The sequence below is a fragment of the Geothrix sp. 21YS21S-2 genome (genome assembly GCF_030846775.1).
Classification (GTDB): domain Bacteria; phylum Acidobacteriota; class Holophagae; order Holophagales; family Holophagaceae; genus Mesoterricola.
In genome coordinates this window covers 2,254,381-2,713,546 of sequence record NZ_CP132910.1, presented here as the reverse complement: position 1 = coordinate 2,713,546, position 459,166 = coordinate 2,254,381, and the positions used below count along the sequence as shown (strand labels likewise).

Annotated in this window: 371 protein-coding genes, 4 tRNA genes, 2 pseudogenes and 1 riboswitch (2 of these 378 running past the window's edge); of the genes and pseudogenes, 161 read left to right on the top strand and 216 right to left on the bottom strand. The window is 69.4% G+C overall.

The genetic code is table 11. The features are described from left to right. The 3 genes in view from RAH40_RS11870 to RAH40_RS11860 are tightly spaced (at most 50 nt apart) and all read left to right on the top strand, a layout consistent with a single transcriptional unit that may run on beyond the window. Positions 1–2,600 carry the 3' portion of a DEAD/DEAH box helicase gene (locus RAH40_RS11870; protein WP_306597746.1) on the top strand. 1,468 nt of this gene lie to the left of the window's left edge, so 2,600 of the gene's 4,068 nt are visible here — the last part of the coding sequence; its start codon lies off the left edge, out of view; the stop codon is at positions 2,598–2,600. Beyond that, a complete protein-coding gene (locus RAH40_RS11865) occupies positions 2,600–3,256 on the top strand; it encodes a S1 RNA-binding domain-containing protein (protein WP_306597745.1) in 657 nt (218 codons plus the stop codon). Before RAH40_RS11870 ends, RAH40_RS11865 begins: the two co-directional genes overlap by 1 nt. A 50-nt stretch (positions 3,257–3,306) precedes the next feature. Beyond that, on the top strand, positions 3,307–3,870 hold the full coding sequence (locus tag RAH40_RS11860; RefSeq protein ID WP_306597744.1) for a hypothetical protein: 564 nt from the start codon (positions 3,307–3,309) through the stop codon (positions 3,868–3,870). Positions 3,871–4,081: 211 nt separating this feature from the next. Here the strand turns inward: RAH40_RS11860 and RAH40_RS11855 are convergent, their stop codons facing one another. From RAH40_RS11855 to RAH40_RS11845, 3 genes are all read right to left on the bottom strand, one after another. Next, positions 4,082–4,441, bottom strand: a complete 360-nt coding sequence (locus RAH40_RS11855) for a hypothetical protein (RefSeq protein ID WP_306597743.1) — start codon at positions 4,439–4,441, stop codon at positions 4,082–4,084. A gap of 10 nt (positions 4,442–4,451) precedes the next feature. Next, the gene (locus tag RAH40_RS11850) at positions 4,452–5,168 is read right to left on the bottom strand and encodes an efflux RND transporter periplasmic adaptor subunit (RefSeq protein ID WP_306597742.1); all 717 of its coding nucleotides are present in this window, start codon (positions 5,166–5,168) and stop codon (positions 4,452–4,454) included. A 116-nt stretch (positions 5,169–5,284) separates the two neighbouring features. After that, on the bottom strand, positions 5,285–9,565 hold the full coding sequence (locus RAH40_RS11845) for a nitrate- and nitrite sensing domain-containing protein (RefSeq protein WP_306597741.1): 4,281 nt from the start codon (positions 9,563–9,565) through the stop codon (positions 5,285–5,287). 146 nt (positions 9,566–9,711) lie between these two features. Between RAH40_RS11845 and RAH40_RS11840 the strand changes: the two genes are divergently transcribed. The 6 genes from RAH40_RS11840 (at position 9,712) to RAH40_RS11815 (ending at position 16,572) form a co-directional block, all read left to right on the top strand. Then, a complete protein-coding gene (locus RAH40_RS11840; protein WP_306597740.1) occupies positions 9,712–10,104 on the top strand; it encodes a BlaI/MecI/CopY family transcriptional regulator in 393 nt (130 codons plus the stop codon). Further along, on the top strand, positions 10,101–12,722 hold the full coding sequence (locus tag RAH40_RS11835) for a M56 family metallopeptidase (RefSeq protein ID WP_306597739.1): 2,622 nt from the start codon (positions 10,101–10,103) through the stop codon (positions 12,720–12,722). The genes RAH40_RS11840 and RAH40_RS11835 overlap by 4 nt, the downstream gene beginning before the upstream one ends. A 97-nt stretch (positions 12,723–12,819) precedes the next feature. Next, positions 12,820–13,461 carry a redox-sensing transcriptional repressor Rex gene (locus RAH40_RS11830; RefSeq protein WP_306597738.1) on the top strand — a complete coding sequence of 214 codons (642 nt, stop codon included), beginning with the start codon at positions 12,820–12,822 and terminating at the stop codon, positions 13,459–13,461. Between the two features lie 24 nt (positions 13,462–13,485). After that, positions 13,486–13,728 (top strand): (2Fe-2S) ferredoxin domain-containing protein, encoded by a 243-nt coding sequence (locus RAH40_RS11825; RefSeq protein WP_306597737.1) that lies wholly within the window; start codon positions 13,486–13,488, stop codon positions 13,726–13,728. After that, positions 13,725–15,410, top strand: coding sequence for a [Fe-Fe] hydrogenase large subunit C-terminal domain-containing protein (locus RAH40_RS11820; protein ID WP_306597736.1), 1,686 nt, complete (start codon positions 13,725–13,727; stop codon positions 15,408–15,410). Before RAH40_RS11825 ends, RAH40_RS11820 begins: the two co-directional genes overlap by 4 nt. Next, a complete protein-coding gene (locus RAH40_RS11815) occupies positions 15,400–16,572 on the top strand; it encodes a SpoIIE family protein phosphatase (protein ID WP_306597734.1) in 1,173 nt (390 codons plus the stop codon). Before RAH40_RS11820 ends, RAH40_RS11815 begins: the two co-directional genes overlap by 11 nt. Before the next feature lie 10 nt (positions 16,573–16,582). Here RAH40_RS11815 and RAH40_RS11810 read toward each other — a convergent pair whose 3' ends face one another. The 7 genes and pseudogenes from RAH40_RS11810 to RAH40_RS11780 all read right to left on the bottom strand — a co-directional run bounded on the left by RAH40_RS11810 (position 16,583) and on the right by RAH40_RS11780 (position 25,294). Further along, complete coding sequence (locus tag RAH40_RS11810; RefSeq protein WP_306597733.1) at positions 16,583–17,782, bottom strand: ATP-binding protein; 1,200 nt, start codon at positions 17,780–17,782, stop codon at positions 16,583–16,585. Positions 17,783–18,185: 403 nt separating this feature from the next. Continuing rightward, the gene (locus tag RAH40_RS11805) at positions 18,186–18,980 is read right to left on the bottom strand and encodes an SDR family NAD(P)-dependent oxidoreductase (RefSeq protein ID WP_306597732.1); all 795 of its coding nucleotides are present in this window, start codon (positions 18,978–18,980) and stop codon (positions 18,186–18,188) included. A gap of 31 nt (positions 18,981–19,011) precedes the next feature. Then, entirely contained in the window at positions 19,012–19,323 is a 312-nt protein-coding gene (locus RAH40_RS11800; RefSeq protein WP_306597731.1) for a hypothetical protein, read from the bottom strand. 11 nt (positions 19,324–19,334) lie between these two features. Next, positions 19,335–20,576, bottom strand: a complete 1,242-nt coding sequence (locus tag RAH40_RS11795) for a hypothetical protein (protein ID WP_306597730.1) — start codon at positions 20,574–20,576, stop codon at positions 19,335–19,337. Between the two features lie 34 nt (positions 20,577–20,610). After that, positions 20,611–21,909, bottom strand: a complete 1,299-nt coding sequence (locus RAH40_RS11790) for an MFS transporter (protein ID WP_306597729.1) — start codon at positions 21,907–21,909, stop codon at positions 20,611–20,613. A 205-nt stretch (positions 21,910–22,114) separates the two neighbouring features. Further along, positions 22,115–23,698: pseudogene (locus RAH40_RS11785) on the bottom strand (acyl CoA:acetate/3-ketoacid CoA transferase); the annotation flags it as partial. Positions 23,699–23,896: 198 nt separating this feature from the next. Next, positions 23,897–25,294: a sigma-54 interaction domain-containing protein gene (locus RAH40_RS11780; protein WP_373432575.1), complete on the bottom strand. Its 1,398-nt coding sequence runs from the start codon at positions 25,292–25,294 to the stop codon at positions 23,897–23,899. 111 nt (positions 25,295–25,405) lie between these two features. On the opposite strand from RAH40_RS11780, the gene RAH40_RS11775 reads away from it, so the two are divergent. After that, positions 25,406–26,344, top strand: a complete 939-nt coding sequence (locus RAH40_RS11775) for a nucleoside recognition domain-containing protein (RefSeq protein ID WP_306597726.1) — start codon at positions 25,406–25,408, stop codon at positions 26,342–26,344. On the opposite strand, the gene hisC is transcribed toward RAH40_RS11775, so the two are convergent. Next, the gene (hisC, locus tag RAH40_RS11770) at positions 26,341–27,414 is read right to left on the bottom strand and encodes a histidinol-phosphate transaminase (RefSeq protein WP_306597725.1); all 1,074 of its coding nucleotides are present in this window, start codon (positions 27,412–27,414) and stop codon (positions 26,341–26,343) included. The genes RAH40_RS11775 and hisC overlap by 4 nt on opposite strands. A gap of 391 nt (positions 27,415–27,805) precedes the next feature. On the opposite strand from hisC, the gene dctA reads away from it, so the two are divergent. Together dctA and RAH40_RS11760 are read left to right on the top strand one after the other, a co-directional pair. Then, positions 27,806–29,101 (top strand): C4-dicarboxylate transporter DctA, encoded by a 1,296-nt coding sequence (gene dctA / locus RAH40_RS11765; RefSeq protein ID WP_306597724.1) that lies wholly within the window; start codon positions 27,806–27,808, stop codon positions 29,099–29,101. 383 nt (positions 29,102–29,484) lie between these two features. Further along, positions 29,485–30,462 carry a quinone oxidoreductase gene (locus RAH40_RS11760; RefSeq protein ID WP_306597723.1) on the top strand — a complete coding sequence of 326 codons (978 nt, stop codon included), beginning with the start codon at positions 29,485–29,487 and terminating at the stop codon, positions 30,460–30,462. Positions 30,463–30,483: 21 nt separating this feature from the next. Here RAH40_RS11760 and RAH40_RS11755 read toward each other — a convergent pair whose 3' ends face one another. The 3 genes from RAH40_RS11755 to RAH40_RS11745 all read right to left on the bottom strand — a co-directional run bounded on the left by RAH40_RS11755 (position 30,484) and on the right by RAH40_RS11745 (position 34,580). Continuing rightward, positions 30,484–32,421 carry a translation factor GTPase family protein gene (locus RAH40_RS11755; RefSeq protein WP_306597722.1) on the bottom strand — a complete coding sequence of 646 codons (1,938 nt, stop codon included), beginning with the start codon at positions 32,419–32,421 and terminating at the stop codon, positions 30,484–30,486. A gap of 34 nt (positions 32,422–32,455) precedes the next feature. Further along, on the bottom strand, positions 32,456–33,895 hold the full coding sequence (gene sbcB / locus RAH40_RS11750) for an exodeoxyribonuclease I (protein WP_306597721.1): 1,440 nt from the start codon (positions 33,893–33,895) through the stop codon (positions 32,456–32,458). Between the two features lie 73 nt (positions 33,896–33,968). Further along, complete coding sequence (locus RAH40_RS11745; RefSeq protein ID WP_306597720.1) at positions 33,969–34,580, bottom strand: YceI family protein; 612 nt, start codon at positions 34,578–34,580, stop codon at positions 33,969–33,971. Between the two features lie 133 nt (positions 34,581–34,713). On the opposite strand from RAH40_RS11745, the gene RAH40_RS11740 reads away from it, so the two are divergent. Together RAH40_RS11740 and RAH40_RS11735 are read left to right on the top strand one after the other, a co-directional pair. Then, the gene (locus tag RAH40_RS11740; protein ID WP_306597719.1) at positions 34,714–35,172 is read left to right on the top strand and encodes a MarR family winged helix-turn-helix transcriptional regulator; all 459 of its coding nucleotides are present in this window, start codon (positions 34,714–34,716) and stop codon (positions 35,170–35,172) included. Positions 35,173–35,233: 61 nt separating this feature from the next. Next, positions 35,234–35,368, top strand: coding sequence for a hypothetical protein (locus tag RAH40_RS11735; RefSeq protein WP_306597718.1), 135 nt, complete (start codon positions 35,234–35,236; stop codon positions 35,366–35,368). A gap of 56 nt (positions 35,369–35,424) precedes the next feature. Here RAH40_RS11735 and RAH40_RS11730 read toward each other — a convergent pair whose 3' ends face one another. After that, positions 35,425–36,033, bottom strand: a complete 609-nt coding sequence (locus RAH40_RS11730) for a hypothetical protein (RefSeq protein WP_306597717.1) — start codon at positions 36,031–36,033, stop codon at positions 35,425–35,427. Positions 36,034–37,074: 1,041 nt separating this feature from the next. Between RAH40_RS11730 and RAH40_RS11725 the strand changes: the two genes are divergently transcribed. From RAH40_RS11725 to RAH40_RS11710, 4 genes are all read left to right on the top strand, one after another. Further along, positions 37,075–38,328 carry a site-specific integrase gene (locus tag RAH40_RS11725; RefSeq protein ID WP_306597716.1) on the top strand — a complete coding sequence of 418 codons (1,254 nt, stop codon included), beginning with the start codon at positions 37,075–37,077 and terminating at the stop codon, positions 38,326–38,328. Positions 38,329–38,457: 129 nt separating this feature from the next. Then, positions 38,458–39,324, top strand: coding sequence for a helix-turn-helix domain-containing protein (locus tag RAH40_RS11720; protein ID WP_306597715.1), 867 nt, complete (start codon positions 38,458–38,460; stop codon positions 39,322–39,324). Then, complete coding sequence (locus tag RAH40_RS11715; protein WP_306597714.1) at positions 39,311–39,928, top strand: DUF6036 family nucleotidyltransferase; 618 nt, start codon at positions 39,311–39,313, stop codon at positions 39,926–39,928. Before RAH40_RS11720 ends, RAH40_RS11715 begins: the two co-directional genes overlap by 14 nt. Before the next feature lie 135 nt (positions 39,929–40,063). Then, positions 40,064–40,591, top strand: a complete 528-nt coding sequence (locus RAH40_RS11710; RefSeq protein WP_306597713.1) for a transposase — start codon at positions 40,064–40,066, stop codon at positions 40,589–40,591. On the opposite strand, the gene RAH40_RS11705 is transcribed toward RAH40_RS11710, so the two are convergent. The 3 genes from RAH40_RS11705 to RAH40_RS11695 form a co-directional block, all read right to left on the bottom strand. Further along, complete coding sequence (locus RAH40_RS11705) at positions 40,513–40,758, bottom strand: ATP-binding protein (protein WP_306597712.1); 246 nt, start codon at positions 40,756–40,758, stop codon at positions 40,513–40,515. The two genes, RAH40_RS11710 and RAH40_RS11705, sit on opposite strands and share 79 nt — an antisense overlap. 183 nt (positions 40,759–40,941) lie before the next feature. Next, the gene (locus RAH40_RS11700) at positions 40,942–42,657 is read right to left on the bottom strand and encodes a hypothetical protein (RefSeq protein ID WP_306597711.1); all 1,716 of its coding nucleotides are present in this window, start codon (positions 42,655–42,657) and stop codon (positions 40,942–40,944) included. Positions 42,658–42,974: 317 nt separating this feature from the next. Continuing rightward, positions 42,975–43,051 (bottom strand) — tRNA-Pro (locus tag RAH40_RS11695). Between the two features lie 120 nt (positions 43,052–43,171). Between RAH40_RS11695 and RAH40_RS11690 the strand changes: the two genes are divergently transcribed. The 3 genes from RAH40_RS11690 (at position 43,172) to RAH40_RS11680 (ending at position 46,305) form a co-directional block, all read left to right on the top strand. After that, entirely contained in the window at positions 43,172–44,158 is a 987-nt protein-coding gene (locus RAH40_RS11690) for an SPFH domain-containing protein (protein ID WP_306597710.1), read from the top strand. Continuing rightward, entirely contained in the window at positions 44,158–45,060 is a 903-nt protein-coding gene (locus tag RAH40_RS11685; protein WP_306597709.1) for an SPFH domain-containing protein, read from the top strand. Before RAH40_RS11690 ends, RAH40_RS11685 begins: the two co-directional genes overlap by 1 nt. Before the next feature lie 138 nt (positions 45,061–45,198). Further along, positions 45,199–46,305 (top strand): PilZ domain-containing protein, encoded by a 1,107-nt coding sequence (locus tag RAH40_RS11680; RefSeq protein ID WP_306597708.1) that lies wholly within the window; start codon positions 45,199–45,201, stop codon positions 46,303–46,305. Here the strand turns inward: RAH40_RS11680 and RAH40_RS11675 are convergent. Genes RAH40_RS11675 through RAH40_RS11665 form a run of 3 tightly spaced genes read right to left on the bottom strand, consistent with a single transcriptional unit; the run spans position 46,302 to position 49,431 of the window. Next, positions 46,302–47,903, bottom strand: coding sequence for a tetratricopeptide repeat protein (locus tag RAH40_RS11675; protein ID WP_306597707.1), 1,602 nt, complete (start codon positions 47,901–47,903; stop codon positions 46,302–46,304). The genes RAH40_RS11680 and RAH40_RS11675 overlap by 4 nt on opposite strands. Before the next feature lie 6 nt (positions 47,904–47,909). After that, positions 47,910–49,028, bottom strand: a complete 1,119-nt coding sequence (locus tag RAH40_RS11670) for a hypothetical protein (protein ID WP_306597706.1) — start codon at positions 49,026–49,028, stop codon at positions 47,910–47,912. A gap of 19 nt (positions 49,029–49,047) precedes the next feature. Continuing rightward, the gene (locus RAH40_RS11665) at positions 49,048–49,431 is read right to left on the bottom strand and encodes a hypothetical protein (RefSeq protein ID WP_306597705.1); all 384 of its coding nucleotides are present in this window, start codon (positions 49,429–49,431) and stop codon (positions 49,048–49,050) included. Positions 49,432–49,522: 91 nt separating this feature from the next. Between RAH40_RS11665 and meaB the strand changes: the two genes are divergently transcribed. After that, positions 49,523–50,458 carry a methylmalonyl Co-A mutase-associated GTPase MeaB gene (gene meaB / locus RAH40_RS11660; protein WP_306597704.1) on the top strand — a complete coding sequence of 312 codons (936 nt, stop codon included), beginning with the start codon at positions 49,523–49,525 and terminating at the stop codon, positions 50,456–50,458. A gap of 30 nt (positions 50,459–50,488) precedes the next feature. Beyond that, a complete protein-coding gene (locus RAH40_RS11655; RefSeq protein ID WP_306597703.1) occupies positions 50,489–51,658 on the top strand; it encodes a hypothetical protein in 1,170 nt (389 codons plus the stop codon). On the opposite strand, the gene RAH40_RS11650 is transcribed toward RAH40_RS11655, so the two are convergent. Together RAH40_RS11650 and RAH40_RS11645 are read right to left on the bottom strand one after the other, a co-directional pair. After that, on the bottom strand, positions 51,646–52,965 hold the full coding sequence (locus RAH40_RS11650; RefSeq protein WP_373432574.1) for a dicarboxylate/amino acid:cation symporter: 1,320 nt from the start codon (positions 52,963–52,965) through the stop codon (positions 51,646–51,648). The genes RAH40_RS11655 and RAH40_RS11650 overlap by 13 nt on opposite strands. A 79-nt stretch (positions 52,966–53,044) precedes the next feature. Further along, positions 53,045–53,935 (bottom strand): DMT family transporter, encoded by an 891-nt coding sequence (locus tag RAH40_RS11645; RefSeq protein ID WP_306597701.1) that lies wholly within the window; start codon positions 53,933–53,935, stop codon positions 53,045–53,047. Between the two features lie 123 nt (positions 53,936–54,058). Between RAH40_RS11645 and RAH40_RS11640 the strand changes: the two genes are divergently transcribed. Both RAH40_RS11640 and cydB read left to right on the top strand, forming a co-directional pair. After that, the gene (locus RAH40_RS11640) at positions 54,059–55,381 is read left to right on the top strand and encodes a cytochrome ubiquinol oxidase subunit I (RefSeq protein ID WP_306597700.1); all 1,323 of its coding nucleotides are present in this window, start codon (positions 54,059–54,061) and stop codon (positions 55,379–55,381) included. Positions 55,382–55,391: 10 nt separating this feature from the next. Next, positions 55,392–56,438, top strand: a complete 1,047-nt coding sequence (cydB, locus tag RAH40_RS11635; RefSeq protein WP_306597699.1) for a cytochrome d ubiquinol oxidase subunit II — start codon at positions 55,392–55,394, stop codon at positions 56,436–56,438. 166 nt (positions 56,439–56,604) lie between these two features. Here the strand turns inward: cydB and RAH40_RS11630 are convergent, their stop codons facing one another. Continuing rightward, positions 56,605–57,765 (bottom strand): winged helix-turn-helix domain-containing protein, encoded by a 1,161-nt coding sequence (locus RAH40_RS11630; protein WP_306597698.1) that lies wholly within the window; start codon positions 57,763–57,765, stop codon positions 56,605–56,607. Positions 57,766–57,823: 58 nt separating this feature from the next. Here RAH40_RS11630 and rsmI point away from each other — a divergent pair, with 58 nt between their 5' ends. The 4 genes from rsmI (at position 57,824) to RAH40_RS11610 (ending at position 66,383) form a co-directional block, all read left to right on the top strand. After that, positions 57,824–58,678, top strand: coding sequence for a 16S rRNA (cytidine(1402)-2'-O)-methyltransferase (rsmI, locus tag RAH40_RS11625; RefSeq protein WP_306597697.1), 855 nt, complete (start codon positions 57,824–57,826; stop codon positions 58,676–58,678). Positions 58,679–58,890: 212 nt separating this feature from the next. After that, on the top strand, positions 58,891–60,171 hold the full coding sequence (locus RAH40_RS11620) for a hypothetical protein (RefSeq protein ID WP_306597696.1): 1,281 nt from the start codon (positions 58,891–58,893) through the stop codon (positions 60,169–60,171). Positions 60,172–60,438: 267 nt separating this feature from the next. Further along, the gene (locus tag RAH40_RS11615; RefSeq protein ID WP_306597695.1) at positions 60,439–61,296 is read left to right on the top strand and encodes an AraC family transcriptional regulator; all 858 of its coding nucleotides are present in this window, start codon (positions 60,439–60,441) and stop codon (positions 61,294–61,296) included. A 272-nt stretch (positions 61,297–61,568) separates the two neighbouring features. Beyond that, on the top strand, positions 61,569–66,383 hold the full coding sequence (locus RAH40_RS11610) for an RHS repeat domain-containing protein (protein WP_306597694.1): 4,815 nt from the start codon (positions 61,569–61,571) through the stop codon (positions 66,381–66,383). Between the two features lie 565 nt (positions 66,384–66,948). On the opposite strand, the gene RAH40_RS11605 is transcribed toward RAH40_RS11610, so the two are convergent. Together RAH40_RS11605 and RAH40_RS11600 are read right to left on the bottom strand one after the other, a co-directional pair. Then, the gene (locus RAH40_RS11605) at positions 66,949–68,526 is read right to left on the bottom strand and encodes an amidase (protein WP_306597693.1); all 1,578 of its coding nucleotides are present in this window, start codon (positions 68,524–68,526) and stop codon (positions 66,949–66,951) included. A gap of 50 nt (positions 68,527–68,576) precedes the next feature. Next, the gene (locus tag RAH40_RS11600; RefSeq protein ID WP_306597692.1) at positions 68,577–69,695 is read right to left on the bottom strand and encodes a flagellar brake protein; all 1,119 of its coding nucleotides are present in this window, start codon (positions 69,693–69,695) and stop codon (positions 68,577–68,579) included. An 85-nt stretch (positions 69,696–69,780) separates the two neighbouring features. On the opposite strand from RAH40_RS11600, the gene RAH40_RS11595 reads away from it, so the two are divergent. Beyond that, on the top strand, positions 69,781–71,436 hold the full coding sequence (locus RAH40_RS11595) for a B12-binding domain-containing radical SAM protein (RefSeq protein ID WP_306597691.1): 1,656 nt from the start codon (positions 69,781–69,783) through the stop codon (positions 71,434–71,436). Positions 71,437–71,581: 145 nt separating this feature from the next. After that, positions 71,582–74,659 (top strand): ligand-binding sensor domain-containing diguanylate cyclase, encoded by a 3,078-nt coding sequence (locus tag RAH40_RS11590; RefSeq protein WP_306597690.1) that lies wholly within the window; start codon positions 71,582–71,584, stop codon positions 74,657–74,659. Here the strand turns inward: RAH40_RS11590 and mutS are convergent. From mutS to RAH40_RS11575, 3 genes are read right to left on the bottom strand one after another with little or no spacing between them, the layout of a single operon-like run. Then, complete coding sequence (gene mutS / locus RAH40_RS11585; RefSeq protein ID WP_306597689.1) at positions 74,656–77,187, bottom strand: DNA mismatch repair protein MutS; 2,532 nt, start codon at positions 77,185–77,187, stop codon at positions 74,656–74,658. The genes RAH40_RS11590 and mutS overlap by 4 nt on opposite strands. 53 nt (positions 77,188–77,240) lie before the next feature. Then, complete coding sequence (locus RAH40_RS11580) at positions 77,241–78,389, bottom strand: MFS transporter (protein ID WP_306597688.1); 1,149 nt, start codon at positions 78,387–78,389, stop codon at positions 77,241–77,243. A gap of 33 nt (positions 78,390–78,422) precedes the next feature. Further along, positions 78,423–79,694 (bottom strand): aminotransferase class I/II-fold pyridoxal phosphate-dependent enzyme, encoded by a 1,272-nt coding sequence (locus RAH40_RS11575; RefSeq protein WP_306597687.1) that lies wholly within the window; start codon positions 79,692–79,694, stop codon positions 78,423–78,425. Between the two features lie 287 nt (positions 79,695–79,981). Between RAH40_RS11575 and RAH40_RS11570 the strand changes: the two genes are divergently transcribed. Next, positions 79,982–81,829, top strand: coding sequence for a phosphoenolpyruvate carboxykinase (GTP) (locus RAH40_RS11570; RefSeq protein WP_306597686.1), 1,848 nt, complete (start codon positions 79,982–79,984; stop codon positions 81,827–81,829). A gap of 61 nt (positions 81,830–81,890) precedes the next feature. Here RAH40_RS11570 and RAH40_RS11565 read toward each other — a convergent pair whose 3' ends face one another. Continuing rightward, the gene (locus RAH40_RS11565) at positions 81,891–83,210 is read right to left on the bottom strand and encodes a hypothetical protein (protein WP_306597685.1); all 1,320 of its coding nucleotides are present in this window, start codon (positions 83,208–83,210) and stop codon (positions 81,891–81,893) included. Positions 83,211–83,434: 224 nt separating this feature from the next. Here RAH40_RS11565 and RAH40_RS11560 point away from each other — a divergent pair, with 224 nt between their 5' ends. After that, a complete protein-coding gene (locus RAH40_RS11560) occupies positions 83,435–86,008 on the top strand; it encodes an ATP-dependent Clp protease ATP-binding subunit (protein ID WP_306597683.1) in 2,574 nt (857 codons plus the stop codon). On the opposite strand, the gene RAH40_RS11555 is transcribed toward RAH40_RS11560, so the two are convergent. From RAH40_RS11555 to mfd, 3 genes are all read right to left on the bottom strand, one after another. Next, positions 86,009–86,848, bottom strand: coding sequence for a DUF4097 family beta strand repeat-containing protein (locus tag RAH40_RS11555; RefSeq protein WP_306597682.1), 840 nt, complete (start codon positions 86,846–86,848; stop codon positions 86,009–86,011). 244 nt (positions 86,849–87,092) lie between these two features. Then, on the bottom strand, positions 87,093–89,714 hold the full coding sequence (locus RAH40_RS11550; RefSeq protein WP_306602274.1) for a valine--tRNA ligase: 2,622 nt from the start codon (positions 89,712–89,714) through the stop codon (positions 87,093–87,095). 52 nt (positions 89,715–89,766) lie between these two features. Beyond that, the gene (gene mfd / locus RAH40_RS11545; protein ID WP_306602273.1) at positions 89,767–93,165 is read right to left on the bottom strand and encodes a transcription-repair coupling factor; all 3,399 of its coding nucleotides are present in this window, start codon (positions 93,163–93,165) and stop codon (positions 89,767–89,769) included. 107 nt (positions 93,166–93,272) lie between these two features. On the opposite strand from mfd, the gene RAH40_RS11540 reads away from it, so the two are divergent. The 3 genes from RAH40_RS11540 (at position 93,273) to RAH40_RS11530 (ending at position 97,376) form a co-directional block, all read left to right on the top strand. Continuing rightward, entirely contained in the window at positions 93,273–94,994 is a 1,722-nt protein-coding gene (locus RAH40_RS11540) for an ATP-dependent DNA helicase RecQ (RefSeq protein WP_306602272.1), read from the top strand. 108 nt (positions 94,995–95,102) lie between these two features. Beyond that, on the top strand, positions 95,103–96,680 hold the full coding sequence (locus RAH40_RS11535; protein ID WP_306602271.1) for an IPT/TIG domain-containing protein: 1,578 nt from the start codon (positions 95,103–95,105) through the stop codon (positions 96,678–96,680). Between the two features lie 114 nt (positions 96,681–96,794). Then, positions 96,795–97,376 carry a DJ-1/PfpI family protein gene (locus tag RAH40_RS11530; protein WP_306602270.1) on the top strand — a complete coding sequence of 194 codons (582 nt, stop codon included), beginning with the start codon at positions 96,795–96,797 and terminating at the stop codon, positions 97,374–97,376. Positions 97,377–97,425: 49 nt separating this feature from the next. On the opposite strand, the gene RAH40_RS11525 is transcribed toward RAH40_RS11530, so the two are convergent. The 4 genes from RAH40_RS11525 to RAH40_RS11510 are packed head-to-tail and all read right to left on the bottom strand — an operon-like array spanning position 97,426 to position 103,702. Further along, the gene (locus RAH40_RS11525) at positions 97,426–100,593 is read right to left on the bottom strand and encodes an efflux RND transporter permease subunit (protein ID WP_306602269.1); all 3,168 of its coding nucleotides are present in this window, start codon (positions 100,591–100,593) and stop codon (positions 97,426–97,428) included. A 3-nt stretch (positions 100,594–100,596) separates the two neighbouring features. Beyond that, positions 100,597–101,706, bottom strand: coding sequence for an efflux RND transporter periplasmic adaptor subunit (locus tag RAH40_RS11520; protein WP_306602268.1), 1,110 nt, complete (start codon positions 101,704–101,706; stop codon positions 100,597–100,599). A gap of 26 nt (positions 101,707–101,732) precedes the next feature. Continuing rightward, positions 101,733–103,037: a TolC family protein gene (locus tag RAH40_RS11515; protein WP_306602267.1), complete on the bottom strand. Its 1,305-nt coding sequence runs from the start codon at positions 103,035–103,037 to the stop codon at positions 101,733–101,735. Positions 103,038–103,039: 2 nt separating this feature from the next. Next, positions 103,040–103,702, bottom strand: coding sequence for a TetR/AcrR family transcriptional regulator (locus RAH40_RS11510; RefSeq protein WP_306602266.1), 663 nt, complete (start codon positions 103,700–103,702; stop codon positions 103,040–103,042). A gap of 132 nt (positions 103,703–103,834) precedes the next feature. Between RAH40_RS11510 and RAH40_RS11505 the strand changes: the two genes are divergently transcribed. Beyond that, on the top strand, positions 103,835–104,173 hold the full coding sequence (locus RAH40_RS11505) for a hypothetical protein (protein ID WP_306602265.1): 339 nt from the start codon (positions 103,835–103,837) through the stop codon (positions 104,171–104,173). Between the two features lie 13 nt (positions 104,174–104,186). Beyond that, positions 104,187–104,750 carry a hypothetical protein gene (locus tag RAH40_RS11500; protein WP_306602264.1) on the top strand — a complete coding sequence of 188 codons (564 nt, stop codon included), beginning with the start codon at positions 104,187–104,189 and terminating at the stop codon, positions 104,748–104,750. Here the strand turns inward: RAH40_RS11500 and RAH40_RS11495 are convergent. The 7 genes from RAH40_RS11495 to RAH40_RS11465 form a co-directional block, all read right to left on the bottom strand. After that, the gene (locus RAH40_RS11495) at positions 104,747–106,333 is read right to left on the bottom strand and encodes a hypothetical protein (protein WP_306602263.1); all 1,587 of its coding nucleotides are present in this window, start codon (positions 106,331–106,333) and stop codon (positions 104,747–104,749) included. The genes RAH40_RS11500 and RAH40_RS11495 overlap by 4 nt on opposite strands. A gap of 34 nt (positions 106,334–106,367) precedes the next feature. Continuing rightward, complete coding sequence (locus RAH40_RS11490) at positions 106,368–108,491, bottom strand: dehydrogenase E1 component subunit alpha/beta (protein WP_306602262.1); 2,124 nt, start codon at positions 108,489–108,491, stop codon at positions 106,368–106,370. A gap of 157 nt (positions 108,492–108,648) precedes the next feature. After that, a complete protein-coding gene (locus tag RAH40_RS11485) occupies positions 108,649–109,929 on the bottom strand; it encodes a (Fe-S)-binding protein (protein ID WP_306602261.1) in 1,281 nt (426 codons plus the stop codon). Between the two features lies 1 nt (position 109,930). Further along, positions 109,931–111,238, bottom strand: coding sequence for an FAD-binding oxidoreductase (locus RAH40_RS11480; RefSeq protein WP_306602260.1), 1,308 nt, complete (start codon positions 111,236–111,238; stop codon positions 109,931–109,933). Beyond that, on the bottom strand, positions 111,228–112,625 hold the full coding sequence (locus RAH40_RS11475; protein ID WP_306602259.1) for an FAD-linked oxidase C-terminal domain-containing protein: 1,398 nt from the start codon (positions 112,623–112,625) through the stop codon (positions 111,228–111,230). The genes RAH40_RS11480 and RAH40_RS11475 overlap by 11 nt, the downstream gene beginning before the upstream one ends. A 240-nt stretch (positions 112,626–112,865) precedes the next feature. Continuing rightward, positions 112,866–114,002 carry an outer membrane beta-barrel protein gene (locus RAH40_RS11470; RefSeq protein ID WP_306602258.1) on the bottom strand — a complete coding sequence of 379 codons (1,137 nt, stop codon included), beginning with the start codon at positions 114,000–114,002 and terminating at the stop codon, positions 112,866–112,868. Between the two features lie 113 nt (positions 114,003–114,115). Continuing rightward, positions 114,116–115,324, bottom strand: a complete 1,209-nt coding sequence (locus tag RAH40_RS11465) for an ammonium transporter (RefSeq protein ID WP_306602257.1) — start codon at positions 115,322–115,324, stop codon at positions 114,116–114,118. Between the two features lie 976 nt (positions 115,325–116,300). Here RAH40_RS11465 and RAH40_RS11460 point away from each other — a divergent pair. From RAH40_RS11460 to RAH40_RS11450, 3 genes are all read left to right on the top strand, one after another. Beyond that, positions 116,301–118,289, top strand: a complete 1,989-nt coding sequence (locus tag RAH40_RS11460) for an ATP-binding protein (RefSeq protein ID WP_306602256.1) — start codon at positions 116,301–116,303, stop codon at positions 118,287–118,289. Further along, complete coding sequence (locus RAH40_RS11455; protein ID WP_306602255.1) at positions 118,286–118,972, top strand: response regulator; 687 nt, start codon at positions 118,286–118,288, stop codon at positions 118,970–118,972. The genes RAH40_RS11460 and RAH40_RS11455 overlap by 4 nt, the downstream gene beginning before the upstream one ends. 424 nt (positions 118,973–119,396) lie before the next feature. Continuing rightward, complete coding sequence (locus RAH40_RS11450) at positions 119,397–120,995, top strand: sensor histidine kinase (protein ID WP_306602254.1); 1,599 nt, start codon at positions 119,397–119,399, stop codon at positions 120,993–120,995. Here RAH40_RS11450 and RAH40_RS11445 read toward each other — a convergent pair. Then, positions 120,992–121,732 carry a carbon-nitrogen hydrolase family protein gene (locus RAH40_RS11445; RefSeq protein ID WP_306602253.1) on the bottom strand — a complete coding sequence of 247 codons (741 nt, stop codon included), beginning with the start codon at positions 121,730–121,732 and terminating at the stop codon, positions 120,992–120,994. The two genes, RAH40_RS11450 and RAH40_RS11445, sit on opposite strands and share 4 nt — an antisense overlap. Positions 121,733–121,793: 61 nt before the next feature. Here RAH40_RS11445 and RAH40_RS11440 point away from each other — a divergent pair, with 61 nt between their 5' ends. Beyond that, complete coding sequence (locus RAH40_RS11440; protein ID WP_306602252.1) at positions 121,794–123,581, top strand: M13-type metalloendopeptidase; 1,788 nt, start codon at positions 121,794–121,796, stop codon at positions 123,579–123,581. Here the strand turns inward: RAH40_RS11440 and RAH40_RS11435 are convergent, their stop codons facing one another. From RAH40_RS11435 to prfB, 5 genes are all read right to left on the bottom strand, one after another. Continuing rightward, positions 123,582–124,406, bottom strand: a complete 825-nt coding sequence (locus RAH40_RS11435; RefSeq protein WP_306602251.1) for a DMT family transporter — start codon at positions 124,404–124,406, stop codon at positions 123,582–123,584. It lies immediately after the preceding gene. 9 nt (positions 124,407–124,415) lie between these two features. Beyond that, positions 124,416–127,130, bottom strand: coding sequence for a hypothetical protein (locus tag RAH40_RS11430; protein WP_306602250.1), 2,715 nt, complete (start codon positions 127,128–127,130; stop codon positions 124,416–124,418). 37 nt (positions 127,131–127,167) lie between these two features. Beyond that, entirely contained in the window at positions 127,168–127,752 is a 585-nt protein-coding gene (locus tag RAH40_RS11425) for a hypothetical protein (RefSeq protein ID WP_306602249.1), read from the bottom strand. Positions 127,753–128,018: 266 nt separating this feature from the next. Next, positions 128,019–130,481, bottom strand: coding sequence for a heavy metal translocating P-type ATPase (locus RAH40_RS11420; RefSeq protein ID WP_306602248.1), 2,463 nt, complete (start codon positions 130,479–130,481; stop codon positions 128,019–128,021). Next, entirely contained in the window at positions 130,481–131,587 is a 1,107-nt protein-coding gene (prfB, locus tag RAH40_RS11415; RefSeq protein ID WP_306602247.1) for a peptide chain release factor 2, read from the bottom strand. The genes RAH40_RS11420 and prfB overlap by 1 nt, the downstream gene beginning before the upstream one ends. Before the next feature lie 78 nt (positions 131,588–131,665). On the opposite strand from prfB, the gene RAH40_RS11410 reads away from it, so the two are divergent. Both RAH40_RS11410 and RAH40_RS11405 read left to right on the top strand, forming a co-directional pair. Beyond that, the gene (locus RAH40_RS11410; protein ID WP_306602246.1) at positions 131,666–132,598 is read left to right on the top strand and encodes an alpha/beta fold hydrolase; all 933 of its coding nucleotides are present in this window, start codon (positions 131,666–131,668) and stop codon (positions 132,596–132,598) included. Positions 132,599–132,615: 17 nt separating this feature from the next. Next, positions 132,616–133,560, top strand: coding sequence for an outer membrane protein assembly factor BamD (locus tag RAH40_RS11405; RefSeq protein WP_306602245.1), 945 nt, complete (start codon positions 132,616–132,618; stop codon positions 133,558–133,560). On the opposite strand, the gene RAH40_RS11400 is transcribed toward RAH40_RS11405, so the two are convergent. The 3 genes from RAH40_RS11400 to murJ form a co-directional block, all read right to left on the bottom strand. After that, positions 133,557–136,379, bottom strand: coding sequence for an ATP-binding protein (locus tag RAH40_RS11400; protein WP_306602244.1), 2,823 nt, complete (start codon positions 136,377–136,379; stop codon positions 133,557–133,559). The two genes, RAH40_RS11405 and RAH40_RS11400, sit on opposite strands and share 4 nt — an antisense overlap. 86 nt (positions 136,380–136,465) lie before the next feature. Then, entirely contained in the window at positions 136,466–137,593 is a 1,128-nt protein-coding gene (locus tag RAH40_RS11395) for a DegT/DnrJ/EryC1/StrS aminotransferase family protein (RefSeq protein WP_306602243.1), read from the bottom strand. Positions 137,594–137,660: 67 nt separating this feature from the next. Beyond that, complete coding sequence (gene murJ, locus RAH40_RS11390) at positions 137,661–139,277, bottom strand: murein biosynthesis integral membrane protein MurJ (protein ID WP_306602242.1); 1,617 nt, start codon at positions 139,275–139,277, stop codon at positions 137,661–137,663. A 231-nt stretch (positions 139,278–139,508) separates the two neighbouring features. Between murJ and RAH40_RS11385 the strand changes: the two genes are divergently transcribed. The 4 genes from RAH40_RS11385 to RAH40_RS11370 are packed head-to-tail and all read left to right on the top strand — an operon-like array spanning position 139,509 to position 142,890. Further along, on the top strand, positions 139,509–140,948 hold the full coding sequence (locus tag RAH40_RS11385; protein ID WP_306602241.1) for a diguanylate cyclase domain-containing protein: 1,440 nt from the start codon (positions 139,509–139,511) through the stop codon (positions 140,946–140,948). A gap of 7 nt (positions 140,949–140,955) precedes the next feature. Beyond that, entirely contained in the window at positions 140,956–141,666 is a 711-nt protein-coding gene (mtgA, locus tag RAH40_RS11380; RefSeq protein WP_306602240.1) for a monofunctional biosynthetic peptidoglycan transglycosylase, read from the top strand. Positions 141,667–141,679: 13 nt separating this feature from the next. Next, a complete protein-coding gene (locus RAH40_RS11375; protein WP_306602296.1) occupies positions 141,680–142,012 on the top strand; it encodes a hydrogenase maturation nickel metallochaperone HypA in 333 nt (110 codons plus the stop codon). Between the two features lie 2 nt (positions 142,013–142,014). Beyond that, positions 142,015–142,890, top strand: a complete 876-nt coding sequence (locus tag RAH40_RS11370; protein WP_306602239.1) for a DMT family transporter — start codon at positions 142,015–142,017, stop codon at positions 142,888–142,890. Positions 142,891–142,956: 66 nt separating this feature from the next. Here the strand turns inward: RAH40_RS11370 and RAH40_RS11365 are convergent, their stop codons facing one another. Next, positions 142,957–144,126 carry a hypothetical protein gene (locus RAH40_RS11365; protein WP_306602238.1) on the bottom strand — a complete coding sequence of 390 codons (1,170 nt, stop codon included), beginning with the start codon at positions 144,124–144,126 and terminating at the stop codon, positions 142,957–142,959. A 35-nt stretch (positions 144,127–144,161) separates the two neighbouring features. After that, a tRNA-Thr gene (locus RAH40_RS11360) sits at positions 144,162–144,236 on the bottom strand. 77 nt (positions 144,237–144,313) lie between these two features. On the opposite strand from RAH40_RS11360, the gene RAH40_RS11355 reads away from it, so the two are divergent. From RAH40_RS11355 to RAH40_RS11340, 4 genes are all read left to right on the top strand, one after another. Further along, on the top strand, positions 144,314–145,114 hold the full coding sequence (locus RAH40_RS11355) for a hypothetical protein (RefSeq protein ID WP_306602237.1): 801 nt from the start codon (positions 144,314–144,316) through the stop codon (positions 145,112–145,114). 83 nt (positions 145,115–145,197) lie between these two features. Continuing rightward, positions 145,198–145,617, top strand: coding sequence for a bacteriohemerythrin (locus RAH40_RS11350; protein ID WP_306602236.1), 420 nt, complete (start codon positions 145,198–145,200; stop codon positions 145,615–145,617). 2 nt (positions 145,618–145,619) lie between these two features. Beyond that, the gene (gene pta, locus RAH40_RS11345; RefSeq protein WP_306602235.1) at positions 145,620–146,630 is read left to right on the top strand and encodes a phosphate acetyltransferase; all 1,011 of its coding nucleotides are present in this window, start codon (positions 145,620–145,622) and stop codon (positions 146,628–146,630) included. 45 nt (positions 146,631–146,675) lie between these two features. Further along, positions 146,676–148,247: a caspase family protein gene (locus RAH40_RS11340; protein WP_306602234.1), complete on the top strand. Its 1,572-nt coding sequence runs from the start codon at positions 146,676–146,678 to the stop codon at positions 148,245–148,247. A 1-nt stretch (position 148,248) separates the two neighbouring features. Here the strand turns inward: RAH40_RS11340 and RAH40_RS11335 are convergent, their stop codons facing one another. The 3 genes from RAH40_RS11335 to RAH40_RS11325 form a co-directional block, all read right to left on the bottom strand. Then, complete coding sequence (locus RAH40_RS11335) at positions 148,249–148,731, bottom strand: SRPBCC family protein (protein ID WP_306602233.1); 483 nt, start codon at positions 148,729–148,731, stop codon at positions 148,249–148,251. A gap of 32 nt (positions 148,732–148,763) precedes the next feature. Beyond that, a complete protein-coding gene (locus RAH40_RS11330; protein WP_306602232.1) occupies positions 148,764–151,310 on the bottom strand; it encodes a HEAT repeat domain-containing protein in 2,547 nt (848 codons plus the stop codon). A 77-nt stretch (positions 151,311–151,387) separates the two neighbouring features. Beyond that, positions 151,388–152,653 carry a beta-ketoacyl-ACP synthase gene (locus RAH40_RS11325; protein WP_373432556.1) on the bottom strand — a complete coding sequence of 422 codons (1,266 nt, stop codon included), beginning with the start codon at positions 152,651–152,653 and terminating at the stop codon, positions 151,388–151,390. 72 nt (positions 152,654–152,725) lie between these two features. Here RAH40_RS11325 and RAH40_RS11320 point away from each other — a divergent pair, with 72 nt between their 5' ends. The 3 genes from RAH40_RS11320 to RAH40_RS11310 are packed head-to-tail and all read left to right on the top strand — an operon-like array spanning position 152,726 to position 154,892. Beyond that, positions 152,726–152,980, top strand: a complete 255-nt coding sequence (locus RAH40_RS11320) for a phosphopantetheine-binding protein (RefSeq protein ID WP_306602230.1) — start codon at positions 152,726–152,728, stop codon at positions 152,978–152,980. Then, positions 152,977–154,125 carry a beta-ketoacyl synthase gene (locus tag RAH40_RS11315; RefSeq protein ID WP_306602229.1) on the top strand — a complete coding sequence of 383 codons (1,149 nt, stop codon included), beginning with the start codon at positions 152,977–152,979 and terminating at the stop codon, positions 154,123–154,125. Before RAH40_RS11320 ends, RAH40_RS11315 begins: the two co-directional genes overlap by 4 nt. Beyond that, entirely contained in the window at positions 154,122–154,892 is a 771-nt protein-coding gene (locus tag RAH40_RS11310; protein ID WP_306602228.1) for a beta-ketoacyl synthase chain length factor, read from the top strand. Before RAH40_RS11315 ends, RAH40_RS11310 begins: the two co-directional genes overlap by 4 nt. On the opposite strand, the gene fabG is transcribed toward RAH40_RS11310, so the two are convergent. The 16 genes from fabG to RAH40_RS11230 form a co-directional block, all read right to left on the bottom strand. Then, positions 154,873–155,610, bottom strand: a complete 738-nt coding sequence (fabG, locus tag RAH40_RS11305; protein ID WP_306602227.1) for a 3-oxoacyl-ACP reductase FabG — start codon at positions 155,608–155,610, stop codon at positions 154,873–154,875. The genes RAH40_RS11310 and fabG overlap by 20 nt on opposite strands. Further along, positions 155,607–156,032 carry a hypothetical protein gene (locus tag RAH40_RS11300; protein WP_306602226.1) on the bottom strand — a complete coding sequence of 142 codons (426 nt, stop codon included), beginning with the start codon at positions 156,030–156,032 and terminating at the stop codon, positions 155,607–155,609. The genes fabG and RAH40_RS11300 overlap by 4 nt, the downstream gene beginning before the upstream one ends. Further along, entirely contained in the window at positions 156,032–156,556 is a 525-nt protein-coding gene (locus tag RAH40_RS11295) for a DUF3261 domain-containing protein (RefSeq protein ID WP_306602225.1), read from the bottom strand. The genes RAH40_RS11300 and RAH40_RS11295 overlap by 1 nt, the downstream gene beginning before the upstream one ends. Further along, entirely contained in the window at positions 156,553–158,817 is a 2,265-nt protein-coding gene (locus RAH40_RS11290) for an MMPL family transporter (RefSeq protein WP_306602224.1), read from the bottom strand. Before RAH40_RS11290 ends, RAH40_RS11295 begins: the two co-directional genes overlap by 4 nt. A 3-nt stretch (positions 158,818–158,820) precedes the next feature. Beyond that, positions 158,821–159,417 carry an outer membrane lipoprotein carrier protein LolA gene (locus RAH40_RS11285; RefSeq protein WP_306602223.1) on the bottom strand — a complete coding sequence of 199 codons (597 nt, stop codon included), beginning with the start codon at positions 159,415–159,417 and terminating at the stop codon, positions 158,821–158,823. Beyond that, positions 159,414–159,833 (bottom strand): thioesterase family protein, encoded by a 420-nt coding sequence (locus RAH40_RS11280; protein ID WP_306602222.1) that lies wholly within the window; start codon positions 159,831–159,833, stop codon positions 159,414–159,416. The genes RAH40_RS11285 and RAH40_RS11280 overlap by 4 nt, the downstream gene beginning before the upstream one ends. Further along, on the bottom strand, positions 159,830–161,359 hold the full coding sequence (gene hutH, locus RAH40_RS11275; protein WP_306602221.1) for a histidine ammonia-lyase: 1,530 nt from the start codon (positions 161,357–161,359) through the stop codon (positions 159,830–159,832). The genes RAH40_RS11280 and hutH overlap by 4 nt, the downstream gene beginning before the upstream one ends. Then, positions 161,360–161,686 (bottom strand): 3-hydroxyacyl-ACP dehydratase FabZ family protein, encoded by a 327-nt coding sequence (locus RAH40_RS11270; RefSeq protein ID WP_306602220.1) that lies wholly within the window; start codon positions 161,684–161,686, stop codon positions 161,360–161,362. Between the two features lie 23 nt (positions 161,687–161,709). Next, positions 161,710–161,973, bottom strand: coding sequence for an acyl carrier protein (locus RAH40_RS11265; protein ID WP_306602219.1), 264 nt, complete (start codon positions 161,971–161,973; stop codon positions 161,710–161,712). A gap of 62 nt (positions 161,974–162,035) precedes the next feature. Continuing rightward, positions 162,036–163,340: an AMP-binding protein gene (locus tag RAH40_RS11260; protein WP_306602218.1), complete on the bottom strand. Its 1,305-nt coding sequence runs from the start codon at positions 163,338–163,340 to the stop codon at positions 162,036–162,038. A gap of 5 nt (positions 163,341–163,345) precedes the next feature. Further along, complete coding sequence (locus tag RAH40_RS11255; protein WP_306602217.1) at positions 163,346–163,600, bottom strand: acyl carrier protein; 255 nt, start codon at positions 163,598–163,600, stop codon at positions 163,346–163,348. A 98-nt stretch (positions 163,601–163,698) separates the two neighbouring features. After that, positions 163,699–165,384 (bottom strand): radical SAM protein, encoded by a 1,686-nt coding sequence (locus RAH40_RS11250; RefSeq protein WP_306602216.1) that lies wholly within the window; start codon positions 165,382–165,384, stop codon positions 163,699–163,701. Beyond that, positions 165,384–166,547 (bottom strand): glycosyltransferase, encoded by a 1,164-nt coding sequence (locus tag RAH40_RS11245; RefSeq protein WP_306602215.1) that lies wholly within the window; start codon positions 166,545–166,547, stop codon positions 165,384–165,386. Before RAH40_RS11245 ends, RAH40_RS11250 begins: the two co-directional genes overlap by 1 nt. A gap of 10 nt (positions 166,548–166,557) precedes the next feature. After that, positions 166,558–167,472, bottom strand: a complete 915-nt coding sequence (locus tag RAH40_RS11240; RefSeq protein ID WP_306602214.1) for a hypothetical protein — start codon at positions 167,470–167,472, stop codon at positions 166,558–166,560. Beyond that, positions 167,472–168,923 (bottom strand): B12-binding domain-containing radical SAM protein, encoded by a 1,452-nt coding sequence (locus RAH40_RS11235; RefSeq protein ID WP_306602213.1) that lies wholly within the window; start codon positions 168,921–168,923, stop codon positions 167,472–167,474. Before RAH40_RS11235 ends, RAH40_RS11240 begins: the two co-directional genes overlap by 1 nt. Further along, positions 168,917–170,266, bottom strand: coding sequence for a lipid biosynthesis B12-binding/radical SAM protein (locus RAH40_RS11230; RefSeq protein ID WP_306602212.1), 1,350 nt, complete (start codon positions 170,264–170,266; stop codon positions 168,917–168,919). The genes RAH40_RS11235 and RAH40_RS11230 overlap by 7 nt, the downstream gene beginning before the upstream one ends. Before the next feature lie 67 nt (positions 170,267–170,333). Here RAH40_RS11230 and RAH40_RS11225 point away from each other — a divergent pair, with 67 nt between their 5' ends. Beyond that, positions 170,334–171,785 carry a polysaccharide deacetylase family protein gene (locus tag RAH40_RS11225; RefSeq protein WP_306602211.1) on the top strand — a complete coding sequence of 484 codons (1,452 nt, stop codon included), beginning with the start codon at positions 170,334–170,336 and terminating at the stop codon, positions 171,783–171,785. After that, the gene (locus RAH40_RS11220) at positions 171,778–172,941 is read left to right on the top strand and encodes a DUF2062 domain-containing protein (RefSeq protein WP_306602210.1); all 1,164 of its coding nucleotides are present in this window, start codon (positions 171,778–171,780) and stop codon (positions 172,939–172,941) included. The genes RAH40_RS11225 and RAH40_RS11220 overlap by 8 nt, the downstream gene beginning before the upstream one ends. Here RAH40_RS11220 and RAH40_RS11215 read toward each other — a convergent pair. The 3 genes from RAH40_RS11215 to RAH40_RS11205 are packed head-to-tail and all read right to left on the bottom strand — an operon-like array spanning position 172,910 to position 174,472. Next, a complete protein-coding gene (locus RAH40_RS11215) occupies positions 172,910–173,356 on the bottom strand; it encodes an ankyrin repeat domain-containing protein (protein ID WP_306602209.1) in 447 nt (148 codons plus the stop codon). The two genes, RAH40_RS11220 and RAH40_RS11215, sit on opposite strands and share 32 nt — an antisense overlap. A gap of 59 nt (positions 173,357–173,415) precedes the next feature. Beyond that, positions 173,416–173,679, bottom strand: a complete 264-nt coding sequence (locus RAH40_RS11210; protein ID WP_306602208.1) for a phosphopantetheine-binding protein — start codon at positions 173,677–173,679, stop codon at positions 173,416–173,418. Continuing rightward, entirely contained in the window at positions 173,660–174,472 is an 813-nt protein-coding gene (locus tag RAH40_RS11205; protein WP_306602207.1) for a 1-acyl-sn-glycerol-3-phosphate acyltransferase, read from the bottom strand. The genes RAH40_RS11210 and RAH40_RS11205 overlap by 20 nt, the downstream gene beginning before the upstream one ends. A gap of 65 nt (positions 174,473–174,537) precedes the next feature. Here RAH40_RS11205 and RAH40_RS11200 point away from each other — a divergent pair, with 65 nt between their 5' ends. Together RAH40_RS11200 and RAH40_RS11195 are read left to right on the top strand one after the other, a co-directional pair. Further along, a complete protein-coding gene (locus RAH40_RS11200) occupies positions 174,538–174,837 on the top strand; it encodes a hypothetical protein (RefSeq protein WP_306602206.1) in 300 nt (99 codons plus the stop codon). A gap of 87 nt (positions 174,838–174,924) precedes the next feature. Continuing rightward, the gene (locus RAH40_RS11195) at positions 174,925–175,491 is read left to right on the top strand and encodes a metal-dependent hydrolase (RefSeq protein ID WP_306602205.1); all 567 of its coding nucleotides are present in this window, start codon (positions 174,925–174,927) and stop codon (positions 175,489–175,491) included. Positions 175,492–175,565: 74 nt separating this feature from the next. Here the strand turns inward: RAH40_RS11195 and RAH40_RS11190 are convergent, their stop codons facing one another. The 8 genes from RAH40_RS11190 to RAH40_RS11155 all read right to left on the bottom strand — a co-directional run bounded on the left by RAH40_RS11190 (position 175,566) and on the right by RAH40_RS11155 (position 181,539). Beyond that, positions 175,566–176,231 (bottom strand): YqiA/YcfP family alpha/beta fold hydrolase, encoded by a 666-nt coding sequence (locus RAH40_RS11190; RefSeq protein ID WP_306602204.1) that lies wholly within the window; start codon positions 176,229–176,231, stop codon positions 175,566–175,568. Beyond that, on the bottom strand, positions 176,224–177,162 hold the full coding sequence (fabD, locus tag RAH40_RS11185) for an ACP S-malonyltransferase (RefSeq protein WP_306602203.1): 939 nt from the start codon (positions 177,160–177,162) through the stop codon (positions 176,224–176,226). The genes RAH40_RS11190 and fabD overlap by 8 nt, the downstream gene beginning before the upstream one ends. A gap of 68 nt (positions 177,163–177,230) precedes the next feature. Beyond that, entirely contained in the window at positions 177,231–177,893 is a 663-nt protein-coding gene (gene tsf / locus RAH40_RS11180; RefSeq protein WP_306602202.1) for a translation elongation factor Ts, read from the bottom strand. Between the two features lie 87 nt (positions 177,894–177,980). Then, on the bottom strand, positions 177,981–178,739 hold the full coding sequence (gene rpsB, locus RAH40_RS11175) for a 30S ribosomal protein S2 (protein ID WP_306602201.1): 759 nt from the start codon (positions 178,737–178,739) through the stop codon (positions 177,981–177,983). 150 nt (positions 178,740–178,889) lie between these two features. Further along, positions 178,890–179,282, bottom strand: a complete 393-nt coding sequence (gene rpsI, locus RAH40_RS11170) for a 30S ribosomal protein S9 (protein ID WP_306602200.1) — start codon at positions 179,280–179,282, stop codon at positions 178,890–178,892. 15 nt (positions 179,283–179,297) lie between these two features. Beyond that, complete coding sequence (gene rplM, locus RAH40_RS11165) at positions 179,298–179,735, bottom strand: 50S ribosomal protein L13 (RefSeq protein WP_306602199.1); 438 nt, start codon at positions 179,733–179,735, stop codon at positions 179,298–179,300. 94 nt (positions 179,736–179,829) lie between these two features. Beyond that, positions 179,830–180,924, bottom strand: coding sequence for a hypothetical protein (locus RAH40_RS11160; RefSeq protein WP_306602198.1), 1,095 nt, complete (start codon positions 180,922–180,924; stop codon positions 179,830–179,832). 54 nt (positions 180,925–180,978) lie between these two features. Further along, on the bottom strand, positions 180,979–181,539 hold the full coding sequence (locus RAH40_RS11155; RefSeq protein ID WP_306602197.1) for a gamma carbonic anhydrase family protein: 561 nt from the start codon (positions 181,537–181,539) through the stop codon (positions 180,979–180,981). 228 nt (positions 181,540–181,767) lie between these two features. Here RAH40_RS11155 and RAH40_RS11150 point away from each other — a divergent pair, with 228 nt between their 5' ends. The 4 genes from RAH40_RS11150 (at position 181,768) to RAH40_RS11135 (ending at position 186,652) form a co-directional block, all read left to right on the top strand. Continuing rightward, a complete protein-coding gene (locus RAH40_RS11150; protein ID WP_306602295.1) occupies positions 181,768–183,564 on the top strand; it encodes a TonB-dependent receptor domain-containing protein in 1,797 nt (598 codons plus the stop codon). Positions 183,565–183,604: 40 nt separating this feature from the next. Then, a tRNA-Val gene (locus tag RAH40_RS11145) sits at positions 183,605–183,679 on the top strand. 84 nt (positions 183,680–183,763) lie between these two features. Beyond that, on the top strand, positions 183,764–184,330 hold the full coding sequence (gene efp / locus RAH40_RS11140) for an elongation factor P (RefSeq protein ID WP_306602195.1): 567 nt from the start codon (positions 183,764–183,766) through the stop codon (positions 184,328–184,330). 108 nt (positions 184,331–184,438) lie between these two features. Then, positions 184,439–186,652, top strand: a complete 2,214-nt coding sequence (locus RAH40_RS11135) for an HAD-IIB family hydrolase (protein WP_306602194.1) — start codon at positions 184,439–184,441, stop codon at positions 186,650–186,652. Here RAH40_RS11135 and RAH40_RS11130 read toward each other — a convergent pair. Then, on the bottom strand, positions 186,594–188,048 hold the full coding sequence (locus RAH40_RS11130) for a hypothetical protein (RefSeq protein WP_306602193.1): 1,455 nt from the start codon (positions 188,046–188,048) through the stop codon (positions 186,594–186,596). The two genes, RAH40_RS11135 and RAH40_RS11130, sit on opposite strands and share 59 nt — an antisense overlap. Positions 188,049–188,257: 209 nt before the next feature. Here RAH40_RS11130 and RAH40_RS11125 point away from each other — a divergent pair, with 209 nt between their 5' ends. Then, positions 188,258–188,917, top strand: coding sequence for a Crp/Fnr family transcriptional regulator (locus RAH40_RS11125; RefSeq protein ID WP_306602192.1), 660 nt, complete (start codon positions 188,258–188,260; stop codon positions 188,915–188,917). 172 nt (positions 188,918–189,089) lie between these two features. Here the strand turns inward: RAH40_RS11125 and gltA are convergent, their stop codons facing one another. Next, positions 189,090–191,846: an NADPH-dependent glutamate synthase gene (gene gltA, locus RAH40_RS11120; protein WP_306602191.1), complete on the bottom strand. Its 2,757-nt coding sequence runs from the start codon at positions 191,844–191,846 to the stop codon at positions 189,090–189,092. A gap of 182 nt (positions 191,847–192,028) precedes the next feature. Between gltA and RAH40_RS11115 the strand changes: the two genes are divergently transcribed. Continuing rightward, a complete protein-coding gene (locus RAH40_RS11115; protein ID WP_306602190.1) occupies positions 192,029–192,973 on the top strand; it encodes a carbamate kinase in 945 nt (314 codons plus the stop codon). A gap of 20 nt (positions 192,974–192,993) precedes the next feature. Here RAH40_RS11115 and RAH40_RS11110 read toward each other — a convergent pair whose 3' ends face one another. After that, on the bottom strand, positions 192,994–194,583 hold the full coding sequence (locus tag RAH40_RS11110) for a methyl-accepting chemotaxis protein (protein WP_306602189.1): 1,590 nt from the start codon (positions 194,581–194,583) through the stop codon (positions 192,994–192,996). A gap of 224 nt (positions 194,584–194,807) precedes the next feature. Further along, a complete protein-coding gene (gene typA, locus RAH40_RS11105) occupies positions 194,808–196,634 on the bottom strand; it encodes a translational GTPase TypA (protein WP_306602188.1) in 1,827 nt (608 codons plus the stop codon). 157 nt (positions 196,635–196,791) lie between these two features. Here typA and RAH40_RS11100 point away from each other — a divergent pair, with 157 nt between their 5' ends. Together RAH40_RS11100 and RAH40_RS11095 are read left to right on the top strand one after the other, a co-directional pair. Further along, on the top strand, positions 196,792–198,045 hold the full coding sequence (locus RAH40_RS11100) for a type IV pilus twitching motility protein PilT (protein ID WP_306602187.1): 1,254 nt from the start codon (positions 196,792–196,794) through the stop codon (positions 198,043–198,045). Between the two features lie 299 nt (positions 198,046–198,344). Next, the gene (locus RAH40_RS11095) at positions 198,345–199,205 is read left to right on the top strand and encodes a class I SAM-dependent methyltransferase (RefSeq protein ID WP_306602186.1); all 861 of its coding nucleotides are present in this window, start codon (positions 198,345–198,347) and stop codon (positions 199,203–199,205) included. 35 nt (positions 199,206–199,240) lie between these two features. Here RAH40_RS11095 and RAH40_RS11090 read toward each other — a convergent pair whose 3' ends face one another. After that, the gene (locus RAH40_RS11090; RefSeq protein WP_306602185.1) at positions 199,241–201,940 is read right to left on the bottom strand and encodes a sensor histidine kinase KdpD; all 2,700 of its coding nucleotides are present in this window, start codon (positions 201,938–201,940) and stop codon (positions 199,241–199,243) included. 12 nt (positions 201,941–201,952) lie between these two features. Beyond that, entirely contained in the window at positions 201,953–203,782 is a 1,830-nt protein-coding gene (gene thiC, locus RAH40_RS11085; protein ID WP_306602184.1) for a phosphomethylpyrimidine synthase ThiC, read from the bottom strand. A 145-nt stretch (positions 203,783–203,927) separates the two neighbouring features. On the opposite strand from thiC, the gene RAH40_RS11080 reads away from it, so the two are divergent. Genes RAH40_RS11080 through RAH40_RS11060 form a run of 5 tightly spaced genes read left to right on the top strand, consistent with a single transcriptional unit; the run spans position 203,928 to position 207,273 of the window. Continuing rightward, positions 203,928–204,449: a hypothetical protein gene (locus RAH40_RS11080; protein WP_306602183.1), complete on the top strand. Its 522-nt coding sequence runs from the start codon at positions 203,928–203,930 to the stop codon at positions 204,447–204,449. 57 nt (positions 204,450–204,506) lie between these two features. After that, positions 204,507–204,842 carry a hypothetical protein gene (locus tag RAH40_RS11075; protein ID WP_306602182.1) on the top strand — a complete coding sequence of 112 codons (336 nt, stop codon included), beginning with the start codon at positions 204,507–204,509 and terminating at the stop codon, positions 204,840–204,842. Further along, the gene (gene pfkA / locus RAH40_RS11070; protein WP_306602181.1) at positions 204,839–205,807 is read left to right on the top strand and encodes a 6-phosphofructokinase; all 969 of its coding nucleotides are present in this window, start codon (positions 204,839–204,841) and stop codon (positions 205,805–205,807) included. Before RAH40_RS11075 ends, pfkA begins: the two co-directional genes overlap by 4 nt. Positions 205,808–205,829: 22 nt before the next feature. Further along, a complete protein-coding gene (locus RAH40_RS11065; protein WP_306602180.1) occupies positions 205,830–206,900 on the top strand; it encodes a mannose-1-phosphate guanylyltransferase in 1,071 nt (356 codons plus the stop codon). A gap of 10 nt (positions 206,901–206,910) precedes the next feature. Further along, positions 206,911–207,273, top strand: coding sequence for a phosphomannose isomerase type II C-terminal cupin domain (locus tag RAH40_RS11060; RefSeq protein WP_306602179.1), 363 nt, complete (start codon positions 206,911–206,913; stop codon positions 207,271–207,273). Positions 207,274–207,710: 437 nt separating this feature from the next. Here RAH40_RS11060 and RAH40_RS11055 read toward each other — a convergent pair whose 3' ends face one another. The 5 genes from RAH40_RS11055 to RAH40_RS11035 form a co-directional block, all read right to left on the bottom strand. Continuing rightward, on the bottom strand, positions 207,711–208,586 hold the full coding sequence (locus tag RAH40_RS11055; protein ID WP_306602178.1) for a nucleotidyl transferase AbiEii/AbiGii toxin family protein: 876 nt from the start codon (positions 208,584–208,586) through the stop codon (positions 207,711–207,713). Beyond that, entirely contained in the window at positions 208,567–209,610 is a 1,044-nt protein-coding gene (locus tag RAH40_RS11050) for a type IV toxin-antitoxin system AbiEi family antitoxin (protein ID WP_306602177.1), read from the bottom strand. The genes RAH40_RS11055 and RAH40_RS11050 overlap by 20 nt, the downstream gene beginning before the upstream one ends. Positions 209,611–209,780: 170 nt before the next feature. Beyond that, the gene (locus RAH40_RS11045) at positions 209,781–210,779 is read right to left on the bottom strand and encodes a hypothetical protein (RefSeq protein ID WP_306602176.1); all 999 of its coding nucleotides are present in this window, start codon (positions 210,777–210,779) and stop codon (positions 209,781–209,783) included. Positions 210,780–210,822: 43 nt separating this feature from the next. Further along, the gene (locus tag RAH40_RS11040) at positions 210,823–211,599 is read right to left on the bottom strand and encodes a hypothetical protein (protein ID WP_306602175.1); all 777 of its coding nucleotides are present in this window, start codon (positions 211,597–211,599) and stop codon (positions 210,823–210,825) included. A 111-nt stretch (positions 211,600–211,710) separates the two neighbouring features. Beyond that, positions 211,711–212,844 carry a hypothetical protein gene (locus RAH40_RS11035; RefSeq protein WP_306602174.1) on the bottom strand — a complete coding sequence of 378 codons (1,134 nt, stop codon included), beginning with the start codon at positions 212,842–212,844 and terminating at the stop codon, positions 211,711–211,713. On the opposite strand from RAH40_RS11035, the gene RAH40_RS11030 reads away from it, so the two are divergent. Beyond that, the gene (locus RAH40_RS11030; protein WP_306602173.1) at positions 212,833–213,633 is read left to right on the top strand and encodes an AraC family transcriptional regulator; all 801 of its coding nucleotides are present in this window, start codon (positions 212,833–212,835) and stop codon (positions 213,631–213,633) included. The genes RAH40_RS11035 and RAH40_RS11030 overlap by 12 nt on opposite strands. A 30-nt stretch (positions 213,634–213,663) precedes the next feature. On the opposite strand, the gene RAH40_RS11025 is transcribed toward RAH40_RS11030, so the two are convergent. From RAH40_RS11025 to RAH40_RS11000, 6 genes are all read right to left on the bottom strand, one after another. Continuing rightward, positions 213,664–214,908 carry a hypothetical protein gene (locus tag RAH40_RS11025; RefSeq protein ID WP_306602172.1) on the bottom strand — a complete coding sequence of 415 codons (1,245 nt, stop codon included), beginning with the start codon at positions 214,906–214,908 and terminating at the stop codon, positions 213,664–213,666. Then, complete coding sequence (locus RAH40_RS11020) at positions 214,901–218,455, bottom strand: S8 family serine peptidase (protein ID WP_306602171.1); 3,555 nt, start codon at positions 218,453–218,455, stop codon at positions 214,901–214,903. The genes RAH40_RS11025 and RAH40_RS11020 overlap by 8 nt, the downstream gene beginning before the upstream one ends. A gap of 182 nt (positions 218,456–218,637) precedes the next feature. Then, on the bottom strand, positions 218,638–220,284 hold the full coding sequence (locus tag RAH40_RS11015; RefSeq protein WP_306602170.1) for an ATP-dependent endonuclease: 1,647 nt from the start codon (positions 220,282–220,284) through the stop codon (positions 218,638–218,640). A gap of 31 nt (positions 220,285–220,315) precedes the next feature. Then, a complete protein-coding gene (locus RAH40_RS11010) occupies positions 220,316–220,747 on the bottom strand; it encodes a MarR family winged helix-turn-helix transcriptional regulator (protein WP_306602169.1) in 432 nt (143 codons plus the stop codon). After that, entirely contained in the window at positions 220,744–221,196 is a 453-nt protein-coding gene (locus tag RAH40_RS11005; protein ID WP_306602168.1) for a pyridoxamine 5'-phosphate oxidase family protein, read from the bottom strand. The genes RAH40_RS11010 and RAH40_RS11005 overlap by 4 nt, the downstream gene beginning before the upstream one ends. Then, complete coding sequence (locus tag RAH40_RS11000; protein WP_306602166.1) at positions 221,193–221,630, bottom strand: nuclear transport factor 2 family protein; 438 nt, start codon at positions 221,628–221,630, stop codon at positions 221,193–221,195. Before RAH40_RS11000 ends, RAH40_RS11005 begins: the two co-directional genes overlap by 4 nt. A gap of 130 nt (positions 221,631–221,760) precedes the next feature. Here RAH40_RS11000 and RAH40_RS10995 point away from each other — a divergent pair, with 130 nt between their 5' ends. Further along, the gene (locus RAH40_RS10995) at positions 221,761–222,336 is read left to right on the top strand and encodes a YdeI family protein (RefSeq protein ID WP_306602165.1); all 576 of its coding nucleotides are present in this window, start codon (positions 221,761–221,763) and stop codon (positions 222,334–222,336) included. Positions 222,337–222,487: 151 nt separating this feature from the next. Continuing rightward, the gene (locus RAH40_RS10990; RefSeq protein WP_306602163.1) at positions 222,488–223,297 is read left to right on the top strand and encodes an FkbM family methyltransferase; all 810 of its coding nucleotides are present in this window, start codon (positions 222,488–222,490) and stop codon (positions 223,295–223,297) included. A gap of 78 nt (positions 223,298–223,375) precedes the next feature. Here RAH40_RS10990 and RAH40_RS10985 read toward each other — a convergent pair whose 3' ends face one another. The 3 genes from RAH40_RS10985 to RAH40_RS10975 all read right to left on the bottom strand — a co-directional run bounded on the left by RAH40_RS10985 (position 223,376) and on the right by RAH40_RS10975 (position 225,890). Beyond that, positions 223,376–224,569 (bottom strand): hypothetical protein, encoded by a 1,194-nt coding sequence (locus RAH40_RS10985; RefSeq protein ID WP_306602162.1) that lies wholly within the window; start codon positions 224,567–224,569, stop codon positions 223,376–223,378. A gap of 296 nt (positions 224,570–224,865) precedes the next feature. Then, positions 224,866–225,423 carry a dihydrofolate reductase family protein gene (locus RAH40_RS10980; RefSeq protein ID WP_306602161.1) on the bottom strand — a complete coding sequence of 186 codons (558 nt, stop codon included), beginning with the start codon at positions 225,421–225,423 and terminating at the stop codon, positions 224,866–224,868. A 236-nt stretch (positions 225,424–225,659) separates the two neighbouring features. Next, positions 225,660–225,890, bottom strand: coding sequence for a hypothetical protein (locus tag RAH40_RS10975; protein ID WP_306602160.1), 231 nt, complete (start codon positions 225,888–225,890; stop codon positions 225,660–225,662). 79 nt (positions 225,891–225,969) lie between these two features. Here RAH40_RS10975 and RAH40_RS10970 point away from each other — a divergent pair, with 79 nt between their 5' ends. Continuing rightward, the gene (locus RAH40_RS10970) at positions 225,970–226,959 is read left to right on the top strand and encodes a WD40 repeat domain-containing protein (RefSeq protein WP_306602159.1); all 990 of its coding nucleotides are present in this window, start codon (positions 225,970–225,972) and stop codon (positions 226,957–226,959) included. Between the two features lie 60 nt (positions 226,960–227,019). Here the strand turns inward: RAH40_RS10970 and RAH40_RS10965 are convergent, their stop codons facing one another. Beyond that, complete coding sequence (locus RAH40_RS10965; RefSeq protein WP_306602158.1) at positions 227,020–229,377, bottom strand: ABC transporter permease; 2,358 nt, start codon at positions 229,375–229,377, stop codon at positions 227,020–227,022. Between the two features lie 308 nt (positions 229,378–229,685). Between RAH40_RS10965 and RAH40_RS10960 the strand changes: the two genes are divergently transcribed. After that, positions 229,686–230,336: a hypothetical protein gene (locus tag RAH40_RS10960; protein WP_306602157.1), complete on the top strand. Its 651-nt coding sequence runs from the start codon at positions 229,686–229,688 to the stop codon at positions 230,334–230,336. 5 nt (positions 230,337–230,341) lie between these two features. On the opposite strand, the gene RAH40_RS10955 is transcribed toward RAH40_RS10960, so the two are convergent. Then, positions 230,342–233,491 carry a GAF domain-containing protein gene (locus RAH40_RS10955; RefSeq protein WP_306602156.1) on the bottom strand — a complete coding sequence of 1,050 codons (3,150 nt, stop codon included), beginning with the start codon at positions 233,489–233,491 and terminating at the stop codon, positions 230,342–230,344. Positions 233,492–233,618: 127 nt separating this feature from the next. Continuing rightward, entirely contained in the window at positions 233,619–234,302 is a 684-nt protein-coding gene (locus RAH40_RS10950; RefSeq protein ID WP_306602155.1) for an OBAP family protein, read from the bottom strand. Between the two features lie 106 nt (positions 234,303–234,408). Here RAH40_RS10950 and RAH40_RS10945 point away from each other — a divergent pair, with 106 nt between their 5' ends. The 3 genes from RAH40_RS10945 to RAH40_RS10935 all read left to right on the top strand — a co-directional run bounded on the left by RAH40_RS10945 (position 234,409) and on the right by RAH40_RS10935 (position 238,848). Then, positions 234,409–235,440 (top strand): hypothetical protein, encoded by a 1,032-nt coding sequence (locus RAH40_RS10945; RefSeq protein WP_306602154.1) that lies wholly within the window; start codon positions 234,409–234,411, stop codon positions 235,438–235,440. A gap of 212 nt (positions 235,441–235,652) precedes the next feature. Next, on the top strand, positions 235,653–236,756 hold the full coding sequence (gene rsgA / locus RAH40_RS10940) for a ribosome small subunit-dependent GTPase A (RefSeq protein WP_306602153.1): 1,104 nt from the start codon (positions 235,653–235,655) through the stop codon (positions 236,754–236,756). A 70-nt stretch (positions 236,757–236,826) separates the two neighbouring features. Beyond that, positions 236,827–238,848: a pentapeptide repeat-containing protein gene (locus RAH40_RS10935; RefSeq protein ID WP_306602152.1), complete on the top strand. Its 2,022-nt coding sequence runs from the start codon at positions 236,827–236,829 to the stop codon at positions 238,846–238,848. On the opposite strand, the gene RAH40_RS10930 is transcribed toward RAH40_RS10935, so the two are convergent. Then, positions 238,845–239,822 carry a PP2C family protein-serine/threonine phosphatase gene (locus RAH40_RS10930; protein ID WP_306602151.1) on the bottom strand — a complete coding sequence of 326 codons (978 nt, stop codon included), beginning with the start codon at positions 239,820–239,822 and terminating at the stop codon, positions 238,845–238,847. The genes RAH40_RS10935 and RAH40_RS10930 overlap by 4 nt on opposite strands. An 86-nt stretch (positions 239,823–239,908) precedes the next feature. On the opposite strand from RAH40_RS10930, the gene RAH40_RS10925 reads away from it, so the two are divergent. Next, complete coding sequence (locus RAH40_RS10925) at positions 239,909–240,517, top strand: ABATE domain-containing protein (RefSeq protein ID WP_306602150.1); 609 nt, start codon at positions 239,909–239,911, stop codon at positions 240,515–240,517. Between the two features lie 16 nt (positions 240,518–240,533). Here RAH40_RS10925 and RAH40_RS10920 read toward each other — a convergent pair whose 3' ends face one another. The 10 genes from RAH40_RS10920 to motA all read right to left on the bottom strand — a co-directional run bounded on the left by RAH40_RS10920 (position 240,534) and on the right by motA (position 250,261). Next, positions 240,534–240,743, bottom strand: coding sequence for a molybdopterin-binding protein (locus tag RAH40_RS10920; RefSeq protein WP_306602149.1), 210 nt, complete (start codon positions 240,741–240,743; stop codon positions 240,534–240,536). Positions 240,744–240,779: 36 nt separating this feature from the next. After that, positions 240,780–241,862, bottom strand: coding sequence for an ATP-binding cassette domain-containing protein (locus RAH40_RS10915; RefSeq protein ID WP_306602148.1), 1,083 nt, complete (start codon positions 241,860–241,862; stop codon positions 240,780–240,782). Beyond that, the gene (gene modB, locus RAH40_RS10910; RefSeq protein WP_306602147.1) at positions 241,853–242,518 is read right to left on the bottom strand and encodes a molybdate ABC transporter permease subunit; all 666 of its coding nucleotides are present in this window, start codon (positions 242,516–242,518) and stop codon (positions 241,853–241,855) included. The genes RAH40_RS10915 and modB overlap by 10 nt, the downstream gene beginning before the upstream one ends. A gap of 146 nt (positions 242,519–242,664) precedes the next feature. Beyond that, positions 242,665–243,258 carry a GNAT family N-acetyltransferase gene (locus tag RAH40_RS10905; RefSeq protein ID WP_306602146.1) on the bottom strand — a complete coding sequence of 198 codons (594 nt, stop codon included), beginning with the start codon at positions 243,256–243,258 and terminating at the stop codon, positions 242,665–242,667. 211 nt (positions 243,259–243,469) lie between these two features. After that, positions 243,470–244,063, bottom strand: a complete 594-nt coding sequence (locus RAH40_RS10900) for a putative quinol monooxygenase (RefSeq protein ID WP_306602145.1) — start codon at positions 244,061–244,063, stop codon at positions 243,470–243,472. Positions 244,064–244,118: 55 nt separating this feature from the next. Next, complete coding sequence (locus RAH40_RS10895; protein WP_306602144.1) at positions 244,119–244,691, bottom strand: hypothetical protein; 573 nt, start codon at positions 244,689–244,691, stop codon at positions 244,119–244,121. 14 nt (positions 244,692–244,705) lie between these two features. Then, positions 244,706–247,876 carry a C10 family peptidase gene (locus RAH40_RS10890; protein WP_306602143.1) on the bottom strand — a complete coding sequence of 1,057 codons (3,171 nt, stop codon included), beginning with the start codon at positions 247,874–247,876 and terminating at the stop codon, positions 244,706–244,708. A 173-nt stretch (positions 247,877–248,049) separates the two neighbouring features. Then, the gene (locus tag RAH40_RS10885) at positions 248,050–248,499 is read right to left on the bottom strand and encodes a hypothetical protein (RefSeq protein WP_306602142.1); all 450 of its coding nucleotides are present in this window, start codon (positions 248,497–248,499) and stop codon (positions 248,050–248,052) included. A 13-nt stretch (positions 248,500–248,512) separates the two neighbouring features. Next, on the bottom strand, positions 248,513–249,388 hold the full coding sequence (locus RAH40_RS10880) for a flagellar motor protein MotB (protein ID WP_306602141.1): 876 nt from the start codon (positions 249,386–249,388) through the stop codon (positions 248,513–248,515). A 6-nt stretch (positions 249,389–249,394) separates the two neighbouring features. Then, the gene (motA, locus tag RAH40_RS10875) at positions 249,395–250,261 is read right to left on the bottom strand and encodes a flagellar motor stator protein MotA (protein WP_306602140.1); all 867 of its coding nucleotides are present in this window, start codon (positions 250,259–250,261) and stop codon (positions 249,395–249,397) included. A 138-nt stretch (positions 250,262–250,399) separates the two neighbouring features. Here motA and RAH40_RS10870 point away from each other — a divergent pair, with 138 nt between their 5' ends. Together RAH40_RS10870 and RAH40_RS10865 are read left to right on the top strand one after the other, a co-directional pair. Next, positions 250,400–252,160, top strand: coding sequence for a nitronate monooxygenase family protein (locus RAH40_RS10870; RefSeq protein WP_306602139.1), 1,761 nt, complete (start codon positions 250,400–250,402; stop codon positions 252,158–252,160). A 22-nt stretch (positions 252,161–252,182) separates the two neighbouring features. Beyond that, positions 252,183–253,082, top strand: a complete 900-nt coding sequence (locus RAH40_RS10865; protein ID WP_306602138.1) for a carbohydrate kinase family protein — start codon at positions 252,183–252,185, stop codon at positions 253,080–253,082. Here RAH40_RS10865 and RAH40_RS10860 read toward each other — a convergent pair whose 3' ends face one another. From RAH40_RS10860 to RAH40_RS10850, 3 genes are read right to left on the bottom strand one after another with little or no spacing between them, the layout of a single operon-like run. Then, entirely contained in the window at positions 253,083–255,104 is a 2,022-nt protein-coding gene (locus tag RAH40_RS10860; RefSeq protein WP_306602137.1) for a M13 family metallopeptidase, read from the bottom strand. It abuts the gene before it with no gap. A gap of 17 nt (positions 255,105–255,121) precedes the next feature. Beyond that, positions 255,122–255,910 carry a hypothetical protein gene (locus RAH40_RS10855; protein WP_306602136.1) on the bottom strand — a complete coding sequence of 263 codons (789 nt, stop codon included), beginning with the start codon at positions 255,908–255,910 and terminating at the stop codon, positions 255,122–255,124. Between the two features lie 14 nt (positions 255,911–255,924). Further along, on the bottom strand, positions 255,925–256,233 hold the full coding sequence (locus RAH40_RS10850) for a hypothetical protein (RefSeq protein ID WP_306602135.1): 309 nt from the start codon (positions 256,231–256,233) through the stop codon (positions 255,925–255,927). A gap of 152 nt (positions 256,234–256,385) precedes the next feature. Here RAH40_RS10850 and gluQRS point away from each other — a divergent pair, with 152 nt between their 5' ends. Continuing rightward, positions 256,386–257,291: a tRNA glutamyl-Q(34) synthetase GluQRS gene (gene gluQRS / locus RAH40_RS10845; protein WP_306602134.1), complete on the top strand. Its 906-nt coding sequence runs from the start codon at positions 256,386–256,388 to the stop codon at positions 257,289–257,291. Positions 257,292–257,345: 54 nt separating this feature from the next. Here gluQRS and rpsT read toward each other — a convergent pair whose 3' ends face one another. Beyond that, positions 257,346–257,609: a 30S ribosomal protein S20 gene (gene rpsT / locus RAH40_RS10840; protein WP_306602133.1), complete on the bottom strand. Its 264-nt coding sequence runs from the start codon at positions 257,607–257,609 to the stop codon at positions 257,346–257,348. A 220-nt stretch (positions 257,610–257,829) separates the two neighbouring features. On the opposite strand from rpsT, the gene argS reads away from it, so the two are divergent. The 3 genes from argS to tkt are packed head-to-tail and all read left to right on the top strand — an operon-like array spanning position 257,830 to position 263,301. Continuing rightward, a complete protein-coding gene (gene argS, locus RAH40_RS10835; RefSeq protein ID WP_306602132.1) occupies positions 257,830–259,629 on the top strand; it encodes an arginine--tRNA ligase in 1,800 nt (599 codons plus the stop codon). 37 nt (positions 259,630–259,666) lie between these two features. Further along, complete coding sequence (locus RAH40_RS10830; protein WP_306602131.1) at positions 259,667–261,265, top strand: CTP synthase; 1,599 nt, start codon at positions 259,667–259,669, stop codon at positions 261,263–261,265. A 38-nt stretch (positions 261,266–261,303) separates the two neighbouring features. Next, on the top strand, positions 261,304–263,301 hold the full coding sequence (gene tkt, locus RAH40_RS10825) for a transketolase (RefSeq protein WP_306602130.1): 1,998 nt from the start codon (positions 261,304–261,306) through the stop codon (positions 263,299–263,301). A gap of 67 nt (positions 263,302–263,368) precedes the next feature. On the opposite strand, the gene RAH40_RS10820 is transcribed toward tkt, so the two are convergent. Both RAH40_RS10820 and RAH40_RS10815 read right to left on the bottom strand, forming a co-directional pair. Next, entirely contained in the window at positions 263,369–265,123 is a 1,755-nt protein-coding gene (locus RAH40_RS10820; protein ID WP_306602129.1) for a serine hydrolase, read from the bottom strand. Positions 265,124–265,315: 192 nt separating this feature from the next. After that, on the bottom strand, positions 265,316–265,552 hold the full coding sequence (locus RAH40_RS10815) for a hypothetical protein (RefSeq protein ID WP_306602128.1): 237 nt from the start codon (positions 265,550–265,552) through the stop codon (positions 265,316–265,318). Between the two features lie 203 nt (positions 265,553–265,755). Here RAH40_RS10815 and RAH40_RS10810 point away from each other — a divergent pair, with 203 nt between their 5' ends. The 3 genes from RAH40_RS10810 to RAH40_RS10800 are packed head-to-tail and all read left to right on the top strand — an operon-like array spanning position 265,756 to position 268,308. After that, entirely contained in the window at positions 265,756–266,718 is a 963-nt protein-coding gene (locus RAH40_RS10810) for an ABC transporter substrate-binding protein (protein WP_306602127.1), read from the top strand. A 4-nt stretch (positions 266,719–266,722) separates the two neighbouring features. Beyond that, the gene (locus RAH40_RS10805) at positions 266,723–267,529 is read left to right on the top strand and encodes an ABC transporter permease (RefSeq protein ID WP_306602126.1); all 807 of its coding nucleotides are present in this window, start codon (positions 266,723–266,725) and stop codon (positions 267,527–267,529) included. Then, positions 267,529–268,308, top strand: a complete 780-nt coding sequence (locus RAH40_RS10800) for an ABC transporter ATP-binding protein (RefSeq protein WP_306602125.1) — start codon at positions 267,529–267,531, stop codon at positions 268,306–268,308. Before RAH40_RS10805 ends, RAH40_RS10800 begins: the two co-directional genes overlap by 1 nt. 6 nt (positions 268,309–268,314) lie before the next feature. Here RAH40_RS10800 and RAH40_RS10795 read toward each other — a convergent pair whose 3' ends face one another. The 4 genes from RAH40_RS10795 to RAH40_RS10780 all read right to left on the bottom strand — a co-directional run bounded on the left by RAH40_RS10795 (position 268,315) and on the right by RAH40_RS10780 (position 274,147). Beyond that, positions 268,315–269,502, bottom strand: a complete 1,188-nt coding sequence (locus tag RAH40_RS10795) for a CsgG/HfaB family protein (protein WP_306602124.1) — start codon at positions 269,500–269,502, stop codon at positions 268,315–268,317. Positions 269,503–269,814: 312 nt separating this feature from the next. After that, complete coding sequence (locus RAH40_RS10790; protein ID WP_306602123.1) at positions 269,815–272,481, bottom strand: helicase-related protein; 2,667 nt, start codon at positions 272,479–272,481, stop codon at positions 269,815–269,817. Continuing rightward, on the bottom strand, positions 272,478–273,383 hold the full coding sequence (locus RAH40_RS10785; protein ID WP_306602122.1) for an RluA family pseudouridine synthase: 906 nt from the start codon (positions 273,381–273,383) through the stop codon (positions 272,478–272,480). The genes RAH40_RS10790 and RAH40_RS10785 overlap by 4 nt, the downstream gene beginning before the upstream one ends. Next, the gene (locus RAH40_RS10780) at positions 273,380–274,147 is read right to left on the bottom strand and encodes an RNA methyltransferase (RefSeq protein ID WP_306602121.1); all 768 of its coding nucleotides are present in this window, start codon (positions 274,145–274,147) and stop codon (positions 273,380–273,382) included. Before RAH40_RS10780 ends, RAH40_RS10785 begins: the two co-directional genes overlap by 4 nt. Before the next feature lie 53 nt (positions 274,148–274,200). Here RAH40_RS10780 and rsmH point away from each other — a divergent pair, with 53 nt between their 5' ends. From rsmH to RAH40_RS10760, 4 genes are all read left to right on the top strand, one after another. Further along, on the top strand, positions 274,201–275,217 hold the full coding sequence (gene rsmH / locus RAH40_RS10775) for a 16S rRNA (cytosine(1402)-N(4))-methyltransferase RsmH (protein ID WP_306602120.1): 1,017 nt from the start codon (positions 274,201–274,203) through the stop codon (positions 275,215–275,217). 90 nt (positions 275,218–275,307) lie between these two features. Then, positions 275,308–275,445 carry a hypothetical protein gene (locus tag RAH40_RS10770; protein ID WP_306602119.1) on the top strand — a complete coding sequence of 46 codons (138 nt, stop codon included), beginning with the start codon at positions 275,308–275,310 and terminating at the stop codon, positions 275,443–275,445. 73 nt (positions 275,446–275,518) lie between these two features. After that, entirely contained in the window at positions 275,519–277,081 is a 1,563-nt protein-coding gene (locus RAH40_RS10765) for a serine hydrolase (RefSeq protein ID WP_306602118.1), read from the top strand. Between the two features lie 120 nt (positions 277,082–277,201). Then, complete coding sequence (locus RAH40_RS10760; protein ID WP_306602117.1) at positions 277,202–277,684, top strand: Rieske (2Fe-2S) protein; 483 nt, start codon at positions 277,202–277,204, stop codon at positions 277,682–277,684. On the opposite strand, the gene RAH40_RS10755 is transcribed toward RAH40_RS10760, so the two are convergent. After that, the gene (locus RAH40_RS10755; RefSeq protein WP_306602116.1) at positions 277,667–279,280 is read right to left on the bottom strand and encodes a B12-binding domain-containing radical SAM protein; all 1,614 of its coding nucleotides are present in this window, start codon (positions 279,278–279,280) and stop codon (positions 277,667–277,669) included. The genes RAH40_RS10760 and RAH40_RS10755 overlap by 18 nt on opposite strands. Positions 279,281–279,368: 88 nt before the next feature. On the opposite strand from RAH40_RS10755, the gene RAH40_RS10750 reads away from it, so the two are divergent. From RAH40_RS10750 to RAH40_RS10735, 4 genes are read left to right on the top strand one after another with little or no spacing between them, the layout of a single operon-like run. Next, entirely contained in the window at positions 279,369–279,980 is a 612-nt protein-coding gene (locus RAH40_RS10750; RefSeq protein WP_306602115.1) for a LemA family protein, read from the top strand. 5 nt (positions 279,981–279,985) lie between these two features. Next, a complete protein-coding gene (locus RAH40_RS10745) occupies positions 279,986–280,711 on the top strand; it encodes a YgcG family protein (protein ID WP_306602114.1) in 726 nt (241 codons plus the stop codon). A gap of 16 nt (positions 280,712–280,727) precedes the next feature. Next, positions 280,728–281,174, top strand: a complete 447-nt coding sequence (locus RAH40_RS10740; protein ID WP_306602113.1) for a TPM domain-containing protein — start codon at positions 280,728–280,730, stop codon at positions 281,172–281,174. An 18-nt stretch (positions 281,175–281,192) separates the two neighbouring features. After that, positions 281,193–281,825: a LysE family translocator gene (locus tag RAH40_RS10735; protein WP_306602112.1), complete on the top strand. Its 633-nt coding sequence runs from the start codon at positions 281,193–281,195 to the stop codon at positions 281,823–281,825. On the opposite strand, the gene RAH40_RS10730 is transcribed toward RAH40_RS10735, so the two are convergent. Together RAH40_RS10730 and RAH40_RS10725 are read right to left on the bottom strand one after the other, a co-directional pair. Then, complete coding sequence (locus RAH40_RS10730; protein ID WP_306602111.1) at positions 281,815–282,027, bottom strand: hypothetical protein; 213 nt, start codon at positions 282,025–282,027, stop codon at positions 281,815–281,817. The two genes, RAH40_RS10735 and RAH40_RS10730, sit on opposite strands and share 11 nt — an antisense overlap. Before the next feature lie 18 nt (positions 282,028–282,045). Then, entirely contained in the window at positions 282,046–282,786 is a 741-nt protein-coding gene (locus RAH40_RS10725) for a tetratricopeptide repeat protein (protein ID WP_306602110.1), read from the bottom strand. A gap of 366 nt (positions 282,787–283,152) precedes the next feature. On the opposite strand from RAH40_RS10725, the gene RAH40_RS10720 reads away from it, so the two are divergent. From RAH40_RS10720 to lysS, 4 genes are read left to right on the top strand one after another with little or no spacing between them, the layout of a single operon-like run. Further along, on the top strand, positions 283,153–284,298 hold the full coding sequence (locus RAH40_RS10720) for a 3-oxoacyl-[acyl-carrier-protein] synthase III C-terminal domain-containing protein (protein WP_306602109.1): 1,146 nt from the start codon (positions 283,153–283,155) through the stop codon (positions 284,296–284,298). Continuing rightward, on the top strand, positions 284,295–285,458 hold the full coding sequence (gene ubiG, locus RAH40_RS10715) for a bifunctional 2-polyprenyl-6-hydroxyphenol methylase/3-demethylubiquinol 3-O-methyltransferase UbiG (protein ID WP_306602108.1): 1,164 nt from the start codon (positions 284,295–284,297) through the stop codon (positions 285,456–285,458). Before RAH40_RS10720 ends, ubiG begins: the two co-directional genes overlap by 4 nt. A gap of 31 nt (positions 285,459–285,489) precedes the next feature. Next, a complete protein-coding gene (locus RAH40_RS10710; protein ID WP_306602107.1) occupies positions 285,490–285,960 on the top strand; it encodes a hypothetical protein in 471 nt (156 codons plus the stop codon). Positions 285,961–286,014: 54 nt separating this feature from the next. Then, on the top strand, positions 286,015–287,544 hold the full coding sequence (lysS, locus tag RAH40_RS10705) for a lysine--tRNA ligase (RefSeq protein ID WP_306602106.1): 1,530 nt from the start codon (positions 286,015–286,017) through the stop codon (positions 287,542–287,544). A 6-nt stretch (positions 287,545–287,550) separates the two neighbouring features. On the opposite strand, the gene RAH40_RS10700 is transcribed toward lysS, so the two are convergent. From RAH40_RS10700 to RAH40_RS10615, 18 genes are all read right to left on the bottom strand, one after another. Next, on the bottom strand, positions 287,551–288,327 hold the full coding sequence (locus RAH40_RS10700; RefSeq protein WP_306602105.1) for a putative DNA-binding domain-containing protein: 777 nt from the start codon (positions 288,325–288,327) through the stop codon (positions 287,551–287,553). After that, positions 288,320–289,147 carry a DUF692 domain-containing protein gene (locus RAH40_RS10695; RefSeq protein WP_306602104.1) on the bottom strand — a complete coding sequence of 276 codons (828 nt, stop codon included), beginning with the start codon at positions 289,145–289,147 and terminating at the stop codon, positions 288,320–288,322. Before RAH40_RS10695 ends, RAH40_RS10700 begins: the two co-directional genes overlap by 8 nt. 1 nt (position 289,148) lies before the next feature. Then, complete coding sequence (locus RAH40_RS10690) at positions 289,149–289,433, bottom strand: hypothetical protein (protein ID WP_306602103.1); 285 nt, start codon at positions 289,431–289,433, stop codon at positions 289,149–289,151. A 288-nt stretch (positions 289,434–289,721) separates the two neighbouring features. Next, positions 289,722–290,624 (bottom strand): hypothetical protein, encoded by a 903-nt coding sequence (locus tag RAH40_RS10685; RefSeq protein WP_306602102.1) that lies wholly within the window; start codon positions 290,622–290,624, stop codon positions 289,722–289,724. Positions 290,625–290,716: 92 nt separating this feature from the next. Then, the gene (gene accC / locus RAH40_RS10680) at positions 290,717–292,144 is read right to left on the bottom strand and encodes an acetyl-CoA carboxylase biotin carboxylase subunit (RefSeq protein ID WP_306602101.1); all 1,428 of its coding nucleotides are present in this window, start codon (positions 292,142–292,144) and stop codon (positions 290,717–290,719) included. Between the two features lie 4 nt (positions 292,145–292,148). Next, complete coding sequence (gene accB, locus RAH40_RS10675) at positions 292,149–292,688, bottom strand: acetyl-CoA carboxylase biotin carboxyl carrier protein (protein WP_306602100.1); 540 nt, start codon at positions 292,686–292,688, stop codon at positions 292,149–292,151. A 19-nt stretch (positions 292,689–292,707) separates the two neighbouring features. Then, positions 292,708–293,193 carry a transcription antitermination factor NusB gene (gene nusB, locus RAH40_RS10670; RefSeq protein ID WP_306602099.1) on the bottom strand — a complete coding sequence of 162 codons (486 nt, stop codon included), beginning with the start codon at positions 293,191–293,193 and terminating at the stop codon, positions 292,708–292,710. Continuing rightward, positions 293,193–293,681 (bottom strand): 6,7-dimethyl-8-ribityllumazine synthase, encoded by a 489-nt coding sequence (ribH, locus tag RAH40_RS10665; protein ID WP_306602098.1) that lies wholly within the window; start codon positions 293,679–293,681, stop codon positions 293,193–293,195. The genes nusB and ribH overlap by 1 nt, the downstream gene beginning before the upstream one ends. Before the next feature lie 60 nt (positions 293,682–293,741). Further along, complete coding sequence (locus tag RAH40_RS10660) at positions 293,742–294,986, bottom strand: hypothetical protein (protein WP_306602097.1); 1,245 nt, start codon at positions 294,984–294,986, stop codon at positions 293,742–293,744. Positions 294,987–295,044: 58 nt separating this feature from the next. Beyond that, the gene (locus tag RAH40_RS10655) at positions 295,045–296,055 is read right to left on the bottom strand and encodes an agmatine/peptidylarginine deiminase (RefSeq protein ID WP_306602096.1); all 1,011 of its coding nucleotides are present in this window, start codon (positions 296,053–296,055) and stop codon (positions 295,045–295,047) included. Between the two features lie 7 nt (positions 296,056–296,062). Continuing rightward, entirely contained in the window at positions 296,063–296,929 is an 867-nt protein-coding gene (locus tag RAH40_RS10650; protein ID WP_373432555.1) for a carbon-nitrogen hydrolase, read from the bottom strand. A gap of 118 nt (positions 296,930–297,047) precedes the next feature. After that, positions 297,048–298,181: a kelch repeat-containing protein gene (locus RAH40_RS10645; protein WP_306602094.1), complete on the bottom strand. Its 1,134-nt coding sequence runs from the start codon at positions 298,179–298,181 to the stop codon at positions 297,048–297,050. A 474-nt stretch (positions 298,182–298,655) separates the two neighbouring features. After that, positions 298,656–299,414, bottom strand: a complete 759-nt coding sequence (locus tag RAH40_RS10640) for a hydrogenase (RefSeq protein ID WP_306602093.1) — start codon at positions 299,412–299,414, stop codon at positions 298,656–298,658. Then, complete coding sequence (locus RAH40_RS10635; RefSeq protein ID WP_306602092.1) at positions 299,414–300,925, bottom strand: hydrogenase; 1,512 nt, start codon at positions 300,923–300,925, stop codon at positions 299,414–299,416. Before RAH40_RS10635 ends, RAH40_RS10640 begins: the two co-directional genes overlap by 1 nt. Further along, entirely contained in the window at positions 300,922–302,355 is a 1,434-nt protein-coding gene (locus RAH40_RS10630; protein ID WP_306602091.1) for a proton-conducting transporter membrane subunit, read from the bottom strand. Before RAH40_RS10630 ends, RAH40_RS10635 begins: the two co-directional genes overlap by 4 nt. Before the next feature lie 4 nt (positions 302,356–302,359). Continuing rightward, positions 302,360–302,995, bottom strand: a complete 636-nt coding sequence (locus RAH40_RS10625) for a hypothetical protein (protein ID WP_306602090.1) — start codon at positions 302,993–302,995, stop codon at positions 302,360–302,362. 3 nt (positions 302,996–302,998) lie between these two features. Continuing rightward, on the bottom strand, positions 302,999–303,928 hold the full coding sequence (locus RAH40_RS10620; RefSeq protein WP_306602089.1) for a respiratory chain complex I subunit 1 family protein: 930 nt from the start codon (positions 303,926–303,928) through the stop codon (positions 302,999–303,001). Continuing rightward, positions 303,925–305,871 carry a proton-conducting transporter membrane subunit gene (locus RAH40_RS10615; protein ID WP_306602088.1) on the bottom strand — a complete coding sequence of 649 codons (1,947 nt, stop codon included), beginning with the start codon at positions 305,869–305,871 and terminating at the stop codon, positions 303,925–303,927. Before RAH40_RS10615 ends, RAH40_RS10620 begins: the two co-directional genes overlap by 4 nt. A 134-nt stretch (positions 305,872–306,005) precedes the next feature. On the opposite strand from RAH40_RS10615, the gene RAH40_RS10610 reads away from it, so the two are divergent. After that, positions 306,006–306,977, top strand: coding sequence for a YoaK family protein (locus tag RAH40_RS10610; RefSeq protein WP_306602087.1), 972 nt, complete (start codon positions 306,006–306,008; stop codon positions 306,975–306,977). On the opposite strand, the gene RAH40_RS10605 is transcribed toward RAH40_RS10610, so the two are convergent. The 13 genes from RAH40_RS10605 to lysC form a co-directional block, all read right to left on the bottom strand. After that, positions 306,961–309,000 carry a transglutaminase family protein gene (locus RAH40_RS10605; protein ID WP_306602086.1) on the bottom strand — a complete coding sequence of 680 codons (2,040 nt, stop codon included), beginning with the start codon at positions 308,998–309,000 and terminating at the stop codon, positions 306,961–306,963. The two genes, RAH40_RS10610 and RAH40_RS10605, sit on opposite strands and share 17 nt — an antisense overlap. Continuing rightward, positions 308,997–310,958 carry a hypothetical protein gene (locus RAH40_RS10600; protein ID WP_306602085.1) on the bottom strand — a complete coding sequence of 654 codons (1,962 nt, stop codon included), beginning with the start codon at positions 310,956–310,958 and terminating at the stop codon, positions 308,997–308,999. The genes RAH40_RS10605 and RAH40_RS10600 overlap by 4 nt, the downstream gene beginning before the upstream one ends. An 11-nt stretch (positions 310,959–310,969) precedes the next feature. Continuing rightward, positions 310,970–312,946, bottom strand: coding sequence for a fibronectin type III domain-containing protein (locus tag RAH40_RS10595; RefSeq protein ID WP_306602084.1), 1,977 nt, complete (start codon positions 312,944–312,946; stop codon positions 310,970–310,972). An 80-nt stretch (positions 312,947–313,026) separates the two neighbouring features. Then, positions 313,027–314,592 carry a hypothetical protein gene (locus RAH40_RS10590; RefSeq protein WP_306602083.1) on the bottom strand — a complete coding sequence of 522 codons (1,566 nt, stop codon included), beginning with the start codon at positions 314,590–314,592 and terminating at the stop codon, positions 313,027–313,029. Further along, a complete protein-coding gene (locus RAH40_RS10585; RefSeq protein WP_306602082.1) occupies positions 314,583–315,317 on the bottom strand; it encodes an ABC transporter ATP-binding protein in 735 nt (244 codons plus the stop codon). Before RAH40_RS10585 ends, RAH40_RS10590 begins: the two co-directional genes overlap by 10 nt. 11 nt (positions 315,318–315,328) lie before the next feature. Then, a complete protein-coding gene (gene asd, locus RAH40_RS10580) occupies positions 315,329–316,381 on the bottom strand; it encodes an aspartate-semialdehyde dehydrogenase (RefSeq protein WP_306602081.1) in 1,053 nt (350 codons plus the stop codon). Beyond that, complete coding sequence (locus RAH40_RS10575) at positions 316,378–317,385, bottom strand: M20 family metallopeptidase (protein WP_306602080.1); 1,008 nt, start codon at positions 317,383–317,385, stop codon at positions 316,378–316,380. The genes asd and RAH40_RS10575 overlap by 4 nt, the downstream gene beginning before the upstream one ends. A gap of 51 nt (positions 317,386–317,436) precedes the next feature. Then, on the bottom strand, positions 317,437–318,579 hold the full coding sequence (locus tag RAH40_RS10570) for a hypothetical protein (protein WP_306602079.1): 1,143 nt from the start codon (positions 318,577–318,579) through the stop codon (positions 317,437–317,439). Beyond that, positions 318,576–319,685, bottom strand: coding sequence for a pyridoxal phosphate-dependent aminotransferase (locus tag RAH40_RS10565; protein ID WP_306602078.1), 1,110 nt, complete (start codon positions 319,683–319,685; stop codon positions 318,576–318,578). Before RAH40_RS10565 ends, RAH40_RS10570 begins: the two co-directional genes overlap by 4 nt. After that, entirely contained in the window at positions 319,682–320,488 is an 807-nt protein-coding gene (locus RAH40_RS10560; protein WP_306602077.1) for a 2,3,4,5-tetrahydropyridine-2,6-dicarboxylate N-succinyltransferase, read from the bottom strand. The genes RAH40_RS10565 and RAH40_RS10560 overlap by 4 nt, the downstream gene beginning before the upstream one ends. Next, a complete protein-coding gene (gene dapA, locus RAH40_RS10555) occupies positions 320,488–321,366 on the bottom strand; it encodes a 4-hydroxy-tetrahydrodipicolinate synthase (protein ID WP_306602076.1) in 879 nt (292 codons plus the stop codon). Before dapA ends, RAH40_RS10560 begins: the two co-directional genes overlap by 1 nt. After that, a complete protein-coding gene (locus RAH40_RS10550; RefSeq protein WP_306602075.1) occupies positions 321,363–322,079 on the bottom strand; it encodes a 4-hydroxy-tetrahydrodipicolinate reductase in 717 nt (238 codons plus the stop codon). The genes dapA and RAH40_RS10550 overlap by 4 nt, the downstream gene beginning before the upstream one ends. Continuing rightward, a complete protein-coding gene (gene lysC / locus RAH40_RS10545) occupies positions 322,076–323,419 on the bottom strand; it encodes a lysine-sensitive aspartokinase 3 (protein WP_306602074.1) in 1,344 nt (447 codons plus the stop codon). The genes RAH40_RS10550 and lysC overlap by 4 nt, the downstream gene beginning before the upstream one ends. 112 nt (positions 323,420–323,531) lie before the next feature. Further along, positions 323,532–323,712, bottom strand: a riboswitch (Lysine riboswitch). 44 nt (positions 323,713–323,756) lie between these two features. On the opposite strand from lysC, the gene ybaK reads away from it, so the two are divergent. After that, entirely contained in the window at positions 323,757–324,239 is a 483-nt protein-coding gene (gene ybaK / locus RAH40_RS10540; RefSeq protein WP_306602073.1) for a Cys-tRNA(Pro) deacylase, read from the top strand. Here the strand turns inward: ybaK and RAH40_RS10535 are convergent. Together RAH40_RS10535 and RAH40_RS10530 are read right to left on the bottom strand one after the other, a co-directional pair. Continuing rightward, entirely contained in the window at positions 324,223–325,659 is a 1,437-nt protein-coding gene (locus tag RAH40_RS10535) for a hybrid sensor histidine kinase/response regulator (protein ID WP_306602072.1), read from the bottom strand. The two genes, ybaK and RAH40_RS10535, sit on opposite strands and share 17 nt — an antisense overlap. Before the next feature lie 204 nt (positions 325,660–325,863). Then, positions 325,864–327,558 carry a cytochrome b/b6 domain-containing protein gene (locus RAH40_RS10530; protein ID WP_306602071.1) on the bottom strand — a complete coding sequence of 565 codons (1,695 nt, stop codon included), beginning with the start codon at positions 327,556–327,558 and terminating at the stop codon, positions 325,864–325,866. A gap of 252 nt (positions 327,559–327,810) precedes the next feature. Here RAH40_RS10530 and RAH40_RS10525 point away from each other — a divergent pair, with 252 nt between their 5' ends. The 4 genes from RAH40_RS10525 (at position 327,811) to lon (ending at position 333,039) form a co-directional block, all read left to right on the top strand. Further along, a complete protein-coding gene (locus tag RAH40_RS10525; RefSeq protein ID WP_306602070.1) occupies positions 327,811–328,719 on the top strand; it encodes a lysophospholipid acyltransferase family protein in 909 nt (302 codons plus the stop codon). Positions 328,720–328,760: 41 nt separating this feature from the next. After that, on the top strand, positions 328,761–329,228 hold the full coding sequence (locus RAH40_RS10520) for a GreA/GreB family elongation factor (RefSeq protein WP_306602069.1): 468 nt from the start codon (positions 328,761–328,763) through the stop codon (positions 329,226–329,228). Positions 329,229–329,303: 75 nt separating this feature from the next. Next, positions 329,304–330,548 carry an ATP-dependent Clp protease ATP-binding subunit ClpX gene (gene clpX, locus RAH40_RS10515; protein ID WP_306602068.1) on the top strand — a complete coding sequence of 415 codons (1,245 nt, stop codon included), beginning with the start codon at positions 329,304–329,306 and terminating at the stop codon, positions 330,546–330,548. Between the two features lie 184 nt (positions 330,549–330,732). Continuing rightward, on the top strand, positions 330,733–333,039 hold the full coding sequence (gene lon, locus RAH40_RS10510) for an endopeptidase La (protein WP_306602067.1): 2,307 nt from the start codon (positions 330,733–330,735) through the stop codon (positions 333,037–333,039). Here lon and RAH40_RS10505 read toward each other — a convergent pair. Then, positions 333,029–333,394, bottom strand: coding sequence for a hypothetical protein (locus tag RAH40_RS10505; protein WP_306602066.1), 366 nt, complete (start codon positions 333,392–333,394; stop codon positions 333,029–333,031). The genes lon and RAH40_RS10505 overlap by 11 nt on opposite strands. 142 nt (positions 333,395–333,536) lie before the next feature. Between RAH40_RS10505 and dnaE the strand changes: the two genes are divergently transcribed. The 4 genes from dnaE (at position 333,537) to RAH40_RS10485 (ending at position 340,391) form a co-directional block, all read left to right on the top strand. After that, complete coding sequence (gene dnaE / locus RAH40_RS10500; RefSeq protein ID WP_306602065.1) at positions 333,537–337,145, top strand: DNA polymerase III subunit alpha; 3,609 nt, start codon at positions 333,537–333,539, stop codon at positions 337,143–337,145. A gap of 13 nt (positions 337,146–337,158) precedes the next feature. Next, positions 337,159–339,045 carry an oligoendopeptidase F gene (gene pepF, locus RAH40_RS10495; protein ID WP_306602064.1) on the top strand — a complete coding sequence of 629 codons (1,887 nt, stop codon included), beginning with the start codon at positions 337,159–337,161 and terminating at the stop codon, positions 339,043–339,045. Positions 339,046–339,088: 43 nt separating this feature from the next. Next, positions 339,089–340,261 carry a metallophosphoesterase gene (locus RAH40_RS10490; RefSeq protein WP_306602063.1) on the top strand — a complete coding sequence of 391 codons (1,173 nt, stop codon included), beginning with the start codon at positions 339,089–339,091 and terminating at the stop codon, positions 340,259–340,261. A 55-nt stretch (positions 340,262–340,316) separates the two neighbouring features. Then, positions 340,317–340,391 (top strand) — tRNA-Glu (locus tag RAH40_RS10485). A 176-nt stretch (positions 340,392–340,567) separates the two neighbouring features. Here the strand turns inward: RAH40_RS10485 and RAH40_RS10480 are convergent. Then, a complete protein-coding gene (locus RAH40_RS10480; protein WP_306602062.1) occupies positions 340,568–342,253 on the bottom strand; it encodes an RNA-binding domain-containing protein in 1,686 nt (561 codons plus the stop codon). A 115-nt stretch (positions 342,254–342,368) separates the two neighbouring features. On the opposite strand from RAH40_RS10480, the gene RAH40_RS10475 reads away from it, so the two are divergent. From RAH40_RS10475 to RAH40_RS23050, 3 genes and pseudogenes are all read left to right on the top strand, one after another. Beyond that, positions 342,369–344,807, top strand: coding sequence for a DEAD/DEAH box helicase family protein (locus RAH40_RS10475; protein ID WP_306602061.1), 2,439 nt, complete (start codon positions 342,369–342,371; stop codon positions 344,805–344,807). After that, a complete protein-coding gene (locus RAH40_RS10470) occupies positions 344,804–345,232 on the top strand; it encodes a hypothetical protein (protein WP_306602060.1) in 429 nt (142 codons plus the stop codon). Before RAH40_RS10475 ends, RAH40_RS10470 begins: the two co-directional genes overlap by 4 nt. A 561-nt stretch (positions 345,233–345,793) precedes the next feature. Beyond that, positions 345,794–346,615: pseudogene (locus tag RAH40_RS23050) on the top strand (alpha/beta fold hydrolase); the annotation flags it as partial. Positions 346,616–346,715: 100 nt separating this feature from the next. On the opposite strand, the gene RAH40_RS10460 reads toward RAH40_RS23050, so the two are convergent. After that, positions 346,716–347,318, bottom strand: a complete 603-nt coding sequence (locus RAH40_RS10460; protein ID WP_306602058.1) for a type IV toxin-antitoxin system AbiEi family antitoxin — start codon at positions 347,316–347,318, stop codon at positions 346,716–346,718. Between the two features lie 559 nt (positions 347,319–347,877). Further along, entirely contained in the window at positions 347,878–348,738 is an 861-nt protein-coding gene (gene lgt, locus RAH40_RS10455; RefSeq protein WP_306602057.1) for a prolipoprotein diacylglyceryl transferase, read from the bottom strand. Between the two features lie 268 nt (positions 348,739–349,006). On the opposite strand from lgt, the gene RAH40_RS10450 reads away from it, so the two are divergent. Beyond that, positions 349,007–350,950, top strand: coding sequence for a PAS domain-containing sensor histidine kinase (locus RAH40_RS10450; protein ID WP_306602056.1), 1,944 nt, complete (start codon positions 349,007–349,009; stop codon positions 350,948–350,950). 89 nt (positions 350,951–351,039) lie between these two features. Here RAH40_RS10450 and RAH40_RS10445 read toward each other — a convergent pair whose 3' ends face one another. Then, entirely contained in the window at positions 351,040–351,849 is an 810-nt protein-coding gene (locus RAH40_RS10445; RefSeq protein WP_306602054.1) for a bifunctional 2-polyprenyl-6-hydroxyphenol methylase/3-demethylubiquinol 3-O-methyltransferase UbiG, read from the bottom strand. 581 nt (positions 351,850–352,430) lie between these two features. Between RAH40_RS10445 and RAH40_RS10440 the strand changes: the two genes are divergently transcribed. From RAH40_RS10440 to RAH40_RS10430, 3 genes are all read left to right on the top strand, one after another. Beyond that, entirely contained in the window at positions 352,431–353,009 is a 579-nt protein-coding gene (locus RAH40_RS10440; protein WP_306602053.1) for a hypothetical protein, read from the top strand. A gap of 283 nt (positions 353,010–353,292) precedes the next feature. Further along, on the top strand, positions 353,293–356,343 hold the full coding sequence (locus RAH40_RS10435) for a hypothetical protein (protein ID WP_306602052.1): 3,051 nt from the start codon (positions 353,293–353,295) through the stop codon (positions 356,341–356,343). An 88-nt stretch (positions 356,344–356,431) separates the two neighbouring features. After that, on the top strand, positions 356,432–357,082 hold the full coding sequence (locus RAH40_RS10430) for a pentapeptide repeat-containing protein (protein ID WP_306602051.1): 651 nt from the start codon (positions 356,432–356,434) through the stop codon (positions 357,080–357,082). 26 nt (positions 357,083–357,108) lie between these two features. On the opposite strand, the gene RAH40_RS10425 is transcribed toward RAH40_RS10430, so the two are convergent. The 9 genes from RAH40_RS10425 to RAH40_RS10385 all read right to left on the bottom strand — a co-directional run bounded on the left by RAH40_RS10425 (position 357,109) and on the right by RAH40_RS10385 (position 367,761). Then, the gene (locus tag RAH40_RS10425) at positions 357,109–357,528 is read right to left on the bottom strand and encodes a hypothetical protein (RefSeq protein WP_306602050.1); all 420 of its coding nucleotides are present in this window, start codon (positions 357,526–357,528) and stop codon (positions 357,109–357,111) included. A gap of 72 nt (positions 357,529–357,600) precedes the next feature. Next, the gene (locus RAH40_RS10420; RefSeq protein WP_306602049.1) at positions 357,601–359,013 is read right to left on the bottom strand and encodes an efflux transporter outer membrane subunit; all 1,413 of its coding nucleotides are present in this window, start codon (positions 359,011–359,013) and stop codon (positions 357,601–357,603) included. Continuing rightward, the gene (locus RAH40_RS10415) at positions 359,013–362,165 is read right to left on the bottom strand and encodes an efflux RND transporter permease subunit (protein WP_306602048.1); all 3,153 of its coding nucleotides are present in this window, start codon (positions 362,163–362,165) and stop codon (positions 359,013–359,015) included. Before RAH40_RS10415 ends, RAH40_RS10420 begins: the two co-directional genes overlap by 1 nt. A gap of 13 nt (positions 362,166–362,178) precedes the next feature. After that, positions 362,179–363,324, bottom strand: a complete 1,146-nt coding sequence (locus RAH40_RS10410) for an efflux RND transporter periplasmic adaptor subunit (protein WP_306602047.1) — start codon at positions 363,322–363,324, stop codon at positions 362,179–362,181. Continuing rightward, positions 363,317–364,012, bottom strand: a complete 696-nt coding sequence (locus RAH40_RS10405) for a TetR/AcrR family transcriptional regulator (RefSeq protein WP_306602046.1) — start codon at positions 364,010–364,012, stop codon at positions 363,317–363,319. Before RAH40_RS10405 ends, RAH40_RS10410 begins: the two co-directional genes overlap by 8 nt. Positions 364,013–364,194: 182 nt before the next feature. Further along, a complete protein-coding gene (locus RAH40_RS10400; protein ID WP_306602045.1) occupies positions 364,195–365,277 on the bottom strand; it encodes a DUF3187 family protein in 1,083 nt (360 codons plus the stop codon). Between the two features lie 2 nt (positions 365,278–365,279). Beyond that, complete coding sequence (locus tag RAH40_RS10395; protein WP_306602044.1) at positions 365,280–365,585, bottom strand: hypothetical protein; 306 nt, start codon at positions 365,583–365,585, stop codon at positions 365,280–365,282. 239 nt (positions 365,586–365,824) lie between these two features. Beyond that, entirely contained in the window at positions 365,825–366,499 is a 675-nt protein-coding gene (locus RAH40_RS10390; RefSeq protein ID WP_306602043.1) for a TetR/AcrR family transcriptional regulator, read from the bottom strand. Between the two features lie 62 nt (positions 366,500–366,561). Beyond that, entirely contained in the window at positions 366,562–367,761 is a 1,200-nt protein-coding gene (locus RAH40_RS10385) for a site-specific DNA-methyltransferase (protein WP_306602042.1), read from the bottom strand. A 203-nt stretch (positions 367,762–367,964) separates the two neighbouring features. On the opposite strand from RAH40_RS10385, the gene RAH40_RS10380 reads away from it, so the two are divergent. The 13 genes from RAH40_RS10380 to RAH40_RS10320 all read left to right on the top strand — a co-directional run bounded on the left by RAH40_RS10380 (position 367,965) and on the right by RAH40_RS10320 (position 379,921). Then, positions 367,965–368,960 (top strand): aldo/keto reductase, encoded by a 996-nt coding sequence (locus tag RAH40_RS10380; protein WP_306602041.1) that lies wholly within the window; start codon positions 367,965–367,967, stop codon positions 368,958–368,960. Positions 368,961–369,020: 60 nt separating this feature from the next. After that, the gene (locus RAH40_RS10375) at positions 369,021–370,904 is read left to right on the top strand and encodes an aldehyde ferredoxin oxidoreductase family protein (protein WP_306602040.1); all 1,884 of its coding nucleotides are present in this window, start codon (positions 369,021–369,023) and stop codon (positions 370,902–370,904) included. Next, a complete protein-coding gene (locus RAH40_RS10370; RefSeq protein ID WP_306602039.1) occupies positions 370,901–371,161 on the top strand; it encodes a MoaD/ThiS family protein in 261 nt (86 codons plus the stop codon). The genes RAH40_RS10375 and RAH40_RS10370 overlap by 4 nt, the downstream gene beginning before the upstream one ends. A gap of 182 nt (positions 371,162–371,343) precedes the next feature. After that, positions 371,344–371,493, top strand: a complete 150-nt coding sequence (locus RAH40_RS10365) for a lmo0937 family membrane protein (RefSeq protein ID WP_306602037.1) — start codon at positions 371,344–371,346, stop codon at positions 371,491–371,493. 7 nt (positions 371,494–371,500) lie between these two features. Continuing rightward, positions 371,501–373,561 (top strand): AAA family ATPase, encoded by a 2,061-nt coding sequence (locus RAH40_RS10360; RefSeq protein WP_306602036.1) that lies wholly within the window; start codon positions 371,501–371,503, stop codon positions 373,559–373,561. Positions 373,562–373,691: 130 nt separating this feature from the next. Further along, positions 373,692–374,030, top strand: a complete 339-nt coding sequence (locus RAH40_RS10355; protein WP_306602035.1) for a hypothetical protein — start codon at positions 373,692–373,694, stop codon at positions 374,028–374,030. A 63-nt stretch (positions 374,031–374,093) separates the two neighbouring features. After that, positions 374,094–374,273: a CsbD family protein gene (locus tag RAH40_RS10350; RefSeq protein WP_306602034.1), complete on the top strand. Its 180-nt coding sequence runs from the start codon at positions 374,094–374,096 to the stop codon at positions 374,271–374,273. A 74-nt stretch (positions 374,274–374,347) separates the two neighbouring features. After that, complete coding sequence (locus RAH40_RS10345; protein ID WP_306602033.1) at positions 374,348–375,328, top strand: LLM class flavin-dependent oxidoreductase; 981 nt, start codon at positions 374,348–374,350, stop codon at positions 375,326–375,328. 115 nt (positions 375,329–375,443) lie between these two features. After that, a complete protein-coding gene (locus tag RAH40_RS10340; RefSeq protein ID WP_306602032.1) occupies positions 375,444–376,565 on the top strand; it encodes an ABC transporter substrate-binding protein in 1,122 nt (373 codons plus the stop codon). Next, entirely contained in the window at positions 376,566–377,456 is an 891-nt protein-coding gene (locus tag RAH40_RS10335) for a branched-chain amino acid ABC transporter permease (protein WP_306602031.1), read from the top strand. A gap of 1 nt (position 377,457) precedes the next feature. Then, positions 377,458–378,450, top strand: coding sequence for a branched-chain amino acid ABC transporter permease (locus tag RAH40_RS10330; protein ID WP_306602030.1), 993 nt, complete (start codon positions 377,458–377,460; stop codon positions 378,448–378,450). Then, positions 378,447–379,214: an ABC transporter ATP-binding protein gene (locus RAH40_RS10325; protein ID WP_306602029.1), complete on the top strand. Its 768-nt coding sequence runs from the start codon at positions 378,447–378,449 to the stop codon at positions 379,212–379,214. The genes RAH40_RS10330 and RAH40_RS10325 overlap by 4 nt, the downstream gene beginning before the upstream one ends. Beyond that, the gene (locus RAH40_RS10320; RefSeq protein WP_306602028.1) at positions 379,211–379,921 is read left to right on the top strand and encodes an ABC transporter ATP-binding protein; all 711 of its coding nucleotides are present in this window, start codon (positions 379,211–379,213) and stop codon (positions 379,919–379,921) included. The genes RAH40_RS10325 and RAH40_RS10320 overlap by 4 nt, the downstream gene beginning before the upstream one ends. On the opposite strand, the gene RAH40_RS10315 is transcribed toward RAH40_RS10320, so the two are convergent. Genes RAH40_RS10315 through RAH40_RS10290 form a run of 6 tightly spaced genes read right to left on the bottom strand, consistent with a single transcriptional unit; the run spans position 379,906 to position 392,939 of the window. Continuing rightward, complete coding sequence (locus RAH40_RS10315; protein WP_306602027.1) at positions 379,906–381,249, bottom strand: GH1 family beta-glucosidase; 1,344 nt, start codon at positions 381,247–381,249, stop codon at positions 379,906–379,908. The genes RAH40_RS10320 and RAH40_RS10315 overlap by 16 nt on opposite strands. Before the next feature lie 2 nt (positions 381,250–381,251). Next, a complete protein-coding gene (locus RAH40_RS10310) occupies positions 381,252–384,536 on the bottom strand; it encodes a GH36-type glycosyl hydrolase domain-containing protein (RefSeq protein ID WP_306602026.1) in 3,285 nt (1,094 codons plus the stop codon). 16 nt (positions 384,537–384,552) lie between these two features. Further along, positions 384,553–387,501: a hypothetical protein gene (locus RAH40_RS10305; RefSeq protein ID WP_306602025.1), complete on the bottom strand. Its 2,949-nt coding sequence runs from the start codon at positions 387,499–387,501 to the stop codon at positions 384,553–384,555. After that, complete coding sequence (locus RAH40_RS10300; protein WP_306602024.1) at positions 387,498–388,934, bottom strand: glucoamylase family protein; 1,437 nt, start codon at positions 388,932–388,934, stop codon at positions 387,498–387,500. The genes RAH40_RS10305 and RAH40_RS10300 overlap by 4 nt, the downstream gene beginning before the upstream one ends. Before the next feature lie 19 nt (positions 388,935–388,953). Continuing rightward, on the bottom strand, positions 388,954–391,806 hold the full coding sequence (locus RAH40_RS10295) for a carboxypeptidase regulatory-like domain-containing protein (protein ID WP_306602023.1): 2,853 nt from the start codon (positions 391,804–391,806) through the stop codon (positions 388,954–388,956). 59 nt (positions 391,807–391,865) lie between these two features. Further along, positions 391,866–392,939 carry a LacI family DNA-binding transcriptional regulator gene (locus tag RAH40_RS10290; RefSeq protein ID WP_306602022.1) on the bottom strand — a complete coding sequence of 358 codons (1,074 nt, stop codon included), beginning with the start codon at positions 392,937–392,939 and terminating at the stop codon, positions 391,866–391,868. 239 nt (positions 392,940–393,178) lie between these two features. Here RAH40_RS10290 and RAH40_RS10285 point away from each other — a divergent pair, with 239 nt between their 5' ends. Beyond that, the gene (locus RAH40_RS10285) at positions 393,179–394,594 is read left to right on the top strand and encodes an MFS transporter (protein WP_306602021.1); all 1,416 of its coding nucleotides are present in this window, start codon (positions 393,179–393,181) and stop codon (positions 394,592–394,594) included. A gap of 1 nt (position 394,595) precedes the next feature. Here the strand turns inward: RAH40_RS10285 and RAH40_RS10280 are convergent, their stop codons facing one another. The 6 genes from RAH40_RS10280 to RAH40_RS10255 are packed head-to-tail and all read right to left on the bottom strand — an operon-like array spanning position 394,596 to position 401,760. Then, a complete protein-coding gene (locus tag RAH40_RS10280; RefSeq protein ID WP_306602020.1) occupies positions 394,596–395,345 on the bottom strand; it encodes an SDR family NAD(P)-dependent oxidoreductase in 750 nt (249 codons plus the stop codon). Positions 395,346–395,374: 29 nt separating this feature from the next. Next, entirely contained in the window at positions 395,375–396,829 is a 1,455-nt protein-coding gene (locus RAH40_RS10275) for an NADH-quinone oxidoreductase subunit C (protein WP_306602019.1), read from the bottom strand. Further along, positions 396,826–398,253 (bottom strand): proton-conducting transporter membrane subunit, encoded by a 1,428-nt coding sequence (locus tag RAH40_RS10270; protein ID WP_306602017.1) that lies wholly within the window; start codon positions 398,251–398,253, stop codon positions 396,826–396,828. The genes RAH40_RS10275 and RAH40_RS10270 overlap by 4 nt, the downstream gene beginning before the upstream one ends. 4 nt (positions 398,254–398,257) lie before the next feature. Further along, positions 398,258–398,893, bottom strand: a complete 636-nt coding sequence (locus RAH40_RS10265; RefSeq protein WP_306602016.1) for a hypothetical protein — start codon at positions 398,891–398,893, stop codon at positions 398,258–398,260. Positions 398,894–398,896: 3 nt separating this feature from the next. Then, positions 398,897–399,823, bottom strand: a complete 927-nt coding sequence (locus RAH40_RS10260; protein ID WP_306602015.1) for a respiratory chain complex I subunit 1 family protein — start codon at positions 399,821–399,823, stop codon at positions 398,897–398,899. Continuing rightward, positions 399,820–401,760 carry a proton-conducting transporter membrane subunit gene (locus RAH40_RS10255; protein ID WP_306602013.1) on the bottom strand — a complete coding sequence of 647 codons (1,941 nt, stop codon included), beginning with the start codon at positions 401,758–401,760 and terminating at the stop codon, positions 399,820–399,822. The genes RAH40_RS10260 and RAH40_RS10255 overlap by 4 nt, the downstream gene beginning before the upstream one ends. Positions 401,761–401,928: 168 nt before the next feature. On the opposite strand from RAH40_RS10255, the gene RAH40_RS10250 reads away from it, so the two are divergent. The 9 genes from RAH40_RS10250 (at position 401,929) to bioA (ending at position 408,712) form a co-directional block, all read left to right on the top strand. Next, a complete protein-coding gene (locus tag RAH40_RS10250; protein WP_306602012.1) occupies positions 401,929–402,345 on the top strand; it encodes an organic hydroperoxide resistance protein in 417 nt (138 codons plus the stop codon). Further along, positions 402,342–402,827 (top strand): glutathione peroxidase, encoded by a 486-nt coding sequence (locus RAH40_RS10245; RefSeq protein WP_306602011.1) that lies wholly within the window; start codon positions 402,342–402,344, stop codon positions 402,825–402,827. The genes RAH40_RS10250 and RAH40_RS10245 overlap by 4 nt, the downstream gene beginning before the upstream one ends. Position 402,828: 1 nt before the next feature. Then, positions 402,829–403,287 (top strand): MarR family winged helix-turn-helix transcriptional regulator, encoded by a 459-nt coding sequence (locus RAH40_RS10240; protein WP_306602010.1) that lies wholly within the window; start codon positions 402,829–402,831, stop codon positions 403,285–403,287. Between the two features lie 63 nt (positions 403,288–403,350). Beyond that, positions 403,351–404,292 (top strand): biotin synthase BioB, encoded by a 942-nt coding sequence (bioB, locus tag RAH40_RS10235; RefSeq protein WP_306602009.1) that lies wholly within the window; start codon positions 403,351–403,353, stop codon positions 404,290–404,292. 2 nt (positions 404,293–404,294) lie between these two features. After that, a complete protein-coding gene (locus RAH40_RS10230; RefSeq protein WP_306602008.1) occupies positions 404,295–405,464 on the top strand; it encodes an 8-amino-7-oxononanoate synthase in 1,170 nt (389 codons plus the stop codon). After that, entirely contained in the window at positions 405,461–406,039 is a 579-nt protein-coding gene (locus tag RAH40_RS10225) for a hypothetical protein (protein WP_306602007.1), read from the top strand. The genes RAH40_RS10230 and RAH40_RS10225 overlap by 4 nt, the downstream gene beginning before the upstream one ends. Then, positions 406,036–406,779, top strand: coding sequence for a methyltransferase (locus RAH40_RS10220; RefSeq protein ID WP_306602006.1), 744 nt, complete (start codon positions 406,036–406,038; stop codon positions 406,777–406,779). Before RAH40_RS10225 ends, RAH40_RS10220 begins: the two co-directional genes overlap by 4 nt. Next, on the top strand, positions 406,779–407,405 hold the full coding sequence (gene bioD / locus RAH40_RS10215; RefSeq protein ID WP_306602005.1) for a dethiobiotin synthase: 627 nt from the start codon (positions 406,779–406,781) through the stop codon (positions 407,403–407,405). Before RAH40_RS10220 ends, bioD begins: the two co-directional genes overlap by 1 nt. Then, entirely contained in the window at positions 407,405–408,712 is a 1,308-nt protein-coding gene (gene bioA, locus RAH40_RS10210) for an adenosylmethionine--8-amino-7-oxononanoate transaminase (protein ID WP_306602004.1), read from the top strand. Before bioD ends, bioA begins: the two co-directional genes overlap by 1 nt. Before the next feature lies 1 nt (position 408,713). On the opposite strand, the gene RAH40_RS10205 is transcribed toward bioA, so the two are convergent. Then, positions 408,714–409,997, bottom strand: coding sequence for an O-acetylhomoserine aminocarboxypropyltransferase/cysteine synthase family protein (locus RAH40_RS10205; protein ID WP_306602003.1), 1,284 nt, complete (start codon positions 409,995–409,997; stop codon positions 408,714–408,716). 102 nt (positions 409,998–410,099) lie between these two features. Between RAH40_RS10205 and RAH40_RS10200 the strand changes: the two genes are divergently transcribed. Both RAH40_RS10200 and RAH40_RS10195 read left to right on the top strand, forming a co-directional pair. Next, positions 410,100–410,543 carry an Rrf2 family transcriptional regulator gene (locus RAH40_RS10200; RefSeq protein WP_306602002.1) on the top strand — a complete coding sequence of 148 codons (444 nt, stop codon included), beginning with the start codon at positions 410,100–410,102 and terminating at the stop codon, positions 410,541–410,543. A gap of 71 nt (positions 410,544–410,614) precedes the next feature. Then, on the top strand, positions 410,615–411,028 hold the full coding sequence (locus RAH40_RS10195) for a hypothetical protein (protein ID WP_306602001.1): 414 nt from the start codon (positions 410,615–410,617) through the stop codon (positions 411,026–411,028). Here RAH40_RS10195 and RAH40_RS10190 read toward each other — a convergent pair. Then, the gene (locus tag RAH40_RS10190; protein WP_306602000.1) at positions 411,025–413,991 is read right to left on the bottom strand and encodes a PEP/pyruvate-binding domain-containing protein; all 2,967 of its coding nucleotides are present in this window, start codon (positions 413,989–413,991) and stop codon (positions 411,025–411,027) included. The genes RAH40_RS10195 and RAH40_RS10190 overlap by 4 nt on opposite strands. 86 nt (positions 413,992–414,077) lie before the next feature. On the opposite strand from RAH40_RS10190, the gene RAH40_RS10185 reads away from it, so the two are divergent. After that, positions 414,078–415,121, top strand: coding sequence for a GAF domain-containing protein (locus tag RAH40_RS10185; RefSeq protein WP_306601999.1), 1,044 nt, complete (start codon positions 414,078–414,080; stop codon positions 415,119–415,121). Here the strand turns inward: RAH40_RS10185 and RAH40_RS10180 are convergent, their stop codons facing one another. The 10 genes from RAH40_RS10180 to RAH40_RS10135 form a co-directional block, all read right to left on the bottom strand. Beyond that, entirely contained in the window at positions 415,122–415,769 is a 648-nt protein-coding gene (locus RAH40_RS10180; protein WP_306601998.1) for an AAA family ATPase, read from the bottom strand. An 84-nt stretch (positions 415,770–415,853) separates the two neighbouring features. After that, entirely contained in the window at positions 415,854–416,798 is a 945-nt protein-coding gene (locus tag RAH40_RS10175) for an NmrA/HSCARG family protein (RefSeq protein ID WP_306601997.1), read from the bottom strand. 9 nt (positions 416,799–416,807) lie between these two features. Further along, on the bottom strand, positions 416,808–417,095 hold the full coding sequence (locus RAH40_RS10170) for a hypothetical protein (RefSeq protein WP_306601996.1): 288 nt from the start codon (positions 417,093–417,095) through the stop codon (positions 416,808–416,810). 11 nt (positions 417,096–417,106) lie between these two features. Then, a complete protein-coding gene (locus RAH40_RS10165; RefSeq protein WP_306601995.1) occupies positions 417,107–417,541 on the bottom strand; it encodes a nuclear transport factor 2 family protein in 435 nt (144 codons plus the stop codon). A 164-nt stretch (positions 417,542–417,705) separates the two neighbouring features. Further along, positions 417,706–418,755 carry an aldo/keto reductase gene (locus tag RAH40_RS10160; RefSeq protein ID WP_306601994.1) on the bottom strand — a complete coding sequence of 350 codons (1,050 nt, stop codon included), beginning with the start codon at positions 418,753–418,755 and terminating at the stop codon, positions 417,706–417,708. 20 nt (positions 418,756–418,775) lie between these two features. After that, the gene (locus tag RAH40_RS10155; RefSeq protein WP_306601993.1) at positions 418,776–419,915 is read right to left on the bottom strand and encodes an iron-containing alcohol dehydrogenase; all 1,140 of its coding nucleotides are present in this window, start codon (positions 419,913–419,915) and stop codon (positions 418,776–418,778) included. Positions 419,916–419,934: 19 nt separating this feature from the next. Beyond that, a complete protein-coding gene (locus tag RAH40_RS10150) occupies positions 419,935–420,519 on the bottom strand; it encodes a TetR/AcrR family transcriptional regulator (protein WP_306601992.1) in 585 nt (194 codons plus the stop codon). Positions 420,520–420,581: 62 nt separating this feature from the next. Further along, positions 420,582–421,079, bottom strand: coding sequence for a molybdopterin-guanine dinucleotide biosynthesis protein B (gene mobB, locus RAH40_RS10145; protein WP_306601991.1), 498 nt, complete (start codon positions 421,077–421,079; stop codon positions 420,582–420,584). Positions 421,080–421,102: 23 nt separating this feature from the next. Then, positions 421,103–421,357 (bottom strand): hypothetical protein, encoded by a 255-nt coding sequence (locus tag RAH40_RS10140; RefSeq protein WP_306601990.1) that lies wholly within the window; start codon positions 421,355–421,357, stop codon positions 421,103–421,105. Then, positions 421,354–422,598, bottom strand: coding sequence for a DUF438 domain-containing protein (locus tag RAH40_RS10135; RefSeq protein ID WP_306601989.1), 1,245 nt, complete (start codon positions 422,596–422,598; stop codon positions 421,354–421,356). Before RAH40_RS10135 ends, RAH40_RS10140 begins: the two co-directional genes overlap by 4 nt. 141 nt (positions 422,599–422,739) lie before the next feature. Between RAH40_RS10135 and RAH40_RS10130 the strand changes: the two genes are divergently transcribed. The 4 genes from RAH40_RS10130 (at position 422,740) to RAH40_RS10115 (ending at position 433,229) form a co-directional block, all read left to right on the top strand. Beyond that, positions 422,740–424,623, top strand: coding sequence for a S9 family peptidase (locus tag RAH40_RS10130; protein WP_306601988.1), 1,884 nt, complete (start codon positions 422,740–422,742; stop codon positions 424,621–424,623). Positions 424,624–424,747: 124 nt separating this feature from the next. Then, positions 424,748–428,830, top strand: coding sequence for a putative Ig domain-containing protein (locus tag RAH40_RS10125; protein WP_306601987.1), 4,083 nt, complete (start codon positions 424,748–424,750; stop codon positions 428,828–428,830). Between the two features lie 100 nt (positions 428,831–428,930). Then, entirely contained in the window at positions 428,931–431,702 is a 2,772-nt protein-coding gene (locus RAH40_RS10120; RefSeq protein ID WP_306601986.1) for a putative Ig domain-containing protein, read from the top strand. Positions 431,703–432,122: 420 nt separating this feature from the next. Continuing rightward, positions 432,123–433,229: an IS110 family transposase gene (locus RAH40_RS10115; protein ID WP_373432559.1), complete on the top strand. Its 1,107-nt coding sequence runs from the start codon at positions 432,123–432,125 to the stop codon at positions 433,227–433,229. Between the two features lie 258 nt (positions 433,230–433,487). On the opposite strand, the gene RAH40_RS10110 is transcribed toward RAH40_RS10115, so the two are convergent. The 8 genes from RAH40_RS10110 to RAH40_RS10075 form a co-directional block, all read right to left on the bottom strand. After that, positions 433,488–433,667, bottom strand: coding sequence for a hypothetical protein (locus RAH40_RS10110; protein ID WP_306601985.1), 180 nt, complete (start codon positions 433,665–433,667; stop codon positions 433,488–433,490). Further along, positions 433,664–434,683, bottom strand: a complete 1,020-nt coding sequence (locus tag RAH40_RS10105; RefSeq protein WP_306601984.1) for a hypothetical protein — start codon at positions 434,681–434,683, stop codon at positions 433,664–433,666. Before RAH40_RS10105 ends, RAH40_RS10110 begins: the two co-directional genes overlap by 4 nt. A 6-nt stretch (positions 434,684–434,689) precedes the next feature. After that, positions 434,690–435,211, bottom strand: a complete 522-nt coding sequence (locus RAH40_RS10100) for a c-type cytochrome (protein ID WP_306601983.1) — start codon at positions 435,209–435,211, stop codon at positions 434,690–434,692. Between the two features lie 25 nt (positions 435,212–435,236). Next, positions 435,237–436,235, bottom strand: a complete 999-nt coding sequence (locus RAH40_RS10095) for an alpha-ketoacid dehydrogenase subunit beta (protein ID WP_306601982.1) — start codon at positions 436,233–436,235, stop codon at positions 435,237–435,239. A gap of 12 nt (positions 436,236–436,247) precedes the next feature. Next, positions 436,248–437,210, bottom strand: coding sequence for a thiamine pyrophosphate-dependent dehydrogenase E1 component subunit alpha (locus RAH40_RS10090; RefSeq protein WP_306601981.1), 963 nt, complete (start codon positions 437,208–437,210; stop codon positions 436,248–436,250). 156 nt (positions 437,211–437,366) lie between these two features. After that, a complete protein-coding gene (locus tag RAH40_RS10085; RefSeq protein ID WP_306601980.1) occupies positions 437,367–438,716 on the bottom strand; it encodes a pyridoxamine 5'-phosphate oxidase family protein in 1,350 nt (449 codons plus the stop codon). After that, positions 438,713–439,198 carry a hypothetical protein gene (locus RAH40_RS10080; RefSeq protein ID WP_306601979.1) on the bottom strand — a complete coding sequence of 162 codons (486 nt, stop codon included), beginning with the start codon at positions 439,196–439,198 and terminating at the stop codon, positions 438,713–438,715. The genes RAH40_RS10085 and RAH40_RS10080 overlap by 4 nt, the downstream gene beginning before the upstream one ends. A gap of 98 nt (positions 439,199–439,296) precedes the next feature. Continuing rightward, positions 439,297–439,491: a hypothetical protein gene (locus RAH40_RS10075; RefSeq protein WP_306601978.1), complete on the bottom strand. Its 195-nt coding sequence runs from the start codon at positions 439,489–439,491 to the stop codon at positions 439,297–439,299. 111 nt (positions 439,492–439,602) lie between these two features. Here RAH40_RS10075 and RAH40_RS10070 point away from each other — a divergent pair, with 111 nt between their 5' ends. Then, positions 439,603–441,111, top strand: a complete 1,509-nt coding sequence (locus RAH40_RS10070) for a PAS domain-containing sensor histidine kinase (RefSeq protein ID WP_306602294.1) — start codon at positions 439,603–439,605, stop codon at positions 441,109–441,111. Here the strand turns inward: RAH40_RS10070 and RAH40_RS10065 are convergent. After that, the gene (locus tag RAH40_RS10065; RefSeq protein WP_306601977.1) at positions 441,100–443,418 is read right to left on the bottom strand and encodes an ATP-binding protein; all 2,319 of its coding nucleotides are present in this window, start codon (positions 443,416–443,418) and stop codon (positions 441,100–441,102) included. The two genes, RAH40_RS10070 and RAH40_RS10065, sit on opposite strands and share 12 nt — an antisense overlap. A gap of 331 nt (positions 443,419–443,749) precedes the next feature. Between RAH40_RS10065 and RAH40_RS10060 the strand changes: the two genes are divergently transcribed. The 8 genes from RAH40_RS10060 (at position 443,750) to hisD (ending at position 453,110) form a co-directional block, all read left to right on the top strand. Then, complete coding sequence (locus RAH40_RS10060; protein WP_306601976.1) at positions 443,750–446,176, top strand: hypothetical protein; 2,427 nt, start codon at positions 443,750–443,752, stop codon at positions 446,174–446,176. Between the two features lie 36 nt (positions 446,177–446,212). Further along, positions 446,213–447,544 carry an OmpP1/FadL family transporter gene (locus RAH40_RS10055; protein ID WP_306601975.1) on the top strand — a complete coding sequence of 444 codons (1,332 nt, stop codon included), beginning with the start codon at positions 446,213–446,215 and terminating at the stop codon, positions 447,542–447,544. A 319-nt stretch (positions 447,545–447,863) separates the two neighbouring features. Continuing rightward, complete coding sequence (hisG, locus tag RAH40_RS10050) at positions 447,864–448,703, top strand: ATP phosphoribosyltransferase (RefSeq protein ID WP_306601974.1); 840 nt, start codon at positions 447,864–447,866, stop codon at positions 448,701–448,703. A 22-nt stretch (positions 448,704–448,725) separates the two neighbouring features. Further along, positions 448,726–449,286 carry an imidazoleglycerol-phosphate dehydratase gene (hisB, locus tag RAH40_RS10045; protein WP_306601973.1) on the top strand — a complete coding sequence of 187 codons (561 nt, stop codon included), beginning with the start codon at positions 448,726–448,728 and terminating at the stop codon, positions 449,284–449,286. Further along, entirely contained in the window at positions 449,283–449,867 is a 585-nt protein-coding gene (gene hisH / locus RAH40_RS10040) for an imidazole glycerol phosphate synthase subunit HisH (RefSeq protein WP_306601972.1), read from the top strand. The genes hisB and hisH overlap by 4 nt, the downstream gene beginning before the upstream one ends. After that, positions 449,858–450,613, top strand: a complete 756-nt coding sequence (hisF, locus tag RAH40_RS10035; protein WP_306601971.1) for an imidazole glycerol phosphate synthase subunit HisF — start codon at positions 449,858–449,860, stop codon at positions 450,611–450,613. Before hisH ends, hisF begins: the two co-directional genes overlap by 10 nt. Beyond that, positions 450,607–451,875, top strand: a complete 1,269-nt coding sequence (hisE, locus tag RAH40_RS10030; protein ID WP_306601970.1) for a phosphoribosyl-ATP diphosphatase — start codon at positions 450,607–450,609, stop codon at positions 451,873–451,875. Before hisF ends, hisE begins: the two co-directional genes overlap by 7 nt. Next, positions 451,869–453,110: a histidinol dehydrogenase gene (gene hisD / locus RAH40_RS10025; RefSeq protein WP_306601969.1), complete on the top strand. Its 1,242-nt coding sequence runs from the start codon at positions 451,869–451,871 to the stop codon at positions 453,108–453,110. Before hisE ends, hisD begins: the two co-directional genes overlap by 7 nt. 1 nt (position 453,111) lies before the next feature. Here the strand turns inward: hisD and RAH40_RS10020 are convergent, their stop codons facing one another. After that, positions 453,112–454,023, bottom strand: a complete 912-nt coding sequence (locus tag RAH40_RS10020; protein ID WP_306601968.1) for a prohibitin family protein — start codon at positions 454,021–454,023, stop codon at positions 453,112–453,114. A gap of 224 nt (positions 454,024–454,247) precedes the next feature. Here RAH40_RS10020 and RAH40_RS10015 point away from each other — a divergent pair, with 224 nt between their 5' ends. Both RAH40_RS10015 and RAH40_RS10010 read left to right on the top strand, forming a co-directional pair. Further along, a complete protein-coding gene (locus RAH40_RS10015; protein ID WP_306601967.1) occupies positions 454,248–455,429 on the top strand; it encodes a diguanylate cyclase in 1,182 nt (393 codons plus the stop codon). Positions 455,430–455,488: 59 nt separating this feature from the next. Beyond that, entirely contained in the window at positions 455,489–456,190 is a 702-nt protein-coding gene (locus tag RAH40_RS10010; RefSeq protein ID WP_306601966.1) for an AAA family ATPase, read from the top strand. Between the two features lies 1 nt (position 456,191). Here the strand turns inward: RAH40_RS10010 and RAH40_RS10005 are convergent, their stop codons facing one another. Then, positions 456,192–456,437 (bottom strand): hypothetical protein, encoded by a 246-nt coding sequence (locus RAH40_RS10005; protein WP_306601965.1) that lies wholly within the window; start codon positions 456,435–456,437, stop codon positions 456,192–456,194. A gap of 235 nt (positions 456,438–456,672) precedes the next feature. On the opposite strand from RAH40_RS10005, the gene RAH40_RS10000 reads away from it, so the two are divergent. Further along, positions 456,673–457,635: a serine O-acetyltransferase gene (locus RAH40_RS10000; RefSeq protein ID WP_306601964.1), complete on the top strand. Its 963-nt coding sequence runs from the start codon at positions 456,673–456,675 to the stop codon at positions 457,633–457,635. Positions 457,636–457,650: 15 nt separating this feature from the next. Here the strand turns inward: RAH40_RS10000 and RAH40_RS09995 are convergent, their stop codons facing one another. Beyond that, positions 457,651–458,313: a MarC family protein gene (locus RAH40_RS09995; protein ID WP_306601963.1), complete on the bottom strand. Its 663-nt coding sequence runs from the start codon at positions 458,311–458,313 to the stop codon at positions 457,651–457,653. A 57-nt stretch (positions 458,314–458,370) separates the two neighbouring features. Next, positions 458,371–459,166: the 3' portion of a prolyl oligopeptidase family serine peptidase gene (locus RAH40_RS09990; RefSeq protein WP_306601962.1), read on the bottom strand. It continues 1,697 nt past the right edge of the window; 796 of the gene's 2,493 nt are visible here — the last part of the coding sequence; its start codon lies off the right edge, out of view; its stop codon occupies positions 458,371–458,373.

Here is a 459,166-nt window from a genome sequence, read left to right as displayed (position 1 = left end):
TGAAGCGGCTCAAGGAGGAGAGCCGCGCCTACGACTTCCTCCTGCCCCAGGACCAGGCCGTCATCGCCTGCGTGCGCGAGGGCTGGAAGGGCTTCGAACTCAACCTGGACGGGGCCCTGCAGGCCCTGGTGGGCCACCCCCTGGTGTTCTGGACCGAAGGCGAGGTGGACCAGGCCTCGCGGGTGGAGGTCGTGGCCGGCCAGCCCGAGCTGCGCGTGACCCGCAAGGGGCAGGTGCTGGAGCTGCGCCTGGAGCCGCCCCTCGAGGAGGGCGACGTGATGGTGGTGAACGACGGGCTCTTCCGGGTGCGGGTCATCACCGTGACGTCCGCCCACCGCAAGCTCGAGGGCATCGTGGGCCACGGCCTCCAGGTGCCCCTGGCCGCCGAGGCCCAGGTGCTCAAGGCCCTGCGCGCCGTGGCCCCCATGGTGACCATCCACTCCGACGTGGCCGTCAAGGACGAGGCCGCCCGCAAGGCCGGCATGGCCAAGGTGGACGGCGACCCCGGCATCCAGCTCCTGCTCATGCCCTTCCACCAGGGCCTCAAGGCCCAGCTGCGCGTGGAGCCCCTGAAGGGGGGCGGCTACTACCCCCCGGGCCAGGGCGGCTCCAACCTCATGGTCGAGCACCAGGGCGCCACCCGCCTGGTGGCGCGCGACCTCCAGGCCGAGACCGCGGCGGCCGAGGCCCTGCTGGAGGCCCTGCCCACCCTGCCCCTGGAGGAGGGGCGCTCGGAGTGGATGATCGACGATCCCGAAAGCTGCATGACCCTCCTGCTGGAGCTGGAGAACGCCAAGGGCCTGGCCGCGGTGCAGTGGCCCGAGGGCGGGCGCCTCAGCCCGCCCCGCACCATCGGCATGGACGCCATGAGCCTGCGCCTGAAGCGCCACGGCACCTGGTTCGACGCCGAGGGGGAGCTCAAGCTGGACGAGGGCCGCGTGGCCAGCCTCCAGGAGCTCCTGCAGGCCTCGGAGAAGCCCGGGGCCCGCTTCGTGAAGCTGGGCGACGGCCGCGTCTACGCCCTGGCCGAGACCTTCCGCCGGCGCCTGGACGACCTGCGCGCCCTGGGCGAGGTGCAGGGCGGCGCCCTGCGGCTGCCCGGCCTGGGCGCCCTGGCCCTGGAGGGCCTGGCCGGCGAGTTGGGCGAGTTCAAGGCCGACAAGGCCTGGACGGGGCTCCTGGAGCGGCTCCACGGGGCCATGGGCCTGGAGCCCGCGGTCCCCGGGGGCCTCCAGGCCGAGCTCCGCCCCTACCAGACCGAAGGCTGTCACTGGATGCTGCGCCTGGCCGAGGCGGGCCTGGGGGCCTGCCTCGCCGACGACATGGGCCTGGGCAAGACCGTCCAGACCCTGGCCATGCTCCTCGCCCGGGCCGGGGCCGGCCCCGGCCTGGTCGTCGCCCCCACCAGCGTCTGCTCCAACTGGGAGGCCGAGGCGCAGAAGTTCGCGCCCCAGCTCAACGTGAAGCGCTTCGGGGAAGGGGACCGGGAGGCCTCCCTCAAGGGCGCCGGCCCCTACGACCTCTTCATCTGCACCTACGGCCTGCTCTCGCTCGAGGCCGAGCGGCTCCAGCGCATCCCCTGGGCCACCGCCGTGCTGGACGAGGGCCAGAACATCAAGAACGCCTTCACCAAGCGCAGCCAGGCCGTCATGGACCTCCAGGCCGGCTTCCGGGTGCTCCTGTCGGGCACGCCCGTGGAGAACCACCTGGCCGAGCTGTGGAACCTCTTCAACTTCCTCAACCCCGGCCTGCTGGGGTCCCTGGACCAGTTCCGCAAGCGGTTCCAGGAGCCCATCGAGCGGGACCAGGACGCCGAGGCGGTCTCGCGCCTGCGGCGCATCGTCAGCCCCTTCCTCCTGCGCCGCACCAAGGCCCAGGTGCTCACGGAGCTGCCGGCCCGCACCGAGATCGTGCTGGCCCTGGAGCCGTCGGAGGCCGAGATGGCCTTCCTGGAGGCCCTGCGCCGCCAGAGCCTGGAGGCCCTGGACGGAACCCCCGGCCAGACCATGCAGGTGCTGGCCTCCCTCATGCGCCTGCGCCGCGCCTGCTGCAACGTGTCCCTGGTGCAGGACAACGCCGACATCCCCTCCTCCAAGCTGGAGGCCTTCCTGGACCTGGTGGACGAGCTGCGCGAGAACGGCCACCGGGCCCTGGTCTTCAGCCAGTTCGTGGACCACCTGGGCCTGCTGCGCGCGGCCCTGGACGCCCGCGGCGTCAGCTACCAGTACCTGGACGGCTCCACCCCCGCCAAGAAGCGCAGCGCCGCCGTCAAGGCCTTCCAGGCCGGGGAGGGGGAGCTCTTCCTCATCAGCCTCAAGGCCGGCGGCACCGGGCTCAACCTCACGGGCGCCGACTACGTCATCCACATGGACCCCTGGTGGAACCCCGCCGTGGAGGACCAGGCCTCGGACCGCGCCCACCGCATCGGCCAGACCCGGCCCGTGACGGTGTACCGCCTCGTCCTCAAGGGCACCGTGGAGGAGAAGATCCTCAGGCTCCACGAACAGAAGCGGCAGCTCGCCGAGGACCTCCTCAGCGGCACCGCCGTCGCCGCCCAGCTCGACGCCGCCGCGCTGCTGGCCCTCCTGAAGGACGCCTGATGACCCACGAGCCCGTGAAGATCGGCGACGTCGCCTACCTGCGCATCGTTTCCGTCAAGGACGCCGGGGCCTTCCTGGCCTGGGGCCAGCCCAGGGACCTCCTCCTGCCCTGGAGCGAGGTGAAGTTCGAGCAGAAGCGCCGCATCGCCGAGGGGCGCAGGATCATGGTCTGCGTGTTCGAGGCCGACGACGGCCGGGTGGCGGCCTCGGCGCGCCTGGACGACTTCCTCCGGGACGAGGCCGAGGGCTACCGCGCCGGCGACAAGGTCACCGTCCTGGTGGACGAGCCCACCGACCTGGGCCTGCGGGTCATCGTGGACCACCGCTACTACGGCCTCGTGCACACGTCCGACCTCTTCGGAAGCCTGCCCCGGGGGCACCGGCAGGACGGCTGGGTCAAGGCCCTGCGCCCCGACGGCAAGCTCGACATCGCCCTTGCCGCCCCCGGCTACGCCAAGGTGGAGTCCGCCGCCGAGAAGGTCCTGGCCGTGCTGGCCCGCAAGGGCGGCCACCTGAAGGTGGGCGACAGGACCCCTCCCGAGGAGATCTACGCCCTGTTCGGCATCAGCAAGAAGGTCTTCAAGCAGACCCTGGGCGCCCTGTACAAGGGCCGGAAGATCACCATGGACGACGCGGGAATCCACCTGGCGGAGTAGCCGCGGCCGTCGATCCTGATATCGTGGTGCACCCGCCGAGGAGTCCCGCCATGCCGCTGACCACGGACGTGCTCATCCAGGAACTGGCCTTCGACACCGTCCCCACCGGCGGCACGCCGGCCCTGGCCCTCAAGGTCCAGCGCCTCACCGCGACCCTGGGCGACCCCTGGCTCGAGAAGATGTGCCGCCTGGGCCTTGCCGCCGCGGCCGGCAAGTCGCCGGTGGGCATCTCCTACGTAGCCTCCCGCTTCCTTCCCGACGGCGCAGAGCTGACCTTCAAGGCCGGGGAGGGGTTCATGAGCCTGAGCCCCACGCTCCGCCTGGAGGTGGCCGGGGAGGGCGCGGGGCAGGTGCGGATCAAGGTGGCCGAGATCCGTTCCGCCATGCCCGTGGAGAAGATCGTCGGCCCCTTCCTGGACAAGCTGATCGACAGCCTCTGCGCCCGCCCCGGCGTGCAGCGCCACCCCACGGAGCCCAGGGCCGTCCTGGTGTCGATGAATACGATGCTGCAGGCGCGGGGGCTGACGTTCAGCGAGGATGCCCTGTGGATGGTCAGCGGCCAGCCGGGGGAGTTGACCATTCAGCTCCAGTCCAAGGATCTGCCGCCCAGCTAGACATCATGTTCATCCTTCTTCATCGGCGTTCCTCCACGTTCCCTTCCTTGGAGCCGGGGCTTTCGGCGCGAGGGTCCATTGGCGTGGAGCGCCGCGGCTCCCTGCCCCCAAGAAGGGAACGGGGAGGAACGCCGATGGACTGGATAGAGGGGGATGGGGGAAGGCTGGTCAGACCCTGGACCCGATCACGACGAATGCCATACCAAAAAACCTAATCCCTGTGCACCGTGTCGGGATGGAACCCGGGCAGGCAAACCGCCACGTACTCCGCCCCCCCCGCCCCCGGCGCGCTGTAGCGCACCCACTGCCCCGCCCGGGTGATCACGGCCTGATTGGCCTGCACCTCGGTCACGCCCTCCCGGGTCTCCACCCGCAGGGTCCCGGCCAGCACCAGGGTGTACTCGTCGAACTCCGGCGTCTGCCCCGGCTCCATCCAGCCTTCGGAGGCCTTCATGCGGGCGATGCTCACCTCCGGGGTGCCCGAGGCCACGTTGCCCACGAACTCCTCGATGAGCTTGGGTTTGTTGCCCTCGGGGCGGAGGACGAAAGGCTGCGTGACGAGCTGGACCATGGGCTTCCTTTCAGGGGGCTTCGGGCAGGTCGACCAGGGCCTTCAGGCCGGCGCGCAGGCCCGGCGCGGGATCGCGCACCAGGAGCTTGAGCCGCATGAGGCCCGAGGCGTCCGGGCAGGGGGAGACCAGGACCACCTCGGCCTGCAGGGCGGTCATGCCCTCCGGGATGGACACGTGGACGGTGAGTTTCTGGCCGGGAACCAGGCGGGCGACCTTGTCGGGCCTGGCGGTGCAGAGGATGGTGGCCTTGCTCAGGTCCAGGATGCGGAACACCACCTGGGAGGCGCCCACGGCCTCGCCCAGCTCGCGGGTGCGCTCGACCACGAGGCCGTCGATGGGGGCGAGGATGGTGCGCAGGCGGACCTGCTCGGCGGCGGTCTCGAAATTGAGCCGCGCCAGCTCCAGGTCGATGCGGGACTCCATGGCCCTGGCCTCCGGGATCACCCGGTTGTCGAACAGGCTCCGGGCCCCCTTGGCCTCGTATTCGCGGCGGTCCAGCAGGGCCTTGGACCGCTTCATCTCCAGCTCCTCCAGCCGCGCATACAGCTGGGCCAGGGGCTGCCCCGCCTTGACGGTGTCCCCCTCGGCCGCCTTCAGGTCCACGACGTGGCTGGAGACGTGGGCGCTCACCTCCACCTTGCGGTAGGGCTGCACCGTGCCTTCCAGGGTCGGGGCCGCCGGGACCGGCAGGGCGAGGAGGAGGCAGAGAAGGGCGAAGCGGTGCATGGTGATCCCGGGATGACGTACCTCCAGGATAACCGCAGCTCCCGTAATTCTTCTGGATGTCGGTCCGGGCCGGCCCCTTCACCTCGGCGTAATCCGTTGGCGCGCAAGGGCGGACTTCAGAGCCGGAAGGCCTCCACCGAGGCCCGGAGGGTTTCGGCCAGCCGGGCCAGGTCCGTGGAGGCCTTGCGGATCTCCCCCACGCCCCGGGCGGTCTCCATGGTGGCGGTGGTGACGATGGCGATGCTCCGCGCCACCCCGTCCACGTCGTCCGCGGCGCGCCCGCTGGTGGCGGCCATGCCCGTGGTGCGGTCCGCCAGGTCCGCCATGTTCCGGGAGATGGTCCGCACCCCCAGGACGGCGTCCTGGACGTTGCGGCTCACCTCCTGGCCCCCGGTGGCGATCTCCCGCAGGTTGCGGCTGACGGTGTGGGTCCCGGCGGCGGCGACCTTGACGTTTCGGGAGACCTCCCCGGCGTTCTGCGCGGCCTCGGCGACTTTGGTGGAGATCCCGCCCGTGGTGCGGGTCTGCTCCTCAACCTCGACGGCGATGCCGGCGGAGATGGCGTTGATCTCGTCGATCACCGACACGATCCCCCCGATGGCCGCAACGGCCTGGCCCGTGCTCTCCTGGATCTCGGCCACGCGGGAGCGGATCTCCTCGGTGGCCGACGCGGTCTGCTTGGCGAGCTCCTTCACCTCGCCGGCCACCACGGCGAAGCCCTTGCCGGCATCGCCCGCGCTGGCGGCCTCGATGGTGGCGTTGAGGGCCAGGAGGTTGGTCTGGGCGGCGATGCCCTTGATGAGGTCCACCACCTTGCCCACCTCCTGGGCGCTGCGGCCCAGGTGGTCCATGATCCGCGCCGTGTCCCCGGCGGTGCGGGAGGCCCCGACGGCCACCGTGGCGGCCTTGCCGGCGCTTCGGGACACCTCCCGCAGGCTGGCGTCCATCTCCCGGATGGCCGCGGCCACCGAGTCCACGGCCCCCGTCATGGCCCCGGTGGAATCGGAGATCACGGCCATGCTGGACGACATCTGCTCCATGGATCCGCCCACCATGTCCAGGCTCACGCTCATCTCCTCCACCGCGGCCCCCGCGGTCTGGAGGCGCCCGTTGACCTGCTCGGACTCCGCCGCCACGGTGGCGCACTGGGCGTTGGTCTCGCCCACGCCCGCGGCCAGGTCCCGCACCTTGGCGTTGGCGCCCTGGGTGCCGGTCGAAGCCTGCTCGGCCTGCTTCAGGAGGCGCTCCGCGGTGCCGGCGATGACCGCGACGCTGGAGGAGAGCTCCTCCGACGCCGCGGCCAGGGTGTTGGAGGCCGAGCGGATCCCCGCCAGGGTCCGCCCCAGGCCCGCCACGGAGTTGTTCATGGCGTCGCCCAGCTCCTTGAAGTCGCCCCGGTAGTCCCCCGCGATGCGTTGGGTGAGGTCGCCCCGCTCCAGGGCCCCCACCACCCGGATCACCTCCCGGATGGGGGTGACCACGGCGTCGAGGGTGGCGTTGAACCCCGCCAGCAGCTCGCCGTAGGCGCCCATGGCGCCGTCCGTGCCGGCCCGGGCGCCCAGGTCCCCCTCGCGGGCCGAGCCGATGACGGCCCGGGTCTGGCGCAGCATGCCGTCCAGGGCGTCGATGCACCGGTTGAGGTTCGTCTTGATGGTGTTGAAGTCGCCGCGGTAGTCGGCGGTGATGCGCGGAGGGATGTCGCCCCGGGAGATGCGGTCCACGCAGTCCGCGGCCACGGTGAGCGGCCCGATGACGGCGTCGAGCGTGTCGTTGACGCCCTGGACGACCCTGCGGTAGTCGCCCTGGTGCCTGGAGGCGTCGGCGCGGGTGGCCAGCTGGCCCTCCACCGCCGCCCGGCTCAGCATGGCCGCATCGGCCACCAGGGCCTCCACGGCCCCGATGCACTGGTTGAGGTTGTTCTTGATCTCGTTGAAGTCGCCGCGGTAGTCGGCGGTGATGCGCGGGGGGAGGTCGCCCTTGGAGAGGCGGTCCACGTAGCCCGCGGCCACGTTGAGGGGGCCGATGACGGCGTCCAGGGTGTCGTTGACGCCCTGCACGATGCGCCGGAAGTCCCCCTGGTGCCGGGAGGCGTCGGCGCGGGTGGCCAATTGGCCCTCCACCGCCGCGCGGCTCAGCATGGCCGCGTCGGCCACCAGGGCCCCCACGGCGTCGATGCACCGGTTGAGGCTGTTCTTGATCTCGTTGAAGTCGCCGTAGTAGGTCCCGGTGATCCGGCCCGGGACGTCCCCCTTGGAGATGCGGTCCACGTGGTCCGCGGCCACGCGGAGGGGGCCGATGACGGCGTCCAGGGTGTCGTTGACGCCCTGCACGATGCGGCGGAAGTCCCCCTGATGACGGGAGGCGTCGGCGCGGGTGGCCAGCCGGCCCTCCACCGCTGCGCCGCTCAGCATGGCCGCGTCGGCCACCAGGGCGCCCACGGCGCCGATGCACCGGTTGAGGCTGGCCTTGATCTCGTTGAAGTCCCCCCGGTACTCGGCTTCGATCCTCGGTGGGAGGTCGCCCCTGGAGATCCGGTCCACGTGGTCCGCGGCCATCCGGAGCGGGCCGATGACCGCGTCGAGGGTGTCGTTGACGCCCTGGACGATGCGCCGGAAATCGCCCTGGTGCCTGGAGGCGTCGGCGCGGGTGGCCAGCTGGCCCTCCACCGCCGCCCGGCTCAGCATCCCCGCGTCGGCCACCAGGGCGCCCACGGCGTCGATGCACTGGTTGAGGTTGTTCTTCAGCTCGTTGAAGTCGCCCCGGTAGTCGGCGGTGATGCGCGGGGGGAGGTCGCCCTTGGAGATGCGGTCCACGTGCCCTGCGGCCTCGCTGAGCGGCCCGATGACGGCGTCGAGGGTGTCGTTGACGCCCTGGACGATGCGCCGGAAATCGCCCTGGTGCCGGGACGCGTCGGCGCGGGTGGCCAGCTGGCCCTCCACCGCCGCGCGGCTCAGCATGCCCGCGTCGGCCACCAGGGCCCCCACGGCGTCGATGCACCGGTTGAGGTTGTTCTTCAGCCCGTTGAAGTCGCCGGGGTAGTCGGCGGTGATGCGCGGGGGAAGATCGCCCTTGGAGATGCGGTCCACGTGGTCGGCGGCGGCGTTGAGCGGCCCGATGACGGCGTCGAGGGTGTCGTTGACGCCCTGGACGATCCTGCGGAAGTCCCCCTGGTGCTTGGACGCGTCGGCGCGGGTGGCCAGCTTGCCCTCCACCCCGGCCCGGCTCAGCATGCCCGCGTCGGCCACCAGCGCGTTGACGGCCCCGGTGCAGCGGTTGAGGTTGTCCCGGATCTCGTTGAACTCGCCATAGTAGGTTTCCGTGATGCGGCCGGGGATGTCCCCGGCGGAGATGCGCCCCAGGGAGGCCGAGCACACCTGGAGGGGCCGGATGATCCCCCTGGCCAGGGTCACCGCCAGGAACACGGACAGGCCCAGCGCCAGCGCCATCACCAGGGCCGCACGCGCCATGCCGCGCCGGGCATGGTCCAGGCTGGCCTGCACCATGGCCCGCAGATCGGCGCCCATGCGGGCCTCCACCGCCTTCAGGGCGTCGATGCGGGCCGTGGCGAGCCGGAACCACTGGGCCGAATCCGCCCCGAAGCCGCCCTGCCCGCCCCGGTCGAAGGCCACCGCCCGGAACCCGTCCACGCCCGCGGCGAAGGGCCCCTTCAGCTCCCTGTCGAGGAAGGCCGCCTGGGCGGGGGCCGCCAGGCTCCGGAAGGTCTGGACGCCGGCCTCCTGCTGGCCCACCAGGGAGCAGAAGCGCCGGAACAGGCCCTCCTGGAAGCGGTCGGCGGTGAAGGCCGTGTTGAGTGTGGCCCGCTCGATGCCCGACTGCTCCTTCACGCGCATCACCTGGAGGTAGGCCTGGGAGGTCGAGAAGAGCCCGAGATCCCGCGTGTTCCGGGGGATCTCCTCCACCACCTCCAGAAGGCCGCCGATGAGTCCTGAATAATTGGCCACGTGTTGGGGCGGTGCCACCGCCAAGGCGTCCGCCGACTGCCGCCAGCCTGTCAGCTTGTCCAGGCTCCCGTCCGCCCTGCGCACCTTGGCAAGGACGCCCGGCGCCTGGGCCCCCAGGTCCAGGCCCGAAAGGGTCCCCCGGAGGTCCGAGATGCGCAGGTCCGCCTGCTTTCGCGCCGCCGCCTTCTCGTCCACGAACCGCTTCCCGCCGCTGCTCAGATATCCGGCCGTGGCGCCGCGTTCCTTCTGGAGCTCGTGGACCACGTCGCCCACCCGGACGCACACCTCCGCGAGGGCCATGGCCGCCCGGGACTCCCGGTAGGCCTTCAGGCTCCCCAGGGCATCGGCCACGCAGTAGATGGCGAGGAAGGCCACCGGGATCGCCACCATGGCGGCGAGCCGCCCCCGGATCGTGCCCCGAACGTCGATGGACATGGCTGCCTCCGCTGCCGCGCCGTGAGGCGGGCAGAGGAATTTTCGGCACGGATGCCCTGCCCATGAGTTTCCGAGGAAATTAATATTCCGGGCCCTTGACACCTACGAATAGGTTCGTATCTTTGCTTCATCACCCCGGAGTCTCCATGAGCCCCGATCCCATCCGTCCCTCGGACGGCGAGCTCGCCATCCTGAGCGTCCTCTGGCGCCGGGGCCCCTCCACCGTGCGGGACGTGCACACGGAACTGGCCCGGGAACGCGACCTGGGCTACACCACCGTCCTGAAGCTCATGCAGATCATGGCGGACAAGGGCCTGGTCACGAGGGACGCCTCGGCCATGACCCACGTCTACCGCGCGGCCCGGGACCAGGAGCCCACCCAGGCCTTCCTGGTGCAGGACCTGGTCCGCCGGGCCTTCGGAGGCAGCGCCAAGGACCTCATGGTCCGGGCCCTGGAGTCCCAGGCGGCGTCTCCGGAGGAGTGGGAGGAGATCCAGCGGATGCTGGACAAGGCCCGCCGGAAGGCGGAGGCGCCATGAGCACCGCCGCCCTCGCCCCGTGGCTCCAGGCCTTCGCCTGGGGGCTGGTGCACTTCCTCTGGGAGGGCGCCCTCATCGGGTGCGCCGCCTTCCTGGCGCTGCGCTTCGCGCACCGTCCCCAGACCCGGTACCTGGTGGGCTGCCTGGGCCTCCTGGCCATGGTCCTGGCCTTCCTGGCCACCGTCGCCGCGGCGCGGCCGGAGGCCCTGGCCATCGAGCCGGCGGCGACGTTCTCCGGGGTCGTCACCGTGCTGCCACCGGATCTCCGGGAGCAGCTCCATGCGCGGCTGCCGTGGATCCTCCTGGCCTGGTCCGCCGGCAGCGGTGCCCTGGCCCTGAGGCTGGGGGCGGGTCTCCTTTGGCTCTACGGGCCCTGCCTGCAAGGAGCCCGCCCCGCGCCCGCCGCCCTCGAGGCCAGCCTGGAGCGCCTCCGCGAGGCCTTCCGTCACGCCCGCCCCGTGCGGCTGGTGGTCTCCGACCTCGTGGACTCGCCCCTGGTGGTGGGCTTCTGGCGGGCCGTCATCCTCGTGCCCGCCGCCGCCCTCCTGGCCCTGCCGGAGGCCTCCCTGGAGGCCGTCCTCGCCCACGAACTCGCCCACATCACGCGCCGGGATTTCCTCGTGAACTTCCTCCAGAACGTCGCGGAGGTCGTCTTCTTCTACCACCCCGCCGTGTGGTGGCTCTCCCGCGAGATCCGCGCGGAGCGGGAGCACTGCTGCGACGACGCCGCCGCGGCCCACTGCGGCGGGGGCCTGCGCTTCGCCCAGGCCCTGGCGGACCTGGAGGCCCTGCGCCACGGCCCACCCACCCAGCTGGCCCCCTCGGGCCACGGAGGCTCCCTCATGCACCGCATCAAACGCCTGCTCATTCCGATGCTTCCCACCCAGACCCTCACCCGCCCCGGGCTCCTCGCCCTGGCCGCCGTCACCGTCCTCGCCAACGGCGTCCACTGGACGCCCCTCGTGGCCGCGCCTCCGGAACCGCCCCTGAAGCCCGCCGTGGTTTCGCTCCAGGCCGCGCCCGCGGCCCCCGCCCAGGCCGAGCCCACCCGTGCCGCCCTCTACCAGCTGCCGCTGGAGGACCCGCCCGACGCCGCGGCGCGGTCCTCCGCGACCCCCCTCCCCGCCCCCCTCCCGGTGCCCGATGGTCCCGTCCCGGCCCCCGCTCCCCGCCCCGGGGCCGCCCTTGGCCAGGCCCCGAGAATCTGGCGGTTCCATGGGATGATCCCGGCCTTCGATTCTGCCAGGTTCTTCAGGGGCGTCGCCGACATCTCCGGGGGGGGGGCGGCGTCATTCGAGATCCCGCCCCACTCCCGGCTCACGCTCACGATCCGGCCGGATGGCGACGAACCCTTCAGGGGCTACAAGCTTCGGGTGGGACGGAAGGGCCACCCGGAGGAGAACGAGCTCCGCTGGCTCGAGAACACTTCCGACCAGACCCAGTACGTGGACGTGCGCGTATGTCCGCCCCTGATCGAGAGGTTCCATAGCGCTTTCATGGCCATGCCCGGGGGGCCCTTCATCCTGGAGGTGGAGCGGAGTTGGGATCCGGCCGCCCAGGATCCCAGGGCGAAGGCGGTGCCCTTCACCCAGGCGGCCATCAAGGCGCTGCCCCTGGTCAAGCTCGGTTCCATGAAGGTGTGGTACCACCCGCGCAGCCTGGACTACCCCCCCGCGGCCCAGGCCGCCCGGATCGAGGGCCTGGTCCGGCTGGAACTGGTGGTGGACCGGGAGGGCTGGCCGGTCCAGGTGACGGCCAAGGATGGGCCGGCCGGGCTCCGTGCCGCCGCCGAGGACTACGGCTGGCGCTTCTGCTTTTCCTCGCCGCCGGCCCGGATGAAGTACAAGGCCGTGCGGGTGGAGCTGGACGTGGACTTCCGCCTGGACCAGGCCGCCCCCTCCAGCCTGGACTCCCCGGCACCGCACTCCCCCTTCCGGTTCAATGGCGTGTTCATTCCGGCCCACGCGGCCATGGCCACCATCCAGGGCAACGCCAGCCGGAACCGGTTCTTCTCCTTCGAGATCCCGGCCAACGCCCGCCTCGGCCTGGACGTGAAGGCCGCCGGCGAGATCCCCCGGTCCAAGTACCGCCTGGAGGTGGTGCGCCAGGACGGACCGCGCGGCTTCAACGAGCGCGCCTTCAACAATACGTCCGGCCACGCCGTCATCGTCGACGTGGAGGTCCTGCCCAGCCGGAAGGCCAACGACGGACCCGGCCTGTCCCAGGACGCCATCGAGGCGGGCCCCTTCACGCTCCAGGTGACCCGCACCTGGGATCCCGCCGCCCAGGATCCCCGCGCCAAGGCCGCGCCCTTCCCGAAGGGCGGCCTGGAGGCGCTCCCCGAGGTGCCCATGGCCGATCTCCAGGTGGCCTACCGCCCCGAGAAACCCACCTATCCGCCGGAGGCGCTGGCCGCCAAGGCCGAGGCCGCCGTGAGGCTGCGGGTGGCGGTGGGCAGGGACGGCATCCCCCTCCACGTGGAGAGCGAGGGCGGCGCCCCGGAATTCCGGGCGGCCGCGGAGGCCTTCGCCTGGCGGTGGGTGTTCTTCCCGCCCACCATCGGGAAGGAGAACCGGGCCGTGCGGGTCTCCTTCGGCGTCAATTTCAAGCTCAATTAAAACAATAAATATTATCAACGGCTTGACATCCCGGCCGGCCGGTCCACAATTGCTACCATGGTATCGATACCATGGTAGCAATTGATATGGAGGCGGCATGGCCTACGGATACAAGATCGGGAGCCTCCCCCTCACAACCGTCCAGCGCCTCCCCAGCTACCTGCGCGTGGTGCGCGAGATGCGCCGCCTGGGTCGCGAAGTGGTGTCCAGCGCGCGCCTGGGCGAGCTGCTCGGCCTGGAGGCCGTGCAGGTGCGCAAGGACTTCGGCTTCATCGGCATCTCCGGGCTGCCCAAGATGGGCTACCAGGTGGAGGAGCTGGTGCTGGCCATCGAGCACTGCCTGAACTGGAACCAGGTGCGGGACGCGGTGCTGGTGGGCGTGGGCCACCTGGGCATGGCGCTCCTGGGCTACGAGGGCTTCCGGGCCCACGGGCTGGACATCTGCGCCGCCTTCGACATCGACCCCGCCCTGGCGGGGCTGGTGGTGAACAGCACCCCCGTGTGGCACATGGACCGGCTGGAGCCCGAGCTGCGCCGGCTCGGCGCGCGCATGGCCATCCTCACCGTCTCCCCCGACGCCGCCCAGGAGGTGGCCCTGCGCCTGGCCCGGGCCGGCGTCGAGGGCATCTGGAACTTCACCGGCTGTCCCCTGGACCTGCCCCCGGGCGTCATCGTCCAGGACCAGGACATCGCCATCGGCCTCGCCGTGCTCTCCGCCAAACTCTCCTCCCGGACCTAGGTCCGCCTCACGAAAGGGCATCCCATGCCTGATGCCGAAGGCCTGCCCACCCTCACCATCTGCCTCGGCAGCTCCTGCTTCACCCGGGGCAACGACGAGACGCTGCCCCGCCTCCAGGCCTTCCTGAAGCGCAAGGGCCTGGAGGACCGCGTGGCCCTCAAGGGCGCCCGGTGCGAGGGCCGGTGCCAGCACGGCCCGAACCTGCGCCTGGGGGACACGTTCCTGGATCCGGCCACCTGCCTGGAGGACCTGGGGAAGGCGCTGTGAGGCCCGGCCCGGTCTACTCCGAGCAGGCCCAGTGCCAGGACTGCTACAAGTGCGTGCGGGCCTGTCCCGTGAAGGCCATCCGGGTCAGCGCCGCCCACGCCACGGTCATGCCCGAGCGGTGCCTGGCCTGCGGGGCCTGCGTCTCGGCCTGCCCCAGCGGGGCCAAGCGGGTGCGGGACGACCTGCCCCTGGTGGAGGCGCTGCTGCGGGGGGACCGGCCCGTGGTGGTGTCCCTGGCGCCCTCCTACGTCGGCGAATTCCCGGGCGGTCCCGGGCGGATCATCGCGGCCCTCAAGCGCCTGGGCTTCGCGGGGGTGAGCGAGACCGCGCTGGGGGCCCAGGAGGTGTCGGCGCGCCTGGCGCGGGACCTGGACGCCCACACCGGCAGGATCTGGATATCGACCGCGTGCCCCGTGGCCGTGGACTATGTGCGCACGTACCTGCCGGAGCGCATCGCCGACCTGACGCCCCTGGACTCGCCGCTGCTGGCCCACGTGCGGCTCCTGCGGGCGGAGCTGGGGGACATGCCGGTGGTCTTCATCGGCCCCTGCATCGCCAAGAAGCTGGAGGTGGAGGACGCTCCCACCCTGGCCGCCGCCCTCACCTTCGAGGACCTGCGGGCCTGGCTGGCCCGGGAAGGCATCGACCCCCTGGACCTGGAGCCCGGAGGCGCCTTCCTCCTGGGCTCGGCCGCCGAAGGGGCCCTCTACCCCATCGAGGGGGGCATGGCCCGGGCCACGGCCCTCAGCATGGCCACCCGCGGCACCCGCTTCGTCACCCTCAGCGGCCTGGGCCCCATCCGGGAGGCGCTGGCGGACCTGCCCGCGCCCCGGGGCAACCTCTTCCTGGAGCTGCTGGCCTGCGCCGGCGGCTGCGTGAACGGTCCGGCCGCGCGGCGCTCCCCCGTGGCGGCCCGCATGGCGGTGCTGGACGGGGCCGCCGAAGCCGCCGGCGCCTACCCGCGGGAACCCGGCGTCCCCCTGGCCCGGGCCTTCGCCCCCCGCGTGCCCCCCGGAGACCCGGTCCCCGAGGGCCAGTTGGAGGCCGCCCTGCGCCGCCTGGGCAAGGCGGGCCCCGGGGACGAGCTGAACTGCGGAGCCTGCGGGTACGACACCTGCCGGGACCTGGCCGGCGCCATCCTGGGAGGCCGGGCGGAAACCCGCATGTGCGTTTCCAACCTGCGCCGCCTGGCCGAGAAGAAGGCCAACGCCCTGCTGCGCACCCTCCCCTTCGGGGTGGTGATCGTGGACGAGGAGCTGCGCATCATCGAGAGCAACGACCAGTTCGTGCGCCTCCTGGGCGCGGAGGCGGAGCTGGTGGCCGAGACCCAGCCGGGCCTGTGCGGCGCCCGGATCGACAAGCTCGTGGACTTCGGCGCCCGCTTCCGGGAGGTGCTGGATGGCGGCGACGAGCTGATCCGCCAGAACCTCGCCAGCGCCGGCGGGACGCTGAGCGCCACCATCTTCACGGTGGAGCCGGGACGGGTGGTGGGGGCCCTCCTCCTGGACGTCACGGAGACCGAGGCCCGGCAGAAGGAGATGGTGGGCAAGGCCGAGGAGGTCATCCACAACATGCTGGCCAACGCCCAGGAGATCGCCTTCAGCCTGGGGCGCAATGCGGCGCGCAGCGAGGGGATCCTCAACTCGATCATCGCCGAGTTCCGGGGGCCCCATGGAGCCTGAGGCCCGCTTCATCGAGGTGGACCACTTCGGGCTCCCCTGCGGCGGCGAGCACCTGTCGGGCGACCTGTTCCACTCCCGCAGCCTGGAGGACGGCCACCGGGTGGTGTCGGTGCTGGCCGACGGCCTCAGCAGCGGCGTGGAGGCCGCGGTGCTGGCCTCGGTGACGGCCTCCATGGCCCTGGAGTACGTGGAGTGGAACATCGACACCGCCCAGGCCGCCGCCATCCTCATGGACTCCCTGCCGGTGGACCCCGTGCGCCGCATCAGCTACTCCACCTTCACCATCGTGGACGCGCGCCGGGACGGGCGCACCCGGGTCTTCGAGCACGGCAACCCGCCCATCATGCTCATCCGCGACGGAGCCCTGGTGCCCCTGGAACGCACCGTCCTGGCCCAGCCCCGGTGGGGGAACCGGCGCCTGCGCGTGAGCGAGTTCCAGAGCAGCGTGGGCGACCGCATCGTGCTCTGCTCGGACGGGGTGACCCAGTCCGGCATGGGCACCCCGGCCCACCCCCTGGGCTGGGGGGAGCCGGAGGCCGCCGCCTTCGCCCTGGGCAGGCTGGCCCGCACCCCGGACCTCTCCAGCCGGCGCCTGGCGGAACTCCTGGTGGACCGGGCCCTGTGGAACGACGGCGGCGCGGCCGGAGACGACGTCACCTGCGGCATCATCCACCTTCGCCGGCCCCGGGTGCTCCAGGTGCTCACGGGGCCCCCCTTCGATCGGGCCCGGGACCGGGACTTCGCGGCCCTGGTGGACGCCCCCGGTTCGCGCAAGGTGGTGTGCGGCGGCACCACCTCCAACATCCTGGCCCGGGAGCTGAACCGGGAGGTGGAGATGGACCTCTCCCTCCACGACCGGGAGGTGCCCGCCCCCTCCGCCATGGCCGGCGTGGAACTGGTCACCGAAGGCTGCCTGACCCTCGCCAAGGTCTCCGAATACCTGGAGGCCGGCGCCTGCCCGCGGCGCAACGCCGCCTCGCGCCTGGTGGAGCTCCTCCTGGAATCGGACGTCATCCACTTCCAGGTGGGCACCGCCGTGAACGAGGCCCACCAGGACCCGGCCCTGCCCGTGGAGCTCGACATCCGCCGCAACGTCATCAGGCGCGTCGCCGCGCTCCTGGAGACCCGGCACCTGAAGAAGACGCGGGTCTCCTACTACTGAATCAGGGGGCTCACAGGAGCTGGCTCAGCAGGGTGAGGGCAGGCACCACAAGGGGCCCGCGGGCCGCGAAGCAGTCCGCATCCACGTAGGGCAGGCCGAGGACGGCCTGGAAGGCATGCGGTGCCGCGGTCTGCTCCTGGAAATGGGCCAGGGCCGGCGACAGGCGGGTCTCGCTCTTCTTGACCTCCACCAGGAACCAGGGCTTCTGGTCCCGGATGACCAGCAGGTCCACCTCCCGTTTCTGCTTGTCCCGGAGGTAGCGAAGTTCGAATTCGCCCAGGCCCAGGTCGGTCCAGCCTTCCACCGCCTTCAGCAGATGGCAGGCCACCAGCGTCTCGGCCCGGGCCCCGTCGTCGGTGATGCCGCTCCAGTCCCGCAGGAACCACTTGGGCTCCTTGCGCAGGGACTTGGCGACATTCGTGAACCAGGGCCGGACCAGGAACCCGAAGTGCAGCCGGGCCAGGAGGTCCACCCAGCGACGAACCGTCTCAGGAGCCACGCCCAGTTCCGCCGCCAGATTGGCATGGACGAGCTGCTGGCCGCTGCGCTCGGCCAGGATCCGCATCAACGTCTCCATGCTTCCCAGTTCCTGGACCCGGGTGACCTCCCGCAGGTCCTCCCGCGCGAGCTGGTCCATGCGCAGGGAACGCCAGCGGCGGGTGAAGCGGACATCACGGCGCACGAACGGTTCCGGAAACCCGCCATGGGTCCAGAGCGCCTCCCAGTCCTCCGGCGGGATGGGAACCGGGGGACGGATCTCCTGGTCCGGTACCTCCACCCGGACGCACTCGGCCACGGACCAGGGATGCATGCGATAGAGCAGGTAGCGCCCCATGAGGCTGTCGCCCCCGCGCCTGAACACGTCCAGGCGGGAACTGCCCGTCACCAGGACCTGGGCCCGGTCATGGTAGGTGTCGAAAAAACCCTTCAGAAGCTGTTTCCACTTGGAGTACTTGTGGAGCTCGTCCAGGACGACCCTCACCGGTTCCGTCCGCAGGCGGTCCAGCCCCAGACGCTCCGCCAGGGCCCCGGGCCCCAGGAGGAGCATGCGTCGGTCATCCTGGTTGTCCCAATTGAAATAGGCTGTCCCCACGGCCCGGCAGGCGGTGGTTTTGCCCACCTGACGCGCCCCGCTGACCAGGGCCATCTGCCGGTTCCTCCGGAAGTGGTCCTCCAGCACGGTGGCGTACAAACGAGGGCGGTCGCTCATGGGACCATTTTTATATAATTCGTCTTTTAGTCCAGACTTTTTTAAGTATAAGTTACTTTTGGTCCTGGAGCCATTCGTGCCCGGCCCCAACCCTGGCCGCGCCCGGAGGACTTCCTTGCTACAATTCCTCCAAATCCAGTCACTTATCGTGCGCAATGGGAATCCCCAGGAGGCTCTCCATGCCCATCCTCATCCGGCTCCCGGCGGCGATGCTGCTTCCAGACGACCCCGGGGCCGCGGGGGACGCGGGTTCCCTCCTCCCCAGCAGCCCCCGGCCGGAGCCAAGACGGTCCCCCCGGAGGCCTGGCGCCCGCCTCCGGTGGAGCCGGACCGGGCCTGAAACGGAAACGGGCCGCCCGGACAGGAGTCCGGGACGGCCCGTTTCATCGTGCGGTGCTCCAGCCTACTTGGCGATGCCCTTGGGATAGCACAGACCACCGGTGATCTCGATGGTCGTGGCGTTCAGGGCCTCGTTCTCGGCGGCGGTGCCGATGATGGACGCGATCTCGTCGGGGGAGACGAGGCGGCCCAGGTGCACGTCCTCCAGGATGCTCTTGAGGGCCTCCTGGTTCATGCCGGTGAGCATGGGCGTGGCGGTGTAGCCCGGCGCGATGGCGACGCAGCGGACGTTGCGGATGCCGCGCATGAGGAACTCCCCGATGATGATCTTGGGCATCAGGGCGTCGGCGACCTTGGCCGAGGAGTAGTTGATCTGGCCGACCTGGCCGCACTTGTTCACGGAGGAGATGGGCACGAGCAGCCCGGGCCACCCGCCGTTGACCATGGCCTCGGCGGCGTCGCGCATGGTGAGGAACGTGCCGGTGAGGTTGGTGTCGATGACGGCGGCCCACTTGTCCAGGCCCAGCTTCTTCGATACCTGGCCGGTCTCCTTGTCCAGGCTCAGCATCGTCCCGTCCCGGATGATGCCGGCGCTGGACACGCAGATGTTGAGCTGGCCGAAGGCCTCCAGGGTGCCCTGGATGAAGCGGGCCGTATCGGCCTCGCTGGTCACGTTGGCCTGGATGCCGATGCACTCGGCGCCCATCTCCTTCACGTCCTTGACGACGCGGTCGATGTTCTTCTGCACCATGTCGACGATGGCGACCTTGGCGCCCCGCTTGGCGAAGTACTTGACCACGGCCTCGCCGATGCCATTGCCTCCGCCCGTTACGAGAACGACGCTACCTTTGATTTCCATAATGGATTCCCTCTTGGTTGGATGATTGAGATCAGTGCTTGGGCGTGACGCTGTCCTTGTCCCAGTAGATGAAATTGGGATGGAGCACGTCGGGTCCGACGATCTTGAGGTCGCCGATGCGGTTGGGATGGGCCACGTCCGGGCCCACCGACTTGATGCCCACGGGGAAGACGGTCCTGATGACCTTCAGCGCCCGCTTTTCCGCTTCCTCTTCGGTCGCGCCCGGGAACAGGCCCGCGCCGGCGACGGCGGGAGCGCCGCCGCCCCTGGCGCAGAGGATGTCCCAGCCCTCGCCCCGCTTCTCGACGGTGAACTGCATGTCGTTGTAGTTGATGGGGTTCATGAGAGCCCTCCCTAGAGTTTCCGAAGGACCGTCACGCAGTTGGTGACCGCGGAACCGCCCACGTTGAAGGCCACGCCGATGTCGGCCTTCCTGGCCTTCACGCCGATGGCTTCGCCGATCAGCTGCTTGTAGATCAGCGCGTGCATGGAGGCGCCGGTGGCGCCCACGGGGTGCCCCTTGGACTTCAGGCCGCCCGACAGATTGATGGCGATCCTGTCGTCCCGGGTGAAGCGCCCATCGAGGTAGTCGTAGCCGGCGCGGCCGTCGTCGGAAAATCCCAGGGCCTCGGTGGAGATGATCTGGTTGATGGTGAAGCAGTCGTGCACCTCGGCCAGGTCGATGTCGGACGGCACGATGCCGGCCTCCTTGTAGGCCTTGGCGGCGGCGTCCTTGCCGGCCATCAGGTCGTACATGTTCGGGCGCACGCTCTCGGAGAGGCGCTCGCAGGAGTGGCCGATGCCGGCGATGGAGACGGCCCGGTGCTTGTCGGCCACGTTGGCGGTCTGGGTGATGACCAGGGCCGCGGCGCCGTCGGTGACCAGGGAGCAGTCATGCAGGCGCAGGGGAGCGGCGATCATCATGTTCTTGCAGCGGCCCTTGGGGTCCAGCTCGTTGAGCTTCATGATCTCTTCCACCGAGGCCGGGCCGTTCTTCACGTGGGCCAGGGGGTTCTCCGCGCCGTTCTTGTAGCAGAGGGCGCCGGCGGTCCAGAGCATCTTCTCCAGGTCCTCGTTGGAGATCTTGTACTTGGCCTGGTAGCCCTTGGCGTATTCGGCGAAGAGCATGGGGAAGGACATGCCCCGGGAACCCTCGGTCGGCCAATGGGAGGAGCAGGCCAGGACGTGGGTCATCTGGGGGGTGGGCAGGAGGTTCATCTTCTCCACGCCGATGACCAGCACGTGCTTGTAGCGCGCCGCCTCGATGGCGTAGATGGCGTCGTAGAGAGCCACGGAGCTGGAGGCGCAGGCGCACTCGCAGCGGGTCATGGGCTTGAAGCGCAGGGCGGGGTCGATCTCGGCGGCGATGGGGGCCACGTGCTCCTGGTTGATGAAGGAACCCGGGGAGCAGGAACCGACGAAGACGGCGTCGATGTCCTTGGCTTCCAGGCCGGCGTCCTTGATGGCGCCGCGGCCGGCTTCGATCAGCAGATCGTAGTAGGTCTTGGTGTCGGTCATCAGGCCGGTCTTCTTGTCCTTCTTGACGAAGGCGCCGAACTCCGTGTTGTAGGCACCGATGATGCTGGCTTTGCTCATAGAGAGTGTCCTTATGAGAGGGAGGGCGCGGAACCTAGGCTCCGATGCCGTCCTTGTGGGTTTCCTTGGCGAAGTAGACGGCCACGACGGTGATGAGCACCAGGGCGATCATGTAGTAGGCGATGTAGGTGAAGGCCAGGTTGTTCTCGATGCCCTTCTTGAGGAGGTAGGTGGCCACCAGCGGCGAAAGGCCGCCCGCGAAGATGGAGGCCAGCTGGTAGCCCAGGGAGGCGCCGCTGTAGCGGACGCGGGCCGAGAACATTTCAGAGAGGAAGCTGGCCTGGGGGCCATACATCGCGGCGTGGCCCATGGTCACGGGGATGACGATGGCCAGGGCGATCATCGCGGGGGACCTGGTGCCCAGCATCCAGAAGAAGGGGAAGGCCATGAGGCCGCAGAAGACGGCGCCCCACATGTAGACGGGACGGCGGCCGAGCTTGTCGGACAGGGCGCCCCAGCCGGCGCAGGTGAAGATGGCGAAGAAGGCGGCCCAGAGCAGGCCGTTGAGGCCGACGGCGCGGTCCATCTTCAGGTAGGTGGAGATGTAGACCAGGGAGAAGGCGGTGAAGACGTAGAAGAGGCCGTTCTCGGCGAAGCGCACGCCCATGGCGATGAGGATGTTCTTGGGGTGCTTGGTGATGGCCTCGATGAGGGGCATCTTGGCTTCCTGCTTCTGGTCCTTCAGTTTCTCGAAGACGGGGGACTCGGCGATGGTCATCCGGATCCAGATGCCGACGGCGACGAGGGCGAAGCTGAGCAGGAAGGGAACCCGCCAGCCCCAGGAGATGAAGGCGGCATCGGCGGCGGCCTTCGTGTCGGCCCGGAGGAACCACATGGAGTTGGCCGCACGGAAGACCATGGTGGACAGCAGGAGGCCGATGAAGGCGCCGAGCTGGGGCCAGGAACCGTAGAAGCCGCGCCGGTTGGCGGGGGCGTGCTCCACGGCCATCAGCACCGCGCCGCCCCACTCGCCGCCCAGGCCGAAGCCCTGGAGCAGGCGCATGGTGATCAGGAGCACGGGGGCCCAGATGCCGATCACGCTGTAGGTGGGCAGCATGCCGATGCAGGCCGTGGCCAGGCCCATGATCATCAGGGTGAGGTAGAGCATCTTCTTGCGGCCGATCTTGTCGCCGAAGTGGCCGAAGACGATGCCGCCCAGGGGGCGGGCCAGGAAGCCCAGGGAGAAGGTGGCGAAGGCCAGCAGGGTCCCGACGATCGGGTCGTAGCTGGGGAAGAAGATCTTGTTGAACACCAGCGCCGCGGCCGTGCCGTAGAGGAAGTAGTCGTACCATTCGATGGAGGTGCCGATCAGGCTGGCCAGTGCGACCTTCACGATCTGCTTGTGCCCGACTTCGACTGGGGCCGGACCGGTGCCCTTTGGTACTGCGGGACTTAGAGTGGTCGTCACGAGAGCTCCTTGGAAAAGGGTTGAGGTTAAGAAACCGGGTGGTTGGGTTGTTTGTTGCCAACAGCTGCGCCCCGGGACGCCTGGCGGCGCCCGGGGTGCCTTCCGTTCATTCCTTGGGCAGCATGTCCAGGAGGCCCATGGGCTCGTCCCGGAAGATGCGGTAGTCCATCAGCTTGAGATCCGGGGCGAGGATCGGGGCGAAGTCCATCTGCCCGAGGATGTCCCGGTCCAGGTCCACGCCGGGGGCGATCTCGATGAGCTCCAGGCCCTTCTCCACGAGGCGGAAGACGCAGCGCTCGGTGATGTAGAGGACCCTCTGGCCGTTCTTGAAGGCCTGGGAACCGCTGAAGGTGCGGTGCTCCACCTCCTTCAGGAACTTCCTGCTGGCCCCTTCCTTGACGATCCTGAGGGAGCCCTGCTCCACGGCGATCTCCAGCCCGCCGGCCGTGAAGGTGCCCACGAAGATGACCACCTTGGTGGACTGGGAGATGTTGATGAAGCCGCCCGCGCCGGCGAGGCGGGGCCCGAACTTGCTCACGTTCAGGTTGCCGTGGCGGTCGGCCTGGGCCAGCCCCAGGAAGCAGATGTCCAGGCCGCCGCCGTCATAGAAGTCGAACTGGGAGGGCTGGTCGATGATGGCCACCGCATTGGACCCGGCGCCGAAGCTGAGGCCGCCGGCGGGCACGCCGCCGATGCCGCCCGGCTCGGTGGACAGCGTCATGAAGTCGGAGGCGCCCTCCTCCACCGCCACGATGGAGACGCCCTCGGGCATGCCGATGCCCAGGTTCACGTTGACGTTGGGCTTGAGTTCCATGGCCGCGCGGCGGGCGATGATCTTGCGCTCGCTCATCTCCAGCATGGCGATGGAGGACATGGGGATGCGGATCTCCCCGCTGTAGGCGGCGTTGTACTGCTCGCCGAAGGTCTGCATGTGCAGTTCGGGCTTCTCGGCCACAACCACGTAGTCCACCAGGACGCCGGGGAACTTCACGTCGCGGGGGTTGAGCGTGCCGCGGTCGGCCAGGCGCTCCACCTGGACGATCACCTTGCCGCCGCTGTTGTGCACGGCCATGGCGATGGCCTGGCCCTCCAGGGTCAGGGCCTCCCGTTCCATGGTGACGTTGCCGTCGGGGTCCGCGGTGGTGCCGCGGATGATGCCGATGTTCAGCGGCATGGCGTTGTAGAAGAGGTAGTCCTTGCCGTGGATCGAGATGTGTTCGACGAGATCCTCGGTGGTGCGCTTGTTGATCTTGCCGCCGCCGAATTCCGGATCCACGAAGGTGCCCAGGCCGATCCTGGAGATGGTCCCGGGCTTGCCGGCGGCGATGTCCCGGAAGAGGTGGGAGATGACGCCCTGGGGAAGGTTGTAGGCGTCGATCTTCTCGGCCAGGGCCAGGGCCTGCAGCTTGGGCGCCAGGCCCCAGTGCCCGCCGATGACCCGCCTGATCAGGCCTTCATGGCCCAGGTGGTTGAGGCCCTTCTCCTTGCCGTCGCCCTGGCCCGCGGCATAGATGAGGGTGAGGTCCCGGGGCGTCTCGGTCTCCAGGAAGCGCTTCTCCAGGGCGATGGCCACGTTCTCGGCGAAGCCGATCCCCACGAAGCCGCAGGTGGCCACCGTGTCGCCGTTCCTGATGCACTTGACGGCCTCCGCGGCCGTGGTGACTTTGCTGCGCCGGACGCGGGGTCCGGCCGGGGCGAGCGTCTGACTCGACATGGGAAGCTCCTGGAAAAGGGATATCCAGGCTCTTTTGCAGAGGTCGTGCCAGATCCAAGGGCTTAACAATCGCCAATAAAATCAGAGTTTAGGAAAAACCTTCATCGGACTCCTGTCTCTGATTTGAGATCGCCGGGTTCGCAACATCTGAATCAGGCCTCATTTTTTCCCGCCGGCAAGCTTTGGACACTGGAGTTATCAGTTTCCGTCTCTCGATGGAGACATGTCTCTGTTTGGAGACAGCTCCTTCAGGGCGGTCCGCCGCTTGTAGAAGGTGGCCCGGCCGATGCCCAGGCGCCGGGCGGCGTCCACCACCTTCCCCTGGCAGGCCTTCAGGGCCGAGTCCAGCACCAGCCATTCCGCCTGGGCCATGGCCTCGGCATAGGTGGCGGCGGGGGCCGGGGCCTGGCGGGGGGGCGGGTGGGGGCCGTGCTTGAGCAGGCCGTGGAAGTCCGAGGCCTCCAGGAGGTGTTCGTCGGTGTTCATGACGGCCTGCTCCAGGACGTTGCGCAGCTCCCGCACATTGCCGGGCCAGGAATGGTTCAGCAGCAGGGCGATGGCGTCCGGGCTCAGCTCCCGGCAGAGGGTGGCGTTCTGGACGCCCACCTTCTCCAGGATGTGCTCGCACAAAAGCTCGATGTCGCCCTGGCGTTCGCGCAAGGGGGGCAGGGCGATGTTCAGCACGTTCAGGCGGTAGAAGAGGTCCTTGCGGAAGCGGCCCTCGGCCACCATGGCGTCCAGGTCCTGGCTGGTGGCGGCCACGATGCGCACGTTCACCCGGATCACCCGGTTGGACCCCAGGGGCTCGAACTCCTGCTCCTGGAGCACCCGCAGCAGCTTGGACTGGAGGGCCAGGGGCATGTCGCCGATCTCGTCCAGGAAGAGCGTCCCGCCGTTGGCCAGTTCGAACTTCCCGGGCCTCGGCTGGCGCCCGGCCCCGGTGAAGGCCCCCGGCGCCACCCCGAAGAACTCCGCCTCCAGCAGGGTGTCCGGGATGGCCGGCACGTTCACGATCACGAAGGGCTGCGCCTCCCGGGGCCCTCCGGAGTGGATGGCATGGGCCAGCAGCTCCTTGCCCGTGCCGGTCTCGCCCCGCAGGAGCACCGGCGCCTCCAGCATGGCCGCGCGCCGGGCCAGGCGCCGCACCTCCATGGTCGGGGGGCTGTTGCCCAGGAAGGAGGAGAAGGTGTATTTGGTGCGCCGGGCCTCGGCCAGTTTCTTCTGGGCCCGGGCCAGCTCCTTCTGGAGGCTGGAAAACCGTTCGAACAGGGGCTTCAGGGACTCGTAGTGGCTGAACAGGGCGAACCCCACCGCGCCCACCACCTCCCCCTCCTTGTCCCGCAGGGGGATGCGCATGACCACGAAGGTCTGGCCGTTGGTCTCCAGCAGGTCCAGCAGGATGGGCTGCTTGGACTGGACCACCTGGCGCATGAGGCTGTTGGGGATGACGGCTTCGATCTCCTGCCCGATGGCCCAGGCGGGATCCACGCTCAGGCGGGCCGCATAGCGGTCGTTGATCCAGACCACCCGGGCGTTCCGGTCCACGATCACCGTCCCCTCGCACAGCCCCTCGAAGCAGTCGAACATCGACTGCATGGCCTGCTGCTGAAGCCGGACCGGATCCTGCAGGGTGTGGGGGGGGAGGGTCAAGGGGGGGCCTTTGGGGTAGGTGCCGTCCATTATAGGAGTCCGGTCCTATAATCAGCCATGGAAACCCTGATCAGGATCATGTTGCAGTCCGGCAAGGCCGGCATCGACGTGGCGCTGTACACGCTGCTGCCGGTGCTCGTCATCCTCATGGCCGTCATGAAGGCCGTGGAATCCCGGGGGATCCTGGCCATGGTCGCCCGGTGGGTGGAACCGCTCCTGAAGCGCTTCGGCGTCCCGGGGGCCGGGGCGTTCGCCATCGTCCAGCTGCTGTTCGTCAGTTTCGCCGCCCCTCTGGCCACCCTCGCCGTCATGGAGAAGGACGGCACCCCCCGCCGGGCGATCGCCGCCACCCTGGCGATGGTGCTCACCATGTCCCAGGCCAACGTCATCTATCCCATGGCGGCCGTGGGCCTGAACGTGGGAATCATCCTGCTGACCTCCCTGGCCGGGGGGCTGGCGGCTGCCGCCCTCACCTACTATCTATTCACCCGCACGGTCGTCGAGGTCGAGCCGGACGGCCAGGCCACCCTCACCACCCCTTACGCCCAGCCCAAGGGGCCCCTCCTCACCCTCATGATCCAGGGGGGCCAGGAGGCCGTGCAGGTCATCCTCGGGGCCATCCCCATGCTGATCCTGGCCATCTTCCTGGTGAACGGCCTCAAGGCCACCGGCAGCATCGCCCTGCTGGAGCGGGTCCTCTCCCCCGTCCTCGGCCGCATCGGCTTCCCCGCCTCCGCCGTCCTCCCCCTGGCCACCAAGTACCTGGCCGGCGGCACCGCCATGATGGGCGTCACCCTGAACCTCATGAAGGAGGGCGCCATCACCCCCCTGGAACTGAACCGCATGGCCGGCTTCCTGACCAATCCCTGCGACCTGGTGGGGGTGGCCGTCCTCATTTCAGCCGGGGTCCGCTGCGCCTCCGTGGTTCGCCCGGCCGTCGCCGGGGCCGTGGTGGGGATCCTGCTGCGGGGCGTGCTGCATCTGATCATCTTCTAGGTGGTTTGTCCCTTTCCCACGATTTCCCGCAACGCGTCCACCAGCACCCCGCACTGCTCGTCCGTCCCGATCGAGATCCTCAGGAAGGCATCGATGCGGGGCAGGTTGAAGTGCCGGACGATGATGGCCCGTTCCCGGAGTTTCGCGGTCAGGTCGGCGCCGGCCCACCGGGGGTGCCTGGCGAAGATGAAATTGGCGGCCGAGGGGAGCACCTCGAAGCCCAGGGCTCCCAGGCTGGCCGTGAGGGCCTCCCGGCTGCGCATGACGGCCTGGCGGGTCCGTTCGAACCAGGGGACGTCCTCCAGGGCGGCGATGGCGCCGGCCATGGCCAGGCGGTCCACGGGGTAGGAGTTGAAGCTGTCCTTGACCCGCACCAGGGCCTCGATGAGGCCGGGGTGTCCCATGGCGAAGCCCAGGCGAAGGCCGGCCAGGGAGCGGCCCTTGGAGAGGGTGTGGATCACCAGCAGGTTGGGGTGCTCCTGGATGAGGGTCACGGCGGAGTCGCAGCCGAAGTCCACGTAGGCCTCGTCCACCACCACGGGGGATTCGGGGTTGGCGGCCAGGAGGGTGCGCAGCTCGTCCAGGTCCAGCCAGCGGCCGGTGGGCGCGTTGGGGTTGGGGAAGATGATGCCGCCGTTGGGGCGCCGGTAGTCGTCCACCCGGATGCGGTATTCACCGTCCAGGGGAACCTGCTCGTGATCGATGCCGTAGAGGGCGCAGTAGACGGGATAGAAGCTGTAGGTGATGTCAGGGAACAGCAGGGGGCGGTCGTGCTTGAGCAGGGCCAGGAAGGCCAGGGCCAGGACCTCGTCGGAGCCGTTGCCCACGAACACCTGCCGGGCATCGAGGCCGTGGCGGGCGGCGATGACCTGCCGGAGGCGGGCGGAGGTGGGGTCGGGGTAGAGCCGGAGGCTGTCCGTGGCCGCTTCCCGGATGGCCTCCAGGGCCCGGGGGGAAGGTCCGTAGGGATTCTCGTTGGTATTGAGCTTCACCAGGTTCTCCAGCCTGGGCTGCTCACCCGGGACATAGGGGGTGAGGGTGTGGACGACCTGGCTCCAGAATCGGCTCATGGGACTCCCTGGGGTTGTTCCAGCTTAGCCGAGGGTGCCCCGGCGGGCGCCGCCTTCGGCACCCGGGCGGACCTGCCCCTCCATGGCCCGGGCTCCGGGGCATTTTCCTGCGCGGATCCGCTCGGTCGCTTGTAACGCCCGGCATCCTTGATTTATCAAAATATTGGGAAAGGGAACCTTCCATCCCCATGGAAATCGCCGTGAAAACAATAGTTTTTTCACGATAGACATACCAACGGTGGAATGGTCTACTCCTTCATCATTTCCGATTGAAAAGTCCTGAACCGAGGTTGTCCGACGGGCCCGTCGGACCTGTTCCAGGGCGCCCATATCCGCTTCCGGTGGCCCCCCCTGGGGCCATCCGTTTCTTTAATCGCAGGAAGGAGCACGCATGATCAAGAGGTTCGCCTCCAAGCTGTACAACTGGGTCGCGGTCATGATCGTCCTTGGCGCCCTCCTGGGGCACTTCTACCCGGCCACGGCCGTCAAGATGCAGCCCTTCGCCGACGGGTTCATCAACCTGATCAAGATGCTCATCCCGCCGGTGATCCTGTGCAGCGTGGTGCTGGGCATCGCGGGGGCCGGCAGCATCAAGAAGGCCGGGCGCGTGGGCGCGAAAGCCATCCTCTACTTCGAGGTGGTGAGCACCTTCGCCCTCGTCATCGGCCTGGTCATGGCCAACGTCTTCGGCCCCGGCCGGAGCTTCCACGCCGATCCCGCCAAGCTCGATCCCAAGCTTGTCGCGACGTACGTGGCCCAGGCCCATCACATGACCGTCTCGGAACACCTCCTGAAGATGATCCCCAAGACCATGTTCAGCGCCTTCACCGACGGCGACATCCTGCAGGTGCTGCTGATCTCCGTGCTCCTGGGCTTCTCCGCGGCCGCCCTGCCCGAGAAGTACAAGGCCCCGCTCCTGGCCATGCTCGAGAACGTCAGCAAGATGTTCTTCGGCGTCATGAAGCAGATCCTCTACCTGGCCCCCATCGGCGCCGGCGCGGCCATCGCCTTCACCATCGGCAAGTTCGGCCTGCGGTCCCTGGTGCCCATGGCCCAGCTCATCGGCCTTTTCTACGCCACCTGCGCCCTGTTCGTCTTCGTGGTGCTTGGCAGCATCGCGAAGCTGGCCGGCTTCAGCATCTTCAAGGTGCTGCGCTACATCAAGGGCGAGCTCCTCCTGGTGCTGGCCACCAGCTCCTCGGAATCGGCCCTCATCCCCCTGATGACCAAGATGGAGCACCTCGGCCTTTCCAAGTCCATCGTCGGCCTGGTCATCCCCACCGGGTACTCCTTCAATCTTGACGGAACCAACATCTACATGACCCTGGCCTCGATCTTCATCGCCCAGGCCATGGGCATCGAGCTCACCCTCGGCCAGCAGATGGGCATCCTGGTGGTCACCATGATCACCAGCAAGGGCGCCGCGGGCGTCACCGGCTCCGGCTTCATCACCCTTGCGGCCACCCTCGCCGTGGTGCCGGGCATCCCCGTGGCCGGCATGGCCCTCATCCTCGGCATCGACAAGTTCATGTCGGAGGCCCGCGCCATCACCAACCACATCGGCAACTGCCTGGCGGCCGTGCTCATGGCCATCTGGGAGAAGGAACTGGATTGGAAGCGCTTCCACGAAGTGCTCAACCGCCACGAGGACGAACCCATGCCCGAGGCCGCCCTGGCCGAGGAGTAGCCGTCCCCTCCTGCCTGCGCATGAGAACCCGGGGCGCCGCCCCGGGTTTTTCGTTCGGATGCCCTGCGGGCCGACCCGCCTGCCACTTTTTGAGGGCACTCCGAGGATCGCCTTGGGAAGGGAGGAATCGGAGAGCCCGCCGGATGGGTTTTCCGCAGTCCTCGCGGATATGGCTGACCGCGAACCCGCGCCACGACTATTTCTCGAAGCTCCGGCGAACGGGCGGGGCCGGTTCCCGGCTTTTTCAAAGGGAACCGTTGACCCTCCAACCCTCCCCCCCGTGTCGCCGTCCGGGGCGAATGAAATTGTCCTGAATCCCGGCTTCGGACGGGACCCGTTGTTCCGGGTGGAGGGTTTGAAGTACCCTCACACCGGAGGTTCCCATGCCCAAGGCGGTACGCTTCCACCGGACCGGCGGTCCCGACGTTCTCCAGGTTGATGAACTCGCCGTCGGCGCGCCGGGGCCCGGCGAGGCCCAGGTGCGCCATGTGGCCTGCGGCGTCAATTTCGTGGACTGCTACCAGCGCAGCGGCCTCTACCCGATGCCCCTGCCGGCGGTGGCCGGCAACGAGGGCGCCGGGGTGGTGGAGGCGGTGGGCCCCGGCGTCACGGCCGTGAAACCGGGCGACCGGGTGGCCTACGCCATGGCGGCCGGCAGCTACTGCGAGCTGCGCAACCTGAACGCCGAACGCCTCTGCCTGCTGCCCGGCGGGATCAGCTTCGAGCAGGGCGCCGCCATGATGCTCAAAGGCATGACCGTGCAGTACCTGATCCGCCGCACGCACCGGGTGGAACCGGGCGAGACGGTGCTGTTCCACGCCGCCGCCGGCGGGGTGGGCCTGATCGCCTGCCAGTGGCTGAAGGCCCTCGGGGCCACCATCATCGGCACGGCCGGCTCCGAGGAGAAGTGCGAGCTGGCCCGGCAGCACGGGGCCGACCACTGCATCAACTACCGCGCCGAGGACTTCGTGGCCCGCGTGAAGGAGCTCACCGGCGGCCAGGGCGTCCCGGTGGTCTACGACTCCGTGGGCCGGGACACCTTCCCCGGTTCGCTGAAGTGCCTGCGGCCCCTGGGCCTCATGGTCTCCTTCGGCAGCGCCTCGGGCCCCGTGCCGCCCCTGGCCATCACCGAACTGACGAGCCACGGCTCCCTGTTCCTGACCCGCCCGAGCCTGGGCACCTACATCGCAGGACGGCCCGACCTCCTCGCCACCTCCGGGGAACTCTTCGACGTGGTGCTCTCCGGCAAGGTGAGGATCGGCATCGGCGCGCGGTACGACCTGAAGGACGCCGCCCAGGCCCACCGGGACCTGGAGTCCCGGGCGACCACGGGGACCGGCGTCCTCGTCACCGGCGCCTGATCCGGGCCCGCTTCGCCGCGGTCAGAGCGCCTTGCGCGCCGCCAGGATGTATTTCGCCTGGTCCCGGGGGTCGATGCCCCGGCGGGGGCTGGCGGCGCCCAGTTCCAGGGGGCATTCCTGGTACCCGTCGAAGCGCGTGGAGAGCACCCCGCGGCCTCCGCTGAGGGACCCCAGGCGCGTGGGGTAGTCCAGGGAGGTGGCCACGGGGAGCCGCGCCTCCACGGTGAATTCGCCCCCGCCGATCGCAGGCGCCTCGAAGGTGCCGCGCATCTGGAGGATATCCCCGATCACGCGGTTGCCCAGGGCCGCGGGCACGGTGATGGCGCACGCCAGCATGGGCTCGAGGAGAGTGGTGCCGGTGGCCTCCAGGCCGTTCATGATGCCCATGGGGGTGGCCACGGCGAAATCCAGGGGGTGGGTGTGGACCAGGTGGTGCTGGCCCTCCACGAGGGTGATCCTCAGATCCGTGACCTCCCAGCCGTGGAGGCCCTGCTTCAGGGCCTCGGGCAGGGTCCTCTCCACCTGGTTCTGGTAGCGGTGGAGCATGGCGTCGTCCCGCACCGTCGAGGCGTACGCCACCCCGGAGCCCCGCTCCCCGGGCTCGATGGCGAAGCGCAGAACCGCCCAGCAGGGCTTGGGCATGGTGTATTCGACGTAACCCTCCCCCGCCCTGGCGGGGGTTTCGCGGTAGATGACCGAAGGCGCGCCGAACCGGGCCTCCAGCCCGAACCGGGACGCCAGGAGGCTCGTGAGCACCTCCATCTGGATGACGCCCATGATGCGCAGGTGCAGCTCCCGTTCATCCCGGAGCCACTGCAGCTCCAGCATCGGGTCCTCGTCCGCGAGTTCCTTCAGGGCCGCCACCAGCCGGGGGAAGTCCGCCTCCTGGCCGGCGAAGGCCTGCACGGTCAGGAGCGGCACGGCCATGGCGCAGCCCTCCGGCACCCCGGCCGGGTCGCCCAGGACATCCCCGATGCGGGCCTGGAGGCCGCAGACCGAGCCGATGTCCCCCGCCTGGAGCAGGCCCGCGTCCTCGTGGCGCTGGGCCCGGACGCGGCGGATCTGCGTGATCTTCTCCTGGGTCCCCTGGGTGGCGTTGGCCACGGCGTCCCGGTTCCTCATCTCCCCGCTGAAGAGGCGCACGTAGGCGATCCGGCCCATGGTCTTGTCGTGCTCCAGCTTGAACACCAGCCCCGACACCGGCCCGTCCACGTCCCCGGCGGGGGGCGGCAGGCAGTCCACGGCCGCGTCCAGGAGCTCTTCCACGCCCAGCCCCTTCAGGGCCGAGCCGAACAGCACCGGGTAGAGGCTACCCGCCCGGGCCAGGGCCGCCATGCGCGCCCTCAGCAGGGCGGGGGAAACCGGGCGCCCCTCGGCCCAGGGGTCGAGGATGGCCTCGTCCAGCTCCGCCACCCGTTCCACGGTCTGCGGCCAGTCCTCCCCGGGGTGCAGGGGCAGGGCCATGGGCGAGAGCCGCCGCTGGACCTGGGCCAGGACCCCCGCGGGGTCCGCCCCCATGCGGTCGGTCTTGTTGATGAAGACGACCGTGGGGATGCCCATGCGGCGCAGGGCCTTCCAGAGGACCGCCGTCTGCGCCTGGACCCCTTCCACCGCCGAAAGGACCAGCACCGCCCCGTCCAGGACCCGCAGCGACCGCTCCACCTCCGCCCCGAAGTCCACGTGCCCGGGCGTGTCGATGAGGTTGACCTCCACGTCCCGCCAGGTAAAGGTGGTGACCGCGGACCGCACCGAGATGCCCCGCTCCCGCTCCACGTCCATCCAGTCGGTGTGGGCGGTGCCCCGGTCCACGCTCCCCAGGGCCCGGATGCTGCCGCTGTGGAAGAGCATCTGCTCGGTGAGGGTGGTCTTGCCCGCATCCACGTGGGCGAGGACGCCGAAGGTGCGGATGGCGCGCCCCCGGGGGCAGGGCGGAAGGGAGGGGCGGGGCGCTTCGGGCATGGGACCATTCCACCACACCCGCGAGGCGCCTTCGTCACCGTTCGGAGGGAACCTCGGCCGGGAGGCAGTCCTCGAGTTCCTGCCAGAGGGCCGTCCGTTCCGGATGGCTCTTCCGGAACCCCGCAAGGACTTCCCGGAAGCGGTCCAGGCCCAGCAGGCTCTCCAGGGGCGGATGCTCCAGCCGGTTCCGGCAATGGGCCGCCCAGCGTTCCGCCTCCGCCGGGGTGAGCAGCTCGGGCCAGTTGCGGGCCCGGTAGCGGAAGAAGAGCTCCGGGAGCCGGGGATCCTTGAACACGGGCCTGAGCCTGCCCAGCTCCGCGGGGGCCGACAGATGGATCCGGTCCATCCACGCGCGGTCGGCATCGGAAAAGAAGCCTCCGTAGATGGAGAAATCCGGGTCGGCGGAGCCGGGGCCCGCGAACGCTGAGCCGCTGGCCTCGACCAGCCGGGCCCGGAAGGCCGTCTGCGCCTGCAGGGCGGCGCCCCGGGCCTCCAGGCCGGGCAGGTCGAGGCCATGGCGTTCGGCCACCGCCGGCGTCAGCAGGCGCAGGTCCCGCACGATGACCGGGCACTTGTTGGTGTGCAGGGTCTTCACGCCCGGGCGCTCCCAGCCGCGCGAGGCCAGGTCCTCCGCCTTCGCGAACATCCGCTCCCGGAGGGCCGGCACGTCCAGGTCCAGGAACGGCTCGAAGGGGACCCGCAGGTCCCAGAGCACGATCTCGTTGGGACGGTCCGGCTGGTCCCCCACGGGCCAGACGAGGGAGAAGGACCCCTGGGCCGCCTTGAACATGCCCGAGACGTGGATGAGGGCCTGGGGATGGGCGGGATCGGCCTGGGCGCGCACCCACTGCTTGCCGCGCGCCTTGAGGGCGAAGTCCCAGAGCCTGGGCTGGGCCGCCTTCAGCCTGCGGGCCAGGGCGAGCGTGGCCCGCACATCGGCCAGGGCGGTGTGGGCCTCCCCGTGGGGAATCCCGTTGGCACGGGTGAGGTCCCCCAGCCGGAAGGACGGCGTGCCGTCCTCCTGGTCCGGCCAGACGATCCCTTCGGGGCGGAAGGCCCGGGCCAGGCGGAGGACGTCCAGGAGATCCCAGCGGCTGTTGCCGTTCTTCCACTCCCGGGCGTAGGGATCCAGCAGGTTCCTGAACAGGGTGGAGCGGGTGACCTCGTCGTCGAAGCGCAGGCTGTTGTAGCCGACGGTGCAGGTCCCGGGCCGGGCCATCTCCGTGTGGATGGCGGTGATGAAGTCCGCCTCCCGCAGCCCCAGGCGCCCCACGGCCCCGGGTCCGATCCCCGTGAGCAGGCAGGCCTCGGGCTGGGGCAGGTAGTCCGGCGAGAGGCGGCACCAGATCTCCAGCGGTTCCCCCACCTCCCTGAGGTCCAGGTCGGTGCGCAGTCCGGCGAATTGCGCCGGCCGATCCGCCCGGGGATCGACTCCGAAGGTCTCGTAGTCGTGCCAATAGAACGTGGGGTCCATGGGCGTGCCTCCGGAGCGGGGGGGAAGGCCTAACTTTAGCGCGCGAGCCCCCCGTCCGGTGCAGGTCCGGCGCTCACGGCGCCTCCTGCTTGATCGCTTCCACCGCCAGGGAGATCTCCACCTCCTCGCCCAGCACCGTTCCGCCCAGGTCGAGGGGGAGGTTCCAGTTCATGCCGAAGTCCTTGCGGTTCACTTTCACGGTGCCCTCGAACCCCGCCCGGGTGTCCTTGAAGGGCGTACGCACCGCCCCCAGGCTCATCGCCGCGAGGGTGACGGGCCGGGTGATGCCCTTGATCGTGAGGTCCCCGGTGACCTCCAGGCGCCCCTGGCCGCGGTCCACCACCCGGGTGCTGCGGAAGGTGATGAGGGGGTGGCGCTCGGCATCGAAGAAATCCGCGCTGCGCAAGTGGTTGTCCCGGGCCTCCAGCCGGGTGTCCACGCTGGCGGCCTGGATCGTTACGGCCACCGAGGACCGGGAGAGGTCCTGGCCGTCCACCTCCAGGGTCCCCTCGAAGACCCGGAACTCCCCCGGCACCCGGGTCACCAGGTGGCGCACGCGGAAGCCCACCTGGGAGTGGGTGGGGTCGATCCGGTAGAGGTCCCTGGCAAACGCCGGGTCCGGGGAGGCGAGCAACAAAGCGGTGCCGAGCACGGAGCTCAGGGTGGGATGGCTGAGGTTGGTCATGGGCGTCTCCTTTTTACGCGTTTCAACGCGCAATACAATATGAGTTGAAACTCATGAGTTGCAACCCGTATTTTGGAATTTTTTGCTACACTGCTCCCCGGAGGCGCCCATGGACCTGCGGGAGGAGTTGCGGATGTCCCGTCCCCCGGCCGAGGGGGAGGACGTGATCCTCGCCGTGCTCCTCACCCGGGAGTTCCTGGGCCGGTTCCTGGAGAACCGGGTCTTCGCGGAGTTCCAGCTTTCGGACCCCCAGTACAACCTCCTGCGGATCCTCCGGGGCGGACCCGAGGGCGGCTACCTTGTGCAGGACATCCGGCGCCGGATGCTCTACCGGTTCGCGGACGTGTCGCGCCTGGCGATCCGCCTGGAGGCCCAGGGCCTGGTCCGGCGCCGGGAGGACCCCGGGGACCGGCGCGGGGTGCGGGTCTCCATCACGGACGAAGGCCGGGCCCTCACCGAACGGGTGGGGGCCGTGGAGGCCCAGGCCGTGCGGGAGGTGGCCCGGGTCTTCGACGCCGGGGAGCGCGCCGCGCTCCTGGGCCTCCTGGACCGCCTGAGGGACGCCCTCCGGAGCGAGGCCGACCGGGGGTGATGGGGCAGGGCGCCGGGGAGGATTCCGGCCTGGGTCCGGCCCTTCCGTCAAGGGCCCCTGCATGGGTGCAGTCACTCTCCCCTACGCTCATCCGGCGCGGGATCTGCGGGAGGTCCTGGGCGCCGCCAGGCTGCCCAGGCCCAATGATCTGGGCGGGACGCGCCTCGCGCCTTCAAACGCCATGGTCCCGCCGTAGGGGCCAACGGTTTGAACAGGCCTACCGCGACGCGGGCATCCAGGTCCCTCGCGCGCTCAGGGACCCGGGTTCGGGTTGTTGGGCAGCGACGGAATCGCGCTCAAGTACTCGTAGATCGCAGCCAGATCGCGATCGGACTTCTTGCCGAAGGCCGGCCACGGCATGACTTGAAGAAGCTTTGGCCGATTCGACGCCGGGGTCCAATCCGGATCGACGCCGGTTCGCATCAGGTTCACGAATTCGCTGAGGCTCAAGCCGGCCGGGCGCCCCGTGTTGTCCGGCGTCAGGTTGGCCGAGGTGAATGGCCCGAACTGCTGACCTCCCGACAGGTACTGCGCGCTGTTCACGACCTCTGGCTGACCGGCGAAGGGGTTGCCGCCGGGCATATACGTCGGATGCGTATGGCAGTCGATGCAGCCACCGGTGTTCACGATGTAGCTGCCCAGGCCGACCAGGGCATGGTTGCGGCCCCGCATATCGAGCGTCACGCCCTTCGGAACCATGGCGAAGCCGCGCCTGACCAGACTCTCCTCCCTTTCCCCGCCTTCATGGTCCGATGCCGAGGTATAAACCCCAAGGCCGGCCGCCAAGGCCATGGCCAGCCCGACGCGCACGGATGTGCGATTGAGGCCAGAAAGGAACGAAAATCGTGGGCTTTGGGTCATCACATTCTCCTCTGCATGGGTTCACGGACTGAAAGGATCGCCCACCTACAGCAGGCGTGCGGCAGGTTGAATATAGGCAGTTCCGTTGGCATTGCAAAATAATGATTATTTGATGACACACTAGTCGTTTATTTCACGCGCCAGGATCACCCGCAATGCGATTCATGTCCTCATGCGGTATGGGACGGTGCGATTGCAAGGCACCATGAAAAAGCCATTTTGCACCCTCTGCGGGGCCCGCTTCGATCCCTGGCCGAGCGGCTCCTGCCGATGCTGGGAACTCGGCAAACGCCGGAGGTGGAATCAGGACGTGAAGACGGTCCACAAGTCCATCGCTGGTGACGTCCAAGGAAGCCAGCGCCGGCTGTGGGAACCTGGGAACCCCGACCCTTATTCCAGGATCCTTCTCCCTTGCGAAAGGTGCCTCGCAACAGCTGATCCACGTCCGGGACGGCAAGGGCGGCAAGGACCGGATGGTGCCGATGGGGCCAAGCTCTATGGACGATCTTGCAATCGTGAAGTCTTCATTTTACAAGGACATCGCCCAAACCCCAGTCCTACTGGCACAGGTCGTGCCGCGGTCGGTTTTTTTGATGGTACGTTGTAATGAAGTAACTACTTTGGCGTGCCAATGCTCGTCTTCATGGTGGCGACCGCACGAAGTGATTGCTCTAGTGGGCCAAGCCTGGCGTTTCATTACATCCATTACAGGTGTGAACCGTTTGAAATTGTGATGATGTGATGACGATCCTGGCAGGCGGTAAGGACTGGTTGCTATGAGTGCAAAGAAGAAGGCCTTGGAATCGTTTGGTTCCAAGGCCTTCTTTTTGGTCGGGGCGATAGGATTCTAACCTACGACCCTCTGCTCCCAAATTTGGCCTCCGACTATTTTTCAGGATGGCCCTCTGGTCGTGATCCCTCGCAATACCGCGCAGGGACTGGTTTTCCGAGTGATCCCATCCGCACGATGACTCCCCCGCATCGCCCGCCGGGGTGTCACGAAGGTGTTCCGGTTTTCATCCATGACACCCAGGAGCACCGATGCGGAAACGACTTTCAGATTCCTTTGTAGAGCGGCTAAAGCCGGGCCCCACCGTCATCCGCGTGTGGGACATCGAAGTGAAGGGTTTCGGCCTCCGGGTCACGCCCAACGGAGCCAAGAGCTACGTCTTCCAGTTCACCCGCGACAAGCGGAAGATCCAGGCCACCATCGGCAGCGCCTCATGCTGGACCACTGACGAGGCCCGGGACCTGGAGGAACTCGTGGGCTGCTGGCGCGAGGACTACAAATCGAAGCTCCGCCCGCACTCCCAGGCCAGATACGAATCCCTGCTGAACCGGATCCTCCCGGAACTGGGTCGGCGCCTGGTGAGGGACCTCACCCTGGCGGACGTGGAGTCCTTCTACCGAAAGATCATGAAGGAAGGGTACGAAGTCACCGCGAACCGCTGCGTGACCCTCCTTCGACGCCTGCTCAACATCGCCGAGCGGAAGGGATGGCGTGCCATGGGCACCAACCCGGTGACCCACCTCGAACGCCACTCCGAGGAATCCCGGGACCGCGTCCTTTCCGGAAAGGAACTGGAGTCCCTGGGTGCGGCCCTGCATGCCCTGGAGGGAACACGCCTGGATCCCGATCCCATCCGCTTCCTGGCCCTGTCAGGACTTCGGATGAATGAAGCGCTGGGTCTGCGCTGGCTGGATATCGATTTCAACCGGAACACCATGACCTTCCGGGTCCACAAAACCAGCCGGAAGGCCGGAGCCAAGGTCCTGCCCATCAACTCCCATCTCCTGGCCATCCTGAAGGCCCGGGCGGAAGTGCGAATCTCGCACTACGTCTTTCCCGGGTATTTCAAGCGGGTCACGGAACTTCAGGAGGATGGGACGCGCAAGGTGAAGCACGTTCCGACCGACGGGCCCTTGAATTCCATCAAGCGAGTCTGGGAAAACGTCACCGAGGACGCGAGCCTGGGGAAGGTGGAGAAGGTAGGGCGAAGGAAAGTCTTCGTCCCCGACGCCGTCATTCACGACCTGCGAAGGACGTTCAACACGGTCTGCGCGGAACTCGGATACCCGCCCCAGGTCTTCGATGCCCTGCTGGGGCACAAGGTCGCGGGGGTCGCAGGGGTCTACACGCGGCTGAGCGCAGCCGGGGGAATCCTGGCGGAGGCAAGCCAGGCGACCTCGGATTGGATCGCCGCGGCCCTGGATGGGCGCAAACCCAGGCTCGGGGAGAAGGTGAACGGTCCATCGGCAGATCCCCACGGAGAGGGTAGCGAGGCCTCCGCTTGAAACGGTGGGCCCCCTGCCCATCCAGTCAGGAAGGAATGGCGCTGTTCGACCCGTTTAAGCCGACACAAGCATTGACAAAAAAGGAAGAAGGAATAAAATTATAAGTATCTTGATGGAGTAATCATTAAAGTGATCGAAGCGACCTGGAAACATGAACTTAGAAGGCATATCGGCCAAAAGCTTCGTGAATTGCGAAAGCATCGCAGCATGTCCCAGGCCTTCCTCGCCCGGCAGCTCGGTGTTTCCCAGGCTTGGCTTTCCTATGTGGAGAAAGGGGAAGGCTCCCTTACCGCTGAACAGCTCCTGGAAGTCCTCAAGATCTTCAACGAGGTGCCCCAGGCCTTCGATCTGGCCAAGCGGGATCCGGAAGCCGAATTCCAGCGTGCCCTCGCCCAGCAGGGGGCCGACCACCTTTCCCAGGATCCCCGGGTTCTGCCCAGCACCCTCAACCAGGACGTCGAAACCACCCTGCGGGAAGTCCTCCTGGATGGCCGGAATCCGCGCCAGATCACGGCCATCGCCCCGGTCCTCGCCCGGAACCACGACAAGGTCGACCTGAAGCGGCTCTGGGCCAGGTTCGTTGACTATGGCCTCCAGAACCGGCTTGGGTGGGCCCTGGAGAACGTGGCCGAGGCCCTTGGCGCATGTGCAAGCAATCTCACCAGCTACAATGCAAGGCCGCTTCGCCAAGCGGAAACCGCCCTCAGGAACTTCCTGGCCGTCCGGGTACCCCTGACCGAAGGGTGGTCCAGCGCCCTCGAGGCCGTCGGGCCGGGCCACGCATCCGGTCCGGGTTGGGAGGAGGCTCTCTCCCATCTGGATGTGCTGGGAGGGAAGGCTCAGTCCTGGAAGACCGTCAGCAACCTGTGGGTTGCCGCCGACCCCGTCAGCCGGCGCTGGGGCGTCGTCTCCAACCTCCAGCTCCAGGACTTCCACGACGCCCTGAAGGCCGGCTTGGACCTCAACGAAATCCGGAATCCCAATGACACCGTTTGAGACATTCCTTCAAGACCTTGACCGCCTCTACGCCAGCCAAAGGCCGGCCGAGGCCCCGAAGGTCGGGCTTCGGATCCTGGGTTCGGTGGCCCTCATGATCCAGGCCCATTACATCCGCGGCACCAAGGACGGGGATGTGCTCGAAAGCGCCCTGATCCATCGAACCGTCAAAGCGGATTTGCTCAATCTCGGCGGAAAGGGGACCGGTCTGGCCAATCGGCATGGCATCTATCTGGATATTGTTCCCAGCGGGATCCTTTTCATGCCCAATGCCGTGGCCTATCACCCATTGCCGGAGATCTCCTCCGCGCTCCGCTGCTTCGAAGTCGAGGTCATGGACATCACGGATCCTTGCGTCACCAAGCTCAAGCGGTTCAACGCAAACGATCAGGCCGACCTTGGGGCCATGGTGAGGCTTCAGAAGCTTGACTACGCCCTTTTCCGGGACCGCTTCCTGTCGGCCATCGACCACTGCAGGGGACAAGCCTTTGCGGATGACTACCCCAGGATCGTCGACAACTTCCACCAGGTTGAGCGGGATATCTTCCTGGTTTCTGAGACCGCCATCGACCTGAGGGCCAATCCCTATGAATCGGAGGATTGAGCTTCTTGATAGAGTCCCAGGGAGTGGTGTAAGAGCCGGGTAGGCAGACAGGTGGCCACCGTTCCCCGTATGTTTGTTTTTGCCGAACGAACATAGGAGCGGAAAACGATGGCCAGAGACAGTGTGGAGGGCCTTGTGGCCCTGGGCAAGGTTTTGGAGGAAGGCAGCGGGGATTTCCTGCGCCAGCTGGTGATGACGACCTTGGAGCGGATCATGGACAGCGACGTCACGGCGCTTTGCCAGGCCGAGGTCGGGGAGCGTTCGCCGCTGCGGGAGAACCACCGGAATGGCTACCGGGAGCGGGATTGGGAAACCCGCCTGGGAACCATGGCCCTGAAAATCCCGAAGCTCCGGCAAGGGAGCTACCTTCCGGACTTCCTGGAGCCGCGCAGGCACTGGGAACGGGCCTTCATGATCGTGGTCTCGGAAGCTTACGTAGCCGGGGTCTCCACCCGGAAGGTCGAGCATCTGGTCGAGGCCATGGGGGCCAAGGGGATGTCCAGAAGCGAGGTCTCCCGGTTGGCCAAGGAACTGGACGTGGAGGTGACGGCCTTTCGGGAACGCCCGCTGGATGGGCCTTTCCGTTACATCTGGCTGGATGCGATGTATCCCACGGTGAGCTGGTGGACTACGTCCAGGGCAGTGATGAACCGGCAGCTGTAGCCCTGCTGAATGGCCTTCCGGCCGAGGCCGATAGCCAGGTGGGTCTTACCGACGCCGGGCGGCCCCAGTAGGAGGATTACACGAACAAGAAAAAAGATATTCGAGTACAGAACCTGGAAGCTTGCGCCCGAGTTAGATGTACCAAAGGGGGCTTCAAACAAGGTCATATTCGAAAAAATCCAAGAATACCTTGACGATTGCGCAAGGGAACTAAAAGGTCGACATCTAGATCTAAGGAGATTGAAAATCATTGGACCCCACGTTGATTGGAGGGCGATCCTGTATAGCCAATCGTGAAGTCGGATGTCTCTGACGCCATGCCGAAAAAAATTTAGCAACTTAACTGAAAATCACAAGGTGGTGTCGCCAAAGCCAAAGGCCTTTAGGGTGGTTTCGAGAGCATTGTCGCATCCTGCGGCCAGCGCTGTGTAATGCGCACGAAGGGTTCCGTGCTCGGACCGCGCCTGTTTCTGTGCGGCCTTGCGCTCATTAGTTGAGCCGTGGCCCTTTAGTGGGTTTCGCAAGCCATGCAATCTTGCCAGTGGTTCCATTATCGTCCGAGCTTCGTCGGTGCTCCTACCATGGGCTTCTAGATAATCCTGAAGGAGGCGTATAGATTTCCATTGCTTATCAACTTTCCTTCCAAGGTTTTCGAGCAGACTCTGCAGCGGCTTTGGAAGGAACCCCTCGTTCAATAACTGGTCCAGGGCAAGGATTTCATCACCCCACTCTGAGACGGAATCGGTCGCCGGGTATCGGGCGGCATTTAATAGATCCTCGCCGCGAGAGTTCCACCAGATTGGAGGATTTTCGTCGAGTTGATGGATCTTGTTTTTTATTGCGCGCAATGGGTCATATTCGCTGCTGAATGCGCCTAAAAAATCGTTCTCATAAGCGCGCGTTGAGATTGGGGCTTTTGGCCATTCGTTAAATGACTGCCAATAGCACTGCTCTTCATAAGGTAGTCTAGCAAGGTATACGATATAGGTGTGAACCTGGCCGACTTCATTGATGTCGTATGTTTCTAAGTGCCAAGCATTTCGGCAACTGATTGAACGATCCTGTAGATCGTACTTTTCGGGGTCGCTCTTGAAGCGCGTCAAAACTTCTGATCGAAAGAAGGCGGGGGAGACTTCGAATGGTTTATCAGACTGTTCAAAATAATTTGAGAGGAAATCGGGTGCGCATGAAATTTCTAATAGTCGTTTATTTTTCCAATCTTGGATCTTGAATGTTGCGTATAGTTTTTTTCTAGGATTCTCCTCGTCCTTCCATTCCTGGATAAGGTCCTTAACGGTCACATTCGGCCGGAGGATCATGAAGCCATTGGCATAGCTGGCGTTGGCTGAAACGCCGAGTGTGTAGAAAAGGTCCGCTGCAGAAGCTTTCCGCACTTGTCGATCTTGGTCCCATCCGCCGAACGCCTTCGGATCAAAACGTGTGAAATCGAACTTGAGGACTAATGACATTCCTGCAACAGCCATATAGGTAGTGAGGTCCTTGACAAGGATGGTCACTACAACATCGCGCTCTTTCGTCCCTGGACCTTTTAGCCAAATTACACGAATCACATCCTCGATATCGCCGCGTTTGTCGAGGCGACAATAGGCACTGCGTTCCTCAACCCAGTAAAGATCAAGGCAATGTACGAGCTTTTGGCTGACTTCAACCGGAGCAGGGCCCTCGGTAACTCCAGTGAACGATCGGCGGAAGATCAGCTTCTCGCCGCCCTTTAAGGTCTTGCATCCCGAATTGCTTAGTGGCGGCTCCAGATAGATCCTGTGTCCCTTGCCACCTCCCCAAGCTCTCTGAATGCACCAACTTTCATCCGGCAAGACGTAGGCGTTGAGAAGGTCAGCCTGATCAGCCGGCGTGACCTTTTCTGTCCTGGCCAGCACCCCGTGGATCAGAACAGCATCAGAGGTGGCGTAAATCACGATCTCATCGCGATGCGCATTCCCTTTCAGGAAGGCGATTGAGTCTTCCGCCCTTAAAAGCCATTCCGTCTTGCCGGTACCTGGTGCCCGGGCAATCTTGCGAAATGCCACTTCATCAAATTTTTGCATAGGCCTCAAACTGCAGCCAACTTGGGTTGTTCATCAAATGTGACATAAGTTAGGTCTACGGTCTATGGCCAAGCCCTTGGAGCGAAATGGAACGGATTAGAAACGGCATTTACCTGGGGCTCCCCTCGGGGGAAGAGATGCCCTCAAGAGGCGAGTTCAGTCATACCTCCCCGTGGCGCACCTGATCCCGTTTTGAGTAGGAAAGGCTGCCCTCAAGTGGCCATGGTTCTGAGTTGAGGCGCTTGCCTAAAAGTGTCCTGGGAGTGTCTCGAACGAAAAGACCCGCCAACTTGGCAGGCCTAAGTGTCTGACTTTATTGGTCGGGGCGATAGGATTCGAACCTACGACCCTCTGCTCCCAAAGCAGATGCGCTACCAGGCTGCGCCACGCCCCGACTGAAGGGCAAGTATAGCAAGGCGGCGCCCCGGTCCCAAGGCGCCCGGGGATCTCTTGAATTTCACACTCCTTCGCATGGGACCCGTCATACTTGCGCATACCTCCGAGGAGCGCAGTCATGATCGATCTTTCCGCCGGCATCCCCCTGGGCTGCGCCCTGGGGTTCATCGCGTGGTTCCTGGTGCGGTATCTGGCGGCGGGGATCTACACGGTGGACCAGAACCAGCGGGCGGTGAAGACCTCCTTCGGGCGGGCGGAGCGGGTGGGGACGGCCACGACGGCGGAGGATCCCATCTCGGCGATGCTCACGCCGGAGGAGCGGGAGCGCTATGCGGTGCCGCAGGTGCGGGTCATTCCGCCGGGGGGGCCGTACTTCAAGTGGCCCTGGGAGCGGGTGTACAAGGTGTCGGTGGCCACGGAGACGGTCAGCATGGCGTGGGATCCGGCGATGCCCTCGGCCAACAGCGGGGGGACGGTGCTGGAGGCGGTGACCAAGGACCAGCTCAACACGGGGCTCACGGGGCAGATCCGGTTCCGCATCAGCGACCGCAATCTCTATGCCTTCCTCTTCGGCGTCAAGAATCCCATCGCGCACGTCATGGGCTACTTCGTGTCGGTGCTCCGGGAGCGCATCGCCAACTTCGAGGCGCCGGCCGACGCGGACGGCGTCCCGGCGGTGCAGACGGGGATCTCCATCAACGACCTGCGCAAGAACCTGCGGGACCTCAACGAGCACATGGACAAGGAGTGCGCGTCGGCCCAGGCGCGCTACGGGATGCTCCTGGAGGCCTCGCTCATCACGGCCATCGATCCGCCGCCCGACGTGGAATCGGCCCTGGCGGCCATCAACACGGCCCACAACCAGGTTTCCTCGGACATCAGCCTGGCCCAGGCGTCGGCGGACCAGAAGATCGTCCAGTCCCGGCGCGCGGTGGAGATCGAGACGCTCAAGGCCCAGGCGGAAGTCGAGCCCCTGCGGCTCCTGGCCTCGCAGATCGGCCTGCTCAAGGACAAGGGCGGCGAGGGGGCGCTGGACGCCTATGTGCGCAACGTGCGCCTGGGGCTCTATTCGGAAGCCGGCCGCATCGTGCTGGAGGTGAAGTGATGGAAACCCTCATCGTCGCCGCCATCACCTTCATCGCCTGCTTCCTCGTCGTGCCCCTCCTGCTGGGGCTGCTGCGGGCCGTCGGCTTCTACGCCATCGTGCAGGAGCGCCGGTGCCTGGTGTACGTGCTTTTCGGCAAGGTCGTGGGCGTATTGGACGAGCCCGGCCTCCACTTCCTCTGGCTGCGCCTGGGCTGGCGCGCTCCCTTCGTGAAGTTCCTGGGGCGCTGCTACGAGATCGACTACCGGCTGGACCAGGAATACCTGCGCAGCGCCCCCGTGAACTCGGAGGAAGGCGCGCCCATGGGCATCGGCATATGGTACGAGATGTTCATCAGCGACCCCGTGGCCTACCTCTTCAAGAACACCGACCCCCGAGGTTCCCTGGCCGCCAACGTCAGCAATTCCACCGTGCGGTGCCTGAGCAACATGCCCCTGGCGGACATGATGGCCAACCGCCACGCCATGAGCCAGACCGTGCGCAACGAGGTCTCGCCGCTCTCCCACGACTGGGGCTACAAGCTGGGCTCCATCTACATCCGCAAGGTCCACTTCCGGGACGCGGACATGATCCGGCAGATCGAGAGCAAGGTCGTGAACCGTCTGCGGCAGGTGACCTCCAGCATCAAGCAGGACGGCACCAACCAGGTGAACATCATCACCAGCACCGCCGAGCGCCAGGCGGCGGTGGAGTTCGCCAAGGCCGGGGCCGTGCGGCCCGAGATTGTGGGGTCGGCGCTGGACGAGATCTCGCGGGATCCCGCCGTGGCCCGGGCCATGTTCGACGTGCTGGAGACCCAGAAGATGCTTGCGGGGAAGGGGGCCATCACCCTGATCCCGGCCCGGCCCGCCCTGCTTGCGGATCTCCTGGCGGCCGCCCCGGAGGCCCCGCGGCCGCGGTAGGGGTCCAACCCCCGGAACTCGCCGCTGGCGCGCGGGCGCGCGGGGAATATAATGAGAACATCATCACGATCCGCTAGGGTTGAATCCGGATTTAATTCAACTCCCCCAGAATCTGTTTTAAAATAGACGGAAACAAGCGTGAGCGATGAAAGCGCCATCATTCGCAACTTCGACACGATCCAGGAGATCCTGCGGAACGTGTGCGACCGCAACGAACTGGCCTTCCTCTCGACGCCGTACGCCAAGTTCGAGCTGAACTTCCTCCTGCTGGACCAGGAGGTCGTCCACGTCACCGCGACCATGAGCCGGGAGGACGCCCTCTACGGCCTGAAATCGCCCAGCCTCACCCTCCGCTTCCCCCACGGGCCCCGGATCTTCCGCGCGTCCACCTCGCTCCTGGGCATCGGGATGGCCCGGGGGCGCAAGTCCCTTCGGCTGTCGCGGCCCGCCGTCCTCGAGAGCGACGAGTTCAGGCGGGCCTTCCGGGTGGAGAAGGTGGGGCGGATCCAGGTGACCTTCAGCTCCCGGAAGTACGACCTCCTCACCGGCAGCCTCGTCAACATCAGCACGGGCGGGGCGCGGATCTTCTCCAGCAGGGAGTTCGAGGACGGGGAGATCCTCCTGGACGACGTCATCCATGTGAGCATCCCCCTGACCCCCGGGATCCTGATCAACGGCCAGGCCAAGGTCCGCCACGTGGGCGACCGGAGCGTGGGCCTGGAGTTCCGGCCGACCCTCTCGGGCAACCTCCTCGACGACCTCTCCCGGTGGACCTTCCAGAAGAAGGAGGAGGCCTACCACCAGTTCGCCAGCCGCGAACAGGAGAAGGCCGGGGACCACGCCGCGAAACCCGCCTTCCTGGCGGAAGGCCCCTGCATCGCCCTGGTGGGCGGGCCCCCCGATCTGGAGGAGCGCCTTCGAACCCTCCTGGCCGGGCTGCCCCCCCTCCACCGCTATCCCGCCACCGTCCAGACCATGCGGGCCCTGACGGAAGCCAAGGGCGTCATGGCCCTCGTCTACCTGGACGGGGCCGACCACGAGCACCGGGCCCGGGCCGGGACGCTGCTGGAACCCATCCGCGGCAAGGTGCCGTTCTTCCTCCTGGGAGGGGCGGGGCTGGGGGCTTCGGTCCTCCTCCAGCTGGCCAACGACTGGGAGGCGCTCATGGGCTTCTCCATCGAGGGCCAAGGGCTTGCCCAGCTGGCGAAACAGGTGGGCGGCGTGTTCTCCTACCTCGTGCGCTAGGTCGCCATCCTGCGGTAGGCCGCCTCGATGTCCCGGGCGAAGCGCCCGGCGTCCATGAGCGGGGAGGCTTCCATGCGCGGCCTCAGGCCGGCCCGCAGCTCCGCCAGGCGCGGCAGGTCCCCGGCGAGTTCCGCGGCGATCCCCACGAAGCTGTCGTCGTCCCAGGCGGCCAGCTCCGGGAGACCCAGGTTCCGGAGCTGGCTCCAGCCCGCGCGGCCCACCACGGTGGCGCCCACCCGGGTCACCACGGGCACGCCCATCCAGAAGGCGTCGAGGCTGGTGGTGTGGCCGTTGTAGGGGAAGGTGTCCAGGCAGATGTCGATGGTCCGGTACAGCTCCAGGTAGTCCCGGCGGGGCAGGAAGGGGGTGAAGTCGATGCGGGCGGGGTCCGTGAAGGCGTCCAGGATCAGCTGACGGTGGCGGCCGGCGTGGGCCAGGAGGCGCAGGCGTGAGCCGGGTACGGCCTGCAGGACGCGGTCCCACAGGGCCAGGACGGCCCGGTTCACCTTGCAGGGATTGTTCAGGCACCCGAAGGTGACGTGGCCCGCGGCCAGGGCCGGGAGGGGGCCGGGGCCGGGTCCCTCGGCCAGGGGGTGGTAGCACCAGAAGGTGTGGGGCAGCCGGATGGAGCGCTCGGCATACCCGGCGTCCGTGATGCCGGGGGGGTCCAGGTAGGGGTCCGTGAGGCGGTAGTCCATGGCCGACAGGCCCGTGGTGCCGGGATACGCGAGCCAGGCCACCTGGGCGGGTGCGGGTCCGCGGGCGAAGAGCAGGGGGCGGCCGCCGGCCATGTGCATGGTGAGATCCACCAGGATGTCGATGCCGTCGGCGCGCACGAGGGCAGCCAGCGCCTCGTCGGTCAGGCCCGCGCAGTCCCGCCAGACGTCGCAGCAGGCCCGGAGCTGCTCCGTGACGGCGTCCGGATGCCGCACGCTGGAGTAGGCGTGGATCTCGAAGGCCCGGCGGTCGTGGTGGGTGAAGAGGGGTACGGTGAAGAAGGCCTGGCAGTGGTAGCGGAAATCCGGAGAGACGTACCCGATCCGCAGCCTGGGGCCGGGCCCGCCCCTCGGCGCCGCGCCGCGCAGGCCCTGGGCGTGGATTCGGTCGAAGGCCCGTGCCTCCTGGAGGACGTCGTCGGCCGAGGCCTCCGGATCGAAGGCGCGCAGGTAGGCCAGGTTGCCCATGGCGACGGGGTCGCCCGGGTCCAGGGCCAGGGCCTCGCGGTGGCAGGCCAGGGCCACGTCCATGCGGCCCAGGTCCTTGAACAGGTTGCCCAGGCTCCCCAAGGCCAGGGCGTTGCCGGGCTGCGCCTGGAGGGCCCGCTGGAGGAGCCCGGAAGCCTGGTCCAGGTCCCCCAGGGCCCGCGCGGCGACGCTGGCGTTGATCCAGGCGTCGGGGCAGTCCGCCTCCAGGTAGGCCGCCAGCGCCCCGGGGAGGTCGCCCAGGAGCATCAGGGCGTTGCCCAGGTTGTTGGAGGCCTCCGGAACGGGGGAAGCGGCCAGGGCCCTCCGGTAGGCCCTGACCGCTTCCGGGTAGTCACCCCTGGCGAACGCCTCGTCCCCGAGGGAGCAGCTGGCCAGCGCCTCGGGGTCGGGCATGGTCCCTCACTTGCTGGTGAGCGTCACGCTCCGCATGTTGAAGCCGCCGCGCTGGAGGTCCAGCACCTTCCCGGCGAGGTTCACCAGGAGCATGGTCTCGAGTTCGTCGCCGCCCTTCTTGGTGGCGCCGACGGGGGGGATGGTGCCGGGGAGCTTGCGGTCCCGGGTCCAGGTCATGTGCACGTCGAACTTCATGGTGCCCACGGGAAAGCCCATCTGCCCGGCGAGGTGGTCGATGCGGCCCTCGCCGTTGTAGGAGATCGTGAGGGACGCCGGGCCTTCCATGCCCCGGCTCTGGTTCTCGATGGTCACGCTGGTGGGCCGGGTGCCGGTGTAGTGGAAGGTCATGCGGGTGGTGATGCCCTGGGCGTCGTTGCTGTAGTTCATCTTCGTGGGCAGCTTCGTGGACTTGTCGAAGACCACGTCGAGCTTGCCGCGCTTCCAGAAGCCCAGGCTCTCGGCCATGCTCTGCTCGCGCTTCTTGGGGTCGTAGGCGGAGGTCGGCGACTGGAAGGACAGGATCTGGCCGCCGGCGCTGTCCTCGCGGCCCATGGCGGCCTTGAAGAGGGAGCCCTTCACGTACACGTCCCGCACCTCGTTGACGCACTGGCTGAACCACCCCAGGAAGGACACGGGGGCGTCGGACGGGGGCGGATCCACCTTGGTGGTGTAGGCGTTCATCTCCTTGCTGTAGAGGAACCCCTTCAGGCCCGAGCGGTAGTAGAGCAGGGTCCCGAAGTCGCCCTTGAGCTCGGTGCGGAAGTCGGCGTTGGCGAAGTAGGTGCCTTTGAGGTTCAGGTTGACGGTGCCGCCCTTGGTGAGGCCGCCCTTGACGGCGCCCTGGCCGAGCTGGTCGACCTTGGCGTTGGCCGCGGCCGCGGTGAAGTTGATGGAGAGGGTTCCTTCCAGGTCCACGGCGCGGACGTCCTGGTAGGGCTTTCCGAACCAGCCGGAATTGACGGCGTCCAGGACCTGGTCCAGGTTCTGGCGCGCGAAGGTGGCCTCGATGCTTTCCTTGGCGGGGCCCTTGGCGGCGGGGGCCTTGGCCTTGGCCTGGCCGTGGGCCGAGGCGGCGCCGCCGAGCACGAGGAGGGTGGCCGTCAGGGCAGGAATACCGAGTTTCATGCAGATCTCCGGATAAGGGCTATCGCCGTTCTTTGTGAGGCTTCTGGGCCTGAAGTTCCCGCTTCCGCCGGGAAAAGCAGGATGCGCAGAAGGCCGCGGCGGGATCGGTGGGGACGAAGTCCACGTATTCCTTGGTCCCGCATTCCACGCAGATGATCTGGGTGAGGATCTGGGCTTCGTTCTTGCGTACCGCCTTGCGCACGGGCTGGGTCTTCTTGTAGCAGTGCGGGCAGTTGAAAAACTTCTCCTCCGGGGACAGCCGGAAGGTGCGCCCGCAGGTGGCGCAGACCTTCTCCCGGGTGGTCACGGTGGGCTTGGCCTCGCGCTTCTGGATCTTCACCACGCCGGGGGAGGCGGGCTCGGCGGGGGGCGGCTTGGGTTGGGCTGGGAGTCGTGGGGTCATTTGCGCTCTTCGGGTGGCTGTCTACCGCTGAAATCATAGCATCTCTGCGGGGGCCTCCCCGGGGCGGGCCCGGGAATGGCATCCTGGAGGCATGGAAAACGCTTCCCGGCTCCTGCGACCCCTCCTGGACGGCAGCCCCAGGGCCCTGGCCCGGGCCATCACGTGGATGGAGAACGGCCACCCCGAGGCGAGGGCCCTCATGGCCAGCGTCTGGCCCCACCTGGGCCGCGCCGTGGTCATCGGCCTCACGGGGTCCCCGGGCAGCGGGAAATCGACCCTCACGGACCAGCTGGCCCGCGCCCTCCGGGCCGAGGGCAGGCGCGTGGGGATCCTCGCGGTGGACCCCACCTCCCCCTTCAGCGGGGGCGCCATCCTGGGCGACCGCATCCGCATGGGTCGCATCGCGGCCGACCCCGGCATCTTCATCCGCTCCATGGCCACCCGGGGGGCCCTGGGGGGCCTGGCCAGGGCCACGCAGGACGCCATCGACCTCCTGGACGCCGCGGGGTGGGACGTGGTGATCGTGGAGACGGTGGGCGTGGGCCAGGACGAGGTGGATGTCGTGAGCTGCGTGCAGACCTGCTGCGTGGTCCTGGTGCCGGGCATGGGTGACGAGATCCAGGCCATCAAGGCCGGCATCATGGAGGTGGCGGACATCTTCATCGTCAACAAGGCCGACAGGGACGGGGTGGAGAAGGTGGAGATGGAGATCCAGGCCATGAAGTCCCTCGGCTCCGCCCAGGCCTGGGATCCCCCCGCGGTTCGCACCGTTGCCGCCCAGGGGGAGGGGATCCCGGAGCTGTTGGAAAAGATCCGGGAACACGGGACCTGGTTGAAGGCCCACGGCGGTTTTCAGGTCAAGGCCCGGGAGCGGGCCCGGCTCCGCTTCGGCAGCCTCCTGGCGGAGGAGGCGGCCCGCCGGGCCCGCGCCCGAGCCGGCTCCGAAAAGGTTGAACTTCTCATTAAGGCCGTCGCCGACCGGGTCCTGGACCCCTATGCGGCGGTAGATCAGGTACTTGGTTGTTGAGTTTTCCCAGACGCTGAACATAATCTCGACATGCCAGCGGAATTCTTCCAGCTCGACGACACGGCCTCCATCCGGATGGTCTTCCAGCGGCTTTGCCGCTCCGGCGGCGACATCACCATGAAGGTGGAGGGCCGGGACTGGACCTTCCCCATTTTCGAGGAGGTGGAGGGCCGGATCCTGGTGGGCATCACCGGGGCCGAGCGGACCAAGTGGAACATGAACGTCGGCGACCACTACCGCATGACGGTGTTCGACCGGGGCCGGAAGTTCCAGGGCACGGTGGAGGTGGCCGACTTCGGCCAGCTCGAGGGATCGGACTGCGTCCACCTGGAGCAGCCCCGCATGCTCAAGGGCCGGGACTACCGCGGGCTCTCGGACTTCCTGCCCGAGAAGCCCCTGGGAGCGGTGTTCACGAGCCCCAGCATGGACTTCTGCGACGCCCGCATCCGGGCCCTGGGCCAGGACGGCCTCCTGCTGCCCCTCTACGGCAGCGGCGCGGTCAAGGACGGACAGCTCAAGCTGGACACCCCCACGACCATGGAACTGAACATGGACCTGGACAACAAGTTCGTCCTCAAGGCCGTGTGCGACACCATGGAGGAGGGCGTCGTAGGCATCCGGTTCACGGAAAAGCACGACGCGCCCGTCCTGAAGGCCTACCGGATGTGGCTCAACGAGGCGATGATCGCCCAGGACCGCAAGGACCGGGAGCTCTTCCAGACCCGGGGGGTCCGCGCGGACCGCAGCAAGGGCGAGGTCGTCAAGGCCGGGCCCACCCTCCAGGTGCTGTCCGATCGGGACCCGCTGGTGCTGGTCATCAGCGAACCCCCCTTCTCGATCCGCATGGCCGAGGCCGTGGGCCGGAGGTTCGGGGTGGCCGGGCTGGACTTCGCCCGGGGCGAGGTGCGGCCCCTGGTCAAGTCCCTCGGGGTGGAGGGCTCCGACTGGGGCCGCGTGAAGCTCGTGGTGGTGCACCAGCGCCTGCGTTCCATGAGCGGCATGGAACTGGCCGGCAAGCTCGTCAAGGACGAGCGGTGCCCCGTGCCGGTCCTGGTGGCCGGGCCCGAGGAGGATGCCGTCCTCAAGCGGAACCGGGCCCTGGGCCTGGGGGCCGTGGACTTCCTGCCGGTGGATCCCTTCCGGATCCTCGCGGTCATCCAGGCCCTGGACCAGACGATCAAGATGTTCTACCCCTCGTAGGCCACGCCGGGATTGGCGGGGATCCGGGACAGCTGGTACTCCTCCTCCTCGACGACCTTGGGGTTGTCCAGGAAGTAGGTGGCCCGCTCCAGATCCAGTTCGCCCTCCCACTTGGAAACGGCCACCGAGGCCACGCCGTTGCCGATGAGGTTGGTGATGGCCCGGGCCTCGCTCATGAAGCGGTCGATGCCCAGCAGCAGGGCCAGCCCGGCGACGGGGATGTTGCCCACCACCGAAAGGGTCGCCGCCAGGGTGATGAAGCCGCCGCCGGTGACGGCCGCGGCGCCCTTGGACGTCAGGAGGAGGATGCCCAGGATGTAGAGCTGCTGGGTCAGGGTGACGTGGGTGTTGGTGGCCTGGGCGATGAAGAGGCAGGCCAGGGTGAGGTAGATGGAGGTGCCGTCCAGGTTGAAGGAGTAGCCCATGGGGATGACCATGCCCACCACGGACTTGGAGCAGCCCAGGCGCTCCATCTTCTCCATCATGAGGGGCAGGGCGGATTCCGAGGAGGAGGTGCCCAGCACGATCAGGATCTCCTCCCGGATGTACCGCAGGAACTTGAAGATGTTCAGGCCCGCGTACTTCATCACCGCGCCCAGGATGAGGATGACGAACAGCAGGCTGGTGGCGTAGAAGCAGGCGATGAGCTTGCCCAGGCTCACCAGGGAGTGGAGCCCGTACTTGCCCACGGTGAAGGCCATGGCGCCGAAGGCGCCGATGGGGGCCAGGCGCATGACCATGGCCACCAGGCGGAAGAAGACCTTGTTCAGGCCGTCCAGGAACTTCATGACCGGGATGCCGTCATCCTTGATGAAGGCCAGGGCGCTGCCGAAGAGCATGGCGAAGAGGAGGATCTGGAGGATGTCCCCCTTGGCGAAGGCGTCGGCCACGTCCTTGGGGATGATGTTCATGATGAAGTCGATGGTGCTGAGGTGGGCCCCGGGGTGGGTGTAGGCGGCGATGGACTTGGTGTCCAGGGAGGCGGGATTGATGTTCATGCCCGCCCCGGGCCTGAACACGTTCGCGATGACCAGGCCGATGGCCAGGGCGATGGTGGTGAGGACCTCGAAGTAGAGGATGCCCTTTCCGCCCACGCGGCCCACCTTCTTCATGTCGCCCATCTTGGCGATGCCCATGACGACCGTGAGGAAGATGATGGGGGCGATGAGCATCTTCACGAGCTTGATGAAGCCCTCGCCCAGGGGGCGCATGCTGGCCGCGAACTGGGGACGGAAATATCCCAGTGCCGCTCCGATGAGCACTGCGAGGATGACCTGGAGGTAGAGGCTATGCCTTAGCTTTTGCAGTAACTTCAACTTATTCTCCTGAGAAAGGGATTCCAGATAAAGGTATCGGAAATTCTCAGGAAAACAGGAGTAAAAAATCCTAAATCCAGAACAGGGCGGCCGCTCCCACGATCGACAGGATGGTGCCAGCCCACGCCCTGCTTGAGACGCGCTCCTTGAATACCGCCATGGAGATGGGCAGCAGCAGCACCGGCGAAAGCGACATGAGGGTCGCCGCCACGCCCATTGATGTGTGGGTTATCGCGAACAGGGACAACACGACCCCGATGACCGGCCCCGTGATGGCTCCCGCGAAGATGTAGATCGAGGCCTTCATGTCCTTCATGCGCCGGGTGCAGTCCAGGAACTGCCCGCGGAGGAGGAACCAGACGCTTATAGCCAAGGTGCCCGCCACCACCCGCACCAGGTTGGCCGAGACCGGATGGAAGCCGCCCCGCATGCCCACGTCGGACAGGATGAGGCCCACGGACTGGCCCAGGGCGCCGCCGATGCCCAGGAGGACGCCCAGGGTGGCGTGCTTCGGCCGCTGGCTTTCGCCATGGCCTTCGGCCACCACCCACGCGATCCCGGCGAGGGTGGCGAGGATGGCCACGACCTTCGGGAGCCCCAGGGACTGGCCCAGGAAGACGCGGGCCAGGATCACGCTGAAGACGGGCGAGAGCGTCATGAGGAGCATGGCCACCCGGGCCCCCAGGAGCAGGAAGGCCTCGAAGAGCAGGGCGTCCCCCAGGGCGAAGCCGATGAGGCCCGACACCGCCAGGGGCACCAGCCGCTGGGCCCCCGCGTGGAAGGGGAAGGCGGTGCCGAAGGCCGCCAGGTGCACCCCCACGAGCATGGCCAGGGCCATGTAGAGCCGCGCCGCGTTCACCGTCTGGGAACCCACCCGGCGGCCCGCCACGGTGAAGCACACCGAATTGAAGGCCCAGCAGAGGGACGTTGCGAGGGCTGCCAATTCGCCAGCGTAGGCCATGCGGACTCCGGAACCGGCGCTCCGGCGCCTGGCATCATGTTACGAGGTCTCCCCCCGCCTTGTCTAAACCAACAATTCCGGTCTACTATTTCCAGGTCGCAGCGAATGAATCGGAGTGTCGGCATGGATGGTCTTCTTTTCTGGCACCGGTTCCAGTTCGGGTTCACGGCGACGTTCCACTACCTGTTCCCCCAGCTGACCATGGGCCTCGCGCTCCTGATCGTGGTCTTCAAGGGGCTGGCCCTGGCCCGGGGGGAGGAGCGGTTCGACGCCGCGGCCCGGTTCTGGATCCGCATCTTCGGCCTCACCTTCGGGGTGGGGGTGGTGACGGGCATCCCGCTGGAGTTCCAGTTCGGCACCAACTGGGCGCGCTTCTCCCGGGACGCCGGCGGGGTCATCGGCCAGACCCTGGCCATGGAGGGCATGTTCGCCTTCTTCCTGGAGAGCACCTTCCTGGGCCTGCTGGTTTGGGGGGAGAAGCGGCTGGGCCCGAAGCTCCACGCGGCCGCGGCCCTGGCCCTGTTCCTGGGCAGCTGGCTCTCGGGCTTTTTCATCGTGGCCACCAACGCCTTCATGCAGCATCCGGTGGGCCACCGGGTGCTGGCGGACGGGAGCCTGCAGCTGGTGGACTTCTGGGCCTTCCTGACGAACCCCTGGGGGCTGGTGCAGTACGCGCACACCATGACCGGGGCGGTGGTGACCGGGGCCTTCGTGGTGGCGGCGGTGGGCGCCTTCTGGACCCTGCAGGGCATCCACGCGGCCCAGGCCCGGCTCTACCTGAAGGCGGGGGTCCTGGCGGGCTTCATCGGGGCCTGCGCGGCGGCCTTCCCCACGGGGGACCTCAACGGCAAGCAGGTGGCGCGCCACCAGCCCGTGGCCCTGGCGGCCATGGAGGGGCGGTGGAAGAGCGGGCGCTACGCCGAGGTGAACCTCATCGGCCAGCCGGACGTGGCCCGGCAGCGCCTGGACAACCCGGTGCGCCTCCCGGGGGTCCTCAGCTTCATCGCCTACGGCTCCTTCTCCAGCGACGTGAAGGGCCTGGATGATTTCCCCCGGGACGCCTGGCCCACGGAGCTGGAGCTGCTCTACTACGGCTTCCATATCATGGTGGGCCTGGGCACGCTCTTCATCGGGCTCATGGGGCTGGCCGCGCTCCTGCTGTACCGGGGGAGGCTGGAACGCGCGCGGCCCCTCCTGTGGTGCATCATGCTGGCCTTCCCCTTCCCCTTCATCGCCAATTCCGCGGGATGGATGGTGGCCGAACTGGGGCGCCAGCCCTGGACGGTGTTCGGGCTCCTGAGGACGGCGGCGGGCACCTCGGCCCTGGTGCACCCGGGCCAGACGGTGTTCACGACCCTGGGCTTCGCCGGGCTCTACCTGGTGCTGGGCCTGCTCTACCTCTTCCTGGTGGCCCGGGAAGTGGCCCACGGCCCCGAAGGCCATTGAGGAGACGGCCATGGAGATGCTCTGGTTCTGGATGGTGTCGGTGGTGGTGGCGCTATACGCCGTGATGGACGGCTTCGACTTCGGGGCGGGGGCGCTGCACCTGTTCGTGGCGCGCAGCGACAAGGAGCGCCGGGAGGTGCTGGCGGCCATCGGCCCCCTGTGGGACGGCAACGAGGTGTGGCTCCTGGCCGGCGGGGGCCTGCTCTTCCTGGGGTTCCCCAAGGTCCTGGCGGCGGGCTTCTCGGGGTTCTACCTGGCCATGTTCATGGTGATCTGGACGCTGATCCTCCGGGGCATCTCCATCGAGTTCCGGTCCCACGTGGCGGACCGCCTCTGGCGCGCCTTCTGGGACGGGGCCTTCGCCGTGTCCAGCACCCTCATGCCCGTGCTCCTGGGCGCGGCCCTGGGCAACGTGGTGCGGGGCGTGCCCCTGGACGGCTCGGGCTTCTTCAACATCCCGCTCTTCACCCACTGGGGCGTGGGGAACCCCGTGGGGATCCTGGACTGGTACACCCTGCTCATGGGCCTCCTGGTGCTGGCCACGCTCACGGCCCACGGCGCCCTCTTCCTGGCCTGGAAGACCTCCGGCCCGGTCCATCGGCGGTGCCTCGCCGCGGCCCGCCCCCTGTGGGCGTCCGTGGCCGCCCTGGCCCTCGGCGCCACCTTCGCCACCGCCTGGGTGAATCCGGAGGTCTACGCGAGGCTTCCCCATGCCCCGCTGGCCTGGGCCGGCATGGCGCTCTTCCTGGCGGGCCTGGGGACGGTGGCCGCGGGCCTGTGGAAGGAACGCCCCCTCCTGGCTTTCCTGGGTTCCGGCGCCTTCATCGTGGGCCTCCTGGCCGCGACCGCGGGCTGCGTGTGGCCGGTGATGCTCCGGTCGACGCTCGATCCCGCCTTCAGCCTGGACGCCCACAACGCCAACGTCGGGGCCTACGGGATGCGGTCGGGGCTGATCTGGTGGCTGCTGGCGTTCCCCATCGTCATCGCCTACTTCGCCATGCTGTTCCGCATCCACCGCGGCAAGGTCCAGGCCGCCGCGGACGGGGAAGGCTACTAGCCCTTATCCTTGCTCGGCGAACCTCGGCTCCTCGGCCACCTCGGCGATGCCCTTCTTTTCTTGAACCCTTCGGCGCATCGATTCAACGCGCCGCAGGGTCGTGAAACAGAATTGCATCGCCGAGGTGGCCGAGGGGCCGAGGTTCGTCGAGGAAGAAAGGACCCGATCAGGTCCAGTCCACGTCCTTCGCTCCGATGCGCGCGGCCAGGGCCTCGGCGGCGCGGGCCACGGCGGCCTTGCGCGCCCTGGTGGCGCGGACGCCCTTCTCGAACCAGAGCCCCTTGATCTCCAGGACGCCCCGCTCCCGGTGGAACTTGGGGTCGAGCCGGCCCACCAGCGACTCGCCTTCCAGGATCGGCAGCACGTAGTACCCGTACTGCCTCTTCTCCTCCGGCACGAACGCCTCGAACCGGAAGTCGAAATCGAAAAGGCGCAGCGCGCGGGCCCGGTCCCGGAGGATGGGGTCGAAGGGGCAGAGCAGGACGGTGCGCTCCGGCGGGTCCGCGACGCGCGCCTTCCAGTCCTCGACCGCGAAGGCCTTGCGGCCGTCCTCGGTCTCCACGGGGCGGGCGCGGCCGGCCTTGACGGCGGCGGCGCACCACTGCGCGGCCTCGGTCGGGTCCAGGGCGTTGAAGTAGGCGGCGAGCTCCCGGGGCGTGGCCACGCCCAGGCGGTCCAGGGCGGTGGCGCAGGCCCACTCCCGGTGCTCTCCGGGGGAGGAGGCCGGGAGGGCGTGGGCCTGCGGGAAGACCCGCTGGGGAAGGTCGTACACCTTGTGGAAGTTCACGCGCTTCGCCACAGCCAGCTCTCCGGCGTGCCAGAGGAACTCCAGGGCGGCCTTCTGCGGCTTCCAGCCCCACCACGCGTTGGCGCGACTGTCCCGCTTGTGCTCGAAGTCGGCGCTGCGCAGGGGGCCCTCGACGCGGATCCGCTCCAGGACCAGGTTCAGGAGTTCGTCCACCTTGTCCCCGACGCGCTCCCGCCACCAGGCGTTCTGGAGGATCCGGGCGCGGCTGCGGGGGAACCGCACCTTCCAGTGGGGGTAGAAGGCCATGGGGATGGCCGAGGCGTCGTGGGTCCAGTGCTCGAAGAGCCTGCGGTCGCCCTGGAAAAGGGCGTCGAAATCGGCGGGTGCGTAGCCTTCCAGGCGGCTGCCGAGGATGAGGTGGTGGGCGCGCTCCACCACGTTGATGGAGTCCATCTGCACGTAGCCCAGCTGCCGGATCAGGGCGTCCAGGCCCGCAGGGGGCGGGCCCATCAGGGCCTGGGCCGCCAGGAGCAGGCGCCGGGCCTGGGCTTGGGTGACGGGTTCGGGTTTCCGGGGCATGGGCTCGTCCAGGCGGTTGGGGAACTTGAAGTCTGCCAGAATAACCGTGGAGGCCCCCTTGGCTGGACATCTCATCCTCGTGCCTACCCCCCTCGGCAACCTGGGGGACATGACGGAAAGGGGGCGCGACGCCCTCGCCGGATGCGACCTGGTGGCCTGCGAGGACACGCGGCGCACCGGGGGCCTCCTGGCCCACCTGGGCATCGAGAAGCCCCTGGCGCGCTTCGACGACCACGCCCCGCTGGAGGCCCGGGAGCGCGTGGCGCTGGCCCTGGCCGGGGGGCGCACCGTGGCCTACTGCTCCGACGCGGGCATGCCGGGCGTCAACGATCCGGGTTTCGAGCTGGCGCGGCTGGCCCGGGAAGCCGGGGCCAGGGTCACGGTGCTGCCGGGGCCTTCGGCGGTGACCCTGGCGGTGGTGGCTTCGGGCCTGCCCAGCCACACCTTCAGCTTCTGGGGCTACCTGCCCTCCCGCAGCGAACCCCGGAAGGCCGCTCTCCGCCGGCTGGCCGCCAAGGAGGAGACGGTGGTGGTCTTCGAGACGCCCCATCGAATTCATGAAACTTTATTGGAGTTGGAGGAGATCGTGCCGGAACGGGAGATCGCCCTGGGCCGGGAACTGACCAAGCTCCACGAGACCTGGTACCGGGGGACACCGGCCCAGGTGCAGGCGGCCCTGGGCTCGGAGGGCCGGGGGGAAATGGTCCTCGTGATGGCAGGCGCCGACGCGAAACGCACGGTTTCAGAGGACTTGGAAATCGAGGAGGACCAGGCGGCCCTGCCGGAATGGGCCGTGCGGTTCCTGGATGCCGCCCGGGAAGGGGGCATGACGCTGAGGGAGGCGGTCAAGCCCCTCGCCCGGCATCTCGGCCGCCCTGCGAGCGATGTATATCGCATGGCAATTGAACGATAAACACGACTTAAGCGGTCAACCATTCCGTAAAATTCATGTGAAAATTCTGGATTATTGATCTTTTGGTCAAGATTTGTGGTTCCATTTCTTCCTAGATGCTCAACCCCTCCTTCCGCAAGTCCGGTTCTCGCCCCAGGCCCTGAGCCTCGGGTCCGGATCCGTCCGCACGTTTCAGGTTCCACCCACCCCAACCCCCTCACAGGAGCCAAGCCATGAGGATTTCCCGCATCTTCGGCGTCGCCGCCGTTCTCACCGCCGCCGGGTTCGCCGCCCAGGCCCAGGACGTCAAGGTCAACATCCTGACCGAATTCTGGTACACCCAGATGATGGACACCAACCTGCGCAACAACGGCGCGCAGAACGTGGTGGCCAACTACTACGGCCTCGACTCCCGCTTCACCGAGAACACCTTCAACATCAAGCGCGCCGAAATCTACTGCAACTACAAGATCAACGACGAGTGGGCCGGCTACATCATGTTCGACCCCAGCCTGACCAACACCTCCTCCGCCGCCAACGCCGCCACCACCAACTCCGGCGTGGCCCTGCAGGACTGGGTCATCACCTGGACCCCCAAGGGCACGGGCGTCACCGTCAAGGCCGGCCAGATGAAGATGCCGACCACGTACGAGTCCACCCTGATGTCGGCCCGCGACATCTACTTCTTCGACCGCGCCCAGATCAGCCGCATCCTCGGCGAGCGCCGCGACCGCGGCGTCATCGCCACCTACAGCTACGGCAAGGCCGACGCCTTCAAGGGCAACGTGACCGCCGCCATCTCCAACGGCACCACCGACGACGGCACCGCGGGCAAGACCGCCGTGGACCAGAACGCGCAGAAGGACTACACCTTCCGCTTCGACGGCAGCTTCACCCCCGCCCACAAGTTCGGCCTGTGGTACCGCACCGGCGAGACCAACCTGAAGTCCTCCACCACCGTGGCCGCCACCCTGCCCGCCAACTGGACCGCTGCCGGCGTCACCCAGGCCGCCCTGCTGGACAACCGCGACAAGACCACCGCGACCGGCCTGTTCTACTCCTTCAACACCGAGAAGATTCACATCCTGGGTGAGTTCGCGACCGGCGACCTTGGCCGCCGCTTCCCGACCCTCTTCGCCGCCGCCGCCGCCCCGAGCCGCGAGCACCTGGACCAGAAGTTCCAGGCCTACGCGATCACCGGCGTCTACAAGATGGGCGCCCACCAGATCGGCGCGCGCTACGACATGTTCAACTACAACTCCGGCGACGACTTCTACGGCACGGTCAATCCCTACAAGCCCACCACCGGCCTCAACGCCGGCGGCGACTTCTCGCCCAAGTACACCGAGACCACCATCGGCTACAACTACGTGTTCGTTCCCACCAAGAACACCTACGGCAAGCTGAAGCTCGACTACATCATGCGCAGTAAGAACTTCCTCCGCTCCATCGCCGGCCAGTCCGGCGCCCAGGGCGGCGACAGCCTCGTCCTGTCCGTCCAGGTCGGCTACTAGTCCCCACCGAACGACTGAAGGGCTCGGGCACCCCCCAACCGGGGGGTGCCCGGGCCTTTTCGGGTCCCCGGACGCCCGCTTCCGGGAAAAACCCGATTTTTTTGCAATTGGACAAAAGCATGTTGTGGTTGTTAAAAAGCATCGCGGATATGCTTTCAAAAGATTGAAATCCGAAGCCTACAACCCGGGGGTTGGCCCGAAGGGGCGCAGCGCTCCCAACGGGTCCGTCCATCCACCCTTCCTCTTCATGTGTTGAAGAAAAAGCCCATGACCGGTCCTGACACCAAGAACGTCCAAACCCACACCAGCGGCCCGCTGCGTCTGGTGATCCTCAAGCGGGATCCCATTCCGGCCAAAGCCATGCCCTCCAACGAATCCTGGACCCTCATGCTGCCCACCAGCCCCATCCGGGTCTGCACGGGCGAGGACATCGAGGAGGGGGTCATCCCCCGGGGCAGCCTCGCGCTCCTGATGCCGGGCTTCGGGCACACCTTCAAGCGCCATCACCCGGACTCGCCGTTCGGCTTCACGGCCCTCCAGATGGACGGCCCCTTCCCGGAGCCCCTGGTCTCCATCCTCCAGCACCCGCCCCGCAAGTGGCAGGAGCAGAGCTTCGCGGTGCTCCGCAGCCAGAGCCTCAAGCAGCTCTTCGGGATCTTCAGCCAGGAGATCTCCAATCCCGACGGCCTCCAGCTGATGACCCGGGAACTCTTCCTCATCCTGCTGGGCGCCGAGCTGAACCGCCTGTGCGAGAAGGAGGACCGCGCGCGGTTCCCCTACCGCCTGAGCCGTTCCACCCTGCAGCTGGTCCTGGACCACATGGAGGCCCACCTGGGCGCTCCCAACAGCGTCCCCGAGATGGCCAAGCTGGCCCGCTGCACGCCGGACCACTTCATCCGCCTGTTCCGGGAAGCCACCAGCACCACACCCCACCAGTACCTCATCGAACGCCGGCTCCAGCGCGCCGTGCAGCTCCTGTCCGACGGCGAGCGTCCGCTGGACGTGGCCGAGTCCCTGGGCTTCTACGACGCCTCCGCCTTCACCCGCGCCTTCAAGCGCCGGTTCGGCGTGCCGCCCAGCAAATACGCGCAGGAAGCCTACGACCGGCAGTTCAAGAAGACCTAGAGGGTCGCGGTTTCACCCTGTTTTTTTCAGGCTCCAACGTGAATGGAGGCAGGGGCAAGCCCTGACTGGGCTTCGCCGCAGGCTTGCGCGGGGGAGCCCGTGATCTAGATTTCCATTCCCATGCGGTGCGTGGTCCGGCCCAAGGCCGTGGCGCGGGCGCGTGGGGGTCCCATCAGGCTGCTCGGCGAGCATTTCGGGCGGCGGGGGAACCCTGCCCGGCAGGGCCCCACGGGATCGTGAAGTTCACCCGTTTGCCAGATGGAGTGGAAACCGTGAGAAACCACCGTGTGGGCGGAGCCCTGTCTGCTTTCGTCATGTTCCTGTCCCCTGCCGCTCTGTGGCCCTGGTCGCCCTCCACCGGCGCGAAATATCGGGTGGAGGCCTCGACAGGTGCCCTTTCCTGGGTCCTGACGGCCGGCAGGGTCCCCGGAGACCTGCCTCTGGAGGTTGTCTACCGCCACCAGGGAAACCAGGGCACCCTGCATTTCGGATTCATCGCCCCTGCGCTGGGCGGGAGACCCGGACGCCAGGTGCTCGAGGATGGAAGGTCCTTTGTGGATACGGACTGGCAGCCATCTCCGCCCGCCGGAAGCGCGCTGGCCCAGGCATACGGGTTCACGATTCCTCCGGGCTCGCTCGCCATGGACCCGGCCCGGACCCTGGGGTCCTGTGATGCGGACCCGCGGGACTTGGGCCATTGGGGCGCAGAGGTAGGCACACTCACGCCTGCCTCCGTCCTGAAGGTGATCCTTGATCACCAGCGGGCCCGGATCTACGCCTACCAGGATGCGCTGAAGGTATTTGTTCCGGTACTGTGGATCGACCGGTTCGGGCATGCCATCCGTTTCCGCTGGCTGGAGGAGCGGCGCGGGCCGGAATCGTTCCTCATCCTGCTGGCAACCAACCCCCAGAGCAGGGGTATCCAGGCCGTCTGGGCCATGGGGGGGCCTCCGGATTCCGAGGTGGACCTGCTCCGGGCGGAATTCATCGGCATGCAGGGACCACCGCTCCTGGTTCGGGGCCATCCGGCGACTCCATCCACCGATCCCTTCGCCTCGGGGCGCCCTGTCCGGGTGTCGCTGGGGGAGGCCGCAGCCCTCAGGGAATGGACGTTCGGCTATGAGGACAATGGCGTTCCTGTCCTACGCACCCTCCGGAGCCCGCAGGGACTGGCCACGACGTTCACGTGGGGGGAAGGCAGGTATCCGGATGGAACCAGCCTCCTGGGCGTCACGAGGTCCGTTGACCTGGACGTCGGTACGGGGACCGTATTCGAGCAGACCTGGCGCCGCGACCCTCCGGGGGGCGAGACATGGACTGTCAGCCACACGGCTGCCTATTCCGATGGGGAGGCCACGGAGGACCGCAGGACGGAGTACACCTTCTCCGCGACCGTGGCCAACCCTTTCCTGCGTTCCGAGCGGATTGCGGGATCGTCGGGAACGGAAAGGATGACCATTCTAGATCCGCTGCTTCCGGGCGATGATGGCCGCTGTCTTCCGGCCGGGATCCATGTGACGGCCAGTGGGAGGCCAACAATGGACGTGCTCCGTGCCATCGACCCGTCCACCCGGCGGCTGCTGACAGAGACCCTGGTGGTCGGTGGCGAGCAGGTGCAGATCCGGACGATGGAACCTGCCAGCGCCCTCCCGGGTGAACCCCCCTGCTCGGTTGTCACGGCCAGGGCCGGGCTTCCGCTGGTCGTGGAACGGTGGATCCGGTCGCCCCAGGGCGCCTTGACCCGGCATTCCCTCCTCGCCGGAGGCCAGGAGCGGGGCGGATCGTTCACCACCGATCCAGAGGGGCGGCGGACCCGTTCACAGATGGTGGCGTCCTGGACCCCGGATCCAGGAATGATCCGAACGTGGGAGCAGGGCCCGCTCGGGCCGATCGGGCTGATCACTTCTGGGGAACGCCTCGCCGAGCCTCTCCGGGAAGCATGGTCCTACACGGATCGGGGGCAGGTTGCCGAATACACGGATGCGCGAGGAAATGCCACGTCCTATACGTACGACATGTGGGGCCGCCTCCTCAACGTGAAGGCGCCAGGAATGCCGGAGCTCACGTACGCCTATCCGGACGAGCAGACCCGCACCTGGACCCAGGGGCGCCTCAACGGCCTGGAGGCCGTGGACGGATTCGGGCGCCTCCAGTCCAGACTTCGCGGCGACGGCGTAAAGGAGACGTTTTCCTTCGACACGATGGGCCGAGTCGTGTCGGTGCAGGAAAGCGTCGGGAAGACCACCCGGCTGGTCCGGAGTGTCGCCTACGACGCGCTCGACCGGATCCGCCTGGACCGATCCCCGCATGGCACGGACCCGATCCTGAATTACCGGGCGGAAGGCACGTCGCAGGTGGTGGAGATCGGCTCAGGTTTGACCCTGGCCTTCGATCCCTGGGGCCGGATCGTTTCCCGGACCGATGTGGAAGGCACGACCCGGGCCACCTACAACGAGTTCGGTCAGACGACCCGGTTGATCCGGCAGGAACCTGGAGGCCTGATCCAGACCCGTCAATTCACCTTCGACGGCATCGGCAACCTCACCGCCATTGCGGAGCCCGAGACGGGCACTACGGTCTTCGCGGACTTCAATGCGAGGGGGCAATCCGGCCTGGAGACGAATGCCGCGGGCCGCAGCATCCGGAGGGTGTTCGACGCCCTGGGCCGGGTCGTCGAAGCCCAGTCGGGCGGCCAGAGGCTTGCGGCCACCTACCGCGGCCCGTTCCTGATGGGGCGGGAAAGTCCGGATGGCGTGAGCCAGAGGTTCACCTATTCGGCACCGGGGGCTCGCATGGATTCGGAAACCATTGTCCTGGGCGGCGTCGAGCGGACCACGCGCTTCGCCTACGATTCCAATGGGGGAATTGGCCGGATGACCTATCCCGGAGGCCGTGTCGTCGAATACGGCTACGACGGCCTGGATCGGGTCGCGAAGGTGATCCACGATGGCGCTCTGCTGGCCTCGGTCGCCTACGATGGATGGGGGAATCGCACCCGCCTCGGCTTTGCCAGCGGCGCGGCCAGTTCCTGGAAATGGGAAGGGGAGGGCCGCCGCTGGCTGGGCTGGGAGGTGTCCCACCTGGGTGGAGTGGAGTCCCGGAGTTACGCGTGGGACGGCATGGAACTGGCTTCCGCGGGCGAATGGATGCTGCGCAACGATTCGGCGGGCCGGCTCCAGGAAGCCGTGGGCTTGGGTTTGCACACCTTCCATGAGAGCGATGGTTTCGGCAATGCCATCTCCCATCAGGTATCAGGAGTCCCGCCCGCCGCGTTCAATGGTTTCGCCTTTGCGCCGCTGCCCGCAAACCGGATGCCCGGGATTCAGCCCAATGGTGCCCTGACCGGATGGGTCGTCGAGCCCAGCGGAGAGCCTTCCCAGATGGGTACGGGCACGGGAAGCCGCAGATGCCTGAACCTTGCATGGGATGGATTCGGACGTCTGGCGGAAGTTGCTGGATCCCAATCCGGCGGCGTCCAGAGGTACCGTTATTCACCCCAAGGCCTGATGGCGGTATTCTCGGACTCGGCGGACCATGGGGCGGATCGGCAATTCGTTTATTTGAACGACGGCAGGCTCCTGTCCGAATACTTCGGAGACGGGCGCTGGGGTCGGGACATCCTCTACCTGGGTGAGGAGGCCCTCGCCGAGGTGGATCGCGGGGGCGTCCATGAACTGCATTCTGACCACCTTGGCACGCCAAGGATCGTCACCTCCGGTTCCACCGGGACAATCGAAGGCCGTCAGGACTTCGGCCCATGGGGTGAAACCCTGGAAGCCTCGCCCGGCTACACGCCGCTGACGGGATACACCGGGCACCTCCGCACGGAAGCCAGCGGCCTGATCTGCATGAGGGCGAGGTTCTACAGCCCCGCCTGGCACAGGTTCCTGACCCCCGATCGTGGCGTCGATCCCCGGTCCTGGAACTCGTTCGCATATGCCGCCGGGAGGCCCTTCCAAGTCACGGACCCCACCGGGATGGCCGGCGGCAAACCGCCATTCGCCGGGTCCGCCACGGTCACGGTGTGGGGCAACCTGGAACCCATCCCCTACCATGTCGGGCCGATTCCGTGCGACCGTCCGATCCCGTTCATGGGGATCCCCGGTCCCATGTTCGTTCCCAATGTTCCATCGGGTCCACCTTTTCCCACAGGAGAAGGACTGCCGGACGCGGGCCAGCCCGCCGCGGTGGGAGGTGGCGGGGGCCCCCGGCCCGACGGAATGACCTGCGCGGAATTCGAGCGGTGGAGTCATGATCCGAACAATATCTATTCGGCGGTTTACCAGAGAAAAGGGTCATTGCGATTGCCGCCGCCTCTTCCCGAGGCCGTGGCGTGGGAGAAGGCCAAGGCGGAGGAAGCGAAGAGGAAAGCAGACCAGAAGGCCTTTGAGGAAACGGTTTTCAAGTTGAGATTGCAACAGGCCCTCGAGACGCAGGGGAACCCCCAGTCCCTTGTCAAAGCCGCCGATCGGGAACTGCAGGAGGCCCTGAGAAAACAAGGTTCCGAGATCATGCGAACGATGCGGATAACACGGACACTGGCTCTTGCCGACGCCCAGAAGGGTATCCAGGGGACCCCGGAATCCAGGACCGAAGAAATCACCAGGCTCGTGAATGCCGAGCGAGCTGGAGAAGGGCTGCCATCGGGGCGGGTCAATGTCCAAATCCATCACATTACGGGTAATACGGCCTGGGGTCATCTTGTGATCAAGGTCGGCGAGGGGCAGGCGCTCGGCCTTATACCAGATTCGACCCTTGATTCGGCCGTTGCACTCGCGAAGGAAGGTCTTGGAGTAGCCCTAACGGGGCTGCCTTCCTCTTCGCTTGCCGGAGGTCGTGTCGTGCCTATGAATCCGAAGGAAAATTTGATATCTACAGCAACGATGCGCATCACCCACGAGGAGGCTTTGGTGATGGTAAAGTTCATGGAAAAAGCGGTTCTTGTTCCGCAAGTATACCATCCAATAGTCCGGAACTGTGTGGAATGGGTCAAGGAGGTGCTGAATATTGCTGGTATTCAAGCTCCGCTGGTCGTAACGCCGGAAGAAATGGTTAAACTGTTGAATCGGAAATACCCAGGGAAATGAGGTGGATAGGTATGAACATAAATCTTCCAAAAAAAATGGCATTTATCGGTATTTGTCTTGGTCTAATTTCTGTTGGTATGTTCTATTATATTCGGATGGCCAATCCTTTTAATCTGCCTTTATTATCGGATTCTACTCAATTTCAAAACTACACTGCTCCGCACATGTATTTTCTGTTAAATAAGTTTATTTTTATGATCTGTCCGGGACAATTTATTCAATTGTTTTTTGTTGGGAGCACGGGTGGTATTGCATGGTTCGTTTGGCTTGCTGGCGTCGTGGTTAATGGGATTATTTTTTATGGAATCGGATTTGTATTCACCTTTCTTGTGCAGATTCTGAAAAAATAAATATTCCTCACGGATTTCCCTGAGAGGTCCCACGTCCTTCCGTGGAATCCCTGCGACCTCCGCGTCCATTCTTTCTCTCCATTCACCAGGGGTGATGGCTTGGAGACGGCCCGGTACGCGTGGTCAGCCCTGGCCGCCCAAACTTCGGCAGAGCCTGTATGCGTCGCGCTGTTCCCTTGGGTCCGTAAAGACCCCGAAAGAAGGGGAGACCCCCCTCAGCCCAGAGTCGCCAGGTACTTCGGCGCCCTCCGCGCCTTCGTCGCCTGCTCGAACGCATACCCCAGCTTGAGCAGCACCGGCTCGCTCCAGGCCCTTCCGAAGAACGACAGGCCCACCGGAAGCCCCATCACGAAACCCGCGGGGACCGTGAGGTGGGGGTAGCCGGCCACGGCGGCGGGGGTGGCGCAGCTGGTGCCGTAGTTGTCGCCGTTGACCAGGTCGGTCACCCAGGCGGGGGTGCCGGTGGGGGCGATGATGGCGTCGAGGCGGTGCTTGTCCATGACGGCGTCGATGCCCTGGCGGGAGAGGGTGCGGCAGGTTTCCAGGGCCTTGAGGTAGGCGGGGTCGGTGAGGGGGCCCTTGGCCTGGGCGTCGTACAGGTACTCCTGGCCGAAGAGCGGCATCTCCTTGTCCTTCATTCGTTCGTTGAATTCGATGAGGGAGGCCATGTCATGGATGGGGGTGGTGACGCCGCGCCCGGCCAGGTAGGCGTTGAGGCCGGCCTTGAACTCGTAGAGCATGGCCTCCAGTTCGGCCTTCTCATAGTCGGCGGTGGGGACGTCCACGGGGTCCACCAGCACGGCGCCCTGGGCGGACAGGGCCTTCAGGGTGGCCTCCATGAGCGCGATGACGCCCCGGTTCCCGGAGAAGAAGGCGCGGGCCACGCCCAGGCGCGCGCCCTTGAGGCCGTCCGGGTCCAGGAAGACGGTGTAGTCGGGGTGGGCCTTGCAGCCGGCGGTGGCGGGGTCCCGGGAGTCGGGGCCGGCCATGGCGCCCAGGAGGATGGCGGCGTCGCGCACCTTGCGGGTCATGGGGCCGGCGGTGTCCTGGGTGTGGGAGAGGGGGATGATGCCGGCGCGGCTCATGAGCCCCACCGTGGGCTTGAGGCCCACGATGCCGCAGGAGGTGGCGGGGCTGACGATGGAGCCGTCGGTCTCGGTGCCCACGGCCGCCGCGCAGAGGTTGGCCGCCACGGCGGCGCCGGAACCCGAGCTGGAGCCGGAGCAGTTGCGGTCCAGGACGTAGGGGTTGCGGGTGAGGCCGCCCCGGCCGCTCCAGCCGCTGATGGAGTGGGAGGAGCGCAGGTTGGCCCACTCGCTGAGGTTCGTCTTGCCCAGGATCACGGCGCCCGCGGCGCGCAGGCGCGCCACGATGGGGGCGTCCACGGGGGGCCTGGCGCCCACGAGCGCCAGGGAGCCCGCGGTGGTCTGCATGCGGTCGCCGGTGTCGATGTTGTCCTTGAGCAGCACGGGTACGCCGTGGAGCGGGCCGCGGGGGCCCTTCGCCCCGCGCTCCCGGTCCAGGGCGCGGGCGATGTCCAGGGCTTCGGGGTTGATCTCCAGGACGGCATGGAGGGAGGCGCGGTCCAGGGTGCGGATGCGGGCCAGGTAGTGCTTCGCGAGTCCCTCGGCGGTCCAGCGGCCGCTCTTCATGCCTTCGGCCATCTGGTCCAGGGTGGCTTCGTCGAGGGAGACGCCTCCGGCCCCGGGCGTTCTGGCGCGGGCGGCCAGGGCGGTGCCAGCGGCCAGGGCGAGGCCCAGGAAGCGACGGCGGTCGAGGGTGAATCGGGTCATGGGAGGCTCCGCTTTCGGAGCAGTCTACACCTGGATGTCCCCTCGTCCTCTCAAGGCTCGGCGGGGGCCATGGGGCTGTCCCCCCCGTGGGTGTTGCGCCGGATGATGCCCTGGGCCAGGCGCTGGAGGAAGAGTCCCCGGGAGGGGTTCCACACGATGGCGCTGGAGGTCCTCCATTCGGCGGAAAGCTCGAAGAGGGTGGTGCCGTCCACCTGGGTGCCCAGGAGGAGGACCGGCACCTTGGGGAGGGAGATCTCCACCAGCGCCTTCAGGAGGCGCCGCTCGTCCAGGGAGGTGCCCTTCACATGGAAGATGGCCAGGGGCGGGCCCGCGGCCAGGGCGTCCTTGATGGCCTGGGCGGAGTAGGGGAGGCGGATAAGGGGCTGGATGGGGGCCAGGAATTCCCTGAGGGCCACTTCGAGGTCCGGGTCCGAGCTGACCAGGAGGATGCCGGTGGGGCCCGCGGGACGGGGCTTGGTGGTCCGGTCGTTCAGTTCCAGGCGCTGGGCCAACCGCTCGCGTTCCTCTTCGCGGCGCAGGAAGATCCACCGGGCCAGGGGCTGCTCCGTGCGCTCGGGCAATGCCGGCCGGAAGGCCAGGCCAAGCGTCCGGGCGCCCAGGTGGCGCACTTCGGCCCGGGTCTCGATCTGGATCTCGGGGGAGAGGGGCACGGACAGCAGCAGGGGCGTGCCCGGGCCCATGACCGCGGGGTCCACGTCCCGCTGGGCGTGGATCTTGGCCCCGGTGGCGCTGATGTCCACCAGGGTCCCCTGCAGCAGGTCCCCCTTGAGGGTGCTGTAGGTGACGAGCACCCGCCCCACGCGCTCGACCCGGTAGGAGTCGCGCTGGTCGTTCTCCGTGAGCGACTTGGGCAGGGACAGGCGGATCGTGCGGCGCCCTTCCAGCATTCCCAGTCCCAGCACCTCCACGTGGGCCTCGAAAAAGCCCAGACCGTCCGGGAACCGGATGGTCAGGTCCGGGGCCCGCAGGCCGAAGGTGGCGTCCTCGCGGCTCATGGTCGCCAGGATATGCAGCTCGCCGTTCTGGACCGCCAGGAAGGAGGACTCGAAGCGCAGGTAGGGCGTGGCCAGGATCAGGAGCTCCCGGCGGGCGCAGGCCTGGGCCAGTACATCCTGGATCTCTCCGGACTTCTTGATCGATTCCGCCACGGGCCGCTCCGCATTGTTCCTATCGTGCCATTGTTGTCGATTCGTGCGGGCGCGTCACCTGTGTTGAAATGGTACCGGGGGGATCATGGTGCTCAAGGGCGGAAACGGGATGGGCGGGGGCGGCGCCCTCCTGCTCTACAGCGCCCCGAAGAGCGGCTACGGGGACGAATGGATGACCTTCCTTCCCATCGGCCTGGGCTTCCTGCAGGCGATGCTGAAGTCCCGGGGCCACGCCTGCCGCCTGGCCAACCTCAGCGGCAAGGGGCGCAAGGAGATCCTGGCCTACCTGCGCCGCCACGATCCGGCCGTCATCGGCGTCTCCATGTTCACCTTCAACCGCAAGCGCAGCTGCGACCTGCTGGCCCTGGCGCGCGAGGCGTGCCCCGGCGCGGTGCTGCTGGCCGGAGGGCCCCACCCCACCCACCTGGCGCGGGAGGTCTTCGAGGACTGCCCGAGCCTGGATGCCATCGTCAAGGGCGAGGGGGAGATCCCCCTGCTGGAGGTCATGGCGCGCGGCGCCGCGTGGCGCGAAGCCCCCGGGCTCATCCTGCGGGACGGGGAGACCCCCAGCGCGCCGCCCATGGAGGACCTGGACATCATGGGGGCCCCCGTGGAGCACTTCCAGGCGGACTTCCTGGACGATCCCGGCCAGCTCTCCTACCTCAGCACCAGCCGCGGCTGCCCGGCCACGTGCAACTTCTGCAACACGCCCGAGTTCTGGGGCAGCTCCGTGCGCTTCCGCAGCCCGGAGGCGGTGCTGCGGGAGATGACCCTCCTGCGCGCGCGCCACGGCCTCACCTACTTCAGCTTCCGGGACGACACCTTCACCGCCAACCGGGGGCGGATCCTCAAGCTCATGGACCTCATCCAGGGCTCGGGCATGCACCCCCTGTGGAACTGCCAGAGCCGCGTGAACCTCGTGGACGAGGACCGCCTGGTGGCCATGAAGCGCGCCGGGTGCGAGTTCATGCAGTTCGGCGTGGAGCACGGCAGCGAGCGCGTGCTCCAGCTCCTGGACAAGGGCACCAACATGCGCCAGGCCCTGAAGGCCCTCACCCTGGTGCGCAAGGTGGGGATGAACCTGGGCATCTACCTCATCACCGGCATCCCCGGCGAGGAGTGGGCGGACGTGGAGATCACCTGCGACCTCATCCGCAGCGCCCTGCCGCACGACGTGCAGGTCTCGCCCCTTGCGCTGTACCCCGGTACGCGGCTCTTCGACACGTACCGCGCCGAAGGGCGCATCAGCCCGGACTTCTTCCGGGGCTCCGGGGACGCCGAGGTCTTCGCGCGGGTGGACGCCCACACCGAGAAGGCCCTGCGCCGGCTGGCCCAGGTGGCCGAGGCCACGAAGCCCAGGGCCATCTACACCCCGGCGCAGTTCCGGGAGCAGAAGGCTTGGCTGGGTTTCTGCGCCGTGACGAACCTGCTGTGCGGCGAGGCCGCGGAGGAGGAGGGGCGGTTCCTGGAGGCCGAAGCCGAGTACGACGAGGTGGTGACGAAGGAGCCCGGGAATTCCTGGGGCTTCCTGAAGCGGGCCCTGCTCCTCCGCCGCACCGGGCGCGCCGCCCGGGCCCGGGCGGATCTGGCCGAGGTGCTGGCCCTGGCGCCGGGGAATCCCGAGGCCGTGGAGCTGGCCCGGGAGTGGGGCGCCGGAAAGGGCTGGAAGGCCTCCCAGGGGCCCGCGGCCGTGATGAAGGGATCCCAGGCGTACCTGGACCGGGTGGAGTTCGATTCATAAGTTGTTGGTAATTCCCAAGCCGGCCTGCGCCCGGACAGTGTATTTTTAAGGGACCGCACGAGTCCCTTCTCCTCAACCCCCCGGCCCCCCCCGCCGCTCCACCTTGGGCATGCCGCACCTGCGCGTCCGGAAGACGGAATCCCGAATGCCATCGATCCGAGCCCTAGCCGTCCTTTTCCTCGCCCTGTGGTTCGCCCAGGCCGAACCGGCGGGACGTTACCTGTTCAGGACGTACGGCCCCGAGCAGGGCTTCGTGGAGCCCGGGCTCACCTGCATCACCCAGGATTCCGAGGGCTTCATCTGGATCGGGGGGGATTCGGGCCTGGTGCGCTACGACGGCGTGCATTTCCGCAAGTGGACCGCCGCCGACGGGCTTGCGGCCACCACCGTGAGCCGGGTCCTGCGGCGGCGGGGCGGGGGAATCTGGGTGATCACCGAGGGCGGGCTGGTGAAGTACCACAGGGGCGTGTTCACGCCGGTGCTTTTCCAGGGGCGGCCCTTCCGTCCCATCCGGGGCTCGGCCGTGGACCTGGACGGCGACGGCGCCCTGTGGGCCCTGGGGATGGACGGGTTGTACCGGACGGGTGGGGATGGCATGGAACGGGTGGCCGACGTGCCCTCCGGCCAGGGCCGGGGCCTGGCCTGCCGGGCTGCGACCCGGTCGGTTTTCGCGGTTGTGGGCGGGCAGGTGTGGGAACGTCGCAAGGACTCCACCTGGGTTCACTACACCACCGAGGACGGTCTGCCCGCCGACGGCATCGAGACCCTGGCGGTGGACGGCGAGGGCCGGCTGTGGGTGGTGGGGCGCCGCCTCCTGCGCTACCAGGACCCTGGCGAGGCCGCCTTCCGGGATGCCTCCTCCTGGCTCCCCGCCCCGCCCTTCGCATCCTGCACCATCAACCGGGAGACGGACGGGAGCGTGGGCATCCCCACCAATTCCGGTCTGCTGCGCCTGAAGGGCGACGACCACGAGGTCATCGACCAGGCCGCGGGGCTTCCCTGCAAGTGGACGGTCTCCTCCCTGCGGGACCGGGAAGGCAACCTGTGGGTCGTGGGACCCACCCTGTACCGGCAGCTGGGAAGGGGCTACGTCCGCACCTTCACGGTCGAGGACGGGCTGCCCTCGGATCTGGTGTGGAACGTGTTCCGGGACCGTTCGGGCCGGCTCTTCGCGGGCACCAGCGAAGGCCTGGCGCTGCTCGGCGAGCGGGGCTGGTCCCGCGTGCCGGGCACGGAAGGGCTCAGCGTCACGAGCCTCGTCCAGGGCGACTCGGGAGCGCTCCTCATCGGGTCCACCAACGCCCCCCTGCGCACCCTGGAGACCCGCGGCGGCGCCGCCACCGAGACGTTCCTGCGGGGCCTGCGGGCCGAGGGGCTCGCCCACCCGGAGCGCTCGCAGTCGGTGGCCTGCGGCCGGGACGGGGTCATCTGGGTGGCCGACCCCAGCCGGGGCGTCTTCCGCATCGATTCCCGCCAGCGGACCTTCCGGCTGGACTACGGTCCGGCCCAGGCCGGGGTGCCGGACTTCACCCCCTGGCACCTCGTGGAGGACGGGGAGGGCCGCATCTGGGGCGCCACCAGCGCCGGCCTGGTCATCCACGACGACTCGGGCTGGCACCGCTTCGGTCGCGCCCACGGCCTCAAGGTCGACCCGCTCAACGGCATCGCGCTGGCCAGCGACGGCACCGCGTGGGTCCTCTACCGGGAGCCCCGCGGGGTGTCCCGGGTGGCCTACGCGAACGGTTCCATCCGCGTGCTCGAGAGCCTGGACACCACAAACCGGCTGGGATCCAACGTGGCCTACGCCGGGGCCGTGGACGCCCAGGGCCGGCTCTGGCTGGGTACCGACCGGGGCCTGGAATCGGTGCTGGGGGCGGCCTCCGCCCACCTCGGCCGCAGCGGCGGCCTCGCCGGCGACGACTGCAGCCAGAACGCCATCCTGGTGGACGGCAACCAGGACGTGTGGGTCGGCACCACCACGGGCCTCTCCCACGTCATCGCCGGGAACAGGCCCCGGGACCTGGCGCCCCTGGTCACGGCCATCACCCAGATCACCCGCGGCCGGGAGGAACTCCGGCCCCCCTACGCGGACCTGGGGCCCGTGGGCCACGCGGACGCGACGCTGGAGTTCCGCTTCGCCTCCCCGACCTTCGTGAACGAGAAGGCCGTGCTCTACCAGGTGCGCCTGGCCGGCCTGGAGGACGACTGGCGGTCCACGGATGTGCCCCAGGCCCGGTACGCGGCACTCCCGGGCGGAACCTACACCTTCGAGGTCCGGGCCGCCTATCCGGGCATGGCCTTCGGCCCCTCCGCCAGCTACGCCTTCGAGGTGCTGCCGCCCTGGTGGCGCACCTGGTGGTTCCTCTCCCTGGAGATCCTGGCGGCCATGGGGATCGTGAGCGTCGTGATGAACTGGCGCTTCCGCACCCTGGCGCGCCAGAAGGAGCGCCTGGCGGCCATGGTGGACAAGGCCACGGGCGACCTCCTCAAGGCCAACCACGCCCTGGAGAAGGCCAACCTCGCCCTGAAGGCCCAGAGCCTCTCCGACCCCCTCACCGGGCTCCACAACCGGCGCTTCCTCTCCGTGGTGGTGGACGACGACACGGCCAAGGTGCAGCGCTCCTACCGGGACTGGACGCCGGGCCAGGCCCTGCCCAACAACGACCTCCTCTTCCTCATGGTCGACCTGGACCACTTCAAGGTGGTCAACGACACCTTCGGGCACCACGTGGGGGACCAGGTGCTGGCGATGGTGGCCCAGGTGCTGCGCAGGGCCGCCCGCGAAACCGACGGCGTCATCCGGTGGGGCGGCGAGGAGTTCCTGGTGCTGGCCCGCAACTCCACCCGGGCCGAGGCCCCCATCCTGGCCGAGCGCATCCGCAGCCTCATGGCCGAGCAGAAGCTGGTTCTGGAGACCGGCGAGGAGGTCCGGTGGACCTGCTCGGTGGGCTACGCGGCCTACCCCTTCTGCCTGCAGGACACCACGTGGCTGGGCTGGGAGAAGGTGGTCGAGATCGCCGACGCCTGCCTCTACCTGGCCAAGCGCGCCGGCCGCGACGCCTGGGCCGGCGCCGAGGCCCGCGAGGGCCTGGATCGCGCCGCCCACGGCCCGCGCCTGCCCTGGGAGCTGATGGAGCTGGACCGGGAGGGGGCCATCGAGGTGGTCACGAACAAGCCGGAGGGGCTGAAGCGGCCGCCGGCGACGGGGGAGGTCTTCGCCTAGCCTTTCTGCCGCGCCGCCACCCAGGCCATGACCTCCAGGGGCGTCATGCGATTCAGGTCCAGGGCGTCCAGTTCCTCCCGCAGCGGGTCCGGCTCGGCCTCGAAGAGCGGCAGCAGCGGCTGCACCGGGCCCTGCCGGTGCGTCCTGGGGCGCTTCTCCTCCAGGGGCTTCTCGGGCGTTTCCGCCAGGATCCGCTGGGCGGCGGAGATGACGGAACGGGGCAGGCCCGCCAGGCGCGCCACCTGGATGCCGTAGCTGCGGTCCGCGGGACCCTCGGCGATGCGGTGGAGGAAGAGCAGGTGCTCCTCCCACTCCTGGACCTCCACGTGGAGGTTCTGGATGCGGGTGTCGTCGGCGAGCTTGGTGAGCTCGAAGTAGTGGGTGGCGAAGAGCGTCCGGGGCTCGCCGCCCTTGAGGTCGCGCAGGTGCAGGGCGATGGCCTCGGCCAGGGCCAGGCCGTCCCGGGTGCTGGTGCCCCGCCCGATCTCGTCCAGGATGACGAGGCTGGCGGGGGTGACCTGGTTGAGGATCCGGGCGGTTTCCGTCATCTCCACCATGAAGGTGGACTGGCCCTTGGCCAGGAAGTCGGATGCCCCGATGCGGGTGAAGATGCGGTCCACCAGGGAGAAGCGCATGAGCTCGGCGGGCACGAAGGAACCCACCTGGGCCAGCACCGCCAGCAGGGCCGCGGTGCGCAGGAAGGTGGACTTGCCGCCCATGTTGGGGCCGGTGACCACCGCCATGGAGCGGCTGGCGGGAAGGCGCAGGTCGTTGGGGATGCACTCGCGGCCCAGGCGGGCCTCCAGCATGGGGTGGCGGGCGCCGGCCAGGATCAGCTCGCGCTCCTCGCTCACCTCGGGACGGGTCCAGCCCGAAAGCCGCGCGCGCTCGGCGAAGGCGCAGAGCACGTCCACCTTGGCCACGGCCCGGGCGAGCTGCGTGAGGCCGGCGCGGTCCTCCAGGACCCGTGCCAGGAGCCGCCTGAACTGCGTCTCCTCCAGGCGCAGGAGGTCCGACTCGGCCGAGAGCAGCCGCTGCTCGAAGGCCATGAGCTTTTCGGTGGTGAAGCGCTCGGCGTTGGCCAGGGTCTGCTTGCGGATGAAGTGGGCGGGGGCGGCGGCGAGGTTGGACTTCGTGATCTCGAAGTAGTAGCCGAAGACCCGGTTGTACTTGATCTTGAGGCTGTTGATGCCGGAAGCCGCGCGCTCCTCCTCCTCCAGCTCGAGCATCACCTGCTTGGCGTCCCGGGCCAGGCGGCGCACGGCGTCCAGCTCCGGGTCGACCCCGTCCAGGATGGTGCCGCCCTTCTCCAGCTCCAGGGGCGGGGCCTCGGCGAGGCAGCGGCGGAGTTCGGCCACGAGGGCATCGCAGGTGGGGGTGTCCCCGGGCCACACGTCCAGCTCCTGGGATTCCTGGAACCAGCCCCCTTCCCGGATGAGCTCGGGGAGCTTGCCCGCCCGGGCGAGGCCGTCCCGGAGCTGGGCCAGTTCGGGCGGGGTGGCCAGCCCCAGGGCCACGCGGCCCAGGATGCGGTCCAGGTCCGGCACCGAGCCCAGCACCTTCTGGATGGGCTCCCGGTGCCGGTCCTCGGTGAACCACGCCACCTGGCGCCAGCGCAGCTCCAGGCCGGCCCGGTCCCGCAGGGGCTGGTCCAGCCAGGCCCGCAGGAGGCGCGACCCGAGGCGGGAACGGCACTGGTCCATGAGCTCCAGGAGGCTGCCGGCCCTGGACCCGTCGAGGGTGTTGGCCAGGACCTCCAGGTGGCGGGAGGACGTGGCGTCCAGGAGGGGCCCGGCGGCGCCCAGCTCCAGGCTCACCCCCTGGATGTGGGCGGGGCGGCCCTTCTGGGTGGCCTCCACCTGGTCCAGGAGCGCGCCCAGGGCGCCGATGGCCGCCGGGTAGGGGTCGAGGCCCACGCCCTCCAGGTGGGTCCAGCCGAAGAAGGCCAGTATCTGGGTGCGGGCGCGGGAGGCCTCGAAGCGCCACACGGGCAGCCGCACCCGGGCGGCCTCCAGCTCGAAGGGGTCGGGGGTGTTCTCCGCGAGGATGAGCTCCTGGGGGCCCAGGCGCTCCAGGGTGGAGGCCAGGAACGGCAGGCCCTCGCCGGGGATGACCCGCAGCTGGCCCGAGGCCAGCTGCAGCAGGGCGATGCCCCAGCTCTCCCCCACCCGGTGCGCCGCCGCCAGCCACCGGCCGTCGTCGTCCAGCCAGGTGCCGGGGGTGATGATGCGGGTGATGGCCCGGGGCAGGAGGCCCTTGACGTCCTCGGGCCTGGCGGTGGGGTCGGCGATGGCAGCGGAGTAGCCCGCGGCCAGGAGCTTGGGCAGGTAGCTCTCCAGGGCGAAGTGGGGCACGCCGCACATGGGCGTCTCGAATTCCGTCCCCCGGCCCCTGAGGGTCAGGGCGATCTCCATGACCGGCGCCGCCTTGACGGCGTCCTCCCCGTGCAGCTCGTAGAAGTCGCCCATGCGGGTGAAGAGGATCGCGTCGCCGGCCTCGCGCTTGAGGGCCGCGACCTGCGTGAGCATGGGGGTGGACATCCGGAGGACCTCGAAACATCCAGGATAGCGGGGATGGGCCTTCAGGACGTCCGGAAGGCCATGGCCACCGAGACCAGCCCCACGAGGCCGCAGCCGCCCCACACGGCCCAGGGGCCGCCCCAGCCGTAGGCCACCAGGCCCAGCCAGGGCCCCACGGTCAGGGCCACGGTCCACACGAGGCTGTAGAGGCCCAGGTACTGCCCCCTGCGGTCCGGCGGCGCCATGGCCGCCACCGCGTCGGTGGAGGCCGGGAGGAAGACCATCTCCCCCAGGCTCCAGGCCACCGTGGCCAGGACCAGGAGGGGCAGGGGGCGCATCAGCGCCAGGGAGCCGAAGCCCAGGGTGATGAGGCCGGCCCCCAGGGCCAGCTGCCTTCCGTGGGTCCAGTGGGCCAGCCGGTGGTTGACGGCCACCTCCAGAAGGAGGATGAGCACGGTATTCAGGGTGAAGAGCAGGCCGAACACCTGGGTGCCGTGGCCGAGGCCCTGGACCACCCACAGGGGCAGGGCGCCGTGGATCTGCGTGAAGACGGCCGTGGCGGGCAGCAGGGCCGCGAGGAGCCAGAGCAGGCGCCGGTCCCGCCAGGCCGAGAGGCTGGGCAGGGCGGGGGCGGGCTCGGGGGGCGGGGAGGGCACGAAGGCCAGGACCACGGCCAGCCCCAGGGCCGTCGTGAGGCCGTCGATCCAGAAGAGGGCCGTGAAGGAGGAATGGGCGATGAAGCCGCCCAGGGCCGGCCCCACGGAGATGCCCAGGTTGGAGGCCAGCCGGTGGAGCACGAAGGCCTGCTTGCGGCTGGAGGGCGGCACCAGGTCCGTGATGAGGGCCATGGAGGCCGGGTAGTAGGCCTGGGTCGCCGCGGACCACAGGGCGATGGCCGCCAGCATCAGCCCCCGGGCGGGGACGTAGGGGAGCAGCAGCAGGAGGGCCGCGGACAGGCCCAGGCTGAGGGCCAGGGTGAACCGGTGGCCGAAGCGGTCCGAGAACCACCCGCTGAAGGGGCTCGCCGCCAGGGCCCCCAGGCCGTAGAGGGCCAGGGCCGTGGCGGCCTGGGCCTCCGTCCAGCCCCGGCCCCGCACCAGGTACAGGGCCAGGAAGAACACCACCATGGTGCCCATGCGGTTCACGAGGGTGCTGAGGGCCAGCACCCACATGCCGCGGGGAAGGCCTTGGAGGCCGCGCCAGGGATTCATCGCTTCAGGGTCGCCCCTGGGTGGGGGTAATGTCTAGTTTCTGGCGCAGACCCGCTCGAGGGCGTCGATGAGGGGCTGGATGGCCTCCTCCTTCATGGAGCAGAAGGCCAGGCGGATGTACTTGTCGCCGTGGCTCACCACGCCCACGCTCTCCTCGGCGATGAGCTTCTGGCGGATGGCGTCGGCGTCCAGGCCCGGGCGCAGCTCCAGGAGGCAGAAGCACCCGGCGTTGAAGGGGTAGACGGTCCAGTGCGGCACGGGCTTGTCCAGGGCCTTGCGCAGGACCTCGTAGCGCCGGCCCAGCACCTGGCGCATCTTCTCGAACTCGCCCTCGTGGCGCGCGTCGGCCAGCTCCAGCTCCATGAGGTACTGGCTGATGGCCACGGGGCTGCCGATGCCCGAACGGATCAGGCCCATGCACTTGTCCACGAGGATGGCGGCGGACGCCTTGTCCACGCCGAAGGACAGGAAGCCCACGCGACCGCCGAAGAAGCTGAGCTCCTTGGTGACGCCGTCGCACTTCAGGGGGATGAGGTTGGGGCTGCGGCCGATGAGCTCGAAGAAGAGGCTCTTGCTGGTGGCCTTCTCGTCGAACACCAGGCCGTGGTAGGCGTCGTCGCAGTACACCACCACCGTGCGGTCCTTCGCGGCGTCCACCAGGACGTCCGCGATGGCCTTCATCTCCAGGGGCGTGGGGCTGTAGCCGCTGGGATTGCTGGGGAAGTTGAGGAGCACCTGGACCTTGCCCTGGATCCCGGCGATGCAGTCGCGCAGGCCTTCGACGTTGAAGCCCATGGCCGCGTTGTAGAAGGGGAACCGCCTGAAGTCGCCTTCCAGGCGGATGTTGAAGATCTGCTCGTAGTTGTCCCAGTAGAGGTCGGCCAGCACCAGGGTGTCGCCCTTGCCGAAGAAGAGCTCGGCGCCCATGGTCAGCGCGTGGCAGATGCCGGCGCTCACCACCGGCAGGCCCACGGCCTCCATGCGCGCGTCCTCCTTCACCAGCTTGTCGTGCCAGGCCTTGCGGGCGGGCTCGCGGCCCTGGATGGGGGAGTACAGGAAGGCGTCCTTGGGGTTCAGGCCCGCGAGCTTCTCGGCCATGGGGGCCAGGGGGAGCGGGTTGCCGGCGCCGTCGGTGATCTGGCCGATGGTCGCGTTGATGGCGCAGCCCTTGCTCTGGCCGGCCTGGTAGGGGATCCCCTTGGGGAAGAAGGAGCGCTGCCCCAGGGGGGAAAGGGCCCCGGCGATGGCCGGATTGATGGCCTTGAGGCGATCGTTGCGATCCTGGGCTTCGGGATGGATGGACACGGGCCTCTCCTGGTTGGTTTCTTCCGGATGACAGAGGGTTATGATCCGCCCGCCGGTCCCCGATGGAGAATGATTTAAGTCACACAGGCCTGGATCGGGGCCAAGAAGCCCATGGGACAAGGGGTTGGTACGATTCCAGCATACCAAGAAGCGGCGGATGCGGCATATTGGAGCCTTCTTCCGCATTGCGGGGGGAAAACCCGATGTCTAGACTGATTTCAATCAGCTGTTTGAGGGAATAGCGGGCCTTTCCGGCATTCCTGGGACATGCTATTGGAGACTGGCATATGAGCGCCGTGCTGAACGTCCCTGACTATGTGCACAACAAGAAGGCCATCGCCTGGATCCAGGAGGTCGCCGACCTTTGCCAGCCCGACCGGATCCACTGGTGCGACGGTTCCCAGGAGGAGTACGACGCCCTGTGCGGACGGCTCGTGGAAGGCGGGACCTTCCAGAAGCTGAACCCCGCCAAGCGCCCCAACAGCTACCTGGCCCTCTCGGACCCCAGCGACGTGGCGCGGGTGGAGGACCGCACCTTCATCTGCTCCGTGCGCAAGCAGGATGCCGGCCCCAACAACAACTGGGTCGCCCCCAAGGTCATGAAGGACAAGCTCAAGGGCCTGTTCAGCGGCTGCATGAAGGGCCGGACCCTCTACGTGATCCCCTTCAGCATGGGCCCCCTGGGGTCGCGCATCGCCCACATCGGCATCGAGCTCACCGACTCGGCCTACGTGGCCGTGAACATGCGGATCATGACCCGCATGGGCGCCAAGGTCTGGGACGTCATGGGCAAGGGCGAGTTCGTGCCCTGCCTGCACTCCGTGGGCGCCCCCCTCGAGCCGGGCCAGAAGGACGTTTCCTGGCCCTGCAACAAGGACAACAAGTACATCGTGCACTTCCCCGAGGAGCGCGCCATCTGGTCCTTCGGCTCCGGCTACGGCGGCAACGCCCTGCTGGGGAAGAAGTGCTTCGCCCTGCGCATCGCCAGCTGCATGGCGCGGGACGAGGGCTGGCTCGCCGAGCACATGCTCATCCTGGGCGTCGAGAAGCCCGGCGGCGAGAAGACCTACGTTGCCGCCGCCTTCCCCAGCGCCTGCGGCAAGACCAACTTCGCCATGCTCCAGGTGCCCGACCAGTTCGCGGGCCACAAGGTCACCACCGTGGGCGACGACATCGCCTGGATCAAGCCCGGGCCCGACGGCAGGCTCTACGCCATCAACCCGGAAGCGGGATTCTTCGGCGTGGCTCCCGGCACCGGCATGAAGTCCAACCTCAACGCCATGCTCTCCATGACCGAGAACACCATCTTCACCAACGTGGCCCTGACCCCCGACGGCGACGTGTGGTGGGAAGGCATGACCGACGAGGTTCCCGAGAAGCTCACCGACTGGCAGGGCCAGCCCTGGACCCCCGGCTGCGGCCGCAAGGCGGCGCACCCCAACAGCCGCTTCACCGCCCCCGCCAGCCAGTGCCCGAGCATCGACCCCGAATGGGAGAACCCCAACGGCGTGCCCATCAGCGCCTTCATCTTCGGGGGCCGCCGCGCCACCACCGTGCCCCTCGTGGTGCAGTCGGTGAACTGGAACTTCGGCGTCTACACCGCCGCCACCATCGGCAGCGAGATGACCGCCGCCGCCGCGGGCAACATCGGCGAGGTGCGCCGCGACCCGTTCGCCATGCTGCCCTTCTGCGGCTACCACATGGGCGACTACTTCAACCACTGGCTCCAGATGGGCCGCGACATCAAGAACCCGCCCCGCATCTTCTGCGTGAACTGGTTCCGCAAGGACGCCGACGGCAAGTTCGTGTGGCCCGGCTACTCGGAGAACATGCGCATCCTGAGCTGGATCGTCGAGCGCGTCCACGGCCGGGCCTACGCCGCAGAGAGCCCCCTGGGCTGGGTGCCCCGGTACGAGGACCTGCACCTGGAGGGTCTCGAGAACTTCGGCGAGGAGGGCTTCCGGGCCGCCATGGCCATCCGCCGCGACGAGTGGCGCCACGAGATCCTGCTGCACGAGGAGCTCTTCGAGAAGCTCTACGACAAGCTTCCCAAGGAGTTCTTCCACATGCGCCAGCTGCTGCTGAGCTCCCTGTGGCGGTCCCCGGAGAGCCTGGGGCTGGCTCCCGAGCGGTAGAAGAAGGCCCTTGAACACGATCGCCGGCCCGGGGCCGGCGATCGTCGCGTACGGGCGGCCTTCAGTCGAGCTGGACCGGGTCGCTGGTCCCCAGGGGGGTCACGACCTGGAGCTTCCCGGTGGTCCCCGCGGGCAGGTCCACCCTCACGACGGCGTCGCTGAGGGCCTTGAGGCCGGCGACGGGCTTGCCGTCCAGGAGGACGGCCGTGGCGCCTCCGAGGCAGGTGCCGGCAAGGGTCACGGTGGCGCCGGACCGGGTGGCCGACGAGGCCATGGGCCGGAACAGCGCCTTGAGCATCCGGGTGCCGCGCGAGGCGCCCACGGCCTTGTCCATGGCCGTGACCAGGTCCTGGAGGGTCCCCGAGGCGGCGGTGATGCCGTCCAGAGCGGCCTGGTCGCCGTCGTTGAACAGGAGGTGCAGCGTGGCGGCGGCCCGGGTCCCCTCCCGGGTCAGGCTCCACAGGCCGGTGCTCGCGCCGGTGTCGAAGCCCGCCATGGGCTGGGTGTTGCCGGAAACCAGGATCTGGCTGTCGAGAGGTTCCTTCGTGAGCGGGTCCTGGTCCCCGTGGGTCAGGATGCCGAAGGGGAACATCACGCCCGGGGCGTGGCCGTCGATGGTGACGCCGGCGTCCGCTTCGAAGATCCCGGCGGTGAGGGTGTGGGGCTGGACATACTTGCCCGTGGCCGGCGCGCCGGGGTCCGTCCAGTAGTGGGGGCGGAAGAGGTAGATCCCCAGGTCCGGGGTCACGCCGTCGTACTGGTAGTCCTGGCTGGCGCACAGGATGTCAACGTCGGCGGGATTGAGCCCGGCGTCGGCGATTCCCGCCTTCACGGAGGCGGGCAGCGCTTCCTGGAAGGGGGCCGGCAGCTTCAGGTTCAGGGAATACCGGGTGAAGAGGTGGCCCGGGCGGTTGCCGCTGCCGGTGCCGTCCTCCCCGCCGGGGTGGTAGGCGTGGAAGACAGGCGCCGTGGGCTCCAGCAGGTTGTAGATGGCCGAGCGCCCCCCCGCGGGGAAGTTCACCCAGGTTCCCGAGTCGTACGTGCCGGTGATCTTTTCCAGGGCCTTGGGAAAGGCCGCGCGGCGGGAGGGCAAAAGGGTGAAGGCCGGCGCCTGGGCCGTGCCCGCCGCCGTGGAGACGGCGATGACGCCCCCGTCCTGGGCGTCGTCGGGAATGCGCACCCGGATCCGGGAGTCCCCGTCCGCGTCGAAACGCCCCGCGGGGAGGTCCCGCCCCGCGAAGGTGAGGCGGGTGGGCCCGGCGAGGGCGCGTCCCTCCAGGACCACCTCGGCCCCGGGGACGCCCGAGGCGGGGGTGATGGCGGTGATCTCCGGGGCGGAGGCCGGCCTGGCGGAACCGCCCCCTCCGCAGCCAGGCAGCATCAGGAGGAGGCTTGAGAATGGAAGGATCATTGCAAAGGAAGAGTCTGAAAGCCTGGGCATGGGCATGTCTCCATGAAATGCTGACCATGAGTGCACGGTTCGGGGCCCCGGTTCCTGCATTTGAAATAAATTTTTAATAAATTATCCACCATTACAATCTTGACGCATAAAATCTTAGTTGACTTCAGTCAATATTGCCCTACCTTGGACCCTGGAGGCAATCCATGGCCATGCTGCCGCTCACCCAGAAAGCCAACGAAGCCCTGGTCGCCGCGAGGGATCTCGCGGTGGCCGGGCAGCATCCGGAGATCCTGCCGCAGCATCTGTTCGCGTCCATCCTGGTGCCGGAGCGGGGCCTGCGGCCCATCCTGGAAAAGGCCGGGGTCAGCCCCGAGGCCATGAACGGACTGGTGGACGCCGCCAACGAGGCCCTCGGCGGGCTGCCCAAGGCCATCGGGGGCTCCGAGCCCCAGGCGGGTGCCGCCCTGCGCCACCTCCTGGAGGTGAGCAGCGACACCGGCAGGGGCCTGGGGGACCGGTTCCTGGCCACGGACGCCATGCTCCTGGCCTTCACCAACGCGGGCACCGAGGCCAAGAAGATCCTCGCGTCCTTCGGACTGGACCGGCAGAGGATCGAGGCCGCCATAAGGGAGTCCCGCAAGGGCGCCCGGGTGGAGGACGAGCACGCCGAGGAGAAGTTCGCGGCCCTGGAGAAGTACGCCAAGGACCTCACGGCCCTGGCCCAGGCCGGCAAGCTGGATCCGGTCATCGGCCGGGACGAGGAGATCCGCCGGGTCATGCAGGTGCTGAGCCGGCGCACCAAGAACAACCCCGTGCTCATCGGGGAGCCCGGCGTGGGCAAGACCGCCATCGTCGAGGGCCTGGCCCAGCGCATCGCCAAGAACGACGTGCCGGAGAGCCTCAAGGGCATGCGGCTCATGTCCCTGGACATGGGCGCCCTGGTGGCGGGAACCCAGTACCGGGGCCAGTTCGAGGAGCGGCTGAAGGGGGTCGTGCAGGAGATCCAGAACAGCGCGGGCGAGATCATCCTTTTCATCGACGAGATGCACCTGCTCGTGGGGGCGGGCTCAGCGGAAGGCGGCATGGACGCCGCCAACCTGCTCAAGCCGGCCCTGGCCCGGGGCGAGCTGCGCTGCATCGGCGCCACCACCCTGGACGAGTACCGCAAGCGCATCGAGAAGGACGCCGCCCTGGAGCGCCGCTTCCAGACCGTGATGGTCGACGAGCCGGCGCTGGAGGACACCATCTCCATCCTGCGCGGCCTCAAGGAGCGCTACGAACTGCACCACGGCGTGCGCATCCGCGACGCCGCCCTGGTGGCCGCGGCGCATCTCAGCCAGCGCTACATCGCCGACCGGTTCCTGCCCGACAAGGCGGTGGACCTGGTGGACGAGGCGGCCTCCCTGGTGCGCATGCAGATCGACACCCGCCCCATCGAGATCGACATGCGCGAGCGGCGGGAGATGCAGCTCCAGCTGGAGCGCCACGCCCTGGCCAAGGAGAAGGACAGCGCCAGCCGCGCCCGGCTCGGGGAGCTGGACAAGGAGCTGGCGGATCTCACGGAGGAGCTGCGCTCCCTTCGCACCCGGTGGGACCAGGAGAAGAGCCGCATCGAGGAGAACCGCGGGCGCCAGAAGCGCCTGGACGACCTCCGCATCGAGCTGGACCGCGCCAAGGCCCGGGGCGACTACGAAGTGGCCTCGCGCCTCGAATACGGCGAGATCCCCACCCTGGAGAAGCAGCTGGCCGCCACCGAGGACGTGGAGGGGGCCATGCTCCGCCAGGAGGTGCGGGAGGAGGATGTGGCCGCCGTGGTCAGCAAGTGGACCGGCGTCCCCGTCACGCGCCTGCTGGAGGGCGAGATCCAGAAGCTCCTCCACATGGAGGAGCGCCTGCGCGAGCGCGTCGTGGGCCAGGATCCGGCCCTGGAGGCCATCAGCGAGGCCCTGAGGCGCAACCGCGCCGGGCTGGGGGACCCCAAGCGCCCCATCGGCTCCTTCCTCTTCCTGGGCCCCACGGGCGTGGGCAAGACCGAGGTGGCCCGGGCCCTGGCGGAGTTCCTCTTCGACGACGAGAACGCCATGGTGCGCATCGACATGAGCGAGTTCACCCACGAGGCCGACGCCACGCGCCTCATCGGCGCGGCCCCGGGCTACGTGGGCTACGAGGAGGGCGGCCGCCTCACCGAGGCCGTGCGCCGGAAGCCCTACGCCGTCATCCTCCTGGACGAGATGGAGAAGGCCCACCCGCGCACCTTCGACCTCTTCCTGCAGGTGCTGGAGGACGGCCGCCTCACCGACGGCAAGGGCCGCACCGTGAACTTCCGGAACGCCGTCGTGCTCATGACCACGAACGTGGGGAGCCAGGCCATCTTCGAGGCCGGGGGCGAGGTGGACAAGGCGCGGACGGAGATCCAGGCCGCGCTCAAGCTGCACTTCCGGCCCGAGTTCCTCAACCGCCTGGACGAGGTGGTGACCTTCCGGTCCCTGGGTCTGGACGACATGAAGGCCGTGGCCCGCATCCAGATGAACCGGGTCGTCGCCATGCTCCAGGACAAGCGAATCCGCCTCGAAGTGCCCGAAGAGGCGCTGGCCTGGCTGGCGAAGGAAGGCTACGATCCTCAGATGGGCGCGCGGCCCCTGAAGCGCCTCATCCAGCAGGTGGTGGTCAACCACCTGGCCCGGATGCTGCTGGAGGGCCGGATCCGGCCCGGCGACGCGGCGACCCTGGACGTGGAGGGCGGCGAACTGGCCATCAAGGTGGAGGCCGTCCAATAACTATTCGATGTCGATGTTTCCGTCCACCGTGCGGAAGGTGATCTTCTGGTCGCGGCCGGGAATGGAGCAGGTGAAGCGGTTCCGCTTGTTCCCGGCGTAGGTGGCGCCGGGGAGGGCGGAGCGCACCCGGCCGTCCACGGCCTTGGCCTCCAGGTTGCCCTTGGCCTGGCCGAGCTTGACCTTGATGGCGCCGTCCACCGTCCGGAAGGCGAGACCCTCGCCCCACCCGTCCAGGCCCTCGGCGGTGATGGAGCCGTCCACGGTGTGGATGTTCACGCCGCCCTCCACCTGGCTGAGAGTGATGTTGCCGTCCACGGTGCCGCCCTTGAGGCGGGCCTTCAGGTTCCGGGCCGTGATCGCCCCGTCCACCGTCTTGGCGTGCACCTCGCCGGCGATGTCCTGGAGCCGGATGGGGCCGTCCACGCTGTGGCAGCCCGCGTAGCCTTCCAGGTCCTGGATGCCGATGGCCCCGTCCACCGTGCGCACCTCCACGTTGAGCTTCCGGGGCACCATGAGGGTGAGGTTGACCACGGGATCGTGGAAGCGCCCGAAGAACAGGATGCGGATCCGCCGCCTCCGGTGCCGGTCCACGTCGATCTCGAGCCCGTCGGCCACGCGGCGCACCTCCAGCTTCGCCTCGCCGCGGTGCGTGCCCTGCATGAACTCCGCGACCAGCTGCACCTCGGGCTTGTCCCAGCCCTTGATCTCCACCTTGCCGTCGCCCTGGGAGATGCGCAGGTTGGCGCCCATGGCCAGGGCCTCCGTGCGGGTCTCCGTCCGGGAGGGCGGCGCCGCCGAAAGCGCCGCGCAAAGGAGGAAGGGGAGGACTTGGATTCTCATGGGGTCACCTTGTCCTTCCAGGGTAGGCCCGCGGGGAAGGCATGGGCATGCAATTCCGCCAACCCCGGTCCTCCATCGGCGAACGCCCGCCAAGGCCCGGCGGATGGCGGACAGGGCTTTTATTTATCCTTCTTCATCCCCGTCCATCCCCGTTCATCCCCGGCAAATTCAGCGTTTAATTCGCCGGGGATGAACGGGGATGGACGGGGATGAAGAAGGATAAAAGAAGTCCTTGATCCAGGTATCAGACCGCCAGCAGTTCCCGGATCTTGGCCAGCCGGGCCTGCTTCTCCGCGGCGCCGGCGCGCATCTTCGCCACGGCGGCCTCGGGGGCCTTGGTGACGAAGGATTCGTCGGCGAGGCGGGCCAGGGAGGACTCCAGCTCCTTCTCCAGCTTGTCGCGCTCCTTCTCCAGCTTGGCCTTCTCGGCGGCGGGGTCCTTGAGGCCGGCCAGCTCCAGGGCGACGGTGCCCCCCGTGACCACGCCCACGGCGCGGGTGGGGGCGTGGATGTCGCCGTCGGGGAAGGCCACGGACTCCAGGCGCGCGATGCTCTTGAGGCCCTCGGTGAAGGGCTCCAGGGACTTGAGGGTGCAGAAGGCCGGCACGCGCTTGGCCGGGTCCACGCCGTTGTCGGCCTTGAGCCGCAGGAAGGCGGTGAGGACCTCCTGGAACCTGGGAACCAGGTCGGGATCGCCGCCCTCCGCCTGGAGGAGGGGGTCGCCCAGGGGCCAGCTTCGGGCCGCCAGGAGCGCGGGTTCGCCCTGGGGCAGGCGCCCGTCCATGACGGCCGCGTGGATCTCCTCGGTGAGGAAGGGCACCACGGGATGGAGGGCGCGCAGGAGGATGTCCAGGAAGTGCAGGATGGCGGCCTTCTGGGCCGTGGTGCCGTTCTGGAGGGTGACCTTGGCCAGCTCGATGTAGGTGGCGCAGAAATCGTCCCAGACGAGGTGGTAGAGGGTCTCGGCGGCCTCGTGGAAGCGGAACTCCTCGATGGCGCGCGTGGTCTGCTCCAGGCTTTCCCGCAGGCGCCGGATCATCCAGTACTCGGCCTCTCCCAGTTCGGGCTTCACGTCGAGGGTGACGTCCGGAGTGAGGTTCATCTGCACGAACCGCGCGGCGTTCCAGAGCTTGTTGCAGAAGTTCCGGCTGGCCTCGAGGCGCGAGACGGAAAGCGAGATGTCGGTGCCGGGCGCGGCCATGGCGGCCAGCGAATAGCGCAGGGCGTCCGTGCCGTAGTCGTCCATGGTCTGCAGGGGGTCGATGACGTTGCCCTTGGACTTGGACATCTTGGCGCCGTGCTCGTCGCGCACCAGGGCGTTGAAGTAGACGTCCCGGAAGGGCACCTCGTCCGTCCAGGTCAGGCCCGCCATGACCATGCGCGCCACCCAGAAGAAGAGGATGTCGTAGCCGGTGATGAGCACGCTGGTGGGGTAGTAGCGCTTGAGGTCCCCGGTCTCGTCGGGCCAGCCGAAGACGCTGAAGGGCCAGAGCGCCGAGGAGAACCAGGTGTCGAGGGTGTCGGGGTCCTGGGTGAGGGCCGTGGAGCCGCACTTCTCGCAGGCCTTGGGAGCCTCCTCCTCCACGTTGAGGTGGCCGCAGGCGTCGCAGGTCCAGGCCGGTATGCGGTGGCCCCACCACAGCTGGCGGGAGATGCACCAGTCCTGGATGTTCACCAGCCAGTGCTCCCAGACCCCGGCCCAGCGCTCGGGGGTGAAGCGGATGCGGCCGTCGCGCACGGAGGCAAGGGCCTTGGCGGCGGCCTCGTCGACTTTCATGAACCACTGCTCGGACACCAGGGGCTCCAGCACGGCGCCGCTGCGGTCGCTCACGGAGACCTGGTGGGTGTAGGGCTCGATCTTGTCCATGAGGCCGAGCTTCTCGAGGTCGTGGATGACCTTCTTGCGGCAGTCGAAGCGGTCCAGGCCCGCGTAGGCGGGGCCCGCCTCGGCGGTCATCTTCGCGTCGAAGCCGATGACGGTGATGCTGGCCAGGCCCAGGCGCTTGCCGGCGGCGTTGTCGTTGGGGTCGTGGGCGGGGGTGAGCTTCACGCAGCCCGTGCCGAACTTGGGGTCCACGAAGGTGTCGGCCACCACGGGGATCTCCCGGTCCGTGAGGGGGAGCCTGACCATCTTCCCGACCAGGTGCCCGTAGCGCTCGTCCTCGGGGTGCACGGCCACGCCGGTGTCGCCCAGCATGGTCTCCGGGCGGGTGGTGGCGACGACCACGAAGCCGCTGCCGTCGGCCAGGGGGTAGCGGAGGTGCCAGAGCTTGCCGTGGCGCTCGACGTACTTCACCTCCAGGTCGGACAGCGCCGTCTGGCTCGCGGGGTCCCACTGGATCATGCGGGGGCCCTTGTAGATGCGGCCCGCCTTGTAGGAGGCGGCGAAGACCTTGCGCACGGCCTTGTTGAGGTCGGGGTCCATGGTGAACCGCTTGCGGGTCCAGTCCACCGAGGCCCCCAACCGGCGCAGCTGGTTCTCGATGGCGCCCTGGTTCTCGTCCTTCCAGGACCACAGGCGCTCCAGGAAGGCCTCCCGGCCCACGTCGTGGCGGCTCTTGCCCTCGGACTCCTTGAGCTGGCGCTCCACCACCACCTGGGTGGCGATGCCGGCGTGGTCGACGCCGGGCACCCACAGGGCGTCGTAGCCCTGGGCCCGCTTGAAGCGGGTGAGGATGTCGTGGAGGGTGAACACCAGGGCGTGGCCCATGTGGAGGTTGCCCGTGATGTTGGGGGGCGGGATGACGATGGACCACGGCTTCTTGCCGCTGTCGGGCTGGGCCTCGAAGATGCGGGAGGTCTCCCACTGCTCGTACCAGCGGTGTTGGGCGGTCTTGAAATCGAAGGCCTTGTCCATCTCTTGCATGGGTTATTCCTAAAGGGTTTATTTTGTCAGAGCGGGGCGGCGCCTACCACCTTTAGAATTTCGCCCAGGCCGCCAGGATCTCCTGGGCCTGCCGGACGGCGGCGTCCCCGGGCGCCGGGGCGGCCACGAACACCGTCCCGTCCGGGTTGAACTGGCCCCCCTTCTGCTGGCGCACCCAGGCCATGAGCTTGCCGGGGTCCACGGGCGTCTGGGGACTCAGGCGCAGCTTGAGCCGGCCCTTCTCCGCCGACACCTCGCCCACGGCCAGGGCCTGGGCGAGGATCTTCACCCGCAGCAGCTCGAAGAAGCGCGCGCTCTCCTCGTCCTTCTCGGGGACCCGGCCGAAGCGGTCCTCCAGCTCCAGGCGGTAGAGCTCCAGGTCGCGTTCCGTGCGAAGGCGGGAGGCCCGCTTGTAGGCCACGAGGCGCTCCGAGGCCTGGTCCACCCACAGGCGGGAGAGCTGGGCGGCGCCCAGTTCGATCTTCACCTCGAAGGTCCCGCTGGGCTGGCCCTGCAGCTCCTGGAGGGTCTCCTCCAGCAGCTTGATGTAGAGCTCGAAGCCGATGTCGTGGATGTGGCCGGACTGCTCCCCGCCCAGGATGTTGCCGGCCCCGCGCAGTTCCAGGTCCTGGGCCGCCACGCGGAAGCCCGAGCCCAGTTCCGAGAAGTCCTCCAGGGCCTGCAGGCGCTTGCGGGCGTCCTCGCTGATCTCGCCCTTGCCGGGGATGAGGAGGTAGGCGTAGGCGGGCACGTCGCTGCGGCCCACGCGGCCGCGCAGCTGGTAGAGCTGGGAGAGGCCGAAGGTGTCGGCGCGGTGCACGATGAGCGTGTTGGCGTTGGGCACGTCCAGGCCGTTCTCCACGATGGTTGTGGCCACCAGCACGTCGATGCGGCCCTCCATGAAGCCCAGCATGGCGGCCTCGAGGGCGTCGTCGGTCATCTGGGCGTGGCCCACGCCCACCCGCGCGTCGGGCACCAGCTCCCGGATGCGCGCGGCCACGGTGACGATGGACTCCACGCGGTTGTGCACCACGTACACCTGGCCGCCCCGGCGCAGCTCGAACTGGATGGCGGTGGCGATGAGCTCGTCTGACCAGGGGGCCACCACGGTCTCGATGGCCAGGCGGTTCTTGGGCGGGGTCTCGATGAGACTCATCTCCCGCAGGCCCGTCAGGCTCATGTGGAGGGTGCGGGGGATGGGGGTGGCGCTCATGGCGAGGACGTCCACGTTGGCGCGCATCTTCTTGAGCCGCTCCTTGTGGCTCACGCCGAAGCGCTGCTCCTCGTCGATGACCACCAGGCCCAGGTCGCTGAACTTCACCCGGGCGCCCAGCAGCTGGTGGGTGCCGATGACGATCTCCACCTTGCCGGCCTCCACGTCCTGGAGGATGGCCTTGGCCTCGGCGGCGTCCACGAAGCGGTTGAGCATCTCGATGCGGATGGGGAAGGCCGAGAAGCGCTCCTTGAAGGTTCGGAAGTGCTGGAAGCACAGGATGGTGGTGGGGCAGAGCACCGCCACCTGCCGGCCGTCCAGGGCCACCTTGGCCGCCGCGCGCATGGCCACCTCGGTCTTGCCGAAGCCCACGTCGCCGCACAGGAGGCGGTCCATGGGCACCGGCCGCTCCAGGTCGGCCTTGATGGCCTCGGTGGCCTCGATCTGGTCGGGCGTGGGCTCGAAGGGGAAGGTGGCCTCGAACTCCGCCATCTCGGGGCCGTCCGGGGGGTAGGCGTGGCCCGCCTCGAGCTTGCGCTGGGCGTAGAGCTTGAGCAGCTCCTCGGCCATGTCGCGGATGGCCTTCTTGGCCCGGCGCTTGACCTTGGCCCAGGAGGCGCCGCCCAGCTTGTCCAGGGGAGCGAGGCCCCCGTCGGGGGAGACGAAGCGCTGGATGAGGTCGGCCCGTTCCAGGCTGACGTTGAGCTTGCCGCCGTCGGCGTAGCGGAGCTGGACCACCTCCTGCTCCTCCCCGCCGATGTTCAGGGCGCCGAAGCCCAGGAACTCGCCGATGCCGTGGTCCAGGTGGACAACCCGGTCCCCGGGCTTGAGGTCCCGCAGGTCCGAGAGGAAGGGCGCGGAGCGGCTCCGCTTGGGGGGCGCGGCCAGGGCCTTGCGGCCGAAGACCTCGCGCTCCGTGAGCACCAGGAGCCGGGGCTCCTTCAGGAAGCTGCCCGCCGACAGGGGCAGGTGGACGGTGCGGCACCCCGGCTGGGTGCCGAAGGAGACGGGCAGCTCGTACTCCTGGAGGATCTCCCCGAACCGGTCGCGCATGCCCGGGGTGGAGCCGGCGAGAAAGACCCGGTGGCCGGAGAGGGCCAGCTCCTGGAGATGCTCGGCCAGGTCCCCGAGACGGCCGTGGTAGTCCCGGGGGGGCGTGGCCTGGAGGGGCACGGTGGCCTCGCTCTGCCACTCGGTGAGCAGGAGGGTGGTGCGGCTGGGATCCGTCGCCAGGAAGCGGTCCTCGAACTCGGGGCACACCACGCCGCCCCGGCGCAGCACCGCGAGGCTCTCCCCGATGCGGGCCCGCTCCCGGTCGGCCACGGCCTCCTCCCACTGGGGCTCCAGGCGCACCCGCAGGCAGGGCGGAACCCAGTGCGCCAGCTGGCCCTTGGGCTGGGCGAGCATGGGGTAGAACAGCTCCTCGCCGGGGAAGTGGCCGTGGGTCGCCAGGCGCGAGCGCCGGAATTCCAGGTCGTCCTCGGGCTCGGGCGTGAGCCCCGCGCGGCTCGCCACCGCCGCGAGCAGCGGGCCGCCTTCGCCTCGCTCGCCCTCGAAGCGGGGGTAGAGCGTGATGGCCTTGAGCAGCTCGCCGCTGCGGCGCTGGGTGTCCGGATCGAAGGGGCTCAGCTTCTCCAGTTCGTCCCCGAAGAACTCCAGGCGCAGCGGCGTGTCCAGGTGGTCGGGCCACAGGTCCACCACCAGGCCCCGGGCGCTGAACTCGCCGGGGCTCCCGGCCAGCTCGGTGCGGCGGTAGCCCAGGGCCACCAGAGTCTCCAGCAGGAGCTCGCGGGGCACCTCGGTGCCCTGGGCCAGCTCCAGCTTCTGGCGCTGGAACCAGGTGGGGTGGGGCAGGCGCTCCAGGGCGGCCAGGGGCCCGGTGACCAGCACCTGCACCCGGTGCTCCAGGAGGCCGATGAGGGTGGCGAGGCGGTCGCGGGTGACGACGAAGGGGGGGCTGGACTCGCCGCCCGCGAAGGGGGCGAAGCCCGGGAAGTGGGCCACCCGGGCATCGGGGAGCGCCACGGCCAGGTCGTGGGCGAGGACCTGGGCCTCCAGCTCGGTGGGGGCGTCCACCCAAAGGGTCTTCTGGCGCCCGTCCCCGCTGGTCCAGCGCGCCAGGATGAGGGCCAGGGCGGTGGGGGAGGTCCAGCGCAGGCGGGCGCCCGCCTCCTCCAGGCCGCCGGGGTCCAGCAGGCGGAGGAGGTCGTTCAGGGCGGCGCGGTCTTGACTGCTCATGTAATCAGTGTGCCCCAAGGAAGAAGCAGTGAATATGAATGCAGGATGGGACCGGCATTTGGCATCCGGGGCTCCAGGCCTGACAATGGAGTCCTGCCCGGTGGTCCATGCCCCTTGAAAAAGATATCCAGACGCTTCGCCTCCTGTTCGAATCCGGGGAACGGGACGCGTGCCGGCAGTCCCTGGGGGCCCTGAGGGACCGCTACCGGGCCGAGCCGGGGGCCTTCGACCCGCGCTCCATCGGCACCCTCAAGGAGATCGCCGAGGCGCTCAAGGGGGAACCGGATCTCAAGGCCCGGCTCAAGTCGGTCTTCGGCTTCGACACCTTCCGTCCGGGGCAGGAGGAGGTCATCCGCGCGGTCATGGCCGGGCGGGACTGCCTGGCGGTGATGCCCACGGGGGCGGGGAAGTCCCTCACCTACCAGCTGCCGGCGAGGCTCCTGGGCGGCACGACCCTGGTCATCTCGCCGCTGATCGCGCTCATGAAGGACCAGGTGGACGCCCTCGTGGACGCGGGGCTCCGGGCCACGTTCCTCAATTCCTCCCTGGAATCCGGCGAGCGCCTGGAGCGCATCCGGCAACTGCACCGCGGCGAGTACGAGCTGGTGTACGCGGCGCCGGAGGGCATCGAGCAGAGCGTCGGCCCCTTGCTAGACCGCTTGGACCTGCGCCTCATCGCGGTGGACGAGGCCCACTGCATCAGCCACTGGGGCCACGACTTCCGCCCCGCCTACCGGAACCTGGCGGGACTCAAGGCGCGCTTCGGGCACCTGCCGGTGCTGGCCCTCACGGCCACGGCCACCACGGAGGTGCGCCGGGACATCATCGCCCAGCTGGGCATGAACGCGCCCCTGGACTACCTGGGCTCCTTCTTCCGGCCCAACCTGCGGCTCCATGCCGTGAAGAAGGGCGGGGACGCCCCCGAGGTGCGGGAGGCCATCTTCGACCTGGTGCGGGCCCGGCCGGGGCAGAGCGGGATCATCTACTGCCTGTCGCGCAAGTCCACCGAGTCCACCGCCGAGTACCTGCGCAGCCGCGGCGTGCGGGCCCTGGCCTACCACGCGGGCCTCGACCCGCAGGCGCGGGAGGCCGCCCAGGAGGCCTTCCGGCGCGACGACGTGGACGTGGTCACCGCGACCATCGCCTTCGGCATGGGCATCGACAAGAGCAACATCCGCTACATCATCCACCGGGACCTGCCCAAGAGCCTGGAAGGCTACTACCAGGAGATCGGCCGCGCCGGACGCGACGGCGCGGACGCCGACTGCGTGCTGTTCTACTCCTGGGCGGACGTCATGAGCCTGGAGCGCTTCCTGGACGGTCTCGACCCCGCGGTGGCGCAGGTGCAGCGCAAGCAGATCCGCGCCATGTACGATTTCGCGGAGATCCGGTCGTGCCGCCACCGCGCGCTGGTCGGGCACTTCGGCGAGCGCATCGAGGCATGCGGGTGCTCCTGCGACGCCTGCACGGGGCGGGACGTGCTGGGCGAAATCCCGCTGGCGGCGGCGTTCGGCGGCTCCCGTGCGGGCAAGAAGGCAAAGGTTCCCAAGGGAAATTTTCAGTTTCCTCCGCCCGCGGCCTCCGCCCCGGAAGAAGGGGGGGGAGATGCGGTTTTATTCTTGAAACTCAAGGCTTTGCGCAAGCAGATCGCGGACCGCAGGAACCTCCCCGCGTACATCGTTTTCAGCGACGCGACCCTCCACCAGATGGCCCGTTTCAAGCCGCTCACCCCGCAGGAAATGATGGCTATCAGTGGAGTTGGGCCCAAAAAGCTGGAGACGTACGGGGAGGATTTCCTCCGGCTCCTGGCCGAGCCCATGGACCCTTGACCCCCCTCGGGTCGAACAGCTAACCTTCCTTGGGGTTGTCAATTTTTTCAGCACATTCCAGGCTTCTCCCCGCCCTGGAGTGGTCTCCTTTGCGCAAGGAACACGGAAATGGTCGGACGAAACTGCTGGTCGATGGTGACGGTCGCTTGCCTCGTGGGGGCGGTGGGGTGCCACAAGAGTAGTAACCCCGCAGCCTCGTCGATCCCCGTCATCACCTCCTTCACGCCCTCGCAGGGCCTCACCGGCTCCGCCATCGAGCTGACCGGCTCGGGCTTCGACGGGACCACGACCGTGAGCGTCGGCGGCGCCACGGCGGACTGGAAGCGGCACAGCAACACCTCCATGACCGTGACGGTGCCCGACCAGGCCATGTCGGGCGTCATCGCCGTGGTGAACTCCCTGGGCAGCGGCGGGAGCACCTCCAACTTCAACGTCATCCCCACCGTCACCGCCATCAGCCCCACCAGCGGCTCCCCGGGAACCACCGTGACCCTCACGGGCACCGGCTTCACCGGGGCCCAGATCGTCAAATTCGGCACGGGGCCGGCAGCCAACTTCTACGTCAACAGCTCCACCCAGCTCCAGGCGGTGGTGCCCCTGGGTTCCAGCACCGGCCCCATCACCGTCACCACGAACACCGCCGGCGTCCAGCTCACCGCCACCTCGCCCACCTTCACCTATTCCGGGGGCGGCGTCGAGGCTCCCGTGCTCACCTCCTTCGCGCCCAGCCAGGCCGGGACCGGGGACTACGTGGTCCTCGCGGGATCGGGCTTCACGGGCGTCTCCGGCGCCACCATCGGCGGGATCAGCTCCTACTTCTCCGTCACCAGCGACACGGTGATGAGCGTCCAGGTGCCTTCGGCCGCGGCCTCGGGCTTCATCCAGCTCACCGGCGTCCTGGGGACGGCCACCTCGGCGGCGCGCTTCCTGGTGACCCCGACCCTCTCCGCCTTCACCCCCGCCACCGGGCCCTCCGGCACCCTGGTCACCCTCACCGGGACCGGGTTCTCGGGCGCCACCCAGGTCACCTTCGGCAACGCCGTGGCCTCCAGCTTCATCGTCATCGACTCGAACACGATCAAGGCCAACGTGAAGGCGGGCTCGGCCACCGGGGTCATCACCGTGGCCACCAACGGCCTGACCTGCTCGAGCTCCTCGAACTTCACCTTCGTGCCCGACGCCGTCAACAAGCCCGCCGTGACGGGCATCGCCCCCCAGAAGGCCGCCGTCGGCGAGACGGTGACCCTCACCGGCACCGGGTTCACCGGGGTCACCAAGGTGACCGTGGGCGGCGCGGACGCGCCGGACTTCACCGTGGCCAGCGACACCACCCTCACCGTGAAGGTGCCCGCCGCCGCCGCCGCGGGCTTCATCTCCGTCACCAATGCGCTGGGATCGGACTCCTCCCCCTCCCTGTTCACCGTGAATCCCTCCATCACCTCCCTGTCCGCCCTCAGCGGCAAGGTCGGCGCCACCATCACCATCACCGGGACCGGCTTCTCCGACCCCACCTCCTCGGGCAATTCCACCCTGGTCTTCGGCAGCGGTCCGAACGCCAGCTTCATCGTGGTCGGCCCCAACACCATCACGGCCACCGTTCCCGCCGGGGCCACCACGGGCGTCGTGACCTTCACGGCCTTCGGAACCGCGGCCGCGAGCACCGACACCTTCACCGTGCTGCCCTAGCGCGGCCTGGCACCCCAGAGGCCGGCTCCCTGGAGCCGGCCTTTTTCATGGCGGATTTTACCCAAGCGGAGCTAGAATTCGGCAGCTATCCCCCACCCCACCCCGGAGGCTCCCATGGCAGCGAAGAAGATCCTGATGCTCGTCGGCGATTTCGTCGAGGACTACGAAGTGATGGTCCCTTTCCAGATGCTCCTCATGGTCGGCCACACCGTCCACGCCGTGTGCCCGGACAAGAAGGCCGGCGACTTCGTGCGCACCGCCATCCACGACTTCGAGGGGGACCAGACCTACTCCGAGAAGCCCGGCCACCGCTTCACCCTGAACGCCGCCTTCGCCGAGACCCGGGCCGAGGACTACGACGCCCTGGTCATCCCCGGCGGCCGCGCCCCCGAGTATCTGCGCCTGAATCCCAAGGTCCTGGACCTGGTGCGGGCCATGGCCAAGGCCGGCAAGCCCATCGCCGCCATCTGCCACGGGCCCCAGATTCTCGCCGCGGCCGGCGTCCTGGAAGGCCGGCCCTGCTCGGCGTACCCCGCCGTGGGCCCCGAAGTGACCGAGGCCCGCGGGGTCTTCGTGGACATCCCCGTGGACAAGGCCCACGTGGACGGCAACCTCGTCACCGCCCCCGCGTGGCCCGCCCATCCGGACTGGATCGCGAAGTTCCTGAAGGTGCTGGGGACGCGCATCGAAGCCTGATCCATTCCCTGAAGAGGAAGGGCCCGGCGAACCGGGCCCTTTCTCCGTCCTACCGCGGGAGGCGGTCCCTGAGTTTGCCCCAGGCCTTCTTCCACGTGAACGCGTCCAGAAGGTCGAAGAACACCGGGATCACGATGAGGGTGAGCATCGTGGAGGTGATGATGCCGCCGACCACGGCGCGGGCCATGGGGGCGCGCATCTGGGCGCCGGCGCCGATGGCCAGGAAGAGCGGCAGCATGCCTCCCACCATGGCGAAGGTGGTCATGAGGATGGGTCGCAACCGGGTGGTGCCCGCCTCGATGAGGGCGTCCCGCCGGCTCATCCCGCCCTCCCGCATGTTCTGCAGGGCGCGGTCCACCAGGAGGATGGCGTTCTTGGTGACCAGGCCCATGAGGAGGATGAGGCCGATGCTCGTCATCATGCTCTGGGCGTCGCCCGTGATGAGCAGCATCATGACCAGGCCCACCATGGACAGCGGGAGGCTCAGCATGATGGTGATGGGGAGCTTGAAGCTCTCGAACTGGCTGGCCAGGACGAAGTAGATGAACGCCACGGCCATGAGCATGGCGGTCCCCATGTAGCCGGCGGTCTCCTTGTTGTTGCGGGCGGAGCCGGTGAAGGCCACCTCCACGCCCTCGGGGAGGGTGCCCTTCTTCTTCAGCGCGGCCAGCTTGAGGTTGGCGTCGGCCACCACTTCGTTGAGGGAGCGGCCCTCCTTGTTGGTGGAGATGAGTATCTGGGACTGCAGGGCGCGGCGCTGGAGCCTGGCGGGGGCCGTGGTCTCCTCGAAGCGGGCCACGTTGCTGAGCTTGACCTGCAGGTTGTTGCCGGCCTTGTCCTTCTTGGTGGAGCCCACGCTCATGGCCTCCAGCAGGTCGCCGCGGGAGCGGTTGATGTCCGAGAGGCGCACGGTGACGTCGTACTGCTCGCCGGTGCCGGGGTCCTCGAACTTGGCCACGTCCACGCCGTCCACCAGGGGGCGCACCAGGTTCGCCACGGCCATGGGGGAGACCCCCAGGTCCGAGGCCCGCCTGCGGTCCACGGCCAGGCGCAGCTCGGGCTTGCCCCTGTCCTTGCTGCTGGAGACGTCCACGACGCCATCCACGCCCTTGAGCAGCTCCCGCACGATGGGTTCGGCCTGCTCCATGGACCTGCGGTCCGGGGACATGACGGCCAGGGCGATGGGCTTGCTGTCGCCGAAGTCGGATACGGCGGAGATGTCGGTCTCCACCCCGGGCACGGCCCGGAAGCGGTCCCGGAGCTCCCGGCGGATGTACATCATGTCCCGGCGGTGGCCCTCGGAGAGCTTCACGTAGATGGAGCCCTCCGTGATGCTCCCGTTGAGCCCGGTGCCGATGGTGGTGTAGACGTGCTCGATCTCCCTGTTCTCGGTGCCGTCGGGCTTCGTGGCGATGAGGTGCTCGAGCTGGGCGGCCTTGCGCTTGGCGGCCTCGAGGCTCGCCCCGGACTCCACCTTGAAGCCCACCTGGAAGTCGCCGCGGTCGTAGTCCGGCATGAAGTCCCCGCCCAGGAGGGGCATGAGCAGGAAGGCCAGCACCAGGCTCCCGAAGCCGATCCCGAGCACCGTCCAGCGGTGGTCCATGGCCCAGGTGATGGCGCTGCGGTACCACGCCTCCCAGCCGTCCAGCTTGTCGTTGAACCAGTCGACGGTCTTCATGATGAAGCGGCGGTGGCCGTGGTGGGACTCCTGGTAGCCCTTCTCGTGCTCGGGATCGGGCCACACGGCGCTGAGCATGGGGTCCAGGGTGAAGCTCACGAAGAGCGAGACGGCCACGGCGAAGGCCACCGTGATGCCGAAGGAGAAGAAGAAGCGCCCGACGATGCCGCCCATGAAGGCCACGGGGATGAACACGGCCAGGATCGAGAGGGTGGTGGCGATGACGGCCGGGCCGATCTCCGCGGTGCCTTCGCGGGCGGCGGTGATGTGGTCCTTGCCCATCTCGGCGTGGCGGGTGATGTTCTCCCGCACCACGATGGCGTCGTCGATGAGGATGCCGATGGCCAGCGAGATGGCCATGAGGGTCATGGTGTTCAGGGTGAAGTCCAGGGCCTTCATGATGGTGAAGGTGCTGATGACCGACACGGGCAGGGTGAGGCTGGTGATGATGGTGGAGCGCCAGCTCTTGAGGAAGTAGAAGACGATGATGACGGTGAGGATGCCGCCCAGGACGATGGAGAGCACCACGTCGTCGACGGAGTCGTTGATGAACTTGGAGTTGTCCTTGGCCTTGACGGTCGTGACGCCCATCTTGGCCAGGTCGGGCTGCAGGCGCTTGACCGCGGCGTCGACGCTGCGGACCATCGAGACGGTGTTGCCCCCGATCTGCTTCTGGATCTCCAGGGCCACGGCGTCCGTGCCGTCCATGCGCGCCAGGCTGCGCTTCTCCTTGATGCCGTCCACCAGGGTCGCCACTTCGCGGAGCTCGATGGGCCGGCCCTTCTGGTTGCCGACGATGACGTTGTTGAAGTCCTCCACGCGCCGGGCCTTGGCGTCGACCCGCACGCTGATCTCGCGGGTCTCGGTGAGCAGGTTGCCGCTGGGGATGGCCATGGTGTCCTGGCCCAGGGCGCTCATCACCTGGGGCAGGGTGAGGCCCAGGGACTCGAGCTTCTGGGGGTCCACCTGCACCAGGATGTTGCGGGTGGAGCCGCCGACCACCTCGGCCTTGCCCACGCCGGGGATGTTCTCCAGGCGGCGCTTGAGGAACTCGTCGGCGATGCGGGTGACCTCGCGGTTGTTCATGCCCTTGTGCTTGTCGTCGGGCTTGACGATGAGGCTGAGCACGGGGAGCTGGGCGGGGTCGAACTTCTGGATGATGGGTTCCTTGATGGTGTCGGGCAGGTTGCGCCGGATCTGGCCCACCTTGGAGCGCACGTCGTCCAGGGCCTTGTCCACGTCGCGCTCGATCTCGAACTCGATGGTGACCGTGCCCAGGCCGTCCTGGCTGGTGGAGCTGATCTCGCGCACCTTCTCGATGGGGTTGACGGCCTCCTCGATCTTCTTGATGACGTCCTGCTCGACGGCATCGGGGCTGGCGCCGGGGTAGATGACGCTGATGGTGACCACCGGCATGTCGACCTTGGGAAAGCTGTCGAGGCCCAGGCCCTTGATGGAGAACAGGCCCAGGACCACCAGCGCGAGCATCACGCAGGTGGTCAGCACGGGCCTCTTGATGGACAGATCGGAAAGGAACATGGCTCACTTCCCCTTTTCGGTTTCGAACTGCAGGCGGGTGCCGTCGGCCACCAGGTCGCGGCCCTGGGCCACCACCTTGCTGCCCACGGGGAGGCCGTCCACGGAGCGCCAGCCGCCCTGGTCGGGGCCGACGAGCACCCGCTTGCGCCGGGCGACGCCGTTCTCGTTCACGAAGACGTCGGCATCGCGGCCCACGGCGGTCAGGATGGCGCTGGGCAGGGCCGGGCGCAGGGTCTCGCCTTCGCCCAGGATCACGCCCTCGGCGAAGAGGCCGCTCTTGAGGCGGCCGTCGGTGTTGGGCACCTCCATGCGCACCCGCAGGGTCCGGCCGTCCTGCATGACCGAGCCGCTCACCTGGGTGAGGGTGGCCTCGAAGGGCTGGTCGAAGCCGGCGATGCGGAAGGAGGCCTTCATGCCCTGCTTGACCGCGGCCACGGCCTCGGCGGGAAGGTCCGCCTGGATCTCGAGCTTGCGGTTGTCCACCACGGTGAAGGCCGTCTGGCCGGGGGTGAGCATCTCGCCGGGCTGGATGAGGCGCTGGGCCACTTCCCCGGCGAAGGGGGAGGTGATGCGGGACTTCCGCAGGCGGCTCTTGGCCAGGCCCAGGTTGCTTTCGGCGGCGCGGACCATGGCCATGGCCGCGTTGAAGTTGGTCTCGGCCTGCTGCGCGGACTGGCGGGTGACGCTGCGCTTTTCCAGGAGGCTCTGGGCGCGCTCGTTGTCGCGCCTGGCCTGCTGGGCCTGGGCCTGGGCCTGGGCCAGCTGGGCCTCGGCGGCCTGCACCGACAGGAGGAGGTCGTCCTCGTCCTGGGCGGAGAGCACGGCGCCGGCGGCGACGCGGTCGCCCTCCTGGACGATGACGCGGGTCACCCGGCCGGAGACCTCGGCCTTGAGCTCGGCGCGGTTCACGGCCAGGAGGGTGCCGGTGAAGGCGATGGCGCCGCGGAAGGCGTGGTTCTCCACGGGGGCGAGGGTGACGGGTACGAAGCCCTCCAGCTTCGTTCCGCGCTGGCGGACGATCTCCGCGTGCTTGCGGTACTGGTGGACGCTGATGGTCCCGGCGATGAGGACGGCGGGAAGGGCCGCGTAGACGATGGTTTTGGGGAAGCTCATGGGTTACCTCGTGGGGTCCGGGACGATCAAAGGGGAGGGAGGCCGCAGGAGCGGCGGTAGTCGAAGAGCGCGGTCCACACGCCCAGCTGGGCGCGGCGGCGCTGGCTCTCCTGCTGGCGTTCGGCGCGCTCGGCCTGGAGGAGGTCCAGGGACGTGATCAGGCCCTGGTCGTAGGACTCCCGGCTGTTGCGCAGGGCCTCCAGGGCGGCCTTGTAGGCCGACCGGGCCGCGTCGTGGAAGGCCAGGGCCTTCTGCATCTCGCGCTCGGCGCTGCTGCGCTCCACCGCGATGGCGCGCTCCTTGTCGATGCGGGCCTGGGAGACCTGCTCGAGCTGGGCGCGGTTCTGGGCGCGCTTGCCGGAGGAGCGCAGGCCGTCGAAGACCGGGAACTTCATGGTGACGTTCACGCGCCAGGTGTCGTAGGGCTCCTTGAAGAGGTTGGGCGTCCGGTTGGCCTGGTAGCCGTACGAGGCGTTGAAGTCGAACTTGGGCCGAAGGTCGGACTTGATGATCTGGTCGTTGGCGCGGTACATCGCCTCCTGGGTCTTGAACTGGGAGATCTCGCTGCGCTCGGCGGCGGTGATCGACAGGCTCGTGTCGGGCACCCCCGGGTCGGTCAGCTTCAGGGGGGTCCGGGGATCCAGCCCCAGCTGGCCGTTGAGGAGCTCCATGGCGCGCTTGTAGGCGGCCTCGGCCTGGAGGTTCTCCGGCACCACGCCCAGGTACTCGCTCTCGGCCCGCAGCCGGTCCAGCTCCGTGGCGCTCTGGGCGTCCAGCTTGGCCTTCACGTCGCTGAGGAACTGCTCGGCGGTCCGAAGGCGGGTCTGCACCACCTCCAGCTCGGCCTGGGCCGCCAGCACCCCGATGTAGGCCTTGGCCACGCCGTGGAGGGTGTCCAGCTCGGCGGTGGTGTAGGCGAAGGCGGCCTCCTTCTCGCCCATCTTCGCGATCTTCACCGCCGTGCCCAGCTTGCCCCAGTAGAAGAGGGGCTGGGAGACGGTGGCCGAGGTGGTGTAGAGCGTGGTGGGCGACACGAGGCTGGAGGGCTCCATTCCGAAGGCCCCGACCACGCTGCCCAGGTTGCTGTTGAGGAGGGACACGTCGCGCACCCGGGTGAAGTCGCCGTTGAGCGAAACCTGGGGCAGGGCGTCGGCGCGGGTGCTGGTGATGAGGCCGCGCCGCTCCTCCACGCGGGCCTTGGAGGCCTGCAGCATGGGGTTCTCGGTGCGGGCGCGGGCCAGGGCCCCGCCCAGGTCGAAGGCCAGGGGGGGCGCCTGGGGCGGGGTGGGGGGAAGCTGGGCCACTTCGGCCGCGGGGGGGAAGAACACCATGGTCATGCTCCTGGGAACGCTTCGGGGATGGCGAGGCCCCGGAGGCTGAATTCGGTGATGTGGCGGGCGACGGCCTTGAGGTCCCGGGGATAGTCGGGCTCCCCCCGGACCAGGCGGATCAGCTTGAGGTTGTTGTGGAGGTGGACCACCTGGCCGAAGATGCTGTTCAGGAATTCCAGGGCCCGGAGCCGCTCCAGGTCCGGGCGGAGGATCCGGATGCAGGCCATGAGGTGCTCCTGGGTGGGCCGCAGGTGCTCCAGGATCAGGTCGGCCACGTCCTGGCGGGGCGACTGCAGCTCCCGGGTCACCAGCAGGAGGCTGGCCTGGTCCAGTTCCGTGCCGCCGGAGCAGGCCATGAGCTCGTTCATGAGCGACTCGATCATCTCCCCCACCGCCAGGATGGCCAGGCGCCTGGCCTCGGGCCCTTCGGTGTCGGCCGGGGGCAGGGGCGGCATCACGGGACGAGAATTGAAGATGTGGCGCAGGGCCTCGGCGTAGAGGCCGGTCTTGCCGCCGAAATGGTACTGGACCAGGGCCGAGTTGGCCTGGGCGCGGCGGGCGATCTCCCGGATGCCCGTTGCGTCGAAGCCCTTCTCCGCGAAGCACAGGATGGCGGCTTCCAGAAGGCGGATCCGGGAGGACTGTTCGGTTTCGGGGTGGGTCATCGGGACCTCGGAAAGGCTTAATCAAACGGATGATCAAGCTCTCTTCATCTTAATCAATCGATTGATTGGGTCAAGGACTTTCTCCGGGAGGGCCCGTTCCATGCTATTTCTGTAAGGAATGAGGAGCACGTGATGCTGTTCTACATCTCCCTGTACGTTTTGGCGGCCATCCTGCTCTTCCAGGGCACCCAGCTCCTGGGCGAGCTGTCGGAGCCCCGGGAGGCCCTCCCCTCCGAAGTGCGTCCGGGTCCCTCCTGGGCAGCCCGCTGGGGCGGCTTCCTGGTCACCTACGGCGCCGCCATGATCCTCGCCGGGATCCTCAGCCACCCCTACGAATGGTTCCAGGGCTCCCTGGGGCTCCTGAGGGGCTTCGGCGTGGCCATCGAGGTCCTGTTCGGGCTCTGGCTGGTCTTCGGGCGCAAGGTCGACTACGCCCCCGCCCCCGGCGCCCCGGCCCCCGCCCACCACTGAGCAAAGGAACACGATGACCGCAGCACCCAAGGCTCCCAAGAAGGAAAAGGAAAAGCGCCAGACGCCCGAGGAGCGCCTGGAGGCCATGCGCTACAACCACATGATGTACGGCCCCACCGAAGGCGAGCTGAAGCTGGCCCCCAAGAAGATCGACTACGGGATCTCCTACATCAAGCACCCCAAGTTCCAGAGCCTCATGACCGCCTTCAAGCGGGGCGCCGAGTTCAAGTTCGACGTCACCTCCGCCGGCAAGGTCATCACCATCGCCACGGACGGCTCGCACATCACCGTCAACGGCAAGGTCCTCTTCTACTCCCGGATGCTGAACCGGTACGAGAACAACCTGCTGCTGAACAAGGCCACGGCCATCCAGAACGCCACCAGCGACCCCCTGGTGCACCTGGTCTTCGCGGTGCTGCGGAGCTTCCCGGAGCTGGCCGGGTACCAGGTCAACTACCTGAACAAGAAGTTCTGGAACGGCAGCGAGGCGCTGGACACGGGGCAGGTGGAGGAGGACGCCAACCTCCTGATCGGGTCCTTCAAGCACAACAACACGCTGGAGAAGACCCGCCGCTAGGGCAGCAGGGTCCGGTAGATCCCCGGCTTCCCGTCGCGGGTGCTGAAGAAGTAGAGGGTGCGCCCGTTCGGCCCTAGCACCGGGCTGGCTTCGGTGCCCTTGGTGTTGATGCCGGGGCCGAGATTCCTTGGGTTTGACCAGGATCCGTCCGCGGAACGGCGGCTGAGGTAGAGATCGCTCCCTCCCTCTCCTCCCGGGCGGTTGCTGGAGAAGACCAGGGTGTTGCCGTCGGGGCTGACGGCCAGTTCCGCCTGGTCCTGGTCCGGCAGGTTCAAGGTGGCCAGCGGGATGCCCGGGGCGAACCCCTTCCCGGAGGGCTTCGCGGCGTACAGCAGGGAATTCGGCGCGAGGTTGCCCTTGCTGCCCGTGAAATAAAGGGTCCCGTCGGCCGTGACGGACGGGGAATCGATGAAGGATTCGAGGCTGTCGTCCAGGAGGTTGCCGAGCCATTCCGGCCTGCCCCACCCCTCCGGGCCTTTGCGCACCGCCAGCAGGGCTGCGTCGGACACGCTGCGCAGGGCCCTGCCCGGGGCCGCCTGGATGGACACGTAGTAGAGGGTCGAGCCGTCCGGGGCAAGGGTCACGGCCATGTGGTAGCCTTCCCTGGCGAAGGACGCGGGTTCCGGGCGGGTCCAGGCCCCGGCCACCAGCCGGGATTCCATGATGAGGCGGTGGGCCTCGGCGAAGCACGCGGTCTTCCCGTCCGGGCTGAACGTGACCCCGAACGCGTTGGGACGGGCGATTCCGCCCGGGGCGAAGGGGATCGCCTTGCCCCCGGGCGCGTCCAGGGCCTCCGTGGCGATGCGGTAGATGCCGGGCTCCCGATCTTTCCCGCCGCTGCTGGTGAAGTAGAACCACCGGCCATCCGGAGACCAGGCGGGGCCGTACGCCCCCAGGCCGGCATTCACGCCCGGTCCCAGTTTCCGGGGCGAACCCCAGGCCCCGCCGGCGAACTGGGTGAGGTAGAGCGCGCAGCCGGGCCCGTCCAGGCCCCGGGCGAAGACGAGCCGGTTGCCGTCCGCTGAGACGGCCGCGTCGAACTCGTCCGCCGCCGTGTTGACCGGAGGGCCGAGGTTCTCGGGGATCGCGAAGCCGTCCCCCTCCCGCCGGGCGCGGAAGATGTCCCGCTTCCCCAGGGAGCCCCTGCGGGCGGTGAAGTAGAGGTCGCCGGCGGCCGTCACCGACGGGAAGGCGAACCCTCCGTGCTTCCCCTGGATCGTGATGTCCAGGCACCGGGGCTCCCCCCAGCCCCCGGGGCCGCGCCGGGACACCCATAGGTCATTGGGGCCCGCGGCCTCTCCGGTCCGGGGCCGGTTTGACCAGAAGAACAGCTGGGTCCCGTCGGGCGAGAAGAAGGGATCGCCCTGCTCGAAGTCCCGCGAGAAGGGGAGGGTCTCCGGGGCGCTCCAGGCGCCGTCCTCCAGCCGGGAGATGCGCAGGAAGGAATGCGCCTCGGGGAAGTAGACCGTCGCTCCGTCGGGCGCCAAGGCGATGGAGCGCACGCCGGCCCGGAAGAGGACCGGCCCGTCCGCCCGGCAGGCCACGCCCGCCAGGCTGAGGAGAACCAGCGCCAGGATGTTCATGGGCGCCTCGAAGCGGCTTGGGATGAATGCATCCCTAGATCTTAGCCAGACTCCGGTACGCTTCGAGGAAATGGCTGGCCTGGGGCAGGATCTCGTCCTCCAGGCTGGGGTGGTAGGCCACCCAGGTGTCCTTGGCGGCCAGTCTGCGCACCGGCGCGTCCAGTTCGAAGAAGAGCTCGTCCGCGATGCGGGCGGCCAGTTCGGCGCCATAGCCCCACTGGAGCGTGTCCTCGTGGGCCACCAGGACCCGGCGGGTCTTCTTCACGGTGGCGGCGATGGCCTCCCAGTCGTAGGGGTTCAGGGTGCGCAGGTCGATGATCTCGACGGAAAGGCCTTCGGCCTCTGCCTGGCGGGCGGCCTGTACGGCCCGGTACACGGTGCTGCCGTAGGTGATGACCGAGAGGTCGGTGCCCTCGCGCACGGTGCGGGCCTTGCCGAACGGGATCATGAAGTCGGGGCCGGGGTCGTTGCCCTTGTTGTGGGTCTGCCGGTAGAGGTGCTTGGGTTCCAGGAAGAGGACCGGGTCGTCGCAGCGCATGGCGGTTCGCAGCAGGCCCGCTGCGTCCAGCGCCCGGCTGGGGTACACCACGCGCAGGCCCGGAATGTGGGTGAAGGAGCTCTCCGCGCACTGGCTGTGGTAAACGGAGCCGCCCATGAGGTAGCCGCCGATGGGCACCCGGATGACCACGGGGGCCTTGAAGTGGTTGTCGCTGCGCCAGCGGATGGTGGCCAGCTCGTCCCGGATCTGCTGCATGGCGGGCCAGATGTAGTCCATGAACTGGATCTCCACCACGGGCTTGAAGCCGCGGGCGGCCAGGCCGATGGCGCGGCCCACGATGGTGGCCTCGGCCAGGGGGGAGTTGAAGACCCGGTTCTCCCCGAAGATGCGCTGCAGGCCATGGGTGGCCTTGAAGACGCCGCCCTTGCCCTTGAGCTCGTCCAGGATCTCGGGGCGGCTGGCGTCCGCCACGTCCTCCCCGAAGGCGAGAATCAGGGGGTTGGCGGCCATCTCCTGCTTCAGGGTGATGTTGATGAGGTCGATCATGGTCTTGGCGCCGATGCCCTGGTCCCCGGCCTGGGCCTCCCGGTCGAAGGCCGCCGACGTGGGGTCGGCCTCCTCGCTGTAGAGGTGGCGGGCGTAGGAGCCGCTTTCGGGCGGCGGCGCGTCCGCGGCCTCGGCCCAGGCCCGGTCCACCTCGTCCTGCACCTCGGCCTTGAGGCTCGCCAGCTCCCCGGGGGTGAGGAGGCCCTCCCGCAGGAGGCGCTCCGGGTAGGTGGTCACCGGGTCCCGCCGGGCCTCGTCGGCGCGCTGGGCGGGGGTCTTGTAGAGCTGTTCGTCGTCCGAGAGGGAGTGGGAGTAGGGCCGCACCACCCGCGCGCGCACCAGGGCGGGGCCCTTGCGGGCCCGGGCGTGGGCCACGGCCGTGCGCACCGCCTCGTAGCTGGCCACGGGGTCGCAGCCGTCGACGTTGTCGACGACCATCAGTCCCTGGGCCTCCCAGCCCTTGAGGAGCGCGGCCACGTTGGCGCCGGGATACTGCACCTCGGTGGGGACGGAGATGGCGTAGCCGTTGTCCTCGATGAGGTAGACCAGGGGGACCTTGAGGTTCACGGCGCTGTTGACGGACTCCCAGAACTCGCCCTCGGCCACGGTGCCGTCGCCGCTGGTGACGAGCACCACCTCGCCTTCGGTCATGCCCAGGCGGTCCTGGAGGTCCTCGAGCCCGGCCCGGAGGATGGCCTCGGCGGCGCCCACGGCCTGGAGGAACTGGGTGCCCGTCGGGCTTGAAGTAGTGAAAATGTTAAGCTTGTGGTCGGACCAGTGGCCGGGCATCATGCGGCCCCCGGTGGCGGGATCCAGCCTGGAGCCCACGGAGCCCAGGAACATGTCCCGGGCCGACACGCCCAGGCCGTAGGACAGGGCCCGGTCCCGGTAGTAGAGGAAGAACCAGTCCCTGCCGGGCTTCAGGCAGAGGGCGGCGGCGGCCTGCAGGGCCTCGTGGCCCGCCCCGTTGATCTGGAAGTAGACCTTGTTCTGGCGCTTTCCCGTGATCTCCCGGTCATCGATGCGCCTGGAGGCGTAGATGGTGCGGAAGAGACCGATTCTCTGCTCCCGGGAAAGGCTGTGAAGATCGGGGACCGTCTCGGTTTTCGCCACAGGCGCTCCTCTCGCCGAAGCCCGGCGGGCGAAGTGAATCTATCACAACCAAATTGGTCAACCATACAGGTTCCGGCCAAACCATAGATGTGCACAGACCACCCGGACCGCAACCGGGCGGATTCATGCGTGTGGCCGGTCTGCCGGTCTGTCCAGGTCAATCGGCCGCGGCGTAGGCCTCGTCGAGGATCTGGCTGACGTGGCGCACCCGCACCTCCAGGCCCTTGCGCCGGGCGCCGTAGCCCAGGTGCATCATGCAGGCGGGGCACTCGGTGGCCAGCGTCTGGGCGCCCGTCTTCGCGACGTTGCCCATCTTCCGGTCCAGGACGCCGGTGGCCTCCTCGTGGTGGAGGAAGGTGTAGCTTCCGGCGGCGCCGCAGCACCAGTCGGCCTCGGGCAGCTCCTTGAAGGTCACGCCCGGGACGGACTTGAGGAGCTTGCGGGGCTGGGCGGTGATCCTGGCGAAGCGGTTGGAGAGGTGGCAGGGATCGTGGTACGTGACGGTTCCGGTCACGGCGCCCAGTTCCCCCTCCAGGCCGATGGAGGCCAGATACTCGCTGAAGCTCCGCACCTTGGCCGAGAGGGCCGCGGCCCTGGCGCTGTAGACGGGGTCGTCCTTGAGCAGGTGGCCGTACTCCTTGAGGTGGGTGCTGCAGCTGCCGCAGTCGGAGACGATGGCCTCCAGGCCCTCGGCCTCCTCCGCCATGTGGTCGACGTTCTTGCGGGCGATGTCGCGCGCGGCGTCCAGGTCCCCGTAGGCGTGGGCGGGGCGGCCGCAGCAGGTGTTGTCCATGATGGTGGTGGCGCAGCCGTTGCGGGCCAGGACCCGCAGGGTGGCGCCGACGACCTCCGGGAACTCGAAGGAGAGGCCGCAGGAGGCGAAGTAGCCGATGCGGTGCAGGACCTCGGCGGGCCTGGGCACCCGCTCCTGGTCGCCCCGCAGGAAGGCCCTGGCGTCCATGGGGGGCAGCATGGCCTCGGTCACCTGGAAGCGGCGGTCCACGAGACGCAGGGCCCCGGACCTTTCGACCACCTTCACCAGGCCGTGCCGCTTGGCCCACAGCGCCAGGCGCCCGGCGCTCTCCAGGCGCTTGTTGTCGGCCAGGATCTCGCGGAACAGGAAGCGCTGCCACGCGGGCTGGCCGTGGCGCTTGATGTAGGCGTGGCGGATGGCCAGCACGGTCTCGTCGGTCCTGATGGCCGGGAAGCAGTGGGCCGTGCAGCCGCGGCACAGGAGGCAGTCCTCAAGGGCCGCCGCCACGTCGGGGGTCAGTTCCATGTTCCCCAGGATCAGGGCCCTGCCGATCGCCTGGCGGCCGCGGCCCAGGGAGTGCTCGGAACCGGTGGTGCGGAACACGGGGCAGCCGGCCTGGCAGAAGCCGCACCGGTTGCACTGCGCGATGGTGTCGTAGAGGGGGAGGAGTTCGGGGGTCGCCATGTCAGATCCCGGCCACGAAGCGCCCGGGGTTGCAGATCCCCAGGGGGTCGAATTCAGTCTTGAGCCTCTTCATCATGTCCACTCCCCCCGGGGGGGTTCCCCAGGCGTCGAACCGGGCCTTCAGGGACCGGGGGGCCGCCTCCAGGACCAGGCTGCCTTCCGCAGCCTCCGCCTCCCTGCGCAGGCCCTCCAGGACCATCAGGGCCTCGCCCGGATGCGGGTCGGCGCCGGGGGCCAGCAGGACGCGGAGGACACCGGTGGCCGCATGGGCCGTGACCACCGCTTTCAGCCCGGCCTCCCGGGCCATCCCCTCCGCCGCGGCCACCAGGGCCGGGGTGGCGGAAAGGGGCACGGCGATGCGGCAGAGGATGGGGTCGTAGGCGCCCTCGAGCAGGTCCCGGATGCCTTCCCAGGCCCGCGAGGCCGCGGCCTCCTGCAGGACGTCGGCGGTGCCGCCGCCATCCTGGAAGAAGCCGGTGAAGTCCCGCACCTGCCGGTCCACCGTCTCGGAGCTGCCCGACAGGGAGACCGCCAGGACGCAGGTGCCCGGGGGACCCCCGAGGAGCTGGGCGGCCTCGACATTCAGGAATTCCAGGGCCTCGGGCAGGAGGAAGGAGGCCAGGGTCCGGCCCACCACCGCCCAGGCGGTGGCGGCGTCGGGGAAGCGGCCGATGACGGCCGCGCGGCGCGCGGGCATGGGCAGGAGCTTGAAGGTCACCTCGGTGATGATCCCCAGGCAGCCCAGGCTGCGGATGAAGAGCTTGTTCATGTCGTAGCCCGAGACGTTCTTGATGACGCGGCCGCCGCAGTGGATGCGCTCGCCGTCGGGGAGCACCACGCGCATGCCCAATACCCAGTCCCGCACGGTGCCGTACTGGAGCCGGCAGGGGCCGCTCGGGTTGGCCGCGACCATGCCCCCCAGTGTGACGCGGCGCAGGCCCGGCGGGTCCAGGGGCAGGACCGTGCGGTCCTTGGCGACCAGGGCCTGGAGGGCCTCAAGGCGCATGCCGGCCTCGGCGCTGATGCAGAGGTTGGCGGGATCCCATTCCACCACCCGGTCCAGGCGGTCCAGGTGAACCAGGACGTCGGCCCGGGCCGGCGGGTTGCCCAGCCCCAGGGAGGTGCCGCCCCCCAGGGGGATCATGGCGGCGCCGGCCTCGGCGCAGGCGCGGACCACGGCCGACACTTCGTCCTGGGTGCCGGGGCGCACGGCGAGGGTGGGCCTGACGCCGTCCACGGGTTCGCCGGGGCCGTACACGAGGCCCGGGCCGACGATGGATTCGAGCCGGGAGCGCAGTTCAGCGTTCACAAGCCACCTCCTTGGCCGGGAAGATCTTCCCGGGGTTGGCCAGGTTGGCGGGGTCGAAGGTCGTCTTGACCCGCCGCTGGGCCTGGATGTCGGCCTCGCTCATCACCAGGCGCATGGCGTCCAGCTTCTCGAGGCCCACGCCGTGCTCGCCGCTGATGGTGCCGCCCAGCTCCGCGCAGAGGGACAGGATCTCCATCCCGGCCTTGAGGACCCGGGCCTTCATGTCCGCGTCCCGCCAATCGAAGAGGATGAGGGGGTGCAGGTTGCCGTCGCCGGCGTGGAAGACGTTCGGGATGCGCAGGTCGTACTTGGCGGCCACCTGCGAGACCTTCTTCAGCACCTGGGGCAGTGCGGTGCGGGGCACCGTGCCGTCGCACACCAGGAAGCTGGGCGCGAGGCGCGCCACGGCGCCGAAGGCCCCCCGGCGCCCGGCCCAGAGCAGGGCCCGCTCCGCGTCGTCCTTGGCCACCCGCACTTCGCGGGCGCCGTGGGCCCTGCACAGGTCGCTGATGGCCGCGGCCTGCGACTCGAGGTCGTCCCGGAGCCCGTCCACCTCGATGAGCAGGAGGGTCGCGCAGTCCATGGGCAGGCCGCAGTGCAGGGACGCCTCCACGGCGTGGATGACGAGCTGGTCCATCATCTCCAGGGTGGCGGGGACCATGCCCGCGGCCACGATGGCCGACACCGTCTCGCTGCCCTCCTCGATGCTGTCGTAGATGGCCAGGAGCGTCTTGACGGACTCGGTCTGGCGCACGACTTTCACGAGCACCTCGGTGCAGATGCCCAGGGTCCCCTCGCTGCCCACGAACAGGCCCGTGAGGTCGAAGCCCGGGATGTCCGCGGCCTTGCCGCCCAGCTTCTCCACGCGGCCGTCGGGGAGGACCACCGTGAGGCCCAGCACGTGGTTGGAGGTGACGCCGTACTTGAAGCAGTGGGGCCCGCCTGCGTTCTCGGCCACGTTGCCGCCCAGGGTGGCGGCCTTCTGGCTCGCGGGGTCGGGGATGAACTGGTAGCCCAGGGGCGCCAGGGCGTTGCCCAGCTCCAGGTTGAACATTCCCGGCTGGACCCGGGCCCGCAGGTTCGGGATGTCGATCTCCAGGAGGCGGTTCATGCGGATCATCTCGATGACCGCGCCGCCCCCGAAGGGGATGGTGCCGCCGGTGAGGTTGGTGCCCCCGCCCCGGGGCACGAAGGGCCTGCCGTGGCGGTTGCAGCACTGGACCACCTTGGCCACCTCCTCGGTGGACTGCACGAAGACCACCGCCTCGGGGCGATGTTCCTCGAGGTAGCCGTCGTACTGGTAGAGCTGGAGGTCCACGCTGGACGCCAGCACGTTGGATCCGCCTACGATCTCCCTGAGATCCCGGATGAAGGCCTGCTCGCTCATCGCTCACACTCCCTGGTTGCTCCCGCAGGCGGGGGGCCTCGGGATGCATTGGCACGCTGTAGGTTCTGGATTGGGCTGCCCGATTCTAGCGAGAGTCAAGGGAATGTCTAACCTTATCCATGGGAAGGGTTTGGGGGACGGAGGCGGCGGTTTTCCGTTCCGGCAATCCGTACGCGGCTTCCCCCGCGAAACCGTCGGAGAGCGCCGGGGTCCGCGGGGGAAAAGTTGCCGGATCGTCAATCAGAAGCTGGTGCCAAGACTCCAGGTGAGGCTGGTGGCGTCCCGGAAGATCTTCCCGTCCCGGTCCTTGACGTCCCTGTTCAGGCTGTCCCGCCGGACCTCGAGGCGCGTGAAGGTGGCATGCCACCGGCGTTCCACGCCCAGGGAGCCGGAGTGGGCGGTGAGGTTGGCCGAGGGGTCCAGGGCGATGGCCCTGGCCACCGTGGCGTCCGCGCCCAGGCGGATGCCCGTGTCGTCCCGGAGGGTCTCCAGGCGGCCGTAGGCGCTCCAGCGGTCGTTGAACGGGTACTTGCAGATGGCCCCGAAGCCCGTCCAGCTGGCCTTGTCGCCGGAAGGCAGGTCCTCGCGCCCGTTCTCGGCCTCCCACTGGAGGGTGGTGGCGCCCCAGACCCACTGGCCCGCGAAGGAGACCCGCGTGCGCTTGCGGCCTTCGGCGCCCCTGACGGCCGCGGCGCCCAGGCCGTCCTGTTCGGCCCCGGAGAAGGCCATGAGGGTGGCGAACCTGTCCGCGGCGCCGCCGTGATTGTAGGTGAGGCCCACACCCGCGGTCTTGCCGCGGTTGTTGTCCTGCACCCGGTCCTCGCCGTTGAAGACCCACACGTCCGAACTCCAGGAGCCGCTGAAGGCGTGGTGCCAGTTCAGGCCGACCTGGGCGCAGGGGATGGCGTACGTGAAGAGAATGCCCCGGGTGGCGGGCACGTTCAGGGTGGCGTCCAGGACCTCCATGCCGATGGCCGTGTACATCCGCCCGAACTTGAGCGTCTCGTTCCCGCCGCTCCAGGTGACCATGGCCTCGGGCCAGGCCAGGGACCCGGTTTCCGCGGGCGTGGTGCCCGAGACGGCGGTGATGGCGTTCAGGAACTTCCCGGTCTGGCCTCCCAGGATCGTGAACTTCAGGCCGAAGCCGTCGGGGAGGGTCACGTCCGCGCCCACCTGCAGGCCGTCCAGGGACAGCTGGCCCCCGCCCGCGTCCACGGTGCGCAGGAAGAGGGCGCCGTCCGGGGTCTGGCGGTCCGAGGCCGCGCCGGAGGCCCACACGGCGCCCCGCCATTTGACAGCGGGGCCCGCGGAGGCGGGAGGGGTCTGGGCGGCAAGGGCCAGGGAGGCGATGAGGGCAAAGGTGATGCGCGTGCGCATGACGGCTCCAGGTGGGGGAGAAGGAAGGGCGGGGGTGCGTCGGCGCCGCGCCCTCCCGCCCTGGATTCCAGCCAGGGCCCCTGGGGGCCCCGGAGTCAACGTTTCGTCAAAGCCTAGAGCGCGTCCGTGTAGGCCACTTCGCCGTGGAGACCCATGTCCAGGCCGGACTCCTCGACGCCGTCCTCGACCTTCACCTTGGTGATGCGGTCGATGATCCAGAGCATGCCATAGGTGAACACGAAGGCCCAGGCGCTGGAGATGGCCACGGCCGCCAGCTGCTTGAAGAAGAAGCTCGTGCCGCCGCCGGTGAGCAGGCCGTTGGTGACGATGGCGGGGTTCCAGGACTTGTCCGCGAACATCCCCAGGAAGATGATGCCGATGAAGCCGCCCACGCCGTGCACGCCCCACACGTCGAGCGCGTCGTCCCAGCCCAGGCGGTTCTTGAGGGCGACGGCGTAGTAGCAGATCACGCCGGAGAGGATGCCGATGAGCGCGGCGGTGGCCGGCGACACGTAGCCCGCGGCGGGGGTGATGGTGGCCAGGCCCGCGACGGCGCCCGTGAGGAGGCCGAGGAACTTGGGCTGCTTGGCGTTCATCCATTCGACCACGAGCCAGGTGACGGCGGCGAAGGAGGCGGCCACGTCGGTGTTGATGAAGGCCGAGGTGGTGACGGAGTCCACCTGGAACTCGCTGCCGGCGTTGAAGCCGTACCAGCCGAACCACAGGAGGCCGGTGCCGAGCGCCACGAGGGGGATGCTGTGGGGGATGCTGTCGACGACCTTGCGCTTGCCCACGTAGAGGACCGAGGCCAGGGCCGCGATGCCCGCGGTGTTGTGCACGACGATGCCGCCGGCGTAGTCCAGGACGCCCCACTGGGCCAGGATGCCGTCGGGATGCCAGACCATGTGGCAGAAGGGGAAGTACACGAAGATCAGCCAGGCCGTGAGGAACCACATGTAGGCCTTGAAGGTCACGCGGTTCGCGAAGGCGCCGGTGATGAGCGCCGGGGTGATGATGGCGAACATCATCTGGTAGGCCACGTGGACGAAGGTGGGGATGCCCAGCGCGACGTTGCCCTGGTAGAGGCTGTGGAGGGTGATGCCCTTGAGGAAGGCGTGGGTGAAGGGGTTGCCGATGATCCCGTGCACGGAGGGGCCGAAGCACATGGAGTAGCCGAAGGTGAACCACAGCACGGTGGTCCAGCCCATGGACACGAAGCTCTGGATCATGATGCCGAGCACGTTCTTGCGGGCGCAGAGCCCGCCGTAGAAGAACGCCAGGCCCGGGGTCATGAGCATGACGAGGCTGGCGCAAAGGATCATGAATCCTGTGTTGCCAGTGTTGATCTGAGGTAACACGTGACCTCCTTGGGAAAGGGATGGGGAAAAGGGGTTGGAATGGCGCGTAAGGGGAGGGTCCAGGGCAGGGCCCGGCCAGGAGGCGCGGCAGGCGCGCTCCCCAAGTGCAGGGCCTTCCCTGCGGAGTGGATGAGGACATAAAGACGTTGATATGAAGACCGGCTTCTCGGGTATAAAGATTGCGTAAAAAAGTGTCCCCTAGGCCACCACAGCCCTGATTGCTGTGAGGGAAATCACATTGTTCCTGCTCAATTCCTCCGGCGCCCGGAGGGCCGGATTCCGTAAATGGAATTTTATCTGCGCGCGGAGTTTTACTGAATTTCAAATCTTAATTCCGGATCGGCGGTGCAAAGGGTGGAGGATGAGTTAAAAATTTCATGGCCAATGAAAATCATTATTCAGCAAGGTTCTGTGGCCTGGCCGCATTGTGGGAAACCGGGGGTGCATATGGGGGCGGCAGGGTGGGTCAGGACGGTCATCGATGTGCCGGTTCCTTTCGGTGGCATTCTTTTTCAGCGCCTCAGCGAATCCTCTGCGCCTCTGCGTTTAAGGGTTTACCAGGGGCAAGCGGCGCCCCGAATGGGCGGACGGCAACCACCTCGGAAGGAATCAAACGCAGAGGCGCTGGGGATTCGCAGAGGCGCTGGGATGGTACGCATTACGGCTGTTTTCGAATAGTATCCAGCGGGTGATCTCAAAATGATAAACAAAATATTATCAATTTTTAGATTCGACCTTCAGCATGCATCGCCACGGGTGCTTGGTGGCCGATTGCATTTATTAAGATCCAATTTAAATCCATGTCCACACCTCCTGCCGGAATCTCCCCGAGGCAGGATGCGCCTGGATTCGTACCTCGGACACCCGGCGGCGGCCCGGGTTACGTTCCCCCCGGGACGCCCGACGGCAGGCCCCGGGTCCTCTGGAGCTTTGTGACATCATGGGCAGACCCGCCGCCCAGGAGAACCCTCCCGTGACCTCCGATCCCAGCCCCGCCTCCGGCCCCATCGTGGTGGCCCTGGGCTCGGACGCGCGGAGCCTGCGGCTGGTGCATGCCGGGTTCCGCATGGCGCGGGAGCAGGGCCGGCCCTGGGTGGTGGCCCACGTGGAGGTGCCGGGGTGGGAGACCCCCGAGGAGGCCGACCAGGCCCGGGTCTGGCTGGAGGAGGCCCACGAGCTGGGCGCCGAGGTCATCTGGCTGAAGGGGCCCACCGTGGTGGCCGGCCTCCTCATGCTGGCCCGCAAGCGCGCGCCTTCGCTCATCATCATGGGCGTGACCCGGGCCCGGGGTCCCTGGGACCGCCTGGAGAGCTCCCGGGCCAAGGAGATGCTCGGGCGCAACCTGGACGTGCGCATCCTGCCGCTGCCGCTGGACTCCGCCCCGCCGGTGGACTTCGCCTGGAGGAACCTCGGAGACCTGGTGGGCATCGCCGGGGCCCTGGCGGTGATCCTCACGATGGCCGGCCTCTTCGCCGCGGCGCTCGCGGTGGTGCTCGGCTTCCCCGCGGTGCCGGCGGTCTTCGCCCTGGCCCTGGCCTTCATTCTCCACCGCTGGGGCCGGGTCGTGGGAGCGGCGGCCACCCTGGCCTCCTTCCTCGTCTACGGTCTCTTCTTCAACCGGGCCTCCGGTATGGTGCCGGTGGACGGCTGGCCCCGCTTCATGGCCTTCGCGGCCACCGTCCTGGGCGCCCAGGCCCTGGTGGACCTGGTGGGCCAGCTGCGCCAGGAGACCCGCCTGGGCCGGCGCCGGGAGGCGGAGACCGTTCTGCTCATGCTCCTGGGGCGGGGACTGGCCCGCTGCTCCACGGTCCAGGAGGTGGCCGGGGTCCTGGTCCGGCGCCTGCGGAGCCTCTTCCAGGCCGAGGCCTGGGTGCTCCTGCCGGCGGAGGGGGACCTCTGGACCCGCCTGCCCGGGGGCGGCGACGCACCGCCCTGCGCGCCGCCCTCCGGGCTCCTGCCGGAATTCAGCGCCGCCGTCGCCCGCGAGGATCCCCTGGAGCCCTTCTTCGAACCGCCCTGCTCCTTCGTGCCCCTCGCGGGCACCGGCGGCACCGAGGGCCTCCTCCAGATACGCCTGGCCTCCGGGGGCCGCGTGCCCCAGGAGCGCTGGGGCCTCCTCCAGGCCTTCGCCGTGCAGGGCTCGCTGGCCCTGGAGCGGATCCGGGCCGTGGAGACCGCCCACAGCGTCCGCATGGAGAACGAGACCGAGCGCATGCGCAGCACCCTGCTGGGGGCGGTCTCCCACGACCTGAGGACGCCGCTGGCGGCCATCCAGGGCGCGGCCACGAGCCTGCTCCTGCCCGAGGAGGCCCTGACCGAGGCCTCCCGGCGCGACCTGCTGATGATGATCCGGGAGGAGAGCGAGCGCCTGTCGCGCCTCCTGGGCAACCTCCTGGACCTCACCCGGCTCGAGAGCGGGATCATCCGGGTGCGCAAGGAATGGCAGCCCCTGGACGAGGTGGTGGGTTCGACCATCGGGCGCCTGGAGCGCCAGGGGCCGGTGCCGGTGCGCGTCCTCCTGCCCGCGGACCTGCCCCCGGTGCCCCTGGACGGGGGGCTGATGGAGCAGGTGCTCCAGAACCTCCTCGTCAACGCCCGGCTCCACGCCGGGGACGGCGAGGTGCTGCTGGAGGCCTGGGCGGCGCCGGATTCCATGGAACTGGCGGTGTCGGACCGGGGCCCCGGCGTCCCGGCCGAATACCAGGCGCGGATCTTCGACAAGTTCTTCCGCATGCCCGGCCAGCTCCGGGACGGCGGCGCGGGCCTGGGGCTGGCCATCTGCGACGCCATCGTGAAGGCCCACGGAGGCCGGATCTGGGTCGAGGACCAGGAGGGCGGCGGGGCCCGGTTCCGCGTCAGCCTGCCCCAGGACGGCCCTCCCCCCCTGCTGCCTGACCCTGAACCCGTGCCGCCGGAGCCCGCCCCGTGACGCAGCCCCTGATCCTGATCATCGAGGACGAGGCGCCCCTGCGGCGCTTCCTGGTGCCCACCCTCTCCACCCAGGGCTACCAGGTGGATGTGGCCTCCACCGGGGCCGAGGGCATCCTCCTGGCGCGCAGCTACAACCCGGACATCATCCTGCTGGATCTGGGCCTGCCCGACCGGGACGGGCTGGAGGTGCTGAGGGAACTGCGCGACTGGAGCCGCAAGCCCATCCTGATCATCTCGGCGCGCAACCAGGAGACGGACAAGGTCCGCGCCCTGGACCTGGGGGCGGACGACTACCTCACCAAGCCGTTCGGCGCCGCCGAGCTGCTGGCGCGCATCCGCGTCGCCCTTCGGCACGCCGCCGGGTCCGGGCGGGAGACGCCGCTCCTTCGGGTCGGGTCCCTGTGCCTGGACCTGGAGAAGCGGGAGGTGGCCATGGACGCCGTGCCGGTCAAGCTGACGCCGCTGGAGTACCGGCTCCTGGAGGCCCTCGCCCGCCGGGCCGGGAAGGTGGTCACCCACGCCCAGCTCCTCAACGACGTGTGGGGCCCCACCGGGGAGGGCCAGACGCACTACCTGCGGATCTACATGGGGACGCTCCGCCGGAAGATCGAACCCGATCCGACCCGGCCGCGGTACCTCCTCACGGAGCCCAGCATCGGCTACCGATTGAACGTGGACTAGGGATAACGTTTTTATGAAAGCCCGGCTCTGTCCGGGCGAGCCTGGGCGTGAAGGCCGTGGGCCGGACTTCCCGGAAGCGGCGGGAACGGGAATTTAATTGAAAGGTTTCCAGTGTTTGACGACCAGGTGTTCGGTTTTGTGCATCCGTGGGCGTCCGGTCCCGTTCAAATTAATGTCATTAATTAAATAACATATTAAATGAGTATGATAATCCGCTAAAGGCATTCATTTTGAATGTTAACCATCAGAAAGATGTTGAGTTTTAGGGGCCCATGGACGATAAAGGAGGGGCTGGGGCGGTCAGAGCGCTATGGGTAATGTTTCATACATACTGTCGCCGGGTGCGCTTTACGCGCTCCTGGGATGCCTAAGCTTCGCCTTCCTGGCGCTCCTCCCGGTCCTGCCGGGGAAGAGCCCCTACTATGTGCATTCCGCGCTGGTGCTGTTCTTCAATATCGCCACCATCGCCCTGGCCCTGGCCAAGGCCCGGGATCTCCCCGAGGAGCGGACGGGATGGCGGATCTTCGCTCTGGGGGTGGCCGTTTCCATGCTCGGCAACGCCCTTTGGCTGGTCCTCCCCATCGCTCCCGGCGCCGCCGCGCCGATGAGGGCCGTGGCCTACGCTGCGACGCCATTGTCGGCGGCCATCCTGGCCCTGGCGGTGTGGAGCTGGCCCTGGCGGGGACGCGACAGCCACCGGGGGCTCAACCTCCTGGGCAGCCTCGTGTTCTGTCTTTCGTTCCTTCTCCTTCCCTGGATCAGGGGCGTCTGGAGTCCGGTCATGGAGGGCGCTCCTCCGCTCCGGATCTTCGTGATCACGCTCTGTTCGAGGCTGGTCCTGGCGGGAGGCCTGGCGTCCTTCCTGGTGGCCGGGGACCCCCGCCGCCTGCGCGGGCCTCTGGGGTGGCTGCTGCTCAACTGCAGCCTCCTGTTCGTGCAGGGCGCCTTCCTGTCCCATTCCATGGCGCGCATGGACGTGGCCGCCAGGTCCCCCTGGTTCGCCCTGACGCCCCTCATCACAGGCGCCCTCTTCCTGGCCGCCTACACGCGCCACGCCGCGGAAGTCCCCACCGAGGAGGCCCGGCTGGGGAACCACCTTCCCGGCCTCCTGCTGCACGTCCCCTTCCTGGCCACCTCCACCCTCATCGTCGTGGCCATCATCGAAGGCAGGCCTCCGGGACCCGGGGTGCTTCTGGTCTTCCTGCTGATGACGGCCTCGCTGGTGCTGCGCCAGTTCCTCCTGCAGGAGCAGCTGATGGCCTCCCACCGGGAGATGGAGGAGCGGGTGCGAAGCCGCACGGTGGAACTGGAGCGCATGCAGGACGTGGTCCTGCTCAACGAGCGCCTGAACGCGGTGGTGGTGCTGGGTGCGGGGCTCGTGCACGACCTGAACAAGGGCCTGGGCTCCATCCTGTCGGCCGCCGAGGTGCTGCAGATGGAACTGGAGCGCCGAATGAAGGTCTCCGGGTTCGCCGTGGAGGCCATCATCCAGGCCGTGGAGCGCTCGGCGGTCCTGTCCTCGCGGGTGATGGACTTCTCCCGGCGGCTGCAGGAGGAGGGGGAAGTGAGGGACCTGCGCCGTGAGCTGGGCGCGCTGGAGGGGCTCCTCAAGCTCCTGGTGCCCTGCGGCGTCCACCTGGTCATGCAGCCCGGGCAGGAACCGGCGCCCGTGCGCATCCACACCGAGGACCTCAAGCAGATCCTGCTGAACCTGGTGGCCAACGCCCGGGACGCCATGCCCGGAGGCGGCACGATCCGGGTGGCGGTGGGCAAGGAGACCCTCACCGGCGAGACGTACCTGGACGTCGAGGACACCGGCACCGGCATCCCCGAGGAGACCCGCGCCAGGATGTTCGAACCCTTCTTCACCACCAAGGATCCCGGCACCGCCACGGGCCTGGGGCTGGCCTCGGTGAAGGTCCTGCTGGAGCGGGTCCAGGGGCGGGTGGAGGTGAGCTCGTCCATGGGCGCGGGCACCCGGTTCCGGCTGCTCTTTCCGGCCGCGGCGTCCGTGCACGCCTAGAAGCGTTCCACCTTCCCGATGTCCACGAACATCTCCAGGGGATCCACCAGGAGCCCGTCCCGCACCGATGCGTCCAGCAGGTAGGTGTGGTCGTCCAGGGTGCGCACCGGGTCGCCCAGGGGGTCGAACACATGGTTGCCCGCGCCCGCGAAGGTTTCCAGCGGGTGCTCCGAGGCGCTCACGCAGCAGCCCACCGCGAACACGCCGTTCTCGATGGCACGCGCCTGGAGGAGGGCGCGCCACACGTGGTCGCGCCGCCAGGGCCACCAGGCCGGGGCCACCAGGGCGTCGCAGCGGGTCTGGAGGCGCAGCGCCCGGGCCTGTTCGGGGAAGCGCAGGTCGTTGCAGTTGAGCAGGCCGAGGGTCCAGTCGCGGAACCGCACGGCCACGTACCGGTCGCCGGGCTCCCAGAGGTCGAACTCCCCGTTGGGCTGGAAGAGGTGGACCTTGTCGTAGCTGGCCCTCTCGGCCCCGCCCTCCCAGAACGTGAGGCGGTTGCGCCGCTCCTCCGTGATCGACCCGAAGACGAAGCCGGTGCGGGGGTGGTCCCCGGAGACGCGCCGGAACCGGGCGCGGGCCAGGGCCGGGTCCAGGGTGCGCCGGTAGCCGTGGAGGAAGCCCTCGGGAAAGACCACCAGGTCCGCCCCGCCCGCGGCTGCACGGGCCGCCTCCTCCTCCATGCGGACAAGGTTGGATTCCACGTCCATGCACACGAACCGGGACAGGTGGATCTTCATGGCAGCTCCCCGCATTGACAGGCCCGGAAGGCCCCCAGCATCATGATACGTGAGGTGTTCCTTGATTCGCGCGGCACGGTTCCTTCTTCCCTGCCTCGTGGCCGGCGTCCTGGGCGCGCAGGTCCACGGGATCCGCACCGCGGATCTCGACCCGACGACCCCGCCGTGCATGGATTTCTTCCGGTACGCCAATGGCGGCTGGATGAGGGCGAACCCCGTTCCCCCGGACCGCCCTTCCTGGGGCGCCCTCGACGAGATGGAGGCGCGCGTCGGAGCGGTGCTGCGCGAGGCGCTCGAGGACGCCGCAGCCTCCGGGGCCCCCGAGGGCAGCGTTCCCCGGCAGGTGGGGGACTTCTTCACGTCGGGGATGGACACGGACTCCGTCGCCCGGGGGGGCCTGGCGCCCCTGCGGGAAGGACTGGCCCGCATCGACGGCATGGGGGACCTGGCGGGCCTGGGAAGGGAGCTCGCGCGGCTCCACCTCACGGGTGCCCGGGCCGGCTTCGAATTCACGGTGGGTCCTGATGAAAGGCGCAGGACGGTCAACGTCGCGCAGCTGGCCCAGGGCGGGCTGGGGATGCCGGACCGGGACGACTACCTGGCCGAGGGGAGCCGCGAGGCCCGGGCCGCCTACCTCGACTACCTGGCGCGCCTGTTCACCCTTGCGGGCGAGAAGCCCGCCCTGGCGAGGGCCCACGCCGGCATCGCGTTCGACATGGAACGGCGCCTGGCCGGCGTTTCCATGACCCAGGCGGAGCGGCGGGATCCCATGGCCGCCTGCCGCCGGCTGTCCCAGGAGGACCTCTCCGCCCTCGCGCCCCGCTTTCCCTGGCGGGCCTATTTCGAGGCCGCGGGAATCGGCGCCCGCGAGGAGCTCCTGGTGCGCCAGCCGGCGTTCCTGGCCGGGCTCTCGGCCATGGCGGCCGATACGCCCGCGCCCCAGTGGCGGGCGTACCTCAAGGCGCGCCTGCTGGACGCCAGCGCCCCCTTCCTGGGCGGGGCCTTCGAGGACGCCTCCTTCGCCTTCCACGGGACGCGCCGGCCCCCGCCGCGGTGGCAGCGGGTGGCGCGCGCCACGGACGCGGCCCTGGGAGGGGCCCTGGGACGGATGTACGTGGCCCGGACCTTCTCTCCCAGGTCCCGGGTTCGCGCCCAGGACCTGGCGGCCCAGGTGTGCGTCGCGCTCAGGGAGCGGATCCGGGACCTGCCCGGGCTGACTCCGCCCGTCCGCGCGACGGCCCTGGACAGGCTGGACACCCTCGCCGTGAAGGTGGGCTACCCCGACGAATGGCGGGACGAACCGGCCCTGAAGGTGGACCGATCCGGCTACCTTGGCAACGTACAGCGGGCGGCGGCCTTCGCGTTCCGCAGCCAGGTGGCCCTGGTGGGCCGGCCCGTGGACGGATCCCGGTGGCCCGGGTCCTCCGCCGCGGTGACGGCCCGTTACGACGCGCGGCTCAACGAGCTCTACCTGCCCGCGGGGCTCCTCCAGCCGCCCTTCTTCGATCCCAGGGCCGACGACGCGTCGAATCTCGGGGGCCTCGGCGTCCTCATCGGCCACGAGCTCACCCGGGACGGGAACCTCCCGGGCCCGGGCGGCCTGGAGGCCGCCTTCGCGGCGCTGCAGAAGGGCCTGGAAGGCCGGCCGCGGACGTCCGTCGACGGGTTCACCCCCGAGCAGCGCTTCTTCCTGGCCTATGCCCAGAGCCGGCGAATCCATGCGCGGGAGGGGGCGGTGCGGGACGGCGTGAACGCGTCCCTGGCCGGCCTGCCCGGATTCGCGGCAGCCTTCGGGTGCGGGGCCCAGGGGCCCCCGCGCCAACCGCCGGCGCCGCCCGGGGCCAGGTGATCAGGGCCAGGCCAGGCCCGCGGCCCCCGCGGCCACGAGGCAGGCACCGGCCCACTGCCGGAAGGTGGGGCGCTCCCCCAGGGCCCTGGAGAAGACCACCGCGAAGACCACCGAGGTGTTGCGCAGGGTGGCCACGAGGCCCGCGCCGCCCAGGGCCAGGGCCTCGAGGTAGAGCAGGAAGCTGGCGGTGCACAGCAGGCCGGCCCCCAGCACCAGGGCCCGCTGGGAGGAAACGAAGTCCGGGCGCGGGAAGCCCCGCGCCAGGATCTGGATGGGAAGGCTCACGGCCATGGAGGTCGCGTAGAGTGGGATGGCCTGCGCCCCCCGGGCGAGGCTGAACTTGTAGCAGAGGGTGTAGCCGGCGATGGCCGCGCCCACAGAGGCGGCCCAGGCCAGGCTGCCGCGGCCGGCGCCCCGGCCGGGGGCGAGGCCCATGAAGGCCAGGCCCGCGCCCACCGTCCCCACCGCCAGGGCGGAGGAGAGCCGGAGGGACTCGCCCAGGAGGAGGACCGAGACGGGCCACACCAGCAGGAGGGAGCCTCCGCGCATCCAGGTGTAGCTCCAGCCCAGGGGGGAGGTCCTGAGGGCCCTGGCCAGGGCGAGGAAATACAGCCCCTCGAAGGCCCCCGCCCCCAGGCCCCAGGCCAGGGACGTGCCGGAAGGGAAGGCCCGCCCCGGAAGGAAGGGGCAGATGGCCGCCGTGGCCAGGAACGAGATGGCCAGGATGCCCCCGGAGGCGGCCTCGATGTCGGAGGCCTTCTTCAGGAGGGCGTTCCAAAGGGCGTGGAGCAGGGCCGACATCAGGACCAGGGGCGCCAGCGCCATGGGGTGGCCTCAGGGGCGGACCAGGAGGGTGAGGGTGCCCACCGCGCGGTTTTTCATGACGCCGTCCAGGGGCCGGTGGAGGCCGGCCTGGATCCGCATGCGCCGGAGGACCTGCTCGCTGGCTGCGCCCAGGGGATTGTCGAACGTGTATTCCAGGCCCGCCACCCGGGTGAAGGGCGGGCGTCCCGGTCTCGGGTCCCACAGGGCGGTGCCCTCGAGGTAGGCGCGGAGCGCGCCGCCGGCCTCCCCCCGCCACCGCAGGAAGCGGTCCCCCGCGGCCAGATGCGCGGGCAGGGCGGGCTGCTCCACCTGGTTGCATTCCAGGCTCGCGGGCAGGAGGCTCGTGGCGGTGCCCCCCAGGTGGAAGGCCTCGCCACCGGCGCCGCCCTGGGTGATCCGGCCCCCGGAGGTCCGCAGGGTGACGGGAACGCTGGGATTCTCCAGGCGCAGGGCCACCTCGGCCCGCAGGAGGTTCCAGCGGTTCCCGGCGGTGGCGCCGGGGAACCACTGGACGTTCGGAACCAGCGCGATGCCCCAGGCGCCCCGGGCCCACAGGGCCTGCATCCCGGCCCGGAGCCCCAGGATGCTCCGGGTGCGGGCGGCGCCGCCATCCAGGGGCTCCACCCGCTCCGTGGCCGCCACGGGGCTGAACCAGAAGGGGACCTCCCCCCGGTCGTCCCAGGTGAGGGAAAGCTCCAGGCCCTGGCGCCGGGTGTCCGCGGCCACCGGCGCGAACCGCTGGCGGGAGGGGCGCGCCGTGGCGCTGAAGGCGGTGAACGCGGGCCGCCAGGCCCAGGCGGCGCTGGAGACGCCCGCAACCGCGCCCCGGGGCCCGGCGCCGTCGCCGAAGCCCGCCAGGGCCTGCCAGGAAAGGCGCCCCAGGAGGTCCGCCCCCGCCAGGCCCACCTGCCAGCTGGATCCCGATGGCGCCAGGCTCGCGCCGGAGCCGAGCTGGATCCACGGGTTGGCCGCGGCGCGGTAGGGGACGGAGGGGAGGGGGCCCGGAACCCGGGGCAGGGCCACGGGTTCGGCCGGGGGGGCCAGGACGGCCTTCGTGGTGAGGAACCGGGGTTCCGGCGCCGGCGCGGCCCCGAGCGGAGGCAGGGTCAGGTCCAGCCGGCGGATCTCCATGCCCCGGGCGTCCAGGGTGGTGAAGAAGAGGCTCCTCCCGTCGGGGCTGGGGGCCGGGTTCCAGGCTCCGGCCACCGTGCGCGTCATGACCTGGGGGGCCTGGAAGGCCGGGGCGCCCCCGTCGCGCGTGAAGGGCACCTTCACCACCTCCACGCCGCCGTCCACCTCGCACCCGGCCCACAGGAGCCCCCTGGCCTCGTCCACGAAGGCCTTGCCCACCGCCTGGCCCGGCAGGGCCACTCGCCGGCCCTCCAGCTCCAGAACCCAGACGGCGCCGCGGTGGACGGGCTCGAGGGTCCGCCAGCGGGCAGGGGGCAGGGATCCAGGGGCACGGTCCACCCCCGAGCCGAGGTGCCACAGGGCGGGACGTCGGTGGAGGGTCCCTTCCGCGTCCGCATGCTTGAGCTGGAACCGTACGGTGGCGTCGTCGACCCATTCCGCCTGGTGGGGCGTGCGGTGGTCCAGGGCGGGCAGGGAGGCCGCGGGCGTGCGGGCGGGGCTTTCCGGGGCCACGTCCGTCACGAGGTTCAGGGGATCGGCCTTGGCGGGCTTTTTCGGGGCGTCCGGGTCCTGCAGCTTCCAGATCCGGAGGCCGGACTGCCCCCGGGCTTCCAGCGACGCCAGGAGCCGCGTGCCGTCCGGGCTCACGGCCAGGTCCCGCAGCCCGCCGCCGCTGCGCAGGAACAGCTCGCCTTCCCGGAGGCCCTGGGCCTTCAGGCGGAGCTCCCATTCCAGGGCGTCGTGGGCGGCTTCGGCCTGGAAGCGCTGGTATCCGTCCACCGCCGAGAAGCCGAAGGTCGCGAGGAAGGCTTCATCGAAGGACCGGTTCCGCTTGGAGGCCAGCTGCTTCCATAGGTTCCGGAGCACCTCGGGCTGGGCGGGCCGCTGACGCTCCAGCCACTCCAGGTAGGTGGAGCCCACCTCGTAGGCCATGCTGCCCCCCAGGAAGCCCTGGGTGCCGTTCAGGGCTCCATAGGACGGGAGTTTCCCGGCCCGGGCCCACTGGCGGATCAGGGCCGCCCGGAGGGCGCTGTGGGGCCGGCCGGACCCGGTGATGCGGCCTTCCGCCAGGGTCGCATAGCCCTCGGTGACCCAGCGGGGGCACTTCAGGACCAGGGGTCCGATGGGCAGGCCGAAGAGGGTGTCCAGGACGGTCTGCGCGCGCCTGGGGCGCATGAGGTGGTGGATGTGGGTCATTTCGTGGCTGACGAGTTCCTCCGTCCAACTGCCGAGGGCGTTGCCGAGGAGATCGTCGCTGCGGGGTTCCGTGGCCCAGAGGATCACGTAGGGGTTGGCCAGGAGGGGCACGGCCATGCCGTTGGGATCGGCCATGGGGTCCACCAGGACCACCTGGACGGGCCGCGGGCTTTCATAGCCCACGAGGGTGGCCACCTGCGCGTGGATGCCTTCGACGCGGGAGGCCACGTCCTGGGCCCAGTCCGACAGCAACGGCGGGTAGTGGATCCGGTAGTGGGCGGTGGTGAGGGTGCGCCACGCCGCATTCGGGGCCTGGATCCCGGCCGCCGTCGAGGGAAGCGCGGCCAGGACCGCCAGCGCGGAGGGAAGGAGGGAGGGGCGGCGGGAAGGGTCCATGGGCGGCATCCTTGTCGCCCTTCAGACTACCTTCGGTTCAGTACATCTGGTACCAGGCGAGGGCTCCGGTGTTGGCGGAGATGGCCACCTTCGCGCGCTCCCAGGGGCAGGTGAACACGTAGACGAGCTCGTCGGGATAGCCGGGGCTGTCGGGCCGCTTCGTCTCCACCTGGGAGAACCCGCGCACGTAGCCGTGGAGGTTGAGGTTGGCGATGGCCGAGTCAAGGTTGACCGCCACCCACGTGAACTCCATGGATTTGCATCCGGGAATGGAGGGCGGGGACAGGAAGAAATCCGAGAAGAGGCCTCGGGTGCATTTCACGCTCGCGGAGCGGGGCCGGGGAAGGACGGAACCCGCCTCCTCGGGCACCTGGTACTGGGCCTCGTAGAACAGGGTCCAGCGCTGGACGTCGCTGGCCTTGGACATGAGCCAGGCGGGGTCGGCCCCGTTGTCGCCACGCATCAGGCGCAGGTCCAGGGTCGCGGGGGAATGGGTCCCCTGAAGTCCATGGGATGCGTACCGCTTGGCGGCGGACGCCAGGCCGTTCAGGTCGACGAGGCCCTGGGCGGCGAGGGCGCCGGCGGCGCAGAGAAGGATCATGGCTGATTTTAATATGAACATGACGTCTCCTATTGGAGTGGATGAAATGTGGGTTCCATGCCGCTTGAGTTCAAGCGACATGGAACCCTTACCCATGGGTTAAGGCAATAAATGATTGAAAAATTATGTATAAAAAAGGGTGGATGAAACAAGCCGGGGGGTCGTGGCGATTGACGTCTGCGCAGCTGTGTAGTTGATCGGCAATGACAATTCTAGTCGGCTCGACGGGCTCTGCAAGTGTTCATTTCGATTATTGATTTTAAAACAAAATAAACATTAATTAAGTGTCAGGCCACCGTCTCGAGATCCCTTGGCCTGGAATCCAAAGAGAGCTTCCTCGCACTGTTCAATACCACACTGATGCTTGAAGCCATCATGGCCGTCGCGGCGAGGATCGGGTGGATGTGGCCCGTGAGAGCCAGAGGGACGAGCATGGCGTTGTAGACCATCGCCCAGCCGAGGTTCTGCCGTACCCGGCGCATGGCAAGGCGGGCGAGTCCGAGGAACTCCGGGATCCTGCGCAGGTCCCGGTGGACCAGCACCAGGCCCGCGGTCTCCAGGGCCACCCCGGCGCCGCTTCCCATGGCGATGCCCAGGTCCGCCTGGGAAAGGGCCACGGCATCGTTCACGCCGTCGCCGGCCATGGCCGCGGGTCCGATGTTCTGCTGGATCCACGCCAGTTTCTCGCCCTTTTCGATCGGTAGGGCGCCAGCCACGACCCGGTCCTCCGGAATGCCCACGCGGGCGGCCACTTTGATGCAGGTCTCGAGGCGGTCGCCGCTCACCAGCCAGCAGTCGATCCCCATGCGCCGGAGGGCGGCGACGGCGGCGGGGGCCTCGGGCCGCAGGCTGTCCCCCAGGCCCCACAGGGCCAGGCACGCCCCGTCCCGGGCCACCATCACGAGGGAGCCTTCGAGGCCGTCCCCGGCCCACCAGGCCTCGGGGGCGGCGACGCCCTGGGCCCGAAGCCAGGAGGGGCGGCCCACCAGGACCGGTTCGCCGTCGAGGGTGCCGGAGACGCCCAGGCCGGGGTGGTTGACGCGGTTCTCCACCCGGGGCAGGGCGGGGCCCCCGGCCAGGGCGCGGGTGGCCCCCTCCCGGAAGATGCGCTCGGCCAGGGGGTGCACGGCGATCTCCTCCAGCGCGGCGGCCAGGGCCAGCGCCTCGCCTTCAGGCGCGGCGAGGCGGACTCCGGTGAAGTCGAGCCGGCCGGTGGTGAGGGTCCCGGTCTTGTCCAGGACCAGGGCCTTGATGCCGGGCGCCTTCTCGAGCACGTCGCCTCCCTTGAGAAGGATGCCGCGCCTCGCGCACTCGGCCACGGCGGCCACCAGCACCATGGGCGTCGCCAGGCCCAGGGCGCAGGGACAGGCCACCACCAGCACGGCGACGCCGGCCATGAGGGCCTGGGCGGCGGTGGCGGCCCGGGCGTAGGCCACGAACCCGGCCAGGAGCGACAGGGCGATGACCACGGGCATGAACACGGCTGCGATGCGGTCCGCCAGGAGCTGGATGGGGGCGCGGGCCGCCAGGGTGCGCCGCACGCGCTGGACGATCTGGGCCAGACGGGTGCCGGCGCCCACGGCCATCGCCTCCATTTCCACGGTGCCCGAGGACAGGAGGGTCCCCGCGAAGGCCTGGGAGCCCGGCGCGAGGGCCACGGGCATCTGCTCGCCGGTGAGGGAGGACGTGTCGGCCCAGCCCCCGCCTTCCACCACCCGGCCGTCCACGGGGATCCGGCTCCCCTGCCGGACCCGCACCCGGTCGCCTTGGGCCACGGCGTCCAGGGCCGTCTCCCGCCAGGCGCCCTCCACGAGCACCTCGGCGCTGGGGGCGGAGAGCTGCAGGAGGCCGGCCACGGCCCTGCGGGCCTTGCGCCGCGCGCCGCCCTCGATGGCGCGGCCCACCACCAGGAGCGACACCAGCATGGAGGCCGTGTCGAAATACACATGGTGGGTGTGGAGCGCGAGGGCCGAGTAGAGGCTCACCGCGAAGGCCAGCAGGGCCCCGAAGCCCACGAGGCTGTCGGTGTTCGGGGAACCCAGGCGGATCCGGCGCCATCCGGTGACCATGATGGGCCAGCCGCAGTAGAGCAGGACGGGCAGCGCGGCCAGGCCGGTGGTGAGGGTGAAGGCGTCCCGCACCGTCATCGGCAGGGGATCCGGGTCGTAGATGCGCTCCATGAACACCAGGTCCGCCAGCCAGCGCGCCCCGGTGTCGTGGGCGAAGGCGGCGTACATCACCATGGCGTTCATCATGGCGTTGGCGCCCAGGACGATGGCCAGGACGAGCCGAAGCGGCCCGTGGACGCCGGCGTCGCGCTCGTCTTCGGGATCCAGGGGGCTCTGCTCGTGGGCGGGGAAGCCGTGGCGCGCGCAGTGGGCGGCTATGGCTTCCTTGGATACCCGGCCGGGCGCGTAGAGCACCTGGGCCACTTCGGAGACCGTCTCCACCGTGGCCTTCACGACGCCGGGCCGGGCCTGGAGGATGCCCTCCACCAGGGGGGCGCAGGCCGCGCAGGCGATGCCGTCGATCTTGAGCCAGAGCTCCAGGTAGGGGCCCGGGGGCAGGGCGGCGTCCGCCCCCGCCTCGCCCTTGAAGCGGGGCCCCATACGCCGGGCCTCCTCCGGGCCGAGGATCTCGAAGACCGTGGCGCAGCCGGGGCAGCAGAATTCCAGCGTGCCGCCCTCCAGGTGCCGCACCGTCCTGGTCTCGGCGATGGGGGAGAGGCAGAGATCGCAGTGGGCTTTCACTAACCCTCGGTCTTCAGGCTCTTTGCGAGGAGTTGCGTGCGGATGAAGGCGTCGAGGTCGCCGTCCAGGACCTTCTGGGTCTGGCTGGTCTCCTCGAGGGTGCGGTGGTCCTTGACCATCTGGTAGGGGGCCAGGACGTAGCTGCGGATCTGGGAGCCCCAGGCCACGTCGGACTTCTCGCCCGAGGCCTGGGCCACCTTCTCCTCGAACTTGCGCCGCTCCAGCTCGTAGAGGCGCCCCTTGAGGACCTTGAGGGCCGAGGCGCGGTTCTGGATCTGGCTGCGCTCGTTCTGGCAGCTCACCACCAGGCCCGTGGGCAGGTGGGTGAAGCGCACGGCGCTCTCGGTGCGGTTCACGTGCTGGCCGCCGGCGCCGCTGGCCCGGAACACGTCGATGCGCAGGTCCTTCTCGGGGATATCGATCTCGATGGTGTCGTCCAGCTCGGGGCTGACGTAGACCGCGGCGAAGCTGGTGTGCCGGCGCTTGGCGGCGTCGAAGGGGGAGATGCGCACCAGGCGATGGACGCCGGCCTCGGCCCGCAGGTAGCCGTAGGCGTAGGGGGCCGACACCAGGAAGGTGGCGCCCTTGATGCCGGCCTCGTCCCCGTCCTGGTAGTCCAGCATCTCGGTCTTCCAGCCCTTGGTCTCGCAGTACCGGAGGTACATCCGCAGGAGCATGGCGGCCCAGTCGCAGCTCTCGGTGCCGCCGGCCCCGGGGGCGATGGCCACGATGGCGTTGCTGACGTCCAGCTCGCCGGAGAGCATCATGCGCAGCTCGGCGTCCTCGATCTGGCGGCGCAGGTCCCCTTCCAGGGACTCGGCCTCCAGGAGCATCTCGGCGTCGTCCCGGGCCAGCTCCAGGGCCGTCTCCAGGTCGTCCAGGCCGCTCCCCAGGCGCTTGGCCAGGGCCAGCTCGTCCTGGATGACCCCGCGCTTCTTCAGGATGGGCTTGGCGGCGTCCGGGTTGTCCCAGAAGCCGGGAGCCGCCGTCTGCTCTTCCAACTGCTCGAGTTCCAGGAGCTTGCGGTCGGGGTCCAGGTGCCGGCGCAGCTGGCCGACCCGGGGTTCCAGTTCGTTTTTTGCTCTGACGAGGCTATCAAAGTCCATCCCCCATCGTAGCCGTTCCGGGGCCCCTTCCGAAACCTGGGGGGGGAAGTTCCGCGAATCCCAAGGTATCCTCAGGGGATGCCGGAAACCCTTTCCATCCTTCCCGAGGACATGGAGCCCACCGCGAGGGGGTTCCTGACCGGGCATGGGGGCACCCCGCTGGCCTGGGCCCGGTGGGACCACCCCAGCCCCCGGGGCCGGGTGGTGATCTCCCCGGGCTACGGGGAGCACGGGGAACGCTACCGGCACACCGCCAAGTGGCTGCACCGCACCGGGTGGTCCGTCACGGCCATGGACCACCAGGGTTTCGGCCGCAGCGGCGGGGTCCGGGGCGACGCCAGGGGCATCAAGGCCCCGGTGGAGGACCTGGCCCTGGTGCTGCGCCAGGAGCGCCTCAACGACACCCTGAGCCGGGGCTCCCTCCGGCCCGTGTGGCCCCAGGTGCTGCTCGGGCACAGCTTCGGGGGCCTGGTGGGGCTCCTGGTCCTGCTCTGGCACCCGGACACCCTGGACGCGCTCATCGCCTCCAGCCCCGCGGTGGCCCTGCGGGAGATCCCGCTGCCCCTGCGGCTCCTGCAGAAGGTCCTGCTGTACGCCGCCCCCCACCGGCCCTTGGACATCAAGGGGGACAAGACCCAGGTGTGCTCGGACCCCGTGCTTGTCCAGCGCTACTGGGACGACCCCCTCTGCCACCACCTCATCACCGCCGCCTTCCTGGACGCCATGGAGGAGGGGCGCCGGGAGCTCCTGCCCATGGGCGCCGAGCTGGAGCGCCCCATCCTCCTCCTGGAGGCCGGCCAGGACACCATCGCCGATCCCGACGGGGCCGAGGAGCTGTGGAAGGCCGTCCCCCAGGGCCGGCTGGAGCGGCACCGGCTCCCGGGCTTCCTCCACGAAGTCTTCCATGACCTGCGCCGGATCGACGCGGAACGCATCACCGAGGAATGGCTGGCCAAGGTTTTTCCTGCCAAGGCAGGAACCAATGCCCTTCCTGCCGCCATGTTGAATTGAGAAACCAAAGGAAATCCATGAACCTCACCCGAACGCTTCCCATTCTCGCCTGCGGCCTCCTGCTGATGGTCGGGGCGACGGCCTGCAAAAAGCCCAAGGCCAAGGCCGAGGAGGCCCTGGGCCAGACCGCGGCCCAGATCCTGGCCGAAGGCGAGATCTACCTGCAGAACGGCAAGTGGGAGGAAGGCCGCAAGGTGCTGCGGGTGATCGAGGAGCGCCTGCCCTCGTCCAAGGAATTCCCCCTGTCCAAGCTCATGGTCGCCGACAGCTTCTTCTTCGGGTCCACCACCACCTACCCCGAGGCCCTGGTGGAGTACCAGAGCTTCCTGAACTACTTCCCCCGGCACGAGCGCAGGGACTACGCCCTGTACCGCATCGCGCTCTGCCACTACGCGGTGATCGAGAACGCCGAGAGGGACCAGTCCGAGACCCGCAAGGCCCTGGACGCCTTCCAGACCCTCCTGAAGGAGGCCCCGGGCTCCGCCTACGCCGTGGACGCCAAGGCCAAGATCACCCAGTGCTGGCGCCGCCTGGCGGAATCCGAGCTCATGGTGGGGATCTTCATGGTGAAGAACTACCAGTTCGCCCCCGCCGAGATGCGCCTCAAGACGCTGATGGAGACCTACCCCGAATACGTGGACCGGGAGCGGGCGTACTACTACCTGGGCGAGGCCATGCGGCAGCGTCCCGTCAACACCGAGGTCATCAAGCAGTTCAACAAGGACTGGCTGGCCAAGGTCAAGAAGGACGAATTCCCCAAGCTCACCAAGGAGGAGATGGCGGAGTTCTCCAAGGCGTTCAACGTCCTGGTCAAGGAAGAGCTGGACAAGTACAAGGAAGAGGCCAAGGGCTTCTACCAGAAGCTGGTGGAGAGCTACCCCGGCAGCGAGTGGGCGGGGCGCGCCAACGACCGGCTGCTCGAGATGGGGCAGACGGGGCGCAAGGAAGAACTCGACAGCTAGATCGCCGCCAGCAGGTCCCCCAGCTCCCGCCTGTCCAGGGGCTTCTGGAGGAAGCCGGCGAAGCCCTGCTCCCGGAGCTGCCCGGGGCCTGCGCTCCGCGGGAAGCCGCTGACCAGGATGATGGGCACCTCCGGGTCGATGCCCCGCAGGGTGACGGCGAGCGCTTCACCCGAGGATCCGGGCAGGACCATGTCCAGGATCACGGCCTTGAGGGCCCCGTGGTGGGCGGTGAAGTGGGCGAGGGCGCCCTGGGCGTCCGCCACGGCGTGGACCGCGTAGCCCAGGGACTCGATGGCCATGGTCGTGGCGGTGCGCACCAGGTCCTCGTCCTCCACCACCAGCAGGCGGCCCGTGCCGGTGGGCAGGGGGCCCTGGGCGCCGGGGGAGGCCTGCCTCAGGCCGGGCTGGGCCAGGGGCAGGTAGAGGTGGAAGACGGTCCCCTCCCCGACGCTGGACTCCACCGTCACCGCGCCCTTGTGCGAGACCATCGTCCCGAAGACCGCCGCCAGGCCCAGGCCGGTGCCCTTGCTGACCTCCTTGGTGGTGAAGAAGGGATCGAAGATGTGGCCCAGGTTGGCCTCGGGGATGCCGCAGCCCTGGTCGGCCACCGAGACGTGGAGGTGGGCCCCGGGCTCCAGCCGGAAGCCGCCCTGGGAACAGTCGGCCTCCTCGATGGCCAGGGTCTCGGTGGCGAAGGTGAGCACGCCGCCGTCGGGCATGGCGTCCCGGGCGTTGACCCCGAGGTTGAGGAGGGCGCTTTGGATCTGGGAGGGATCCCCCACCACCGTGGCGTCGGCGGCCAGGAGGCGCAAGTCGATCCTGATCCTGCGGTCGATGGTGCGCTCCAGGAGCGTCACCGCCTCCTGGATGATGAGATGGACGTCGGTGGGGGTGGAGAGGACCTTCCCCTTGCGGGCGAAGGCCAGGAGCTGGCGGGTGAGCTGTCCGGCCCGGTCCGCGGCGGCCACGATGGTTCCGGCCAGGCGCGCCGGCCGCTCCCCCTGCACCTCCTCGTGGAGGAGCTCGGCCGCGGACCGGATGGCCGAGAGCATGTTGTTGAAGTCGTGGGCGACCCCCCCGGCCAGCTGCCCGAGGGCGTCCATCTTCTGGGCATGGTGGAGCTTGGTCTCCATCTCGCGGATGGCCGTGAGGTCCCGGACGATCACCATCAGCAGGTCGTCGTCCTGGTGCCGGAACCGGGTCACGGTGATGTCGCTGTCGAAGAGCGTCCCGTCCGCGCGCCGGCACTGCCACGGGAGCCGCTGCACGGATCCGCCCAGGGCGGCGGCGGCCAGGCGTTCCCCGTGGTCGCGGGAGTGGCTGCCGTCGGGCTGGCGCACCGGCGCCAGGACCCAGGGGGGTTCGGCGGCCTGGAAGATCTGCAGGTACCGGGGGTTGGCGTCGACGACCTCGCCGCGGCGGAGGACGGCCACGGCGGCGGGGACGGCCTCGAACAGGGTCCGGAAGTAGGCCTCGCTGCCCTTCAGGGCCTCCTGGGCCTCCTCGGCCTGGGTGACGTCGTAGACGATGCCCACCATGCGGGCAGGCCTGCCGGAGGCGCTCTTGAGGTTCCGTGCGGCGACCCGCAGGTGCACGACGGAAGCGTCCGGCTTCCGGGCCCGGAACTGGGTCAGGTGGAGGCCCTCGGCGGCCAGGGCGGCCCGGAAGTCCGCGCGGACCCGGTCCTTGTCCCGGTCATCCACCCGGTCCAGCCAGGCCTCCCCCGGCGAAGGCAGGTCCTCCCTCCGGAGGCCCAGGAGCCGGTACATGCCGTCGTCCCAGTGGAGGCGCCGGCGGTCCAGGTCCCAGTCGAAGATGCCGATGCCCGCGCCCTGGGCGGCGATGGCGAGGCGCTCCTGGAGCAGGAGGGCCGATTCGGCCGACTTCCGGTTCCGCCGCTGGAGGACCAGGATGCCGGCGCAGCCGGCCACCAGGAGGCAGGCCACCGCGGCGTTGATCTTCAGGTCCCGGTGCCACTGGGCCAGGGCGCGGGCCTTCCGGTAGCCCGCCACGGTGTAGAGGGTGGTCCCCGGAACCTGCCATCCGGCCCAGATGTGCGGCTCCTGTTCGCCCATGGACGCCCCCTCGAAGGCGATGGGGCCCTTCCAGATGGAATCCATCCGGGGCTCCACCAGCCGTGTGCCGATGGGGCCCGCGGGCGACCGCGCGATGAGCTGATGGTCCATGGCGTGCAGGGACAGGACCCACTGGGCCTGGTCCACGGCCACCATGACCGTGCCGAGGGCCTCGGTGTCCAGCGTCGCTATGACGAGCCCGGCGAATCGCCCACCGGCGTCCGTGACGCGCCGGGATGGGAAGATGCCCCAGCGCCCGGAGACCCTGCCCAGGAACGGGTCGGAAACCCGCATCTCGTCGGCGATGGCATCCCGCTGTTCCTGGAAGTAGTTGCGGTCCGCGATGTTAACGTCCGGGAGCACCTCGGTGGAGGAGAAGACGTAGCGGCCATCCGGGCCTACCACGTGAAGCAGCAGGACTTGCGGAACCTTCGCGGCCTGGCGGCGGAGGTAGGCGCGCATGGCCGCGTCCCGCGCCGGGGAGAGGGCCCTGGGGCCCCGGAGGAGGTCCTCCGGGTCCAGGTGCTCCCGGATGTCCAGGAGGAGGAGGTCCACTTCCTTGAAGATCTCCTGGACCCGGTGGGCGGTGGCCTGGGCCCGGTTCGCGGCCCGGGTGGAGATGATCTCGAGGTCCCGCCGGCGTCCCTGCACGAGCATCCAGGTCTGGAACCCCAGGGCCAGGAGCATGGTGATCACGACCGTGACGGTCAGGCTATCGAGCCAGGCTGGACGGCGGATCTTCACGGGGGCCCCACGAAACCAAAGGGGCGGATTCTCCCTGGGTTCTATGGACTAATCGGAAGCTGGCGATGAAGTCTTAAATTTCCGGCCTACCTGGCGCCGAAGAAGCTCAGCAGCCCCTGGGCCACTTCTTCGAGCATCGCCGGGGTCATTTCGGGGTAGACGGGCAGGCTGAGCACTTCCTGGCTGGCCAGCTCGGATTCGGCCAGTCGGCCCTTCTTGTAGCCCAGGTATTCGAAACAGGGCTGTTCGTGCAGGCAGATCGGGTAGTAGACGGCGCAGCCGATGCCCAGGCCGCGCAGGTGGGCCATGAGGGCGTCCCGGCGCCCGCCCTTCACGCGGATCGTGAACTGGTTATAAATGTGCCGGCCATCGGGGACCTTTTCCAGGGGCAGGACCATCTGGTCGGGGGTGATGGCGGCCAGGCGCTCGATGTACCACGCCGCGTGCCGGCGCCGACCTTCGTGCCAGCCCTCCAGCATGGGCAGCTTGGCGCGGAGCACCAGGCCCTGGAACTCGTCGATACGGCCGTTCATGCCGATCTCGTGGTGGACGTAGACGGGCTCCATGCCGTGGACGCGCAGGCGGCGGACCTTGGCGGCCAGGGCCTCGTCGTCCCGGATCAGGGTCATTCCGGCGTCCCCGAAGGCGCCCAGGTTCTTGGTGGGATAGAAGCTGCACCCCGTCATCTGGCCGAACTGGCCCGCGGAGAGGCCCCAGCCCTTGGCGCCCAGGGACTGGCAGGCGTCTTCCAGCACGGGGATGCCGTGCTTGTCCGCAACCGCCATTATGGCGGGCATCTCGGCCAGCTGGCCGAAGAGGTGCACGGGGATGATGGCCTTGGTGCGGGGCGTGATGGCCGCCTCCACCAGGGCGCCGGTGACGTTGAAGGTTTCGGGGTCCAGGTCGATGAAGACCGGCGTGGCCCCCAGGCGGGACACGACGCCCGCGGTGGCGAAGAAGGTGAAGGAGGGGAGGATCACCTCGTCCCCGTGCTTGATGTCCAGCGCCATGAGCGCCACCAGCAGCGCGTCGGTGCCGCTGGACATGCCCACCGCGTATTTGGCGCCCGAATACTCGGCCAGCTCGGCCTCCAGGCCCTTGACGTTCTCGCCCAGGACGAAGCTGGAGCGGTCGATGATGCTGGACAGCCCCTGGAGGATCTTCTCCTTGACCGAAGCGTTCTGGGGCGCGAGTTCGAGCATGGGCACGGACATGGAAACTCCTGTGAATTCCTAGATTATGCCAGTGCCGGCGGCCGCCCGCACCCAATTGGGGTCCGCGTCACGTTTTCCGGCCCAGTTTGCGGGCCAGCAGAGCGGCCAGGGAGGCCCCCTCGGGCACCCGGAACAGCAACAGGAGGGCCCCGTAGGAGAGCCCGCACAGACCGATGAGGGGGAAGAGCCGGGCGCCGGTGCCCCCCAGCCCCTGGAAGGACGAAAGTCCCAGGAGCCTGGCCCCCAGCCACGCCAGGAGTCCCATGAGGCCCGCCGCCAGCCCCATGGAGAGCCACCCGCCCACCACCTCCCGCACGGGGAGGTCCGGCATGCGCCGGCGCAGTCCGGCCACCATGAAGCCCAGGCCCGCGATGCTGGCGAGCCCGTTGGCCAGGGCGATGCCTCCGGTGCCCAGGGGCTTCATGAGGATGTAGGAGAGCACGACGTTCACCCCCATCCCGAGGAGGGCGGCGTAGGCGGGACGGCGGTAGTCCTTCAGGGCGTAGAGGCACTGGGCGGTGATGCGGCCCGTGGCCACGAACAGGATGCCCACGGCCTGGAAGGCCAGGGTGGTGGCGGTCCACTCCACGTCGCGGGCCGAGTAGCGCCCCGTCTGGAAGATGAGGGCGATGATGGGCCGGGCCAGGACCGCCATGCCCACCGCCCCCGGGATGGCCAGCACCGCGGTGCCCCGCAGGGCCGAGGCCAGGCTCGCGCGCAGGCCCGGAGCGTCCCCGGCGTCCACCAGGCGGCTCATGGCCGGCAGGCTCACCGTGGCCACGCTGGCCGCGAAGACCCCCAGGACCATCTCGCCCATCATGTTCGCGTTGAAGAGCACCGCCTGGGCGCCCACGGCCAGCTGCGAAGCCAGGGTGGTCGAGATCAGGACGTTGATGGGGTGGATGCCCGTGCCCAGGATCCCCGGCGCCATGCGCCGGAGGGCCGTGCGCACCCCGGGGTCCTCGAGGTGGAGGCCCCAGCGGATCCCGTAGCCCAGGCCCCGGAAGGCCGGCCAGAGGATGAAGAGCTGGACCAGGCCCCCGGCCAGCACCGCCACCGCCATGACCACCGCGGCCCGTTCCGGGGCCCGCCAGGCCCTGGGCCCCCAGGCGAGGCAGGCCAGGGTGATGCCGATGAAGGCGGCGTTCCAGAACGTGGACACCGAGGCGGGCAGGCCGAAGCGCCCCTTCAGGTTCAGGACCGCCGACAGCCCCGCGGTGACGCTCACCAGCGCCAGGTAGGGGAACATGATGCGGGCCAGGGTGGTGGTGAGGAGATACTCCGGCGGCCCCGGCTGCAGGCCCAGGACGATGTCCCACAGCAGCCCGGCCTGGTGCCCCCAGCCCGCGCCGGGCGCCAGCCTCCCCATCACCTGGAGGCCCGCCAGCAGCCCCATGGCGGGGATGCCCAGGGCGCACAGGCAGGTCAGGAGCAGGGCCAGGGTCCCCAGGAACCGCGCCACCAGGTCCCTTGCGGCCTCCTCGCCCCGGGCCGCCTCCACCTCGCCCACGGTGGGGAGGAAGGCCGAGGTCATCGTCCCCTCCGCCGTGAACCGGCGCAGGAGGTTGGGGATGCGGAAGGCCACCAGGAACGCGTCGGCCGCGGGGCCCGCCCCCAGGTAGTACGCCACCACCCGGCTCTGGAGCATGCCGGTGATGCGCGAAAGGAGCGTGAGCGAACCCACGACTCCGGCGGACCGGAGCAGGGAGGCGCCCGGTTTCCCGGTCTTGGCTTGGGGCGGGGTGATGGAGGACTCCTTGGATTGGAAGGGGTGGACGGATCACTTTAGCAAAATGTCGGACCGCCGCGTTGGACGTGCCGAATTCAAGCAATAAAAAATTCATTGCAATGAAGGACGCTGATCGTAATTTGGGTTCCAGAGCTTGATGGGATGGCTTGGCTGAATGAATTTATCATGAAAAACCTAGACGCCAACCCCTTCGCGCCGCTTCCGGTTTCCGCGGGCCTCCTCGACGGCCCCGTGGTGACGGCCCTGCTGGAAGCCATGGGCTGCCACGCCTTCATCCTGGACCTGGACCTGCGTCTGCTGGCCTTCGACCCGGGCGCCCCCGCGGCCCTGGGGCTGGGCGCGGGGCCCGGGGGTCCGGACATCGTGCCCCTCCTGGCCCGCACCCGCGCGGCCTCCCGGGGCTACCGCCTCTGCGGCGCGCCCCTGCCCCTGGGAGGCGGACCGCACCTGTGGGTCTTCGAGGATGCGCGCGGCCAGGAACGGCGCGAGGAGCTGGAGATGATCTTCCTCCACGAGCTCCTGGGGACCCTCGCCCCCCGGTGGGGCGGGGAGGGCCCGGACCTTTGGGAGACGGCCCTGGGAATCTACCGGGAAGTGGTGGTCCCGCGCCTGGCCCTGGACCGGCGCAGGGAGGTCCCGGGAGCCCGCGCGCTGGAGCAGGGGGAAGCGCCCCGGTGCGAGGCGGAGGCCGCGGTGCGCACGCACCTCGGGTCGGCCCCCAAAGTGCTGGTGGTGGATGATTCCACGATGGTCCGCAGGCTGCTGGCCGCGGTCCTCGGCAGGGAATTCCGGGTGCTGGCGGCCGAGGACGGCGATGCGGCCCTGGCCCTCGCCCTGGAGGCGCGGCCCGACCTGATCCTCCTGGACGCGCTCATGCCCGGCATGGACGGCTTCACGGCCTGCGAGCGCCTCAAGGCCGACGCCCGCACCGGGGAGATCCCGGTGCTCTTCCTCACGGCCCTGAACGGGGAGGTGGACGAGATCCGGGCCCTGGAGGCCGGGGCCATCGACTTCATCCAGAAGCCCATCAACGCCGCCACGGTGCTGGCCCGGGTGCGCAACCACATCGAGCTCAAGCGTTCCAAGGACAGGCTCCTGGCGCTCGCGGTGCAGGACGGGCTCACGTCGCTGTCCAACCGGCGCCACTTCGACCAGGTCCTGGCCCGGGAGTGGCAGCGCTGCCGCCGCGAGGGCAGCCCCCTGGCCCTGATCCTGGGCGATGTGGACTGCTTCAAGAACTTCAACGACACCTACGGCCACGTGGAGGGCGACGCCTGCCTGAAGGCCGTGGCGGCGGTCTTCGCCGCGGCCCTGCGCCGGCCCGGGGACATGGCCGCCCGCTTTGGAGGCGAGGAGTTCGTGTGCCTCCTTCCCGACACCGACGAGGCAGGCGCACAGGCGGTTGCCGAGCAGATCACCGCGGCCCTGGCGGACCTGGGCCTTCCCCATGCAGGTTCGGACGTGGCCCCGCACGTGACCGCGAGCCTGGGCGTGGCCGCCGTCTGCCCCACCCCGGACGACGTGCCCGGCAGCCTGGTGGACGAGGCCGACCGGCGGATGTATGAAGCCAAGCGCAAGGCCAAGGCCCGCCGTCTTAGGGCATAATTGCCCAATGAAGAATCGACCCGTGTGGAAGCGCCTCCTGCGCTGGCTGGGCTTCGGCCTCCTGGCCTGCGTGGCCGCCAGCATTGTCGCCGTGCTGCTCTTCCGCTTCGTGCCCGTGCCCGGCTCCGCGCTCATGGCCGAGCGCCGGATCCTGTCCCTCGGCCGGGACAAGCCGTACCGCCCGCGCCACGTCTGGGTCCCCCTGGAGGACATCGCCCCGGCCATGGGCGTGGCCGTCATCGCCGCCGAGGACCAGAACTTCCCCGACCACTTCGGCTTCGACTGGAAGGCCATCGAGAAGGCCGTGGCCCACAACGAGCGAAGCCGGAAAAAGCGCGGCGCGTCCACCGTCTCCCAGCAGACCGCCAAGAACCTCTTCCTGTGGGAGAGCCGCTCCTGGGTGCGCAAGGGCTTCGAAGTGTACTTCACGCTCCTGCTCGAGGCCGGCTGGTCCAAGCGCCGGATCCTGGAGGTCTACCTCAACATCGTGGAGTTCGGCGACGGGATCTACGGGGTCGAGGCGGCCGCCTCGAAGTACTTCGGCAAGCACGCCAGGTCGCTGACCCCCTCCGAGGCCGCGCTGCTGGCTGCGGTCCTGCCCTCCCCGCTCAAGTACCGCGCCGACGCGCCCAGCGCCTACGTGAGGGGCCGCCAGGAATGGATCCTCAACCAGATGCGGATGCTGGGGGGAACCCAGGTCGTGAAGGCGCTGGGGTGACCGCGTGCACGAGATGAGCCTCATGGCGGGCATGCTGGGAATCATCGAGGAGCGGGCGGAGCTCGACGGCTTCACCCGGGTGGTCCGGGTGGTCCTGGAGATCGGCCGGCTCTCGGGGGTCGAGCCCGAGGCCATGCGCTTCGCCTTCGACGTGGGCACCCGCGGCTCCGTGGCCGAAGGCGCGGAGCTGGACCTCCTGGAGACCCCGTGCCTGGCCCGGTGTCCGGAATGCCGGGCCGAGTCGCCCCTCGAGGCCTTCTACGACCCCTGCCCGGCCTGCGGAGGCTTTCCCATGGAGATCCTCCGGGGCCGGGAGATGCGGATCGTCGCGCTGGACGTGGAGTAGGCGTGGCCGGCGGACCCCCGCCCCGGGCCACCCTGGCCCGCGCCGCCCTGGCGGGGTCCGCGGCCTGCTTCGGGCTCATGGCGGTCCTGGCCCGCAAGCTGACCCAGCCCGGAATGGGGTTCACGCCGGGGCACCTGTCGGTGCTCCGGTTCGTCGTGGGCATCCTCCTCTGCCTGGCCGCCTTCCGGATCCGCCCGAAGCTGTACGCCCCCCACGGCTACGGCGTCCTCGTCTCCCGGGGCATCACCGGGGGTCTCGTGGTGGTGCTCTACTTCTACGCCCTGGCGCACATCCCGGCCGGGCAGGCGGGGATCATCTACAACCTCTTCCCCGTCATCGCCACGGCCCTGTCGCTCCATTTCTTCCGGGAGCGCCCCACGGTGCACCTGCTCCTGGCCGTTGCCGCGGCCTCGGCGGGGGTGGTGCTGGTGCTCGGGCAGGGCACGCTGGCCCTGGGCTTCGGCCGGGGGCAGCTCGCGGCCCTGGCCGCGGCCTTCTTCGCCGCCACCAGCGCCATCGCCATCCGTGCCGCCCGCCCCACCAACAACGCCACCACCATCTTCTTCTTCTTCAGCCTGGTGGGCCTGCCCGTGGTGGCCCCCTTCGCCCTGGCCCCCTGGCCCCGGGAGCCGCTACCCTGGCTGCTGGGCCTCCTCATGAGCTTCATGGCCTTCCTGGCGCAGCTGCTCATGGCCGAAGCCTACGGTTCCCTGTCCATCTCCGAGGCTGCCGTGTGGCTGCAACTGACCCCCATCGCCACCTACCTCATCGCGCTGCCGGTGCTGGGGGAGCCGGTCACGGGCTTCGGGCTGGCGGGCGTGCTGCTCACGGTCGGGGGGGTGGCCTACGGCACCCTCCTGGGGCACCGGCGCCCGTAAGGCCGGGCACCCTCCCAGGCGCCGCACGGTCCACCGGGTGAGGCAGGCGAGGTCCCATGGCGGTTTCTACAGGCCGCCCCCGGCGAAGAGTCCGGGCACGTAATCCCCTTCGCGCATGAGGGGGAAGGCCTCCCCGCCCTCCAGCGCCAGGGTCACGTCGGCCACCGCCACGTCCGGCTGGGTTTCGGGAACGTAGACGCGGTCGATGTGCACCACGGCCTCGGGCCGGCTGAAGGCGGCGGGCCCCACCTGGCCTCCGAAGTGCTCGCTGCGGCCGAAGGCGATGTGCAGGCCGAGCTTCTCGTCCAGCAGCACCGTGCCCACGGGCTTGACCCCGAAGGCGGCCAGCACGCCCAGGCCCAGTTCGGCCAGGTTGCCGTAGGCCGGCTCCGCCTTGAGCAGCGCCGCTTCCCGGGCGGCCTCGGGGCCTCCCGGGGCCACGCCGACCGCCACGTTGCCCTGGATGCGGTAGCACACCACCTCGGGGCCGAACTGCACGGGCAGGGTGCCTTCGCTGAGGCTGGGAACGCCGTCCCGCTCCCCTTCGTACGGCACGATGTAGGCTTCGCCGGAGGGCAGGTTGCCGGCGGTGCCGGGCCGGGGCAGGAGGCCGCCGCTGGCGTGGGCGGCGCGGTGGCGCAGGTCCAGGTGGAGCCGGGCCTCGCCGCCGGGATGCCGGAAGCGCAGGTCGGCCCCCGTGGCCCGGTCCAGCAGGCCCTTCAGGAGCTCCACCCGGCGGTTCACCTCCTGGTAGTCCAGGCGCAGGCTGGGGAGCATGGCGGCGGTGAAGCCGGGCATGGTGGCGGCCCGGATGGGGTGCTGGCGCGCCGCCACCTTGAGGGGCGCGGTGGCCGAGAAGGTGGTGAGGGCGATGAGGATGGAATGGTCCGCGTAGATCTGCGGAAAGGGCACCGCCGCGGCCGGGTCCAGGTCCCCGGCATGCTGGGGCGGGGCCCCGCCGCGGTGGATCCAGGCGCTGCCGGGCAGGTCGCCGTTGTTGGTGTGCACGTTGGGGTAGGCCACGAGGTGCACGGGGAAGCCCAGGTCCCCGCTGCGCGCGGCCAGGGCCTCGACCCAGGCCGCCGCCAGGGCCCGCCGCTCCCGCCATTCCGGCTGGTCCGGCACCTGGCCGTCCGGCAGGTCCACCAGCACCGCCAGCCCCCGGTCCCCGGGGCCGGGCGCGAACACCCGGCGCACCAGCGCCACCAGTTCGTCCGTGGTCATGCCTTGGGTCATGGTCGCCTCCCCTGGGGTACGCATGCCCCGGATCCTGGAGCCGCCTGTCGGATTTGAACCGACGACCTTTCGCTTACAAGGCGAGTGCTCTACCCCTGAGCTAAGGCGGCTGGGCAGCCAGTATAGCCTGGGCCCCTTCCGTCCGGAACGGAGCCCGGTCAGACTCGCCTCCAGCCCGGAGGCCGCCATGCTCCTGAGATACCTCCTGATCACGACGTGCTGCCTCGCCGCGGCCGCGGACCCGCTGCTGGAGATCGACGCGGCCTTCCATCGGGCCTACGCGGAGGCGAGGGCGGGGGCCCTGGCGCGGCAGGGGCCGGTGCTGGTGGTGTCGGGGGATTCGCTGCAGCTGTACCGGGGCGGGACCCTGGCGGCCGAGGCCGTCATCCGGCCGCCGCGCTACCACCGGCTCAAGGGCCTCAGCCACGTTCCGCTGGCGATCCGGCTCGCGGCGGGGGACCGGGGGCGGCTCGCCTCCCTCCGGGAGAACCTCGCGGCCCTGGAGCCGGGGACGGACGGGGTGCGGGCGCCCTCCCTGGCCTTCCTGGACGGGGCGCTGGCGCGCGGGGAGGTCTCCGGCCTGGATGCCTACTGCGCGGCCATGCGGGGGCCCCTGGAGGCCCTGGCCCGGGAGGCGGCGGCCCTGGAGCTGGAGGCCATGGAACGGGAGGTGCGGGCCTGGCGCCGGGATCTGCTGGCGGCGGACTGGGACCGCGTGCGGGTGGTGGTGATCGGCTCCCACATGGCCCGGGAGGGGGAGGTGGGCTGGCAGTTCTTCACCCGGCTCCTGGGGGAGGCCCGGGAAGGGGGGCGGCTGGTGTTCGCCGAGGAGAAGTGGGACCCGCGGGAGGCCCTGAAGCTCCTGGCCACCCACATGGTGGACGGGGACCTGGGCCGGGCCTTCTTCGGGGACCCGGACCGCATGCACCGGGACGTGCTGGCGCCCGGGGCCAGAATTTGGCTGGATTCCCATCCCCTCCCGCGCTGAACCCGGCTAAGCTTTCTGCCTAAACACCCACATCCCCCGGCAGGAGATCCGTCTCCGGCCCCGGCTTTTTCCAGGAGGGCTCAATGGCCGCGATCATCTGGGACCAACGACTGGAGACGGGGTGCGCCGGGCTGGACGAGCAGCACCGGACCCTCATCGACACCTTCAACCGCCTGTGCGCCCTGGCGGGCCGCGCGGAGCGGAACCGGGACGAGTTGGAGGGGTGCCTGATCTTCCTCCGGGACTTCACCCTGGTGCACCTGGAACTGGAACAGGAACTCATGGCGCGCCACGGCTACCCCTTCGAGGCCGAGCACCGGCGCCTCCACTCGGAGCTGGCCCGGGACCTGGAGGGGATCGTGGACGGTTTCCGCAGGGGCGAGAACGAGCTCAGTCCGGTTACCCTGGAGTATCTGGATGACTGGCTGCAGAGACACATCCGGGAGGAGGATTTCCGGCTGGCGGAATTCCTGAGCCGCGCGGAAGCGCAGACGAGAGGGTAGCAATGAACGCCAATCACGAGACCTGGTTCACCGAGTTCCGGAAGCGCGCCAAGGGCCTGTCCCGGCACATCGTCCTCCCCGAGGGCGTCGACGACCGCACCCTCAAGGCCGCCCACAGCCTGCTCCAGGACGGCATCTGCCGCGTCACCGTGCTGGGCGACCCCGCGCGCATGACGGCCCGGGCCGCCGAGCTGGGCCTCTCCCTCCAGGGCGCGGACCTGCGCGACCCCGCCACCGACCCCGAGACCCCCGAACTGGCCGGGGCCTTCTTCGAGGCCCGCAAGCACAAGGGCATGACCGAGGCCAAGGCCCTGGACACCATCCGGATGCCCCTCTACTTCGGCGGAATGATGGTCAAGCTGGGCAAGGCCGACGGCTTCGTGGCCGGCGCCCTGAACACCACCGGCGAGACCGTGCGGGCCTGCCTGCTCACCATCGGCTGCGCCAAGGGCATCAAGACCGTGTCCTCCGCCTTCCTCATGATCCACCCCGATCCCGCCTTCGGCGAGCGCGGGGCCATGATGTTCGGCGACTGCGCCGTGCTGCCCGATCCCGACGCCGAGCAGCTGGCCGAGGTCGCCATCGCGTCCGCCGACAGCGCCAAGGCCATGCTGGGCGTGGAGCCCAAGGTGGCCATGCTCTCCTTCAGCACCGCCGGCAGCGCCGAGCACCCCCTGGTGGACAAGGTCCGCGCCGCCCTCGCCAACGTGCGGGAGCGCCGCACCGGGCTCCAGGTGGACGGCGAGATCCAGTTCGACGCCGCCATGATCCCCGCCATCGGCCAGAAGAAGTTCCCGGGCTCGGCCGTGGCCGGCAAGGCCAACGTCCTGGTCTTCCCCGACCTGAACGCGGGCAACATCGGCTACAAGATCGCCGAGCGCTTCGGCGGCGCATCCGCCAACGGCCCCTTCCTGCAGGGCCTCCTGAAGCCCGGCAACGACCTGAGCCGCGGCTGCACGGCGGAGGACATCGTCAACACGGTGATCCTCACGGTGCTCCAGACGGCCATCTGACCGTTCCGGGTATATCCTGGGATTTCCCAAACCCGGGAGTCCCCCATGCGCCCACCAGCCCGATGGCTTCTCGCCTGCATGCTCCTTTTCTGCGCGGGCCCCGCGCCGCTGTCCGCCGCCGCCCAGAACCGGGTGGCGCTGGTCGTCGGCAATGATTCCTACCAGAACGTTCCTTCCCTGAAGAACGCCCGGATGGACGCCCGGGCCATCGCCCGGGAGCTGGAGCGGGCGGGGTTCACGGTGAACCTCCGGCTGGACGTGAACGAGAAGGGCATGAAGGAGGCCATCCGGACCTTCAAGGGCCAGGTGGCGGGAGGCGACGTGGCCGTCTTCTACTTCTCCGGCCACGGGGTGCAGCTGGGGGGTGCCAACTACCTCCTTCCCGTGGACATCCGCAGCGATTCCGAGGACCAGGTCAAGGACGAGGCCGTGCCCCTGCAGCGCGTTCTGGACGACCTGCAGGAGCAGAAGGCCCGGTTCTCCCTGGCCATCATCGACGCCTGCCGGAACAACCCCTTCCAGCACCGGGGCCGGGCCCTGGGCGGCCGGGGGCTGGCGGTCACGTCCGCCGCCACGGGCCAGATGGTCCTCTTCTCCGCCGGGGCGGGGCAGCAGGCCCTGGATTCCCTGGGCCCCAGGGACAGGAGCCCCAACGGCCTGTTCACCCGCGTGCTGCTCAAGGAGATGGACAAGCCGGGAATCCCCGTGGACAAGGTGCTCCGCAACGTGCGGGACGAGGTCGTCAAGCTGTCCCAGGCCGCCGGGCAGGAGCAGGTGCCCGCGCTCTACGATCAGGCGCTGGGCGAGTTCTACTTCTTCCCCGCCAGCGGGCGGCCCGCCTCGGAGGCGCCGGCCCCGGCTCCGCCCCCGGCGGCCTCCACCCTGGGGGCGCCGCCCACGGCGGCCTCCCTGCTGGGCGGCCTGCAGGTGTCGGCCAACATCCCGGGCGCCAAGATCTATGTGGACGGCGTGCTGAAGGGCACCGCCTCGCCCACCGAGGCCTTGAACCTGCGCGACCTGCCCATCGGAAACGTCTCGGTGAAGGCGGAAGCCGACGGCTACCCGCCCCGCACCCAGGTGCTGGAGATCCGGGAGGGTCAGTGGACCCAGGCCAAGCTCGTGCTCTCCCGCGGCGGCCAGGCGCCCGCCGAGGCGCCCCGGACGATCTGGTCGAAGCTCAATCCCGCCACCTGGATCGGATCGGGTTCCAAGAGCGGGGCGGCTCCCGACGGCACCGCCCTGTCCGAGGCCGCCATGAAGGGGGACGCCGCCAAGGTGCGGACCCTCCTGGACGCGGGCGCCAACCCTTCGGCGCTGGACAAGTGGGGCTGGTCCCCCCTGCACTGGGCCGTGTACTACGGCAAGGCCGAGACCCTGGCCCTCCTCCTGGACCGGGGCGCGGACCCCAACCTGAAGGCCGCCAAGTCCTACCGGAACTGCAAGGCCGGATGCACGCCCCTGGTGGTGGCGGCCTACTTCGGGTACGAGGGCTCCCTTGCCGCGCTGATGAAGCACCGGGCCGATCCGCGCCTCGCCGACGCCGACGGCAAGAGCGCCCTGGACTACGCCGTCCAGTTCCGCTTCGACGCCTGCGCGGCCCTGCTCCGGAAGAAATAGGCTAGAGGCCCTTCACCGCCTCCATCAGCTGGTCCAGGGCCTTGCCCCAGCCTTCATGGAAGCCCATGGCGGCGTGGGCCTCCCGGTCGGCGGCGTTGCGGTGCATGGCGACGGCGCGGTACAGGGTGCCCGCGCCGTGGGCCTCCAGGGTGACGACGGCGGTCATGGTGGGGCCGTGGGGGCCGGGGTCCGCGGGGCGGAAGCCGGGCGCCAGGGCGTTGGTCCAGACGAGCCGCTCGTGGGGGACCACTTCAAGCCAGGTGCCGGTCATGGGGAAGTCCTCCCCCTCGGGCGACTGCATCACGACGTGGAGGATGCCGCCGGGCTGGAGGTCGATCTCGCAGGCCACCGTCTTCCAGGGGGCCGGGGTGAACCACTTCAGGGCGAGGGCGGGGGTGGTCCAGGCCCGCCAGATGAGGGCCCGGTTCACGGGCACGATCCGTTCGAGGACAAGGTCGAGATCGGGGTCGGGGGTGCGCGTCATGGCAGGCCTCCTGGGCGGCACCCGACAGCTTACTAGCGGATGAGGTACTGCCTCAACACCGCCTTCACCTCCTCGGTGGGCTCGTTCTCCATGGCCATGGCCATGGCCTCGCGGGCCTCCTGGCTGTTCATGGCGGCCAGGGCCTTGGCGGCGGCGATGCGGATGCCCACGGGCTCCCGGCCCTTGAACAGGCCCTTCTTCTGGAAGAGCTCCTGCAGGGGCCTGACGGAGTCGTTGCCGGGGATTCGGCCCAGCACCTCCACGGCGCGCAGGCGCAGCCGCTGGGCGTCGTCGCCGGACGCCTTGTCCGGGTTGAGCATCCGCAGGACGGCGGGGAGGGCGGCGGGCTCGCCCAGGTCGCCGATGAGGTTGAGGGTCTCCAGCTGCGCGGCCACGTCGGAGTCCGCCAGGGTCTCCGCCAGGGCCATGGCGGCGGCGGGCTTTCCGGCCAGGGCGGCCACGGCGGTGACGGCGGTGCGGCGCACGCGCATGTCCTGGTGGCTGACGGCCAGCAGCATGTCGGGCAGGACGGCCTTGTCGCCGGCCTGGGCCAGGAGCATCAGGGCCGCGTCCACCATGTGCCAGTGCGAGGAGGCAAGCTGTTCCTGGAGCACGGGCACGGCGCGCCTGCCGATGGCCCGCAGGGCCTCCACCAGGTGGGTGCGGTGGCTGGGGTCCTCCTCGATCTCCAGGCTCACGGCGAGGTGGGCCGCGGCGGGGGTGCCGATGAGGGCGAGGATGGAATGGACCTGGGGGATCGGGAGCCCCGCGCCCTTCTGGAAGAGCAGGGGCACGAGGAGCGCGATGTTGGCCGACGAGCCCAGGCGCGCCAGGAGGTCCCGCATCAGCTGGGGCTTCCAGGACGCCGCGCCCACGCTGGGGTAGGCCAGGTCGCCCAGGTTGCGCATCTCGTTGTGCAGGGCCGTGAAGTTCCCCGCGGGGATCCACCGGTTGAGGATGGCCTCCACGGTCTGGGCGCACCACTGGGCCACCAGCTGGTCGTTCTCCGCCGACAGGCGGTAGCGCGCCGAGGCCAGCATGCGGTTCTCCAGGTCCAGGGGCAGCCCGGTCTCCGGGAGCCCCTCGGCCAGGTTCGCCAGGATCTCGGTGCCGTGGCGGCGCACGGACTCCTGGGGGCTGCTGAACTCCTCCTCCAGCTGCGCGAGCATGGAACGGATGTCGTCCACACGCTTGCCCCGGATGAGCTGGCGTCCCAGGGTCATGACGAGGTGGGGATCGAGCTTGTGGATGGCGTGGCGCTCCAGGCTCATGTGGAGCTTGGTGTCGGTGCCCTGGCATTCCCACTGGATGGCTTCCTTGAAGTCCTCCACCTCCTGCATGCCCCAGCCCTCGAACTGGAGCCGGCCGCGGATGGCGTCCAGGGAGAGCTCGCGGTCCGGCACGCACTGCATGAGGGCCACGGTGAGCAGCGCCAGGTCGAACATGGAGGGCCGGTGCGCCACGTGGGTGTGGGCCACGGCCTGGGCCAGGAGCTCCGGGGCCAGGAAGTCCAGGGCGCGCCGCAGCGCGTGCTCCCCGGGAGGGAAGCCGGGGACGCCCAGGAGGATGTTCCCCTGGTCCGCTGGCTCGAATTCGGAGAAGGCCTTGCGCAGGGCGTCCCGGATCGTTCCGGGGTCCATGGCCTCCAGCATGAGCCGGGCGCCGGCTCCCGCCATGCAGGCGTAGCTGGGCATGGTGAACCCGAAGCGCTTGAGGGAGTCCCGGTGGTCGACGCCCCAGGGGGACCGGGGCCCGGCCTTGTCCACGGGCGTGGTGGCCGACAGCGCGGACCGGAAGAGGCTGGACAGCTCGTCCCGCAGGGCCGCCGGGGAGGGCGGAAGGGGGGCGGCGGGCTCCGGCCTGCCCGCGGGGAGGGGAGCCGGGGCGGCCTCCTCGGGAAGCTCGACCAGCTCCTCCACCTCATGGGGCACCTGGACCCGGGCCAGCTCCTCCGGGGTCAGGGGGGCGGGTTCCGGGAAGGCGAGGGGGACCGTGGGCGGCAGCGGGCCGGAATCCCCGGCGGGGCTGCCCGATACCCAGGGGATGGGGTCGAAGGAATCCGGGATGGTTTGGGGCACGCTCCGCTCCGGGGCGGCGAACATCTTCTCCCAGTCCAGCTCCACGTCCGAGGCCCGCAGCGGGGTGGCGACGCGGGGGGGCGGCAGCTCCACCTTGGGCAGCACCCGCAGCAGGCCGTCGTCGGGCAGGAGGGTGGCGGCGCCGCCCATCTCCGACACGCGCTGGGGGCGCATCTGCAGGATGAAGAGCAGGGTCCGGATCTCCTCGGGGTCCAGGCCCGGCACCAGCTCGATTCCGCCGATCTCCCGGGCGTCCATCTCCCGGGCCAGGGCCATGGCCGCGTTGGGCGCCCCGGTGACGGGCTCGTCCTGGCAGGAGAAGCCCACGCCGCTGGTCACCAGGCGGATGGTCCCGAACTCGGCCAGGAGCGCGGGCAGGTAGTCCTCCAGGTCCGCCTGGCTCTTCAGGGCCAGGGGGTGGTCCGGGGCATGGTGGAGCTGGGCCCGGAGGGCCTGGTGGAGGAGCTCGATGAGACGGGTTAGCGACTTTGGAGCGGGCATGGCCTCCCCGTAGACGGACGATCCCCAGAGGTGGGTAGTAAAATATTAATGTACTTTCCCTGGGGTGGGGGTTTTGTCTAGGGTTCGCAGCGGATGATGAGGCTGGTGTTGATTCCGCCAAAGGCGAAATTGTTGTTCATGAAGATGGGGCCGCGGGGGGCGCGGCCCGCGCCCTGGAGGTAGTCCAGGGGGCCGCAGCGCTCGTCCACGTCCACCAGGTTGAGGGTGGGCGCCACCCAGCCGGTGCGGGTCATGTGGATGCCCAGCCAGGCCTCGATGGCGCCGCAGGCGCCCAGGGTGTGGCCCAGGTAGCTCTTGAAGGAGGTGATGGGCACCGCCCGGCGGAAGGTCTCCCAGGTGGCCCGGCTCTCGGCGATGTCGCCGTGCTCGGTGGCGGTGCCGTGGGCGTTGACCCAGTCCACCGCCTCCGGGTCGAGCCCGGCGTCCCGCAGGGCCGTGGCCATGGTGGCGGCCATGGTGGGCATCTGGGGCTGGGTGATGTGGGCGCCGTCGGAGTTGGTGCCGAAGCCCAGGATCTCGGCGTGGATGCGGGCTCCCCGGGCCAGGGCCCGCTCGCGCTCCTCCAGCACGAAGGTGCAGGCGCCCTCGCCCAGCACCAGCCCGTCCCGGTCCCGGTCGAAGGGCCGGGGGGTGAGGTGGGGCTCCCCGTTGCGCAGGCTGGTGGCGAACAGCGTGTCGAAGACCGCCGCGCTGCAGAAGGTGAGCTCGTCGGAGCCGCCGGCGACCATGGCGTCCTGCATGCCGTACTTGATGGACTCGTAGGCGTAGCCCAGCCCCTGGCTTCCCGAGGTGCAGGCGCTGCTCGTGGGGATCACGCGGCCCGTGAAGCCGAAGAAGAGCCCGATGTTCACCGCGGCGGTGTGGCTCATGAACTGGATGTAGCCGGTGGCGCTGATGTTGGAGGATCCTGCGGCCGTCAGGGCCGAGCCCAGCGAGAGGATCGGCTCGAGGCTGCCCGAGGAGGAGCCGTAGGCCACGCCCATGCGGCCGCCGGTGACGATGGGGTCCCCCTTCAGGCCCGCGTCCTCCATGGCCAGCTCCGTGGCCCGCACCCCCAGCATGGCCACCCGGCCCATGGACCGGCTGAGCTTGCGGGGGTAGTGGGCGGGGGTGGCGAAGTCGGCGATGGGGGCGCCCAGGCGGGTCTGCAGGGCCGGGTAGACGTCCCACTCCGGCATGGCGACCACCGCGCTCCGGCCTTCGCGCAGGCGCGCCTCCACCGTGCCCCAGTCGTTGCCCAGGGCGGTGACGGCTCCCATTCCTGTGACTACCACGCGTCGTTCCAAACCTTGCCTCCATGAGCCAGCCGGGTTCCAGGCCATGGCTGATCGGGAGTTCGATGATAGCCTGGGATGCAGGACCCTGGGAAACCCCCTGACCGATAGGAAAGCCGAATGGAAATCAAGGACCAGCTCAAGAAGGTCATGATCGAAGAGTTGAACCTGGAGGGGATGAGCCCCGAGGACATCCAGGACGACGCCCCCCTCTTCCGGGAGGGCCTGGGCCTGGATTCCCTGGATGCCGTCGAGATCGTCATGCTGCTCAAGAAGCACTTCGGCATCGAGCTCAAGAGCATGGAGGAGAGCAAGCCCGCCTTCCAGTCCATCAACGCCCTGGCCGCCTTCATCGACGGGCGCCTCCACGCATGATCCCGGTCACCGGCCTGGGATGCATCTGCGCGGCCGGCAAGAGTCTTCCCGCGTGCCTCGGGGCCCTGTTCGCGGGCGGTCCGGGCCCGGCCCCGGCCACGCGGTTCGCCAGCGGCCATCCCGCCAGCTATCCCGTCTTCGAGGTCCTGGACTTCGAAAGCGATCCCCGCCGCCTGCGCACCAGCGGCCTGCTGCTCCACGCCGCGCGGGAGGCCCTCCTTGACGCGGGGCTGGCGCCGGAGGACCTGCCCCGGGCGCGCACGGGCGTGATCATCGGCACCACCGTGGGCTGCGCCCTGAACGACGAGGCCTTCTGCCGGGCCTACCGCGCCGGGGGCCACCCCGGGCTGGAGCCCATGGAGCGCATCTTCCGCAGCAATCCCGCCGAGGCGCTCGCCCTGGAGCTGGGCCTTGCGGGCCCCTGCCAGACCGTGGTGAACGCGTGCTCCTCGGGCACGGACGCCATCGGGCTGGGCGCCTCCTGGATCCGCGCGGGCCTCTGCGACGTGGTGCTGGCCGGGGGCGCGGACGAGCTGAGCCGGATCACCTTCAACGGCTTCATCTCCCTGAAGATCACCTCGGAGGAGGCCTGCCGCCCCTTCGACCGGGACCGCCAGGGGCTGAACCTGGGCGAGGGCGCCGCCCTCCTGGTGCTGGAGGCCCCGGGCACGCGCCGCCGGGCCCGCTCCTTCGTGCTGGGCTACGGCTCCTCCTGCGACGCCTACCACCCCACCGCCCCCAGCCCCGACGGCGCCGGCCTGCGCAGGGCCCTGGCCGGGGCCATGGGGGGGATCGCCCCCGCCGAAGTGGCCTTCGTCAACGCGCACGGCACGGCCACCCCCGACAACGACCGCGTGGAGGCCCTGGTGCTGCGGGACGTCCTTCCCGGCGTCCCCTTCCTCTCCACCAAGGGCTGCACCGGCCACACCCTGGGCGCCGCGGGCGCCATCGAGGCGGCCTTCACCGTGGCCTGCCTGGAGGCGGGCCGGATCCCGGCCAGCGCGGGCTTTCGCACCCCCGACCCCGCCCTGGGCGGCGCCGAGCCCGTGCGGGAGGCCACGTCCTTCACGGGCGGGGTGGCCCTGTCCTCGTCCCTGGCCTTCGGCGGGAACAACGCGGTGCTGGCGTTCGGAGGCCCGAGGTGAACGTCACGGTGCAGGGCATCGGCGCGGTGGGCGGCTTCGGCTGCGGCGCGGAGAACCTGGCCCTGGCCCCCGGCGCGCCGGGCGCGCTGGCCATCCCCTGGGGGGAGGGAACACGCGAGATCCCGGCCTTCCTGGCCGCCACCGATCCCCTGGAGCGCTTCGTGCCTCGGCGCGCCCTGCGCCGGGTGGACCACTTCTCCCGCATGGCGCTCCTGGGCGCCTACCTGGCCCTGGAGGACGCGGGCCGCACCCCGGAGGGCCTGGCCCTGGTGGTGGCCAGCGGGTACGGCCCCACCGCCACCACCTTCAGCCTCATCGACTCCATGATCCAGGACGGGGACCCGTGCACCTCCCCCATCCACTTCGCGGCCTCCCTGCACAACACGCCCGCGGCCCACATCGGCATCCTCATGGGGATCACCGGCCCCTGCCTCACCCTCAGCGGCTTCGAGGGCATGGTGCCCTCGGCGCTCATGGCGGCGCGGCTCCTCCTCCAGGAGGGACGGGCGGAGCGCGTGCTGGTGGGCGCGGTGGACGAGTTCTCCGAGCTCATGGCCTACCTCTGGGCGCGGAGCGGGCCGGGCCCCGTGGCCGGGGAGGGCGCGGCCTTCCTCCTGCTCTCGGCCCGGGAGGAGGACGGCCCGGGCTGCTGCACCCTGGAGGAGGCCGGGGCCGCGGCCGGCCCCTGGCCCTGGGGCGCCCAGCCCGGCGCCCCCGCCTTCGCCCTGGCCGCCGCGGCGGCCAGGCTCAGATCATCCCGCCGTTGACGCCGATGACCTGCCGGGTGATGTAGCCCGCCGAGGGCGAGAACAGGAACCCCGCCAGGTCCGCCACGTCCTCGGGCTGGCCCACGCGCTTCATGGGCACCGCCGCCATGGCGTAGCTCATGTCCACCTCGGCGAGCATCTCGGAGGCGATGAGGCCCGGGGCGATGCAGTTCACGGTGATGGCCCTGCCGGCCAGCTCCACGGCCAGGGCCTTGGCGGCGCCGATGAGGCCGGCCTTGGCGGCGCTGTAGTTCACCTGCCCGCGGTTCCCGATGACGCCCGACACCGAGGCGATGCAGACGATGCGGCCCCCCGCGCGCAGACGGATCATGGGCATGGTCAGCGGGTGCACCACGTTGAAGAACCCGTCCAGGCTGGTGCGCAGCACCAGGTCCCAGTCCTCCTCCGACAGGGCCGGGAAGGCGTTGTCCCGGGTGATCCCCGCGTTGCAGACGATGCCGTAGTAGGGGCCGAAGGCCTCCACCTTGGCCTCCAGGGCGCTGCGCGCGCCTTCGCGGTCCGTGACGTCGAAGACCGTCACGTCGGCCGAGCCTCCGGCCCGGATGATCTCGGCGGCCAGGGCCTCGGCCTCCGCGCCCCGGCTGCGGGCGTGGGCGGTGACGTGGAAGCCGTCCCGCGCCAGGCGCAGGGCGATGGCCCGGCCGATGCGGCCGCTGGCGCCGGTGACGAGCACGCGCTGGGGTGGGGTCTGGATCACGGTCGCTCCCCCTCGAAGGTCTTCAGGATGGCCGTCGCGACTTCCTCGCCTTCCAGCGTGATGCCGCACTGGAAGGCCGACAGGCCCGCATCGTCAAGGTACTTCAGTTTCGCATGGATCCTCAGCTCGCAGCCCGCGGGGAACGAGGGACGGGTGCACGCGTAGGCCCGGGTCCCCAGGAGGTAGCCCAGGCGGGGCTCCCCTCCCAGCGCCCGCTTCTCCAGGCCGCCGTAGGCCCCGATGGCCTGGGCCATGAGCTCCAGTCCGAACCAGGCCGGCATGGCGCCCTCCCCGTCGGCGTACCAGGCGCCGGGGTCCACCCGGGCCCGGGCCAGGATCCAGTCGTGCCCGTGGTCCAGGACGGCGTCCAGGAGGAGCATGGGGGGGCGGTGGACCAGGAGGTCCTCGGCGGGTCGCATCATCAGTCGTCCAGGGTGGTGATGGTGGCTTCCAGGTCCATGGGGGGCACCCGCAGCTCGATGGTGCGGTACGGGGGCGCGGGGCCCTGCCGGTCCAGGGTGAGCAGGGGCCTGCCCCTGCGCAGGAGGGTGCGCAGGGGGCCGGCCTCCCGCAGCTCCATGCCCGGAGCCAGGCCCTTGCGGGCTTCCTCCAGGGGCCAGTCGCTGAGCTGGATGAGGGCGGGGAGGAGGTTGGGGTCGAACGAGGCCGGCAGGGGCACGCGGGCGTCCAGGACCGCGGGGCCGCCTTCCACCGTGAGGACGAAGAGGGTCTGGCCCATGGGGGAGGAGGCGACGACGGAGAGGCGGCGGCCGTCGTTCTCCACCGCGGTGAGGAGCCGCTCGGGGCTGGCGCCGGGCCGGCGGAACACCACCTCCTGGTTCGCGAAGTAGGCCGGCCCCGTGGCCGCGGGCTGGAGCGTGTAGGGCAGGGAGGGCTTGAAGGCGCAGCCCGTCAGGACGAGGGCCAGCAGCAGGGCGAGTCTCATGCGCGCTCCCCCAGGGCCAGGAAGGACGTGAGCGTGGCCACCAGCACCGCCATGGCCAGGGTGACGCCGAAGGCGCGCAGGCTGGGGGTGTGGCTTATGGCGAGGAGGCCGAACGATATCAGGGTGCTGCCGCTGGCCAGGACCACGCCCAGCAGGGCGGAGGTCCCCGCGGCGTCGCGCTCCCGCAGGAAGACGGTGTAGTCCACCCCCAGGCCCAGGCTCAGGATGAGCGCCATGATCGTGAAGAGGTTCAAGGGGAAGCCCAGGGCCGCCCCCGCGGCCAGGGCGGCCAGCATCCCCAGGAGGGCCGGCGCCAGGAGCCGCAGGCTCGTCGCGGCGCCGTACCAGGCGCCCAGGAGCAGGCCCACCAGGAGGACCGCGCCGGCCAGGGCCCAGGCGGCCACCCGGCGGTAGTGGGCCAGCAGGCCGGTGACGCTTGACGCCTTGTCCACCAGCGTCACGCCCGGCAGGCCCACGCAGGCCCGGGACAGGGCGGCGGACTCGGGGGCGCCGGTGGGCAGGACCACCGAGGCGTACCCGTGTCGGGTGCGGCCCAGCCAGAACTGCCGCAGGGGGATGGAGAAGGGCGTGGCCAGGTAGGCCTCCACGGTCAGGGGGCCCGTTCCCAGGGCCTCCTGGGCCGACGCGACCGCCTCGGGCCGGAAGCCCGCGTCCAGCATGCCCCTGGCCAGGGCGGGCCGGACCTCCCGGTTGCGGGCGAGGGCGGCTTCCTGGCTCGCCGGGGAGGGCACGAAGGCCGAGACGGCCATGAGGCCCGCCACCCCGGGGATGGGCAGGCGCGCGCGAAGGGCCTCCTCCCGGGCCAGCACCTGGCCTTCGTCGGCGCCTTCCACCAGGAAGAACGCCCCGGCGGTGGAGATCTTCAGCAGCTCCTGGATGCGGGCCTCGTCCCGGCGAAGGGCCTGGGACGGCAGGATGAGGCCCCGCACGTCGTCGTCCACCCGGGACAGGGACGCGCCGGCGCCCAGCACCAGGACGGCCGCGGCCACGGCCAGGGGCGTGCGGCGGTGCCCGGACCAGGCCTGGATCCGCGCCAGGACGCGGGCCAGGGCGGCCCCCAGGGCGGGCCGGGGGGGCATGGGCGCCGCGAGCCGGGAGGGCAGGACGAGCAGGACCGTGAGGAAGGAACCCGCCAGCGCCACCATGGAGAACACCGCGATCTGGCGCAGGCCCGGGAAGGGCGCGGCCAGGAGCGCCGCGTAGCCCAGGAGGCTGGTGACCAGTCCCAGGAGCAGGGCGGGGAGGATGCGCCGCAGGGCCGGCCCGGGTTCCCAGGCCTCCCCCGCGCCCAGGTGGTGGGCGAAGTACAGGAACGCGTAGTCCACCGCCACGCCCATGACGGTGCAGCCGACGACCAGGGTCAGGAGGAAGAGCTTGCCGAAGATCAGGAGGCAGACGGCGACCGCCGACACGAGCCCCGCGGCCACGCAGAGCAGGCCCAGGGCCAGGTGGCGCACGGAGCGGAAGGTCAGGGCGAAGAGGCCGACGATGCCCAGGGTGGACAGGAGGCTGATGAGGTTCATCTCCCGCTCGGCGCTGAGGCGCGCGTCGGCCGCGTAGAACATGACGCCGGTGCGCAGGAGCTGGCGGCCCGGGCGGGCCATGCGCGCGGCGGCCGCGTCCACGGCGCGCAGGCTGCGGGCCTGGACCGCGGGGTCGAAGGCCGAGCCCCGCAGGCCGGCGGTGACCATCACGTGGAGGCCGTCGGGGGCCGTCACGGCCAGGAGCCCGTCCCGGAGCTCGAGGCCCGTGGACTGGAAGGGCAGGCTCGAGAGGAAGCCCCCGAAGGCCCCCAGGGGATCCAGGTGCGGCGGCATGCCGGAGAAGATGGGGGAGACCAGGCGGGCCTGGATGGCGGGGGCGAGATCCCCGGAGGGGAGTTCCGGGGCCGCCAGGCGGTACCGGTAGGGGGCGTAGAAGCGCACCAGCTCGCCGGGGTCGATGGGGGGCAGCTCACAGGAGACGTCCTGGAAGACCCGGGCGGCCTCCAGGTCCCGGGCCAGGGCCAGGGCGGCGGCCCTGCTGTCGGCGGGGTCCGCGCCGCGCACCAGGAGGACGATGCGCTCCTGGGTGGTGCGGGTCAGGGTCTGGATGGCCTGTTCGGCCACGGGGTTCTTCTCGGTCTCCGGGAGCATGGCCAGGAGGTCGGTCTCCATGGCCCGGCCCGAGGCCAGGCGCAGGCCGGCGAAGACCGCCAGGCCCGCCAGCAGCGCCATCCAGATCCAGCCGCGGGCGCGCACCGGCTACTCGAACGCCAGGAGGCGCCGTTCCTCGGCCGTGAGCGGTACCTCGGGGCGGAAATTGAGGAAGGTCAGGTCCATGGAATCGCCCGAGGGCTCATCCACGTGGATGGTCTCGATGAAGGCGGCGCCGCGGATGCGCACGGCCTTGATGAAGGCCGCGGTCTGGGGCGCGGGGGTCAGCAGGATGGTCCAGGCGCCGTCCTTGCCGGACTCGCCCTTGACGGTGAAGAGCCCGTCCAGGGCGCTCCACCGGCCCTCGAGGAGCGACTTCATGATCTCGCCCATGCGGGCCACCATGGGGGTGTCCTTGGCGGTCCGGAGCGTCCTCCGGCCCGCGCCGTCCACTTCCAGGACGCCCTTGGGACCGGCGGCCACGGTCAGCGGCAGGGGCCTGGCCATGCGCCACAGCACGCCAAGCTCCCGCGAGACCACGAGGCTGCCGGAGGATTTCAGGGGGCGCGAGAGCGCGGCGAGCCTGCGGGTCTGGGTGAAGTCCGCGTGCAGGATCGAGGTGGCCTTCAGGTGGGCCGTGAGCGCCTCGGGCACCGTCTGGGCGCACAGGGCGGGGGCAAGGACGAGCCAGGCGGCGCGCCTCATGCCTGGGCCCCTTCCAGGGCCTCGGTGAGCACCCTGGGGCATTCGAACAGCAGCTCGCCGGTGGCCGAATCCACCGCCAGCTGGACGGTCTCGGCCTTGTTGACGCGCTCGCCTGTGAGGGCGTCGGAGAGCAGGTAGGTGATGCGGATCCGCTGCTGGTACTCCAGGAGGCTGCACTGGACGCGCACGCTCTGGCCGTACTTCAGGGGGCGGATGTACTTCAGGTTGCAGGTGACCACGGGCCAGATGACGCCCCAGTCCTTCATCTGCTGCCAGTCCAGGCCCACCTGGCGCATCATGGCGGTGCGGGCGATCTCCAGGTACTTGACGTAGTGGCCGTGCCACGCGACGCCCATGGCGTCCACGTCGTGGAAGGGCACCTCGAGGACGGTCTCGCCGGTGAGGATGGGTTTCATGGGTAGAGGCTCCAGGCTTGGTTCCGGATGGCGGCGATGAGGGACCGCAGGGTGGTGTCCAGGGCGATGTCCTCGTCCAGGAAGGGGAGCCAGGCGAAGGACTCCAGGAAGGATTTCGCGCCCGGCCCGAGCCGTTCCACCGCCGCGTCGCCCTGGCGCTCCCGCAGGCGCAGGCCCTGCACCACGGCCAGCGCGAGGGCCGCGGCCACCTGCTCCGTCAGTTCGAGCACCCGCAGGGCGTCCCTGGCGGAGATGGTGCCCATGCTCACCTTGTCCTGGTTGTGGCACTCCGTGGAACGGGAGAAGACCGAGGCGGGCATCGTGAGCTTGAGGGCCTCGGCGGTCCAGGCGCTGGCGCCGATCTGCACCGCCTTGAGGCCGTGGTTGATGGCGGCCCGGGGGCCCAGGGACCCCGAGAGGTTCTGGGGGAGGCCGTTGTTGTAGCGGGCGTCCACCAGCAGCGCCAGCTGGCGGTCCATGAGGTCCGACAGGTTGGCCACGGCGGTCTTGAGGCCGTCCATGGCGAACGCGATGTGCCCGCCGTAGAAGTGCCCGCCGTGAAGCAGGAGCCCGTCGCCGGGATCCAGCAGGGGGTTGTCGTTGGCGCTGTTGAGCTCGTTCTCCACGTCCCGGCGGATCCAGGCGAGGGCGTCGCCCAGGACGCCGATGACGTGGGGCGCGCAGCGGATGGAGTAGCGGTCCTGGAGGCGCACCGCCTGGTCCTCGGCGGGTCCGCCCAGGTCGGCGTGGATCCGGGCTGCGGCGGCCTGGGGCCCCGCGTGGGGCTTGAGCGCGAAGAGCCGGGGGTGGAAGTGGTCCCGGTTGCCCCGCAGGGCCGCCACGGCCAGGGACGTGAGCCGGCAGCAGAAGCGCTCCAGGTACGAGGCCCGGTGGAAGGCGAGGCAGGCCAGCCCGGTCATGACCGCTGTGCCGTTCATGAGGGCCAGGCCCTCCTTGGGGGCCAGGCGCAGGGGGGCCAGGCCCGCCTCGGCCAGGGCCTCCCGGGCGGGCCGCGCCTCGCCGCGGAAGGTGGCCTCCCGTTCGCCGATGAGGGTGGCCGCCACGTAGGAGAGGGGGGTCAGGTCGCCGCTGGCGCCCACGGAGCCCTCGGCGGGGATCCGGGGCAGCACCCGGTGCGCCACGAGGCCCTCCAGGGCCTCCAGCAGCTCCCACCGGACGCCGGAAAAGCCCTGGGCCAGGGAATTGAGGCGCGCCACGAGGACGGCCAGGGTCTCGTCCTCGTCGAGGATCCGGCCCAGGCCGCAGCCGTGGTACCGGGTGAGGTGGGTGGGCAGCTCCGGGACCAGCGAAGCCGGCACGGCGGTGGTGCAGGAGTCCCCGTAGCCGGTGGTGACGCCGTAGACCTCGGTGCCGCCTTCCAGCAGGCCGGCCAGGATGGCCGCCCCGGCCTGGATGCGCGCGCGAAAGGCCGGATCCGGGGCCAGGGCCAGGGACCGGGACCCCGTGGCGACGTCCACCACGTCCTCGATGCGCAGCGGCGCGAGGCCCACGGTGACGGCGCCCATCTAGGCGTTTCCCTGGAAGCGGAGGATGCCGGCGGCCTTCCGGCCGGCACCGTCCTGGAAGCTGAACTTGAGGTTTTCCCGCGCGGGGTCCAGGGCGAGGGTGAGCGTGAGGTCCTCGCCGGGCCGGATGACGTTCATGAACTTCAGGTGCTCGACGCCCCGGAACGCGCCCAGGGGGCCGAAGGCCTCCATCCCGAAATGCACGGCCCAGTCCACCTGCACGACGCCGGGGAGGATCGGGTTCCCCGGGAAGTGCCCCTGGAAGCCCAGCAGGCCGGGGTCCAGGTCCAGGGCGAAGGTGATGCTGCCGTCGGGCCCGGCTGGCATGGCCCGGGCGCTTCCGGGGAACCTCATTTGACCTGGAGCATCTGGTGGACCGCTTCCACCACGTCCGCGACCGTGCGCACGTGCTTGAACTCCTCCGCCTTCACCCGCCGCCCGGTGATCTCCTGCAGCTGGATGGCGAGCTCCACGGCGTCGATGCTGTCCAGATCGAGGTCGGTGAAAAGATGCGCCTCCAGGGTGATGCGCTCCGGGGCCAGGTCGAAGGAACTGGCGAGGATGGTCCTCAGCTGCGTGAGGATCTCGTCCCGGGTGGGATTGACGGTGGTCATGGGTGGAATCTCCGGTTGGCTTCAGGGCTGGAAACCCATCTTAATGCAGGCGTCATCATATTTCAGGCATTACCCGAGGGGGTGAAAAGGCCGGCCAGGTCCTCGGCCCGCAGTTTGCCCCGCGCGTCCCTGGGCAGTTCCGCCACGAAGCGCCACCGCCGGGGAAGGGCAGGCCCCTCGAGCGTGCCCGCCAGATGGGCGCCTAGGCGATCGGACAGCGCGCGGCGCGCCGCCGGGTCCTCCAGGTCCGCCGCTCCGGCCAGAACCACGGCCGCCCCGAGCATCCGGCGCCGGCCCTCCAGCACCACCACCGCCGCGTCCCGCACCAGCGGATGGGCCTTGAGGGCCTCCTCCACCTGGGGCAGCGAGACCCGCTTCTCCTCGATCTTCACCACGCGGTCCAGGCGCCCCAGCAGGGTGAACCGGCCGTCGGCCTCCAGGGAAACGGCGTCCTCCATGCGCAGGCCCCCGGCTTCCACCCGTGGCGAGCGCAGGAGCAGGGCGCCGTCCTCCGCGGCGGCCAGGGCCATGTCGGGGAAGGGGGTCCACCGCGAGGAGGCGGGATCGGGCCCGGGGTTCCGCCAGGCGATGCCGCCGCTCTCGGTGCTGCCGTACACCTCCACCACCCCGCCGGGGGCCGCGGCCCGCCAGGCCAGGGCGTCCTCCCGGCCCAGGGCGCCCCCGGAGGAGAACACCGCCGGCAGGTCCAGGCCGCCCAGATCCAGCAGCCTGGGCAGCCGGGCGAGGTGCGCGGGGCTGCTCACGAGCACCGGCCGGGAGGCCATCACGGCCAGGAACCGGGCCGGATCCCCGCAGGGCTCCGACAGGAACGGCCGCCCCGTGGCCAGGGGCCAGAAGACCCGGAACAGGCAGCCGTAGATGTGCAGGTGGGGCACCGTGCCGGCCACCGTTCCCGGGAGCGGGCCGAAGAGCCCTTCCAGGATCTCCACCTCCCGGTCCAGATCCTGGAAGCGCCGCAGGACCTGCTTGGGGGCGCCGGTGCTCCCGGACGTCCAGAACTCCACCGGCACGTCCGCCAGGACGCGGGGCGGCGGCAGGGCGTCCGCGGGCGCGGCCAGGTCCGCGTCCCGGAGGAGGCCGTCGGCCTTCAGGGCCTCCAGGGTTCCCGGCAGCAGGTTGGGGGGAAGAACGGGCACGCACCCGGCCTGGACCAGGCCCAGGAAGCCCGCCGCGAAGGCGAAGGGGTCCTCGCAGGCCAGCAGCCAGCGGCCCCCCGCCGCGGCCTTCCCGGCCGCCGTCGCGGCGCCCCGGGCCAGCTCCCCGAAGGTGCGGGGTCCCTGGCCCGTGAGGGCCACCACCGAGGCCTGCGGCCGGTCCTCCGCGAAAAGGCCCGCAAGGCGCCCCATGGCGCTCAGGCTTCCAGCATCTTCTGCACGGAGACCACCACGTCCTCCACGGTGCACAGCACCCGGAACTCCTCCGGCGCCAGGCGGCGCCCGGTGTACTCCTGCATGTGCTGGGCCAGCTCGACCTCGTCGATGCTGTCCAGGCCCAGGTCGGTGAAGAGGTTCGAGTCCATGCGCACGGAGCGCGGGTCCAGATGGAAGTTCGTCTTCAGGGCGGAGCGGACCCACTGGAGAATCTCTTCCTGGGTCTTGGGGGGCATGGCGGGCTCCGGCTCTGGGGGGACGCCCGGCGGTTGTGGTAGCTAACGCGCGCTCCGGCAGACGTTAAGGCCCCGGGCAGGGGAATGCCCAGTATACATCAGAGCCGGGGGCAGTGGCGGCACGCCGCCCGCGGCGTCCCGGCGAGCAGCTCCTGCCGCAGGCGGACCATGCCCGGGCCGTTCCACAGGGCCTGGAACGGCGTTTCGAAGAGGTTGCCCACCTCCTCACCGGGTTGGCAATCGCAGGCCGTGACCGTGCCGTCGGCGCCCAGGGCGAGGGTCTGCCAGGGGGACAGGCAGTTGGCGTGGCCGGGGCTTCGGCTCCAAAGCGCGTCCACCGGGCGCAGGAGCAGCTCCCGCAGACGGAAGGGCTTGCCCAGTTCCTCCAGTCCGCGCACGTGCAGAACGGGCAGACCAGCGGCCATGGCCCCGTCCACGGCCTCCCGGATGGCCGTCCGGTCTTCCCCGGTGGCGGCCCCGGCCAGGGAACGGTCCCGGTTGGCGTCGAAGTTCAGGTCCGACAGCATCCAGGCCCGGGCGCCCAGGGCGAGGGCCAGGTCCGCCACGGGAGCGAGGTGCCGGGCGTTGGCCGTGCCCACGGCGGTGAACACCGCCCGGGGCACCCGGTCGCCGAAGATCCGGGCGGCCTCCGTCAGGTGGGCGAGGGTCCGCGCGAAGGGCACGCCGGGGCGCAGCCGCCCGGCCAGGTCGGCCTCGCCCGCGTCCAGGCTGAAGGTGGCCCCCCCGAGTCCGGCCTGGACCAGGCTCCGGGCCAGGTCCGGGGTCAGGGCCGCGCCGCTGGTCACCAGGCCCACGCCGCGGCCCTCCCCGGCGGCCAGGGCCACCAGTTCCGCCAGGCGCGGATGGAGCGTGGGCTCCCCCAGGCCCACCAGGGTCAGGCGGGAGGCGTGGGGCAGGCGGTCCAGGACCTCCTGGAACCGGTTCAGGTCGCCCCGGTGGGGGGCGCCCGTGGCCCGGGCGCAGGAGGGGCAGGCGTGGGGGCACCGGGTGGTGACCTCGAGGTTGGCCAGCACCGGGGGCGGGGCCAACGGTCCCAGGTCCGGCGGCAGGCCCGTCCCGGGCCTCAGGGCCCGCCGGGCCGAAGGACTCCGGCCCAGGACCTGCCAGCCCCCGGGCACCCGATCGGCAAAGCGGGCCACCTGGGGTTCCAGGAGCCGGAGCCGTTCCTGGTCGGGGCCGGTGAGGGCGGGGGGCAGGGCTTCGAGGATCGCGGCCAGGACCGGGGCCGCCGGCAGGTGGTGCCCGGCCCCCGGCACCCCTACCGGCCGCGCCGCCGGGCCCCAGTGCGCCAGGTCCTCGGGGGGCACCAGGGGATCGGCCTCCCCATGCACCACCAGGGTCCCGGGCGGAAGACCCGCGGCGCCGGCCTCGTTGACGGCCTTTACCAGCCGGGCGAGATCCAGGAGCCCGGGCGCCTCGTTTCCGGGGCGGGTGGCGGCCTGGAGGCGCGCCAGGTGGTCCAGGCCCACCCGGGGCGGGGTGCCCAGGAGGACCAGGAGGTCGGGTTCGAGGCGGGCCAGGAGGGCCAGGGTGCCACCGGTGGAGTGGCCGATCACCACCAGGGGACGGCCGCCTTCGGCTTCGGCTCTCAGGAGCGCCAGGAAGGCCTCCCGGTCGAAGGGCGGCGGCGGGCCGCCCCGCCACCGGGGATGGAGGGCCGCCAGCCGGGTGTGCCCGGGCCCGAGGACCGCGTCCAGCGCCTCGGCCAGGGGCGCGAGATCCGCGGGGGATCCGGTGTAGCCGTGCACCAGGAGGATGCGCATCAGGTCTCCAGCCGTTCCGCCAGACGTTCGGCTCCCCGGTCCAGGCCCGGGTCCGGGGTGCGGGCGGTCAGGTCCCGCAGGGCGAGGATGCGGGCGTCCAGCTCCGCATCGTCCATGGCCTCCAGGGCCCGGGCATAGACGTCGCTGGACCCCCAGAAGACCGTGGGGGGAACCAGCCGGGCGCCAGCCCCCAGCCGCTCCAGGCAGAGCCCGTTCTGGGCCTGTTCCGGGTGGAAGGGAAAGACGCCCACGGGCACGCCGTGGGCCAGGGCCTCGAAGACGGTCTGCTGGCCTCCGTGGCAGACGAGGAGGGCGGCCCGCTCCAGCAGGCCGTTCATGGGGGCGTAGGTGTAGGCGGTGATGCGCGGGTCGTTCCGGTCCGGAGCCGGGTGGCCCCCGCCGGCCAGGGCGACCCGGTAGCCCAGGGCCAGCAGCCTATCAAGGAGTCGGGCGGGTCCCGCGCCCGGGGGCAGGGCCGTGCCCATGGAGAGGACGGCCAGGGGCGCGCCGGGAACCGCCCCGCCCGCCCGGGGCCAGCGATTCCAGGCCAGGGGGCCCACGTGTTCCAGGCCTTCCGAGGCGGCCAGGGGCTGGAAGCCGGGGGTGTCCCACAGGAAGGTGCGGCCGCCCAGCAGGAGGGCGCGCGCATCCTGCACGGCCGGCCGGCCCAGGGCCCCCAGGGCCATGGACACCCGGCGGGCCGCCCCGCGGAAGAAGGCCTCCAGGAACACCCCCTGTTCGGCCGCCCCCGGCTCGCCCTCCCCGAACCCCAGGACGCCCCGGAAGGCCGGGATCATGCAGCCGCAGGCCAGGGTGTCGCAGGGCAGGCCCGCCAGGGCCGCGGAGGTGGTGGCCGTGAACCGGAAGACGCCCACGACCCGCTGGGCCCGCACCTCGGCCATGAGCGCCCGCTCCGCCTGGACCACCCGGAGGAACCGCTCGGGTTGGCGGAACCAGGCGTAGGCCGGGGCCGACCCCTGGTCGGCCTCCTGCAGGTCGGGCAGCAGGTGGTGGGGCACGCCCAGTTCCGCCAGGAAGGGGGAGCGGGCCGGGGTGGTGGCGAAGGCCACTTCGTGGCCCCTGGCCAGGAGGGCCTCCCGCAGGGCCAGGCCCTTGGCGAGGTGGGACAGGGCGTTGCTGCCCGGCAGGATCAGGAAGCGCATGGCGTCGCGTTCACCGGGGGCCGGTCTCTCCGGCCCACAGGTCGAAGAAGTTGAAGAAGTGGTAGGGATAGGCGTCCAGGAAGCCCGCCAGGGCCTGGGCGTAGGCGGCGGCGTAGGGGAGGTAGGCCTCCGGGGCCCGTCCCAGGCCGGGCGGGACGCGGACCACGGCGGCCAGCTGCATCTCGTACTGGTCCGGACCGGGCTTGAAGGGGAAGAGCACCGCCACGGGCGCCCCGGTGGCCGAGGCCAGCTTGTAGGCGGTGAAGGGCAGCGGCACCGGGCCGCCCAGGAAGTCCACCGCCACGGTGCCGCCGCTGGCGCCCCAGGCCCGGTCCCCCATGAGGCACAGGACCTCGCCGCGCTGCAGCGCGCCCAGCATGTCCGGGACGCCGCCCAGGAAGGCCTCCGGGTCGATGATCCGGAAGTCGCGGCCGGCGAAGGCCTGGAAGGGGGAGCTGGCGTCCCCCGCGTCGAACCGCGCCAGCACGGAGATGGGGCGGTCCAGGTGGGCGAGGTTGGCCATGCCCAGCTGCCAGGCCCCCACGTGGGCGGTGACGATGACCAGGCCCCGGCCTTCGGCGAGGAGGGCCGCCAGGTCCGCGCGGCCCCGCAGGTGGGTGATGAACTCCCCCCGGCCCAGGATCCGCTGGGCGGCCTGGTCCACCATGAGCCGCGCGAACGTGCGGCTCAGGCGGAAGGTGTCCACCAGGCGCCGGAGCCCGGTGCGCCCGGGGAACCGGTGGGCGAGGTACGGCCGGCACCGATGGCGGATGGAAGGCCGGGTGAGGGTGTAGTAGAGGCTCACCAGGTCCGCCAGGGCGTAGGCCACGGACCGCCCCGCCAGCCGGATCAGCCCGTGGAAGAAGCCCAGCTGCCACCGGGTTCCGATGCCTCGAATCCGCCACTCGATCCGGCCGGGCTCCACTAGTCCTCCCGTGCCATCATGCGCCGGGTGGAGCGGGTGAAGCGCAGGAAGCTCCCCAGTCCGGCCAGGAAGCGAAGCCAGCTGTCGGGGGAACGCCAGAGCATGGTGACGTAGCCCCACAGCACCTTGGGCCGCTTGAAGTGCCGCTCGTAGAACTCCCGGAACAGCTCCTCCAGCCGCTCCCGGGTCATGCCGCGGGTCACGAACTGGAAGTTCATGCAGTCCATCTTCTCCCAGTCCTCGTCGAAGTCCCCCAGCTCGCGGATGCCGTCGTAGATGGGCGAACCGGGGAAGGGCGTGAACTTGGCGAGGTTGAAGTCGTCCACGGGCAGGGAGAAGACGTAGTCCATGCTGCGGCGGATGCTGGCCTCGGTCTCCCCGGGGAGCCCGATCATGAGCAGGCCCTTGGTGCGGATGCCCGCGGCGCTGATGGTGCGGATCTTTCCGGCCAGGTGTTCGAGGTCGGGGTTCTGGCGGTGCCGGGCCAGGAGCTCGGCGTCGCCGGTCTCGATACCCAGGCTCATCATCCAGCACCCGGCCCGCTTCATGCGGCCCACCAGGTCCGGGTCGATGTGCTCGGCCCGCACGGCGCAGTTGAAGGTCATCCCCAGGGGTTCGGCCAGGAGCCGGTCCGTGAGCCGCTCCACCCGCCGGCGGTCCAGGGTGAACTGGTCGTCGTAGAAGTTGATGTGGCGGATGCCGAAGCGCCCGCGCAGCATGCGCATGTGGTCGTAGAGGTACTCCGCCGAGTTGGACCGGAAGCTGCGCTGGAACACGCTCCGGTCGCAGTAGGAGCACGCGTAGGGGCAGCCCCGGCTGGAGATGCAGCTGGTGTTGGGGACGGTGGGGTAGTTGAAGATGGGCAGCTTGTAGGCGCCCGGAAAACCCGCGAGCTTGCCGTAGGCGGGGAAGGGGAGGCTGTCCAGCTCCAGCCCGGTCCGGTAGCCGTTGAAGCGGATGTCCCCGTCCGGGCCGTCCCGCCAGATGAGGCCCCGCACCTGGGCCGGCGTCTCGAAGCCGCCGTCCATCAGCTCGCGCAGGGTCTCCTCGCCCTCGCCGGCCACGGCGAAGTCCATGGCGGGGTACTCCCGCAGCAGGCGCTCCTTCAGGGCCGAGATGTGGGGCCCCCCGAAGACGCTCAGGACCCCGGGGCAGGCCCGCTTGGCCAGCTCCGCGATGCGCACGCCGTCCAGGAAGCTCGAGGTGGTGCAGCTGAAGCCCACGAAGCCCGGGCGCTCGGCGCGAAGGTGCGCCTCGATGAGGCCGTCGGAATCCGGGTTCGCGAAGCAGTCGATGATCGCGGTTTCCATGCCCCGGGCGTCCAGGTACGCCGCCAGGCTCGCCAGCCCCAGGGGCGGCATGAGGTTGGCGACCCGGGAGATGTCCTGCCCGGCGGCGCCGGCGCGGTACCCGAGCGGATGGATGAGGAGGATCTTCCGGTAGTTCAGCACGGCTGCGCATCCTTCGGGTAGCGGATGAGGGAATCCCAGATGAGCCCCCGGAACCCCATGGCCTGCAGGGCCGTCATGCGCTCCCGGCCCCGCTCGGGCGGGAAGAACCGGTCCCTGTGGCCCCGGAAGGCCGCCTCGATGCGGGCCTCCATGGCCCTGACGTCCACACCGGCGGCGTGGTAGTAGACAGGCTCGCGCAGGTCGGTGTCCGGCCCCACCTTGCCCTCCAGCAGGGCCAGGCGGTGCAGGGCGGTGGCGGGGAAGATGCGGATGCCCGAGAAGGCGAAGACCGCGGTTCTGCGCAGCCGCTGCAGGTTGGCCAGGCCCTCGGCGACCGTGGCCTCGGTCTCCCCGGGCCCGCCGAACATCACGAAGTGCGCGCAGGGGACGCGGCAGGCCACGAAGAGCTCGTTGGCCTCCACCGCCTCGTCGAAGGTGAAGCCCTTGCCCAGGGCCCGCAGGGTCGCGTCGGTGGTGGCGTCCGTGCCCAGTTCGGCGGCGCGCAGGCCGGCCCTGGCCATGAGGCGCAGGTCCGTTTCGCGCAGCAGGCTGGGGCGCATGTAGCAGGACCACCTTATGGGCAGCGCGCGGCGCAGCAGCTCCTCGACCACCTCCATGTGCTGGCCGCCGTGGTCGTTGAACACCGCGTCGGCGATGAAGAAGTCGGCCTGGCCGAAGCGGGCGTGGGCCTCCTCCAGGTCGTCGACGACGGCGCGCGGGTCCCGCGCGCGGTAGGCCGACCCTTCCAGGGCCGGGTAGTTGCAGTAGACGCACTGGTGGGAGCAGCCCCGCTTGGTCTGGATGTTCAGGAGACCCGAGGCCTCCTGGTAGAAGCGCACGATGGCCTCGTCGTAGCGCGGGGCCGCCATCTCCGGGGCCAGGCCGGCATTGCGGTGGATGCGGGGCATCGTCCGGCCCGCGGCCAGGGCCTCCACCAGGTCCGCCGCCGCGCCCTCCCCTTCGCCGGCGACGCCGTGGTCGGCGCCCGTGTAGGCGAGGATCGCCTCAGGCAGGATCGTGAAGGCCGGGCCCCCCAGGATGACGGGGGCGTCCGTGCAGGTCCGGGCCAGTTCCACCAGGCGCCGCGCCACGGCCGGGTAGTCTGAATCCACCAGGGAATCGCAGGTGTCCAGGTTGCGCATGGAGATGCCCAGGAAGTCCGGGCCGAAATCGCGCACGCGCGCCGTGAAGGCGGCCGCCGAGGCGCCCGCGGCCAGGAAGTCGAACTGCTCCACCAGGTGGCCCCGCGCGGCCAGCGACCCCGCCACCACCGCCATCCCCAGGGGGTAGACCGGGTAGGGCTCCAGGGTCAGATTGGCGGAGACTAGGAGGATTCGACTCATGGGGCCCCAGGATCAGAGGGCATGCCCGAAAGCCCGTACCTGTTCGTAATTCTGTAATATAGCACACATGCGCTTCCCCCTGACCGTGGCCCACCTGGCGGCCCTCACCGCGTTCCAGCTGGCTTTCCTCCTGCTTTTCGTGGACGTTCGATTGGCCGCTTTGCCCTTGGCCCTCTTCGTCCTCCTCTGCGGGGTGGCCCCCTTCCTGCCGCGCTTCGGCTTCTTCCTGCCCATCCTGTCCCGGGGCAGCCGCAGGTCGCCCCGCGTGGCGCTGAGCTTCGACGACGGGCCGGATCCCGCGGCGACCCCCGCGGTCCTGGACCTCCTGGACCGCCACGGCCTGAAGGCGGCCTTCTTCCTGGTGGCCGCCAAGGCCGAGGCGAACCCGGACCTCGTGCGCGACATCCTCGCCCGGGGCCATGAGGTCGGCAGCCACAGCTGGCACCACTTCCCGATGCTCATGCTCCGGGGCCAGAAGATCCTCCGCGAGGAGGTGGCCCGGGCCCAGGAGATCTTCAAGGGTTTCGGCATCCTGCCCCGGGCCTTCCGGCCGCCGGTGGGGATCACCAGCTCCCGGCTGTGGCCGGTGCTCCTGGACCACGGCATGTTCTGCGTGAACTTCAGCTGCCGGGCCCTGGACCAGGGCAACCGCCGGGTGCCGGGCCTGGCCCGGCGCATCCTGGACAAGGTCCGGCCCGGGGACCTGATCCTCCTGCACGACGTGAGGCCCACCCGGGCCACCGTGGACGAGCTGCTGGGGGAGCTGGAGGCCGTGGTGCGCGGACTGGGCGAGCGGGGCCTGGAGGTGGTGCCCCCGTCCGCGCTCCTGGGCCGGGCCCTGATGCAGCGCGGCCTGGAGACCCAGGGCGCCGCCGAAAGCTTCTACGACGACCTCGCCGGCACCTACGACCAGGAGCAGTTCGGCACCGCCGTGGCCCTGAGCCGGAACCTGGAACTCGAGCTCTTCCGCAGGCGCCTCCCCGACCTCCTCCGGGGGCGGGGCACCGTGCTGGAACTGGGCGCGGGCACGGGCATCTTCACCCTGGAGCTGGCCCGGCGCTGCGCGGAGGTGCACGCCGTGGACCTCTCCGGGAACATGCTGCGCCACCTGGAGCGCAAGGCCGCGGCCGCGGGCGTCACGAACATCCGCGCCCTGGAGGGGGACGCGGAGTCCTTTGCCTTCGAGGGCCCCTACGCCGCCGTCTTCTCCTTCCTCGTCTTCGAGTACTTCCAGGACCTGCCGGCCTTCTTCCGGCGCCTGGCGCCCCACCTCGAGCCCGGCGCCCCCGTGTACTTCATCACCGCGCGCACGTCCTTCCTGCGGTTCTGGACCCAGGTGGGCAACGCGCTGCGCCAGGGCATCTGGCTCAAGTCCCGCTCCCGGCGGGAAGTGGTCCGGCTCCTGGGCGCGGCGGGCATCGAGACCGTGCGCGCCGAGGGGCACCTCCTCAAGCTCTTCGGCCGGGGCGGCATGATCCTGGAAGTGGAGGGGCGCTGGCCGGGCCCTTCCCATGACTGAGGCGCCCCGCGTCCTGGCGGTGGTGCCGGTGTACGACCACGCCGCCACCCTGCGCGGGGTCGTGGAGGGGCTGCTCGGCCAGGGGCTGCCCGTGCTGGTGGTGGACGACGGCAGCCGCGACGGCGCCCTGGAGCGGGTGGCGGACCTCCCCGTGCGCACCCTCCGCCTGGAGCCCAACCAGGGCAAGGGCGCCGCGCTCCTGGCCGGGGCCCGGGCGGCCGCGGCCGAGGGCTTCGGGGCCCTGCTCTCCATCGACGCCGACGGACAGCACTACCCCGCCGACGCCCCGGCGCTCATCGCCGCCGCCGCGGCGCACTGGCCCGCCATCGCCATCGGCGTGCGCGCCATGGACGGCCCGGAGGTGCCCGGGTCCAGCCGCTTCGGCCGCGCCTTCTCCAACTTCTGGGTCCGCCTGGAGTGCGGGCGCGACCTGCGCGACACCCAGAGCGGCTTCCGGGTCTACCCCGTGGCGTTCCTCACCGGATGCCGGTTCCGCTCCCGGCGCTACGCCTTCGAGGTGGAGGTCCTGGTGCGCGGGGCCTGGGCGGGCCTGGCCATCGTGGAGGCCCCCATCCGGGTCCTCTACCAGCCCGGCCGCGAGCGCGTCTCCCACTTCCGGGCCTTCCGGGACAACCTGCGGCTCACCGCGCTCCACACGTTCCTGGTCGTGCGCGCCCTGTTCCATCGCCAGGGGCCGCCCCTGGCCGGAGAGGCCCGGCGGGCCCTGGCGTCGCCCCGGGCCTTCCTGCGGACCCTTGCCACCGAGCACGACAGCCCCGCGGCGCTGGCCACCGCGGCGGGGCTGGGCGTCTTCCTGGGCAGCCTGCCCATCATCCCCTTCGGCCTGGTGGTCATCGCCTTCGTGCACCACCGCCTGCACCTCAACAAGCTGGCCGGCATGGGCGCCTCCAACGTCTGCGTGGCCCCCTTCGTGCCCTTCCTCTGCGTGCAGGCGGGGCACCTGCTCCTCCACGGGCGCTGGTGGACCGCCTGGAACCGCCAGGGCCTGGTCGCCGAATTCCCCCAGAGGCTCTGGGAGTGGCTGCTGGGGTCCCTGGTGGTGGGGCCCCTGCTGGGGCTGCTCCTCGCGCTGCCGGTCTACGTGCTGATCAGGCGGTTCCGGTCTACCGGGAAAGCAGCTCCACGCACCTGGTGAACCCGAAATCCCGGGCGTAGTCCACGGGCTTCCTGCCGGAGACGTCCGCGATGTCGGGGTCGGCCTTGGCCTTGAGCAGGTCGGCCACGATCTCCTCGTACCCGTAGTAGGCGGCCAGGAGCAGCGGCGACACGCCCGGCTTGTAGCGTCCGTATTCCTTGAAGGTCAGGATGTTGGGATCCGCTCCCTGTTCCAGGAGCCACTTCACGATGACCGGGTGCCCGTAGTAGGCCGCCCAGGCCAGGGGCGTCCAGCCCCACTTGTCCACGTCGTTGACCTTCTCCCCGGTCTCCACGAGGTTCTTGGCCAGCTGGAGATTGCCGTCCACCACGGCCCGGGAGAGCTTGGTGCCGGCCTCGAGCGCGGGCGCTCCCAGCAGGATGGCGATGGTGGCGAGTACGACCGCAGGCTTCATGGTTCACTCCCGGGGGCAGGTTTGGATAAAACAAGTGTAGACCTCTCGTCCGCCCGGTTTCACCCGGTTTTTCCGCCCCCCTCGGCGAGCCATGCGGCCAGGGCCCGCACGGTGCCCAGGCGTCCCTGGAGGGATCCGGCCTCCTCGACCGTGGCGCCGAAACGGCGCTTCAGGGCCATGGCCAGCTCCAGGGCGTCCACGGAATCCAGCCCCAGGCCCCCCTTGAACAGGGGCTGGTCGTCGCCGATGTCCCCGGGACGGAGGTCCTCCAGGTCCAGGGCCTCGATGATGAAGACCTTCAGCTCAAAGGGCGTGGGAGCCATGGCTCTCCTCGTTGAAGCGGCTCTCCAGGATCCGCGTGAGGATCCGGGCCTCCCGGGGGTGGTCCGCCTCCGCCGCCGCCGGGGCGTGGACCCAGTCGCCGAAGGCGAAGCGGAACCTGCAGGTGGGCGCCGGGACCATGTACCAGCGGTCCCCCTTGGCCAGGAGGGGCGGGTCCACGGATACGCGCACCGGCAGGATGGGGGCGCCTGTCCTCAGGGCCAGGTGGGCCGCTCCCCGCTTGAACCTCAGGGGCGGGCCCGGGCGGGTGCGGCCCCCTTCCGGGAAGATCACGAGGTTCTGCCCCGAGGCGAGGGCGAGGCCGCAGTGCTCCAGCACCTCATCCGGCCCCTGGTTGTTGATGAAGCCCGCGGCCCGCACCAGCGGACCGAAGAAGAGGTTGTTCCAGACCGCCTCCTTCACCACGCACACCGTGTCCGGCAGCAGGGCGATGAGGATCACGATGTCCAGGTACGAGGGGTGGTTCGCCAGGATGAGGGCGCCCTTGAGCCCCTGGGGCATCCCGTCCGTCTCCACCTGCAGGATCCCCGAAGCCTCCAGCCCGAAGACGAAGAGCCTGAAGAAGCGCCGGATGATGCGCGCCGCCCGCCGCCGGCGCGCTTCCCGGCCCCCCGGCAGCACGGCCAGGACGGGCCGGATGAGCAGGGTGCACACGCAGCCTCCCACGCCCAGGAGGGTGAAGAGGATTCCGCTGGTGAGGACCTTGCCGGCTTGGCGGAGGCGCGGGGGCAGGAGGGATCGGGTGGCCGTCATGGGGACCTGTAAGTATGCCATTCCGGGCGCTTCTTACAATCCGGCGCCCCTGGGCGCCCGGGGTAGAATGGAGGCCGGAGGCGGCCATGCTGAAGCGATTGACCGTGACGGCCCTGATCCTGACCGGCGGCGCAGTGCGGGCCCAGGAGGAGAAGCCCGGGGTCGTGGAAGGCGTGAAGGAGGCGGGCAAGGAGGTCGGCCACGCCGTGAAGAAGGGCGCCAAGGCCGTGGGCCACGCAGCCAGGGAGGGCGGCAAGGCCGTGGGCAGGGGCGCGAAGACCGCCGGCAAGGCCGTCGGCGAGGGCGCGAAAAAGGTGGGCCACGGCTTCCGGGACGGGGCCAAGGACGTGGGCCATGGCGTCAAGAAGGCCGTGAAGGGCGAGTAAGTCACACCGCCGTGGCAGGGCGGGCGCCGGGATTCCCTAGCATGGTGGATCCGGCGGAGCGCTGCCGGACCCCGCCCGAGGTTCACCATGCCCTCCCTTCTCGGCCACGCCGCCGCCGGCCTCGCCATCACCACCGCCTTCCACGGGGACAAGCTCCCGCGGCGGACCTGGGCCCTGGCCGCGTGCTGCGCCATGGCGCCCGACCTGGACTGGTTCGTGAGCCTCCTGGACATGCACCGCGGCCACGTGCTCAACCACCGGGGGGCGGCCCACTCCCTCTTCGCGGCCGTGCTCATCGCCGCCGCCGTCTTCCTCCTGGCCTACCGAAGGGACCAGCGCCGTGGCGCCGTCTGGCTCTGCCTGACCATCGCCGCGCTGTCCCACGGGCTCCTGGACGCCCTGACCTCGGGCGGCGTGGGCGTGGCCCTCTTCATGCCCTTCTCCGAGACCCGCTGGGCCTGCGTGTGGCAGCCCGGAAGGGTCGCGCCCCTGCCCCTGGGGCGGGAGCACACGTGGCACTTCCTGCACAGCCTGTGGACGGAACTGTTCTGGATCGGCCTCCCGGCCCTGGTCCTGGCGGCCTGGTCCCGGCTGGCGAGGCAGGCGCGGCTGGCGCCGACGCTTTCGGAGGCGGTGCCGGAGAGCCCGTTCTGAAGGCCCTCCCGGCCGGGAGGTCCTGAACCGGAGGGTTCACCTGGCCGATGAACCGTGCGCCGCGGCCCGTGTCGTCAGGGACCTGTCGATGCGGACCCGCTGCGGGCGGCCTGGCACATCCGGGCCAGGAGGTCATCCAGCACCTCCAGGCTGGCCGTTCCCAGCAGGCCGTGGTCGTCGTCCAGTTCCCGCAGATCGGCCCCGCCGTGCCGGCCCGCGAATGCCCGGCTCACCTGGACCGGCACCGATTCGTCCCGGGTCCCGTGGAGGATCGCCAGGGGCGCCCCGACCCGCCACCTCCCGTCGTCCGCCCACGCCGGCAGGTCCGCCAGGAGTTCGGGCCCCAGGCGGGTCCAGGCGTTGCGGGCGTGGTGGAAGATGGGGATGCTCCCGCGGCGCCGGTAGCCGGCCCACCGCGGCCCCTCCAGGCGGCGGGAGGCGAAGCCGAAGGCGGGGGCCAGGAGGATGAGCCCGGCCAGGGCCGCGCCGCGGTGGGCCACGGCGGCGGCGACCAGGCCCCCCAGGCTGCTGCCCACCACCACCGGGGGTTGCGGCAGGGTGCGCAGGAGGGCCTCCACCGCCTCCACCTGGGCGGAGACGGTGAGGGCCTCGAAGGTCGGCAGGTTCAGGTCGGGGGCGAGGAAGGGGATGTTCCGCGCCGCCGCCCAGAGCCGGCAGTGCTCGCCCTTGGATCCGCGGGGACCGGAGGCGAAGCCGTGGAGGTAGACCAGGCTAGGCAAGGGCCTGCAGGTCCTCGGGGGCGCCGATGGAGATGGCGGTCACCTCGATGCCGGCCTCCTTGGCCTGGCGCTTCACGAGGCCGCTGAGCACCTTGCCGGGGCCCAGCTCGAAGAAGGAGGTGACCCCCTCCTGGAGCAGCAGGGCGGTGAGGGCCTCCCAGCGCACGGCGCCCGGGATCTGGCGCACCAGGCCGTCCCGCAGGGCCGCGGGGTCGGTCACCAGGGCGGCGTCCACGTTGTTGGCCAGGGGGCAGCTGGGCATGGCGAAGACCGTGGCGCCCAGGAGCTGCTGCATGTGCACCTTGGCGGGCTCCATGAGGGGGCTGTGGAAGGGCGCGCTCACGGGGAGCTTCATCATCTTGCGCACGCCCTTGGCCTTGAGGATCTCCATGGCGGCCTCCACGCCCTCGACGTGGCCGGCGATGACGATCTGGCCGGGGCCGTTGAAGTTGGCGGGGACGGCCACCAGGCCGGTCTGGGCCTGGGCCTCGGCGCAGGCGGCCTCCACATCGGCCACCGTGGAGCCGAGGATGGCGGCCATGGCGCCCACGCCCACGGGCACGGCCACCTGCATGGCGCGGCCGCGCTCGCGCACGGTGCGCACGGCGTCGCCGAAGCGCAGCGAGCCGTTGGCCACCAGGGCGCTGTACTCGCCCAGGGAGTGCCCGGCCACGAAGTCGGGCTTGGGCAGGCGCGCGCCGTAGGCGCGGACCACCATGGTGCTGTGGGTGAGGATGGCGGGCTGGGTGTGCTCGGTGAGCTTGAGCTGCTCCTCGGGGCCCTGGGCCATGAGGGAGGAGAGGTCGAAGCCGAGCGCGCTGTCGGCCTCCTGGAGGACGGCCCTGGCGGCGGGTTCCGCCTCGGCCAGCGCAACGCCCATGCCCACGGCCTGGGAACCCTGGCCCGGGAACAGCCACGCGGTCTTGCTCATAAGTACCTCCGTAAATGGAGAAGGCGGCACAGGGGCCGCCTTCTCGCTCAATGGGACAGGGTGGAATCCTACTTGGCGGCGGCGGCCTGGGCGGCGACTTCCGCCGCGAAGTCGTCGTTGCGCTTCTCGAGACCTTCGCCCATCACGTACTTCGTGAAGCGGCGGATGCTGAGCTTCTCGCCGATCTCGGCGGTCTTGGCGGAGAGGTGCTGGGCGACGGTGAGGTCGCCGTTCATGATGAACTTCTGCTCCAGGAGGCAGACTTCCTCGTAGATCTTGTTCATCTTGCCTTCGACGATCTTCTCGACGACGGCGGCGGGCTTGCCGGTGGCCAGGGCCTGGGAGGTGGCGATCTCCTTCTCCTTGTCCAGGAAGGACTGGGTGACCTCCTCCTTCGTCACGAACTGGGGCGCGGGATCGTGGGCCGCGATGTGCATGGCCACTTCGCGCACGAGGCGGGTGAAGTTCTCGGTGCGGGCCACGAAATCGGTCTCGCAGTTCAGCTCGATGAGCACGCCGACGCGGCCGCCGGGGTGGATGTAGGACTCGACGATGCCCTCGGCGGCGATGCGGCCGGCCTTGGCGGCGGAGGAGGCCAGGCCCTTCTTGCGGAGGTAGTCCATGGCCTTTTCCATGTCCCCGCCGTTCTCTTCCAGGGCCTTCTTGCAGTCCATCATGCCCAGGCCGGTCTTGTCCCGGAGGGCCTTCACATCTAGGGCCGTGTATGCCATTGCGAACTCCTGTGAAAATTCGGTGGTAAGAACTGAGCGGTCAGCCGCCGGGCTCGAAGCCGGCAACCGACCGCTTCAAAGCCAAGCCTAGGCCTCGCCGCCTTCGTTCATCTTCTCGGCCATCATGGCCTTCATGTTGTCGTTGTCGCCCTTGTCCTGGAAGGACTGGCGGCCTTCGAGGATGGAGTCGGCCACGCGCTCGGAGAAGAGGAGGATGGAGCGGATCGCGTCGTCGTTGGCGGGGATGACGTAGTTGATCTTGTCGGGGTCGCAGTTGGTGTCGACCAGGCCGACGATCTTCAGGCCCAGCTTGGCGGCCTCGGTGATGGCGATGTCCTCGCGGTGCGGATCGATGACGAAGATGACGTCGGGAACCGAACGCATGTCCCGGATTCCGGCGAAGGAGGCTTCGAGCTTCTCCTTGGAGCGGGTCAGGGTCAGGATCTCCTTCTTGGTCAGCATGGCCGTGCGCGCGGGATCGTTGAGGGTGGCCTCGATCTCCTTGAGCTTGTCCAGGGACTTCTTGATGGTCGCGAAGTTGGTGAGCATGCCGCCCAGCCAGCGGTTGTTCACGTAGTAGGCGCCGCAGCGCTGGGCCTGCTCGGCGATGAGCTCCTGGGCCTGGGGCTTGGTGGCGACGAAGAGGAAGTTCTTGCCTTCGCTGGCGGCCTTGGTGAGGAAGTTGGCGGCCGTGTTCCAGAGGCGGAGCGTCTTCTGCAGGTCGATGATGTAGATGCTGTTCCGGGCGCCGAAGATGTACTTCTTCATCTTGGGGTTCCAGCGCTTGGTCTGGTGGCCGAAGTGCACACCGGCTTCAAGCAGTTCCTTCATTTGAATGGCAGCCATGGAAGGCCTCCCTGGGAGAGCGGCGGATGCCGCGGGGGATGGAGGGCGAAGGGGAAATCTCCGCCCGAATCGATTCCTCCGGAGAGGAATCCGTCAGACACACGAACGGGGAGATCGAATCTCCCCGTCCTTGATACGCATTGCCAAAGACTAGCGCTTCGAGAACTGGAAGCGGCGGCGGGCGCCCATCTGACCGGGCTTCTTGCGCTCCTTCATGCGAGGATCGCGGGTCAGCAGGCCGGCCTGCCGGAGCATGCCCTTGAGCTGGTCGTTGTAGCCGAGCAGGGCGCGGGAGAGGCCCATGCGGATGGCCGAAGCCTGGCCGGCGGGGCCGCCGCCGGAGACGGAGACGATCAGGTCGAACTTGCCGTCCATCTCGGCCAGCACGAGCGGCTGGTGCACCACCATGCGGAGCACGGCGTTGGGGAAGTAGTTCTCCTCGGTGCGGCCGTTCACGGTGACCTTGCCGGTGCCGGGGCGCATGAAGACGCGAGCGGTGCAGGACTTGCGCCGGCCGGTTCCGTAGTTCTGGGAAATCGCCATGTGTGCCTCGGTAGATTAGAGCTTGATAGCCAGGGTTTCGGGCTGCTGCGACTGCTGCTGGTGCTCGGCGCCGTCGTAGACCTTGAGCTTGCGATACATCGCGCGGCCCAGGGGGCCCTTGGGAAGCATGCCCTTCACGGCGCTCTCGATGATGCGGCCGGGGAAGGTGATCTTCATGACGTCGGCCCGGACCTCGACCATGCTGCCGGGCTGGGTGCTCGTGCGGCGGTAGAACTTCTGGGTGGCCTTCTTGCCGGTGAAGACGGCCTTGGCGGCGTTGATCACCACCACATGGTCGCCCGTGTCGATGAAGGGGGTCCAGGTCGGCTTGCTCTTGCCCGAGAGGACGTCCGCGACGACGGTGCTCAGGCGGCCCACGGGCAGCCCGGTGGCGTCGACGACGAACCACTTGCGATTGACTAGGTCTTGACCCTTGGGGAAATAGGTGCTCATGGCCGAACTCCGAAAACCTACGAATTCGATGTGAAATCCATCGTCAAGCTGCCCATCTAGTGATGCGCAGAACAACAACTTTATCGTTGATCCCCTAAGGGGTCAAGGACTCTTTTGAAGATGAAGCGAGGCTCCAGAGCTCCTGGGCCAGGCGGCTGGCGCCCATGCCGTCGATCAGGGCCATGCCGTCGCGCACCTGCTCCTGGCGCGTCTCCTGGCCCTCGGGACCCAGCCACTGCTCCAGGGCGTCCCGGGTGGCCTCGGGGTCGGCGTCGGTGCCCAGGCCCAGGTCGAGGCAGCCGCCGACCCGCGCGATGTCCGAGAGCATGACCTGCTGCCGGTCGTTCTGGCCCCAGGTGGCCGCGGGCACGCCCATGCACAGGGCCTCGGCGAGGGTGAGGCCGCCGGCGCACCACAGGGCGTCGAACTCCTGGAGGTGCCGGGTGAGGGAGGGCAGGCTCTTGAGGATGCGGCAGCCCGGGAAGGGCGGGGCTTCCAGGCCCTGGGGGGCCAGCAGGGTGCAGGCGCCGGTCCAGCGCCCCGAGGCCGCCAGGCTCCGCAGCACTTCGAGGGCGCGGGCCGCGAGCCCGGGGCCGTCGGTGCCGCCGAAGGTCACGAGGAGCTTGTGCACCGCCAGGGGCTGGAGCGGTTCGCGCCGGGGCCGCAGCGCCAGCGCCTGGGGATCCACCACGATGTAGTGGGAACCCCGGAGGATGCGGCAGGCGCCGCGGGTCGTTTCCAGGGGGCGCACCTTGCGGCCGTTGACGACCTTCAGGGGGGACGCCGGCCAGCTCACGCCCTCCAGGTAGGGCTGGAAGAGCAGGTCCGCCACCTCGTGGGCGTCGCCCTCGTCCTCCAGGAGCGCGACCTTCAGGGGCCGCGCGCCGGCCACGTCGGCCTGGGTGGCGTCCCACAGGTCCACCAGCACCACGTCCGCCTCGGCCTTGAGGGCCTCGGGCAGGCCCGCGTGGAGGTCCTCCCCCAGGTCCACGACGCGGCAGGGCAGGGGCCGGCCGTCGAAGGGGTGCTGGCCCTGGCCCGCCATGCGGGCCCGGGCGTCGCCGGAGACGGCGATGCAGGCGGCGCCGCCCAGGCTGCGCCAGTGTTCCTGGAGCACCAGGGCCCGGGCGAGGTGCCCGAAGCCAAGGCGGAGATCGGTGTGGACGCGGAGGACGAGGAGGGGGCTCATGGGGCTCTGGGGTTTCAATGGAAGAAAGTCTAGCCGTAAATCGGCCTTCTCCCCCTAGGGGAAAAGATGCCCCTCCCGGAACCCGGGTTCCGGAAAGGCCGCTGCGGGGGAGACCGCCACGGGCCAGCCGTCCTTGAAGTAGGCCTCCTTGTAGCGCACGTAGCGCGGCCAGATCCCGGCCACCAGCTCGCGCTGCGCGGGCGAGAGGGGCCCCTTGACCGTGGCGGGCCACCCCGCCACCAGGGTTCCCGGCGGCGCCTTGAAGCCCTCCTTGAGGAGCGATCCGGCCGCCACCAGGCAGCCCTCGCCCACCTCCGCGCCGTCCATGATCGTCGTGCTCATGCCCACCAGGGCGCCCCGGCGCACGGTGCAGCCGTGGAGCATGACGTTGTGGGCGACGCTCACCTCGTCCTCCAGGGTGAGCGACCACCTGCCGTTGGTGACGTGGAGGCAGCAGAAGTCCTGGATGTTCACGCGGCGGCCGATGGCGATGGCGTTCACGTCCCCCCGCAGGACGCAGTTGAACCACACCGACGTGTCGTCGCCCAGGGCGACGTCCCCCAGGACCGTGGCGCTGGGGGCCACCAGGACCCGTTCGCCGATGCGCGGAGCCATGCCTTGGAAAGGAAGAATCACGGTGCACCTCGAAACCCACGATACCCGGAACCGCAAGCCTCCGGCTCCGGCGGAGGCTTGCATATATTAATCATTGAACCAGGACCCCTTTCCTCGCACACAGGGGAAACCCGGCACCTTCGTTGGGCTTGATTAGTTGCCCAACTGCCGGCTTTTCGAACGGAGGGAGGAATGGCCAGGCACCGGCTGTTGGAAGGCATGTTGTATGTGACATTTCTGGGCCACGGCCTCCAGGGGGCGGAGGGACGCCGCCCTCCCCAGGCGGGCGCCGAGTCCTCGCAGTTCTTCGCCCGGGGCTTCGAGCTGGAATTCGGCACCGATTTCGAGGTGGAGCTGGGGGGCATCCCCCTCAACACGCCCTCCCACGTGCACGGCCCCGGCTTCCTGGACCAGGCCCTGGTGATCCCCGAGGTGGTGGAGGGCTTCCAGTACGCCAAGGGCCCCTACCGCTCGGCCCAGACCGCCGTGGCGGGGCGGGCCTCGATGGAGCTGGTCCCCGCGCTGCGCGAGCCCTTCCTCTCGTTCACGCACGGCGGGGCCCGCACGGACCGCTTCGCGCGCTTCCTGTGGACCGAGACCCTCCCGTCCAGCGTCACGTACGCCCTGGACCTCACCCGCAACGAGCGGCCCTGGGACGACCTCACGGGGTCGGCGCGCCTCAACGCCGCCTTCCGCAAGGACGGCGAAGGACCCCGGGGCCGGTGGAGCCTCACCCTCCTGGGCTCGGACGACAGGACCGACGCCGGCGGCGCCAGTCCCGTGCGCCCCTGGACCGGGGACGGCACTCCCGACGACGCCAGGGCGGGGGACGGCACCCGGAACCAGCGCGTGCTCCTGGGCTGGCGCCTTGCCGCCCGGGAGGGCCCGGGCCGGACGGGCCGGGTCCGCGTCTACGCCGGCGCCCATCACCAGCGGATCTGGAACAACTGGACCTTCTTCCTCCGGGACCCCGTGAACGGGGACCAGACCGAGCAGGTCGACCGCAGGGCCTTCGTGGGGATGGATTCCGAGCGGACCTGGGACCGGGGCGCCTGGACGCACACCCTGGGCCTCCAGGCCCGCGCGGACCGCGTGACCGCGGAAGTGACCCCCACCGCGGACCGGGAGCGCCTGGGGGCGTCGCCCGCGCCCAGGCTGGCCGCGCGGGGGGGGCTCTACCACGGCACCCTGCACGGCCAGAGCGCCCTGCGCCTGGGCCGCGGGTGGGAGGCCTTCCTGGGCATGCGCCTGGACGCCCACAGGAACCGCGTCAGCGCCCTGGCCGGACCCTGGTCGCCCCAGGACCGCGGCCAGGTCCTGGGGAGCCCCCGGGCCGGCCTCTCGTTTTCGCCCGCGGAGGGCACGGTCTTCTCGGCCAGCGCCGGCCGGGGGTTTCGCATCGGCGACGCCTTCCGCGACACCCGTCCCATGGTCCGCACCACCAGCGCCGAGGTGAGCGCCCAGACCCGGCCCCTGGCCCCCTGGGTGGCGAGCCTGACGGTCTGGCGCCTGGACCTGGAGGCGGAGGTCCTCTTCGATCCCGGGAAAAACGCCTTCACGGCCCGGGGCCCGGCCCGCCACGAGGGCGTCGAGCTCTACAACGAGGTCCGCACCGGCCCCTGGCGCGCGGAGCTGGCCTGGGGCTGGAACCGGGCCGCCTTCAAGGAGCCCGCCCACGGCCTGGACCACGTGCCGGGCTCGGTCCCGCTCACCGGGTACCTGGGCGTGGGCTGGTCGGACCGGGGCCTGGGCCTGGAGGCCAGGGTCCGGCGCACGGGGGTCCGGCCCCTCACCGGGGACGGGGCGGTCACCGCCGGGCGCCAGGACGCCCTGGAGCTGAAGGCCCAGGTCGACCTGGACCGCTGGTCCTTCGGGGTGGAGGTAATCAATGCCTTCAATTGGAAGAAATACAACTACCAGTACCACTACGCCTCCCGCTTCCCGGACGGGGAGGCGGTGGCGGACCGGCATCTGAAGGCCGCCGACCCCCAGGCCATCCGGGTGGAGGTGCGCAGGCGATTCTGATCTGGACAAATCCCTCCGAGGTGCTACTCTGATGGACCGCGGGCGTATAACTCAGCGGTAGAGTGCTACCTTCACACGGTAGAAGTCTCAGGTTCGAATCCTGATATGCCCACCACCGACAAATGGCCCCTGGGTGAAACCGGGGGCCATCTGATTGGAAGTCACAAAATCAGCAACCGGGACTCCACGAGGTGATTCCATGCCCTTCATCAACGCCGTCCAGCTCCGCGTCGGGATGATCGTCAATTTCGAGAACGAACTCTGCCGGGTGACCTTCGTCGAGCACCAGACCCCCGGCAACCTCCCGGCCCGCATCGCCACCAAGATGAAGCGTCTCAAGGACGGCCTCAACCGCGAGAACCGCTTCGGTTCCGCCGAGAAGGTGGACAAGGCGAGCCTCGAGCAGCACATGATGGAGTTCCTCTACGAGGACGGCGACAACATCGTGCTCATGAACGGCGAGACCTACGAGCAGCTGGAGATCCCCAAGGAGTTCATGGGCGACGACGCCGTCTTCCTCCAGCCCAACATGGTCGTGGAAGTGGAGTTCTACGAAGAGAAGGCGCTGAGCATCACCCTTCCTCCCAGCGTCGTGCTCGAGATCGTCGAGACCGAGCCCGTCATGAAGAACGCCAACGCCACCGGCTCCTACAAGCCCGCGAAAATGGAGAACGGCGTCATCGTGAACGTCCCCCCCTACATGGAAGCGGGCGAGAAGATCCGCGTGAACACCGTGGACCGCTCCTTCATGGAACGCGTCAAGTAGCAGCGCCTCATACGCGAAAAGGCCCCGGATTCCGGGGCCTTTTCGCGTACCTGGAACCTGCGGCCCCCGGCCGGCATCTCAACGGAACGTCCTGTTCCGGAGAACCAAGTGAGGGAAAGCGGCATCTACATCCTGATGATCAGCGTCCACGGACTGATCCGGGGCACCGCGCCGGAACTGGGCCGGGACCCGGATACGGGCGGGCAGGTGCTCTACGTGCTGGAGTTGGCCAAGGCCCTGGGCCGCCAGCCGGACGTGGCCCAGGTGGACCTGCTCACGCGCCTGGTGCAGGACCCCGCGCTGCCCGCGGACTATGCCCAGCCGGAGGAGGCCCTGGGGCCCCACGCCCGGATCATCCGGCTGCCCTTCGGCCCGCGGCGCTACGTGCGCAAGGAGCTGCTCTGGGACCACCTCGACCAGCTGGTCGACCGCTTCCTCGTGTACGCCCGTGAGCTCCCCCGCCTGCCGGACGTGCTCCACAGCCACTACGGGGACGCGGGCCTGGTGGCCCAGCGCCTTTCCGCGCTTCTGGGCATCCCCTTCCTGCACACCGGGCATTCCCTGGGCCGGTGCAAGCGGGACCGCCTCCTGCAGGCCGGAGGCAAGGAGGCCGCTCTCGAGCGGACGTTCCATTTCGAGCGCCGCATCCGGGCCGAGGACGAGGTGCTGCGCCACGCCGCGCGGGTGGTGGCCAGCACCCGGCAGGAGGTGGCCGAGCAGTACGGCCTCTACCCCCACTTCGACCCGCGCAGGGCCGTGGTGATCCCTCCGGGCACGGACCTGGGGCGCTTCACGCCGCCGGCCTCCCGGCACCCCGAACCCGCCATGGCGGCCCTCGTGGACCGCTTCCTGGCGCGCCCCCGCAAGCCCCTGGTGCTGTGCATCGGCCGCCCCGTGCCCTCCAAGAACATCCTGGGCCTGGTGGAGGCCTACGGTCTCGACGCGCGCCTGCGGGCCCAGGCCAACCTGCTCCTGGTGGCCGGCCACCACGAGGACATCCGGGACATGGACGAGGAGGGCCGCCGCACCTGGGAGGAGCTGCTGCTCGCCCTGGACCGCTTCGACCTCTTCGGGTCCGTGGCCTTCCCCCGCACCCACCGCGCGGAGGACGTCCCCGGCTTCTACCGGCTGGCGGTGCAGCGCCGGGGCGTCTACGTGAACCCCTCGGTCCAGGAGAGCTTCGGGCTCACCCTCATCGAGGCCGCCGCCACGGGGCTTCCCGTGGTGACCACCGACTGCGGCGGCCCCCGGGACATCGTGGCCAACTGCCGCAACGGCACCGTGGTGGAATCCCGCGAGCCCGCGGCGCTTTCCGCGGCCATCCGGGACGCCCTGGAGGATCCGTCGCGGTGGGCGGCATGGGCCCGCAACGGCCTGCGGCGGGTGCGCGACACCTACAGCTGGGACGCCCACGTCGGGAAGTACCTGAAGGTGCTCCAGCGGCTCCTCAAGCGCGGCCGGAAGCAGGCCCGTAGGGAGCGGGCCGACCTGGACCCGGCCCCGGGCACCTCCCCCTTCCTCCACGCGAGGGCCGCGCTCATCTGCGACCTGGACGGCACCCTGCTGGGCGACCGGGAGTCCCTGGACCAGCTCCTGGCCTGGATCCGGGAGCAGCGCGGCGCCCTGGCCTTCGGGGTGGCCACGGGCCGCAAGCTGGACAACGCCCTGTGGGCCCTCAAGACCTGGGGCGTGCCCGAGCCCGACGTGATCATCAGCGGCATCGGCACCGAGATCCGCTACGGCTTCAACCGCGCCCACGACCAGGCCTGGGAGAACCACATCCGCCAGGGCTGGAGGCGGGAGGACCTGGCGTCCGCGCTCAAGGACGTGCCGGGGCTCCGGCTCCAGAACCACCGCAAGCAGGGGCCCTACAAGCTCAGCTACAACGTCAAGCCCAGCCGCATGCCGCCCCTGGAGACCCTGGTGGCCAACCTCCACCGCGCCGGCCTCCAGGCCAACCTCGTGTACTCCGAGTCCCGGAACCTGGACGTGCTGCCCCGCTGCGCCTCCAAGGGCCACGCGGTGCGCTACCTCGCCTTCAAGTGGGGCATCCCCCCGGACCGCTTCCTGGTGGCCGGGGATTCCGGCAACGACCGGGACATGCTCCTGGGCGACATGCTGGGCATCGTGGTGGGCAACCACAGCCCCGAACTGGGCGAGCTGCGCGGGCGGGCCCGGGTGTACTTCGCCAACCAGCCCTGCGCCGCGGGGATCCTCGAGGGGATCCGCCACTACAGCCTCCGGTTCCCCCTCCCCTTCGTCTTCAGTTCAGGTCCCGCCCTGGAGGTTCGAGAATCCGAAGGGCTGGCATGGATAGGCTGACCTCGGCGCTCTCCAGGTAGATGCCCAGGCTGCGCCCCGAGAACCGGGTGTCCACCAGGGACAGGCGCACCACCCCGTTGACCGAGAGCTCGATGTAGCCCGCCCACCGGATGAGCCGGAGGGAGTAGCGCCGGTCGGCGATGGGCGTGAACTCCCCCACCTGCAGGCTCTCGTAGATGTAGTTCTGGAACACCCGCTCCAGCCGGTTGCCCCAGGCGCGGATCTGGGCCTTGCCCCGCTCCGTGTCCAGGGAGATGAAGTAGCCGTTGAGCAGGTCGTCCAGCCCGAAGACCAGGCCGCAGTCGCCCTGGCGAAGGGTCTGCCACTCCAGCTCCCAGATCCAGGACCCCTCCGCGGCCGGCACGGTGAAGAGCTCGAACCCGCTGCGGCAGGCGAAGCGGATGCGCTCGCCGTCCACATCGCAGCTGGCGGTGGGGTTCTCCAGGCAGGGCTTGAAGGCGTCCCGCAGGAAGGGGGCCATCCCCCGGACCTTGTCCGCCCAGCGGTGATAGCTCACGAGCTCCAGCCTGCCGTCCCCGCGCCGGCGCAGCTCCTTGGGCGGGGGCAGGCTCCGGGCCCCGCTCTCCACGTTGATCCCGTCGATGTAGAACGAGTAGATGAGGGTGCGGTCGCCGTCCCGCATGGCCCGGGCCGCATAGTTGCCCTTGGGGAGCAGGACGTTGTTGTTGAAGGCCCGGTACTCCCCCTGGAAGGTGTCGCACCACCAGTAGTGCACCTCCACATCCTCCCGGATGGAACCGATGAGGTAGTACGTCCCCTCCAGCTCCACCAGGCAGGGGCACTCGATGTCGTCGTACATCCGGGGGAAGAAGAGGGGCGGCTCGATGAGGTAGCCCTCCTCCGCCCGCCGAACCAGACCCACGCAGCCTCGCCGGCTGACCGGTCCACCGATCACCCGGGCGCAAAGGAGGAGCCACTCCTGCCCGGCGCTCCGCCAGAGGTAGGGGTCCCGGAAGGACACCCAGCCCCGTTCCGAGTAGCCCGGCCCCTCGTAGTGGCTGCCCGTGGGAAGGAGCGGAAGGTTCTTCTCGTTCTCCTTGCGCCAGGCCACCAGGTCCCGGGAAACGGCCCGCCCGATGCGCTGGAAGTAGCCGTTCTCCGCCCGGTGCAGGCCCGTGTAGAACATCTCGTAGAGCTTGCGTTCCGGGTTGTGGCTCACGTGCATGGTCCAGAGCATGTCGTCGTCCCAGGTTCCCGGCTCCCCCGTGAAGATGGCGTTGCGGGTGCGCGACCAGTTCATGCCGTCCGGGCTCACCGCGTGGGCGATGTAGTCGTGGTTGGGCAGCACCAGGTGGAAGAGGTGGAAGAGCTTCCCCCGCCGGATGACGTCGATGTCCCCGATCTCCCACTCCCTGAACCCGCGAGATGTGTACATCCCCTGTCCTTCGAAGGTTTTTGCATTTCCGTGCAAGGGTTTGATTCCCGCCGGCCTTCCCCGTTCCCAAAGGTTGGGAAGATTGCGCGTGCGGAAAAGTCCAATTTCCTACCGGGTGGTCTGCTATAGACCCGCACAGAGATTCACGGTCGCCCTCGTTGTGTGATACAAATCACTGTGCAATTGGGGTGCTCATGGGGCAGGCCATCGTGAATCTGAGACGCATCGACTACCTGGCAGGACTGCCTGCGGCGGAAGCCGAGGAGTTGGCCACCGTCAGCGAGCTGCGGCGGTATCCCAACGGCAGCCCCGTCTTCACCCAGGGTGAGGCCATGCCCGGCGTCTTCGTGGTGGTGCAGGGCGCCCTGAAGGTGTTCCGCACCGACGGCCGCGGCAAGATCCAGGTCATCGACATCCTCCAGCCCGGCACCTGCGTGGGCGAGGTCCAGGTGTTCGACGGCGGCGTGGCCGCCAGCGGCGCCGAGGCCCACGGGGACACCGAGTGCTGGCTGGTGCCCGCCGGCGCCCTGCGCATCATGGCCACCAAGAACAACGCCGTGGCCATGTGCATGATCCAGCACTTCGCCGGCAAGGTCCGCCACCTCATCAGCCTGGTGGAGACCCTCAGCCTCCACAGCGTCCCCGAGCGGGTGGGCCAGCTGATCCTGGAATACCAGGGCCGCAACCCCGGCCGGGCCCTCGTGGAATTCAAGGAGACCCAGGAGGACTTGGCCCAGTGCATCGGCGCGAGCCGGGAGGCCTTCAGCAGGGCGCTGCGGCTGCTGGCCGACCTGGGGCTCATCCAGAGCACGTTCCCGGTCGTGAGGATCCTGGACATCCAGAAACTGCAGCGGTACGCCCGGGGCTGAGCAGACAAGGATCTTTTTTATCCTTTCCCATCCCCGTTCATCCCTGGCAAATTCAGCGTTTAATTTGCCGGGGATGAAAAAAGATAATATACAAGGGGTTTCAGGAGCCCTGGCACGCGTCGGCAGGAAGGCTATCGTCGGCGGCCCCGGCTGGGGATCGCGTCCACGGCCTCTAGATTCCCATCAGCTGCTTGTGCATCGCTTCCGCGGCCCGCCTTCCCTGTCCCATGGCCAGGATCACCGTCGCCCCGCCCGTGATGACGTCGCCGCCGGCGAAGACGCCCGGCACCGTGGTCTCCCCGGTGGCCTCGTCCACCCGCACCACGCCGCCCTTGAGGGTCTTGAGGCGGTCCTCGGTCTGGGCGATCAGCGGATTCACGGAGAAGCCCAGGGCCACCACCAGGGTGTCGCAGGGCAGGGTCACGGTCTCGGCGGTGGCGCGCACGCCGCGGCGGCCGTCGGGGCCGGGTTCGGTGAGCTCCATGACGGCGCACTCGATGTGGGTGATCCAGCCCTTGTCGTTGCCGATGCAGCGCAGGGGGTTGGTGAGGAAGTGGAAGTGGACGCCCTCCTCCTCGGTGTGCTCCAGCTCCTCCTTGCGGGCGGTGGATTCCTTGATGGTGCGGCGGTAGACGATCGAGACCGATTCGGGGCCCAGGCGCCGCGCGGCGCGGGAGGCGTCCATGGCGGTGTTGCCGCAGCCCACGATGACCACGTGCCTGCCGACCGTCACCGGCGTGCCGGATTCGGGGAAGAGGTCGGCGCGCATGAGGTTGATGCGGGTGAGGAACTCGTTGGCTGTGTAGATGCCCTTGAAGTCCTCGCCCGGGATCCCCAGCATGCCGGGCAGGCCCGCGCCGGTGCCCATGAACACGGCGTCGTTTTCGGACCGGAGCTCGGCCAGGGTCATGGAGCGGCCCACCAGGGTGTTCAGGACGAACTTCACGCCCATGCGGCGCAGCGTGTCCACTTCCTTCTCCACGATGGCGTTGGGCAGGCGGAACTCGGGAATGCCGTAGAGCAGCACGCCTCCGGGGCGGTGCAGGGCGTCGTAGACCGTGACGTCGTGGCCCTTCCCGGCCAGCTCGCCGGCGACGGTGAGGCCCGCGGGGCCCGCGCCCACCACGGCCACCTTGCGGCCCGTGGCCGGCGCCATGGGCGGCGTCTCGGGCTCGGCGGCCAGCAGCGCGTCGGCGGCGAAGCGCTCCAGGCGCCCGATGCCCACGGCCTCCCCCTTGATGCCCACCACGCACTTGGCCTCGCACTGCTTCTCCTGCGGGCACACCCGGCCGCACACGGCGGGCAGGCTCGAGGACTGCTTGAGGATGCGGGCGGCGCCCAGGGGATCGCCGGCCTCGATGCGCTTGACGAAGGCCGGGATGTCGATGTTGACCGGGCACCCCTCGATGCACTTGGGCACCTTGCAGTCCAGGCAGCGCGCGGCCTCCAGCCGGGCCTGCTCGGCGTTCAGCGCCAGGGTCACTTCCGAGAAGTTGCCCACGCGGATGGCCGGATCCTGGCAGGCCGCCACCTGGCGGGGGATCTTCATGCGCTGGGCGGGCTTGAGGGAGGGCAGGTCCAGGTTCTGCCAGTCCAGGTCGGCCACCGGCGCGATGAAGGGCATGTCCGCGTCCGTCACCGGGTGGCTGGACATGCCCAGGTTGCACACGTGGTCCTGGGCCGCGGTCTCGTCCTCCTTGTACCAGTTCTGGCGCATGCGGAGCATGTTGAAGTCGACCTTGTGGCCGTCGAAGTCGGGGCCGTCGAAGCACGCGAACTTCATCTCGCCGCCCACCGACACCCGGCAGCCGCCGCACATGCCCGTGCCGTCGACCATGAGGGCGTTGAGGCTCACCAGCGTGAAGATGCCGCGCTCCCGGGTGGCCTCGGAGACCGCCTGCATCATGGGCATGGGGCCCACGGCCACCACCTCGGCCACGGGTTCGCGCTCCAGGATCTCGGCCAGGGGCTGCGTGACGATGCCCTGGCGGCCCAGGGTGCCGTCGTCGGTGGTGATGATGAGCTCGTCGGACGCGGCGCCCAGCTCCTCCGCCAGGAGCACGCGCTCACGGGAGCGGCCTCCCAGCACGGTGATCACCCGCTGGCCCCGGGCCTTGAGGGCCTGGGCCGCGGGGAGGATGGCCGCGCTGCCGTAGCCGCCGGCCACCAGCACCACGGTGCCCTCCTCCACCAGCTCCGTGGGCTTGCCCATGGGACCGGCCACCGCGAAGAGCTTGTCGCCCTGGCTGAGCTTGCCCATGGCCTTGGTGGTGGCGCCCACCTCGACCATGACGAAGCGGATCCAGCCCTTGCGGGCGTCGCCGTCGGCCAGGGTCAGGGGGATGCGCTCGCTCTTCTCGAAGGGGGCCACCATGAGGAACTGGCCGGGCTTGCGGCCCCGGGCCACCATGGGGGCTTGGACGATGAAACTCCAGGTCTCGGGGGCCAGGAGGCGCTTCTCCAGGATCAGGTAGCCGTCGGCGTTCACCTCGTCGCCCATGTACAGCGACTTCCCCTTGAGCAGCGGCAGCATGACGTGCTCCTCGGTGTCGATGTGCTGGCGGATCAGGTCCATGAGCCTACGTGCCTGCTCCTGGTAGATGCCCGGCTCCTTCACCACCCCCCCGGCGTTGGCCGCCAGCAGGAGGAGGGTGAGGTCCCACATCTCCCGGTGGTCCCCGATGAGCTGGTCCATGAGCGCCTCGGCGCCCAGCTCGTCCAGGAGCGGCAGCAGCTCGCGCTCCTCGGCCTCGTTGTGGGGGCGCAGCACCTCGTAGACCCACCGGCAGGCGCGGTCCACCTGGGCCCAGTCCTGGGCCAGCAGGGCCGCGGCCAGCTCGGACATCTTCGTCATGGCCGACAGGTGCAGCAGGTGCCATTCACCCATGGAAGTTTCGTCGTGGACCATGGAAGAGGTGGAAAGGGACATGGCTATCTCCGGGATTCGTTAAATATGCACCAACGGCCAAGCTCACGGGGAAATCGGGGCCCCCAATGTGCCCGACATCACTCGATGATCCTTTGATCGATAATTGACCAGGAGGTCAAAAAAATCGATTGAAAAAAATTTACCATGAAAGGTAAAATTTTTCATCCAACCGGAGGAACACCATGACCAGGACCGTAGTCATCGCCATCGGGGGCAATTCCCTCATCGCGGACGATTCCCACCAGTCCGTGGCCGACCAGTACGAGGCCGCCGCCGAGACCTGCGTCCATATCGCGTCCATGCTCAAGGCGGAGGACCTCCGCCTGGTGGTGACCCACGGCAACGGCCCCCAGGTGGGATTCATCCTGCGCCGCTCCGAACTGGCCGCCCAGGAACTGCACATGGTGCCCCTGGATTCCTGCGTGGCCGACACCCAGGGCGCCCTGGGCTACCACCTGCAGCGAGCCATGCGCAACGAGTTCAAGCGCCGGGGCGTGACCCGCACCCCCGCCACGGTGGTCACCCAGGTGCTGGTGGACCGCGCCGACCCCGCCTTCGCCAAGCCCAACAAGCCCATCGGCTCCTTCATGAGCGCCGCCCAGGCCGACGAGCACCGGGCCAAGGACGGCTGGGACCTGGTGGAGGACGCCGGCCGGGGCTTCCGCCGCGTGGTGGCCTCGCCCAAGCCCAAGGTCATCCTTGAGCTGGAGGCCATCAAGAGCCTCCTGGACGCCGGCTTCGTGGTCGTGGCCGGGGGCGGCGGGGGCATCCCCGTGGTGGAGGACGCCGAAGGCCGCCTCACCGGCGCCGCCGCCGTCATCGACAAGGACCTGGCCTCCAGCCTCATGGCCCAGCAGCTGGGCGCCGAACTGCTCATCATCTCCACCGCCGTGGAGCAGGTGTGCCTGGACTTCGGCAAGCCCACCCAGCGGGCCCTGGCGAAGATGACCCTGGCCGAGGCCCGGCAGTACATCACCGAGGGCCACTTCAAGCCCGGCAGCATGCTGCCCAAGATCCAGGCCGTGGTGGCCTTCATCGAGGGGGGCGGCAAGGAGGCCCTCATCACCGACCCCGCCCACCTCGCCCAGGCCCTGCGCGGCGAGACGGGCACCCGGATCGTTCCCTAGCCTGTCCCGAAGACAGGCTCTTAAAGGGTGAAATGGCGGACCTTCGACTGAAGGTCCTCCGACAGCCTCGTCAGTTCCTGGGCCGTGCGGGCCACCTCCGCATTGGAGGCCGACATCTGGGTCACCGCGGAAGCCACCGCGATGGCCTGCTGGGAGCTGGCGTCCACCTGCCGGGACACGTCGGCGCCGGCGGTGGCCTGTTCCACGGTGGCCGCCGCCACGGAGCGGGTCTGGTCGGCGAAATCGCTCAGGGTCCGGCGGATGGCCTCCAGGGTCTCCACCGTGGTGCCCACCGTGGCCTCGCCCTTGGTCACGGCCTCCCGGGCCGCGGAGATGAGGGCGCTCACTTCCTTGGCGGAGGAGCCGCTGCGCTCGGCCAGCTTGCGCACCTCCTCGGCCACCACGGAGAACCCCTTGCCGTGGGTGCCGGCCTTGGCGGCCTCGATGGCGGCGTTGAGGGACAGCAGGTTGGTCTGGTTGGCGATCTCCTGGATGACGCCGACCGCCGTCGAGATCTGGCCGGCCGTGCCGGCGATCTCGCCCATGGCCGCATGGGTGCTGGAGCCCGCCGCCTGGCCCCGGTCCGTGGCCCGCAGGGCCTCGTCCAGCAGCTTCAGGGAGGACTGGGCCCCGGCGTTCATCGCGTCGATGGAGTAGGACAATTCGTTCACGGAGGCCGACATGGACTCGCTGCCCTGGCGCAGGTTCTCCGAGGCCTTGGCGATGTCCTGGGACGTCGTGGCCATCTGGTCCGCGGAGGCCGAGAGCTGGATGGCGCCGCTGGCCACGCCCTCCACGCCGCCGCGAACGTCGGTGAGAACCGCATGGAGGCGGTCCACCATCGCGTTCAGGCGCGCGCCCATTTCGCCGAACTCGTCCTTCCGGTCCAGCGTCGCCCGGGCGGTGAGGTCGCCTTCGGCCACCGTGCCCAGGAGCTTGCCGAAGGCGACGAGGGGATCATTCACCTGCTTGACCAGGACCCAGCCCAGGAGGGCCCCCGCGAGGATGCCCAGCGAGGCGAAGCTGATGCCCAGGGTCGTCCCGCGGCGGAACTGGGCCCGGCCGTTCTCCAGGGCTTCCGAGGCCCGGCGGGCGTTGTCCTTCACCAGGGCGGCCCCCAGCGGTCCCATCTGGCGGTCGAGGGGGTCGATCAGGTCCCGGAGGATCCGCCGCCCCCCTTCCGCATCCCCCTTGCGCGAGGCGGGCAGGACCAGGTCCCGCCGGACCCGCATCTGCTCGAGGAGGAGGGCGTGGTACTGGGGTCCCACCTTCATGGCGACCTCGGTCGTCAGGGAGGCCTTGTAGCGTTCCCAGGCCGCCGAGAGGTTCTCGTCCATCTTGTCCATGTCGGCTTCGATGGCCGCCTTCTCGGCGGGGGTGGAGGCCCGCAGGTGGTTGTTGGCCAGGACCAGGGCCCGCAGGGTGGCGGTGCGCACGGTGGTGAGGTCGCCCACGGGCAGGAGCTGGTCGTGGTAGATCTGCTCGCACCGGGTCTGGGCGGCCCACACGTCCTTGATGGCCAGCCCCAGGGTCGCAAGGAGCACGAAGCTGAAGGTGGCGACCACGAGCTGGATCTTTCGTTTGACGGGGAGGTTCCGGAAATCGAGCATGGCGCAGTCCTCGGGAAGGGGGCTGCCCCGCGGGGCGCGAGGCGGGAAACGGAGGGAATCCTCCTGGAGGCATCCTGCGCCACGGTCGGATTCAGGCGGAGCCTCAAGCATTGGCGGGTATGGGGGGCCCTGTCCAATATCTTTTGGCTATGCCATTGATCGTTTTCCGGTATCGGCGTACGCGGGCGGGCCGGGTCCCAGGACCCGGCCCGCCTCGGTCAATTCTAGTTGTTGGACTTGCGGTCGGCCTTCTTGCGGTCGTTCTCCGAGAGGATGCGCTTGCGCATGCGGACGAAGTTGGGGGTGACCTCCACCAGCTCGTCGTTCTCGATGTACTCCAGGGCCTGCTCCAGGGTGTGGTCCCGGGGCGGGGTGATGCGGGTGGCCTCGTCGGCGCCGGAGGAACGCATGTTGCTGAGCTTCTTGACCTTGCCGATATTGACCACCAGGTCGTTCTCGCGGGCGTGCTCGCCGACGATCATGCCCTCGTAGCACTTGAAGCCGGGATGCACGAACATGACGCCGCGGTCCTCCAGGCTCATGAGCGCGAAGCCCACGGCCTCGGTCTGGTCCATGGAGATGAGCACGCCGTTCTTGCGCCGGGGCAGTTCGCCCTTGTAGGGACCGTAGTGGCTGAAGAGGCTGTGGATGATGCCTTCCCCGCGGGTGTCGGTCATGAACTCAGAGCGGTAGCCGATGAGGCCGCGGCTGGGGATCTTGAAGTGCAGGCGGATGCGGCCCATCTCGTTGGCCATGTCCTGCATCTCGGCCTTGCGGGAACCCAGCTTCTCCATGACCACGCCCATGAACTCCTCGGGCACGTCGATGGTGATGTCCTCGTAGGGCTCCAGCTTCTCGCCGGTGACGGGGTCGGTGTGCAGGATCACCTCGGGGCGGCTCACGCAGAGCTCGAAGCCCTCGCGGCGCATGGTCTCGATGAGCACGGCCAGGTGCAGCTCGCCGCGGCCGGAGACCTTGAAGCTGTCGGGGCTCTCGGAGTCCTCCACCCTCAGGGCGACGTTGTGCTGGAGCTCCTTGGTCAGGCGCTCGCGGATGCGGCGGCTCTGGGTGTGCTTGCCGTCCTGGCCCGCGAAGGGGCCGTTGTTCACGACGAACATCATGGAGATGGTGGGCTCGTCGATGTCCACGTACTCCAGGGCCTGGGGGCTCTCCAGGCTGGCGATGGTCTCGCCCACCCGGATGTCGGGGATGCCGGCCAGGGCGATGATCTCGCCCGAGGAGGCCTCGGTGAGGTTCACGCGGGTCAGGCCCTCGAAGCCGTAGAGCATGGAGACCTTCTGGCTCTGGATGGTGCCGTCCCGCTTGATGAGCGCGACCTGCTCGCCCACCTTGATCCGGCCGTTGACGATGCGGCCGATGCCGATCTGTCCGACGAAGTCGTTGTAGTCCATGAGGGTGACCAGCATCTGCAGGGGCGCCTCGGGGTCGCCCTTGGGGGCCGGGCAGTGCTTGACGATGGCGTCGAACAGCGGATCGAGGCTGTCGGCGGGATCGTTGATGTCCATCATCGCGTAGCCCTGCTTGGCGCTGGCGAACACGCAGCAGAAGTCCAGCTGCTCCTCGGTGGCGCCCAGCTCGATGAGGAGCTCGAACACCGCGTCCTGGCTCCACAGGGGGCGCGCGCCGGGGCGGTCCACCTTGTTGATGACCACGATGGGCCGCAGGCCCAGGGCCAGCGCCTTGCGGGTGACGAACTTGGTCTGGGGCATGGGGCCGTCGAAGGCGTCCACCACCAGGAGGACCGAGTCCACCATGCTCAGCACGCGCTCCACCTCGCCGCCGAAGTCGGCGTGGCCGGGGGTGTCGACGATGTTGAAGCGGTAGCCGCCCCAGTGCATGGCCGTGGTCTTCGCGAGGATGGTGATGCCGCGTTCCCGTTCCTGGTCGTTGCTGTCCATGGCCCGTTCCTGGACCCTCTGGTTGTCCCGGAACATGTGGGCGCCCTTGAACATGGCGTCCACCAGGGTGGTCTTGCCATGATCGACGTGGGCGATGATGGCGATGTTGCGGATCTTCTCGATGGCGGTCATTCGGGTCCTTGGAAAGATCTGGCAGCCGGGTGCGGTCCCGGCAGAACCTTCGATTTTAACAGACAAAAGGCATTTCACCCATCCCGGAATTGCCCGGAAGGCTTAAGATGGTGCGGAAACCTTCCATGGATTCAAGGAAAAAGTCGCGGAGCGGGTCATGCATATCAATGAATTGCTCACCACAATCGTCGACCTGGGAGGGTCCGACCTGCATCTGAAGGTCGGCAACTACCCCATCGCCCGGGTGAAGGGCCGCCTGACCCCCCTGACCCAGTTCAAGAAGCTGGTCCAGGAGGACACCATCGCCATGGCCTACTCCATCATGGCCACGGACCGCCAGAAGGCTAAGTTCAAAGAAAACATGGATATCGATCTCGCGTACTCGGTCCCCGCCCTGGGCCGGTTCCGGTGCAACATCTTCAACCAGCGGGGCACCGTGGGCATGGTCCTGCGCGTCATCCCCCGGCGCATCTTCTCCATCGAGGACCTGATGCTGCCCCGGGCCCTGAACAAGATCTGCGAGGAGCAGCGCGGGCTGGTCCTGGTCACCGGCACCACCGGCTCGGGCAAGTCCACCACCCTGGCCGCCATGATCGACCTGATCAACGCCACCCGGAGCGAGCACATCCTCACCATCGAGGACCCCATCGAGTATCTCCACCGGGACAACCTCTCCATCATCAACCAGCGCGAGGTGGAGGCCGACTGCAAGAGCTTCGCCACCGCCCTGCGGGCCGCCCTCCGCCAGGACCCCGACGTCATCCTCGTGGGCGAGATGCGCGACTACGAGACCATCGAGACCGCCATCCACGCCGCCGAGACCGGCCACCTGGTGTTCTCCACCCTCCACACCCTGGACGCCTCCGAGACCATCAACCGCGTCATCTCCGTGTTCCCCCCCCACCACCAGAAGCAGATCCGCATCCAGCTGAGCCAGGTCCTCAAGGCGGTCATCTCCCAGCGCCTCGTCCCCCGGGCCGACGGCCAGGGCCGGGTGCCCGCCGTGGAGGTCCTCATCGCCACCGAGACCGTCAAGGCCTGCATCGAGGACAAGGACAAGACCAAGGGCCTCAAGGACGTCATCGCCCAGGGCACGTCCCAGTACGGCATGCAGACCTTCGACCAGAGCCTCTACTTCCTCCTCCAGGAAGGCCTCATCACCGTCGAGGAGGCCCTGAAGCGCGCCACCAACGTGGGCGAGTTCAAGCTCCGCCTGGAGGGCATCGCCTCCACCGCCGAGATGTCCCGGTCCAACATGGACAAGGGCATGTCCATCAGCTCCGGTCTGGGCCGGGAGGCCGGCGGCGCGCCCCTGGCCCCCCAGGCCCCGCGGCTCGACCCGAACCGCCCCCAGAACAAGCCGGGGGACCAGGGGCCGGGAGGGGATATCAAGATCACGCTGGCGAGGTAGGGACCGAAGGCAACCCAAGCCTGCGTGGAGAAATTTGCGCAGAGCAGGGCCGGGAGGCGGGGCCTTCCCACGGTTCCTCCCCGGAAAAACCAGGACGCCGGGGCCTTCAGGAACCCGAGGGGGGCAGAGGCCCTCCCCGCAGCGGCCGCTGAAGTAGCTGGGGGACAAGAGGACGAGCGTGCATATCAAGGTCGCCTTGGACCGGCAGGGGCGGGGAAGGCGCACGAAAGAGGGCTTGTGGCCCGGTGGGTTGATCGCCATGATGAGGGCTGCCGGTGGCACAAACGGACATTATGTCCATGAAGATTCGAACGCTCGCCGCCCAGATCGGCTTGCCCTGGTGGCTGAGGATCGCCATCAAGGTGGCTCTGGGCCGTGTGCCCATTGCGCACCGCCACTGGAAGGCCCTCGGGTTGTTCGAACATGGGCGGATGGAAGACCCGGCCTATGCCCGCCGAGTCTGGGACAGCCACGCCGGCGCCCTCGTCCACTGCCAGGGGGCGCCCACAAAGGCGTTCCTGGAACTGGGACCGGGGGAAGGCGGCTTCACCATCGGCAATGCGCTGGCTGCGGGGTTCGAGACGATCTGCCTGGTGGACGTCCAGCGGTTGTTCGAGCCCGCGGCCTACCTCACGCCCGAAGCCCTGGCCCTGTGCGGAGTGACCCTGCCTCCCGAGGTGGCCCGATCCAGGGTCCGGTACCAGACCGAAGGCCTGCCCTGCCTTTGCGGCCAGGCCGGGGACACGTTCGACCTGGTGATTTCCCACACCGTGCTTCAGCATGTCCGGCGCGCCGAGGTGCCGGCCTACCTTAGGGAGCTGTTCCGCATCACCCGCCCGGGCGGCGTGGGCTCCCACCGGGTGGACTTCCGGGACATGCTGGGGGGCACCCTGAACAACCTGCGCATCGGTTCCGGACTCTGGGAACGGGACTGGTTCGCCCGTTCAGGGTTCTACACCAACCGCCTCCGCCATTCCGAACTGGTCGGCGGGTTCAGGGCCGCCGGGTTCGAGATCATCAAGGACCGCGTCGAACTGTTCGAGACCTGTCCCGAGGCCGCCCGGCACCGCTGCCGCGAATTCCGGGGGCTGACGGAAGAGGACCTCCGGGTCAAGGGCTGCAACCTCGTCGTCCGGAAGCCGATGCGTCCGGCTTCGTAACCGGGGGCCTCCGGTTGCGCTGACCGGCTCCCTGCTCACTCCTCGGAGGCCCGGGCCGGTGCCTTCCCTTCCAGCGGCAGGCTGATCCTGAAGCTCGCCCCGCCCTGAGGCCGGTTGCTGGCCTGGATCTTCCCGCCATGGGCGTCCATGACGCCCTTGCAGATGGCCAGGCCCAGGCCGGCGCCCAGCCTCGATTCGCCCTGCTGGAAGCGCACCAGCTTCTCGAAGATCCGTTCCTCCTGCTCCTCGGGGATGCCGGGGCCATGGTCGGAAACGCAGATCGTCAGGGCCCGGTCGGTGGCCCAGGACTTGATCTCGACGGGCTGGCCGGGGGGGGAGTAGCGGTGGGCGTTCTCCAGGAGGTTGATCAGCACCTGCTCCATGAGCACGGGGTCGGCCTGGAACCGGGGAAGGTTGGCGGGCAGTTCCAGGTTCACCGTGCGGTCGGGCATGAGGGGCTTGAGGCGGGCGAGGGCGGTCTCCACCAGCTCCGGGACGGCCATCCATTCCTTCTTGAGCTCGACGCCCGATTCCAGGCGGGTGGCGTCCAGGAGGTTGGTGACCAGGCGGCTCAGCTGGTGGCCCTCGTCGTGGATGACGGCGGCCAGCTGGTGGCGGGCCTCGGGGGTGAGATCCGCGTCGCTCTCCAGGAGGGCGCGGGCGGCGGAGGTGATGCCGGCCAGGGGCATGCTCAGGTCGTGGGACACCGAGGACAGGAGGGCGCTGCGCACCTGCTCCCGGTCCATGCGGCGCTGGGTGTCCAGGTTCTTCTCGGAAAGGATGGTGCGCTCCAGGGCCAGGGCGGTGTGGTTCGCGAAGGCCTCCATGAGGTGGCGCTGATCGGGTTCCATGCTCTCGGCGCCGGCCGCGGCCAAGGGCTGGATGCCCAGGACGCCGATGAGGCCGTGGGAGCCCTTGAGGGGCAGGTACAGTGCATGGGCGCCGGGCAGGGTGTCGGTGCCCAGGCCCGCGGCCTCGTGGTGGTCGTAGACCCACTGGGCCACGCCCAGTTCGTCCTCGCCCATGGGCGGGGCCTTGGCGTCCCGGTGGGCCACGAGCCGCCCCCCGGGGCCCGGCAGCGAGATGGAGATGCTGCTCTGGAAGTGGTCGGCCAGGATGCGGATGGAGACGTCCATCATGGCCTGCGAGCCGAAGGTGCGGGTCAGCTCGCGGCTCAGGCGGAACAGGGCGCGCAGGCGCTGCTCGCGGGTGCGCGCCAGGCGCATCTGCGCGCGGATGCGCTCCGTGAGGTTGCCGATGACGGCTCCCACCAGCAGCATCACGGCGAACGTGGCGATGTGCTTGAGGTCGCCCACCGCGAAGGACCGGATGGGCGGCACGAAGAAGAAATCCAGGGAAAGGACGCTGAGGCCCGCGGCCACGAGCGACGGCAGCCGCCCGAAGCGCGTGGCCACCAGCAGGATGCCCAGCATGTAGAGCATGACGTGGTCGGCCAGTTCGAAACGGCGGCCCACGAGGAGACACGCGCCGGTGATGACGGCCACCATGACCGCGCCCCAGATGAAGTGGGCCGGGGCCGGCCCCGCGCCTGCGGGAAGCGCCTTGCGCCGGCGCCTGGCGGTGTCGGGGACCTCCCCGGGGATGACGTGGATCTCGATGGTGCTGGTCAGCCGCACCAGGTCGTCCACCAGGGAGCCCGCGATGAAGGCCGGCAGGCGCGAGCGGGTGGGCTTGCCCAGGATGATGCGGGTGACGTTGTGGGCCAGGGCGAAGGCCAGGATGTCCTCGCCCGTGGAAAGGTCCCCCTGGATCACGGAGGTCTCGGCCCCGAGGCGCTCGGCGAGGCGCAGGTGGTCCTCGAGGTGGGCCCGCTCCTCGTCGGAGTAGCGGATGTGCTTGCCGGTCTCCACGTACAGCGCGATCCACGGGGCGCCCATGGACTCCGCCAGGCGCCTCCCGGCGCGGATCAGGCTCGCGGAGCGGGGCTTCGAGTTGATGCACACGAGGATGCGCTCGCCGGCGGCCCAGGTCCTGCCCTTGAGGCCCTGGGCCTCCATGTAGCGGCGCATGTCCGCGTCCACGTGCTGGGCGGTGCGGCGCAGGGCCAGCTCGCGCAGGGCCAGGAGGTTCCCCTTGCGGAAGAACCGCTCGGAGGCGTACTGGGCCTGGTCGGGCACGTAGACCTTGCCCTCCTTCAGGCGCTCCAGGAGCTCCTCCGGGGGGATGTCCACCAGCTCGATCTGGTCGGCGCGGTTGAGGATCGTGTCGGGGATGCTCTCCCTCACGATGACCCCGGTGATCTGGGCCACGGTGTCCTTGAGGCTCTCCAGGTGCTGGACGTTGACGGTGGAGTACACGTCGATGCCCGCCTCCAGGAGGTCGAACACGTCCTGCCAGCGCTTGACGTGAAGGGAGCCCTGCACGTTGGTGTGGGCCAGCTCGTCCATGAGGATCAGCGCGGGGCGGCGCCTGAGGGCCGCCTCCACGTCGAATTCCTCCATCTGGACGCCGCGGTAGGGCAGCTGGCGCTTGGGCAGGAACTCCAGGCCGGCGGTGAGGGCCATGGTCTCGGCCCGGCCGTGGGTCTCCACCACGCCCGCCACCACCTCCACGCCCTCCATCATCCGGAGCTGGGCATCCTGCAGCATGGCGAAGGTCTTGCCCACGCCGGGGGCCATGCCGAAGAAGATCTTCAGCCGGGCCCGCGATTTCCGGGCTTCCTCTTCTTGGACGGTCTTGAGCAGGGCGTCGGGGTCGGGTCGGTTGGGTTCCACCGGAAAAGATTACTACGCCTGATGGTAGATCTCCGCACCCGTGGCCTCGAATTCCTTGCTCTTCTCCTCCATGCCGGCGGCCAGGGCCTCCTCCTCGGCGAGGCCGTGGGTCTTGGCGTACTCCCGCACGTCCTGGGTGATCTTCATGGAACAGAAGTGGGGGCCGCACATGGAGCAGAAGTGGGCCACCTTGGCCCCTTCGGCCGGCAGGGTCTCGTCGTGGAACTCCCGGGCGGTGTCCGGGTCCATGGCCAGGTTGAACTGGTCCTCCCAGCGGAACTCGAACCGGGCCTTGCTCATGGCGTCGTCCCAGAGGCGGGCGCCGGGGTGCCCCTTGGCCAGGTCGGCGGCGTGGGCGGCGATCTTGTAGGCGATGACCCCGTCCTTCACGTCCTTCTTGTTGGGCAGGCCCAGGTGCTCCTTGGGGGTCACGTAGCAGAGCATGGCCGTGCCGTACCACCCGATCATGGCCGCGCCGATGGCCGAGGTGATGTGGTCGTAGCCGGGGGCCACGTCGGTGGTGAGCGGGCCCAGGGTATAGAAGGGCGCCTCGCCGCAGACCTCCAGCTGGCGGTCCATGTTCTCCTTGATGAGGTGCATGGGCACGTGGCCGGGGCCCTCGATGATGACCTGGACGTCATGCTTCCAGGCGATCTTCGTGAGCTCCCCGAGGGTGTCCAGCTCGGCGAACTGGGCCTCGTCGTTGGCGTCGGCCGTGGAGCCCGGGCGCAGCCCGTCCCCCAGGGAGAAGGCCACGTCGTAGGCCGCCATGATCTCGCAGATGTCCTCGAAGTGCGTGTAGAGGAAGTTCTCCTGGTGGTGCGCCAGGCACCACTTGGCCAGGATCGAGCCGCCCCGGCTGACGATGCCCGTCATGCGCTTGGCGGTCATGGGCACGTAGCGCAGGCGCACGCCGGCGTGGATGGTGAAGTAGTCCACGCCCTGCTCGGCCTGCTCGATGAGGGTGTCCCGGAAGATCTCCCAGGTGAGGTCCTCGGCCTTGCCGTTGACCTTCTCCAGGGCCTGGTAGATGGGCACGGTGCCGATGGGCACGGGGGAGTTGCGGAGGATCCACTCCCGGGTCTCGTGGATGTTGTCGCCCGTGGACAGGTCCATGACGGTGTCGGCGCCCCAGCGGATGGACCAGGCCATCTTCTCCACCTCCTCCTCGATGGTGGAGGCCACGGCGGAGTTGCCGATGTTGGCGTTGATCTTCACCAGGAAGCTGCGCCCGATGATCATGGGCTCGGTCTCGGGGTGGTTGATGTTGCAGGGGATCACGGCGCGTCCCCGGGCCACCTCGCTGCGCACGAACTCGGGCGTGATGTGGCTCTTGATGCCGGCGGCCTCGCGGCCCATGTTCTCCCGGATGGCGATGAACTCCATTTCGGGGGTGATGATGCCCTGGCGGGCGTAGTGCATCTGGGAGACGTTCCGGCCGGCCCGGGCCCGCATGGGCTGGCGCTCGGCGTGGAAGCGGATGCGGTCCAGCTCCGGGTCCCGTTCCCGCAGTTTGCGGTAGAGGCTGGTGGCGCCGGGCAGCTCCTCCACGTCCCCGCGCTCCTGGATCCAGGCCAGGCGAAGGGGCTTGAGCCCGCGGGCCAGGTCAACCCCGCCCTGGGGGTCGGTGTAGGGGCCCGTGGTGTCGTAGAGGTCCAGGGGGGCGTTGGGCGTCAGGGTGCCGTCGAAGTCCCGGGTGGGGTGGAGGCTGATGCGGCGCAGGGGCACCCGCAGGTCGGGCCGGGAGCCGGGCACATAGATTTTTTCCGAAGCCGGGAAGGGCACGAGGCAGCTTGCGAGGACGGAACCTCCAGTGGGCTGGGAATCGGGAATAGTTGACATGTTGACTCCGGCATCGGGGCGGCTCAGGTTGCCCTAGGGGAGTGTATCGCGCCGGGACGGAAATTCCGCGATAGGGATTCTAACGGTGGTAACAGTGGTGGACGATATCTAGATGGGTCAATATAGTTCATCGCATGGGGCATACATGACAGATCCGAACGCGTCCAGCCAACCCCGGACCCCGGCCATCCCCGACCAGCTCATCCAGATCGCCCACGAGCAGGAGGGCGGGGCTGAACGCGTGATCTCCCAGATGGAAGTCGTCCAGAACAGCTTCGAGGAGATCCAGGTGCTGGCCAAGGACTGCCAGGAGATCCTCACCCGCCTGGTGCCCCCCTCGGACGACCTGACCAACCTCATCGAGAAGATGGAGAGCATCGCCCTCCACGCCGACAACGGCACGTACAACATCCAGGGCGTCTACGACCTGTTCCAGTACCAGGACATCGTCCGCCAGAAGCTGGAGAAGGTGGGCCACCGCCTCATCGACGTCTCCGAGTACATCCTGAAGAACCTCCAGCCCATGGCCCAGGAGACGATCTTCTCCGCGTCGGCCGGGCGGGACATCCTGGACCGCAAGGCCCAGGAGGCCGACATCGTCAAGCCCGAGGCCGACGCCATCATCGCTGAATTCTTCTCGAAGCTGCGGGCAGGCAAGCAGGGGTGATTTCGCCGTGGGACCCTCCTGGGTTATCGTGGAGGGGACGGCCCCGGAGTCAGGCGAATGGTTCGATCCCGAAAATTGATTGTTCTCTTCCTCGGCTGCTTCATCCTGGGTGCCCAGCCCCCCCCTCCGGATCCCGTCCTGAAGGCCCGCGCGGAGCGGGCCCAGGCCCAGGGCGTCGGTGAGGGCGACCTGCCGCCGGTCCCTCGCGGCATCGTGGAACCCCCCCCCCTCCCCCCGCCCGAGACCCATCTCAAGGACACCCGGGGCGCCAAGGCCGGCAAGACCCGCCGCGCCTCCCGGTCCGCCAAGTCCTCAAAATCCTCCAAATCCTCCAAGACGAAAAAACTCCCGGCCAAAGGTGGCCGCAAATCGAGCAGGAAGGTGAAGGGTTGAGAATAGCTGTACTTACTTCTGGTGGGGACGCTCCCGGCATGAATGCCGCCATCCGTGCGGTCGTTCGAACGGCTGATTCCCTGAACATCAACGTCTACGGAATCTGGCGGGGCTTCCAGGGGCTCGTGGAGCAGGACTGGCGGCCTTTGACCTCCCGCAACTGCGCCAATATCCTCCAGCGCGGCGGCACCATCCTCAACACCGCCCGGTGCGAGGCCTGGCACCTGCCCGCCGTGCGCGCCAAGGCCGCCCAGGACCTCCGGGACGCCGGCGTGGACGGCCTGGTGGTCATCGGCGGCGACGGCAGCTTCACCGGCGCCGAGCTCCTCAACCGGGAACACAACATCCCCTGCGCCGGGATTCCCGGCACCATCGACAACGACCTGCCCGGCACCGACCGGACCCTGGGCTTCGACACCGCCCTCAACACGGCGGTCCAGGCCATCGACCGGATCCGCGACACCGCCAGCGCCCACGAGCGCATCTTCCTGGTGGAGGTCATGGGCCGCAGCTCGGGAATGATCGCGGTCAACACCGCCATCGCCTGCGGCGCCGAGGCCGTCCTCTACCCGGAATCGGACAACCAGGGCTACGATGCCCTGGTTTCCCAGCTCAAGGCCGGCTGGCAGCGCGGGAAGCGCTCCAGCATCGTGGTGGTCGCCGAGGGCGACTTCACCGGCGGCGCCTACAAGATCAGCGAGCGCCTCCAGGCCGAGTACAACCTCGACCTGCGGGTCGTGGTGCTGGGCCACATCCAGCGGGGCGGCAGTCCGACGGCCCTGGACCGCATCTGGGGCAGCATGTGGGGCGCCGAGGCCGTGAAACGGCTCGCCGCGGGCGAGACTTCCTTCTATCTTGGTTCGCAGCACGGGGAACTGGTCATCAACCCCTTCTCCCGCATCCGAGATCCCAAACCCAATCCCCCCAAGGAATTGGCCGCGCTGGCAGGCATCCTGGCCCGGTAGCGCCCATCCAGAGGAACCATCCATGACAAAGCCCAAGAACGGCCCGCGCAAGGTCGCGGTCATCATGGCCGGCGGCCGCGGCACGCGCTTCTGGCCCCGGTCCCGGGGCGCCCGCCCCAAGCAGTTCCTGGCCATGGTGGGGGAGGAGACCCTCCTCAACGCCACCGTCAGCCGCATGACCCCCTCCTTCCTCCCCGAGGACATCTACATCGTCACCACCGAGGAACTGGCCGCCGAGACCCGGCGCATGCTGCCCCAGCTCCCGCCCGGCAACGTCCTGGTGGAGCCCGAGGGCCGCAACACCGCGCCCTGTCTGGCCCTGGCCCTGGCCATCATCGAGAGCCGCACCCCCGACGGCGTCATGGTGGTCCTCTCCGCCGACTCCTGGATCGGGGACCAGGACAAGTTCCTGGAGGACATCGACACCGCCGTGGACCACGCCTCCCGCAAGAGGGACCTGGTGGTCTTCGGCATCCGCCCCACCTATCCCGAGACCGGCTACGGCTACATCGAGACCGAGGGCAAGGGCAAGGTCCTGGGCGCCTCGGCCTTCCGCGAGAAGCCCTCCTACGAGAAGGCGGTGGAGTACCTGGAATCCGGCCACCACTTCTGGAACGCCGGCATGTTCGTGTGGACCCTCCAGGACCTGCGCGCCGAACTGACCCGCCACTGCCCCGAGATCCTCGCCCCCCTCGACGAGTGGATGGCCGCCGGCGCCGACGCCGCCAGGCTCGCCGCGGCCTACGGCCGCCTCCCCAAGCTCTCCATCGACTACGCCCTCATGGAGAAGTCCGATCGCGTGGCCGTCGTCCCCGCCCGCTTCCGCTGGTCCGACGTGGGCTCCTGGCCCGCCGTGGTGGAGTTCCACGAACCCGACGCCTCCGGCAACGTCGTCCAGGGCGATGTCATCCTGCTCGAATCCAACAACTGCGCCATCTTCGGGGGCAAGCGCCTCATCGCGGGCTCCGGCCTGGAGAACCTGATCGTCGTGGACGAACCCGACGCCCTCCTCCTCTGCCGCAAGGACCGCGCCCAGGACGTGAAGACCATCGTCGAGCGCCTGGCCTCCCTGGGCCGCACCGATCTCCTCTAGAGGACCCCCCATGACCCAGAAACCCGCCACCCTCCACGTCGACAAACCCTGGGGCAGCTTCGACCAGTTCGTCCTGAACACCCCCTGCACCGTCAAGATCCTCACCTGCAGCCCCGGCGCCAAGCTCAGCCTCCAGCGCCACCGCCTGCGCAACGAGCTGTGGGTCGCCCTGGACGCCGGCGTCGTCGTGGAACTGGACGGCAAGGTCCTCACCCCCGACAAGGGCGCCCAGATCTGGCTCCCCGCCGGCAGCATCCACCGCCTCAGCTGCGAAGCCGCCCGCACCAGCCCCGTGCGGGTCCTGGAGATCAGCCTCGGCACCTTCGACGAGGACGACATCGAGCGCCTGGAAGACGTCTACGGCCGGAACTGAATTTAATCGACAAAGGCGGTCAGGATTGCGCCCCCGCCCGGAAAGGCGTAAGCTGTCCGTGAGGTGTTCCTCCCGGACCGGCTTGCCGCTCCAGGAACCAAGGAGCTTCCCGCCACCATTTGTCCCTTCAATCTGACCAGCCCCCCACGATCGGGGACTCCCGCAAAACACTTCCCACCTAATCAACCCCGCCAAACTATCCCACACGAAACGCCCCCGCCTCGGGGCGTTTCACTGTACGGATTTGAGTAACATGAACTCACATGCACATTGAAAACATTAGTCTTATATTCGGTTGGTAGCACCCCCGACCACCCTGATTCATGACTTTCACCCACGCATTTACGTGAAATTGCCGGAGCTGCGTGGGGAGCATCACCAATACCAAAAGCAGCGGAGACCTCGGAACACGGACCATGACAATTCCCAAATCCAGTTCAACCTTCAGGCACCACCAGTCCAGTCCGGAGGCCGTTCTCCAAGGCATTCAGGAAGCCGCCGGCACGGGCAAGGGGGCGGCTTCGATCCACAGCCTGGTATTTCCGGATCATGTGCGATTTCAAAGATTCTCGTCCTTTTTCCGTGAAAGGTTCCAGCATCACCTCAAGGGTCCTGACCTCAGTCATATCCCGGACTTCGGCGCCCAGGATATGGGCGGCCGCCACCTCTTGGTCGAACTGATAAGCCACGAGCAGATCCTGGAATGGGCCGAACAAGGCGTCCTGGCCCAACACCCGGTCGTAGCTCTCCAGGATGGTCATCAGGTCAAGGGCATCCTTGCCGCCCCTGGCTTCGCCTCGATCGCGCCAAGCCATCAGCTTTAGCAGGACAGTTCCCGGCAAGGAGGCCATGGGGATCTCGATGTTGTCTGAAAGGGGAAAGCTCCACGCATGTCGCAGGGCAGCCTCGTAGCCGAGAACGTTCATTCGTTGGCGTTCCTCGGGCGGCCAAGCAATGGTTCCGTCGTCTTTCTCGATCGCCCCGAACGGTACCAGGTCGACTTGAAGGCGGCCAGGGCGCCTGCTCCAAAATACACTGGGATTGGGGTCCCTTTCGAACAGGCCCGAGTCCAAGAAGGCGCTTCGGAGCTGTTCGAAATGCTCCCACGACTGGACCGAAATGCCAAAGTCCACATCGGCGGTTCCTCGTCCTTTGTCCAGGCCGAAGACATGGTACAGAGCGATTTCCCGGGGCATCGAGCCGGTGAGCAAGAAATCCACCTGGACGGACTTGCAGATCTGGTCCACATCCGTAAGCAGGACGACCAGGGCAGTGTCCAGGGGGCGCAAGAGGCTATTGAATAAATTTTTCATGGATCATTCTTGCCGTTTCGTTGGTACGGGGATCATCGATGGCCTTCAGGTCAGCTTCGACAAGGAGAGGATGCACCACATCCTCGTTGGGAGCGGGTCCCTGCGGCAGGGCGGGATCCCAGAAGGCCTGGAGAACCTCGATGGTCCCCATGGGATCAGGGCGCAGGCGGTAGCGGAGGATGAGGGCCTTGGGATCCCCGTGGGTATAGAGGGTGCAGGTTTGGGGAAGAAGGTACCCGGTGAGTTTGGCCGCGGCAACTTCGCTTCCCCAGTAGGCACCCTGGTCTCTCGGCCGAGCCTCTTTCCACCACTCTGGGTCGGGGGCTGTGAACCGTCTTCCCTGAAGTTTTCTCCGGAGCCTTATGGGATAGCTTTCAATCCAGGTCTCCCGCAGTCGCCTGGTGTTGAAAAGGCGACTTTTGAGTTGCTCGTCCACCACCGCGAAGCCTTGCCTCCTGAGATCCCTGATGGTTTCAGCCACGGTGCCCAGCCCGACCTTGGCGGCCTTGGCGATTTCCCGGAAAGGCGCATTGAGCAGGGCTTCATCGCAGATGAAGGCGTAGAGGATCTTCAATCCTGCGGGGGTGAAGCCCTTGAAAGTCGCGGTCTCCTCCCAAGGGTCGACCGCGGGGCGTTGGCCCGTGATCTGGATGAACATGCCGGGCTCATTGATATAGGCATTCCCGGCTGTGTCCATGAATTGCAGGCCCAGGTCCTTGCATTGCCTTGCGAGTGCCGGGGAGACATACCGGGTGAACAACAGGCCGGGAGCCGGGTAGGCCTTCAATCGGCGCTGCACATCCTCCAGGGCCCAGACCCGGCCGATGGTCTTCTTCACCTCGACAACGAAGGCATTCCGTGTGTCCCCGCCTATGATTTCGACCCAGGCATCGTGACGATCGGGTTTCTGCTCGTCACGCCGTGCGTCTCCGGGAGCAATGAGATTGCCAGCGAAACCGGTTTGCTCCTCGAAGTTTCGGAGGGCTACCCGGATCAGGTTTTCCGCCTCAGCCAGTTCGATCACGGTTCGACTCCATGCATTGTTCGAAAAACGCGAACATCTCTAAAACTCGAACATATGCCTGGGAGGGCGTGTTGTCAAGGAGAGTGTTCGAATATCCTGTTTGTTCAAATAAAATGAACATTCAAAAAAGCCGAACACAATTCTTACCCATGCCCAACCTCCTCGCGGGCCTACGGGGTTGCCTGAATTTCCATGACCAGGAAGGGCTCCGATGGCTTCCGGGGTTCGGTCTTCAGCCCAAGGATCTGGCTATTGGCGATGAACCGGAAGTTTCGCCCCGTCCAGGCGCCGGTGGTGGGGATGCCCGCCAGGGCCGGGTGGTTCGAGAGAAGAACGTCCAGCTCTTTCAATTCCGTTTCGGAGGGGTCGAGCCGGAAGGCCACGATGCGCGGGGGTTCCCGCCCGTTCTGTACGGCGACCAGCCTGTCCCCCCGCCTGGCAAGGCCATCGATGCCCTGGAAGGCCTCCGGCTCCAGAGACGGAGGAATCGCGACGGGGTGCGCGGCCCCGCCTTGCCGTTCGATGCGGTAGAGACCGGCTCCGCCGGCGGCGACGAGAAGCGCCTTCTGGTCCCGGGTGGCCACGATCCCATTGGGGTAGCGCAGGGTTCCCGCGGGGAGCAGGGGCTCCATGCGGGAGGAGCCCTGGGCGATCCGGTGGACGGTGCCCGCGCGGGAGTCGGTCACGTAGACCGTTCCATCCGCCATCAGGGCCAGATCGTTCAAGAGGTGGGCGCCCTCCCGTGGGGCCGGGATGCGCCGCAGGATCCGCCCGCTCCTCAGGTCCGCCGCGAAGACGGCGCTGTCACCGGGTTCCTGCTCCGTTCCACCGTTGGAGGCCATCCAGAGGAGCCCCCGACGATGATCGACCTGGAGGCCGAGCGTTCGCCAGGGGCCTTCCGGGCCCGGTGGGATGAACCAGCGGGCGCGCCCGTTCTGAGCCACGGCCAGGATGCCGCCATGCAGGAGGCTGCTGAGGAAGGTCCGGCCCGTGCCTGGATCCACGGCGATGCCCTCCGGGTAGAGATCCGGGATCTCCAGCCGGTGGACGCACCTCGGCTGAGCGGTGAGGAAGAACGCGCCAGGGTGGAAGGCCAGCAGGACGGAAAGGAACCGGGCAACGGCGAAGCGGGTGGCCCGGCGGGGCCAGGGGCGGTAGCAGGGGCTCACGGGACCTCCGATTTCGGGAACGAAGTTAACGCCCTTTCCCTCCTCAGGGTTTCCCGTCAGGGGAGGAGCCCAGGGGCATGGGCACGGATGCGAAGCAGGAGGGATCGAAGAGGGCGGGATCCAGGCGTGGATTCACGCGGATGTCGAAGTAGTCTTCGCTGAAGAACAGGCGTCCCTCGTCCAGGAAGTGGATTTTCGCCGCGATGGGGTAGCCCTGCACGTGGCGATACTCCTCGATCCGGACCTCCCGCCGCATCGCCTTGGGCGCGTCCGGGTCCTTCCGGATCACCCGCCAGAGCAGGAAGGTCTCGGCATCGATCCAGAACTGGTTGGACCGTTCGTCCCCCGCTTCCGCGCCCACGACGAAACAGGTGCGCCCCCTCCACTGCGCCCGGTGGGTCCTGGCGGGATCGAAGCCCAGCTTCTCGAGCTGCATCAGGGACCTGGACCCGGGCTGGCAATAGATGTCACCGATGAGCACCAGGAGGTGGTTCCAGGTCTCCTGCACGGAAGTCTGCGAGCCTCCCTTGAAGTGGTGGATGCGGTCTGGCGTGCAGACCAGGCCGGATTTCCCGGCGAGGGGCGAAAAATCGATGCGCAGCCTGCCTGGATGCTCCAAGGCCTCGTGCCAGACGCCCAACGTCTCGGTTCCGTCGGGAGCCAGGGAGCGCGTGTGCTGCGAGAAGGCCAGCGTGCGGTACCACCTTCCCTGCCAGTGGGCGTGCATGGCCTCCACCACCTCCCGGCCGGTCTTCAGGGCGGGAATCTGGGCCTGGGCCACGAAGGCGGATGCGAGGAGCAGGTTGAATAGGCAGCGCATGGGGTCCCCTTTCGGTCGCCACATCGGGCAAATTGAAGAATACGCAGGCCGCGGACGATCACGTGGCGATCCGGTCCGGATCCCGTGGCCGGGAGGCCTCTTCCCCGGGAATCACGGCTTTCCCGCCCCGCCGTAGACCGCGAGAGCCTCTTCCAGGTTGGCGATGCGATTGCTGCCCGTCACCTTCAGGTAGCTGTCCCGGGTCACCTTCACGTGGCCGTCGCGAATGGCCTTGAGGTTTTCAAGGTTGCGGCGCCAGCGCGAGAGGACGACCGGTGACAGGGGCTGGATTCCGCACGGGGTGAACATCCTCGGCGCCAGGCAGGAAGCGAAGCCACGATCCGCCAGTTCTCGCGCGATCTGAGGCAGGTGGGCGGCGCCGTACACGAACAGGATTTTTCTAGCGCCGCCTGCCGCATCCAGGGCATTTTCGACAATGCGCCTGTTGCGTTCATGCCAGGCGCCGCTCGAAATGTCGGCGGCGCTATTCTCGTCCATATTCTGCATGAATTGCCTGTCTGCAAGCTGCTGGAATTCACCGTGGAAAAAATCGAATATCGACGGCTGGGATGATGCGCGTTGGATGGCCTTAAGCATTTCTCCCTGCGTGCATGAGATGCGATCCTCGACATCCTTCGGAACCTGCCGGCTCGCACGATCCTGCCATTCCTTGGCGATGCGCCAGTCGGTCGGGACCACGCGTACCTGCAACTCGTTCGCGATGGCGGCGATATAGGCTGCTTCGGGCGGGAAGTACCCTTCCATCAACGAGTTGAAAGCCTCCGGCTCGATCTCCAGACAGATCAGGTCCGGTCTTATGGATTCAATCTGGTGTCGAAGGTCGGGAAGGGAAAATTTCATTTCCGGCTTCATGTGCATGTCATGCACCGAACCCAGGAGAATGAATTCCGCCTGGGGTGGCTTTTTCGACGCATTCGTTTGCGAAAATGCGAGCTGAATTGAAAGAAAGGCGAGAACGATCGCGCGCGGGCAGAATCGCATCGGCGGAATCTCCATGGTGATCAACGGTTTCAACGCGAGAGGGAAGGGGCCTCGCAGGATCAACGTCGGTTTCGATTGCAGGGCTTCGTCATGTAGCTTTCCCTGAATCGGCGGCTGGGGCAAGATGGGCGGCGGGCCAGCCGTGGCAGAAACCCCCGGGGGAGGGATCCTTACGGGAGTAGAGTGCAACATGGCGGCGCTTCCCGCTTCCACGTTCTTGCCGAAATCCTCATGCCGTTCCATCCCACGCTCCAGACCCTTTCGCTCACTGCCGGTGCATGGCGCTGCTCCGGCAAACCGTCCAGCGAGCCGCAGCCTGAATCCCAATGGATTTTGATTCTTCCAAGAAAACGGTTTGCAATCCGCCGATCGGGAAAGCGCGCACTCCTGCTCCCAGGCATGGCCCTGGTTGCCGAACCTGGAGAATGCCTTTCCATGGCGAGCGTGGAAGGCGCTCCCATCGAGGCGACCCTTTTCTCGCTTGCCGACGCCAGGGTTGCTCCAGCCCTCAGGCCCGGAATCAGGCCCCTCTCCGCGGCATCCCTCATCGCGCACCATTGCTGGCAGAGCCTGGAGACACAGCCGATGGATGACCTTTCGGGCGAGCTGGTCGCCTTCGACCTGATCGCGTCCATCGGCTCCATGGATGCGCCTGCCCCGGTTTTTCCCGGCCGCTTGAGAAGGAGGATGGAAGATGCGCTGGAGCAGCTTGTCCAGGCTTCGGAACCACGCTCGCTGGCTGCTCTCGCTGAATCCGTTGGGCTGACGCCATGCTCGCTCAGCCGCGCCATCTCGGGCTATCTGGGAATGCCCTTCCGCGAGTATTCGCTGCGCCTGAAACTGGCGAAGGCCCTCGACCTGATGCGCGCAGGTCCCAGGCTGTCGATCGGGGCCATCGCGTGCCAGGCGGGTTTCTCTTCCCATGCCCATTTCACGGATGCCATGCGGGCGCGGGTCGGCTTCTCGCCGCGACAGGTGAGGCATCCCCTGACGGCCAGGAGGCACCTGGAACTGCTCCTTGAACGACCGTGAAGCGGACCGGCCCGAAGGCGGGGACAGCTTCTAGAGCGTGAACTGGATGCAGGGATCCTGTTTATTGACCGGCTTGTCGGCTCGCATCACGGGTTTGGCGCATTTGCGGTTCAGGGCCTTGAGCAGGTTCGCGTTGGGCATCACCCAGTTCTTGGCGCTCTGGGCCCAGGCCGCGTTCGTGGGGATCGCGGCGTGGAGGTCCCCGCTGGTCATCCCGGAGAGGCCGCCTTCGACCAGGGTCGCGTTGTGGCTCCCGTGGTGGCCCACCTTGTAGAAGACGGTGCGGGAGAGCAGGTCCGCGGAGGTGACGTCCAGCTCGCGGCCCTTGGGATCCGTGAACCTCACCGACGGCCAGGACAGCCAGTTGCCGATCTGGGCGTCCCCCACGAAGAGCAGCACCCGGCCGGAGGCCTTCAGCTCGAAGGCCAGTACCAGGCTCGTGTTGTTGGTGTAGGTGTCCAACTGGAGCGCCAGACGCGAGGCGCTCAGGAGCCAGTCCGAGTCGATGCGGCGCCAGGCCTCCTCGTAGAGGCCGGCGACGGGATCCGGCAGCTTCGCACGGGCATACTTGGCATCGAAGGGCGACAGCGTGCCCGGCTCGGATACGTCGAGCGCCGCCGCCGCGAAGCCGAAGGGATCGGCCGCCAGCTCATACATCTGGGTGCCCTTCGTACCGGTCTTCTTGTGCAGCATCGCCAGGTCGGCGGGGGGGCCGAGGACGTGGACCCGGACCCCCGGAAGCCAGTCGGGTTCGAGGACATCACCCGGTTTCCAGTACTTCCTCGAGGCCGCGGGGAACCAGCCCTTAACCGTGTCGAAGGTCCTCGCAGTCCCCTGGGAGAAACCGAGCATCTCCTGGACGGCCCCCCCGGTGCGGCTCGCCTCGGGGTCGGCGCTGGCGGCCAGGCCCCGGGCCGCGGCCTCCAGGGCCGCCAGGGTACGGGAGGAGGGCACGATCTTCTGGCCCGGCTTCTCGGTCCAGGCCATCCACAGCTCGGACTTCTCCATGGCCTCGAACCGGCCGGCCTCGTCGGCGAAGCCCTGCAGGTGGTCCTGGTGCTCGTGGGTGACCACGATGGCGTCCAGGCGGTTCTCCGTGACGGCTGCGATATCCTGGACGATCTCGTCGATCCCGACGCCGGGGAAGGGCGAACCGGGGAAGTAGCCGCAGTCGATGAGGACATGGCTGGTCCGGCGGGCCGTCCTGAACGTCAGGAGGTGGCAGTCGCCCAGGCCCGTGCAGTACATGCGGACGGTGACTTCGGGGTCAGTCATGGCGGATCCTCCCCGCGGCGTGGATCAGGGCGAAGCGCTGATCGGCCGAGGTGGCGAAGTAGGGGTTGTTCCGGGCGGCTTCCGCGAGGGCGAAGGCCCGGTTCCGGGCTGCGCGCTCCGGGCTGTGGGCGCTCTTGGTGATGATGTAGCGCACGGAGCGGTCGTGGCGGTCCAGGAGCACGGTCGCGCCGCTCCAGAGCTCGATCTCGACCCCGTCCTCGACGGACGTCCTCCCCTGCAGGAAGGTCAGGACGAACTGCCGGAGCATGCGACCGTCCGGCCCCTGCCGTTCGGCGATGGTGGCGGTGTGCACCTCGAAAACCGGAGCCTCGCCGCCCAGGTCGAGGCCGAGCTCGCGGGAGATCTCCTCCCGCTCCGCGGCCGGAAGCGCCAGGATATGGTCCCGCATCCGGTTGTGGAGGGTCGCCCGGGCGCCGCGGGCGAGCTTGAACATCCGCCGCCGGGCCCCGGGGCGGGGAACGCCCTCCTGGGCGGGCCCCGGATCCAGGTGGAGGAGGTGGGTGGCGAGAAGTTCCAGCTGCTGCCCCGCCGACTGGAACATCCGGCTGACGCAGTTCCCCTTCGGGCGGTGCCAGAGGAGGGTCTCCTCGCCGAAGGTGATCACGTTGGCCGGGAAGATGGCCCGCTGGCGGAAGCTTTCGGCGATGGCGATCCGGTAGCCCCAGGGATCCGAAGGCAGCAGGTCGTGGTCCGCGGTGATCAGGGCCCGGAGGTAGTCGGCGAACGTGAGGTCGACCGGGGGGCAGTAGTCCAGGGCGCGGATGCACATCTGCAGGAACTGGGAGGCGAGGGCCGTGGCCTCCCCAGCGAAGCGCCTCACGAGATCCGCCGATATCTCGCCGCCGGGCAGGAGGCCGGTCCCGCCCGTGGCGATGCGGCGGAGGTCGGCGGTCTTGGCGTCGTAGATCTTCAGGAAGGCGTCAAACACGGCCGCCACGAGGATCGCGCCCCGGTCGTGGATCTCCGTCGTATTGCCGAGGGCGAGGTAGTCCGGCCTTCCCGTGGCCGGATCGGCGCCGCCGCCGATGGCGGTGCGGAGGGCGCCGTGCATCCCGGTCGCCTCCCCGAACTCCCGGGCCATCTCCATCAGCGCGTTGCCCACCTTCAGATCGCCGCGGACCCTGCGGACCTGCGACTCGACCACGCTCGCGATGGTGAAGTGCTGGAGCAGCGCGACCAGGTCGGCGAAGCCCTCGTGGAAGGCCAGCTGGTCCGGGTTGGTAGGGTTGTTGAACCGGCGGTAGATGCCGTCGAGGATGGCGTGGGTGGTTTCGTGGGCGATGATGTCCTGGGACAGGCACGAAAAGGTTATGCCGCCCGTGTAGAGCTCCTGGGGATCCGCGGGTTCGGCCGGGAAGTAGCCGAAGAGCAGGGCCTTCTTGCCGGGATGGTAGTAGGCGTTCTGCTCCCGCAGCGCGTGGGGATGCACATGGAGGCGCTGGACGAAGGCGCTGTCGTCGGGGCTTCCCGGCCGCATCCGGGGAGACCACTGGACGCGGCGCCCCAGGGCCATCTCGAAATTCCGGATGGTGCGCATGGCCACCGCGTAGACCATCTGCTGGTGGAACTGGGGATTGCCGGGAGACTGCGGAAGGCCCTCGGAGGCGAGCAGATGCGGGTGGTCCAGGTTCACCGGCGGGTAGAAGCAGCCCGTGGCGGGGTCGTGGTCGATGACGGCGAGGTACTCCCCGCAGGGGCCCGGGTCCAGCTTCTCCCAGGGAACGTCGAGGGAGACCTTGTTGAAGCCGAAGCTCTCGAACCTCCCGGAAAGGCTCGGGTCGAAGGCGTAGGCCTGGAGCCGCCTGGCCTGGGGGGGCGGCGGATCCTCCTCCCGGACCGGGGGAGGCGGGTCGATGGGCCTGCGCGGGAGGGTGCGCAGGGGGGACCGGTAGCCGGCGTCGATGAACCGCTTCAGGGTGGCCGAGGCCTCCGGACTGTCGAGGATCGCCTTCCGGAGGTTCGCCTGCTCCTCCCCGCTCATGGAACCGCTGTCGGGGTCGGCCACGGCGGCTTCGACCTGGGGATCCCGGTGGATCAGCTGGACCGTCTCCAGCCAGAGCATCTTCCGGAACGCGTCCTCGCCCTCCCAGCCCGCCAGCGGCTGCCCTGCGTTCCCGAAGAGGACGTCCAGGGCGGGCAGGAAGACGGAATCCTCGGGTTCGGGGGCCCCGGGCTGCTCGGGAGCGCACTGCAGCGCGTCCAGGGCCGCGAGGAGGCCGGCGCCGAAGTACGTATCGCAATCCAGCAGGGGCGCCCCGGTCACGGGATGGGTGCGGCGCGCGCTCCGGAAGAGCGCCCGGCGCGTGGCCTCGGCCACCTGCCAGGGCTCCCAGCCGGCCATGGCCCCCTTGTGCTTGCGGAGGTACAGCGCCGCGGCCCCCGCCACCTGGGGCGTCGCGGAGGAGGTGCCCTGCCCGTCCAGATCGATCCTGCGGTCGTTCCGGTAGAAGGCCCAGGGGGAATTCGGCGTGTAGGCCGCGATGGCCGTGCGCATCTTGCTGGGCGGACCGTAGTTCCCGCGCATCTTCAGATCGGTGATGGTGGCGTAGGGGGCGAACCCGGCCGTGACGCCGGTGGCGGAGACCACCCGGTTGAACCGCGCGGGAAACACCGTGCTCGTGGGGCTGTGAAGGCCGAGGCCCAGGGGGACGTTGTTGCCCGCCGCCGTGACGACGAGGATCCCCCGGGCGTAGGCGCGGTTCACCACGTCGGCCCAGGCCGCGCTGCCTACGCCCCCCATGCTCATGGAGACGACATCGGTGTGGATCCCCCGCGCGTCGAGATCCAGCAGGTACTCCATCGCCTCCACGAAGCTGGAGACGCTGAAGAGCACCACCGAAGTGGCGATGCGCAGCGGAACCACGAAGGCATCCGGCGCGGCGCCCAGGAAGAATTCCAGCCCTGCGGGCTCGGCCGAGACGATGTCCGGCCCGAGCTTCCCCGCGGCCAGGATCCCCATCGTCCCCGTCCCGTGGCCGGGGTTCTTCAGGAGCCCGTGGACGTCCCGGTCCCGGACATTGGCGGGGGCGGCGTCGGGCAGGAAGTTCCGGGCGTACTGGACCCGGTCCCTGGGGAAGGCCTCGTGCTCCAGGTCGAAGCCCACATCGCAGATGGCGACGCGGGTCTCGGAGGGATGGCCGGCATTGGCGTCCAGGCGGGCCGCCTCCAGCTGGGCGTAGTCCGGCAACCGGTGCCAGCCGAAACCGGGACCCTTGAGCGGGCCCTCCACCTGATCGTGGGCCCTGCCGTCCTCCTCGGCCAGCGCCTCACGGGTCCCGGCGGGATCGGAGGGTTCCGGAAACCCCGCGGACACGTCCGGTTCGAGGAACCGCCTCTGCATCTGGAGGGCCGCTTCATGCGCCACGTCCCAGGCATCGCCCGGCCCTCCGAGTGGAATCCCCAGATCCGCCAGGGTGAAATGCGCCCCAAGGGAGCGCTGGTCCGACACCGCCGTGCCGGCCAGGTGCCTGAGATGCGCCAGCGGAGTGCCTGGCGGATTGGGGATGATCAGCTTGACGTTCGGCATGGCTTCAAGGCCTCCCTTCAGGACCGCGGGGGGAATGAATCGCCAGGGTGAGCGCACACGGATCACCGGCCCCCGGGACGGCGGGGGGAGCGGAGACCGTGTGGGCCTGGAAACGGAATGCAAGAAGAACGCAAGTAATTTAAGGCTTTGTCAGACCGCCGCAAGGGCGGTCTTTCGTTCGGTCACCCCGCCGCGCCCCCGGCGGGCATGGCCCTGTCCCGCAGGTTGCGGAAGAGTTTCGCCAGGGGGGCCGGAATGCCGGAGGGGCCGCGCTTGCCGGCTTCCTCCGCCACTTCCAGGGCCATGCCGGGCTTCGAGAAGGCGCGCAGCGCCTGGCGGATCACCACCGAGGCCGGGGCCTCCGGCTCCACCGGGCCCGCGGCGCCCCGGAACACGCCCTCGTAGCCTTCGCGCCAGAGGAAGTGCTCCAGGTCGGGATCCGCCAGGGCGGTGATGAACCGGGCCTCGGGCCGGCCCTTGAGGAGCTTCCGGGCCCGGGCCACGTAGTGGCGGCCGGCCTCGTCCCCGTCCGCGATGAGGTGCCACGGCAGGCCGAAGCGGTCGGCGAAGGCCAGGAGGGGGGCCAGCCCCGCCTGGGCGAAGGGCACGCAGTGGATCCCCTCCAGCGGGAAGTTGAGGCCCCAGACCCGGGCCAGTTCCGGCAGGAGCCAGGCCTCGGTCTCCCCCTCCACCAGGAGCCAGACCCGGGCGAAGAGACTGTCGGCATTGTGGGTGCGCACATGGAAGGCCACCCGGCGCATCTCGGTGGGGCCCAGGGCGGGTCCGTCGGGGTCCGGGAAGACCGCGGTGTCGTTGTTGCGGCGCACCAGGCGGCGCAGGGCCCGCATGGGGAAGCCGGCCATGAGCGCTCCGCTGGCGCTGGTGATCAGCTTCTGCACCGGGAGCTGGGACACCACGTTCAAGGCGGTGGCCAACTGGATGGGGTGCAGGTGGGTCTCGGGATCCTCCAGCACCAGGATGGGCCGGGCGCCCCTGCCCAGGGAGGCCCCGGCCTCCGCCTGGAGCAGGGCCCCCACCAGGGTCAGGAGGACCACCTGCCGCATGCCCGCCCCGGCGTGCCGGGCCAGGTCCGCCAGGGCGTCCCCGCCCTGGAAGCCCAGGGGTGCCTCCGCGATGTCCAGGGCCCGGCGGAACGGGGCCTCTCCGGCCGGCTGGAGGCCCTGGAAGAGCTCCGGACGGTGTTCCGCCACCCGCCTCAGGGCCTCCAGGCCCCGGGCCAACTCGCTGGGGTGCACCTGATGGGGCACGGAGAGCAGCCGCTCGAACACCCGCCCCACGGCCTTTTCGGGATCCTCGTGCATGGCCTGGCCGGTGGCCAGGGCCGGGGCCAGGATCCCGTCCGCCAGGCGCAGCTCCCGGAAGACGAAAAGGGGGTGGTCCCGGCGGACCCGGTCCGCCAGCCGCGCCGCCTCCCCCTCCGGAAGCGGGATCTCCCGGCCCTGGGCATCCAGGAAGAGCCGGCGGACCTTGGCCCGCCCCCGGTCCAGCCGCCGCCCGCTCCACTGGAGCACCAGGCGCGCCGCGCCCGCCCCGTCGCGCCATGCGGCCGGTTCCAGCTCCGGATGCGGGTCTCCCCTGAAGGTCAGGGTGATGCTCATGCGCCTGGCGATGGTGGTGCGGTCGTTGGCCAGGCGGTGGAAGTCCTCCTCCGTCAGGGGCCGCTCCCCGAGCGTGCTCTGCAGGGCCTCCACCAGGCTGGTCTTGCCCCAGGCGTTCTCCCCGAAGAGCACCGTGGCGTCGGGCTCCACCTCCAGCCGCAGGCGCGCGATGCCGCGGAAGTTCACGATCTCCAGACCTGTCAGCTGCATCTAGGGAGGATGGCCCAGGCGCGGGCAGGAATCAAGCCCGCTCCAGGTTGGCGAGCACGCGGCCCAGGTGGGCGTCGAACCGGTCGGCCTCCTCCTCGGAGAACCCGCCGTAGAAGAGGTCGGTCATCTCCTGTGAAACCGTGCCGTAGAGCGCCTGGAGCTCCTGGTTCCCCGGGGTCAATTCCACCATCACCTTCCGGCGGTCCTCGGCACTGCGCACCCGGACGATCTGGCCGGCCGCTTCCAGCCGGTCGACCGTATGGGTCAGGGTCGATTTCCCGAGGGAGACGCGTTTGGCCAGCTCGAAAATCGTCATCGGGCCCTCCTCCCACAGCACGAACAGCACGCGCCCGTGCGCGGGATCCAGCTCGATTCCCCGCTCGCGCAGCATCCGGGCGAAGATGCGCCCGCCGATCCGATGGATCTTCGCGATGAGAAAGCCGCCTCGCCGATGCCCGGTCATAGGGATCGAAGGTCCAGGTGGAAGGTTTCCGTCCCGGACCAGCCGGTGGCCGTCTCGGCGGCAAGCCTGACGACGACGCAGTCGGAATCGGAAGGTCCGTCGGGCCAGTACCTCCTCCAGCTGTCGTCCCACAGCGCCCGCTTGAGGTCCGGGGATTCAAGGATCTCCGCCACGCCGGAGAGCATCACGCCGCGACCGAGGTGCGGAAGGGCGAAATAGGCCGCGGCCGCGGGATTCGCCCGCAGTTCCCGGATCTTGCCTGACGCGGCCGACGTGCAGAAATACACGTCGAACCCCGCATCCCGCGCGCACGCCGACGGGCCCGGGAAGAGGTCCTTCCGCCGAAGGTTGACCATGGCGCGCATGCGCGGGGCCGAACCGCTCACCGTGGCCAGAAGGACGGTGTCGGCCTGGTCCAGGATGTCCAGCAGGGAGCCCTTGTCGATCACGAGGCCACCTGCGTCTTTCCAAAGGACCAGTGGGTGTGCACGATGCGCCAGCCCTCCCTCCCCTTGTGGTAGACCTCGGTGGCGTTCCAGGCCGGCCCGGCCCCATCCCTGCGCCGGTAGGTGTAGGTCATCACGGCGGTGTCGCCCAGCGCCTGCACCCTGGCATGGGACATCTCACCGGGGGTGGCCTCGCCGGAGGGCGTCATCACCCGCCTGTAGAAGCTTCGCAGGTTCTCGAGGCCGGCGATGGGCTGCTCCAGGAAGGGATCGATGTAGACAACCTCCGGATCCGAGAGGTCCAGGAACCCATCCGCGTCCAGGCGGTCGGAACGGTCCAGCGCGGCCCGCTCCAGGGAGAGGAGGGTGGAGGGAAGGTCCGGCGCTTGCCGGAACCTCGCCTTGAGTTGGCCCAGAAGGAGCGACCGCTTGACCATGAGGCCTCCCGAGAATGGTTCGATCAAGTATAGTTCGATATAGAACTAAACGCAAGGATGCCCTCTCCTCCCCTGGCCGGCCCGGGTGTACCCTGGAGCCCAGCTGGGCGCCTGCTCCCTCGGATCCACCATGCTGATCACCACGACGCTTGAACCCGGAAACCGCAAAGCCTGGCGTGACTGGCTTGAGCGCAATCACGACACCGCGAAGGAAATCTGGCTCATCTTCACCAAGCGGGCTGCGGGTGGCGCGGCCTTCGGTTACCGGGAGGCCCTCCTGGAGGCCCTCTGCTTCGGCTGGATTGACGGCGTGCGCCAGCGATTGGACGACGAGAAGTTCGCCCAGCGCTTTTCGCCCCGGACCCGGCATTCCAGGTGGTCCCCGGTCAACCTCGCCTTGGCCAGGGAGCTGCAGGCCGCAGGCCTCCTTGCGCCCCCCGGCCTGGCTTCGCTGGATCTGGCCAAACAGCCTCCCGGAGAATCGGCCGAACCCTTCCCGCCTTCCTGGTTCATGGCCGCAATCCAGGCCGACCCGGCCGCATCAAAGAACTTCCAGGGCCTGCCCCCCTCCCACCAGCGCCGGTATGTGGGTTGGGTATCGGCCGCGAAGCGGGACGAAACGCGCCACAGGCGTATGGTTGAAGCCATCGGCCTCCTGAGGGCGAACAGGCGCCTGGGCCTTGGCCCTGGAGAGGTCCGGAAATGATCCTGGATGGGCCCTCGTGATCCCCGATGGGCGAGGGTGATCGAACGACGGGCGACAGGCGCGCTCCCCGCGCCCGGACGGGAGCGGGGGGGCGCGGATTCGGGCTGCCGGGACGGGACAGCCGGGGCGGCGGCGGTTAGGATCTGTATCCATGGATCCCCTCTTCGCGTTCCCATCGATCTTCGAAGCCCGGGAATGCCGGTACGGAAGGATGCTCTTTCCGGCCAGGGACCAGTACGTGGGCCGCTCTCTGGCCCTGTACGGCGAATTCAGCGAAGGGGAGGCGGAGGTTTTCCGGCACCTGGTGCGACCGGGGGACATGGTGGTGGAGGTGGGCGCCAATCTGGGGGCCCACACGGTGCTCCTGGCGCGCCTGGCGGGCCCCCAGGGGGCGGTGCTGGCCTTCGAACCCCAGCCCATCCTCTTCCAGGTGCTGTGCGCCAACCTGGCCATGAACAACATCACCACCGTGGTGGCCGAGCAGAAGGGGCTGGGGCGAAGGACGGGGTTCGCGCACATTCCGTCCCTGGACTACGGCGCCGACGCGAATTTCGGCGGCCTGAGCCTGGAGCAGGAGACCGAAGGGGAGAAGGTGCCCGTGGCGATCCTGGATGCCTACCGGCTGCGGGCCTGTGCCTTCATCAAGATCGACGTGGAGGGCATGGAGGCCCAGGTGCTGGAAGGCGCCGCCGAGACCCTCCACCGGCTGCGCCCGGCCCTCTACGTGGAAAACGACCGCCGGGAGAAGTCCCAGGAGCTCATTGAACTGCTGCAGGCCATGGACTACCGTCTCTGGTGGCACACCCCGCCCTTGTTCCACGCCGACAATTTCGCGGGCAATCCGGAGAATGTCTTCGGCACGCTGGTCTCCCTGAACCTTCTCTGCATCCCCCGGGAAAAGGCCTTCAAGACCAATCTCAAGGAAGTGGCGGGCCCGGGGGATTGGGTGGGCGGGGCCTGACCGTCTCCCCCCTGGCCCTGAACCCGCCAGCGAAACCGCCTCCGCTGGAACCGGCGCCAGGGTGGCGAGGGCGTCGGCTCAGGACCGGGGCACGCTGGGCGAGACCGGCGCCGCTGGCCAGGCGTCCTTAAGGATGCACAGAAGGCGTGGGGTCTGGGTGCGCACCACCTCGGCGCTGGCGACGGCCTGGGCAAGCGCCCCGCTTCCCTTGCCGTCCATCTTGAACCATTCGAACTCCGCGCCCGCGCCCGTGACCACGAGGTTGGCCCGGCAGCCCCTCTGGGCGTCCACCAGGGCGAACGTGCCGGCGTCCGAATCAAACGCCAGCACGGCGCTTCCGCCCGCCGGGATCTGGATGCGGTTGCCCATGGGCACGGCCCGGAGTTCGCCGTCCTTCGCCACGCTGTAGTTCTGGCCGTTGCCCGGTGCCGGCCGGAGGCTCCACGGGCTCCTGGAGCGGTTGTGCACGGCGAACCAGCCCTTTCCGGCCAGGTTCCTGTGCATGGCTGCCGGAAGCTGCCACGGGGCGCGAGGGCCGGGCGAATCGACCGGGAAGCTCCTGCTTTCCGCGCCCGGGCGGGCGTTCCCGACCGGCGTGGCGGGCAGGGAGGTGCGGGGCGAGGGGTCGACCCGGTAGGTGGGCGTCGCCAGGATGCGGCCGTTGACGGGTTCCTCCAGGTCGGAAGCGAAGGCCAGGCCCCGGGAATGCACGGACGGCGAGGGCGGTTCCTGGGTGCTGCCGGCGGTCCCGTCCAGGGCCGCCCCGGGGGTGTGTTCCAGGGACCCGCTGGGCGTGATGGTGAAGGTGCAATAGGGGGTTTCCCGGGTGCCCAGCCGCGCTCCTTGCTGGGCCTTGTTCTCGGCCGGCGTGGCGAAGGCAAGCCGCAGGGCATTGCCCTGGACCCTGCCGAAATCATCCTCCTTTCGCATGAGGTAGAGTTCCAGGGTGGGAGGCTCCGCCGGGAACTCGAACTGCAGGAGCACCTTGGACCGGGCCGGCAGCAGGTGCGCGCCCGGCTCCAGGCCGGTGGCCGCCACCGGGCCCGGATCCTTCGGCTCAAAGGGCAGCACCTTGAGCACCACCCCACCCTTCTCCAGATGGGCCTTCATATCCAGCACGGACCAGTCGTACTCCATCTGGTTCTCGATGGCAACGAAGGCGGAACCGGCCTGAAGCGAGGCGCCGGAGGCCAGCACCAGGGCGGCCGCGACGAGCGGCGAGCGTAGCGCATGGGCGGGCGCGTTGAGCGGTTTCGGGAGCGGGTTGTACATCTCTTCTTCTCCAGGTGGTCGGGATCCTTCAGCGCCGGCGGGTGCCGTCACCCCTTCGAACCCGCACCTGGCGTTGCCCTCTGGATCCCGGGATGGTGAAGGACCTCACGAAGGAGGGCCTTGCCCAATTCCTACGTAGGGGCGGACCTTTCATGACGTTGGGGTGGATGGCGCGGGTTGTGCGGGCGGGGAAATCCGCCCTTCGAATGGGTGGACCCAACTTCGCATTGGTTCCCGAAACCGTTCCGGGTCACGCCTTCGCTTCCAGGCCCCGGGCTGCGGTCAGGCGGATGATTTCAAGGTCGGGCCGTCGCCACCCATGGCGCCCGATGCCCGGTGACGGCATATTCCGTCTGGACCAGGCCGCTGGGGAAGTCGCGGGTGGCGACATGGCGCAGGTGGACATCGTGAGGCAGGGTTCCGAACAGGGGAATGCCCTCGCCGATGAGCACCGGCACGCGCGTGATGATGAGGCGATCGACCCTTCCCGCCCGGAGGAACCCCTGGATGGTGACTCCGCCATCGACGTAGAGGTGGGTGATGCCCCTTGCGGCGAGCTGGTCGATGATCCCGTCGGGCGACCCCGCCATCTGCTCCACGGGGCCGCCCCCGGCCCGGGCCAGGTCCAGGGGATGGCCGCTCAGGACCACGACCCGTTTGGAACCATAGGGCCATTCTCCGAGCGTCAGCACCTTCTCGAAGGTCCTCCGCCCCATGACGAGCGCATCCACGCCCGCCAGGAATTCAACGTAGCCGTGAGACTCGTCCTCCCCTTCGGGAAGCCAATCGAGATCATCGTTCGGGCGTGCGAGAAACCCGTCGACGCTGACACCGACAAAGACGGAAACCGTCATTCCATCCTCCAGGGGAAGGTGCAACCTCCGGAAACCCGGCGTGAATTTCCTGAGGGACTGTAAACCCGAGCCGGCCGGTCTGTCACCCGGAACGAAGCCCTCCGGCGGGACACGGGCACGGCCGTCCCTGTCTTCGACCGAAGGAACCCATCCGATATACGGTTCATACAGGATGAGTCAGACCCATCTGCTGACACGTCCAAGGAGAACCACGTGAGAATTCCAACGCTACCACATCAAACGCGCCTTGCGCTGCTCCTGGGGATCGGTGTGGCCACCTCGGCCATGGTTCCGCGGGCCGGAAGCCCTTCCGGCAGGAACGGAACCCGCGAAACCCCGGCCGTCGTGCAGGCCGGCTCCTCCAGCTCCAGCTCCTCCACCTGCCCCAGCCTGAATCCCTCCGCCGCTCCAGGCAGGGGCAGCAGCTCCAGCTCCAGTTCCACGTCCAGCACAAGGCCGGCCGCCAAGTCCAACTTCCTTACCATCTCGGGATTCAACCCGCGGACGGCCGGATTGCCGGGATTCACCTCCAAGGTCGAACGGGGAATGACCGCCCTGCTGGAGGACAAGGCCCTTCCCGCGCACCAGGGTCTTTCCCTGACCCGGCCCGCCGCCGAGGACACCCGGTGCCTGCTGGGCACCGACACGCCCGGCGCCAAGTCGCACTGGCTGGCGTGCATGGATGCCTCGAACCTGGCCGGCAAGGACGCCCTGCTGGGCAGGCTGGGATTTTCCGAACAGGATGGCGAGGTGCGCCTGGTGGAATGGATCCATCCGGAACTCGCCATCGTTTCGACGGGCGAAGGGGCCCTGCATCTGGTCTCCCTCAGCCCATCGAACCAGCTTGCCATCCATGGGAAGCTGCCCGAGATCCACAAGGCCACGCTGCGGGAATTGGCCATCAACCAGGGAAACAGGGCCCAGTTCGCGGCGGGCGGATACGACCGCGGCCTCACCCTGGTGGACCTGGAGCGGCCGGAGGCGTTCCGGAAGCTCGAGCAGACCGGCGTCATCGGTTCGGTGGCCTGGCCCGGATGGAACCAGGGCATCTGCCCCAGCCTGACCCTGGATGACGGCACCCTGCTCATCTACGACACCCGGGTCGGCGGCGCGATCCCGCCCGCCTTCAAGGCCACCTTCGGCAAGAAGGACCTCTTCGCCCACGCCCGGTACAGCGACACCAACCTGTTCGTGGGGTTCGGCGACGGTGAGATCCAGCACATCGACAACCGGGTCACGGACCGCATCCTGCACCGGTTCCAGGATCCCTACTGCCTGGCCGTCGGTCACCTGGAGTACCACCCGGCCCGGAACCTCCTGCTGGTCTCCGGCATCCCGGACCTCACCGTCTGGCGGGTCGACAAGGCCACGGCCACGGCGAGTCCGGTCTGCCACTTCGGGTCCGGAGAGGCGCCTTTGTCGGGGGACACGCAGGTGAACGCCACCTTCACGGAATCCGGGGATGTCCTGGCCGCCGGCACCGCCGGGACCCTGTCCCGCATCACCCTGTCCGAACCCGGAACCGCGGGCCTGTGATGCGCCCGCCGCCCTCCAGGGGGGTCGTGCCGGCCCTCCGGAGGGCGGAGGGCCGGTTCCTCACTCGGAACGAAGCGCCGCGGCGGGCTGGGTCCGCGCGGCCCGCAGGGCGGGGGTGAGCCCCGCCACGAGGCCCGTGAGTCCCAGGGCCAGGACCGCGGGGGCGAGGATGGCCGGGTCGGCGGCCTCGACGCCCAGGTACTGGTGCCGCAGGACGCGCGACAACCCCCAGGTCAGGGCGCCGCCCAGGACCAGGCCCGAACCCAGGAGCCACGCGACCCGGCGGAACACCCGTCCGAAGAGCTGGACCGGCGTGGCGCCGAGCGCCAGGCGGATCCCCCATTCCCGTTTCTGCCGGGCCGCGGCCTGGGAGAGGGTGCCGGCCAGCCCGACACCGGCCAGGAGGGCCGCCAGCAGTCCCGCCGCCAGCGTCTGCCCGCGAATCTGCCTGGGCTCCTCGCCTTCCTGGGCCGCCCGGGCCGCGAGGTTCTGGAATTCCCGGAATCGGGCGTTCCCGTCCGCCTGGCGAACCACCTGTTTCACGATGCCCTGGAGTGCGGCGGCCGGGGCGGAACTGCGCACGTAGATCGTCAGGTACCCGGAATCCCGGAGCGCCAGGGGCGTGTAGACCGCCGGGATGGGTTCCCGGGCGAGCCGGCTCATGCGGGCTTCCCCGACGACCCCCACGACCTCGAGGGCCGGCCCGTTCGCAGCGCCCAGGTGGAGGGTCCGGCCCAGGGCCGCCGCCTCCCCCCAGCAGCGCCGGGCGAATTGGAGGCTGACCAGGCAGGCTCCCGCCTCCCGCTCTTCCGGATTCCGGCCCGCCAGAAGGGGAATTCCCAGGGTCTGGAAATACTCCGGGCTGACGGCATGCTGGCCGGCCTCCAGGTACCCCTGGCCTCCCTCCGGCCAGACGTTGCCGTTGTGGCCCTGGTCGACCAGGGGCCGCGTGTTGGACATGGCGGCCGATTGGATGCCCGGCGTCTCCTTCAAGGACTGGAGCACCTGGCGCTGGAAGGCCAGACCCCGGGCCTGGACATCGCCGCCGCCCCGCAAGGTCACGATGGCCACGCTCAGGTCCGCGAGGTGGTAGCCGGGGTCGATGTTCCGGAGCCGCTCCAGGGCCCGGAGGCTCATGCCGGCGCCCACCAGCAGGGCGAAGGCCAGCGCGAACTGGATCACCGCGAGCCAACCGCGCAGGAAGGTGCTGCCCCTGGACGCCGAGGCCGTGCCTCCCTCGCGCAGGGCTTCGTTGAGATCCAGGCGCGATGCCCAGCGGATGGGGAGGAAGGCCGTCAGGAGCACCGAGGCCCCTAGGGCCCCGGCCATGAGCCCCGGGACCGGCCCGCCAAGGGCCTCCCCGGGCAGGAGGTCCAGCCTCCCGAGGCCCGCCAGGAAGCCCACGGCCAGAAGGCCGCCGAAGCCGCACAGCACCGCCGCCTCCGCCAGGATGGGCCGGCCCATGCCGAAGGTCCCGGCCCCGAAGGCCGAGCGCAGGCCCCATTCCCGGGTGCGGTCGAGGTTCCGGGCCAGCATGAGGTGGGCGGTGTTGGCGCAGGCCAGCAGCAGGATCAGAACCCCTGAAAGGATGGTCATCGCCAGCGCCGGCGCCTCGCGTGCCCGCCAATACGCGAGCAGGCCGCGGGCCTTGATCCCCCAGGAACGGTCACCCGCGGGCCGGGGCGGCCCCAGGGAGGGCGCCAGACGGTCCAGCTCCAGCTGGAGGGCGGCCAGGGAGGCTCCCTTCGCCAGCCGCCCGAAGACAAAGCAGCTCGGCCTGGCCCGCCCCCGTTCCCCCGAGCGGAACACCAGGGGCTGGAACGCGACGGCATCGCCCATGAAGAAGGGAAGGCGGCGCTGGGGCGCCAGGACCCCGACGATCCGATGCGGGACGCCGTCCAGGTTGAGGCTCCGGCCCACGGCGCCCGGGTCGCCGCCGAAGGCCCGGCGCCAGAACCGGTCGGTCAGGATGAGGACGGGGGCCCCTCCCGGGGCGGACTCTTCGGAGGTGAAGTCCCGGCCATGGCCCAGCGGCAGGCCGAGCACGCCGAAGAATCCCGCGCTGACCAGGGCCGTGCGCACCTGCCGGCTCCCTTCGGGGGTTTCCAGGTCGAGGGTGCTGTCCCTGCAGGCGGCGAGGCCCTCCAGGGTCCGGACCTCCTTCTGCAGGTCCCCGAAATCCGGCGCGCCGACCGGGCGCAGGAAGGCCGCGCCCTCCGGTCCTTCCCCGGAAAGGCAGACGACCCGTCCCGGATCCCGGAAATGGAAGGGATGCCCCAGCACGTCCCAGGCCGGGGCCAGGGCCGCGAGCGCACCCGCCAGTCCGATGGCCAGGGTGAGCGCCGCAGCCGCGGCATACCCCGGCGAGCGCCGGAGGGACCGGAAAACCTGCCCAAGCTGTCGGAAGAATCCCGCCACCGCGCGCCCCCGGATACGAAAAACGGCTTGAAGGTGAACCAGGGGCATGGCCAAACGCGTGCCGATTTGAGAATTGTAATGATATTAACAACTACAATTCAGCCATCGACCCGGGGACGGGCTTCGCGTCCCGGATCCGGGATGGACCGTCCCAAATCCAGACCTGGCGGCCGCAAAACGGATCCGTGATCGCGAACGACTTCGCCCCGTCCATCTCAGCCAGCCAGGGCGTTCCTCTGCGGCCCGCCGGAGCCATCGCGCCCGGGCTCCCGCTATGATTGAGCCATCCCCCAACCTGGAGTTCCGCCGTGCAGAACCTTCACGAGCCTATCAAGCATTTCGCCAAATCCCTTTTCGCGACCTTCCTGGGCCTGCTCATGGCCCTGGGCCTGGACAGCTGGAACCACGCCCGGGTGCAGCGGCGGGTGGCCCAGGCGGCCCTGGCGTCCGTGCTCCGGGAGACCGAAGGCAACCGGAAGGCTCTCCACAACCTGGCCGTCGCGAACCAGGACCTGCCCCGGAACCTGGCCCTGACCATCGCCGCCCTGGAGAGCCTCCAGGAGGCCCGGAGCAGCCAGCGCACCTGGACCCTCCCGAAGGAGCTGGGGAACCTCTCGATCCAGCACACCGCCGGCAACCTCAAGAGCTCGGCCTGGGGCATGGCGCTGGCGGACCAGTCCGTGCAGCGCTTCCCCAAGGCCCAGGCCGAGGAGCTGGCCAACTTCTACCAGCAGCTGGGCCGCCTCCAGGCCTACCTGGACCAGCCCGTGGACTACACGCCCATCTCCGCCCTGGGCGGGGTCTCCACGGCCACGGACGCGAAGCGCCGCCTGGAACGCTTCAGCCCCGCGGAGCTGGAACGGATCCTCTGGAACCTCCGCGAACTCAAGGTGCGCTTCGAGCTGGTCCGCATGTGGGCCGAAGGGCTGGGTGGGATCCCTACGGCGAAGGGCGCCTGAACCCGTCAGCCGGTGCCGTCCAGGATCGCCCGGACCTTCTGCAGCAGTTCCACCGGGCTCATGGGCTTGGCCAGGAAGCGGGTGTCGTTGCCGAAGAAGCCTTCGGAATCCAGGGCGTCCGCGGTGTAGCCGCTGATGAAGAGGACCTTGACGCCGGGGTCCAGGCCCCGGATGCGATCGTGGGCCTCCCGCCCGCCCATCCGCGGCATGATGACGTCCATGATCAGCAGGTCGATCTCCTTCGCCTGGGCCTGGAACCGCTCCAGCGCTTCCTGTCCGTCCACGGCCTCCAGGACGCGGTAGCCGGCTTCCCGCAGGACGGTGCCGGCCAGGGCCCGCACGTCCGGGTCGTCCTCCACCAGCAGCAGGGTCTCGCTGCCGCCCTGCGGCTCCGCCGCCTCCCGCTCCGGATCCGCGTCCTCCACGAGCTCGCCGACGAGGGGCAGGTAGATCCGGAACGAGGTGCCCTTGCCCGGCTCGCTGTAGACGTTGATGGCGCCTTCGTGCTGCTTGACGATGCCGTAGGCGATGGCCAGGCCCAGGCCGGTGCCCTTCCCCTTCTCCTTGGTGGTGAAGAAGGGCTCGAAGATCTTCGCCCGGGTCGCTTCGTCCATGCCGGTCCCGCTGTCGGACACCGTGATCAGCCCGTACCGGCCCGCCGCCCCGAACCCCTGGGCGCCGATGACGTCCTTGCCGAGGTCCTTCCGTTCGGTGGTGATGGCCAGCCGGCCGCCGTCGGGCATGGCGTCCCGGGCATTGGTGGCGAGGTTCATGAGGACCTGCTCGATCTGGCCCGGGTCGGCCATGGCGGTCAGGGGGAAATCCGCCAGGTGGATGACCAGGTCGATGTCCTCGCCGATGAGGCGGCGGAGCAGGCTCTCGACGTTCCGGACGATGCCGTTGAGGTCCACCGGCCGGGGCAGGAGGAGCTGTTTCCGGCTGAAGGCCAGCAGGGCGCGGGTCAGGTTGGCGGCCCGGTCCGCCGCGGCCAGGATCTGGTCGAGGTAGCCATCCGAAGGGGTCCCGGCGCCCAGGTTCCGTTTCGCCAGGTTGCTGAACCCGATGATGGCCGTGAGGAGGTTGTTGAAATCGTGGGCCACGCCGCCGGCCAGCTTGCCGATGGCTTCCATCTTTTGGGATTGCCGGAGCTGCTCTGCGAGTTTCTGCTGCTCGGTGATGTCCCGCCCGAAGGCCAGCGCCCCCACGATCCGCCCGTCGGCGTCGCGCTCGGGCGCGAACCGCACGCTGTGGGTCCGGAGCTCGCCGGTGCCGTCGGGGACGCTCAGTTCCACATCCGCCGCTTCCCCGCTGGCGATGACCCGGCTCAGGACGGCCTGGTAGCGCTCGATCTCGCCGGGGCGGCCATGCCCTTCCTGGGCGGCCAGCTCCAGGGGCGTCCTGCCCTGGATCGCGGCCTCCGACACCGACATGGTGGTCTTGAACCGGGTGTTGGCATAGAGGGTCCGGCACGCGCGGTCGTACCGGACGATATTGTCGGGGGAATGCTCCGCCAGGCAGCGGTATTCCTCCTCACGGACCTCCACCGCCGCCTCGACCCGCATGCGTTCGGCGATGTCCCAGGAAAGGTCGCCCAGCTGGGAGAGGATCTCCAGATCGGTTTCCTGGTAGTCCGTGGGCTTGTTGCCGATGCCGATGATCGCCTTGATCAGGCCGCCCCGGAGGATCGGCGCCACGGCCTCCCGGAGGACGGGGGCGTGCCCCTCCGGAAGCCCCTTCCGGTGGGGCAGGTTCGGATAGTCGTTGTGGATGACCGGGCCGCCCAGGTGGACGCAGTCCACCCAGACTCCGGCCTGGTCGATGGGGTAATGGCTCCCCTTGCCCTCGGCCGAGCACATGTTCTTCAAGGTGTTCGTGGACCAGGTCTGCAGGTGGAGGGTGCGCTGGTCGGGCTCGACGAAATGGTAGAAGCCGATGGTGCTGCCCGTGAGCGCCTCGATCTCGTCCAGGGACGCGGTGAGCAGCTCGTCGAGGGAATGGGAGCTGGCGAATTCCAGCAGGCGCAGGCGCGCCCGCATGACGGCCTCGCCCCGCTTGCGCACCTCCCGCGCCCGCAGGACCGTCACGCCGAAGGCCAGGTCCCCGGCCAGTTCCTCCAGGAGCCGCATCTCCTCCTGGGTGAACGCGCCGGATTCCGTCGAGTAGATCCCGAGGACCCCGAAGGGCTCGGCGCCCTCGGTGCCCAGGGGCAGGGCCAGGGTGGACCGGTCGCCCCGTTCCCGCGCGTTCGACCGCCATGGGCCCGGGCCCGCGTTGGCATCCAGGTCCTGGAAACAAACGGGACGGCCGGTGCGGACCGCGCATCCGGCGGGTCCCTTGCCATGATCCGTGTCCGCCCAGGTGAGGCGTTCCGCCAGAAGGTAGCCTTCCCCGCAGCCCGCCCGGGCGACCACACGGATGGTCTTGTCCGGGTCGTGCTCCACATAGCCCACCCAGGCCAGGTGGTAGCCGGCCTCCTCGCAGATGATCCTGCAGATGGCGTCCAGCAGGAGATGCTCGTCCTCGGCCCGCATGAGGACCTGGTTGCAGTTGCTGATGGCGCGCAGTTCCCGGTTCAGGCGTTGCTGTTGTTCCTCCGCCTGCCGGCGCTCCTCCATCTCCCGGCGCAGCTGGAGGTTCTTCAGTCCGATCTCCGCCAGCAGCCTCACGATCCGCTGAAGGAAGAGCACCTCGCGGTGGATGTAGGCGCTGCTGAAGGTGGGGACCCGGTCCAGGGCCTGGAGGTAGGCCGCCTCGTCGAAACCCAGGGCCCGGGCCTGGGCCACGAAGAACGCGCGGTCCGGCGGATCCTCCTCGCGGAAGAACTGGCCCGCGAACATGGTGCCCAGGAGTTCGCCGTCGACCAGGATGGGCATCGCGACGTCGATCATCCCGTTTCCGCAGCGGTACTCCAGCATCCGGCCCCCGGGGTCCGCCAGGTGGGCCTTGATGCAGGCATCGCTCTCCCGGCACCGCGCCGCCGTGACCGGGTTCTCCCGGTGGAAGCGGGTGCAGATGTCCTGCCAGCCCACCGAGATGAGCTTTTCCTCATTCGGGTCCAACAGGGCGCAGGCCATGCCGGAGGACAGGTGGTGCGATTCCATGAGCTGCCGGATCTGCTCCAGGTCGACCAACGCTTCCAACGCGTACCTGGCCATGGATCACCACGAATGTGCCCCACCCTACCACTTCGCCGTCAGGGCCGTTCAGGATATTTGCCTGTTTTTCAGCGGAATCTCCCATGGGCACCTTCGCGGCGATCATCACCGTCCCGGCTGATCCGGGTCAGTGCATGGGAATGCGCGTCACGGGCGGCGGACCCTGGGGCCTGAGCTCCAGCTGCTCGGGAACTCCGTTCCGCCAGGCATCCGCCTCGGGCGCCACCGGGGGCACCGGCAGGTCCGCCCGCTGGCGCCGCTTTTCCGCGGTGGACGTGCCCAGGTCCCGGTCCCGTTCCGCCACCCGTTTCGGATCCACCTGTCCGTCCGCCGTGAAGCCCATCATCAGCTGGGGGATGCCCAGGGGCAGGCGATCGCCCCGGTCCACCTGCCAGGTGTACCAGGTCTTGCCGTAGGTGGTGGCGAAGTCCTTCATCATCGCCTTCTCCGCGGCGCCGGGAAGGCCGGGGGCCAGGAGCAGTCCCGAGGCGACCTCGTAGGCATGGCTGTGCCAGAGCCGCTTCTCCCCGGCGGGGAGCCCCGCGAACACCTGGGCGGTGGCGACGTACTCGATGCCGATGAGCCGGGCGTTCCGCCGGTTGGAATCGTAGATGACGCACTGCATCAGGCCGTCGGCCGCGTGGGCGCAATAGTGATGGGCAATCACCTGCCGGTCCTGGCGCCCGTTGTAGAAATGCAGTCCGCACAAGTAGGCGTTCACGTTCCTGAGGGGGGCCGCCTCCTGGGGCCGGGCCGGGGCCGCGGGCAGGGCGGAGAGAAGGCATGCAAACAGGAAGGGGATGCGGTTCATGATCGGAGGCTCCAGGGTGGGTTTCCACCTCCCTTCGATGCCGCCCGAGGGGCCCTTCCACCCTGGGGTGGTAGAATGGGTTCAAATCCAGACCGGGCGGTGACCCATGATCCGAGCTTTCGTGCTCCTCGCCGCATGCCTGCTGTCCGCCCAGGGGCCTCCCCGGGCCCTGGTCTTCGAGCGGCGGGCCGAGCCGCGGGAGAAGGCGCTCACCCTCCTGGTGCCCCGGGGGTGGTCCCTGGAGGGGGGCGCCTTCCGCATCCTGGACGAGCGCCACGGGGGCGCGCTCAACATGACGGAATGCAAGTTCGACCTGGCCGCCAAGAGCGACCCCGCCGGGACGGTGATGATCCGTTGGCTGCCCGAGATGCTGTGCGTGGACGGGTCCCGGGCCTTCGGCAACCGGGAGGGGGCGGTCTTCAACAACGCCCTGGTGCGCAACAAACGGGACGCGGGGCGGTTCCTGGTGGAGGTGGCCGTGCCCTACGCCCATCCCCGGGCCCGCAACCTCGTGGTCCGGGACCGCAGGAACCTCCCGGCCCTGGCCGCCGCCTATCGGCAGGCCGTGCCCCGGGAGCTCATGACGGTGACCGACATGGGCTACCAGGCGGCCCTCGTGACGGTCGCGTACGAGGAGGACGGACGGCGCTACCTGGAGCGGCTCCTGACGGTCATCGAGGACTATGGCCGCGCCGGCGGGGGGTTGTGGAAGAACCGCATGACGCTGTTCATCCGCGCTCCCGAGGAGGCCTTCGCCGCGTGGGAACCCGTCCTCGCCGTCATCCAGGGCTCCGGGGACTGGAACCCGCGGTGGATCGAGGGGGAGCTCCGGGGCCAGGGGCAGCGCCAGCGGATCCTGGACCGCACCCAGCAGGACCTCCAGCGCCTGGACCGGGAGATCGCCGAAGGGAGGCGGAGGACGCAGGAGAGCATCCAGCGGGACATGTACCTGACGCTCACCACCCAGAACGACTACCGGAACCCGTTCACCGGCAGGATCGAGCGGGACACGGCGGCCTGGAAGCGCCGCTGGGTCAATGCGAGCGGGAACCTGATCTACACCGACGACACGTCCTACGATCCCAACCGGGATCCCGCCCTGAAGGTCCAGGGCTACCAGTTGTCCCAGGGCCGCTGAGGCACCGTCTTCCAGGGGAGGGATTGCCTTCCGGCAGGCTGCGCTGTAGCCTTGGGGGCGGAGTGTGGATGCGCCTGCTGCATGCGACAACGAGGATGAGCCTGGAGACGGTTGCGGTCTCCGGGGCCGTGGCCTAGACCCGCGGCCCCTGGGCCTCTCAAGGACGCCCCGGTCCGGGGCTTGAGCGAAGCTTCATCCAGGAACCTCCAGCCATGACACACCCAATGAACGCTCCGGCGGGCACCGGCCCCGCCTTGAACCCTTGCGAACCCCTGTCCAGCTTCGGCTGGCCGAGGGATCCTGAATTCCGGGCGCCCATCCCGCCCCTTTGCGAACCGGGACGGGTGGTGGCGGCGGCCCGGGGCCTGGCCCTGGTCCGGACGGCCGCGGGCGAGTGCCTGTGCACGCCTTCGGGCAGGCTCCGGGAGCGGCTCCGGGCCGAAGGCCTGACCCTCTGCGCAGGGGACTGGCTCGTCCTGCGGCGGGAACCGGGGGACGCCCGGGCCCTGATGGTCGACCTGCTGCCCCGGGGGCCCTCGCTCACGCGGCAGGGCCCGGACGGCCGGCCCCAGTGCCTGGCCGCCAACCTGGACGTGGTCCTGCTGGTCATGGGCCTGGACCGGGACTGCAATGCGGCCCGCCTGGAACGGCTGCTCGCCCTGGCCTGGGGCAGCGGGGCGCGGCCCGTGGTCGTGCTCACCAAGGCGGACCTCAACGACCGGGTGGAAGCCTTCGCCGCCCGGATGGGAGGGGTGGCGCCCGGCGTCCAGGTCCTGACCGTGTGCGCGCCCACCGGCCTGGGAGTGGCGGAGGTGCGCGCCTGCCTGCAAGGGGGGCTCACGGGCGTCCTGGCGGGCTCTTCCGGCGCCGGGAAGTCCACCCTCCTCAACGCCCTCCTCGGCGAGGCGGCCCAGGCCACCCGGGCGGTGCGGGATTCGGACGGACGGGGCCGGCACACCACCACCGCGCGGGAGCTGTTCCCGCTCCCGGGGGGCGGCTGCCTCATCGACACGCCGGGCATCCGGGAAGTGGGCCTCCTCGCGGATGGCGCCGATCTGGACGGCGCCTTCTCCGAGGTCGCGGCGTTCGCCGGCCGCTGCCGGTTCCGGGACTGCGCCCACGAATCCGAGCCGGGGTGCGCCGTGCGGAAGGCCGTCGCCGACGGCCTCCTGGACGCCAAGCGCTTCGGACACTTCCTCCAGCTCCGCCGGGAGGTGGCGTTCGAGGCCGCCCGCACCGACGAGCGCCTTCGGCGGGAGCGCGAGGACAAGTGGCGCCAGATCAGCAAGGCCCAGAAGGCCCTGCGGAAGCGATGACGCCACTGGACCGCCGGGGGAACTTCCGGCTTCTCCGGGCCACTCCGCTTGGGACCGTGAGGAGTGTGGCATGTTGTTTGATTTCTGCAGATCAATATCGTCCAGGCGGGCAGCATGGGCGCTCCTGGGGGTCCTCCCGGTCCTGGCCATGCCCCCCAAGACGGCATCCGGCTCGGCCAAGGCGAAGAAGAAGGTCGAGGCGGCCCTCCTGGCCCCCGCGCCGGAGTCCCTGCGCAGGCCGGCCAAGGAGGAGCTGCGGCCCGGGGCCGCCCTTTCCCGGAGCGACCTTTCGGGCATGGACCTCCGGGGGCTCAGCCTCCGGGGCGTCAACCTGGACGATTCGGACCTGGTGGGCGCGAACCTCGCCGGCGCCGACCTCACCCGCGCCAGCCTGCGCCGCGCCCGCATGGCCGGCGCCCGCCTGGACGGGGCCTGCCTGATCCGGACGGATCTCTCGGACGCCGTGGGCCTGAACCTGTCCGGGGCCAGGTTGCACCCCTTCTTCGACACGGAGCCCGAGGACGCCCTGAAGGACACCGCCATGGTCTACCTCCTGGACGACGGCGCGGGAATCCCCAACCGCATCGAGGTGGGCACCACCGGCGGCCTGTTCCTGCAGGAGCCGGGCACGCAGCGCAGCTGGATCATGAGTCCCTACGGCGCGACGTACGAGCTCTGGAGCGGCGTCAACGGCGGGCAGGCCCAGCGGGCCCTGGGACGGGACGGCCGGAACAACCTGTGGTCCTTCCTGGACACCCGGGTGGCCATGTTTCCCGATACGGCCCTGTATTCGGGCCGGTTCACGACCTTCGACCAGCCGGACCTGTTCAGGGGCGTGACCGCCACCGCGCCGGGGAAGGGGAGCGACCTCTTCGCCTCCATCCCGCCCCGCGACGGCTCAAGTGCCAGCCTCCTCCACCTGGAGGCCCGGAATTCCGTCACCAACCCGCTGGTCTGCAAGAGCTATCCCATGGGGACCTTCAGCTTCCAGAGCATGGCGGCCGTGCCGGGCGGTCAAGCCCTGGTGGGGGTCCATCCCTCCCGGGATGAGGTCACGGTCGTGGACCTCGCGTGCAAGCGGGTGGAGGGTCTGCCCCTGGCCCCCGGCAGCCGTCCGCTGCGCCTGGCGGCCGGCCTTCCCGGGAAGGTGTGGTTCCTGGCGCCGGGAACCAACACCCTGGGCGTCGTGGAGTCCGTGGGAGGCGAGCTGGGGATCTCCCGCGAGTTCATCCTTCCCGCCGTCGGCCCGTCCGATATGCGCCTGCGGGGCCTCGCCTGCGCCCCGGACGGCACGGTCTGGTTCACCACGCAGTCCCCCCCGGCCCTGGGGCGGATCACGCCGGATTTCGTGATGACCCGCTGGGAGGTCCTGGACGGCCTGGTGCCCGGGGAGATCGCGTGCGGGCCGGGGGGTAAGGTCTACTTCACCCTGGTGGGCCGTTCGATGCTGGGGGCCTTCCGCCCGGCCGGGCCTTTGCCGGTCCCCCGGGACGCGTCCTCCAGCTGGACCGTCCCTCCCCCCCAGACCCGCGCCGAGCCTGTGCGCCTCTCCGGAAAGCTCCGGCGGGAACGGGCGCTGAACCGGGAGCTGCCCACGGTGGAGGAGGTGGACGCGGGCCCCGTGGCCACGGTCACGCACGGCCTGGAGGAGAAGAAGGCCTCCCTTCCGGTCCCGGAAGCCAAGGAAGCGCCGGCCTCCCTGCCCGGCAACGCCTTCGACGTCCTGGAATCCCTTGACCTGCACCTGAGCGACGACCGCATCGCGCACATCCTGAAGCGGCACAGCCACGGCCTGCCCAACGGCCGGGGACAGTTCAACGCCGCGGCGAGCACCCGGGAGGGGCTCCTGGCGCTCCTGTCCAAGGGCCTGGCGCGGGCCGGGGAGGCGGGCAAGGTGGTCAAGCGCTACGACCCCAGCGGCATCCTCCACACGCCCTGCTGGATGGACGCCCCCGTCGGCCGCTACCAGGCCCAGGGCGCCTGGAAGGAGACCCCCTGCTTCGACGTGGTCACCCTGCGGGTGCCCCTGGAGGACGGGACCTCGGCGCAGGTCGTGCTCTCGGCGTATCCGGTGAATCCGCGCAAGTTCTAGCCGGCCCACCGCACCGCCACCAGGGTGAGGTCGTCCTGCCGGGGCGCGCCCTCCAGGAACCGGTCCAGGGCCGCCCGGCAGGCCGCAAGCAGCTCCGGCAGGGGCAGCCGGAAGGCCTGGCCCAGCGCAGCGGCGGCCCGGCCGATTCCGAACTCCTCCTCGTCCTTCGTTCCCTCGGTCCAGCCGTCGGTGTAGAGGAGGAGGGTCTGCCCGGGACGGAAGACGAGGTCCTGGCGCGGAAAGACGGAATCGGGAAAGAGGCCGAGGGGGAGGCCGCCGCCCGCCACGGGGCGCACGCCCTGGTCATCCGCCAACAAAGGCTGGGTGTGGCCCGCGTTGGCCAGTTCCGCCTCGCCGCCGGAAGCGAGGCGGAGGGCGGCCAGGGTCGCGTAGCTGGTGGTCAGGGTGGCCTGGGCGAAGAGCCCGTTGGCCTGGGCCAGCAGGTCCGTCAGCGGCTGGCCCGCGGGCGCCAGGGCCCGGAACAGGGCGTTGAGGTGGGCCTGCAGGAGGGACGCGGCGACGCCCTTGCCGGCCACGTCGCCCAGGAGGAGGTGCAGCGGGTCCCCCGGCCGCAGGGGGCGGATGAGGTCCACGTGGTCGCCGGAGACGGCGCCCCTGGGCTCCCAGAGGTGGGCCACCTCCCAGCCGTCGCAGGTGGTGAAAGGGGCGGGGAGGAGGGCGCGCTGGACCCGTCCGGCCGTCTCCAGGTCCCGCTCCAGGGCGCGGCGGGCTTCGGGGGTGAGGCAGTCCAGGCACACCTGCAGGAGGGGATCCCGGGCCAGCTGGTCGGGGGGGACGGCTTCCCGGCACACGCAGCAGGTGCCCCAGCGGCCGGTCTCCAGGGCGCCGATGGCGCCGTCCACCCGGCGCAGGAGGTCCGCCAGGCGCTCCTCGTGGGCCGCGGAGGCCAGGTGGGCCAGGTGGTCCCGGCCGGCGGTGAGACGGTCCAGCAGCAGGGTCTCGGTGGGCGTCATGGATAACCTCCTCACGCATTCGTGGCGGTTAAGATAATTCCCGGCCAATAACCTGTCAAGGGTCGTTTATGGGTTATATTGAGGGCATGGACGCCCTCCTCGCAACGCCCTCCTTTGATCGGTCCGGCGGCAGCCTCTGCCTGGATTTCGCCAACACCTGGCCGGACCGGGAGCGGGAGGAGAGTGATCAGCTCCAGTCGGTGGTCCACGTGGCCGCCTTCGCGCGGCAGGCCGGCCTGGTGGACGAAGCGTTGGAGGAGGTCCTGGCCCGGCGGGTCCGGGAGGAGCCCGCGGCCGCCCGGGCGGCGCTGGTCCGGGCGCGGGAGGCGCGGGAAGCCATCTTCGGGCTCTGTTCGGACAGCGCGGCGGGACGGCCGGCGCGGCCGGGCGACCTCCGGATCTTCAACCGGGCCCTGGCGGACGCCCTGGGCCACCTCCGTCTCGAACCGGGGGAGGGCGGATTCCGGTGGGGCTGGGAAGGGTCCTCCCTGGACGCTCCGCTGTGGCCCATCCTGCGCTCGGCGGCGGACCTGCTGGCCTCGGAGGACCGGGGCCGGATCCGGGAATGCGCGGGGCCCCAGTGCACCTGGCTGTTCCTGGACCGAAGCCGGGCGGGCACCCGGCGCTGGTGCTCCATGAGCAGCTGCGGAAACCGGGCCAAGGCCAGGCGGCACTACCACCGCAAGGCGGTGTGACCGGTTCCGCCGCCCCTCAGTCGACGCCGACGATCACGTTCGAGGCCTTGATGATGGCGTGGGCGGTGATGCCGGGCTTGAGGCCCATGCCCTCCGCGGAGGCCTTGGTGATGGTGGAGACGATCTCCACGCCCGGGCTGAGCTCGATGACGATCTCGGATTCCACGGCGCCGTGGTTCACCTTCGTGATGCGGCCTTTCAGGACGTTGCGGGCGCTGAGTTTCATGTCCACCTCCGCGGGGCGGCCGCCCCGAGGGGCTGATTATGCACCCGGAGGCTCCTCGATGGGCACCACCTGGATGGCGCTGGCCTTGATGAGGGCATGCACCTCCTGGCCGGCGGCCAGTTCGAGATCCTGGGCGGCCCAGGTGGTGATGAGGGCGTGGAGGGGGAAGCCCGCGTCCAGGACCACCCGCGTGAGGGCGCCCAGGGGCTCCAGGCCGGTGATGGTGGCGGGAAGGCGGTTGCGCTGGGTCATCAGGCCGTGGGGGCCGCGCTCCAGGGACACGCCCTCGCCCCGGATGCAGGCGTAGGCCTCCCGGCCGGCGCCGCCGGGGTCCGGGGCGAACAGTTCCGCGGACCCCGCCGCCAGGCGCAGGAGGCCCTCCTGGGTGCCGGTCACCCGGGTCCGCACCACGGCCCCCACCTGGTCGCCGGGGGCGCCGCCGGCGCCGGCGAGGACGGCGGCGGGGGCGCCGTCCCGCACGATGCGGCCCTGGTCCATGAGCAGCATGCGGTCGCCCAGGGCCAGGGCCTCCACCGGGTCGTGGGTCACCAGGACGGCCGGGACGTCCAGGGCGCGAAGGATCTGCCGGAGGTTGTGGCGGAGGAGGTCGGCGGCGGAGCGGTCCAGGGAGGCGAAGGGCTCGTCCAGCAGGACCAGGCGGGGCCGGGGCGCCAGGGCCCGCGCCAGGGCCACGCGCTGCTTCTGGCCGCCGGAGAGCTCCCGGGAGCGCCGGCCTTCCAGGCCCCGGAGGCCCATGAGTTCCACCAGCTCCTCCACGCGCCGCTGCCGTTCCTCCCGGGGGCGGCCCAGGAGTCCGTAGGCGATGTTTCCCGCCACCGTGAGGTGGGGGAAGAGCGCCGAGTCCTGGAAGACGTACCCGATGCCCCGCCGGGAAGGGGAGACGAAGGGGCCCGGCCCGAACCAGGTCGCGTCCGCGGCCCGGATGGAGCCGTGGTCGGGGGTCTCCAGCCCGGCCAGGCACCGCAGGAGGGTGGTCTTGCCGCAGCCCGAGGGGCCGAAGAGCACGGTGAGGCTGAACCTGCCCAGCTCCAGTTCCAGTTCGCCGCGGATGGTGGGGCCCTGGGGGAAGGTCCTGGTGAACGACGCCCTCAGGCCCATGGGCGCTCCCGGGAACGGAGCCAGGCGGTGCCCGAGAGCACCGCCAGGGCGAAGGCCAGGAGCAGGAGGGCGGTGCGGTTGGCGCCGGCCATGTCGAAGGCCTGCACCTGGTCGAAGAGGGCGATGGAGGCGGTGCGGGTGGTCCCGGGCAGATTCCCGCCCACCATCAGCACGACCCCGAATTCCCCGATGGCGTGGGCGAAGCTGAGGATCATGGCCGAGAGCAGGCCGCGCCAGGCCAGGGGCAGGGCCACCCGGAGGTAGACGCCCAGGGGGCTCGAGCCCAGGGTCGCGGCCACCTCCAGGAGGCGCCGGTCCACGCCCCCCAGGGAGGCCACCAGGGGCTGGAGGAAGAACGGCAGGTTGGTGGCGACCTGCGCCAGGAGCAGGCCCTGGAAGCTGAAGACGAGCCGCGCGCCCGTGAGGTGCTCCCAGGCCGCCCCGATGGGGCTGCGGGGTCCCAGGGCGACGATGATGTAGAAGCCCAGCACCGTCGGGGGGAGGATGAGGGGCAGGGACGTGAGGGCTTCCAGGAGCACCTTGCCCCGGAACCGTCCCAGGGACAGAGGCCAGGCCAGCAGGATGCCGATGGGCAGCAGCAGGGCCACGGAGCAGCCTGCGAGCCGCAGGCTCAGACGGATGGCCTCCCAGTCCATGTCAGGGTCTTCCGGGGATGGCGGACTGCGGGGCGGGGCCTTCCAAGCGGACTCCAGGGTCGATGTCTGTTATCTCATACATCGCCGCGGCAGATCCAGACCTGCCGTGGCGCCAGGCTCCACCCCCCGAGGGCCGGGCCGGCCTCCTAGGCGGCGGGCCGGATCCGGACCCGTACCAGGATGGTGAAGATGGTGATCACCTGAAGCGTGCCCACCAGGGTGCTGCCGGCCCTGAGCAGGCTCCGCTGGCTTGAGACGTTGGCCGGGTCGACCTCCATGAGGATCCGGGTGCCCTTGGGGAGGCGTCCCTCCATGAAGCGAAGCAGCTCACGGTTGTACCCCTTCCCTCGGAATTCCGGGCGAACGAAGGCCTTGCCGAAGTAGGTGGCGTTGGGACCCAGGTGCCGGGCCAGGGGGCTGTAGGGGAATTCCCACCGGTGCCCCACCGCCTCGTCTCCGACGCAGAGCACGCCGGCCACCGCGGAGCGCCGGAAGTAGCCGGGGTTCAGCTCCCCACCGGACCGGCGCAGGAGATCCAGGCCCGGATCCTCCTCGGAATGCACCGTGATCGCGCGCATGCCCTCCGGGAGCACATGGGCGGCGCCGGTTGCGTACCGTTCGAACAGAAGGGTCTCGGACACGTAGGAAATCCGCTGGCGGAGGTGGTGCAGCGCCGCCATGACCCCCTGCTCCTTCCGCAGGCGGAGGAGGTCGTCCAGGAAGCGGGAAATCCTACCCACGGCCATCGCTCCAGGCGCCCAGCACCATTCCACCCCCACTGGCGGCATGCAGATGCCACCTTCCAGTCATGATTGCCCATTCCCGGCCCCAGGAAAAGACACCGGATTGATACCTGAAGCGAAATTGCGCCACCGGCACGAGAGGCTTCCCCTTTTCCCTGGGAGGTCGGAACATCCGGGGATGTCCTGGAGCGTCTGGGCGGGAAACCCGCTACACGGGTTCCAGCACATGGATCTCCACGGCCTCCACCAGGTCCTTCTGGCGGTCCCGGGAGGCGCGGAAGGCGGGCGTGGCCATGTGGGCCGCCAGGGCGCCGCGGCTCTCCCAGGATTCCAGGAAGGCCAGGCTGGCGGGGTTGGCCGGGTCGCGGTGGAGGTCGTACCGAAGGCAGCCCGGCTCCAGGCGGGTGGGGGGCACCATGCTGCCGAGCTCGGCGGCCAGGGCGGCTTCGCAGCCGGGGCGGGCGGTGACGAAGGCGAGGACCGCCAGGGGCCCCGCGGCCATGGGGCCGGGCATGCCCAGCGGCTCCAGGGTGCGCACGTCGCGAGAGGCGATGAGGTCGGCCGCGGCGGCGCGCCAGGCCTGAACGTGGGGGCTCCTGCGGTGGGCCTCCAGGGCCCCTGCGTCCGCCCAGGTCTCAAGGTAGGCGATGACGCCGGGGTTCCCGGGGTCGCGGTGGAGCTCGTAGCGCAGGCAGCCCGGCTCGGCACGGGTGGGGCCCACGATCCGCGCGGCCTCCGCCTCCAGGGCGGCTCCGCAGCCGTGGCGCGCGGTGAACAGGGCTGCGAGGACGACCTGGGTCATGGGGATTCTCCGGGATGTCCTTCAACCATACCCCGGCTCGCCCCGGCGGGGGAGGCTACTGGGCGGCGATGCCCGAGACCGCGATGGTGATGGGCGCCAGGGTGCCGTCCGCGAGGAGGACCTTGCATCGTGCGGCATCGGGGACGAGGGTGGCCGCGGCGCCCGGGGCGAGGCCGGCCTGGAGGTCCAGGGCCAGGCGCAGGAGCGCCTTGTCCAGGGCCTTGGGGGCGGTCGTGCCCTTCTCGGCCACGGTGGCGGCGAGGACGGCGCCGGTGACCTTGCCCTTGAGGATGGGCGTGCCCGTTCCCAGGTCGAAGGCGGTGCCGTTGGCCACATACGTGCCGGCGGCGTCCGCGGCGTTCACGTTGCGCCAGGAGGCGGCGGTGCCGCCCAGGGTGAAGGCCGCCGTCACCCCGCAGCCCGTGGCGCCCGCGGGGCCCCACAGCTCCAGCACGAGGTGGGACGGGGTGCTGAGGGTGGCGTTCTTCTTCAGGAGGTAGGTGCCGGCGGTGGGATCGGCGTAGGCCAGGGACGTGGCCGTGGCGGGGGTGGTTTTGCCGCCGCCGCCACCCCCGCCGCAGGCGAGGAGGGCGCCGAGAAGGACCGGGAGGAGGATGCGCTTGTTCATGGGTGCCTCGGCAATCACTGCAGCTGGGTCAGGAGGGTGGCCAGGTCGGTGTCGTCCACCGTGCCGCTGCCCTTGAAGTTGGCGGGGCTGGCGGGGTTCCTCCCCCACTGCCCGGCGAAGGCCAGCAGGTCGGAAAGGCCCAGGGCGCCGTCGCCGTCCAGGTCCAGCCCCTTGACCGTGACCACCGCGGTGGCCTTGACCGCGGGGGCGAGCTTGTGGGTGGCGGTGAGGGTATAGGTGGTGGTGGCCAGGGGCACGGCGGCGGGGGCGGTGACCGTGGAGGCGAGGCCCGCGTCGGCGTGGGTGGCGGGAGCCGTGAGGGTCCAGTCCACGCCGAAGCCCAGGTCGCCGGAGGCGGTGAAGGTGGCGGTCCCGCCCGGGCGCAGGGTGGCGGCCGGAGGCGTCACGGCCAGGGCGAGGGCGCCCAGGTCCACGACCTGCACGGTGGCGGAGGCGGACCGGGAGGGCGCGCCGTTGCTGGTGGCGGTGACGGTGTAGGTTCCCGGCGAGGCCGACGACCACGTCGCCGTGGTGCCGCCGGTGGCGCTGAAGGTCCCGCCGGTGGCGGTCCAGGTCACCGACGCGTCGGTGAGGGGGGTGACGGTCGAGGCGAAGGCGACGGCCTGCCCGAGGATCGCCGTGGGAGCCAGGGGCGCCAGGCCCACGGTGACGGCGGCCGGGTCCACCAGGGCCAGGGTCGTGCTGGCCGCGGCCCCGGTCTCCACGGGGGTGGCCGTGACGGTGCAGGTTCCCGCTGCCGCGCCCGCCGTGAAGAGGGTGGCGGTGCCGTCCCCGGCGGTGCGCGCCGCGCTGAAGGCGCCGTAGGCCGGGCTCACGGTCCAGTCCACCCGGTTGTCGGCGGTGAAGCCGGTGACCGTGGCGGAGAAGGAGGCCTGGCCTCCCGTGGCGATGGTGCGGGGGCCCTGGGCCAGGGCGGCGGCGGGGCCCGAGGCGCCCAGGGTCAGGGTCACGTCGTCGATGGCGAAGACGGTGCCCGTGTTGGCGGCCCCGGGCTGTACGGACTCGATGCGCAGGCGCACGGTCTGCCCCTTCCACGCCGCGAGGCTGTAGGGGCCGTAGGGAACCCACACCACCTTGCCGGTGCCGTCCACGGCGGCCGAGGTGTTGTCCAGGGTCCTGAGGGTGGCCAGGGTGTTCCCGCCCGTGTCCAGGACCATCACCTTGAAGAGGTTGGTGGCGGCGGCAGGGGTGGAGGCCTTGTTGGCGATGCCCGCCCAGAAGGCGAGGTCCATGGTGCCCGAGGCGGGGAGTTCGATGTCCTGCATGGCGAAGTCGGTGCAGGGCGCGGACCAGTCGCCGATGCAGAGCCACCTGGCGCCGCCGTGGGGCGTCACTTCGGCGTAGGCGCCGTCGGCCAGGACGACGCTGTCGTCCCAGAGGTTCCAGCCCTTGCTGCCGCTTTCGAAGTCGCCGTTGAAGAGCCGCACCACGCTCAGGGGCACGGGGACGCTGTCGGCGGTGCCCTGGGAGCCGGTGACCTTCAGGCCGATGGCGGCCTGGTCGTCGGTGGCCGCGGCGGCGGCCAGGGTGTACACCGGGCTGTCGGTGCCCACGGCGGTGCCGTTCTTGGTCCACTGGAAGTGCAGGGGGCCCAGGCCGACGGCACCGGCGGTGAAGGTCGCGGAGCCGCCCAGCTTCGCGCTCTGCGCCACAGGCTGCGGCGACACCACGGGAGTGGCGCCTGTGCCCTGGACCAGGTCGACGCCCCAGATGTTGCCGGTGGTGGCTCCATCCTGGGACACGTCTTCATGCACGAGGACGGCCTGGGGAAAGGCGAGCCCTGTCTTGGCCGCGGTGACGGTGGTGGCGCCCGGGGCGATCCCCTTCAGGGCATAGATGCCCGTGGCGCCGGTGGTGCTGCTGAGGATGCCGTCGGTGACGGTCACGCCGGCGACGGGGTTCCCGGAACCGTCAGTGACCCGCCCGCTGAGGATCTCCCCGGCCCCTTGCGGAAAGACGTTGTAGGTGATGAGGTCGATCAGGTTGAAATTGTAGTCGGTGCCGATGGCCGGGAGGTTGTACCAGGCATCCTCGCTGCCGCCCCAGCCCAGGTTGAGGTGGTGGTAGATGGTGGCGCCGTTGTACCCGTAACCATCGCAGACGATGCTGTGCCCGCCGTCGCCTTCGATGCCGAGCAGCACGGGGTAGCCGGCGTCCAGGTTGGGCTGGACCATCCGGGTGAGGCCGTTGCCGGTCATTTCCAGGAGGTCCGTGCCGTCCCACCGGTAGCCGTTGATGGCGTTGGCGAACTTGAAGGTGTCCCGGAGGGCGTTGTCGATCAGCAGCGCGTTGGCGCTGGAGCTGGTGCTGGTGTAGGACATGTTCACGGAAAGGCCCGCGTCGTAGCACAGGGAGCCGATCATCTGGCGCTCGGCGTCGGTCGTCGACGTGGAGGGTTTCAGGGGCATGGAGGCCCAGGCGTAGGGGCCGCCCTGTCCGTCCCCGCCGCGGGTGTTCAGGAACTGCGTCGCGGAATCCACGGTGACCTTGAAGCTCTTCACCCCGATGCCGGCGGTGGGCCACTGGTGGAAGCGCATGAGCTGGGCCATGGAGGTGGCCACGCAGCCGCAGACGCTGTAGGACGGGGTGAAATAGTTGAACGTGACCTTCCCGCCGGCCTTGCCCTGGTTCCAGGTGCTGCCCACCAGGGGCGCCACCCGCACGTCCGGGACGCTGCCCACGGAAGAGGCGAGCATGCCGGAGGTTCCCAGGAGGGTCTTCCACCGGGACTGGGCCTTGCTGGCTGCGGCTTCCACGAGGCCGGGGCCCTTGGCGTCGCGGGCCTTGACCATCACGTCGAGACGGGTGCGGAGGTCCCGCTGGAGCATCAGGAACAGGTGGTTCTCGGGGTCCGGTTCCAGGCTGCCCCGGGCGGCGAAGGCGATGACGGGCTCCAGCGTGTCGTCGGGGGCCAGGACGAGAAATCCACCGCCGTCCAGTTTCACCTGGTGGAAGAGGATCCGGCCGTCGGTGTCCACGTGGCTCTCGATGCCGGCGAGTCCGGCCTGCAGCGGGGTCTCAAGGGGTCTGGGGGTGCGCTGGAGCCAGGCGCCGGCGGCGATGCCGGCCTGGGTCGCGGTGACCGGGGCGGCCAGGGCGGCGGTGCCTGCGGCCAGGAGAAACCCCAGGGCCGTGAAACGGGAACGGGGGGGCAGCAGTCGCATGGATCCTCCAGGGCACTCCGCGTGGCGTCAGGCGGGAATCCGGGAACCAAGGGGTTCCCGTGATTTTCCGCAGGTGGATGCGGACGAAGACGAGCCCGCCCACCCAGCGGGATCATGGTCTCGCTTCGGAAGGGCGGGCCGAAGTTAATTTAAGTTAAGGGGTGACGCAGGTTTCAGAACTCCAGCTCCACAATGTCCTCCACGGCGGCGCCGGGTTCGCCCAGCGTGCCGACCCTGAGGTGGAGGACGACGCCCTTGAGGGTCTCCGCCCGGATGCGGGCGTCCCGGCCGTTGAAGGCGGCCACGGTCCTGCCTGCGCGGTCCTTGACGAGGTACCGGATGGCCTTGAGGGCGCGGGCCCGGTTCAGGGGGTCCAGGACGAGGGCGCTCTTCCACAGGTGGACCAGGGGCCGGGACGGGTCCTCCCAGGGGCACTGGCCGGAGAAGGTCACCACGCGCAGCCCGGGGTTCTCCACGACGAAGGCCAGCTCCACCCGGAAGGGGGGCGCGAACCCCGCCGCCACGGCCCGCGGGGCGTCGACGCGCAGGGTCACGTCCAGGGCCCTCCGGTCGGGGGCGGCCAGGAGGGGAAGTGCGGCCAGGAGGATGGGGAGGATTCGCATGGCCGGCCCGGCCCTACTTCTTCCTGGGCGGAACGACCTTCTGCCGTTCGGTCTCGGCCTTCTCGGTGGCGCTCGACAGCACGACGATGGAGATGCGCCGGTTCTGGGGGTCCTTGGGATCCTTGTCCTCCAGGGGCTGGGTGGCGGCGTAGCCGGTGACGCGCTGCACCTGGCCCGCGCGCAGGCCCGAGGACTCCAGGACACGCCGGGCGGAGTTGGCGCGGTCGGCGCTCAGCTCCCAGTTCGTGTAGGCCTGGTTGGGGTACTGCACGGCGTCCGTGTGGCCCCCGATGAGGATGTGGTTGGGGAGCTTGCCCAGCTCCTGGGCGATCTCCTTGAGGATGGCCAGGGTGTACGGCTTGAGGGTGGCCGAGCCTGAGTCGAAGAGCACCTGGGCGGCGCGGTCCTGCACCTGGATGCGCAGGCCCTCCGCGGTGAACTCGAACGAGATCTGGTTGGAGAAGGCCTGGAGGAGCTTGTCCTCCCGGAAGGCCTTGTCGATGGTCTGGGCCGTCTCCTCCATGGTCTTGCGTTCCTTCTCGCCGGAGTCCTCCTCGATGATCACGGCCTCGGGGCCGCTGCCCCCGTCCCCCGTGCCCTCCTTCATGCCGCGGCCTCCGGGGAGGATGCCGGATTTCTCCATCTTGTACGCTTCCATGATGGCCTTGCCCTTCTCCGTGTTGAAGAAGTTGGGATCCTGGAAGCTGCCGGCGATGCCGGCCTTGGTGTTGGAGGAGGCGCTGGCCAGCAGCCACATGAGGAGGAAGAAGGCCATGAGGGCGGTGACCAGGTCGGCGTAGGCCACCTTCCAGGCGCCGCCGTGGGCAGCGGCGTGGCCGCCCTTCTTCTTGACGAACTTGATTTTTACTTCGGGCTGCTGCTCGGCCATCTGGGGTTACCGGGGCTTGATCTGGCGGACCACTTCTTCCAGTTCCTGGGAGCCGGGGCGCTCGGGGGAGGGGATGTTGCGGCGGGCGAACTCCACGGCGGTGACCGGGGCCGCGCCGTTGCCGAAGGCCACCAGGCCCGCGCGCAGGGCGTTGAAGAAGGCGCCCTCGGCGGCCAGCACCTGGTCGATGTTCTTGGACAGGGGCTGGAAGACGCCGTAGGCCAGGAAGATGCCCAGGAAGGTGCCCACCAGGGCCGAGCCGACCTTGCCGCCGATGACGTTGGGGGGCTGGTCCAGGAAGCCCATGGTGATCACCACGCCCATGACGCAGGCGCAGATGCCGAAGGCGGGAAACCCGTCGGCCATGACCCCGACCGCTGCGCCCGGGGCGGCGGATTCGGCGTGATGCACGTCAAGATCCATATCCATGACCTGATCGATCTCGTCGATCTTGGCTGAACCATTAATAAGGAGCTTCATGGAGTCGCAGAAGAAATCCATGGCGTGGTGGTCGTGCATCACGGCCGGGTACTTCTTGAAGATGTTGGAGCTGTGGGGGTCGTTGACGTCCTGCTCCAGGGCGAGCAGGCCGCCCTTCTTGATGTTCACGTAGACCTCGTACTGGAGCATCAGGGACTCCATGTACACGGCCTTGGTGTATTTGCTGCCTTTGAGAGGTTTGGCGATGTTGGCGACCACGGACTTGATGGTGTTCATGGTGTTGCCGGCCAGGAAGGCGCCGATGGCCGCCCCGAACAGGATGGTGCCTTCGGCGGGCAGCGGCTCGAGGAGGACGTGGATCTTACCTCCCTCCATGAGATAACCGGCCATGACGGCCCCGATAACCACAACCAGACCGATTATGAAAAACATGTACAAAGCTCCCACTTCGTGTTTCGGAAACTCCAGCCGTCTTCTTAAATCTAGCTTAGAAAGTTCCCCTCTCTGCCAAGATGAAATACATAATATCTGGCCCTGCGGAACTCCCAAGGCCCGACGGAGCATCCCAACATGACCAGACGCAGAACTTTCCAGTCCTTCGGGGCGGATACTCCAGTGTTCTTCCAGGGGTGGCATCCCTTCTCCACCGATGCCCTGGCGGCCGCCTTCGCGGGCGCCGGAGGGGTGGGGGTGATCCGCATGCCCGCCTTCCCCGACACCGAGGCCCTGCTCAAGCGCCTGGCCGAATTGCGCCAGGGCGGGGAACTGGGCCTGGACTTCCGGGGCGTCCTGGGGGACTTCTCCACCCGGATGGAAACCGCCGCCCAGAACCTGGCCGCCTTCGTCATGCACGGATCGGAAATCCTCCCCGAGCGCCTGGAGGCCCTGCGGGCCTGGGGCCTGCCGAGGGTGGTGGAGGTGCGGGACGAGGACGAGGCCGTGCTGGCCGAGGCCCAGGGTGCGTCCGCCCTCCTCGCGGCCGAAGGCGAAGGGCTTTCCGACCGGCTCCGCCGCATGATCCGCTCCACGAACCTTCCCTGCTTCGCGCCCGTGGGCGCCGAGGGGGAGGGCCGGGTCCTGCTCTCCGAGGGCGCCGCCGGCCTCCAGCTGAGGACCCCCGCGCTCCTGCGGGAAGGGGCGGCCGATTTCCTGGCCTCCTTCCGCAAGCGCCTGGCCGAGGTCATGGGCGAGCCCGCCCTCGAGAACCTGGTGGACCACCCCGCCCCCGAACTTCCGCGCCTTCGCATCCGGAACCTGGACATCCCCTACCCGGTCATCCAGGGCGGCATGGGCATCGGCGTGAGCTGGGACCGCCTGGCGGGCAACGTGGCCCGCTGCGGCTGCATCGGCATCGTCTCGGCCATCGGCACCGGGTACCGGTACCCGGAGGTCTCCAACTCCGTGCAGGGCCGGCCCCTCCAGGCCGAGAACCTCAACAGCACCCCGGCCCTCAAGCGGATCCTGCGCAGCGCCCTGGAAATCGCCGGCGGCCACGGCGCGGTTGGCGTGAACATCCTGTGCGCCATCAACGAATATGAACGCGTGGTACGGGACTCGGTGGAAGCCGGGGCCCAGCTCATCATCTCCGGGGCCGGCCTGCCCCTGTCCCTGCCCGAGTACGTGGGCGACGCCGACGTGGCCCTGGTGCCCATCGTCTCGTCGGCCCGGGCCCTGAAGCTCATCTGCAAGACCTGGCAGCGCAAGTTCAACCGCCTCCCGGACGCCGTGGTGCTGGAAGGTCCCGAATCCGGCGGCCACCAGGGATTCTCCCTGGAGCAGTGCGCGGACCCGGCCTTCAGCCTCGACGCGCTCCTGGCCTCGGTCATCCAGGAGCGGGACCAGTGGGGCGACTTCCCCGTCATCGCCGCCGGCGGCGTGTGGGACCGGGAGGACATCGACCGCCTCATGGCGAAGGGCGCCGGCGGAGTCCAGATGGCCACGCGGTTCATCGGCACCTTCGAGTGCGACGCCCACCTCAACTTCAAGGGCGTGATCCTCAAGGCCGACAAGGACACCATCGCGCTGCACGGGTCCCCCGTGGGCATGCCGGCCCGGGGCGTCAAGACCGCCCTCCACCGCCGCATCGCCGAGGGCGTCGCCCCCCGCATCAAGTGCATCAGCAACTGCGTCTCCCCGTGCGAGCACGGCAAGGGCGCCGAGCGCGTGGGCTACTGCATCGCCGACAGCCTCGGGGACGCCTGGGGCGGGGACACGGAGTCCGGGCTCTTCTTCACCGGGAGCAACGGCTGGAAGCTCAACGAGCTTGTCCACGTGCGGGACCTCATCGGCGAGATCACCCAGGACTATGGTCTGACGCGCCTGCAGGAATAGACTGGGGGCCTGGAGGCAGGCCATGGCAGCGGATGTGGTCGTCGTTGGCAACGTCGGCATCGACACGAACGTCTATCTTCCCGGCAGGGACATCGACTTCAAGGTCGAGGCCAACTTCACCCTGGACCTGGACTACGTGGGGCAGGCGGGGGGCTACACCTCCCGCGGCTACGCGCGGCTGGGCCTGGCCACGGCCTTCATCGGGTGCGTGGGGGACGACTTCAGCGGGCGCTTCATCCGCGAGGAACTCGCCGGGGACGGCATCGACCTGCGCGGGCTCTTCCTGGACCCCGAGGGCACCAGCCGCAGCGTCAACCTCATGAGCCTCGACGGCCGGCGCAAGAACTTCTACGACGGCAAGGGCCACATGGACCTGCGGCCGGACCTGGAGCTCTGCCGGCGGATCCTCAAGGGGGCGCGCCTCGCCCACTTCCACCTGCCCAACTGGGCCCGCGGGCTCCTGCCCGCGGCCCGGCAGGAGGGCCTGGTGGTGGCCTGCGACCTGCAGGACGTGGTGGGCCTGGACGACCCCTACCGCCAGGACTTCATCAACGGGTCCGACATCCTCTTCCTCTCCGCGGCCAACCATCGAAGCCCCGGGCCCCTCATCCGCGCCCTGCTGGCCCGGAACCCGCGGCAGATCGTCATCTCGGGCATGGGGGCCAAGGGCTGCGCCCTGGGCGCGGCGGGCAAGGTGCGGTACTTCCCCCCCGTGGCCTCGGACCTGCCCGTCGTGGACACCAACGGCGCCGGGGACGGGCTGGCGGTGGGGTTCCTGGCGAGCCATGTGCTCGAGGGGCGGCCGCTGGAGGAGTCGGTGCTCCGGGGCCAGATCGCGGCGCGGTGGACCTGCGCCCAGAAGGCCAGCACCGGCTCCCTCATCACGCGGGAGCAGCTGGAGCGGGCCTTCCGGGAGCTGTGACTACCAGATGCGGAGGCAGTCGGCCTTGGAGCGCCACATGGGCTGGCCTTCCTTGACGCCGAAGGCCTGGTGGAACTCGGGGATGTTGGAGAGGGGGCCGAGGACGCGCCACTTGGCGGGGGCGTGCACGTCGCTGAGCAGGCGGGTGCGCAGCACCTCGTCGTTCTGCTGGGTCATCCAGCCCAGGGCATAGCCCAGGAAGTAGCGCTGCATGGGGGTCAGGCCGCCGATCTTCTCGCCCTTGCGGTACTGTTCGGTCTTCTTGAAGGCGTCGATGCCCAGCAGGATCCCGCCGAAGTCGGCGATGTTCTCGCCCAGGCTGGCCTTGCCGTTGATGTGGAGGCCCGGCAGGGGCTCGTAGGCGTCGAACTGGCGGATCATGCCCTCGGCCCGCGCGTTGAACTTCTCGCCGTCCTCCTTCGTCCACCAGTCGGTGAGGTTGCCCTTGGCGTCGAACTGGCGGCCCTCGTCGTCGAACCCGTGGGTGATCTCGTGGCCGATGGTGGAGCCGCCGGTGTAGCCGTACACCAGGGCGTCGTCCAGGTCCGCGTCGGCCACGCCCGGGACCATCATCTGGGCGGCGGGGAGCACGATCTCGTTGTTGGAGGGGTTGTAGTAGGCGTTGTAGGTCTGGGGGGTCATGTGCCACTCGGTGCGGTCCACGGGCTTGCCGTACTTGGCGAGCATGTCGGCGAAGCGCCAGCGGGAGGCGTTCATCATGTTCGCGCAGTAGGAGTCCCGGGCGACCACCAGGGCCGAGAAGTCCTTCCACCGGTCCGGATAGCCCACCTTCGGGGTGATGCCGGCGAGCTTGGCCTGGGCCTTGGCCTTGGTGGCCGGGCTCATCCAGTCCAGGCGCTCGATGCGCTCCTTGTAGGCGCCGCGGATCCCCTCGACCATGGCCTCGTAGCGGAGCTTGGCGGCCGGCGTGAAGTATTCCTTCACGAAGAGCTTGCCCAGCAGCATGCCCATGGCCTGTTCCTGGGCGTCCAGGACGCGCTTCCAGCGGTCCCGGGGCTGGCGCTGGCCGGAGAGGGCCTGGCCGTGGAACTTGAAGTCCTCGTCCTGGAAGGCCTTGCCCAGGTAGTCGGCGTAGGTGTCCGCCAGGCGCAGGCGCAGGTAGTCCTGGAGCACCTCCACGGGGGTGGCGGCCAGCAGGGTCTCCAGCGCCCCGAAGAACTCGGGCTGGCCGACGATGACGGTGGCCGGGCGGAGGTCCCATTCCCGGAAGCGGTCCGCCCAGACGATGGAGGGGGTGCGCGAGGCGGTCAGCTCCGCCGGGGTCATCTTGTTGTAGTTCTTCTCGGGGTCCCGGAGGTCCTCGAGCCTGCGGGCCGCCTTCGCCAGCGCGGTCTCGAAGGCCATGACCCGGATGGCGGCCGCCCCGGACTGCTGGCGGCCCAGGAGGTGGAGGGTCCGGTCCAGGTGGGCGAGGTAGGCTTCCCGGATCTTCGCGACGCCCTTCTCGGGGTTGAAGTAGAAGTCCCGCTCGGGCAGGCCCAGGCCCCCCTGGTAGAGGTGAAGGGCCATCTCCTCGCTGTTCTTCTCGTCCTGTTCCACCGAAAGGGCGAAGAAGGCGCGGGTGCGCAGGGGGCTCCAGGCGAAGGCCAGGTTCACGGCGTCCCGGGCGGTGCGGATGGCGTCCACCTTGGCCAATTCGGCCTGGAGGGGCTGGAGGCCGAGGCGCTCGATGCGGGCCTCGTCCATGGCGGCCGCCCAGAAGTCCCCGACCTTGCGCCCGTCGGCGTCTGCGGGATGGGCCGCGGCCTGCTCGTTGATCTTGCGGAGGTTGGCGTAGGTCTGCTCCCGCAGGACCTTGCCGATGCCCCAGGCGGATTCCGACGGGGGGATGGGGTTGCGCTTGAGCCAGCCGCCCACCGCGTAGGTGAAGAAGTCCACGCCGGGGTCGACGGTGGTGTCCATGACGCCGGCGAGGTAGTCGGCCCTGGGGGCGGGGGGCGGCGCCGCGACGGCGCAGGCGGTGAACGCGCAAAGCGCGGCCAGGTTGCGGGAGAAGGTCATGGGCAGCTCCAATTCGATCATTCGATCCTACCGGGTTCGGGCCCGGATGGGATCCCCTCCATGCGGTACGCGAGCAGGCACGCGTCCTTGCGCCCCGGCAGGGGGATCCGCAGGGTGGGCGCCCGGCCGGGCACCTCGAAGGTGTTGCTCACGAACAGGGTCCCCGGCCGCATCTCGCGAAGGGCCTTCTCCCACAAGGCGGGCATCGGGGCGGGGCTGAGGAAGGCGTAGACCACCTCGAAGCCCGAGAGATCCTGGTTCCAGAGGCTGCCCCAGTGCATCTTGCAGTTGCCCCGCACCGGCAGCGTGCGGAGCCAGGCCGCGGCGAACGTGAGGGGCGAAGCCTCCACGCCCAGGAAGAACCCGTCGGGCCGCGCCCGGGCCAGGAAGGCCAGGGGACCGCCGAGTCCTGCCCCGAGATCGGCCAGGCGCACCAGCCCCGGGGGGCACAGGCCAAGGAGGGCCTCCCAGGCGGCCCGGTTGGAGTTGTAGAGGGGCACCCGGGTGAGGATCCCACCGCCGTATACCAGGAGCAGTCCCGCCAGGGCCGCCGGCCACACCCAGGTGGGGGGCATGTGGCGCAGCAGCAGGTCCAGGAGCCAGGGCAGGAACAGGAGCCCCGGCACCCACCGGGGCCCCAGTCCCATCCCCAACGCGAAACCCGCGGTCAGGATGCCCATGAGCAGGACCGCCGGCTGCCCCTGGAGGGCGGCGGGCAGGAGGCCCGAACGGGCCACCGCCAGGAGCAGGGCATAGGCGGCCGCCAGGGCAAGGACGGCCCTGAGGATCGGGGACCAGGAACGCATCCCTGGATTATGGCTCAGGCCGTCAGAAAGCGTATCCGGGCCGAGACGCCCGCCTCCCAGTTCCGGCCGTCCGTCCTGGCGAAGCCGCCGAGGTTCACCTTCGGCGAGGGGCTCACCGAGGTCTGGAGGCCGGCGGCCCAGGTGTGGCCGTCGGTGGTGAGGGTTCCCGACACCGAGCCGTGGGGTCCGGACTGGGTCAGGCCCACCTGCCCCTGGAAGGGGGGCGCGGTGAAGGAGAGGTCGAGGGTGCCGCCGGAGCCCCGCACGTGGGCGAGGTCTTCGGGGGTCAGGACGGGCAGGGGGGTGCGCGGGCCGCAGGCCATGGATGCTCCTATAAATAAGGGTTTGAATGCCTCCCGGGGGTGGGAGTGCCTCGATTGAACCGGGAATCCGGGGAGCTGCCAAGTGGGAAAATCTATAAATTTGGAATGGGAATTTCCCAATCCTTTCATGGCCACACAGGTATCCTGGAGCCATGGCATGCATCGGCCGCTTCGCTCCTTCCCCCACCGGGGAGCTCCACCTGGGCAACCTCCGCACGGCCCTGGCCTCGTGGCTCTCCGTCCGGGCCGCTGGCGGGCGCTGGCTCATCCGCATGGAGGACGTGGACACCGCGCGGTGCCGGTCCACCCTGGGGGAGGCGCAGCTGCGGGACCTGGCGGCCCTGGGCCTGGAGAGCGACGGGCCCGTCCTCTGGCAGTCCCGGCGCAAGGGCGCCTACCAGGCCGCGCTGCAGCGGCTCTTCGGGGCGGGCCTGCTCTACCCCTGCATCTGCACCCGCAAGGACCTGGCGGGCATGGCCTCGGCGCCCCACGGCGAGGACGGCCTGCGTCCCTACCCGGGCACCTGCCGCCACCGGCCGCTGCCCTTCCTGCGGCCCGACGCCCTGCGCTTCCGGGTGCCGGAGGGGTCCGTCGCCTGGGAGGACCTCCTGCTGGGGCCGCAGCAGGACGACCCCGCCGCCCTCACCGGGGATCCCCTCCTGCACCGCCGGGACGGGTGCTACGCCTACCATCTGGCCGTGGTAGTGGACGACGGCGGCCAGGGCGTGACCGAGATCGTCCGCGGCCAGGACCTTCGCGGAGTCACCGCCACCCAGGCAAGGCTCCAGGAGGCCCTGGGGCTCCCGCGCCCGGCCTACGGACACCTGGGCCTGGTGACCGCCCCCGACGGATCGAGGCTCGGCAAGCGGGACGGGGCCCTGGGCCTGGCGCTGCTGGCCCACCGGGGCGTGGACGCGGCGCGGGTGCTGGGGTGGCTGGGGTGGAGCCTGGGGTGCCTGGAGCGCCCGGAGCGGGCCGGCCTGGAGGAACTGCTCCCCGGATTCAGCTGGGCCAAGGTCCCCTCGGGCCCCGTGGCGGTACCCGCGTCATGGATGTAGGTACGCGGAACAGCCCGGCCGAGGCCGGGCTGTTCCAGGGCTGGGCCGGAAGGCCTAGGCCAGGCCGTTGACCTTGAGGGTCAGGCGGCTCTTGTAGCGGTTGGCGGCGTTCTTGTGCAGCACGCCCTTGCGGCAGGCCTTGTCGACCACGCCGAGGGTCTTGGGCAGAAGCGTGGTGGCTTCGGCCTTGTTGCCGGTCGCGACCGCCGTGAGGAACCGCTTGATGGCGGACTTCATGGTGGAACGGTTGGCGCGGTTGCGCAGACGAGCTTCCACGTCGTGGGCGGCTTTCTTGGCGGCGGACTTGTGATTGGCCATGAATCCTGACTCCTGGATACCTGATAATTCGACCCGCAAGGCGTACGGACAGACTGAATGTCGCCCATGAAGGCGAAGAATCATCATACCTCCGCCAGCCCTGAATTCAAGGGGAAAGACCTGAACAAAGGCCAAAGTTGGGGCTTCCCGGCGGGCCCCGGTTCCTTCATCCTGGTTGGAGGCCCCTGGCTTCCGGTTGGTGGATTGTCATGGAGCGGGCATGGAGCAGGTGAAGAAGGCATTCAGTGAGGCCCTGGCGGCGGCGTTGCCCGGGCAGGAGATCGTCCTGGAGCGGCCGCGCTCGGGGGAGATGGGCGATCTCGCCTATCCCTGCTTCAAGGCGGCCAAGGTGCTGGGGAAGAACCCGGCCCAGGTGGCCAAGGACCTGGCGGAGGCCATCCGCCTGGAAGGGGCCGAGGTCCTGGCCGCGGGACCCTACCTGAACCTCCGCCTGGAGCCCGCCACCCGGGCCCGGATCCTCCTCGAGGCCCTCCTGGGCACCCGGCCCTACGGTTCCGCCGAGCCCCACGGGGAGACGGTGATCGTGGAGTACAGTTCGCCGAACATTGCCAAACTGTTCACGATCGGGCACTTGCGTTCGACCATGATCGGCCACGCCCAGGCGCAGGTGAACAAGTACCTCGGCTGCGACGTGATCCGCCTCAACCACCTGGGCGACTGGGGCACCCAGTTCGGGACCCTGCTGGCCGCCTACAAGCACTGGGCGGAGGCGGAGAACCCCGAGCTGGAGCAGGACTTCCCCTGGGCCGAGGAGATCCCGGAGAAGCTGCGGAGCCCGCTGTACCGGCTCTTCCAGCTCTACGTGCGCTTCCACGGGGCCGAGGAGGAGGATCCGGCGCTTCGCGAGGAGGCCCGGGACTGGTTCCGGCGCCTGGAGGAGGGGGACCCCGAGGCCCGGCGCCTGTGGTCCTGGTTCCGCGAGATCAGCCTCAAGACCTTCAACCGCATCTACCTGCGCCTGGGGGTGGCCTTCGACCACCTGGAGATGGGCGAGGCCTTCTACCAGGACCAGCTGGTCCCGGCCATGCGGCGCCTGGAGGACGCGGGCCTGCTGGTGGAGGGCCAGAACGGCGCGCGCATCGTGGACCTGGAGGACGTGGGCATCACCACCCCCTGCCTGGTGCAGAAGGGGGACGGCGCCAGCATCTACGCCACCCGGGACATCGCGGCGGCCATGTACCGCAAGGCCACCTTCAACTTCGACCGCTGCATCTACGTGGTGGGAGCGGACCAGATCCTCCACTTCCAGCAGATATTTGCGGTCATGGCCAAGCTGGACCCGTGGTACCGGGGCCGCATGCTCCACACGCCCTTCGGCATGATCAACCTGCCCGAGGGCAAGATGTCCACCCGCAAGGGCAACGTCATCTTCCTGGAGGACGTGCTGGACGAGGCGGTCTCCCGCGTCACGGCCATCATCGACGAGAAGAACCCGGACCTGCCGGCCAAGGCGGAAGTGGCCGAGATGCTGGGCCTGGGGGCCGTGGTCTTCTTCAACGCCCTCAACGACCGGGTCAAGTCCATCACCTTCACCTGGGACCGGGTCATCGCCCTGGACGGGGACACGGGGCCGTACGTGCAGTACGCCCACGCCCGCATCTGCTCCGTGCTGCGCAAGGCCGGCGGGAACTGGGCGGACCTGGCCCGGCCCCTGGGGCCCCTGACGCCGGACTCGGCGGTGGTGCCGTACTGCGACGCGCCGCTGCCGGCGGACCTCGCGGGCCTTTCGGACGCCCCGGCCCAGGCGCTGCTCTTCGAACTGGCGGGACTTCCCGACGCCCTGCGCACCATGGCGCGGGAGAACATGGCCACGGCCCTGGCGCGCCAGCTGCTTTCGGTGGCCAAGGCCTTCTCGGGCTTCTACACCAACTGCCCGATCCTCTGGGCGGAGAACTCGGCGGAAGTCCGGGACGCGCGGCTCGCGCTCTGCGTGGCCACGGCCCGGGCGCTGCGGCAGGGGCTCTTCCTCATGGGCATCCAGGCCCCGGAGGAGATGTAGTGACGACTGGAACTTTGCCACCGGGGGGGGTGCAACGATGACGAAATGGGTGTTCGTGACAGGCGGGGTTCTTTCGAGCCTCGGGAAGGGGATCGCCGCGGCGTCCCTGGGGGCGCTCCTGGAGGCCCGGGGCCTGAAGGTGACCCTGATGAAGATGGACCCGTACCTCAACGTGGATCCCGGCACCATGAGCCCCTTCCAGCACGGGGAGGTCTTCGTCACCGACGACGGCGCCGAGACGGACCTGGACCTGGGCCACTACGAGCGCTTCACCTCGGTGCCCACCACCCGCAACCACACCATCACCACCGGCCGCATCTACAACACCGTCATCCAGAAGGAGCGGCGCGGCGACTACCTGGGCAAGACCGTGCAGGTGATCCCCCACATCACCGACGAGATCAAGGCCACCATGCGAAAGGTGGCCAAGGACGTGGACGTGGTGCTGGTGGAGATCGGCGGCACGGTGGGCGACATCGAGAGCCAGCCATTCCTGGAGGCCATCCGCCAGTTCAAGCTGGAGGCCGGCTACGGCAACGCCATCAACATGCACCTCACCTACGTGCCCTACATCAAGGCCGCCGGCGAATTGAAGTCCAAGCCCACCCAGCACAGCGTCAAGGAGCTGCGGGCCCTCGGCATCCAGCCCGAGGTGCTGGTGTGCCGGGCCGACGTGGAAATCCCCCGGTCCCTCAAGGACAAGATCGCCATGTTCTGCTCCGTGGCCCCCGACGCGGTCTTCAGCTGCAAGGACGCCACCACCATCTACGAGGTGCCCCTCAACCTGCACCTGGAGGGCATGGACGCCAAGGTGGCCACCCTCCTGGGCCTTCCGGACCGCCGGCCCGACCTCACCCCCTGGCACGACCTGCTGCAGCGCATCCGCAACCCCAAGGGCAGCGTGCGCATCGGCATCGTGGGCAAGTACGTGGAGTTCAAGGAGAGCTACAAGTCCCTGATCGAGGCCCTCCACCACGCCGGCTACGGCCTGGAGACCCAGGTGGACCTGAAGTGGATCGAGGGCGAGGAGCTCGAGCACGGCAACGTGGACGAGTTCCTGGGCGACTGCCACGGGATCCTGGTCCCCGGCGGCTTCGGCGTGCGCGGCACCACCGGCATGATCAAGGCCATCCAGTACGCCCGCGAGCGCAAGGTGCCCTTCTTCGGCATCTGCCTGGGCATGCAGATGGCCTCCGTGGAGTACGCGCGCAACGTGGCGGGCCTGGACGGGGCCGATTCCACGGAGTTCGAGGACAACCCCAAGCACCGGGTCATCTTCAAGCTGCGCGAGCTGGTGGACGTGGAGGAGCTGGGCGGCACCATGCGCCTGGGCGCCTACCCCTGCGTGCTGGTGGAGGGAAGCCAGGCCGCCAGGGCCTACGGCGCGACCCAGATCAGCGAGCGCCACCGCCACCGCTACGAGTTCAACCAGGCCGAGTTCCGCGGGCCCCTCGAGTCCAACGGGCTGGCCTTCACCGGCGTGAGCCCGGACGGGACCTTCGTGGAGATCGTGGAGATCGTGGACCATCCGTACTTCCTGGGCTGCCAGTTCCACCCGGAGTTCAAGTCCAAGCCCCTCACTCCGCACCCCCTCTTCACGGCCTTCGTGAAGGCGAGCAATTCCAACCGCCCCTGACAGGCGTGAGACAATCTGACCATTCCATGAGGTAACTCTTGACCTTCGCGGCCACGAACATCGACAAACTCTGCATCGACACCATCCGCTGCCTGGCCATGGACGGCGTCCAGAAGGCCAACAGCGGCCATCCCGGGACCCCCATGGCCCAGGCCCCCGCGGCCTACGTGCTCTGGACGAAGTTCCTGAAGCACCACCCGGCCAACCCCCTGTGGGCGGACCGGGACCGCTTCGTGCTCTCCTGCGGCCACGTGTCCATGCTCATGTACTCCCTCCTGCACCTGGCGGGCTACGGACTGCCCCTGGACGAGCTCAAGGCCTTCCGGCAGTGGGGCTCGAAGACGCCGGGCCACCCCGAGTTCGGCCACACCGCCGGCGTCGAGACCACCACCGGCCCCCTGGGCCAGGGCCTCGGCAACGCCGTGGGCATGGCCATCGCGGAGCGCTGGCTCGCGGACCGCTTCAACCGGCCCGGCTTCAAGGTGGTGGATCACCACACCTACGTCTTCGCCGGCGACGGCGACGTGATGGAAGGCATCGCCCAGGAGGCCGCCAGCATCGCCGGGCACCTGGCCCTGGAGAAGCTGGTGCTTCTCTACGACAACAACAGCATCACCATCGAGGGCCGCACCGACCTGGCCTTCACCGAGGACGTGGGCAAGCGGTTCGAGGCCTACGGCTGGCGCGTGCTCCACGTGGCCGACGGCGAGAACATCGAGGCCCTGGCTCGGGCCTACGACGAGGCCCGCACCCCTTGCGGCAAGCCCACGCTCATCGACTGCAAGACCGTCATCGGCTTCCCCGCCCCCACCAAGAAGGACACCCACGGCGCCCACGGCTCTCCCCTGGGCGAGCCCGAGATCCGGGCCACCAAGGAGATCCTGGGCTGGGACCCCGACGGCCACTTCGTCGTGCCCGCCGAGGCCCAGGCCCACTGGAGCGAGTGCGGCACCCGGGGCGCCGCCCAGGAGGCCGCCTGGAACGAGCTCTTCGCGGGCTACGCCAAGGCCTTCCCGGAGGCGGCCGCGGAGTTCGAGGCCTTCATGAAGGGCGAGATGGCTTCCGGCTGGCAGGAGGCCCTCCCGGTCTTCCAGCCCGGCCAGGACCAGGCCACGCGCGAAGCCGGCGGCAAGGTGCTCAACGCCCTGGCGCAGAAGCTCCCCAACCTCATCGGCGGATCCGCCGACCTGGCCCCCTCCAACAACACCCACCTCAAGGACGGCGGCGACTTCGAGGCCACCACCAGCGGCCGGAACTTCCACTGGGGCATCCGCGAGCACGGCATGGGCGCCATCCTCAACGGGATGGCGCTCCACGGCGGGCTGCGGGTCTTCGGGGCCACCTTCCTGATCTTCTCGGACTACATGCGCCCCAGCGTGCGCCTCGCCGCGCTCATGGGCCTGCCCGTGGACTACGTGTGGACGCACGACTCCATCGGCGTGGGCGAGGACGGCCCCACCCACCAGCCCGTGGAACAGGTCATGACCCTGCGCATGATCCCGAACATGACCCTCATCCGCCCCGCCGACGCCAACGAGACCGTGGAAGCCTGGCGGGAGGCCATCCGCCACACCACCGGCCCCGTGGGCCTGGCCCTCACCCGCCAGAAGCTCCCGGTGCTCGACCCCGCCAAGGCCAAGGGCGCCGCCAAGGGCGCCTACGTCCTGGAGGAGGGCAGCTCGGCCCCGAAGCTCATCCTCATGGCCACCGGCAGCGAGGTGCACCTCGCCCTCGCGGCCCGCAGGGAGCTCGAGGCCCAGGGCGTCCCCACCCGCGTGGTATCCATGCCCAGTTGGGAGATGTTCGCGAGGCAGTCCGCCGCCTACCGCGAGGAGGTCCTGCCCAGGGCGATCACCGCCCGCGTCTCCATCGAGGCCGGCGTGACCTTCGGCTGGGAGAAGTGGGTCGGCTTCGAAGGCGCCTCGGTGGGCCTGGACCGCTTCGGCGCCTCGGCGCCCGCGGAAGTGCTGTTCGAGAAGTTCGGGTTCACGGTCGAGAACGTCGTGAAGACCGCCAAGGCCGTGCTGGGCAGATAGGCGCAGGGATATTCCGGTGAAGGGGGGAGGCTTCGGCTTCCCCCTTTGCTTTCAAGTGCATGGATCGCTACTTGCGGTTCAGGACGTGTTCCCCGCCCGGGTCGATCTCCTTGAGGGCCTTGACCTCGCCCTTCTCCATCACGAATTCGAACATGAGGTCCGAGTACTCGTTGCACTTGAACTTCAGGCCCTTGTAGGGCAGCAGCTTCATGTCGGGCCGGCCGGGGATGGCGATGACCAGGCCCTGGCCGTCCTTCGCCTTCACCTGGATCCGGGATCCCGTGGCGGTTTCGTACGTGCCGGCCACCTTGTTCAGCGTGTCCGGGTCGAGGGACGCGGCCTTGCGCACGAAGACGGCCTCCCCCTCGTCCAGGCTCATGACGGCCTTGTCGACGTCGCCCTGGGGGTTGGTCAGGAAGTTCACGGAGGACTTGCCTTCCAGTTCATCATCCGGGGTGTCGAACCGGTCGTAGTGGAAGTGGGTGAGGGGGAATTTCATGCCGTGGAAGTCGTACTGGAGCTGGTCCCCGGTCCTGCCGATGCGCAGGAAGCCGTAGGCGGGGTGCTCGTAATCCCCGGTGAAATCCTCCAGCGGGTGGGAGGGGCGGGTGTTCTTCACCTGGTCCGCGCCGGCCTTGGCCCGTGCCGCCGTGCCTTCCTTCTTCCCCTTCAGGCGGATGTCCAGCATCCGGGCCGGCCAGGGGGTCTGCTCCATCCCGAGCAGGTATTCATAAATATTATAGCTTATGGGGTTATACAGCATCCCCGCATGGTCGCCGAGCACGAAGACAATGACGCCCAGGCGCTCCTTGGGCATGAGGGACACCTGGGAATGGAAGCCGGGCAGGTCGCCGCCGTGCAGGGCGATCAGGTGGCCGCGGTAGGAGGCCGTCTGCCGCCCCATGCCGTAGGTGGGATTGAGCACTTCCCACCACCCGCGGGTCTCGGGGTTGGCATTGGCGAGGCCGATGGCGGGCTCGAGGGTCGCCTTGAGGACCGAGGGCGGCAGGACCTGCTTGCCCTTGTACGTGCCTTCGTTCAGCAGGGCGATCACCCAGTGGGACATGTCCTCCATGCTGGAGACGATGGCCCCGCAGGGGGCCATGCCGGCCGTATCCTCGTAGTAGGGGGCCTTGTAGAGCTCGTTGCCGTCGCGCTTCTCGTTGTAGCCCACGCCGAAATCGGGCTGCTTGAGCATGTCGGGAATGGTGTAGAGGGTGCGGTCCATCTCGAGGGGTTTGAAGATGCGCTGGCGGACGAAGTCCTCCCAGGTGCTGCCCGACTTCAGTTCGATGATCTGGCCCACGGCGGCGTACATCATGTTGTTGTAGAGGAAGAGCTGCCGCATGGGCACCTTGGGCTCCATGAACCGGAGCTTCCCGAAAAGGGTGGCCCGGGAGTCGGCGGACTTGTACCAGATGGAATCGTGGCGGGTGATGCCCGTGCGGTGGGCGAGCATGTCCCTGAGGGTCACGCGGGCATCCAGGTCCCGGTCCTGGAACTGGATGGATGGCACCGCCTCCTTGATGGGCTGATCCCAGGCGAGCTTGCCTTCCTCCACCAGCATGCCCGCCGCCACGGCCGTGAAGAGCTTGGAGTTGGAGGCGATCTGGAAGAGGGTGTTCCGGGTGAAGGGCAGCTTCTGGCCGTAGTCGCGGTAGCCGTAGCCCTTGGCGAACACCAGCTGGTCCCCGGAGACGACCGCGATGCCGATGCCGGGGCTGTTGAAGTCCTTCATGACCTTGGCCATGTAGGCGTCCAGCGGCTTGAGCCGGGCCGCGACGTCCGTCGCGGGGACCTGGGCCACGGCCAGGGTGGCCATCAAGCAAACAAGGATCCTGGGAAGCCATCGCATGGGTCGCCCTCCATGGGTTCGGTATGCCGGGTGATCGCTTTGGACTGGCCTGACCTTAACCCCAAAAGCATCCCCTGTCACCTGGGCGTACGGCGCACCCCGGGCTGGATATCCGCCATGCGGAATCCCGCCCGGGATGGGGATCCGGCTCTGTCGGGTCTAGTTGCCGAACTCGCGGACCCAGTCGACCTCGGTCTTGGCTTCCTTCTTCAGGCGGGAGATCTGGGCCTTCCAGTAGTTGGCCTGGCTCTTCAGCTCGTTGACCTGGAAGTGGAGGGCGTAGCGCTCGGGCTTCACGGCGGCGGCCTTGAGGGCCTGGGCCTGGACGAGGCGCGCGCGGATGGCTGCGAGGTTCTTGGCGATGGTCTCAATGGCCTCGGCCTTGGGGATCTTCACGACGGGGGTGGCGGGCGCTAAATTTTGTTTTTCCATGACTTGCTCCTGTGCCTAGCCCTTGAAGGTAGCACGCGGATCCGGATTCGATGACGTATATTTGGGAATCGTAGGGTCGATTCGGAAAAAAGCGTGGAACGGGGATAAAGGTGGCGTGTGGGTGAATTCCAAATAATATGAGTCCACCTTGTCCTCCGGAGTAACCCATGAAGCGTTCCGTCCTGGTCGCAATCCTGGCCCTTGTGGCCGCCAACGCACTCATGGCCCAGGACCTGGTGCGCCTGGGCAACCTCAAGTTCGCCCACTACGGCGCGGTCTCCTATATGAAGGAACTGGCGCCGAAATATGGGCTCCGCATCGAGGAGCGGATGTTCGCCAAGGGCATCGACATCAACCCGGCCATGCTCGCGGGCGAGATCGACGTGAGCGCCAGCGCGGCGGACGCGGCCATCGCTGGGCGGGCGGCGGGCGTGCCGCTCGTGGTGGTGGCGGGCTTCGCCAAGGGCGGGGCGCGCATCGTGGCCCGCACCCAGCTGGGGATCCGCACCGTCGAGGGGCTGAAGGGGAGGAAGGTGGGCGTGGCCCGCGGCGGGGCGCAGGAGCTGCTGCTCCTGGCGGAGCTGGCCAAGCACAATCTCACGTGGGCCGACCAGCCCGGGAAGGACGTGCAGGTCGTGTACCTGGCCTTCCCGGACCTGAACCAGGCCCTCATGTCGGGCAACATCGACGCCATGTGCCAGTCCGAGCCGTACTCCTCCCAGGCCATCCGGCGGGGCTTCGGAACCGAGGTCATGAAGCCCTACGACACCCCCATGGGCGAGCCCGTCCGCGCGCTGGTGATGACCGAGAAGCTCTACCAGCGCCGGGACGTGGCGCTGCGGTTCATGCGGTGCTTCGTGGACGCCACCCGGGCCTTCCTCCAGGACCAGGCCCTCGCCGAGCGCTTCGTGCGGGAGAAGATGTTCAGCAACCAGCTCTCGAAGGAGGAGTACCAGGACGCCATCGGCAACTCGCCCTTCACCTACGACATCACGGTCGAGCACATCCAGGTGACCACGGACCTCATGGCCAAGTACAAGGTCGGCCGCATGGCGAACCCGCCCAGGGCGGCGGACTGGACCCGTCTGGACCTGCTCGCGCAGGCCAAGGCCGACCTGAAGGTGAAGTAGGCCCATGCGGCGCTTCCTTCGCGGCGTCCTGGTGCCCCTGGGGATCCTGCTGACCTGGCAGGCGCTGGCCTCCCTCGGGGTCTTCAACGCCATCATCCTGCCCTCGCCCCTGGCGGTGGCCGCGCGCTGGCTGGCCTACCTGCGGCCGCTGGAGGCCTTCGATCCCGCCGCCATGTCCCGGATCGCGTGGCTGGTGTCGGGGGAGCTGCCCCGGGACGCCTGCGGCAGCCTCTACCGCGTGCTGGTGGGCTTCGCCCTGGGCACGGGCCTCGCGCTGCCCCTCGGGCTGGCCATGGGCTACAGCCGGCTGGCCAATACCCTCTTCGACCCCCTGGTGCAGGTGCTGCGGCCCATCCCGCCCATCGCCTACATCCCCCTTGCCATCCTCTGGTTCGGCCTGGGCAATCCGCCGGCCTTCTTCCTCATCAGCCTGGGGGCCTTCTTCCCGGTGCTGGTGAACACCATCGCCGGGGTGCAGCACGTGGACGGCATCTACCTGCGGGTGGCCCGGAACCTGGGCGCGGGGCGGGCCACCACCTTCCGCCGGGTCATCCTGCCCGCGGCGGCGCCCTACATCATGGCCGGGGCGCGCATCGGCATGGGCACGGCGTTCATCGTGGTGATCGTCGCGGAGATGATCGCGGTGAACAACGGCCTGGGCTACCGGATCCTGGAGGCCCGGGAGTACATGTGGTCGGACAAGATCATCGCGGGCATGTTCACCATCGGCCTCCTGGGCCTGGGCATCGACACCCTCATGAACCGCCTCAGCCGGTGGCTGCTGCGCTGGCACCGCGGACTGGAGCAGTGATGGACGCGCACATCCGGATCCAGGGCGTGGGCAAGCGCTTCGAGGGGGCGGGCCAGACGGTGACGGCCCTGCAGGACATCAGCCTGGACATCGGCAGGGGCGAGTTCGTGTGCCTCCTGGGGCCTTCCGGCTGCGGGAAGTCCACCCTGCTCAACGTCATCGCCGGCTTCATCGGGCCGACCGGAGGGACCGTGACGGTCGACGGCGCCCCGGTCGCCGCGCCCGGGCCCGACCGGGGCATGGTGTTCCAGGAGTACGCCCTCTTCCCCTGGATGACCGTGGAGGCCAACATCGCCTTCGGCCTCGAGATCAAGGGGCGCCCCGCGGCGGAGATCCGGGACACCGTGGGCGGGCTCCTGGCCATGCTGCGCCTGGAGGAGTTCCGGTCCCGGTTCCCCAGGGACCTGTCCGGGGGCATGCGCCAGCGGGTGGCCATCGCGCGGGTGCTGGCCCTGGATTCCCCCATCCTGCTCATGGACGAGCCCTTCGGGGCCCTGGACGCGCTCACGCGCCGCACGCTCCAGGACGAGCTGCTGCGGGTGTGGTCGGAGCTGAGGAAGACCGTGGTGTTCGTCACCCACAGCCTCGAGGAGTCCATCTACCTCGCCGACCGGACGGTGCTCATGACCTACCGCCCGGGCACGGTGAAGCTGGACCTGGCCGTGGACCTGCCGCGGATGCGGGACCCCGCCTCGCCGGAGTTCAACGCCATCAAGAAGGAGGTGGGCGCGCTGCTCATGCAGGAGCAGGCGCGCCACGTGGAGGCGGAGGGGGTGTAGAACCCCCTAAAGGTCCTTCATGATCTCGGCCTTCTTGGCCTTGTAGTCCTCGGGCGAGATCAGGCCCTTCTTCCGCAGCGACTCCAGCCTGGTGAGGCGGTCCTCCGCGGAGGCACCGCCCTTGGCGGCCGCGGGCTCCGGGGCCCGCGCGGGCTCGGCCCTGGGCGCCTCCAGCTCCACCTTGGCGCTGCGGGCGTCCACCTTGGTCATCTCCTCCATCAGGCTGACGGCGCGAAGGCACTCGGCCTCGGCATTGGAGAAGATCTTGTGGGTGGGGTCGGTCTCGCGGGCGGCCTTGAGGAAGGGGAGGGCCGCGGCGTAGTCGCCGAGGATGAACTGGCACATGCCGACGTTGTAGCTGGTGCGGCCGAGGTACTTCGGCTTGCACTTGGGGTCGGTCCTGGCGGCCTCCAGGGCCTCCAGGGACCTGGCCAGGGCGCCGCGGCCGTCCTGCAGCTGCAGGCGCTTGTAGGCGTCCTTCATGCCGTAGTCCTTGTCGTCGTAGAAGATCAGCTTGCGCTGCTCGGTCCAGGACAGGAGCATCTTGTGCACCTGGTCCCTGGCCATGTTCACGGCCATCTCCCGCACCTCGGTGTCCGAGGGGTACTCGGGCCGGCCCTGGGTGGAGGACGTCTCGCGGCTGGGGGACACGGCGATGCGCTGCTGGCTGTAGATGCGGCCCGTGGCCAGGTCCACGGCCTGGATCGACCCGTTGAACTCCACCTGGGTCTTGGAGGTGTACGTGGTGACGGCGGGGTGGTACTCGCCCTTCTTGTCCGTCCAGGCGGCGTCGGTCTTCTGCAGGGGGATGTGCTTGACGTCGGACCGCTGGACCTTCACGAACAGCAGCACGGGGGATCCCAGGAGCCTGCCCAGCTCCACCGCGGTCTTCTCGTCCACGAGGCCCGAGTTGGACAATTTCTGCTCGCCCAGGACCTTCTCGATGTTGCCCCGGTCCAGGACCTCCAGCTGGCCCGAGGACGTGAGGTCGGCGATGCAGGCCGAGAGGAGGTCCTCGGCAGCCGAGTTGTTCACCGGGGCGAAGGCCACGCGCTGGACCTTGATGCCCAGGCCCGGGGGGTGGGTGAGGGTAACCTGGACGTCCGGGTTGATGAGGGCGTCCCAGAACTGGGCATGGGCGGGGAGGGCGAGAGCGCCCGCTGCGAGGACGATGGCGACGGGGCGGAGGTGCATGGGGGTTTCCCTTTCTGGGGTTGGGTGGCGGGCATCGCAGGGAGGAGCGGGGCAAGTTTATCCCAGGTGGTCCGGGAACCTTCCCGCTGCGTGGAACCGGCGTCCCAGGAGGGTGGGGCCTGGGCCGCCGCCTTGACAGGCGGACAGGACGAGGATGCCGGGAAGGGGAACATGGAAATGGCCGCGCATGGGGATCCTCGTGATGGCGCTCCTCGTACAGAGCAATATAAAAAATTAATGCCCACCCAACCAATGTCAAACGCGGAATCCGATGTTGAATGAACTATATATTGAAACTTTCTGGCCTGGCCTTCAGCCCCGGTGGATCACGTGGATCGCGTCCAGCCGGAGCCGGGCTTCCCGCAGGTGCTTGTCCAGGGCCGTCTTCTGCTCGAGCAGACGGGCGAGGTCCCCGGGGCCGACGCCGCCGTTCACCCGGCGCAGGGCCTCCAGCCGCCCGTATTCGCGGTCCAGCTGGGCTGCCAGGTCCTGCCGGGCCTTGGCCAGGAGGCCGGGCGCCCGGCTTTCGACCAACCGGCCAGCCTGCGCCAGCATGCGTGGGAGCAGGTCCTGGCGCACCTCGGGCCGGGACAGGAGGCCATGCCCGGGGGCGGGCCTGGCGCTGCGGGCCAGGAGGGCCCTGGGGAGGGTCCGGGTGAGGTCGCGGCCCTGGGCGTCCACCACCACGCGCAGGGGCGTGGGGGGCAGGAAGCGGTCCACGTGGAGGTGGGGCGGGGCGGCGCAGGCCAGGACGTAGACGGCCTCCAGGTAGAGGCCCGAGCCCTTGGGATCCGGCCACCGGCTGAAGCAGGAGGTCCCCCTGGCGCCGCCCAGCAGGAGGTCCAGGGTCCCGCTCACCAGGGGGTGGTCCCAGGTGAGGAACTGGAGGTCCTCCCGGGCCAGGGCCCGCTCCCGGTCGAAGGTGACGGTGAGGCCCTCCGCGGACAGGCCGGGCAGGGCCTCGGCCAGGACGCCCATGGAGCCCAGCTGGTAGGTGCGGGGCCCCAGTTCCTCCACGTCCACGAGGAGGTGCTCGAACACCGTGAGCAGGAAGCCCTCCAGGGCGCGGTCCCCGTCCTGGCGCCGGAGCTCGGCCACCAGGTCCGCGCAGGCCGCGGGGCGGAAGGAGTTCAGCTCCAGCAGCCGGTCCCGGCCCCGCTCCAGGCGGTCGCGGAGCTCCTCCCGGGCGGCGCGGGTGGCCTCCACCAGCGCCGCGGTGTCGCCGGTCCGGGCGAGGCGGTCCCGGAACCGCTCCAGGAGCTCGCGTCCGCCGTGGAGGTTGGAACGGAAGGCGTCCAGGCCCTCGTGGTACCAGCGCGCCAGCACCTCGTGGGCGCCGCCGGTGGGGTAGGGGACGTGGAGCTCCACCTCCCGGGTCTGCCCGATGCGGTCCAGGCGCCCGATGCGCTGTTCCAGGAGGTCGGGATCCAGGGGGAGGTCGTAGAGGACGAGGTGGTGGGCGAACTGGAAGTTGCGGCCCTCGCTGCCGATCTCGGAGCAGAGGAGGAGCCGCGCCCCCTGGGGCTCGGCGAACCATGCCGCGTTGCGGTCCCGCTGAACCAGGGTGAGGCCCTCGTGGAAGACGGCCATCTTCACCTGCACCCGGAGCTTCAGGGCCTGGTGGACGGCCTCGGCCTGGGCCCGGGTGGCGCAGATGAGCAGGACCTTGTCCGGGGTGGAGCGAAGGAGGTCCGCCAGCCAGTCCAGGCGCGGATCGCGGGGGGCGGGGGCCAGGGGCGCCATGTGCACCACGCGGCCCGGGAAGCCCGCGACGGCGGCGCGGGTGTTGCGGAACATCACGCGGCCGGTGCCGTGGCGGTCCAGGAGGGCGTCCAGGGCCTCGGCGCGGGCCTCCTCCAGGCGCGAGCCCAGGTCCTCGCCCAGCAGGGCGGCCAGGTCCGCCGCCAGGGCCGGGGACAGGGGGCCGGGGGCCAGGAGGCCCGCGGCCAGGTCGGCGATGGCGCGGTAGTCCGCGGCCTGGCGCAGGTAGGCGTCCAGGTCGTGGAAGCGGTCCGGATCCAGGAGCCGCAGCCGCGCGAAGTGGCCGGGGACGCCCAGCTGCTCCGGGGTGGCCGTGAGGAGGAGGAGCCCGGGCACGGCGGCGCCCAGGGCTTCCACCACGCCGTAGGCCGCGCCCTCCAGGTGGTGCGCCTCGTCCACCACCAGCAGGTCCCAGCCCGCCTCCAGGGCCTGCCGGGCCCGGTCCGGGCTTCCGGTGAGCAGGCCCAGGCCGCACAGCACCAGCTGATCGTCCAGGAAGGGGTTGGCGCCCCCGGCCTCCAGGGCCACGCAGCGCTCCTCGTCGAAGATGTGGAACCAGAGGTTGAAGCGCCGGTACAGCTCCAGGAACCACTGGTGCACCAGCGAGTCCGGCAGGAGGACCAGGACCCGCGCGGCGCGGCCCGTGAGCAGCAGGCGGTGCAGGATCAGGCAGGCCTCGATGGTCTTGCCCAGGCCCACCTCGTCGGCCAGCAGCACCCGCGGCGCCAGGCGCCCCGTCACCTCGGAGGCGATGTGGAGCTGGTGGGGGATCAGCTCGATGCGGCCCCCCGCGAATCCGCGCACCGGGGACCGGCGCCGCCGGTGCTGGTGCTCCAGTCCCGCCACGCGCAGGGCGAAGGCCTCGGGACCTTCCTGGCCCCCGGCCACCAGGCGCTGCAGGGGGTCGCTGAAGGAGAGGCGGTCGCCGAGGTCGGCCTCGGGCAGTTCGCGGCCCCCGCCCAAGTAAACCAGGAGTCCCGAGCGCAGCGCGACCGCCTCCACCACCAGGTCCTGGTCCAGGCGGTCCCGCACGGTGTCCCCGGCCAGGAACTCGACGCGGCGCAGGGGGGCCTGGTCGCTGGCGTACTCCCGGGTCTCGCCGGTGGCGCCGAAGTGCACGGTGACGGTGCGGGCCGTGGCCAGGCGCACCGTGCCTAGGCCCAGGTCGGGCTCGGTCTGGCTGATCCAGCGCTGGCCGGGAAGGAAGGGGGGGTTCATGGCGTGGGCCCGCTTCGCGACCGGAGCCGCTCGGGCGGTTCCGCCCGCAGGTCCATGGGCAGCCCCGTGACCGGATGCCGGAAGGCGAGGCGCTCGGCGTGCAGAAGGTAGCCCAGGTCCCCCGGCAGCGCTACGAGGTCCTCCCGGGGCAGGCCTCCGGGGGCGTAGAGGGGGTCGCCTGCCAGGGGATGGCCCACGGAGGCCAGGTGGATGCGGATCTGGTGGGGGCGGCCGGTGTGGAGGTCCACCTCCATCAGGGCGGCGTCCCCGCGCCGCTCCAGGACGCGGGCGACGCTGCGGGAGGCCTTGCCCCCGGGGCTGGCGGCGAAGACCGTGCCCAGCCAGGGGTGGGGCACGGGGCCGATGGGGGTCCGGATGTCCAGCTCGTCCCAGGCGGGGTCGCCGGCCGCCAGGGCGCGGTAGCGTTTTTCCACGCGGTGCTCGCGCCAGGCGGCCTGCAGCGCCGCCCCGGCTTCGGGGGTGCGGCCGAAGAGCACGAGGCCCGAGGTGCCCCGCCCGAGGCGGTGCATGGGGCTGCACCCGGGGTAGCGGGCCCGCACCAGGGCCATGAGCGTGTGCTCCAGGAAGCCGCCCCCGGGCAGGGTGGGCAGGCCCGAGGGCTTCACCACGGCCAGGAGGAAGGCGTCCTCGTGGACCACCTGGATGTCCAGGTCCACCTCCGGCTCCTCCCAGGGGGGGCGGTGCCAGGCCAGTTCCTGGCCAGGGGCGAGGACCGCTGCGGGATCGGGGGCGCGGCCGTCCAGCTCCACCTCGCCCCCCTCGATGCGCTCCCGCCACCGCTCTGGGGTGGAGTGGGGGTGGTGGCGCGCGAAGTGCTCCAGGACGGTGAGGCCGCCCCGCTGCACCCGCTCCCGGTAGCAGAAGCCGGCGTTGAGGGTCACGGGCCCACCATGCGGTGCATGAGGATGGCGCCGGCGGCGGCGACGTTGAGACTGTCCACGCCCGGGGCCATGGCGATGCCCACGGTGCGGCCGCAGCGGGCCAGGTCCGCCTCCGAGAGGCCCGGGCCCTCGGGGCCCAGCACCAGGGCGGTGCGGGCCGCGGGGCGCCAGGCGCGGACGTCCTCGCCGCCCAGGGCGGCGGCGACCACCTCGCCGCCCTCCGCCTTCCAGCCTTCGAGGGCCTCCCACACGTCGTCGCGGCGCCAGACGGGGAGCTTCCAGGCGGTGCCCATGGACACGCGGATCACCCGGCGGCTGAAGGGGTCGGGCCCGGGTCCCTGGAGGACCCCGTCCAGGCCCAGGGCGGCCGCGGTGCGCAGGAGCTGGCCCAGGTTCTCGGCGTCGGAGACGCTGGGCAGCGCCAGCAGGCGCCGGCAGGCCCGCAGGCGATCCTGGCCGGGCGGATCGGGCACCCGGGCCGCGGCCATGAGGCCCCGGTGGAAGGGGAAGCCCGCGAGGGCCTCCACCTCCGCGGGCGTGGCGACGATCAGCTCGGCGCCCTCCGGCAGCAGGGGGCGCACGGCGTCCGCCGAGGCGGTCTCGGCCAGGACGGCCACCACCTCCACCTTCCCGGCGCGGCCCCAGGCCAGGAGGTCCTCCACGAGGATCCGGCCCTCGGCCACGAAGCAGGCCCCGCGGGGGTGGTTCCGCTGGCCCGCGAAGCGGAGGTCCTGGAAGAGGGGCCAAGGGTCGGGGAGGGTCATGGCTTCATCATAGCTGTTCCCCGGGAGGGGCCGGTCTGGTCCAGAATCAAGGGATGACCGATGCCCCGCCCCCGAGACAACGCCGGATCCGCTACAAGGGCACCCACCCCCGGCGGTTCGAGGAGAAGTACAAGGAGCTGAACCCCGACCTGCATGCCGCGGAACTGCAGAAGGTCATGGACCGCGGGCAGACGCCGGCGGGGACCCACCGGCCCATCTGCGTGGCGGAGATCCTGGCGTGCCTGGATCCGCGGCCCGGCGAGGTGGGGCTGGACGCCACCCTGGGCTACGGCGGCCACGCCCAGGAGCTGCTGGCCCGGATCCAGCCCGGGGGCAGGCTCTTCGGCGTGGACGTGGATCCGCTGGAGCTGCCGCGCACCGAGGCCCGCCTGCGGGCCCTGGGGTTCGGCGAGGACGTCCTGGTGGTCAAGCGCATGAACTTCGCGGGGCTCCCCGCGCTCCTGCCGGAGACCGGCGGGGGCCTGGACTTCGTCCTGGCGGACCTGGGGGTCTCCAGCATGCAGATCGACAACCCCGCCCGGGGCTTCACCTACAAGAGCGACGGCCCCCTGGACCTGCGGCTCAACCCCAACCGGGGGCGGTCCGCCGCGGCCCTGCTGAAGGCCCTGGCCCGGGAGGACCTGGCGGCGCTCCTGGTGGAGAACTCCGACGAACCCCACGCCGAGGCCATCGCCGCCGCCCTGGACGGGCAGGACGTGGCCACCACGACGCAGCTGGCGCGGCTGGTGCGGGGCGTCCTCCCCGAGGACGAGGCGCGCGCGAGCCTGCAGCGCACCTTCCAGGCCCTGCGCATCGCCGTTAACGACGAGCTCAAGGTGCTGGACCAGTTCCTGTCCCTGCTGCCCATGGCGCTGAAGCCGGGGGGGCGCGTGGCCATCCTCACCTTCCACTCGGGCGAGGACCGTCGGGTCAAGAAGGCCTTCCTGGAAGGCCACCGGGCGGGCGTCTACCGGGACGTCGCCCCGGAGCCCATCCGCCCCTCGTTCCAGGAGCGCCATGACAATCCGCGTTCCTCGTCGGCCAAGCTGCGCTGGGCCGTCAAAGATTAGTCTGGAAAAAGCCGACCCCTGCGCGCCTTTGGGGCCATGCTGGGTGGGAAGGTCCGCGCCGCTGTCGGAGGGGACCCTCAAGGAGAAAGCATGTCCAACGACAAGAAGCCGAAGAAGGCCAAGCCGGCCGTGATCCACGGTGCCACCAGCCGCGGCAACGACCTCGCCAGCAAGCTCGCCGAGCCCGTGAAGAAGGCCGCGGCGGCGCCGGCCAAGAAGAAGAAGTAGCTTTCCCGCCGCCCCGCGTTGACCCGCGGGGCGGTGCGGGGAGTACCATGGGCGGGCATCCCCGGAGTCCGCCATGACCTTTCCAACCCGCTGGTTCCCGCCGGCGCTGATCCTCGCCCTCCCCCTCGCCGCCCAGGCGGACCTCGACCGCGCCGTGGAGCGCACCCGCGCGGCCTTCAACGTGCCCGGCATCGCCGTGGCGGTGGTGCAGGACGGCAAGGTCGTCCTGGCCAAGGGCTACGGCGTGCGCAGGCTGGGCGACCCGGCCCCCGTGACCCCGCGAACCCTCTTCGCCATCGCCTCCAACACGAAGATCTTCACGGCCTCGGCCCTGGCCATGCTCGTGGACGAAGGGAAGCTGGCCTGGGACGACCGGGTCGTGGACCGCCTCCCGGGCTTCCAGATGAGCGATCCCTACGTCACCCGGGAGATGCGGATCCGGGATCTGCTGTGCCACCGCAGCGGCCTGGGGCTCGGGGCCGGGGACCTGATGTTCTTCCCGCCGACGGACCTCACCGGGGAGGAGATCGTCCACCGCCTGCGGTTCGTGCCGCTGGCCACGAGCTTCCGGAGCGCCTACGCGTACGACAACATCCTCTACACGGTGGCGGGCGAGGTGATCCGGGCCGTCTCGGGCCGGCCCTGGGCGGAGTTCATCCGGGAGCGCTTCTTCGGGCCGCTGGGCATGGCCTCCAGCCGCACCAGCATCCGGGACGTGCGGACCGGGGACGACGTGGCCGCGGCCCACGCCATGGACGGCGACAAGCTTGCGCCGGTGGAACACGATGTCATGGACAACAGCGCCCCGGCCGGGGCCATCGTCGCCTCCGCCGAGGACCTGACGCGCTGGGTGCGGGCGCTGCTGGCCAAGGGGGACCTGGGCGGCGGCAGGCGCCTGTTCAGCGAGAAGCGGGCCCGGGAGCTGTGGACGCCCCTGACCCTGATCCCCCACGGCGAACCCCCCGCGGCGCTGGCCGAGGCGCGGTCCGATTTCCTGGCCTACGCCATGGGCGAGGACGTGCGGACCTACCGCGGCCACCTCCTGGTCTCCCACACCGGCGGCCTGAAGGGCATGGTCACGGAGGTGAGCATGGTGCCGGGGCGCAACCTGGGCGTCATCGTGCTCACGAACCAGGAGGAGGGCGCCGCCTTCAAGGCCGTCACGAACACGGTGCTGGACCACTACCTGGGCGCGCCGCCCAAGGACTGGGTGGCGGCCTTCCAGGAGGTGAGGGCGGCCCAGAAGGCCCGGGCGAAGGAGGAGGTCGCCAAGGCCGCCGGGACCCGCAACGCCGCCTCGAAGCCCGCCCTGCCCCTGGAGGGCTATGCGGGGCGCTACCGGGACCCCTGGTACGGGGACGTCCTCGTGGAGGCCTCCGGCGGGAAGCTGGCCATGCGGTTCACCCACACCCCGGGCCTTTCGGGAACGCTGGAGCACTGGCAGTACGACACCTTCGTGGTGCGTTGGAAGGACCGCACCCTCGACGCGGACGCCTACGTCACCTTCTCCCTCGACGCCGCCGGGAAGGTGGCCCGGGTGGCCATGAAGGCCGTTTCGCCGTCCACGGACTTCAGCTACGACTTCCACGACCTGGCCCTGGCCCCCGTCGCCCCGGGAGCTCCGGAGCGCTGGTAGGGACCGGATGGGGCGCTATTCCCGAAGCGGATCTGGAGGGACCCCCTTCCCGGATGGATGCTGGGCCATCCCTCCCCCGCGGCGGGGGAGGGCCGAACCCGACCCCCCCTGGGAGAAGCCATGTCTGCGCCCGAAACCACCCTCCAACTCGACCGCCGGACCTTCTGCCTGGGCGCCGCCGTGTGCGGCATGGCCCTGGCCTGCGGCTGCGGGGGAGGCGGAGGAGGCTCCACCGCCGCCCCCCCTCCGCCGCCTCCCGCCGGGGGCGTGACGACCCAGGACACCAAGGCTGCCCTCCTGGCCGCCCCCGACGGCACGGTCCGCGACTACCGGAACCTGGCGAACTTCTTCCTCATCAAGGACGCCTCGGGCATCTACGCCATGACCGCCATCTGCACCCACCAGGGCTGCACCGTGGACCTCCCGGCGGGCACGAAGATCACCTGCCCCTGCCACGGCAGCCAGTACGACCTCTCCGGCGGCAACCTCCTGGGGCCCGCGGTCAACCCCCTGGTCCACTTCGCGGTGACCGAGGCCGCTCCTGGCGGCGCGCTGGTGGTGCACGTGGACCAGACGGTGGCGGCCTCAGCGAGGCTCAGCTAGGCAGGCTTCGCCGTCCCTGAAGTGGAGGATCCGCTCCCCGGGGTCCGCGGGCAGGACGAAGGACAGGTCCTCCAGCTCGGTGATGCCCGCGGCGAGCTGGTCCAGGAGGAGGGCGGGGTCGTGGGCGAAGAACCCGCTGCACGGGCCCGCCAGCGGCTCCCGCCGCGCCTCGGCGTCGGCGAGGCGCGCCGAGAGGCCGAACCAGGTGATGAGGTCCGCGGCCACGGAACCCTGGGCCTCCAGCCCGAGGGCTTCGAACTGGGCCGTGATGAAGTCGCGCTGCAGGCCGATGACGTCCCCGGACCCGGGGTGGTCCGCGAAACGGCGGAAGAGTTCGGAGGGCTCCAGGCCCAGGGCGCCCTGGACGATGGCGAACCAGGGCACCGCCTTGCCGTCGTTGTAGAAGGTGTCGCAGGCCCGGGCGATGCGCGCGGCCTGGGCCAGGTCCTCCGGCGGGAACCCCGGGGAGGCGGTGACCAGGTAGGGGTTCGCCGCCTGGTGCTCCAGGCCGAAGGAGGCCGCCGTCTCGAAGAGCCGGGTGCCCGGCAGCACCGCCAGGCAGAAGATGTCCAGGTGGTTGGGCGCCAGGCCCAGGGCGTAGTCGAGGCTGGCCTTGAAGCCCTCCAGGTCGTCCCCGGGCAGGCCGTAGATGAGGTCGAAGCCGTAGGTGGCGCCGGCGCGGTGGAGCAGGAGGACCCGGCTCTCGAATTCATCCGGGTCGATGCGGCGGTTGATGTTTCTCAGCACGGCGTCGTGGGCGCTCTGGAGGCCGATCTGGAGGGTGCAGCGGATGGACGCGAACAGCCTGGCCAGTTCGCGGTCGATGAACTCGGTGCGGATCTCGAAGAAGAAGTGGATGGCCGGCGCCTCGGCGGCGATGAGGCGCAGGACCTCCTTGGCCCGGGCGCGGTCGAAGTTGAACGTGGGGTCCAGCACGAAGATCTGGCTGACGCCCTTGGCCTCGAACAGGCGCAGTTCGGCCTCCACCCGCTCCATGGGGACGCGGCGGGTGCCCGTGCCTCCCCGGGACTCGAAGCAGAAGTCGCACTTGAAGGGGCAGCCCCGGCTCAGCTCCCAGAGCTGGCCCGGGTAGGCCGAAGGGTCCAGGGTCCCGTCCAGGTAGGGGCTGGGGAGCGCGGCCAGGTCCGCCACGGGGGCCGGGCGGAGGGTGGCCTGGAGGGCGCGGGGGTCCTGGCCCCGGAGCAGGTGCTTGACGGCCTCAACGATGAGGTCCTCGCCCTCCCCGGGGAGCACCAGGTCCATGGAGGGGTCGCCCAGGACGCCCTCGGGGTCCGCGGTGGCCTCCGAGCCGCCCGCGAAGATCACCAGGTCCGGCCGGCGCGCCCGCAGGACCCGGGCCACGGCCATCGTCAGGTCGCGGTTCCAGAGGTACATGGAGAACCCCACCCACCGGGGGGCGTCCTCCAGGATCCGGTCGGCGCAGGCCTCGGGGGTCTGGTCCAGGTAGAGGTCCAGCACCCGCACGGCGACTTCGGCGCCGAAGGAACGCCGCAGCACGGAGGCCAGCATGGCCGGTCCCAGGGGCACGGCCCGGGCCGAGGCTTCCAGATGTATGGCCACCAGAACCAGATCCATGCGTGCGGGCCCCCCACCTGCATCATAGGCGGGTCCCGCTGCGAAAGGGCAATGGGGGTATGCTGGCAGGGCAATCATCGGAGGCAACATGGGACTGGGCGGAAAGATCGCTTTGGGGTGCGGCGGCATCCTGGTGCTGTTCCTCGTGATCCTGGGGCTGAGCGCCGTGGGCTCCTACAATTCCCTCAACAGCCTCGGCCAGGGCGTGGACGCCCAGTGGGGGCAGGTGGAGAACGTCTACCAGCGCCGGGCCGACCTGGTGCCCAACCTCGTGGCCACGGTGAAGGGCGCCGCGGCCTTCGAGAAGGACACCTTCACGGCCGTCACCGAGGCCCGCGCCAAGGTGGGCCAGATCAACCTGGGCGGCAAGGCCCCGGCCACCCCCGAGGCCCTGGCCTCCTTCCAGAAGGCCCAGGAGGGCCTGGGCTCGGCCCTCTCCCGGCTCATGGTCGTGGTGGAGAAGTACCCCGACCTCAAGGCCACCCAGAACTTCCGTGAGCTGCAGGCCCAGCTGGAGGGCACGGAGAACCGCATCGCGGTCGAGCGCATGCGCTTCAACCAGGCCGCCCAGGCCTTCAACACGAAGCGCAACAGCTTCCCCACCCTGCTCATCGCCGGGTTCTTCGGCGACCGGTTCCGTGACAAGGCCTACTTCAAGGCCCAGGCCGGCTCCGAGACCGCGCCCAAGGTCGCCTTCTAGCCGCCATGCGGCGCCTCCTGGTCCTGCTCTGCCTGCTGGCGGGGATCCTCGGGGCCGCGCCCCCGCCGTCCCCCACCCGGTGGGTGACGGACGGCCCCGGCCTCCTGTCGCCCGCGGTGCGCACCGGCCTGGACCGGCGCCTGGAAGCCTACCAGCAGGGCACGGGCCACCAGGTGCTGGTGTGGATCGGCGAAACCACCGGCGGGGACCCGCTGGAGGACTGGACCGTCAAGGCCTTCGCGGCCTGGAAGGTGGGCCGCAAGGGCCTGGACGACGGGCTGGTGCTGTTCGTCCTGGCCGCGGACCACAAGGTGCGCATGGAGGTGGGCTACGGCCTGGAGGGGCAGGTGCCCGACGTGGTGGCCTACCGCATCATCCAGGAGAGCATCATCCCCGGACTGAAGGCCGGCGACCCGGACAGGGCGATCACGGAGGGGGTGGACCGCATCCTCAAGGTGGCGGGGGGCGACGCCGCCGCGGCGAAGGCCCGGCGCCCGCAGGGAGGCTCCTTCGATTTCGCCTCGCTGGGCCTCGGGACGAAGATCATCATCGGGCTGCTGGCGCTGGCCTTCCTGGGGCTGCTGGCCACCCACCCGTCCATGGCCATCTACCTCCTGCTCGACATCCTCACCTCGGGCCGGGGTGGCGGGGGGGGCGGGGGAGGCGGCGGAGGCGGGTTCTCCGGCGGCGGGGGCAGCTCCGGCGGCGGGGGGGCATCGGGATCATGGTGAAGCGCGGAGGACCGTCATGTGGGGCATGAGCCGCAGGCGCCTGAGGCAGTGCGTGGACGCCGGGAAGGTGGTCGAGGCCATCCGGGAGGCGGAGCGCGCCTCCTCAGGCGAGGTCCGGGTGTCGGTGTCCCGGTTCTTCTGGGGCGATGTGGAGAAGGCGGCCGCCAGGGCCTTCAGCCGGCTCCACATGGAGGCCACCGCCGACCGCAACGGCGTCCTCATCTTCGTGGTGCCCAGCCGCCGGCGTTTCGTGGTGCTGGGGGACGCGGGCATCCACGCCAAGGTGGGGCAGGCCTTCTGGAACGATGTGGCCGCATGTCTGACCGCCCAGTTTGCCCGGGGCGCCTTCACCGAAGGACTGGTGGAGGGGATCCACCTGGTGGGGGTCCGGCTGGCGGAGCATTTCCCCTGGGGGGGCGAGGCCGACCGGAACGAGCTGCCGGACGACGTGGACTTCCGGTAGTCCGCGGTATATTTCCCCATGGTCGTCGCCATCCTCGTCGGATTCGCCTTCGGTTTCATCGGGTCCATGCCGGTGGCGGGGCCCATCGCCCTGCTGGTGCTCCGGCTGGGGCTCAACCAGGACGCCCGCCATGCCCGCTTCGTGGCCATCGGCGGGGCGGTGGCGGAAGGGATCTATTCCCTGGCGGCCTTCTGGGGCCTCAGCACGGTCCTGGACCGGCACCCCCGGGTCCTGCCCGCCAGCAGGGTCGTGGGCGCCGTCCTCTGCCTGGTCCTGGGCATCATCCTCCTGCTGCACAAGCCCAAGCCCGGCCCTCCGCCGGGCCAGCCGGAACGCCGGAAGGGCACCAAGCGCAGCCTCCTGGGCGGCTTCCTCCTCACGGCCCTGAACCCCACGCTGCTGGTCACCTGGACCGCGGCCCTGGCGGCCCTCCACGCCACGGGCCTCGTCACGCTGTCCCCCGAACGGGCCGTGCCCTTCGCCCTGGCGGTGTTCCTGGGGATCGTCTGCTGGTTCTCCACGCTCCTCTGGCTGGTGAGGAGGTTCAAGGGGCGGTGGAGCCCCGCCTCGGTGGAATGGTTCATCAAGGGCATGGGGGCCGTCCTGGTGGGCGCCGCGGGCGTGGTGCTGCTCCGCGCCCTTACCGGGTGAGCCTGCGCCACCGGGTGCGCAGGCCCCACGCAAGGTAGGCGAGGGCCGAATTGCCGCGCCGGTCCCCGATCCTGCGCTCGACGGCGACGGGGCGATCCTCCTGGCGGCGGTCGGTCTTCCGCCGTTCCTCCTGGTGGATGGCGTGCAGCACGAGCCCGAAGAAGACGATGACGACGAGGATGAAATAGAGGGTGTCCAGCAAGGCCGCCTCCGACAGGATCTATCTTGCCACCGTCTCCGCGGGGCGGCCCGCCCCGAGTGCCTCCGCCCGCCGCCGGCCCTGCTCGAGCTGGTCCGGCGTGAGATCCCGCTTGAGGGTCTCCAGGGGCTGGGCGACCTGGCGGTTCCCGCCGGCCTCGGCGCGCGTGAGCCAGGCGTAGGCTTCCGTGGGGTCCCGGGGAACCCCCTCCCCCACGGCGTACATGAGCCCCAGGCAGCCCTGGGCGTAGGCATCGCCCTGGACGGCGGCCCGTTGGAGCCAGGTGCGGGCCTCCTGCAGGTCCCTGGGCACGCCCTCGCCCAGGTAGTACTTCACGCCGAGCTTGACCTGGGCGTCCAGGTCCCCGCGCTGGGCGGCCATGACGAAATACCGGAGGGCCTGGTCGGGGTCGCGGGACACGCCGTCGCCATCCTCGTGCATCATGCCGAGGATCATCATGGATTTCGCATCTCCCCCCGCCGCGGCCCGGAGATACCAGGCCACGGCCTCCCGCACATCGGCCGGAACGCCTTCGCCCAGGAAGAACATGGAGGCGACCCGGGCCTGGGCCTCGGTGTCCCCGCGCTCCGCGGCGCCCAGGCAGGTGAGGAACGCAAGGGAGGGAGCGGGCGCGCCCCCCGTCACCCGCGTGAGGGGAATGGGGCCGGCCCCGTTCTGCCGGGAGGACGGCGTCACGGGACCGGCCACCAGGAGGCAGAAAGGCAGGCAGGGAAGGAACAGGGACCGCACCCGCATCTGCATGGCATCTCCATCGGCAAGTCAGCGAAGAGTCCGGGTCCCACGCGAGCTGGCCTCGACTCCTGGTTGGACTATCGGCAGGCCCCGGGCCGGGAGATAGCGGCATATTCGCGCAGGCGCCTGGGCGGCCCGGCCCGGGAGCTGAGACCGGTTGAGGGGTCTCGCGGAATCTTACGAGTGGACGCAAGCGCTGGGAATGTAGGGCCTGACGGACATCCCCGGGGCGGGCGGCTTCCGGGCCCCGCTTTGATTGTTAAAAAAAGAGCAATTTTTCAGGACAGGCCCATTATTGACCTGGGCGTGCATGCCCATCCTGGGCATTCCCTTTCCCCGACCGGCAGGCGCTTGAATTCCATGAGGCAGGCTTCCATGACCCAGCTCCCGATCCTTCTCCAGGGTTTCCAGAATCAGTCTCCCACGCACCAGGCCGCCCAGGGGGACATCCTGGAGTGGATCGCCGCGGCCCACGCCCGGGCGGAACTCACGCTCCAGCGCCCGGACTCGGAGGAGGCGCGGGAGGCGCTGACCCGGAAGCTGAAAAAGCTGGTGCTTCGCTTCGGGTGCAGCACCGACCGCATCAGCGCCCGGGGCGCCTTCCTGGACGATTTCACCCACACCGACTGGGACCGCATGCGGATCTTCCGGCTGAACGAATTCCCCTCGGGCAGGCCCTGCGGGGAGCGGAGCCGGTTCTACGGGGAGGTGTGCGGGCGCGTCTTCGAATCCTTCTACACCGACGAGCTGGAGCCGCCGCCGGTGATCATGCACGTCACCTGCACGGGCTACGTCTCCCCCAGCGGCGCCCAGCGCCTGGTGGCGCACCGCGGGTGGGGACGCTCCACGGAGGTGATCCACGCCTACCACATGGGCTGCTACGCCGCGATGCCAGCCATCCGGCTGGCGGCGGGGCTCCTGGAGCGGGGGAAGGCCAGGGTGGACGTGGTCCACACCGAGCTGTGCACGCTGCACATGGATCCCGCCCAGCACCAGCCCGAGCAGCTGGTGGTGCAGACCCTGTTCGCCGACGGCGCGATCCGCTACTCCGTCTCCCGGGCGGAGGGGCCCGGTCTCGAGCTCCTGGCCACCCGCGAGGAGATCGCGCCGGAGACCACGGACGCCATGACCTGGATGGTCTCCGATTCCGGCATGCAGATGACCCTGAGCCGCAAGGTGCCGGACTACATCCGCGCGGCCCTCGGCCCCTTCCTGGACGATCTGGCGGCGGGCGCGGGCCGCACGGCCGGAGCTCTTTTCCGGGACGCGGTCTTCGCCATCCACCCCGGGGGCCCCCGGATCATCGACGAACTCGCCGAGCACCTGGGCCTGCGCCCCGCGCAAGTGGAGGCCAGCAACGCCATCCTTCGCGACCACGGGAACATGTCCTCGGCGACCCTGCCCCACGTGTGGCAGGCCATCCTGGCCGACGCCGCCGTGGCGCCCGGGACCCTCGTCGTCTCCCTGGCCTTCGGGCCCGGGCTCACCATCGCGGGCGCCCTCCTCCGGAAGGCGGGGTGAGCGCGCCGGCCCTGGCCCTGCTCCCCTTCGCCCTGCAGGGGCTGACCATGGGCGTGGACGAGTTCGGTTTCCACCGGTGGCGGGACGTGCCCCGGTGGGAATGGGCGGGCCACCTGCTGGATACCGCCGTGTTCCTGGCGTGCCTGACGCTGCCGCTGGTCCTGGCGCCGACCGGGGGTCACCTTCGCGCCTACGGGGCGCTGGCGGCCTTCTCCTGCCTGCTGATCACCAAGGACGAGTTCGTCCACCAGCGCCTGTGCACGGCCTGGGAGCACTGGGTGCACGCCGTGCTGTTCATCCTGCACCCCCTGGTCCTGCTGGCCACCGCCTGGGTGTGGGTGGCCGGCGGCCCCCGGGGGGCGCTGGGCCTCCAGGTCGCGCTCGTGGGCGCCTTCCTCGTGGTGCAGGCCCTGGCGGGGGCGGGCCGGCGGCGCCGGCCGGAGATCGACAATCGCGTCTACGACAGCCTGGGGGAGCGCTGGTACGAGGCCGACGACGATCCCGTGGCCCTCCTGCGGGCGGAGTCCCGCCTGCGCACCGCCTGGATCCTCGGGGAGCTGCCCGCGGCCTCGCACGTCCTGGACGTGGCCTGCGGGGCGGGGTTCCTGGCCAACCCCCTGGCGGCGGCGGGCCACCGGGTCACGGGCATCGATCTGTCCGGGGAGAGCCTGGCCGTGGCCCGCGGGCACGACCCCACCGGGACCGTGGCCTACCTCCCCATGGACGCCCGGAGCCTGGCCTTCCCCGACGGGCGCTTCGACGTGGTGTGCATGATGGATTTCCTCGAGCACCTCGAGGAACGGGACGCGGTGATCCGGGAGGCGGCCCGGGTCCTGAAGCCGGGCGGGTGGTTCTATTTCCACACCTTCAACCGGACCCCGCTGGCCGGCCTCGTGGCCATCCAGGGGGTGCGGCTCTTCGTGCGGAACACGCCGGAGCACATGCACGTGTACCACCTGTTCCTCAAGCCCTCGGAGCTGCGCGGCATCTGCGGCCGCCACGGGCTGGCCGTCGACACGCTGCGGGGCGTGCGCCCCCGGATCCTCTCGCGGGCCTTCCTGGGGCTGCTGGCCACCGGCAGGGTCGGGGACGGGTTCGAGTTCCTCTTCACCCCGTTCCTGGGCATGGGGTACTGCGGCCGGGCGGTGAAGGGGGACTGACTATACTGGAGGCCTGACTCCGAGGTCCTCCATGGCGTTCCTGCTCCAGCTGCCCCCCTGGCCCCACAAGGTGGACGGCGGCGTCCTCCTCCTGGTGGCCGCGCTCTTCCTGGCCTCGGTGCTGGCCCACCGCTACTGGCGGGCCAAGATCCGCCTGGAGGACGAGCTGGAGGCCCGGGACCTGGACGCCCGGCGCGCCTTCGAGCGCTACCGCGAGGCCTTCCGGGGTCTGACGGCGCCCGCGGCCTTCGTCGACCGGGTCTCGGGGCTGGTGATGGAGGCCACCCCGGGCTGGGCCGGCAAGGGCCTGCCCGGGCCCGGAGACGTGATCTTCCTGGAGGACCCCGCCCTGGAGGCGGCGTGGCGGGGGATTCCCGCCCCCGGGCCCGACCACGTGCCCGCGGGCCCCGGACCCCTGACCCTCCGGGGGCGGGCCTTCACGGCCATCTGCCTGGGCGGGGCCAGCCTGGGGGTGGTGCTCCTGGTGCCAAGAGAGGGCTGAAAAGAGGCCTTCCCGCGATAAACTGGTTTTTTGCCCCGAAGGAATGGAGACCGCATGCAGCTCAGCCAGTACCGCCAAGTCCGCATCGAGAAGCTGGAGAAGCTCAAGGCCCTGGGTCTGGACGTGTGGCCCCGCAAGGCCGAGCGCACCCACGGCATCGGGGACCTCCTGGAGGCCCACGACCGGGAGGGGGCCAAGACCACCAATGAGGAGCTGGAGGCCCTGGGCAAGGTCGTCAGCGTCATGGGCCGGGTGATCGCCATCCGGGAGATGGGCAAGAGCGTGTTCGCGACCATCACCGAGATGGGGGTGAAGCTCCAGGTGTACTTCCGCATGAACGACCTGGCCGAGCCCGGCTGGGAGGTGGTCAAGCTGCTGGACCTGGGCGACTTCATCTCGGTCACCGGCCCGGTCATGCGCACCAGGATGGGCGAACTGTCGGTCCGGGCCCAGCGGATCCAGTTCCTCACCAAGGCCCACAAGCCCCTGCCCGAGAAGTGGCACGGGCTGCAGGACAAGGAGGTGCGCTACCGCCGGCGCTACCTGGACCTGGTGGCCAACCCCGACGTCCTTCTCACGTTCCAGACCCGCAGCCGAATCATCGCCAAGGTGCGCAGCTACATGGAGGGCCAGCGCTTCCTGGAGGTGGAGACCCCCATGATGCAGCCCATCCCGGGCGGCGCCACGGCCCGGCCCTTCGTCACGCACCACAACGCGCTCGACATCCCCCTCTACCTGCGCATCGCCCCCGAGCTCTACCTCAAGCGCCTGATCGTCGGCGGCTTCGAGCGGGTGTTCGAGATCAACCGGAGCTTCCGCAACGAGGGCGTCTCCATGCGCCACAACCCCGAGTTCACCATGATGGAGAGCTACGCGGCCGGCGAGGACCTGCGGGACGTGATGGTGCTCACCGAGAACCTCTTCGAGACCGTGGCGGGCCACCTGGGCGCCGTGGAGCGCCCCTACGGCGTGGACGCCGAGGGCAATCCCCGGCTCATCAGCTACCGCACCCCCTTCCGCCGCATGACCCTCAAGGACGCCACCGCCCACTACGGCGGCTTCGACCGGGCCCTCCTGGAGGACGACGCCCAGATCCTGCGCCTGGCCCGGGAGGCCCACGTGGAGGACGCGGAGAAGCAGACCCCCGGCGCCCTGCTGGGCGCGCTCTTCGAGCACCACGCCGAGAAGGAGCTCATCCAGCCCACCTTCATCACGGACTACCCCGTGGAGCTGAGCCCCCTGACCAAGAACCTCCCCGGGGACGACCGGTTCGTGGACCGCTTCGAGCTCTTCATCGGCGGCATGGAACTGGCCAACGCCTACTCCGAGCTCAACGATCCCGTCGTGCAGCTGGAGCGCTTCGAGGCCCAGCTCGCCGAGCGCGAGGCCGGCAACGACGAGGCCATGCTCCTGGACGAGGACTTCATCGAGGCCCTGGAGCACGGGTTCCCCCCCTGCGGCGGCCTGGGCGTGGGCATGGACCGCCTGGTCATGCTGATGACCGACAGCTCCAGCATCCGGGACGTCCTGCTCTTCCCGCTGATGCGCCCCATGGCGAAGGGCGCCGAGGACGAGGAGCTCTGAACCCGGTCAGGCTTCCCTGAAGCCCAGCACGGCCCCCGCCTCCCGCAGGCCGGCCAGGAAGGACAGGAGCCCGGGCAGGTCCGCCAGCCCGAGCTCCTCCGCCACGGCCGCCAGGGAGGCGCCCCGGGCCCGCGCCAGGAGGCAGGCCGCGGCCTCCGTCAGTTCCCGCCACTGGATGAAGCCTTGCGCGTCCCGGCTGGCCAGGAGGCGGCAGGCCCCGGGCTCGGGCGCGGGCGCCTCCCAGGTGGCCTCGTGGACGCGGTACGCGTAGGCCAGAACCTGGGTGGAGGGCGCCAGCACCAGGAGGTCTCCGGGGCGGGGCACGGCGCGCAGGCCCGCGGGGGGGGCCGCGTCGGGGAGGTGCTCCACCAGTTGCCTGACCAGCTCGAAGTGGGCCAGTTCCAGGAGGAAGGGCCACCGGTCCCGGCCCCAGGCCGAGGTGGCCAGCCAGCCCAGGAACGTGGCGGAGATGTCCCGGTAGAAGGGGCTCCGGAAGGTCCGGCTGGAAAGGAAGCCGGCGCGGCACGCTCCCCACGCCCCGGCCCCCTCGAGCAGGGTCCGGGTGAGGGGGAAGTCCTGGTCGACGGGTTCGCAGATGTCCTCCCGCACGGCGTCCCGGTAGTACAGGAGCCGGTCGCGGTAGCGCCGGAAGGCGGCCTGGTCCCCCTCCGGCAGGCCCCGGGCCGCGGCGAAGGCGCCCGGGTCGGCCTCGAAGGCGGCGGCGTCGGGATCCAGGGCCAGGGCCGCGAGGCTGCGCTGCAGGGCCAGGACGGCGTCAGGCATGGGCGGCCAGGGCCTGGTCGTAGGCCTCCTGAAGCGCGGCGCGCTCGGCGAGCAGCTCGGCCAGGGGCGGGATGTCGTTGTCCCGCTCCAGCAGCACGGGCACGGGCCGGCCGATGCGGGGCAGCACGAAGCGCATGAGGTCCACGACCGGATCGGCCACCGGGGCCCCGTGGGTGTCCACCACCAGGTCGCCGTAGCGGTCGTGGCCGGCGATGTGGATCTGGGCGACCCGGTGCAGGGGCATCCCCTCGAACCAGCGGTAGGGATCGAAGCCGAAGTTCAGGGAGTTCACGTAGACGTTGTTGATGTCCAGGAGCCAGCCTGCGTCGGCGCCCTCGAGGACCTCGGCGATGAAGGCCGCCTCGTCCATCCCCGCCTGCCCCAGCTCGGCGTAGTAGGTGATGTTCTCCAGCAGGAAGGGCACCGGGAGCCGCGGCTTGAGCTCCCGCGCCCGGGCCGCGGCGTGGCGCGCCGAGGCCCGGGTGAAGGGCATGGGCAGGAGCTCGTGGGTGGTGGCGCCGTCCACCGAGGTGAAGCACAGGTGTTCGGAGTGCCAGGGGCTCCCCGAGGCGATGAGGAAGCCCGCCAGGTCGGCCAGGTAGGCGTCGTCGAAGGGATCGAAGCCGCCCACCGAGAGGCTGAGGCCGTGGGAGATCACAGGGTCCCTGGCCAGGATCGTCCGGGTCAGGGCGGCCACCCTGCCGCCGTCCCCGATGACGTTCTCCGGGGCGATTTCCCAGAAGGGGACGTCAGGGGCCTCCCGGGCCACCGCCTCCAGGTGGGGGAGGCGGAGGCCCAGGCCGACGCCGGAGAAGGCCATGCTAGCCCCTCCCGCCGCAGCGGGGCACGCTGGCGCAGCGATGTCCGCAGCGGGGCACGCTCGCGCATCTCCGGCCGCAGCGGGGCACGCCGGCACATCGCCGCCCGCCGCAGCGGGGCACGCTGGCGCAGCGCCTGCCGCCGCACCGGCGCTGTTCCAGTTCCGGCGCCGGGGCGGTCTGGCCCGCCGGGGCGATCTCCCGGGCGGAGAGGGTGGGCGCGGCGGTGGCGGGCAGGCTGGAGCCCGCGGAGAAGAGGGTGGCGATGCCGATGAGGGTCGTGATCATGGTGCGCTCCGCGCGGCGCAGGCCGCACTGGGATCCCGGGGGATCCGGATGGGGTGAGGGCCCGGGGACGGCGTCCGCGGGGCGGGTCGAGGGGACAGTGTTTTTGCCCAGACTTAACGTCTCGAATCCCATTGCTACAAATCGGACCAAGACCGAATTTACTTGAGTGGAAAAATCGAATTAAATATATATTATAAAAGAGTTTATACACATATAAAACGGATGGGGCCGCTGTCCTGGCGGACGGCGGCCCCTTGCTTTTCTTACGTTATAATAATTCCAATTCCCTTACTTGGCCGTGGGTTCCTTCCCTTCGGAAGACGTGGAGGACGAGGACGAGGATGGAGCGGTGGCGGCATGGGGCCAATCGACCACGGCCTGGTTCAGGCGGTCCCAATGCCCTTTGAGGGGGACCTTCTCCTGGACGAACTCCATGCCCTTGGGCACCAGCCGGACGAGGTGGTCGTTTCCCGCGCGGTAGTAGGCCAGGCGGGTGCGCTGCGCCTTCCGGGTGGCCTTGTAGGGGAACAGCCAGTGGTTCCTCTCGCCCGGGCCGCCCGGTTCGATGCCCTTGAGATCGGCCTTCATGGTGGTCACCCCGTGGGCGCCGACGATCCAGATCTGGTGCTGGCCGGGGCGGGTGTAGGCCAGCTGCTCGGTGCCGTTGCCCAGGAAGTCGCCCGTGGCGGCCAGGAGATCCTGGTCCACCGAGAGATCGCTGGTGTCGGCCGGTATCAGGTCGGATTTCGGGGTGTCGGCCCCCTTCTCGAAGTGGCCGGCCACGAAGCCCTGGGAGGGCTGCTTGAGGCGGGCCCCGTTGGTGAGGACCTTCCACCCCGGGGCGCCCTTGCGGGCGTAGACGAGGTCGGAGACCCCGGTACCCGTCAGGTCCAGGGGGGCGATGAAGGTGTCCTCCCCCAGGTCGGCCAGGTCCGCGGGGCCGGAGGCGCCGGGGGCGGCCAGCATGGGGAATGCAAAGGCTTCGGCCGAGTCCTGGGCCACGATGCGGAAGGCGCCCTTGTCCAGGGACGCGAGGCGCTGGAGGGGCTGCAGCGGGTGGATCGCCCCCTCCCCGACGGCGTCGGGGGCGGGCTTGAAGATGCCGTGGACGAGGCAATGGGTGAGGGGGGTGGTGGCGTGGGCGGTGGCCAAGCCTGCGGCCAGGGCAGCCCCGAGGAGGATGCGATGCATGGAGGTACTCCTTTATGGATAAAAAATGGACGTTATGGCGCGCCAATCCATGAATGCAAGGAGAACCTCCAAGGTTCTGTATAAATTAAAAATCAGGCTTCTTCGGCCCGTTCCTTCTCCAGCTGGGCCAGGAACACTTCCAGCCACTTGGTGGAGAACTCGCCCTTGATGAAGTCCGGGTGGTCCATGATGCGGCGGTGGAGGGGGCTGGTGGTCTTGATGCCCTCCACGACGATGGTGTCCAGGGCGCGGCGCATGCGGGCCAGGGCCTCGGTGCGGTCGTTGCCGTAGGCGATGAGCTTGGCGACCATGGAGTCGTAGTAGGGCGGGATGACCGCGTCCTGGTGCATGGCGGTGTCCATGCGGATGCCGGGACCGCCGGGGAAATGGAGCGCGGTGATGCGGCCGGGGCAGGGGGTGAACTTCCAGGGGTCCTCGGCGTTGATGCGGCACTCGATGGCCGCGCCCCGCAGGACGATGTCCTCCTGGGCGTAGGAGAGCTTGCGGCCCGCGGCGATGCGGATCTGCTCCTTGACGATGTCCACGCCCGAGACCAGCTCGGTGATGGGGTGCTCCACCTGGACGCGGGTGTTCATCTCCATGAAGAAGAAGTCGCCCCGCGCGTCCAGCAGGAACTCGATGGTGCCGGCGTTGAAGTACCCCACGGCCCTGGCGGCGCGCACCGCGGTGTCGTGGATGCGCTTGCGCAGCTCGGGCGTGAGCGCAGGGCTGGGGCTCTCCTCGATCAGCTTCTGGTGCCGGCGCTGGATGGAGCACTCCCGCTCGCCCAGGTGGATGATGTTGCCGAAGAGGTCGCCGAGAATCTGGACCTCGATGTGGCGGGGCTCCAGGAGGTACTTCTCCATGTACACCGAGTCGTCCGTGAAGGCGGCCTTGGCCTCGGTGCGGGCGGTGTTGTACATGTCCGACATCTCGTCGGGGGAGTTGACGATGCGCATGCCCCGGCCGCCGCCGCCGGCGCTGGCCTTGACGATGACGGGGTAGCCGATCTTCTCGCCCCAGGCCAGGGCGTCCTCCACCGTCTCCACGATGCCGTCGCTGCCGGGCATGAGGGGCACGCCCGCGGCCAGCATGGTGGCCTTGGCCTGGGCCTTGTTGCCCATGGTGCGGATGATCTCGGCGTTGGGGCCGATGAACACGATGCCGCAGGCCTGGCACACGTCCACGAAGTGCGGGTTCTCGCTGAGGAAGCCGTAGCCCGGGTGGATGGCCTCGGCGCCGGTGACTTCGGCGGCCGCGATGACCTGGGGGATGTTCAGGTAGGACTTCCCGCTCGGGGGCGGGCCGATGCAGATGTCCTCGTCGGCGAACCGCACGTGCAGGGCGTTGCGGTCGGCCTCGGAGTACACGGCCACCGTCTGGATGCCGAGTTCCTTGCAGGCGAAGATCACCCGGAGGGCGATCTCCCCGCGGTTGGCGATGAGGATCTTGCGGAAGGGCGGCTCGCCGTTCTTGACGGCGGGCTTGCGGTTGGGGGTCGCGCGCTTGACGGGGCTCATGGCGCTAGCGCACCCGAACGGCGAAGAGCCGCTCGCCGTACTCCACAGGCTGGCCGTTCTCCACCAGGACCGCCACCACCTCGCCGGCCACGTCGCACTCGATCTCGTTCATGAGCTTCATGGCCTCGACGATGCAGAGGGTCTGGCCGGGCTTCACGTAGTCCCCGGGCTGCACGTAGCTGGGGCCGTTGGGCGTGGGGCTGCGGTAGTAGGTGCCCACGATGGGGCTGGTGATGAAGTGGATGCCGGGATCCTCCGGCTTCTCCTCCGCCGCGGGCTGGGCCGGGGCCACCAGGGTGTGGGTGGGCATGGCCGCCAGGGGCATGACGGGAACCGTGGAAGGCGGGGGCGGGACGGGGGCGGGGGCGCCGCCCTTGCGGATGCGGAACTTCACGCCACCCGTCTCCATCTCGAATTCGTCGATGTGTTCCCGGGCCACCAGGCCGATGAGGGCCTTGATGTCCTCCAGGCCCAGGGCGAGGGCTCCGGAGGGAGCCTTGGCGGGGAGGGCGCGGGGGGGAGCGGGTTTCTTGGCAGGACTCATGGGCACTCCACGGGGAGCATCAGTCGACGCTCGGGGGTTCGTCCGGGGTTTCCGCGAGGACGGCGGCCTTGCGGGAGCGTCCCTTCAGGCCGGTCTCGTCGGGCCGGAATTCCTTGCTGGCGGCGTCCAGGATCCCGTTCACGAACTGGGTTCCCTCCTGGTCGCTGAATTCCTTCACGATCTCCAGCGCCTCGTTGATGACGATGGGGAAGGGTATCTCCTTCAGGAACATGAGCTCGTAGACCCCGAGGCGCAGGAGGTTGCGGTCCACCACGGCCATGCGGTGGATCTTCCAGTGCTCGGCGAAGCGGGTGAGGACGGCGTCGATCTCCTCCAGGTGCCCGTGCACCCCGTCAACCAGGCGCCGGGCGTAGTAGAACGCGTCCCGGTTCAGGTCCTGGATGGCGTTGAAGCCCGCGAACACCTCGTCGGGGAGGTAGTCCGTGAGATCCATGGCATAGAGCATCTGGAGGGCGTATTCGCGCCCCCGCCTGCGAACACCCATTACTTCGTCCCCTTCCTGGGTCCCGGAAGGGCGCGGAAGAGATCCACGGATTCCAGGAGCGTCATGGCTGCTTCCCAGCCCTTGTTGCCCATCTTGGTGCCGGCGCGGTCGATGGCCTGCTCCACCGAATCGGTGGTGAGCACGCCGAAGATGACCGGGATGCCCGCCTCCAGGCCCACCTGGGCGGTGCCCTTGGTGACCTCGTTGGCGATCATGTCGAAATGGGGCGTCCCGCCGCGGATGACCGCGCCCAGGACCACGATGCCGGCGTAGTTGCCGGTCTGGGCAACCTTCCTGGCCACCTGGGGCAGCTCGAAGGCCCCCGGAACCCGGATGAGGTCGATCTGGGCCTCGCTTCCCCCGTGCCGGAGGATGCAGTCCGTGGCGCCGCCTATCAACCGGTCCACGATGAATTCATTAAAACGTGCGGCAACGAGAGCGAACCGGTCGCCCTTTTCCACACGTAGCTGGCCCTCAAAGATCCCCATGGGAACCCCCCGAAAGGTGGTTGAATTGAAGACAATAGCACAACTGGAGGCAAAGTCGAATCAAAGGGGGTGCTCCAGGGCCAGGCCCGCGTCCGCAAGTCCCCAAGGCACAAGGTGATCAATCTGATCCCGGCCCAGGGTGATGCCGAAGAGTCGCCAAACGGCCAGGGAGTATACGTCGGGCAGGTACCGGCCCCACATCTTCACCGGCAGCTCCCCCACCTCGATCGTGGGCGACAGGGCCAGCATGAGCATGTACTCGATGAGGAAGGACGCGTTGGACGCGATGCGGCCCGAGTAGGTGACGCCCGCGCGCTGCTCCAGGATGCGGGCCTCGTGGATGCAGGAGCCGAACTCGCTCTCCACCAGGTCGGCATGGGTGGTGAGGATCACCTCGGCGCGGAAGCTGCGCTCCCCCCCTTCCACGAAGGCCGGGAAGCCCTCGGCGAGCTCGGCGGGCGTGAGCCCCTTGCCGGCGTGGCGGGCCCAGTCCCAGTCCCTGGCCAGGTCCACGAGGACGCCGGGTTCGGGCACCCTCAGGTCCACCAGGAGGTTGATGTCGTTGTAGCGGCCCCGGTGCTCCTCCTTCACGACGCCCACCACGGCGGGGTGGCGGCGGATGGCCTCCTCCATGGACTCCATCTCCCCGGGGGTGCCCACGAACTTGAGGCCGATGCCGTCGTCGATGCGCAGGTCCTCGGGCTTGAAGACCAGGACGCCGTCCCGGAAGGTGCGGCTCACGATGCGCTCGGCCTGGTCGTAGTCCTGGGCCATCTCCTGCTTGGAGGAGAGGAGCTCCTTCAGGGGGATGCCGTAGGTCTCCGCGCGCTGCTGGGCCAGGAGCCGGGCCCGCTCGTTGATGGCCCCCGCGAGCCGGTCCGCCACGCGCCGCGAGCACTTCTCGGCGATGCGCCGCAGCCGCTTGATGCGGGCCATGCCCAGGATGGTGCCGTCCTCCCGCAGCCCCAGCATCACGTCCGAGGGCGTGCCGGGGAAGAAGTCCTCGGGATGGTTCCGGTAGAGGCTGAAGAGCTCCTGCTCGCGGGGGCCCGGGTTCCTGCAGGAGGCGACGATGGCGTCCCGCAGCTCGTCCTTGGACCGCAGCCGCGTGAGCGTCACGGGCCCGGGGTGCACGGCCTGCTTGATGCCCGTGAGCAGGTCCCGGACCACGGGGGCCGAGATCAGGTTCTCGTACGTGGTCACCTGCGTGAGGAAACGGCCGTCCCCCCGGAGGGGGCAGTCCGCGAACCAGCGGGTGGCCAGCTCGAAGAGTTCTTTGCGGTGCGTGATGCTGGTCAGGTGCATGGATCCGTGCCTGGTTCTGCTTGATGTTACTCCCCCCGGCAAGGGCCGGGGCGCCCAATCAGGCCGGCTGCTGCTGGGTCATGCAGTGCATGGCGCCGAAGCCCCAGATGAAGTCGCCGCTGTAGATGCCCACCACCTCCCGGTCAGGGAAGAGGGAGGCGATGAGGTCCAGCGCGACCCGGTCGTTGGGGTCGTTGAAGACCGGCACCAGCACGAGGCCGTTGGCGACGTAGAAGTTCCCGTAGCTCGCCGGGAGCCGGATGCCGCGGTAGGAGAGGGGCCCGGGCAGGGGCAGCTCCACCACCTCCAGGGGCCGCCCGTCCTGGTCCGTGGCGGCCCTGAGGCGGCGCAGGTTCTCCTGGAGCGGGGCGTGGTTGGGGTCGTCCTTCCGGGGCTCCACCACCGTGACGACGGTGCGCTCCCCCACGAACCGGGAGAGGTCGTCCACGTGGCCGTGGGTGTCGTCGCCCTTGATGCCGTCGCCCAGCCAGATCACCTTGCGGATGCCCAGGTGCTCTGCGAAGGCCTTCTCGTAGCCTTCGCGGCCCAGCCCCGGGTTGCGCTCCTGCACGTTGCTGAGCAGGCACTCCTCGGTGGTGAGCAGCGTGCCCCGGCCGTTCACGTCGATGCTGCCGCCCTCCAGGACCATCGCGGCGCGCCGGGCCTTCACGCCCGCGGCGCGGGCCATGAAGGTCCCCACCTTGTCGTCCAGCTCGAAGTTGTCGTACTTGGCCCAGGCGTTGAAGCGCCACTTCACGGCGCCCAGCGCTTCCCCGTCCTTGACGAAGCAGCACCCGGAGTCCCGCAGCCAGATGCGGTCGGTGGGCAGGGCGTGGAAGCGCACGTTGTCCGAGAGGGCCCCGGCCCGGTCCAGGACGCCCCGGGCCCGGGCCTCCATCGCCGCGTCCCGCACCAGGATCTCCACCCGCTCGCGCCTTCCCAGGTGGCGGATGATCTCGGCGAACACGAAGGGGATGGCGGCGAACTTGCCGGGCCAGTCCATGCGGTTGTGGGGCCAGGCCAGCCAGGTCGCGGCATGGGGCTCCCATTCTGCGGGCATTCGGATCATGAGTCCCTCAGTCCAGATACCTTCGGGGCAGGTCCCCGTAGGCGTCGATGCGGCGGTCCCGCAGGAAGGGCCAGTTGCGCCGGGTGGTCTCCAGCAGCTCCAGGTCGATGTCGCCGATGAGGATCTCCTCCTTGTCGTGGCTGGCCTGGGCGAGGATGCGCCCGAAGGGGTCGGCCAGGAAGGAGCCGCCCCAGAACTCCAGCCCCTGGCCCGGGGCCTCGTCCCCGCGGATGTTGCCGGTCTCGAAGCCGACCCGGTTCACGCCGGCCACGAACACGCCGTTGGCGATGGCGTGGCCCCGCTGGATGGTGCGCCAGGCGTCGTACTGCGATTCGCCGTATTCCGCCTTTTCCGCGGGGTGCCAGCCGATGGCCGTGGGGTAGAAGAGGACGGACGCCCCCATCATGGCCGTGAGCCGGGCCCCCTCGGGATACCACTGGTCCCAGCACACCAGGGTCCCCAGCCTGCCGAAGGTGGTGTCGTGGGCCTTGAAGCCGAGATCCCCCGGGGTGAAATAGAACTTCTCGTAGTAGAGCGGGTCGTCGGGGATGTGCATCTTGCGGTAGAGGCCCTTGATGGCGCCGTCGGTCTCCAGCACCGCCAGGGTGTTGTGGTAGAGCCCCGCGGCCCTGCGTTCGAAGAGCGAGGCGAGGATCACCACGCCGCACGTGCGGGCCACTTCGCCCAGCAGGTCCGTGGCCGGCCCCGGGATGCTCTCGGCCAGGTCGAACAGCGCGATGTCCTCCCGCTGGCAGAAGTATTGGGTCTGGAAGAGCTCGGGCAGGCACACCACCTGGGCGCCCCGGGAGGCCGCCTCCACCACGAAGGCCGCGGCCCGGCGGAGGTTCTCCTCCGGCTCGGGCCCGCAGGCCATCTGGACCAATCCAACTCGGAAGTGCTTGGGGGACAAGGCGGACCTCTGAAAAGGGGAACCCAGGATAGCAGGTCGGTTTCCCGGACGCCTTGACGGGAGTGTGCCAATAGCCGAATCGTTATTTATAAAGGGCTGCGGCGTTTGTGGGTTCCAGGAGTGAATCCAGGCCCCCCACGACCAGGACCTTTCCGCCGGGAAGCAGCGTCGCGGTGCCGTTCCTGACGCCATCCACCTGTTTGGCCGCGGGAACGAACGCCATCCGGGCGGGATCGAACAGCTCCGCCTGCCCCGTGACGGTGGACCCTCCGGCCGCGGGGCTTCCCCCCGTGATCAGGACCGGGCCACCGGGAAGGGGGGTCGCGGTGTGGTCGCGGCGGGGCACCCCCATGGCCTGGGCGGCGGTGAAGGTGGGGGCGGCCTGGGACAGGTCGCACACCTCGTTCCCGGCCAGGGCGCCGCCCGCATGCCCCCCGGCAAGGAGCAACCGGCTGCCCGGCAAAAGGGTCGCCGTATGGGCCGATCGCGCCTGGAGCATGGATCCCGCCACCGCCAAGGTCCGCGTGGCCGGATCATAGACTTCCACCTCGGCGGAAGCCTGGCCGCCCGCAATGATTACCCGGCCGTCCTCCAGCACGGTGGCCGTGTGCCGTGTCCGCCCCCCGGCCAGGGCCGCCGGACACGGGGCGAAGGTCCCCGCGGCGGGATCGAACACCTCCATGGAGGCCAGGGGCGCGCCGGCGGCATCCTCGCCCCCGATGATCAGCACCTTGCCGGCATCGGGCCCGACGGTGAGGAGGGCGGCGGCGTGGTTGCTCCGGGGCGTGGCCATGGAACCCCAGGGGGACACGGTTCCCGAGGCCGGGTCGTACCGCTCGGCGCTGGCCAGGGCGCTCCCGCCCATGCCTCCCGCCAGAAGAACGCTCCCGTCCTGCAGCAGGGTGGCGGTGTGGGCGTAGCGGGGCGTCCCCATGGCCGCGGCGGGGGCGAAGGCGCCGGCGGCGGGATCGTAGGTTTCCATGGACGCCGTTGGCACGAGACCGGCGGCGTAGGTGAGACCCCCCGCCACCAGCACCTTGCCGGACGGGAGGAGGGTGGCGGTGTGGTGGGCTCGCGGGGTGGCGAGGTCTCCCGTGGCCGTGAAGCTCCCCGCGGTGGGCGCCTGGGCGGGACGGGGGCCATCTTGGCCCCCGCCGCCACAACCGATGGCCAGAAGGGCCCCGAAGGGTATGAAAAACCTAAATAAAAATTTCATGGATGGACCTCTCGTGCAATAAGTGATTCAAATCAGTTCCGGGTTTCAGCCAGGGAACCGATTCCCTTTCATTTCTTTGGATGACTATATATCTGCCTGTATTAAAGTCGTTTAGTCATAAATATCCCTCCGGGGCTTGGCGCCGGGGCGCCCCGGCAGGATGAAAAATTCTATAAATTAATACCTTCTTTGGGCGCTCCTGATGACCCTGCTGGTAATCCTGGATCGCCCGTGTTCCGAACTTGCGCACTGAACCGAGGCCCTTTTCGGACGGCGAAGGCTGCGCCGTGGCCGTGGACGGCGGCACCGTGCGGGTCGCGCGGGCGAGAACGGATGGGGCCGCCCAGGCCTTCGGCGACCCCTGGGTGCCCTCGGAGGCCTATGCGATCGCGGCCGCGCGCCGCTGGGACGCCAGGGAGCGCAGGCAGGGCCGGGACGAAGGAAGGAATGGGGTGAATCCAAACCAGGGCCGGTTCAGACCCGGTCCAACAACCTCAACAACCCATCCAGAATCGTAAGCGGATGCGGCGGGCACCCCGGGATGAACAGGTCCACGTGGATTCCGGCCCCCACGGCGCCGCACAGCTGCTCCTCCTGCTCCAGGTAGGGGCCGCCGCTGATGGCGCAGGCGCCCACGGCGAGGACGAGCTTGGGGTCGGGGGTGGCCTCGAGGGTCTTGGCCAGGGCCAGTTCCATGTTGCGCGTGACGGGGCCGCAGATGAGCACGGCGTCGGCGTGGCGGGGGCTGGCGACGACCTGGATGCCGAAGCGGCCCAGGTCCCAGCCGATGGTGCCCAGGACGTTCACGTCCACCTCGCAGCCGTTGCAGCCGCCCGCGCTCACCACGCGGAGCTTGAGGGAGCGGCCGAAGAGGGCCAGGGCCTTGGCCTCCAGGGCCTCGGCCACCCGGTAGCCGGCGCCGGAGCGCACCAGCAGGTCCTCCCGGGCGCGCGTGGCCAGGCGGAACTCGTCCGTGAACCGCAGGCTCCTGTCGGGGCAGGCGTCGGTGCAGGCGGTGCAGAACAGGCACCGGCCCAGGTCGATGGCCAGGCCGGGCACGGCGCTGATGGCCTCGGTGGGGCACGCGTCCATGCAGGCCCTGCAGTCCGGGGGGCAGGGGCCCTCGGGCACCTCGGGAAGGCCGCGGAAGCGGTCCGGCATGGCCGGGACGACGTCCGGGTAGTGGTTGGTGCGGTGCCCTTGCCGCAGTCGGGAAGCCAGGATCTTCAGCATCAGAGGTCGAACCCGCAGTATGAGAGGTTGAAGCTCTTGTTGCACAGGGGAAAGTCGGAGATCTCCTCGCCCCGCAGGGCCAGGGCCAGTCCGGTCCAGTTGTGGAAGGAGGGGTCCACGATCTTGTAGCGGGAGAACCGGCCGTCGTCGTCCGTGAGGGCCAGGTGGGCGATCTCCCCGCGCCAGCCCTCGGTCATGCCCAGAGCCAGGTGGTTCGGGGGCAGGGCCCGGGGGGCGTCGACGTGGACCGGTCCCGGCGGCAGGGCCCGGAGCACGTCCAGGGCCCAGCGCAGGAACTCGACGCTGGCCTGGATCTCCTGGGTGCGCACCCGGGCGCGGGCCGCCACGTCGCCCATGTCCTCGTTCACGGCCGGAATGGCCGCCTCCAGGTAGGGGCCGAAGGGGTGGTCGCGGCGCACGTCCCGGTCCAGGCCGCAGGCCCTCGCCGCGGGCCCTACCATGCCGATGTTCTTGGCCTGGGCGCGGACGATCCGCCCGGTGCCCTCCAGCCTCGCCAGGACCGACGGGGTGTGCCAGAGCAGGTCCACCGCGTTGGCGGTGTCGCCCGCGGCGGCCTCCAGGCGCCCACGCAGGTCGTCGATGCGGGCCGCGTCCACGTCGAAGCGCACGCCCCCGGGCCTCAGCAGGTCCCGGCCCAGGCGGCTGCCGCAGAGCACCGCGGTCATGTTCAGCCAGTCGCCCCGCAACCGCCCGCAGTAGGAGAGGGTGGGGAGGAAGCCCACGTCGCCGGCGATGGCGCCCAGGTCCCCGGTGTGGTTGGCCAGGCGTTCCAGCTCCAGGGCCACGGCGCGGATGAGGTTGGCCCGCAGGGGCACCTCCAGGTCAAGCAGGCCCTCGACGGCCAGGCAATGGGCCCACAGGTGGCCGATGGTGGTGTCGCCCGCAGCGGTCTCCATGTGCTTGAGGGTGGAGCGGTGGGGCCCTCCGGCCAGGGTGCGCTCGATGCCGCGGTGCTGGTAGCCCAGGGCGATCTCGAGGTTGAAGACGGTCTCGCCGTTGCACTGGAAGCGGAAGTGGCCGGGCTCGATGACCCCGGCATGGACGGGGCCGACGCCCACCTCGTGCACCTGGCGGCCCTCCACCCGGTAGAAGTCGGCCACGCCGGGCCGGATGGGTCCGGTGCGGTCCCAGGCGTCCCTCGGGGTGCCCAGGGCGCGCTGGTAGCGCACGGGCTTGAACCAGGGGTGGCCGAAGATCTTCAGGCCGCGCTGTTCGGCGATCTCCCGCTCGAAGAGGTGGGCCTCGGGGCAGCGGGGCGTGATGGACGGGAATCCCGTGGCCGGGAAGGTGGTGCGCACCGCCCGGAGCACCGGGCCGGCCCCGGAGGCCAGCACCGCGCAGCCCGCCAGGTCCGGGCCCACCGAGAGGGCCACGAGCCGGTGGCTGTCGCCGCAGGACTCCACGATGAATTCCTGGAAGTCCGGGAAGGAAAGGAGGGGCACCTCGGAAAGGGGGATGGCGGTGCCGTTGATGATGGGCGCGCTGGTCACGGCTGGCCCTCCACCAGGAGCGCCGCCCGGGCCAGCAGGGACTGGAGGGGGCCCGGAAGCCAGGTGCCCAGGATCAGCGCCAGGGCCAGCGCCAGGACCAGGGGCGCGGTGAGTCCGAAAGTGTCCTCGTAGTGGGTGCGCACGCTGGCGGGGTTGGGGTTGCCCTGAAGCACGGGCAGGATCACCGAGCCCATGGCGGTGAAGATGGCGGCCAGCAGCGCCAGGAAGAGCGAGCCCGCCATGAGGTGCCCACCGCCCAGGGCGGTGGACGCGATGCCGAAGATGCTGGTGAAGGGCGCGAAGGGGGGCGAACCCACGATGGCCAGGAAGCCCAGCAGGAAGCACCAGCCCGACACCGGCAGGCGCCGCATGGCCCCGCTCACGTCGGCCAGGCTCTTGCTGGAGAAGCTCCGCACGATGTTGCCCGAGCCCAGGAAGAGCACGCTCTTCACCAGGGCGTTGGCCGCCACGTGGAAGAGGGCGAACAGGGTGGCCTTGCCGCCGATGCCCACCCCGAAGGCCAGGATGCCCATGTGCTCGACGCTGGAATAGGCCAGGAGCCTGCGCAGGTCCCCCTGGCGGATCATGAACACGAAGGCCCAGGCCATGGACAGGAGCCCCATGCCCACCAGCAGCTCCCGGCAGAAGAGCCCCAGGCCCGCGGCGGCCATGATCGAGAAGAAGCGCAGCAGCGAGAGGAAGGCCATGGTGGTGACGCCCCCGGCCAGGATGGTGCCCACGATGCCCGGGGTCTCGCCGTAGGCGTCGGGCTTCCAGGTGTGCATGGGGGCCAGGCCCATCTTGGTGCCGTAGCCCACCAGCAGGAGCACGAACCCGGCCTTGAGCCAGGGGGTGGGCATGGCGCCGGCGTTGGCCACGAGCCGGTCGATGTAGATGGGTTCGCCCAGGCCGCCCTGCTGCGCGGCGTAGGCCACGAAGAAGGTTCCCAGGAGCGCCAGGGCCATGCCCACCGAGCAGATCAGGAGGTACTTCCAGGTGGCCTCGAGGCTGCGCTTGTTCTTGTTGTAGTAGAGCAGCGGGGTGGTGGACAGGGCCGTGGCCTCCATGCCCACCCACAGGACGCCGGGGTGGCGCGAGGTGGCCACCAGCGAGGCCATGCCGAGGAAGCCCAGCATGGCCACGCCGAACACGCCGAAGTTGCGTTCCATGCGCAGGGCGAGGTAGGCCGGGGCGTAGAGGGAGCACAGGGTGAAGATCGTGGAGACCACCAGGAGCATCCATCCGCCCAGGGCGTCCAGGCGGAACCAGGCGTCGGGCTGGAGGTGGGAGGAGCGGGTGAGGGCCACCAGCACCAGGGCCAGGTGGAGCACGCCCGCCACAGGCAGGACCCGGGCCCGGTGCAGGCCCGGCTTCATGAACCACACGATGGCCGCGGCGATCAGGGGCATGTAGATGAGGGCGAGGATCACGGGGTCAGTCCTTCAGGTGCGCCAGGCGATGGGTGTCCTGGGAGTCGAAGGCGGTCTGGATGTGGTTGATGACGATGCCCATGACGAAGATCCCCACCACCAGGTCCAGCAGCACCCCCGTCTCCACGAGGAGGGGCATCTGCTTGACCAGCAGGAGGCTGAAGAGGTACACCCCGTTCTCCAGGACCAGGTAGCCCACCACCTGCAGGAGGGCGCGCTTGCGGGTGGTCAGGAGCAGGAAGCCCGTGAACAGGGCCATGATGGAGGCCGGCACGAAGAGCGTGCCCAGGTTGCCCGCCTGGAGGGGCAGGCGCCGGGCCAGGATGAAGGCCAGGCCGGTGCCGGCCGCGGCCATCACCAGGGTCAGGGTGTAGCCCACGTAGGGATCGGGCTCGCGCTGGGGCTTCATGCGGTCCTGGGCGCGGTTGAGCATGGCGGGGATCACCACGCCCTTGATGGCCACGGTGCTGAAGGCCATGAGGAGCACGTGGAAGGGCCAGTGGTCGTGCATGACCAGGAGCAGCAGGGCCAGGAGCCCGCCCTGGATGGCGGCGAGCTGGATGCACTTGCTGACGCGGCTGCTGGCCACCAGCATGAAGTTGATGAGCATGATCGCGGCGAGCAGGAGGTTCGGAGTCATGGTTCAGGCCAGAAGGAGGAGGAGGAAGCCGAAGGTGCCCGAAACCACGGCGGCGATGAGGGCCTGGGAGACCCGGCGCATGCGCAGGCGGGCCATGATGGACTCGAGCACCCCCACGGCGCAGGCAAGCAGGGCCATGCCACCGAGGAACGCGGGCCAGTCGATCCACCACGCGCCGCGCAGCGGCAGGCAGAGCTTGACCACCAGGGCGCCCAGCACCCAGAGCTTGAGGCTGGCGCCGTAGAGCACCGCGGCCAGGGGCGGCCCCGAGTGGTCCAGCACCATCACCTCGTGGATCATGGTGAGCTCCAGGTGCGTGTTGGGATCGTCGAAGGGGATGCGGCAGTTCTCGACGAGGAAGACGATGACCCAGGCCGTGAGCACCAGCGCCAGGGGCCCGCTGGCGGCGCGCCAGCCCTGGCCCGCGGCGGTGAGCATGGGGGCCATGGAGGGCTCGCCCGAGAGGCGGGCCAGGGTGGCCAGGCCCATGAAGAGGGCGGGCTCGGCCAGGACCGCGAAGGTCACTTCGCGCGCGGCGCCCATGCCCTCGAAGGCCGATCCGGTGTCCAGGGCCGCCAGCACCACGAAAAAGCGCGCCACGCCGAAGAGGTAGGCCAGCACCACCGCGTCTCCGGCGAAGGACACGGGGGCCGTGGCCGAGCCCATGGGGATGAGCAGCGCCGCGGTGAAGGGCACCGCCACCGACACCGCGGGCCCCGCGAGGAAGACGCCGGTGGTGGTCCGGCTGAACACGGCGCCCTTGCGCATGAGCTTGGCGAGGTCGTAGTAGAGCTGGAGCACGGGCGGCCCCAGCCGCCCCGCGAACAGGGCCTTGACCTTGTTCACGATCCCCGGGAGCAGCGGGGCCAGGGCCAGCGTCAGGGCCATCTGGGCCAGGAGCACGAGGGCGGGCTGTGCCAGGTTCCGGATCATTTCAGGGTCCACGCGAAGAGGGCCACGAGGGTGAGCACCACGTAGAGGAGGTAGATGGGCAGGTGCCCGGCCTGGAGGAAGCGCAGCCAGCTCAGCACCGAGGCCACGAAGGAGGCCGCGGGGTTCAGGCCGCGGTCCAGGAGGGTGTCGGGGGCCTGGGACTGGAAGCGGGCCTCGCGGGGGAAGAGCCCCTGGATGCGGGGGATGCGCTCGATGGGCAGGAGCAGCCACCGGAAGGCGTCCGTGAGCATGCGGGAGAAGCTGGAGGCCGTGTACTGGATGCGGGCCGTGGGGGCGGCGTAGCCGCAGTCCCAGGTGACGGCCCGGGTGGAGGGGCCCCTGCGGATGGCCTGCCACACCGCCAGGCCCATGGGGATGCCGATGACCGCCACCAGGGAGAGCGACCCGAGGCTGGCCAGGCTCCCCAGGGAGGGCAGGCCCGGGCCCAGGTCGCGCGCAGCCGCCTGCAGGGCGGGGGCCAGGGCGGCCGGGAACAGGCCGATGAACAGGCAGATCCCGGCCAGCACGGCCATGGTCCCGGTCATGCTGCGGGGGGACTCGTGGGCGGGGGCGCCCAGGTCCTTCCGGGGCTCGCCCAGGAAGACGATGCCGTAGGCCCGGGTGAAGCAGGCCACGGTCAGGGCCCCGATGACGGCCAGCGAGGCCAGGGTCACCACGGACCACACCCAGCCCTGGGGCTGGATGCCGCGGAAGGCCCCCAGGTAGATGAGCCACTCGCCCGCGAAGCCGTTGAGGGGGGGCAGGGCGCAGATGCCGAAGGAACCCGCCAGGAAGAGGAAGGCCGTGCGGGGCATGGCGCGGGCCAGGCCTCCCAGCCGCTCCAGGTCGCGGGTGCCCGTGGCGTGCATCACCGACCCGGCGCCCATGAAGAGCAGGGGCTTGAGGAGGGCGTGGTTGAGCAGGTGGAAGAGGGCGCCGGTGCCGCCCAGCAGCACCAGGGCGGGCAGGCCCAGGGTCTTGCCCGCCAGGGCCAGCCCCAGGCCCAGGGCGATGACGCTGACGTTCTCGATGGAGCTGTAGGCCAGGAGCCGCTTGAGGTCCTTCTGGCCCAGGGCGAAGGCCATGGACATGATCCCCGAGGCAGCGCCCAGGCCCGTGAGGAGTCCCGCCCACCAGAGCGGCGGGTCCGGGGTCCAGGCGATGATCCGCAGGATCCCGAGGATCCCCATCTTGAGCATGAGCCCCGACAGCAGGGCGCTCACGTGGCTGGGGGCGGCCGCATGGGCCCCGGGGAGCCACACGTGGAGGGGCCCCACACCGGCCTTGAGGAGGAAGCCCCCGAGGAGCAGGAGGAAGGCCGCGGTGCCCGCGGGCGTGGAGGCGAAGCCCGCGCGCACGGGCCCCAGGTCGAAGCCGGTGCCCGTGCCCAGGGCCAGCAGGGCGAAGCCCGCGAAGAGCATGAGGGCGCCGGTGTGGGAGGCCACCAGGTAGATCCACCCGGCATCGCGCACCGCGGCGTCCTGGTCGCTGGTGGTGACCATCAGGAAGGCCAGGATCGCCATGATCTCCCAGCCGAAGAGGAAGAGCACGGCGTTGGCGGCGGCGGTGAGCAGGACCATGCAGCCCACCGAGATCCCGAAGAAGAGCCGCAGGGTCGGGGCGGTGTCGGCGTGGGTGCCGTCGCTCCAGTAGCCCTCGGCGTAGAAGGAGAGGATGGCGGGCACCAGGGTCGCCGGCACCAGGATGAAGGTCCCGATGGGGTCCCCCCTGAAAAGGAAATGGGCCCCGGGAAGGGCCCACCGCAGTTCGGCCTGCCAGGCCAGCCCCCCGTAGAGGACGCTCCCGGCGAGTCCGAGGGCGCACAGGGCGGAACCGGCAAGCATCCAGGACGCCGCGCGCCCCCCGCGGGCGGGCCACGCCAGGCCGGGCACCCCGGAAAGGGTGGCCAGGAGCAGTGCGCTGAAATAGAGACTCTGAAGCACCATCGTTCCGCCGGAGCAGCACGGTCCCGGTTCGATGCTCGGAGTTCTTCCTGGGGTGCGTCGTATCGGGGCGTGGCTCCGAAGAGTCTATCATTTAATCCCCATCCGCTGCCGCGGCCGGAATAATGGAGACCATGAGCCCGCATCGCCCCCCCGTCCATTCGCGGCGGCACCATCGATACCTGCGCGTGGCCCGGAAGCGGACCGTGAGGGCCCTCCAGGGCCACCTGAACCTCGAGACCGTGCCCCACGGCATCGGCAAGGCCATCGGGACGACCCTGGACCTGCTTCCCCTGGACGCCAACCTCCTCACCAAGCAGGGCTCGGACCGAAGCAAGATCCTGAACCGGCAGCTGGCCTGGTCCATGGCCTTCATCGCCGGTGCCGTCAACGCCGGCGGGTTCCTGGCCGTGAAGACCTACACCTCCCATGTGTCGGGCACCTTCTCCCGTTTCGCCGACGAGCTGGCCCGGGGCCGCATGCGCCTGGCCTACGCCGCGCTGGAGATCCTGGTGTGCTTCACCCTGGGCGCGTTCACCGCGGGCACCCTGATCAACCTGGGCCGGCGCCTGAAGTTCCGGGCCCACTACGCCCTGAGCCTGATGATCGAGGCCGGCCTCCTCCTGCTCTTCGGGCTCATGGGCGCCACTCTCAGCCACCAGCGGGAGTTCTTCCTGCCCATGACCATCATCCTCCTCTCCTTCATGATGGGGATGCACAACTCCGTGGTCACCAGCATCTCCAACGCCGAGGTCCGCACCACCCACATGACCGGAAACCTCACCGACTTCGGCATCGAGCTCAGCCGCCTGGTGTACCCCAACGTCTTCCACCGCCGCGGCAGCGACCCCATCCGGGCCAACCGCGACCGCCTCAAGCTGCATGGCCTGATCCTGCTGTCCTTCGCGGGCGGCGGTTTCGTGGGGGCCGTGGGCTTCCGCCACGTGGGCTACAAGGTCACGGTCTTCCTCGCTGCCTTCCTGTTCATCCTGGCGGTGCGGCCCGTGGTGCACGAGCTGCGGGTGCGCTGGCGCATGATGGGCGGGATGCCGGACTACACTGATGCCAGGGCGCTGGCGCGGGACCTTTTCATCCGGGGGAAGTAGGCCGCTTCTTCGCCTTGGGGGGCTCCGGCGCGGGGGGCTCGGGAGCGGGGGGCGGCGGCGGGACCACGGTGAGGGCCGCGTCCACGAAGGTCCGGAACCGCTTCCAGTCGTCGCGCTGGTCCTGCACGCCCTCCTCGCGGCGCTCGTAGGGATAGAGCACCTGCCTGCGGGTCTGGCGCAGATGAAGGTCCAGGGTCAGCCCATCGCGCTTCGCGGTCCAGTGGAGGGTGCGGAAGGGCGTCTCCAGGTCCGCTTCGGGCGTGGCGGGGGCCTTGGGGGCACGCAGGTGGAGGGTGGCGTGCCAGTCCCATCCGGGCCCGTCCTGCACGGCCACCGGCAGGCGCCGGGGCTGGCCCAGCCGCTGGATGGACGCGGGGCTGGGCGGGAGGCCGAAATGGGGGAGGAGCCATTCCGAACCCGTGGGCTCCAGGGCTTCGGGCACCTCGAAGGCCACCTGCGCCTGGAAGGTCTCCTGGCCGTCCTTGGGGTCCGCCAGGCGCGCCAGGTCCCACCTGGACCCCGCGGGAAGGTCCAGCAGCGTGGCGCAGCGCTCCCGCACGGCCTTGGACCCTCCGGAGAGGGCCAGGTGCCGGAGTCCCGCGCCGCTGCCCGTCTCGGTGACGGAGAGGGTGCCCTTGAGGCCGCCGCTGTCGGTCTCTGTGCCTTCCAGGCGCACCTCCACCCTGGACGGAACGATGGCCGCCGCGGGGATCTCCGCCCAGGCCGCGCCCTGGGCGGTGCAGATGAGCACGCGCCCGCCCCGGTGGGCCTCTCCCAGGCGGCCCAGGGGCGTGAACTGCTCCGTGAGGTCGACCAGCAGGAACCGGCCCAGGGGCGTGACGACCTCCGCGGGCATTCCCGAGGTCTTTTCCAGCCGGATGCCGGCGATGACGTGGTTGAAGGCGAAGGGGCCCACGGGTTCCCCTGGCTCGATGGAGCCCTCCACGATGCGGGCCTTCACGGGGACCGCCTCGAGGCCCGCGTCCCTGGCGGCCGCCATGAACAGCCCCGCCAGATCCTTGCAGTCGCCGAACCGCGCGCGGAGGACCTCCCTGGGGGATTCGGGAACCCAGCCCCGGTCCGGTGTCAGGTAGACCTGCTTGTAGGTCATCTCCCGCTGCATCCAGCGCCGGATGGTCCGGAGCGCGTCCAGCCCGGTGGCGCCGGCGAGGTCAACGGGCCTGCACGGTAGGGTGCGGGCCTCGTAGACGCCGTGGACCCATTTCGCGTAGCTGTCCCAGCTGGCGAGGTCGGGGACGTTCTTCAGGGAGGCGTCGGCAAAGGCCAGGGCCACCCAGGGCAGGAAGTTCCTGGCGCCGGGGGCGGCGGCTTCGTTCCGGGGCAGGGCGGGCAGGTCGCTTAGGGCCAGGGAGGTGGCCTTGGGGTCGGGCTGGGGGAAGAGGGGCGGGAAGTGGCGGGTCTCCAGCCGCAGGCTGACGCCCTCCGTGGAGGTGGCGGTGAACCATCCCACCGACTTGGCCATCGCCAGCTCCCAGCGCCGGATGGGCCGGGCCTCGAGGATGGTGGAGCCATCCAGCGGGCCCAGGGGATGGGTGATGGTCTCCTCGGATTCGAAGGCCACGTAGCTGCCCTTGACGACCCGGTCCAGGACGGCGACCGTGGTGGTGCCGGTGGAATAGTCCGCGGCGCTCCCCCCGCCCACGGTCGCGATGAAGTCCCGGTCGAGCCTCACGACCTCGCCGTCGGGGCGGAGGTTCCAGCCCTTGAGCCTCCTGATCCGGCTCGAGGCGCCGCCCAGGCCGTGGATGAAGTAGCCGCCCTGGTCCAGTCCCCGCTCCGTGCGGATGTGCACAAGGCGGAAGTTGCGCTTGCGGATTTCTCCGTCGCCCCGATAGGCGAATTCAGTGCGGTCCAGGATCACCCAGGCGTCGGGGTCCCCGGCGGGGGTTTCCGAGGCTCCCTGGATGGCGTGCGGCATGGCCCAGTCGGGCAGGCCCCGGATGGCCTGGGCCGCGAGGGCCGGGGCGAGGAGCGCGAGGAGGGCGAGGCTGCGTAAGCTCATGGCTTCCTCTCGAGGATGAGCTGGGTCGAGCCGGCTTCCCGGATCCAGCCCAGGAAATCCTTGAACGCGCTCCACCGGCCCGGGTTGGCCATCGCCTTGACGACCTTGACCTGGAGCGTGGCGACCCCCTCCGGGCCGCCGGGGCCCTCGACGAGCTCGGCGGTGAGGCTCACCGAGCCGAACTCGTTGGACCGCTGGTAGGGCGGGGCGCCCTTCCACGCGTAGCCCGGGGGCAGGAGGAAACGGCTCACGGCAAGGCGTTCCAGCTGGTAGGGAAGCACGATCCACTCCGACCTCGTCTCGGGGAGGGCGTCGGGAACGGACAGGGCATAGGGCGTCATGGGGAAGGGGTCCACCCGGCGATGCCTGCCCACGGCCCGGTCGATGCGGCCCTCGGCCTTCCACTGGATGGGCTTGCGGGGATCGGTGGCGTTGAGCACCTGGGCCTTGTCGATGAGGGTGTCCAGGCGGCCTTCCAGCTGTTCCCGCAGCTTGCGGTCCTGCTCCCGGGGCTCCAGGTTCATGAAGGCCCACTTCCCGTTGTAGTCGTCGTTGCCCAGGAAGTCCGCCTCCAGGGTGAACCGGTCCTGGTCGGGCAGGAGTTCCAGGCGGTAGGTGTCCCGCCGCTGGTTGGTGGAGGAGGCCTGGGAAGGCAGGTCGACGAACCTGCTGGTCCAGCCTGCGGTCTCGATCTCGATGCAGGGCGTGCCCTGGTAGTTGGGGAGGACCAGGGTGGGCGGGGCGAACCGCAGGGCGGGATCCAGCCAGATGGGGGGCTTCCCGGGCTCCTCGACGCTCACCAGGTAGTCGTCGATCTGGTTGATGTTCTTCTCCTCGGCGTGGAAGATCCCCTTTTCCCGGTCCACCACCAGAAGCAGCTTGGGCGTGACCCCGGCCTCCTTGAGCAGCTGCAGGAACAGGGTGAAGATCCCCTCGCCGTTCGCGGTTCCGCGCCTGGCCAGCGCCTCCAGGTCCTTGGCCTCGATGCGCTCCTCGGACTCCTTGCGGGTCCTGCGGGACCTTTCATCCAGGCTCAGCCTGCTCAGGTTCAGGACCTTGTCCTGGATGCGCAGGGCCAGTTCCTGGGCGAGCGCCTGGTGCCCGGCCGGAAGACCCGTGCGGATGACATCCGAGAAGGCCCGGTAGCGGGTGCCCATGACCAGGTCCTTGGTGAAGAAGTCCTTGTAGAGCTCCACGACCTTCTTCCAGAAGGCCTCCTTGCCCTGGCGCGAAGCGGCCCGGATGAGGTTGCCCTGGACGTAGAGCTTCAGCAGGGGACTGTTGCGGGCCGACCTGAGGGAGAAGGGGACGTCGATCGAAGCCGGCACGTCCTTGATGGTCAGAACCTTGAATCCGGGGGCGTCGTACGGGACGCACGCCAGTCCCCCGGAATTGAAGAAGAAATCGAACCAGTTGGCCTGGCTCACTTCGATGGTGAGGATCCGGGTGGGGAAGCTGGAGGCCAGGTGCCAGGACTCGCTGCCCCGGCCGAGCTTGGCCCAGTAGGCCCAGTACCTGGGCTCCTCCCACCGCAGGTCCACGACGCAGTCGTCGGTGAGCCCCGGCGGCACGAGGACCTTCTCCTGGATCTCCCGGTCGCGGGTGGAGAGGCTCGTCTGGAGGTGGAAGTCCTTCTGGGAATCGAAGGCCAGTTCCCGGCCGTCGGGGTAGACCACCCTGCCGACGACGGTCCCGTCCTTGGCGAAGGGCGTGAATTCCGCGGCTCTCCGGCCGCGCTGGCTGCAGATGCGGATGCGGAACTCGTTCAGGACCGCGGTGTCCGTGACGCGCAGGCGCCGCGCGAGGTTGACGGCCCCGAGGCCCCCGGGCAGGCTGGCCTCGGTCATGGCCCAGACGTCCGCGGGGAGGGGTCGCCAGTATTCCGGCGCCGGTTCCGCGCCGGCGAGGGCAGGGAGAAGGGCGAGGCAGAGAAGGGCGGCGGCCGGGAAGCGTCGCATGGATCCTCCGGTCAGGGCTTTTCTAGGTAGCACCGGTACGTCCCGGAGGGGCCCACCGGCCCCGCCGTGCCGTCGTTCCTGTCGGGCGCGTAGGCCAGGATCCAGAGCCGGCCGTTGGGGCCCTCCGCGAACCCGAAACGGCCCCGGCCCACCTGGAACCGTTCGATGCCGCCCGGTCCGAGCAGGACGACTTCGTGGCGGTCGGCGGAGTTGCTGTCCTCGTAGGCGAACCTCTCCCCGTCGCGGCTGGCGACCAGGGACGCGTCGACGGCGAGGTACGGCACGGTGGCCAGGTGTTTCGCCGGGGTCCACGCCCCGTCCTTGAAGTCCATCGTTGAGAATTCCGTCTCCCACGTCGAGGCCAGGACCACGCCCCGATTGCGAAGCAGGCGCAGGTGGCCTGCGCCTGTGAACTCCGCCGCGCACACGGCGCCTGCCCCGGTATCCTTGTCCAGGACGGACTCCCAGGGGCCTTCCGGGCTGCGGCGCAGGACCGCGGCGCTGGCCGTTTCGCCCACCACCACATGGGTGGTGCCGTCGGGGGCCAGTTTCAGGAAGAGCCGGCTGGTGAACCACGGGGTGTCCAGGGCCGGATGGACGATCTTTTCGATGACCCAGTTGCCGTCGGCGCCCTTGAAGGCATGTTCCAGGATGTCGGAATGCGAGTCGTTCCTGGTGTTGAGGGCCAGGCGGGGCGAACCGGCCGCGTCCAGCGCCGCGGCCAGGCCATGGGAGTTGGCAAACAACCGGGAACCGATGGTCTCCGTCGTCCACCCCGAATCGCTGAGCCAGGTGTGGAGGATGTTGTGTTTCCCGGAATTCAACCCGTCGTCGGCGGTGTGGATCAGGTGGGCCCGGCCCTGGCCGTCGAGAAGGAGCTGGGGTTCGGGGATTGCGGAACCCCGGGTGAACGCCGCCTTGGTCCAGCCTGACGTGGTGCCGTGCTGGATGACGAGGGAGGGGACTTCCTCGCCGGCCAGCCACCAGGATCCGTCCTGGGCGAGCTTGACGGCCGGGAGGAGGGGCAGGGTCACCAGGGCGTCCGTGAAGGGCCAGACGCCGGAAGGCGGCAGGACCTGCACGACGCAGGGGAGCCCTTGGGCATCCGCATCGCCCGTGGCCGCGGCGCTCACGAAATAGGTGTAGTTGCCGGGCAGCAGGTCCACGTCGTCGAAGGAGGTGGCCGTGGGGGCCAGGGTGGCGAGAGGCGCGCCCTGCGTGGCGTCCTTCCCGTTGGCCCGGGCGATACGGATGCCTGTGGCCGCCTGGCTCCGGTTCCGCCAGGTCAGGTGGACGGTCCCGCCCGTGGCGGAGGCCTGGATGCCGGTGGGGCAGGCCAGGGTCACCAGGTGCGGCGCGGCCAGGGCCGAGGCGTGGTCCGCGCCCTTGCTGTAGGTCACGCGGTATTGGTGGTAGAGGCCCTCGACCACGTCCGTGTCCACGACCGATATCAGCGCCTCCGGGGAATAGGGCAGGTTCGGCATCGCGGTCCAGGCGGCCGGCGGCGTGGTGGCGGCGGGGGACGTGCCGCGCTCCACCAGGAGGGTATCGGCGTACCTGCTGGGGTTGCCCCAGTAGACTCCCAGGCCGCCCCTGTCCGGCCAGGCGTGCAGGTTTTCGGCGGGGGCCAGCCCGATCCGCACGGTGGCTTCGGTGGACCAGGGGGAATAGCTGGTCCCGAACCACGCCCGGACCCGGTAGGAGACATCCGTGAACTCCGCGGCGGTGACTCCGATGCGAATGCTCGTGGTCTCCTTGGGCAGGCGGCTGGTCAGTCCCCAGGCCTCGGGCGCGAACCTGCCCTGGAGTTCGTAGAAGTCGATCTTGCCCTCCGAGGGCTGCCAGGCGACTTCCAGCACCAGGTAGGACGTCTGCGTGACCTTGACGGCCGTGGGGGGCGCCACCGGTGAGCCTCCGATGCCGCCGCCGCAAGCCAGGAGCAGCGGCAGGGCCGCGGCGAGCGCGGGGAGGGCGGGATTCCAATTCATGGCGGAGCCTCTTGGGTACTTGAGGGCGGGCAAGGCTGTCGTTGGGGATGCCCAACGTTCCCATGGACCCGAAAGTCCTGTCAAGTCTGTGACATGAGGCCCAGAGTGAGGTCTTCGCGCCTGAGCGCGAGTTCCGCCGCGGCCGCCTCCAGGCGCCCCCTGAACCGGGCCGCGGCCACCAGGGCCAGGAGGGCCATGGCCGCGGCGGCCGCCTTCCAGTCCAGGAGCAGGGCCGCGCCGTAGGCCGGCACCATCCACGCCAGCGGCGCCAGCAGGATCGCCACCCGGGCCACCTTCTCCTCGTCGAATTCGGTCTTCACTCCGTAACTGCCCAAGGGCATGGGCCAGGGCGCCCGCAGCGACCGGGCCAGGCCCGACCCGGCCCACCAGAGGAAAAGGGCGGCCAGAAGGAGGGCCAGGGCCAGGGCTTCGCCAGGGGCCATGGGCCGCGCCGAGGGGAGCACCCGGAGGCCGTCCCCGCCGGGCCGCTGCAGGCTCCACGCCTGGGCCTTGGCGAGGAGGGCCAGCAGCACCGGCGCGGCCAGGGCGGCGTAGGCGGCGCAGCCCAGCACCTTGCCCAGCAGGAGGTCCCGGGCGGCCAGGGGCGCCGTCCACCAGGTCTGCACCCCGCCGCGGTCGAACCCCAGGAGGTTGCACAGGGGCACCACGAGCACGGCGCCGAAGGTGAGGCCCGCCGCCAGCGCCGGCCAGGCCCGGGGCATCTGCACGGTGCCCACGGTGAGGAGCTCGGGCTCCTTCGCCAGGAGGACGGAGAGCAGGAGCATCAGGAGCCGCATCTGCCCGGCCCGGCTGGCCAGGAGCTGGTGGAACTGGAGCCGCGCGAGGCCGGCCCAGGGCCGGCGGAAGGCCCAGATCCGGCCCCCGTCCAGGGCCGCTCCCGGCCGGCGGTCGACGGCCAGTTCCCGGCGGACGCAGGCGCCCGTCAGCGCCAGGAGGCCAAGGGTCGCCCCCAGCGGGACGGCCAGCAGCGGCCAGGCCCCGGTCTGCCAGAACCTCACCAGGCGGATCCCGGGCAGGGCCCAGAGGCGCTCCGCCGCCGTGACCCAGCCCGGGACCGCGGCGCCGCCCAGGGTGGACAGGGCCGCCAGGCCCGCGCCGAGGCCCAGGATCACGCCCAGGAAGGCCCGCTGGCGCAGGATGCCCGCCGGGGCGAGGACATGGATGACCCGCTCCAGGCACGCGGTCCAGAGCACCAGGAGCAGGGAATACGACAGGCCCAGGGGGACCCGTCCGGGCCCGCCCCAGCCCAGCCCCGAGGTGAAGGACAGCCCCAGGGCCGCAAGCGCCAGCTTCACCGGCGTGGTGAGGCCCAGCATCGCTTCCGCCAGCACCAGGGTGCGGGGGGCGATGAAGTGGGGGCGGCAGGGACGGGGGTCCACCACGCAGCCGCCGTCCCAAAGGGCTCCGGCGAAGCCCAGGACCAGCGGGAGCCTCCACAGGAGGGTCCCCGCGGCCACGGGGTCCAGGCCGGCGAGGCCGCTCCCCGCGCGGGTCCCGGCCCAGAAGGCGGCGCCCCCGAGCCAGACGGCCACCGGTGCCAGGAGGGCGGCCAGGGCCGGGCGCAGAGGCGGGCGCGGGGTCCCGCTCCGGACCGACCACAGGGCGCCCAGGGCCCTCAGATCCACGAGAGCCGCCCGGCCCGGCCGCGCCCCACCAGGCGCAGGAAGAGGCCCTCCAGGTCCTCGTCGGGGCCCAGCACGTCTCCGGCGGCGCCGTCCACCAGGAGGCGCCCCTCCTCCACCAGCAGGATCCGTGTGGCCAGACGCTCCGCGAGGCTCAGCTGATGGCTGGTCATGACCACCGTGACCCCCCGGTCCCGCAGCTGCCCCAGGGCCGCCAGGAGGCTGCGCACGACGGACGGGTCCAGCCCCTCGAAGGGTTCGTCCAGGAAGACCAGGCGCGGCCCGTGGAGGAGGGCCGCCGAGAACGCCAGCTTCTTCTTCATGCCGTAGCTGTAGTCCCGGATGGGCCGGGGCCCGAAGCCCACTTCCAGGCAGGCCTCCAGCTCCGCGACGCGCTCCGCCAGGACCTCCCGGCCCAGTCCGTGGAGGCGGCCCACGAACTGCAGGTACTGGGCGCCCCCGAGGTCCTCCAGGAGGGCGCCCTCCTCGGGCATGACGCCGACCATTCGCCGCAGCTCCAGGGGCGCTCCGGCGGGATCGAGCCCCGCCACCCGCACCGAGCCCTCCGTGGCGCGCAGCTGGCCCGTGAGCAGCCGCACCAGGGTCGTCTTGCCCGCGCCGTTGCGGCCCAGCACCGCCAGGAAGGCGCCCTCCGGGACCCGGAGGCTCAGGTCCCGGAGGGCCCAGGTGTCGCCGAACCGCTTGCCGAGCCCCTCCGCTGCGATCATGGCCGGAGGGGCTAGGACACGAAGTCCTGCGCCACGGCCAGCTCCGCGTTGAGCACCGAGCCCCCGGCGGCGCCGCGCTCCGTGTTGTGGCCCAGGAGCGAGAACTTGATGCCCAGGACGTTGCAGGGGCGGATGCGGCCCACGTGGACGCTCATGCCGCCGTCCATCTCCACGTCCCTGCGCACCTGGGGCCGGTTCTCGGCCACGTGGATCCGGATGGGGACCTCGGGGGCGCTGGGCAGGCCCAGGCGCTGGGGCAGGGGCTTCCAGGCCGCCAGGGCCTCGCGCACCTGGTCGGGGGTGGGGTTCCCCCGGAGGCGCACGCTCACGCTCTCGGTGTGCCCGTCGATGACCGGGGCGCGGTAGCACAGGGCCGAGACCGTCATGGGATCGGACACGGCGAGGCCGCCTTCCACCTTGCCCAGGAGCCGCCCGGTCTCGATCTCGACCTTGCCCTCCTCGCCGCCGATGTAGGGGATGATGTTGCCCAGGATGTCCAGGCTGGGCACGCCGGGGTAGCCGGCGCCGCTCACGGCCTGCATGGAGGTCATGATCACCGTCTCCACGCCGAAGGCCTCGTGCAGCGGGGCCAGGGCCATCACCAGGACGGTGGTGGTGCAGTTGGGGTTGGTGAGGATGCTGCCCTTCCAGTCCCTCCGCGAGCGCTGGGAATCGAGCAGGGCCAGGTGGCCGGGGTTGACTTCCGGCACCAGCAGGGGCACGTCCGGGTCCATGCGGAAGGACGCCGCGTTGCTGAAGACGTGGCCCCCGGCGCGGGCGAAGGCGGGCTCGATCTCCCTGGCGGGAGCGTTGTCGAGCGCGCTGAAGACGATGGGGGAGAGGGCCTCGGCGGGGTCGGAGGGCACCAGCACCTGGTCCCCGAGGCCGCCGTAGGGCTCGCCGTCCAGGCGCCATTCGCAGGCGTCCCGGTACCGCTTGCCGGCGCTGCGGTCGCTGGCGGCGATGCACACCACTTCGAACATGGGGTGGTTCAGGAGGCGGCGCACGAAGCGCTGGCCGACGACGCCGGTGGCGCCAAGGACGGTGACGGGGATGCGGTTCATGGGTGCTCCTGGAGAAAATGCCGGGCGAGGCGCAGGTTGAGCTGGGCGCCGGCCGCGAGGTCCTGCATGGTGAGGTGTTCGCCCGCGGTGTGGGCCACCCGGATGCTGCCGGGGCCGGCGAGGACCGCGGTGAGGTCCGGGATGAGATGGCGCAGGCAGGGGGCGTCGGAGCCGAAGGGCATGAAGGCCCTTTCGAAACCCGGCAGCGCGGGGTAGAGGCAGGGGGGCTCGTCCACCTGCAGCTCGACCGTGCCGAGGGGGGGGCGGAGCGCCTCCACCCGGGCCTGGAAGGAGGACCCGGGGACGGTGCGCACGTTGAGCAGGGCCTGGGCGCGGTCGGGGACGATGTTCACGGCCTCCCCGCCCTGGATGGTGCCCAGGTTCCACACCTCGGGGCCCAGGTCGGGATCCTGGCCCGGCGGAATGCGGCGGACGCCCTCCAGCCAGTCCAGGAGGTCCAGGATGGCGCTGTGGCCCAGTTCGGGGCTGCCGCCGTGGGCGGCCTTCCCGCAGCAGGCCAGGCGCAGGTTCTTCACGCCGCGCTGGCCCGTGGCCACCTTGAGCTCCGTGGGTTCCCCGTTGACCAGGGCCCGGCAGGAGGTGAAGCGGTCCTTCCAGGCCAGGGCCTCCTGCGCGCCCAGGCTGTCGGTCTCCTCCCCGGCGACGCCGAGCCAGGCCACGCCTTCGCCGCGCAGCTGCTCCGCTGCCAGGAGCTGGGCCACGATCTGGCCCTTGGCGTCGCAGGCGCCGCGGGCGAACAGGGCCTCCCCCTCCCAACGCGGGGGCAGGAAGGGCGGCACGGTGTCCAGGTGGGTGGAGAAGAGCACCCGGGGCTCGCCCCAGGTGGCCAGCACGTTGCAGCGGCCCGGCCGGAACTCCCGAATCTCCACCCGCGCTCCCAGGGCCTCCAGGGCCGGCAGGAGGGCGGGGAGCAGCGCGGCTTCCCGGCCCGTGGTGGAATCCAGGGCGCAGAGGTCCTCAAGTAGCCGGCGCGGCTGCAGCATGGATGCTCCCACCCAAGAACCGTCCCATGGCGGGCCAACGATTTCAACCATTCAGGCCTCCCACCGTTCCCGCGGGGCGGGGTGGGAGAGGAAGGGCGTCATGGCCTCGGTGAAGCCGTAGGCTCCCGCCATGCCCATCACCAGCAGGGTCCCGGGTCCCACCTCGGGCAGTTCCACCTCGCCCAGGCGGTCCAGGCTGGTGCACAGGGGCCCGGCCAGGGTCGCGGGGCGCCGCGCGCCCGCGGAGGCCACGGCCCGGGTGGGGAAGGCCTGGCCCGTGAGCAGGGGCCGCAGCAGGTGGTTGACGCCCCCCTCCAGGATCACGAACCGCACCCCCCGGCTCTCCTTCACGCGGGTGACGCGGGTGAGGTAGATCCCGCAGGGGCCGGCCAGGAACCGGCCCGGCTCCAGGACGAGTTCGCCCTTGAACCAGGGGCAGGCCGCGAGCAGCTCGCCCAGGCCCCTGCCCAGGGCCTCCACGTCCAGGGGCATCTCGCCGGGGGCGTAGGGGATGCCCAGCCCTCCGCCCAGGTCCACCTGCTCGAGCTCCGTGCCCAGGGCCTCCTGGAGGAGGCGCGCCATGCCCAGGACGTGCCGGTGGGTGGCCAGGAGCCTGGAGGCGTCCCGCTCGTTGCTGGCGGCGAACACGTGCAGGCCGCGGATGGCCACCTTGCGCAGGCCTTCGGCCCGCTTGAGCAGGATCGGCAGGTCCTCCTCGTCCACCCCGAAGGCGGAGGGGCCCGTGCCCCCGATGATGGGCGAGCCCTCCTGGATTCCGCCGGCGGGGTGCACCCGCAGGTTCACGGCCACGGGGCCCGGGGCCAGGCGCTCAAGGCGCTCCAGGTCCTCCCAGCCCTCGGCCTGGACGCGCACCCCCAGGCTCAGGGCCAGGTCCAGTTCCGCGGTGCGCTTGCCGGGGCCGGCATAGAGGATCCGGCCCGGGGCGAGCTCGGCCACCCGCGCCAGCTCCCCGGCCGAGGCGCAGTCGAAGGAGGCCCCCAGTTCCCCGAAGAGCTGGAGGAGCCGGGGATGGGGATTGGCCTTCACGGCGTAGGCGACCCGGACCCGGGGGGGCAGGGCGGCCCGGAGGGTGCGGAACTGGGCCTCGGCGGCCGCGAAGCTGTAGGCGAACAGGGGCGTGCCCTCCCGGGCGAGCCGGTCGCAGGCGGCGTCATCGAAGGCGAAGAGGTTCATGGCGTGCTCCAGAACGGGGCCAGGCGCCGGACGCCCTCCCGGATGAGGGCGGGATCCCCCGCGTAGCTGAGGCGCACGAAGCCGCGGCCCCGCTCCCCGAAGGCCTGGCCCGGCACCACCACCACGCGGCCCTCGTCGCGCAGGCGAAGGCAGAAAGGCATGGGGTCGGCCCCGGGCGGCAGGGCCAGCCAGTGGTAGAAGCCCCCCGCTCCGTGTTGCGGGACCTGCCCGAAGTGGCGCGCGAAGGCCTCCGAGAAGGCCTCCCACCGCGCCCGCAGGTGCTCCCGCGCCTGGGCGAGCACGGCGCCCGATTCCCGCACCAGGGCCAGGGCCGCAAGCTGCGAGGTGCGGGCCGGGGCGGTGACCATGTAGGCGTGCACCAGGCGGGCCGGGGCCAGCAGCGGGGCCTCCCCCAGGGCCCAGCCCACCCGCAGCCCGGGGGCGCCCCAGGCCTTGCTCACGGAGCCCAGGACGATGCCGCCCTGCGTCACGTCGCGCAGGGAGGGCGCCGGGTCACCCAGGCGCAGGTCGCGGTAGACCTCGTCGGAGACGAGCAGGACGCCGCGCCTGGCGCAGGCCTCGGCCACCTCCGCCAGGGCGGCCCGGGAGCACCCGGCCCCGGTGGGATTCCCGGGATGGTTCACCAGGGCCAGGCGGGCCCGGGGGGCGGCGTCCAGGGCCGCCCTGAACAGGTCCGCGTCCAGCCCGAAGCCGGGGCCCAGGGGGTAGGGCACGGGCTCGGCCCCGGCGATGCGGGCCAGGGCGGGGTAGGCCAGGAAGCCCGGGTCGGGCACCAGCACGGCGTCCCCGGGCTCCGCGTAGGCCTGCGTCAGGGCGAACAGCGCGCCCTGGCTGCCGGCGGTGAGGAGGACGTCCCGGGCCGGCGTGCCGTGGAAGGCGCCCACCGCCTCCTGAAGTTCGGGCAGGCCCGCGTTGGGCCCGTAGGCGCAGGGACCGGAAAAGCGCGCCAGGGCCTCCACCGCGGGCAGGGGCAGGTCCCAGCCGGGCTCGCCCAGGCCCATGGGCACGGCGTCGGGAGGCGCGCCTTCGGACAGGGCCCGGATGGGGCTGGGACGCAGGTGGGCGAGGCGCGCGGCGGGGATCAACGGAGGGCCTCCTCAAGGGCGGTGCCGGCGTCGGTCTTGCCGTCGCGGTACTTGACGATGCACGGGGCGCTCACCGAGAGGCGCTTCTGCATGGCGAACATGCCCGAGGCCGGCCGCGTGCCGGGCACCACCACGGCGCCTTCGGGCACCACGCGGGTGATCTCGCGCTCGTTGACCAGGTCGAAGATCCGCGTCGAGGCCGTGAGGATGACGCCGGGGGCCAGCACCGCGCGGCGCTTGACCACGACACCCTCGAACAGGCCGCACAGGCCTCCCACGAAGGCCTCGTCCTCCACCACCACGGGCAGGGCGCCGGCGGGCTCGAGCACGCCGCCCACCTGGGCCGCGGCCGAGAGGTGGACGCGCTTGCCGATCTGGGCGCAGCTGCCCACCAGGGCGTGGCTGTCCACCATGGCCCCTTCGTCCACGAAGGACCCGACGTTGATGTAGGCCGGGGGCACGATGACCACGCCCGGGGCGACGAAGGCCCCGCGGCGCACGGCGCTGCCGCCGGGCACGAGGCGCACCCCGTCGGCCAGGGAGAAGGCCCTGGGAGGGTAGGCGGCGCGGTCGAAGCAGGGTCCGGGCCAGCCCGGCACTTCCTCGGTGGCGGTGGAGCGGAAGCCGGCCAGGATGGCGGTCTTCACCCAGGCGTTGGCGTGCCAGTTCCCCTGGGCGTCGGGGGAGGCCGCGCGGGCGGCGCCGCGCTCCAGGGCCTCCAGGAAGACCTCGAAGACCTGCGGCAGGGCCGGGTCGGCGAGGATCGCGTCCATGGGGCGGGAGTAGAAGGCCTGAAGGTCCATCAGGCCACCTCGCCGCGGCGGGGCAGGAGCTCGGCAAGGCGGGCCCGGGTGGCTGGGGCCGCCGGCACCAGGGGCAGGCGCAGGGTGGGGCCGCACAGGCCCAGGAGCTCCAGGGCCGCCTTCAGGGGGATGGGGTTGCTCTCCAGGAAGAGGGCGTCCATGAGGGGCAGGAGCTGCTGGTGGAGGGCGATGGCCTCGGCCCTGCGGCCGTCCAGGGCCAGCTTCACCAGGCGCGCCGTCTCCCGGGGCAGGACGTTGCCCAGCACGCTCACGAGGCCCGAGGCGCCCACCGCGATGCTGGCCACGGCCAGGTTGTCGTCGCCCGCGAGAAGCGCCTTGCCCTCGGGCAGGGTGCGGGCGATCTCGGCGATCTGCGCGAGGTTGCCGCTGGACTCCTTCACGGCGGCCACCTGGGGGTTCTCCCAGAGCCGGGCCAGGGCCTGGGGCGTCAGGTTGAGCCCCGTGCGGCCCGGCACGTTGTAGACGACCAGGGGCAGGCCGGGGGCCGCTTCGGCCACGGCCTCGAAGTGGGCCCTGATCCCTTCCGGGGTGGGCTTGTTGTAGTAGGGGGTGACCACCAGCGCGCCGTGGGCGCCCTGGGCCTGGGCCCTGCGGGTCCACGCCGCGGCCTGCCGCGTGGCGTTGGAGCCGGTGCCCACGATCACCGTGGCGGAGCCGGCCTCCTCCAGGGTGATGTCCACCAGGGCGTCCCGCTCGTCGTCCAGGATGGTGGGGGCCTCGCCGGTGGTCCCCAGGACCACCAGGTGGGCGCCGCCGCCGGCCACATGGCGCACGAGGCGGCGGTACGCGGGCTGGTCGACGTCGCCGGCCGGCGTGAAGGGCGTGGCCAGGGCCACGAAGAGTCCGGTGAGCGTCATGGCAGGTCTCCGAAAAGGGGGTCGAGGATCTCGCGGGCGTAGTCGTCGAAGGTGCACAGGCCCTTGCGTCCCCGCAGCCAGCGCGCCGCCCGCAGGGCGCCCCGGGCGAACACGGCCCGGGAGCGGGCCTGGTGGGACAGGCGCAGGGTCTCGGCGGGCCCGTCCAGGCCCAGGGTGTGGGTGCCGAACTCGGACCCGGCGCGGATGACGGAGATGCCGAGCTGATCGGACGCGGGCGCGCCCAGGGTCCAGCCGGTCTTGCCGGGGAACCCGGCCAGGACGGCCTCCGCCAGCCTGCGGGCGGTGCCGCTGGGGGCGTCGGCCTTGAGGCGGTGGTGGTGCTCGAGGAGGTAGGGGTCCAGGTCCCCGTCCAGGGCCGCGAAGCGTCCCAGCACCGTGGAGAGCCGCGCCATGAGCGAGACAGCCAGGCTGAAGTTGGGCGCGGCGAGCACGCCGATGCGCCCGCCGATGCGCGCCTCGAGGCCGGGCAGCCCCCACCCCGTGGCGCCGATCACCAGGTCCGCGCCGGTCTCCAGGGCCCAGGCCAGGTGGCCGTCCACGGCGCCCGCCACGCTGGCGTCGATGGCCAGGTCCACGGGGGTGGGCACCCCTTCCGAATCCAGCGTCCAGGCCAGCTCCACATCGGGGGCCGCCCGGGCCTCGAGCGCGATGGCCGAACCCAGCCGGCCCTTCCCGAAGATCCCGATCCTCATGCCGCGCCTCCCCCGATGAGGGCGGCGTGGAGCCGGCGCACGGCGTCCTTCGCCTCGGCGGCCGTCACGACCATGCTCAGGTTGATCTCGTTGGCCCCCATGCTGATCATCTCCACGTTGATGTCGCTCATGGCGCCGAAGGCCTGGCCCGTGATGCCCGGCGTGTGCTTGAGCCGCTCGCCCACGATGGCCACGATGGCACGGCCCGTGGCCACGCCCACCGTGGCGAAGGCCGACAGGTCCGCGATCAGCTCCTCCAGGGGCGCGTCGGCCTCCACCGTGAGGCTGACGCTCACCTCGGCGGTGGCGATGAGGTCCACGCTCACCTTGTGCCGGGCGAAGACGTCGAAGAGCCGCGCCAGGAACCCGCTCTGGTTCAGCATGCGGGCCGAGGCCACCGTGAGGACCGTCACCGGGCCCCGGTGGGCCAGGGCCGTCACGGGCCGGCCCGTGCGCACCTCGGCCGTGATGGTGGTGAAGCGGCCCTGGGGCCGGCGGGTGTGGCGCACGGTGACGGGGATGCCCTTGTCCACCGCGGGCTGGATGGTGGCGGGGTGGAGCACCTTGGCGCCGAAGGCGGCCAGCTCCCCGGCCTCGGCGAAGCTCAGCTCGGGGATGGGCTGGGCGTCGGGCACCACCCGGGGATCGCTGGTGAGCACGCCCTCCACGTCCGTCCAGATCTGGATGTCCTCGGCCCCCAGGGCCGCGCCGAAGAGGGCGGCGCTGAAGTCGGAGCCGCCGCGGCCCAGGGTGGTGGTGAGGCCCTGGGCGGTGGCGCCGATGTAGCCCTGGGTCACCACGGCCCGGCCGGGGCCCAGCAGGGGCGAGAGGATGGCGGCCGCCAGGGACTCCAGCTCGGGAACGAGGGGACGGGCCGAGCCGAAGGCGGCGTCGGTGCGCACGATGGTCCTGGCGTCCACCCACGCCGCGCCCATGAAGGCGGCCAGGATGCGGGTGGAGAGCCGCTCTCCGATGCTTGCGATGGCGTCCATGCTCCGGGGGGAGAGCTCCTTGAGGAGGGCCACCCCCCGCAGGAGGAGGTCCAGTTCGGCGGCCAGGTCCGCCAGGGCCCCGTCCAGGTCCGCGGGGAGCCCCGCGGGCATGAGTTCCTCCGCCAGGCCCCGGTGGCGCCCGATGAGCGCGGCGTGGAGGGCCAGGGCCGCGGGCAGGTCCCCGCCCTCGGCCTTCGTGGCCGCCTCGAAGAGCTGGTCGGTGGTCCTGGCCGTGGCCGAGAGGACCACCAGGGGGGAACGGGGGTGGGCCGCCGCGGCCAGGGCCGCGACCTCCCGCATGCAGGGGGCGTCGGCCACCGAGGACCCGCCGAATTTCATGACGATCATCGCGCACCCCCGGGGGATGCTGGAACTGGGTTGGGCAGGTTCGTCACGAGGGCCTCCATCGGGAAACGGATGAAGACCCTTGACCCCTCCCCGGCCCCAGGGGACCGGCTTGTCGTCCTAAGGCACTCCGCGGCGATTTGGCGCCGCGACAGCCGCCGGGTTTTAGCCCTGACGTCCAAGGAGTGCGTCGATGATTCGCAACCCTTTCGGCGATCCTCCCCTTTCAGCAGAGATCAGCGGGTCCATCAACCCTCCCTCGGCCTACTGATGGGAATCGCTCCTCCATCGGTTTTTCAACCGTGGCACATTCCCGCCCCGAGTGCAACATACTTGGGGCATGTCCAAGGCGCCCTCGACCCCGGCCACCCGTCTCCTCAGGGAACTCAAGATTCCCTATACGGAGCATTTGTACACCTACCAGGACCACGGCGGAACCCTCGTGGCCGCCCAGTCGCTGGGCGTGGACGAGCACGCCGTGGTGAAGACCCTCATCATGGAGGACGAGGCCGCCCGCCCGCTAATCGTCCTCATGCACGGGGACCGGGAGGTGAGCACCAAGGCCCTGGCCCGGCAGATCGGGTGCAAGACCGTGCACATCTGCAAGCCCGAGGTGGCCAACCGGCACTCCGGCTACCTGGTGGGCGGCACCAGCCCCCTGGGCACCCGCAAGCCGATGCCCGTCTACGTGGAGCGGAGCATCCTCGCCCTGGAGCGGGCCTACCTCAACGGCGGCAGCCGCGGCTTCCTGGTGGGCGTGGCCCCGGCGGACCTGGCCCGTGCCGTGCGCACCGTGGCGGTGGACGCTACACAGGAAGGATGAGCCGGACCGCGGTGCCCTTGCCGGGCGCGCTCTCCAGCTGCACGGAGCCGCCGTGGCCCTCCAGGATCTCCCAGGCCATGGCGAGGCCCAGGCCCGCGCTGCCGCGCTCCAGGCGCGTGGTGAAGAAGGGGTCGAAGACCTTGCCGCGGATGGCGGGCGGGATGCCGGGGCCCGCGTCCCGCACCTCGATGTAGATCCGGGTCCGCATGGGGCCGGGGGTTCCGCCGGGGCGGTAGGGCCGGGGGGGCAGGATCCCGGTGGCCACGCGGATGGCGCCGGAGCCGCCCAGGGCCTGCCGGGCGTTGGCCAGGAGGGCGCCCAGGGCCTGCTCCAGGGCGGCGGGGTCCAGGGGCGCCTCGGGCAGGTCCCCCCCGGGCTCGAAGTCGATGCGGATGCCGGGTCCGGCGGCCTCCCGGGCCCGGGCCAGGAGGCTCACCACGAAGGCGTTGGGCGGTGTGGCCACCCGGGCCGGGCGTCCCAGGTGGGCGAAGGCGCGCAGCTGCGCCAGGAGGCGCCCGGCCTCGTCCAGGGACAGGAGGGCTTCCCGCAGGCGCCGCTCCTGGCCCGGGAGCGCCGCCAGGGTGCGCAGCTCGTCCACGCAGCCCCCCAGGGGCCCCTGGAGCCTGGCTGCGAGGCGCCTGGCCAGCTCGCGCGCGCCGTCCATGCGCCGGCGCTGGTGCATCCGCCCGTCCCGCCAGGCCTCCTCGGTGATGTCCATGATGACCCCCCGGTAGCCCTCGGGGCCCCGGTCCACGTTCCAGCGCGTCCATCCCCAATCGCCGCCGGAACGGCGGATGCGGGCGCGGAAGCTCACGTTGCGGCTCCGCTCCAGGGCCTCCAGGAAAAGGTCGGCGTCCTCGGGGTGGAGGATGGCCACGAGGCCCTCCAGGTCCCCGGGCAGGGGAGAAAGGCCGAGGATCGCCTCCGCCGCTTCGGGGATGGCCAGGCGGTCCCCCGTGAGGATCCACGGCACCACCCGCGCGGCCAGGGCGGCCTCCGTGAAGCCCCGTGGGCCGGCCGCCGCGGGGGCCCGGCCCCCGGCCAGGGCCCGGCGAACCGCCGGGGCGAGCCGGGCCGGGTCGTCCTTGGGCACGCAGTCCGCTGCGCCCCGTCGCAGGCACGCCGCGGCCCGCTCCTCGCCGAGGCTCCGGGAAAGGAAGAGGAACGGCAGGTCCGGGGCCCGGTTCCGGGCGATCTCCAGGGCCTCCTCCCCGCCGATGCCGGGCAGGGCGCAGTCCGCCAGGACGAGGTCGAAGCTCCGGCCGTCCGCCAGGGCCGAGAGGAAGCCGTCGCGGTCGTTCACCCAGGTCAGGTCGGCCAGGAGACCCTCCCGGTCCAGCAGGTCCTTGACCTGCTCCACGTCCCCGGGGCATGCCTCCAGGTGCAGGATGCGGACGGCGCGGTCCACGGGAGTAGGCATTTATGCCGAATTTGAATTAATAATAAATATGAATTCCACCGGGACCCCCCGCCACATGCCCGTTTCCTCCTCCGGCTCTTGGGTGCCACCAAGATAAGCTCCTGCAAGAAAAAGACGAGCGGTTTCCGCTGGCTCGGAGGCTCCGGACTAAAAAACGGGCGACCCTGTGGTCGCCCGCTTGAAGGAGGTCAGGTCCGCCGGGGACTATTCGGCGGGTTCGTCCGGATCCGGACTCGGCTCGTCGCCCACGTGCTCCAGGGGGTGCTCCTCGTGGTGGTGGTGGGGGGTCACCTTGCCGTCCAGGAAGGCCCAGTTGATGGGGTAGACCTCCGGGTCGAAGATGACGAAGTAGAAGTGCCACACGATGATGGCCAGGGTGGCCAGGATGGCTTCGTAGTAGTGGACGGTGATGGAGACGTCCACGATCCAGCGGGGCATCCAGCGGGTGAAGTAGATCTTGAACCAGATGAGGCCGCCGGTGGTGCCCATGAGGAAGGTGCCCCACACCACGGCCCAGTATTCCGCCTTCTCGGCGTACCCGAAGCGCTTGAACTGGGGCTTGGCGGCGCCCGGGACCACCAGGTACTTCAGGTGCGTCAGCACGTCGAAGAGGTCCTTGGTTTCGGGCAGCATGTCCTTGACGAACTTCCGGCCGTCCCTGGTGAAGATGGCGTAGAAGAGGTGGACGATGGCGCCCACGATCATGACGACGGCGGCAATGCGGTGGCCGGTGCGGCGCACCACCTCGCTCGAGCCCATGCACCAGCCCAGCCAGGAGTTGGGATACTTGAGCGCGAAGCCGCTCACCACCAGGAAGATGAAGCTGGAGGCCAGCATGGCGTGCTGGATGCGGGCCTGGGTGTTCATCCGCACCACGGTGCGGTTGGGGTCCCGCAGGGCGGCCAGGGCCTTCTTGCGCAGTATCAGGATGTTGTGGAGGGCCATGCCGCCGATGGTCACGAAGATCAGCGAGAGGTACGTGTAGCGCACCCAGTGGTCCACCTTGCCGCCGATGTCCGAGACCTCCTTCTTGTCAACGTGCACCTTGCCCAGCGAGAACTTCTCGTTGGCGTTGGGGTGGCACTTCTGGCAGGTCTGGACGAGGTTGGCCTTGTTGACCATGGAACGCTTGTCCGAGGCGGCCAGCACCAGGTGGTAGCCGTGGCAGCTGGCGCAGTTGGCGGCGTTGGCCGAGCCCATCTTGGCGGCCATGCCGTGGTAGCTCTCGAAGAAGGTGGTGACGCGGTTGTCGGGGAGGTCGAACTTGGCGTTCATGCGGGACGAGCCGTGGCAGCGGCTGCAGACCATCTGGGAGACCTTCATCGGCGAGGCCGACTTCAGGCTCTCGATGGCGTGGTCGGAGTGGCAGTCCGTGCAGACCGGGGCTTCCTGGATGCCGGCGGCCGTGGCCTGGCCGTGCACCGAGGCGTCGACCTCGGCCACCACGTCCGGATGGCACTGGCCGCAGGTGATGTGCAGGTTCTCCCGCCGAACCGGGGAATTGGCCGAGGTGGCCTTGACGATCTCGTGGGTGCCGTGGCACTCCGCGCAGCCCGCCGCGCCGGCGTTGCCGGCCTTGCGGGCCCGGCCGTGGGCGCTGGCGGCGTAGGTCTTCGAGGGCTTCTCGTGGCAGCTGGCGCAGTCGACCGGGGCCAGCTTGGGCCCGGGGTGGGTGGCCGCGTCCAGGTCCGCGTGGCAGCTGACGCAGCCGTTGCCCGCGTGAATGGAGGCCTCGAACTTGGCCTTGTCCACGAAGGGAGGCTGCTTGCCCTTGGCCGTGGCGGCGGGCTTGCGCCCGTGGCAGGCGAAGCAGGCCGCGTCCGGCCCGGCAGGCTGGGCTGAGAGGGTCAGGGCCGCGGCCAGAGCCAGCAGCGACGATCGTACGATTCCCAAGTTCATCAAAGGACCTTTCCATCCGAAAATCTGAAATCCCAGTCTAGGGTTTTTTCCATGTAAGAAAAGTCACTTTAGTCCTCCGAGGCTTCTTTTCCAATGCGAATGAGTCCGGCAATCATTGCCTGGAAACCCCCTGGCGTTCCGGAATCTGCTACGCTAGTCGTTCGCGCCTCACCATCGGGGCGCACCTTTTTTTATATGGCACACACCTCCCCAGACACCCGCCTCTCCTTCCGCCATCGCGCGGAAGCGGGGATGTTCCACCTGGTCGAGGGCATCGTGAGCCGCCTGCCCTGGGAGACCACCCTGACCCTGGGCCGCGGCCTCGGGCGCCTGGCCCACGCCCTGGACCGGCGCCACCGCAAGGTGGTGCGGGACAACCTGCGCAAGGCCGACCTGGGCCTGACCGAGGCGGGGATCCGGGCCATCTCCCTGGACTGCTTCGAGCACTTCGGCACCCTGGCGCTCACCGCCATCCACCTCCTCCACATGGACGAGGAGGAACTGGCGCGCAGGGTGAAGGTGGTGGGGATCGAGAACTACGACGCGGCCAAGGCCGCCGGGAAGGGGTTCATCGTCCTCACGGGCCACTACGGCAACTGGGAGGCCACCGCCCTGGCCCTCAGCGCCCTGGGCCGGACCCTCTCGGTCATCGGGCGGGAGCTGGACAACCCGCTCCTGGAGCCCCGGCTCCGGCAGCTGCGGGGGCGGTTCGGCAACGAGGTGATTCCCAAGGACGGGGCCTTCCGCGGGGCCATCAAGGCGCTGCGGATGGGCAAGGCCGTGGGCTTCCTCCTCGACCAGGACGCGCTCACCGCCGGCGTCTGGGTGAAGTTCCTGGGCCGCTGGGCCTCCACCTTCCCCTCCGCCGGGCTCCTGGCCGTGAAGTACGGCCTCCCCGTCGTCCAGCTCCGGAGCTGGCCCAATGCCGACGGCACCATCACCGTGTCGGTCGAACCTCCCTTCCAGGTGCCCGTGACGGGGGACATGGACCGGGACGTCTGGACCGCCACCCAGATCATGACCCAGAAAATCGAGGCCGATATCCGGCGCGAGCCTCGATGGTGGTTCTGGATGCACCGCCGGTTCAAGACGCGGCCCGGGGAGGGCGACCCCCTCCCCGCACCGTTGCCTCCTGATGAATGGCTTCTCGACAGCCGTTGAATCCCTCCCGGGGCTCCGGCCCCCCGACCATGGACTTTCCTATGCCCAAGCACGTTCTCGCAAAGCTCGAGGTCGAACTGAAGGCCCTCAAGCAGGCCCTGCTCATTGAAATCCCCAAGGAAATCGCCAGCGCCGCCTCCCAGGGCGACCTGTCGGAGAATGCTGAATATGAACAGGCCCTGGCCAAGCGGGACATGTTCCAGAACAAGGTCGTCGTACTGGAGAAGCGCATCGCCGAGGTGGCCAGCCTCGACCTGGACCGCCTGCCCAAGAACAAGGTGGCCTACGGCACCCGGGTGACCCTCCTGGACCTTGACTCCGAGAAGGAAGTCACCTACAAACTGGTGCTGCCCGAGGAGCTCGGGGACCACCCCGACCACTTGAGCATCAGCTCCCCCATCGGGATGGCCCTGGTGGGCCTGGAGGAAGGGGCGGAAGTGAAGATCAAGATTCCCGCGGGTATCAAGCGTTTCGAGGTCCTGGGACTGGTCACCGTGCACCACCAGTGACATCGGGCACGCGATTCCCAGGTGCCGGGGGGGCGTCAAGGCCCCACAATGAACGACGCAGTGGAAGGAGATCCCATGACAAAACCGAAGCGTGATCAGCAGTGCTCCTTCTGCGGCAAGGCCCCCAACGAGGTCGAACAGCTTCTTGCTGGTCCCAACGCCTATATCTGCAATGAATGCGTCGAGGCCGGCCAGCTCCAGCTGCGCATGAGCCGCCAGGGCAAGCCCGCCGGCAAGCACGAGCCCCGCCTGGCCCGGCCCAAGGAGATCAAGGGCTTCCTGGACGACTACGTGATCGGCCAGGAGGGCGCCAAGAAGCGCCTGGCCGTGGCCGTGTACAACCACTACAAGCGCATCCTCACCCCCCAGAAGAGCCTGGGCGCCACCGAGGTGGAGCTCTCCAAGAGCAACATCCTCCTCATCGGCCCCACGGGCACCGGGAAGACCCTCCTGGCCCAGACGCTCGCTCGCATGCTCGACGTGCCCCTGGCCATGGCCGACGCCACCACCCTCACCGAGGCCGGCTACGTGGGCGAGGACGTGGAGAACATCCTCACCAAGCTCCTCCAGGTGGCCAACTACGACGTGGAGCGGGCCCAGCGCGGCATCGTCTTCATCGACGAGATCGACAAGATCGGCCGCAAGAGCGAGAACCCCAGCATCACCCGGGACGTCTCCGGCGAGGGCGTGCAGCAGGCCCTCCTGAAGCTGGTGGAGGGCACCGTGGCCAACGTGCCCCCCCAGGGCGGCCGCAAGCACCCCCACCAGGAATTCATCCAGCTGGACACCTCCAACATCCTCTTCATCTGCGGCGGCGCCTTCGTGGGCATCGAGGACACCATCAAGCAGCGGGTGCGCGCCAAGGCCGTGGGCTTCGGCGCCAAGGTCACCTCCAAGGGCAGCAAGGACAACCTCCTGCGCCTGGTGGAACCCGAGGACATCATCAAGTTCGGCCTCATCCCCGAACTGGTGGGCCGCCTCCCCGTGGTGGCCACCCTGCAGCCCCTGGACCGCGACGCCCTGGTGGCCATCCTCACCCAGCCCAAGAACGCCGTCACCAAGCAGTTCATGCGCCTTTTCGAGATGGACGACATCGAGCTGACCTTCGAGGCCGGCGCCCTGGACACCATCGCCGACCAGGCCCTGCTGCGCAAGCTGGGCGCGCGCGGGCTGCGGAGCATGCTGGAGCAGATCCTGCTGGAGCCCATGTTCGAGCTGCCCAGCGAGGAGCGCACCACCAAGGCCACGCTCCACCTCACCCGGGCCATGGTGGAGAAGGAACTGGGAATCACGAGCCTGTCGATTCCCGCCGCGGGCTAGGAAGGTCCTTTTTCCTCAGCGAGCCCTCCGCGCCTCCGCGATTGATCTTCTTCCCGGGGTGCCCCTGCGCATATAGTCATTGCGCCGGCGCATCCAGGAAAGGGATCAATCGCGGAGGCGCGGAGGGCTCGCTGAGGAAAAAAAGCATATGTCATTATTCTTGAGTGTTGATTGGTAGGGCCCCATGACGAATCCCCTTCGCAAGACCATCACCCTCCCCGCCATCCCCATCCGGGACATGGTCCTCTTCCCGGGGGCCCGGGTTCCCTTCATGGTGGGGAGGCGCGCCTCGGTGCGGACCCTCGAGCTGGGCATCAAGGTGGGCGACCACCTGCTCCTGCTCACCCAGCGCAACCCCAAGGAGGAGCAGCCCAAGCAGGAGTCCATCCACGCCGTGGGCACCCTGGCGCTGGTGGAGTCCCTCATCCCGCTGCCGCGGGACTACTACAAGGTGGGCGTCAAGGGCATCGCCCGGGTGCGCCTGGAGCGGTACCTGGACGACGGGGACGTGGTGCAGGCCGAGGTGGAGATCCTCCCGGAGCCCGAGGCCCCCGGCGGACCGGCCCTGCAGGATGCCTTCGGCTCGGCGGTGGAGGGCTTCCTCCAGCGCAACCCGGAACTGGCCCGGACCCTCAGCCTGGACCCGGCCATGCCCCTGGGCCAGGCCATCGACGCGGTGGCCGCGGTGCTGCCCGCGGACGTGCGGGACAAGCAGGGGGTGCTGGACCAGCTGGACATCGAACCGCGCCTCCACACCCTCCTCAAGCTCCTGGAAGCCGACGCCGCCACCCACCAGGCCGAGGGCAGGGAGGAGGCCCAGAACCTCGAGAAGGACCACAAGGCCTTCGTGCTGGGCGAGAAGATGCGCGGCGTCCTGCCCGAAGGCAGGAAGGACGAGCTCGCCCAGCTGCGGGAGCGCATCCTCAAGGCCGGGATGGGCGAGGAGGCCGAGGGCAAGGCCCTGGAGGAGGTGGACCGCCTGGAGGGCATGCCCCCCCAGAGCGCCGAGGCCACCGTGAGCCGCACCTACATCGACTGGCTCCTGGCCCTGCCCTGGTCCAAGCTCGCCGACGACCACCTGGACCTGGAGGAGGCCGAGCGCATCCTGGACGAGGACCACGCGGGCCTGGAGAAGGTCAAGGCCCGGATCCTGGAGTACCTCGCCGTCATGCGCCGCCTGCGGGACCGGAACGCGGGGGCCCCCCTGCGCGGGCCCATCCTCTGCCTCGTGGGCCCTCCCGGCGTGGGCAAGACGAGCCTGGCGCGGTCCATCGCCCGGGCCCTGAACCGGCCCTTCCTGCGCTTCTCGCTGGGCGGCGTGCGGGACGAGGCCGAGATCCGGGGGCACCGGCGCACCTACATCGGCTCCATGCCCGGGCGCATCATCTCCCTCCTGAAGAAGGGCGGCGTGCGCAACCCCCTCATGCTCCTGGACGAGATCGACAAGATGGGCTCCGACTGGCGGGGCGACCCCAGCTCCGCCCTGCTGGAGGTGCTGGACCCCGAGCAGAACCAGACCTTCCAGGACCACTACCTGGACGTGGGCTTCGACCTCAGCCAGGTGCTCTTCCTCACCACCGCCAACGTGCGCCACCAGATTCCCCAGCCCCTGGAGGACCGCCTCGAGGTGCTCGAGCTGAGCAGCTACACCCTGGGCGAGAAGAAGGCGATCGCCCACGCCCACCTGGTGCCCAAGGCCCTGGACCGCCACGGCATGGCCGACCTGGGCATCACGTTCGAGGACGCGGCCCTGGAAAAGCTCGTGCAGGCCTACACCAAGGAGGCCGGCGTGCGCCAGCTGGAGCGGGAGATCTCCGCCGTGCTGCGCAAGCTGGCCCGCCAGAGCCTCCAGCCCGGGCCCTTCGACGCCAGGGTCACCGCGGACCGCCTCGCGGGCCTGCTGGGCCCCGAGCGCTTCCTGGAATCCCCCCTGTCGGCCCAGCCCGCCGCGGGCGTGGTCAACGGCCTGGCCTGGACCCCCACCGGCGGGGACCTCCTTACCATCGAGGCCGCGCGGCTTCCGGGCAAGGGCGTCCTCAAGCTCACCGGCAAGCTGGGCGAAGTGATGCAGGAGAGCGCCAACCTCGCGCTCAGCTTCGTGCGCATGCGCGCCGACAGCCTGGGCCTGGCCCCCGACTTCCTGGAGAAGACCGACCTCCACGTGCACCTGCCCGAGGGCGCCATCCCCAAGGACGGGCCCAGCGCCGGCATCACCCTGGCCACGGCCCTCATCTCGGCCCTCACGGGCATCCCCGTGCGCGCCGACCTGGCCATGACCGGGGAACTGACCCTGCGGGGCGCGGTCCTGCCCATCGGCGGCCTCAAGGAGAAGCTCCTGGCCGCCCACCGAATGGGATGCCGCACCGTCATCATCCCGGCGGAGAACGCCCGGCACCTGGAGGAGCTCCCCGAGGAGGTGCGCCGGGAGCTGGTCATCCACCTGGTGAAGAGCATGGACGAGGTGATCCCCCTGGCCCTGGTCAGAACTTGACCTTGATCCCGGCCCGGTAGTAGTTGTCCGCCACCACCCCGGCCTCCACCACCACCGAGACCACCTGGAAGCGGCGCCGCCAGGGGCGGGGCAGGACGTAGCTGATCGTGGCGTGGGCCGCGACGTTGAGGATGCAGAGCCGGGTGATGGTCCTGGCGCTGGGGTGGCGGGGCAGGAGGGGGTTGCGCTCGTAGCGGTTCCCGTCCTCGATCTGGCGGCTCTGGCTGCAGTCCATGGCCACCATGGCCACGTAGGAGAGTTCCCAGGCGGTGTCGGACTTGGACCAGGGGTCCGCGGCCCGGCAGGGCATGCCCAGGCAGAGGGCCGCCAGGCCCCAGGTGAGGCTTTTCAACATGGATCACGACCCTCCGGCTACTGGCGTGAGCCACAATATGAGTTATTAATTCATCGCGGCAAGCCCCGCGCCCGCTCGTTCACAACTGCAACACCCCAGCAACTTTCCCCAACCCGCCCCAGGCTTGCGACAATGGCCCCCTATGACCTTCGCGCATCTCCACCTCCACACCGAGTACTCCCTCCTCGACGGCCTGACCCGCATCCCCGACCTCGTCAAGAAATGCAGGGCGACCGGCATGAACTCGGTGGCCGTCACCGACCACGGCAACATGTTCGGCATGATGAAGCTCTTCGACGCCTGCGAGAAGACGGCGGACAAGGACGGCAACTGGGCCGTCAAGCCCATCCTCGGCTGCGAGGTGTACGTGGCCCCCCGGTCCCGGCACGACCGCAAGCTCGACAACAACGCCCTGAACGCCGAGGGCCTGGAGGACTGCCTGGACCCCTCCGGCCAGCGGGACGCGGGCTACCACCTGGTGCTCCTGGCCAAGAACCCCGTGGGCTTCCGCAACCTGTCCAACCTGGTCTCCAAGGGCTTCACCGAGGGCTTCTACTACAAGCCCCGGGTGGACAAGGACCTGCTGCGGGAGAACAGCGAGGGCCTCATCGCCCTCACGGCCTGCCTGGGCGGCGAGGTGCAGGCCCGCCTCCTCTCCGGCAACATCGACGCCGCCGAGCGCGTCGCCCGGGACTACCAGAGCATCTTCGGCGAGGACTTCTACCTGGAGATCCAGGACCAGGGCTTCGAGGCGGAGCGCCTGATCATCCCCAGCCAGTTCGAGCTCTCGAAGCGCACCGGGATCCCCCTGGTGGCCACCAATGACGCCCACTACCTCAACCACGACGACGCGGACCTCCACGACACGCTCCTGTGCATCGGCACCAAGCGGTTCAAGAGCGAGCCCAAGCGCATGCGCTTCTCCACCGACCAGTTCTACGTGAAGTCGCCCGAGGAGATGGCCGCCGTCTTCCCCGGCCACCCCGAGCTGCTCGAGCGCACCCTGGAGATCGCCTCCAAGATCGACCTCTTCCCCATCACCCGCAAGCCCATCACCCCGCAGTTCCCCGTGCCCTCGGGCCACACCCTGGAGAGCTACTTCGTGGAGGTGGCCCGCGAGACCTTCGAGGAGCGGCTCAAGGAGTGCCAGGTGCTCTGGCAGGCCGGGGCCCTCAAGCACTCCGAGGAGAAGTACCGCGCCCGGCTCGAGTTCGAGCTGGACACCGTCCTGAAGATGGGCTTTCCCGGCTACTTCCTCCTGGTATGGGACTTCATCCGCAAGGCCCGCGAGATGGGCGTGCCCGTGGGCCCGGGCCGCGGCAGCGCCGCCGGCAGCATCGTGGCCTGGTCCATGCACATCACCGACATCGACCCCATGCAGTACGACCTGCTCTTCGAGCGGTTCCTGAACCCCGAGCGCATCTCCATGCCCGACGTGGACATCGACTTCTGCCGGGACGGGCGCCAGAAGGTCATCGACTACGTCACCGAGGCCTACGGCAAGGACCGCGTCAGCAACATCGTCACCATCAACCAGCTCAAGACCAAGGCCGTCATCAAGGACGTGGCGCGGGTCTTCGAGAAGGACTTCGCCTTCGCCAACAACCTCACCAAGCTCGTGCCCCAGGAGCCCGGAAAGCCCATCACCGTGGCCATGGCCCTGGAGCAGAGCGACAAGCTGCGCGAACTCTACGAATCCGAACCCGAGGTGAAGAACATCCTGGACATCTCCGCGCGCCTGGAGGGCCTCGCCCGCAACACCGGCGTCCACGCCGCCGGCGTGATCATCGCCCCCGACGACCTCACCCGCTTCGCCCCGCTCAGCCGGGACAAGGACGGCAAGGTGATGGTGCAGTACACCATGGTCGAGGCCGAGCGCGCCGGGCTCCTGAAGATGGACTTCCTGGGCCTGGAGACCCTCACCCAGATCGCCAAGACCCAGGGCTACATCGAGCGCACCCAGGGCCATCCCGTGGACATGACCCTCATCCGCACCTTCGACGACCGGAAGACCTTCGACCTGTTCAGCCAGGGGGACACCGACGGCATCTTCCAGTTCGAGTCCGGCGGCATGAAGTCGCTCCTGGCCAAGCTGCGCCCGGACCGCTTCGACGACCTCATCGCCCTCAACGCCCTCTTCCGCCCCGGCCCCCTGGGCGCGGGCATGGGCGACACCTACGTGAACCGCCGCCACGGCCGCGAGCCCGTGACCTACATGTTCCCCACCCTCGAGCCCATCCTCTCCCCCACCTACGGCGTGATCCTGTACCAGGAGCAGGTGATGCAGATCGCCAGCCTCATCGCCGGGTACTCCCTGGGCGAGGCCGACATGCTGCGGCGCGCCATGGGCAAGAAGGACAAGGAGAAGATGGCGAAGGAGAAGACCAAGTTCATCGAGCAGGGCGTGGTGCGCGGCTACGAGCGGGACAAGGTCTCCGAACTCTTCGATCTTATTGAATACTTTGCTGGCTACGGCTTCAACAAGAGCCATTCAGCGGCATATGCCCTGATTGCATACGAAACAGCCTACCTCAAAGCCAACTTCCGCACCGAGTTCATGGCCGGCCTCCTCTCCACCAAGGCCCAGCGCACCGACGACGTGGTGAAGTACATCCAGAACTGCAAGGAGATGGGCCTGGACGTGCTGGGCCCGGACATCAACGAGAGCCAGCTGGACTTCACCATCACCGGGCCCAACCAGATCCGCTTCGGCTTCGCCGCGGTCAAGGGCCTGGGCGAGGCCGCGCTGGAGGCCATCCTCGCCGCGCGCGCGGAGGAGGGGGGCTTCAAGGACTTCTTCCACGCCCTCAAGGCCACCGACCTCCAGAAGGCCAACCGCCGCGTGTGGGAGGCCCTCATCAAGGCAGGGGCCTTCGATTCCATGGAACCCAACCGCGCCGCCCTCATGGAGGGCCTGCCCTCGGCCATGGAGAACGCGGGGAAGGGGGGCCAGGACCTGGGGCTGGTATCGCTCTTCGACGAGGCCGAGATGGCCAGCCTCGCCGACAACTGGGCCGTGCCCGAGGACGTGGAGTTCTGGAGCCGCAAGGACCGCCTGCGCTACGAGCGGGAGTCCCTGGGCCTCTACGTGTCGGGCCACCCCCTGGAGGAGTTCAAGGACGCCATCAAGGTGCACACCGTGGGCACCATCGCCTCCCTGAAGGAGGCCGCCGCCGCCGGCAGGCACCGGGACCGGGACGAGGTGGCCATCGGCGTCATGGTGAGCAACGTCCAGTTCAAGACGAACCAGAAGGGCGAACCCTGGGCGATCCTCTACCTGGAGGACCTCACCGACAAGGTGGAGGCCCTGCTCATGGCCGGCAGCTACAACCCCGTGACCCGGAAGAGGGGCCGCCCCTTCGACCTGTACCGGCACCTGGCCCTGCCCGACGCCCTCCTGCGCGTCACCGGCGAGCTGAAGATCGAGACCACCGGCAACAACGGCGACGAGGACGAGGAGGAGCAGACCACCATCAAGCTCTTCGTGACCTCCCTGGAGCCCCTGGAGGACTTCCAGGGCAAGGGCTTCTCCGGCGCCCTGATCCGCCTGCCCAGGGGGGAGTACCCCAACCGCCTGGTGCCCCTCCTGCGCCTCTACCACGGCAACCTTCCCCTGCACCTGGAATACCGCGGCCCCCAGGGCATCCTCGCCCGCGTGAGGGCCAGCGGCGACCTCAATGTCCGCTTCGATCCCGACCTTTCCGAAAAGGTCGCCAAGGAAGCCGGATGCGCCCTGAGCTGGACCTACTGACAAGGAGTCCACCATGTTCCGAAGTACCCTTCCCCTGCTTGCCGGAGCCGTGATGATCGCAGGACAGCCCATACCCGACTTCTCCCAGACCGAGCGCGCCAAGGTGCCCGACGTGTACAAGTGGCGCGCCACGGACATGTACAAGAGCGACGCCGCCTGGCGCGCCGAGCTCGACGCCGTCAAGGCCCTCATCGCCGCCCTGGATCCCCTGGGCAAGGCCTGGACCACCGCCCCCAAGGCCATGGGCGACTTCATGGAGCGCCTGGACGAGGTGAACCTCCGCGGGGGCCGCCTGTACCGCTACGCCAGCCACCAGGGCGACATGGACCTGGGCGACACCAACTACCAGAAGATGAAGGGCGAGATCCAGACCGTGCTGGTGGGCCTGGGCGCCAAGCTCGCCTTCATGGACGCCGATCTCATGGCCCTGGGCCAGGAGAAGGTGGAGGCCTACATCAAGGCCGAGCCCCGCCTCGCCTCCCACCGGGTGGGCTTCCTCAAGACCCTGCGCATGAAGGCCCACATCCTCCCCGAGGGCGAGGAGCGGGTCGCCGCCACCGCCGGCCTCTTCTCCGACGCGCCCTCCGGCGCCGCCGGCATGCTCAACAACGTGGACATGCCCCACACCAGCGTGACCCTCTCCACCGGCGAGAAGGTGGTCCTCAACACCGCGAACTACAACAAGCTACGCGCCTCCAAGGTCCCTGCGGACCGGCGCCTGGTCATGGAGACCCACTTCAAGGAACAGGCCCAGTACCAGAACACCTTCGCCACCCTCCTGGACGCCAACACCAAGAAGGACCTCTTCCAGGCGAAGATCCGGAAGTACCCCACCTGCCTGGACGCCGCCCTCTACCCCGAGGCCATCGACACGGCCGTCTACAAGAACCTGGTGGCCTCCGTGAAGGCCAACCTCGCGCCCCTCCACCGCCTCATGCGCCTTCGGGCGCGGATGCTGGGCCTGACCGACATGAACTACGGCGACGTGTACGCCTCCGCCGTGCAGTCGGTGGACAAGAAGTACACCTTCGAGGAGGCCCGCGACCTGGTTCTCAAGGCCACCGCCCCCCTGGGCCCCGACTACCGCAAGGGCCTCGAGCAGGCCTTCACGAACGGCTGGATCGACATCTACCCGAACAAGGGCAAGCAGTCCGGGGCCTACTCCGACGGCGTCTACGGCGTGCACCCCTTCGTGAAGATGAACTTCGACGGCTCCTTCCACGAAGTGTCCACCCTGGCCCACGAGCTGGGCCACGCCATGCACTCCTACCTCTCGGACGCCGCCCAGCCCTTCCCCATGGCCGACTACCCCATCTTCCTCGCGGAGATCGCCAGCACGTTCAACGAGAACCTGCTCATGCACCACCTGCTGGACACGGTGGCCGACGACACCCTCAAGCTCTACCTCCTGGACAGCTACCTGGAGACCATCCGCGGCACCCTCTTCCGCCAGACCCTCTTCGCGGACTTCGAGCTGGCCATGCACGAGCGGGTGGAGCAGGGCCAGTCCCTCACCCCCGACTGGCTCGACGCGAAGTACCTGGAGCTCACCCGCCTCTACTACGGCCACGACAAGGGCGTCATGAAGGTGGAGGACTACATCAAGTCCGAGTGGAGCGCCATTCCGCACTTCTACTACAACTACTACGTCTTCCAGTACGCCACCGGCATCGTGAGCTCCATGGCACTCTCCGAGGCCGCCCTGAAGGATCCCGCCGCCCGGGACCGCTACCTGGCCTTCCTGCGGTCGGGCGGAAGCCGCTTCCCCCTGGATACCCTCAAGACCGCCGGCGTGGACCTCGCCTCGCCCCAGCCCGTGGACGCCGCCCTCAAGGCCTTCGACGCGCTGGTGGGACGCATGGAGACCCTCTACGATAGGACCCGGGCCGCCGGGAAGTGAGGATGCCCCTTCCAACCTCAAGGCAGCCCAGGGGACCTCGCCATTGCTCGTCCTGATCTTCGTCACCCTCATCATCGGCCTGCAGTACTGCCACCGGCAACTCATCCACCGGCTGCTGCCGGAGGGCTATGACCGGTGGGTGACGCCCATCCTGGTCCTCATCCACATCCCCCTGGCCCTCTACATGGCCATGCGGTTCACCGGCAACGCCACCTGGCTGCCCTGGCTCCGCCCGTTCTCCCGGGCGGGCCTGTACTTCCAGATGCTTTGCGCCTTCAACCTGACCATGTGGCTGCTCTCCGAAGGCCTGTGGCGCCTGCGCCACCTGTGGCGGCCCCAGCCGGGCCAGCCCCCCGAGGACCCCGGCCGGCGGAACTTCCTCCGCCAGACCACGGCCGCGGGCGTGGGCCTCGCCTCCTACGGCGTCCTGACCGGCCGCCGCGAGGCCCTGGGCGACCCGGACATCGTCCACCTGCAGCTCTACTTCCACGACCTGCCCCCCGGCATGGACGGCCTGCGCATCGCCCAGATCAGCGACCTCCACGCCGGCCCCCTGGTGAAGGCCCCCCTGGTGGCCCGGTGGCGGACCCTCGTGCAGGCCGAGCGCCCCGAGCTCCTCCTCCTCACCGGGGACGTCACCGACAGCGTCCCCGCGGAGGCCGGCATCGTGGAGGAGGCCTTCCGCAACTTCCCCGCCCCCCTGGGCTGCTACGCCATCCTGGGCAACCACGACTACTTCACCGACCCCCGCCCCATCTGGCAGATCCTGGAACGCACCGGCTTCCAGTGCCTCGAGAACCGCTACGCCTACGTCTACCGGAACGGCTCGCGCCTCGCCCTGGTGGGCCTCCAGGACCCCATGGCCCGCCACGGCCACTTCCGGGACATCCGCTACGGCCCCGGCCCCTCCCCGAAGATCGCCACCGAGGGCCTTCCCCCCGACGTCTGGCGCCTCTGCCTCAACCACCGCCCCAGCGATTGGCCCCTGGCCCGCCAAGCCGGCGCCCGCCTCACCCTCTCAGGCCACACCCACGGCGGCCAGATCAACCTCATCCCCTTCGTGAACAGCGCCCTCCTCCTGGGCCCCTACGCCCAGGGCCTGTACCGCAAGGACGGCGACGTCCTCTACGTGAACCGCGGCCTGGGCGTGGTGGCCCTCCCCGTCCGCATCGGCGCCCCCCCCGAAATCACCCTCATCACCCTCCGCCGCCGATGAAAACCTCTTCCCCATCCCAGGTTCATGCGCTAGAATCAAGGTTCGGCATAACCGTGGCTCCATCGTCTAGCGGTTAGGACGGCGCCCTCTCACGGCGTTAACAGGGGTTCGATTCCCCTTGGGGCTACCAAGCAAACACCCTAGAGAAATCTAGGGTGTTTTTGTGTTTAAGCGGCATTGCAAAAATGGATATCAGGTCGTGCTCCACAGAATGCTCCAAAACGCGTCCCGCGGCCGTGGGTTCAATGGATGCCAATCTGGTAGCGACCATAGCCCGACCATAGATCGACCATAGACAACACCCAACTACTCTTTATTCAGTAGATATATGGTCCAGCGCCTTTGGCCTTGCTGGACCATACGCCCTTCCTTGACCAACCGCCCCAGAAGCGACTTGGCGGCACTCTCGGAAAGGCCGCACAGATCCATGACATCAGCACGCTTTATGGAGCCCTTGGCTTTTGCGAGTTTGAGAACCATGGCCTCTTGTTGGATCATCGCCAGGCCGGTCTGACGCACGTATGCCGTGCTTTGGCCTAGTTGACGATAAATAGGGGCGCTCAGGGTGAAGCTTCGGTCTCGAATGGAACCATGGGCCTCCAACAAGCCTGATTCCACCATCCGTTCAAGGAGACCTCGGGTTGCGGCTTCCGTTCGCTGTACCGATCTTGCGAGTTCTTCAATTCCTGCCCGCCGCTCATGGCGGAGGCAGGACAGGATGATCAGGGCGTCCAGACTTAGAGGTTCTCCACGGCGCTTTTCTTCCGCCAGCACGACCCGGAGGAAATCCAGATCGGCCTGCCCGCCAGGCATGGTGACAGCAACTGAGGTTGTGGTGGAACCGGTGTAATCGGGTGCAAGCCGGCCGAACCGGAGCAAACCTGCATAAATCCGATCCACGCCACGGCCGCTTCTTTCAGCCAAACCGATCCGTTTAAGAGCATCTGCAAGTCGAGGGTTCCTGGGGGTGGGGTCGATGGTCAGAAGGTTGTCCTTGGTGACTCCTTCGGGAAAGCCCCCAGGACCGCTGATCCGAATTCCATCCTGTTCCCAGAGCACTCTGACCATGCCAAGACGGGCGTAGTCCCGATGAACCAATGCATTCACGAAGGCTTCCCGGAAGGCCCGGCGGTCGAAATTCGGAACAGGTACCCGGAACAGGCCCGAATCCATTTCCTCCTCCTGGTAACGAACTTCAAATTGTTCTTCCACATGCTCGAACCAGCGCAGTAGTGGCCATCGTTCGATCCGGTTCACTCTAATATCAGTTCCCTCCATGACCTGGAAAGCCACCTCATGAGTGGGAAGCAGGCTTGACAGGCTGGATAACTTGCCAATGAGCAGGAGCCCCGTCACCGTCGGAAGCCTGCGTCCGTCCAAGCTCTGGACTAGACCAAGGGCGCCATCAAGTTCCTCATCGCTGAGCGAGAGGAGCGCCAGATCTCCACGGTACCGTTCCATCATCTGCCTGAGCCGGGACCTTTCCAAAGGGTCAAAGTCCGCTAATGAGGCCGATTCTAGAGGCAGAGCAGAGTAATCCAAAACCCCGAGATCCGCCTTCCTGGAGAGATATTCCCCCGGATATACGGGAAGATCCTCGGGTTGGCCATCCTCCCTGATCCTCCGTCTCAGTACACGCCCATCGGATGTAGCAACGAGGTGGCGGCTGCGGGGAACCAGGATTCTTGCCACCCTGACACCCTGGATTTCAATTGCCTCGACTTTTACGCCCAAGGGAGGGCGGGTCAGGTTGGCAACCATGGCAGGCAGGCCTTCAAGTCGTGCATGGGCCTTGTGCAAGCCGGTGGGTGTGGCATTGTTCTCGACACCGAGAAACAACACACCGCCTTCCGAATTGGCCATTCCAACCAACGACTCAACCAGTTCACGGTCCGGAAGGCGGTCCAAATCAGATTTGAATTCGGTGGTTAGCGATTCCTTCTCAGGCAGCAGCCCAAGTAAATGCAGGTTTTCAGAGTTTTGAGATGTCATCCCTGATCCTTGAGGGTGTCCCAAGTATGGCAGGGTAGGTAGCAGCGGCCATCAGCGAGGAATTGCGGAATCCGGGATTTTTCGGCATCTTCTTTCATGGTGGAAGCTCCTCCTGATGAATACCCGAAACGATTTGCTTAGCGACTTGGAGCGCCTTGAATCAAGGCTCAATAGTCAAATCCTGCTGGCGGATCGCACACGCCTAGAGATCCAGGCGATCAAGGCTCAACTCGCAAAGCTTGCAGTCCCTGATGAATCACGGGAGATTGCCAACTCGTTTTCGGCTGAAGACAAGATTTCATTATTCAGAAGCCTCTTCCGTGGCCGCGAAGATGTGTTTCCAAGGCTATGGGTCAGCAAGAAGCAAGACAAGAAGGGCTACTCGCCAGTTTGCGCGAACGAACAGAATCCGCTTCTTTGTGACAAATTCAAGGTCAAGTGCGCGGAGTGCCCAAACCGGAGGTTTATGCCCATGGATGACAGGGTGGTCCTGGACCATCTCCAGGGCCGCCATGTGATCGGCGTTTACCCCATGCTTCTGGATGAAACCTGCTGGTTCCTTGCCGCCGATTTCGATGGGGAAGGATGGAAGGAGGATGCCAAGGCTGTCATGGCGACCTGCGCAGAGCTTGGCGTCCCTGCAACGTTGGAACGGTCCCGGTCAGGGCAGGGGGCCCATGTCTGGATCTTCTTTACCGCCCCGGTTCAGGCCGCGACCGCGCGGAAACTGGGCTGCTTCCTTCTCACGACGACCATGAATCGGCGCTACCAGATGAGCATGGCTTCCTACGACAGGCTCTTCCCCAATCAGGACACCATGCCACAGGGTGGGTTCGGGAATCTGATCGCACTGCCCCTTCAAAGGGAGGCGAGAAGGGAGGGGAATACCCTTTTCCTCGATGACAACCTGGAGCCCTTGCCGGACCCATGGAGTCATCTTGCTTCCGTACGTCGCATGACGCCCACCGAAGTCGAAACCCTCGCAGAGGCCGCTTCCCGACAGGGACGAGTTCTTGGGGTACGCTTCGAACCCCTGGAGGACGGCCTGGAAGCGACCCCTTGGGAGCGGCCCCCGTCTGGAAAACCGAAGAAGGCCAAGATCGAAGGCATGGTACCCAACGTCGTCAGAGCGGTCCTGTCCAGTCAGATATTTGTGGAAAAGGAAGGATTGCCCTCGGGCCTGCTCTCCGAAATGAAGCGTCTGGCGGCTTTCCAGAATCCGGAATTCTATCAAAAGCAGGCAATGCGGTTCTCCACCAATGGGATACCCCGAATTATCTGCGCCGCTGAGGAACACCCCCTTCACCTCGCCCTGCCTCGCGGGTGCCGGGAAGAGCTGGCGGCACTGCTGACGGAGCAAGGGAGCCAGCTTGAACTGGAAGACCTGAGAAGCTCCGGAGCATCGACTGGGCTGACCTTCCAAGGCAAGCTTACGGAAGTACAGGAGGCTGCTGCTGCGACGGTTTCCTCGCATGACCTCGGGATATTCGTCGCGCCACCCGGTACCGGAAAAACGGTCTTCGGGGCCTTCATGGCTGCCCAGCGCGGCGTGAACACCCTTGTCCTTGTCCATCGGAAGCCCCTCTTGGACCAATGGCTTGCCCAGCTTCAAATGTTCCTGGGGCTCGGCCCGAAAGAGGTTGGCCAGATCGGAGGCGGGAAGCAAAAGCCTTCGGGGAGAATCGACGTAGCCATGATCCAGAGCCTTGCCAAACGGGATGGGGTCAGTGACCTGGTCCGCAACTACGGGCAGGTGATTGTGGACGAATGCCACCACGCGCCGGCGACGTCGTTCGAACGGGTGATGAAGGAAATCCGGGCTCGGTTCATACTCGGCCTGACGGCCACGCCCTATCGACGGGATGGACTCCAGCGCCTCCTCCACTTTCAATGCGGCCCCGTTCGTTTCCAGGTTGGGGCGGCGGCTAAGGCGGCAGCGCAGACTTTCTCTACTAGGCTGATCGTCAGGGAGACCCGCTTCTTTGGCCAGGGCACTATCCAGGATCTTTATGGTTCACTGGTGGTGGACCCCCTGCGTAACGCAATGATCATTGCGGATGTCCGGCGTGCGCTTCTGGAAGGTCGATCTCCAATTGTTCTCACGGAGCGCAGGGAACACCTCGAACTATTGGCAGGAGCCCTGAAGGATTCAGTAGAGCACGTCATCATGCTACATGGCGGTGTCCCGGCCAAGGCCCGAAGGGAAGCTCTTGCCGATCTCGCGAAAGTGCCCAAAGAAGCTCCGAGACTCATCCTTGCAACCGGGCGGTATATTGGCGAAGGCTTTGATGATCCACGCCTGGACACCCTGTTCATGGCGATGCCTATCGCCTGGAAGGGCACCTTGGTCCAATACGCCGGTCGCCTTCACCGCCTCCACCCGGACAAGGTCGAGGTTCAGGTGTACGACTACCTGGACAGTTCGATGCCCGTGTTCAAGAAGATGTTCGAGAAGCGGATGAGAGGCTACCGGGCCATGGGCTATGAGACCGATGACAACAGCCGAGGCGGTTTCCTGTTCCCCGTACACCAGGCGGAGGAGCAATTGCGATGACTACCGAAGCCGAACTTCGCGACAAACTTCGGAAGATCGAAGCCCTTTTCGCAGGGGCCTATACAGAGGGAGAGCGCTTGGCCGCCATGGCCGCCAGGGAGCGGATCCAGTTCAAACTTAAAGAGATGGGGGCCCACGAGCAACCCATCGAGATGAAGTTCACGCTGGGTGATGGTTGGAACATGAAACTATTCCTGGCCCTCTGCCGTAGATATGGGCTGAAGCCCTACCGGAACCATGGCCAGCGGCGGACCACTGTGATGTTGCGTGTTGTTGGCAGCTTTGCGGATGAAATTCTTTGGCCTGAATTCACCCAGTTGGCCGAGGCTTTGAAGTCCTATCTGAATGAAGCCACGGAGAGGATCATTCGGGAGGAGGTATTCAGGGATACAGAGGAGGCAGATTCGAGGGAGGCAGGAGGTTGAACTGCGGGAAATCCTGATAGTCCAAGAAGCCGCGCCGGAAGAGACGGAACTCATGCTTTTCCTTTACAGCACTTCGCGTGTGGACGGCGTTAACGGTGTCCCGGTTTTCCGAATAAGTAGATTGTATGCGAATGTATTTCATCAATAGCAATTCCGATGGCAGGTGGGATCCCCAAGGTGCTCCACGAAATGCTCCAAAACGAGGTTTTTTAGGGTGTCCCATCTTTAAATTGCCAATTAAATGTTTAAATAATTTAAGTTATAATTTATATCTGCCGGTATCAGGCCTCTCACGGCGTTAACAGGGGTTCGATTCCCCTTGGTGCTACCACTGAAATGATTAGACTTAGAAGCTGGAGACACCCTCCGGCTTCTTTTTTTTACGCTCTTCCTCACAAAACGTACTCACATAGGTCATTACGGGTCGGGGCGAGGGGGGCGAGACTCGGCGCAGATCAATTGAGGTGGTCGGGGTGAGCAGGGCATCGGGGCGGCGATGCTGATGATCTACACATCGACTGATCCGCAGCATGGCTTTACCTGGTTGACCCAAGCTAGTGGATGTTCCCGAGCGGTTGTGAACCCTTCGGCTGGCCTCCGGGTACGGAACTTTTGAGGTCCTTCCCGCCATCCATTGAACCTTGGCAAAGGTTCAGTTGGTCGCTTATGAAGGGGAGGGCAGTGGAAGGCCGCGGCATTAAGACCATCCGGCTAGAGGGTCCTCAGGGCGAGCTATGGGCTCACCTTCGGGGGGACAGCGGTACTCCAGTCCTTTTTGTCCACGGCAATGGGGGCAGGGACAGCCAGTGGGAGGCCCAGGTCGCCGCCCTCGGGACCCATTGTCAGGCCGCAGCCCTGGACCTGCGAGGAATGGGGGATTCAGAGCCGCCCAGGAATGGGGACTTTTCCATCGGAGGCTTCGCCGAGGATGTGGCCGCCATGGCGGACGCCCTTGCCTTCCGGTGTTTTGTCCTCGTTGGCCACAGTCTGGGAGGTTATGTGGTGGCAGCCTGCGCGGGCTTGTTCCCCGAGCGCCTGCTCGGACTCGTCTTTGTGGACCACGGTGGTGACCCCCGCAACGATTCCGAAGCTGACCTGGAAGCCCTGACCAACGGGCTTGCCCCTGAGGCTTTCGATGCCTTCGCTCGCCAGGCCATGGAGACGTGCCTGAAGGGGGCGAGGTTGAAGGTCAAGGAACAGGTGCTTGCCCAGTTGCAGGCAACGCCCAGGGCCCATTTTGCAGGCGCCGTCCTGGGCTTGTTGGACTTCGATGCCGGCGCCGCGTTGAGGTCCTACCAAGGTCCCAAGCTGCACCTCCATTCGGGCTTTCTTGAAGAGCAGGGCCTGGTACCCATCCATGCCCAGGCCCCCGGCATCAAAGCAATCCTGGTGAGGGATTGCAGCCATTGGGTGCATATGGATCAGCCTGACCTTTTCAATGCCGAACTGGATCGTTTCCTGAACCTTCATGCACTCAACCCTTCTAACGCTTGGCAAGGCGGCCACCTGCACTCCGGTCGAGATACTGTTTGCCCCGTGGGCGCAGTGTTTCAAGGGCCTTCAACGTGGACTCGTTCACGCCCAGCGCCTCCTGGTGCTGTTCAAGGAAGTAGCCTACCAGGGCAGAGGTGGTCGCATTACCCTGTCGCTCCAGGTAGGCCAGCACCGCGGCAGCGTCCACCAGGCTGAGCCCTTCAAGGGAGCGCCAAGCCTCTTCCCAACCACCCCCCAGGTCGGGGCGATCCAGGACATCGACCAGGGTCCTGGCCACCGAGGTCACAGGCAGATCGAAGCCCATGCGGTCCATCATTGCCACTTCCATGGTCAAGGCTGCCTCCTCCAAGGCTTCCCTGGGCTGCACTGGCTTGTAGGCAACACCCCTGAAGGTCCAGCCCCGCTGAGAGCGTGGCACCAGGATCTGGATGGTCTCAAAGGTGGAGTGGGCCAAGCCATGGAGTTCCAGCGCCGTATGGTAGCCGAGGACCCCAGTGGGGCACCCGAGGTAGCCAACCAGGTAAGCATCCACTGGGGAGTTTGCCGGTGTGCTGCCGGGAGCAACTGCCGCAAATAGCCCTCTGCGCACCATGAGGACGTGGCTGGTCCTTTGGTGGCAGCGGAGCAAAGCCGCCACTTCAACTCAAAGTGGTTCAATTTTAAAATTCAGAGTTCTTGACATCGGTGGTGTGTAGCACCTGCATCACGCATGAGGATCATTGGAGACCACCTTCGCCAGCGTCGAGAAGCCAAACGGCTCGGCGACCCCAAATTCTCGGTGCGGGGGCTTGCCGCCATGGTCGGCGTCGAACCCTTCCACCTCAGCAAGGTCGAACGGGGTATCGAGGCCCCGCCCTCCGAGGCCCGGATGCTGGCCTTGGCCCAAAACCTTTCGGGCTGCTCCTCCGGGAACGGCGAACCCAGCCCAGACACGCCGTGCTCCGCCTGGTGCGGAAAGGGCGGGATGGCCAATGAATTCCTACGACCGGTTCTTTCCATACCAGGGCACCAGGCCGCAGGGGGGGCGGGGACCTGGTGGCACTGCCCCTTCAACGGGAGTCGGGACAGGAAGGGCCCAGATCCCTGGCCTCGCTGGTGATGAATGTCGATCCTGCCTTTGCTGACCTCATCCAGACTCGACTCCGCCAGGATCAACGCCGGGCAGGGTGCCCGTCACGCAGGAAAAGAGCGCCGGCCACGATGGAAAACCCCACGAGCCCGAGTTGCAGTGCGGTCATGCCCGCCCAGACCAGGGCATCCCGGTCCCCGTGGAGGAATTCCAGCCCGAACCGCAGGGCCGAGTATCCGCCGAGGTGGCACCAGAAGATCCGTGGCCAGGACGTCTCCCCCGCGGCGGCCTTCCGGGCCAGGAGGACGACGATGGCAGCCAGGGCCAGGTCCCCCAGGGCTTCGTAGAGTTGGGTGGGGTGGAGGGGAACGGTTGCCAGGGCTGTGGGCGGGATGAAATGCCGCCCGGCGCACCAGGTCCAAGCGTCGCTGGGGGCGCTGGGGTCGCGGGTCATCCAGGGGAGGATGGTTCCGTATTTCGGCAGCGGAACACCCCAGGGGAGCGCCGTGGGGACGCCCCAGGCATCGCCGTTCAGGAAGCATCCCACACGACCGGCGGCCTGCCCCAGAAGGACGGCCGGACTGGCAATGGCAAAGGTCTGCCAGAAATCCACCTTCGCCCTGCGAAACCATACGAAGGCGGCGGTGACGCCACCGGCCAGGCCCCCGGTGATGGAGAGCCCCCCTTCCCAGATGAGGAAGAAGGAGAGGGGATGGGCAAGGAGGCTCTTCAGGTCCCAGAACAGGAAATCGAAGAGCCTGGCCCCGAGGATGGCGCTCAGCAGGATCCACGGGAGGCCGTCCAGGAAGACGGCGGTCCCCAGGCCGGCCTTCCTAAGGCGGTGGGCCGCCAGGACGGTCGCCGTCAGGATGGCGATGATGAAATAGAATCCTTCGTAGAAGTGGACGACCTTGAATCCAAGGTCGAGGTGAATGGGCCACACAGCGTTCTCCCTTGAGCCAGTGTCATACGCCAGGGCCGATCCGGGGAACCTTTTGGTTGAGCGGGGCCGTCAGGTTTCCGGCCCGCGGATTCCTGCCGTGCTTCTCGATCCTCCGGGCGCCGGTCCCCCCTGCCGCGGAACGACCAGGGTCCATGGATCAAGCCCAGGTCCTACGCTGATAATTTAATAAATCAGCGATAGAATTCGTATTGATATTTATGATGTTGAGACCTTGTTTCATTATCCGTCCGGCCGATGCTTAAACATTATGGGCCGACTTTCACTCACCTACCGATCCGAGGGATCCAACGCCCACGCCAAGCGGGCCATGCAGCGGTGGGGCCTGGCTGGTGACGGGCAGGTCTTCTTCTCCCTCAACCCGCAGGGGGCCCTGGACTGCGTGGCCACGGCCGGGGAGTCCTGCTGGGGGTGGAAGCCGGTCGAGATCCACGGGAAGTCGATCCTGGACCTGATCTCCCCGATGGATCAGAGGGTCATCCTTCAGGCGCTGGACGAGGTCCGGAGCGGCAAGGAAGCTCCGCGCCGGGAAGTTCACTTCATGGACAAGAACGGGGTTGCCGTCTCCCAGGTCTGCCGGTTCGCCCAGGAGCAGGGGGATGGCGTGGTGCTCGGCTATGCCCGGGATTCGGCCTCCCGGGAGGAGATTGACGCCCGCACGGCCTCGGCCATGAAGGAACTGCGGGATTTCAAGCGGGCGCTGGACCAGCACGCCATCGTGGCGGTCACCGATGCCCGGGGCCGGATCACCTACGTCAACGACTACTTCTGCGAAATTTCCAAGTTCCCGCGAAGCGAACTGCTCGGCCAGGACCACCGGATCATCAACAGCGGCCACCACCCCAAGGCCTTTTTCCGGGACCTGTGGACCACGATCAAGGCCGGCAATGTCTGGAAGGGCGAGGTCAAGAACAAGGCGAAGGATGGGACCTTCTATTGGGTGGATACCACCATCGTCCCGCTCATGGACGAGGCCGGCCACATCGAACAGTTCGTCGCCATCCGCGCCGACATCACGGCCCGGAAGATCGCCGAGGAGGCCCAGCGGCAGACCCAGAAGCTGGAGAGCCTCGGGGTCCTGGCGGGAGGGATCGCCCACGATTTCAACAACCTCCTGACCAGCATCCTTGGGAACTGCAACCTCGCCACCCTCTCCCTGCCCCCCGGGAGCCCCACCCAGGCCTTCCTGGCCCAGATCGAGCAGGGTTCCCTCCGGGCCGCGGATCTCACCAGGCAGATGCTTGCCTACGCCGGAAAGGGGAAGACGGTCATCGCCCCGGTGGACATGAACAGGCTGGTGACGGAGATGAGCCAGCTCCTGTCCCTCTCCATCTCGAAAAAGGCCGTCATCCACTGCGATCTGGCCCCCCAGGTGCCGGAAATCACCGCCGACCCGACCCAGATGCAGCAGGTGGTCATGAACCTGGTCACCAATGCCTCGGAAGCGATGGAACAGGGCGGCGTGGTGATGATCCGCACCGGGGATCGCGTCCTGGACGCTCCGGACATCTCCACCCTCGCGCCCATCAGCCCCATCAAGCCGGGCCGCTACGTGACGCTCGAAGTCACGGACACCGGCTGCGGCATGTCCGCGGAAACCATCCGCAACATTTTCGATCCGTTCTTCACCACCAAGTTCACGGGAAGAGGCCTGGGGCTGTCCGCCCTGCTGGGGATCCTCACCAGCCATGGAGGCTCGATCAAGGTCTACAGCGAGCCGGGGCATGGCACCTGCATGCGGGTGTTCCTCCCTGCCGCTGATTCCACGGAACCGGCCCCGGTGACGGAGGTCCACCTGGACACCCAGCCCCTCCTGGGCACCATGCTGGTGGTCGATGATGACCTTTCGGCCCGGAATGTCGCCAAGGCCCTCGCGGTCCGGCTCGGTTTCAAGGTGATCGAGGCGGTGGATGGTCTCGATGCCGTCAATGTCTTCAGACTCCACAAGGCCGAGATAACCCTCGTTCTCATGGATCTCACCATGCCCAACATGGACGGACGCGAAGCCTTCCAGCAGATCCGGGAGATCTCCCCGGCGGTCCCCGTCATCCTTTCCTCCGGCTACAACGAGAAGGAGGCCGTGGGTGAACTGCCAAGCGACAGCCTCGCGGGATTTCTGCCCAAACCTTACCAGCACACACAGTTCGAGGCCGTGATCCGGCACTCGCTGGAACCGGTCGATCCTCTGTTTTAATCCCATCCTTTTCGGGCCGCTCGGCATCCCGCGGTATTCCCGATGCCTGCGGCCCCTGTCGGATGAGCCGGCGCCGTGGAAACGCCGGGTCAATCCCGGGGGAACCCCGTGCACGCGGGTCGATGGGATTTCAACCTGCAGACCAGCACCGGGGCCAGATCGGGCATGTTCTCCCATTCGAGGAACCTGTCGCTGGCCGTCCGGAAGCCGGGCTCCTCCAGCCCATCCAGGATGAACCCGCACCGGAATGCGGTGGACAGGAGGGTTTCCAGGGACCGGTGGAAATGGAGCCCCGGCTCCGGCTGGCCCCGGATCCCCTCCGCCCGGAAGGCCGTGGCGTTCCGGTAATGGGTGACCTTCAGGCCAGCGGCCCGTTGGCTGCGGCCGTCAACCAGGCGTTCCTCGACGAACATCTCCGTTCCGGACCCGGAAAAGCACGGATGCAGGATGGAGAAGACAAGGAAGCCTCCCGGCTCCAGGAGGCCCGGCAGCTCCTCGAACAGCGGATCGATGCGGGCCAGGTCCATGAGCGCCATGGTGGCCACGGCGCCCTGGAAGCGGCCTGCGCCCAGGGTCGCAAGCTGGCCCCGGTCGGTGACATCCAGAAGCCGGAAGTCGATCGGCGCCTCCGGTGCGGTGCGCCTCCGGGCCCGGTCGAGAAAGCCCTCGCAGAAATCGATCCCGGTCACCTGGGCGCCCTCGGCTGCCATCAGCCGGGCCATGCGCCCCGCTCCACACGCGATGTCCAGGATCCGCATTCCCGGCCCGGGCGCCGCCAGGCGCAGGGTCGCAGGTTCGATCAATTGGCACTGGAAGGCATTGCCGTCGCCGATCCGGTCGTCCCACCACGGTGCATTCCGCTCCCAGCTGGAATGGGCTTCTCCCGCCGGATCCTCCATCGGCACCTCCATGGCTGAGCCTCGCTAGCGGTTGGATGAGGCTTGAGGGATGCCGGTTCCCTTGAACCGTAGCCGACCATCAACGTACCGGGTGACCCATCGGCCATGACGCACGGTCGTTCCGGGACCGGGGGAATAATCAAACAGGACCCGGGCGGCGCCCTCCGCCACGCCTGGGGCGCGCCGCATGCCACGGGCTTCCAGGCACCGGCTGATGGTTTCGGCATGGGCCCTGGCCTCGGCCGTGGCCGGCCGCACTCCCCGGCAGCCCAGGAGGCTGCACAGGGCCCATGCCGCTCCTGGCCATTGCATGCGTGCCATCCAATTCTCCATGCAGATTCCTGAGCCCAGGAACACCCCGTCCCCCGGGGACGAGGCTCGACAAGGGGTGTCTCCCAGGGGCAATACGTTCCTTGGCCAGGCGGTGGAAACCTGCCCAATCCTGCCGGTCCCGATGTCATGGCCTGGAACCAGTGCCGGGAAATCCGCACCCGTTTCAATGTGCGAACCGGACAGGCGCCTTGCGGCCGAGGGGCACCGAGGGCCATTTCCAACCACCCGCATTCCTAAGGAGTCACCGAATGTTCAAAGCAGCCCTCATCCTTGCGGCCCTCGCGGGCGACACCCAGCAGCTCGTTGAAGCTGGAGCGGCTCGACCGGCCGGCCTCGGCGTTCCGGCTTGCGCGATCAACCCGTTCCCCGAGGCCGGTGCGGTCCAGGAGGTGGTCATCTGCGCGCCCGGGGACCAGGAAGTCCTGGCCATCGCCGACGAAGGCGCGTCCCTGGCGAGAAGCTACTACTACTTCGACGCGGAAGTGACCGGTGCGTCCCCGGCGGATTGCCGGTTCGAGGTTCGTGAAGGCGGTTCCGTGCTGGGTCCAGGGGAAGGAGGGACGTTCCGCGGCCTTGCCGGGGCGCGGCCTGGCCATCTCGTGGCCCTCTACTATCCGCCCTTTTCCAGCCCCGCCACGAAGCCGCGCCCCCTGACCGTGAGGGCGGTGTGCGACAGTGACCCGGACAGGTTCGACGAGCGGGGTTTCATCCTCGTGCGGAAGCCCTCCGGGCTTGAAGAACGGGTGGCCCGTGGGGCGGAACTCCAAAGGGAGCGCCCCACGGCCGCCACCTACCGGTTTCCGGACGAGGAATCGCGGGAACGCTGAGCCTTCATGCGCCCGGCTCCGACGGGCGCACGGAAAGGGCCGGGGGGCTCAGGCCAGGGGCCATGAGCCTGACAAGAGGCGATGCATCCAAGGAATATCCGCCTCCTTCGGGGGCGGCTGGGGCAGAATGGAACCATCCCATTCAACGTGAATCCCCCTGGAGCATCCCATGCACCCTGGCCGATGGTTGTTGCCGACCCCCATCCTCCTATGCCTTGCCTGCGGAGGCGGTGGGGGATCCTCGTCGCCCACGCCCGCGCCGGTGCCGGTGGCCAGCCCGTCCATGCTGCCGCCCTCCGTGGACCCCGCCTCCGGTTCGCTCACCATCCAGTGGCTCGCGCCCTCGGGGAGCATCGACGGCTTCGATCTGGAAGCCCGGTATGGCACCGAGGCCTATCAGAAGCTCAACACGAACCTGCTTCCGGCCGGCACGCTCACCTTTGCCCTCACCCTTCCGGCGTCCGTGGCCGAGACCACGGACTGCACGTTCCGGACCAAGGCCCGCCGGGGCACCGAGTCGAGCCCCTATTCCAACGAAGTCTCGTACCACAAGCCGCTTCTTGCCGCTGGGCAGCCGACTGCAACGTACGACTGGGCCCAGGCCGGGACAGTCCTCTCCTGGTCCAGCCCGTCCACCCAGGCGAACGGCTTCATCGTGAAGCGGGCCGAGTGCACCAATGGGGGCAGCGTCCTGGGCGACTGGGTCACCCTCACGACGGTTGCCGGCACCTCGACGACCTGGCTGGACGCATCCGCCCACCTCGGCACCTTCTATCTCTACCGGATCACCAACGTCAAGGGGGCGGAGGCAAGCGCGGAGAGCCTGCCGTCGGCGGTGGTCTCCACCCAGGTGCCTTCGCCCACCCAGCTGGTGGCGGTCTTCGATGCGGCCCACGGCGGGGTGAACCTCACCTGGGGCAGTTCCTTCACCTACGGGGACGGCTTGCTGCTCGAGCGCGCCGCCGCCGATGCCAGCGGCAACGCAGCAAGCGGCTGGACGGCCCTGGCTACCCCTGCCGCGGGCGCCGCTGCCTTCCTGGACACCCAGGTGCAGGAAGCCCAGAACTACCTCTACCGGATCAGCAATGTCCGCGGTTCGGTGGACAGCCCGCCCCTGACCATCGGTGCCTGCGTCACCGTGCCTCCGGGCACGCCCTCGGGCCTTACGGCCGTCCTCAACCTGAACACGGGCGTGCCTTCGCTCACCTGGGCTTCCAATTCCTCGCGGGCCACGGCCGTGCGGGTGGAACGCGCGGAAGCGGCCGCCTCGGGCCTGCCGTCCGCGCCCTGGGTCAGCCTCCCGGTCCCAGCCGGGGCCATCACCTCCTTCACCGATCAAGGCGCGCTGGAGTTCACGCGGTACGTCTACCGGGTCACCAACGGCTTTGGCGCCACCTGGGGCGCGGCCAGCGCCCTCTCGCCCAGCGTTGTCACCCCGCTGGCCGCGCCGACCCAGGTCGTGTCCACCTACGATGCGGCCTCCAACACGATCAAGGTTGCGTGGGTGTCCAACACCACGAAGGCGGATCGCGTGCAGGTGGAAAGGGTGAAGGCGGACGCCGATGGGCTGCCTGCCGGCATCTGGAGCTCCCTGACCACTTACGGGCCCACCACCGGCTACACGGACAGCAACACCAGCGAGCTGACCTCGTACCTCTACCGCGTCACCAACCTGGCTGCGGGCGTGCCCAGCGCGGCTTCCGCCCCTTCGGCTCCCACCCGGACGCCGCTGGCCCCCCCCAGCTATCTGTACGCCTCTGCGTACAGTGACGGGACCATCCACCTGAACTGGTCGACCTCCTCCGCGAGCGGCTGCGCCTACCTCCTGGCCCGGGCCGAAGCGGATGCCGCGGGGGCCCCCACCAGCGGGTGGTCCTCGCTGGCGGTGCCCGCCGGCAACCCGTACGGGCTCGTGGACGCCTCGGCCGCGGAGGGGAAGACCTACCTGTACCGCCTGGCCCTTTCCCTCAATGGCTACACGACCCCGTACCGCCAGCTCTCGCAGCCGGTCCAGGTGGCCCTGCTGGCTCCGGTCCAGGTCCAGGCGACTCCCAAGGCCGCCGGCATCGACCTGGCCTGGGTGAACCGCAGCACCGCGGCCACACAGGTCGTCGTCCGCCGCTCCGACACCCAATCCACCCTGGACGTGGCCAGCCTCCCGCCCGGCGCCAGCACCTATTCGGACGCCAATCTGCCCCTGGGCACCTACTCCTATACGGTGGTGGCGAAGGCGGGAACAGGGGAGAGCGCGAGCAGCGCGGTGCAGGCCACCACCCTGAATCCCGCGGGTTCCCTCGCGCTCTCCGCCACCTCCCTCTCGGTGCTCAACGCCGACGATGCGGCCCTGATGCCAACGGGCGCCTGGGCGTTCGCGGGGGGGAACCCCTTCGGAATGCTGGCGAACCCTGGCGACCCCTGGGCCGCCTACTACCCCGACACCACCTCCCAGGTGTCCGCCTCACTGGTCCAGACCGACGACTCGGGCCACCCGCATTCGGTCTACCTGATCCGGAGCACCACCGTGCCCACCCGGGGTGTCGTCCGCCACCTCTGGCACGATGGGACGGCTTGGCAGACTGAGGACCTGTGGGAGGGGGTCATTCCCGTTACGTACGGGGTGCGGAGCTTCTGTTACACGCTCGATCAGGCCGGCCGGCCCCAGGTGCTCCTGAACACCAGCAGCTACTCCTACCCCACCGTGGGTGACATCCGGCACCTCCATTACACCGGAAGCGCCTGGGCCTGCGACTCCCTGGCGAGCGCGGCCAACGCCTCCCTGACGATTTCGGCCTACAGTCTGAGCCTTGACGCCGCCGACCAGCCCCACCTCCTGTTCCTCATCGGTTCCGACGCCGTGGAACTCCTGCCCAGCAGCCCGGGGACTTGGACCTCCGCGACCCTCTCCACCGAGGCCCTCGGCGCCAGTTCGCAGGCCCTGGCCCAAGGCGTATGGGCGGACGCGGACAACGGATGGCTTTTCTACACGACGTCCCCTTCCGGGTCCTACACCAAGGCCACCCTGAAGGTCCGGCAGAAGGTCGCCGGCGTCTGGCAGACGCCCCAGACGCTCGCCCCCGACGCTGCGGTCTACGCGCCGGATTCCAGGGTCAGGATCTGCACCACGCCTTCGCGGTCCAGAGTCCTGGCCGCCATGGCCACCTACTCGGGACTCAAGGTCTACCACCAGGCCCTGGGCGCGTGGCACGAGACCCTCGTCGCCACGCCGGCCGTTTCCATCTCCTGGTTCCGCACCGGCCTGGACACTTCGAGCCGCCTCCACGTGCTGGTCCCGGCCTCCGGGGGCACCGTCACCTACGCGGATTACCACGAGTAGCCCGCCTCGCCCTGATCGGCCCGCGGGCCCCTCTTCAGGCAGCAGAGCCCGGAAGCCGTTACCGCCAGCGTGCAAGAATAGGTGCCAGATGCAACGACGGCCTTCCTCCCCCAGCCCTTCCGGCTCCCGCCCTTTCCAGACCGTCCCCTTCATGGGCGAGGCCATGCTGGCCTCCGAGGCGACGGTGGAGGGGGTGGCGATGGAGGGCCTGGATTTCAGCGGGCAGGCCGCGACCCTGGCAACCTTCACCCGGAGCAGGCTCACCCGGGTCAACCTGGCCGGCTCCCGGCTGTCCAGGCTGGACCTCACGGAGGTGCGCCTGGAGTCCTGCGACCTGGCCAACGCCGCCTGGCTCAAGGCCCATCTGGGAAGGACCCGGCTGGAGGGGTGCCGGATGGTGGGCCTGGACCTTTCGGGCTCCCTGATTCGCAATACCGTGTTCGAGAACTGCAACGGGTCCTTCGCGCACTTCCGCGGAGCGATCCTGAAGTCCGTGCGGTTCCAGGGCTGCAACCTGAGCGGGTGCTCCTTCCAGGAGGCGGATCTGCGGGGGGCCGTGTTCCAGGACTGCGAGCTGGGGGAGGCCCAGATGTCCTTCGCCCGGCTTGAAGGGACGGATTTCCGGGGGTCGGGGATCACCGGGCTCCGGGTCCGGATCGAGGACCTGAAGGGCGCGATCGTCGAGCCGGCCCAGGCGGCCTACCTCGCAGGGCTGATGGGGCTCAAGGTGATCCATTAGGATGGCCGCCTCGCAACGAGCACGGCCTATGCGGTGGAATCGGACGATTCCCGGCTGCCCTGTTCCAGATAGTCGACCAGGCGACCCCCCTTCACAAGGGTCCGCCGGAGGGCGCCGAACCACCGGACATCATCAGCCTCCCGCTTCATGGAGGCCAGGAGGAACGCCACCGCGCAGAGCAGGGCGGCGATTCCCAGCAGCGCGACGGCTTCGAACCCGTCGCCCAGGGCCTCGGCCACGTCGGGGAACAGGTGCTCCGCGGCGGCCCAGCAGGCCAGGAGGACGAGACCCGCCAGGGAGGCCCAGGCGGCGCGGTCCTGGAAGGGCCGGACGTCCTTCCGGTAGGCCAGGTCCTGGACCTTGGAGACGGACGCGAGGTAGGCCTCCCGGCTCAGGGTCCCGGCGTCGCAGGCCTTCTCCAGGCGCTCCAGTTCGGCCATGACCACGTTTGTGTTTCCTTTCCGTTGGAGGCGATGGAGGTTCACGTTGAACTCCGTTGGAATGGGGGACTGAAGGAGCTACTTCCCGTCCTTCCCGGGCCGCCCGCCCCCCAGGACCTTGTAGAGGGTCACGAGGTTCCCGGCCCGGGCCCGGCGAAGGGCGATGAGGCCCTGCTGGGCCCCGTAGAGGGAGCGCTGGGCGTCCAGGACGCCCAGGTAGCCGTCGGCGCCGGCTTCGAACCGCATCGTGGCCAGCTGGAAGGTGCGTTCCAGGGCCCGGGTGAGGGCCTCCTGGGCGGCCAGCTGCTCACCGAGGGTGCCCCGCTGGACCAGGGTGTCGGCCACTTCCCGGAACGCCACCTGGATGGCCTTCTCGTACTGCGCCAGGCTGATGTCGCGGTCGGCCTTGGCCACGTCCAGGCCCGCCAGGGTGGCGCCCGTGTTGAAGAGCGGCAGGACGATCTGGGGGGTGAAGGACCAGGTCTCCGACCCCGTCTTGAACAGGCCGGAGAGCTCGCTGCCCATGGTGCCGAAGCCGGTGGTGAGGGAGATGCGCGGGAAGAAGGCGGCGCGGGCGGCGCCGATGTTGGCGTTGCTGGCCTTGAGCTGGGCCTCGGCCATGAGGATGTCCGGCCGGCGCATCAGGGCCTCCGAGGGGAGCCCGGGCGTGAAGTCCTGCAGGGGGGCCAGCCCGTCCAGCCCCTGGGGAAGCCAGTCGGCGGGGACCGGCGCGCCCGCCAGGAGGGTCAGGGCGTTCTCGTCCAGGGCCACCATGCGGGTGGTGGCGGCCACGTCCGCGCGGGCGGTCTCCATCCCCACCTCCGCGCGCCGCGCGTCGAGCTCGGAGGAGACCCCGGCCTCGAAGCGGCGCCGGATGAGCTTGTGGGTGGCCTCCTGGCTGGCGAGGGTCTCCTTGGCGAGCCGGAGTCCGTCCCGGTCGGCGGCCAGGGTCAGGTATGCGTTGGCCACCTCGGCGAGGAGGGAGATCCGGGCGCCGGCCTGGGCCTGTTCGGTGGCGAGGTACTGTTCCAGGGCCCGGTTCTTGAGGCTCCGGACCCGGCCGAAGAGGTCCAGTTCCCAGGCGGTGACGCCGATGGTGGCGGAGTCCTGTTCGGCGACCATGGCCTGGCCGGTGGAGGACACGCTGGCCGGGATGCGCTGCCGGCTGCCCACCGCGGCGGCGTTGATGGAGGGCAGCAGCTCCGCCCGCTGGATGCGGTAGGCGGCGCGAACCTTCTCCGTGTTCAGGGCGGCCACGCGGAGGTCGCGGTTGTTGGCGAGGGCGAGGTCGAGGACCTTCCTCAGCCGCGCATCCACGTAGAAGTCCTGCCAGGCCACGTCGGGGACCGCCTTGCCGGCCGCCGTCGCCTGGGAGGCGGCCGGCCACTGGCCGGGGGTGGGGCGGGGCGGCGTGGCGTACCGGGGCGCCATGGACATGCAGCCGCCCATGACCGCGAGCATGAGGAGGGAAAGGCCTTGGGTCGGTTTCATCAGTGAGCCTCTCCGGTGGACCCGTCATCCGGGCGCTTCTTGGTGAAGAATTGGCTGACCAGGATGAAGGCCAGGGGGATGTAGAACACGGCGATGACGGTGGAGGTGATCATGCCGCCGATGACGCCGGTGCCGATGGCGTTCTGGGCGGCTGCGCCGGCCCCCCGGGTGATGGCCATGGGCAGCACGCCGAAGGTGAAGGCCAGGCTGGTCATGAGGATGGGCCTGAGCCGCAGGCGCGAGGCTTCCACCGCCGCCTCCAGGAGGCCCACCCCCTGGGCCATCTGCTCCTGGGCGAACTGCACGATGAGGATGGCGTTCTTGGCGGCCAGGCCCAGGGTGGTCAGCAGGCCGATCTGGAAGTAGACGTCGCTGGAGAGCCCCCGCGACCAGGTGGCCAGGACGGCGCCCATGACGCCCAGGGGCAGGATCAGCAGGATCGAGAAGGGGATCGTCCAGCTCTCGTAGAGCGCCGCCAGGCACAGGAAGATGACCAGCACCGACACGGCGTACAGGGCCGGCGCCTGGGAACCCGCCTGGCGCTCCTGGAAGGAGAGGCCGGTCCATTCGAACCCGATGCCCGGAGGCAGCTGGGTGGCGAGGCTCTCCATGGCCAGCATGGCGTCCCCGGTGCTCCTGCCCCTGGCGGGCTCGCCCAGGACTTCGATGGAGGGGAAGCCGTTGTAGCGCTGGAGGTTGGGCGAGCCGTACGACCACTTGCCCGTGGAGAAGGCGGAGAAGGGCACCATGCTGCCACTGCGGCTGGGGACGTAGAGCTTGTTCAGGTCCTCCAGCTGCATGCGGAACGGGGCGTCGGCCTGCATGTAGACGCGCTTGACCCGGCCGCGGTTGATGAAGTCGTTCACGTAGGAGCCGCCCCAGGCGCTGGCGAGGGTGTCGCTGATGGCGGGCAGGGGAACGCCCAGCGCCCCCGCGTGGTCCTGGTTGACGCTGACGTTGTATTCCGGCTGGTCGTCCAGGCCGTTGGGGCGCACGGCCTTGAGGGCCGGGTCCTTGGCCGCCAGGCCCAGCAGCTGGTTCCGGGCCGCCATGAGCTTATCGTGGCCCACGCCGCCGCGGTCCTGCAGCTGGAAATCGAAGCCGGTGGCGTTGCCCAGCTCCAGGATGGCCGGGGGCGCGAAGGCGAAGACCATGGCGTCCCGGCGGGGGCCGAAGGCCCGCATGGCCCGGCTCACCACCGCCTCGGCCTTGAGGTCCGGGCGGTTGCGCAGGTGCCAGTCCTTGAGCTTGACGAAGGCCATGCCGTTGTTCTGGCCCCGGCCCGCCACGCTGTAGCCGGCCACGGTCATGCAGGAGGCCACGGCGTCCTTCTGGTCCACCTGGAAGTGCTCCTGGACCTCCTTCATGATCTTCTGGGTCTGTTCCATGGTGGAGCCCGCGGGGAGCTGGATCATGGTCATCAGGATGCCCTGGTCCTCCTCGGGCAGGAACGCGGTGGGCAGGCGCATGAAGAGCAGGCCGGTGCCGATCACGATCAGGCCGTAGACGAGGACGTAGCGCATGCGCTTGGCCAGCACCCGCCCCAGCTGCGCGACGAAGAAGTCGTTCAGCCGGTAGTAGGCCTTGTCGAACCAGAGGAAGAAGGGACGCGTGACCTTCCAGCCGGTCTCGGCGGCCTCGTGGCCCTTGGGCACGGGCTTGAGGAAGCTCACGCAGAGCGAGGGCGTGAGCACCAGGGCCACCACCACCGACAGCAGCATGGCCGTGATCAGCGTGAAGGAGAACTGCCGGAAGATGATGCCCGTGGAACCGCCGAAGAAGGCCATGGGGCCGAACACCGCCGAGAGCACCAGCCCGATGCCCACCAGGGCGCCGGTGATCTGGCCCATGGACTTCCGGGTGGCCTCCAGGGGCGACAGGCCCTCCTCGTGCATGATGCGCTCGACGTTCTCCACCACCACGATGGCGTCGTCCACCAGGAGGCCGATGGCCAGCACCATGGCGAACATGGTGAGCATGTTGATGGACATGCCCGCGTACTGGAGCACCGCGAAGGTGCCCAGGAGCACCACGGGGACGGCGATGGTGGGGATCAGGGTGGCGCGGAAGTTCCCGAGGAAGAGCAGCATGACCAGGAAGACCAGGACCACGGCCTCGATGAGCGTCTTCACCACCTCGTTGATGGCCACGGACACGAAGGGCGTGGTCTCGTACGGGTACTCGGCCCGGACGCCTTCGGGGAAGTAGGCGGCCAGGGTGTCCATCTTGGCCTTGATGAGCTTGGAGGTGTCCAGGGCGTTGGCGCCCGAGGCCAGGCGGATCAGCATGCCCGCCGCGGGCTGGCCGTTGAGCCGCGTGTCGCTCTCGTAGGACTCGGTGCCCAGCTCCGTGCGGGCCACGTCCCGCAGCCGGATGGTGGAGCCGTCCGCGTTGATGCGCAGGGGGATGGCGCCGAACTGCTCGGGTGTCTGCAGGAGCTCCTGCACGTTCACGGTGACGTTGAGCCGCTGGCCCTTCAGGGCCGGGAGGCCTCCGGCCTGGCCCGCCGAGATCTGGGCGTTGTAGCCCTTCACGGCCTGGCGCACGTCGTCGGGGGTGATCCGGTAGCCAACCATGCGGTCGGGGTTGAGCCAGATGCGCATGGCGTACTGGGTGCCGAAGGAGGTCACCTCGCCCACGCCCTCCACGCGGCTGAGCACGTTCTCGATGTTCGAGGCCATGTAGTCCCGCAGGTCATCGGCGTTCATGGCGCCGTTGGAGGACGTGATGGAGACGATCATGAAGATGTTCTTGGTGGACTTGGACACCGTGATGCCCATCTGCTGGACGACCTGGGGCATGAGGGGCTTGGCCAGCTCGAGCTTGTTCTGGACCTTGGCCCAGGCGGCGTCGGGGTCCGTGCCGGGCTGGAAGGTCAGCGTCACGCTGCCGTGGCCCGCGGAGTCGCTGCTGGCCGACATGTAGAGCAGCCGGTCCAGGCCCGTCATCTTCTGCTCGATGATCTGGGTGACGGTGTTCTCCACGGTCTTTGCGGAGGCGCCGGGATAGAAGGCGTCCACGGAGATGGCGGGGGGCGCGACGGGGGGGTACTGGGACACCGGCAGGGTCTTGATGGCCAGGAGGCCCGCCAGCATCATGACGATGGCAACGACCCAGGCGAAGATGGGCCGGTCGATGAAGAAATTGACCATGGTTCCGGCTCCCCTACTTCGACGCTGCGGTGAAGGGCACGACCTTGACGGCCATGCCCGGCCTGATCTTCTGCAACCCTTCGAGGATCAGCCGGTCCCCGGCCCTTAGGCCGTCCAGGACCAGCCACCGGGTTCCCACGGCCCGGTCCACCTTGAGGGTGCGCTGCTCGACCTTGCCCGCGGGGTCCACCACCATGGCGATGGCGTTGCCCTTGGGATCCCGCGTGACGCCCTGCTGGGGCGCGAGGATGGCCTGCTCGGCCACGCCCTCCTCCACGACGGCCCTCACGTACATGCCCGGCAGCAGGACCTGCCCGGGGTTCGGGAAGACCATGCGCAGCACCTGGGACCCGGTGGTGGGATCGACCGTCACGTCCGAGAACTTCAGGACGCCAGGCTTCGGATAGGGCGTCCCGTCCTCCAGGAGGAGCTTGACCTTGGCCTGTTCGGCCGAGCCGCCCTGGATGCGCCGGGACTCCAGGTTCCGCCGCAGCTCCATCAGGATGGCGCTGGACTGGGGCGAGTCCACGAAGACCTGGTCCAGCTGCTGGATGGTGGTGAAGGCCGGGCCCTGATAGGCCGTGGCCAGGGCGCCCGGGGTCACGGCGGACCTGCCGGTGCGCCCGGAGATGGGGGCGGTGACGCGGGTGTAGCGCAGGTTGATGCGGGCGGCCTCCACCGCGGCCTTGCCGGCCAGAACCTCGGCCTCGGCCTGCTTGTGGGCCGCGGCGGCGTCCTCGTAGTCCTGCTGGCCCACGGCGTTGGAGGCGGCCAGGTCCTTGAACCGCTCGGCCCGCTTGCGGACGGCGGGAAGGTTGGCCTCGGCCCGGGCCAGGGCGGCCGAGGCCGTGTCCAGCGCAGCCTGGTAGGGGCCCGGGTCGATCTGGTAGAGGAGGTCGCCTTCCTTGACCAGCCCGCCCTCCGTGAAGACCCGCTTCTGGACGATGCCGTTCACCTGGGGATGCACTTCGGCCATGAGAAGGGCCGATACCCGTCCCGGCAGCTCCGAGGTCAGCACGGCCCGCTCCGGCGCCAGGGTCACCACCGCCACTTCCGGGATGGAGGCGGGCCGCGCCTCCTTGGCGCATCCCGTCGTCAGGAGGACCGCCACGGCGGCGCAGGAGAGAAGAACCGCTTCGTCTCGGATGGATCTAGGCATGGAGGGGCTCCTTGGGCAGGCCGGGAGGGGGGTCGTGGGGGATGGGGCCAGGGGCGCCGAGGCCCTTGCAGGCGAAGTCCGTGAGCCGGTCCGCCATCTCCTCCAGGGAGAGGGCGTGGTCGGCGTTGGGCCAGACGAGCTTGTTCAGTTCACTGTGGACGGAATGGGCCATGCACATGCCCTGGAGGGTGATTCCCCAGAAGGCGAGCTCCGGTTCCGTCAGGCCGGGGCGGAGCTCGCACAGGCAGGCGCGGATCTCCGCCACCGCCGGGGCGATGCGGGCCAGGATCAGGTCCTTGACCTCGTCCTTCGGGCCGTGCAGTTCGGCCATGAAAAGCCGGGCCGCCTGGTGCTGGAGCGGATCCTTGGACCGCAGGTGCTCTTCCACCTGGCGCAGGAGCCGCCGGAAGTGGTGATTGAGCCGCTCCCGGGGGTCCGCCAGGGGCGTCTCCGGGGGGTCCACCGGCTCGCACCCCTGGAAGCGGGCCAGCATGTGCTTGAAGACATCCCGGTAGAGTCCTTCCTTGCTCTTGAAGTAGTAGGAGATGAGGGAGGAATTCTTACCCGCCAGGGAAGCTATCAGGCGGATGGAGGTCGCGTCGTAGCCGTATTTCGCGAAGCAGGCCAGGGCCGCGTCCAGGAGCGAATCGCGGGTATCGGGGTTGGGTGTCGGGGTTGGGGCGTCCATGGAGAACCACCAGATTGGTCGAACGACCGATTCACAGACTAGTTCGATCGTTTAAGCAATGCAAGGCCCTTTCCGGATCCTCTTTCTTGGCGCATGGGTTGGTGACGGAACAACCATTCGGCTTTCCCCCGGGGGGGGACCTCAAATTGTTCGTTCGTACGATTTACGTGTCCGCCCAAGCCTCAGAATGCGGCCGTCAGGCTCAGGCCGAGGCCCATGTCGGCGGTGTTTTCGTTGTGGGTGATGTTGTTGAGGTACCGGAAGGTGAGGGCGGCGTTTCCCCGCAGGAGCCAGCGGCACCCCACATCGTGCTGCAGGCTGGGGCGGTGCAGGTTCTGGGAGGGCTGCTCCGGCAGGAAGCCGCTCTGGGCGTAGAGCTGCACGAAGGGGCGGAGCCGTTTCCAGCGCCGGTATTCCCAGGTTGCGTGCCCGCCCCAGCCCCCGGCCATCCTCCCGAAGGGCAGGGTCGTGAAGGCGAGGGTGCCCCTGGGCCGCCGGATGACGCCCACGCCACCGTAGAGGACATGATGCGGCGCCGCCCGCCAGCGGGCCGTCAGGCCGAGGCCATGGTCCCACCCGGAGCGGTAGACGCCATACAGGGTCGTGAGCGGGGGCTTCACGGCCGCATAGAGGGACAGGTCCAGGCCGGGCCGCGCCAGGAACCGGTGCATGAGCCCGAAGGTGGGATCCTGGACCCTGGCGCGCATCGGCCGGTCGCTATAGAACTGCAGCCGGCCGTAGGCCATGACGGCCACGGTCAGCTGGTCCTTCCGGACGCGGTCCCGGCCGAACTGCTTGAATCCCAGGCTGTGGAAACCCTCGATCGCCGAGTCCAGGCCCCCCCCGCCCTGGCTGATGAAGGGGAGCTCGGCCCAGACCTCCGTGCGTTCCGAAAGTCCCGCCCGGACCTTGAGGGAGGTGCGCAGCACTTCCTCGTCGAAGTAGAACAGGACGGGCAGTCCCGCATGGGCGGCGGCCGTGGCCTCGGCGAATTCCCGGGTGACGGTGATCCGGCCCGAAGCCGTCCCCGGCGGGGCCCCCTTGAAGACGTCCGAGAATTCGAAGGTGTTGGCCCGCATGTGGTCCAGATCCGCCCGCCACCGCCCGCGGCCCAGGGGGGAGGGATCCACCGGCTGGTAGACCATCGTGGTCAGGAACAGGGGGAACATCTCGCGGGTGGGGGAGGGCCCCGGCTCCAGCTCCTGGGCCCCCAGGGCGATCCCCGCCGCCAGGCCCAGGGCCAGGGCCCCCGGCCTGCCGGCCATGGTCAGGCCCCCTTGCGGAGCCTTCCCCAGGGCGCCGCGGAGGGCTCGGGCCCCGCGGCGGCCGTGAAGTGGTAGCTGGCCAGGCCTCCGGCCAGCAGGGGGTCCCTGGCCAGGAAGGCGACGAGGGCGGCGCCCGCGGCAGCCGGCGCAAGCGCGATGGGGGCCGGACCGTTCCCGGCCGTGGGGAGCAGGTGGAAGAGGCCGCGTCTCTCGCCCTCCCTGAGCAGGTCCTGGTGGCCCCGCATGCGGAGGGGGCTGATGTCCTTGGGAGGCACGTGGAAGGTGAGGCTGACGAGGCGTTGGGTCATGGGGCTGGCTCCAGGGGGCCGGCGGACGGCTTGGGTCGGGATCCCGGTCGGTGAACGCCAGGAGGAGGATTGATCGGTCGTTTGTCCAATATTCAAGGAAATGATCCAACCATTTCGGGGTCGAGGCAAGGTGCAAATTTGTCATATTTAGGTAAACAATGTCTCACGCCCGGCCTCCTCCCGGGGGATTTCCTCGGGGGGAGGTCGGGCTCAATTTGATTTTGGTCGGACGTTCGAACTTATGGGTGCGGCGAGGAATCCGGCTGTCTGCCGCCCGTCAGGCCGTTCAGGGCCAGGTCCAACAGCCGCTCGCAGGCCTCGAACTGGCTGGCGGGGGTGACCTCCTCGCCCCAGACCACCCGGTTCAGGCCCGCCATGGAGCCGTGCCCCGTCATCATCCCCATGATGGAGGCCCCGATGAAGAGGACCTCGCCCTCGGTCAGGTCGGGCCTGAGGGTCTGGACGCATACCTTCATGGTCGTGGTGACCGGGCCGATGTACTGGAGGAACAGGGGCCGCAGGCTCTCCCGCGGGGTGCGGACCTCCTGGAGCCAGAGGCGGGACCCCAGCTCATGGACGGGGTCCTGGTTCCTGGGATCCTTGCAGATATCGGCGAAGAGGTCGTGGATCAGCTCCCGGAGGATGCGCACGGCGTCCTGCTTGTCCCGGGGTGTGATGCCCCCTTCGGGAATGGGCGGCTTCCCCTTCCTCATCAGCTTCGTCTCGAAGAGGAACTTGAAGACTTCGAGGTACATCCCTTCCTTGTTCCGGAAATAGTGGGCCAGCAGAGAGAGCGGCCGGTGGGCATGGTCGGCGATCATCCGGGTGCTCGTTCCGTCGAACCCGCGCTCCGCGAAACAGGCCAGGGCCGATTGCAACAGGATCGTACGGGTGTCGAGCGCTGCGTTTTCCATCCAGATTCCCATCCAATGGACCCATCTTGCCCCATCGGGAGCGCAGGGTCCATCGGTAGCCGTCATTTCCGGGCGGGCTGCGCCCCCGGAGACGGGGCCACCCGGAAGCAGCGGAAGCCTCCGCCGCCCTTCCAGGCCGCCGACTCCGTGACGCCTCCGGGGTCGGCGCCTTCGACGACCTTCCGCAGGCGGGGGAGGATGTGCGTGTGGCAGTGCCCGCCCAGCTCCACCATGATCCAGCGGCGGCCCATCTTGTGGGCGACGGCGCCGGTGGTGCCGGAGCCCGCGAAGGGGTCCAGCACCCAGTCCCCGGGCCGGGTCGCCAGGTGGATGATGCGCTGCAGGAGCCGCTCGGGCTTGGGGGTGGCGAAGGGGTCCGCCGGGTTGGCGGTCTTGGCCTCGTCACGGGCTTCGTGGTTGTTCCCGGCCTCGGTGTGCAGCCATACGGTCGGGCAAGGGGTGCCCTCCTCGGAAAGGTCCGAAAGGAAGGTCTTGCGGGCGGGAACCGAGGCGCCGGCCTTGCCGAACCAGATGGCGTCGGCCTCCTCCAGCTTCCGGAGCGTCTCCGCGGTGAACCGGGGGTAGGTCCCCTTGGGGGGGGACCAGACGATGCCGTTCCGGAAGACGAACGAGAAGGCCTTGCCGTTCTCCGTGCCGCTTTTCGCGTGGAGCGGGGTGGCCTTCCAGGGGCCCTTGGGGTGGTTGTCCGGGTTCCGGTACCGCGCGTCCATCCCGCCGGTGCGCGGCAGGCGGTTCGGGCGCCACCGGGCCTTGTCCTTGGCGTAGATCAGGATGTGGTCATGGTTGTCCGACAGCCACTTCGCGTCGTTGGCGATGGTGTACTTCTTCTGCCAGACGGCGTTGGCCACGAAGTTCTCCCGGCCGAAGATCCCGTCGCAGAGAACCTTGAGGTAATGGCATTCATGGTCGTCGATCGTGATCCACAGGGAGCCGTCCGGGGACAGCAGGCGCTTCAGGACCTCCAGGCGCTCCCGGATGCCCTCCAGCCAGAGGGCGTGCCCGAGGTCGTCGTCATACTGGGTGAAGGCGCTTCCCGTGTTGTAGGGCGGGTCGACGAAAGCGCACGTGATCAGGCCGGCGTGGGTGGCTTCGAGGGCCTTCAGCGCGGGGAGGTTGTCTCCGTGGATCAGCATGTTGTCCGCCGGAACCGGACGGCGGCCCCGGGCCCGGATGCCCAGCCCCGGCTCCTCCAGCAGGGCCCCCGGGCCCGTGCCGATGCCGTGGGGTTCCGGACGATCCATGCGACGCCTCCTCCCCGAGCTTATCGCGCCCCCGGCCGAAAATATAACGGAGGGGTTGCCGCCTTGGGGCATAGGATCGTGGAATCCACTCCGCCCCCCAGGACCCGGCCATGCCCCCGTTCCGTGCCCAACCCTCCGTGATGCCTGAACCGCCCGATGCACAAACGCAAAGCCCGGGGACGCGGCGCCTCGGGTCCACCGGGATGACCCTGGCGCCCTTGGTCCTGGGCGGCAACGTGTTCGGCTGGACCCTCGACGAGAAGAGGAGCTTCGAGGTGCTCGACGGCTTCCTCGATGCGGGATTCAACGCCATCGATACGGCTGACATCTATTCCGTCTGGGCGGAGGGCAACCGGGGCGGGGAGTCGGAGACCATCATCGGCCGCTGGCTGCGGGCCAATCCCGGCAAGCGCGACCGCGTGCTCCTGTTCTCCAAGGTGGGCGGCGATTTCCACGACGGGCGCAAGGGCCTTTCGGCGCGCTGGATCGCGCGCGCGGTGGAGGACTCGCTGACGCGGCTGCAGACCGACCGGATCGACCTGTACCAGTCGCACTGGCCCGACCCGGGCACGCCGCACGAGGAGACCCTCGGCGCCTATGCCGCCCTGCTGGAGGCCGGAAAGATCCGGGCCATCGGGTGCTCGAACATGGACCCCGCCCGGGTGGAAGCGTCCCTGAAGGTGGCGCGCGCGCTGGGCCTGCCCGGCTACCAGACCCTCCAGCCCGAGTACAACCTCTGTTCCCGCACGGGGTACGAGGGGGGGCTGCGGCAGCTGGCGGTCCGGGAAGGGCTCGGCGTGCTGGCCCACAGCGGCCTGGCGCGGGGCTTCCTGACCGGCAAGTACCGCTCCCGGGCGGATCTGGCCAAGAGTCCGCGCGGCGCGGACATGGTCCGGTTCCTGGACGGGCGGGGCGGACGCATCCTGGCGGCGCTGGACCAGGTGGCGGACCGCCATGGGGCCCGTCCCGCGGAAGTGGCGCTGGCGTGGCTCCTGACCCGGGAAGGGGTGACGGCCCCCATCGCCAGCGCCACCAGCCTCGCGCAGCTGGCCAGCCTGGCCAGGGCCGCGCGGCTGGCGCTGTCCGGCGAGGACCTCCGGAGGCTGGGGCAGGCCAGCGACACCTGGTGGGACGCGGTGGGCCTCGGGCCCTGCCGCGGCTGGCTGGCCAGGGCGTACCGCCGGGTCCTTCAACCCTGACCCCCCCGGCGCATCTTTAAGCTATACTTCGCTCGCCAAGCCGAAAACCGGGAGGTGGACGTGATCAAGGGATTCGCCGGGCGCGTGCTGGAAATCGACCTGGAAGCCCGCACCTTCGCCTTCAGGCCGCTGGACGAGGACATCGCCCGCCTGTACCTGGGCGGCAAGGGCTACGGGACGCGGCTGCTCTACGACCTGACCCGCCCGGGGATCGATCCCCTGGGGCCGGAGAACCCCCTGATATTTGCCACCGGGCCCCTCAACGGGTCCCTGGCGCCCCAGTCCAACCGGTTCGCGGTGGTCTGCAAGAGCCCCCTCACCGGGGGGATCGGGAGCTCGGCCTGCGGGGGCTCGTTCGCCTTCGGGCTGAAGAAGGCCGGCATCGACGTGGTGGTGGTGCAAGGGCGGTCCGGCGTCCCGGTGCGCGTCGAGATCGACGGCGACACGGACGCGGTGCGGTTCCTGGACGCCTCGGACCTGTGGGGGCTGGGCACCGGGGCGACCCAGAAGGCCCTGGGCAGGGGCATGCACCACGCGGTCATCGGACCCGCGGGGGAGAACAGGGTCCTCTACGCCGGCATCGTCTCGGACGCCCGCATCGCGGGGCGCTGCGGCGTGGGGGCGGTCATGGGCTCCAAGGGCCTCAAGGCCCTCTCGGCGCAGGGCACCCGCAAGCTGGAGATGGCGGACGAGGCGGGCTTCAAGACCTACACGCAGTGGGTCCGGCAGGTGTTCAAGGGGCACCCGGTCCTCGGCGAAAAGCTGCGGCGCTTCGGGACCATGGGCATCGTCAACACCACCAACGGCCGCAACATGATCCCCACCCGCAACTTCCAGGCGGGGCACCACCCCGGGGCCATGAACCTCTCGGGCGAATACCTCGAGGACCACGGCCTGGTGGGCGTCCGCTCCAGCTGCCTCCACTGCCCGGTGGCCTGCGGCCGGGAGGTGGAGGTCCCGGGGGCCGGGCGGGTCAAGGGCCCCGAGTACGAGACCGCCGGGATGATGGGCACCAACCTGGGCATCACCGACCTGGCCGAGGTGAACCGCTGGAACTGGATGGCCGACGAACTGGGCCTGGACACCATCAGCCTCGGGGTGACCCTCGGGTTCGCCATGGAGCTCCAGCAGCGCGGCCTGCTTTCCACGGGGCTGACGTTCGGCAGTCCCGAAGGGGTGGCGGAGATGATCGAGGCCATCGCCCACAGGCGCGGGATGGGCGACGAGCTGGCGGAGGGGACCCGGCGCCTGAGCCTGAAGTACGGCGGCAAGGAATTCGCCATGCACGTCAAGGGCCTGGAGCTCTCGGCCTACGACCCCCGGGGCTCCTTCGCCCAGGGCGTGGAATACGCCACCACCAACCGCGGCGGCTGCCACGTGCAGGGCGCCAGCATGTACTTCGAGAGCACCGGCCCCCTGACCATCAATCCCCAGAACCTCAAGCTCAAGGCCGAGCTCCCGGTGGTGCAGCAGAACCTGGCCTGCGCCGTGAACTCCATGGTGCTGTGCATCTTCACGACGTACGGCCTGATCCCCCGGCAGGTGCACGCCCTCAAGCCCAGCGGCTGGGTCCACCGGCTGGCCCGGGTGCTCTTCGAGAACAGCGGGCCCGCCTACCGCTGGATCATGAGCGGCAAGCTCCTGCAGGTGACCTGGATGGACAAGTGGCTGTCCCGGGTCACCGGCATGCGCATCACCTCGGGGCACCTCCAGGAGATCGGCGCGCGGATCTTCAACCTGGAGCGCATGTACAACCTGCGGGAAGGCCTGACCGGCGCCGACGACACGCTGCCGGACCGGATCCTCCACGAGCCGCTGTACAAGCACATGACCTCGGGGCACCCGCTGGACCGGCTCCTGCCCCAGTACTACCGCCTGCGCGGCTGGGACGAGCACGGGGTGCCCCTCCCGGAGACCCTCAGGCGGCTCAAGGTGCGCCTATGACCATCACCGTCGAATTGACCTACGACATGGCCAAGGTCCTGGGGACCCGGTCGATCCCCATGGAGGCCCCGCGCACCGTGGCGGAGGTCCTCAGGGAGGCGCGGGGCCGGTTCGGGGACCAGGGGGAGGCCTTCGACCGCATGGCCGGCGTGGCCGCCATCGCGGTCAACGGTGTCCTGGTGGCCCACCGGCGGGAGGGCGTCCGGCTCGCGGACGGCGACCTGATCACCTTCGTCAAGACCGCCTCCGGGGGCTGAAGGTCCCGGGGGCGGGTGTCGGGAGCGGAATCGATCGGCGTGGGGTTCAGAATGATCGGCCCCCCGGGTCGCCTGATTTTAAACCCCAATGATCCGAGGCATATGGATAGTGGCCCGAAAGGTGCTTCGTCCCTTCCGCCGCGCCTCCGGCGCGGTTCGGTTCCATTCTGAAGGGGCACGTCATGTTGTGGACCATCGCAGTCGTACTGATCGTTCTCTGGGCCCTGGGCCTCGTCAGCGCCTACACCATGGGCGGGTTCATCCATATCCTGCTGGTGCTCGCCGTCGTGGTCCTCGTCATCCAGCTGGCCCAGGGCCGGAAGATCCTCTAGGCCGGCCATGTCCGGTCCTTCCAAACCCGGCGGCAGGGCAGGGGAGGCCGCAAGACGTCTGCTGGCCTGGTTCGGGAACCGGTCCCCGGCCCTGCGCCTTGCGCTGCTGGCCCTGGTCCTCCTGGTCCCGGCCGGGGCAGCCTATGGCATCCATGTCCTCCGCCACCGGACCGCCCTCGCGGTCCAGGTGGACGCCATGGCTACCGGAGGGGGAGCGGGGGAGGGGCCGTGGTCGCTGAACGACGCGCTGCCGGTGGTGTTCGGCACGGGTTCGGCGCTGGGCTTCCTGGAGACCCATCCGGTGGAGCGCATCAATGTGATCTACCGGCCCCTGATGTGGGACCTGTCCGAGCGCATCCTCCTCATCGAATCCGGCGGCCGGCAGTACGCGTACTACCCCAGCGACATGGAAACCCGGATCCTCACCGACAAGGCGGTCACGGCCGCCTGGGGCGGCAAGCTCGTCTTCATCCCGCGCAGCGAGCTCCGGTCCGCCAGCCTGCGGTTGGTCGAGCGCCTGGACACGCGTTTCGCCGGCGCCCGCCCGCAGTCGGAGAAGAACGCCTGGCGGACGGTGGCCAGCGGCCTATTGTCGGCCGTGCTCATCGTCAGCGTGCTGGCGATCCTGTTCCACCAGTTCCGGGGGCAGTTCAAGACCCTGGCGTTCATCGAGCCGTCGAAGGTGCAGGGTTCCCTCGACGATCTGGTGGGCATGGACGACATCAAGGCCGAGGTGGCCCAGATCAAGGACCAGTACCAGAGGCGGGCCATCTACGCCGAATACGGCATCGCCCGCCCCTTCAACGTCATGTTCAGCGGCCCCGCCGGGACGGGCAAGACCAAGCTGGCCAGCTACCTGGCCAAGGAGCTGCGGCTGCCGATCCTCTTCCACTCGGCGGCCAACCTCGAGACGGGGCTCGTCGCCGGGGGCTCCGACACGTTGACCCGCATCCTGGCCCTGGCCAAGCGGCGCCGGCGCTGCATCGTCTTCCTGGACGAGGCCCAGGACCTCTTCATGAAGCGCGGCGGACGCCGGAAGTTCGACGACGACACCGCCAACACCTTCCTTTCCGTGCTGGACGGGGTGCGCAGCCGGAACGGGTGCGAGATCATCTGGATCGTGGCGAGCAACTTCAACAGCGAGACCATGGCGATGGACGAGGCCATGCTGCGCCGCTTCCAGATGAAGGTGGACTTCCGCATGCCCAATCCGGAGGAGCGGCAGGCCATCTTCGGCCACTACCTCGCCCAGCGCTCCGGCAAGGTGCTGCCCGGCCTCGACCTCCGCCACCTGGTGGCCGTGACCGAAGGCCGCAGCCCGGCGGACCTGGAGACCATCGTCAACCAGGCGGGCATCCTCGCGGTGCAGGCGGGCGAGATGATCGACGCGGGGACGCTGATGCGGGCCGCCGAACGCGTGCTGGTGGGGAACGTCAACATCCACACCACCCAGGAACGCCAGCGCGATCGACGCATCATCGCCACCCACGAGTGGGGGCACTTCCTGGTGGACCTCGCGCACGAGCGCAGGCGCACCGGCGACGACTGGGACCTCATGCTGGCCGAGGTGCGGACCATCAAGATCTCGCTCAAGGCCAACCCGCGCACCAACGCCCTGGGGTTCGTCTTCCACAAGGAGGGCGCCAACCTGCTCAAGACCAAGGGCGACATCGAGCAGGAGGTGCGGGTGCTCCTGGGCGGCATGGCGAACGAGGAGCTGTTCTTCGGCGAGGAGGGGACGACCAACGGCGCCCACAACGACATCACCCGCGCGACGAAGCTGCTGCACCACGCCATCGGCGAAATGGGCATGTACCGCAAGACCCGCCTCAACTTCGGCGCCCTCCGTCCGGACGCGTCCGGAGGCGAGGTGGACGAGGAGACCCGCGCCATCATGGAAGCCCAGAGCGAGCGCCTGTACGGCGAGACCAGGGCCATCCTCGCCGGGCTCCAGCCCCTGACGGCGCATCTGGTGGAGAAGCTGCTGGAGGCCAACGAGATGAACCTGGCCGAGGCGCTCCTGGTGATCCGCGCCTTCGAGGCCGGATGCCCGGGCCGATCAGGATGATTCCGTGGTCATCAATTTGGAGTACCCCCGGCCCGGGCACGGGATGCGATGGCATGTTAATGCTGCAAAACCATGAGGTATGTCTTGGGCACGCCAAATGCATGGTTCAGGACGTGGACAAGGAGCCCTCATGATCAAGCAGTTGGCAACATTCGTTATCCCCTTGGCCCTCCTCCTGGGCACGGGGACGCCCAGCCCCGCCCAGACAACCCTGGGCGTGCACGTGGGCCCCATCGGCATGGGCTATGCCCATGACGCTCCCCCCAGGCCTCGCATGGAACGGCGGGGACGCCGCCCGGGCAGGCACCATCACTGGGTCGGCGGCTACTGGGAACGCCAGAACGACGCGTGGGCCTGGTCGCGCGGACGCTGGGAAGAGCCCCGGGAACGGGGCGCCCACTGGGTCCGGCCCCGGTACCACCATGAGCACGACGGCTACCGGTACGAAGCCGGCCGCTGGGAGCGGTAGCAGGACCGCGCCGGCGCCGGCCGGCGGGGGTGGAACACAGGACACCGATTCAAGGAGCGTTCGATGAAGAGCGGAATGAAGGACAAGGTCCAGGGCAGTCTCACCGAAGCCAAGGGCAAGCTCAAGGAAGTCGCCGGCAGGCTGACCGGACAGAAGGATGTGGAGATTGCCGGCGCCAACGAGAAGGTGGCCGGCAAGATCCAGAAGAAGGTGGGTCAGATCAAGACGGTGCTCGGGAAGTAGCTGCCGGCTTCCCTCCCCGGAAGGCCCCCGCGGTTGCGGGGGCCTTTTGGCGCGGGCCGGGGTAGAGTGGGTCCATGATTCCCTTCTCGATCCTGGACCTCGCACCGATCACCGAAGGGGGGGACGCGGGCCAGTCCTTCCGGAACACCCTCGCCCTGGCCCAGCACGCCGAGCGCTGGGGCTACCACCGCTACTGGCTGGCCGAGCACCACGGCATGCCCGGCATCGCCAGCGCCGCCACGGCCGTCCTCATCGGGCACGTGGCCGCGGGGACCCGCACGATCCGGGTCGGCGCCGGCGGCATCATGCTGCCCAACCATTCGCCCCTGGTCATCGCCGAGCAGTTCGGAACCCTGGAAGCCCTCTTTCCCGGCCGCATCGACCTGGGCCTGGGGCGGGCGCCCGGGTCCGACCCCGCCACGGCGCGGGCCCTGCGGCGGGATCTCGCCTCGGACCCCGACGCCTTTCCCCGGGATGTGCTCGAGCTGATGGACTACTTCTCCAGCGAGCCCAGGCTGGGGGTGCGGGCGGTGCCCGGCACCGGGCTGGAGGTGCCGCTGTGGATCCTGGGGTCCAGCACCTTCGGCGCGCAGCTGGCCGCGGCCCTGGGGCTGCCCTTCGCCTTCGCCTCCCACTTCGCGCCGGCCTCCCTGATGCAGGCCCTCGACCTGTACCGCGCCCGGTTCAAGCCTTCCGTGCGTCTGGAGCGGCCGTACGTCATGCTCGGCTTCAATGTCTTCGCGGCGGACACCGACGCGGAGGCCCGGTTCCTGGCGACGTCCACCCAGCAGGCCTTCGTGAACCTGCGCAGCGGCCGGCCCACACGCCTGCCGCCCCCCGTGGACGGATACCGGGAGCGGCTCGGTCCCCAGGAACAGGCGCTGCTGGGCCAGATCCTGGCCTGCTGTGCCACGGGCGGCCCGGAAACGGTCGCGAGGGGGCTTGAGGAATTCATCGAACGCACCGGGGCGGATGAACTGATGATCACCTCCCAGATCTTCGACCCGGCCGCGCGGCTGCGGTCCTACGAGCTCACGGCGGGCCTCCGGGGCTGAGGGGGTCCCTGGGACCGTTTTCAGGTTATTCTGGGCCAGCGATTCCCCCCAGCCTGATCCCAGTCCGCCCGATTCGGGGCGGTGACGTCTACCCCTAGCCCCGAGGACCATCAGCATGAAATCCGCCTTGCTTCTGCCGATCCTGCTGGTCCTGTCCGGCTGCAAGCCCAAGGGGGACGAGCTCAAGATCGGCGTCTCGGCGCCCCTCACCGGGGACATCTCGGCCCTGGGGCAATCCACCCGGAACGCCATCACGCTGGTGCAGGAGGAGGCCTCCGCGGGCCTCACCCTGGGCGGCCGGCAGATGAAGGTGCGTTTCATCGTGGAGGACGACGAGAACAAGCCCGAGTCCACGGCCACGGTCTTCCAGAAGCTCATCAGCCAGGACAAGGTGGTGGCCATCATCGGCTCCCAGTCCAGCAAGTGCTCCAACGCGGGCGCCCCCATCGCCGAGGCCGCGCGGATCCCCCAGGTGACGCCCTGGTCCACCAATCCCAACGTCACCAAGGGGCGGAAGTTCATCTTCCGGGCCTGCTTCATCGACCCGTTCCAGGGCCGCGTGGTGGCCCAGTTCGCCACCGGCCGGCTCAAGTCCAGGACCGCCGCGGTGGTCTTCGACGTGGCCAGCGACTACAACAAGGGCATCGCCGAGGTGTTCCGGGACGAGTTCACCCGGCTGGGCGGGAGGATCGTGGGCTTCGAGACCTACAACACCAAGGACACCGACTTCTCGGCCCAGCTCACCAAGGTCAAGGGCGCCAACCCCGAGGTGCTCTTCCTCCCCAACTACTTCAACGAGGTGCCCCTCCAGGTGCAGCAGGCCCGCAAGCTGGGGCTCACCGCCACGATCCTGGGAGGCGACGGCTGGGACAACCCCGAGCTGGTCAAGCTGGGCGGCGCGGTCATGGACGGCGCCTACTTCTCCAACCACTACTCGCCCGACGCCGACAGCCCCGTGGCCAGGACGTTCATCGCGAAGTACACCGCCCGGTTCAAGGCGGTGCCCGACGCCGCCGCCGCCCTCACCTACGACTCGGCGCGGCTCCTCCTCCAGGCCGTGGCCACCGCGGGCAAGGCCGACCCCCGGGCCATCCGGGACGCCCTGGCCGCCACCTCGGGGTTCCAGGGGGTCACGGGCGCGATCTCGTTCGCGGGCACCGGCGACCCGGTGAAGGGCGCCGTGGTCATCCGGATCGAGAAGGGCAAGTTCGTCTTCGACAGCGCGGTCAATCCCTGAATGGGCGTCCTCGTCCAGCAGCTCCTCAACGTCGCGCAGCTGGGGGCGGTGTACGCCCTCATCGCCCTGGGCTACAGCATGGTCTACGGCATCATCCGCCTGATCAACTTCGCCCACGGGGACATCTTCATGCTGGGGGGCTTCATCGGGCTGCTCATCGGCGTGCGCCTGCCCTGGCTGCCGGTGTACGTCATGATGCCGCTGGCCATGATCCTCACGGCCCTGGCCGGCGTGCTGGTGGAGCGCGTGGCCTACCGGAGGCTTCGCAACGCCAACCGCATGTCCGTGGTCATCACGACCCTGGGCGTGGGGATCTTCCTGGAGAACCTGGTGCGCCTGACCGTGGGTCCCGAGACCCGGCAGATCCGCTCCGGCATGCCCACGGCCTCCGTGGCCTGGCTCCAGGGGCACCTGGGGGTCTACGTCACCTGGGACAAGGTGCTGATCATCCTGGTGTCCTTCTCCCTCATGGCGATCCTTTGGCTGGTGGTGAACCGCACCCTGGTGGGCACGGCCATGCGCGCCGTGGCCGACAACAAGGACGTGGTGCCGCTCATGGGCGTGAACCTCAACCTGATCATCGCGGGCACCTTCGCCATCGGCTCGGCCCTGGCGGCGGCGGGCGGGATCTTCTACGGGCAGGCCTACGCCCTCGACCCCTACATGGGCATCGACCTGGGCTGGAAGGCCTTCATCGCCGCGGTCATCGGCGGCATCGGCTCCATCGAGGGGGCGGTGCTGGGCTCCTTCCTCCTGGCGGGGGTGGAGGTGGCGACGGTGGCGTACCTCTCCTCCAACCTGAAGAACGGCATCGCCTTCGGCCTGCTGATCCTGCTGCTGCTGGTGTGGCCCTGGGGCATCATGGGCAAGCCCGGCATGAGGAAGGTGTAGCATGGGCCGGATCAAGTTCCCGATCGTGTGCGCCGCGGCCCTCGCCGTCTCGCTCGGGCTGCAGCTGGCGGTGGACGGGGGGGTCTTCCCGGACGTGCTCAACCCCTACTACCTGCACCTCCTGACGATCATCGGCATGAACATCATCCTGGTGGCCAGCCTGAACCTGCTCAACGGCTACCTGGGCGAGTTCGCCCTGGGGCACGCCGGGTTCATGGCGGTGGGGGCCTACACCGCGGCGCTGCTGGCCACGCGGGTGCTGCCCGCGGCCGCGGACCTGCCGCCGGTGGTCGGGCCCTTCTGCATCCTGGTGGCGACCCTGGGCGGGGCCATGGCCGCCGCGGCCCTGGTGGGGTGGCTGGTGGGGCTGCTGACCTTCAAGACCGTGGGCGACTACCTGGCGATCATCACCCTGGGCTTCAACATGATCATCGTCAACGCCATCCAGAACCTGGACTTCGTGGGCGGGCCCCGGGGCTTCACGGGCATCCCGAAGAACACGAGCTTTTTCGCGGTGGCGGTGTGCGCGGTGGTCACCCTGGCGGTCCTGCGCAACCTCATCCAGTCCAGCTTCGGGCGGGTGTGGGTGTCCATCCGCGAGAACGCCATCGCCGCCGAGCTCATGGGGGTGGCCGTGAACCGCGCCAAGAACCAGGTGTTCACCCTGGCCGCGGCCTTCGCGGGACTGGCCGGGGGCCTCTGGGCCCAGAACCAGCAGTTCATCACCCCCCGCAGCTTCGACTACATCAAGACCACCGAGATCCTCGTGATGCTCTACCTGGGCGGCATGGCCAGCCTCTCGGGGTCCATCCTGGGGGTGGTGGCCTACACGGTCCTCATGGAGGTCCTGCGCAACCTGCTGAGCGCCTTCGCGCCCCAGCTCACGGAATGGCGGATGCTCATCAGCCCCCTGATCCTGATCCTCATCATGCTCACCCGGCAGTACGGGCTCATGGGCAACAGGGAATGGGCCTGGCTCAGGAAGGCCCCATGACCGTCCTGCGCCTGGAGAACCTCACCAAGGCCTTCGGCGGCCTCACCGCCGTGGCCGGCTTCTGCCTGGACCTGGGCGCGCGCGACATCCAGGGCGTCATCGGCCCCAACGGGGCCGGCAAGACCACCACCTTCAACCTGCTCACCGGCGTCTATCCCGCCGACAGCGGCACCATGGCGCTGGGGGACCTGGACCTCACGAGGCTCTCCCCCGACGCCATCGCCCGCGCCGGCATCGCCCGCACCTTCCAGAACATCCGGCTCTTCGCGCAGATGACCGTGCTGGACAACATCGCCCAGGCCCTCCACGCCAGGGCCGGGTACCGCCTCCGGGACGCGGTCTTCCGCACGGGCGCGTTCCGGCGCGGCGAAGCGGCGCTCCTGGCCGAGGCCCTGGAGCACCTGGAGCGCTTCGGCCTGGCCGGGGTGCGGGATGAACTCGCCGGCAGCCTCCCCTACGGCGAGCAGCGGCGCCTGGAGATCGCCCGGGCCCTGGCCACGGGCCCCAAGGTCCTCCTCCTGGACGAGCCCGCCGCCGGCATGAACCCGCGCGAAGTGGAGCAGCTCATCGGCCTCATCCGGAAGGTGCACGACGACTTCCCCCTGGCCATCCTCCTCATCGAGCACCAGCTGCCCGTGGTGATGGAGCTGTGCGGCTTCGTGCAGGTGCTGGACTTCGGCCAGACCATCGCCGCCGGCGCCCCCCGGGACGTGGTGCGGGACCCGCTGGTGATCGAGGCCTACCTCGGGGTGGAGGAAGCATGACCTGCATCCGCGTCGAGAACCTGTCCGTGGCCTACGGGGCCATCCAGGCCCTGCACGGCGTCACGCTCGAGATCCGGGAGGGCGAGATCGTCTCGCTCCTGGGTGCCAACGGCGCCGGCAAGTCCACCACCCTGCGGGCCATCTCCGGCATGATCCCCATCCGCGGGGGCGATGTCCGCTACCGGGACCAGAGCCTCAGGCAGGTCCCCGCCCACCGCCGGGTGGCCCTGGGCATCGCCCACGTGCCCGAGGGCCGCGGCATCTTCCCCAGCCTGACCGTGAAGGAGAACCTCGCCCTGGGCGCCTGGACCCGGAAGGACGGCGCGCGCCTGAAGGCCTCCTACGACCGGGTCTTCGGACTCTTCCCGCGCCTGGCCGAAAGGCTCGCCCAGCTGGGCGGGACGCTGTCCGGAGGCGAGCAGCAGATGCTGGCCGTGGCCCGGGCGCTCATGACGGACTGCCGGGTGATGCTCCTGGACGAGCCGAGCATGGGGCTCTCCCCGCTGCTGGTGAAGGAGGTGTTCCGGGCCCTGCAGGACATCAACGCGCGTGGCACGACGATGCTGCTGGTGGAGCAGAACGCCCGCATGGCGCTGAAGATCGCGCACCGGGGCTATGTCCTTGAGAACGGCCGCATGGTCCTGGAGGGCCCGGCGGCGGACCTGGAGGGGGACCCGAGGGTGAAGGAGGCCTACCTCGGGGGGTAGAGGCTCTGTCCGTTGGAGCGCGCCACTCCGGACAGGAAGCGCGCGCTGGCCTTGGGGGTGCGTTCCAGGGTGTCGTAGTCCACGTGCACGATGCCGAAGCGCTTCTCGAAGCCCAGGGCCCACTCGAAGTTGTCCAGCAGGGACCACGCGGAATAGCCCCGCACGTCCGCGCCCCGGTCGATGGCGTCCCGCACGGCGAGGATGTGGGTGCGGAAGTAGTCGACGCGCAGCGGATCCTGGACGCCCCCCGGGGGGGCCTTGTCGGGGTCGCGGAAGGCGGCGCCGTTCTCGTTGACGTAGAGGGGCATTTCGCCGTACCGCTCCCTCAGCCACAGCAGGGTCTCCGTGAGGCCTTCGGGGTAGACCTCCCAGTCCATCTCCGTGCGCAGGTGTGTGGGGTGGGGCACGCCGCTCCACCTTCCGAAGGGCGCCGCCGGGTCGTGGCGGGTGATGCCGCGGCTGTAGTAGTTGACGCCCAGGTAGTCCAGGGGCTGGCGGATCAGCTTGAAGTCGTCTTCGGGGAACTCGGGCCAGGCCGCTCCGAAGAGCTCCGGGAGTTCCTCCGGGTAGCGGCCGAGGAGGACGGGGTCCAGGTACTGCCGGTTCATGTAGGCGTCGGCCCGAGCCGCCGCGGCGAGGTCCTCGGGGCGATCGGAGGCGGGATGCTTGGGCTCGATGTTCACCACCAGCCCCACGGAACGCGCCCCCGCGGCGCGGCAGGCCTGGACACCCAGGCCGTGGGCGCGGAGCAGGTTGTGGGAGACCCGGGGCAGCTCGCGGAAGTCGCGGTGGCAGGGCGGGTGGGAGCCCGTCAGGTGGCCTTCGTGCATCATCACCCAGGGCTCGTTGAGGGTGGCCCACATCGGCACCCGGTCCGCCAGAGCGGAGGCCACGACGTGAGCGTAGTCCCCGAACCGTCCGGGCAGGTCGGGGTCGAGCCAGCCGCCCCGGTCCTCCAGTTCGGCCGGGAGGTCCCAGTGGTGGAGGGTGATCTGGGGCTGGATCCCGGCCTCCAGCAGGGCGTCCGCGAGCCCGCGGTAGAAGTCCAGGCCCGCGGCGTTGACGCGGCCCCCGGGCATCACGCGGCTCCAGGAAACGCTGAAGCGGTAGGACCCGAAGCCCAGCTCCCGGATCAAGGCGACGTCCTCCCGCCAGCGGCGGTAGTGGTCGCAGGCGCGGTCGCCCCGGGGCGCCAGGTGGGCGCCGGCGCCCCCGGGAGCGCAGAACCGCTGCCAGTTGCTGGGGTCGGCCCCGTCGGCCAGGGGGGAGCCCTCGATCTGGTAGGCCGAGGTGCTCACGCCCCAGAGGAATCCTTTCGGGAAGCCCATGGTCACGCCCCCACGCGGATGACGACCGTGTGGTCACCGGCGGCGAGGGGCACGCGGATCTCCGGGCTCCAGGGCAGGGCCAGCCCGTCCAGGCGCGCCTCCGGGATGGACGCGGCGCGCTCCAGGAGGATGTCGTACGTGCCGCCGGTGCGGGGATCGCGGTAGCGGATGCGCGCCCGGTCCCAGGCCGAGGGCAGGGCGGGCCGCAGGCGGATCGTGTCGCCGCCCTCCAGGCCGAAGCCCAGCACGTCCTCCACGGCCACGCGGTACATCCACCCGGCCGACCCCGTGTACCAGGTCCAGCCGCCGCGCCCGGTGTGGGGGGCCACGCCGTAGACGTCGGCGGCCACCACGTAGGGTTCGGTCTGGTAGGTGGCGGGCCTTCGGCCGTGGGACACGGGGCTCAGCATGGCCAGGAGCGAGGCGGCGCGGTCCAGCCTGCCGGAGGCGGCCACGGCCTTCACGGCCCACAGCGCGCCGTGGGTGTACTGCCCGCCGTTCTCGCGCACGCCGGGGATGTAGCCCATGATGTAGCCGGGATCGTTGGGGAACGTGTCGAAGGCGGGGGTGAGCAGGCGGATCATGCCGGCCTCCTGGTCCACCAGATGGGCCTCCATGGCCGCCAGGGCCTGCTCGGAACGGGCCTTCGGCACGGCTCCGGAGAGGGTGGCCCAGGCCTGGGCCAGGCAGTCGATGCGGCACTCCGGGTTCTGGGCCGAGCCCAGGGGGGTGCCGTCGTCGAAGTAGGCGCGGCGGTACCAGTCGCCGTCCCAGCCCGAGGCCTCCAGGGCCGCCGAAAGGGAGGCCATGCGCTCCCGGAACCGCCGGGCGCGGTCCGGGTCGCCGCGCCGCTCACAGACGGGGGCGAAGGCTTCCAGGATCGAATAGAGGAAGAAGGCCATCCACACGCTCTCGCCGCGGCCTTCCCTGCCGACGCGGTTCATGCCGTCGTTCCAGTCGCCGGTGCCCATCAGGGGCAGGTCGTGCGCGCCGGTGCGGCCCAGGGCCAGGTCGAGAGCGCGGCAGCAGTGCCCGTAGAGGTTGCCGCGCGTGCCGGAGTCCTCCGGCACCAGGTAGGCCTCGTCCTCCCCGGGCTGCAGGGCCCGGGCCGTGAGGTAGGGGGCGGTCTCGGCCAGGATGCCCCAGTCGCCGGTGGTGCGCAGGTAGTGGGCGGTGACCAGGGGCAGCCACAGGAGGTCGTCGGAAAAGCGCGTGCGGATGCCCTGCTCGATGGGGGGGTGCCACCAGTGCAGCACGTCGCCCTCCACGAACTGGTGGGCGGCGTGCAGGAGGATCTGGTTGCGCGTGAGGCCCGGCAGCAGGTACAGCAGGCCGGCGGAATCCTGCAGCTGGTCACGGAAGCCGAAGGCGCCACCGGACTGGTAGTAGGCGGTGCGGCCCCACATGCGGCAGGCCAGGTTCTGGTAGGGGAGCCAGCCGTTGACCATGAGGTCCAGGGCGGGTTCGGGCGTCTCGACCTGGAGTGTGCCCAGCGTCCGTTCCCAGTAGTCGCGCACCCCGGCCAGGGAGGGGCGGGTGGCCGAAAGGCGCCGGGCCTCGGCCAGGTCCGCGGCCTCGCCGGAGACGATGACGCAGGTGCGGGTCTCGAAGGGCTCCAGCTCAACCTCCAGCTGGAAGGCGAAGCAGGGATCCGCCACGCGGCCCGTGGCCCCGTCCAGGGGCCGCGCGCCGGTGACGGCGGCGGGTTCCGACGGGCTGCCGGGGCGCCCCAGGAAGGAGCCCCGGTCGGTGGTCACGGCGCGCAGGATGCCGTCCCCGGCCACGGAGGCGAAGGCCACCCGGCCCCGGAAGGCGCCGGGGGCGGTGCTCCAGGCGAAGAGGCCGTCGCCCTCGCGCACCGTCTCCACGAGGCCCGCGGTGGTCTCCGGGGTCTCCCCCAGCACCAGGTGCGCGTGCCAGAACAGGGTCAGGCGGCGCCTGGCGGCGCCGGTGTTGGCCAGGCGCACGCTCAGGACCTTCATCGGGTCCTCGAGGGACGCGAAGACCGTGACGTCCTGGTCCAGGCCGTCCACGGAGCTCTCCCAGCGCGTGGAGCCGAAGCCGTGGCGCACGGTGAAGGCGATGCCCGGGCCGGAGGGCCCCGGGGTGGGGGACCAGAACTCCCGGCTGTCCTCGTCCCGCAGGTAGAGCGACTCGGAGAGGGGGTCGGCGATGGGGTCGTTGTGCCACGGGGTGAGGCGGTGCAGGCGGCTGTTGCCCGCCCAGGAGCAGCTGATGCCGCGCTCCGTGGTGATGAAGCCGAAGCCCTCGTTGGCGATGACGTTGGACCAGGGCATGGGCGGCAGCACGGGGTGGCCGTCCGCGCCGGGGCGCACGTGGATGACGTATTCGCGGCCGTCCGGGGAGAAGCCGCCGAGGCCGTTGTCCAGGCACGTCTCCGGCTCGCGGAGGGCGGCGGGCCGGAAGGGCCTGGGGATGAAGAGGGCCGGCTCCGGAAGCCGGATCGGCCGGATCGCGCCCGTGGGTGGGAAGGGCGTTTCCGCCGCGCACAGCGCGATGGCCTCCTCCCGCTCCAGGGCGAAGCCCAGGCCCAGGGTGAGGGATGCGCTGGCGCCGGGGGCGAGCTCCAGGACGCAGCGCAGGGCCAGGACCGGGTCCAGGACGGAACCCGCGGTGCCGGCGAGGGGGCCGCTTGCGAGGAGCGCCGCGGGCTCGGCGAGGGTGCGTCCGCGGCCCAGGAAGGCGGCGCGGTCGGTGGCGAAGGACAGGCCCCCGGGGCCGGAGGCCAGCCAGTGGCACATCCACCGGGGCTTCTCGTCGGCCCCCCGGGGCCGGCGGCGGGCCAGGAGGGCCCGGGACTCCGGGCACCACTCCGTCTGCACGAAGAGCTTGGAGAAGGCGGGGTGGGCCAGGTCGGCGCCGCGCTCGTTGAGCACCGCCTCCAGGCACGAGGTCACTTCGATGCGCCGGGGCAGGGAGGTGCGGTTGGCGAGGGTGAGGCGGCGTGCCTCGGCGTCCCGGCCGGGGAGCACGGCCACTTCCAGGGTCGTCTCGATGCCGCCGTCCGCGCGGGTCAGGGTGGCCTGGCCGTCCTGGAACGAGGCGCCGGCGGAATCCGGGACCTTCCGCGCCGGACGGAGCCCGGCGGACCACAGTTCGTTGGAATCCAGGTCCTTGAGGTAGATGAAGAAGCCGTCCGGGTCCTCGACGCCGTCGCCCCTCCAGCGCGTGAGGGCCTGCCCCGCGCACTCGGAGTATCCGGTGCCCAGCTCCGTCAGGAGGACGCGGTACCGGCCATTGGAAAGAAGATGCCCACGGTTATCCATTACTTCGACTTCCTTTTCACTGTTCCATCACCACCGTGGCGGGAATCCGCCGCAGGGTCACGCTCGTTCCGGAGAGACCTTCCATCACCTTCCCATCGATCCGCGCCCGGCGGAACGCCCCGGCCAGGGGCCACCGGAGGACAAGGCCCCCCGGAGGGCAGGGCGCCGTGCCGGAGAGGACGTAGGTGACCCGCGTCCCTTCCGCCCGGGCCGAATAGCCCAGCTCGCCGCCCGGGACCCTCAGGCCCGCCAGGCTGAATCCGCTCCGGAACCAGGCTTCCGGGACCCCGGCCCCCAGTTCCAGCGCGCCGGCATCCTCCCGCTCCAGCACCAGGAGGGCCAGGAGGGAGCGGATGTAGTCCGAGCCCACCCACGCGTGGGGCAGGTCGCCCAGGTAGACCGGGCTGCGCAGGCCGCGCTGCACCACCTCGGGCCACTGGTTCCAGGCCAGGGGGCGCCGGTCCTCCAGGTAGGCCGCGAGCAGGTCCCGGGCGCGCTCCGGCCAGCCCAGGTGGGCGCAGGCGCCGATGATCCGGGTCTCGTAGGGCGTGTAGCGGTCCTCGGGCGCGCCGCCCTTGCGGCGCTCCTGGAACTGCCGCCAGAACTCCCCGAAGGTGGCCTCCAGGGCGGGCCTCGGCAGGAAGGGGAGCTCCCCTCCCGGCAGGAGGGCCACCGTGGTGGAGGTGGCGTCGAAGTCAGCCAGCTCCGCGCACCCCGGGAGCCAGGCGATGCGGCCGCGCTCCATGGTCGCGCGCAGGGAGGCCAGCAGGTCCGCGCGGAACCGGTCCCGCAGGGCCTCGAAGTGCCGGGCCGAGGCCGGGTCCCCCAGCTCTGAGCAGATCCAGGCCGCGTCCTTGAAGCCGCGCAGGGTCCAGAAATCGTCCCAGTAGCTGTGCATGGGCTTGGCGGAATAGCCCTCGTGGCTGATGGAGGCCGGCATCATGCCGTCCTTTTCCAGGATGCTTTCCATGTAGTCCGCCGCGCGCCGGCCCTGGGGCCACACCCGGGCCAGGAAGGCCCGGTCCCCGGTGAAGCGCGCGTACTCGGCCAGCAGGTGGAGGAATTCGCCGTGGCTGTCGTTCTCCGGCACGGGGTCCGCGCCGCGGTCGTCCACGACGCAGGGCACCTTCCCGTTGGGGAAGAGGTTGGGGGCGTACCACTCGATGAACTCCCGCACCTCCCGGGCGTGGCCCAGGCGCAGCAGCGCAACGGCCATCATGGCGCCGTCGCGGATCCAGCTCCGGGCGTAGGAGCGGGTGCCGGGCCGGAGCGCGGGGCCCTTGCGGCTGATGAGGATGTGGGCCAGGCAGGTGCGGAGGGTGTCGGCCGCCCCGGGCTCGGGGAGGTCGACGCGCACCCGGTTGAGCTTCTCGTCCCAGGAGGCGATGGTCTCCCGCAGGTCGGCCTCGAAGGGGGGCCGGGGGGCGGCGTCGCCCAGCGGCAGGTCCACCAGGATGTCGCGGGTTCCGCCCGGGGCCAGGTCCACGTCGTACCGGAAGGCGCCGGAGGCGTGCCCGGCGGGGTCCTCCACGGCCGCGGCCGGGGGCAGGACGCCCCGGTGGAGATGGTCCACGATGGAGCCGCCGTGGAACCCGGCAGCGCCGGCCCCGTCGGGGCGGGTGGCGGAGACCAGCAGGCGCTTGCCGTTGACGGCGGCCGAATCCGGGCCGAAGGCCAGGGCGCGGATCTCCGTTGCGCCCCCGGGCGTGCCCAGGAACTGCAGGGGCGGGTTCACCTGGAAGGGGCGCACGGCCAGGAAGAGGGTGCCCTTCCAGGGCTTGGCGCCCGCCGACAGCCGGTAGCGGGCCCGGATGACGGGCGCCGCGGGCGTTCCGGTCCCGAAGGCGGTGACGCGCAGGGTCAGGTCGCCGTGGGTGCGGGTGACGGTAGGGATGGGCAGGGCGCCCCGCTCCAGCGACTGGGAGGTTTCCCCCTGGGCCCAGCCCAGGAGTTTCCCGCCGCTCCACAGGAACGGTTCGACGGAGGGCCCCCCGGCGCCGGCCTCGAGGGAACCGTCCTCGCCCATGAGGGCCGAGTCCAGCCCGCCGTCGACGCCCACCAGGGTCCAGTAGGGCTGTTCGCCCAGGTAGGCCCGGGGATAGTCGCCCCGCGGGGCCTTGCGGGCGATGGCCTCGAAGGCGGCGTTCCAGGACTCGCCGAAGGCCAGGGGCTGCACGGCCAGGGACCGCGCCGCGCCCCCTTCGACCCGCAGGAACCGCGCCTCCGTTTCCGGAAGGAGCAGGTGGCTGGCGGCGCCCGCCGCCCCGCGCACCTCGGCGAGCGTGGTCCAGGTTGAGCCTTCGGGTGAGCCCAGGACCCGGAAGTCCCGGGGGCCCGGGTCGGCCCAGTCGATGCGGAGCCCGCCGAACTCGCGCGGGATCTCGAAGTCCAGCTGGCGCCAGCCGGGCCCCCGGGTGTCGGCCGGGGTCCGGTCGTAGGGGACGTCCACCGGCAGCTCGCGGATGGCCAGGTCGCGGAACTCGGCGTGGCCCTTGCCGCCGGAGCCGGCGGTGACGCACCACTCGATGGAGGCGATGCGGGTGGGATCGGCCCCGCCGGGGCCCCAGGCGAACGAGACGTGGCGCTTCTTCAGCGTCACGCGGGTCCACGCCTTCGGGAAGGCGAAGGCGGGCCTGCGCACCCACCAGACGTTCTCTCCGGAGGGATCCACCAGCTTGAACTCCAGGTTCTCGGGCGGGCAGTCCCCGCGCACCTCGAAGGTGATCTCGTAGTTGGGGGGCAGGGTGAGGGGCAGGTTCCGGCGCGCGGCCGCGTAGCCGCCCCGGCCCTGGAAGTCGAAGTCCATGCGCAGGCTGCCGGCGCCGCCAAGGGCCAGCAGCACGCCGTCGGAGGGGACCGCCTTCCAGGCCTGGACGGTCTCGAACCGGTCCAGGACCCGGGGAGGCGCGGCCAGGGCCGCCCCGGCCGCCAGGGCCAGGAGGAGCCCGCGGAGGCGTCCGGTCATGGCTTCTTCGCCGCGGAAACGTCGAGCCAGCCGCCCTTGAACCCGGCCAGGCGCATGCCCCGCTGGAGCGTGGGGTCCTTCCTGAGAAGGCTCCAGACCAGGCCCGAGCGGTAGTTCTCGACCATGCCCAGGATCAGGCCCTGGTCGATGCCCAGGTAGTCGGTGTCCACCCAGCCCAGGCCCGGGACGCTGCGCCCGTGATGGGCCGGGGCCCCCGCGGGGAAGGTCTCGTTGAAGGCGTCCAGGAAGCCGTACGTCGAGAAGAGGCTGTCCCCGAAGCGGCGGCGCATCTCCTGCAGGGCCGGCAGGGAGATCTCCGGCGTGAAGGGCAGGGAGCCCGCGGCCGCGTTGGGGGTGATGGTGCCGTCGTCCAGGATGCCGTTCGCGGCGGCGCCCCGGGCGGCGTAGGTGAGAAAGGTGCGACGGACCCCGTCCACGGTGAGGACGGCGTCGGAGGGTCCGTCGCAGGCCGAGATGCCCCAGATGTTCGGGCCGTAGCCCTTCCAGTTGCCGGGGTTGGCCATGGCGTAGGAACGTTGGGCCAGGGTGGCCCGGCGGGTCTCCTCGGCGTAGTCGATGCCCGCTGCCGCCGCGGAGGCGTCGCGCACGCCGCGGAAGTCGACCCAGACGTGGGAGAACTGGTGCCCGAAGAGCGGGCCGAACTGGAAGGAGGCCTGGCCCTGGAAGGTGCCCCAGACCTGGGACTTCGTGTACTCGGGCCAGGCGGCGGGGGGGATGGGGTGGGTGGGCGAGCCCATGGCCAGGAACTCGAGGAGCATCGCCTCCATGTAGCCGTGCCAGTCCCAGGTGTTGAAGCCCTCCTCGGGCGTCCAGCCCATGCTGACGCGGTTGGCGCGGGGCATGGCCCAGGTCCACTCGACCCGCTCGTTGAGGCGGGACGCGATGGCGCGGATCTCGGCCTCGGCGGGCCGGTCGAAGTAGGCCTGGCAGGTGAGGGCGCCGGCGATGAGCAGGGCCGTGTCGATGGTGGAGAGCTCGACGTTCTTGAACCGGAGCCCGGTCTTCATGTCGAGGAAGTGGTAGTAGAAGCCCCGGTAGCCCGAGGCGTTGACCGGATCGGGGCCCTGGGGGGCCCGCTCCAGGAAGCGCAGGGTCTTGAGGACCCGCTGCGCGGCCTGGTCGCGGGTGACGTAGCCGCGCTCGGCGCCGATGACGTAGGCGGTGAGCCCGAACCCCACCGCCGAGATGCTGGCGAAGGAGGGGGTGGGATGGCGGTCCGGGATGAGTCCCGTCCCCGGATCCGCCGTGTCCCAGAAGAACTGGAACGTCCGCTGTTCCAGCAGTTCAATGAATGCCTGGTCCGAAAGCTCCGGCACGGGAGGGGCGGGCTTGGCGGCGCCGCAGGCGGTGGACACCGCCAGCAGCATCGCCAGGCCTACGGACGCCTTGGTGAAAAATGTAAACGTTCCCATGTCGGTTGGACCTTCCTGCTCAGAACTGGAACGTGGCGCCGAACTGGATGCGGCGGCCGGTCATGGCGTCCACGGGCTGGCCGAACTTCGCGGCCGCGCCGGCGGATCCGTCAATGTACCCCGAATCCCAGCCATAAATGAAGTTGTGATAGTTGAAGACGTTGAGCGCCTCCACGTTCACGCCCAGCTTGGTCTTGCCGATCCGGAAGTCCTTCTGGAGCTTCAGGTCGACGGAGCGGTAGCCCCAGGCGTCGGGGATGATGAAGCTGAACTTCTGGGGGCGGCCGGCGTTGTAGTGGAAGTGGCGCTGGTTGTAGCCCCAGCCGTTGGTCACGTCCCACAGGGTGTAGGGCAGGCCGGAGCTGAGGGTGATCAGGCCGCTGAGGCGGAAGCCGAAGGGCAGGCTCACGATGCCGTCCATGACCAGGCGGTTGCGCTCGTCGTCGGCGGTGGGGTGCTTGCCGTAGGCGTCCGCGTTGACGAAATCGAGGCTGAACAGGTCGTTGCCGGTCTGCTTGGCGCTCGAGAGCGTGTAGTGGACGCCGGCGCCCCAGCCCGAGGCCTCGGTGAAGGGCTTCTCCACGACCACGTACATCGCGTCGTACCAGGTCTTCTTGGTGTCGCTGAGCAGGACGTTGGAGTAGCCGGGGACGGGGATGTAGTTCAGCTGGGCGTCGCGGTTGCCCCACTTCCAGGTGATCGCGTCGAAGCTGCGCACGTCCGTGAAGGTGACCGAGGCGTTGACGCTGCCGACCTTCGTCCGGAAGCCCAGGCTGACCTGGTCGGAGTGGGCGGGCTTGGCGTTGTTGTCGAGGAGGAAGACCTCGGGGTTGGGGGCCACGCCCTGGGCGATGAGGCCGTTCAGGCCGTCCTTGGACATGTACTTGGGGTCCCACTTGATGGCGGGGGTGCCGTTCACGGGGGAACCGTCGGCGGAGAAGGTGAAGGTGCGCACGCCGTACTGCAGGCGGAAGCGCTCGTCGAGCACGTTGTTGAAGGACTCGCGGTCGTAGTAGCGGCCCACGCCGCCGAACACCACCGCCGTGCCGTCGCCCTTGACGTCGTAGGAGAAGCCGATGCGGGGCTGGAAGGCGCCGTAGAAGGGCTTGCGCTGGCTGCCGTTGGAGAAGTACTTGGAGTCGTACGTGGAGCCGAGCGCCGTCACCACGGCCTGCGGGGTGACATAGTCCTTGTTGAACATGTCGGCCTCGAAGTCCCAGCGCAGGCCGAGGTTCACCAGGAGGCGGGGGGTGACGTTCCAGTCGTCCTGGGCGTACCAGCCGATCTGCTTGTTGGTGGCGCTCATGTCGGGGTTGCCCGTGCCGTACTGGGCCTGGAAGGGGATGGTGAGGGTGGGGTCGATGTTGGGGTCGAAGTTGAACACGGGGTTGCCCACCTGGTACTTCTTGATCCCGTAGTCCATGAAGTCGATGTTGCCGCCGAACTTGAAGCTGTGGTTCGCCACGGCGACGTAGGAGAAGTCGTCGCGCAGGGAGATGCGCTTCTGGACGAAGTCCTGCTGGTCGGTGTGGCCGCCGGTGACCAGGATGCCGAAGTAGTTCTTGGCGACGAGATCGGGGTTGATGGCCTTGGGATTCCACTCCGATTTCTGGTAGGTGACCATGAACTCGTTGACCCAGTTGGCCGTGGTGAACTTGTCCTTCAGGCTCGTGGTGAAGACCTTGTTGGACATGTCCGAACCGTTCTCGAACGTGGTCTGGCCGCCGAAGTCGCGCTTCTCGTGCTCGGAGCGCAGGTTGAGGGAGTACTCCAGCACGTGGGCGGTGTCGATCTGGTAGTCCACCTTGGCGAACAGGAGGTTGGACCGGAAGGGGGAGCCGTAGTTGCCGGCGTAGCTCTTCAGCTGGCTCACCAGGGCGGGCGAGGCGCCGCTGATTTTGCCGCCGCCCAGGAAGACCTGGTTGTCGCGGTTCTGCTGGTTGCCTTCATAGGACACGAAGTAGTGCATCTTGTCCTTGATGATCGGGCCGCCTGCGCTGAAGCCCTCCTGGGTGCGGGAGTATTCGGGCTTGGGCTGGCCGCGCTTCTCGGCGAAGTAGTTGTTCGAGACCAGGGACTTGTTCTGGTAGTAGACGAAGAGGTCGCCGTGGAAGTCGTTGGTGCCGGACTTGGTGACGGCGCTGATGACGGCGCCCGAGGCCTTCTGGTATTCGGCCTTGTAGTTCTCGGTCATCACGCGGAATTCCTGCACGGCGCCCAGGGGGAAGGGGTTGCCGCGGCTGCTGTCCTGGCCGACGGTGCCGCCGGAGAGGAGGTCGCTCTTGTAGCTGGCGCCGTCGATGAAGATGTTGACGCGCTGGTTGGTCTGGCCTCCGGAGGAGAAGGACTGGTTCATCTCGTCGTTGGAGAGCTTGATGCCGGGGGCCAGGGCGGCGTAGTTCAGGAAGTTGCGGTTGCCCTGGGGCAGGTCCTCGAGCTGCTCGAGGGTGATGTTGGTGGCCACTTCGGCGGAGCGGAGCTCGACGAGGGAGCCCGTGACCTCCACGACCGCGGCGGCCTGGGGCGCCAGGGCGAAGTCCAGGTCGAGGGCCTGGCCCACCTGCACGCGCACGGACTTGACGGCGGTGCCGGAGCCCGGGGCGGTGGCGGTGAGGGTGTAGGTCGCCGGCTCCAGCGTGAGGTGGTACGTGCCGTCGGCCTTGGCCACCGCGATGGTGGTGAAGCCCTTGGCCTTGTTCACGGCCGTGACCCTGGCGCCGCCCACGGCGTTCCCGGCGAGCCGGACGTGGCCCCGGAGGATGGCCGTGGTGGTCTGGGCCATGAGGCATGGGGCGGCGCCCATGGCGATGAGGGCCGCCGCGAAGGCGGGGATATGGGCTGCGCTAACCCTGGCTCGGAGGGTTCGGCTCATGTTTCTCTCCTTTTGTTGTAAAAATTTAACTTATGGTAATGCTGGGGTGGAGGGGGGGGTCATTGACCCCCGCTTCCGGAAAGGGGCGGGCAGGTGGAGCCGCGGGGGACCAGGAGCACTTCGAGGGTCTGCTGCCGGGGCTGGACGGCGCCGCCGGACTCGATGACCGTCAGCAGCCTCTCGGCGGCCCTGGCGCCCAGGTCGGAGATGGGCGCGCGGATGGAGGTGAGGGCGGGGGTCAGGTACCGCACGATGGGCACGTCGTCGAAGCCCGCCAGGGAGATGTCCTCGGGGACCCGGAGGCCCTGGTCCTTCAGGGCGGCCAGCGCCCCGATGGCCATGTCGTCGTTGGCCGCGAAGATGGCGGTGGGGCGGACCGGGGCCTTCAGGAGGCGGCACGCGGCGCGGTAGCCCGAGGCCTCCCCGAAGTCGCCCTGGGCCTCCAGGGTGCATTCCCGCGTTCCGGGAAGGGCCGCCATGGCCTCCCGGTAGCCCTGGAGGCGCTGCTGGGCGTCGGTGTTGTTCTCGGGCCCGCGGATGAAGGCGATGCGCGCGTGGCCCAGGCCGATGAGGTAGCGCACCATGGACAGGGCGCCGCCGTGGTTGTCGACGCTGATGGAATCGAAGCGCTCCTCCAGGCCCCCCGCCACCTGGCTGAGGAAGACCGCCGGGGTGCGCCGGAGAAGCCGGGCCATGCCCTCGTGGACCTCCAGCTCGGAGGACAGGATCACCAGCCCGTCCACCTTCCCGTGCATGGTCCTGAGCATCGCCTCGGCGGACTCCATGTCCCCGTGGGTGCAGGTCACCAGCAGGCTGTAGTGCCGGTTCCGCGCCACCTGGTCGAGGCCCCGGATCACCTCCGAGAAGAACTCGCCGAACATGTCGGGCAGGAGGGCCCCGATGGTGCGGGTCTCCTTCTTGATCAGGCCCCGGGCGCCGCTGTGGGGGATGTAGCCGAGGCTCTCGATGGCCTCCTGGACGCGGGTGCTCGTGGCGCCCTTGACCGGGTTGCTGCCGTTGAGCACCCGGGACACGGTGGCGATGGAGACGTTCGCCATGCGGGCCACGTCGTGGATGGTCACCTCGGCCCGGTCGTCGTGGCTGGCGGCACCTTCCTGGGGGCGCTCCGTCATGGCTCGGTTCTCCGGGTGAGAGGAAATGAAAACGTTTACAAGATGGGGACAAGTAGTAATATACCCCTGACCTTGAAACCTGCAAGAAGAAAGTAACGAATATGTAACGGGCCGCTTGGCGTTGAAACAGGCTTGCGCCACATGGATACGGCAAGGCAAAAACAGGCATGCATGTTTGAACACTGAATCGGATTCTCGCTTTTTCCCTTCAAAATTTCCCACTCCCGTCAGGAACCCCCATGGCCAGCCGCCCCCACCACACGACCCTCGCCGCCGACCGGGTTCCCGTCCGGCAGAAGATCGCCTACGGGCTGGGGGCGATCGTCACGATCGTGGCGGTGAATTCCGTCGTCCAGCTCACGAGCCTCGTCTACGTCGTGGGACTGGGCATCAGCGCCATCTGGATCGGGTACGCCCAGGCCATCCCCCGCCTCTGGGACGCGCTCGTGGACCCCTTCCTGGGCAACCTCTCGGACAACAGCCGCTCGCGCTTCGGGCGCCGGATCCCCTTCCTCGTGGTGGGCGGGATCCTCCTGGGCGTGGCCTTCACGCTCCTGTGGACGGTGCCCAGGGACTGGAGCCGGCCGGCGATGTTCGGCTACTTCATCGCCACCTCCCTGTTCTTCTACACCGTCGTCCCCATCTACTCCATCCCCCACGGCGCGCTGGGCCTGGAGATGACCGAGGACTACCACGAGAAGACCAGCATCTTCGCCTACGCCAGCTTCATCGGCAACGTGGGCGCCTTCTTCCTTCCCTGGGTGTACTACCTGGCCAACAGGCCGGTGTTCCACGGCGACACCGTCGCCGGGATCAAGTGGGTGTGCCTGGGCATGAGCTTCTTCCTGACGGGTTCCGCGCTGGTGTGCGCCCTGGTGTGCAAGGAGGGCAAGCTGACCCAGGCCCGCAAGCAGGAGCGGATCCCCATCCTCAAGGGCTTCCGCGCCACCTACCGGAACCGCGCCTTCCTGAAGCTGGTGGCCGCCTTCACCCTGCTCATCGTGGGCTTCCAGGTGGTGATGGGCTTCAGCAACTTCACGACGATCTTCTACCTCTTCGGAGGCGACAAGGACGCCGCCTCCAGCCTCATGGCCCAGAACGGAACCCTGTGGGCCGCCGTGGGCATCGCCGGCGTGTTCCCGATGCTCTGGCTCTCGAAGCACCTGGGCAAGAAGGGCACCGTGATCCTCAGCTTCTCCGTCATCGCCGGCGGCAACCTGCTCAAGCTCGTGTGCTACAACCGCGCGTGGCCGCGGCTCACCTTCCTGCCGACGATCTGCCTGTCGCTGGGGATGGTGTTCTGCTTCTCGCTGGTGAACTCCATGATCTCGGACATCTGCGACGAGGAGGAGGCGCGGGTGGGGACCCGCCAGGAGGGCGTCTACTTCGCCGTCTACAACTGGTGGTGGAAGGTGGGCGTCTCCATCGCCTCCGTCACCGGCGGCTACCTGCTCCGGTGGACGGGCTTCCTGGAGGGCGTCGGGACCCAGACGGCGAGCACGATGTTCTGGATCCGGTTCTGGGAGATCGGACTGCCGACGGCGCTTTGCCTGGCGGGGATCTTCCTGCTGGCGAGCTATCCGCTGACGGAGGAGAAGGCCTACGAGACCAAGGCCCTGCTGGCCGGGCGCAAGGATGCCGCCGCGGCGACCTGAACTAGAGCATCATCCCGCCGCCCCCGGCGGACAGGTACTGGCCGGTGAGGTACCCGGCCTCGTCCGAGGCCACCAGCGCAATGATCCCCGCCACGTCATCGGGCTGGCCGATGCGCCTCAGGGGCAGCCGGCTTCCCGCGGCGGTCTTGGCCGCCTCGGGGAAGTGGGCGGTGGCGTCGGTCTCCGTGAGGCCGGGGGCCACGACGTTCACCCGGATGCCGTGGGGGCCGAGCTCCAGGGCGAGGGACTTCATCAGGGCGTCCAGGCCCGACTTGGCGGTGGTGTGGGCCGAGAAGCCCTCCCCGGGCTGCCGGGAGAGGCCGCTGCTCACGGCGATGATGCAGCCCTTCCGCCGCTGGATCATGCCGGGCACCGCCGCCTTGCACGCGTGGAAGGCCGAGGCCAGCTCGCCCAGGAGCTTCTGCTGGAACCCCTCCCAGGGCATCGCGGTGAAGAGGGCCACGGGGAAGCTCATGTTGGCGTTGAGCACCAGGGTGTCGATGGGGCCCAGGGCGGCCTCGGCCTGCCTGAAAAGGGCCTCGACCTGGACGGGGTCCCGGGCGTCGGCCTGGATGGCGACGGCCCGGCCGCCCGCGGCCGTGATGGCTTCAACGACGCCGCGGGCCGCTGCCTCGTTGGAAGCGTAGTTCACCGCGACGGCGGCGCCGTGGCCGGCGAGACGGCGCGCGGTGGCGGCGCCGATGCCCCGGCTTCCGCCGGTGACGAGGATGGTGCGTCCTGCGAGCAGCATGGTCTGCCTCCTGGGGGTCAATGTCCGTTTCAGAGATCATGCCCGCAATAGGAGAGGTTGAAGCTCTTGTTGCACAGCGGGAAGTCCGAGATCTGGCCCTCCCGCATGGCCAGGGCCAGGCCCATCCAGTTGTGGAAGGAGGGGTCGACGAGCTTGTAGAGGCGGAACCGGCCCCGGGCGTCGGTGATGGCCAGGTGGAGCACCTCGCCGCGCCAGCCCTCCACCAGGGACACGCAGAAGCTCTCGGGCTCCAGGGCCGGCGGGGGGGCCGGGGCCGGATCGCAGGGGAGCTCCGCGAGGGCCGCCAGGCCCTCGTCGATGAAGCGGTGGCTTTCAGCCAGTTCCAGCCACCGCACCCAGGCGCGGGAGAAGACGTTGCCGCTCTGCGCCAGGGCGGGGACGACGGGGCGGAGCCCGTAGGGCCCGAAGGGGTGGTCCCGGCGCACGTCCAGGTCCAGGCCGCAGGCCCGGGCGGGGACCCCCACGAGGCCGATCTCCCGGGCCGCGATGGGATCCAGCGCTCCGGCGGCCTCGAAGCGGTTCATGGCCGAGGCGGCGTCCCACAGGAGCTGGACGGCCTGCCGCGTCTCGGCCCACACCCCGGCCAGGCGCGGGGCCAGGGCCCGGGCGCGGCCGGGCTCCAGGTCCATGCGCAGGCCCCCGGGCCGCAGCCAGTCCCGGCCCAGGCGGCTGCCGCACACGGCCGCGGTAAGGTTCAGCCAGTCGCCCCGCACCAGCCCGCAGAGGGCGGAGGTGGGCTGGAACCCGACGTCCCCGGCCAGGGCGCCCAGGTCTCCGGTGTGGTTCGCAGCCCGCTCCAGTTCCAGGGCCACGCCGCGCACCAGGTCCGAGCGGGGCGGCACCTGGGCGCCCGAAAGGGCCTCCAGGATCCGGCAGTGCGCCCACCCGTGGGCGATGGAGGAATCCCCGGCGGCGGTCTCCGCGTGCTTCAGGCTGAGGGGGTGCGGGCCCCCGAGCAGGGCGCGCTCGACGCCGCGGTGCTGGTAGCCCAGGACGATCTCCAGGTGGAGCACCTTCTCGCCGTGGCACTGGAAGCGGAAGTGGCCCGGCTCGATCACGCCGGCGTGGACGGGGCCCACCGAGACCTCGTGCACCTCCTCCCCGCTGGTGTGGTAGTACGCGTGGCGCCGGGGCTCGCGCACGGGCTGGAGCCAGGGATGGCCTTCCGGGACGATGCCGCCGTGCTCGGCCAGCTCCCGCTCGAAGAGGTGGGCCTGGGGGAACCTCGGCGTGAAGGCCGGATACCGCGGGCCGTCCAGGTGCGTGCGCCCCGCCAGGAGCCGGCCGTGGCCGTCCTCGGCCAGGACGGCGTAGAGGTTGAGGTCGCCGTCCGCGCAGAGGCAGGCCAGGCGCGCGCCGCCGGTGAGCCCCTGGACCACGGCCTCCCGGAAGTCCGGCCACCGGAGGTCCCGGATCTCCTTCAGGGGCAGCCTCTGCCCGTTGCGGAAGGGCTGCAGGGTCATGGGCGCGCCTCCAGCAGGGCCGCGGAGCTCCGGAGCATCGAAGCCAGGGGGCTCGGCAGCCAGAGGCCCATGACCAGGGCCAGGGCGAGGGCGGCGATGAGGGGGGCCGTGGTGCCGAAGGTGTCCCGGTAGGGGGTGCGGGCCCGCTCGCGGCTGGGCGCCCCGAACACCACCTTCACCAGCGTGTCGCTCATGGCGAGGAAGACTCCGGCCAGAAGGATCAGGAAGAGGAGCCCCGGCCAGGTCCGGCCCGGTCCCAGGGCCAGCAGGGCCAGGTTGAACTCGCTCACGAAGGGCGCGAAGGGCGGGGTGCCGGTGATGGCCAGGAAGGCCAGGAGCAGGAGCCAGGCCGACACGGGCGTGCGCCGGATGGCACCGGTGACGTACGGCAGCTGGCGGGAATCGTACGAGCGGTGGATGTTGCCCACGGAGAGGAAGAGCACGCACTTCACCAGGGCGTTGGCGGCCAGGTGGTAGAGCGCGAAGGCCGCGGCGGGTCCGCCCAGCCCTATGCCGAAGAGCAGGATCCCCATGTGCTCGACGCTGGAGTAGGCCAGCATGCGCTTGAGGTCCCCCTGGCGAACCAGGAAGACGAAGGCCCAGGCCATGGAGACCAGGCCCAGCACCACCATGAGCCCGCGGGCGAAGGGGCCCTCCCCGGCGGCGGCCATCACGGTCTGGACGCGCAGCAGGGCGAGGAAGGCGCAGCTGGTCATGCCCCCGGCCAGCAGCGCGCCCACGACCCCGGGCGTCTCGCCGTAGGCGTCGGGCTTCCAGGTGTGCAGGGGCGCGATGCCCATCTTGGTGCCGTAGCCCACCAGGCTCAGGATGAAGCCCACCCGCAGCCAGGGCCGGGAGAGGCGCGCGGCCTCCAGGCAGAGCCGGTCGAAGCGGAGGGGTTCCCGCAGGCCCCCCATGTGGGCCGCGTAGGCGATGAACAGCGTTCCCAGCAGGGCGAAGGCGATGCCCACGGAGCCGATCATGAGGTACTTCCAGGCGGCCTCCAGGGAGCGCTGGTTCTTGTTGAAGTAGATGAGCGGAGCCGTGGACAGGGTGAGGGTCTCCATGGCCACCCACACCAGGCCCGGATGGGTGGCCTGGGCCAGCAGGGAGGCCAGGCCCAGGAAGCTGAGGAAGCACGTGATGAAGATCCGGTTGTCCCGGTTGGGGCGCAGGGCCAGGTAGGCCGGGGTGTACCAGGCGCAGAGGAGGAACAGGACGCTGATGACCAGGAGGACCCAGCCGCCCATGGGATCCAGGGCGAGCCACGCGCCCGGCCTCAGGGGTCCGCGCAGGGCCGCCAGGAGCCCGCCCAGGTGGAGGACCGCCGTGGCCGGCAGGATCCGCGGCCGCCACGCCGGGCTGGGCGTCAGGAACGCGAGGAGCGCGGCCAGGAGCGGGAGGAGGATGAGGTACCAGGCCATCGCGTCAGTCCTTCAGCTTGGCCAGGTGGTGCGTGTCCATGGAGTCGAACGCCACCGAGATGTGGTTGATGACGATGCCCATGACGAAGATGCCCACGAACAGGTCCAGGAGGATGCCCGCCTCCACCAGGAGCGGCATCTCCTCCACGAGCATGAGGCCGAAGAGGTAGATGCCGTTCTCCAGCACCAGGTAGCCCACCACCTGGGTGAGGGCCTTCTTGCGCGACACCAGGAGCAGGCACCCGGTGAAGAGGGTGGCGAGCCCCGCGGGGAGCAGGAGGGGGTGGGCCGCGCCGGGCTCCAGGGGCAGGGTGTGGGCCAGCATCAGGCTCAGTGCCGTCCCCAGGGCGCAGAAGATGACCGAGGTACCGTACCCGATGTAGGGCTCGACCTCCCGCGGCGTCTTCACCTGCTTCAGGGCGCGGCGGAAGAGGAAGGGGATGAACCAGCCCTTCACGGCGACGGTGCTGACCGCCATGAGCAGGATGTGGGGATGCCGGCCCAGGCCCATGGCGATGGGCAGCGAACCCAGGATGATGCCCTGGATCACCGCCAGCCGCACCACCTTCGCCACCCGGCTGGAGGTTACCAGCGCGAAGTTGGTGAGCATCGTCAGGGCGATGAGGAGGTCGCAGAGCATCGTCTACACCAGCAGGATCAGGAAGGCGAAGGCCGAGGCCAGCACGCTGGCCACGAGGAACTGGGGCACCCGGGTCATGCGCAGGCGCGAGGTGACGCTCTCCACCACGCCCACCCCCGCCGCGAGCAGGGCCAGGCCCAGGAAATAGGCGCCCCAGTCCAGCCATGGGTGGCGGGTGCGCGGCAGGAGGGGCCCCAGGATCAGGGCCCCCAGCACCTGGAGCTTGAGGCTGGCGCCGTAGAGCACCAGGGCCAGGGGCCGCCCGGAGTGGTCCAGCACCATGGCCTCGTGGATCATGGTCAGCTCCAGGTGCGTGTTGGGGTCGTCCACCGGGAGCCGGGCGTTCTCGGCCAGGAAGACGATGGCCCAGCTCACCAGCACCAGGATGAAGGGGGCCATGGCGCGGGAGAGCCCGAAGCCCGGGGAAGCCAGCATGTCCGAGAGGGAGACGCTGCCCGAGGCCTTGGCCAGGGCCGCGAAGCCCAGGAAGAGGGCGGGTTCGGCCAGGGCCGAGAAGGTGGCCTCCCGGGCCGAGCCCATGCCCTCGAAGCTCGAGCCCGTGTCCAGGGCCGCGAGGATGGTGAGGAAGCGCGCGAGCCCGAAGAGGTAGACGAACAGCACCGCGTCCCCCTGGAAGTGCACCGGGGCCGGGAAGTGACCGAAGGGCACCAGCAGGGCCGCGGTGAGCACCGCCGCCACCGCCGCCACGGGCCCCGCCAGGAAGATGGGGGTGGTGGTGCGGCTGAAGAGGGCCCGCTTGCGGGAGAGCTTGGCCAGGTCGTAGTAGAGCTGGAGCACCGGGGGCCCCGTGCGTCCGGCAAGGACGGCCTTGACCTTGTTGATCAGGCCCGGGACGAGGGGCGAGAGCGCCAGGGTGGAAACCACCTGGAGGAGCACGTGGAGGATCCGGACCCCGGGCGTCCCGATCATGCCGCCGTCCACAGGAGAAGGAGGATGAGGGTGAGCATCACGTAGAGGAGGTACACCGGAAGGTGCCCCCCCTGGAAGAACCGGAGCCGCTCCAGCCAGCGGGACGCGAGGCCCGCGAGGGGGATGCCGGCCCGGTCCAGGACCGGGTCGGGCAGGTGGCTGGCGAAGCGGGTCGGGAAGGGGAAGAGGGTCGTGAGCCGGCGCCAGTGGACCTTGGGCCACAGCGCCCAGTGCATGCCCGTGACCAGGCCGTCCGCGAAGGAGGAGGCGGTGTACTGCATGCGGGGCGTGCCCCCCTCGAACCCGCAGTCCCAGGTGGGGACGTCGCGCTCCGAGCGGGACCGTCCCGCCCAGCGCCACAGGAGGGCGCCCAGCGCCAGGAGCAGGGCGGCCAGGATCGAGAGGGCGGGGAGGTTCACCAGGGTGCCCAGGCGGGGCAGGGCCTGCGAGCCGGTCATGCCCGCCACCACCCGGTCCAGGGCCGGGGCCGCCAGGGCCGGCGCCAGGCCGATGGCGAGGCACGCCAGGGCCAGGATGCCCATGGGGGCCAGCATGGCCCGGGGCGCCTCGCGGGCCTGGTCCGCCCCGGGGGACCGGGGCATCCCCAGGAAGGCGATCCCGTAGGCCTTGGCGAAGCAGGCCAGGGCCAGGGCGCCGATGAGGGCCAGGGACGCCAGCGACACGGCGGGCCAGGGGGAGCGGGACAGGGGCAGGGCGTGGAAGGCGGCGAGGTAGATGAACAGCTCGCTGACGAACCCGTTCAGGGGCGGCAGGCCGCAGATGGCCCAGGCCCCGGCCAGGAAGCCCCCGGAGGTCCAGGGCATCCGGTGGGCGAGCCCGCCCATGCGTTCGAGGTTCCGGGTGCCCGTGGCGTGCACCGCCGAGCCCGCGGCCAGGAAGAGGAGGCCCTTGAAGAGTCCGTGGTTGAGCACGTGGAGCATCGCGCCCGCGTAGCCCAGGACCATGATGGCGGGGTGCCCCGTACTCTTTCCCAGGGTGCCCAGGCCCAGGCCCAGGAGGATGATCCCGATGTTCTCGATGGAGTGGTAGGCCAGGAGCCGCTTGAGGTCGTGCTGGCCCAGGGCCAGGGCCACGCCCAGGATGCCCGAGAGGGCGCCCAGCGCCACCCAGGCCCCGCCCCACCAAAGCGGCGGATCCGGAACCCAGGAAAGGAGCCGGACCATGCCCAGGATCCCCGTCTTGATGAGCACGCCCGAAAGGTAGGAGGACACGTGGCTGGGCGCGGCCGCGTGGGCCGGGGGCAGCCAGTAGTGCAGCGGCAGGGCCCCGGCCTTGAGGCCGAAGCTCACCAGGTAGAGGACGAAGGCCGCCGTGCCGCGTCCGCTGGCGACGAAGCCCCCGGGTAGGGCTCCGAAGCCCAGGCCTCCGGTGGCCGGGACCGTCAGGGCGAAGGCTCCGAACAGGCACAGCGTTCCCAGGTGGGTCGTGACCAGGTAGAGCCACCCGGCCTGTCGGGCCTCGGGCTCCCGGTCCTCGGTGGTGACCAGGAAGAAGGCGGCGATGGCCATGCCCTCCCAGGCCACGAGGAAGGTGACCATGTGGGAGGCGGCGGTCAGCAGCCCCGTGAAGGCCGCCAGGATCCCCAGCAGCAGCCGCAGCCTGCGGGCGTTCTCGTGGTGGTCCTCCCAGTAGCGGACGCCGTACAGCGCGCCGCAGGCCGAGAGCGCCACGACCGGAATCAGGAAGAAGGCCGCGACGGCGTCGAAGGCCAGCGACCCCGCCGGCCCCAGGGGGGTGGCCGGGAGGGCCTGGCTCCACGCGAGGCCGAAGCAGAGGACCCGCGCCGAGGCGGCGAGGCCCGCCACCGCGGCCAGGCAGAGCAGGACCGCCGACGCGACCCCGCCCTTGCGCGGGAGGAAGAGGCCCGGGATCCCCGAAAGGGCCGAGAGTCCCAGAGCGGTCCAGTACAGGATCATGATCGCGGGCTCGCGGGTACAGGTCGTCGCATGGGTTGCATGGGTCCGTCTCGGGGTTTTTCCAGAGTCTAGCAGAGGGGGGGCCGCAGGCCGGCCTTGACAGGGCGGTGGGGGGGCGTATTGTTATCGCAAGCGACTAAATCGCTTGCGATATATAAGGGACCCGCCATGAACGCACTGTACGAAATCAAGGCTTCGGCCAACGGCGGCCGCGCCGGCCGCGTCACCAGCAGCGACGGCGTCCTGGACCTCCAGCTCGCCCTTCCCAAGGGCCTGGGCGGCCCGGGCGGACCCAATCCCAACCCGGAGATGCTCTTCGCGGCGGGCTACGCGGCGTGCTTCCAGAGCGCCCTGGGTTTCGTCGCCGGGTCCGCCAAGGTGCGCCTGGGCACCCAGCGGGTGGACGCCACGGTGGGCATCGGGCCCAAGGATGGCGGCGGCTTCCAGCTTGCGGTGAAGCTCGAGGTCTTCCTTCCCGACGTCTCCCGGGAGCAGGCCCAGTCGCTGATGGAACAGGCCCACCAGGTGTGTCCCTACTCCAACGCCGTGCGCGGCAACGTGCCGGTGGAGCTGGTGCTGCTTTGAGCGGCCTCGAGGCCTTCACGGCCACCTCCCTGAAGGGGGAGGAGATCCCCCTCTCCCGGTACCGCGGCAAGGTCGTGCTGGTGGTGAACACCGCCAGCGAGTGCGGCTTCACGCCCCAGTACGCCGGTCTGGAGCAGCTCTGGCGGGACCACCGGGACGAGGGCCTCGTGGTCCTCGGCTTCCCCTGCAACCAGTTCGGCAGGCAGGAGCCGGGGGACGAGGCCTCCATCGCGGGCGGGTGCCTGCTGAACTACGGCGTCACCTTCCCCATGTTCGCGAAGGTGGAGGTGAAGGGCCCCAAGGCCCACCCGCTCTTCACGTGGCTCACCGGCGCCCTGCCGGGGGTCCTGGGCAGCGAGGCCGTGAAATGGAACTTCACGAAGTTCCTCCTGGACCGGGAAGGGCGGCCGGTGAAGCGGTACGCGCCGTCGACCGTCCCCGCGAGGCTGGAGAAGGCGATCCTGCAGCTCCTGGGAAGGTGACATGGACCCCCTGCTCCTGGAACGCCAGCTGTGCTTTCCCCTCTACGCCGCCTCGCGGCTCGTGACGCGGCTCTACCAGCCGCTGCTGGAGCCGCTGGGGCTCACCTACCCGCAGTACATCGTCCTGATGATCCTGTGGGAGGACGCGCCGTGCGCCGTTTCGCGCCTCTGCGACCGGGCCCTGCTCAACACCAACACCCTCACCCCGCTCCTCAAGCGCCTGGAGGCGTCCGGCTTCATCACCCGCACCCGCAGTCTGGACGACGAGCGCGTGGTCCGGGTGGACCTCACCCCCCGGGGCGCCGCCCTCAAGGAGGCGTGCGGGTGCGTCCCCGGGACCCTCTTCGCGGCCCTGGGCTGCCCGGAGGAGGATCTGGTGGCGCTCAAGGAGCAACTGGACGGTCTGGTCGCGCATCTCCGGAACCTGGAGACGGGCCTGGAAAACAAGGGCGGTCTCTAGCTCGTCCGGCTGTGGCCGCGGGGCGCCCATGCTAGGCTGTGTCCTTTGTTCCAAAGGCCACCCATGACGACTCCCGCCGAGATCCGCGCCATCCATGACCTGCCCCTGCCCGAACTGGTCTTCCGGGCGGCGACGGCGCACCGGGCCCACTGGAACCCCGAGGAGATCCAGTTCTGCACCCTGGACTCCATCAAGACCGGGGCCTGTCCCGAGGACTGCGCCTACTGCCCCCAGAGCGCGCGGTACGACACCGGCCTCAAGGTCGAGCCCATGAAGGAGCTGGAATCGGTCCTGGAAGGCGCCCGCGCCGCCCGGGACCAGGGGTCGACCCGCTATTGCATGGGCGCCTCCTGGCGCGAGGTGCGGGACAACGAAGGCTTCGAGGCCGTCCTGGCCATGGTGCGGGGCGTCTCCGGGCTGGGCATGGAGGTGTGCGTGACCCTGGGCATGCTCACCCAGGACCAGGCCCGGCGCCTGAAGGAGGCCGGCTGCCAGGTGTACAACCACAACATCGACAGCAGCAGGGACTTCTACGAGACCGTGATCAGCACCCGGAAGTTCGAGGAGCGCCTGCGCACCATCGACGCGGTGCGCCGGGCGGGGCTGGAAGTCTGCTGCGGCGGCATCGTGGGCATGGGCGAGACCATCGACCACCGCATCCACTTCCTCCACGAGCTCACCCAGCTGCACCCGGCCCCGGAGAGCATCCCCATCAACCACCTGGTGCCCGTGGCCGGCACGCCCCTGGCGGACCTGCCGCCCGTGCCGCCCCTGGAGTTCATCCGCATGATCGCCACGGCGCGGATCCTGTTCCCCGCCAGCCGAATCCGCCTCAGCGCCGGGCGCACCGCCATGAGCGACGAGATGCAGGCCCTGGCGTTCCTGGCGGGGGCCAATTCGCTCTTCACCGGGGACAAGCTCCTCACGACTCCCAATCCGGGCGAGAACCACGACCGCCGCCTCATGGCCGCCCTGGGCATGAGGGTGGAAGGCGCGCGGGTCTAGGCGTGGACCCCTACCGCGACACCCTGGCCCGGGCCCTGGACGACCTGGGCCGGGCCTCGCGGCGCCGCACGCTCACGCCGGTGACCCCCCTGGACGGCATGGCGGTGGAGCGCAACGGGCGGCGCCTCGTGAACTTCTCCAGCAACGACTACCTGGGCCTGGCCCGGGATTCGCGCCTGGTGAAGGCGGATGCGGGGGGAACCGGGGCCACGGCCTCGCGCCTGGTGTGCGGCACCCTCCCCGTGCACCCGCGGCTGGAGGGCGCGCTGGCGGCGCTGAAGGGCACGGAGGCCGCCCTGGCCATGGGCTCGGGCTTCCAGACGAATGCAGCCGTGCTGTCGGCCCTGCTGGATCCGCGGGCGGCGGGCCACGAGCCCCGGGTTTTCATCGACCGGCTCGCACACGCCTCGATGTACGAGGGCCTGCGCCTGGCCGGGGTGCGCGCCCAGCGGTTCCGCCACAACGATCCGGGGCACCTGCGGGAGCTGCTGGAGCGGGGCGGGGGCACGTTCCGCATGATCCTCACGGAGAGCGTCTTCAGCATGGACGGGGATCGCGCCGACCTGCCGGCCCTGGCGGACCTGGCCGCGGAGCACGGGGCCTTCCTCTACGTGGACGAGGCCCACGCCACCGGCGTGCTGGGCCCCAGCGGCGCAGGCCTGTGCGCCGAGGCCCGGGTGAAGGGGCGCGTGGACCTGGTGATGGGCACGTTCGGCAAGGCCCTCGGGGGCTACGGGGCCTTCGTGGCCTGCGACGGCGTCCTGGTGGACTGGCTTGTGAACACGTGCCGCGGCTTCATCTTCAGCACGGCCCTGCCGCCCCCCTCGGCCGGGGCGGCCCTCGCGGCGGTGGAGCTGCTCCCCCGCCTGGACAGGGAGCGGGCCGTCCTCTCCCGCCACGCGGAGCGGGTGCGGAGCGCCCTGCGGGCCTTGGGGATCGACACCCTGGCCTCGGACACCCAGATCGTCCCCGCCGTCCTGGGCTCGGACGCCGATACCCTGGCGGGCTCGCGGTTCCTGGAGGAGCGGGGCGTTCTGGCCGTGGGGATCCGTCCTCCGACGGTGCCTCCGGGCACCGGAAGGCTGCGCCTGGCCCTGAGCGCGGCCCACACCGAGGAGGACCTCGGCCTGCTCGTCCACGCCCTCCAGGGGCTGGGGAGGGCGGGCGCGTGAGACGGATCCTCCTGGTGCACGGCTGGGGCTTCGGCCCGTCCCTCTGGGGGCCGCTGCGGGCCGCCCTGGCAGGGCCCGAGTGGTTCGAGGCGGACCTGGGGTACTTCGGGCCGGAGCGGCTGGCGTTCCCGCCGGACCTGGACCTGGTGGTGGGCCACTCCTTCGGGTGCCTCTGGGCCCTTCGGGAGCCGGCCCTGGCGGGGGTTCCGCTGGTGTCGGTCAACGGCTTCGCGCGCTTCTCCGCGGCGGGGGACTACCCGCAGGGGACCCCGGTGCGGGTCCTGGACCGAATGCTGAACCGCCTCGAGAAGGCTCCCGGCGAGGTGCTTCAGGCCTTCCACGCCCGCCTCGGCACGGCGGTGCCCCCCGGGGAACCCGACGTCCCGCGGCTCCGCGCCGACCTCCTGCGCATGCGCGACGAGGATGCGCGCGGGCTCCGCCGGCCGGTCCTGGCTTTCGGCGCCGAGGACGACCCGCTGGTGTCCATGGCCTTCCCGGGGCAGGTCTGGCCCACCGGCGGCCACGTCCTGCCGTTGACCCGGCCCCTGGACCTGGCGAAGGCCCTCCAGCCATGAGCGAGTGGAAGGAGACCATCCTGAGGCGCTTCGACGCCGCCGCCGGCACCTACGACGGGCAGGCGGGGCCTCAGCGGCGGGTGGCCGCGGCGCTGGCGGGCCAGGTCCTGGCCCTGCCCCCCAAGGCGGCCCCGGACGTGCTGGAGATCGGCTGCGGCACGGGGTTTCTCACCGGCGCCCTGGCCCCGGCCCTTCCCGGGTGCCGATGGCTGGCGACGGACCTCGCCCCGGCCATGGTCGCGGCGTGCTCCCGCCGCTTTCCCGGGGTGGATGCGCGGGTCATGGACGGGGAGGACCCGGATGTGGGCGGGCGGCGCTTCGATCTGATCGTCTCCAGCCTGGCGGTGCAGTGGTTCGGCGACCTGGCGGCGGGCCTCACCCGGCTCCACGGGCTTCTGAACCCCGGCGGCGCGCTGGCGGTGACCACCCTGGGCGCCGGCACCTTCCCCGAGTGGCGCGGGAGGTGCCGGGCCGCCGGAGTGGAGCCGGGCACGCCGGCCTACCCCACGCCGGAGGGGCTGGAGGCGCTGCTGCCCGGGTGCCGCGTCGGGCGGCGGTCCTTCCCGCTGCGGTGCGGGAGCCTCCACGGCTTCCTGGACCACCTGCGGCTCACCGGGGCCCGCACCGCCGCCCCGGGCCACGCGACGCTCTCCCCGGCCGCCCTGGGCCGGCTCCTGCGCTCCGGCGGCGGCGAGTTCCTCGCCACCTACGACGTGCTCACCGTGATCTGGAGGGCCTGATGGGAAGCGTCTTCGTGGCGGGAACGGACACGGACGCAGGCAAGACCGTCGTGGCGGCGGCCCTGGTGGCGGCCCTGGGCGCGGGCTACTGGAAACCGGTGCAGAGCGGACTGCGCGGGGCGCCCGGGGGCGACACGGCCGTGGTGGCCAGGCTCACCGGGCACCGGCCCGGGGACTTCCCGCGCCCGGCCTACGAATTCCAGGCGGCCCTCGCGCCTGACCAGGCCGCGGCGGAGGAGGGCCTGACCATCGACCCCGCCCGCATCGCCCTCCCGGAGGGCCTCCTGGTGGTGGAGGGGGCGGGGGGCCTCCTGGTCCCGCTGGACGCCACGACCCTCATGATCGACCTCGCGGCCCGCCTGGGGCTTCCTGTGGTTCTCGCCGCGCGCACCGGGCTGGGCACGATCAACCACACCCTGCTGTCCCTGGAGGCCCTGCGCCGGCGGGGTCTCCCGGTGGCGGGCATCGTCTTCAGTGGGCCGGACCATCCTCTCAACCTGGCGGCCATCGCCCGCCTCGGAGGCGCACCCATCCTGGGCCGCATCCCCTGGCTGGACCCCCTGACCCCGGCGGCCCTGGCGGCGGCCGCCGCACGGCTCGACCTGTCGCCTATCGGAGGCCGCTGATGGACCGCACCGCCCTCGCGGATCTGGACCGCTCCCTGGTGTGGCACCCCTTCACCCAGGCCCTCACCGCGCCGCCGCCCATCCCCATCCGCTCGGCCCGGGGCGCGGTCCTCACGGACGTCGAAGGCCGGGAGATTCTGGACCTCGTCTCCTCCTGGTGGGTGACCCTCCATGGCCACGGCCACCCCGCCATCGCCCGGGCCATCGGCGACCAGGCCCTGCGCCTGGAGCAGGTGATCTTCGCGGGGTTCACCCACGAGCCGGCGGTGGAGCTCTGCCGGCGGCTCACGGCCCTCCTGCCCCCGGGCCTCCGGCGCTGCTTCTTCTCGGACAACGGCTCCACCGCGGTGGAGGTGGCCCTGAAGATGGCGCTCCAGGCGCGGAGCAACCGCGGGGAGGCCCGGGACCGATTTCTGGCCTTCGACGGCGGCTACCACGGAGACACGGTCGGAGCCATGTCGGTGGGCGTGTCCTCGCGGTTCTTCGAGGCCTGGCGGTCCCTGATGTTCCCGGTGGACGTGCTGCCCGTGGCGGGCACCTGGCTGGGCGACGGGGACGTGGAGGCCAAGGAGGCCGCGGCCCTGGCCGCACTGGACCGCCACCTCGAACGCCACGGCGCGGCCACCGCCGCGGCCGTCATCGAGCCCCTGGTGCAGGGCGCCAGCGGAATGCGCATGCACCGGCCGGACTTCCTGCGCGGCGTGGTGGAGCGCATGAGGAGCCGCGGGATCCTGGTGATCCTCGACGAGGTGATGACGGGCTTCGGCCGGCTGGGACCGCTCTTCGGGTGCCTCGGGGCGGGGGTGGAGCCTGACTTCATCTGCCTGTCCAAGGGCCTCACCGGAGGCGCGCTCCCCATGAGCCTCACCATCACCACCGAGGCCGTGCACGACGCCTTCCTGGATCCCTCCACGGACCGGGCCTTCCTCCACGGCCATTCCTTCACCGCCAATCCCCTGGGCTGCGCGGCGGCGCTGGCCTCCCTGGACCTCCTGCTGGACCCGGCCTGCCTTGCGGCCCGGGCGGAGATCGAGCGGCGGCACCGCACGGATCTTGCGCGGATCGTCGCGGCGAGTCAGCACGCCGCGAGGTTGCGGGTGCAGGGGACCATCGCGGCCTTCGACGTGGTCCCGGACCTCCCCGGCCTGAACGCCCGCATGAAGCGGTTCTTCCTGGAGCGCGGGCTGCTGCTCAGGCCCCTGGGCCCCACGCTCTACCTGCTGCCCCCCTACTGCGTGACCGGGGAGCAGCTGGACAGGGCGTATTCGGGCATCGAGGCGGGGCTGGAGAGCGGCTTCACGGACTGAGTCAGGCGTTGGCCAGGCCCGCGTCCAGGGCCTCGAGGATGTCGTCGATGTGCTCGATGCCGATGGACAGGCGCACCAGGTCCGGCGTGAGGCCGCCCTCGCGCTGCTGGGCCTCGCTGAGCTGGGAGTGGGTGGTGCTGGCGGGGTGGATGATCAGGCTCTTGGCGTCGCCGACGTTGGCCAGGTGCGAGAAGAGGGGGATGCTGTCGATGAGGCGCACGGCGGCCTCGGACCCGCCCTTGATGCCGAAGATGACCATGCCTCCGAAGCCGTTCCGGAGATACTTCGACGCGAGCTCGAAGCTGGGGTCGCCGGGCAGGCCGGGGTAGCGCACCCAGGCCGCTTTTGGATGCTTCTGAAGGTGCCGGGCCACGGCCAGCGCGTTCTCGCTGTGGCGGACGATGCGCAGGGGCAGCGTCTCGATGCCCTGGAGGAAGATCCAGGCGTTGTCGGGGGAGATGGCCGCGCCCAGGTTGCGCAGGGGCACCGTGCGGGCCCTGAGGATGAAGGCCAGGGGGGCCAGGGGCGCGGGCAGGTCGATGCCCCAGCGCAGGCCATGATAGTTGGGGTCGGGCTCGGTGAAGAGGGGGTGCCTTCCGCCCTTCCAGTCGAAGGTGCCCGCGTCGGTGATGATGCCGCCGATGCCCGTGCCGTGGCCTCCGATCCATTTGGTGAGCGAATTCACGACGATGTCCGCGCCGTGCCGGATGGCCTGGAGCAGGTACGGCGTGGAGAAGGTGGCGTCCACGATGAGGGGCAGGCCGTTGCGGTGGGCCACGGCGGCGATGCCTTCGATGTCGGCCACGTCCAGCAGCGGGTTGCCGATGCTCTCGATGAAGACGGCCCGGGTCCTGTCCGTGATGGCCTTCTGGAAATTCGCGGGGTCCCCGGGATCCACGAAGCGGACCTTGATGCCCAGGGCCGGCAGGATGGCGTCGAACTGGGTGTAGGTGCCGCCGTAGAGGTTGTTGGCCGCCACGATCTCGTCGCCGGCCTGGGCGAGGGTGATGATGGCGTAGAAGATCGCCGAGGTCCCCGAGGCCAGGGCCAGGGAGGCCGCGCCGCCCTCCAACTGGGAGATGCGCTGCTCCAGGACGTCCTGGGTGGGGTTGCCGATGCGCGTGTAGATGTTGCCCAGCTCCCGCAGGGCGAAGAGGTTCGCGGCGTGTTCGGTGCTCTTGAACACGTAGGAGCTGGTGCGGTGGATGGCCACGGCGCGGCTGAGGGTGGTGGGGTCGGGAGTCTGGCCGCCATGCAGGGCGACGGTTTCGGGGCGGTAGGTCACGGGCGGCTCCTCGGGAAGGTATTCTTAGTGATAAAATAAGAATACTCAACAATGGTTCGCCGTCAAGATGATTTCTTAGTAAGAAGTGGGTATTCTGGGGCCATGAAATTCTCTTCGCGCGCCATCTACGGAATGCGGGCCCTGCTGGCCCTGGGTCGCCTGCATGGGCAAGGGCCCACCTTCCTCAAGGACATCGCGGAGGCCGAAGGGCTCCCGGGGACCTACCTGGAGCAGCTGATGGTGCCGCTGCGCAAGGGCGGGATCGTCCAGGCCGTGCGGGGGGCCCGGGGGGGCTACACCCTGGCGCGCAACCCGGCCGACATCTCCGTGCTGGCCATCCTGGAGGCCCTGGAGGGGCCCCTGACCCTGTCGGACTGCCCCGGGGGCTCGGGCTGCTGCGGAAAGCCCGAGGCCTGCACGCTTGAGGACCTGTGGGCCGAGGGTAGCCGGGCCCTGGGGGACATCTACGGCGGGATCTCCCTGGCGGCGCTGGTGGAGCGGGACCGCGCCAAGCGCTCCGACGCGGTGAGCAACTACGCGATATGAGTCTCATTCCCGATTTTTCTTGATTGTCCCGCCCTTCGCTATAAGTTGTCCTCATCATCCCGGAGGATCCGATGGACGACGCCACGCTCCAGGTCTTCGGGGACAGCCTCGAGCGATGCAGGGCGAATCCGGATTTCCTGGATCTCTTCTATGAGCTCTTCCTCGCTTCCTCCCCCAAGGTCCGGGAGAAGTTCGGCACCACGGATTTCGCGAGGCAGAAGGAGATGCTGCAGAGCTCCTTCACCCTGATGCTCCGCGCGGCCCGCCAGGACGGCCTGGGACCTCCGGAGTTCCTGGACCACCTGGCCCGGCGGCACGGGGCCGCGCAGCTGGCGATCGGAGCGGAGCTGTACGACAACTGGCTGGACAGCCTCCTGTCGGCGGTGCGGGTGGCCGACCCCGCCTGGACCCCGGAGGTGACCCTGGCCTGGGAGGCCAGCATGGGCATCGGCATCCGCTACCTGGTGTCCCGCTTCCACGCCTAGCCGCGCAGGCTGCACCCGGGCTTGAGCACGGCCCCGCGGTTCCGCCGGCCGTTGAGCGCCACCTCCAGCGGCGCCGTGAACGCCAGGTGCCGCAGGTGCTCCGTCTCGTAGGTGGCCTCCTGCGCCTCCAGCCACCCGAAGTCCAGCAGGTCCTCCTTCCCCTGGGTCTCCACCGTGAGATATCCCACTCCGAACGCCATGAGGTTCTGGAAGAAGTGCGAACCCTGCGACGGATCCACGTGCATGTCCCCCATGTCGGTCTCCACGATGCAGCGGGCGCCGGCGATCTGGGACCAGGCCACGGGGATGCCCAGCCAGGGGTCGCTGCTGCCCCAGCGGCCGGGGCCCACCAGGAGGTAGGGGCGGCCCTTGAGGCGCTTGTTGAGGTCCCCCACCTCGGAGGCGATGCGCGTGGTCAGGGCCCGGCTGAAGGTCCCGGGGCGGACGTAGACCAGGTCCTGGATGCCCTCCAGGAACCCGTTGCCCATGGCCATGCGGGAGGTGCAGATGGCGTCCCCGGGCTTGAGGGCGGCCATGGGGATGTCCTGGGCGTCGGTGCCCATGACCATGGGGCGGATCTGGAGGAAGTCGAAGGCGTGGGGCTCCCCGGGGTTCTTCGAGAGGGTGACGGCGAACTCCATCTCGACGGGGCAGGAGTTCGCGGCGGCGCCGGCCTTCAGCAGCAGGGTGAGCACCTCGCCCAGGGGGAACACCCCGCCCTTGAACACGCCGGCCATGGTCACCAGCGGCACCCCGGGACGGGAGCAGCCGTCGTAGATGGCGTCGTTGTCCGGGGAGTAGACGCCGCCCACGGGGTAGAGCGTGCCGTGCTCCCTGGCCGCGGCCAGGTCGAGGGTCGCCAGGTTGAGCATGCCGCCGTGCCCGGTGCCGTGGCTGTCCAGGTCCAGGGCGAGGAACTCCCGCTGGGCGTTCTGCAGGTAGTCCCGGGGCGAGAACCACTGGAGGGGCTTGGCGGGCTGGGCGGGGCAGAACCGCGCGCAGCGGCCGCCGTCCACCACGGTCTTGCCCAGGCCCAGGGCCACCGAGCCCACGCCCTCCTCGGGCTTCATGCCGGGCATGGGGTAGAAGTTCAGGGAGCGGCCCACCCCGGCGAAGTCGGGATACATGTAGCGGCCGTGGCGCCTTCCCGCCATCTGCTGGATCACCACCGCCATCTTCTCCTCCTCCACGCGGTTGGGCGTGGACTGGAGATAGGCCTTGGCCTCGGAATGGAACGTCGAGGCGTAGACCCGCTTCACCGCGTCGCCCAGGCGGGCCAGGCGCAGTTCCGGATCCTCCTCGTTGTTGGGGATCATGTACGTCTCGTAGATCCCCGCGAAGGGCTGGTAGGAGGCGTCCTCCAGGAGGCTCGAGGAGCGCACCGCCAGGGGGTAGCGGATCCAGTCCAGGAAGGTCCACAGGGCGTCCACCGCGTCCCGCGGCAGATCCGCGGCCAGGAAGGCCCGGGTGATGGCCTCGTTGTCCTGCTCCTGCTGCGCGAAGGCCCGCAGGCCGGGCGTCTGCATGAACTGGTCGAAGACGCTGGTGGCCAGCACCAGGGTGGGGGGCACGGCGATGCGGATGCCCGGGAAGCGGTTCTCAAGGTGGTAGGAGGTGATCAGCGAATTGACGAAGGCCAGGCCCCGGCCCTTGCCGCCCAGGGAGCCCGTGCCCAGCCGAACGAAGCGGCTGCTCCCCTCGAAGCCCGTGGGTGAGAACTCCGCCACGACGCCCGCGCCTGCCCGGGCCCGGTGGGCGTGGAGGGCGTCCAGGATCCGCGAGCGCAGGTCCTCGCCCTGCGGGTTCTGGGCGATGATCCGGGCCAGCGTCCCGCTCAGCTCGAACTCCGTGCGCACCAGGAGCCACTTGCTGAAGTCGCCGCGGTGGGCGTGGAACTCGAGGCTCTCGATGGGCACCGCCTGCACCGACCACTCCAGGCTGCGGAGGTCGTCGGCCTTGGAGACGATGGCGCCGTCGGTGTTGCGGAAGATGAACTCGCCGAAGCCCAGGTAGTCCTGCATGAAGGTCCGCAGCTCCTGGCGGAGGTCCGGGGAGCGCTTGTCCACGAAGGTCACGGTGGACTCGGGCCCGGGGTCCCAGAATTCGGAAGTGGACTGCACCAGGATGGGGAGGTCCGGGCTGCGCTCGGCCACGATCTTGGCGAAGGCCGGTCCCGCCGCGAAGTCCATGCGCCCGCCCCGGGGGAAGGCGATGTCCAGGATGACCCCCACCAGGTCCTCCCGGTACTTTCCGTAGAAATCCATGGCCTGCTCGAAGGTGTGGGCCAGGAGGATCTTGGGCCGGGCGCGGCGCCGGATGATGCGCTGGGAGCGGTTCACCCCCTCGGCCATGAGGGTCAGGGTCTGCTTCATGACCTCCGTGTAGAGCTCGGGCAGGTTCGCGGAATAGAAGGGGACGTTGTCCTCCACCACCAGGATGCACTTGACGCCGGCGAGCCGGGCGTCATGCCAGGCGTTCAGGCGGTCCTCCACCGACTTGATCATGGCCAGGAACAGCCGCACGTCCCCCAGCCATACGAAGACGTCGTAGATGCCCTTCAGGTCCGTGAGGGGCTGGAGCTGCGCCAGTTCCCGCAGGCTGCTGGCCAGGAGGATCACCGGCAGGCCCGGCGCCCGTTCCTGCACCCGCTCCCCGAACTCCCGGACGTTCATCTCCCCCACCCGCGGCATGGAGATCACCAGGTCGAAGTCCATGCGCGAGATGAGGTCGAGCGCCTCCAGCGCCGTGGACACCCGCTGGATATGCGGGGAATACTGCAGGTTGAGTTCCATGAACTCGTTGAGCAGCATTTCCGAGAGGCGGCCGTCCTCGATGAAGGTGTAGCTGTCGTAGAGGCTGGTCACCAGGAGCAGGTTGTTGACCCGCCTCGGGATCAGGGAGTCGTACAGGGTCTCGGTCTGCTCCGGGATGCCGAGGAGGTCGTCCAGGATCCGGTCTCGCATGGTCTTTTCCGGGAAGGTGTCCGCATCATAGCATTGAAATTCGGGCAGAATAGGCCCATCGAGCCAGCATTCCGGAGGTTCCCGGCATGATCGAGTCCACCCACGACGGCAACCCGCTCCTGGCCTGGGGCGGCGCTTCGCATTTCCGGTTCCGGGACCTGCTCCACCGCCTGTTCTCCATGGCCAACCAGGGCTTCCTGCGGCTGGAATTCCTGCAGATGGCCAGCGGCTCCATCCTGGAGTTCCTGGCCTGCGACATCCTGGAGGTGCGCCTGGAGGACGGCGGCAAGGTCTACCGCTGCAGGGCGGAGGTGGGGGAGGGGGGCTTCCGCTTCCTCTGCGACCTCGTCCCGTCGGACCCGGACCCGTCCCTGCTGGCCGACCAGATCATGGCCTCGGTGCTGAAGGGCCAGTTCCTGGCCGCCTCCCCCTTCTCCACCCGGGGGGGGAGCTTCTGGACCAGCGACTCCACCCGTCCGGTGCTCCTCCGGGAAAGCGGCCGCCTGGACGCCCAGGCCCATTCCGTGGTCATCGGCGGGGAATACCGGTCCCTGGCCTTCGTGCCCGTCCCCGTGGACGAGCGCATCCGGGGCGTGCTGTACCTCGGAAGCCGGAAGGCCGACTACTTCACGCGCAACGATGTGCAGTACTTCGAGGGCGTCGGCGAGACCCTCGGCGTGGCCGTGGCCTTCCAGGCGGCCCAGTGGGCCCTGCGGGAACGGGTCAAGGAACTGGACTGCCTGTACGGCATCGCCCAGGTGTCCCAGTTGGATGGCCGCACGCTGGAGGAACAGCTGCAGGACATCGTGGAGCTGCTGCCGCCCGCGTGGCAGTACCCCGAGCTCACCTCCGCCCGCATCCTCTTCAACGGCCGGATGTTCGACACGCCCGGCTTCCAGGAGACCCCGTGGCTCCAGGAGGCGGACATCCTGGTGGCCGGCAAGCTCCGCGGCGCCGTGCAGGTGTACTACGTGCGGGACATGCCCGCCTTCGACGAGGGGCCCTTCCTGCAGGAGGAGCGCAACCTCATCGAGGAGGTGGCCCACCAGGTGGGGCTTCTGGTGAACCGCGGGGAGGACGCCCTGGCCAAGGCCAAGCTCTTCCACATGCTGGAACAGCGCCGGGAGTAGTCAGGCCTCCCGGTCCAGCAGGAAGCGCCGGCCGGCCTCCGCGACGATGCTTCCCACGCAGGCTTCGAGGCCCTCGCCCGAGGGGTCCAGCACCAGGTCGAAGTGCCTGGGATCCCGCCAGTCCGCGCCGGATATGGCCTTGATGAACCCGGCCCGGCCCCGGTCGGAGTCCTCGATGGTGGCCAGGGCGGCCCGGCGGTTGGGGGCCTTGTGGCGCCGGATCAGCGATTCGACCCGGAAGTCCAGATCCGCGTGGATGCTCACGTGGAGCACGTCCGGCTGGTCCTTCAGGGCGATGAACCCGCCTCTCCCGACGATCACCGAGGGGGCGTGCTCCACCATCCGGTGCATCACGGCCTTCTGCACGTCGAACAGATCCCGGCTGTAGATGGGCACCTCATGCAACAGGGTGAAGGGCGCCTCCGGGGAGCCCAGCGCGAAGATGGTCATGAGCCAATCCTTGAATCCGCTGGGGTGGTCCTCCTGGTGGGCCAGGCTGGCGACGGAGTGGCCCATGGCCCCCGCGGCCAGACGCAGGATCCGCCGGTCGCAGAAGTGCCAGCCGAGCCTGCGCGCCGTCAGGAAGCCCGCCTCGGTGCCGCCGCTGCCGATGCTGCGGGAGATGGTGATGGCGGGGTGGCTCGTCATGGACGCCTCCACCCCCAGTTTTCGCTTCCGGGAACCGGATGTAAAATGGCATTTCACATCCCGGTCAAATTCCCTGGGCTGGTCTCAGCCCGGGATCTCCTTCACATGCCGCGCGAGCCACTGGGCGAAGGTCTGCAGCTCCGGATTGACGGAACGGGAGAACGCGAGGTCCCGCCTCGCGCAGAACGCGTCGGCGAAATCCCGGTTGTACTGGAACATGTTGCCCAGATCCTCCGCCCCGGGGAACCCGAAGGTGCGGTAGACCTCCGGCGGGACGTAGGCGTAGGCGATCTGCCGGTCCAGGGCGCTGGAGAGGGCGGATGCCATGGCGGCCCCCGTCAGGTGCTCACCGGCGATGCCCACGGTCCGGCCCACGAGTCCCGCGCCCCGCTTGAAGATGCCGTACGCGCAGCGCCCGATGTCCTCGGCGGCGATGCCGGGCAGCTTGCGGTCCGCCATGGGCAGGACGAAGGACCACTTCCCGTCCTCGCCCTTCTTCGGGCCCATGCCGAAGTGGATGAGGTTGTCCCAGTAGAAGGACGTGAGCAGGAAGGTGGTGGGCACCCCCTCCTCCGCGAAGAACGCGTCGGCGCTGCCCTTGGCGTCGAAGTGGGGGACCTTGTACGTCCCCATCAGCGTGGGCATGCGGTCGTCGGTGAGGGGCACCGAGAGCCGGGTGTCCTCCAGGGTGGACCAGATGACGTGGCCCACGCCCGCGGCCCTGGCGGCCCGGGCGAGGTTCTTCGCCTGGGCCAGCTCCTTCTCGGGGGAGAAGTGCTCCCAGAAGTTGGTGACGCAGTAGGCGCAGTCGGCCCCTTCGAAGGCCTTCACGAGGCTCGCGGGGTCGTCGAGGTCCGCTGCCGCCACCTCGGCGCCTGCCCTGGCCAGCTCCGCGGCCCTGCCTTCCCCGGGCTTGCGGGTGACGGCCCGCACCGCGAAGCCTCCGCCCGGATCCGCGAGCACGGCCCGCACGAGGCCGCCGCCCTGGGCGCCGGTGGCGCCGATCACCGCGATGAGCCGCTTGGCCATGGGACCTCCCTAGGACAGCACGAGGTGGGTTTCGAAGGCCGTCTCCAGGGGCGGCGTCTTGAAGCCGCCGGGGATCCCCTGCCGCATCCTCGGCATCAGGATCTCGTCCCGGAACTCCTCCCAGCTCGCCTTCGAGTCGTGGACGGCGATGACCGTCCAGCCCCCGGGGGAAGGCCCGGCGGCGTGGTAGACCTGCCCCTTGGGAAGGACGGTCCTGCCGGGATGCACGGCGCCGACGGACGCCTCGTACTGCTCCTTGGTGCCGCCCGGGAAGTGGTGAACGATGGCATAGGGCATGGCTTGCCTCCTCAGGCCTTCGCCGACAGGCGATCCAGGATCTCCACCATCGACGGCGACACGTCCGTATGGTGGTGGACGATCCTCCAGGTCCCTTCGTCCTTGCGGTAGATGTTCGTGACCCGGCTGTCGACGGTGGACTGGAGGCCCCCGAGCTTGACGGCTCCGCGTTCGACGCCCAGTTCATAGGCCAGGTCCCCCACGACCCGGACGAGCTGCTCCTCAAGCCGGATCTGTCCTTCCGAGGCGAGGTGGGCCACCTGCGCGAACGAGGCCTGGACCGGTCCCCAACCCGCCTCCCGGCCGCCCACCGGGTGCATGGTGGTCGCCTCGGCGCCATGGTGCCAGACCTCCGCCAGCGGATCCGCATCGCCGTTGGCCATGCGGTTCAAGGCGGAATAGAAGCGCGCCGAAGCTTCACGGACTTCGTCTTCCGGGGTCTGCATGGGTTCCTCCTTGGGGTGGACCTGCGTCCGGCGTCCTCTGGGAGGCGCCTGGCGGGGGCAGGGTGCGGAACAAACCACGGCAAGGATAAACGAAAATGGGAATGAGTCAATGTCTCAACATTGAAATTGCGGTCCGGGGAATCCCGCCGTTCCGGGCCGGATCGTCAGCTCTTCGGCTGGAAGGGCTTCGGCCGCCGCGATCCGCCCTGGCGCTGCAGCATCCAGCCCGGGTATTCCGGCGGGAGGGCGCTGACCGCATCGAGGCGCGCGAGCTCTCCGGCGGAGAGCTCCGCGTCCGTCGCCGCGAGGTTGTCGTCCAGCTGGGCCTGGGTGCGGGCGCCGATGATCACGCTCATCACGTGGGGCTGGGCGAGGAGCCACGCCAGGGCGACGCGGGCCACCGAGATGCCGCGGGCCTCCCCGATTTCGCGCATGGCGGCCACGCAGGCCCAGGCCCGGTCCCTGTCCACGGGCGGGAAGTCGAAGGTGGTCCGCCGGGAGCCTTCCGGGGTGGTGGCGCCGGGGCCGTACTTGCCCGAGAGCAGCCCCCCGGCGAGGGGGGACCAGACCATCAGGCCCAGCTTCTCCTCCGTGAGCATGGGCACCAGCTCCCGTTCGATGTCGCGCCCGGCGATGGAGTAGTAGGCCTGCAGGGTCTCGAAGCGGGCCCAGTTCCTGGCCTCGCTCTGGCCCAGGGCCTTGGCGATCCTCCAGGCCGTCCAGTTGGACACGCCCACGTGGCGCACCAGGCCCTGGCGCACCAGGTCGTCCAGGGCCCGCAGGGTCTCGTCGACCGGCGTGACGGAGTCGTTGCCGTGGATCTGGTACAGGTCGATGTGGTCGGTCTGGAGGCGCTCCAGGCTCCCGTGCACCGAGTCCATGATGTGGCCCCGGGAGGCGCCGCGGTCGTTGGGGCCGGGGCCCATCTCCCCGAAGACCTTGGTGGCGAGGACGACGTCCTTGCGGGCCACCCCCAGGTTGCTCAGGGCCTGGCCCACGAGCCGCTCGGACTGGCCGTAGGAGTAGACGTCGGCGGTGTCGATGAAGTTCACGCCCGCGGCCAGCGCCCGGCCCACGATGCCGTCCACTTCGGGCTGGCCGAGGTCGCCGATGGTCTTCCAGAAGCCGGCCTCGGGGTTGCCCCCGAAGGTCATGGCGCCCAGGCAGATCTCGGACACGAAAAGGCCGGTGCGGCCCAACGGGTTGTATTTCATGGTGGCCTCCTTTCCTGGGACTAGAGGGCCCGCTCCAGGACCCGGCGCGACACGTCCAGGGTGACGTCCCGGCGCTCGCCCAGGGCCGTCATGCCGTGGGCCTCCAGGGCCGCGAGCAGGCCCGGGATGGCGTCGGCGCCGACGCCGTAATCCTGAAGGCGGGTCTTCACGCCCAGGCTCTCGAAAAAGGCCCGGGTGGCTTCGATGGCTTCCGGGGCCGTCCTAAGGCCCCACACGCGCTCCGCGTACTGCTCGAGCTTGGCCCGCTTGGCCCCGATGCGCTCCTCCAGCATCGACGGCAGCACCACGGCCAGGCTCTGGGCATGGTCCAGGCCGAACTTCGCCGTGAGCTCGTGGCCGATCATGTGGGTGGCCCAGTCCTGGGGCACGCCCGCCCCGATGAGGCCGTTGAGGGCCAGGGTGGCGGCCCACACGAAGGCCGCGCGCGCCTCGTAGTTCTCCGGCTCGGCGAGGGTCGTGGGCCCGACGCGGATCAGCGTGCGCAGGATCCCCTCCGAGAACTCGTCCTGCATCGGGGCGTCCGCGGGGTAGGTGAGGTACTGCTCCACCGTGTGCACGAAGGCGTCCACCACGCCGTTGCCGATCTGGCGCGGGGGCAGGGTGTAGGTCTTCTCGGGGTCCAGCACCGAGAAGCGGGGGAAGAGCAGGGGGCTGCCGAAGGGCAGCTTGGTCCCCAGCGAGCGGCGCGTGATGACGGCGCCGCTGTTCATCTCCGAACCCGTGGCGGGCATGGTGACCACGGTGCCGAAGGGCAGGGCGGATTTCACGGGCGCCTTCCGGACGACGAGGTCCCAGGGGTCCTCCCCCGTGAAGGGCACCGCGGCGGCGATGAACTTGGTGCCGTCCATGACCGAGCCGCCCCCGACGGCGAGGATGAATTCGGTGCCGGTCTCCCGGGCCAGCTTCACGGCGCCCATCAGGGTCTCGTAGCTGGGGTTGGGCTCGATGCCGCCGAACTCGGTCACGGCGGCGTGCCGGAGGGCCTCGCGCACCTCGCCGAGGGTGCCGCTGGCCAGGGCGCTGCCTCCGCCGTAGGTGACGAGCACGCGCTGGCCGGCCGGGATCTCCTTGGCCAGGTCCTGGATTCGCCCCTTGCCGAAGAGGATCTTGGTCGGGTTGCAGAAGGTGAAGTTTTGCATGGGATTCCTTGAAGGGTTTTCAGGTGCCGAGCGCGGCGCGGGTGGTGGCCAGGGCCGACTCGAAGGGGGTGGGGTCGCGGCGGACCTTGGCCAGGAGGCTCGCGCCCAGCCAGAGCTGGTAGAGGGAGAGGGCGACGGCGTCCGGGTCCTGCCCGCGCAGGGAACCGTCCCGGACGCCCTCGGCCACGCAGGCCGAAAGCTGGGCCAGCACGCCGTCCGTGCCCCGCAGGAGGACGGCGCGCATCGCTTCGGAGAGGTCCGACACCTCGGCGCTGAGCTTGACCACCAGGCACTGGAGCGCCTCGGGATCCTGGATCTGCGCGTCCCGCCACCGGAGCCAGTAGCGCATCAGGCGGTCCCGGGCGGGCAGGTCCCTGGCGTCCAGCAGGGCCTCCGTTCGCATGAGGTAGTCCGTGAAGTACGCCTCCAGGAGGGCCTCCCCGAACTGTTCCTTGGACTCGAAATAATGGTAGAAGCTGCCCTTGGGCACCTGCGCCGCCTCAAGGAGCTCGGTGAGGCCCATGGCGGAGAAGCCCTTGCGGGAGATGATCCCGTAGCCCGTGGCGAGGATGTGCTTGCGGACGTCGGTTTGGGGCTGCCTCATGGCTTTCAGCCTACTTGAAGTAGACCGGTCGTCTAGAGAAATGTTCCGGAACCCCTGAAGCCTCAGCCCAGCCCGGTGTGGGCCAGGATGAAGTCCGCGATGGCCGCGGGGTCGTTCAGGTCCAGCTGGGGCAGGGCGAGGCCCGGAAGGGGGCTGTCCGTGGCCACCGCCACGATGTCCGGGTCGCCGGGGGCGAGCAGGGGCTTGCCCTCGGATTTCCGGTGGATCTCGAGCTTGGGGTGGGGGTGGGTCTTGAAGCCCTCGATGAGCAGCAGGTCCACGGGGGTCATGCGCTGGATCAGGGACTCGATGGAGGGCTCGGGCTCCTCCCGGGACTCGTGCATGAGCACCCAGCGGCTCGACGTCACCACCAGCACCTCCGAGGCCCCGGCCTCCCGGTGCTGGAAGGAGTCCTTGCCGGGGCGGTCCACGTCGAAGCGGTGATGGGCGTGCTTCATGGTGGAGACCTTCAGCCCCCGATCCCGCAGGAGAGGGAGGACCTGCACCAGCAGGCTGGTCTTGCCGCTGCCGCTCCAGCCGACGATGCCCATGACCTTCATACCGGCGACCTCCGTCAAAGATCCTAGCCGGGTTTCCGGATGCAGGTCCTGAAAGCCCCTGCCTCCCCTTCGCACCAGACGTCCATGCGCAGTTCCCGGAAGACCTCCAGGAGGGGCGCGGGTTCGAAGGTGCTGCGCAGTTCCACGATGCTCCCGGGGGCGCAGGCCTCCAGGGCTTCCCGCACCGGCTGGAGGGGATGGACGCCCTTGGCGAGCATCGCGGTGACGTCCACGGTGAGGATCACGCGGGCGGGATCGTACCAGGTGGGGGCGCTCACAGGGCCTCCTCGTACTGCAGGAGCCGGCGCTCCCCGCTCAGGGCGCGAAGCCGGCTCAGCTCCTGGGTGACCTCCAGGGTCCCCAGGTATTCCCCTCCCTCGTTGCGCACGGCGAAGTAGCGGATGTGGACGAACTTCCCGCCCATCTCGATCCAGAACTCGGCCACGTTCTGGCGCCCCTCCCGGAAGTCGGCGAGGATCTTCTCCACGATGGCCATGCTCTTGGGCGGGTGGCAGTTCTGCACGGCGCGGCCGATGATGGCGCGGCTCCGGGCGAAGACCCGTTCGGGCCCTTCGCTGAAGAAGCCCACGTTGTCCTGGGCGTCCACGAAGGTGAGATCCACGGGCAGGGCATTGAAGATCCCCAGCAGCTGCTCGAAGGAGAGGGTCCCGCTGGGGAACTGCACGGCCTTGGCCGCGGGCAGGAGCAGCGGGTCCTGGGGCAGGCTGGCCTGCGGGGGCCGCCAGCCCTCGGCCGGGGCCACCAGGCACCAGCCGTATTCCCGGCTCTGCTCGAACACCTCGCCCCACTCGCCCTCGGTGAACAGGTGCAGGGCCATGGGGAAGAGGATCTTCTCCTCCTTGTAGATCATGGATTCCAGGGCGTCCAGGGCGGGCGTCACGCCTGATGCGGCCAGGATCTTCAGCTCGGCGCCGCACAGCGTCTCCTCCCGCAGGCCCGCCAGGGCGCCCTTGAGCAGATCCCGCACCTCGTCGTCCTTGCCCCACATCACCTTGGAGGGGCCGGTGTTGCCGTGGCGCTCCAGGATGGTGAACACCAGGTGCTCCTTGCGCCCGTAGTGCTTCTCCACGTCCATGAGGGGGGCCAGGGCCTCCAGGAGGGCCAGGCGCTCCGCCGTGGGCGTCCCCGAATCGGGCAGGGCGGCGCAGGCCGCGGCGCGCTTCCGGGCGAGGTCCGCGGCCTGCTCCAGGGCGCGGTTCTCCCGCTGGAAGGTGTCCACGGGGTGCCCCGGCAGGAGCACCGGCGGCGCGCTGGGTTTGGCCATGACGTCCTTGAGCACGTCGGCGTGCAGGTCGCACATGCTGCGCACCTGCTCCGCGGAGAGCCCTTCGGCCATCAGCTGCTGCTCCATGGCGGCGATTTCAGCGGCGTCCACCTCGGACACGAGCCCCTTGAGGCGCTCCCGCACCGCCTCGGGGGCCTCTCCCCGGTGCAGGTGGAGGATGACCTCCTTCAGGGTCTTGATCCGCAGTTCCTGGTTGTTGATAAGTTCGCTCATGTTTCACGTCCCGGATCCCACTATTCGGCCGGGAGGGGGGCGCCGCCTTGACGGAGGTCAATTTGTTATTTTTTAATGCCGGGCAACCCGATACCCGGGCATAAAATTCCGCCACATTGGGCCACCATCAATGGAGGAATTATGAGTCGTACGCTTTCAGGTTGTCTCATCACGGGTCTGCTGGCCGTGGGCATGCTCGCCACGGCGGTGCCCCCCAAGGCCCCCCCGGCCCTCAAGGACTTTTTCCGCAACCCGGAGAAGACGGCGTTCGCCGTTTCGCCGGACGGGAAGTACCTCAGCTGGGTGGCCCCCTACGAGAACCGCCAGAACGTCTTCGTGCGTCCCCTGGCCGGCGGCCCCGAAAAGCGCGTCACGTCCGAGACGGCCCGGGACATCTCCGGCTACTTCTGGAAGGGCGACCGCATCCTCTACGTCAAGGACTTCGGCGGGGACGAGAACTTCCACGTGGTCAGCGTGGACCTGGAGGGAAAGGACCTCAAGGACCTCACCCCGGGCGAGAAGCTGCGCGCGGAGATCGTGGACGACCTGGAGGACGACCCCGGGTTCCTGCTGCTCTCCCACAACCGCCGCGACCCGCGCGTCTTCGACGTGTTCCGCGTGGACGTGAAGACCGGCAAGGAGGAGCAGGTCGCCCAGAACCCCGGCAACATCACGGGCTGGATGACCGACCACGCCGGGCGCCTGCGGGTGGCCCTGACCACGGACGGGGTCAACAACAGCCTCCTGTACCGCGAGACGGAGAAGGATCCCTTCAAGGTGATCCTGACCACCAACTTCAAGGAATCCGTCTCGCCCCTGCTGTTCACCTTCGACAACAAGGGACTGTACGTGGCCTCCAACCGGGGCCGGGACAAGTCGGCCATCTTCGAGTTCGACCTCGCCACCGCCAAGGAAGGGAAGCTGATCTTCGAGCACCCGCAGGTGGACGTGTCGGGGCTGGCCCACTCCAGGCTCCGCAAAGTCCTCGTCGCCGCTTCCTACACGACCTGGAAGCCGGAGCGCCACTTCCTGGACGGCGAGTCCAAGGCCATGTTCGAGAAGGTTTCCGCGAAGCTGCCGGGCTACGAGGTGGCCTTCACGGCCAGCGACAAGGCCGAGAAGCACTTCATCGTCGCCGCCTACAATGACCGCTCCCGGGGCGCCCGGTACCTCTACGACAAGGCCACCGGCAGCCTCACCCTCCTGGCCCAGGTCTCGCCCTGGCTCAAGGAGGCCGACATGGCGCCCATGAAGCCGGTCACCTACACCTCCCGGGACGGCCTCACCATCAACGGCTACCTCACCCTGCCCAACGGCAGGGAGGCCAAGGGCCTGCCCGTGGTGATCAACCCCCACGGGGGCCCCTGGCACCGGGACGTCTGGGGCTTCAACCCCGAGGTGCAGTTCCTGGCCAGCCGCGGCTATGCCGTGTTCCAGATGAACTTCCGGGGCTCCACGGGCTACGGCAGGAAGTTCTGGGAAGCCAGCTTCAAGCAGTGGGGCGGCACCATGCAGGACGACATCACCGACGGCGTGGCCTGGCTCGTGAAGCAGGGGATCGCCGATCCCAAGCGGGTCGCCATCTACGGCGGCAGCTACGGCGGCTACGCCACCCTCGCCGGCGTCACCCTCACGCCCGACCTCTACGCGGCGGCCGTCGACTACGTGGGCGTCTCCAACCTCTTCACCTTCATGAAGACCATCCCGCCCTACTGGAAGCCCTTCCTGGAAATGATGTACGAGATGGTGGGCAACCCTGAGACGGACAAGGCCCGCATGGAGGCCACGAGCCCGGCCTTCCTGGCGGACCGCATCAAGACCCCGCTCCTCGTCGCCCAGGGCGCCAAGGATCCCCGCGTGAACAAGGACGAGAGCGACCAGATGGTGGCCGCCCTCAAGAAGCGCGGAGTGGAGGTGGAGTACCTGGTCAAGGACAACGAAGGCCACGGCTTCCATAACGAGGAGAACCGCTTCGCGTTCTACGGCGCCATGGAGACGTTCCTGGGCAAGCACCTCAAGCCCTGATGGGCCGCTTGTCTGATCGTTAATCGGGATCAGCCATTGCCCATGGCCAAACCCATCCTCGGATGGGAGTATTGATTCATACCGAGGGGGCACGATGCGACCATTCCGTTGGTTTGGCCTGGTTTTGACTGTCTGTCTCCTCGTCCTTTCGGGCTGCAGCGGCGGCGGGGGGGGTTCGCCCACCCCGGCCGTCCAGGCCCCCTCGGGCCTGGCGTACTCCGCCAATCCGGCCACCTTCACGCTGGGGCAGGCCATCGCCAACGACGTCCCCTCCCACACGGGGGGGGCGCCAACCGCCTACAGCGTCACCCCGGCCCTCCCCGCCGGGCTCAGTCTGGGCGCCGCCTCCGGTGTCATCAGCGGAACCCCGGGGGCCATCACCGCGCGGGCCACCTACACCGTCACCGCTTCCAATTCGGCGGGCAGCGCCGCGGCGGCCGTGGCCATCACGGTGAACGACGCCGCGCCCTCGAACCTCGCCTACACCATGGCCACGGCCGTCTACCAGCGGGGCCTGCCCATCGCGGCCAACCTGGCCTCCAGCGCAGGGGGCGCGGTGGTCTCCTACGCCGTCAGTCCGGCCCTTCCCGCGGGTCTCGCCCTCGACGCGGCCACGGGCGCGATCACCGGGACGCCCCTCGCCACGGCCTCCCCGGCCTCCTATACGGTCACGGCCACCAACACCGGCGGCTTCGCCCAGGCCATCCTCGTCCTCTCGGTGCTGGAGCAGGCGCCGACGGGCCTGGCCTACAGCGCCAACCCGGCGGTGTTCTTCCGGGGCGCCGCCATCGCCGCCGACCTTCCTTCCAGCGCAGGCGGCCCGGTGGCCTCCTACCTGGTGGCCCCGGCGCTTCCCGCGGGGCTGTCCCTGGACGCCGGCACCGGGGCGATCACCGGAACCCCCACCGTCCTCGCAGCCGCGGCCCCGTACGTGGTCACGGCCACCAACACCGGCGGCAGCGCCCAGGCCACCCTCATCCTGTCGGTGGTGGAACCGGCCCCCACGACCCTGGCCTACGGCCTCAACCCCGCGGTCTACACCCGGGGTGCGGCCATCGCCGCCAACACCCCCTCCCACGGCGGGGGCGTGGTCGTCTCGTACGCGGTCAGTCCGGCCCTCCCCGCCGGGCTCGCGCTCAATACCTCGACCGGCGTGATAACCGGGACCCCCACGGCCCTCGCCGCCCCGGACGCCTACGCCGTCACCGCCACCAACACCAGCGGGTCAACCCTGGCGACCCTCATCCTCTCGGTGGTGGACGTGACCCCCACGTCCCTCGCCTACAGCCTCAATCCGGCGGTCTACGCCCGGGGCACCGCCATCCCGGCCAACACGCCCTCCAATGCGGGCGGCGTCCCCAGCGCCTACGCGATCAGCCCGGCCCTGCCCGCGGGCCTGGCCTTCAGCACCGCCACCGGCGCGATCACCGGGACCCCCACGGCCCTCGCCGCTGCGGTCCCCTATGTCGTCACGGCCACCAACACCGCGGGCAGCGCCCAGGCCACCCTCACCCTGTCGGTGGTGGATCAGGCCCCGACGGGACTGGCCTACAGCGCCAATCCGGCGGTGTACACCCGGGGCGTGGCCATTCCGTCCAACGTGCCAACGCACGGCGGGGGCGGGCCGACCGCCTACGCCGTCGCCCCGGCCCTTCCCGCCGGGCTCGCGCTTGACACCGCCACCGGCGTCATAGCGGGGACGCCCACGGCCCAGACCGCCGCCGCCACCTACACCGTGACGGCCTCCAACGCCCTGGGCGGCACGCAGGCCACCCTCACCCTCACGGTGGTGGAACCGGCGCCCACGGCCCTGGCCTTCAGCCTCAACCCGGCCGTCTACATCCGCGGAACCGCCATCACCGCCAACACGCCCTCCCACGGGGGCGGGGTGGTGGCCTCGTACGTGGTCAGCCCCTCCCTGCCGGCGGGCCTGGCCCTTAATACCTCCACCGGCGTGATCACCGGGACGCCCACCGCCACGGCCGCCTCGGCCCCCTACCTCGTGACGGCCTCCAACACCGGCGGCAGTGCGCAGGCCACCCTCACCCTCACCGTGGTGGAACCGGCCCCGACGGCCCTGGTCTACAGCCTCAACCCCGCCGTGTACCAACACGGCACCGCCATCACGGCCAACGCGCCTTCCAACGCGGGCGGGGTCCCCGACGCCTACGCGGTAAGTCCGGCCCTCCCTGCGGGCCTGGTCCTCAGCACCTCCACCGGCGTGATCACCGGTACCCCCACCGCCGCGGCCGCCTCGGCCCCCTACGTGATCACGGCCTCCAACACCGCCGGGAGCACCCAGGCCACCCTCACCCTCCGGGTGGTCGAGGCGGCCCCCACCGGCCTGACCTACACCCTGGCGAAGGCCTACTATTCCGTGGGCGTCCCGGCCACTCCCAACACCCCGTCCACCAGCGGCGGCGATCCCGCGACCGCCTACGCGGTGTCCCCGGCCCTTCCCCAGGGGCTCGCCATCAGCGCCACCACGGGCGTCATCAGCGGGACGCCCACCACCTCCACGGCGAAGGCCAACTACACCGTGACCGCCTCCAATCCGGGCGGCGCGGCCACGGCCTCCCTGTCCATCGTGGTCTATCCTCCCGGCCCGACCCTGGACCTGACCGTGGACGCCATCGAGCTCATGCAGAGCCCCCAGACCCTCGACAACAGCGTGCCCATCCTCGCCGGCAAGAGCGGGGTCGCCCGGGTCTTCGTGGTGGCCAACCAGGCCAACACCGTGGCGCCGGCGGTGCAGCTCACCCTCACCAACGACGGGATCCCGGTCGCGGGCTACCCCAGGACCATCCCGGCCCCCGGCGCCAGCGTGCCCCTGGCGGTCGCCGAAGGAACCCTGGCCTCCAGCTGGAACCTGGCCATCCCCGGCTCGGACCTGGCCGCCCCCGCGGGGACCGGCTACGCCCTCACGGCCGTGGTGGACCCCCAGGCCCTGGTCGCCGAGGCGGACCGCACGAACAACACGACCACGGTGGCGCTCACCGGCGCCACCGTGCCCACCTTCCGCACCACGATCTTCCCCGTGGTTCTCTCCAGCGGAACGGGCAACATCACGGAGGCCAACAAGGCCGCCTGGGTGGCCCGGCTGGCCAAGATGTGGCCCGTGGCCGACGTGGACGTCCTCGTGGGGGCCACCTTCACCGGCTCGGTGGCGACCCTGGGCTCCGACGGAACGGGCTGGAGCGCCCTCCTCAGCGATCTCGCGCTCAAGCACCAGGCGGATGCGGCCACCAACCGCTACTACTACGGGGCCCTGAGCATCCCCTACGGCAGCGGCGTGGCCGGCCTGGGCTACATCGCCGGCCCGGGCGCCAACTACCGCTACCGCACGGCCATCGGCTGGGACAAGGCCAGCGGCTACGCCGACGGCGGCAAGTACCCGGAGGTCTTCGCCCACGAGATCGGCCACACCTTCGGCCTTTATCACGCCCCCTGCGGCGGAGTCGCCAACCCCGACGCCGGCTATCCCTACGCCAACGGCATCATCGGCACCTGGGCGTACGACAGCGTCTCCAACACCCTCTACGCCCCCACGTCCTGGAACGACATCATGGGCTACTGCAGCCCCAACTGGGTCAGCGACTACAACTACAAGAAGGTTCTCGCCAACCGCAACGTCACCGGCGGGTTCCTGGTGGCCTCCCCCGAGGACCCCCGGGAGTGCCTGCTCGTGCGCGGCCTCCTTCACGAGGACGGCACGGTCGAGCTGCTCCCCGGGTTCCGCACCGGGGCGGCGCCGACGATCCCCCCGGTGGAATCCGACCTGCGGGTGGAGGGCCTGGACGCCACGGGCCGGCTCCTCTTCACCGCGCCCCTGGAGGCGGTGGAGGCGGGCTGCGGAGGGGCCCCCCGCGACCGGCATTTCCTCGCGGCCCTTCCCCTGGCCTCCAGCGACCTGGACGCCCTGGCGGACCTGAGGATCCTGAAGGAAGGCCGGATCCTGGCCAGCCGCACCTCGGCCGGGGCCCCAAGCGCCGGTCCCGCGGTCCGCCGCGCCTCCGGCGAGGACGTGACGATCACCTGGGATGCCCGTGTCCATCCGGGGCTCCTGGTGCGGGATGCCTCCACCGGGGAGGTCATCGCCGTCCTCGCCGGCGGGGAGCGGACGATCCGGACCCAGGCCGCCGCCCTGGACCTGGTGTTCAGCGATGGAATCAAGGGCCACACCACCCACCTGAAACAGGTGGATTGAAGCCCGGAAACGAACGGAGAAGCAGTTATAAAATATTCAACGAACCCCATGAGACTCATTATCTTATAATTGGGTTGGCGACGTTTGCCGCGGGGGCATGATGCGACCTTTCCGATGGATCGGCCTTTTCCTGGCCGGCAGTCTCCTTGTCAACCTCGGATGCGGGGGGGGAGGCTCCTCCACGCCGGCGCCCCAGGGACCCGCCAATCTCACCTACGCCGCCAACCCGGCGGTCTTCACCATCGGCGAGGCCATCACCCCCGATCTGCCCTCCTCCACGGGCGGAACCCCGGCCCGGTATTCCGTCACCCCCACCCTGCCGGCGGGTCTGAGCCTGAGCTCCTCGACCGGCGCCGTCAGCGGAACCCCCACCGCCATCACAGCCAGGGCCACCTACACCGTGACGGCCACCAACTCCGCAGGCGGCACCACCGCGGGGCTCACCATCACGGTGAACGACGCCGCCCCCACGGGGGTGTCCTACGGCATCCCCACCGCCGTCTACGCCCGGGGCGCCGCCATTGCCGCCAACACGCCCTCCCACACCGGCGGCACGCCCACCGGCTATTTGATCGAGCCGGCCCTTCCCGCGGGCCTGTCGCTCAGCTCCGCCTCCGGCGTCATCACCGGAACCCCCACCGCCGTCACGGCCGCCGCCGCCTACGTCGTGACGGCCTCCAACGCCACCGGCAGCGTGACCACCACGCTCACCCTGTCCGTGGTGGAAGTGGCCCCGGCCAACCTCACCTACACCCGGACGACGGCGGCCTACCCCCGCGGCATCGCGATCACGGCCAACAGCCCCTCCTTCAGCGGCGGCGCGCCGACGGGCTACGTCGTCAGCCCGGCCCTTCCCGCGGGCCTGGCCATGGACCCCGCCACCGGCGTCATCTCCGGGATGCCCACGACGCTGACGGCTCCGGCCAGCTATGTCGTCACGGGCTCCAACCCCGCGGGCAGCGCCCAGGCCACCCTCACCCTCTCCGTCGTGGAGGTGGCTCCCTCGGGCCTGACCTACACGGTGACCAGGGCCTACTACGCGGTCGGCACCGCCATCGCGGCGAACGTCCCATCCACTTCGGGCGGCGGCGCCGTGGCCTCCTACGCGGTCAGCCCGTCCCTGCCCCCAGGGCTGGCCCTGAACACCGCCACCGGCGTCATCAGCGGCACGCCCACGGCGGCGACCGCCATGGCGACTTACACCGTCACCGCCTCCAATGGCGGCGGCTCCGCCACGGCGGCCCTGTCCATCGTGGTCTTCCCCCCCGGCTCCACCCTGGATCTGGCGGTGGCGAAGATCGAATTCACCCAGAGCACCCAGACCCCCGACAATTCCGTGCCCATCATCGCCGGCAAGAACGGACTCGCCCGGGTCTACGTGCTGGCCAACCAGGCCAACACCGCCGCGCCCGTGGTTCAGGTCACCCTCACCAACAACGGAACCGCCGTCTCCGGCTATCCCAAGACCGTCGCCGCACCGGGCGCCGGCACCCCGCTGACGGTGGCCGAAGGCACCCTCGCCTCCAGCTGGAACCTGGCCATCCCCGGAACGGACCTGGCGTCCCCGGTGGGCACCGGCTATGCGATCGAGGCGGTGATCGACCCCGGAGGCCTGGTCGCCGAGGGGGACCGCACCAACAACACGACCACGGTCGCCCTCGCGGTGACCACGGTTCCCACCTTCCGCACCACGATCTTCCCCGTGGTGCTGTCCAGCGGCACGGCCAACGTGACCGAGGCCACCAAGGCGTCGTGGGTGGCGCGGCTGGCCAGGATGTGGCCCATCGCCGACCTGGACATCCTCGTGGGGGCTCCCTTCACCGGTTCGGTCTCCACCCTCAGCGCCACTGACGACACCACCTGGAGCAAGCTCCTGAGCGACCTCTCCGCCAAGCACGCCGCGGACGGCGCCACCGGCCGGTACTACTACGGGGCCGTGACGACGCCCTACGCCAGCGGCACGGCCGGGATGGGGTACGTCCCGACCCTCAACTCTCCCTACTCCGCGCGCACGGCCATCGGCTGGGACAAGAGCGCCAACTATGCCGACGGCGGGCTCTACCCGGAGGTCTTCGCCCACGAGGTCGGGCACAATTTCGGCCTGTCCCACGCGCCGTGCGGGGTCTCCTCGTACGACACCGGCTATCCGTACGCCAGCGGCGTCATCGGCGTCTGGGGCTACGACAGCACCCGGAACATCCTCGAATCGCCCACCTCGGTGGTGGACGTCATGAGCTACTGCAGTCCGGTCTGGGTGAGCGACTACAACTACAAGAAGGTCATCACCACCCGCGCGGCCACCGGCGCCTACGTGGCCACGGCCGCGGATACGGCCCGGGAGTGCCTCATCGCCCGGGGCATCGTGCACAAGGACGGCTCCGTCGAACTGCTCCCCGGATTCCGCACCCGCGCCGTCCCGTCCCCGGTCCAGCCGGAAGGGGACCTGCGCCTGGAAGGCCTGGACGCCGGCGGAAATGTGGTCCTTACCTCCCCCATGGAAGCCGAGGAGATGGGTTGCGACCCGGGTCCCCACGACCGGCACTTCCTCGTGGCCCTGCCCGCGGCCTCCGCCGACCTGGATGCCCTGGCCAGCCTCAGGGTCCTCAAGGACGGGCAGATCCTCGCAAGCCGCACCTCGCCCCGGGTCGTTGCGGGGCAACCCTCCCTGCGCCGGGTCTCGGCAGGCGAGGTGGCCCTGGACTGGGACGCCGCCGCGCACCCCGCCGTCATGGTCAGGGACACGGCCACAGGGGAGGTGGTGGCCATCCTCGAAGGCGGCCAGCGGACCTTCCAGACTTCGGCGGCCTCGCTGGACCTCGTGTTCAGCGACGGCGTGAAGGGCCACACCACCCGCATGAGGCAGGTGGACTAGCCATCATCGCGGGGCCTTCTATTTCTAAAACACCATCTAGACATCATGTATTGGCCTGACACGAATCAGGCGGGCCGTTAGAACGAGATCCCCGGGGGCTCTGCCCCCAGACCCCCGGGATTTATCGCCTGAAGCCCAGAAACTGGGCCGGTTGGAAAGGCGGTTGCCAAGGACGGGGCCGGATGACTCCGGCCCACCCTGTTTCCGGGCCCGGGTCGGCGCTCGGGTCGCATCCCTGCGGTAGCCCTAACCTCCGCCCGGCTGTCTAAAGGGTGGTGCGCAAGGCCCACCGAGGCAAGGCCCCAGGCTCCTCAAAGGGGCCTGTCCGTCCTTAAATGACGCGGGTTAAGCTCAGTGCGCATTACACAACCGGCTCAGAGCCGTAATTGAGGAGGACAGGCCGTGAACGATTCTAGCAAGGTGAGCAAGTACGTCGGGCTGGATGTCCACAAGGAGACGATTGCGGTCTCGGTGGCTGAAGCCCACGAAGGGGAAGTTCGGTACGTGGGTGAGATCGCCAATACACCGGAGGCCGTGGTGAAACTTGTGAGGCAACTCCGGAAGGATGGCGCGACGCTTTCGTTCTGCTACGAAGCGGGCCCCTGCGGTTACATCCTTTATCGGCAACTACTCGCTTTACGGCTGGAGTGCCAGGTTGTGGCGCCGTCCCTCATTCCCAGGAAACCTGGGGACCGGGTCAAAACCGACCGCCGCGATAGTCTGACCTTGGCCAGGCTCCACCGGGCCGGGGAACTAACGGCAATATGGGTGCCCGACGAAGCCCAGGAGGCCCTGCGGGATCTGACCCGGGCTCGGGAGGACCTGAAGCATTTGCAGCACGTCGCCAAGCAGCGACTGTTGGCCTTCCTGCTGCGGCACGGGCGGACCTATTCCGGAAAAACCCGGTGGACCCAGGCCCATCTCCGCTGGCTGGAAACCATGAAGTTCGACCAGCCGGTCCAACAAATCGTCTTTCAGGAATATGTCGATACGGTCCAGGCCATGACCAGACGGGTTGCGGCCTTCGACGAGCAGATCGAAACCGCCGGATCGAGTTCGGCCTTCTCCAGGCTGATCGAAGGCTACATGGCCCTGCGCGGGATCAACCGCCTCACTGCGACCACGATCGTGGCTGAGATCGGCGATTTGAGGCGATTCGCCAATGCACCCCAGTTGATGAAGTATCTGGGGGTGGTTCCCAGCGAGCATTCCAGTGGCGAGACCCGGTCCCGCGGGGGGATCACCAAGACCGGCAATGGCCATGTGCGCAGGGTCCTGGTGGAGGCAGCATGGACCTACCGGCATCCCGCGAGGAAAACCCCGAGCCTGCAAAGACGGGCCGAACGTGCTCCAGAAGCAGTGCAGACCATCGCCTGGGCTGCACAGAAGCGCCTTTGCGCACGCTACCGGCAGTTCGAGGCCAGGGGCAAGAAGAAGGTCCAGACCTGCACGGCCATCGCCCGCGAGCTGACCGGCTTCCTCTGGGCCATTGGCCAGGCCCTGCCACCGCCTACCCCCAAGCCTTAGCTGGCTGAAGTGCAGCCGCAGTGTGTCGGCAGCAGAACGGACAACGGTGGGAGAATCCTCGAACCCTCTAAGAGGCATTCGCTTCTGGAATGACCCTCGCCACTAGATCGAGGCAGCTCCTCGACGAACCCGTTGTCATGCGGTACCCAACCCGCGCATATCAGACTGATCAACCGTCGGCATGCCGTCCGTTCTGCTCCCTACACACTGCCGGAAAAGAGAAATAGTTGGCTGCCAGCCTTGACAGGCCAATACATATCAGAGGTTAGGGCGCTGGAACCGGTTGAGCAGGCTCTTCAGGTTGGCCTCCCGGGCCTCCAGGCCAAGCTTGAAATCCATGTTCCTGGCGTGATGCACTTCCACCCGGGTCTCTTCCAGCTCCTTCACCAGAAGGAGTTTCAGGAGATCCGCCTCCTGCTCGGCAAGTTCCATGATCATGGCGCCCTCCTCGGGTCGGATGGGCCGTTTCCTGCGGGTCCGGGGGGAAGCGTACGGCCGTCGCCGGGGTCGCGCAAGGACGCGATCCAGGCCCGTACGAGTTCAGCCGCTTCCCGGTCCGGCAGGGCGTTTCCCATGGGGGGCATGCGGGCCTCGGCGTGGCCGGAGGCCATGCGGTAGAGCAGGGAGCTGTGCCCGGGGTCTCCGGGGCGGACGATGGAGCTCGGGGCCTCGTCGCCGGGGATGCGGTAGTGGCCGAGGCGGCCCACGGTGGTGGCGGTGCCCGAGCCGGGGGTCAGGTCGAGGCTGACGCCCCGGATGGGGCTCGCAGGGGTATGGCAGGTGCCGCAGTTGGTCGCGAGGTAGCCCAGCACGGCGCGGGCCCGGGGACTGTCGGCCTGGATGCGCGGGGCGGGGCCCGGCGGCAGGGGCGGGTCCAGGAGGCGGCGCTCGGCCAGGGTCCGGAGGGTGGCCATGTCCGGTTCGAGGGGCTCGGCGTGGGGGGCCAGGGGATCCCGGTCGGGGGAGAGCTGCAGGGCGGTGAAGCCCAGCACCGGAGTGGGGCCGTTCTCGTGGCAGGCCCTGCAGTCGGCGGTGGAGGGGATGGCGTGGCTCAACCCGCCGCCCAGGTCGGCGGTGTCCCCCACGCCCGCGGCCGGCGCCAGGTCGGCATCGCGCTGGTCCTCCCGCCAGCGGTAGGCGGCGTAGACCCACTCGGTCTCCGCCGCCTTCCACAGCATGCGGGTCTCCACCTTCCGGCCACCGAAGGCGAACTCCTTCCAGAACTTCGTGCCCACCGGGAAGTCCCAGGCGCCGGGGTTCTGGGTGCCGATGGCGGTGCCCGGGGGCAGGGCGATCCACCGCGACTTGCCGGCCCCGTCGGACCAGAGCGGGTACTGGGGGGAGTAGCGCAGGTTGCCCGCGGCCACCCGGCCCTCCTCGTAGAGTCCGGTGAGGGAGAGCTGCGCGGGGGGGGCGGCGGCCAGGGTCAGGGCGAGAAGGAACCGGGGGAGCACGGGACCTCAGGAGCGGGGCGGGAGGATGTCCGGCACCGCGTTGCGGATGGGCCTGGTGGTCTGGAGGAAGGCATAGATGGCCTTGATGTCCTCGTCGGTGGCCTCGTTCACGGCGGGGATGGGCATGGGGGGCAGCACGGGGCGGCCCTTGCCCAGGTGGCGCCCGGTGCGGAATATCTGGATGAAGTCCTTTTCGGAGACGGCGCCCATGCCGGTCTCCTTGTCCGAGGTGAGGTTGGCCGAGAAGGTCGTGCCCCAGGGGCCGGAGAAGGCGGTCATGGTGCCGCTGCCCACCCAGGCCCAGGGGCCCTGTCCCAGGTCGGGGGCGGGGGGCATCTTCAGGCCCGCGGGGTGGCCGGAGAGGAAGCGGTCCATGTCGGGTTCGGGGCCCTTGGGCCCCATCTTCAGGGGGGTGTGGCAGTCGTTGCAGCCCATGGTCTTCACCAGGTAGGCGCCGCGGGCGGCGGGGGTCTGGGCCTGGAGGGAGGCGGCCACGGCGAGGACGGCGAAAGTCGGAAGCAGGTTCACGGAATCTCCTTGGGTGGGGCGGGAATCAGGCTCCCGCGGGGCTGGGGGCGAGCTTGAGGGCGGCGGAGTGCGAGGCCAGGCGGAGGGCGGCCTCGGCCACGGCGCCGGCCTGGGGGATGTAGGCCTGCTCGAGGACGTAGCTGGAGGGCGGCGGCACGTCGGGGCCGGTGAGGCGCACGATGGGGGCCTTGAGGTCGGCGAAGGCCTTCTCGGAGAGCAGGGCGGCCACTTCGGCGCCGACCCCGCAGAGGCGTCCGGCCTCGTGCACGATCACGGCCCGGCCCGTCCGGGCCACTGACGCCAGGATCGTGGCCTCGTCCAGGGGCTTGAGGGTGCGCAGGTCGATCACCTCGGCCTCCACGCCCTGGGCCGCCAGGGTCTGGGCGGCCTCCAGGCAGGCGTCGACGGTCTTGGCGTAGGAGATGAGGGTCACGTCGGACCCCTCGCGCACCACCGAGGCCTTGCCCAGGGGCACCAGGTGGTCGCCTTCGGGGACCTCGCCGGGCTTGAACGAGAGGGCCATGTCGGTGAAGAAGAGCACCGGGTTCTCGTCGCGGATGGCGGACTTGAGCAGGCCCTTGAAGTCGGCGGGGTTGGAGGGCATCACCACCTTCAGTCCGGGGGCGTGCACGAACCAGGACTCCAGGTTGTGGTTGTGGTGGGCGCCCACGGTCCAGCCGCCGCCGGTCATCGCCATGACGACCATGGGGAACTTGAACTGGCCGCCGGACATGTAGCGCAGCTTGCCCGCGCTGTTGACGATCTCGTCCATGGCGAAGCAGAGGAAGGGCGCGAAGAGCAGGTCCACCACGGGCCGCAGGCCCGTGGCCGCGGCGCCGGCGGCGGTGCCGGCGATGATCCCCTCGGCCAGGGGGGTGTTGCGCACCCGGGCGGACCCGAAGGCCTCCAGGAGGTCCTTCCGCTTGGTGGCGACGCCCTCCCCGAAGATGAGGACGGTGGGGTCGCGGCGCATCTCCTCGGCAAGGGCCTGGCCCACGGCGGCTTCAACGGTGATGTTCTGCATTGGGGATTCCTTTCAGGCGTAGACGTCGGTGAGGAGTTCGGCGGGGTCGGGGAAGGGCGAGGCGGAGGCGAAGGCCGCGGCGGCCTCCATGGCCTCCCGGGCCCGCGCGGCCATGTCCGCGAGGCCGGCCTCGGTGGCCAGGCCCCGGTCCAGGAGGCTGCGCTTCATGCGGAGGATGGGGTCCTGCGCGCGCCAGAGGTCCAGCTCCGACGGGTCAACGTAGGACTGGTCGTTGGGCTCCATGTGGCCGCGCAGGCGGTAGGTGTAGGTCTCCAGCAGGAAGGGCCTGCGCGTCGCCCGCACCTTGGCGGCGGCGTCCTTCGCGGCGGCCAGTACGGCCTCCACGTCGTTGCCGTCCACCGTGAGGCCCTCCACGCCGTAGCCCGCGGCCCGGGGCGAGATCCGGTCCCCGAGCATGGTCTCGTTCCGGTGCACGAAGGCCTGCCAGTGGTTGTTCTCGCACACGTAGAGGATCGGGAGCTGCCACACCGCCGCCAGGTTCAGGGACTCGTGGAAGATGCCCTCCGCCGCGGCTCCGTCGCCGAAAAAGCACACGGCGATCGCGTCGCTGCCCTGCATGGACAGGGAGAGGCCAACGCCCGTGGCCAGGGAGAGCTCGCCCCCCACGATGGTCGACGTGAGGATGACGCCCAGCTCCTTGGCGGAGACGTGCAGGGTGCCGCTCTTGCCCTTGCAGTAGCCGCCGGACCGGCCCATCACTTCGGCCAGCACCCTGCCGGGGTCCGCGCCCCGCGCCAGGAGGTGGCCGGCGCTGCGGTGGTTGGTGAGGATGAGGTCGGCGGGCTCCAGGGCGGCCACGACGCCCACCGCGGAGGCCTCCTGGCCCACGGAGGTGCACACGTGGGGGAAGGGGCCCTTGGTGTGGAAGTCGGCGATCTGCTCTTCGTAGGCGCGGATGAAGAGCATCCGTTCCAGGAGGGCGCGCGGGGTGGGTTCAAAGGGGTATCGGTTCATGTTCTCCTCGTCAATTTCCAAAGGTCTGCCAGGAGTGGCGTGCGGCTCCGGGGGGGAACGCTGCCTTGGGCGACATTGCAAAATTACGCCCCCGGACGGGGGCGGGTTATTCCAAGTTCCTTAATAAGATTTTTTTAAGATCCCTTTAAGGTTCCCTTAGGATTGCGGGACGTCCTCGAGGTGCAGGGCCCGCTCGACGCAGAGGCGGAACCGGCCCCGGCCCGTCTTCTCCATGCGGACGCAGGCCTCCCGCTCCACCAGGCGCCGCCCCAGCAGCACCAGCCGCGCCTCCAGGTTGTCGCTGAGGCCGGGCAGCTTGATCCTGGGGTCCAGGCGCAGCTCCCGGTTGTTGAAGGTGGTGCGCTGGAGCGTGACGTGGTCCCTGACCAGCGTCCAGAAGATGCTGCCGGCCACGCCCTTGATGAGGTAGTCGCCGTCCAGGAAGATGCTGTCGTCCTCGGCGTAGTGCCGCACCACCAGGGGGCCTCCCCCCACGCACCCGGGCGGGGGCTCCGGAGGCTCGGAGGCGGGGTCCTCCGGGGGCTCCTGGCCCGTCTCCAGGTCCTGGACGACCATGCCGAACTGGGCGGCCACGACCATGAGGGCGTCCTCGTCGTCGTAGGTGAACCGCGAATCCTGCGGGCTCTCCACGTACAGGACCCCCAGGAGCCGGCCCCGGGCCTGGATGGGTATGGCAAGCTGGCTCGCGGGTTCCGCCAGGCCGGGCAGGGGGATCCGGGTGTCCAGGCGGTCCCCCATGCCCTCCTCCTCCGCGCTCCGGCGCAGGGCGCGGCCGTAGCCGTACTCGGAGGTGGCGTGTCCGATGCGGATGGGAGTGGCCATGCGGGCGCAGACGCCGATGACCCCCTCGCCCATGGGGATCTCCGAGCCGATCCCGGAGCGGTCGTAGCCGCGGGTCGCCAGCGTGTACAGCTTGCGGCCCGCGGTGTCGGCCATCAGCACCATGGTGTGGCCGATGTCGAAATCCTTCTCCATGCAGTCCAGGATGCCGCCCAGGAGGCTCTCCAGGTCCTGGGCCGCGGCGAGGCGGGCCGCGGAGGAGCGCAGGGCCGTCATGCGGCTGGGCTGCGCCGGCGGCGGCAGGGGCTGCCCGGGCACGAGCTCGATCTCCAGGACCTCGAAGACGTCCGAGCCCAGGAGGCGGAACACCCCGGTCATGCCTTCGTGGGAGGCGATGCCCGCGAGCTTGGCCTTCATGGTCTCGAACAGCGGTCCCTGGGTCTCGGTGCGCAGGTAGCGCAGCGTCATGCGGTACTGGGCCGCGGTGAGGGGGCTGGTCACCTGGAGCCGGGCCGTGGGGTTGGCCAGGATGTTCCGGCGGGTCTTGTTGAAGAACTGGTAGGAGAGCGCCAGGTGGCGCTCGTCCACGTACTGCACCTGGGAAAGGGCCGTGATGTTGGGGGTCCCGTCGGGATCGCAGGTCGCGACGTAGCCCGGCACGGCGCCCTCCAGGCAGTCGCGGATGGTCTCGAGCCGGATGGTCATGGGGCGTCCCCCAGGGGATCGCCCGCGGACGGGCCCGGTGTCTGGCTGAAGGCGGAGGTGGGCGTGAAGGTCACCGCCACCCAGTCCTCGGGGGTCTCCCGGGGGCTGGCGAAGAGGGCGCGGATGAGGTGGGGCGGGTAGCCTTCGGGTTCCACAACCCGGAGGAAGGTCTCCACGTAGGCACGGATGCGGGCCGGTTCACCCCTGCCCAGGGGCGCCACGGCGGCGTCCGTGCCCTTGAACTGGTAGGAGCGGTGGGTGACGGGATGGGAGGCCACCACGGCGATGGTGCCGTTGGCGCGCACGTCCTCCAGGATGTCCGCGGCCTGGGACCGGGAGAGGAACACCGACAGGCGGCGGCGGTCCCGGGAGACCCGGCAGCCCAGGGCCCGGCTCACCGCCGGGATCCCCCCCCTTCCCCGGGAGGCCACGCACACCGACATCCCGCCCTCCAGGAGGGCGACAAATTCGTCATGGGCCAATGGAGAAAACTTCTGGTTCATCGGCCTGGAATGGTACCAGACCCGGCAGCCAAGCCAAGGGAAAGTCGATCAAAACCGTCGGAGATCCTCCGGTCCGTTCAGCCCTTCTTGGCGTCCTTGGGGCATTCCTGCTTGCAGCAGTCCTTCTTCTTCTCGGAAACCTTCTTTTCACAGGCTTTCGAGTCCTTGCAGCCTTCTTTCGCACAGGCGGCAGCCTTGGCCGGCTTCTTGGGCTCTTCGGCGCGGGCGGCGGCGAAGGAGAGGATGGCGAGGGCGGCGATGAACGTCTTCACGGAAGCTCCTGGAGATGGAATTCCAGCATTTTAGCGCGTTTTCCCCGTTTGCGATAAGAAAAAGAATTGGAATATACCCGCATGGCCCGGCCCCGAATTGTATACTTGAACATGTTCTTCCTGGGCCGCAGAGCCAAGTCGCCCGCTGACCCGGGCGCCCTTCTGGACTGGATCCTGGATAAGGATCGGGAGGTGGTGTACAGCCTTGGCGCCGACCGGCGGTTCCGCATGGTCAAGGGGGCCTCCTCCCGCCTGTGGGGCTACGGCAACGAGGAACTGCTGGGAAAGGACTTCGCCGACATGGTGGTGCCCAGGGAGCGGCGCACCGTCCTGTCCATGTTCGATGGGCACATGCGGGGAAAGGTATCTGGGATTCATGAAAGCCATTTCCAGAAGCGGGACGGCACCCCCATCCGCATGGTCTGGAAGCTGGCCGACGGCCCCACCGGGGACGCGATCCTGGGGGAGGCCCGGGAGTACGCGGTGCGCAAGCCCAGGATGGACGCCCAGTCCTGGGGGGCGGTCGGGATGGAGAGCTACCAGCGGGCCCTGGACGAGCACGCCATCGTGTCGCTGTCGGACGCCAAGGGCCGGATCCTGGCCGTGAACGACAAGTTCTGCGACCTGTCCGGCTACGCCCGGCCCGAGCTGCTCGGCAGGACCTACCAGCTGGTCAACAGCCGCTTCCACGGCGCGGTCTTCTTCCAGGAGCTCTGGCGCACCATCCTGGCCGGCCAGGTCTGGAAGGGCGAGATCCGCAACCGGGCCAAGGACGGCGAGCCCTACTGGGTGGCCACCACCATCGTGCCCGTGCCGGGCCAGGGCGGCGCCCCGGGCCACTTCATCGCGATCCAGGCCGACATCACGGCCCTCAAGGCCGCCGAGGAGTCCCTGCGCGAGACCCACAAGATGGAGGGCCTCAAGGCCTTCGCGGGCGGCGTGGCCCACGACTTCAGCAACCTCCTCACCGCGATCCTGGGCAACTGCAACCTGGGCGTGCGGGACGTGCACCCCGAAAGCCGCGCCCGGGCCAGCTTCGACCGCATCGAGCAGGCCGCGATGAGGGGGTCGGATCTCACCAACCAGCTCATGGCCTACCTGGGCCAGACGGTCTCCGCCATGAGGAGGGTGGACCTCAACGCGCTGGTGGAGGGCTCCCGCGAATTCCTCATGGCCATGGTGCCCAGGAGCACCCGGCTGGAGTTCCTCCTGGACCCCGCGGCCCCCCAGGTGCTGGCGGATCCCAACCAGCTCCTCCAGGTCGTGCGAACCCTGGCCGTCAACGCCTTCGAGTCCCTGGACCCGGCCTCCTCGCGGGAGGTGGCCATCCGCACCGGCGGCGAGATCCTGGACCGCCGCTGGGAATCCTCCCTGGCGCCGAACCTCGGCGTCGGCGCGGGCGCCTACGCCTTCCTGGAAGTGAGGGACACCGGCATGGGCATGACCCAGGAGGTCCTGCGGAAGATCTTCGATCCCTTCTTCACGACGAAATTCATCGGGCGGGGCCTGGGGCTGCCCGCCGTGGCGGGGATCATCCGCAACCACAAGGGCACGGTGCAGATCCAGAGCGATCCGGGGCGGGGCACGGTGGTGAGGGTGCTGCTGCCCCTAGCCAACTAGCCAACCCCTGGCTGCGATGTCCTCCAGCGCCCTTCGCAGGTCGGCCATCGTGAAGGGCTTGGCCAGGAGGGCGACCCTGGGATGGGCCAGGGTCAGGTCCAGGGCGCCCTGGTCCGCCCTTCCCGTGGAGAGGAGGACGGGCAGGGCCGGACACTGCGCGCGAAGGTGCGGGAGGGTTTCCGCCCCGCCGAGGCCCGGCATGTTCATGTCGAGGATGACCACATCGGGGATGAGCCCGCTCCCGACCCGGTCCAGCGCCTCCCTGCCGCTGGAGGCAAGCGCCACCGTGTGGCCCAGGGCTTCCAGCACGGGTCCGATGGACGTCCGGATCAGCTCGTCGTCGTCCACCAGGAGCACCCGGAGGGCCAGGGTCCGGGCCTTCGGCCCGCCGGCGGTGCCGCCTCCGGAAGGCGACGGAGCGGGACGCGAGGCCGGGAACCGCAAGGTCACGACCGTGCCCCTTCCCGGATCGCTGTCCACGGTCATCCGCCCCTGGTGGGCCTTGACGGTGCCATGGACGATGGAGAGCCCCAGGCCGGTGCCGTGGGCCTTGGTAGTGAAGAAGGGATCCAGGGCCCTGGCGAGGACCTCGGGGGGCATGCCCCGGCCGGTGTCCCGGACCTGGACCTCCACCCACCCGGACTCCGCGTTCCGGGTGCGCAGGGTGAGGATGCCGTCGTCGTCCATGGCGTCCACGGCATTCACGCAGAGATTCATGAGGGCGTGGGTGAGGGCGCTCGCGTCGCCGCGGATGGGCTCCAGGCCTTCGGCCAGGTCCATCGACAACCGGACCCGGGCCAGCGTCGTGCGCTCCAGGAGCTGCACCTCGTCCCGCACGAGGCCGTTGAGGTCCAGGTCCTTCATCTCCGTGAGCCCTTTGCGGGCGAAGGCAAGCAGGCCGCGCACCATGGTCCCGCCCCGCGTGCAGGCCTTGGTGATGGTCTCCAGGGCCCGGGCAAGGCCCGAGCCCGGCTCTGCCTGGTCCTGGAACGCGGAGGCCAGGCCGAGGATGGAGCCCAGGACGTTGTTCATGTCGTGGGCGACGCCCCCTGCAAGGCTGCCGAGGCTCTCCAGCTTCTGGGTTTCCTGGAGGCGGGCTTCCAGGACGCGGTGCTCCTCCGCAAGGCGCAGGCGCTCGGTGATGTCCTCGGAAAGGCCCAGGAGCAGGCTGGGGCGCCCGGCGGAATCCGGCACCGCCACCTTGACGGTGTGCAGCTGGATGGGTCCCCGGGAGCGCGAGTCCACCGGCTCCCGGGGGACGTCCACCACCTCGCCCCGGCTGAGGACATCGAGGTCCACCCCGCGGAAGAAGGCGGCCTGGTCCGCCGGCCAGAGGTCCTCGTCCCGCCTCCCCACGACCTCTTCCCGCCGAAGACCGAAGATCTCCTCGGCCTCGGTGTTCCAGAGCACGTAGCGAAAGCCGTTCCTGGGGTCCTTGGCGAACAGACCCAGGGGCAGGGTGTCCACGATGGCGGCCAGGAGCCTCTCGTTCTCCCGGATGGCCTCGTTGGCCTGGGCCAGATCCCGGGTGCGGTCCTTCACCTGGCGCCGCAGGGCGGCGGTCCATGCCAGCGCCCCCAGGAGAAGGACGAGCCCGCCCAGCCCGACCCATCCCGCCAGCCGGAGCAGCCGCGTCCGGGGCGCCGGATCCAGGTGCCCGAACCACCTGCCGTAGATGGCGTCGTAGCCCTTGGTCCGGTTGACGATGGCGAGACCCGTCTCGAGGGTCGCCTTCAGGTCCTCCCTTCCCCGGGGAACGGCGAAGCAGAGGTCACGGGCATGGACGGAGCCACCGGAGGCCTTCAGGTTGGTCAGGCGGAACTCCTCGATCAGGCACAGGCCCGTGATGCGGGCGACGATGGCGGCATCCTGGGCGCCGGATGCCAGCAGGCGAAGGGCCTCGGGCTCGGAGGCGACGGGCTCCACGCAGTCCGCCATCCCCTGGGAGGCCAAGAATTCGGCCATCTCGCCGCCCTTCTCCACGAGGATGCGCCGCCCCCGCAGTCCGGCCAGGTCCTGGACCGGCGGGGAATCGCGCCTCTGGAAAATGGAATAGTGGACCACCAGATGGGCCTGGCTGAACGCGAGATACCCGGCCCGCTCCCGGGACCAGAGAACTCCCGGCGCCACGTCGACCCTGCCCGCGGCGAGGTCCTGGAGGATGGTCTCCCAGGGCGCGGCCTTGAAGGTCAGGGGCACGTCCATGACGGCCGCGGCGGCCTTCAGGACTTCCACGTCATAACCGTCCGGCTCGCCCTTGCCGTTCAGGAACTCGAAGGGCGGGAAGTCCTTGGAAATGCCCGCCACCAGCGGCTTGCGGGAAGGCCCTGCCGCCAGGCGCCAGGGGCACAGGAGCAGGAGGAGGGCGATCAGTGCAGCGCGGAACAGGGATCCTCCCTTGGAAGAAGACGCGGAATCCTTGAAGGGCCAAGGTTTGGGTTCACGGGGCGAGTCGACCGTCCATCTTATCCCGATTTCCGACGCGGCCTGGTCCCATCCAGGGCGCAGGTTAAAACGACCTTCCGATCGTCTTATTTCCCCGAAAAATAAGCCTTTTCTGACAATTTTTTGTGGAAGACAACTTCGAAGGCGTTTAGTCTCTGGACCCAATCCATCAACCCGCCTCCCGAGGTGAAGAATGAATGCCTTCCTTCGAACGTCGCTGACCTGCGTGTCCCTCCTGGCCCTGGCGGGCTGCTCCTCCCGCCAGGAACCGGTGCCCAACCCGGCCCCGGACATGAGTTCCAACGCAGCAGCCTTCGATCCCACGACGGGGGACGTGCCCCTGCCCAACATCCTGGCCACGGCGGTGGCGGCGGACCCCCTGGCCACGCTCGCGGCGGGCACGAGCCTGGACCCGGCCAAGGCCATGGCCTACATCAACAAGTACGAGGTGGGCAGCACCAACGCGGTGGCCGGGGTGAACGCCCCCATCTACCTCCACTTCACCTACCCGCTCCTGGCCTCCACGGTCACGCCGGCCAACATCAAGGTGTTCCAGATCACCCCCGACACCGCCGGCACCGAGAACAACCCGCTGGGGTTCACCGACGTCACGGGCATGTTCACCTTCAAGTACCCCGCCGGCGGCACGGACCTGTGGCTCTTCCCGTCCTTCCCCCTGACGCCCGCCACCCGCTACGTCTACGTGGTCACCAGCCGGGTGCAGGACGCCGCCACGGGCGGGGCGGTGATCCCGTCGGTGTACTTCAACTACCTCAAGTCCACGGTGCCCCTCACGGGTTCCACCGCGGCCCTGGAGGCCATCCGGGCCAACGCCACCTCGGGGACCAACATCCTCCTGTCGGGCTACGCCAAGGTCATGGACGACCTCATCGCCGCCAGGACCACCACCACCATCGCCTCCCGCGCCGACATCGCGCTCATGGGCCGCTTCATCACCTCCGGCGCGGGGTTCGTCGCGCCCAACCCCGCCAGCCCCACGACGGTGATTCCCGTCGAGTCGGCCCTGCGGGCCTTCGCCGCCGGCGCGCCCCTGGGCGGCCTGTCCGGCAAGACCTGGGACAACGCCGTCACCGTCACCACCACCTTCACCAAGGGCAACGCCAATCCGCTCCTGGACGTGGGGGCCTTCTGGCAGGGCGTCACGGGCGCTCCGGCCAGCACCGTGCCCGCCACCCTCGGGACCGTCGTCCTGGGCACCATCAACACCGCGTTCCTGAACATCGATCCCGTCCTGGCCCGGGCCAACGCCGCCTCCATGGACCTCACCGCCGTGACCGGCGCCTTCAATCCGGCCTCGGGCGTGGTGCAGCCCTTCCGCGGCGCCGGCGGCGTCCTCACCGGGTACTACCACGTGCCTTCGCCCATCCCGTTCGTCTACTTCGCCCCCGACGCCGCGGCCCCCGCCGGCGGCTACCCCGTCGTCCTCTACCAGCACGGCATCACGAGCCAGAAGGAGACGGTGATCGGCCTCGCCCAGGTGCTCACGGGCGGCGGCTACGCGGCCCTGGCCGTGGATCTTCCCCTCCACGGCGCCCTGGCCCCGCCCGCCCTGCAGGTGGCGGCCGGCGACAGCGCCGCCGTGAAGGCCCAGAAGCAGGCCGGCTGGGGCCAGGCCTTCATGGCCGTGGGCGCGCCGCTGGCCACCCGGTCCAACATCCAGCAGGCCGCCTTCGACCTCCACCGGCTCGAGCTGGTGCTGGCCACCCACGGCTTCGACGTCCTGGCCGCCAAGGCCCCCGCCACGACCAAGGCCAGGTTCGTGGGCATCAGCCTGGGCTCGATCGTGGGGGCCTACTACCTCGCCGGCAACACCACCCTGTCCACCACCGCGCCGCCCTACACCCAGGCCACCCTCGCCAACGACATGAAGGGCCTGCTCAGCGTCCCGGGTGCCCGCACCGCCTACCTGATCCAGGCCAGCCCGGCCTTCGGGGCCACGATCGACGCGGGTCTGGCGGCCGCCGGGATCGCCAAGGGCAGCGTGACCTACAATTCCTTCTTCCAGGCCACCCAGACCGTGGTGGACACCGCGGATCCGGCCAGCATGACCACGCCGCTGGCCTCGGGCCTGCCCAGCCGGCTCTCGGGGCGCCTCCTCATCCAGGAGGCCACCTCCTCCACCTTCGATGCCAACGGCAATCCCACCGACGGCGACCTTGTGATCACCAACCCCTACACCCGCTACCTGGGCAACGCCCTGGGAGGCCGGGCGGTGCTGGGCACCGCGGCCGCGGCCGCCGTGGCCCCGGGCTTCTTCCAGCTGGGTTACGGCGCGGCGGACCGGATCCCCGCGACCTTCATGTACACCCTGAACGGAACCTCCCCGGCGCCCAAGACGCAGCCTGCGGCCCTGCTCCCCACCGCCACCACCCCGGTGGAGGGGTACTTCCAGTTCGACCAGGCCGGGATCTCCCACGGCGGCCTGCTGGATCCGACCCACCCCGCCAACGCGGGCCTCATGCAGAAGCAGCTTCTCTACTTCCTCGGCGTGACCGGGACGTCCATCGCCCTGGATCCCACCCAGACGGCCTCCGGGCTGGTCACGGGGGTTTCCTCCGAGGTCCAGGTTCCGGCCATCTGGACCATCCTCGGCCACTGACCCGATCCCCCCATCCGAACGAGGAGCCCCCTTCCCATGACCAAGCGCGCACTTTCCTCCCTCACCCTCTTCCTCGCCATCGCCTCCACCGCCTCGGCCTCGGGCTTCCTGCTCCGGGAGCAGAGCGCCTCCGGGCTGGGCAACGCCTTCGCCGGCGCCAGCGCCGGCGCCCCGGACATCTCCTCCCTCTTCTGGAACCCGGCGGTCCTGCCGCTCTTCCAGGGCGGGGAGGTGTCGGTGAGCGGTTCCTGGATCGGCATCCACATGGACCTCTCCAACGCCGCGGGCTCCCGCGCCCCGGTGTTCCAGCCCGCGTCCCGGACCATCTCCGGGCCCCCGGACCTGCCCAACGCCACCAGCCAGCCCATCCTCCCGGGCATCTACGCCCACTGGGCCCTGAACGACAAGGTCCACCTTGGTTTGTCGGTGAACGTGCCCTTCGGGCTGGTGACGAACTACCCCGACTCGTTCATCGGACGCTACCACGGCCTGCGCACCGACCTGAAGACCTACGACGTCGCCCCCAGCGTGGCCTTCCGGGCCAGCGAGGCCTGGACCTTCGGCGTGGCCTTCGTGGCGCGCAAGGCCGAGGCCACCCTCAGCAACTCGGTGGATTTCGGCGCCATCGGCAACGCCCTTGGGGTCCCCGGCTTCACCCCCGGGAGCGCGGACCGCACCGCGACCCTCAAGGGCGACTGCTGGGCCTACGGCTACAAGGCCGGCTTCACCTTCCAGCCGTCCACGGACCTGAGGTTCGGCGTGGGCTACCAGGGCAAGACCACCCTGAAGGTGAAGGGCCAGATCGCCTACGACCCCGTCCCTGCCCCCTTCAACACCACCTTCGTCAACGGCGGCGGGACCGCGGACGTGAACCTGCCCGCCACGGCATCGGCGGGCTTCACCTGGCAGGTCACCCCCACCTTCAGCCTCCAGGGCGAGGCGGCCTGGACCGGGTGGTCGGACTTCAAGGAGCTGCGGGTGAAGTTCGCCTCCAGCCAGCCCGATTCCGTGGTGGACGAGAACTGGAAGGACTCCTGGTTCCTTTCCGTGGGCACCCTCTGCAGGGTGTCGCCCGAGTGGGCCTTCCGCTTCGGCCTGGCCTACGACCGGTCCCCGGTGGACAACGCCCACCGCACGCCCCGCATTCCCGACGCCGACCGCAAGTGGATCTCGGCGGGCGTGTCCTGGACCGTCTCGAAGGCCACCACGGTGGACTTCGGCGCCACCCAGATCTTCGGCTCCACGGTCCCCCTGGGCCAGGTGTCGGGCACCTCCCAGTCCGATCCGAACTTCTTCCGGGGCGGCCTGACCGGCACCTACAAGGTGGGGGCCACCATCATCGCCCTGGGCGCCAAGTTCCGCTTCTGACTTGACGGAAGCCCCCAGGGGACGCTAGAGTGGTGCCTCTGAGGTATCCGTGACCTTCATCGTCATCCATCATCCCCATTTCCACGCCTTCACCGGCGGGGCAGGGGCATGCGGGACGGGCGCTTAACCGAACAAGGCGACACGAACCCAGCACGACCCCCCCGGCCTCGACCCCCGGGGGGTTCTCGCATTCAAGGAAGACCATGAACCTTCACCTCCACCATCACGCCCATCCGCCCCTTCCGGGCTAGGCCGGGCCTTGCAAGCCTGATACCTCGCCCCGGAACCCATCCGGGGCTTTTTTCTTTCTGGAGATTCCATGGACACGATCAATCTGGCGATTCCCAAGGGGCGCATGGCCGAGGGGGTCCTCCGCCTCATGGAGGACGCCGGGTTCAAGGTGCTGGCCAACGGCCGCAACTACCGGCCCGCCTGCGCCGACCCCCGCTTCCAGCTCAAGCTGCTCAAGCCCCAGGACATCGTCCGCATGGTGGAGCTGGGCCGGCACGACCTGGCCTTTGCGGGCCACGACTGGGTGGTGGAACTGGGCGCCGAGGTGGACGACCTCCTGGACACGGGGCTGGACAAGGTCCGCCTGGTGGCCGCCGCCCCCCGCACGGGCGTGGCCTCCCTCCGGAGCCGGCGCATCGTGGTGGCCAGCGAGTACGAGACCATCACGCGCACCTGGCTGGACAAGGAGGGCTACGACTACCTCTTCGTGCGCAGCCACGGCGCCACCGAGGTGTTCCCGCCCGAGGACGCCGACATGATCGTGGACAACACCGCAACGGGCCGGACCCTGGTGGAGAACGACCTGGAGATCGTGGACACCCTGCTCACCTCCTCCACCCGGCTCATCGCCAACCCCCGCCTGGGCAGGCGCGCCGAGGTGGACGAGTTCGTCCTCCTCCTCAACTCCGTGCTCGACGCCCGCAAGCGGGTGATGCTGGAGATGAACGTGGCCGCCTCCAACCTGGACGCCGTCCTGGGGATGCTGCCCTGCATGCGCATGCCCACCGTCATGCCCCTGGCCGGGGAGGGCGGGTTCGCCGTGAAGTCGGCCGTGCCCGCCAAGGAGGTGCGCCGCCTCATCCCCCTTCTCAAGGCGGCGGGGGCCACGGACATCCTGGAGTTCTCCTTCAGCAAGGTGGTGTCGTGAACGATTTCCCGGGAGGCAGGTCATGACCAGATTCGAACGCATCACCAAGGAGACCCGGGTCGCCCTGACCCTGGGGGCCGGAGGCGCCGTGGCCACCTCGGTGCCCATGCTCACCCACTTCCTGGACCAGCTCAACCTCTACGGCGGGCTGGGCCTCGAACTCGAGGCCGTGGACCTCATGCCCCTGGGCGACGGCCACCACCTGGCCGAGGACGTGGCCATCGCCCTGGGCCGCGCCCTGGACCAGGCTCTGGGCGGCCGGGAGGGACGGGCCCGCTACGGCCAGCGCCTGCTGCCCATGGACGAGACCCTGGCCACGGTGGCCCTGGACATCGGCGGCCGGCCCTACCCGGTGATCGACATCCCCTTCCCGTCGGAGACGCTGGGGGGCCTCGCCACCGAGAACATCGTGCACTTCTTCCGGACCCTGGCCCTGGAGGGCCGGTTCACCCTCCACCTGAAGGTCACCGGGGAGAACGCCCACCACATGGCCGAGGCCGCCTTCAAGGGCGTGGGGTTCGCCCTGCGGGAGGCCATGGCCGAAGCCGACGGCCTGCGCTCCACCAAGGGGGTGCTCCGTTGATCGGCATCGTCGACTACGGCTGCGGGAACCTCCGGAGCCTGGAGAACGCCCTGGAGTTCCTGGGCCTGGAATCCCGGCGGGTCTCGGCCCGGGAGGACGTCCTGGGCATGGACCGGCTCATCCTCCCCGGCGTGGGGAACTTCGGCCACGCCGGCGCCGAACTGGCCCGGCGGGGCCTGGGGGACGCCCTGAAGGAGCGGGCGGCCCTGGACCGGCCCCTGCTGGGCATCTGCCTGGGCATGCAGCTCCTGTTCGAGGGCTCGGAGGAGGCTCCGGACACGCCCGGCCTGGGGCTCCTGCCGGGCCGCAGCGAGCTCTTCCTGGACCCGTCCCTCAAGGTGCCCCACATGGGCTGGAGCGCGGTGGACTTCGGGGACCTCTCGGGCGCGGCCTACTTCGTGCACTCGTACTTCGTGCCGGCCTTCCCGGACGGCCGCGAGGCGGCCGTGGCCACGGCCCGCTACGGCCGGCCCTTCCTCGCCGGCTTCCGCAGCGGGAGCCTGGCCGGGTTCCAGTTCCACCCCGAGAAGAGCGGCACCTACGGGCTGAACCTGCTCAAGGAGGCCCTCGCATGGTCATGAAGCGGATCATCCCCTGCCTGGACGTGAAGAACGGCCGGGTCGTCAAGGGCGTCCAGTTCCAGAACCTGAAGGACAGCGGCGACCCCGTGGAGCTGGCGGCGCGCTACGACGCCGAGGGCGCCGACGAACTGGTGTTCCTGGACATCACCGCGGGCATCGAGAAGCGGGACACCGCGGTGAGGATGGTGGCGGCCGTCGCCCGCGAAGTGTTCATCCCCTTCACCGTGGGCGGCGGCATCCGCACCGTGGCCGACGCCGAGGCCCTGCTCATGGCCGGCTGCGACAAGGTGGCCATCAACACCGCCGCCGTGCGCCGCCCGGAGCTCATCACGGAGCTGGCCACCCGCTTCGGCAGCCAGTGCGTGGTCCTCGCCGTGGACGTGCGGCGCCCGGCCTACGGGATCCTGGTGGCCGTGGACGCGGGGCGGACGCTGACCCAGCTCACCATGGGCGCGTGGCTGGCCGAGGCCCAGGACCGGGGCGCGGGCGAAGTCCTGCTCACCTCCATGGACCGGGACGGCACGGGGTCGGGCTACGACCTGGACGTGCTGCGCCGCGCCTCGCGCGGCCTGAGGATCCCCCTGATCGCCAGCGGCGGCTTCGGGGAGGCGGACCACGCCGTGGAGGCCTTCGGGGCGGGCGCCGACGCCGTGCTCGCGGCCGGCATCTTCCACACCGGCGGCCTCACGGTGCGCCGGCTCAAGGAACAGCTCGCCCAGCGGGGCGTGGAGGTGCGCCCATGCTGATCCCCAGCATCGATCTCATGGACGGCAAGGCCGTGCAGCTGGTGGGGGGCCGCACCAAGGTCCTGGAGGTGGAGGACGTCCTGGGCCTGGCCCGGCGCTGGCGGGTCTACGGCGACCTGGCCGTCATCGACCTGGACGCCGCCATGGGCAGGGGCGACAACCTGGCCCTGGTGAAAGAGCTCTGCGGCGTGGCCCGCTGCCGCGTGGGCGGCGGCGTGCGCACCGCGGAGCGCGCCCATGAGCTGCTGCGTGCGGGCGCGGCCTCCATCATCCTGGGCACCGCCGCCTCCGAGGAGCTGCTGCGCAGGCTCCCCCGCGAGCGCACCCTGGTGGCCGTGGACCAGCGGGCCGGAAAGCTCCAGTCCAGGGGCTGGATGGAGGACGAGGCCGAGGCGCCCCTGGACCGCCTGCGGCGCCTGGATCCCTTCTGCGGGGGCTTCCTCATGACCGTGGTGGACAAGGAGGGCCGCCTCGAGGGCCTGGACTGGGAGGCCGCCCGGGCCGCCCGGGCCGCCACGAAGCTGCCCATCGTCTACGCCGGCGGCGTCACGACGGTGGAGGACGTGGCCGCCCTCGATCGCCTGGGCCTGGACGCCCAGGTGGGCATGGCCCTCTACAAGGGCCTCCTGGACCCCGCCGAGGCCTTCCTGGCCTGCCTGGACTGGGACAAGCAGGGCGGCCTGATCCCCGCGGCCGTCATGGACGAGGCCGGGAGGCTGCGCATGGTGGCGTACGAGAACCCGGCGTGCCTGAAGGAGGCCCTGGAAAAGGGCAGGGGCGTCTACTGGTCCCGCTCCCGCCAGGAACGCTGGGAGAAAGGGGAGCGGAGCGGCCACGGCCAGGAGCTCCTGCGCGTGGAGGCCGACTGCGACCGGGACACCCTGCGCTTCGTGGTGCGCCAGGACGGGCCCACCTGCCACACCGGGGCCGGCACCTGCTTCGGCCGGTCCGAGTTCGCCCTGGACGATCTCGAAGCCACCCTGCGCTCCCGCCTGGAGAGCGCGGCGCCGGGCAGCTACACGGCGCGCCTCTTCCGGGAGGAGGGCCTCCTGGGCGCCAAGCTCCTGGAGGAGGCCGCCGAAGTGGCCGGGGCCGCCACCCAGGACGATCTGGTGTGGGAGGGGGCAGACCTGCTCTACTTTCTCATGGTCCGCCTCACCCAGGGAGGGGTGCGCATGGAGCAGGTGCTCCGCGAACTGGAGCGCCGCGCCACCACCGACACCCGCAAGCCCGGCAACGCCAAAGGAGCTCCCGCATGCTGAAGACCCTCTCCTTCGCCAAGGCCATGGACCAGGCGGGGACCGTGTTCCCGCCGGTCCCCCCCGAGGTGGGGACCATCCTCGACGACATCCGCAAGCGCGGCAACGAGGCCGTGTTCGGCTGGGCCCGCAAGCTGGACGGCTTCAAGGGCGGCCCCTTCGAGGTGGACCCCGTCAAGGTCAGGGAGGCCCCGGACAAGCTCCACCCCGAACTGCGCGGCCACCTGGTGGAGGCCATCCGCCGCGTGGAGGTGTTCGCCAGGGCCCAGAAGGAGACCTTCCGGGACTTCAGCACCGAGGTGGACGGCATGGTGCTGGGCCAGCGGGTCCTCCCGGTGCGCCGCGCCGCGTGCTACGCGCCCGGAGGGCGCTACCCGCTGCCCAGCTCCGTGCTCATGGGCGTCGTCCCCGCGCGGGTGGCGGGCGTCGAGGAGGTCATCGTCCTCAGCCCCCGCCTCCACCCCGTCACCCTCGCGGCGGCGGCGCTGGCCGGCGCGGACCGGGTCTTCGACCTGGGCGGCGTGCACGGCATGGCCGCCGTGGCCTGGGGCCTGGCGGGGGTCCCCCGGGCCGACCTGGTGGTGGGCCCCGGCAACCGCTTTGTCACCGGCGCCAAGCGGCTGCTGTACGGCGACGTGGGCATCGACTTCCCCGCGGGTCCCAGCGAACTGCTCGTCATCGCCTCCCCGGGGGCCCGCCCCGCCTGGATCGCCGCCGACCTCCTGGCCCAGGCCGAGCACGACCCCGACGCCAGGCCTCTCCTGGCCGTCTTCGACCCCGCCCTGATCCCCCAGGTGAACGGAGAGCTGAAGACCCAGCTGGCGGCCCTGCCTCCGGACTCCCCAGCCCGGGACAGCCTGCGCAACGGCTTCGCCGTGGTGCTGGCCGGCGACGCCGAGGCCGTGGCCCTGGCCGACGCCCTCGCACCCGAGCACCTGGAGCTCCAGGGCGCCAGGGCCGAGGCCCTGGAAGGCCGCTTCCGCAGCTACGGCAGCCTCTTCGTGGGCGAGGACGCCGCGGAGGTTTTCGGGGACTACGGAAGCGGCACCAACCACATCCTGCCCACCTCGGGCGCCGCGCGGTTCACGGGCGGGGTCTCGGTGGCCACCTTCCTGAAGATCCTCACCTGGCAGCGGACGCTCCCGGAAGGCCGGGCCCCCCTGGCCGCCCAGGCCGCGGCCCTGGCCCGGGCGGAAGGCTTGGCGGCGCATGCGGTCTCGGCGAGAATGAGGGGGTAGCCTACTTCTTCGAAGGCATCTGGATCAGGGGCGTGGCGCCGCCGCCGCCCGTGATGATCAGGTTGCCCTTCTCCCCGACGTAGCGCAGGGCCTGGATGCGCTGGTACTCCAGGATCTGCGGCGTGAGGGAGGCCGACACGATCTGCTGGGCGCGGGCCTGGCCCTCGGCCTCGATGCGCTTGCGTTCCGCCTCCTGCTTCTCCTTCTGGAGGACGAAGGTCATCTTCTGGGCCTCCTGGTCCGCGGCGATCTTGTCGTTGATGGCCTTGGTGATCTGGTCCGGAAGGAGGACGTTCCGGAGCAGCATCTGCTCGAGGATGATGCCGCGCTCGGCGAAGGCCGTCTTCAGGGTCTTGCTCACGTTGTCCACGAAGCCCTGGCGGTGCGAGGTGTAGAGCTCGGTGGCGGTGAGGCCCGCGGCCGAATCCCGCAGCGAGGTGCGGATCTGGCCGCGGATGATGATGCCCTCCACGTCGGGTCCGATCTGCCTGTAGATGGCGGGGACCTTCTCCTGCTCCAGGTGGTAGAAGACGGAGACGTCCAGCTTGACGGTGAGGCCGTCGGAGGTGATCACGGGAATGGCGTCGTCGCCCTTCTTCTGGCCCTCGTCGCCGATGCCCGACATGGTGTAGTTGCGGGTGCGCACCTCCATGGTCTGCACTTCGGAGAAGGGGTTGATGAAGTGGAGGCCCGAGGGAAGCGCGTCATCCTTGACCTTGCCGAAGAGGATCACCACCCCCGCCTGGCCGGGATCCACGATCTTGGCCATGGACGCCACCAGCAGGACCGCCCCCGCGACCCAGGCCACGATGTGGAGAAGACCCAGCCGCTGGGACATGGGGAAGCCCATCTGGGCCTTGGCCCGCCAGGCCACGAAGCCGGCGATGAAGAGAAGCACTGCGATGAACACCATGGTCGGCTCCGGAAACAAGGTCGGTTGTAAGCTTCATTTCGGGATAAGCCTAACACCTTGAGAAATTCACGGCGCGTGGAACCGGGCATTGGACGGAATGGTGATTAAATAATAATAATCTATCTTTTTTACCTGACGAACCCACTATCCATTGACGGGAATCGTCGTCTATTCGAATATTGAACACTTTCCCCGGGTGAAGGCCGGCCCCCCACAGGAACCCCATGACCCCGCCGCTTGCGGCCATCTTCGCCCTGGATGTCCGAACCGTCCTGGTGCTGCTCTTCACGGGAAACGCCGCCATGGCGGCGCTGATCTTCCTGTTCGAGTGGTTCACGGCCGAATCCGGGCACCGGCATCCGCTGCACTGCTATGCCCTGGCCCGGCTCCTGCAGTCCCTGGCCTGGCTCCTGATGCTCCAGCGGGAGGTGCTGCCCGGCATCCTCGCCGTCCTGGCCGCCAACAACCTGCTCCTGGCCGGCTTCTTCCTGGAATCCATGGTGGCGCTGGAACTGGCCCGCATCGAGAGGCCCACCGCGCGCCGGGTCCACCTCGTCCTTTCCGCTTCGGGCCTCCTGCTCATGAACCTGGTGACCCTCGCCCTGGGCGCCCCCGGCTACCGCATGGCGGCCACGTCGCTGGGGGTGGGGCTGTGCATGGCGATCCCCTCGATCCTCTTCGTCACGGATCCCCGGGAATCGGCGTTCCGCCGGGTCCTGGGCACCGGCAACCTCGTCTTCATCGGGGTCCTGGGGGTGCGGGCCGTCCTGGCCACCCTGGACAGCACCTTCAACCTGTTCTCCACCGGCCTGGTGCAGAGCCTCACCTTCTTCCTCCTGATCCTCATGATGGTGGTCGGGGGGGCGGTGGTCCTGCTCATCGCCAAGGAGGACGCGGACCGCGAGCTCCGGGAGCTGGCCACCCAGGACTCCCTCACGGGCCTTTCCAACCGGCGGACCTTCACGTCCCAGGCCGCCCGCGTCCTGGCCTACCACCAGCGGTACGGCCTGGAGGCCTCCGTCCTGTTCATCGACATCGACCACTTCAAGGCCGTCAACGACCGGCACGGCCACGCCGCGGGGGACCTCGTGATCCAGCATCTGGCCGAGGTGCTGCGCCGCACGATCCGGGAATTCGACCTCCACTGCCGGTACGGCGGGGAGGAGTTCGTCCTCCTCCTGCCCAATTCCTCCCTGGCCGAGGGCCTCCACGTGGCCGAGCGCATCCGCGAGGAGGTCGCCCACGCCGGTGGCGTCACGGTGCCCTACACCGTCAGCGTGGGGCTCGCCTCCAGCCAGGCCCAGGCGCGGGATCCCCTGGAGGACCTCCTGGCGCGCAGCGACGCGGCCCTCTACCGGGCCAAGAAGGCCGGCCGGAACCGCGTGGAGGTGGATGGCGGGTCGTAGGGACCTATAATTGCGGTGATTCCTTCCATGCTTGGGCCGGCATCCCCGGGAGGTGCGCCATGACGTCCGGAACGAACCTGCCTGCCAGCGTGCAGGAGCGCCTGTCGGGGTGGGTGGCCATCCAGGAGCGGCGGGGCCAGGCTCCCGTGAAGGCCCGGCCGGGACCCGTCGTCACGCTTTCCCGGGCCTACGGCTGCGAGGCCTTCGCGGTGGCCCAGCGCGTGCAGGAGCTGTTCACCGGGAGCGCGGGCGAGCCCTGGAGCATCTGGGACAAGGCCCTCCTGGACAAGGTTGCCCAGGATGAGGGCATCGCCAAGAGCCTCCTGGACGACCTGGGGGACGCCACCCGGAGCCTGGAGGCCTTCGGCTTCCGTCCCAGGGGCGGGGTCACCCACGACGAGCTGTTCGACAAGGTGGCCGAGACGGTCCTGAAGGTCGCCCGCCAGGGCAACGCCATCATCGTCGGGCGCGGCGGGGCCGTGCTCTGCCGGAGCCTGGACAATGCCTTCCATTTCAGGCTGGACGCCAGCCACGCGTGGCGGGTGGACTCCCTGGTGCGCCGCATGGGGGGAACCCGGGCCGAGGCCGAACACCTCATCCGGGACGAGTCGAGGCTGCGGGAACAGTACATCCAGGAGCGCCTGGGCGCCGACATCGCCGACCCCGTCCACTACGACGCGGTGTTCAACAACGAGCGCCACACCGCCCGCCAGGTGGCCGCCGCCATCCATGCCTACGTCCTGAGCGCCTGGAAGGGCTGACTCAGAACCGGAAGCCCGCGGGCAGGCCGGGCAGTCCCCGGGGGGGCTCCGGCTGGCCGGGGCGGACCAGGCGGTAGGCCTCGCCGGGCTTGCCCGGACGCGGGGGCGGCCCTTCCTGGGTCAGGGCCACCGGGCGTTGCGGGGCCGCGGGCCGCAGGGCCGTCCAGGGCGGGGCGTCCGCACGCTGGGGCTGGAACATCCAGGCGGTGGCCAGGCAAAGCATCAGCCACCCTTCGCGCATGGGCATGGTTCCTCCTGGAATCGGTCAGGGTCCTGGGTCGGGACTGTATGAGAAGATTATAGGATTTGGAGAAAAGCTGGCGAGGGGTTGGGAACAATTTATCTGCTGAAGGCATTCTTGGCTTGATGAGTTGCTCAATTCAATTTATATCCAATAATCTACTAATTGATCCCTGGGCCCCTCCCCTGGGCCCCTTGGCGCCTTGTGTATTCTGGTTCCAGAACTTCCGCAGAGGATTCCCATGAACCCAGCAACGCGACCGGAGCAAGGGAATCCAGCCCCCCTGGGCCCCGTGGTGGAGGCCCTCTGCCGTGCGGGCATGGGCTGGGAGGGGGCCCACTCCAAGCCGAACCTCCGCCGCGAATTCCCGTCCCGGCAGGCGGTGGTGGACCTGGTGGAGGATCTGCGGTCCGTGCTCTTCCCCGGCTACTTCGGCCCCTCGGAGCTCACCGCCGAGACCATGGGCTTCCATGCGGGCGCCGCACTCGACCGCATCCTCCACGGCCTCCAGGAACAGATCCGGCGCGGCTTCTGCGCGACCTCCGGCAACGGCGGGGAGCCCTGCACGTCCCCGGAACGCGCCCGCGCCCTGGCGGAGACCTTCATCACCCGCCTGCCCGAGGTGCGCCGCATGCTGGGCACGGACGTGGAGGCCGCCTACGAGGGCGACCCCGCCCTCACCAACCCCGACGAGGCCATCTTCTGCTACCCGGGGATCCTGGCGGTCACCAGCCAGCGCCTCGCCCACGAGCTGCACGTGCTCGGCGTCCCCCTCATCCCCCGCATGATCACCGAGCACGCCCACAGCGTCACCGGCATCGACATCCATCCCGGCGCGCGCATCGGGGAGGGCTTCTTCATCGATCACGGCACCGGCGTGGTCATCGGCGAGACCACCATCATCGGCCGCAAGGTCCGCCTCTACCAGGGCGTCACCCTGGGCGCCAAGAGCTTCCCGCTGGACGAGCACGGCAACCCCATCAAGGGCGTGGACCGGCACCCCATCGTGGAGGACGACGTGACGATCTACTCCAACGCCACGATCCTCGGCCGCATCACCCTGGGCCGGGGCTCCACCATCGGCGGCAACGTCTGGCTCACCCAGAGCGTCCCCGCCGGGGCGATGGTCACGCAGCTGTCGCAGTACACCGCCACGCAGATCCACGGGGCCTACAGTCCTTCCTGGTCGTCCTGGATGATCTAGTTCGGCGCCCCGCGATCAGGGTTCCGCCGCCACCCCCGGATTCCGGATCTCCGCCGCCACCTCCTTCACCCCGTTGATGAGGAACTGCATGGCCACGGCGGCCAGGATCAGGCCCATCAGCTTCGTGACGATCTTCGTCCCCGTGCTCCCCAGCCGGTCCGTGATCCAACGCGCCTGCAGGAGGAAGAGGTGGATCAGCCATCCGTTCACCAGGATCGCGGCCAGCAGCACCAGGGCCTCGGAGATGCTCAGGCCGGCGATGAAGCCCATCACCGTCGAGATGGTGCCGGGGCCGGCCAGCATGGGGATGCCCAGGGGGATGACGGCGATGTCGGAGGACTTGGGCTTCTCGTGGGTGGCGTCCTTGAGGTGGGGGTCCTCGCCGTAGAGCATGCCCATCGCGGAATACATCACGAGGATGCCGCCCACGAACCGCATGGCCAGGGCGGTGAAGCCGAAGACCCCGAAGACCACCTTGCCCAGGAGCGCGAACCCCACCATGACGCAGGTGGCGGTGAGGCTGGCCCGGAAGGCGGTCTGGCGCACCTTGGCGCGGTCCCAGCCGGCGGTGAGGCCGGAGAAGATGACGGCGGCGCTGGTGGGGTTGATCACCGAGAACAGGGAGGTGAAGACCCCCAGGGCGAAGGCCAGGGTGGGGAAGGGGCGCAGGTGGAACATGGGCGATTCTAGCGCGGAAACGCCCCGGCGCCCTGGGGCGCCGGGACGGGTCCCCCTTCACGGGCGGGGCGGGGCGTTCTTCACGTAGGTGTCGAACCAGGTGAGCATCTCATAGACCAGATGCTCGTTGGATTCCCTCGCGGTGTACCAGTGCGGCTCGTGGGGCAGCATGACGAGCCGGGTCGTGCCGCCGTTGCCGCGGATGGCCTCGAACAGCTTCGTGGCCTGGAGCGGCGTGGTGCCGGGGTTGGCGTCGTCGGCGCCGTGGACGATGAGGAGGGGGGTCTTCACCTTGTCGGCGAAGAAGAAGGTGGACACCTGCCGGTACACCTCCGGGGCCTCCCACACGGACCGCCGCTCGCTCTGGAAGCCGAAGGGGGTCAGGGTCTTGTTGTAGGAGCCGCTGGTGGCCACGCCGGCCCGGAACAGGCTGGAGTGGGCCACCAGGTTGGCCGTCATGAGGGCGCCGTGGCTGTGGCCGGTGACGCCGATGCGGGCGGGATCGGCCACGCCCAGTTCGACCGCCTTGTCCACCGCGGCCTTGGCATCGGCCACCAGCTGCTCCAGGTAGGTGTCGTAGGCCTTCTTCGGATCGCCCACCACGGGGAAGGAGGCGTCGTCGATGATGGCGTAGCCGGCCATCAGCAGCAGCCGGTAGTCCCGCAGGCGGGTGAAGGTGTACTGGGAACCCGTGATCTGGCCGGCCTTGGAAGGATCGGCGTAGTCCAGCGGGTAGGCGTAGAGGATGGTGGGCACGCGGGTGCCCTCCTGGTAGCCGGGAGGGGTGTAGAGGGTGAAGGACAGGTCAAGGCCGTCGGCCCGCTTGTAGGTCACCAGGCGCTTCCTGATCTGC

What these genes read in the sequence shown, in the direction of transcription:
- RAH40_RS11865 (WP_306597745.1), top strand. Translation starts at nt 2,600, where the DNA reads ATGACCCACGAGCCCGTGAAGATCGGCGACGTCGCCTACCTGCGCATC.
- RAH40_RS11860 (WP_306597744.1), top strand. Translation starts at nt 3,307, where the DNA reads ATGCCGCTGACCACGGACGTGCTCATCCAGGAACTGGCCTTCGACACC.
- RAH40_RS11855 (WP_306597743.1), bottom strand. Translation starts at nt 4,441, where the DNA reads ATGGTCCAGCTCGTCACGCAGCCTTTCGTCCTCCGCCCCGAGGGCAAC.
- RAH40_RS11850 (WP_306597742.1), bottom strand. Translation starts at nt 5,168, where the DNA reads ATGCACCGCTTCGCCCTTCTCTGCCTCCTCCTCGCCCTGCCGGTCCCG.
- RAH40_RS11845 (WP_306597741.1), bottom strand. Translation starts at nt 9,565, where the DNA reads ATGTCCATCGACGTTCGGGGCACGATCCGGGGGCGGCTCGCCGCCATG.
- RAH40_RS11840 (WP_306597740.1), top strand. Translation starts at nt 9,712, where the DNA reads ATGAGCCCCGATCCCATCCGTCCCTCGGACGGCGAGCTCGCCATCCTG.
- RAH40_RS11835 (WP_306597739.1), top strand. Translation starts at nt 10,101, where the DNA reads ATGAGCACCGCCGCCCTCGCCCCGTGGCTCCAGGCCTTCGCCTGGGGG.
- RAH40_RS11830 (WP_306597738.1), top strand. Translation starts at nt 12,820, where the DNA reads ATGGCCTACGGATACAAGATCGGGAGCCTCCCCCTCACAACCGTCCAG.
- RAH40_RS11825 (WP_306597737.1), top strand. Translation starts at nt 13,486, where the DNA reads ATGCCTGATGCCGAAGGCCTGCCCACCCTCACCATCTGCCTCGGCAGC.
- RAH40_RS11815 (WP_306597734.1), top strand. Translation starts at nt 15,400, where the DNA reads ATGGAGCCTGAGGCCCGCTTCATCGAGGTGGACCACTTCGGGCTCCCC.
- RAH40_RS11810 (WP_306597733.1), bottom strand. Translation starts at nt 17,782, where the DNA reads ATGAGCGACCGCCCTCGTTTGTACGCCACCGTGCTGGAGGACCACTTC.
- RAH40_RS11805 (WP_306597732.1), bottom strand. Translation starts at nt 18,980, where the DNA reads ATGGAAATCAAAGGTAGCGTCGTTCTCGTAACGGGCGGAGGCAATGGC.
- RAH40_RS11800 (WP_306597731.1), bottom strand. Translation starts at nt 19,323, where the DNA reads ATGAACCCCATCAACTACAACGACATGCAGTTCACCGTCGAGAAGCGG.
- RAH40_RS11795 (WP_306597730.1), bottom strand. Translation starts at nt 20,576, where the DNA reads ATGAGCAAAGCCAGCATCATCGGTGCCTACAACACGGAGTTCGGCGCC.
- RAH40_RS11780 (WP_373432575.1), bottom strand. Translation starts at nt 25,294, where the DNA reads ATGCAGTCGATGTTCGACTGCTTCGAGGGGCTGTGCGAGGGGACGGTG.
- RAH40_RS11775 (WP_306597726.1), top strand. Translation starts at nt 25,406, where the DNA reads ATGGAAACCCTGATCAGGATCATGTTGCAGTCCGGCAAGGCCGGCATC.
- hisC (WP_306597725.1), bottom strand. Translation starts at nt 27,414, where the DNA reads ATGAGCCGATTCTGGAGCCAGGTCGTCCACACCCTCACCCCCTATGTC.
- dctA (WP_306597724.1), top strand. Translation starts at nt 27,806, where the DNA reads ATGATCAAGAGGTTCGCCTCCAAGCTGTACAACTGGGTCGCGGTCATG.
- RAH40_RS11760 (WP_306597723.1), top strand. Translation starts at nt 29,485, where the DNA reads ATGCCCAAGGCGGTACGCTTCCACCGGACCGGCGGTCCCGACGTTCTC.
- RAH40_RS11755 (WP_306597722.1), bottom strand. Translation starts at nt 32,421, where the DNA reads ATGCCCGAAGCGCCCCGCCCCTCCCTTCCGCCCTGCCCCCGGGGGCGC.
- sbcB (WP_306597721.1), bottom strand. Translation starts at nt 33,895, where the DNA reads ATGGACCCCACGTTCTATTGGCACGACTACGAGACCTTCGGAGTCGAT.
- RAH40_RS11745 (WP_306597720.1), bottom strand. Translation starts at nt 34,580, where the DNA reads ATGACCAACCTCAGCCATCCCACCCTGAGCTCCGTGCTCGGCACCGCT.
- RAH40_RS11740 (WP_306597719.1), top strand. Translation starts at nt 34,714, where the DNA reads ATGTCCCGTCCCCCGGCCGAGGGGGAGGACGTGATCCTCGCCGTGCTC.
- RAH40_RS11735 (WP_306597718.1), top strand. Translation starts at nt 35,234, where the DNA reads ATGGGTGCAGTCACTCTCCCCTACGCTCATCCGGCGCGGGATCTGCGG.
- RAH40_RS11730 (WP_306597717.1), bottom strand. Translation starts at nt 36,033, where the DNA reads ATGACCCAAAGCCCACGATTTTCGTTCCTTTCTGGCCTCAATCGCACA.
- RAH40_RS11725 (WP_306597716.1), top strand. Translation starts at nt 37,075, where the DNA reads ATGCGGAAACGACTTTCAGATTCCTTTGTAGAGCGGCTAAAGCCGGGC.
- RAH40_RS11715 (WP_306597714.1), top strand. Translation starts at nt 39,311, where the DNA reads ATGACACCGTTTGAGACATTCCTTCAAGACCTTGACCGCCTCTACGCC.
- RAH40_RS11705 (WP_306597712.1), bottom strand. Translation starts at nt 40,758, where the DNA reads ATGACCTTGTTTGAAGCCCCCTTTGGTACATCTAACTCGGGCGCAAGC.
- RAH40_RS11700 (WP_306597711.1), bottom strand. Translation starts at nt 42,657, where the DNA reads ATGCAAAAATTTGATGAAGTGGCATTTCGCAAGATTGCCCGGGCACCA.
- RAH40_RS11690 (WP_306597710.1), top strand. Translation starts at nt 43,172, where the DNA reads ATGATCGATCTTTCCGCCGGCATCCCCCTGGGCTGCGCCCTGGGGTTC.
- RAH40_RS11685 (WP_306597709.1), top strand. Translation starts at nt 44,158, where the DNA reads ATGGAAACCCTCATCGTCGCCGCCATCACCTTCATCGCCTGCTTCCTC.
- RAH40_RS11675 (WP_306597707.1), bottom strand. Translation starts at nt 47,903, where the DNA reads ATGCCCGACCCCGAGGCGCTGGCCAGCTGCTCCCTCGGGGACGAGGCG.
- RAH40_RS11670 (WP_306597706.1), bottom strand. Translation starts at nt 49,028, where the DNA reads ATGAAACTCGGTATTCCTGCCCTGACGGCCACCCTCCTCGTGCTCGGC.
- RAH40_RS11665 (WP_306597705.1), bottom strand. Translation starts at nt 49,431, where the DNA reads ATGACCCCACGACTCCCAGCCCAACCCAAGCCGCCCCCCGCCGAGCCC.
- meaB (WP_306597704.1), top strand. Translation starts at nt 49,523, where the DNA reads ATGGAAAACGCTTCCCGGCTCCTGCGACCCCTCCTGGACGGCAGCCCC.
- RAH40_RS11655 (WP_306597703.1), top strand. Translation starts at nt 50,489, where the DNA reads ATGCCAGCGGAATTCTTCCAGCTCGACGACACGGCCTCCATCCGGATG.
- RAH40_RS11645 (WP_306597701.1), bottom strand. Translation starts at nt 53,935, where the DNA reads ATGGCCTACGCTGGCGAATTGGCAGCCCTCGCAACGTCCCTCTGCTGG.
- RAH40_RS11640 (WP_306597700.1), top strand. Translation starts at nt 54,059, where the DNA reads ATGGATGGTCTTCTTTTCTGGCACCGGTTCCAGTTCGGGTTCACGGCG.
- cydB (WP_306597699.1), top strand. Translation starts at nt 55,392, where the DNA reads ATGGAGATGCTCTGGTTCTGGATGGTGTCGGTGGTGGTGGCGCTATAC.
- RAH40_RS11630 (WP_306597698.1), bottom strand. Translation starts at nt 57,765, where the DNA reads ATGCCCCGGAAACCCGAACCCGTCACCCAAGCCCAGGCCCGGCGCCTG.
- RAH40_RS11620 (WP_306597696.1), top strand. Translation starts at nt 58,891, where the DNA reads ATGAGGATTTCCCGCATCTTCGGCGTCGCCGCCGTTCTCACCGCCGCC.
- RAH40_RS11615 (WP_306597695.1), top strand. Translation starts at nt 60,439, where the DNA reads ATGACCGGTCCTGACACCAAGAACGTCCAAACCCACACCAGCGGCCCG.
- RAH40_RS11605 (WP_306597693.1), bottom strand. Translation starts at nt 68,526, where the DNA reads ATGACCCGATTCACCCTCGACCGCCGTCGCTTCCTGGGCCTCGCCCTG.
- RAH40_RS11595 (WP_306597691.1), top strand. Translation starts at nt 69,781, where the DNA reads ATGGTGCTCAAGGGCGGAAACGGGATGGGCGGGGGCGGCGCCCTCCTG.
- RAH40_RS11590 (WP_306597690.1), top strand. Translation starts at nt 71,582, where the DNA reads ATGCCATCGATCCGAGCCCTAGCCGTCCTTTTCCTCGCCCTGTGGTTC.
- mutS (WP_306597689.1), bottom strand. Translation starts at nt 77,187, where the DNA reads ATGCTCACGCAGGTCGCGGCCCTCAAGCGCGAGGCCGGCGACGCGATC.
- RAH40_RS11580 (WP_306597688.1), bottom strand. Translation starts at nt 78,389, where the DNA reads ATGAATCCCTGGCGCGGCCTCCAAGGCCTTCCCCGCGGCATGTGGGTG.
- RAH40_RS11570 (WP_306597686.1), top strand. Translation starts at nt 79,982, where the DNA reads ATGAGCGCCGTGCTGAACGTCCCTGACTATGTGCACAACAAGAAGGCC.
- RAH40_RS11565 (WP_306597685.1), bottom strand. Translation starts at nt 83,210, where the DNA reads ATGCTGCCTGGCTGCGGAGGGGGCGGTTCCGCCAGGCCGGCCTCCGCC.
- RAH40_RS11560 (WP_306597683.1), top strand. Translation starts at nt 83,435, where the DNA reads ATGGCCATGCTGCCGCTCACCCAGAAAGCCAACGAAGCCCTGGTCGCC.
- RAH40_RS11555 (WP_306597682.1), bottom strand. Translation starts at nt 86,848, where the DNA reads ATGAGAATCCAAGTCCTCCCCTTCCTCCTTTGCGCGGCGCTTTCGGCG.
- RAH40_RS11550 (WP_306602274.1), bottom strand. Translation starts at nt 89,714, where the DNA reads ATGCAAGAGATGGACAAGGCCTTCGATTTCAAGACCGCCCAACACCGC.
- mfd (WP_306602273.1), bottom strand. Translation starts at nt 93,165, where the DNA reads ATGAGCAGTCAAGACCGCGCCGCCCTGAACGACCTCCTCCGCCTGCTG.
- RAH40_RS11540 (WP_306602272.1), top strand. Translation starts at nt 93,273, where the DNA reads ATGCCCCTTGAAAAAGATATCCAGACGCTTCGCCTCCTGTTCGAATCC.
- RAH40_RS11535 (WP_306602271.1), top strand. Translation starts at nt 95,103, where the DNA reads ATGGTCGGACGAAACTGCTGGTCGATGGTGACGGTCGCTTGCCTCGTG.
- RAH40_RS11530 (WP_306602270.1), top strand. Translation starts at nt 96,795, where the DNA reads ATGGCAGCGAAGAAGATCCTGATGCTCGTCGGCGATTTCGTCGAGGAC.
- RAH40_RS11525 (WP_306602269.1), bottom strand. Translation starts at nt 100,593, where the DNA reads ATGTTCCTTTCCGATCTGTCCATCAAGAGGCCCGTGCTGACCACCTGC.
- RAH40_RS11520 (WP_306602268.1), bottom strand. Translation starts at nt 101,706, where the DNA reads ATGAGCTTCCCCAAAACCATCGTCTACGCGGCCCTTCCCGCCGTCCTC.
- RAH40_RS11515 (WP_306602267.1), bottom strand. Translation starts at nt 103,037, where the DNA reads ATGGTGTTCTTCCCCCCCGCGGCCGAAGTGGCCCAGCTTCCCCCCACC.
- RAH40_RS11510 (WP_306602266.1), bottom strand. Translation starts at nt 103,702, where the DNA reads ATGACCCACCCCGAAACCGAACAGTCCTCCCGGATCCGCCTTCTGGAA.
- RAH40_RS11505 (WP_306602265.1), top strand. Translation starts at nt 103,835, where the DNA reads ATGCTGTTCTACATCTCCCTGTACGTTTTGGCGGCCATCCTGCTCTTC.
- RAH40_RS11500 (WP_306602264.1), top strand. Translation starts at nt 104,187, where the DNA reads ATGACCGCAGCACCCAAGGCTCCCAAGAAGGAAAAGGAAAAGCGCCAG.
- RAH40_RS11495 (WP_306602263.1), bottom strand. Translation starts at nt 106,333, where the DNA reads ATGAACATCCTGGCGCTGGTTCTCCTCAGCCTGGCGGGCGTGGCCTGC.
- RAH40_RS11485 (WP_306602261.1), bottom strand. Translation starts at nt 109,929, where the DNA reads ATGGCGACCCCCGAACTCCTCCCCCTCTACGACACCATCGCGCAGTGC.
- RAH40_RS11475 (WP_306602259.1), bottom strand. Translation starts at nt 112,625, where the DNA reads ATGAGCGAGCAGGCCTTCATCCGGGATCTCAGGGAGATCGTAGGCGGA.
- RAH40_RS11470 (WP_306602258.1), bottom strand. Translation starts at nt 114,002, where the DNA reads ATGCGCACGCGCATCACCTTTGCCCTCATCGCCTCCCTGGCCCTTGCC.
- RAH40_RS11465 (WP_306602257.1), bottom strand. Translation starts at nt 115,324, where the DNA reads ATGATCCTTTGCGCCAGCCTCGTCATGCTCATGACCCCGGGCCTGGCG.
- RAH40_RS11460 (WP_306602256.1), top strand. Translation starts at nt 116,301, where the DNA reads ATGGGCAGACCCGCCGCCCAGGAGAACCCTCCCGTGACCTCCGATCCC.
- RAH40_RS11445 (WP_306602253.1), bottom strand. Translation starts at nt 121,732, where the DNA reads ATGAAGATCCACCTGTCCCGGTTCGTGTGCATGGACGTGGAATCCAAC.
- RAH40_RS11435 (WP_306602251.1), bottom strand. Translation starts at nt 124,406, where the DNA reads ATGGCGCTGGCGCCCCTGGTCCTGATGTCGGCCCTGCTCCACGCCCTT.
- RAH40_RS11430 (WP_306602250.1), bottom strand. Translation starts at nt 127,130, where the DNA reads ATGGACCCTTCCCGCCGCCCCTCCCTCCTTCCCTCCGCGCTGGCGGTC.
- RAH40_RS11425 (WP_306602249.1), bottom strand. Translation starts at nt 127,752, where the DNA reads ATGTTCATATTAAAATCAGCCATGATCCTTCTCTGCGCCGCCGGCGCC.
- prfB (WP_306602247.1), bottom strand. Translation starts at nt 131,587, where the DNA reads ATGGACTTTGATAGCCTCGTCAGAGCAAAAAACGAACTGGAACCCCGG.
- RAH40_RS11410 (WP_306602246.1), top strand. Translation starts at nt 131,666, where the DNA reads ATGCCGGAAACCCTTTCCATCCTTCCCGAGGACATGGAGCCCACCGCG.
- RAH40_RS11405 (WP_306602245.1), top strand. Translation starts at nt 132,616, where the DNA reads ATGAACCTCACCCGAACGCTTCCCATTCTCGCCTGCGGCCTCCTGCTG.
- RAH40_RS11395 (WP_306602243.1), bottom strand. Translation starts at nt 137,593, where the DNA reads ATGTCCGTGCCCATGCTCGAACTCGCGCCCCAGAACGCTTCGGTCAAG.
- RAH40_RS11385 (WP_306602241.1), top strand. Translation starts at nt 139,509, where the DNA reads ATGAAAAACCTAGACGCCAACCCCTTCGCGCCGCTTCCGGTTTCCGCG.
- mtgA (WP_306602240.1), top strand. Translation starts at nt 140,956, where the DNA reads ATGAAGAATCGACCCGTGTGGAAGCGCCTCCTGCGCTGGCTGGGCTTC.
- RAH40_RS11375 (WP_306602296.1), top strand. Translation starts at nt 141,680, where the DNA reads ATGAGCCTCATGGCGGGCATGCTGGGAATCATCGAGGAGCGGGCGGAG.
- RAH40_RS11365 (WP_306602238.1), bottom strand. Translation starts at nt 144,126, where the DNA reads ATGACCCAAGGCATGACCACGGACGAACTGGTGGCGCTGGTGCGCCGG.
- RAH40_RS11355 (WP_306602237.1), top strand. Translation starts at nt 144,314, where the DNA reads ATGCTCCTGAGATACCTCCTGATCACGACGTGCTGCCTCGCCGCGGCC.
- RAH40_RS11350 (WP_306602236.1), top strand. Translation starts at nt 145,198, where the DNA reads ATGGCCGCGATCATCTGGGACCAACGACTGGAGACGGGGTGCGCCGGG.
- pta (WP_306602235.1), top strand. Translation starts at nt 145,620, where the DNA reads ATGAACGCCAATCACGAGACCTGGTTCACCGAGTTCCGGAAGCGCGCC.
- RAH40_RS11340 (WP_306602234.1), top strand. Translation starts at nt 146,676, where the DNA reads ATGCGCCCACCAGCCCGATGGCTTCTCGCCTGCATGCTCCTTTTCTGC.
- RAH40_RS11335 (WP_306602233.1), bottom strand. Translation starts at nt 148,731, where the DNA reads ATGACGCGCACCCCCGACCCCGATCTCGACCTTGTCCTCGAACGGATC.
- RAH40_RS11330 (WP_306602232.1), bottom strand. Translation starts at nt 151,310, where the DNA reads ATGCCCGCTCCAAAGTCGCTAACCCGTCTCATCGAGCTCCTCCACCAG.
- RAH40_RS11325 (WP_373432556.1), bottom strand. Translation starts at nt 152,653, where the DNA reads ATGGCCTGGAACCCGGCTGGCTCATGGAGGCAAGGTTTGGAACGACGC.
- RAH40_RS11320 (WP_306602230.1), top strand. Translation starts at nt 152,726, where the DNA reads ATGGAAATCAAGGACCAGCTCAAGAAGGTCATGATCGAAGAGTTGAAC.
- RAH40_RS11315 (WP_306602229.1), top strand. Translation starts at nt 152,977, where the DNA reads ATGATCCCGGTCACCGGCCTGGGATGCATCTGCGCGGCCGGCAAGAGT.
- RAH40_RS11300 (WP_306602226.1), bottom strand. Translation starts at nt 156,032, where the DNA reads ATGATGCGACCCGCCGAGGACCTCCTGGTCCACCGCCCCCCCATGCTC.
- RAH40_RS11295 (WP_306602225.1), bottom strand. Translation starts at nt 156,556, where the DNA reads ATGAGACTCGCCCTGCTGCTGGCCCTCGTCCTGACGGGCTGCGCCTTC.
- RAH40_RS11285 (WP_306602223.1), bottom strand. Translation starts at nt 159,417, where the DNA reads ATGAGGCGCGCCGCCTGGCTCGTCCTTGCCCCCGCCCTGTGCGCCCAG.
- RAH40_RS11280 (WP_306602222.1), bottom strand. Translation starts at nt 159,833, where the DNA reads ATGAAACCCATCCTCACCGGCGAGACCGTCCTCGAGGTGCCCTTCCAC.
- hutH (WP_306602221.1), bottom strand. Translation starts at nt 161,359, where the DNA reads ATGGGCGCCGTCACCGTGGGCCTCGCGCCGCTGCGCATCGAGGACGTG.
- RAH40_RS11270 (WP_306602220.1), bottom strand. Translation starts at nt 161,686, where the DNA reads ATGCCAGCCGGGCCCGACGGCAGCATCACCTTCGCCCTGGACCTGGAC.
- RAH40_RS11265 (WP_306602219.1), bottom strand. Translation starts at nt 161,973, where the DNA reads ATGACCACCGTCAATCCCACCCGGGACGAGATCCTCACGCAGCTGAGG.
- RAH40_RS11260 (WP_306602218.1), bottom strand. Translation starts at nt 163,340, where the DNA reads ATGGGGCGCCTTGCGGGCCTTTTCGCGGAGGACCGGCCGCAGGCCTCG.
- RAH40_RS11255 (WP_306602217.1), bottom strand. Translation starts at nt 163,600, where the DNA reads ATGCCCCCCAAGACCCAGGAAGAGATTCTCCAGTGGGTCCGCTCCGCC.
- RAH40_RS11250 (WP_306602216.1), bottom strand. Translation starts at nt 165,384, where the DNA reads ATGCGCATCCTCCTGGTGCACGGCTACACCGGATCCCCCGCGGATCTC.
- RAH40_RS11245 (WP_306602215.1), bottom strand. Translation starts at nt 166,547, where the DNA reads ATGCGCTTCCTGATCCTGCCGGGCAGCAACGCCCTGTCCCACCTCGCC.
- RAH40_RS11230 (WP_306602212.1), bottom strand. Translation starts at nt 170,266, where the DNA reads ATGAGTCGAATCCTCCTAGTCTCCGCCAATCTGACCCTGGAGCCCTAC.
- RAH40_RS11225 (WP_306602211.1), top strand. Translation starts at nt 170,334, where the DNA reads ATGCGCTTCCCCCTGACCGTGGCCCACCTGGCGGCCCTCACCGCGTTC.
- RAH40_RS11220 (WP_306602210.1), top strand. Translation starts at nt 171,778, where the DNA reads ATGACTGAGGCGCCCCGCGTCCTGGCGGTGGTGCCGGTGTACGACCAC.
- RAH40_RS11215 (WP_306602209.1), bottom strand. Translation starts at nt 173,356, where the DNA reads ATGAAGCCTGCGGTCGTACTCGCCACCATCGCCATCCTGCTGGGAGCG.
- RAH40_RS11210 (WP_306602208.1), bottom strand. Translation starts at nt 173,679, where the DNA reads ATGGCTCCCACGCCCTTTGAGCTGAAGGTCTTCATCATCGAGGCCCTG.
- RAH40_RS11205 (WP_306602207.1), bottom strand. Translation starts at nt 174,472, where the DNA reads ATGGCATACTTACAGGTCCCCATGACGGCCACCCGATCCCTCCTGCCC.
- RAH40_RS11200 (WP_306602206.1), top strand. Translation starts at nt 174,538, where the DNA reads ATGCTGAAGCGATTGACCGTGACGGCCCTGATCCTGACCGGCGGCGCA.
- RAH40_RS11195 (WP_306602205.1), top strand. Translation starts at nt 174,925, where the DNA reads ATGCCCTCCCTTCTCGGCCACGCCGCCGCCGGCCTCGCCATCACCACC.
- fabD (WP_306602203.1), bottom strand. Translation starts at nt 177,162, where the DNA reads ATGAGCAAGACCGCGTGGCTGTTCCCGGGCCAGGGTTCCCAGGCCGTG.
- tsf (WP_306602202.1), bottom strand. Translation starts at nt 177,893, where the DNA reads ATGGCATACACGGCCCTAGATGTGAAGGCCCTCCGGGACAAGACCGGC.
- rpsB (WP_306602201.1), bottom strand. Translation starts at nt 178,739, where the DNA reads ATGGCTGCCATTCAAATGAAGGAACTGCTTGAAGCCGGTGTGCACTTC.
- rpsI (WP_306602200.1), bottom strand. Translation starts at nt 179,282, where the DNA reads ATGGCGATTTCCCAGAACTACGGAACCGGCCGGCGCAAGTCCTGCACC.
- rplM (WP_306602199.1), bottom strand. Translation starts at nt 179,735, where the DNA reads ATGAGCACCTATTTCCCCAAGGGTCAAGACCTAGTCAATCGCAAGTGG.
- RAH40_RS11160 (WP_306602198.1), bottom strand. Translation starts at nt 180,924, where the DNA reads ATGAGCCCCCTCCTCGTCCTCCGCGTCCACACCGATCTCCGCCTTGGC.
- RAH40_RS11155 (WP_306602197.1), bottom strand. Translation starts at nt 181,539, where the DNA reads ATGGCTCCGCGCATCGGCGAACGGGTCCTGGTGGCCCCCAGCGCCACG.
- efp (WP_306602195.1), top strand. Translation starts at nt 183,764, where the DNA reads ATGCCCTTCATCAACGCCGTCCAGCTCCGCGTCGGGATGATCGTCAAT.
- RAH40_RS11130 (WP_306602193.1), bottom strand. Translation starts at nt 188,048, where the DNA reads ATGTACACATCTCGCGGGTTCAGGGAGTGGGAGATCGGGGACATCGAC.
- gltA (WP_306602191.1), bottom strand. Translation starts at nt 191,846, where the DNA reads ATGTCCCTTTCCACCTCTTCCATGGTCCACGACGAAACTTCCATGGGT.
- RAH40_RS11115 (WP_306602190.1), top strand. Translation starts at nt 192,029, where the DNA reads ATGACCAGGACCGTAGTCATCGCCATCGGGGGCAATTCCCTCATCGCG.
- RAH40_RS11110 (WP_306602189.1), bottom strand. Translation starts at nt 194,583, where the DNA reads ATGCTCGATTTCCGGAACCTCCCCGTCAAACGAAAGATCCAGCTCGTG.
- typA (WP_306602188.1), bottom strand. Translation starts at nt 196,634, where the DNA reads ATGACCGCCATCGAGAAGATCCGCAACATCGCCATCATCGCCCACGTC.
- RAH40_RS11100 (WP_306602187.1), top strand. Translation starts at nt 196,792, where the DNA reads ATGCATATCAATGAATTGCTCACCACAATCGTCGACCTGGGAGGGTCC.
- RAH40_RS11095 (WP_306602186.1), top strand. Translation starts at nt 198,345, where the DNA reads ATGAAGATTCGAACGCTCGCCGCCCAGATCGGCTTGCCCTGGTGGCTG.
- thiC (WP_306602184.1), bottom strand. Translation starts at nt 203,782, where the DNA reads ATGTCAACTATTCCCGATTCCCAGCCCACTGGAGGTTCCGTCCTCGCA.
- RAH40_RS11080 (WP_306602183.1), top strand. Translation starts at nt 203,928, where the DNA reads ATGACAGATCCGAACGCGTCCAGCCAACCCCGGACCCCGGCCATCCCC.
- RAH40_RS11075 (WP_306602182.1), top strand. Translation starts at nt 204,507, where the DNA reads ATGGTTCGATCCCGAAAATTGATTGTTCTCTTCCTCGGCTGCTTCATC.
- RAH40_RS11065 (WP_306602180.1), top strand. Translation starts at nt 205,830, where the DNA reads ATGACAAAGCCCAAGAACGGCCCGCGCAAGGTCGCGGTCATCATGGCC.
- RAH40_RS11060 (WP_306602179.1), top strand. Translation starts at nt 206,911, where the DNA reads ATGACCCAGAAACCCGCCACCCTCCACGTCGACAAACCCTGGGGCAGC.
- RAH40_RS11055 (WP_306602178.1), bottom strand. Translation starts at nt 208,586, where the DNA reads ATGAAAAATTTATTCAATAGCCTCTTGCGCCCCCTGGACACTGCCCTG.
- RAH40_RS11040 (WP_306602175.1), bottom strand. Translation starts at nt 211,599, where the DNA reads ATGCGCTGCCTATTCAACCTGCTCCTCGCATCCGCCTTCGTGGCCCAG.
- RAH40_RS11030 (WP_306602173.1), top strand. Translation starts at nt 212,833, where the DNA reads ATGCCGTTCCATCCCACGCTCCAGACCCTTTCGCTCACTGCCGGTGCA.
- RAH40_RS11035 (WP_306602174.1), bottom strand. Translation starts at nt 212,844, where the DNA reads ATGGAACGGCATGAGGATTTCGGCAAGAACGTGGAAGCGGGAAGCGCC.
- RAH40_RS11025 (WP_306602172.1), bottom strand. Translation starts at nt 214,908, where the DNA reads ATGACTGACCCCGAAGTCACCGTCCGCATGTACTGCACGGGCCTGGGC.
- RAH40_RS11020 (WP_306602171.1), bottom strand. Translation starts at nt 218,455, where the DNA reads ATGCCGAACGTCAAGCTGATCATCCCCAATCCGCCAGGCACTCCGCTG.
- RAH40_RS11015 (WP_306602170.1), bottom strand. Translation starts at nt 220,284, where the DNA reads ATGCAGCTGACAGGTCTGGAGATCGTGAACTTCCGCGGCATCGCGCGC.
- RAH40_RS11010 (WP_306602169.1), bottom strand. Translation starts at nt 220,747, where the DNA reads ATGACCGGGCATCGGCGAGGCGGCTTTCTCATCGCGAAGATCCATCGG.
- RAH40_RS11000 (WP_306602166.1), bottom strand. Translation starts at nt 221,630, where the DNA reads ATGGTCAAGCGGTCGCTCCTTCTGGGCCAACTCAAGGCGAGGTTCCGG.
- RAH40_RS10995 (WP_306602165.1), top strand. Translation starts at nt 221,761, where the DNA reads ATGCTGATCACCACGACGCTTGAACCCGGAAACCGCAAAGCCTGGCGT.
- RAH40_RS10990 (WP_306602163.1), top strand. Translation starts at nt 222,488, where the DNA reads ATGGATCCCCTCTTCGCGTTCCCATCGATCTTCGAAGCCCGGGAATGC.
- RAH40_RS10985 (WP_306602162.1), bottom strand. Translation starts at nt 224,569, where the DNA reads ATGTACAACCCGCTCCCGAAACCGCTCAACGCGCCCGCCCATGCGCTA.
- RAH40_RS10980 (WP_306602161.1), bottom strand. Translation starts at nt 225,423, where the DNA reads ATGACGGTTTCCGTCTTTGTCGGTGTCAGCGTCGACGGGTTTCTCGCA.
- RAH40_RS10970 (WP_306602159.1), top strand. Translation starts at nt 225,970, where the DNA reads ATGACCGCCCTGCTGGAGGACAAGGCCCTTCCCGCGCACCAGGGTCTT.
- RAH40_RS10955 (WP_306602156.1), bottom strand. Translation starts at nt 233,491, where the DNA reads ATGGCCAGGTACGCGTTGGAAGCGTTGGTCGACCTGGAGCAGATCCGG.
- RAH40_RS10950 (WP_306602155.1), bottom strand. Translation starts at nt 234,302, where the DNA reads ATGAACCGCATCCCCTTCCTGTTTGCATGCCTTCTCTCCGCCCTGCCC.
- RAH40_RS10945 (WP_306602154.1), top strand. Translation starts at nt 234,409, where the DNA reads ATGATCCGAGCTTTCGTGCTCCTCGCCGCATGCCTGCTGTCCGCCCAG.
- rsgA (WP_306602153.1), top strand. Translation starts at nt 235,653, where the DNA reads ATGACACACCCAATGAACGCTCCGGCGGGCACCGGCCCCGCCTTGAAC.
- RAH40_RS10935 (WP_306602152.1), top strand. Translation starts at nt 236,827, where the DNA reads ATGTTGTTTGATTTCTGCAGATCAATATCGTCCAGGCGGGCAGCATGG.
- RAH40_RS10930 (WP_306602151.1), bottom strand. Translation starts at nt 239,822, where the DNA reads ATGACGCCCACCGAGACCCTGCTGCTGGACCGTCTCACCGCCGGCCGG.
- RAH40_RS10925 (WP_306602150.1), top strand. Translation starts at nt 239,909, where the DNA reads ATGGACGCCCTCCTCGCAACGCCCTCCTTTGATCGGTCCGGCGGCAGC.
- RAH40_RS10920 (WP_306602149.1), bottom strand. Translation starts at nt 240,743, where the DNA reads ATGAAACTCAGCGCCCGCAACGTCCTGAAAGGCCGCATCACGAAGGTG.
- RAH40_RS10915 (WP_306602148.1), bottom strand. Translation starts at nt 241,862, where the DNA reads ATGGGCCTGAGGGCGTCGTTCACCAGGACCTTCCCCCAGGGCCCCACC.
- modB (WP_306602147.1), bottom strand. Translation starts at nt 242,518, where the DNA reads ATGGACTGGGAGGCCATCCGTCTGAGCCTGCGGCTCGCAGGCTGCTCC.
- RAH40_RS10900 (WP_306602145.1), bottom strand. Translation starts at nt 244,063, where the DNA reads ATGACCCAGGTCGTCCTCGCAGCCCTGTTCACCGCGCGCCACGGCTGC.
- RAH40_RS10895 (WP_306602144.1), bottom strand. Translation starts at nt 244,691, where the DNA reads ATGAACAAGCGCATCCTCCTCCCGGTCCTTCTCGGCGCCCTCCTCGCC.
- RAH40_RS10890 (WP_306602143.1), bottom strand. Translation starts at nt 247,876, where the DNA reads ATGCGACTGCTGCCCCCCCGTTCCCGTTTCACGGCCCTGGGGTTTCTC.
- RAH40_RS10885 (WP_306602142.1), bottom strand. Translation starts at nt 248,499, where the DNA reads ATGCGAATCCTCCCCATCCTCCTGGCCGCACTTCCCCTCCTGGCCGCC.
- RAH40_RS10880 (WP_306602141.1), bottom strand. Translation starts at nt 249,388, where the DNA reads ATGGCCGAGCAGCAGCCCGAAGTAAAAATCAAGTTCGTCAAGAAGAAG.
- motA (WP_306602140.1), bottom strand. Translation starts at nt 250,261, where the DNA reads ATGTTTTTCATAATCGGTCTGGTTGTGGTTATCGGGGCCGTCATGGCC.
- RAH40_RS10870 (WP_306602139.1), top strand. Translation starts at nt 250,400, where the DNA reads ATGACCAGACGCAGAACTTTCCAGTCCTTCGGGGCGGATACTCCAGTG.
- RAH40_RS10865 (WP_306602138.1), top strand. Translation starts at nt 252,183, where the DNA reads ATGGCAGCGGATGTGGTCGTCGTTGGCAACGTCGGCATCGACACGAAC.
- RAH40_RS10860 (WP_306602137.1), bottom strand. Translation starts at nt 255,104, where the DNA reads ATGACCTTCTCCCGCAACCTGGCCGCGCTTTGCGCGTTCACCGCCTGC.
- RAH40_RS10855 (WP_306602136.1), bottom strand. Translation starts at nt 255,910, where the DNA reads ATGCGTTCCTGGTCCCCGATCCTCAGGGCCGTCCTTGCCCTGGCGGCC.
- RAH40_RS10850 (WP_306602135.1), bottom strand. Translation starts at nt 256,233, where the DNA reads ATGGCCTGCGGCCCGCGCACCCCCCTGCCCGTCCTGACCCCCGAAGAC.
- gluQRS (WP_306602134.1), top strand. Translation starts at nt 256,386, where the DNA reads ATGGCATGCATCGGCCGCTTCGCTCCTTCCCCCACCGGGGAGCTCCAC.
- rpsT (WP_306602133.1), bottom strand. Translation starts at nt 257,609, where the DNA reads ATGGCCAATCACAAGTCCGCCGCCAAGAAAGCCGCCCACGACGTGGAA.
- argS (WP_306602132.1), top strand. Translation starts at nt 257,830, where the DNA reads ATGGAGCAGGTGAAGAAGGCATTCAGTGAGGCCCTGGCGGCGGCGTTG.
- RAH40_RS10830 (WP_306602131.1), top strand. Translation starts at nt 259,667, where the DNA reads ATGACGAAATGGGTGTTCGTGACAGGCGGGGTTCTTTCGAGCCTCGGG.
- RAH40_RS10820 (WP_306602129.1), bottom strand. Translation starts at nt 265,123, where the DNA reads ATGGCCACCCTGGCCGTGGCCCAGGTCCCCGCGACGGACGTCGCGGCC.
- RAH40_RS10810 (WP_306602127.1), top strand. Translation starts at nt 265,756, where the DNA reads ATGAAGCGTTCCGTCCTGGTCGCAATCCTGGCCCTTGTGGCCGCCAAC.
- RAH40_RS10805 (WP_306602126.1), top strand. Translation starts at nt 266,723, where the DNA reads ATGCGGCGCTTCCTTCGCGGCGTCCTGGTGCCCCTGGGGATCCTGCTG.
- RAH40_RS10800 (WP_306602125.1), top strand. Translation starts at nt 267,529, where the DNA reads ATGGACGCGCACATCCGGATCCAGGGCGTGGGCAAGCGCTTCGAGGGG.
- RAH40_RS10795 (WP_306602124.1), bottom strand. Translation starts at nt 269,502, where the DNA reads ATGCACCTCCGCCCCGTCGCCATCGTCCTCGCAGCGGGCGCTCTCGCC.
- RAH40_RS10790 (WP_306602123.1), bottom strand. Translation starts at nt 272,481, where the DNA reads ATGAACCCCCCCTTCCTTCCCGGCCAGCGCTGGATCAGCCAGACCGAG.
- RAH40_RS10780 (WP_306602121.1), bottom strand. Translation starts at nt 274,147, where the DNA reads ATGACCCTCCCCGACCCTTGGCCCCTCTTCCAGGACCTCCGCTTCGCG.
- rsmH (WP_306602120.1), top strand. Translation starts at nt 274,201, where the DNA reads ATGACCGATGCCCCGCCCCCGAGACAACGCCGGATCCGCTACAAGGGC.
- RAH40_RS10770 (WP_306602119.1), top strand. Translation starts at nt 275,308, where the DNA reads ATGTCCAACGACAAGAAGCCGAAGAAGGCCAAGCCGGCCGTGATCCAC.
- RAH40_RS10765 (WP_306602118.1), top strand. Translation starts at nt 275,519, where the DNA reads ATGACCTTTCCAACCCGCTGGTTCCCGCCGGCGCTGATCCTCGCCCTC.
- RAH40_RS10760 (WP_306602117.1), top strand. Translation starts at nt 277,202, where the DNA reads ATGTCTGCGCCCGAAACCACCCTCCAACTCGACCGCCGGACCTTCTGC.
- RAH40_RS10755 (WP_306602116.1), bottom strand. Translation starts at nt 279,280, where the DNA reads ATGGATCTGGTTCTGGTGGCCATACATCTGGAAGCCTCGGCCCGGGCC.
- RAH40_RS10750 (WP_306602115.1), top strand. Translation starts at nt 279,369, where the DNA reads ATGGGACTGGGCGGAAAGATCGCTTTGGGGTGCGGCGGCATCCTGGTG.
- RAH40_RS10745 (WP_306602114.1), top strand. Translation starts at nt 279,986, where the DNA reads ATGCGGCGCCTCCTGGTCCTGCTCTGCCTGCTGGCGGGGATCCTCGGG.
- RAH40_RS10740 (WP_306602113.1), top strand. Translation starts at nt 280,728, where the DNA reads ATGTGGGGCATGAGCCGCAGGCGCCTGAGGCAGTGCGTGGACGCCGGG.
- RAH40_RS10735 (WP_306602112.1), top strand. Translation starts at nt 281,193, where the DNA reads ATGGTCGTCGCCATCCTCGTCGGATTCGCCTTCGGTTTCATCGGGTCC.
- RAH40_RS10725 (WP_306602110.1), bottom strand. Translation starts at nt 282,786, where the DNA reads ATGCAGATGCGGGTGCGGTCCCTGTTCCTTCCCTGCCTGCCTTTCTGC.
- RAH40_RS10720 (WP_306602109.1), top strand. Translation starts at nt 283,153, where the DNA reads ATGACCCAGCTCCCGATCCTTCTCCAGGGTTTCCAGAATCAGTCTCCC.
- RAH40_RS10710 (WP_306602107.1), top strand. Translation starts at nt 285,490, where the DNA reads ATGGCGTTCCTGCTCCAGCTGCCCCCCTGGCCCCACAAGGTGGACGGC.
- lysS (WP_306602106.1), top strand. Translation starts at nt 286,015, where the DNA reads ATGCAGCTCAGCCAGTACCGCCAAGTCCGCATCGAGAAGCTGGAGAAG.
- RAH40_RS10700 (WP_306602105.1), bottom strand. Translation starts at nt 288,327, where the DNA reads ATGCCTGACGCCGTCCTGGCCCTGCAGCGCAGCCTCGCGGCCCTGGCC.
- RAH40_RS10695 (WP_306602104.1), bottom strand. Translation starts at nt 289,147, where the DNA reads ATGGCCTTCTCCGGCGTCGGCCTGGGCCTCCGCCTCCCCCACCTGGAG.
- RAH40_RS10690 (WP_306602103.1), bottom strand. Translation starts at nt 289,433, where the DNA reads ATGATCACGACCCTCATCGGCATCGCCACCCTCTTCTCCGCGGGCTCC.
- RAH40_RS10685 (WP_306602102.1), bottom strand. Translation starts at nt 290,624, where the DNA reads ATGCATCGCATCCTCCTCGGGGCTGCCCTGGCCGCAGGCTTGGCCACC.
- accC (WP_306602101.1), bottom strand. Translation starts at nt 292,144, where the DNA reads ATGAGCCCCGTCAAGCGCGCGACCCCCAACCGCAAGCCCGCCGTCAAG.
- accB (WP_306602100.1), bottom strand. Translation starts at nt 292,688, where the DNA reads ATGAGTCCTGCCAAGAAACCCGCTCCCCCCCGCGCCCTCCCCGCCAAG.
- nusB (WP_306602099.1), bottom strand. Translation starts at nt 293,193, where the DNA reads ATGGGTGTTCGCAGGCGGGGGCGCGAATACGCCCTCCAGATGCTCTAT.
- ribH (WP_306602098.1), bottom strand. Translation starts at nt 293,681, where the DNA reads ATGGGGATCTTTGAGGGCCAGCTACGTGTGGAAAAGGGCGACCGGTTC.
- RAH40_RS10660 (WP_306602097.1), bottom strand. Translation starts at nt 294,986, where the DNA reads ATGCACCTGACCAGCATCACGCACCGCAAAGAACTCTTCGAGCTGGCC.
- RAH40_RS10655 (WP_306602096.1), bottom strand. Translation starts at nt 296,055, where the DNA reads ATGATCCGAATGCCCGCAGAATGGGAGCCCCATGCCGCGACCTGGCTG.
- RAH40_RS10650 (WP_373432555.1), bottom strand. Translation starts at nt 296,929, where the DNA reads ATGGCCTGCGGGCCCGAGCCGGAGGAGAACCTCCGCCGGGCCGCGGCC.
- RAH40_RS10645 (WP_306602094.1), bottom strand. Translation starts at nt 298,181, where the DNA reads ATGAAATTTTTATTTAGGTTTTTCATACCCTTCGGGGCCCTTCTGGCC.
- RAH40_RS10640 (WP_306602093.1), bottom strand. Translation starts at nt 299,414, where the DNA reads ATGCTGAAGATCCTGGCTTCCCGACTGCGGCAAGGGCACCGCACCAAC.
- RAH40_RS10625 (WP_306602090.1), bottom strand. Translation starts at nt 302,995, where the DNA reads ATGACTCCGAACCTCCTGCTCGCCGCGATCATGCTCATCAACTTCATG.
- RAH40_RS10620 (WP_306602089.1), bottom strand. Translation starts at nt 303,928, where the DNA reads ATGATCCGGAACCTGGCACAGCCCGCCCTCGTGCTCCTGGCCCAGATG.
- RAH40_RS10610 (WP_306602087.1), top strand. Translation starts at nt 306,006, where the DNA reads ATGAGCCCGCATCGCCCCCCCGTCCATTCGCGGCGGCACCATCGATAC.
- RAH40_RS10605 (WP_306602086.1), bottom strand. Translation starts at nt 309,000, where the DNA reads ATGAGCTTACGCAGCCTCGCCCTCCTCGCGCTCCTCGCCCCGGCCCTC.
- RAH40_RS10600 (WP_306602085.1), bottom strand. Translation starts at nt 310,958, where the DNA reads ATGCGACGCTTCCCGGCCGCCGCCCTTCTCTGCCTCGCCCTTCTCCCT.
- RAH40_RS10595 (WP_306602084.1), bottom strand. Translation starts at nt 312,946, where the DNA reads ATGAATTGGAATCCCGCCCTCCCCGCGCTCGCCGCGGCCCTGCCGCTG.
- RAH40_RS10585 (WP_306602082.1), bottom strand. Translation starts at nt 315,317, where the DNA reads ATGATCGCAGCGGAGGGGCTCGGCAAGCGGTTCGGCGACACCTGGGCC.
- asd (WP_306602081.1), bottom strand. Translation starts at nt 316,381, where the DNA reads ATGAACCGCATCCCCGTCACCGTCCTTGGCGCCACCGGCGTCGTCGGC.
- RAH40_RS10575 (WP_306602080.1), bottom strand. Translation starts at nt 317,385, where the DNA reads ATGCTGCAGCCGCGCCGGCTACTTGAGGACCTCTGCGCCCTGGATTCC.
- RAH40_RS10570 (WP_306602079.1), bottom strand. Translation starts at nt 318,579, where the DNA reads ATGAACCTCTTCGCCTTCGATGACGCCGCCTGCGACCGGCTCGCCCGG.
- RAH40_RS10560 (WP_306602077.1), bottom strand. Translation starts at nt 320,488, where the DNA reads ATGGACCTTCAGGCCTTCTACTCCCGCCCCATGGACGCGATCCTCGCC.
- dapA (WP_306602076.1), bottom strand. Translation starts at nt 321,366, where the DNA reads ATGACGCTCACCGGACTCTTCGTGGCCCTGGCCACGCCCTTCACGCCG.
- RAH40_RS10550 (WP_306602075.1), bottom strand. Translation starts at nt 322,079, where the DNA reads ATGAGGATCGGGATCTTCGGGAAGGGCCGGCTGGGTTCGGCCATCGCG.
- lysC (WP_306602074.1), bottom strand. Translation starts at nt 323,419, where the DNA reads ATGATCGTCATGAAATTCGGCGGGTCCTCGGTGGCCGACGCCCCCTGC.
- ybaK (WP_306602073.1), top strand. Translation starts at nt 323,757, where the DNA reads ATGTCCAAGGCGCCCTCGACCCCGGCCACCCGTCTCCTCAGGGAACTC.
- RAH40_RS10535 (WP_306602072.1), bottom strand. Translation starts at nt 325,659, where the DNA reads ATGCCTACTCCCGTGGACCGCGCCGTCCGCATCCTGCACCTGGAGGCA.
- RAH40_RS10530 (WP_306602071.1), bottom strand. Translation starts at nt 327,558, where the DNA reads ATGAACTTGGGAATCGTACGATCGTCGCTGCTGGCTCTGGCCGCGGCC.
- RAH40_RS10525 (WP_306602070.1), top strand. Translation starts at nt 327,811, where the DNA reads ATGTTCCACCTGGTCGAGGGCATCGTGAGCCGCCTGCCCTGGGAGACC.
- RAH40_RS10520 (WP_306602069.1), top strand. Translation starts at nt 328,761, where the DNA reads ATGCCCAAGCACGTTCTCGCAAAGCTCGAGGTCGAACTGAAGGCCCTC.
- clpX (WP_306602068.1), top strand. Translation starts at nt 329,304, where the DNA reads ATGACAAAACCGAAGCGTGATCAGCAGTGCTCCTTCTGCGGCAAGGCC.
- lon (WP_306602067.1), top strand. Translation starts at nt 330,733, where the DNA reads ATGACGAATCCCCTTCGCAAGACCATCACCCTCCCCGCCATCCCCATC.
- RAH40_RS10505 (WP_306602066.1), bottom strand. Translation starts at nt 333,394, where the DNA reads ATGTTGAAAAGCCTCACCTGGGGCCTGGCGGCCCTCTGCCTGGGCATG.
- dnaE (WP_306602065.1), top strand. Translation starts at nt 333,537, where the DNA reads ATGACCTTCGCGCATCTCCACCTCCACACCGAGTACTCCCTCCTCGAC.
- pepF (WP_306602064.1), top strand. Translation starts at nt 337,159, where the DNA reads ATGTTCCGAAGTACCCTTCCCCTGCTTGCCGGAGCCGTGATGATCGCA.
- RAH40_RS10480 (WP_306602062.1), bottom strand. Translation starts at nt 342,253, where the DNA reads ATGACATCTCAAAACTCTGAAAACCTGCATTTACTTGGGCTGCTGCCT.
- RAH40_RS10475 (WP_306602061.1), top strand. Translation starts at nt 342,369, where the DNA reads ATGAATACCCGAAACGATTTGCTTAGCGACTTGGAGCGCCTTGAATCA.
- RAH40_RS10470 (WP_306602060.1), top strand. Translation starts at nt 344,804, where the DNA reads ATGACTACCGAAGCCGAACTTCGCGACAAACTTCGGAAGATCGAAGCC.
- RAH40_RS10460 (WP_306602058.1), bottom strand. Translation starts at nt 347,318, where the DNA reads ATGGTGCGCAGAGGGCTATTTGCGGCAGTTGCTCCCGGCAGCACACCG.
- RAH40_RS10450 (WP_306602056.1), top strand. Translation starts at nt 349,007, where the DNA reads ATGGGCCGACTTTCACTCACCTACCGATCCGAGGGATCCAACGCCCAC.
- RAH40_RS10445 (WP_306602054.1), bottom strand. Translation starts at nt 351,849, where the DNA reads ATGGAGGATCCGGCGGGAGAAGCCCATTCCAGCTGGGAGCGGAATGCA.
- RAH40_RS10440 (WP_306602053.1), top strand. Translation starts at nt 352,431, where the DNA reads ATGTTCAAAGCAGCCCTCATCCTTGCGGCCCTCGCGGGCGACACCCAG.
- RAH40_RS10435 (WP_306602052.1), top strand. Translation starts at nt 353,293, where the DNA reads ATGCTGCCGCCCTCCGTGGACCCCGCCTCCGGTTCGCTCACCATCCAG.
- RAH40_RS10430 (WP_306602051.1), top strand. Translation starts at nt 356,432, where the DNA reads ATGCAACGACGGCCTTCCTCCCCCAGCCCTTCCGGCTCCCGCCCTTTC.
- RAH40_RS10420 (WP_306602049.1), bottom strand. Translation starts at nt 359,013, where the DNA reads ATGAAACCGACCCAAGGCCTTTCCCTCCTCATGCTCGCGGTCATGGGC.
- RAH40_RS10415 (WP_306602048.1), bottom strand. Translation starts at nt 362,165, where the DNA reads ATGGTCAATTTCTTCATCGACCGGCCCATCTTCGCCTGGGTCGTTGCC.
- RAH40_RS10410 (WP_306602047.1), bottom strand. Translation starts at nt 363,324, where the DNA reads ATGCCTAGATCCATCCGAGACGAAGCGGTTCTTCTCTCCTGCGCCGCC.
- RAH40_RS10405 (WP_306602046.1), bottom strand. Translation starts at nt 364,012, where the DNA reads ATGGACGCCCCAACCCCGACACCCAACCCCGATACCCGCGATTCGCTC.
- RAH40_RS10400 (WP_306602045.1), bottom strand. Translation starts at nt 365,277, where the DNA reads ATGGCCGGCAGGCCGGGGGCCCTGGCCCTGGGCCTGGCGGCGGGGATC.
- RAH40_RS10395 (WP_306602044.1), bottom strand. Translation starts at nt 365,585, where the DNA reads ATGACCCAACGCCTCGTCAGCCTCACCTTCCACGTGCCTCCCAAGGAC.
- RAH40_RS10390 (WP_306602043.1), bottom strand. Translation starts at nt 366,499, where the DNA reads ATGGAAAACGCAGCGCTCGACACCCGTACGATCCTGTTGCAATCGGCC.
- RAH40_RS10385 (WP_306602042.1), bottom strand. Translation starts at nt 367,761, where the DNA reads ATGGATCGTCCGGAACCCCACGGCATCGGCACGGGCCCGGGGGCCCTG.
- RAH40_RS10380 (WP_306602041.1), top strand. Translation starts at nt 367,965, where the DNA reads ATGACCCTGGCGCCCTTGGTCCTGGGCGGCAACGTGTTCGGCTGGACC.
- RAH40_RS10370 (WP_306602039.1), top strand. Translation starts at nt 370,901, where the DNA reads ATGACCATCACCGTCGAATTGACCTACGACATGGCCAAGGTCCTGGGG.
- RAH40_RS10365 (WP_306602037.1), top strand. Translation starts at nt 371,344, where the DNA reads ATGTTGTGGACCATCGCAGTCGTACTGATCGTTCTCTGGGCCCTGGGC.
- RAH40_RS10360 (WP_306602036.1), top strand. Translation starts at nt 371,501, where the DNA reads ATGTCCGGTCCTTCCAAACCCGGCGGCAGGGCAGGGGAGGCCGCAAGA.
- RAH40_RS10355 (WP_306602035.1), top strand. Translation starts at nt 373,692, where the DNA reads ATGATCAAGCAGTTGGCAACATTCGTTATCCCCTTGGCCCTCCTCCTG.
- RAH40_RS10350 (WP_306602034.1), top strand. Translation starts at nt 374,094, where the DNA reads ATGAAGAGCGGAATGAAGGACAAGGTCCAGGGCAGTCTCACCGAAGCC.
- RAH40_RS10345 (WP_306602033.1), top strand. Translation starts at nt 374,348, where the DNA reads ATGATTCCCTTCTCGATCCTGGACCTCGCACCGATCACCGAAGGGGGG.
- RAH40_RS10340 (WP_306602032.1), top strand. Translation starts at nt 375,444, where the DNA reads ATGAAATCCGCCTTGCTTCTGCCGATCCTGCTGGTCCTGTCCGGCTGC.
- RAH40_RS10335 (WP_306602031.1), top strand. Translation starts at nt 376,566, where the DNA reads ATGGGCGTCCTCGTCCAGCAGCTCCTCAACGTCGCGCAGCTGGGGGCG.
- RAH40_RS10330 (WP_306602030.1), top strand. Translation starts at nt 377,458, where the DNA reads ATGGGCCGGATCAAGTTCCCGATCGTGTGCGCCGCGGCCCTCGCCGTC.
- RAH40_RS10325 (WP_306602029.1), top strand. Translation starts at nt 378,447, where the DNA reads ATGACCGTCCTGCGCCTGGAGAACCTCACCAAGGCCTTCGGCGGCCTC.
- RAH40_RS10320 (WP_306602028.1), top strand. Translation starts at nt 379,211, where the DNA reads ATGACCTGCATCCGCGTCGAGAACCTGTCCGTGGCCTACGGGGCCATC.
- RAH40_RS10315 (WP_306602027.1), bottom strand. Translation starts at nt 381,249, where the DNA reads ATGGGCTTCCCGAAAGGATTCCTCTGGGGCGTGAGCACCTCGGCCTAC.
- RAH40_RS10310 (WP_306602026.1), bottom strand. Translation starts at nt 384,536, where the DNA reads ATGGATAACCGTGGGCATCTTCTTTCCAATGGCCGGTACCGCGTCCTC.
- RAH40_RS10305 (WP_306602025.1), bottom strand. Translation starts at nt 387,501, where the DNA reads ATGACCGGACGCCTCCGCGGGCTCCTCCTGGCCCTGGCGGCCGGGGCG.
- RAH40_RS10300 (WP_306602024.1), bottom strand. Translation starts at nt 388,934, where the DNA reads ATGGGAACGTTTACATTTTTCACCAAGGCGTCCGTAGGCCTGGCGATG.
- RAH40_RS10295 (WP_306602023.1), bottom strand. Translation starts at nt 391,806, where the DNA reads ATGAGCCGAACCCTCCGAGCCAGGGTTAGCGCAGCCCATATCCCCGCC.
- RAH40_RS10290 (WP_306602022.1), bottom strand. Translation starts at nt 392,939, where the DNA reads ATGACGGAGCGCCCCCAGGAAGGTGCCGCCAGCCACGACGACCGGGCC.
- RAH40_RS10285 (WP_306602021.1), top strand. Translation starts at nt 393,179, where the DNA reads ATGGCCAGCCGCCCCCACCACACGACCCTCGCCGCCGACCGGGTTCCC.
- RAH40_RS10280 (WP_306602020.1), bottom strand. Translation starts at nt 395,345, where the DNA reads ATGCTGCTCGCAGGACGCACCATCCTCGTCACCGGCGGAAGCCGGGGC.
- RAH40_RS10275 (WP_306602019.1), bottom strand. Translation starts at nt 396,829, where the DNA reads ATGACCCTGCAGCCCTTCCGCAACGGGCAGAGGCTGCCCCTGAAGGAG.
- RAH40_RS10270 (WP_306602017.1), bottom strand. Translation starts at nt 398,253, where the DNA reads ATGGCCTGGTACCTCATCCTCCTCCCGCTCCTGGCCGCGCTCCTCGCG.
- RAH40_RS10265 (WP_306602016.1), bottom strand. Translation starts at nt 398,893, where the DNA reads ATGCTCTGCGACCTCCTCATCGCCCTGACGATGCTCACCAACTTCGCG.
- RAH40_RS10260 (WP_306602015.1), bottom strand. Translation starts at nt 399,823, where the DNA reads ATGATCGGGACGCCCGGGGTCCGGATCCTCCACGTGCTCCTCCAGGTG.
- RAH40_RS10255 (WP_306602013.1), bottom strand. Translation starts at nt 401,760, where the DNA reads ATGATCCTGTACTGGACCGCTCTGGGACTCTCGGCCCTTTCGGGGATC.
- RAH40_RS10250 (WP_306602012.1), top strand. Translation starts at nt 401,929, where the DNA reads ATGAACGCACTGTACGAAATCAAGGCTTCGGCCAACGGCGGCCGCGCC.
- RAH40_RS10240 (WP_306602010.1), top strand. Translation starts at nt 402,829, where the DNA reads ATGGACCCCCTGCTCCTGGAACGCCAGCTGTGCTTTCCCCTCTACGCC.
- bioB (WP_306602009.1), top strand. Translation starts at nt 403,351, where the DNA reads ATGACGACTCCCGCCGAGATCCGCGCCATCCATGACCTGCCCCTGCCC.
- RAH40_RS10220 (WP_306602006.1), top strand. Translation starts at nt 406,036, where the DNA reads ATGAGCGAGTGGAAGGAGACCATCCTGAGGCGCTTCGACGCCGCCGCC.
- bioD (WP_306602005.1), top strand. Translation starts at nt 406,779, where the DNA reads ATGGGAAGCGTCTTCGTGGCGGGAACGGACACGGACGCAGGCAAGACC.
- bioA (WP_306602004.1), top strand. Translation starts at nt 407,405, where the DNA reads ATGGACCGCACCGCCCTCGCGGATCTGGACCGCTCCCTGGTGTGGCAC.
- RAH40_RS10200 (WP_306602002.1), top strand. Translation starts at nt 410,100, where the DNA reads ATGAAATTCTCTTCGCGCGCCATCTACGGAATGCGGGCCCTGCTGGCC.
- RAH40_RS10195 (WP_306602001.1), top strand. Translation starts at nt 410,615, where the DNA reads ATGGACGACGCCACGCTCCAGGTCTTCGGGGACAGCCTCGAGCGATGC.
- RAH40_RS10190 (WP_306602000.1), bottom strand. Translation starts at nt 413,991, where the DNA reads ATGCGAGACCGGATCCTGGACGACCTCCTCGGCATCCCGGAGCAGACC.
- RAH40_RS10185 (WP_306601999.1), top strand. Translation starts at nt 414,078, where the DNA reads ATGATCGAGTCCACCCACGACGGCAACCCGCTCCTGGCCTGGGGCGGC.
- RAH40_RS10180 (WP_306601998.1), bottom strand. Translation starts at nt 415,769, where the DNA reads ATGACGAGCCACCCCGCCATCACCATCTCCCGCAGCATCGGCAGCGGC.
- RAH40_RS10175 (WP_306601997.1), bottom strand. Translation starts at nt 416,798, where the DNA reads ATGGCCAAGCGGCTCATCGCGGTGATCGGCGCCACCGGCGCCCAGGGC.
- RAH40_RS10170 (WP_306601996.1), bottom strand. Translation starts at nt 417,095, where the DNA reads ATGCCCTATGCCATCGTTCACCACTTCCCGGGCGGCACCAAGGAGCAG.
- RAH40_RS10165 (WP_306601995.1), bottom strand. Translation starts at nt 417,541, where the DNA reads ATGCAGACCCCGGAAGACGAAGTCCGTGAAGCTTCGGCGCGCTTCTAT.
- RAH40_RS10160 (WP_306601994.1), bottom strand. Translation starts at nt 418,755, where the DNA reads ATGAAATACAACCCGTTGGGCCGCACCGGCCTTTTCGTGTCCGAGATC.
- RAH40_RS10155 (WP_306601993.1), bottom strand. Translation starts at nt 419,915, where the DNA reads ATGCAAAACTTCACCTTCTGCAACCCGACCAAGATCCTCTTCGGCAAG.
- RAH40_RS10150 (WP_306601992.1), bottom strand. Translation starts at nt 420,519, where the DNA reads ATGAGGCAGCCCCAAACCGACGTCCGCAAGCACATCCTCGCCACGGGC.
- mobB (WP_306601991.1), bottom strand. Translation starts at nt 421,079, where the DNA reads ATGAAGGTCATGGGCATCGTCGGCTGGAGCGGCAGCGGCAAGACCAGC.
- RAH40_RS10135 (WP_306601989.1), bottom strand. Translation starts at nt 422,598, where the DNA reads ATGAGCGAACTTATCAACAACCAGGAACTGCGGATCAAGACCCTGAAG.
- RAH40_RS10130 (WP_306601988.1), top strand. Translation starts at nt 422,740, where the DNA reads ATGAGTCGTACGCTTTCAGGTTGTCTCATCACGGGTCTGCTGGCCGTG.
- RAH40_RS10120 (WP_306601986.1), top strand. Translation starts at nt 428,931, where the DNA reads ATGCGACCTTTCCGATGGATCGGCCTTTTCCTGGCCGGCAGTCTCCTT.
- RAH40_RS10110 (WP_306601985.1), bottom strand. Translation starts at nt 433,667, where the DNA reads ATGATCATGGAACTTGCCGAGCAGGAGGCGGATCTCCTGAAACTCCTT.
- RAH40_RS10095 (WP_306601982.1), bottom strand. Translation starts at nt 436,235, where the DNA reads ATGCAGAACATCACCGTTGAAGCCGCCGTGGGCCAGGCCCTTGCCGAG.
- RAH40_RS10090 (WP_306601981.1), bottom strand. Translation starts at nt 437,210, where the DNA reads ATGAACCGATACCCCTTTGAACCCACCCCGCGCGCCCTCCTGGAACGG.
- RAH40_RS10085 (WP_306601980.1), bottom strand. Translation starts at nt 438,716, where the DNA reads ATGACCATCCGGCTCGAGACCATCCGCGACTGCCTGGAGGGCGCCGTG.
- RAH40_RS10070 (WP_306602294.1), top strand. Translation starts at nt 439,603, where the DNA reads ATGTTCTTCCTGGGCCGCAGAGCCAAGTCGCCCGCTGACCCGGGCGCC.
- RAH40_RS10060 (WP_306601976.1), top strand. Translation starts at nt 443,750, where the DNA reads ATGAATGCCTTCCTTCGAACGTCGCTGACCTGCGTGTCCCTCCTGGCC.
- RAH40_RS10055 (WP_306601975.1), top strand. Translation starts at nt 446,213, where the DNA reads ATGACCAAGCGCGCACTTTCCTCCCTCACCCTCTTCCTCGCCATCGCC.
- hisG (WP_306601974.1), top strand. Translation starts at nt 447,864, where the DNA reads ATGGACACGATCAATCTGGCGATTCCCAAGGGGCGCATGGCCGAGGGG.
- hisB (WP_306601973.1), top strand. Translation starts at nt 448,726, where the DNA reads ATGACCAGATTCGAACGCATCACCAAGGAGACCCGGGTCGCCCTGACC.
- hisF (WP_306601971.1), top strand. Translation starts at nt 449,858, where the DNA reads ATGGTCATGAAGCGGATCATCCCCTGCCTGGACGTGAAGAACGGCCGG.
- hisE (WP_306601970.1), top strand. Translation starts at nt 450,607, where the DNA reads ATGCTGATCCCCAGCATCGATCTCATGGACGGCAAGGCCGTGCAGCTG.
- hisD (WP_306601969.1), top strand. Translation starts at nt 451,869, where the DNA reads ATGCTGAAGACCCTCTCCTTCGCCAAGGCCATGGACCAGGCGGGGACC.
- RAH40_RS10020 (WP_306601968.1), bottom strand. Translation starts at nt 454,023, where the DNA reads ATGGTGTTCATCGCAGTGCTTCTCTTCATCGCCGGCTTCGTGGCCTGG.
- RAH40_RS10015 (WP_306601967.1), top strand. Translation starts at nt 454,248, where the DNA reads ATGACCCCGCCGCTTGCGGCCATCTTCGCCCTGGATGTCCGAACCGTC.
- RAH40_RS10010 (WP_306601966.1), top strand. Translation starts at nt 455,489, where the DNA reads ATGACGTCCGGAACGAACCTGCCTGCCAGCGTGCAGGAGCGCCTGTCG.
- RAH40_RS10005 (WP_306601965.1), bottom strand. Translation starts at nt 456,437, where the DNA reads ATGCCCATGCGCGAAGGGTGGCTGATGCTTTGCCTGGCCACCGCCTGG.
- RAH40_RS10000 (WP_306601964.1), top strand. Translation starts at nt 456,673, where the DNA reads ATGAACCCAGCAACGCGACCGGAGCAAGGGAATCCAGCCCCCCTGGGC.
- RAH40_RS09995 (WP_306601963.1), bottom strand. Translation starts at nt 458,313, where the DNA reads ATGTTCCACCTGCGCCCCTTCCCCACCCTGGCCTTCGCCCTGGGGGTC.